Annotated in this window: 421 protein-coding genes, 1 tRNA gene, 2 pseudogenes, 2 riboswitches and 1 other annotated feature (2 of these 427 cut by a window edge); of the genes and pseudogenes, 151 read left to right on the top strand and 273 right to left on the bottom strand. The window is 43.0% G+C overall.

What is annotated here, in order from left to right; genetic code table 11:
- Window positions 1-2303: the 5' portion of an Ig domain-containing protein gene (locus tag ACLD71_RS17630; RefSeq protein ID WP_411991509.1), read on the bottom strand. The gene continues 979 nt to the left of window position 1, outside the view; the window shows 2303 of its 3282 coding nt (coding positions 1-2303); the start codon lies at window positions 2301-2303; the stop codon falls past the left edge of the window.
- Window positions 2304-2628: 325 nt separating this feature from the next.
- Here ACLD71_RS17630 and ACLD71_RS17635 point away from each other — a divergent pair, with 325 nt between their 5' ends.
- Complete coding sequence (locus tag ACLD71_RS17635) at window positions 2629-3558, top strand: LysR family transcriptional regulator (protein ID WP_411991510.1); 930 nt, start codon at window positions 2629-2631, stop codon at window positions 3556-3558.
- A 64-nt stretch (window positions 3559-3622) separates the two neighbouring features.
- Here the strand turns inward: ACLD71_RS17635 and ACLD71_RS17640 are convergent, their stop codons facing one another.
- Window positions 3623-5212, bottom strand: a complete 1590-nt coding sequence (locus tag ACLD71_RS17640) for an ABC-F family ATPase (protein ID WP_411991511.1) — start codon at window positions 5210-5212, stop codon at window positions 3623-3625.
- Window positions 5213-5465: 253 nt separating this feature from the next.
- Here ACLD71_RS17640 and ACLD71_RS17645 point away from each other — a divergent pair, with 253 nt between their 5' ends.
- Entirely contained in the window at window positions 5466-5828 is a 363-nt protein-coding gene (locus tag ACLD71_RS17645) for a DUF2750 domain-containing protein (protein ID WP_137674731.1), read from the top strand.
- A 63-nt stretch (window positions 5829-5891) separates the two neighbouring features.
- On the opposite strand, the gene hemH is transcribed toward ACLD71_RS17645, so the two are convergent.
- From hemH to recR, 6 genes are all read right to left on the bottom strand, one after another.
- Window positions 5892-6878 (bottom strand): ferrochelatase, encoded by a 987-nt coding sequence (gene hemH, locus ACLD71_RS17650; RefSeq protein ID WP_411991512.1) that lies wholly within the window; start codon window positions 6876-6878, stop codon window positions 5892-5894.
- Window positions 6879-6973: 95 nt separating this feature from the next.
- On the bottom strand, window positions 6974-7618 hold the full coding sequence (gene adk / locus ACLD71_RS17655) for an adenylate kinase (RefSeq protein ID WP_303515610.1): 645 nt from the start codon (window positions 7616-7618) through the stop codon (window positions 6974-6976).
- A gap of 88 nt (window positions 7619-7706) precedes the next feature.
- Complete coding sequence (locus ACLD71_RS17660; RefSeq protein ID WP_303551101.1) at window positions 7707-9827, bottom strand: GGDEF domain-containing protein; 2121 nt, start codon at window positions 9825-9827, stop codon at window positions 7707-7709.
- Window positions 9824-10996: an extracellular solute-binding protein gene (locus tag ACLD71_RS17665; RefSeq protein ID WP_411991513.1), complete on the bottom strand. Its 1173-nt coding sequence runs from the start codon at window positions 10994-10996 to the stop codon at window positions 9824-9826. The genes ACLD71_RS17660 and ACLD71_RS17665 overlap by 4 nt, the downstream gene beginning before the upstream one ends.
- A 191-nt stretch (window positions 10997-11187) precedes the next feature.
- Window positions 11188-13098, bottom strand: a complete 1911-nt coding sequence (htpG, locus tag ACLD71_RS17670) for a molecular chaperone HtpG (RefSeq protein WP_411991514.1) — start codon at window positions 13096-13098, stop codon at window positions 11188-11190.
- A 157-nt stretch (window positions 13099-13255) separates the two neighbouring features.
- Complete coding sequence (gene recR / locus ACLD71_RS17675; protein WP_137674725.1) at window positions 13256-13858, bottom strand: recombination mediator RecR; 603 nt, start codon at window positions 13856-13858, stop codon at window positions 13256-13258.
- Between the two features lie 197 nt (window positions 13859-14055).
- Between recR and ACLD71_RS17680 the strand changes: the two genes are divergently transcribed.
- A complete protein-coding gene (locus ACLD71_RS17680; protein ID WP_411991515.1) occupies window positions 14056-15285 on the top strand; it encodes a phosphatase PAP2 family protein in 1230 nt (409 codons plus the stop codon).
- A 55-nt stretch (window positions 15286-15340) separates the two neighbouring features.
- Window positions 15341-18232, top strand: coding sequence for a PAS domain-containing protein (locus ACLD71_RS17685; protein ID WP_411991516.1), 2892 nt, complete (start codon window positions 15341-15343; stop codon window positions 18230-18232).
- 69 nt (window positions 18233-18301) lie between these two features.
- On the opposite strand, the gene ACLD71_RS17690 is transcribed toward ACLD71_RS17685, so the two are convergent.
- On the bottom strand, window positions 18302-19408 hold the full coding sequence (locus tag ACLD71_RS17690) for a phosphoribosylaminoimidazolesuccinocarboxamide synthase (RefSeq protein ID WP_411991517.1): 1107 nt from the start codon (window positions 19406-19408) through the stop codon (window positions 18302-18304).
- A gap of 311 nt (window positions 19409-19719) precedes the next feature.
- A complete protein-coding gene (locus ACLD71_RS17695; protein WP_411991518.1) occupies window positions 19720-20877 on the bottom strand; it encodes a JmjC domain-containing protein in 1158 nt (385 codons plus the stop codon).
- Between the two features lie 141 nt (window positions 20878-21018).
- Between ACLD71_RS17695 and ACLD71_RS17700 the strand changes: the two genes are divergently transcribed.
- Window positions 21019-21939, top strand: a complete 921-nt coding sequence (locus ACLD71_RS17700) for a J domain-containing protein (protein WP_411991519.1) — start codon at window positions 21019-21021, stop codon at window positions 21937-21939.
- Here ACLD71_RS17700 and ACLD71_RS17705 read toward each other — a convergent pair.
- Entirely contained in the window at window positions 21923-22105 is a 183-nt protein-coding gene (locus ACLD71_RS17705; RefSeq protein WP_137674719.1) for a hypothetical protein, read from the bottom strand. The genes ACLD71_RS17700 and ACLD71_RS17705 overlap by 17 nt on opposite strands.
- A 114-nt stretch (window positions 22106-22219) precedes the next feature.
- Here ACLD71_RS17705 and ACLD71_RS17710 point away from each other — a divergent pair, with 114 nt between their 5' ends.
- The 4 genes from ACLD71_RS17710 to ACLD71_RS17725 all read left to right on the top strand — a co-directional run bounded on the left by ACLD71_RS17710 (window position 22220) and on the right by ACLD71_RS17725 (window position 24712).
- Window positions 22220-23158, top strand: a complete 939-nt coding sequence (locus tag ACLD71_RS17710) for a tRNA-(ms[2]io[6]A)-hydroxylase (RefSeq protein WP_411991520.1) — start codon at window positions 22220-22222, stop codon at window positions 23156-23158.
- Between the two features lie 84 nt (window positions 23159-23242).
- A complete protein-coding gene (locus ACLD71_RS17715) occupies window positions 23243-23815 on the top strand; it encodes an LON peptidase substrate-binding domain-containing protein (protein ID WP_411991521.1) in 573 nt (190 codons plus the stop codon).
- A 301-nt stretch (window positions 23816-24116) separates the two neighbouring features.
- The gene (locus tag ACLD71_RS17720; RefSeq protein WP_137674717.1) at window positions 24117-24344 is read left to right on the top strand and encodes a hypothetical protein; all 228 of its coding nucleotides are present in this window, start codon (window positions 24117-24119) and stop codon (window positions 24342-24344) included.
- Between the two features lie 125 nt (window positions 24345-24469).
- Window positions 24470-24712 carry a DUF6482 family protein gene (locus ACLD71_RS17725; protein WP_303551075.1) on the top strand — a complete coding sequence of 81 codons (243 nt, stop codon included), beginning with the start codon at window positions 24470-24472 and terminating at the stop codon, window positions 24710-24712.
- Between the two features lie 67 nt (window positions 24713-24779).
- On the opposite strand, the gene msrA is transcribed toward ACLD71_RS17725, so the two are convergent.
- A complete protein-coding gene (msrA, locus tag ACLD71_RS17730) occupies window positions 24780-25415 on the bottom strand; it encodes a peptide-methionine (S)-S-oxide reductase MsrA (RefSeq protein ID WP_411991522.1) in 636 nt (211 codons plus the stop codon).
- A gap of 43 nt (window positions 25416-25458) precedes the next feature.
- Window positions 25459-27123 (bottom strand): glutamine--tRNA ligase, encoded by a 1665-nt coding sequence (gene glnS / locus ACLD71_RS17735; RefSeq protein ID WP_411991523.1) that lies wholly within the window; start codon window positions 27121-27123, stop codon window positions 25459-25461.
- Window positions 27124-27352: 229 nt separating this feature from the next.
- Between glnS and ACLD71_RS17740 the strand changes: the two genes are divergently transcribed.
- Window positions 27353-27754 carry a hypothetical protein gene (locus ACLD71_RS17740; RefSeq protein ID WP_411991524.1) on the top strand — a complete coding sequence of 134 codons (402 nt, stop codon included), beginning with the start codon at window positions 27353-27355 and terminating at the stop codon, window positions 27752-27754.
- A 26-nt stretch (window positions 27755-27780) separates the two neighbouring features.
- On the opposite strand, the gene ACLD71_RS17745 is transcribed toward ACLD71_RS17740, so the two are convergent.
- Window positions 27781-28590 carry a fumarylacetoacetate hydrolase family protein gene (locus tag ACLD71_RS17745; RefSeq protein ID WP_411991525.1) on the bottom strand — a complete coding sequence of 270 codons (810 nt, stop codon included), beginning with the start codon at window positions 28588-28590 and terminating at the stop codon, window positions 27781-27783.
- Window positions 28591-28651: 61 nt separating this feature from the next.
- Window positions 28652-30223 (bottom strand): nitric oxide reductase transcriptional regulator NorR, encoded by a 1572-nt coding sequence (norR, locus tag ACLD71_RS17750; protein ID WP_137674711.1) that lies wholly within the window; start codon window positions 30221-30223, stop codon window positions 28652-28654.
- Between the two features lie 193 nt (window positions 30224-30416).
- On the opposite strand from norR, the gene ACLD71_RS17755 reads away from it, so the two are divergent.
- The 3 genes from ACLD71_RS17755 (at window position 30417) to rhtB (ending at window position 32580) form a co-directional block, all read left to right on the top strand.
- On the top strand, window positions 30417-30686 hold the full coding sequence (locus ACLD71_RS17755; protein WP_137674710.1) for a hypothetical protein: 270 nt from the start codon (window positions 30417-30419) through the stop codon (window positions 30684-30686).
- A complete protein-coding gene (locus ACLD71_RS17760; protein WP_411991526.1) occupies window positions 30687-31886 on the top strand; it encodes an NnrS family protein in 1200 nt (399 codons plus the stop codon). It abuts the gene before it with no gap.
- 76 nt (window positions 31887-31962) lie between these two features.
- Window positions 31963-32580 carry a homoserine/homoserine lactone efflux protein gene (rhtB, locus tag ACLD71_RS17765; RefSeq protein WP_303515653.1) on the top strand — a complete coding sequence of 206 codons (618 nt, stop codon included), beginning with the start codon at window positions 31963-31965 and terminating at the stop codon, window positions 32578-32580.
- Between the two features lie 74 nt (window positions 32581-32654).
- Here the strand turns inward: rhtB and ACLD71_RS17770 are convergent, their stop codons facing one another.
- Together ACLD71_RS17770 and ACLD71_RS17775 are read right to left on the bottom strand one after the other, a co-directional pair.
- Window positions 32655-32942 (bottom strand): PEP-CTERM sorting domain-containing protein, encoded by a 288-nt coding sequence (locus tag ACLD71_RS17770; protein WP_411991527.1) that lies wholly within the window; start codon window positions 32940-32942, stop codon window positions 32655-32657.
- A gap of 345 nt (window positions 32943-33287) precedes the next feature.
- Complete coding sequence (locus ACLD71_RS17775) at window positions 33288-34307, bottom strand: hypothetical protein (RefSeq protein WP_411991528.1); 1020 nt, start codon at window positions 34305-34307, stop codon at window positions 33288-33290.
- Window positions 34308-34450: 143 nt separating this feature from the next.
- Here ACLD71_RS17775 and ACLD71_RS17780 point away from each other — a divergent pair, with 143 nt between their 5' ends.
- A complete protein-coding gene (locus ACLD71_RS17780) occupies window positions 34451-35146 on the top strand; it encodes a glutathione S-transferase family protein (RefSeq protein WP_411991529.1) in 696 nt (231 codons plus the stop codon).
- Window positions 35147-35244: 98 nt separating this feature from the next.
- The gene (gene sigZ, locus ACLD71_RS17785) at window positions 35245-35787 is read left to right on the top strand and encodes an RNA polymerase sigma factor SigZ (protein WP_411991530.1); all 543 of its coding nucleotides are present in this window, start codon (window positions 35245-35247) and stop codon (window positions 35785-35787) included.
- A 68-nt stretch (window positions 35788-35855) separates the two neighbouring features.
- Here the strand turns inward: sigZ and ACLD71_RS17790 are convergent, their stop codons facing one another.
- The 3 genes from ACLD71_RS17790 to ACLD71_RS17800 all read right to left on the bottom strand — a co-directional run bounded on the left by ACLD71_RS17790 (window position 35856) and on the right by ACLD71_RS17800 (window position 37852).
- Window positions 35856-36413 (bottom strand): YbhB/YbcL family Raf kinase inhibitor-like protein, encoded by a 558-nt coding sequence (locus ACLD71_RS17790; RefSeq protein ID WP_411991531.1) that lies wholly within the window; start codon window positions 36411-36413, stop codon window positions 35856-35858.
- Window positions 36414-36497: 84 nt separating this feature from the next.
- On the bottom strand, window positions 36498-37322 hold the full coding sequence (locus tag ACLD71_RS17795) for a helix-turn-helix transcriptional regulator (RefSeq protein ID WP_411991532.1): 825 nt from the start codon (window positions 37320-37322) through the stop codon (window positions 36498-36500).
- A gap of 137 nt (window positions 37323-37459) precedes the next feature.
- Entirely contained in the window at window positions 37460-37852 is a 393-nt protein-coding gene (locus ACLD71_RS17800; RefSeq protein ID WP_411991533.1) for a cupin domain-containing protein, read from the bottom strand.
- Window positions 37853-38040: 188 nt separating this feature from the next.
- Here ACLD71_RS17800 and ACLD71_RS17805 point away from each other — a divergent pair, with 188 nt between their 5' ends.
- The gene (locus ACLD71_RS17805) at window positions 38041-38511 is read left to right on the top strand and encodes a CreA family protein (RefSeq protein ID WP_411991534.1); all 471 of its coding nucleotides are present in this window, start codon (window positions 38041-38043) and stop codon (window positions 38509-38511) included.
- Window positions 38512-38610: 99 nt separating this feature from the next.
- On the opposite strand, the gene nagE is transcribed toward ACLD71_RS17805, so the two are convergent.
- Window positions 38611-40053 (bottom strand): N-acetylglucosamine-specific PTS transporter subunit IIBC, encoded by a 1443-nt coding sequence (nagE, locus tag ACLD71_RS17810; RefSeq protein ID WP_411991535.1) that lies wholly within the window; start codon window positions 40051-40053, stop codon window positions 38611-38613.
- Window positions 40054-40339: 286 nt separating this feature from the next.
- Between nagE and nagB the strand changes: the two genes are divergently transcribed.
- The 4 genes from nagB to ACLD71_RS17830 all read left to right on the top strand — a co-directional run bounded on the left by nagB (window position 40340) and on the right by ACLD71_RS17830 (window position 45177).
- Window positions 40340-41137, top strand: a complete 798-nt coding sequence (gene nagB / locus ACLD71_RS17815; protein WP_137674698.1) for a glucosamine-6-phosphate deaminase — start codon at window positions 40340-40342, stop codon at window positions 41135-41137.
- Between the two features lie 10 nt (window positions 41138-41147).
- Window positions 41148-42284, top strand: coding sequence for an N-acetylglucosamine-6-phosphate deacetylase (nagA, locus tag ACLD71_RS17820; RefSeq protein WP_235836253.1), 1137 nt, complete (start codon window positions 41148-41150; stop codon window positions 42282-42284).
- An 11-nt stretch (window positions 42285-42295) separates the two neighbouring features.
- The gene (locus ACLD71_RS17825; RefSeq protein WP_411991536.1) at window positions 42296-43525 is read left to right on the top strand and encodes an ROK family protein; all 1230 of its coding nucleotides are present in this window, start codon (window positions 42296-42298) and stop codon (window positions 43523-43525) included.
- 110 nt (window positions 43526-43635) lie between these two features.
- On the top strand, window positions 43636-45177 hold the full coding sequence (locus ACLD71_RS17830) for an EAL domain-containing protein (protein ID WP_411991537.1): 1542 nt from the start codon (window positions 43636-43638) through the stop codon (window positions 45175-45177).
- Between the two features lie 95 nt (window positions 45178-45272).
- On the opposite strand, the gene ACLD71_RS17835 is transcribed toward ACLD71_RS17830, so the two are convergent.
- From ACLD71_RS17835 to ACLD71_RS17845, 3 genes are read right to left on the bottom strand one after another with little or no spacing between them, the layout of a single operon-like run.
- Window positions 45273-45515: a FeoC-like transcriptional regulator gene (locus tag ACLD71_RS17835; RefSeq protein WP_137674695.1), complete on the bottom strand. Its 243-nt coding sequence runs from the start codon at window positions 45513-45515 to the stop codon at window positions 45273-45275.
- Window positions 45496-47754 carry a Fe(2+) transporter permease subunit FeoB gene (feoB, locus tag ACLD71_RS17840; protein WP_137674694.1) on the bottom strand — a complete coding sequence of 753 codons (2259 nt, stop codon included), beginning with the start codon at window positions 47752-47754 and terminating at the stop codon, window positions 45496-45498. Before feoB ends, ACLD71_RS17835 begins: the two co-directional genes overlap by 20 nt.
- On the bottom strand, window positions 47751-47978 hold the full coding sequence (locus tag ACLD71_RS17845; RefSeq protein ID WP_411991538.1) for a FeoA family protein: 228 nt from the start codon (window positions 47976-47978) through the stop codon (window positions 47751-47753). Before ACLD71_RS17845 ends, feoB begins: the two co-directional genes overlap by 4 nt.
- A 199-nt stretch (window positions 47979-48177) precedes the next feature.
- Between ACLD71_RS17845 and ACLD71_RS17850 the strand changes: the two genes are divergently transcribed.
- The 3 genes from ACLD71_RS17850 to ACLD71_RS17860 all read left to right on the top strand — a co-directional run bounded on the left by ACLD71_RS17850 (window position 48178) and on the right by ACLD71_RS17860 (window position 49713).
- Window positions 48178-48510, top strand: coding sequence for a translation initiation factor (locus tag ACLD71_RS17850; RefSeq protein WP_137674692.1), 333 nt, complete (start codon window positions 48178-48180; stop codon window positions 48508-48510).
- A 44-nt stretch (window positions 48511-48554) separates the two neighbouring features.
- Window positions 48555-48717, top strand: a riboswitch (yybP-ykoY riboswitch).
- A 15-nt stretch (window positions 48718-48732) separates the two neighbouring features.
- The gene (locus ACLD71_RS17855; RefSeq protein ID WP_137674691.1) at window positions 48733-49287 is read left to right on the top strand and encodes a TMEM165/GDT1 family protein; all 555 of its coding nucleotides are present in this window, start codon (window positions 48733-48735) and stop codon (window positions 49285-49287) included.
- Between the two features lie 66 nt (window positions 49288-49353).
- A complete protein-coding gene (locus ACLD71_RS17860) occupies window positions 49354-49713 on the top strand; it encodes a glutaredoxin family protein (RefSeq protein WP_137674690.1) in 360 nt (119 codons plus the stop codon).
- Between the two features lie 79 nt (window positions 49714-49792).
- Here the strand turns inward: ACLD71_RS17860 and fadR are convergent, their stop codons facing one another.
- Complete coding sequence (gene fadR / locus ACLD71_RS17865; protein ID WP_137674689.1) at window positions 49793-50509, bottom strand: fatty acid metabolism transcriptional regulator FadR; 717 nt, start codon at window positions 50507-50509, stop codon at window positions 49793-49795.
- Window positions 50510-50755: 246 nt separating this feature from the next.
- Between fadR and nhaB the strand changes: the two genes are divergently transcribed.
- Both nhaB and dsbB read left to right on the top strand, forming a co-directional pair.
- Entirely contained in the window at window positions 50756-52327 is a 1572-nt protein-coding gene (gene nhaB / locus ACLD71_RS17870) for a sodium/proton antiporter NhaB (protein ID WP_137674688.1), read from the top strand.
- 51 nt (window positions 52328-52378) lie between these two features.
- Window positions 52379-52888: a disulfide bond formation protein DsbB gene (gene dsbB, locus ACLD71_RS17875; RefSeq protein WP_137674687.1), complete on the top strand. Its 510-nt coding sequence runs from the start codon at window positions 52379-52381 to the stop codon at window positions 52886-52888.
- Window positions 52889-52951: 63 nt separating this feature from the next.
- On the opposite strand, the gene ACLD71_RS17880 is transcribed toward dsbB, so the two are convergent.
- The 4 genes from ACLD71_RS17880 to ACLD71_RS17895 are packed head-to-tail and all read right to left on the bottom strand — an operon-like array spanning window position 52952 to window position 55329.
- Window positions 52952-53407, bottom strand: a complete 456-nt coding sequence (locus ACLD71_RS17880) for a YcgN family cysteine cluster protein (RefSeq protein ID WP_137674593.1) — start codon at window positions 53405-53407, stop codon at window positions 52952-52954.
- Window positions 53400-54065 (bottom strand): fumarylacetoacetate hydrolase family protein, encoded by a 666-nt coding sequence (locus ACLD71_RS17885; RefSeq protein ID WP_411991539.1) that lies wholly within the window; start codon window positions 54063-54065, stop codon window positions 53400-53402. Before ACLD71_RS17885 ends, ACLD71_RS17880 begins: the two co-directional genes overlap by 8 nt.
- Before the next feature lies 1 nt (window position 54066).
- On the bottom strand, window positions 54067-55032 hold the full coding sequence (locus tag ACLD71_RS17890; protein WP_137674595.1) for a lytic transglycosylase domain-containing protein: 966 nt from the start codon (window positions 55030-55032) through the stop codon (window positions 54067-54069).
- A 12-nt stretch (window positions 55033-55044) separates the two neighbouring features.
- Window positions 55045-55329 carry a YcgL domain-containing protein gene (locus ACLD71_RS17895; protein ID WP_137674596.1) on the bottom strand — a complete coding sequence of 95 codons (285 nt, stop codon included), beginning with the start codon at window positions 55327-55329 and terminating at the stop codon, window positions 55045-55047.
- Window positions 55330-55441: 112 nt separating this feature from the next.
- Between ACLD71_RS17895 and minC the strand changes: the two genes are divergently transcribed.
- The 3 genes from minC to minE are packed head-to-tail and all read left to right on the top strand — an operon-like array spanning window position 55442 to window position 57255.
- Entirely contained in the window at window positions 55442-56146 is a 705-nt protein-coding gene (gene minC, locus ACLD71_RS17900; RefSeq protein ID WP_411991540.1) for a septum site-determining protein MinC, read from the top strand.
- Window positions 56147-56176: 30 nt separating this feature from the next.
- The gene (gene minD, locus ACLD71_RS17905) at window positions 56177-56989 is read left to right on the top strand and encodes a septum site-determining protein MinD (RefSeq protein ID WP_137674598.1); all 813 of its coding nucleotides are present in this window, start codon (window positions 56177-56179) and stop codon (window positions 56987-56989) included.
- A 2-nt stretch (window positions 56990-56991) separates the two neighbouring features.
- Entirely contained in the window at window positions 56992-57255 is a 264-nt protein-coding gene (minE, locus tag ACLD71_RS17910) for a cell division topological specificity factor MinE (protein ID WP_137674599.1), read from the top strand.
- Here minE and rnd read toward each other — a convergent pair.
- The 7 genes from rnd to ACLD71_RS17945 all read right to left on the bottom strand — a co-directional run bounded on the left by rnd (window position 57230) and on the right by ACLD71_RS17945 (window position 64277).
- Window positions 57230-58351: a ribonuclease D gene (gene rnd, locus ACLD71_RS17915; protein WP_411991541.1), complete on the bottom strand. Its 1122-nt coding sequence runs from the start codon at window positions 58349-58351 to the stop codon at window positions 57230-57232. The genes minE and rnd overlap by 26 nt on opposite strands.
- A 49-nt stretch (window positions 58352-58400) precedes the next feature.
- Window positions 58401-60062, bottom strand: a complete 1662-nt coding sequence (gene fadD / locus ACLD71_RS17920) for a long-chain-fatty-acid--CoA ligase FadD (RefSeq protein ID WP_303550992.1) — start codon at window positions 60060-60062, stop codon at window positions 58401-58403.
- 198 nt (window positions 60063-60260) lie between these two features.
- Window positions 60261-61094 (bottom strand): alpha/beta fold hydrolase, encoded by an 834-nt coding sequence (locus ACLD71_RS17925; protein ID WP_411991542.1) that lies wholly within the window; start codon window positions 61092-61094, stop codon window positions 60261-60263.
- 16 nt (window positions 61095-61110) lie between these two features.
- Window positions 61111-61374, bottom strand: coding sequence for a hypothetical protein (locus ACLD71_RS17930; RefSeq protein WP_137674603.1), 264 nt, complete (start codon window positions 61372-61374; stop codon window positions 61111-61113).
- 17 nt (window positions 61375-61391) lie between these two features.
- Window positions 61392-62081, bottom strand: a complete 690-nt coding sequence (gene tsaB / locus ACLD71_RS17935) for a tRNA (adenosine(37)-N6)-threonylcarbamoyltransferase complex dimerization subunit type 1 TsaB (protein WP_137674604.1) — start codon at window positions 62079-62081, stop codon at window positions 61392-61394.
- On the bottom strand, window positions 62078-63994 hold the full coding sequence (locus ACLD71_RS17940; RefSeq protein WP_137674605.1) for an ATP-dependent DNA helicase: 1917 nt from the start codon (window positions 63992-63994) through the stop codon (window positions 62078-62080). The genes tsaB and ACLD71_RS17940 overlap by 4 nt, the downstream gene beginning before the upstream one ends.
- Before the next feature lie 67 nt (window positions 63995-64061).
- Window positions 64062-64277 carry a hypothetical protein gene (locus ACLD71_RS17945; RefSeq protein ID WP_137674606.1) on the bottom strand — a complete coding sequence of 72 codons (216 nt, stop codon included), beginning with the start codon at window positions 64275-64277 and terminating at the stop codon, window positions 64062-64064.
- Window positions 64278-64470: 193 nt separating this feature from the next.
- Window positions 64471-64598, top strand: a sequence feature (His leader region).
- A gap of 21 nt (window positions 64599-64619) precedes the next feature.
- On the opposite strand from ACLD71_RS17945, the gene hisG reads away from it, so the two are divergent.
- From hisG to hisIE, 8 genes are read left to right on the top strand one after another with little or no spacing between them, the layout of a single operon-like run.
- Window positions 64620-65519: an ATP phosphoribosyltransferase gene (gene hisG / locus ACLD71_RS17950; protein ID WP_137674607.1), complete on the top strand. Its 900-nt coding sequence runs from the start codon at window positions 64620-64622 to the stop codon at window positions 65517-65519.
- Window positions 65520-65524: 5 nt separating this feature from the next.
- Window positions 65525-66811 carry a histidinol dehydrogenase gene (gene hisD, locus ACLD71_RS17955; protein WP_137674608.1) on the top strand — a complete coding sequence of 429 codons (1287 nt, stop codon included), beginning with the start codon at window positions 65525-65527 and terminating at the stop codon, window positions 66809-66811.
- Between the two features lies 1 nt (window position 66812).
- Window positions 66813-67871 (top strand): histidinol-phosphate transaminase, encoded by a 1059-nt coding sequence (gene hisC, locus ACLD71_RS17960; RefSeq protein ID WP_411991543.1) that lies wholly within the window; start codon window positions 66813-66815, stop codon window positions 67869-67871.
- Window positions 67872-67919: 48 nt separating this feature from the next.
- A complete protein-coding gene (gene hisB / locus ACLD71_RS17965) occupies window positions 67920-68948 on the top strand; it encodes a bifunctional histidinol-phosphatase/imidazoleglycerol-phosphate dehydratase HisB (RefSeq protein WP_411994877.1) in 1029 nt (342 codons plus the stop codon).
- Window positions 68949-68976: 28 nt separating this feature from the next.
- Window positions 68977-69585 (top strand): imidazole glycerol phosphate synthase subunit HisH, encoded by a 609-nt coding sequence (gene hisH / locus ACLD71_RS17970; protein ID WP_220721182.1) that lies wholly within the window; start codon window positions 68977-68979, stop codon window positions 69583-69585.
- A 3-nt stretch (window positions 69586-69588) separates the two neighbouring features.
- Window positions 69589-70341 carry a 1-(5-phosphoribosyl)-5-[(5-phosphoribosylamino)methylideneamino]imidazole-4-carboxamide isomerase gene (gene hisA, locus ACLD71_RS17975; RefSeq protein WP_411991544.1) on the top strand — a complete coding sequence of 251 codons (753 nt, stop codon included), beginning with the start codon at window positions 69589-69591 and terminating at the stop codon, window positions 70339-70341.
- Window positions 70331-71104, top strand: coding sequence for an imidazole glycerol phosphate synthase subunit HisF (gene hisF / locus ACLD71_RS17980; RefSeq protein ID WP_016401105.1), 774 nt, complete (start codon window positions 70331-70333; stop codon window positions 71102-71104). The genes hisA and hisF overlap by 11 nt, the downstream gene beginning before the upstream one ends.
- Window positions 71101-71718 carry a bifunctional phosphoribosyl-AMP cyclohydrolase/phosphoribosyl-ATP diphosphatase HisIE gene (gene hisIE, locus ACLD71_RS17985; protein WP_411991545.1) on the top strand — a complete coding sequence of 206 codons (618 nt, stop codon included), beginning with the start codon at window positions 71101-71103 and terminating at the stop codon, window positions 71716-71718. Before hisF ends, hisIE begins: the two co-directional genes overlap by 4 nt.
- A gap of 104 nt (window positions 71719-71822) precedes the next feature.
- Here hisIE and ACLD71_RS17990 read toward each other — a convergent pair whose 3' ends face one another.
- The 3 genes from ACLD71_RS17990 to ACLD71_RS18000 all read right to left on the bottom strand — a co-directional run bounded on the left by ACLD71_RS17990 (window position 71823) and on the right by ACLD71_RS18000 (window position 75906).
- Window positions 71823-72545, bottom strand: coding sequence for a retron Ec48 family effector membrane protein (locus tag ACLD71_RS17990; protein ID WP_411991546.1), 723 nt, complete (start codon window positions 72543-72545; stop codon window positions 71823-71825).
- Entirely contained in the window at window positions 72535-73743 is a 1209-nt protein-coding gene (locus ACLD71_RS17995) for a reverse transcriptase family protein (RefSeq protein ID WP_411991547.1), read from the bottom strand. Before ACLD71_RS17995 ends, ACLD71_RS17990 begins: the two co-directional genes overlap by 11 nt.
- Window positions 73744-74244: 501 nt before the next feature.
- Window positions 74245-75906 (bottom strand): SulP family inorganic anion transporter, encoded by a 1662-nt coding sequence (locus ACLD71_RS18000; RefSeq protein WP_411994878.1) that lies wholly within the window; start codon window positions 75904-75906, stop codon window positions 74245-74247.
- 483 nt (window positions 75907-76389) lie between these two features.
- On the opposite strand from ACLD71_RS18000, the gene ACLD71_RS18005 reads away from it, so the two are divergent.
- The 5 genes from ACLD71_RS18005 to ACLD71_RS18025 all read left to right on the top strand — a co-directional run bounded on the left by ACLD71_RS18005 (window position 76390) and on the right by ACLD71_RS18025 (window position 80460).
- Window positions 76390-76731 (top strand): zinc ribbon domain-containing protein YjdM, encoded by a 342-nt coding sequence (locus ACLD71_RS18005; RefSeq protein WP_137674616.1) that lies wholly within the window; start codon window positions 76390-76392, stop codon window positions 76729-76731.
- 104 nt (window positions 76732-76835) lie between these two features.
- A complete protein-coding gene (locus ACLD71_RS18010) occupies window positions 76836-77456 on the top strand; it encodes a GDSL-type esterase/lipase family protein (RefSeq protein WP_411991548.1) in 621 nt (206 codons plus the stop codon).
- A 140-nt stretch (window positions 77457-77596) separates the two neighbouring features.
- Window positions 77597-78142 carry a phosphodiesterase gene (gene yfcE / locus ACLD71_RS18015; RefSeq protein WP_411991549.1) on the top strand — a complete coding sequence of 182 codons (546 nt, stop codon included), beginning with the start codon at window positions 77597-77599 and terminating at the stop codon, window positions 78140-78142.
- 261 nt (window positions 78143-78403) lie between these two features.
- A complete protein-coding gene (locus ACLD71_RS18020; RefSeq protein WP_411991550.1) occupies window positions 78404-78745 on the top strand; it encodes a PBPRA1643 family SWIM/SEC-C metal-binding motif protein in 342 nt (113 codons plus the stop codon).
- A gap of 674 nt (window positions 78746-79419) precedes the next feature.
- Complete coding sequence (locus ACLD71_RS18025) at window positions 79420-80460, top strand: polysaccharide lyase family 7 protein (RefSeq protein ID WP_411991551.1); 1041 nt, start codon at window positions 79420-79422, stop codon at window positions 80458-80460.
- Between the two features lie 202 nt (window positions 80461-80662).
- On the opposite strand, the gene ACLD71_RS18030 is transcribed toward ACLD71_RS18025, so the two are convergent.
- Window positions 80663-81097, bottom strand: a complete 435-nt coding sequence (locus ACLD71_RS18030; protein WP_303512950.1) for a universal stress protein — start codon at window positions 81095-81097, stop codon at window positions 80663-80665.
- A 546-nt stretch (window positions 81098-81643) separates the two neighbouring features.
- Between ACLD71_RS18030 and ACLD71_RS18035 the strand changes: the two genes are divergently transcribed.
- Both ACLD71_RS18035 and ACLD71_RS18040 read left to right on the top strand, forming a co-directional pair.
- Window positions 81644-83056 (top strand): cellulase family glycosylhydrolase, encoded by a 1413-nt coding sequence (locus ACLD71_RS18035; protein ID WP_411991552.1) that lies wholly within the window; start codon window positions 81644-81646, stop codon window positions 83054-83056.
- A 118-nt stretch (window positions 83057-83174) separates the two neighbouring features.
- Entirely contained in the window at window positions 83175-83468 is a 294-nt protein-coding gene (locus ACLD71_RS18040; RefSeq protein ID WP_411991553.1) for a hypothetical protein, read from the top strand.
- Here the strand turns inward: ACLD71_RS18040 and ACLD71_RS18045 are convergent.
- Complete coding sequence (locus tag ACLD71_RS18045) at window positions 83465-84016, bottom strand: outer membrane beta-barrel protein (protein WP_411991554.1); 552 nt, start codon at window positions 84014-84016, stop codon at window positions 83465-83467. The two genes, ACLD71_RS18040 and ACLD71_RS18045, sit on opposite strands and share 4 nt — an antisense overlap.
- 291 nt (window positions 84017-84307) lie before the next feature.
- Here ACLD71_RS18045 and ACLD71_RS18050 point away from each other — a divergent pair, with 291 nt between their 5' ends.
- From ACLD71_RS18050 to ACLD71_RS18060, 3 genes are all read left to right on the top strand, one after another.
- On the top strand, window positions 84308-85297 hold the full coding sequence (locus ACLD71_RS18050) for a DUF2333 family protein (protein WP_137674624.1): 990 nt from the start codon (window positions 84308-84310) through the stop codon (window positions 85295-85297).
- Between the two features lie 86 nt (window positions 85298-85383).
- Window positions 85384-85680 (top strand): DUF1244 domain-containing protein, encoded by a 297-nt coding sequence (locus tag ACLD71_RS18055; protein ID WP_137674625.1) that lies wholly within the window; start codon window positions 85384-85386, stop codon window positions 85678-85680.
- A 101-nt stretch (window positions 85681-85781) separates the two neighbouring features.
- Window positions 85782-86465, top strand: a complete 684-nt coding sequence (locus tag ACLD71_RS18060; protein WP_411991555.1) for a DUF2982 domain-containing protein — start codon at window positions 85782-85784, stop codon at window positions 86463-86465.
- Window positions 86466-86480: 15 nt separating this feature from the next.
- Here the strand turns inward: ACLD71_RS18060 and lpxM are convergent, their stop codons facing one another.
- The 3 genes from lpxM to ACLD71_RS18075 all read right to left on the bottom strand — a co-directional run bounded on the left by lpxM (window position 86481) and on the right by ACLD71_RS18075 (window position 88929).
- Window positions 86481-87428 (bottom strand): lauroyl-Kdo(2)-lipid IV(A) myristoyltransferase, encoded by a 948-nt coding sequence (lpxM, locus tag ACLD71_RS18065; protein ID WP_137674627.1) that lies wholly within the window; start codon window positions 87426-87428, stop codon window positions 86481-86483.
- A gap of 87 nt (window positions 87429-87515) precedes the next feature.
- Window positions 87516-87845 (bottom strand): antibiotic biosynthesis monooxygenase family protein, encoded by a 330-nt coding sequence (locus ACLD71_RS18070; RefSeq protein ID WP_137674628.1) that lies wholly within the window; start codon window positions 87843-87845, stop codon window positions 87516-87518.
- Window positions 87846-87909: 64 nt separating this feature from the next.
- Window positions 87910-88929 (bottom strand): adenosine deaminase, encoded by a 1020-nt coding sequence (locus ACLD71_RS18075; protein WP_411991556.1) that lies wholly within the window; start codon window positions 88927-88929, stop codon window positions 87910-87912.
- 135 nt (window positions 88930-89064) lie between these two features.
- Between ACLD71_RS18075 and ACLD71_RS18080 the strand changes: the two genes are divergently transcribed.
- The 3 genes from ACLD71_RS18080 to asnB all read left to right on the top strand — a co-directional run bounded on the left by ACLD71_RS18080 (window position 89065) and on the right by asnB (window position 93286).
- The gene (locus tag ACLD71_RS18080) at window positions 89065-89814 is read left to right on the top strand and encodes an HAD-IIA family hydrolase (protein ID WP_137674630.1); all 750 of its coding nucleotides are present in this window, start codon (window positions 89065-89067) and stop codon (window positions 89812-89814) included.
- Between the two features lie 20 nt (window positions 89815-89834).
- Window positions 89835-91427 carry a cation:proton antiporter family protein gene (locus ACLD71_RS18085; RefSeq protein WP_303550915.1) on the top strand — a complete coding sequence of 531 codons (1593 nt, stop codon included), beginning with the start codon at window positions 89835-89837 and terminating at the stop codon, window positions 91425-91427.
- 194 nt (window positions 91428-91621) lie between these two features.
- A complete protein-coding gene (gene asnB, locus ACLD71_RS18090) occupies window positions 91622-93286 on the top strand; it encodes an asparagine synthase B (RefSeq protein ID WP_137674632.1) in 1665 nt (554 codons plus the stop codon).
- Window positions 93287-93366: 80 nt separating this feature from the next.
- On the opposite strand, the gene ACLD71_RS18095 is transcribed toward asnB, so the two are convergent.
- From ACLD71_RS18095 to apt, 4 genes are all read right to left on the bottom strand, one after another.
- Window positions 93367-93792 (bottom strand): DUF3010 family protein, encoded by a 426-nt coding sequence (locus ACLD71_RS18095; protein ID WP_137674633.1) that lies wholly within the window; start codon window positions 93790-93792, stop codon window positions 93367-93369.
- Window positions 93793-93884: 92 nt separating this feature from the next.
- Window positions 93885-94211: a YbaB/EbfC family nucleoid-associated protein gene (locus ACLD71_RS18100; protein ID WP_137674634.1), complete on the bottom strand. Its 327-nt coding sequence runs from the start codon at window positions 94209-94211 to the stop codon at window positions 93885-93887.
- A gap of 71 nt (window positions 94212-94282) precedes the next feature.
- Window positions 94283-96652, bottom strand: a complete 2370-nt coding sequence (dnaX, locus tag ACLD71_RS18105) for a DNA polymerase III subunit gamma/tau (protein WP_411991557.1) — start codon at window positions 96650-96652, stop codon at window positions 94283-94285.
- Between the two features lie 14 nt (window positions 96653-96666).
- Complete coding sequence (gene apt / locus ACLD71_RS18110) at window positions 96667-97212, bottom strand: adenine phosphoribosyltransferase (protein ID WP_137674636.1); 546 nt, start codon at window positions 97210-97212, stop codon at window positions 96667-96669.
- Between the two features lie 431 nt (window positions 97213-97643).
- On the opposite strand from apt, the gene ACLD71_RS18115 reads away from it, so the two are divergent.
- Together ACLD71_RS18115 and ACLD71_RS18120 are read left to right on the top strand one after the other, a co-directional pair.
- A complete protein-coding gene (locus tag ACLD71_RS18115; protein WP_137674637.1) occupies window positions 97644-98582 on the top strand; it encodes a tRNA-dihydrouridine synthase in 939 nt (312 codons plus the stop codon).
- Window positions 98583-98763: 181 nt separating this feature from the next.
- Complete coding sequence (locus ACLD71_RS18120) at window positions 98764-99138, top strand: TraR/DksA family transcriptional regulator (RefSeq protein ID WP_137674638.1); 375 nt, start codon at window positions 98764-98766, stop codon at window positions 99136-99138.
- A gap of 70 nt (window positions 99139-99208) precedes the next feature.
- Here the strand turns inward: ACLD71_RS18120 and ACLD71_RS18125 are convergent, their stop codons facing one another.
- Complete coding sequence (locus tag ACLD71_RS18125; protein WP_411991558.1) at window positions 99209-100243, bottom strand: porin; 1035 nt, start codon at window positions 100241-100243, stop codon at window positions 99209-99211.
- Between the two features lie 373 nt (window positions 100244-100616).
- A complete protein-coding gene (locus ACLD71_RS18130; protein ID WP_411991559.1) occupies window positions 100617-101636 on the bottom strand; it encodes a porin in 1020 nt (339 codons plus the stop codon).
- Window positions 101637-101984: 348 nt separating this feature from the next.
- Here ACLD71_RS18130 and dinG point away from each other — a divergent pair, with 348 nt between their 5' ends.
- The 6 genes from dinG to ACLD71_RS18160 all read left to right on the top strand — a co-directional run bounded on the left by dinG (window position 101985) and on the right by ACLD71_RS18160 (window position 107522).
- Window positions 101985-104009 carry an ATP-dependent DNA helicase DinG gene (gene dinG / locus ACLD71_RS18135; protein ID WP_303512900.1) on the top strand — a complete coding sequence of 675 codons (2025 nt, stop codon included), beginning with the start codon at window positions 101985-101987 and terminating at the stop codon, window positions 104007-104009.
- Window positions 104009-104788: a TSUP family transporter gene (locus ACLD71_RS18140; protein ID WP_137674642.1), complete on the top strand. Its 780-nt coding sequence runs from the start codon at window positions 104009-104011 to the stop codon at window positions 104786-104788. The genes dinG and ACLD71_RS18140 overlap by 1 nt, the downstream gene beginning before the upstream one ends.
- Window positions 104776-105384, top strand: a complete 609-nt coding sequence (gene priC, locus ACLD71_RS18145) for a primosomal replication protein PriC (RefSeq protein WP_411991560.1) — start codon at window positions 104776-104778, stop codon at window positions 105382-105384. Before ACLD71_RS18140 ends, priC begins: the two co-directional genes overlap by 13 nt.
- A 3-nt stretch (window positions 105385-105387) precedes the next feature.
- Window positions 105388-106155: a DUF2057 family protein gene (locus ACLD71_RS18150; protein ID WP_411991561.1), complete on the top strand. Its 768-nt coding sequence runs from the start codon at window positions 105388-105390 to the stop codon at window positions 106153-106155.
- A gap of 76 nt (window positions 106156-106231) precedes the next feature.
- Window positions 106232-106393: a pleiotropic regulatory protein RsmS gene (gene rsmS / locus ACLD71_RS18155; RefSeq protein WP_137674645.1), complete on the top strand. Its 162-nt coding sequence runs from the start codon at window positions 106232-106234 to the stop codon at window positions 106391-106393.
- A gap of 292 nt (window positions 106394-106685) precedes the next feature.
- Complete coding sequence (locus ACLD71_RS18160) at window positions 106686-107522, top strand: outer membrane protein OmpK (RefSeq protein WP_137674646.1); 837 nt, start codon at window positions 106686-106688, stop codon at window positions 107520-107522.
- Window positions 107523-107591: 69 nt separating this feature from the next.
- On the opposite strand, the gene ACLD71_RS18165 is transcribed toward ACLD71_RS18160, so the two are convergent.
- Together ACLD71_RS18165 and ACLD71_RS18170 are read right to left on the bottom strand one after the other, a co-directional pair.
- Window positions 107592-110654: an AAA family ATPase gene (locus ACLD71_RS18165; protein WP_411991562.1), complete on the bottom strand. Its 3063-nt coding sequence runs from the start codon at window positions 110652-110654 to the stop codon at window positions 107592-107594.
- Window positions 110654-111787, bottom strand: a complete 1134-nt coding sequence (locus ACLD71_RS18170) for an exonuclease SbcCD subunit D (protein ID WP_411991563.1) — start codon at window positions 111785-111787, stop codon at window positions 110654-110656. The genes ACLD71_RS18165 and ACLD71_RS18170 overlap by 1 nt, the downstream gene beginning before the upstream one ends.
- Before the next feature lie 213 nt (window positions 111788-112000).
- Here ACLD71_RS18170 and ACLD71_RS18175 point away from each other — a divergent pair, with 213 nt between their 5' ends.
- The 6 genes from ACLD71_RS18175 (at window position 112001) to ACLD71_RS18200 (ending at window position 117962) form a co-directional block, all read left to right on the top strand.
- Window positions 112001-112231, top strand: coding sequence for a hypothetical protein (locus ACLD71_RS18175; protein ID WP_137674649.1), 231 nt, complete (start codon window positions 112001-112003; stop codon window positions 112229-112231).
- The gene (locus ACLD71_RS18180; protein WP_411991564.1) at window positions 112228-112860 is read left to right on the top strand and encodes a DUF2959 domain-containing protein; all 633 of its coding nucleotides are present in this window, start codon (window positions 112228-112230) and stop codon (window positions 112858-112860) included. Before ACLD71_RS18175 ends, ACLD71_RS18180 begins: the two co-directional genes overlap by 4 nt.
- Before the next feature lie 194 nt (window positions 112861-113054).
- Window positions 113055-114638, top strand: coding sequence for an EAL domain-containing protein (locus ACLD71_RS18185; RefSeq protein ID WP_411991565.1), 1584 nt, complete (start codon window positions 113055-113057; stop codon window positions 114636-114638).
- Window positions 114639-114747: 109 nt separating this feature from the next.
- Window positions 114748-115185 (top strand): dCMP deaminase family protein, encoded by a 438-nt coding sequence (locus ACLD71_RS18190; RefSeq protein ID WP_411991566.1) that lies wholly within the window; start codon window positions 114748-114750, stop codon window positions 115183-115185.
- Between the two features lie 698 nt (window positions 115186-115883).
- Window positions 115884-117134 (top strand): alginate lyase family protein, encoded by a 1251-nt coding sequence (locus ACLD71_RS18195; RefSeq protein ID WP_411991567.1) that lies wholly within the window; start codon window positions 115884-115886, stop codon window positions 117132-117134.
- A 72-nt stretch (window positions 117135-117206) separates the two neighbouring features.
- Window positions 117207-117962, top strand: a complete 756-nt coding sequence (locus ACLD71_RS18200) for an oligogalacturonate-specific porin KdgM family protein (protein ID WP_411991568.1) — start codon at window positions 117207-117209, stop codon at window positions 117960-117962.
- Between the two features lie 59 nt (window positions 117963-118021).
- Here the strand turns inward: ACLD71_RS18200 and ACLD71_RS18205 are convergent, their stop codons facing one another.
- On the bottom strand, window positions 118022-118456 hold the full coding sequence (locus tag ACLD71_RS18205) for a DUF4174 domain-containing protein (RefSeq protein WP_411991569.1): 435 nt from the start codon (window positions 118454-118456) through the stop codon (window positions 118022-118024).
- Window positions 118457-118727: 271 nt separating this feature from the next.
- Between ACLD71_RS18205 and ACLD71_RS18210 the strand changes: the two genes are divergently transcribed.
- On the top strand, window positions 118728-119606 hold the full coding sequence (locus ACLD71_RS18210) for a PEP-CTERM sorting domain-containing protein (protein ID WP_411991570.1): 879 nt from the start codon (window positions 118728-118730) through the stop codon (window positions 119604-119606).
- Between the two features lie 64 nt (window positions 119607-119670).
- Here ACLD71_RS18210 and ACLD71_RS18215 read toward each other — a convergent pair whose 3' ends face one another.
- Window positions 119671-121812 carry an alpha-amylase gene (locus ACLD71_RS18215; protein ID WP_411991571.1) on the bottom strand — a complete coding sequence of 714 codons (2142 nt, stop codon included), beginning with the start codon at window positions 121810-121812 and terminating at the stop codon, window positions 119671-119673.
- Between the two features lie 385 nt (window positions 121813-122197).
- Between ACLD71_RS18215 and leuC the strand changes: the two genes are divergently transcribed.
- The 3 genes from leuC (at window position 122198) to ACLD71_RS18230 (ending at window position 125870) form a co-directional block, all read left to right on the top strand.
- Window positions 122198-123601 carry a 3-isopropylmalate dehydratase large subunit gene (gene leuC / locus ACLD71_RS18220; RefSeq protein ID WP_137674657.1) on the top strand — a complete coding sequence of 468 codons (1404 nt, stop codon included), beginning with the start codon at window positions 122198-122200 and terminating at the stop codon, window positions 123599-123601.
- A 49-nt stretch (window positions 123602-123650) separates the two neighbouring features.
- Window positions 123651-124268: a 3-isopropylmalate dehydratase small subunit gene (gene leuD, locus ACLD71_RS18225; RefSeq protein ID WP_411994880.1), complete on the top strand. Its 618-nt coding sequence runs from the start codon at window positions 123651-123653 to the stop codon at window positions 124266-124268.
- Between the two features lie 93 nt (window positions 124269-124361).
- A complete protein-coding gene (locus ACLD71_RS18230; protein ID WP_235836250.1) occupies window positions 124362-125870 on the top strand; it encodes an alpha-isopropylmalate synthase regulatory domain-containing protein in 1509 nt (502 codons plus the stop codon).
- A gap of 75 nt (window positions 125871-125945) precedes the next feature.
- Here ACLD71_RS18230 and ACLD71_RS18235 read toward each other — a convergent pair whose 3' ends face one another.
- Window positions 125946-126191 (bottom strand): Rho-binding antiterminator, encoded by a 246-nt coding sequence (locus tag ACLD71_RS18235; RefSeq protein WP_411991572.1) that lies wholly within the window; start codon window positions 126189-126191, stop codon window positions 125946-125948.
- Between the two features lie 154 nt (window positions 126192-126345).
- Here ACLD71_RS18235 and ACLD71_RS18240 point away from each other — a divergent pair, with 154 nt between their 5' ends.
- Window positions 126346-127566 carry a DEAD/DEAH box helicase gene (locus tag ACLD71_RS18240; RefSeq protein WP_137674660.1) on the top strand — a complete coding sequence of 407 codons (1221 nt, stop codon included), beginning with the start codon at window positions 126346-126348 and terminating at the stop codon, window positions 127564-127566.
- Between the two features lie 253 nt (window positions 127567-127819).
- Here the strand turns inward: ACLD71_RS18240 and ACLD71_RS18245 are convergent, their stop codons facing one another.
- From ACLD71_RS18245 to ACLD71_RS18295, 11 genes and pseudogenes are all read right to left on the bottom strand, one after another.
- A complete protein-coding gene (locus ACLD71_RS18245) occupies window positions 127820-128392 on the bottom strand; it encodes a DUF6151 family protein (RefSeq protein ID WP_411991573.1) in 573 nt (190 codons plus the stop codon).
- Between the two features lie 18 nt (window positions 128393-128410).
- A complete protein-coding gene (locus tag ACLD71_RS18250) occupies window positions 128411-129553 on the bottom strand; it encodes a GNAT family N-acetyltransferase (RefSeq protein ID WP_411991574.1) in 1143 nt (380 codons plus the stop codon).
- A gap of 118 nt (window positions 129554-129671) precedes the next feature.
- Window positions 129672-131444 carry a M28 family peptidase gene (locus tag ACLD71_RS18255; protein ID WP_137674663.1) on the bottom strand — a complete coding sequence of 591 codons (1773 nt, stop codon included), beginning with the start codon at window positions 131442-131444 and terminating at the stop codon, window positions 129672-129674.
- A gap of 553 nt (window positions 131445-131997) precedes the next feature.
- On the bottom strand, window positions 131998-133635 hold the full coding sequence (locus ACLD71_RS18260; RefSeq protein WP_411991575.1) for a putative bifunctional diguanylate cyclase/phosphodiesterase: 1638 nt from the start codon (window positions 133633-133635) through the stop codon (window positions 131998-132000).
- Between the two features lie 720 nt (window positions 133636-134355).
- Entirely contained in the window at window positions 134356-135126 is a 771-nt protein-coding gene (locus ACLD71_RS18265) for an N-acetyltransferase (protein ID WP_137674665.1), read from the bottom strand.
- A 92-nt stretch (window positions 135127-135218) separates the two neighbouring features.
- Window positions 135219-137918 (bottom strand): Ig-like domain-containing protein, encoded by a 2700-nt coding sequence (locus ACLD71_RS18270; protein ID WP_411991576.1) that lies wholly within the window; start codon window positions 137916-137918, stop codon window positions 135219-135221.
- Between the two features lie 223 nt (window positions 137919-138141).
- Window positions 138142-138756, bottom strand: coding sequence for a bifunctional 4-hydroxy-2-oxoglutarate aldolase/2-dehydro-3-deoxy-phosphogluconate aldolase (locus tag ACLD71_RS18275; RefSeq protein WP_411991577.1), 615 nt, complete (start codon window positions 138754-138756; stop codon window positions 138142-138144).
- Window positions 138757-138772: 16 nt separating this feature from the next.
- Window positions 138773-139717, bottom strand: a complete 945-nt coding sequence (locus ACLD71_RS18280) for a sugar kinase (RefSeq protein ID WP_411991578.1) — start codon at window positions 139715-139717, stop codon at window positions 138773-138775.
- Window positions 139718-139729: 12 nt separating this feature from the next.
- Window positions 139730-140065, bottom strand: coding sequence for a cupin domain-containing protein (locus ACLD71_RS18285; protein WP_137674669.1), 336 nt, complete (start codon window positions 140063-140065; stop codon window positions 139730-139732).
- Between the two features lie 102 nt (window positions 140066-140167).
- Entirely contained in the window at window positions 140168-141934 is a 1767-nt protein-coding gene (locus ACLD71_RS18290; RefSeq protein ID WP_411991579.1) for a sodium:solute symporter family transporter, read from the bottom strand.
- 127 nt (window positions 141935-142061) lie between these two features.
- Window positions 142062-142118: pseudogene (locus ACLD71_RS18295) on the bottom strand (GlyGly-CTERM sorting domain-containing protein); the annotation flags it as partial.
- A 136-nt stretch (window positions 142119-142254) separates the two neighbouring features.
- Here ACLD71_RS18295 and ACLD71_RS18300 point away from each other — a divergent pair.
- The 5 genes from ACLD71_RS18300 (at window position 142255) to ACLD71_RS18320 (ending at window position 150652) form a co-directional block, all read left to right on the top strand.
- On the top strand, window positions 142255-144393 hold the full coding sequence (locus tag ACLD71_RS18300; protein ID WP_411991580.1) for a heparinase II/III family protein: 2139 nt from the start codon (window positions 142255-142257) through the stop codon (window positions 144391-144393).
- A 2-nt stretch (window positions 144394-144395) separates the two neighbouring features.
- Window positions 144396-146543 (top strand): heparinase II/III family protein, encoded by a 2148-nt coding sequence (locus ACLD71_RS18305; protein WP_411991581.1) that lies wholly within the window; start codon window positions 144396-144398, stop codon window positions 146541-146543.
- 440 nt (window positions 146544-146983) lie between these two features.
- Window positions 146984-147322 (top strand): hypothetical protein, encoded by a 339-nt coding sequence (locus tag ACLD71_RS18310; RefSeq protein ID WP_411991582.1) that lies wholly within the window; start codon window positions 146984-146986, stop codon window positions 147320-147322.
- A 219-nt stretch (window positions 147323-147541) separates the two neighbouring features.
- Window positions 147542-149167 (top strand): phospholipase A, encoded by a 1626-nt coding sequence (locus ACLD71_RS18315; protein ID WP_411991583.1) that lies wholly within the window; start codon window positions 147542-147544, stop codon window positions 149165-149167.
- A 318-nt stretch (window positions 149168-149485) separates the two neighbouring features.
- The gene (locus tag ACLD71_RS18320) at window positions 149486-150652 is read left to right on the top strand and encodes a sterol desaturase family protein (RefSeq protein ID WP_411991584.1); all 1167 of its coding nucleotides are present in this window, start codon (window positions 149486-149488) and stop codon (window positions 150650-150652) included.
- 12 nt (window positions 150653-150664) lie between these two features.
- Here the strand turns inward: ACLD71_RS18320 and ACLD71_RS18325 are convergent, their stop codons facing one another.
- The 6 genes from ACLD71_RS18325 to ACLD71_RS18350 all read right to left on the bottom strand — a co-directional run bounded on the left by ACLD71_RS18325 (window position 150665) and on the right by ACLD71_RS18350 (window position 157043).
- A complete protein-coding gene (locus tag ACLD71_RS18325; RefSeq protein ID WP_411991585.1) occupies window positions 150665-151366 on the bottom strand; it encodes a DUF4336 domain-containing protein in 702 nt (233 codons plus the stop codon).
- Window positions 151367-151453: 87 nt separating this feature from the next.
- Window positions 151454-151684: a hypothetical protein gene (locus ACLD71_RS18330; protein WP_411991586.1), complete on the bottom strand. Its 231-nt coding sequence runs from the start codon at window positions 151682-151684 to the stop codon at window positions 151454-151456.
- A gap of 195 nt (window positions 151685-151879) precedes the next feature.
- Window positions 151880-152602: a FadR/GntR family transcriptional regulator gene (locus ACLD71_RS18335; RefSeq protein ID WP_137674678.1), complete on the bottom strand. Its 723-nt coding sequence runs from the start codon at window positions 152600-152602 to the stop codon at window positions 151880-151882.
- Between the two features lie 581 nt (window positions 152603-153183).
- Window positions 153184-153939: an SDR family NAD(P)-dependent oxidoreductase gene (locus ACLD71_RS18340; protein WP_411991587.1), complete on the bottom strand. Its 756-nt coding sequence runs from the start codon at window positions 153937-153939 to the stop codon at window positions 153184-153186.
- Between the two features lie 103 nt (window positions 153940-154042).
- A complete protein-coding gene (locus tag ACLD71_RS18345) occupies window positions 154043-154723 on the bottom strand; it encodes an oligogalacturonate-specific porin KdgM family protein (protein WP_411991588.1) in 681 nt (226 codons plus the stop codon).
- Window positions 154724-155189: 466 nt separating this feature from the next.
- Window positions 155190-157043, bottom strand: a complete 1854-nt coding sequence (locus tag ACLD71_RS18350; RefSeq protein ID WP_411991589.1) for a LamG-like jellyroll fold domain-containing protein — start codon at window positions 157041-157043, stop codon at window positions 155190-155192.
- A 1429-nt stretch (window positions 157044-158472) separates the two neighbouring features.
- Here ACLD71_RS18350 and ACLD71_RS18355 point away from each other — a divergent pair.
- Complete coding sequence (locus tag ACLD71_RS18355) at window positions 158473-159414, top strand: LysR family transcriptional regulator (RefSeq protein ID WP_137674682.1); 942 nt, start codon at window positions 158473-158475, stop codon at window positions 159412-159414.
- A gap of 64 nt (window positions 159415-159478) precedes the next feature.
- Here ACLD71_RS18355 and ACLD71_RS18360 read toward each other — a convergent pair whose 3' ends face one another.
- On the bottom strand, window positions 159479-160459 hold the full coding sequence (locus tag ACLD71_RS18360) for an MDR family oxidoreductase (protein WP_411991590.1): 981 nt from the start codon (window positions 160457-160459) through the stop codon (window positions 159479-159481).
- Window positions 160460-160708: 249 nt separating this feature from the next.
- Between ACLD71_RS18360 and ACLD71_RS18365 the strand changes: the two genes are divergently transcribed.
- On the top strand, window positions 160709-160990 hold the full coding sequence (locus ACLD71_RS18365) for a carbohydrate porin (protein ID WP_137675429.1): 282 nt from the start codon (window positions 160709-160711) through the stop codon (window positions 160988-160990).
- A 42-nt stretch (window positions 160991-161032) separates the two neighbouring features.
- Here the strand turns inward: ACLD71_RS18365 and ACLD71_RS18370 are convergent, their stop codons facing one another.
- The 4 genes from ACLD71_RS18370 to pdsO form a co-directional block, all read right to left on the bottom strand.
- Entirely contained in the window at window positions 161033-161491 is a 459-nt protein-coding gene (locus ACLD71_RS18370) for a DUF2867 domain-containing protein (protein WP_137675428.1), read from the bottom strand.
- Between the two features lie 159 nt (window positions 161492-161650).
- Window positions 161651-162271, bottom strand: a complete 621-nt coding sequence (locus ACLD71_RS18375) for a class GN sortase (protein ID WP_411991591.1) — start codon at window positions 162269-162271, stop codon at window positions 161651-161653.
- Between the two features lie 85 nt (window positions 162272-162356).
- On the bottom strand, window positions 162357-164552 hold the full coding sequence (locus ACLD71_RS18380; RefSeq protein WP_411991592.1) for a marine proteobacterial sortase target protein: 2196 nt from the start codon (window positions 164550-164552) through the stop codon (window positions 162357-162359).
- 26 nt (window positions 164553-164578) lie between these two features.
- A complete protein-coding gene (gene pdsO, locus ACLD71_RS18385; RefSeq protein ID WP_411991593.1) occupies window positions 164579-165322 on the bottom strand; it encodes a sortase-associated OmpA-like protein PdsO in 744 nt (247 codons plus the stop codon).
- 229 nt (window positions 165323-165551) lie between these two features.
- Between pdsO and pdsR the strand changes: the two genes are divergently transcribed.
- The 3 genes from pdsR (at window position 165552) to ACLD71_RS18400 (ending at window position 169258) form a co-directional block, all read left to right on the top strand.
- A complete protein-coding gene (gene pdsR / locus ACLD71_RS18390; RefSeq protein WP_137675424.1) occupies window positions 165552-166244 on the top strand; it encodes a proteobacterial dedicated sortase system response regulator in 693 nt (230 codons plus the stop codon).
- Window positions 166244-168409, top strand: coding sequence for a proteobacterial dedicated sortase system histidine kinase (gene pdsS / locus ACLD71_RS18395; RefSeq protein ID WP_137675423.1), 2166 nt, complete (start codon window positions 166244-166246; stop codon window positions 168407-168409). Before pdsR ends, pdsS begins: the two co-directional genes overlap by 1 nt.
- Window positions 168410-168505: 96 nt before the next feature.
- Entirely contained in the window at window positions 168506-169258 is a 753-nt protein-coding gene (locus ACLD71_RS18400) for a substrate-binding periplasmic protein (RefSeq protein ID WP_411991594.1), read from the top strand.
- Between the two features lies 1 nt (window position 169259).
- Here ACLD71_RS18400 and ACLD71_RS18405 read toward each other — a convergent pair.
- A pseudogene (locus tag ACLD71_RS18405) lies at window positions 169260-170197 on the bottom strand (DUF808 domain-containing protein).
- Between the two features lie 313 nt (window positions 170198-170510).
- On the opposite strand from ACLD71_RS18405, the gene ACLD71_RS18410 reads away from it, so the two are divergent.
- Entirely contained in the window at window positions 170511-173288 is a 2778-nt protein-coding gene (locus ACLD71_RS18410; protein ID WP_411991595.1) for an EAL domain-containing protein, read from the top strand.
- Between the two features lie 57 nt (window positions 173289-173345).
- On the opposite strand, the gene ACLD71_RS18415 is transcribed toward ACLD71_RS18410, so the two are convergent.
- The 7 genes from ACLD71_RS18415 to pspA form a co-directional block, all read right to left on the bottom strand.
- Window positions 173346-174425 carry a DM13 domain-containing protein gene (locus ACLD71_RS18415; protein ID WP_411991596.1) on the bottom strand — a complete coding sequence of 360 codons (1080 nt, stop codon included), beginning with the start codon at window positions 174423-174425 and terminating at the stop codon, window positions 173346-173348.
- 159 nt (window positions 174426-174584) lie between these two features.
- Window positions 174585-175763, bottom strand: coding sequence for a cystathionine beta-lyase (locus tag ACLD71_RS18420; RefSeq protein ID WP_201798783.1), 1179 nt, complete (start codon window positions 175761-175763; stop codon window positions 174585-174587).
- A 67-nt stretch (window positions 175764-175830) separates the two neighbouring features.
- A complete protein-coding gene (leuB, locus tag ACLD71_RS18425) occupies window positions 175831-176937 on the bottom strand; it encodes a 3-isopropylmalate dehydrogenase (protein ID WP_411991597.1) in 1107 nt (368 codons plus the stop codon).
- 110 nt (window positions 176938-177047) lie between these two features.
- Entirely contained in the window at window positions 177048-178520 is a 1473-nt protein-coding gene (locus ACLD71_RS18430; RefSeq protein ID WP_137675231.1) for a TyrR/PhhR family helix-turn-helix DNA-binding protein, read from the bottom strand.
- A 250-nt stretch (window positions 178521-178770) separates the two neighbouring features.
- Window positions 178771-179145, bottom strand: coding sequence for an envelope stress response membrane protein PspC (gene pspC / locus ACLD71_RS18435; RefSeq protein WP_137675230.1), 375 nt, complete (start codon window positions 179143-179145; stop codon window positions 178771-178773).
- The gene (gene pspB / locus ACLD71_RS18440; protein ID WP_137675229.1) at window positions 179145-179369 is read right to left on the bottom strand and encodes an envelope stress response membrane protein PspB; all 225 of its coding nucleotides are present in this window, start codon (window positions 179367-179369) and stop codon (window positions 179145-179147) included. The genes pspC and pspB overlap by 1 nt, the downstream gene beginning before the upstream one ends.
- 8 nt (window positions 179370-179377) lie before the next feature.
- Window positions 179378-180043 (bottom strand): phage shock protein PspA, encoded by a 666-nt coding sequence (gene pspA, locus ACLD71_RS18445; protein WP_411991598.1) that lies wholly within the window; start codon window positions 180041-180043, stop codon window positions 179378-179380.
- A 190-nt stretch (window positions 180044-180233) separates the two neighbouring features.
- Between pspA and pspF the strand changes: the two genes are divergently transcribed.
- From pspF to ACLD71_RS18475, 6 genes are all read left to right on the top strand, one after another.
- The gene (gene pspF / locus ACLD71_RS18450; protein ID WP_411991599.1) at window positions 180234-181214 is read left to right on the top strand and encodes a phage shock protein operon transcriptional activator; all 981 of its coding nucleotides are present in this window, start codon (window positions 180234-180236) and stop codon (window positions 181212-181214) included.
- Window positions 181215-181286: 72 nt separating this feature from the next.
- Entirely contained in the window at window positions 181287-182885 is a 1599-nt protein-coding gene (locus tag ACLD71_RS18455; RefSeq protein ID WP_411991600.1) for an ABC transporter substrate-binding protein, read from the top strand.
- Window positions 182886-182888: 3 nt separating this feature from the next.
- Window positions 182889-183854, top strand: a complete 966-nt coding sequence (locus tag ACLD71_RS18460; RefSeq protein WP_411991601.1) for an ABC transporter permease — start codon at window positions 182889-182891, stop codon at window positions 183852-183854.
- Window positions 183841-184728 (top strand): ABC transporter permease subunit, encoded by an 888-nt coding sequence (locus tag ACLD71_RS18465; RefSeq protein ID WP_137675224.1) that lies wholly within the window; start codon window positions 183841-183843, stop codon window positions 184726-184728. The genes ACLD71_RS18460 and ACLD71_RS18465 overlap by 14 nt, the downstream gene beginning before the upstream one ends.
- On the top strand, window positions 184728-185735 hold the full coding sequence (locus ACLD71_RS18470) for an oligopeptide/dipeptide ABC transporter ATP-binding protein (RefSeq protein ID WP_137675223.1): 1008 nt from the start codon (window positions 184728-184730) through the stop codon (window positions 185733-185735). Before ACLD71_RS18465 ends, ACLD71_RS18470 begins: the two co-directional genes overlap by 1 nt.
- Entirely contained in the window at window positions 185728-186507 is a 780-nt protein-coding gene (locus ACLD71_RS18475) for an ATP-binding cassette domain-containing protein (protein ID WP_137675222.1), read from the top strand. The genes ACLD71_RS18470 and ACLD71_RS18475 overlap by 8 nt, the downstream gene beginning before the upstream one ends.
- A gap of 13 nt (window positions 186508-186520) precedes the next feature.
- On the opposite strand, the gene ACLD71_RS18480 is transcribed toward ACLD71_RS18475, so the two are convergent.
- Complete coding sequence (locus ACLD71_RS18480) at window positions 186521-187384, bottom strand: PEP-CTERM/exosortase system-associated acyltransferase (RefSeq protein ID WP_411991602.1); 864 nt, start codon at window positions 187382-187384, stop codon at window positions 186521-186523.
- A 358-nt stretch (window positions 187385-187742) separates the two neighbouring features.
- Here ACLD71_RS18480 and fabV point away from each other — a divergent pair, with 358 nt between their 5' ends.
- Window positions 187743-188945, top strand: a complete 1203-nt coding sequence (gene fabV, locus ACLD71_RS18485) for an enoyl-ACP reductase FabV (protein ID WP_411991603.1) — start codon at window positions 187743-187745, stop codon at window positions 188943-188945.
- Between the two features lie 48 nt (window positions 188946-188993).
- Here the strand turns inward: fabV and ACLD71_RS18490 are convergent, their stop codons facing one another.
- The 6 genes from ACLD71_RS18490 to ACLD71_RS18515 form a co-directional block, all read right to left on the bottom strand.
- On the bottom strand, window positions 188994-189383 hold the full coding sequence (locus ACLD71_RS18490; protein WP_411991604.1) for a hypothetical protein: 390 nt from the start codon (window positions 189381-189383) through the stop codon (window positions 188994-188996).
- A gap of 68 nt (window positions 189384-189451) precedes the next feature.
- A complete protein-coding gene (locus ACLD71_RS18495) occupies window positions 189452-191341 on the bottom strand; it encodes a SurA N-terminal domain-containing protein (protein ID WP_411991605.1) in 1890 nt (629 codons plus the stop codon).
- An 84-nt stretch (window positions 191342-191425) separates the two neighbouring features.
- Window positions 191426-191698 carry a nucleoid-associated protein HU-beta gene (gene hupB / locus ACLD71_RS18500; RefSeq protein WP_137675218.1) on the bottom strand — a complete coding sequence of 91 codons (273 nt, stop codon included), beginning with the start codon at window positions 191696-191698 and terminating at the stop codon, window positions 191426-191428.
- Between the two features lie 213 nt (window positions 191699-191911).
- Entirely contained in the window at window positions 191912-194260 is a 2349-nt protein-coding gene (lon, locus tag ACLD71_RS18505; protein ID WP_137675217.1) for an endopeptidase La, read from the bottom strand.
- Window positions 194261-194385: 125 nt separating this feature from the next.
- Complete coding sequence (gene ruvC, locus ACLD71_RS18510) at window positions 194386-194907, bottom strand: crossover junction endodeoxyribonuclease RuvC (RefSeq protein ID WP_137675216.1); 522 nt, start codon at window positions 194905-194907, stop codon at window positions 194386-194388.
- A gap of 6 nt (window positions 194908-194913) precedes the next feature.
- A complete protein-coding gene (locus ACLD71_RS18515; RefSeq protein WP_411991606.1) occupies window positions 194914-195657 on the bottom strand; it encodes a YebC/PmpR family DNA-binding transcriptional regulator in 744 nt (247 codons plus the stop codon).
- 523 nt (window positions 195658-196180) lie between these two features.
- Between ACLD71_RS18515 and ACLD71_RS18520 the strand changes: the two genes are divergently transcribed.
- The 3 genes from ACLD71_RS18520 (at window position 196181) to ACLD71_RS18530 (ending at window position 200243) form a co-directional block, all read left to right on the top strand.
- The gene (locus ACLD71_RS18520; protein WP_161985215.1) at window positions 196181-196543 is read left to right on the top strand and encodes a substrate-binding domain-containing protein; all 363 of its coding nucleotides are present in this window, start codon (window positions 196181-196183) and stop codon (window positions 196541-196543) included.
- Window positions 196512-197693: a hypothetical protein gene (locus ACLD71_RS18525; protein WP_411991607.1), complete on the top strand. Its 1182-nt coding sequence runs from the start codon at window positions 196512-196514 to the stop codon at window positions 197691-197693. The genes ACLD71_RS18520 and ACLD71_RS18525 overlap by 32 nt, the downstream gene beginning before the upstream one ends.
- 75 nt (window positions 197694-197768) lie before the next feature.
- The gene (locus ACLD71_RS18530) at window positions 197769-200243 is read left to right on the top strand and encodes a putative bifunctional diguanylate cyclase/phosphodiesterase (protein WP_411991608.1); all 2475 of its coding nucleotides are present in this window, start codon (window positions 197769-197771) and stop codon (window positions 200241-200243) included.
- Window positions 200244-200312: 69 nt separating this feature from the next.
- Here ACLD71_RS18530 and aspS read toward each other — a convergent pair whose 3' ends face one another.
- Complete coding sequence (gene aspS, locus ACLD71_RS18535; RefSeq protein ID WP_411991609.1) at window positions 200313-202073, bottom strand: aspartate--tRNA ligase; 1761 nt, start codon at window positions 202071-202073, stop codon at window positions 200313-200315.
- 249 nt (window positions 202074-202322) lie between these two features.
- Between aspS and cmoA the strand changes: the two genes are divergently transcribed.
- Entirely contained in the window at window positions 202323-203051 is a 729-nt protein-coding gene (gene cmoA, locus ACLD71_RS18540) for a carboxy-S-adenosyl-L-methionine synthase CmoA (protein WP_411991610.1), read from the top strand.
- A 66-nt stretch (window positions 203052-203117) separates the two neighbouring features.
- Here cmoA and ACLD71_RS18545 read toward each other — a convergent pair whose 3' ends face one another.
- Together ACLD71_RS18545 and ACLD71_RS18550 are read right to left on the bottom strand one after the other, a co-directional pair.
- Window positions 203118-203537 carry an HIT family protein gene (locus ACLD71_RS18545; protein WP_303512706.1) on the bottom strand — a complete coding sequence of 140 codons (420 nt, stop codon included), beginning with the start codon at window positions 203535-203537 and terminating at the stop codon, window positions 203118-203120.
- Between the two features lie 52 nt (window positions 203538-203589).
- Entirely contained in the window at window positions 203590-205056 is a 1467-nt protein-coding gene (locus tag ACLD71_RS18550) for a hypothetical protein (protein WP_411991611.1), read from the bottom strand.
- 124 nt (window positions 205057-205180) lie between these two features.
- On the opposite strand from ACLD71_RS18550, the gene chrA reads away from it, so the two are divergent.
- The gene (gene chrA, locus ACLD71_RS18555; RefSeq protein ID WP_201798782.1) at window positions 205181-206350 is read left to right on the top strand and encodes a chromate efflux transporter; all 1170 of its coding nucleotides are present in this window, start codon (window positions 205181-205183) and stop codon (window positions 206348-206350) included.
- A gap of 47 nt (window positions 206351-206397) precedes the next feature.
- Here chrA and ACLD71_RS18560 read toward each other — a convergent pair whose 3' ends face one another.
- Window positions 206398-208254, bottom strand: a complete 1857-nt coding sequence (locus ACLD71_RS18560; RefSeq protein WP_411991612.1) for a methyl-accepting chemotaxis protein — start codon at window positions 208252-208254, stop codon at window positions 206398-206400.
- 117 nt (window positions 208255-208371) lie between these two features.
- Here ACLD71_RS18560 and ACLD71_RS18565 point away from each other — a divergent pair, with 117 nt between their 5' ends.
- The 5 genes from ACLD71_RS18565 to ACLD71_RS18585 all read left to right on the top strand — a co-directional run bounded on the left by ACLD71_RS18565 (window position 208372) and on the right by ACLD71_RS18585 (window position 213461).
- Window positions 208372-209094 (top strand): hypothetical protein, encoded by a 723-nt coding sequence (locus ACLD71_RS18565; protein WP_137675206.1) that lies wholly within the window; start codon window positions 208372-208374, stop codon window positions 209092-209094.
- A gap of 121 nt (window positions 209095-209215) precedes the next feature.
- Entirely contained in the window at window positions 209216-210190 is a 975-nt protein-coding gene (cmoB, locus tag ACLD71_RS18570; RefSeq protein ID WP_137675205.1) for a tRNA 5-methoxyuridine(34)/uridine 5-oxyacetic acid(34) synthase CmoB, read from the top strand.
- Window positions 210191-210262: 72 nt separating this feature from the next.
- On the top strand, window positions 210263-210976 hold the full coding sequence (locus tag ACLD71_RS18575; protein ID WP_411991613.1) for an ATP-dependent zinc protease: 714 nt from the start codon (window positions 210263-210265) through the stop codon (window positions 210974-210976).
- A 5-nt stretch (window positions 210977-210981) separates the two neighbouring features.
- Window positions 210982-212505: an inactive transglutaminase family protein gene (locus ACLD71_RS18580; protein WP_161985214.1), complete on the top strand. Its 1524-nt coding sequence runs from the start codon at window positions 210982-210984 to the stop codon at window positions 212503-212505.
- Window positions 212505-213461, top strand: a complete 957-nt coding sequence (locus ACLD71_RS18585; protein ID WP_411991614.1) for an alpha-L-glutamate ligase-like protein — start codon at window positions 212505-212507, stop codon at window positions 213459-213461. Before ACLD71_RS18580 ends, ACLD71_RS18585 begins: the two co-directional genes overlap by 1 nt.
- A gap of 76 nt (window positions 213462-213537) precedes the next feature.
- Here ACLD71_RS18585 and purF read toward each other — a convergent pair whose 3' ends face one another.
- The 10 genes from purF to fabB form a co-directional block, all read right to left on the bottom strand.
- Complete coding sequence (purF, locus tag ACLD71_RS18590; RefSeq protein ID WP_137675201.1) at window positions 213538-215061, bottom strand: amidophosphoribosyltransferase; 1524 nt, start codon at window positions 215059-215061, stop codon at window positions 213538-213540.
- 14 nt (window positions 215062-215075) lie between these two features.
- Window positions 215076-215567, bottom strand: a complete 492-nt coding sequence (locus ACLD71_RS18595) for a CvpA family protein (RefSeq protein WP_137675200.1) — start codon at window positions 215565-215567, stop codon at window positions 215076-215078.
- Between the two features lie 77 nt (window positions 215568-215644).
- Window positions 215645-216181: an SPOR domain-containing protein gene (locus ACLD71_RS18600; RefSeq protein WP_411991615.1), complete on the bottom strand. Its 537-nt coding sequence runs from the start codon at window positions 216179-216181 to the stop codon at window positions 215645-215647.
- A 13-nt stretch (window positions 216182-216194) separates the two neighbouring features.
- Window positions 216195-217457, bottom strand: a complete 1263-nt coding sequence (gene folC / locus ACLD71_RS18605) for a bifunctional tetrahydrofolate synthase/dihydrofolate synthase (RefSeq protein ID WP_411991616.1) — start codon at window positions 217455-217457, stop codon at window positions 216195-216197.
- Between the two features lies 1 nt (window position 217458).
- Complete coding sequence (accD, locus tag ACLD71_RS18610; RefSeq protein WP_411991617.1) at window positions 217459-218391, bottom strand: acetyl-CoA carboxylase, carboxyltransferase subunit beta; 933 nt, start codon at window positions 218389-218391, stop codon at window positions 217459-217461.
- A gap of 134 nt (window positions 218392-218525) precedes the next feature.
- Window positions 218526-219314 carry a tRNA pseudouridine(38-40) synthase TruA gene (gene truA / locus ACLD71_RS18615; RefSeq protein WP_411991618.1) on the bottom strand — a complete coding sequence of 263 codons (789 nt, stop codon included), beginning with the start codon at window positions 219312-219314 and terminating at the stop codon, window positions 218526-218528.
- Window positions 219315-219465: 151 nt separating this feature from the next.
- Window positions 219466-221772 (bottom strand): FimV/HubP family polar landmark protein, encoded by a 2307-nt coding sequence (locus ACLD71_RS18620; protein ID WP_411991619.1) that lies wholly within the window; start codon window positions 221770-221772, stop codon window positions 219466-219468.
- 186 nt (window positions 221773-221958) lie between these two features.
- A complete protein-coding gene (locus ACLD71_RS18625) occupies window positions 221959-222987 on the bottom strand; it encodes an Asd/ArgC dimerization domain-containing protein (RefSeq protein ID WP_411991620.1) in 1029 nt (342 codons plus the stop codon).
- An 11-nt stretch (window positions 222988-222998) separates the two neighbouring features.
- Window positions 222999-224111 carry a 4-phosphoerythronate dehydrogenase gene (locus ACLD71_RS18630; RefSeq protein WP_411991621.1) on the bottom strand — a complete coding sequence of 371 codons (1113 nt, stop codon included), beginning with the start codon at window positions 224109-224111 and terminating at the stop codon, window positions 222999-223001.
- Between the two features lie 112 nt (window positions 224112-224223).
- Window positions 224224-225441, bottom strand: coding sequence for a beta-ketoacyl-ACP synthase I (fabB, locus tag ACLD71_RS18635; RefSeq protein ID WP_303512674.1), 1218 nt, complete (start codon window positions 225439-225441; stop codon window positions 224224-224226).
- A 132-nt stretch (window positions 225442-225573) separates the two neighbouring features.
- On the opposite strand from fabB, the gene mnmC reads away from it, so the two are divergent.
- The gene (mnmC, locus tag ACLD71_RS18640; RefSeq protein ID WP_411991622.1) at window positions 225574-227583 is read left to right on the top strand and encodes a bifunctional tRNA (5-methylaminomethyl-2-thiouridine)(34)-methyltransferase MnmD/FAD-dependent 5-carboxymethylaminomethyl-2-thiouridine(34) oxidoreductase MnmC; all 2010 of its coding nucleotides are present in this window, start codon (window positions 225574-225576) and stop codon (window positions 227581-227583) included.
- On the opposite strand, the gene ACLD71_RS18645 is transcribed toward mnmC, so the two are convergent.
- Complete coding sequence (locus tag ACLD71_RS18645; RefSeq protein WP_137675190.1) at window positions 227569-228141, bottom strand: DUF922 domain-containing protein; 573 nt, start codon at window positions 228139-228141, stop codon at window positions 227569-227571. The genes mnmC and ACLD71_RS18645 overlap by 15 nt on opposite strands.
- A 287-nt stretch (window positions 228142-228428) precedes the next feature.
- Here ACLD71_RS18645 and ACLD71_RS18650 point away from each other — a divergent pair, with 287 nt between their 5' ends.
- Together ACLD71_RS18650 and ACLD71_RS18655 are read left to right on the top strand one after the other, a co-directional pair.
- Complete coding sequence (locus tag ACLD71_RS18650) at window positions 228429-229490, top strand: response regulator (protein WP_411991623.1); 1062 nt, start codon at window positions 228429-228431, stop codon at window positions 229488-229490.
- The gene (locus tag ACLD71_RS18655) at window positions 229471-230439 is read left to right on the top strand and encodes a diguanylate cyclase (RefSeq protein WP_411991624.1); all 969 of its coding nucleotides are present in this window, start codon (window positions 229471-229473) and stop codon (window positions 230437-230439) included. The genes ACLD71_RS18650 and ACLD71_RS18655 overlap by 20 nt, the downstream gene beginning before the upstream one ends.
- Window positions 230440-230500: 61 nt before the next feature.
- Here ACLD71_RS18655 and ACLD71_RS18660 read toward each other — a convergent pair whose 3' ends face one another.
- From ACLD71_RS18660 to prmB, 5 genes are all read right to left on the bottom strand, one after another.
- A complete protein-coding gene (locus ACLD71_RS18660) occupies window positions 230501-230722 on the bottom strand; it encodes a hypothetical protein (protein ID WP_137675009.1) in 222 nt (73 codons plus the stop codon).
- Between the two features lie 22 nt (window positions 230723-230744).
- Window positions 230745-231920 (bottom strand): ATP-NAD kinase family protein, encoded by a 1176-nt coding sequence (locus ACLD71_RS18665; RefSeq protein ID WP_411991625.1) that lies wholly within the window; start codon window positions 231918-231920, stop codon window positions 230745-230747.
- A complete protein-coding gene (locus tag ACLD71_RS18670; protein WP_411991626.1) occupies window positions 231917-232429 on the bottom strand; it encodes an elongation factor P hydroxylase in 513 nt (170 codons plus the stop codon). Before ACLD71_RS18670 ends, ACLD71_RS18665 begins: the two co-directional genes overlap by 4 nt.
- A gap of 79 nt (window positions 232430-232508) precedes the next feature.
- Window positions 232509-233597: a chorismate synthase gene (aroC, locus tag ACLD71_RS18675; RefSeq protein WP_411991627.1), complete on the bottom strand. Its 1089-nt coding sequence runs from the start codon at window positions 233595-233597 to the stop codon at window positions 232509-232511.
- 11 nt (window positions 233598-233608) lie between these two features.
- Entirely contained in the window at window positions 233609-234532 is a 924-nt protein-coding gene (gene prmB / locus ACLD71_RS18680; RefSeq protein ID WP_137675013.1) for a 50S ribosomal protein L3 N(5)-glutamine methyltransferase, read from the bottom strand.
- Between the two features lie 62 nt (window positions 234533-234594).
- Here prmB and smrB point away from each other — a divergent pair, with 62 nt between their 5' ends.
- Window positions 234595-235119, top strand: coding sequence for an endonuclease SmrB (gene smrB / locus ACLD71_RS18685; protein ID WP_303512659.1), 525 nt, complete (start codon window positions 234595-234597; stop codon window positions 235117-235119).
- 46 nt (window positions 235120-235165) lie between these two features.
- Here the strand turns inward: smrB and ACLD71_RS18690 are convergent, their stop codons facing one another.
- Complete coding sequence (locus tag ACLD71_RS18690) at window positions 235166-235375, bottom strand: DUF1107 domain-containing protein (protein ID WP_137675015.1); 210 nt, start codon at window positions 235373-235375, stop codon at window positions 235166-235168.
- A 181-nt stretch (window positions 235376-235556) separates the two neighbouring features.
- Window positions 235557-236024: a phosphohistidine phosphatase SixA gene (gene sixA / locus ACLD71_RS18695; RefSeq protein WP_411991628.1), complete on the bottom strand. Its 468-nt coding sequence runs from the start codon at window positions 236022-236024 to the stop codon at window positions 235557-235559.
- 157 nt (window positions 236025-236181) lie between these two features.
- Here sixA and ACLD71_RS18700 point away from each other — a divergent pair, with 157 nt between their 5' ends.
- Window positions 236182-238971 carry an insulinase family protein gene (locus ACLD71_RS18700; protein WP_411991629.1) on the top strand — a complete coding sequence of 930 codons (2790 nt, stop codon included), beginning with the start codon at window positions 236182-236184 and terminating at the stop codon, window positions 238969-238971.
- A 304-nt stretch (window positions 238972-239275) separates the two neighbouring features.
- Here ACLD71_RS18700 and fadJ read toward each other — a convergent pair whose 3' ends face one another.
- Together fadJ and fadI are read right to left on the bottom strand one after the other, a co-directional pair.
- A complete protein-coding gene (gene fadJ / locus ACLD71_RS18705) occupies window positions 239276-241399 on the bottom strand; it encodes a fatty acid oxidation complex subunit alpha FadJ (RefSeq protein WP_411991630.1) in 2124 nt (707 codons plus the stop codon).
- A complete protein-coding gene (fadI, locus tag ACLD71_RS18710) occupies window positions 241399-242709 on the bottom strand; it encodes an acetyl-CoA C-acyltransferase FadI (protein WP_411991631.1) in 1311 nt (436 codons plus the stop codon). The genes fadJ and fadI overlap by 1 nt, the downstream gene beginning before the upstream one ends.
- A 179-nt stretch (window positions 242710-242888) precedes the next feature.
- Between fadI and ACLD71_RS18715 the strand changes: the two genes are divergently transcribed.
- From ACLD71_RS18715 to ACLD71_RS18740, 6 genes are read left to right on the top strand one after another with little or no spacing between them, the layout of a single operon-like run.
- Complete coding sequence (locus ACLD71_RS18715; protein WP_137675020.1) at window positions 242889-243845, top strand: AAA family ATPase; 957 nt, start codon at window positions 242889-242891, stop codon at window positions 243843-243845.
- Window positions 243845-244759, top strand: a complete 915-nt coding sequence (locus tag ACLD71_RS18720) for a DUF58 domain-containing protein (protein ID WP_411991632.1) — start codon at window positions 243845-243847, stop codon at window positions 244757-244759. The genes ACLD71_RS18715 and ACLD71_RS18720 overlap by 1 nt, the downstream gene beginning before the upstream one ends.
- Window positions 244752-245279, top strand: coding sequence for a DUF4381 domain-containing protein (locus tag ACLD71_RS18725; protein ID WP_411991633.1), 528 nt, complete (start codon window positions 244752-244754; stop codon window positions 245277-245279). The genes ACLD71_RS18720 and ACLD71_RS18725 overlap by 8 nt, the downstream gene beginning before the upstream one ends.
- Window positions 245272-246279, top strand: a complete 1008-nt coding sequence (locus ACLD71_RS18730; protein ID WP_411991634.1) for a VWA domain-containing protein — start codon at window positions 245272-245274, stop codon at window positions 246277-246279. The genes ACLD71_RS18725 and ACLD71_RS18730 overlap by 8 nt, the downstream gene beginning before the upstream one ends.
- On the top strand, window positions 246279-248006 hold the full coding sequence (locus tag ACLD71_RS18735) for a VWA domain-containing protein (protein ID WP_411991635.1): 1728 nt from the start codon (window positions 246279-246281) through the stop codon (window positions 248004-248006). The genes ACLD71_RS18730 and ACLD71_RS18735 overlap by 1 nt, the downstream gene beginning before the upstream one ends.
- Window positions 248007-249596 carry a BatD family protein gene (locus ACLD71_RS18740; protein WP_411991636.1) on the top strand — a complete coding sequence of 530 codons (1590 nt, stop codon included), beginning with the start codon at window positions 248007-248009 and terminating at the stop codon, window positions 249594-249596. It begins immediately after the preceding gene.
- A 2-nt stretch (window positions 249597-249598) separates the two neighbouring features.
- On the opposite strand, the gene ACLD71_RS18745 is transcribed toward ACLD71_RS18740, so the two are convergent.
- Window positions 249599-249883, bottom strand: coding sequence for a YfcZ/YiiS family protein (locus tag ACLD71_RS18745; protein ID WP_303512627.1), 285 nt, complete (start codon window positions 249881-249883; stop codon window positions 249599-249601).
- A 153-nt stretch (window positions 249884-250036) separates the two neighbouring features.
- Here ACLD71_RS18745 and ACLD71_RS18750 point away from each other — a divergent pair, with 153 nt between their 5' ends.
- The 4 genes from ACLD71_RS18750 to ACLD71_RS18765 all read left to right on the top strand — a co-directional run bounded on the left by ACLD71_RS18750 (window position 250037) and on the right by ACLD71_RS18765 (window position 253353).
- Window positions 250037-250603, top strand: coding sequence for a sigma-70 family RNA polymerase sigma factor (locus tag ACLD71_RS18750; RefSeq protein WP_411991637.1), 567 nt, complete (start codon window positions 250037-250039; stop codon window positions 250601-250603).
- Window positions 250572-251318 (top strand): DUF3379 family protein, encoded by a 747-nt coding sequence (locus ACLD71_RS18755; RefSeq protein WP_137675028.1) that lies wholly within the window; start codon window positions 250572-250574, stop codon window positions 251316-251318. The genes ACLD71_RS18750 and ACLD71_RS18755 overlap by 32 nt, the downstream gene beginning before the upstream one ends.
- Before the next feature lie 282 nt (window positions 251319-251600).
- A complete protein-coding gene (locus ACLD71_RS18760) occupies window positions 251601-252854 on the top strand; it encodes an outer membrane protein transport protein (protein ID WP_137675029.1) in 1254 nt (417 codons plus the stop codon).
- A gap of 103 nt (window positions 252855-252957) precedes the next feature.
- Window positions 252958-253353, top strand: coding sequence for a MerR family transcriptional regulator (locus ACLD71_RS18765; RefSeq protein ID WP_137675030.1), 396 nt, complete (start codon window positions 252958-252960; stop codon window positions 253351-253353).
- On the opposite strand, the gene ACLD71_RS18770 is transcribed toward ACLD71_RS18765, so the two are convergent.
- Together ACLD71_RS18770 and ACLD71_RS18775 are read right to left on the bottom strand one after the other, a co-directional pair.
- Window positions 253350-253934 carry a thymidine kinase gene (locus tag ACLD71_RS18770; RefSeq protein ID WP_137675031.1) on the bottom strand — a complete coding sequence of 195 codons (585 nt, stop codon included), beginning with the start codon at window positions 253932-253934 and terminating at the stop codon, window positions 253350-253352. The two genes, ACLD71_RS18765 and ACLD71_RS18770, sit on opposite strands and share 4 nt — an antisense overlap.
- A gap of 22 nt (window positions 253935-253956) precedes the next feature.
- Window positions 253957-255531 (bottom strand): Na+/H+ antiporter NhaC family protein, encoded by a 1575-nt coding sequence (locus ACLD71_RS18775; RefSeq protein WP_137675032.1) that lies wholly within the window; start codon window positions 255529-255531, stop codon window positions 253957-253959.
- Window positions 255532-255591: 60 nt separating this feature from the next.
- Window positions 255592-255763, bottom strand: a riboswitch (Lysine riboswitch).
- Between the two features lie 180 nt (window positions 255764-255943).
- Between ACLD71_RS18775 and ACLD71_RS18780 the strand changes: the two genes are divergently transcribed.
- A complete protein-coding gene (locus tag ACLD71_RS18780) occupies window positions 255944-256351 on the top strand; it encodes an H-NS family nucleoid-associated regulatory protein (protein WP_411991638.1) in 408 nt (135 codons plus the stop codon).
- 58 nt (window positions 256352-256409) lie between these two features.
- On the opposite strand, the gene galE is transcribed toward ACLD71_RS18780, so the two are convergent.
- Together galE and queE are read right to left on the bottom strand one after the other, a co-directional pair.
- Window positions 256410-257423, bottom strand: a complete 1014-nt coding sequence (gene galE / locus ACLD71_RS18785) for a UDP-glucose 4-epimerase GalE (RefSeq protein WP_411991639.1) — start codon at window positions 257421-257423, stop codon at window positions 256410-256412.
- A 50-nt stretch (window positions 257424-257473) separates the two neighbouring features.
- Complete coding sequence (gene queE, locus ACLD71_RS18790) at window positions 257474-258148, bottom strand: 7-carboxy-7-deazaguanine synthase QueE (protein WP_411991640.1); 675 nt, start codon at window positions 258146-258148, stop codon at window positions 257474-257476.
- Window positions 258149-258187: 39 nt separating this feature from the next.
- On the opposite strand from queE, the gene queC reads away from it, so the two are divergent.
- Both queC and rrtA read left to right on the top strand, forming a co-directional pair.
- Window positions 258188-258871: a 7-cyano-7-deazaguanine synthase QueC gene (gene queC / locus ACLD71_RS18795; protein WP_411994883.1), complete on the top strand. Its 684-nt coding sequence runs from the start codon at window positions 258188-258190 to the stop codon at window positions 258869-258871.
- A 2-nt stretch (window positions 258872-258873) separates the two neighbouring features.
- Window positions 258874-259452: a rhombosortase gene (gene rrtA, locus ACLD71_RS18800; protein WP_411991641.1), complete on the top strand. Its 579-nt coding sequence runs from the start codon at window positions 258874-258876 to the stop codon at window positions 259450-259452.
- On the opposite strand, the gene pyrF is transcribed toward rrtA, so the two are convergent.
- The 16 genes from pyrF to ACLD71_RS18880 all read right to left on the bottom strand — a co-directional run bounded on the left by pyrF (window position 259441) and on the right by ACLD71_RS18880 (window position 275732).
- Window positions 259441-260139: an orotidine-5'-phosphate decarboxylase gene (pyrF, locus tag ACLD71_RS18805; RefSeq protein WP_411991642.1), complete on the bottom strand. Its 699-nt coding sequence runs from the start codon at window positions 260137-260139 to the stop codon at window positions 259441-259443. The two genes, rrtA and pyrF, sit on opposite strands and share 12 nt — an antisense overlap.
- Window positions 260140-260143: 4 nt before the next feature.
- Entirely contained in the window at window positions 260144-261313 is a 1170-nt protein-coding gene (gene lapB, locus ACLD71_RS18810) for a lipopolysaccharide assembly protein LapB (protein WP_411991643.1), read from the bottom strand.
- On the bottom strand, window positions 261313-261603 hold the full coding sequence (locus tag ACLD71_RS18815) for a LapA family protein (protein ID WP_161985209.1): 291 nt from the start codon (window positions 261601-261603) through the stop codon (window positions 261313-261315). The genes lapB and ACLD71_RS18815 overlap by 1 nt, the downstream gene beginning before the upstream one ends.
- 93 nt (window positions 261604-261696) lie before the next feature.
- On the bottom strand, window positions 261697-261981 hold the full coding sequence (locus ACLD71_RS18820; protein ID WP_137675041.1) for an integration host factor subunit beta: 285 nt from the start codon (window positions 261979-261981) through the stop codon (window positions 261697-261699).
- A 112-nt stretch (window positions 261982-262093) separates the two neighbouring features.
- Entirely contained in the window at window positions 262094-263767 is a 1674-nt protein-coding gene (gene rpsA / locus ACLD71_RS18825; RefSeq protein WP_137675042.1) for a 30S ribosomal protein S1, read from the bottom strand.
- Between the two features lie 105 nt (window positions 263768-263872).
- On the bottom strand, window positions 263873-264553 hold the full coding sequence (gene cmk, locus ACLD71_RS18830; RefSeq protein ID WP_411991644.1) for a (d)CMP kinase: 681 nt from the start codon (window positions 264551-264553) through the stop codon (window positions 263873-263875).
- 218 nt (window positions 264554-264771) lie between these two features.
- The gene (locus ACLD71_RS18835; RefSeq protein ID WP_411991645.1) at window positions 264772-266106 is read right to left on the bottom strand and encodes a sigma-54-dependent transcriptional regulator; all 1335 of its coding nucleotides are present in this window, start codon (window positions 266104-266106) and stop codon (window positions 264772-264774) included.
- A 1-nt stretch (window position 266107) separates the two neighbouring features.
- A complete protein-coding gene (locus ACLD71_RS18840) occupies window positions 266108-267151 on the bottom strand; it encodes a sensor histidine kinase (RefSeq protein WP_411991646.1) in 1044 nt (347 codons plus the stop codon).
- Between the two features lie 114 nt (window positions 267152-267265).
- Window positions 267266-268744 carry a sigma-54 dependent transcriptional regulator gene (locus ACLD71_RS18845; RefSeq protein ID WP_411991647.1) on the bottom strand — a complete coding sequence of 493 codons (1479 nt, stop codon included), beginning with the start codon at window positions 268742-268744 and terminating at the stop codon, window positions 267266-267268.
- A gap of 282 nt (window positions 268745-269026) precedes the next feature.
- Complete coding sequence (locus ACLD71_RS18850) at window positions 269027-269773, bottom strand: class I SAM-dependent methyltransferase (protein WP_411991648.1); 747 nt, start codon at window positions 269771-269773, stop codon at window positions 269027-269029.
- Window positions 269770-270132: a GNAT family N-acetyltransferase gene (locus tag ACLD71_RS18855; RefSeq protein WP_411994885.1), complete on the bottom strand. Its 363-nt coding sequence runs from the start codon at window positions 270130-270132 to the stop codon at window positions 269770-269772. Before ACLD71_RS18855 ends, ACLD71_RS18850 begins: the two co-directional genes overlap by 4 nt.
- A gap of 83 nt (window positions 270133-270215) precedes the next feature.
- Window positions 270216-271154 (bottom strand): hypothetical protein, encoded by a 939-nt coding sequence (locus ACLD71_RS18860; protein WP_303512579.1) that lies wholly within the window; start codon window positions 271152-271154, stop codon window positions 270216-270218.
- Window positions 271155-271195: 41 nt separating this feature from the next.
- Window positions 271196-272143 carry a hypothetical protein gene (locus ACLD71_RS18865; RefSeq protein ID WP_411991649.1) on the bottom strand — a complete coding sequence of 316 codons (948 nt, stop codon included), beginning with the start codon at window positions 272141-272143 and terminating at the stop codon, window positions 271196-271198.
- 27 nt (window positions 272144-272170) lie between these two features.
- Window positions 272171-272875 (bottom strand): WbqC family protein, encoded by a 705-nt coding sequence (locus ACLD71_RS18870; RefSeq protein WP_411991650.1) that lies wholly within the window; start codon window positions 272873-272875, stop codon window positions 272171-272173.
- The gene (locus tag ACLD71_RS18875) at window positions 272876-274018 is read right to left on the bottom strand and encodes a DegT/DnrJ/EryC1/StrS family aminotransferase (protein WP_411991651.1); all 1143 of its coding nucleotides are present in this window, start codon (window positions 274016-274018) and stop codon (window positions 272876-272878) included.
- A gap of 34 nt (window positions 274019-274052) precedes the next feature.
- The gene (locus ACLD71_RS18880; RefSeq protein ID WP_411991652.1) at window positions 274053-275732 is read right to left on the bottom strand and encodes a hypothetical protein; all 1680 of its coding nucleotides are present in this window, start codon (window positions 275730-275732) and stop codon (window positions 274053-274055) included.
- A 364-nt stretch (window positions 275733-276096) separates the two neighbouring features.
- On the opposite strand from ACLD71_RS18880, the gene pseB reads away from it, so the two are divergent.
- From pseB to ACLD71_RS18910, 6 genes are all read left to right on the top strand, one after another.
- Window positions 276097-277098 carry a UDP-N-acetylglucosamine 4,6-dehydratase (inverting) gene (gene pseB / locus ACLD71_RS18885; protein ID WP_303512571.1) on the top strand — a complete coding sequence of 334 codons (1002 nt, stop codon included), beginning with the start codon at window positions 276097-276099 and terminating at the stop codon, window positions 277096-277098.
- Window positions 277095-278243 carry a UDP-4-amino-4,6-dideoxy-N-acetyl-beta-L-altrosamine transaminase gene (gene pseC / locus ACLD71_RS18890; protein ID WP_411991653.1) on the top strand — a complete coding sequence of 383 codons (1149 nt, stop codon included), beginning with the start codon at window positions 277095-277097 and terminating at the stop codon, window positions 278241-278243. Before pseB ends, pseC begins: the two co-directional genes overlap by 4 nt.
- Window positions 278240-278929, top strand: a complete 690-nt coding sequence (gene pseF / locus ACLD71_RS18895; protein WP_411991654.1) for a pseudaminic acid cytidylyltransferase — start codon at window positions 278240-278242, stop codon at window positions 278927-278929. The genes pseC and pseF overlap by 4 nt, the downstream gene beginning before the upstream one ends.
- Entirely contained in the window at window positions 278926-280467 is a 1542-nt protein-coding gene (gene pseG, locus ACLD71_RS18900) for a UDP-2,4-diacetamido-2,4,6-trideoxy-beta-L-altropyranose hydrolase (protein ID WP_411991655.1), read from the top strand. Before pseF ends, pseG begins: the two co-directional genes overlap by 4 nt.
- A complete protein-coding gene (pseI, locus tag ACLD71_RS18905) occupies window positions 280464-281525 on the top strand; it encodes a pseudaminic acid synthase (RefSeq protein WP_303512560.1) in 1062 nt (353 codons plus the stop codon). Before pseG ends, pseI begins: the two co-directional genes overlap by 4 nt.
- Before the next feature lie 72 nt (window positions 281526-281597).
- The gene (locus ACLD71_RS18910; protein WP_411991656.1) at window positions 281598-281984 is read left to right on the top strand and encodes a hypothetical protein; all 387 of its coding nucleotides are present in this window, start codon (window positions 281598-281600) and stop codon (window positions 281982-281984) included.
- Between the two features lie 37 nt (window positions 281985-282021).
- On the opposite strand, the gene ACLD71_RS18915 is transcribed toward ACLD71_RS18910, so the two are convergent.
- The 20 genes from ACLD71_RS18915 to ACLD71_RS19010 all read right to left on the bottom strand — a co-directional run bounded on the left by ACLD71_RS18915 (window position 282022) and on the right by ACLD71_RS19010 (window position 302617).
- Entirely contained in the window at window positions 282022-284955 is a 2934-nt protein-coding gene (locus ACLD71_RS18915; protein ID WP_411991657.1) for a 6-hydroxymethylpterin diphosphokinase MptE-like protein, read from the bottom strand.
- A 20-nt stretch (window positions 284956-284975) separates the two neighbouring features.
- Window positions 284976-285305, bottom strand: a complete 330-nt coding sequence (locus tag ACLD71_RS18920; protein WP_411991658.1) for a hypothetical protein — start codon at window positions 285303-285305, stop codon at window positions 284976-284978.
- 1 nt (window position 285306) lies between these two features.
- Window positions 285307-285714 carry a flagellar export chaperone FliS gene (fliS, locus tag ACLD71_RS18925; protein ID WP_303512552.1) on the bottom strand — a complete coding sequence of 136 codons (408 nt, stop codon included), beginning with the start codon at window positions 285712-285714 and terminating at the stop codon, window positions 285307-285309.
- A gap of 12 nt (window positions 285715-285726) precedes the next feature.
- Complete coding sequence (gene fliD / locus ACLD71_RS18930) at window positions 285727-287139, bottom strand: flagellar filament capping protein FliD (protein ID WP_411991659.1); 1413 nt, start codon at window positions 287137-287139, stop codon at window positions 285727-285729.
- A gap of 21 nt (window positions 287140-287160) precedes the next feature.
- Window positions 287161-287583 carry a flagellar protein FlaG gene (locus ACLD71_RS18935; RefSeq protein WP_411991660.1) on the bottom strand — a complete coding sequence of 141 codons (423 nt, stop codon included), beginning with the start codon at window positions 287581-287583 and terminating at the stop codon, window positions 287161-287163.
- A gap of 79 nt (window positions 287584-287662) precedes the next feature.
- Window positions 287663-288478 carry a flagellin gene (locus ACLD71_RS18940; protein WP_303512545.1) on the bottom strand — a complete coding sequence of 272 codons (816 nt, stop codon included), beginning with the start codon at window positions 288476-288478 and terminating at the stop codon, window positions 287663-287665.
- 555 nt (window positions 288479-289033) lie between these two features.
- Window positions 289034-289852, bottom strand: coding sequence for a flagellin (locus ACLD71_RS18945; protein ID WP_303512543.1), 819 nt, complete (start codon window positions 289850-289852; stop codon window positions 289034-289036).
- A 210-nt stretch (window positions 289853-290062) separates the two neighbouring features.
- Window positions 290063-291277 carry a flagellar hook-associated protein FlgL gene (flgL, locus tag ACLD71_RS18950; protein ID WP_411991661.1) on the bottom strand — a complete coding sequence of 405 codons (1215 nt, stop codon included), beginning with the start codon at window positions 291275-291277 and terminating at the stop codon, window positions 290063-290065.
- 7 nt (window positions 291278-291284) lie between these two features.
- Complete coding sequence (gene flgK, locus ACLD71_RS18955) at window positions 291285-293258, bottom strand: flagellar hook-associated protein FlgK (RefSeq protein WP_411991662.1); 1974 nt, start codon at window positions 293256-293258, stop codon at window positions 291285-291287.
- Between the two features lie 7 nt (window positions 293259-293265).
- A complete protein-coding gene (gene flgJ, locus ACLD71_RS18960; protein WP_303550595.1) occupies window positions 293266-294270 on the bottom strand; it encodes a flagellar assembly peptidoglycan hydrolase FlgJ in 1005 nt (334 codons plus the stop codon).
- A gap of 8 nt (window positions 294271-294278) precedes the next feature.
- Window positions 294279-295379 carry a flagellar basal body P-ring protein FlgI gene (locus ACLD71_RS18965; RefSeq protein WP_303512536.1) on the bottom strand — a complete coding sequence of 367 codons (1101 nt, stop codon included), beginning with the start codon at window positions 295377-295379 and terminating at the stop codon, window positions 294279-294281.
- Between the two features lie 24 nt (window positions 295380-295403).
- Complete coding sequence (gene flgH / locus ACLD71_RS18970; RefSeq protein ID WP_411991663.1) at window positions 295404-296078, bottom strand: flagellar basal body L-ring protein FlgH; 675 nt, start codon at window positions 296076-296078, stop codon at window positions 295404-295406.
- A 26-nt stretch (window positions 296079-296104) separates the two neighbouring features.
- Entirely contained in the window at window positions 296105-296893 is a 789-nt protein-coding gene (gene flgG / locus ACLD71_RS18975) for a flagellar basal-body rod protein FlgG (RefSeq protein WP_137675065.1), read from the bottom strand.
- Window positions 296894-296909: 16 nt separating this feature from the next.
- Window positions 296910-297656 (bottom strand): flagellar basal body rod protein FlgF, encoded by a 747-nt coding sequence (locus ACLD71_RS18980; protein ID WP_137675066.1) that lies wholly within the window; start codon window positions 297654-297656, stop codon window positions 296910-296912.
- 155 nt (window positions 297657-297811) lie between these two features.
- Window positions 297812-299149 (bottom strand): flagellar hook protein FlgE, encoded by a 1338-nt coding sequence (gene flgE / locus ACLD71_RS18985; protein ID WP_137675067.1) that lies wholly within the window; start codon window positions 299147-299149, stop codon window positions 297812-297814.
- A gap of 32 nt (window positions 299150-299181) precedes the next feature.
- A complete protein-coding gene (locus ACLD71_RS18990) occupies window positions 299182-299853 on the bottom strand; it encodes a flagellar hook assembly protein FlgD (RefSeq protein WP_137675068.1) in 672 nt (223 codons plus the stop codon).
- 10 nt (window positions 299854-299863) lie between these two features.
- The gene (gene flgC, locus ACLD71_RS18995; protein WP_137675069.1) at window positions 299864-300283 is read right to left on the bottom strand and encodes a flagellar basal body rod protein FlgC; all 420 of its coding nucleotides are present in this window, start codon (window positions 300281-300283) and stop codon (window positions 299864-299866) included.
- On the bottom strand, window positions 300283-300681 hold the full coding sequence (gene flgB, locus ACLD71_RS19000; protein WP_137675070.1) for a flagellar basal body rod protein FlgB: 399 nt from the start codon (window positions 300679-300681) through the stop codon (window positions 300283-300285). The genes flgC and flgB overlap by 1 nt, the downstream gene beginning before the upstream one ends.
- Before the next feature lie 182 nt (window positions 300682-300863).
- A complete protein-coding gene (locus tag ACLD71_RS19005; protein WP_137675071.1) occupies window positions 300864-301688 on the bottom strand; it encodes a CheR family methyltransferase in 825 nt (274 codons plus the stop codon).
- A 17-nt stretch (window positions 301689-301705) separates the two neighbouring features.
- A complete protein-coding gene (locus ACLD71_RS19010) occupies window positions 301706-302617 on the bottom strand; it encodes a chemotaxis protein CheV (protein WP_137675072.1) in 912 nt (303 codons plus the stop codon).
- Window positions 302618-302785: 168 nt separating this feature from the next.
- Between ACLD71_RS19010 and flgA the strand changes: the two genes are divergently transcribed.
- The 3 genes from flgA to flgN all read left to right on the top strand — a co-directional run bounded on the left by flgA (window position 302786) and on the right by flgN (window position 304294).
- On the top strand, window positions 302786-303466 hold the full coding sequence (flgA, locus tag ACLD71_RS19015; protein WP_411991664.1) for a flagellar basal body P-ring formation chaperone FlgA: 681 nt from the start codon (window positions 302786-302788) through the stop codon (window positions 303464-303466).
- Window positions 303467-303543: 77 nt separating this feature from the next.
- Window positions 303544-303867 carry a flagellar biosynthesis anti-sigma factor FlgM gene (gene flgM / locus ACLD71_RS19020; RefSeq protein ID WP_137675074.1) on the top strand — a complete coding sequence of 108 codons (324 nt, stop codon included), beginning with the start codon at window positions 303544-303546 and terminating at the stop codon, window positions 303865-303867.
- Window positions 303868-303874: 7 nt separating this feature from the next.
- Entirely contained in the window at window positions 303875-304294 is a 420-nt protein-coding gene (gene flgN / locus ACLD71_RS19025; RefSeq protein ID WP_137675075.1) for a flagellar export chaperone FlgN, read from the top strand.
- Window positions 304295-304485: 191 nt separating this feature from the next.
- On the opposite strand, the gene ACLD71_RS19030 is transcribed toward flgN, so the two are convergent.
- From ACLD71_RS19030 to ACLD71_RS19040, 3 genes are read right to left on the bottom strand one after another with little or no spacing between them, the layout of a single operon-like run.
- Window positions 304486-305232, bottom strand: coding sequence for a FlgO family outer membrane protein (locus ACLD71_RS19030; RefSeq protein WP_137675076.1), 747 nt, complete (start codon window positions 305230-305232; stop codon window positions 304486-304488).
- 58 nt (window positions 305233-305290) lie between these two features.
- Window positions 305291-305767: an LPP20 family lipoprotein gene (locus tag ACLD71_RS19035; protein ID WP_137675077.1), complete on the bottom strand. Its 477-nt coding sequence runs from the start codon at window positions 305765-305767 to the stop codon at window positions 305291-305293.
- Window positions 305748-306332 (bottom strand): FlgO family outer membrane protein, encoded by a 585-nt coding sequence (locus ACLD71_RS19040; RefSeq protein ID WP_411991665.1) that lies wholly within the window; start codon window positions 306330-306332, stop codon window positions 305748-305750. The genes ACLD71_RS19035 and ACLD71_RS19040 overlap by 20 nt, the downstream gene beginning before the upstream one ends.
- Before the next feature lie 107 nt (window positions 306333-306439).
- Here ACLD71_RS19040 and ACLD71_RS19045 point away from each other — a divergent pair, with 107 nt between their 5' ends.
- Together ACLD71_RS19045 and ACLD71_RS19050 are read left to right on the top strand one after the other, a co-directional pair.
- Entirely contained in the window at window positions 306440-307582 is a 1143-nt protein-coding gene (locus ACLD71_RS19045) for a flagellar assembly protein T N-terminal domain-containing protein (protein WP_411991666.1), read from the top strand.
- A gap of 75 nt (window positions 307583-307657) precedes the next feature.
- A tRNA-Arg gene (locus ACLD71_RS19050) sits at window positions 307658-307733 on the top strand.
- 92 nt (window positions 307734-307825) lie between these two features.
- Here ACLD71_RS19050 and galK read toward each other — a convergent pair.
- The gene (gene galK / locus ACLD71_RS19055; RefSeq protein WP_411991667.1) at window positions 307826-308989 is read right to left on the bottom strand and encodes a galactokinase; all 1164 of its coding nucleotides are present in this window, start codon (window positions 308987-308989) and stop codon (window positions 307826-307828) included.
- A 10-nt stretch (window positions 308990-308999) separates the two neighbouring features.
- Window positions 309000-310061, bottom strand: coding sequence for a UDP-glucose--hexose-1-phosphate uridylyltransferase (locus tag ACLD71_RS19060; RefSeq protein ID WP_411991668.1), 1062 nt, complete (start codon window positions 310059-310061; stop codon window positions 309000-309002).
- Window positions 310062-310664: 603 nt separating this feature from the next.
- Between ACLD71_RS19060 and ACLD71_RS19065 the strand changes: the two genes are divergently transcribed.
- The gene (locus ACLD71_RS19065) at window positions 310665-312446 is read left to right on the top strand and encodes an AMP-dependent synthetase/ligase (protein ID WP_411991669.1); all 1782 of its coding nucleotides are present in this window, start codon (window positions 310665-310667) and stop codon (window positions 312444-312446) included.
- 72 nt (window positions 312447-312518) lie between these two features.
- On the opposite strand, the gene ACLD71_RS19070 is transcribed toward ACLD71_RS19065, so the two are convergent.
- The 11 genes from ACLD71_RS19070 to ACLD71_RS19120 all read right to left on the bottom strand — a co-directional run bounded on the left by ACLD71_RS19070 (window position 312519) and on the right by ACLD71_RS19120 (window position 324160).
- Window positions 312519-312890 (bottom strand): AAA family ATPase, encoded by a 372-nt coding sequence (locus ACLD71_RS19070; protein WP_411991670.1) that lies wholly within the window; start codon window positions 312888-312890, stop codon window positions 312519-312521.
- 9 nt (window positions 312891-312899) lie between these two features.
- Window positions 312900-314798 (bottom strand): polysaccharide biosynthesis protein, encoded by a 1899-nt coding sequence (locus ACLD71_RS19075; protein WP_411991671.1) that lies wholly within the window; start codon window positions 314796-314798, stop codon window positions 312900-312902.
- A 34-nt stretch (window positions 314799-314832) separates the two neighbouring features.
- The gene (locus ACLD71_RS19080) at window positions 314833-316002 is read right to left on the bottom strand and encodes a DegT/DnrJ/EryC1/StrS family aminotransferase (protein ID WP_411991672.1); all 1170 of its coding nucleotides are present in this window, start codon (window positions 316000-316002) and stop codon (window positions 314833-314835) included.
- 82 nt (window positions 316003-316084) lie between these two features.
- Entirely contained in the window at window positions 316085-316705 is a 621-nt protein-coding gene (locus ACLD71_RS19085; RefSeq protein ID WP_411991673.1) for an acetyltransferase, read from the bottom strand.
- On the bottom strand, window positions 316702-317328 hold the full coding sequence (locus ACLD71_RS19090; protein ID WP_411991674.1) for a sugar transferase: 627 nt from the start codon (window positions 317326-317328) through the stop codon (window positions 316702-316704). Before ACLD71_RS19090 ends, ACLD71_RS19085 begins: the two co-directional genes overlap by 4 nt.
- A complete protein-coding gene (locus tag ACLD71_RS19095) occupies window positions 317315-318448 on the bottom strand; it encodes a glycosyltransferase family 4 protein (protein ID WP_411991675.1) in 1134 nt (377 codons plus the stop codon). The genes ACLD71_RS19090 and ACLD71_RS19095 overlap by 14 nt, the downstream gene beginning before the upstream one ends.
- Before the next feature lie 5 nt (window positions 318449-318453).
- Window positions 318454-319554 (bottom strand): glycosyltransferase, encoded by a 1101-nt coding sequence (locus ACLD71_RS19100; protein ID WP_411991676.1) that lies wholly within the window; start codon window positions 319552-319554, stop codon window positions 318454-318456.
- A complete protein-coding gene (locus ACLD71_RS19105) occupies window positions 319551-320621 on the bottom strand; it encodes a glycosyltransferase (protein ID WP_411991677.1) in 1071 nt (356 codons plus the stop codon). Before ACLD71_RS19105 ends, ACLD71_RS19100 begins: the two co-directional genes overlap by 4 nt.
- Before the next feature lie 2 nt (window positions 320622-320623).
- Window positions 320624-321742: an O-antigen ligase family protein gene (locus tag ACLD71_RS19110; protein ID WP_411991678.1), complete on the bottom strand. Its 1119-nt coding sequence runs from the start codon at window positions 321740-321742 to the stop codon at window positions 320624-320626.
- Between the two features lie 20 nt (window positions 321743-321762).
- Complete coding sequence (locus ACLD71_RS19115; protein ID WP_411991679.1) at window positions 321763-322860, bottom strand: glycosyltransferase; 1098 nt, start codon at window positions 322858-322860, stop codon at window positions 321763-321765.
- Window positions 322853-324160, bottom strand: a complete 1308-nt coding sequence (locus ACLD71_RS19120) for a lipid II flippase MurJ (protein ID WP_411991680.1) — start codon at window positions 324158-324160, stop codon at window positions 322853-322855. The genes ACLD71_RS19115 and ACLD71_RS19120 overlap by 8 nt, the downstream gene beginning before the upstream one ends.
- A 385-nt stretch (window positions 324161-324545) precedes the next feature.
- Between ACLD71_RS19120 and ACLD71_RS19125 the strand changes: the two genes are divergently transcribed.
- The gene (locus tag ACLD71_RS19125; protein ID WP_411991681.1) at window positions 324546-325187 is read left to right on the top strand and encodes a glycine zipper family protein; all 642 of its coding nucleotides are present in this window, start codon (window positions 324546-324548) and stop codon (window positions 325185-325187) included.
- A gap of 88 nt (window positions 325188-325275) precedes the next feature.
- Here ACLD71_RS19125 and ppiC read toward each other — a convergent pair whose 3' ends face one another.
- From ppiC to gyrA, 81 genes are all read right to left on the bottom strand, one after another.
- The gene (gene ppiC, locus ACLD71_RS19130) at window positions 325276-325554 is read right to left on the bottom strand and encodes a peptidylprolyl isomerase PpiC (RefSeq protein ID WP_303514443.1); all 279 of its coding nucleotides are present in this window, start codon (window positions 325552-325554) and stop codon (window positions 325276-325278) included.
- 121 nt (window positions 325555-325675) lie between these two features.
- Window positions 325676-326842 (bottom strand): nucleotide sugar dehydrogenase, encoded by a 1167-nt coding sequence (locus ACLD71_RS19135; RefSeq protein ID WP_411991682.1) that lies wholly within the window; start codon window positions 326840-326842, stop codon window positions 325676-325678.
- Window positions 326843-327077: 235 nt separating this feature from the next.
- Window positions 327078-327908 carry a glycosyltransferase gene (locus ACLD71_RS19140; RefSeq protein ID WP_411991683.1) on the bottom strand — a complete coding sequence of 277 codons (831 nt, stop codon included), beginning with the start codon at window positions 327906-327908 and terminating at the stop codon, window positions 327078-327080.
- 47 nt (window positions 327909-327955) lie between these two features.
- Window positions 327956-329185 (bottom strand): hypothetical protein, encoded by a 1230-nt coding sequence (locus ACLD71_RS19145; protein ID WP_411991684.1) that lies wholly within the window; start codon window positions 329183-329185, stop codon window positions 327956-327958.
- A gap of 6 nt (window positions 329186-329191) precedes the next feature.
- A complete protein-coding gene (locus ACLD71_RS19150) occupies window positions 329192-330406 on the bottom strand; it encodes a hypothetical protein (protein WP_303553002.1) in 1215 nt (404 codons plus the stop codon).
- 2 nt (window positions 330407-330408) lie between these two features.
- The gene (locus ACLD71_RS19155; RefSeq protein ID WP_411991685.1) at window positions 330409-331089 is read right to left on the bottom strand and encodes a cytidylyltransferase domain-containing protein; all 681 of its coding nucleotides are present in this window, start codon (window positions 331087-331089) and stop codon (window positions 330409-330411) included.
- Window positions 331090-331096: 7 nt separating this feature from the next.
- On the bottom strand, window positions 331097-332254 hold the full coding sequence (gene neuC, locus ACLD71_RS19160) for a UDP-N-acetylglucosamine 2-epimerase (protein WP_303553000.1): 1158 nt from the start codon (window positions 332252-332254) through the stop codon (window positions 331097-331099).
- Complete coding sequence (locus ACLD71_RS19165; protein ID WP_303552999.1) at window positions 332251-333264, bottom strand: N-acetylneuraminate synthase family protein; 1014 nt, start codon at window positions 333262-333264, stop codon at window positions 332251-332253. Before ACLD71_RS19165 ends, neuC (ACLD71_RS19160) begins: the two co-directional genes overlap by 4 nt.
- A complete protein-coding gene (locus tag ACLD71_RS19170; RefSeq protein WP_411991686.1) occupies window positions 333251-334684 on the bottom strand; it encodes a lipopolysaccharide biosynthesis protein in 1434 nt (477 codons plus the stop codon). Before ACLD71_RS19170 ends, ACLD71_RS19165 begins: the two co-directional genes overlap by 14 nt.
- Entirely contained in the window at window positions 334677-336005 is a 1329-nt protein-coding gene (locus tag ACLD71_RS19175; RefSeq protein ID WP_411991687.1) for a hypothetical protein, read from the bottom strand. The genes ACLD71_RS19170 and ACLD71_RS19175 overlap by 8 nt, the downstream gene beginning before the upstream one ends.
- Entirely contained in the window at window positions 336002-336760 is a 759-nt protein-coding gene (locus tag ACLD71_RS19180; protein ID WP_411991688.1) for an oxidoreductase, read from the bottom strand. Before ACLD71_RS19180 ends, ACLD71_RS19175 begins: the two co-directional genes overlap by 4 nt.
- Window positions 336753-337670, bottom strand: coding sequence for a Gfo/Idh/MocA family protein (locus tag ACLD71_RS19185; protein ID WP_303552995.1), 918 nt, complete (start codon window positions 337668-337670; stop codon window positions 336753-336755). Before ACLD71_RS19185 ends, ACLD71_RS19180 begins: the two co-directional genes overlap by 8 nt.
- On the bottom strand, window positions 337664-338461 hold the full coding sequence (locus tag ACLD71_RS19190; RefSeq protein ID WP_303552994.1) for an SDR family NAD(P)-dependent oxidoreductase: 798 nt from the start codon (window positions 338459-338461) through the stop codon (window positions 337664-337666). Before ACLD71_RS19190 ends, ACLD71_RS19185 begins: the two co-directional genes overlap by 7 nt.
- Window positions 338454-339152: a cytidylyltransferase domain-containing protein gene (locus ACLD71_RS19195; RefSeq protein WP_411991689.1), complete on the bottom strand. Its 699-nt coding sequence runs from the start codon at window positions 339150-339152 to the stop codon at window positions 338454-338456. The genes ACLD71_RS19190 and ACLD71_RS19195 overlap by 8 nt, the downstream gene beginning before the upstream one ends.
- A gap of 2 nt (window positions 339153-339154) precedes the next feature.
- Window positions 339155-340213, bottom strand: a complete 1059-nt coding sequence (locus tag ACLD71_RS19200) for a nucleotidyltransferase family protein (RefSeq protein WP_303552992.1) — start codon at window positions 340211-340213, stop codon at window positions 339155-339157.
- A 16-nt stretch (window positions 340214-340229) separates the two neighbouring features.
- The gene (locus ACLD71_RS19205) at window positions 340230-340868 is read right to left on the bottom strand and encodes an acetyltransferase (protein WP_411991690.1); all 639 of its coding nucleotides are present in this window, start codon (window positions 340866-340868) and stop codon (window positions 340230-340232) included.
- 4 nt (window positions 340869-340872) lie between these two features.
- On the bottom strand, window positions 340873-341949 hold the full coding sequence (gene neuB, locus ACLD71_RS19210) for an N-acetylneuraminate synthase (protein WP_411991691.1): 1077 nt from the start codon (window positions 341947-341949) through the stop codon (window positions 340873-340875).
- On the bottom strand, window positions 341946-342614 hold the full coding sequence (locus tag ACLD71_RS19215; RefSeq protein ID WP_411991692.1) for a PIG-L deacetylase family protein: 669 nt from the start codon (window positions 342612-342614) through the stop codon (window positions 341946-341948). Before ACLD71_RS19215 ends, neuB begins: the two co-directional genes overlap by 4 nt.
- Complete coding sequence (locus tag ACLD71_RS19220) at window positions 342611-343498, bottom strand: formyltransferase family protein (RefSeq protein ID WP_411991693.1); 888 nt, start codon at window positions 343496-343498, stop codon at window positions 342611-342613. Before ACLD71_RS19220 ends, ACLD71_RS19215 begins: the two co-directional genes overlap by 4 nt.
- Window positions 343499-343505: 7 nt before the next feature.
- Window positions 343506-344666: a UDP-N-acetylglucosamine 2-epimerase gene (gene neuC, locus ACLD71_RS19225; protein ID WP_411991694.1), complete on the bottom strand. Its 1161-nt coding sequence runs from the start codon at window positions 344664-344666 to the stop codon at window positions 343506-343508.
- Window position 344667: 1 nt separating this feature from the next.
- Window positions 344668-345816, bottom strand: a complete 1149-nt coding sequence (locus ACLD71_RS19230; RefSeq protein WP_411991695.1) for a LegC family aminotransferase — start codon at window positions 345814-345816, stop codon at window positions 344668-344670.
- Between the two features lie 12 nt (window positions 345817-345828).
- Window positions 345829-347019 (bottom strand): UDP-N-acetylglucosamine 4,6-dehydratase, encoded by a 1191-nt coding sequence (locus tag ACLD71_RS19235; protein WP_411991696.1) that lies wholly within the window; start codon window positions 347017-347019, stop codon window positions 345829-345831.
- Window positions 347016-348284, bottom strand: coding sequence for a UDP-N-acetyl-D-mannosamine dehydrogenase (gene wecC, locus ACLD71_RS19240; protein ID WP_411991697.1), 1269 nt, complete (start codon window positions 348282-348284; stop codon window positions 347016-347018). The genes ACLD71_RS19235 and wecC overlap by 4 nt, the downstream gene beginning before the upstream one ends.
- Before the next feature lie 17 nt (window positions 348285-348301).
- Window positions 348302-349426, bottom strand: a complete 1125-nt coding sequence (wecB, locus tag ACLD71_RS19245) for a non-hydrolyzing UDP-N-acetylglucosamine 2-epimerase (RefSeq protein WP_303552985.1) — start codon at window positions 349424-349426, stop codon at window positions 348302-348304.
- 191 nt (window positions 349427-349617) lie between these two features.
- Entirely contained in the window at window positions 349618-350721 is a 1104-nt protein-coding gene (gene wecA, locus ACLD71_RS19250) for a UDP-N-acetylglucosamine--undecaprenyl-phosphate N-acetylglucosaminephosphotransferase (protein WP_303552984.1), read from the bottom strand.
- A gap of 39 nt (window positions 350722-350760) precedes the next feature.
- Window positions 350761-351729: a Wzz/FepE/Etk N-terminal domain-containing protein gene (locus ACLD71_RS19255; RefSeq protein WP_303552983.1), complete on the bottom strand. Its 969-nt coding sequence runs from the start codon at window positions 351727-351729 to the stop codon at window positions 350761-350763.
- A 53-nt stretch (window positions 351730-351782) separates the two neighbouring features.
- Window positions 351783-354587, bottom strand: coding sequence for an SLBB domain-containing protein (locus ACLD71_RS19260; RefSeq protein WP_411991698.1), 2805 nt, complete (start codon window positions 354585-354587; stop codon window positions 351783-351785).
- 188 nt (window positions 354588-354775) lie between these two features.
- On the bottom strand, window positions 354776-355291 hold the full coding sequence (locus ACLD71_RS19265; protein WP_303514353.1) for an outer membrane beta-barrel protein: 516 nt from the start codon (window positions 355289-355291) through the stop codon (window positions 354776-354778).
- A gap of 228 nt (window positions 355292-355519) precedes the next feature.
- Entirely contained in the window at window positions 355520-356509 is a 990-nt protein-coding gene (locus ACLD71_RS19270) for a DHH family phosphoesterase (protein ID WP_411991699.1), read from the bottom strand.
- 28 nt (window positions 356510-356537) lie between these two features.
- On the bottom strand, window positions 356538-357146 hold the full coding sequence (cysC, locus tag ACLD71_RS19275) for an adenylyl-sulfate kinase (protein WP_303514349.1): 609 nt from the start codon (window positions 357144-357146) through the stop codon (window positions 356538-356540).
- Between the two features lie 33 nt (window positions 357147-357179).
- On the bottom strand, window positions 357180-358907 hold the full coding sequence (locus ACLD71_RS19280; RefSeq protein WP_411991700.1) for an SLC13 family permease: 1728 nt from the start codon (window positions 358905-358907) through the stop codon (window positions 357180-357182).
- Entirely contained in the window at window positions 358907-360328 is a 1422-nt protein-coding gene (cysN, locus tag ACLD71_RS19285) for a sulfate adenylyltransferase subunit CysN (RefSeq protein ID WP_411991701.1), read from the bottom strand. Before cysN ends, ACLD71_RS19280 begins: the two co-directional genes overlap by 1 nt.
- A 109-nt stretch (window positions 360329-360437) precedes the next feature.
- Window positions 360438-361343 carry a sulfate adenylyltransferase subunit CysD gene (gene cysD / locus ACLD71_RS19290; protein ID WP_411991702.1) on the bottom strand — a complete coding sequence of 302 codons (906 nt, stop codon included), beginning with the start codon at window positions 361341-361343 and terminating at the stop codon, window positions 360438-360440.
- Window positions 361344-361586: 243 nt separating this feature from the next.
- Window positions 361587-362660, bottom strand: a complete 1074-nt coding sequence (rfbB, locus tag ACLD71_RS19295; RefSeq protein ID WP_411991703.1) for a dTDP-glucose 4,6-dehydratase — start codon at window positions 362658-362660, stop codon at window positions 361587-361589.
- Between the two features lie 21 nt (window positions 362661-362681).
- On the bottom strand, window positions 362682-363551 hold the full coding sequence (gene rfbA, locus ACLD71_RS19300) for a glucose-1-phosphate thymidylyltransferase RfbA (RefSeq protein WP_303552979.1): 870 nt from the start codon (window positions 363549-363551) through the stop codon (window positions 362682-362684).
- 31 nt (window positions 363552-363582) lie between these two features.
- Window positions 363583-364584, bottom strand: a complete 1002-nt coding sequence (locus ACLD71_RS19305; RefSeq protein ID WP_303552978.1) for a response regulator — start codon at window positions 364582-364584, stop codon at window positions 363583-363585.
- A gap of 213 nt (window positions 364585-364797) precedes the next feature.
- Entirely contained in the window at window positions 364798-365571 is a 774-nt protein-coding gene (locus tag ACLD71_RS19310; protein ID WP_137671374.1) for a VacJ family lipoprotein, read from the bottom strand.
- A 161-nt stretch (window positions 365572-365732) separates the two neighbouring features.
- Window positions 365733-366989, bottom strand: coding sequence for a c-type cytochrome biogenesis protein CcmI (ccmI, locus tag ACLD71_RS19315; protein WP_411991704.1), 1257 nt, complete (start codon window positions 366987-366989; stop codon window positions 365733-365735).
- A complete protein-coding gene (locus ACLD71_RS19320) occupies window positions 366989-367459 on the bottom strand; it encodes a cytochrome c-type biogenesis protein CcmH (RefSeq protein WP_411991705.1) in 471 nt (156 codons plus the stop codon). Before ACLD71_RS19320 ends, ccmI begins: the two co-directional genes overlap by 1 nt.
- A 2-nt stretch (window positions 367460-367461) precedes the next feature.
- Entirely contained in the window at window positions 367462-367992 is a 531-nt protein-coding gene (locus tag ACLD71_RS19325) for a DsbE family thiol:disulfide interchange protein (RefSeq protein WP_137671377.1), read from the bottom strand.
- Window positions 367993-369987 (bottom strand): heme lyase CcmF/NrfE family subunit, encoded by a 1995-nt coding sequence (locus ACLD71_RS19330; protein WP_137671378.1) that lies wholly within the window; start codon window positions 369985-369987, stop codon window positions 367993-367995.
- A 10-nt stretch (window positions 369988-369997) separates the two neighbouring features.
- Window positions 369998-370492 (bottom strand): cytochrome c maturation protein CcmE, encoded by a 495-nt coding sequence (ccmE, locus tag ACLD71_RS19335; protein ID WP_137671379.1) that lies wholly within the window; start codon window positions 370490-370492, stop codon window positions 369998-370000.
- Window positions 370489-370695: a heme exporter protein CcmD gene (gene ccmD, locus ACLD71_RS19340; protein WP_303514323.1), complete on the bottom strand. Its 207-nt coding sequence runs from the start codon at window positions 370693-370695 to the stop codon at window positions 370489-370491. The genes ccmE and ccmD overlap by 4 nt, the downstream gene beginning before the upstream one ends.
- A gap of 5 nt (window positions 370696-370700) precedes the next feature.
- Complete coding sequence (locus tag ACLD71_RS19345; RefSeq protein WP_411991706.1) at window positions 370701-371453, bottom strand: heme ABC transporter permease; 753 nt, start codon at window positions 371451-371453, stop codon at window positions 370701-370703.
- A gap of 34 nt (window positions 371454-371487) precedes the next feature.
- Window positions 371488-372153: a heme exporter protein CcmB gene (gene ccmB / locus ACLD71_RS19350; protein ID WP_411991707.1), complete on the bottom strand. Its 666-nt coding sequence runs from the start codon at window positions 372151-372153 to the stop codon at window positions 371488-371490.
- On the bottom strand, window positions 372153-372788 hold the full coding sequence (gene ccmA / locus ACLD71_RS19355) for a cytochrome c biogenesis heme-transporting ATPase CcmA (RefSeq protein WP_411991708.1): 636 nt from the start codon (window positions 372786-372788) through the stop codon (window positions 372153-372155). The genes ccmB and ccmA overlap by 1 nt, the downstream gene beginning before the upstream one ends.
- Window positions 372789-373196: 408 nt before the next feature.
- Entirely contained in the window at window positions 373197-373622 is a 426-nt protein-coding gene (locus tag ACLD71_RS19360; RefSeq protein WP_137671384.1) for a DUF2802 domain-containing protein, read from the bottom strand.
- On the bottom strand, window positions 373623-374111 hold the full coding sequence (locus ACLD71_RS19365; protein ID WP_016401689.1) for a chemotaxis protein CheW: 489 nt from the start codon (window positions 374109-374111) through the stop codon (window positions 373623-373625).
- A 137-nt stretch (window positions 374112-374248) separates the two neighbouring features.
- A complete protein-coding gene (locus tag ACLD71_RS19370) occupies window positions 374249-375052 on the bottom strand; it encodes a chemotaxis protein CheW (RefSeq protein WP_411991709.1) in 804 nt (267 codons plus the stop codon).
- Window positions 375049-375834 (bottom strand): ParA family protein, encoded by a 786-nt coding sequence (locus ACLD71_RS19375; protein ID WP_137671386.1) that lies wholly within the window; start codon window positions 375832-375834, stop codon window positions 375049-375051. The genes ACLD71_RS19370 and ACLD71_RS19375 overlap by 4 nt, the downstream gene beginning before the upstream one ends.
- On the bottom strand, window positions 375835-376758 hold the full coding sequence (locus ACLD71_RS19380; RefSeq protein WP_411991710.1) for a flagellar motor protein MotB: 924 nt from the start codon (window positions 376756-376758) through the stop codon (window positions 375835-375837).
- Between the two features lies 1 nt (window position 376759).
- Entirely contained in the window at window positions 376760-377503 is a 744-nt protein-coding gene (locus ACLD71_RS19385) for a flagellar motor protein (protein ID WP_411991711.1), read from the bottom strand.
- Window positions 377496-378629, bottom strand: a complete 1134-nt coding sequence (locus ACLD71_RS19390; protein WP_411991712.1) for a protein-glutamate methylesterase/protein-glutamine glutaminase — start codon at window positions 378627-378629, stop codon at window positions 377496-377498. The genes ACLD71_RS19385 and ACLD71_RS19390 overlap by 8 nt, the downstream gene beginning before the upstream one ends.
- Before the next feature lie 25 nt (window positions 378630-378654).
- Window positions 378655-380748, bottom strand: coding sequence for a chemotaxis protein CheA (locus ACLD71_RS19395; protein WP_411991713.1), 2094 nt, complete (start codon window positions 380746-380748; stop codon window positions 378655-378657).
- A gap of 11 nt (window positions 380749-380759) precedes the next feature.
- A complete protein-coding gene (locus tag ACLD71_RS19400; protein WP_137671391.1) occupies window positions 380760-381500 on the bottom strand; it encodes a protein phosphatase CheZ in 741 nt (246 codons plus the stop codon).
- Between the two features lie 13 nt (window positions 381501-381513).
- The gene (gene cheY / locus ACLD71_RS19405; RefSeq protein WP_084681816.1) at window positions 381514-381897 is read right to left on the bottom strand and encodes a chemotaxis response regulator CheY; all 384 of its coding nucleotides are present in this window, start codon (window positions 381895-381897) and stop codon (window positions 381514-381516) included.
- A 127-nt stretch (window positions 381898-382024) separates the two neighbouring features.
- Window positions 382025-382744: an RNA polymerase sigma factor FliA gene (locus ACLD71_RS19410; protein ID WP_303514292.1), complete on the bottom strand. Its 720-nt coding sequence runs from the start codon at window positions 382742-382744 to the stop codon at window positions 382025-382027.
- Window positions 382737-383630, bottom strand: a complete 894-nt coding sequence (locus ACLD71_RS19415) for a MinD/ParA family protein (RefSeq protein WP_137671393.1) — start codon at window positions 383628-383630, stop codon at window positions 382737-382739. The genes ACLD71_RS19410 and ACLD71_RS19415 overlap by 8 nt, the downstream gene beginning before the upstream one ends.
- A complete protein-coding gene (flhF, locus tag ACLD71_RS19420; RefSeq protein WP_411991714.1) occupies window positions 383620-385044 on the bottom strand; it encodes a flagellar biosynthesis protein FlhF in 1425 nt (474 codons plus the stop codon). Before flhF ends, ACLD71_RS19415 begins: the two co-directional genes overlap by 11 nt.
- Window positions 385045-385081: 37 nt before the next feature.
- Complete coding sequence (gene flhA / locus ACLD71_RS19425) at window positions 385082-387193, bottom strand: flagellar biosynthesis protein FlhA (protein ID WP_235836126.1); 2112 nt, start codon at window positions 387191-387193, stop codon at window positions 385082-385084.
- A 98-nt stretch (window positions 387194-387291) separates the two neighbouring features.
- On the bottom strand, window positions 387292-388419 hold the full coding sequence (gene flhB, locus ACLD71_RS19430) for a flagellar biosynthesis protein FlhB (RefSeq protein WP_411991715.1): 1128 nt from the start codon (window positions 388417-388419) through the stop codon (window positions 387292-387294).
- Window positions 388420-388436: 17 nt separating this feature from the next.
- A complete protein-coding gene (fliR, locus tag ACLD71_RS19435) occupies window positions 388437-389216 on the bottom strand; it encodes a flagellar biosynthetic protein FliR (RefSeq protein ID WP_411991716.1) in 780 nt (259 codons plus the stop codon).
- Complete coding sequence (locus tag ACLD71_RS19440; RefSeq protein WP_303514280.1) at window positions 389216-389485, bottom strand: flagellar biosynthetic protein FliQ; 270 nt, start codon at window positions 389483-389485, stop codon at window positions 389216-389218. Before ACLD71_RS19440 ends, fliR begins: the two co-directional genes overlap by 1 nt.
- 16 nt (window positions 389486-389501) lie before the next feature.
- Window positions 389502-390245 (bottom strand): flagellar type III secretion system pore protein FliP, encoded by a 744-nt coding sequence (gene fliP, locus ACLD71_RS19445; RefSeq protein ID WP_137671398.1) that lies wholly within the window; start codon window positions 390243-390245, stop codon window positions 389502-389504.
- On the bottom strand, window positions 390235-390639 hold the full coding sequence (gene fliO, locus ACLD71_RS19450) for a flagellar biosynthetic protein FliO (RefSeq protein ID WP_411991717.1): 405 nt from the start codon (window positions 390637-390639) through the stop codon (window positions 390235-390237). Before fliO ends, fliP begins: the two co-directional genes overlap by 11 nt.
- A complete protein-coding gene (gene fliN / locus ACLD71_RS19455) occupies window positions 390639-391010 on the bottom strand; it encodes a flagellar motor switch protein FliN (RefSeq protein ID WP_137671400.1) in 372 nt (123 codons plus the stop codon). Before fliN ends, fliO begins: the two co-directional genes overlap by 1 nt.
- A gap of 18 nt (window positions 391011-391028) precedes the next feature.
- Window positions 391029-392057, bottom strand: coding sequence for a flagellar motor switch protein FliM (gene fliM, locus ACLD71_RS19460; protein WP_137671401.1), 1029 nt, complete (start codon window positions 392055-392057; stop codon window positions 391029-391031).
- A gap of 9 nt (window positions 392058-392066) precedes the next feature.
- The gene (gene fliL / locus ACLD71_RS19465) at window positions 392067-392573 is read right to left on the bottom strand and encodes a flagellar basal body-associated protein FliL (protein WP_137671402.1); all 507 of its coding nucleotides are present in this window, start codon (window positions 392571-392573) and stop codon (window positions 392067-392069) included.
- A gap of 83 nt (window positions 392574-392656) precedes the next feature.
- Complete coding sequence (locus ACLD71_RS19470; protein WP_411991718.1) at window positions 392657-394690, bottom strand: flagellar hook-length control protein FliK; 2034 nt, start codon at window positions 394688-394690, stop codon at window positions 392657-392659.
- A gap of 114 nt (window positions 394691-394804) precedes the next feature.
- The gene (fliJ, locus tag ACLD71_RS19475) at window positions 394805-395245 is read right to left on the bottom strand and encodes a flagellar export protein FliJ (RefSeq protein WP_161985056.1); all 441 of its coding nucleotides are present in this window, start codon (window positions 395243-395245) and stop codon (window positions 394805-394807) included.
- A 33-nt stretch (window positions 395246-395278) separates the two neighbouring features.
- Complete coding sequence (gene fliI, locus ACLD71_RS19480; RefSeq protein ID WP_411991719.1) at window positions 395279-396625, bottom strand: flagellar protein export ATPase FliI; 1347 nt, start codon at window positions 396623-396625, stop codon at window positions 395279-395281.
- On the bottom strand, window positions 396603-397898 hold the full coding sequence (locus ACLD71_RS19485; RefSeq protein ID WP_411991720.1) for a FliH/SctL family protein: 1296 nt from the start codon (window positions 397896-397898) through the stop codon (window positions 396603-396605). Before ACLD71_RS19485 ends, fliI begins: the two co-directional genes overlap by 23 nt.
- A 2-nt stretch (window positions 397899-397900) precedes the next feature.
- Window positions 397901-398935: a flagellar motor switch protein FliG gene (fliG, locus tag ACLD71_RS19490; protein ID WP_137671407.1), complete on the bottom strand. Its 1035-nt coding sequence runs from the start codon at window positions 398933-398935 to the stop codon at window positions 397901-397903.
- Window positions 398925-400619 (bottom strand): flagellar basal-body MS-ring/collar protein FliF, encoded by a 1695-nt coding sequence (fliF, locus tag ACLD71_RS19495; protein WP_161985057.1) that lies wholly within the window; start codon window positions 400617-400619, stop codon window positions 398925-398927. The genes fliG and fliF overlap by 11 nt, the downstream gene beginning before the upstream one ends.
- Before the next feature lie 42 nt (window positions 400620-400661).
- Entirely contained in the window at window positions 400662-401006 is a 345-nt protein-coding gene (gene fliE / locus ACLD71_RS19500) for a flagellar hook-basal body complex protein FliE (protein WP_137671409.1), read from the bottom strand.
- Window positions 401007-401077: 71 nt separating this feature from the next.
- The gene (locus ACLD71_RS19505) at window positions 401078-403264 is read right to left on the bottom strand and encodes a putative bifunctional diguanylate cyclase/phosphodiesterase (RefSeq protein ID WP_411991721.1); all 2187 of its coding nucleotides are present in this window, start codon (window positions 403262-403264) and stop codon (window positions 401078-401080) included.
- Window positions 403265-403517: 253 nt separating this feature from the next.
- Window positions 403518-404744 (bottom strand): EAL and HDOD domain-containing protein, encoded by a 1227-nt coding sequence (locus ACLD71_RS19510; RefSeq protein WP_137671411.1) that lies wholly within the window; start codon window positions 404742-404744, stop codon window positions 403518-403520.
- Between the two features lie 154 nt (window positions 404745-404898).
- Window positions 404899-406179, bottom strand: coding sequence for a 3-phosphoshikimate 1-carboxyvinyltransferase (aroA, locus tag ACLD71_RS19515; RefSeq protein WP_411991722.1), 1281 nt, complete (start codon window positions 406177-406179; stop codon window positions 404899-404901).
- A gap of 16 nt (window positions 406180-406195) precedes the next feature.
- Window positions 406196-407305, bottom strand: a complete 1110-nt coding sequence (gene hisC / locus ACLD71_RS19520) for a histidinol-phosphate transaminase (RefSeq protein WP_411991723.1) — start codon at window positions 407303-407305, stop codon at window positions 406196-406198.
- A gap of 9 nt (window positions 407306-407314) precedes the next feature.
- The gene (serC, locus tag ACLD71_RS19525) at window positions 407315-408403 is read right to left on the bottom strand and encodes a 3-phosphoserine/phosphohydroxythreonine transaminase (RefSeq protein WP_411991724.1); all 1089 of its coding nucleotides are present in this window, start codon (window positions 408401-408403) and stop codon (window positions 407315-407317) included.
- Window positions 408404-408511: 108 nt separating this feature from the next.
- Window positions 408512-411223 (bottom strand): DNA topoisomerase (ATP-hydrolyzing) subunit A, encoded by a 2712-nt coding sequence (gyrA, locus tag ACLD71_RS19530; RefSeq protein WP_235836128.1) that lies wholly within the window; start codon window positions 411221-411223, stop codon window positions 408512-408514.
- A 205-nt stretch (window positions 411224-411428) separates the two neighbouring features.
- Here gyrA and ubiG point away from each other — a divergent pair, with 205 nt between their 5' ends.
- From ubiG to yfaE, 5 genes are all read left to right on the top strand, one after another.
- Complete coding sequence (ubiG, locus tag ACLD71_RS19535; RefSeq protein WP_137671415.1) at window positions 411429-412160, top strand: bifunctional 2-polyprenyl-6-hydroxyphenol methylase/3-demethylubiquinol 3-O-methyltransferase UbiG; 732 nt, start codon at window positions 411429-411431, stop codon at window positions 412158-412160.
- Window positions 412153-412830, top strand: coding sequence for an HAD family hydrolase (locus ACLD71_RS19540; protein WP_411991725.1), 678 nt, complete (start codon window positions 412153-412155; stop codon window positions 412828-412830). The genes ubiG and ACLD71_RS19540 overlap by 8 nt, the downstream gene beginning before the upstream one ends.
- Window positions 412831-413119: 289 nt before the next feature.
- Complete coding sequence (nrdA, locus tag ACLD71_RS19545) at window positions 413120-415405, top strand: class 1a ribonucleoside-diphosphate reductase subunit alpha (RefSeq protein ID WP_137671417.1); 2286 nt, start codon at window positions 413120-413122, stop codon at window positions 415403-415405.
- Between the two features lie 50 nt (window positions 415406-415455).
- On the top strand, window positions 415456-416586 hold the full coding sequence (gene nrdB, locus ACLD71_RS19550) for a class Ia ribonucleoside-diphosphate reductase subunit beta (protein ID WP_411991726.1): 1131 nt from the start codon (window positions 415456-415458) through the stop codon (window positions 416584-416586).
- A complete protein-coding gene (yfaE, locus tag ACLD71_RS19555; protein WP_411991727.1) occupies window positions 416586-416873 on the top strand; it encodes a class I ribonucleotide reductase maintenance protein YfaE in 288 nt (95 codons plus the stop codon). The genes nrdB and yfaE overlap by 1 nt, the downstream gene beginning before the upstream one ends.
- 68 nt (window positions 416874-416941) lie before the next feature.
- Here yfaE and ACLD71_RS19560 read toward each other — a convergent pair whose 3' ends face one another.
- Window positions 416942-417439: a hypothetical protein gene (locus ACLD71_RS19560; RefSeq protein WP_406611001.1), complete on the bottom strand. Its 498-nt coding sequence runs from the start codon at window positions 417437-417439 to the stop codon at window positions 416942-416944.
- A gap of 343 nt (window positions 417440-417782) precedes the next feature.
- Between ACLD71_RS19560 and ACLD71_RS19565 the strand changes: the two genes are divergently transcribed.
- Together ACLD71_RS19565 and ACLD71_RS19570 are read left to right on the top strand one after the other, a co-directional pair.
- Window positions 417783-418655: a hypothetical protein gene (locus ACLD71_RS19565; protein WP_411991728.1), complete on the top strand. Its 873-nt coding sequence runs from the start codon at window positions 417783-417785 to the stop codon at window positions 418653-418655.
- A 91-nt stretch (window positions 418656-418746) separates the two neighbouring features.
- On the top strand, window positions 418747-419097 hold the full coding sequence (locus ACLD71_RS19570) for a DUF3802 family protein (RefSeq protein ID WP_137671426.1): 351 nt from the start codon (window positions 418747-418749) through the stop codon (window positions 419095-419097).
- Here the strand turns inward: ACLD71_RS19570 and ACLD71_RS19575 are convergent, their stop codons facing one another.
- Window positions 419098-420021, bottom strand: a complete 924-nt coding sequence (locus tag ACLD71_RS19575; RefSeq protein ID WP_411991729.1) for a LysR substrate-binding domain-containing protein — start codon at window positions 420019-420021, stop codon at window positions 419098-419100.
- Window positions 420022-420190: 169 nt separating this feature from the next.
- On the opposite strand from ACLD71_RS19575, the gene ACLD71_RS19580 reads away from it, so the two are divergent.
- From ACLD71_RS19580 to ACLD71_RS19595, 4 genes are all read left to right on the top strand, one after another.
- The gene (locus ACLD71_RS19580; protein ID WP_137671428.1) at window positions 420191-421411 is read left to right on the top strand and encodes a pyridoxal phosphate-dependent aminotransferase; all 1221 of its coding nucleotides are present in this window, start codon (window positions 420191-420193) and stop codon (window positions 421409-421411) included.
- A gap of 130 nt (window positions 421412-421541) precedes the next feature.
- Window positions 421542-422843: an anti-phage deoxyguanosine triphosphatase gene (locus ACLD71_RS19585; RefSeq protein ID WP_137671429.1), complete on the top strand. Its 1302-nt coding sequence runs from the start codon at window positions 421542-421544 to the stop codon at window positions 422841-422843.
- A gap of 275 nt (window positions 422844-423118) precedes the next feature.
- Window positions 423119-423568: a CBS domain-containing protein gene (locus tag ACLD71_RS19590; RefSeq protein WP_137671430.1), complete on the top strand. Its 450-nt coding sequence runs from the start codon at window positions 423119-423121 to the stop codon at window positions 423566-423568.
- Between the two features lie 685 nt (window positions 423569-424253).
- Window positions 424254-425090 (top strand): dienelactone hydrolase family protein, encoded by an 837-nt coding sequence (locus ACLD71_RS19595; protein ID WP_411991730.1) that lies wholly within the window; start codon window positions 424254-424256, stop codon window positions 425088-425090.
- A gap of 48 nt (window positions 425091-425138) precedes the next feature.
- Here ACLD71_RS19595 and ACLD71_RS19600 read toward each other — a convergent pair whose 3' ends face one another.
- Window positions 425139-425579: a hypothetical protein gene (locus ACLD71_RS19600; protein ID WP_411991731.1), complete on the bottom strand. Its 441-nt coding sequence runs from the start codon at window positions 425577-425579 to the stop codon at window positions 425139-425141.
- Window positions 425580-425833: 254 nt separating this feature from the next.
- Between ACLD71_RS19600 and ACLD71_RS19605 the strand changes: the two genes are divergently transcribed.
- Together ACLD71_RS19605 and ACLD71_RS19610 are read left to right on the top strand one after the other, a co-directional pair.
- Entirely contained in the window at window positions 425834-426022 is a 189-nt protein-coding gene (locus ACLD71_RS19605) for a hypothetical protein (protein WP_411991732.1), read from the top strand.
- Between the two features lie 42 nt (window positions 426023-426064).
- Complete coding sequence (locus ACLD71_RS19610) at window positions 426065-426652, top strand: ACP phosphodiesterase (RefSeq protein WP_411991733.1); 588 nt, start codon at window positions 426065-426067, stop codon at window positions 426650-426652.
- A 78-nt stretch (window positions 426653-426730) separates the two neighbouring features.
- Here the strand turns inward: ACLD71_RS19610 and aceA are convergent, their stop codons facing one another.
- The 5 genes from aceA to ACLD71_RS19635 form a co-directional block, all read right to left on the bottom strand.
- A complete protein-coding gene (gene aceA / locus ACLD71_RS19615; RefSeq protein ID WP_303514213.1) occupies window positions 426731-428041 on the bottom strand; it encodes an isocitrate lyase in 1311 nt (436 codons plus the stop codon).
- 942 nt (window positions 428042-428983) lie between these two features.
- Window positions 428984-429688, bottom strand: a complete 705-nt coding sequence (gene phoU / locus ACLD71_RS19620) for a phosphate signaling complex protein PhoU (RefSeq protein WP_137671435.1) — start codon at window positions 429686-429688, stop codon at window positions 428984-428986.
- 24 nt (window positions 429689-429712) lie between these two features.
- Window positions 429713-430531: a phosphate ABC transporter ATP-binding protein PstB gene (gene pstB, locus ACLD71_RS19625; protein WP_137671436.1), complete on the bottom strand. Its 819-nt coding sequence runs from the start codon at window positions 430529-430531 to the stop codon at window positions 429713-429715.
- Window positions 430532-430558: 27 nt separating this feature from the next.
- The gene (gene pstA, locus ACLD71_RS19630; RefSeq protein WP_303552944.1) at window positions 430559-432214 is read right to left on the bottom strand and encodes a phosphate ABC transporter permease PstA; all 1656 of its coding nucleotides are present in this window, start codon (window positions 432212-432214) and stop codon (window positions 430559-430561) included.
- Between the two features lie 21 nt (window positions 432215-432235).
- Entirely contained in the window at window positions 432236-434446 is a 2211-nt protein-coding gene (locus tag ACLD71_RS19635; protein ID WP_161985059.1) for an ABC transporter permease subunit, read from the bottom strand.
- A 322-nt stretch (window positions 434447-434768) separates the two neighbouring features.
- Between ACLD71_RS19635 and ACLD71_RS19640 the strand changes: the two genes are divergently transcribed.
- From ACLD71_RS19640 to ACLD71_RS19655, 4 genes are all read left to right on the top strand, one after another.
- Window positions 434769-435272 carry a glycine cleavage system protein R gene (locus tag ACLD71_RS19640; protein WP_411991734.1) on the top strand — a complete coding sequence of 168 codons (504 nt, stop codon included), beginning with the start codon at window positions 434769-434771 and terminating at the stop codon, window positions 435270-435272.
- Between the two features lie 36 nt (window positions 435273-435308).
- Window positions 435309-437390 carry a polyphosphate kinase 1 gene (gene ppk1, locus ACLD71_RS19645; RefSeq protein ID WP_137671439.1) on the top strand — a complete coding sequence of 694 codons (2082 nt, stop codon included), beginning with the start codon at window positions 435309-435311 and terminating at the stop codon, window positions 437388-437390.
- 212 nt (window positions 437391-437602) lie between these two features.
- Complete coding sequence (locus ACLD71_RS19650) at window positions 437603-438535, top strand: LysR substrate-binding domain-containing protein (RefSeq protein ID WP_411991735.1); 933 nt, start codon at window positions 437603-437605, stop codon at window positions 438533-438535.
- A gap of 81 nt (window positions 438536-438616) precedes the next feature.
- A complete protein-coding gene (locus ACLD71_RS19655) occupies window positions 438617-439471 on the top strand; it encodes a hypothetical protein (protein WP_137671441.1) in 855 nt (284 codons plus the stop codon).
- Window positions 439472-439561: 90 nt separating this feature from the next.
- Here the strand turns inward: ACLD71_RS19655 and ACLD71_RS19660 are convergent, their stop codons facing one another.
- Window positions 439562-440194, bottom strand: a complete 633-nt coding sequence (locus ACLD71_RS19660) for an HD domain-containing protein (protein ID WP_411991736.1) — start codon at window positions 440192-440194, stop codon at window positions 439562-439564.
- A gap of 230 nt (window positions 440195-440424) precedes the next feature.
- Here ACLD71_RS19660 and ACLD71_RS19665 point away from each other — a divergent pair, with 230 nt between their 5' ends.
- The 5 genes from ACLD71_RS19665 (at window position 440425) to ACLD71_RS19685 (ending at window position 444563) form a co-directional block, all read left to right on the top strand.
- The gene (locus ACLD71_RS19665; RefSeq protein ID WP_137671443.1) at window positions 440425-441105 is read left to right on the top strand and encodes a DUF2975 domain-containing protein; all 681 of its coding nucleotides are present in this window, start codon (window positions 440425-440427) and stop codon (window positions 441103-441105) included.
- Window positions 441106-441117: 12 nt separating this feature from the next.
- Complete coding sequence (locus ACLD71_RS19670) at window positions 441118-441336, top strand: helix-turn-helix domain-containing protein (RefSeq protein WP_137671444.1); 219 nt, start codon at window positions 441118-441120, stop codon at window positions 441334-441336.
- 51 nt (window positions 441337-441387) lie between these two features.
- A complete protein-coding gene (locus ACLD71_RS19675; protein WP_137671445.1) occupies window positions 441388-441888 on the top strand; it encodes a hypothetical protein in 501 nt (166 codons plus the stop codon).
- A 751-nt stretch (window positions 441889-442639) separates the two neighbouring features.
- On the top strand, window positions 442640-443449 hold the full coding sequence (locus ACLD71_RS19680; RefSeq protein ID WP_411991737.1) for a glycoside hydrolase family 11 protein: 810 nt from the start codon (window positions 442640-442642) through the stop codon (window positions 443447-443449).
- 115 nt (window positions 443450-443564) lie between these two features.
- The gene (locus ACLD71_RS19685) at window positions 443565-444563 is read left to right on the top strand and encodes a hypothetical protein (protein WP_411991738.1); all 999 of its coding nucleotides are present in this window, start codon (window positions 443565-443567) and stop codon (window positions 444561-444563) included.
- Window positions 444564-444576: 13 nt separating this feature from the next.
- Here ACLD71_RS19685 and ACLD71_RS19690 read toward each other — a convergent pair whose 3' ends face one another.
- The 3 genes from ACLD71_RS19690 to ACLD71_RS19700 all read right to left on the bottom strand — a co-directional run bounded on the left by ACLD71_RS19690 (window position 444577) and on the right by ACLD71_RS19700 (window position 451037).
- On the bottom strand, window positions 444577-446694 hold the full coding sequence (locus tag ACLD71_RS19690) for an alpha-galactosidase (protein WP_411991739.1): 2118 nt from the start codon (window positions 446692-446694) through the stop codon (window positions 444577-444579).
- Complete coding sequence (locus ACLD71_RS19695; protein WP_411991740.1) at window positions 446691-449819, bottom strand: beta-galactosidase; 3129 nt, start codon at window positions 449817-449819, stop codon at window positions 446691-446693. Before ACLD71_RS19695 ends, ACLD71_RS19690 begins: the two co-directional genes overlap by 4 nt.
- Before the next feature lie 291 nt (window positions 449820-450110).
- On the bottom strand, window positions 450111-451037 hold the full coding sequence (locus ACLD71_RS19700) for a hypothetical protein (RefSeq protein ID WP_411991741.1): 927 nt from the start codon (window positions 451035-451037) through the stop codon (window positions 450111-450113).
- 295 nt (window positions 451038-451332) lie between these two features.
- Here ACLD71_RS19700 and ACLD71_RS19705 point away from each other — a divergent pair, with 295 nt between their 5' ends.
- Window positions 451333-451821: a GNAT family N-acetyltransferase gene (locus ACLD71_RS19705; RefSeq protein ID WP_411991742.1), complete on the top strand. Its 489-nt coding sequence runs from the start codon at window positions 451333-451335 to the stop codon at window positions 451819-451821.
- On the opposite strand, the gene ACLD71_RS19710 is transcribed toward ACLD71_RS19705, so the two are convergent.
- The 7 genes from ACLD71_RS19710 to phoB form a co-directional block, all read right to left on the bottom strand.
- Window positions 451818-452693 carry a Dyp-type peroxidase gene (locus tag ACLD71_RS19710; RefSeq protein ID WP_411991743.1) on the bottom strand — a complete coding sequence of 292 codons (876 nt, stop codon included), beginning with the start codon at window positions 452691-452693 and terminating at the stop codon, window positions 451818-451820. The two genes, ACLD71_RS19705 and ACLD71_RS19710, sit on opposite strands and share 4 nt — an antisense overlap.
- Window positions 452694-453667: 974 nt before the next feature.
- A complete protein-coding gene (locus tag ACLD71_RS19715; RefSeq protein ID WP_411991744.1) occupies window positions 453668-454117 on the bottom strand; it encodes a tetratricopeptide repeat protein in 450 nt (149 codons plus the stop codon).
- Window positions 454118-454240: 123 nt separating this feature from the next.
- Window positions 454241-455215, bottom strand: a complete 975-nt coding sequence (locus tag ACLD71_RS19720) for a PstS family phosphate ABC transporter substrate-binding protein (RefSeq protein WP_137671455.1) — start codon at window positions 455213-455215, stop codon at window positions 454241-454243.
- Between the two features lie 243 nt (window positions 455216-455458).
- The gene (locus ACLD71_RS19725) at window positions 455459-456913 is read right to left on the bottom strand and encodes a polysaccharide lyase family 7 protein (protein WP_411991745.1); all 1455 of its coding nucleotides are present in this window, start codon (window positions 456911-456913) and stop codon (window positions 455459-455461) included.
- Window positions 456914-457113: 200 nt separating this feature from the next.
- Window positions 457114-458517 carry a transglycosylase SLT domain-containing protein gene (locus ACLD71_RS19730; protein ID WP_411991746.1) on the bottom strand — a complete coding sequence of 468 codons (1404 nt, stop codon included), beginning with the start codon at window positions 458515-458517 and terminating at the stop codon, window positions 457114-457116.
- Between the two features lie 179 nt (window positions 458518-458696).
- Complete coding sequence (phoR, locus tag ACLD71_RS19735) at window positions 458697-459998, bottom strand: phosphate regulon sensor histidine kinase PhoR (protein ID WP_411991747.1); 1302 nt, start codon at window positions 459996-459998, stop codon at window positions 458697-458699.
- 6 nt (window positions 459999-460004) lie between these two features.
- On the bottom strand, window positions 460005-460697 hold the full coding sequence (gene phoB, locus ACLD71_RS19740; RefSeq protein ID WP_137671459.1) for a phosphate regulon transcriptional regulator PhoB: 693 nt from the start codon (window positions 460695-460697) through the stop codon (window positions 460005-460007).
- A 319-nt stretch (window positions 460698-461016) separates the two neighbouring features.
- Here phoB and ACLD71_RS19745 point away from each other — a divergent pair, with 319 nt between their 5' ends.
- Window positions 461017-461373, top strand: partial view of an HAD-IIB family hydrolase gene (locus tag ACLD71_RS19745; protein ID WP_411991748.1) — the beginning only. The gene runs 525 nt beyond the window's last position; the window shows 357 of its 882 coding nt (coding positions 1-357); its start codon is at window positions 461017-461019; the stop codon falls past the right edge of the window.

Consider the following 461373-nt stretch of genomic DNA (forward strand, 5'->3'; position numbering starts at 1 on the left):
TAAACCCAAGTGAAATCACCTTCATCTGAGCTACTTAGGTTTAATCGTTGTATGTCATTTTCGGCAGTAACAGTCCAATCACCACTAAACCCTTGTTCGCCCCAATTATGATCGGGCCACGTTGCTTCGAAGCTACCCGCTTTAAGCGCCGAGTTTACATAAATATTTTGGCTAGTTTGCTTGTAAACAACTTGCTGCAAAAATACATCAGTCCCATCGGGGTGATCTTCAATTGCTTGATATAAAGTATTGTTAGCGACAGGCACTGCTGCAGTGTGAGTAAACGGTGTATCATTACTGTCAAGCCAGAATAACTCATTATCCATAGCAAACATGATCTGGTAATGGTTGTCTTTGGCATATTCAAAGGTGGCGACTAAAGAGAAGTCAGCATCTCCTTCGTCATCTCCAGCCATGCTTAAACTACCATCTTGATTCAAGGTAACCGGGTCACAACGCCACTCTTCTTCAGCGGGTGGATTTGCTTCTACGTCAACTAAATCGGCGGCATCTTTAATGTCATGCTCATGAGGGTTCCAACAAAATTGTTTTTCACCGTCAACGATACGCAGCGAAACCCAACCAAATTCAATCCCATCATTATCCATGCCTACTTCGCCCATGCGCCACGCGCCGGCCTTAGCAAAGTGCTCTTCTTTAAATCGGTACTTTACCGGAACCACTGGTTCAACGGGATCTACCGGTAGATCTGCTGCGGCAACCACTAAAGCAAAATTACTATCTACTGTTGGGTTTTCACTGTCAGTCGCAGATACCGTTAAACGGCCTGTTTGCTGCTTAGTTGGAGTGCCAACTAGTAGTAAGTTATCTGCTTCCAAGCTTGCACTTAAGCCAAGCACGTCGGTGCTTACCGTTAACGAGAAATCTTCATTATCGGTAAACAGGTCACTCAGCGAAATAACAGAGTCAACCGATGTAGCTACTTTAAGCTCTAATGCATTTAGCTGCTCTTGTACTAGGGCTTGAGCAGTTTTGTTGACTTCAGGGGCGTGGTTAAACGCTTTTGCTACAGCAATAGCAAAGTGAGCTCTTACTTCAGCATTAATTGAATCACTGGCGCCAATAGACAACACAAAGTCACCGCGTGTGGTCGGTGTACCACCCAATAGTAACTGCTCTTGTTCAACCCTTAGTGTTAATCCCGGTACATTAGAATCAGCAGAAATAATCAGCGCATCATCATCTTCAAATAATTGCGTTAGATCGATTGTTTCGTTTACTTGCTCATTAGCTCTAAGCTCAAGTTTGAGTAACTGCTCTTGAATTTGTTGTTGCGTGGCAGTATTAACTATTGGTGCTTGGTTAGGCGAACTAACATTTAACTCAAGGACCAAGGGGTATGAGCGTGTTTTTTGATCGCTAGCATAGACATATAAAGTAAACTGCCCTGCGACTTGAGGCGTGCCGCTAATAATGCCTGAGTCAGAATCGATACTTAAACCACTATCAAAGGCATCCATAGAATAGCTAAGTACATCTGCTTCGTTAGCATCGTTGAAATAAAGGCTTACGTCTTGATCAACGCTTTCACCTAGCTCAATGCTAACCGGAGCGGGTAACTGCTCCAGATCTACATATGGGCGGTAATTTGTTTCTACTTTCTCGTAGCCATTTGTTGGGTCAACCACTACAACCGGAGAGTAGTGCTCTAAATCTTTCGCTGGGTCAGCAATAATTTCTGATGTCTCTTTTGACACATCTTCAATTACTTTTAGCTGCTCAGACGGATCTAAAACATCATCATTATCAACTAAAGTTTCACCTACAATATTAACCGCTTCAGCTTTTTCGTCCCCACTTTCAGCCGCTTCAATGTAGTCTCCAAAAATGTCTTGTTCGGTATACACCACGTCAGAGTCTTCGCTATTGAACGAATCGACCACAGCGGCTTCAGCTTGCTCTTGGCTTAAGCTGTCGTCTGCTATCATTTGCTCAACCACTAGGTTAGTCATTGGACTAACTACTGCAGAACCCGCTGGAGCCGCTAATTCAAACTCATCTACCACTACCCCTCGGTTGGAATCAACGGTTACACCAGCAATCGCTTTTATACAAATGGTTTTGTCTGCATGCTCTACCGATAATGACAGTTCTCCCTTGTCATCTGTTGCGCCCACTCTTAACTCACAACTTTCTCCAGCGTACACATCTGCATTGGCTAAATAGCCATCAATAGCGGTCACGGTGAACAGCGAAGGACTGCTCGGTGAATCATTTGAATCACTGCCACAACCAGACAACGCTAAGGCCACTGCAGCCGTTAGCAAACTAACTTTCTTCATTAATACAACCTTGTTATAGGATCAGATTACCTCAAGTTCTCTAACTCGAGGGTTTACGGGTCTATACAAGCCAAAAACGCCACTAAGCCATACTCTACCGGCAGGCTTAATCTCAAATTTGAACTTTGGATAATCGAGTGATTAACAATGACTAACAAATAACCTGGCGGTTAAACATTGTTCAGAAGTTGTCGTTAAAACGAGCGTTAAGTCATTAAAAAATCTGGCTAATTCTACTTATTTGCCCTAAGACAAGTTAACGCTAAATAAGACTTCAATTAAGTCGGTTTGCGACTTATAGTGCGCGGCAATATTAGGAGAGATTTTGCAAAAATTAGACACCAGAGCTTATGACCAGTTGTCATTAAAACTACTTAGAATATTACGTGCGGTATATGAAACATCCAGTACCTACAAAGCGGCACAACAGTTGTACGTATCTCAATCGGCGGTAGCCAGGGGATTAGATAAGCTACGACAAATACTAAACGATCCCTTATTTGTAAGAAGCAATAATCAACTCATTGCTACACCATATTGTCAGCGAATTTACTTAAGAGTACCCCATTTATTAGATGCCTTATTGTCGACTATTTCTACACAAGCAGAATTTTTACCAGAGCAGTTAACTGAACAGTACTCAATTGCACTAAACAGTACTTTTGGCCATCAATACGGAAGCGCTTTTTCCAAAGCAATATTAACTCAGGCTCCCAATGCTACTTGGTGTTTTAAAACGTGGTATCCAGGCGCTGAAGTTGATATTCAACATAACCGTATATCTTATGGCATTCAGTACCATAACAACGAGTTTCCATCCACTATTCATCAAGAACCCATTAGCCAGCAAACCATGGTGATGCTAGCAGGCGAAGATCACCCTCTCGCTAAACTACAGCGAAAAATTCGCTTAGAAGAGTTACAACACTGGTCTTTTATAAAGTTTTCGGTGGTTGGTTGGAACGATACTTATAGCAAAATTAAGCAACTGATGAGCGAGCAAGGTTTACCTTTTAAGCAATTGGCAGAAACCGACTCAGTGGAGAACTTAATTAGCATGCTTCAACAGCACCCCTTCGTTAGCGGTGGTTGTCGCTCTCTTGCCACCAAAGAGAACCGTTTAGTGGAGTTAGATATTGAGCAAAGCAAATACAGTAAGCATTATTGGCTAAATGCCTGCTATCCGCGCTCAGCTAGTCATACAGCTTTAATACAATGGTTAAATGCACTCACCAAGTCTTGTGCAAATCAATAAGTATATTTTTGGAATAAAAAAAGCAGCCAATGGCTGCTTTCTTGTTTAAGGGTTCAAAGCAACCTTAAGCCGTTAGGCCTTGGCTCGCTAAATACTCTTCGTAAGTACCATGGAAATCAACAATACCTTCTGGCGTCATCTCAATCACCCGTGTAGCCAAACTTGATACAAACTCTCGGTCGTGGCTTACAAAGATTAACGTGCCAGGGTAGTTTTCTAAGGCTAAGTTTAATGATTCGATAGATTCCATATCCAAGTGGTTGGTTGGTTCGTCCATCACCATTACATTTGGTTTTTGTAAAATCATTTTGCCAAACAACATACGGCCTTGTTCACCACCAGAAATGACTTTTACTGACTTTTTAATATCATTTTGTGAGAATAATAAACGCCCCAGAGTACCGCGCATTACTTGCTCGTCGTCGCCCTCTTTGCCCCACTGCCACATCCAATCAATCAGGTTTTTATCTTCTTCAAAGTCAACTGAGTGATCCTGTGCATAGTAACCAAGCTGCGCATTTTCAGACCATTTAATGCTGCCGCCAAATTCTGTGTCGCCCATCAAACACTTTAAGAACGTAGTTTTACCAATGCCGTTAGGGCCGATAACTGCAATACGCTCACCCACTTCAACCATTAGATCTAAATCTTTAAATAAGGTCTCTTCGTAAGTTTTCTCTAAACCTTCGATTTGTACTGCTAAACGGTGTAACTTTTTCTCTTCTTCAAAACGAATATATGGATTTTGACGACTTGAAGGTTTTACTTCGGCCAATTGGATTTTATCAATTTGCTTAGCACGAGACGTAGCTTGCTTAGATTTAGAGGCGTTTGCAGAGAAACGGCTAACAAAGGTTTTAAGCTCAGCAATTTGCGCTTTTTTCTTGGCATTATCAGACAGCATTTGATCACGTGCTTGGGTAGCAGCGGTCATGTACTCGTCGTACGAGCCAGGGAATGTGCGTAGTTCGCCGTAATCTAAATCAGCCATGTGAGTACATACACTATTTAGAAAGTGACGGTCGTGCGAAATGATGATCATGGTGCAGTTACGCTCGTTCAACACACCTTCCAACCAGCGAATAGTATTAATATCCAAGTTGTTGGTAGGTTCGTCGAGTAACATAATGTCTGGGTCACCAAACAATACTTGGGCTAGCAATACACGTAGCTTCCAGCCCGGCGCAACTTCACTCATTGGACCATAATGCTGTTCAATGGGAATACCTACACCCAATAATAACTCGCCTGCACGTGCTTCAGCGGTGTAACCGTCCATTTCGGCAAACTCGGCTTCTAGCTCAGCGGCACGAATACCGTCTTCTTCGGTCATTTCAGGGTTATCATAAATAGCATCGCGCTCAGACTTAACTGCCCACAGCTCTTCATAGCCCATAATCACGGTATCGATAACCGCATTATTTTCGTAGGCGAATTGGTCTTGTTTTAGTTTACCGATGCGCTCGTTGGGATCTTTAGAAACATTACCGCCACTTGGCTCTAAATCACCACCCAAAATCTTCATAAAGGTCGATTTACCACAACCGTTTGCCCCAATTAGGCCATAACGATTACCCTCGCCAAATTTAACTGAGACATTTTCAAATAATGGCTTAGCGCCAAATTGCATGGTGATATTAGAAGAAGTAAGCAATGTAAATATTCCGCATGGTTTAGTGACCGCGGCCAATATGCCGTGTAATCACTTTGCTAAAAAGTTTGGTCGCGCATTATGCCACAACTTGACTAAACATCGCACATTTAACGACAACGATCACATAAGTGTAGCGACTAAGTCATTTCTCGTTTGAATATTAAGCACTCAACCAAGCGCTTAGCCCTTTTATATGACGCCTAGCTTTATTTGGATTATTCTAATCATAAATCACCGCAACCGAGGACGATTTATGTCTGAAGCAAACTCTGTCGCTAAGTCTGACAGTCAATCACGCCTGCAATACTTGATTAAAGAAAGCAAAGCTCAGAATCAGCTGTGGATCTTAATTGATGATGACGGCTGCGTTATGCTTAACTCTGAAGACGAAGACTGTGTTCCTGTTTGGCCAAGTAAAGAATTTGCCGAAGACTGGGCCACTGGAGATTGGGCACACTGTAAAGCAGAAGCTATTTCACTGAACAAGTGGCGAAGCCGATGGACAGAAGGGTTAACCGGTGACGAACTATACGTGGCTGTATTCCCGAACGAGCTAGAAGAAGGGCTTATATTGTCGCCTTACGAATTTGAAGACGCGCTAGGAAAAGGGCGTTAAAACAATAAAGCCTCGTATAGTGTTCAACTATTGCGAGGCTTTATTTTATCAATCGTTAACGATTTACCAACCCTGAGTATGTTTTTCAATAAGTTGGCAATATAACTCTACTTGCTCAGGGTTATCGTTCAAAGCAGATATATAGTGATACTGTTCACCGCCCGCCTCTAAAAACTCGTCACGTAACTCACAAGATACTTCTTCAATGGTTTCTAAGCAGTCTGCTGAAAAAGCAGGCGAAATAACATCTACCGATTTAACCCCTTGCTCGGCTAGTTGATGAAGCAGCTGATCGGTGTAAGGTTTCACCCAAGGATCTTTACCAAAGCGCGACTGATAACATAAACGCCATTGGTTTTGTTTTAACCCCAACAAGCCTGCCACTTTAGCCGCGGTATCTTCACATTGTTGTGGATAAGGGTCGCCATTTCTAGCATAACGTTCGGGAATGCCATGGAATGAAAACAGTAATACCTCGCCGCGCGCTGTGAGCTCCCAATGTTGCTTAATTGAGTTGGCTAATGCTTCAATGTAAGCGGGCTCAGCATAGTACTCTTTCACCATACGTAACTCGGGCAAGTTATAGGTATTCTTTAGACTTTTTGCGTAAGCATCAAATACTGGGGCAGTAGTAGAAACCGAATATTGCGGGTACATAGGCAACAACAATACTTTTTGATGGCCAGCCTTTAGCACCTCATTAACAGCCTCCTGAATATCAGGTGAGCTATACGTCATGGCTAGGAACACTTCAACCTTGCCACGAAGTTTGGCTGACACTTTTTGATGAATTTGCTCACTAATGACTTTTAGCGGGGAGCCATTTTTTAGCCAAATTTGCTGATACAGCTTAGCTACTCTTCGTGAACGCAGTGGCAAGATGACACAATACAACAAGGGCAACCAGAGTATTCTGGGCAGATTAACCACGCGTTTATCTGATAAAAATCGACCTAAGAATTTAGCAACGGCGTTTGGCGTAGCTTCGTCTGGGGTACCTAGGTTTACCATAATTACGGCACATTTTAATTCGCTGTCGTTTTGCGGCATTCAACTATTCCCTATATATAGATGACACAGTGTACGGCATTTTTAGGCATAAAAAAAAGCGGCAAGAGCCGCTTTTTTCTTATCACGATGAGCAATTAATCAAGCAATTCAATTAATTGATTGCTGATAGCTTCAACTGACTGAGTTCCGTCAAGTTTAAAGTATTTGCTATTGCCCTGTTCAGCTTCTTTACCGTAGTAGCTTACTAATGGTTTAGTTTGCTCATGATAAATAGCTAAACGGTCACGAACGATGCTTTCTTCATCATCTGGGCGAATAACTAAGTCTTCGCCGCTAACGTCGTCTTTACCTTCAACCTTAGGTGGGTTGTATACAATGTGGTAAACACGGCCACTGCCTGGGTGAACACGACGGCCACTCATGCGTTTTACAATTTCTTCATCGGCAACGTCAAATTCCAAAACAGCATCAATGTTAATGCTGGCTTCTTTCATTGCGTCTGCTTGTGGAATAGTACGAGGGAAGCCATCTAGCAAGAAACCTTTGGCACAATCGTCTTCAAGAATACGTTCTTTTACTAAACCAATGATCAACTCATCTGAGACCAGTTGTCCTGCATCCATTACTTCTTTTGCTTTGATGCCTAATGCGGTGCCAGCTTTTACAGCTGCACGAAGCATGTCACCAGTAGAAATTTGAGGGATGCCATAACGCTCCATAATAAACTGTGCTTGGGTACCTTTACCCGCACCTGGAGCGCCTAAAAGAATAATGCGCATAATTTGCTGTTCCTTGGTCTAGTTTTTAGTGCTTTTACAAGAGACGTGAATTTACACTGATGGGGCCAATACTACAAGGGAAGCTCGACTAAAGTTGAGTTTGACGAAGCTGCGCGTAGTAGCGTTGTTTATTGCTGTACATGTTTTGGTCAGCCAGTTTATATAAGCCGCTAAAATCAACATCCCCGGTTGAGGCATAGCCCAAAGAGAAACTGACTAAAGGCTCTCCGCCGAAGCTATTTAGGTCGATCCCTACCTGGTTATTTTGTTTGTTTTGCAATGTTTGCTCTAACAATTCAGCATTAACCAACTGCTCTCCTACCAACACAATGGCAAATTCGTCACCACCAATGCGGTAAAAATCAGAAGTGATACCTTGGCAACACTCCGCCATAACTTTAGCGACCGAGATAATTAATTGGTCACCTTTTTCATGGCCTTTTTCATCATTCATTTGTTTAAGGCCATTTACATCAATAATGAACAATCCCACTTCGGCATCTAATTGGGTTTCCAAGGTAAATTGAAGCTCGTCAAAGGCTTGGCGATTGCGGATCCCAGTTAACGAATCGGTTCTAGCAACATGATCTAACTCTTCATTCAGGGTACGGTTTTCCAAAAATGCGCTCAGCTCAGTAATAAACAACAAAATGCGATTGCTGTACTCTTCACTAAGTTTTGGTTCATTAACCAATAGCCAACCCATTTCACCACCGCCACAACGAATACCAAAAACATTCACCAGTTGCTGCTTAAACTCAATGCTAAAGCGATCCCAACGTTGCCGAGATTTTTCTGATACGCGGTTTTGCAATACCTCAAAACTATCAATCTCTAGCGACAAGCTTTCATAAACTGTGCGATGGCCGCGTGATTTAGGCAAATGGATAATCAAACCCATATTGGGAAAACACATCGCAAGGATACGCAATGCATCTCGAGAGATTTGCCGATTACCAACACTGGCTTCAAGCACTCGTCTAAATTGCACCAATTGTTGGAAGAAGAAGTTACTTTGAGCCAGGTTATCCATGGATTCTTCTAAATCCCTAGTGCGTTCTTCCACCTTAAACTCTAACTGGCTGTTAAGTGTTTGTACTTCTTCTAAGTAGCCTGCCCGCAGTTTATCTACTTTGGCCAGTTCTTCGTTCTTTTGATTTACCGTACGAAGCTGTTCACCAATTGTTGATTTCATTTCAGCGAGCAAGTTAGCAACATCGGCAAATTCACGAATAGTCACTTTCCCGTCGGCAACCCAGTCGGCTTCTCGGCCTTTTTCAAAGTCCCGGATCAGCGCGTACAATTGACCAAAGGCTTTGGCGACCAAGTGGGCAAATAGCATTACAACGAGAATAATGGCCACAATCACCACTACGCTGGTTGCCATACCGGGTGCCATAGCCTCTTTTACTTGATGAGTTAAGCTGTCTAAGCGCTGGCCAACTTTAATCTTAAGCCATACAGAGTTTTGGTAATTGCGCCCACTAATAATCAATCTGCTTGAATGCGTAACATCATACTCATCATCACCAATCAAGTTACCTTCTAACTGCTCTTCACGGTAAAACACCGCTAGGCTTTCATCGGCTTGTAGCTCTTTCTCTACCGTTGAACCCAGTTTATAAATGGGCACAACAGCAATCAGATAGCCTCTCACATGTATATGATCGATAGCTTTGTCGGAGTAAATTGGCACCACATGCACCAAACTATGGTGACGCCCACCTTTGTTTACCAGTGAGTAATTGTCGATTAGGTAAACTTTGCTTTTTGAGTCGATATCTTTGATTTTGAAGGGTGACTCGAAACGATTGTGAAGAATATTAGATTGCTCTAACGCAAGAATATTTCCGCCATAGGACTCAATCACATATCCATCAGCTTCCACCAAATACAGTGATTCAATCAACGGTGTATCCAATACAAAATTAGCGAGTACGTCTGGCAGGTGAATTGAAAACAGCAGATCATCAATGCCTTTCACTATGCTGTCTTGTTCTGACAACAAGCGTAAGCCATTAGTTAAAATCTCGTTGCTGTGCGACAACTCCGCGGTGATTTGATTAGCAGACGCCACCAAACGACTGTCTACCGACTTATAAACAAAACTATACATTTGCTTATAGAGCGTAAACGACAGCACGGTTACCGGGATAATGGCAACAAAGATTAACAATATAAAAGTGATAGACCGAAGCCTAATGGTCATTTTTTGCTTCCGCGTTTACGAACTTCTTTATCGGCAACATTTTGCATAAATTTGGTGGCTTGTTCGACCGAATAACTATGGTCAATATAGCGATTAAACCCGCGTTCCATAGCCAACCATACAATTGTCATTTCAGCATCACTGGGCATAGCCTTGGTTTCTGCCATTTGTTGCAGCATTTGTTGGTCGTTCTCGGTATCACTATTTATTTTTTGCTCAAGCACATCCAGATTGGCAGGAATTAAGCCACCTTGCTCATAAATAATATCTTGCGATGTGGATTGCTGCATAAATAAACTAAATTGTTTTATCTGTTCATAATTAGTGTCTGTTTCCGACAAACGAGGAAAAGCCAGAACGTAACCAGAAAACATTGGCAACATAGGTTTACCCGCTATGCTAGGTAATACACTCACGCCGAGTTTATCGCCCACGCTTTGCTTGAGTTCTTTGTATATCCAATCGCCATTGATCATGTAAGCCGCGTCTCCATTTTTAAAACGTTCAACGCTACAATCATGATTACAACTTGAATCAACGAGACCTATATCTTTCAGCTGCTTGTAATAACTTAATGCCTTTTGCATTTCAGGCGTATCAAGAGTGATGTTACCGTTCTCCATTAACCAACCTTGATAGGCGGTTAGGAAAGGAATGAACCAATACATTTCTCGATAATTCCAAACAATAGCATCACGCCCATCGGCACTCAGTAGCGTTTGCTGCTCTAATAACTCTGCCCAGCTTTTCACTGATTGCTTCACCAAATCTTTATTGTAATAAAGTACTAGGTGATTACCTTGAAATAAAGGAATGCCGTATTGCTCGCCATCCGTAAACCCAGCACCTAATACCCGTTGTTCAAGCTGCGGAATAATCCAGTCTTCAGGTACTGGAGCCAATGAAATAAGATCATGCATACCCACAAAATCACTGGGTACATACAGAATATCCGGCAAGGTATTAGTACGCGCTTGATTAAGCACTTCTTCGCGTAAACGCTCTGAAAGAAAATTGTTTTTCTCAACGGTAGCGCCGCTTTGTTTTTCAAATTCAGCAATCGCGTTATCGAGATATTGAGATGGGTTATGTGCATTCCACAATGACACCTTTGTATCGGCTAGAACGGCAAAACACGTAAAGCCCAAAACAAGTAACCATGTGCGCATGTTAGCTACCTAATGTTTTTTATTTTTTTTTAGTGTAGCAATGAATTATCGCTTTAACTGTGAGCTTACACGCTGCCCTCACTGACAAGTGCTCGGATCAGTTTAATAGTTTGTATAATCATTAATCAATCAGCGACTTAAAATACAAAAAAGGCAGCACGTAGTGCTGCCTTTTTACCCCATATTAGCGTTTAGGCTAATAGTTGGTTAATACGCTTAATAAACTCTGAAGGGTTTTCTAGGCTACCGCGCTCTGCCAAGGTTGCTTGATCAAACAATACATTAGACCACTCGGCAAACTTCTCTTCATCTTGCTCGTCTGCTACGCGCTTAACTAAAGCATGCTGTGGGTTAAGCTCAAAAATGTACTTTTGCTCAGGAACATCTTGACCCACCGCTTGCATCAACTTCTGCATTTGGGTACTCATGTCGTTGTCATCAACCACAATACACGAAGGCGTGTCGGTTAAACGGTAAGTTAAACGTACATCTTTAACTTTGTCGCCTAAGCTTTCTTTAACACGGGTAACAAAGCTTGCGTATTCGCTTTCGTCTTGCTCTTTTTGCTTCTTAGTTTCTTCATCATCTAAGTCGCCTAAATCCAAGTCACCTTTAGTCACAGATACTAGTGTTTTACCTTCTGCTTCTGGCAAGTGGCTAATCAACCACTCATCTACACGGTCGTGCATAAGCAGAACTTCAATGCCTTTACGCTTGAAGATTTCTAGGTGCGGGCTGTTTGCTGCGGCGGCGTAACCATCGGCCGTTACGTAGTAAATCTTGTCTTGGCCTTCTTTCATGCGCTCGATGTAATCAGCGAATGAAACATTCTGTTCGGCGCTATCACTGTTAGTAGAGGCAAAGCGCAATAGCTTGGCGATTTGGTCTTTATTCGCCATGTCTTCTGCTGGACCTTCTTTCAATACTTGGCCAAACTCAGCCCAGAACGATTGGTACTTCTCAGCATCGTTTTTCGCCATGCGCTCAAGCATAGTTAGTACACGTTTAGTACATGCACTACGTAAATTAGCGGTGGTTTTGGTGTCTTGCAGAATTTCGCGAGAAACGTTAAGCGGTAAATCGTTTGAATCTAACACACCCTTAACGAAACGCATGTAACCCGGCATAAACTCGTCAGCGTCATCCATAATGAATACACGTTGTACATAAAGCTTAAGGCCGTGCTGGCGCTCGCGGTTCCACATATCAAATGGGGCTTTGCTCGGGATGTACAACAAGCTGGTGTAATCTTGCTTGCCTTCAACCTTATTGTGCGCCCAGCTTAGTGGATCGGCAAAGTCGTGAGAGATATGCTTGTAAAACTCGTTGTACTCTTCTTTAGAGATATCGCTTTTACCACGAGTCCATAATGCAGTCGCTTTGTTAATCGCTTCCCATTCACCAGGGATAGCTTCAACTTTTTCGCCTTCAGGGCCTTCAGACTCTGGGGTTTCATCTTTCCACATTTGTACTGGAATAGAGATGTGATCAGAGTACTTAGTGATAATTGAACGAACTTTCCAGCTATCTAGAAACTCTTGCTCGTCTTCGCGCAGGTGTAGAATAATGTCTGTGCCGCGACCTTCTTTAGTAATGTCGGCAACCGTGTAGTCACCCTCACCAGCACTTTCCCAACGCACGCCTTGGCTTGTTTCTGCGCCAGCTGCGCGTGTTTCTACTGTCACTTTATCGGCAACAATAAAGGCTGAATAGAAACCTACACCAAATTGACCAATCAGTTGTGAGTCTTTCGCGCTATCGCCGCTTAACTGGCCAAAAAATTCTTTAGTACCTGACTTAGCAATCGTACCCAAATGCTCAATCACGTCATCGCGTGTCATACCAATGCCGTTATCAGACAAGGTAATCGTTTTAGCATCTTGGTTAAAACTAACACGAACACGTAAATCACCGTCGTTTTCAAACAACGCGTTATCTTCTAATGCTCTGAAACGCAGTTTATCTGCGGCATCGGCGGCGTTAGACACCAACTCACGAAGGAAAATTTCTTTATTAGAATAAAGTGAGTGAATCATCAACTGCAGTAATTGTTTTACTTCAGTTTGAAAGCCATGTGTTTCTGCATGAGCTGCATCAGTCATCGAGTTATATCCTTGCTTTAAACATACTTCTTTAGTTGATAAACGATATGGGGGTAAGCAATTTTGATTTCAAGCAATGCACTAAAAAAAATTATCTACCACAAATAAAAAAGCTCACTAACGTTAGTGAGCTTTGTGCTTAGTGTTAACCACTCATTTAATCGAACTGCTGGCGGCCAATGAGGGAGTGAGACAACGTTGTTCCATCCACGCTATCTAATTCACCACCAAGCGGCACTCCGTGGGCGATACGCGATACTTTGACTTTATAGCGCTTTGCCATATCGGCGATGTAATAAGCAGTCGCCTCACCTTCTACAGTTGGGTTGGTTGCAAGTATCAATTCTGAAACATCTTCATTAGCTAAACGCCGTTCTAGCTTATCTAAATGCAGTTCACTGGGGCCAATGCCGTCTAATGGCGATAGATGGCCCATAAGCACAAAATAACTACCATAAAACTGCGCAGTTTGTTCAATTGCGGCTACATCGGCTGGCGTTTCAACCACACAAATCACCCCTTTGCTGGTACGCTTTGGCGATTGGCAAATTGGGCATAAGTCTTCTTCTGCAAAATTTCGGCACACCTCGCAGTGGCCAACAGCGTCCATCGCCTTCGTGAGATGCTCGGCTAATTGCAAACCATCTCGACGTTTTCTTTCTAACAAGTGAAACGCCATACGTTGCGCACTGCGGGGGCCAACCCCAGGTAAAACCTGTAGCGATTTAATCAGTTGGTCAATACTAGGGCTATATTTCATTAAACTTCCACTAAACTCTATTTAAGCGAGGCTAATGTAACAGTGTGATTTACAAAATTCATCTTAACTCAGCAAATATTTATGCGGTATTTAGTTAAGCTGTTTACTAGCCTAACAGCGGTAGCCTGCGTATTATAAAATGTGTAAAGCAGTATTGGTGATTACGGATTAATCACCAAATAAAACAAGGAAGAACAATGAAGCTGAAAACAAGCCTAGTTGCAGCCGCCGTGCTCGCAACACTCAGTGCCAACTCTATGGCCGAAGAAACCTATGTCCAAATTGGTGATTACACTCAAATATTGCTGCCATTAGGCGGTTTAGCAGTAAGTTTAATGAAAGAAGATTATGCCGGTAGCCTTCAGCTTACTAAGTCTTTTGCAACGACTATGGTATTTACCCACGGTATTAAATTTGCGGTAGATAAACGCAGACCTAATTTCACCACTAATAACTCCTTCCCTTCAGGGCACACTGCAGCAGCATTCAGCGGCGCGTCATTTTTTCAAACACGTTATGGCTCAGCATGGGGCGTTCCTGCTTATGCCTTAGCGGCTTACACAGGTTGGAGCAGAGTACATGGCGACAAACACTATTGGGATGACGTGGTCGCCGGAGCTAGTATCGCAACCTTAAGTAACCTATTTTTCGTTAACCCTATTGATGAAGACATTCGCGTAAGCCCCATGGTTGACGGCGACGCGAAAGGTTTAAAAATATCCCTGTCTAATGGCTTTTTTGAAGGGGGGACACGCTCTAAAAAGCCGGCAACTACTTTTGATCCGCAATTCAAATTCGATTTTTTACTTGGCCCTACCCGCTTAAAATCAAATGATATCGGTAGTTTTGCCAACGACCAAAATATTGAATTTGGCCAAGAGGATACAGTAACCACTGCCGCAGCGCGCTGGACCTGGTTTGCTAGCGACCAACATAGCTTTAGCTACCAGACTCAACCTTACGAAGCTCGTGACCAAGGTAAAGTAGAAGGTAGCACTGATGTTTATGCCCAATACCAAGTGTGGGATAACGCGGTAAACTGGCAATATGACCTACAACTAGACAAACAGTGGATTGCCAAAGCAGGTTTAGGCTTATTAGTGCAATATGCCCAAGCATCCCTTTACCCAGACTCTAGCTTTTCTAGCGAGCTTTCTGGCGAAGAAGAATGGCTATTTTATCCTTTAGTCAACGCCACTGTTGGTTACTATTTTACCCCAAGCGTAAACCTAGCTTTGGCCGGTGAGTACGGCAACAATGGAGACGGTGAAGTTGTATCTTCTGATTTAAGTGTAAATTATGCCTTTAACCAACGTTGGGACATTGGCGGTGGTTACAATTACTATAAGCGCGACCAAGACAATGCTAAAACCTTTAGAAAGGTTGAGTTTGACAGCATTTATCTACGACTAGGTTACGCATTTTAATGACTCGGGCGCATTAAGCGCCCAAATTTTTGAGCTTTAGCTAGCAAGGATGCCCGTGAGAACGCGTTTGAAATCTACATTACTGTTTAACTTATTAAGCATCATCGTTATTGCCAGCTTAGCAGCAATTAGCTTACCTTTTCTTTATAAGCAGCACACCGCAGCAATTGAAGCAGAAGTTAACACCGCTCTCAGCTTATTTGAAATAAGCGCGCGCCGAGCGGTGAATACACAAAACAAAAATATCCTTACCGACTTAGCTCAGCAACTCCTTAAATCACCAAGCATTAACTACGTAAAAGTGACTGATCAAAGTTCTAAGCAATTAATGGCAGAGGCAGGTGAAGCGCGTAAATCAAACCAATCAGACGCCCAAAAAACCAATAAATTAGCCGCACAAGTTGATAACCAACAACGGCCAGCCAGCCAAATAAACCCTGTTGCTTGGGTAGAAATAGAGTTTGCCACTCCCAGCAATGTTTACTATTGGCTTTACCCTCATCGTTTAGCACTTATCAATTTAATTATTGCGATACTTTTAATACAGCTTGCCTTAAGCCTTATCGCTAGTAGTTTGTTAAATAAGCACAAACCCCCTTCAAAGAATGATACCAAAATCCAAAAAGAGCCCAGTATGGGGGAGCAAAAGCCTTTAGTCACTAGCTCTAAAACCGCCTTGGAAATGGCCAATACTAAACTACAGAAAGAGCTCACTCGTACTAAATCTAAACACGAAAAAGATAAAACCAAGTTAAAGCAACTGGTTGAGTTATCTAGTCGAGCGAACAGTTTAAAACAAGCCTTGCTTGAACATGCTGACAATGCCACCTTCATTGTTGATGAGCATAATCACATCATTGAATCTAGTCCGATAGGCTTGGCATTTTTAGGAGTAGATAAAAATAAACTGATTAAAATAAGCCTAAATAATTATTTTCATACGGTAAACAATCAGGATTATGAGCCTGCTGATTTTATGGAGCTACTAGTATCCTTCCCCGAGAGCTTCTGTATGCTGGCATCAAGCAAACAGAATCAACAAGCCTATGCGGCAACCCACGTAGCCTTACCTTTTAATGAAGACAGTCTTTATTTAGTTAGTCTGAGTCCGATCCCTGAGCATAAAAGCGACCTGGCGAGTAAGCAAAAACGTGAGCAACGCATTGAACAATTACAACTTGCTTCGCTCTACACACCGTTAAAAGCAGGCTGTATAGAAGCCTTAAATCAGTTAAACAATGCTAGCCAATTAGCATTTTCACACACGCTTAATTACCAAGCGTTAGACGCACAACTTCGCTTAAGTACTCTTATGAAGTGCTTACCTTGGGAACAAGCGCATAAAGCTGATATTGCCCTTCAAGCTAGGTCTATATTAGTCGAGTTAGAAAGTCATTTACTCACCTTCAGCCCCTTGTACAGGTCAAAAAGCTTGAGTTGGTCGTTAGTGGTGAGCCCTGAAGTAAAACAGCAGTATTTTGTCAACAGCGAACATCTAAGTGCCATATTACATCTTCAGTTGTATTTAGTGTCTTTGTACCCAGAGGGCTCACAGGTGCTGTTTCAGCTTACCACTGAACAAGAGCAATTGGTGTTTAGCATAGACAGCGAGAATGCGCAGGCTTTAAGCGAGTTACAACAATCAATCATTGGCTGCAGCGCTGCACTAACCAAGCAAGTTAATGCTAGGCAACAACAAAGCCAAGATACCTTGAGTTTAACCTTTGATTTTGCGGCCTTAAACGATCAAGTATTGTTTTCGGCTCAAGACAAGCCTCAAACAACCCAGTGCGTCGTCGCCTTGCCTGATCCGTTTGTTCAGCGTTGTCTTAGCCTACAATTACAACTGCTAGGTGCAGAAGTAATAGAGCAAGCGCAATATAGTCAGCTTGATGATAGCCGCGAGGTGGTATACATCAGCACAGATGATCAGTTGCCAACAGAGCTTGATGAGCTAAACCTTAACCAAATCAAAACTCTGCAACTACTTGAAGATGATTCTCAGATACAACAAACAAACCACTCTCATCTAACTTGCCTTAGGGCAAAAGCGAATAGCTACTTAATGGCCACGTTATCGTTGGAAGAAGAAAGCGAAGAACAGCAGAATCTTAGCGATATAGCTCAAGCAATTATTAAAGCTGAAGATCTAGAACTACAAACGTCTAGAACAGACTTAAGCATAGCCTCATTTAGTCAGTCCAAACATGACTTTGAAGAACTTAAAACAAGTCAACTGCAATTTAATTGGCAACATCGAGTGTGGCAAGAAGCCTATAACCAAATCAAAAACTTGGACCAAGTGGACTACCTGCTGATTAAGGCTGAAGACCTTAATCCAAAACGTATTCAGCAAGTTAAACAGCGCAGTCAGCGCCCTTCTTTATTAGTAGTAACAGATACAGAGTCAAATTCAGCACTATTAGCAGAGCAACTTCAAGGCGTAAATTACTACCCTTTAGTTGGCCCTCTCACTCAGCAACAGTTAGTGAATGCCATTCAACTCGATCAACAATTTGGTCAGGGCTTTGAATCAATCTGCGACGATGAGCAGTTATTACATACGCATCAGCTTTCTGAATTTAATTACTTAAGCCTGATCAAATCACTGAGTGAGCTAAATTCCAATAACTTAAAGGGTACAGATTGCGCTACTTTGACCAGTAAAACAGGTGCTAGCTTGGCTCAACATAGTTTCAAAGAAAGCTACTTAAATGAGTTGTATCGGGTATTTACTATTGAAACCAAAAATAGAGCGAGCCTAATCAATGGCTATGTTGGAGAACAGCGCTGGCCTGAAATACAACAACATATAAACCATATTGCGTGCGATGCTGGGAAGTTTTCTTTAGCACCACTAGAGAACAGTTTGAATGAGCTAAACCAAGCCTGTATTCAACAAAATGAATTAGCGGTTAAAGAAGCCTTAAGCAGTTTAGTCAGTTAACGTTAAGTTAGTGCTTATAGCTAAGTCGAGCAAAAAAGAACAAGGCATATTTGCCTTGTTCTTTTTTATCTAGTCGGTGATTAAGTCGTAGTCTCGACGGAGAATATCCACCACTTCTTGTTTAGGGTTATCACCCATAACAATTTTTGAGCCAGTGATCTTCTCAGCAATACCAATATAGGTGCTAGAGATTTTCATCAGCACTTCTACCGGTAAGTTGTTATCACGAGCCAATGCTTCACGTTCAGGCATACGATTTTTGTTTAACAAAATATCTGGATCAGGGAAGTAGCTAAGCAAGGTTTGGCGGAAATCTTCTTTCGAGTTTTCAACCACTTTACCTTGGCGGTACTGCGGGCCATCCCAAATGCGCGATGAATCAGGTGTACCCACTTCATCCATGTAGATTAGCTTATCGTTACCCTGCGCATCGGTGACATAACCAAACTCAAATTTAGTATCAACAAACACTTGGTCGATATCACTTAACGCTTGGCTAATAACATCAAAACCTTGCTTTAATAGGTTCTCGTATAGGTCGATATCAGAGGCCGAAGTAAACTTGAAGGCTGCAAAATTATCTTCAATATTGTTGCGAGTTACGTTCACATCATCAGCTTCAGGTACACCAGGAATATCTTTTAGGATGCCTTTAGTAGAAGGAGTAATGAGCAACTCTGGCAGCTTTTGATCACGCTTTAACCCTTCTGGTAAATCAATACCACAAAAGTTACGTTCGCCCTTATCGTAAGCTCGCCACATAGAACCGGTAATGTATTGGCGACAAATGGCTTCAATCATTACCGGACGGGCTTTTTGTACAATCCATACAAAAGGATGAGGAATGTCTAGAATGTGGCTATCGGCTAAGCCCTGCTCTTTGAACAACTTAAACCAGTGATTAGATATCGCATTCAAGGCTGCGCCTTTACCGGGAACGCCTTTTAGGCCGTCTTCGCCATGCCAAATGCAGTCAAAGGCAGAGATACGATCGCTTATCACCATAATGGCTAACGGTGTATCAGCCGCTACGTTGTAGCCTTTTTCTTTAATGAGTCGTTTGCTGTCGGCTTCGGTTAGCCAATATACGGAGCGTACTTTACCGCTATGTACTGGGCTGTCGGTGCGAATGGGTAAATCGTTATTCACTGCTAATACTTTATCAGCAAGACTCATGGTAAACAGTCCTATATTTAAAGCGAAAAATCAGCAAATTATGATTGCTTACATGCTGATTTAACGGGGAACATTCATTTGCTGAGGGATTTTACCAGAAAGTATCACAACTGCTAGCCATTCCCCCGTTCATACAGCAATTCCTTACTGCAATAGCTTTTCGAACCCTTGGTTTCAGAAACCAAGGGATGTTTAAAGCTTTTTGCATTGGCGAATACAAGTGTAACAGCGCAAAAACGTAAACTTAAACGGCAGCAGCTCTCATGCTGCCAGTTTGTTCCTACCTTGTTTGCGTTATAACTGTTTGCAAATTACTCGTCGCATTGCCCATCAAAATACCAGTAACCCGCATTAACTAAATCGATAAGCCAATCGAGTTGTTTATTGTCTTCATCAAAGGCGCGTAAAGAATAACTATCCACAACCGACTTATCACACATCGTTTTAGCTAATGCCCACGAGCAATTAGGTATTGCATAAGCTTGGCCATCAACAAATATTTGATAAGGCAGTACATCCAGATAAAGCGCCTTAATACCTGCACAGCGAGTTAAAGCAATGCCTTGCTCCATGCAGGCATGTAATTCTGAGTAATTTAGTTCATCTTCGCTACCGCTCAGTACCACAATATCTGAGCTATGGGCGTTTTCGCTTAGGTGCTCACCCAAAAACTGCGCGGTGGCTTCTGGCGAATTAAGCAACCCTAGCATTAACTTATTTAACGCTAAGCTGTCGTTTTCAGCGATCCGCCCAAACTCTTGAGTCGCAGAGCGTTTCGGGTCAGCGAAACGCTTAGAGCTTACGTCATGGCGTAATAGATAATCAGCAAATCCTGACAATAAATCTTTAGCATTAGGCGCTCTAAAACCAATGGAGTAATTAATGGCCGGTTCGACTGCGTAACCTTCATGTGGGCAACCTGGTGGAATATAAAGTACGTCACCAGGCTCTAAAATGACATCAATCTCAGCGTCAAAAGCTCCACAGTGTTTAAGTTTGGCATGAGGAGCAAACTCTTTAAGCATTTGCTTTTTACCCACCCGCCAATGGCGCCTACCCTCGCCTTGAATAATAAATACGCAATACTGATCGATATGCGGTCCTACGCCACCTTCCGGCGTTGAATAAGACACCATTACATCATCAAAACGCCAGTTAGGAATAAACTGAAATGCCTCAGCCAGTTTCGCCACCTCAGGGTGCCAATGGTCAACCCCCTGCACTAACAAAGAGCTATGAGAATCACCGAGCAGATCAAAGTTTTCAAAAGGGCCTAATTCAGCTTGCCACTGCTGGCCCCTAGAGGTTACCAAGCGCGACTGAATTTCAGGCTCCATTGCCAATCCAGCCAATTCTTCAGCACTTAATGGATCAATAAATGCCTGCATCCCTTGTTTAAGTAAACATGGCTGTTGCTGCCAATAATTGGCCATAAAATCTTCAATATTAAACGCGACTTGATATTGCATGCACTTTACCTCTTGTTAAGCAGCACGATTGTACCCGATAAAGGCATCAAAGTTTGCATTGCTTAACGGTGATTAATTAAGACAAAAGCATTAAAAGTTTGTATGCTTATTCACAGAAATACAGGGAAAGTTACACGCACCATGACTACGCATTTTAAGCTTTTTGATCTTCATGAAGATGCTACAGAAGAACAAATAAAATCTCGTTACAAACAACTTGCCTCACGCTGCCACCCCGATAAAGGCGGCTCTGCTGAGTTGATGGTGATGATTAAAAATAGCTATCAAAAACTCATGATTGGAGAAGGCTCTCTAGCAATAAATCAACCTCTGGATAGCAGTAACAAACAAGTTTTAGCGCTAAAGAAAACCATCCACCAGCAGCAATTTTATATTCAAAAGCTCAGTGTAGCCGTCGCTAAAAAAGCTCAACAAAAAGAAACCAAACAATTACAAAAAGTAGTATTTCCTGCGGTAACCAGTGTGTTGCTGATCGCGATTATGATTTTGGCATCTAATTGGTACCAAAGTGAGAAAAAGCTAAACGCATTGATTAGCCAACAACCTGCACCATCAATCATAACGCCAGCCCCAGTGTTGCCAGTCCCCAATTCGCTCAACCCAGAACAAGGGTATAAAACTTGGGAACTAAAACAAAAACTGCGTTTAACCAGCGCTAGGCAGCAATACTTAGAGTCTGATTTAGCCACTAGTTTAGAGGTGATTCAAGGATTGCTGCTTAATAGTAATACTGAACAACTAAGTGTTCAGCAGCAACAGTTTTTACTTCAACAGAATATTGCCTTAGTCCCCGCGCCTCCCCTCATTGCCGTAAACACATTTGAAGCGTTGCTAAACGAACTACAGACTGAACAAACAAGGCAAGGTATTGAGCAAGAACCCATTGAAGAGCAGGCGTTAGACCATGTTTTAGACAAAGACCCCGAGCTTGCCTTAGACCAAGCTACGAGCCTAAATGTTAGCTCTCAGGACGATAAAGCAGTACTTATTGAGGAAGATGCCGAACAACAAAGCGGTGAAGAGGTTAAACCGGATTCTTGATTAACTGATAAGCCTCTAACTTAGCTTGTTCATTTTGTTCTTTAATTAACGCGATTTGCTTTTCTAAGGCGTTTTTCTTTTCGCCGCTAGGTAGTTTTCTACATAAACTACTTAGCTGCTCTAGTGGGGCTAGCAGTTGATCAAACTGTTGGCTAATGTGTTCCATAACACCATCTCATCTTTTAAGAAGCGTTAAGTGTACGCATCAAGTACTTGAAAACAAGCCTCCAAATGGGTGAAACTGCGCGAAGTGACAGAAAACGGACTCTTTTTTACCACTATGCCATATAGCTCTCTACTCGCACCGACCAATCAATTCTTATTTTGCTCAACTCCTCAAGCTTGGATAGAGCAAGCTCGTAAACCAGAGAACCTCAGTTTACTGCTTACCGACCATGCAAATGCTGAATGGAAAGCAGCCGCTACTGCTAGCAAACTGATCAGCAAATATGTAACAAATAGCGCGCCCGAGTTACAGCAAGAGCTAAAAAACCTACTCGCGCCCTACGAGTACCTAATATTTAGAGCAGGAAAATGGTCTGTTGAAGGTTTTAAGCAGTGGTTTTTTCCTCAAGGCATTCGGCAAGCGAGTAAAGAACAACAAGATTTAGCGCACGCCACACTAAACATAATGACTAGATGCTACATACTACCTTCATTAGTAGAGCAATTAAGCCAAGAGCTAAACCTTAACAACCGCAGCATGGCAAACCAATATTCAGCACTTAGCCGAAATAGCCAGCGCGGGGTAAACGCCGGCTTAAGCGCTTTTCAAGCTCAATTAATAGAAAAAATGCGACTACTGATTAGAGAAGAGTTACATCATTTCGAACAAGTCTGCGCAATAATGAACAGCCACCAAGTGTCTTATAAAAACATCAGTGCGGGCGGTTACGCAAAAGCCTTAATTCGCCAAGTACGCCACTTTGAGCCACAAGCATTAGCCGATAAACTTATCGTTGGTGCATATATAGAAGCCCGTTCATGTGAGCGTTTCTCCTTATTAGCGCCCCACTTACCCCAAGACATCGGTAAGTTTTATCAATCCTTGCTTCGCTCAGAAGCCAGACATTATCAAGATTACCTAAGTTTAGCCGCCAGTATTCTCCCGCAAGAGCAACTAGAATCTCGCATACAGCAAATTGGCCAAGCAGAGGCCGAGCTTATACAACAAACAGATCCTACTTTTCGCTTTCACAGCGGCATTCCTATCAGCTAATATTGATAAAGCACCATCAACATTGATCAACTACCGATTTACTCACGTAGTTAAATACATAGTTTGATTAAGATAAGGTGACCTATGCGATTACCCTTGTTTCCATTAGATCTACTGGTACTACCTGGTGGCTTAAGTCAGCTAAGAATTTTTGAGCCTCGTTATCTACGACTGGTGTCAATCGCCAGTGAAGAAGCCAAAGGCTTTGTGCTATGCCAACCCAGTAATGACGACTTCCCTCAATTTAACATTGGTGTGCATTGCATGATTGAAGATTTTGAGCAGCTTGAAGATGGCATGTTAGGCATAACAATTAGAGGCTTAGAGCGCGTCGAACTCAGCGATACTAATCAAGCGGATGATAAACTCTATAGTGCGCTAACAAAAAACAAACCTGCTTGGTCACTTGAACAAGCAAATCCTATTGAAGATGATCTCAGTGAGAAATTACAGCAAGTTTTAGTGCAACACAGCTTGTACGAACAACACCCCGATTTTTTTGCCTACGACGACGAAAGTTGGGTGGTATCTCGTTGGTTAGAATTACTGCCGTTTTCTAGCAATGCTAAGAACCAAATTTTAAACGAAGACGACTTTAATACCCTAGATAACTTAGTACATCAACTAGTGTCTGAAATAACAATAGATGCTAGGTAACTGAAATATATAGCGATTACATCTTGACCAATTAATCGCTAAGTTTAATGTCAATTTTCAGCACTAAAAACTTATAATTAACTCAAAAAAGTCATATTTATCGTATTTTGCGAACTTTTACACAGTCTTGTAATCAAAAGTGCTTTAAGATGGCTTTGTCATGGATGATGATTAAGGAGCAGTAGTTAAATGCCGTACGGCGGCGTCCAATTGCACTACTGCCCTAATACCCTTGGAACATTAAATATCTAGTAGTTTGAAAGTGAGTGATCTGCGACCCTGACTTTCTTAAAGGTGATTCATGAGATATAAAGCAAAAATAAGCGCAGCAATAACACAAGCACTACCGCTGATCCAAACCGCCACTTCTGATGAAGCCGTATTATGGAACATCGAAAAAGAGCGAGACATGTTATGCATGGAATTTACCTCAAACTTGAGTTTTGAGAATTTAGAGGCCGGTTTTAAGCAAGCCGCTGAAAAATTAGGCATAAGCTGCCCAATTAGTATCTTAAAGTTACGCCGCTAGCTTAGAAATCTTGGGGGTGGATTTACCCTCCCCCAGTTCTCTCTTCCTTTATTATCCCACCCACTCATCTATTTTGATCTTTGCTACGTATTCACTATTAAGTGCAATCACGGTTAGGAAACAAAATGGAACTCGTTATTAATTCTCACGAAGGCGATATTTACCTAGTTTGCGAGCAGAACCTTAACCCTGCTCAAAACAAGAGCCATCCAAAACGATTTAACAGCCTTTCAAGCGTTAAACAGCACTACCAGCAACAGCATCCGGATAAAGTGTGGTTAATACACCACTCGGCGTACGATGAGATGTGCGGATTACCTAGCAGTCATTCAGAAATGAAAATTGAACTCGATTGGTCAAAGCATTAAACCTGTCTATTTAAAGGTAAACCAACAAAAAAGCAGCCCGTAGGCTGCTTTTTACATTAAAGGCTAGTTAGTCTTGTAACCAAGGTGGTAAACAAACACCTAAGCCACCTAGTCCGCAATAGCCGTTAGGGTTTTTATGTAAGTACTGCTGATGATTGAGTTCGGCATAGTAAAACACCTCAAAATCAACTATCTCTGTGCTAATCGCTCGCGCTAACCCTTCGCCTTGCAAGGCTTTCTGGTAGGCCTGTTGAGCCTGTTGAGCAAGACTGGCTTGCTCACTATTACTCGCAAAAATCATTGAGCGATACTGAGTGCCAACATCGCCGCCTTGACGCATTCCTTGAGTAGGATCATGCTGCTCAAAAAAGCACGCTAACAACTGCTGATAACTAATCACGCTTGGGTCGTATACGACTTTTACCGCTTCGGTGTGACCGGTAAGGCCGGTGCACACTTCCTCGTAACTAGGATTAGCGGTGTAACCACCTGCATATCCTACCGCTGTAGATACCACACCATTTTGCTGCCAAAACAAACGCTCTGCGCCCCAAAAGCAGCCTAATCCAAAATAAGCGGTTGTTAAGCCGGCAGCCGCTTGCAAATAGTTACTGCCGTTTACCGCATGAACGCCATCAAGAGTAATCGCAGTATCGCGACCCACTAATGCGTCTTGCTCACTTACCATGTCCGTTTTGCTCATCGATACAACTCCATTAATCTCGATAAAGGCGGTAACTGACTATCTAGTCGCCTATTTTTGCCCAAGTATCACGCAAACCCACAGTACGGTTAAATACTAGCTTTTCTGAGCTTGAATCTTGGCTGTCTGCACAGAAGTAACCTTGGCGCTCAAATTGATGCGCATGCTCTGCTTGCGCTGTCACCAAGCTAGGTTCAACAAAACCTTGTTTAACCACTAAAGATTCAGGGTTAAGCACTTGGGTAAAGTCCTCTTCAGCAGCTGGGTTAGGTACTGTGAACAAACGATCGTACAAACGAATTTCAGCAGGCTTGGCATGGTCAGCCGATACCCAGTGAATAACGCCTTTAGGTTTGCGACCGTCTTCAGGGTTTTTACCCAAGGTTGTGTCGTCGTAAGTACAATAAACCGTAGTTACATTACCATTTTCATCTTTGTCGCAACGCTCAGCTTTAATCATATAGGCGTTACGTAAGCGAACTTCTTTACCAATCACCAAGCGTTTAAACTTCTTGTTGGCTTCTTCACGGAAGTCTTCTGCTTCAATGTACAGTTCACGACTGAACGGTACATCACGCTCGCCCATGTCTTCACTTGGGTGAAGCGGCGCACTTAGTTGCTCTACTTTATCCGCAGGATAGTTTTCGATAACCACTTTAATCGGATCTAATACCGCCATAGCACGTGGCGCATTGGCATTTAGGTCTTCACGAATACAGGCTTCTAACATTGGCATTTCTACCATGTTTTCCATTTTGGTCACGCCAATACGCTTACAAAACTCAACAATAGAACCAGCGGTATAACCACGGCGGCGTAAACCGGCAATGGTCAACATACGTGGGTCATTCCAACCATTTACATGGCCATCGGTGACTAAGGTATTTAACTTGCGCTTAGACATAACCGTGTATTCAAGGTTTAAGCGTGAAAACTCATATTGATGCGGTACCGTATCAATAGTGATGTTTTCTAATACCCAGTCGTATAAACGGCGGTTATCTTGAAACTCTAAGGTACACAAAGAATGAGTAATGCCTTCGATAGCGTCAGAAATACAGTGAGTAAAATCGTACATTGGGTAAATGCACCACTTGTCACCGGTTTGGTGATGGTGAGCAAAACGAATACGATAAATCACTGGGTCACGCATACACATGAACGAAGAACTCATGTCTATTTTAGCGCGTAATGAACACTCACCTTCTTTAAACTCGCCCGCTCGCATTTTCTCGAACAAAGCTAAATTTTCTTCTATTGAGGTATCTCGGTATGGGCTATTTTTACCCGGTTGGCTTAAGGTGCCACGATACTCGCGAGACTCTTCTGCATTTAAGAAACATACAAACGCCAAACCTTTCTCAATCAGCTCTACTGCATAAGTGTGTAGCTGATCAAAATAGTTTGATGAATAACACACCTCATCGTTCCACTCAAAGCCCAGCCATTTAACGTCTTGCTGAATCGAGTTAACGTAATCAATGTCTTCTTTTTCTGGGTTGGTGTCGTCAAAGCGTAGGTTACATGCACCCTGGTAGTCTTGAGCAATTCCAAAATTTAAACAAATCGACTTAGCATGGCCGATGTGTAAATAGCCGTTTGGCTCAGGAGGAAAACGTGTATGCACACTTGTATGTTTTCCCGATTGAAGATCTTCATCAATAATATGACGAATGAAATTGCTAGGGCGATTGTCCGCCTCACTCATACCAGCCTACCTATATATACCGAATATCTAATTTAATCCCCTATAATCACTGATTATTCAGCTCAGCACAAGCAACCATCAATCAAGCGTTGAAAAGATAGCCTACCGGCACTTAAGCTCAGCCGTTTTCCTTACCACTTTAACCTTACAACAGCCCTAACAAATGGCAGTTTTGTAGTTATGGTTTATATTTCTAGAAGGCTATTGTTGATAATTAAGGGAATAAAATATGCGTATATTAAGCGTTGCATTTGGATTGCTGTTATTAGTGGCTTGTTCCAGCACTCCCACCTGGGATGGTATGTCGGAATCTGAAATCGCTGCTTGGAAAGAAATAGGCGTAAATGTAGAACAAGTTCAAACCTATGTGCGAGCAGGAATGAGTCAGCCACAGGTAAAAGAGTTTATTGACCAGAAATTTACTGACCCTGCTCAAATAACTTCTTGGGGGCAAACCTTTACTGCCTTTGATGCTAGAGGCTGGATAGATTCTGGTTTCGATTTAACCGCCGCTAAAGACTGGGCCGCTAACAAATTCAGCTTTGAAGAAGCCGCTGCTTGGGCTTCAGCAGACTTTGACTTAGACGGCGCCAAGAAAAACCGAGATAAAGGCTTAACCCCGGTTAAGTAAACACACGCTGTAAACCACGCTGGTGCTTACTTGATGTGAGTAAGCACCTCGCCCAAACCTTCAATACTCACACTAACCTTGTCGCCACTTTTTAATGCTTGAGTTCGCCCAGGTGTCCCAGTAAAAATCACATCCCAAGGCTGCAAAATAACGTATTGGCTAATATAGCTAACAATATCCTCAACCGAATGAATCATATTGCTGCTTGATTCTTGCTGAACCACTTTATCGTTGAGCGTAGTCGTTACTGTAAAGGTGTTTTCTCCACTTACCGTGGTTAACCAAGGAGATATTGGTGCAAAACCATTAGCGCCTTTGGCTCTCCACCATTGCAAATCTTGCCCCTGCCAAGAGCGCTCAGTGAGATCGTTGCCAGCGGTATAAGCAAATATGCAATTGCTAGCCTGCTGCTTAGTCACTTTTGCACATGGTTTGCCTATCACCACCGCGAGCTCACCTTCAAAATGTACGTTATTAGCATCAGCAGGTAAGTCTAGCTCGCCCCCTATGCTCAAAGAGCTAGCTGATTTATAAAATATCTCTGGTTTACTAGCGCCAGCATTACCGGCATGGCTGCGGTAGTTCAAACCGACTGCAAATACCGTGGCAGGCTCAACCGGCAATACAAACTCAGCCTTGTTAACAGGCGTAGAGTTAGCCTTTATCTCACCACCCGCTAACGGCGAATCACTTAAGTGATGCAGGGTTTCTCCCTTACGCTCTACCCACACTACACCGTCATCGGTGTTGATTCGCGCATATTGGGCGGCTTGCAGCCCTGCACTCACCAGCAAACTCGCAGTAACAACGACTAGTCCATTAAATAAAAGCCTCATATACATTCCCTTGCTTAACTACTGTTTAATAACAATAGTACGCAACACACCATATTAAAGATTAACGGCTAATCACTTTGCTCACAGTTAAGCCTAAACGTTTCGCTAAGCGGTTTAAGTTGGCTCTGTCGGTCGATAACTCACGCGCTGCCGCTGCCCAACTGCCACCATGCTTTTCAAGAGTATTTGCAATAATGTCACGCTGATAGTTGTCTGTAGCTTCACGCAGGCTTAGCCCTTGGCTCGTTAATGCGTGGCTCACGGCAACGGGTTCCGCCGCAACATATTCACTAGGTGCTAACTCGCCGCAATCGTCTATGCTTATGCGCACTATTTCTTGGCGTTGCTGGCGAGACCTTGCTTTTAAAGCTGCGCGGCTAATAAGGTGCTCTAATTCCCGCACATTGCCGGGCCAATCATATTGATTAAGATAACTCACCAAATCGGCTTGCAGTTTTAACTGGCCAATTCCTAATTTACGTTTAAGTACTTCTACAAAGTAACCCGCTAGTAGCTGTACATCACCTGCGCGTAAACGCAAAGCAGGTACCGTAACTGGATACACCGTTAAGCGATGATACAAATCTGCTCTAAAACGCCCTTGCTCTACTTCCTCGGCTAAATCTCGATTGGTGGCGGCAATCACTCGTACATCTACTGTTTGGATCTTGTCTTGGCCTAGCGCTTGAATCTCTTTATTTTGCAGTACCCTTAGCAATTTACTTTGCGCCGCTAAAGGTAACTCGCCAATCTCATCTAAAAAAATAGTGCCGCCGTCTGCCACGCTAAACTTACCGGCTCTGGTTTTATCCGCGCCGGTAAATGCGCCTTTTACATGGCCAAACAACTCGCTTTCAATTAAATTCTCGGGCAATGCCGCACAGTTAACGTGAACAATAGGTGCTTTAAACCGACCCGACTGCATGTGAAGAGAACGCGCAACCAGCTCTTTACCCACCCCTGTTTCACCTTGAATTAAGATAGTAAAATCAGACGGCGCGACTAAAGCTATCTCTTGTTTTAAGCGCTGCATCTCTGGGCTTTCGCCAATCAGTTCTTCACTGGCGGTTTGCCAGGCTGCTTGGTTTAATTCTTCTAATACTTGCTGTGAATGATGTGCTTGCTGCTCTAACAAATCTAAGGTGAGCGCAGTATTTAAACTGGCTGCCGCCATCGCCGAAATAACTTCTAATGTGCGACTTGGAATATCGTCAAATACCTTGGGTGTAAAGCTATCTAAAGTAAGCACGCCAATCAGTTTATGATCGAAATACAAAGGCAAGCCCATACACGCATGCACTGGTAAATCACCTTCACGATCAATTAACAAACCATCGTAGGGGTCGGGCAAATTGCTATCGGCAGGGAAACGTACCGGCGTATTGGAGCTGCATATTTGCTGAAAGCGAGGATGCTCCGATAAAACAAAACGCCGGCCCAAAGTATCGCGGCTCAAACCTTGCAAAGTTAAGGGGCTAAGTACTTCGCCGCGTAAAGCTAAAAGAGCCACCGCGTCACAACTAATGGTTTTGCGTACCGTGTCTAATAAACGATCAAAGCGATCTTTAGTACTAAGGCTTTGGGCTAAATCTAAAGCCAGTTCAATCAGTGCCTTTGAAGAAATGTCTGACATATCACCTCCGTCATTTAAATTCAAAGTAGTCTAATTGACACTTTTTATCAAGAAGTCATATTGACACCTCCAACAAAAATCATCCCGTTAAACGCCATTAAACCTGGCTTTGAGCGTTTGGCACAGCGTTTGCTATTTCTAAAACAACGGTGAAGAACCTAAAGTTCGCCACTACTTCAAAGAGGAAAGCACAATGACCGTATTCCCATTACTAGTAAGCTCCACTTACACCCAAACAGCAAAACAATACATGCGCTGCGTAGTAGGCGGTAACTGGCTAATGTTGCTTTCACTCAGCATTATCATTTCATCCATTGTTATCTCCTACCCCTTAGCACAAAGCTTTTCTATTCCCATGCAAATTACAGCACACATCTCTACCATTGTTTTTGCTGGCATTTTAAAAGTAGGTTACGTGCTACGCTGTGTAGGATTAAACGAACTAGGCCAAGAGGTATTATAAGTGATTAAAATTGGTGAGCCGAACGCCACAGACCAAGCCCAACATTGGCATCAGCAAGCTATTTTAGAGCTCGCCTTTAGGCCGTTCTTTTTACTGGCTACTTTAAGCTCTGCTATTAGTATTGGTTTATGGATCCTGCTGCTTAATGGCAATATGTTAATAGGTAGCCAAGGCTTAAGCCCACATGTGTGGCACGCTCATGAAATGCTAATTGGCTTTGGCACAACGGTAGCGGTGGGGTTTATTTTAACCGCCGTACAAACCTGGACTGGCCAGCCCAGTATTAAGGGCAAGGCATTAGCAGGCTTAGTATTGCTGTGGTGTTTGGCTCGTATTGGGTTTTATATAAACGACGCCAACAGCGCAATAGCCGCTACTGCACTGCAAGGTCTTTGGTGGCTAAGTGTTGTTGTGATTTACAGTAAGTTAGTCTTTAAAGCGCAAAACCGCCGCAATTACATATTCATCGCTTTACTCAGCGTAATGACCTTAATCAACCTCGGTATGTTAATTGCCGATTTAAACGGCAACAGCGCCCTCGCCTTACATTTAAGCCGCACTATGGTATTGCTATTCACCATAATGATGGCCTTAGTAGGCGGCAGAGTTATTCCTTTCTTCACGGTGCGCGGCGCAAAAACTGAGGCCATTGAATGCCCAGCTTGGATAAACCAACTAGTAGGCCCATTTGCTATTGCCACGGTGCTTGTATTTATTAGCGACTACTTCACCGCTACCTTTGGCATAGTGCCAATAGCCCTGATGGCTTTAGGTCTGCTGCATTTGCTGCGCCTAGCTTACTGGCGCTCGATAAAAACGGTAAAAGTGCCTTTGTTATGGTCATTGCACTTATCCTACCTACTCATGGCACTAGGCTTAATATTACTCGGCGCCAGTTACGACTTACCGCAACTTACTTTTAGTAATGCCCTTCACCTCATTACCATTGGCGCCATAGGGTTAATGATCTTCGCCATGATGAGCCGTGTATCTTTAGGCCACACAGGCAGAACATTAGTGATAAAACCGGTGATTACGCTGGCGTTTTTACTCTTGGTGGCCGCTACCTTAATTAGAACATTTATGGCGATTACAGACCCACTTCAAGCTTGGAACATAAGCGCAGGGCTTTGGATTAGCGCCAGCGTGCTGTTTTTGGTGGTGTACGTACCCATTTTAAGCAGTAAAAGACAAAGCTAAGGTAACAAAGGCTAGACGAACTCAGGGTAATTCTGCGATATTGCCTTAATCACCTAGCAATACCAAGGAATTACCAATGTTGTTTAGCGTTTGGCTTACGTTTGTTGCCGCTTGCATTGTATTTAGTTTATCGCCCGGCGCGGGCGCAGTGGCTACCATTAGCCACTCTTTAAGCGGCGGCTTCAAACAAGCCTGTAAAAATATTGCGGGTTTGCAGCTAGCACTAATAGGCCATGTGCTTATTGTATCTGTTGGTTTAGGTGCCCTGCTGGCGTCTTCAGCACTGGCATTCACCATCATTAAGTATCTAGGTGCCGCCTACCTACTCTACTTGGGCATTACTAAGTTTTTTGAGAAAAGCCAAACCTTTAGCACCGAGCCACAAGCAAAAAAAAGCAGCTCTCAGTTAGTTAAACAAGGCTTCATTGTTAACCTAATGAACCCAAAATCTATCATCTTCCTCGCGGCATTTTTGCCACAGTTTATAAGCCCGAACAGTGACCTTTCTAGCCAGTACTTAATATTAGGTTTCACCGTAGTGCTGATCGATTGTGCAGTCATGTTTAGTTACGCCACCTTAGCTAGCGCAGCTAAACCTTGGCTAGGTAAAGCTAAGTTTATGGCGCTACAAAATCGCATATTTGGTTCGCTGTTTATTATGATGGGTGTAGCACTAGCACGTGTAGAGCGCTAATTAAATTGTTAGCTAAGTAGATCAAAAAAGACGTCTCGAGGCGTCTTTTTATTTATTCGATTAATAGCCTTACTTTAGACCAACGATATACTCTTGCGGCGACGTAGCAAAGCAACGCCAAATAAGCCTAATGACATTAAAGGTAATGAAGCTGGTGTGGGTAAAGCTGCGGTGTAAGCCAAGGCGTCAAAACCGTAAACCGACGAACTATAACCAGAGCTGGAGCCAGAACCAGTTATCGAGAAAGATGTAAAAGCAGTGTCAAGGTATCTCAAGCTACTTGAATTGAGTTCATTTACATCGAAACCAATCGCAAACACGTCATAGGGAAAAGCAGCGGTAAAGATACTAGATTCAGCCACAGACCAAACTAATACTATTGCGGTAAACCTCACGACCAAGCATTACATCATCGCCTAATTGATCCGGGTCGTTAAACCATCAAAAGCTAGTTCACTGCCCACTGTATCTTTAAATGCCGCTCTATCGGTATACAAAAAATACCCTGCTGCGACATGTTAAAAACTCCTACAATAGCAAGCAAAGCGTACTTCATTTTCTTCATCATACATCTTCCTTTAAAACTGAGGCGCAAAATCCATTTTCGCCGCTCCGTGTTAAAGCAAAAGACTGATTAAGGAAAGGGTTTATAGGCAAGCTAAAAAGTACGGTGAACTAAAAAGGAGCTTAACTGCTCCTAGCTTAGATTAGTTAGTGATACTTATATTTGTGGACTTAATATCTATCCATTGACTTTCACCTGATTGGTCACCTTCAGCGTCAGTTTGACTATTTAGCCAACTAATTGGTTTATAGCTTAGTTCTTCAGTTGGAAAAGAGTCCTCATGGCGTTCACTTGACCAATTCCAAGGACCGTCATTTGCTCCACTCCAAACATTATCGTTTTCCGGTGAAGGGTAAGACAAATAGCTTATTACAGACACAGGAGTCTCAGGTTGTATTAAAGACAGCAACGGGTTTGCGCTTTTATCAATAGTTATAGAAAAAGTATTTCCATTGCTTGTAATAGTCCCTGTTTGCGAGATATACACCAAATCGTAAAGCCCAAGGTTTTCTTCTGGTGGCGGTCCTGGCATGTATTGAGGAACCCCAATTTTAACATTAAGCTCGTTAATGCTTATAAACGATTCAATCTCATTTTCTTTGTTATGGCTCGCCGATATACGAAGGTCACCTGAAGAACGAGTACCAGTTTCATCAAGATCAAAAATAAAATCATATATGATTTCTGTTTGATACATACTCTGCGACTCACGGTTTACTTTAAACGTTGAAGGTAATTCTGCTAACTCAACATTCAGAACCACTTCACCTTGATCACAACCAGTTAGATTTGGAACTAGGTTTAGCTTGTTAAAAAAAAGAAGTAAATCTTCTTCTTGAACTATCAATTGACCTGAGCCGTGAAGCGATACATTGGTCACTGAGCTCTTACCATCCACGATAGTTGTAAAACTATTATTAGTAACAGAAGAGTATGCCGAGATTACTGGCTCATAACAGCCTGTTCCAGCATCTCCATAGGCAGTTATCGCCGACTTCCCGATTGAAACGAATATCCCATTAGTAGATTTCCATGCCCCTAAATACTCATCTGCCAATACTTGATTACTATTACCACCACCGCTCGCGTTCCCAGAATCCGAGGAACCTCCCCCACATCCCGTCATAACAGCCACTAACACCGCAACTAAAATCCTTTTCACTACTTAGCTTTCCTTAATTTAATTCTATTTAGCAGTCACATATTAACGAGAAAAGTTACTAAGTGCTAAAAGAGTGAAAAAAAATTCGTCTTTTTCTTATCTGGTTCGTCTTATAGGTAATTCACTAATACAATGAGACCATCATGATTAAGATTGTTAGCTTTAAAATTTGCCCATTTGTTCAACGCGTAACCGCCGCTTTAGAAACTAAAAAGATTCCTTACGAGATTGAATACATTAGTTTAAAAGACAAACCTCAGTGGTTTTTAGACATGTCGCCAAATGGCCAAGTGCCGGTATTGATTACCGAAAACAACACTGCTTTGTTTGAGTCTGACGCGATTATCGAATACATCGAAGATGAATTTGGCCCAATAGAAGCAAACGTAACTAACGAACAGCGCGCCATGGACAGAGCATGGAGCTACTTAGGCTCTAAGCATTATTTAGCCCAGTGCGGCACCATGAGCAGTAAAGATAAAGCCACCTTTGAAGAGCGTACTGAAAAGCTGTTTAAAGCCTTTGAAAAAGTAGAAACGCAGCTATCTGGCACGACGATGTTTTTTAAGTCTAACCAGTTAAGCAATGTAGATATTGCATGGTTACCACTATTACATCGCGCTAACATTGTTAAGCAACATACTGGCTTCGACTTTTTATGTGGCCTACCTAAAGCGCAAGCTTGGCAAAACAATGTATTAGCCACTGGCCTTGCTGAGAAAACTGTTTCAGACGATTTTGAAGCCTTGTTCACTGACTTCTACCTTACCAATACCTATTTGGGTGGTAATGAAGCTGAAGAGAAAGTGGCATGTGGCACAAGCTCTTGCTGCGGTTAGTCTAGTTAGCAAGTGTAATTACACTTAAGAAAACAACCCTCAGTTTGTATACTTCATGCTGAGGGTTTAGTGATTTCTATAAACGGCAGAGCAAATTTATGAAGATTGAGCAGGTGTGGCACCAATATCGACAAAGCCTAAAAGCGTTTTTACACGCTAATGTTTCTAACCCTGCCGATGTGGACGACCTTCTGCAAGAAATCTTAATTAAAACCTATCAAAACTTTAGCCAGCTACAAGATCATAGCAAGGTAAAATCGTGGTTATTTCAAGTTGCCAATCGCAGTATTATTGATTTTTACCGCCAGCGCGGCCAAGCCGATAAGCTTGAAAACAATGAGCTTTGGTATACCGAGGCGGATGAAAGTGTGCACCAACAACTGGCTAGCTGTATCTCGCCTTTTATTCATGCCTTACCCAGTGACGAGGCAGACATGTTGGTGAGTATTGAACTAGAAGGCATGGGCCAGAAAGACTACGCAGCACAACACCAGATTAAATATTCAACATTAAAATCGCGCGTACAAAAAAGCCGTGAGAAAGTATTACAACTGTTTCAATCTTGCTGTCAGTTTTCGATAGATGCAGAGGGCCGATTGGTAGAATTTGATCCCAAGAAACCAGGCTGTAAAAGCTGCTAAAAGCGTTAGCTAATGCAATAAACCCAAGCTATTGCGCCAAGGTTTACCACACTAGCCGCTAATTGGTATTAGTCGCGTTTATATAAAGCTTCTAGGGTACTCGATGCAATGGTATTGGCATTGATCATATACCCTGCCAACGCACCAGATGCATCTTGCGGTAAATCAAGCTTCTCTACCGACAACGCATGTACGGTAAATTGGTAGTGATGAACACCATGCCTTTGTGGCGGGCAAGCGCCGCCAAAGCCTTTGTAGCCATAATCATTACCCACCATTTCACTACCCATAGGCAAATTTTGCCCTTCGACATTCCCCGCATCGGAGGCGAGAGCGTTTATGGTTGCAGGGATATTTACCACTTGCCAATGCCACCAACCGCTGCCAGTAGGTGCATCCGGGTCGTATACCGTAATGGCAAAGCTTTTAGTACCAGCCGGAGGATTAAGCCAGCTAAGTTGTGGCGAAACATTAGCGCCGGAGCAGCCAAAACCCGTGAACTCTTGTTGCATATTCATCGTTTCACCTTGAGCAATATCTGTACTGGTTAAGGTGAAGGTGTTAGCTACTGCGGGTAAAGTGCCAAGTAGTGAAAAAGTAATACAGCAAATAGGTAACAAACGCATGATAGATCCTTGTTTAATCAACGAGTCACTATGCTAGCGCGCACGCTTAGGCGTAATTAGCCCTAAAACCCCCAAGTATTCGCCTTATTCGGTCATTCTGGTTTTTCTTAGCTCGGAAGAGGTTAAACCAAAGTGGCTTTTAAAGCGGTCGGTAAATCGCGAGGGGGAATGATAACCGCATTTCTCAGCAATTAAGCCAATGGGTTCATCACTCGTTTGCAACAAATGTAAGCCAAGCCCCAGCCGCGCTCGGTCTTTCACTTCTTGTACGCTGGTTCCTTCTGCGTTTAGCTTTCGGCGTAAGGTAGATTCGCTCATCGCAAGGTGCTCGCAGATAGTTGCGATTGATAAGTCATTGAAGTGCTTGTCGCGAAATAGCTCATGCAAGCGATGGCTAACTTTAGGCTTGCCCATCATCATGGTGATTTGCCGATGCCCAAGCGAATAAAGCAAGCGTAGTATTTCTCTCTTTCTTGAGGTTTGAAGCTCTTTAGGCGCCCACAAGCTGCATTCTACAAATTGCTGTAAACACTGCTTTAAAACAGCGTTGGTTTTAGCCACAAAATAATCTGGCTTTACCTTGCTAGCCGCTGCAACGTTGCTGTGTAAATCGCTAAAGTCTTGGTAATCAAACTCAATCAATAATGCAAAATAAGAGTTACCCTTAGGAATGTTTCGCATATTGATGGCGGGGCTGTCACTTAAAAAAATGAAGTGGTCACTAGGACATGCTATTGAAGCATTTTCGCCCAGTTGTTTATTGCCATTGATTACCACAATTAACAAGGGTTTCGAGATGGGTACATTAAGCAACATTTGCTCGTGAACCGAAGAGTAAACTGAAAATGGCAATTCCTTTACGTCCAATTGGCTCACTGCTTTTTGAATACTAACCAGTAACTTTTCCATGTCTCATTCATTTAATGTTAATAAGTGTTTGCTAGCAGGCTTATTTGCGCTGTTTCGATTAAAACGACCTAGTAGCAAGTGCTTAAAGTGCGCTTATTACTGCTTACGGTTATAAGCTTGCCGTTAAAAATTACCCGTTAAAAGCGTGGCTTATCAACTTGGTGATCCGTGGGTTGCGGCGTTACGGTCATTACCTTCACTCCTTTTGGTGTTTCAAAGCGATGCCATGTATTTTGCGGTACACCCATTAATTCACCGGCACTAAGGCTTAAGCTTGTTTCACCGTCTTTCGTTAATAAAATCAGATTGGTTGCCCCTTCAATCACCTGCACAATCTCGTCACCTTGGCTGTGCCGTTCCCACTCGCTACTACCCGCATAATGCCCAATATAAATTGCACCGTTTCGGTAGTGGCACAGTTCACTAAACGCTCCCGCTAATTCAGCCTCGCTAGAATCTGGTGTGTGGTTACCCACAAACTGCAAATGCTCGAACTGTTGGTTTAAGGCAATAACCGTTGCTTTGCTCATTCTACTTTCCTCTTAACACCACTTAGCTGTTAAACCACTTAGCTGTTAAACCACTACGCGCCATACGTTAGCAAGAACCGAATTAAAGTTTAGAATTAATTTACTCACGCTAATTGATAATTACCTTTAAGACCAGTAGCGTAGACCAAAGACCTAAACAATTAGTCACTTATTTAGAGAAACTTATAATGAAAAATGCCCTCGCCCTGCTCCTTGCCAGTAGCCTGTTGGTTGCTTGTGATAACAATGAAGTTGCCGATGTCTCTCTAGGCTTACTAACCACTAAAGATATTAAAATTAGCGTGCTTAAAGATCCCATTGTTAGCGGAGTAACTTGTCATATTGCCAATGTAGAAGCGGATTTAGATTTTGCTGACCCCAGTGATATGTCTATTTCTTGTCGCCAAACGGGTGAAATTACGTCGGCTATGATTACTAGCATCGATAAATCGAAATCGGGAGAAGTGGTGTTTAAAAAGTCGAAAAGCATACTATTTAAGTCACTTAAAATACGCCGAATTTACGATGCTGAATCACAAACCTTAATGTATTTATCTTATTCCACTAAAGAAACCTCGGGCAGTTACAAACATAGTTTGTCTACGGTACCTCTGTGGGGGACTCAAGCTTACAGCTCGCAGATAGAAGCGACTCAATAAGTTGTTAAACAAATAACAGATATAAAAAAGGCCCTCTCCAGAGGGCCAAACAGTACAGTTATAACGACAGTTACAGAGCGTTATTCTTTCTTTAATATCCTACTTGGCGGCGAGAATTTTTAGCTCGTTGGCTACAAATTCCACGTGTGGACCAATCACTACCTGTATTGCCGTTTTACTTGGCACAATTACACCAGGTACATGTTTTTTAAGCCCGCTTACATCAACACGATCGCTGTCTTTTACTTCTAAGCGAAGGCGTGTAGCACAGTTGTCTACAAGTACTACGTTGTCTGTTCCACCTAACATTGTTAATACTAAACCAGCAGTTTCTGCATGGCTGCCGCCAACACTTAAGGTTTCTTCACCCTCGTCAGCGTCTTCACGACCAGGTGTTTTAAGGTTCATTTTAAGAATCATGGTTTTAAACACGAAGTAGTAAACCGCAAAGAACACTAAACCTTGAGGGATAAGCATGTACCAATTAGTGGCTAATGGGTTACGAGACGACAACACCATATCAACCAAACCAGCACTAAAGCCAAAGCCTGCCATCCACTGCATAGACGCCGCAATAAATACTGAAATACCGGTGAGTAAGGCATGAACTACATACAGCACAGGCGCTACAAACATGAAGGCGAACTCTAAAGGCTCGGTAACACCAGTAAAGAAAGACGCCGTTGCTGCAGCAATCATGATTGAGGCAACTTTAGATTTGTTTTCTGCTTTAGCGGTGTGGTAAATAGCCAAGGCTGCGCCAGGTAAACCAAACATCATCACAGGGAAGAAACCCGCCATGTAACGCCCTGTTTCACCCGGTACGGCGTCAGCCGATACACTCAAAAACTTACCAAGGTCGTTAATTCCAGCCATATCAAACCAGAACACAGCATTGAGTGCGTGGTGCAAACCGACAGGAATAAGTAAGCGGTTGAAGAAACCATAGATACCGGCGCCAACCGACCCTAAGCCAGTGATGCTTTCGCCAAAGTGAACCAAGCCACCAAAAATAATTGGCCACAAGTACATTAATACAAAGGCAACACCGATACCGGCCACCGACGTAAGAATAGGCACTAAACGCTTACCACTAAAAAACGATAAGGCTTTATGCAATTCTACTTGGTAGAAGCGGTTGTATAACTCAGCCGCCATAATCCCACTAATAATACCTACAAACTGGTTTTCAATTTTTGAAAATGCCAAGGTGCTAGAATCGTTTAGTACCACTAAACCAATTTGCTCTACCGCACCCGGCGACAGCAAAGTAGTAACCACCATGTAGCCAACAAAGCCAGCTAATGCCGCGGCACCGTCTTTATCGCGAGACATGCCGTAGGCAATACCAATGGCAAACAGTACCGACATGTTGTCGATAATGGCCGCACCAGACTTAATTAAAAAAGCCGCCAGTGCACTATTGCCACCCCAGCCGTTTGGGTCAATCCAGTAACCTATGCCCATTAAAATAGCGGCTGCGGGTAGTACCGCTACCGGTACCATTAAGGCGCGACCAATCTTCTGTAAATAGCTAAACATAGTGTCCCTCTTTATGGCTATTATTAACCAAATTCAAATTTATCAGCGGCATCTGCCAACTCGACCTTGGTGTTCAAATTCACAGCGTGTTTCGTTTAATGTTCCACCAAGAACTTAATTTGCAGTGTAAATAATTAAATTTCCTTCGCAAATAAAGCCTTCCAAAAATGTGATCAAAGCATTCATAAAATGCTTTTATGTCGCTTTTTGTCACATTTTATTCAAATCTTATTTCGCGACAAAAATTAAACTGCTAAGCTAATTTAAAATTACGTGGAGAATACCGATGAGACTCATACCTTTACTCGACAAAGAACAAGTAGGACGCTGGTCTGCACTTTATATCGCAGAGAAAATTAAGTCGTTTAATCCTAGCGAAGACAAACCCTTTGTATTGGGGTGCCCTACCGGCGGGACTCCCCTAACCACCTATAAACATCTTATAGAGCTGCACAAACAAGGCATGGTGAGCTTTGAGCATGTGGTTACTTTTAACATGGATGAATATGTTGGAATTCCAAGTGACCACCCTGAAAGCTACTACAGCTTTATGCACAACAACTTCTTCTCACATATAGACATCAAGCCAGAAAACATTAATTTACTTGACGGCAATGCCGAAGATTTGGAAGCAGAGTGCGCCAATTACGAAGCCAAAATTAGGCATTATGGAAAAATAAACTTGTTTATGGGTGGTGTTGGTGTAGATGGTCACATCGCATTTAACGAACCCGCCTCTTCATTGGCGTCGCGCACACGAGTAAAAACCCTTACCGAAGATACGCGCATGGTTAATTCGCGCTTCTTCAACAACATTGATGAAGTACCGCGTTTAGCACTTACGGTTGGCGTAGGCACCCTTCTTGATGCGGAAGAGATTTTAATATTAGTGACCGGACATAACAAAGCGCAGGCCCTACAGGCAGCGGTAGAAGGCAGTGTAAATCATTTATGGACCATTTCTGCGCTACAACTACATCCCAAAGGAATGATAGTATGCGACGAACCTTCAACCATGGAATTGAAAGTAAAAACAGTACGCTACTTTCAAGAGCTTGAAGCCAACAATATAAAGAACATTTAGGAACAACAGAATGATATACGCCCTTACCAATGCCCTGGTTTTTGATGGTAGTGAATTGTTAAACGGCTATTCAGTACTGATTGAAAATGGCCACATCACATCGGTGGTTCCTAACCAGCAAGTATCGCCACAAATAAGAAGCATTGACCTAAATGGTTCAGTGCTAAGTGCAGGGTTTGTAGATCTGCAACTAAACGGTTGTGGCGGTGTGATGCTAAATGGCGACTTTAGTACCCGCAATTTAGAGATTATGCATCAGTCTAATATTAAAAGCGGCACCACTAACTTCATGCCAACCCTCATCACTACCGATGACGAAGAGATGCAGCAAGCCGTTGAGGTATCACGAGCTCACCAACGCAGCCATGGCTCAGTTAACCTAGGATTACACCTAGAAGGCCCCTACCTTAGCGTAGATAAAAAAGGCATTCACAGCGAAGCACTGATTAGACAACTAAACCAACAACGTTTGCGTTTTTTGTTAGACAACAGCGATGCCATTAAAAAGGTCACTCTGGCACCAGAGCATGTTGAGCTAAGTACTATAGCCGCGCTTAAAGAAGCGGGTATTTTAGTGTCTCTTGGCCACACCAATGCCAATTACCAACAAGCTAGCGAAGCCATTAATGCGGGCGCTGGTTTTGCAACCCACCTGTTTAATGCCATGAGTCCAATGACCGGGCGTGAGCCAGGTGTGGTAGGCGCGATCTTTGATCACAACCTATTTGCTGGGATCATTGTCGATGGCCATCATGTAGACGATGCCAATGTGAGAATAGCTAAACGATTATTACGCCACAAACTGTGTTTAGTGACCGACGCCACCGCTGCTGCAGGTGCCGATATCACTAGCTTTGATTTTGTTGGGCGAAAGATCACAGTACAGGATGGGATTTGCTTTGGTGATGATGGTACACTCGGCGGCTCTGCTTTAACCATGATTCAAGCAGTAAAAAACTGCGTACAATCAGTAGGTTTATCTATGCGCGACAGCCTAAGAATGGCCTCTTTGTACCCAGCAACCGCCATCAATAGAGACAAGGACTTTGGTCGAATTAAAGCAGGTTACACTGCCAACTTAACTGCCTTCGACCAAGATTTTAATGTCACGCTCTGTATTAGCGACGGCCAACTTACTCAGTTTTAAGCAAGCAAAGCATGAATGACAAATTAATCGTAAACGTAGATAAAGTTAAACAGGTAAACACCGCAGCGGTGTATGGGATGATTGACCAATTAGGTCCGATCTCTCGCGTAAAAGTAGCAGAACAAAGCCAATTGGCACCTGCTAGCGTGACCAAAATCACCCGCCAGCTATTAGCTACCGGTTTAATTAAAGAAGTTGCCCAACAGGCCTCTACCGGAGGACGCCGGGCTATTTCCTTAATGACCGAGCAAAGCCATTACTACTTTATTTCGGTGCGATTAGGCCGTGGGACCATGGACATTTCGCTGTTTGATTTAAGCGGAATATCTCATGCTCACAGCAATCTTGATGTACCAGAGGTGGAACAAGACGCCCTAGTCAACACCCTGCTCAACAATATCGATAGCTTTATTCAGCAGCACCTTGAAGCTTCACAAAACCTCATTGCGGTTGCGGTTACCTTGTCTGGTTTGGTGAATCCAGGCGAAGGCACAGTGGTATACACTCCTCACTACCAGTTACGAGATTGCCCGCTAGCCAGCCTAATAGAAGCACGATTCTCATTGCCAGCTTATGTAGGAAACGATACCCGTGCGATGGCACTAGCTGAGCATTACTTTGGTGCAACTAAGGATGTGCTCGATTCCATTTTGATTAGTGTGCACAGCGGCACAGGTGCCGGCATTATCGTGAATGGCCAAGTATTTATGAGCCAGAATCGAGATGTGGGTGAAATAGGTCATATTCAGGTCGATCCTTTGGGCGACAAATGCCAATGTGGCAATGTAGGTTGCCTAGAAACCATTGTTTCCAATACCGCGATTGTAGAGCGATTAAAAACCCTGATTAGCCAAGGTTGCCCGTCTATTTTACAGGGTGACTTTAGCATTGAAGATGTCTGCGCAGCAGCCAACCAAGGTGACATGTTGTGCCACCAAGTATTGCATCGTGTAGGTAAAATGCTCGGCAATAGCATCGCCATTACTATTAACTTATTTCACCCGCAAAAAATCATTCTAGCGGGAGAAATAATGGCGGCACAAAATATCTTATTACCCACCATTAAACAGTGTATTGAACATCAAGCACTAAGCTCGTTTGCTGAAGGCTTACCGATAGAAGCGGCACACTTTCAAAACAACCCAACCATGGGCGGATTAGCCTTAGTAAAACGCGCCTTACTCAATGGGAGCTTGCTAATTCGCTTAATTAACGAAAAAGCGCAACAAATCGAACAGTAAGTTAAGGCTAAGGTTTTAAAAAATAAGCGTAATACACCGCGTTAAGCACTAGGTTTAGATTAACTTTTTGTGCTTTAATTATGGCGACTAAGGTACATGGATGTAAGCTTATGCGAGTTTTTACACAACAAATACTTATCGTTACTGCGGGGCTATTGTCTTGTGCATTAATGACTGTCATTTCTCTACAATTTCTTTCGCACGACATCAGCCAGTCACAACGCTATCATGCAGATAATACTTTAAGCCTCACCCAGTCGGTGTTTTATAGCACCATACAATCCTTAGATGACTTAGCTAACTTAAACATTAACGACTGTAGCCCAGCGTCCTTACTAAAAATGCGCCAAACGGTATTCCTCAGTGATTACATTAAAGACGCAGGTTTAGTACAAAATAACCACTTAGCTTGTACCACTACAGGAGGGGAACTAGAGGTTCCCTTGGAATTAGACCCTCCAACTTACACCACTAACTTAGACTTCGACGTATGGTTAAACCAGCAGTTGGTTATATTTGATCACCTGCATTCAGGCATGGTCATCCGAAAAGGCAATTTTACTGTTGTGATCGCCAACAATACCTTCAGTAGCTTAGAATACGGCGATAACCAATGGGAAGTGGTAAATCGAGTAGATGAACACTATACCCACTTAATAGGCACACCCGGTACGTTTCGCCGTGCTGAGCTAGATGAAATGGAAGAAGTAGATGATAACTATCACTATTTTCATCGTTGTAGCCAGACCTATGATTTCTGTATTGCGCTCAGTTTGTATAACTACACCCTCCTTAAAAGTAAGTTCGGTTTTTTAATATTTTCATTATTGTTTAGTGCAGCCTTTGGCATTTTGATAAGCATCAGTTCTGACACCCTAATCAAACGCCATGGCAGTATGAGCTCTCGCGTAAGACGAGGCATCAATAAAGGCCACTTCGTTTGTCATATTCAACCTCTTGTCGATCTTAAATCTAAACGGATTATTGGTGGAGAAGTATTAACCCGTTTCGAAGATCAACACGGCAAATTAATGCCCGATGAGTTTATTCCCGAAATACGTAAACTGCGCTTAACTTGGCCTTTTACATTAATGATCATTAAAGATGCCCTGAGTCACTTACAAGCCAGTGGTGCAATAACTAGTGATACGAAAGTGAGTTTTAACATTTTCCCTTGTGATGTTGAAAACAACAACATTGCTGATTTACAAGCATTGCCAGAAGTACAGCAGTTTAAAGGAGGCATTACTCTCGAGATAACAGAAGATCTGCAACTCGACAGCTTAGTCGCTAATCAACACATCAATCATATTATTCAACAAGGTTTTGAAGTGGCGATTGATGATTTTGGCTCCGGCTACTCAAACCTTAAACAACTTAAAAACTTCCGCTGCCAATACCTAAAAATTGATAAGAGCTTTGTATTCGATTTAGAGGCGGGCTCTATTCGCTCGTCGTTAGTGCCGCACATGGTAGAAATTGCCAAGAAATCTGATTTAAAAGTCATCGCCGAAGGTGTAGAAAACCTAATGCAGTGCAAAGTATTAGAAGATTTAGATGTAGAGTTTGGGCAAGGTTGGATGTTTGGAAAGCCCATGCCTATTAGCCAGTTTGTTGAAAAATACACGCAATCAAACAGTTCTACAGACTAATTTACAAAGCCTTAGTGCTAATTACCCCACTAACAAAACCAAAAAAAGGACAGTGAATACACTGTCCTTTTTACTTAATTTTTCCACTGCGCCGCTTAACACGTAACACCTATTTGGCTTTCATTTTGCCAATATAGCTGCCACTGTTCTTCGCTCACTCCGCAGCCACAACCACCTGAACAAGAGCCCAGTTTAACCAAGCGGAGTCGATGGCGTTTTACCCAAGGCTGCAACATCGCTAGCGCGGCGTCATCACTCAATGAGAAATGATTCGCTAGCTGGCTAAGCATAACCCCAGGGTTAGCTTCAATGTATTCCTTAAGCGCTTGTAATATCAAAATGCTCTGCCCGCTTACGTTTTAAAAATAGTACCCAAACCGCCAACATAAATACCATTGCCAATAACAACACGCTGGCAGACACTGGCGCTTGCTGCCAAGTGGCTACTTGGTAGTAAATAGTGGCCGAGCTATAGGCTAGTAAGGTAGACCACACGCCAATTAGTCGCGCCCATTTCATACCTAGTTCTTTTACCAATGCGCCCATTGCAGCTGCGCAAGGCATGTAGAGTAGAATAAACAACATAAATGACACAGCAGATTCAGGCGTAAAGTGTTTGCCCAACTGCGACATAGTGCTGAAATCAACTTCGTTCATTTCAGCTGCTGCTTCAAGGCTATCAGCTTCTTCAATCGCTATACCTAGAGGGTCACCGTAGTTTAAGTCATTAAAGTTATCGACAATGGTTTGCCCAGCTTCTTGGAAACGGCCTAGATAAGTCCACTCTTCGTCTGCTTCACTGGCATTGGCATACAAGCTGTTTAAAGTGCCAATGACCGCTTCTTTAGCGAATAAGCCAGTAACAATACCTACGGTTGCTGGCCAGTTGTCTTGCTCAATCCCCATTGGGCCAAATACTGGTGTAACAAATTGGCTAGCTCGACTCAAAATTGAATGTTCTTGGCCTTCGGCGTCTAACTCGCCACCCGTTCCGATGCTGTTTAATACGCTAAGAATAGCGACCACTAATACAATGGTTTTGCCTGCGCCAACCACAAAGCCACGCACTTTTTGCCAGGTTAATAGTAATACGCCAAAAGCCGTAGGTAACTGGTAGTCTGGCAACTCAAGAACCGAGTCTTGCGCAGTGCCCGGTAACAACGTGTACTTAAGCAATAAGCCGGTAACAATCGCAGCCAATATGCCAATGAGATACAAACCAAATACCATGTTCTGGCCTTGCTCTGGGAAAAACGCTGCCACAAACAATGCGTAAACCGGTAAGCGCGCACCACAAGACATAAATGGGCTCATGGCTGAAGTTAATACCCGCTCGCGATGCTTTTCTAATACTCGGGTCGCCATAATGGCAGGCACGGTACAGCCAAAACCCATTAACATCGGAACAAATGCTTTACCCGGTAAACCAATCACCTGCATAGCACGGTCAACCACAAAAGCCGCTCGCGCCAGATAACCTGAGCTTTCCAGTAACGCTAAGAATAAATACAAACAAGCAATAACGGGAATAAAGGTAGCAACGGTTTGAATGCCCACGCCTACGCCATTAGCTAACACCACCGTTAGCCACTCGGGAGCGCCGACATTACTCAGCACTTCACCCACACCATCAACAAAAATAGTGCCAGCAGTAATATCAAAAAAGTCGATGAATACCGCACCGCCATTAATGGCAAACATAAACATTAGGTACATCACGCCTAAAAAGGCAGGAATACCAATCCAGCGATTAAGCAACAAGCTATCAATCATCGCCGTGTAATCTCGGTTTAAGTGGCCTTTTTTGCCAACACAATCTTGGGTAAGTTGGTAGATAAAGTTGTAGCGGCTATTGGCGAGCTCTAAATCAACATCAGTATTGTTAAACTGCACAAAATCTTGTTCTAACTCTGCCACTAACTGAGGTTCAAGCTGTTTAATCAGCCAAGGATCTTGCTCTATCAAGCGCAATACTTGGCCTTTGTTAAAGCCCAGTCTTGCTTGCCATTTTGTTGAAAATGCTTCGATGGGCGCTGAATATTCTAGCTCTAAAGGCTCACTCTGTTTGGCTTGCTCAATAATCTGGGGAAGATTATCTTTGAAATCTTCTACCTGCTTTTTAGAGGTAGCAGACAGGCATACCAGCGGCAACTTAAAGCGCTCGCTAAACTGCTGTACTTTAATTTTTAGCAGCTTTGCTTTAGCGGTGTCCATTTTGTTTAGTACTAGCACCACCGGTAAACCCAGTTCTTTAAGTTGAATGCTCAAATATAAGCTACGTTCAACTGCACTGGCATCAACCACGTTGATCACTAGATCTAAAGGTTCCGACTGTAAAAACTCACAAGCGATACGCTCGTCTAAAGAACTATTGTCTAACTGAGGATCGATATTATAAACGCCGGGGAGATCCACCACTTCAGATTGCCAATCGGCCTTGCGGATCCAACCTGACTTTTTATCAACCGTAATACCACTAAAGTTACCCACTTTCTGTTTACTGCCCGTCAAAGCATTAAACAAGGTACTTTTGCCACTATTCGGGTTACCTACTGTAGCAATTTTATGCTTAATCATACCGACGCCACCTCAATCGCCTTTGCCTGTAGATTACTCAAGGCTAGGTTAATGCCAGCGGCAGATACCTGGATCGGATCACCTAAGGGGGCGCGCCTAACTATGGTTAAGGTTGTATTAGGTAATATGCCTAACGACATTAGCTTTTTTCGATTAGCGCGTGGCAAGTTTTGCAAACTTAGCACCTTTGCTTTTTGACCTGCGACTATTTCATCCAATGACATAGAGTCCCACCCGACAATTCTAAATAGAAATGATTTTCATTTAGTTGATTGTGCGACACTCATCACTATATAACTTTGATCTATATCAAGCAGGTTTATATAGCTTGGTATTTTTGTGAGATATTTTTAGGTGTTATTTTTGAAACCTTTTCACTAAATGCGCTACCATTTAGCCAATTTCAACAAAGGTAACTTGAAGATGTCATTCAAAGACCAACTATCGCAACTTGTTTACTCCACCGACCAAGGCCGCATTGAACCTGAAGACATAGCTGAAGATATTCCAGACAGCGATGGTTTTGTTAAAATGCGTCGTGAAACCAAAGGCCGAAAAGGCAAAGGAGTAACCTGCTTAAGTGGCTTTGGGCTAGAAGAATCAGAATTAAAAAGCCTATGCAAAGAAATGAAAAAACACTGTGGCGTTGGTGGTAGCGTAAAAGACTATGTGATTGAAATTCAAGGTGACCAACGCGACAAGCTTGAAGCATGGTTGAAGCAGCGTGATTACAAAACTAAACGCATTGGTGGCTAAACCTTTTGACTAACCAGTGCTTACACGCTATCTTCTGCGCGCTTTTGGGGAGTAGCCGCCTGTAACTTTGGTTGCGGGGCATTTATCAACATACTTAGTGCACAATCACTATGGTAAATGCAGCCTAGTTAGGCCTGGCAAGACCAACTGCACATTAACGCTATTAAGAGGTGAGCGGCGTTTGTGCATTGGTTTATTTGCTCGCCTCATTAAGAGATATTAATGGAAGCCCTTGTTACCTCCATCACCGCTGTTGCCATTGCCGAAATTGGCGACAAAACTCAGTTACTTGCTCTGTTACTCGCATGCAAATTTCGTAAACCACTGCCCATTATTGCCGGCATCATTGTCGCTACCCTACTGAATCACGCCGCTGCCGCTTGGTTTGGCGCAATGGTGCAATCTTGGTTAAACCCTGATGTGCTACGTTGGCTGCTTGGACTGTCGTTTATTGCCATGGCTATTTGGGTGCTGATTCCCGATAAAGTAGACGACTTAGACAGCGCGATGCTAAAACATGGCCCTTTCATGGCGTCCTTAGTGCTTTTCTTTATTGCTGAAATTGGCGACAAGACCCAAGTGGCTACAGTTATTTTAGCGGCTAAATACGATGCCTTATGGATGGTAATAGCAGGAACCACTATTGGTATGTGCATTGCAAACATCCCAGTTATTTTACTCGGTAAACTAGGGGTAGAAAAGCTGCCTATGACCTTAATACATCGCTTAACAGCAATACTATTTTTGGCCTTAGGTTTAAGCACCTTGTTGTTTTAAGCAAGGCTTAAGCTTTAGCAGGTTTGTGTTACACTCTGCCGCAAATTGTTACTCGGGTTGTAAAAAATGAAAGTGATTCGTTGGATTTTAGGCCGTATTATTTTGTTACTTAACGCGGTATTTTCGCCAAAATCGATAAAGCGTAGTCCTGATGAACAAGCTGCAGTTGATCAGAAACTACAAGGCTTACACCTTTACCAATTGGCCGCTTGCCCCTTCTGCGTAAAGGTAAGACGCGCAATGAAGCGCAATGGCATCACCATTGGATTACGTGATATAAAAGCCCAGCCAGAATTTCTTGATGAGTTAGTAAGCGAAGGGGGTTCTCGAAAAGTGCCTTGCTTGCGCATCAGCGAAGGCGAAAACGTAAAATGGCTTTACGAGTCAAATGACATTATTCGTTACTTAGAGCAAAAAGTGGCGTAAACCACAGCTTTGCTCAGTAATAAAAAAGCTCCTTTTGTAAGGAGCTTTTTTATTTACCTAAGATCTTGGAAGCCTTAGGCTAGTCAATTTCCATAATGTCACTTGGCATAACATCTCGTAGTCGCTTCCAGACTTCACTAGTTGCAATACCGTAATTACGCACAACTTGAAGCGCATTATCGTGCTCTCCTGAGTCCGCTAAGGCGATCAAGTCGTCATAAAACTTATCGACCAATTGGCGTGATACGGGATCGTCAAAGTAATACTTACCTACACTACGGTACATGCCTCTAAAACCATTTAAAATCAAGGCATATAAAGGATTACCTGAGGCAAAAGCTAAGCCGTGCAACACTTGATAATCAAACTCAGCGTAAGCTTCACCGGTTTGTTCTAATTGCCTGTATTGTTCAATTAACTGGCGACTTTTCTCCGGGTTGTTTTTTAAGGCACCACGAATAAAAATCACACTAATATTGGTTCTTGCTGATAATAACTGTTCAAAAAGTTCAGGTACGCCGTCGCTGTCTAGTTTAGCTAAGGTTTCTAGAATATTCAGTCCAGCGGTTTCCCAAAAGTTATTTACCTTAGTGGGTTTTCCATGTTGAATAGTTAACCAACCGTCACGTGCTAAACGTTGAAGAACCTCACGTAATGTGGTGCGGGTAACGCCAATAAGTTCTGATAGTTCTCTTTCGGCAGGGAGGATGGTGCCAGGAGCAAAACGGTTATTCCAGATGGATTCGATGATGTACTGTTCGGCGAATCCCGCTGGGCTTTTTGCTTTTATTACCATTATTTACTCAGTCTATTTTAGTTTTTATTGAAATGATAATAACAAACCATTAACTAAAGCAAAAGCAAGTGGTACGGGCTCTAACCTACAGTTTTTAAAAACTATTGACATTTTTTATCATGACTTGAAGAATTTTGATATTTTCGAACGTTCAGCTATCAAAGATGCGTGACATCACATACAATCACGCTCGAGTTTTCGTAGGGGAAACTCGACCTGCCATACGAACAAATATGAGATTTCAGGATGAATACTAGTCTATCCAGTGCCTTTGCTAAGAACTTTCTTGGCAATGCGCCTTTGTGGTACAAAAAAGCCATTGTTTTATTTCTAATTATTAACCCCATCGTTTTCTATATTGACCCTTTCATTGCGGGTTGGTTGCTGGTAATTGAGTTCATTTTTACTTTGGCTATGGCCTTAAAATGTTACCCATTACAGCCGGGCGGTTTACTGGCCATTGAGGCAGTAGCTATAGGGATGACATCATCGGAAACAGTAAAGCACGAGTTAGTGAATAACTTTGAAGTAGTGCTGCTATTGATCTTCATGGTGGCGGGCATCTTCTTTATGAAGCAACTGCTTTTATTTATGTTCACCAAAATGCTCATTAAGATTAAAGATAAAGCGATTTTATCTTTAGCCTTTTGTATAGCCGGTGCATTTTTATCTGCCTTCCTTGATGCATTAACCGTTATTGCCGTGGTGATTAGTGTCGCTATCGGCTTTTATAGCATCTATCACAAAGTGGCCTCTGGAAAAGACTTTCACCAAAAGCATGACCACACCGGTGATGATTTAAGCAGCGATGACTTAGAAGGCTTCCGCGCTTTTCTACGCAGCTTAATGATGCATGCTGGTGTAGGTACCGCGCTTGGCGGCGTATGTACCATGGTAGGTGAGCCACAAAACCTCATTATTGCTGACCAATCTGGATGGCAATTTTTCGAATTCTTCTTACGCATGGCACCGGTCTCTTTACCGGTACTCGTATTTGGTCTATTAACCTGTTTCTTACTAGAGAAGGCGGGCAAGTTTGGTTATGGCACTAAACTACCTGCCAACGTTAGGCAAATTCTTACTGACTACGATAAGTACGAAGATGAGAAGCGTACTAACCGTGACCGTGCAAAACTTATCGTTCAAGCCTTTATCGCAGTATGGTTAATTATTGGTTTAGCCATGCACTTAGCGGCTGTTGGTTTAATTGGTTTGTCTGTCATTATTCTCGCCACTGCATTTACCGGAATTACCGAAGAACATCAATTAGGAAAGGCCTTTGAAGAAGCCCTGCCCTTTACGGCATTGCTAGCGGTATTCTTCTCGATTGTGGCAGTGATTATTGATCTAGAGCTATTCAAACCAGTTATTCACTGGGTGCTATCGATTGAAGATGAGGGGCAACTGGTCGCCTTCTACATTGCCAATGGCTTGCTCTCGATGGTGAGTGACAATGTATTTGTAGGTACTGTTTACATTAACGAAGTGAAAGCCGCTTGGTTAGATGGCCAAATCACTCGTGACCAATTCGACATGTTAGCCGTTGCCATTAACACTGGTACTAACTTGCCGTCGGTAGCAACGCCAAATGGCCAAGCAGCATTCTTGTTCTTGCTCACCTCTTCACTTGCTCCGCTTTTACGTTTGTCTTACGGGCGTATGGTGTGGATGGCCATTCCTTACACCATCGTACTAGCCGGTGTAGGTTTATTGTGTGTGGAATTTGCATTGATTCCTGCCACTCAATACTTCTACGATATGGGATGGATTAGCCATCACGTTGCGGGCGCAGCGTCAGCGGTTTCTGCTGGACATTAATTTTAAAAACGGCGATGCTTGCATCGCCTTTTTTAACAGGAGTTTCTGATTATGCTCAATTTTTTAAGCAGTTTGCCGTACCAACGTAAACCTTGGTTTCTGCTTTTTATTGGTAGCTTATCACTTGAGTTGTGCGCTTTATTCTTCCAACATGTCATGAAGCTTGACCCTTGCGTTATGTGCATTTATGAGCGTGTAGCCATGTTTGGTTTAATGGCAGCAGGTTTACTAGGTTGGATTGCACCTAAAAATATCGTCATTCGTTTAAGTGCTTTTGGATTATGGATCGTCAGTGCCGCATGGGGTTTGCAGCTAGCAATAACCCATACCGACTATCAAATGAATCCAAACCCATTTGCCACCTGCGACTTCTTTGCCAACTTCCCTGAATGGGCGCCGCTAGATAAATGGGTGCCTTGGTTATTTAATCCAAATGGATTTTGTGACGAGATCTCTTGGATGTTCTTAGGCTGGTCTATGCCGCAGTGGCTGATTCTATTATTTGCTGTGTTCTTAGCAGCCGGGGTTTTGTTCTTTGGTCTGCAATGGCGCAAGAAATAGATTTAAAAGATAAACATAAAAAAGCCCGCTTAACGCGGGCTTTTTTATGGCTGGCAATTTACGCTATTCACACTCGTCTAAAGGCCAACGCACAATGTAATCTTGAGACGGACCCGTTAACTGCGTTTCACACACAATCTTACCTCGCACAGAAGCGCCACGTTTGTGCATTTCTGAGGCCTTGCCCTTATTTAACAAAGGATGCCACTCTGGCAGCGGTTTCCCTTCGATTAGCCGTTTATAGGCGCAACTAGGGGGCAACCAATGAAACGCGTCAATATCATCTAAAGTAATTTTTACGCAATCAGGGACCTTAGCAAATCGATTCGGGTAATCACTACACTGGCAGCTTTTACTGTTTAACAATACACAAGCAATATTGGTGTAATACAACTCATCGGTATCTTCATCTATCAACTTCGATAAACAACATTTACCACATCCATCACATAACGACTCCCATTCTTGGGCAGTCATTTGCGCCAAGGTTTTGGTTTCCCAAAATCTTACTTCACTCACTCAATACAACCTCTGTTTCTACCGAAATATCGGCAACCTTAAATGCTAACTTATCGCCGACTTTCAAGGGGCCAACGCCAGCAGGAGTGCCAGTTAACAAAACATCTCCTGGTTCTAGAGTAAAACAGCGTGAAGCTTCACACAGCAATGTGCTTAGATTGCGGATCATTTGCTTTGTTGTACCCTGCTGTTTTAACTGAGCATTTTGCTCAAAATGTAGTTCAACATCAGCCAACTCACTTAACCTATTAATCGGCTTAAAGTGACTCAGCACACAGCTCTTATCAAAGGCCTTAGCGCGCTCCCATGGGTGACCACTTTGTTTTAGCGCTAACTGCACATCGCGTAAGGTTAAATCTAATGCCGCGGCGTATCCCCAAACGGCATCATCCAATTCCTTAGGAGAGGCATTTCGAAGCGGCTTAGCAATCAATATGGCGAGCTCAAGTTCGTAATGCACTTCACCCACATCGCTTGGAATCATTACTCCGTTTGCCAAACCAGTGATGGCGGTTTTAGGCTTAATAAACAACACAGCCTGCTTGGCCGGCGCGCCCCCCATCTCTTGCATGTGCGCCAAGTAATTTTGCCCTACACAGACTGCTTTATTCGCAGTAAATGGTAAGGCCTGGCCTTGTTCATCGAGATGCTGATACACCTTAAAACACCGGTGGGTAAGCGATGCGATCAGCCAAAGTACCTACCGCGGCCACAAAGTAATGCGAGCGATTCCATTTCATCAGTACTTGGTAGTTATCGTAAGCTAAATATGCACGCCCTTGAGCGTCGTCTGGCTGCACGATAGAGGCTTGAATATCGCGAATGGGTAAGTTAGTGCCATCGTAACGACGAACACCCATAGCTTGCCACTCGCTTAGGCTTTTCTTAACTTTTAAGCCTGAGTGCGTTGCATCATAATCGTTTGGAAGTTTAACTTGGCGACCCCACGTTAAATCATTGTTCCAGCCACTTTGCGCTAAGTAGTTTGCAGCAGAAGCCAAAGCATCAGCGGTATTGTTCCAAATATCTTTGTTACCATCGCCATCAAAGTCTTGAGCGTATGCTAAGAAGGAACTTGGCATAAACTGCACTTGACCCATGGCACCCGCCCAAGAGCCTTTCATTTTGTTAGGTTCAATATGTCCATCTTCAAGAATACGAAGTGCATTCATTAATTCTTTCTTAAAAAACGCTTCGCGACGGCCTTCATAAGACATAGTGGCAAGCGCCGATACCACGCTGTAGTTACCGGTAAACTTGCCAAAGTTGGATTCCACTCCCCACAAAGCAATAATAAAGCGCGGCTGCACCTTATATTTCTTTTCAATTTCTTTGAGTAGTGGGTAGTGTTTCTTATATAACGCCCGCGCTTGCTGCACTTTCCAGTCGGGCACAGCTCGTGGCAAGTAGGTATCTAGTGTTAGCTTAAACTCAGGCTGTTGCTTATCTGCTTTTACAGCGCGAGGGTAAAACTTGGCATTGGTAAATGCGGCATCAATAGTGGCTTGTGAAATACCTTCACTAGCCGCTTCAACTTTAAGTTCTTCAACGTAGTTATCAAAGCCCGGTTCAGCGTGTAATGAGAAGGCAGCCGAGAATAGCACCGTACCGATAAATTTTTTCACTAACTTCCCCTTTTAGTCATTTTTTGCCTTAGCCTGAGCGGCTAAATGCTGCTTAAGATAGTTTTCTGGAGGTGGTGGTAGTTGTAAATAATAGCCTTGCTCTTTAAACGCGGCTTCTAAGGTGTTTATTTCAACACTAGCAAAATCTTTTGTTGGTCGTTTTGGTACCAACATTACCAGCTCCTTAGCCCCCATTAACTCTAGTAATGACGCTGGAACTGGCGAAAAATCGTCTTTCTTCTCAATATAGAGATAAGTTTGCTGTTTTTTGAGACTTTTATAGACTGCACAGAACATGAAAATGTTAGTATCCTAGTCACTGATCAGGTTATGCTAAAACGCGACTATATCAGAATATATAGTGAAGCGTCATTGCTCGTATACAAATGTAAAAAGGAATCAGCTGTTCATGTCCGGACAGGAAATAGAGTTTAAAGGGACAAACTTTACCCTTTCAGTGGTTTACTTAGGAAAAAATGATTTAACATCATTAAATAACAAGTTAATGGAAAAGGTGGCGCAAGCACCTCAGTTCTTTAACTGTGCCCCTATAGTAGTGAATATTAGCGAAGTAGACGCTGATTTTGACTTCAACCAGCTCAAGGAAGTGGTAGAAGCTCAAGACTTTGTATTAGTAGGCGTTACCGGATGTAGTACCTCTGAACAAAAAACCGCTGCTCGTGCTGCAGGTTTAGCCGTAATGACCAGTGGCTCACAACAAGCAACTGCCAAACCCAGCAAACCCGCAGAAGAAAAAGCGCCAACACCTCCTCCAGCCCCAGCTGCTGTGCCAAGTAAAATCGTTCGCGGACAAATTCGCTCTGGCCAGCAAGTCTACGCGCAAAATACCGACTTAGTCATTATTGGTTCGGTAGGTAATGGCGCGGAAGTGATTGCTGACGGTAATATTCATATTTATGGTGCATTAAGGGGTCGTGCTATCGCAGGCGCTAGCGGCAGAAAAGACAGCAAAATATTTTGTCAGAACTTGCAAGCAGAACTTATTTCTATTGCTGGTGTTTATATGTTGCATGAGCAAATTGGCGAACATGCCGATACGCCGCAATGTGTACAAATAGAAGACCAGCAAATCGTATTTGGTAATTTAAGTTAACCTCGTTAACGAATTTATAAAGGAAAGATAATGGCTAAGATTATCGTTGTGACCTCAGGAAAAGGGGGTGTTGGAAAAACAACCTCCAGCGCGGCTATTGGTACTGGCCTCGCCATTAAAGGTTTTAAAACTGTAATCATCGATTTCGATATTGGTTTACGTAACCTAGATTTAATTATGGGTTGTGAACGTCGCGTAGTGTATGACTTCGTGAACGTAATCAAAGGTGAAGCCAACCTTAATCAATCATTGATTAAAGATAAACGTACCGACAACTTGTTCATTCTTCCTGCTTCTCAAACGCGAGATAAAGACGCGTTAACTAAAGAAGGTGTGCAGAAGGTATTGGACGATTTAGCAGAGCAAGGTTTCGACTACATTGTGTGTGACTCTCCTGCTGGTATTGAAACAGGTGCAATCATGGCGCTTTACTTCGCCGACGAAGCGATTGTTACCACTAACCCTGAAGTATCATCAGTTCGTGACTCAGACCGTATTCTTGGCATGCTTGCCAGTAAGTCAAAACGCGCTGAACAAGGTAAAGAGCCGGTTAAAGAGCACCTACTATTAACGCGCTACAACCCTGAGCGCGTTAACCGTGGTGACATGTTAAGCGTAGAAGATGTGCAAGATATTCTGGCAATACCGTTACTTGGGGTTATTCCTGAGTCACCGGCCGTGCTTAAAGCGTCTAACTCTGGCGAGCCAGTAATTTTAGACACTGAAAGTGATGCTGGTTTAGCTTACGACGACGCAGTAAGTAGATTAATTGGCGAAAGTGTAGACTTTCGTTTCTTAGAAGAACAAAAGAAAGGCCTATTTAGCCGCTTATTTGGAGGATAACGATGTCTCTTTTAGACTACTTTCGAACGACAAAACAGTCTAAAACGGCGCAAACCGCCAAAGAACGACTGCAAATTATTGTTGCCCACGAACGCGGGGAGCGCAGTGGGCCAGATTACTTGCCTGCTATGAAGCAAGATATTATAGAAGTAATAAAGAAGTACGTTGCCATCAACTCAGACCAAGTTAACGTTAGCTTGGACAACAAGAGTGAAGACATTAGCGTACTTGAGCTAAATATTACCCTTCCTGATCAACGTGATTAGCGAATAATGGCTTACGCCAACCAGTAAGTAGTAGAGGCAACTCTTCTGCTTGCTGGTGCTCTTTACGTTTCCACGCAATATATTGATTAAGCACCTTCTTGCTCGCCAATACGTCTTCAGGTAAACCCGATTCTTCTGCTACTGCAGTCACCACCAACTTAAGTTCTTGAATGGTTTTTTTGTAATCTGGGTAATCAACAATACGTTTAATAGGTTTAGGGAAATCAGCTGTATTAACTTGTTGACCCTGTTTCACTAATTTAAGCAAACGTTGACCATGAATACGCAACTCTTGCGGTGGTAAATTAAGCCGTTGTAACTCATCCATGTTGTTTGGTTGGTAGCGAGCTAAGGCCCATAAGTTGTCACCGTGTACCACATTATTAATGGCTAAATCACGACTTGCCGCTTGCTGTATTCGCCAGCGACACAACACTTGTAACACCGCTAATTGCTGCGGGTTTAACTTCCAAGCATTTTTAATGTCTTTATAAACTTCATCTTGGTTTACCACACGTTTTTTCAAGGCTGCTAAACGAGTGCTTTCTTCTAATGCAGCTTGAAAACGCCCTTCTTCTTCTAGCTGCTGTTTAATCTTAAGGTATGCCGGTAGCAAATAGATAACGTCTAAAGCAGCGTAATCTAATTGCGAAGCCCGCAATGGACGTGCAAGCCAATCGGTACGAGATTCACCCTTATCAAGTTCAATCTCTAGCTCCGTGGCAATAAAGCGCTGGTAACCCAAGCTAATGCCATGACCAAGAAAAGCCGCGCCAACTTGTGTATCAAACACGGTTGCGCCAAATTTGCCACTTAAACGTTGAATGATTTCTAAGTCTTCACTAAACGCATGCAAGACCCAGTGATGCCGAGCAAGAGCCTGCCACAACGGTTCCATTGACACTTTTAGTGGGTCCACTAGATAGCATTGCTGGCCATCGTAAATTTGTAGTAAACCCAGTTGAGCATAGTAGGTTCGAGTACGAACAAACTCGGTATCAATGGCTAATACCATTGGGGCTTGTTCATTTAAAAAACGTAACAGAGGCGCAAGTTGCGCCTCTGTTTCAATCATGTCGAAGTTTACGTCTGCCAAAATTGCGGCGTCCTAGTGGAAAGCATCTAATGGCTAACCATTTTACGGTTTATGCCTCTTCGCGCAAGGCTCTACGCAAGATCTTCCCCACATTTGTTTTAGGTAGTTCGTCTCTAAACTCAACCAGCTTAGGCACTTTGTAGGCAGTTAAAAACTCGCGACAGTGCTCTATCACTTGCTTCTCGTTCAGTGAATCATCTTTTTTAACGATAAACACTTTAACCGCTTCACCACTTACGTCGTTAGGCACACCGACTGCTGCAACTTCTAGCACTTTAGCGTTACCCGAAATAACCTCTTCAATTTCATTAGGGAATACGTTGAAACCAGACACCAAAATCATGTCTTTTTTGCGGTCAACGATATGGAAGAAACCTTGGTCATCAACTGTGGCAATATCACCCGTAGCGAACCAACCGCCAGGCATTGATTCTTCGGTCGCTTCTGGGCGTTGCCAATAGCCCTGCATTACTTGTGGGCCTTTCACTAATATTTCGCCTGATTCACCGTCGCCGACCTCTTGGCCATCTTCGCCCACCAACTTAATATCCGTAGAAGGCGCTGGTAAGCCAATACTGCCGTTATAGGCTTCTAAATCGTAAGGGCAAACGGTAACTAGTGGTGCACATTCTGTTAAGCCATAACCTTCTATCAGGCGCGAACCCGTGACTTCTTGCCAGCGCTCTGCAACTGCTCGTTGCACCGACATGCCTCCGCCCAGTGATAAACGCAGACGGGCGAAATCTAACTTGGCAAAATCGTCATTATTTAATAAGGCGTTGAATAAGGTATTTACCCCTGTGATTGCCGTAAAGGGCGTCTTGGCGAGCTCTTTAACAAAGGTAGGAATATCACGTGGATTGGTGATTAATAAATTCTGGCAACCCATGGCAAAAAACACCATGCAGTTCGCGGTTAATGCAAAGATATGGTAAAGCGGCAATGCTGTTACTACCACTTCTTTCCCTTCGCGTAAACATGGGCCAACAATACCCAAAGCTTGCAGCAAGTTCGCCACCATATTGCTATGTGACAACATCGCGCCTTTGGCGACACCTGTAGTACCACCGGTATACTGCAAAAAGGCTAGATCTTCACTTTTGATTTCTGGGCGAACATATTGGAGATGCTGCCCTTTAGACAAAACATAACGGAGCGATTGAGCGTGAGGTAAATGGTACTTTGGCACCATTTTCTTCACGTATTTTACAACAAAGTTCACTAAGGTACGTTTGGTTGCAGAAAGCTGGTCGCCTAAACGGGTAAGAACCACATGCTCGATACCGGTTTCTTCTACAATTTCTTCAAGAATATGCGCAAAATTAGACACAATCACAATGGCTTTAGCACCACTATCGTTTAGTTGATGCTTTAATTCTCGCGGCGTGTAAAGTGGGTTTACGTTAACTACCACCATCCCTGCACGCAAAGCACCAAATAAACAAATAGGATATTGCAGCAAGTTAGGCATCATTAAAGCCACGCGGTCACCTGCGTTAAGCTTCAATTCATTTTGAAGATAAGCTGCAAAGGCGCGTGATTGTTCTTCTAGGCGGCGATAGGTCATCACCTGCCCCATGTTAATAAAGGCTACCTTGTCTGCGTGTTTAGCAGCGCCTTCTTCAAAGACATCTATCAATGTTTGATAGCGTGCTGAGTCTATCTCTGCAGGAACATCTTTAGGGTATCGATTAAGCCAAACCTTATCCACGCAGTTCTCCTAAACATTTCAATTACAACAAGTATAATTTGCTCACCAAGTTTATTGTGAATTTTATTATGCTCTTGGCGGCATCGTTGGCATTAGAGCTTTCGCTCCAAAATTTCAAACGATTGTTTCATACGCCATTTTAAATAACAATAATTTAACATTGAGCGTGGCGGATAAGATCGAAAATAGTGAAGTGGTTCAAACAATTGTTTTAATGTAGGCCTTTATACAGCGAGCAACCTCTGCCGAATTTTGCATATGAAGATGGTGCCCACCGCTTAACAAATGGGTTTTAAGCTGCTTAAACCATGCTTGGCGATGGCTTATATATTTCGTGGATAACAAAGGGTGTTCGCTAGCAGCTATTAGCAAACTAGGTTGTTGCACTGCCCTACAAATGTTTTCTGCTTGTGATTCGCTAAAGCGGAGAGGAGAGCTTAATTTTAACTTTTGATCGTGACGCCAATACCATAAGCCATCACACTTAATCACTGCTCGCTCTACTAATAGTTGGCTATTTTGCTCATTAATCCCATTAGTTTGCGCACGCAATTTTACTGCAGATTCAAGCTTTTCAAATCCCTTAGCGGGCTTTACAGCTTGCCGTTGTTTAATGGCTCTAGTTAGGTGTGTTGTGGTTTCTTCATCGGCAAGGCTTAAAGGCCCTAGTCCATCTATGCAAACTAAGCCTAGCAGTTTTTCTGGGAATGCCGCGGCATACGTAGTAGCTACCAATGCACCTAAAGAATGTCCGATAAGAATAATAGGTTTGTTAACCTTTAGTTCACAAATAGCACGGTAAACATCGTCAACATAATCTACAAAATGGTAATAACCTTGGCGATGTGCCGACAACCCATGACCGGGAAAATCTAAAGCAATGCAATGTACATCGCTAATTTGTTTAAGAAGAGGCGTAAAACTGGCGGCATTGTCCATCCAACCATGCAACATCACCACACAGTAATCACTAGAGGCAGTTTGTTCGATATAGGCGATATTAGAGTGAGATAAATACGGGAAGTCAGTCATTGCAGGGCGTTCAGCCTTAGGCGAATAAATCGATACCAAACATCTCATTCACTTGTTGGCGCTTGAGTTGATTAGCAACATCTTGATATTGAGACACAGCTTCGCCGCCACTGCCAACATTTTGGTCGTAGCGGAGTTTTTCTACACTGCTCTCGTCCATTACCGCCCAGGGCACGATCCCCTTTGGCGCCTTAGTAGCAACACTTAACTCTGTGCTGCTGGTCGCCTTTTTAACGTTTGTTTGTTGCGGTATGGGCTGGCCAAGGCCCTGAATCTTCAAGTTTTATTGTCCTTTAATTACTCTCTACCCGGTAGTTTCTTCCAGGTGACTTTATCGCGTAAATAAACAGGTTCGGCATTTTCTGCACTTACCAGCTCGCCTTTATTATAGGCAACCTGAGCATAACTAAGCATATTTTGTGCCGTTGGATAAAGCACTGATTCCAACACTTTTGCGCCAGAAAATTGACCGCATAATAGTTCTTGGTAAGTTTGCCAGCCTGTGCCCACAGCCGCTGCCCTTTGGCTATTGCCAGTTAGCAGGTCTGGTTTAATCACAAGTTCTTCATCTACTAAACACATCAAGCCGTTTTGCAGATGGTACTCGCCCCAATACACCTCTCCCATGCGGGCATCAATAGCCGCCAAACACTGCTCGCTATTATTGCTAAGGTAAGCGGCTTGCGCCATGGCTTGTAAGGTTGAAACGGCAATCATTGGTTTATCTGCACCAAAAGCCAACCCTTGAGCGGTGGCTACACCAATCCGCACCCCGGTAAAACTTCCTGGTCCACGACCGAACGCAATCGCATCAAGCTGCTTTAAGCTAACTCCTGCTTCCGCCAAGATTTGCTCAACAAAAGGTAAGATTTTAAGTGTATGGTCGCGTGGACTGTATTCTTGCTTACTCAGCACTTCACCCTGCCAATGCAGTGCAACAGAGCAGTTTTCGGTTGATGTATCTAAAGCGAGTATGTTTGCTGTCATGTTTCCTCAGCGTCTTTTTTAACAAATTCTAAAACTCTTGAGAGTTCTCTAGTGCGTGGCATAGCGGGCAAACTGCTAATAAATAGCGAACCGTAATCGCGATTCACTAAACGGTTGTCACATATAATCACTACGCCATGATCATCTTGGGTTCTAATTAAGCGCCCTACGCCCTGTTTAAGGCTAATCACTGCTTGCGGCAAATATACCTGACGAAAAGGATCTCCGCCACGTAAACGGCAGTCTTCGCTTTTGGCTTTAAGTAATGGATCATCTGGCGCCGCAAAGGGCAGTTTGTCGATAATCACACATGACAGCGCCTTGCCCGGCACATCCACCCCTTCCCAAAAGGTACTGGTTGCAACTAGCACTGCGTTCCCATCTTCAACAAATTCGTTGAGTAACTCTTGTTTACCCGCTTCACCTTGAACCAATACCAATAGCTCTGTGCGTAGGCGTAACTCTGTTGCCACTTTTTGAATCATTCGGTGGCTGGTACATAGAAAGAAACAGCGGCCACCGTTGGCCTCAATCACAGGCGCAAGCTGATCCAGCATCACTTGTTCTGCATTTGGCTGCTTTGTTTCTGGTAAATAACGAGGCACACATAACAAGGCTTGTTTTTGATAATCAAAAGGGCTGTCGAGCAACATGCTACTGGCGTCTTTTAAACCCATTTGAGTTTGAAAATGCTGAAAGTTGCCATCTACCGCCAACGTGGCCGAAGTAAATACCCATGCGGCATTACGTTCTTCCACCTCACTATTAAAACGCTCTGCAATATTAAGGGGGGTAATATTTAAAGTGAAATGCTGCCGAGTAGTTTCGTACCAATAACTAAAACCGGTTTTGTCTACATCCATCACTTTATCGAACAATAGGCGCATTTTAGCTAAACGTTCGAAGCAAGAATCGGCCAGTTCACTGCGCGATAGCGCCAACTTAAGCACTTGATACACAAAATCCATGTCTTCGCGCAACACTTCCATCATTTCGCCAAAACGCTTTTGTTTGGCTAATGGACGCCACTCGCCTCGGTCGCGCAGACCTTCAAACTCCAATCTACATTGGCGGATTCTACGCTCTAGCTTTTGCGAGGCTTTTTGTAATTGCGCCATATCTCTAAGCTCAGTTTTATAGCTCAGTTCAATATCATTACATAAATCGAGTATTTGTCGGCTAGAAAAGTGCTGACCAAAATAACTCGCGGCAATATCGGGTAGTTGGTGTGCTTCGTCAAAGATATAAGCATCTGCTTCGGGAATCAGCTCCCCAAAGCCAGTCTCTTTTACCACCATGTCGGCAAAAAATAGGTGGTGATTCACCACCACTAAATCTGCTTCCATCGCCTTGTTACGGGCTTTAACTAGATAGCATTCTTTGTAAGACGGGCAATCTCTGCCGAGGCAGTTATCGTTAGTGCTGGTAATTAAGGGGAATACATCGGCTCGTTCAGCGATTGGGCCAAGCTCGCTAATGTCGCCGGTTTCTTCGCCTTGTGCCCATGCCTTAATTTTAACTAGCTCAGCTAAGGTAGTGCGGTCTTGGCCGCTACCGTAATGGGAAAAACTGTTTAGCCGTTCAATACACAAATAGTTAGAACGCCCTTTTAGCAGCGCTATCATTTGATTGTATTTGAGGGCTTTTTGCATACGCGGTAGGTCTTTGGTAAACAGCTGATCTTGTAACGCTTTACTACCGGTGCTAATAACAATTTTTTTGCCACTGTCCATAGCTGGTACAAGGTAAGCAAAGGTTTTGCCGGTGCCAGTACCCGCTTCAACTAATAAACTGCCACTGGTCTCTATAGCTGCAGCAACCGCTGTGGCCATGTCGTGTTGTTGTGGTCGGGGAGAAAAACCATCTATGGCTTTTGATAACAATCCATCTTTGGCAAAATACTGATGTTTCAAACTTGGTTCCGGCAAGCAAAAGTCGCGGCAACTATACCAGCCGACTCACGCTAGACCAAACACAAAGCTACACAAATAAGTCGATATTATGTTGCTCGTCAGGGTCAGGCTTTTGAGATTTATTGTTTTGCTGTTCGCCGCTTAGCTTTGGCCGCACTTGAATGTCGTTTTGTGCAGCGGTTTTGCTTTTCTTCACCACCTTGGTGGTTTTAATCGGTGGCGCCTTACTATCGGGTTTAGCGGGTGCTCGCGGCAAAATTGGCAATATGGCATCTTGGCTCACAATCACAGCTCCTTTTTATGGCTTCCTATAGTTAATTATCGGTCAATATTTAAACAACTTTAATCTTATAGTAAAAAGCAGCCAAAAAAGGTTGCAATTTAGCGCTAGATTGGTAACTTTATGCCCACTATTGCCATGAAGGCAAAAACCACGTTGACAGGAACGTAGCAATGATTTTTAACCAACTGAAGCATCATCACCACCATCATCCAGAATAGGCTTCAGGCGGTTTTCTGCTGGAAGCTTGTAAGATGCTTCCGGTGGTAGAATATAAGAATATTGCAAACCCCCGGAAGGTTACCCTCCCGGGGGTTTTTTAGTTTTATTATTAGGGACAAAAACATGACAGAGCAAAAACGACTACGCATCGCTATCCAAAAATCTGGACGCTTAAGCGATGATTCACAGGCACTATTAAAAAGCTGCGGAATGAAAATCAATCTCCGCCAACAACGCCTAATTGCCCACTCAGAAAACATGCCAGTAGATCTACTACGTGTACGCGATGACGATATTCCAGGCCTAGTAATGGACGGCGTGGTTGATTTCGGTATCGTTGGCGAAAACGTATTAGAAGAAGAAACCATGTTGCGCACCGCGCAAAATGAGCCAACTGATTGCGACATTCTAAAACGTTTAGATTTTGGCGATTGCCGCTTCTCATTGGCAGTAGCCGAAGAATTCGATTACACCGGCCCACAATGCTTAGCCAACAAACGCATAGCCACCAGTTACCCAGGCATTCTTAAGCGTTACTTAGACGAGCAAGGCGTACCTTTCTCTACGTGTATGCTAGCGGGCTCGGTTGAAGTAGCCACCCGCGCAGGCTTAGCCGACGCCATTTGTGACTTAGTGTCTACCGGTGCAACTTTAGAAGCCAATGGCCTTAAAGAAGTTGAAGTGATTTACCGCTCGCAAGCGGTATTGATTAAATCTAAGAACAAACTCAGCGACGAACACCAAGACTTGCTAGACCGCTTATTAATGCGCATGCAAGGCACCATGGAAGCCAAAGAAAGCAAGTACATCATGCTGCACGCACCTAAAACACATCTTGATCAAATTGTAGACCTGCTACCTGGCAGCGAGCACCCAACCGTATTAGCACTTGCCGGCGACGAAGAAAAAGTAGCCCTGCATGTAGTCAGTACCGAGAACCTATTCTGGGAGACGATGGAAAAGCTTAAAACCTTAGGTGCAAGCTCTATCCTCGTTATGCCAATTGAAAAGATGTTGAGATAAGTACCATGCAAACGGTAATTTGGAAGCAACTATCAACAGAGCAACAACAACAGGTGCTGTCCCGCCCTGCTGTTAACAGCTCAACCGACATTGCCGGAATTGTTGCTGATGTAGTAAGCCAAGTACGAGAACAAGGTGACCAAGCGCTGATTGCGCTGGCCGTCAAGTTTGATAACACCGAATTGAGCGAAGTAAGAGTCAGCCAGCAAGAGATTGATGCAGCTGAACAAGGTTTAAGTGAAGAATTTAAACAGGCAGTAGCACAAGCTAAAGCCAATATTGAAGTGTTTCACCAAGCGCAAAAACCACAGCCAATTAGCCTAGAAACTCAACCTGGCGTGCGCTGCGAAATGCACTATGCCGCCATTGGCAATGTGGGTTTGTATGTACCAGGTGGAACTGCACCGCTACCTTCAACTGTATTGATGTTGGCTATTCCAGCACGTATTGCGGGTTGTAAAAAAGTAGTATTAAGCTCACCACCACCGATTGCCGCAGAAATCCTCTATACCGCTAAGCTATGTGGTGTAGACGAAGTTTACGCTGCCGGTGGCGCGCAAGCGATTGCCGCGATGGCCTACGGCACCGAAAGTGTGTCTAAATCTGATAAGATTTTCGGCCCTGGTAACGCTTTTGTGACGCAAGCTAAGCAGCAAGTTAGCGGCGACCACGCTGGTGCCGCCATTGATATGCCAGCAGGCCCATCTGAGGTGTTGGTAATTGCCGATGCTAAAGCCAACCCCGCTTTTGTTGCCGCCGACTTATTATCACAAGCCGAGCACGGCCCAGATTCACAAGTGATTTTGGTCACCACCAGTGAGCAACAAGCCGAAGCAGTAAATCAAGAATTGGCTCGCCAATTAGCGCTACTTAGTCGCAATAACATTGCCGACCAAGCGCTATCACACAGTACTGCCATTGTAGTAAACGACTTAGCCCAAGCGGTACAGGTGAGTAACTTGTACGGCCCGGAACACTTAATTGTACAAACCGAGCAAGCTCGCAGCTTACTGCCCGAGATAGAAAATGCTGGCAGCGTTTTCCTTGGTGAGTGGACACCCGAATCAGTAGGCGACTACGCCAGTGGTACTAACCACACCCTGCCCACTTACGGTTATACACGTGCTTATTCAAGCTTAGGTACCGCTGACTTTATGAAGCGTTTTACGGTTCAGGAATTAAGCCAACAAGGCCTAAAAGACTTAAGCCGTGCAGTAGTGCCTATAGCTAACGCAGAAGGGCTAGACGCCCACCGCAGAGCAGTTACTCTGCGCCTAGGCGAGGAGCAATAATATGTCGGTTACATTATTAGCCCGCAAAAAAATTCAGGCGCTTGTGCCCTACCAAAGTGCTCGCCGCATTGGCGGCAGTGGTGAAGTGTGGCTAAACGCCAACGAAAGCCCCGATGTTAGCGACTTTAGTTACGAAGGCGATGAACTAAATCGCTACCCTGAGTTTCAACCAGCTGCGCTTATTAACGGTTATGCCGCCTACGCAGGCGTAGAGCCAAACCAAGTGCTCGCCAGTCGCGGCGCAGATGAAGCCATCGAAGTATTGATTCGCGCCTTTTGCGAACCCAACGAAGATAGCATTGTTATCTGTGCGCCGACTTACGGAATGTACTCGGTAAGTGCTGAAACCATTGGCGTAGAAGTTAAAACAGTAGAGCTAGATGCTAACTTTAATCCCGACTACACAGCACTTGCGCAAGTGAATAGCAAAATTATTTTCTTATGTGCCCCAAACAATCCCACCGGCAATATGCTTGATCAAGCAAAGCTGTGTGAACTGTTAAGTGCGCAAAAAGATAAAGCGCTAGTAGTGGTAGATGAAGCTTATATTGAGTTTTGTGAAGAGCAAAGCGTAGTTAAGCTACTCAGCGATTACGACAACCTAGTGATTACTCGTACTTTGTCTAAAGCCTTTGCTTTAGCCGGTTTACGTTGTGGCTTTACCGTTGCAGGTCGTGAAGTGATTGAAGTAATGAGCAAAGTGATTGCCCCATATCCGATTGCCCGTCCAGTTGCCGAAATCGCAGCAAAAGCGCTAAGCCAAAATGGCTTAAAAGTTATGCGCGAGCGTGTTGCACGCTTAAACACAATTCGTAACCAAGCAGTTGAAGATTTAAGCAAACTTAATATTGTGCAAGAGATCTTCCCCGCTAACGGTAACTACATACTGGTACGTTTCGACGATTCAGCCCGTGTATTTAAAACATTGGGCGAACAAGGCATTGTACTGCGTGATTTTGCCAATAAACCGCGTTTAGAAAACTGCATCCGCATTAGCATTGGCAACCAGCAAGAAGTGGCCGCCACCGTATCAGCAATTCAAGGATTGGAGCGAACTTAAGTGAGCCAAGTAAAACAAAAAATCTTATTTATCGACCGTGATGGCACCATGATCGACGAACCTATCACCGACAAACAGGTTGATAGCGTAGAAAAGGTAAAGTTAGAGCCACAGGTTATCCCGGTATTGCTTAAGCTACAGGCCAATGGCTACCGCTTAGTTATGGTAACCAACCAGGATGGTCTAGGTACCGACAGCTTCCCCGAAGCTGATTTTCATCTAGCTCAAAACTACATGATGGATATTTTCGAATCACAAGGCATTAAGTTTGACGATGTACTGGTATGCCCGCACTTCGACGAAGATAACTGTAGCTGTCGCAAACCCAAGCTTGGCTTGGTTAAAAACTACCTAAAAAGTGGCGTGATTGATTTTGCCAACTCTTATGTGATTGGCGATCGCCACACCGACATGCAGCTAGCGGAAAACATGGGGCTAGAAGGCTTGCAATATCAACGCGACGGCCTTAACTGGATTACCATTGAAAAGCAGCTTACTCAACAAGGCCGCAAAGCCAAGGTTGAGCGCAATACTAAAGAAACCCAAATTAGTATCGCGGTTGATTTAGACAACGCAGGCGGCAGCCAAATAGATACTGGCCTTGGCTTTTTTGACCACATGTTGGATCAAATTGCTACCCACGGCGGTTTTCAGCTCAACTGTAAAGTTGTTGGCGATTACCACATCGACGACCACCACAGCGTAGAAGACACCGCCATTGCCCTTGGCCAAGCCCTTAAAGAAGCACTAGGCGACAAACGTGGTATTGGCCGTTTTGGTTTTGTGCTGCCGATGGACGAATGCCGAGCCCAATGTGCGCTAGATTTAAGCGGCCGCGCTCATCTAGAGTTTAAAGCCGACTTTACCCGCGACAACATTGGCGACTTTGCGACTGAAATGGTACCGCACTTCTTCCGCTCACTAAGCGACGCGATGGCCTGTACCCTACACCTAGAAACCACCGGTAAAAATACTCACCACATGGTAGAAGCCCTGTTTAAAGTATTTGGTCGTGCACTAGGTCAAGCTATCGTAAAATCGGGCGATGCAATGCCTAGCAGTAAAGGCACATTATAAGCGCCTGCTTTAAAGGATAAGAGCAAACATGAACGTAATTATTGATACAGGATGTGCCAACTTATCTTCGGTAAAATTTGCCGTTGAGCGTTTAGGCTTTCCAGTAACAGTGAGCCGCGACCCACAGGTAATCTTGGCGGCCGATAAACTGTTTCTACCCGGCGTAGGCACCGCCACCGAAGCGATGCAAAACCTAGCCGACCGCGAGCTAATCGACTTAGTAAAACAAGTTAAAAAGCCGCTGTTAGGTATTTGTTTAGGCATGCAAATGCTGGCCGAATTCTCTATCGAAGGCGGCGCTAAACAAGCCGACGAGCCAGTCCCCTGCTTAGGTTTAGTGCCTGGCACCGTAAGCTTAATGCAACCGCAACAAGGGCAACGCCTGCCACACATGGGTTGGAATCAAATTCAACCTAAAGCCGGTCACCCACTGTTTAAAGGCATTGAAGCTGGCAGCTACTTCTACTTTGTACATAGCTACGCCCTGCCAGTAAACGCCGCCACAATTGCTGAATGTGATTATGGCAACGCCTTTACCGCCGCAGTAAACAAAGACAACTTTTACGGGGTGCAATTTCACCCAGAACGTAGCGGCCAAGCCGGTGCGCAACTCATCAAAAACTTCTTGGAGATGTAACACATGATCATTCCTGCTTTAGATTTAATCGACGGAAAGATTGTGCGTTTGTTCCAAGGTGATTACGCACAAAAAACCGTTTATGGTGACGACCCACAAGCGCAGTTTTCTGAGTACCACAGCCAAGGAGCTGATTGGTTACACTTGGTTGATTTAGACGGCGCCAAAGATACCAGCGCTCGCCAACTCGACGTTATCGCCCAGCTACTGAAAAACACTCCAGCTAAAATTCAAATTGGTGGCGGTGTACGTAGCGAGCAAGATGTAAAAGACTTGCTCGACGCAGGTGCAGAGCGTGTAGTAATTGGCTCTACCGCAGTAAAGCAGCCAGAAGTGGTTGCCAAGTGGATGGAAAAATACGGCGCCGAGCACATTGTACTGGCACTAGATATCAACATCGACGAGCAAGGCAATAAGGTAGTAGCAGTATCTGGCTGGCAAGAAGACAGTGGCGTAACCATTGAAGAGCTAGTGGCTATTTACGCCCCTGTTGGTCTTAAGCACGTATTGTGTACCGACATTTCTAAAGACGGCACGCTTGAGGGCTCGAACGTAAGTTTGTATCGCGAGCTATGTGCGCAATATCCAGATATTCACTGGCAAAGCTCAGGCGGCATTGGCGATTTAAACGACATTGCAGCGCTTACCGATACCGGCGTAGCTGGCGTAATTGTTGGCCGCGCATTGTTAGAAGGTAAATTCAACGTAGAGCAAGCCATCGCCTGCTGGCAGCAAGGAGGCAACAATGCTAGCTAAACGAATTATTCCCTGCCTAGACGTAAAAGACGGCATGGTAGTAAAAGGCGTTAAGTTTCGTAACCATGAAATTATTGGCGACATAGTTCCGCTAGCCAAACGCTACGCTGAAGAAGGCGCAGACGAACTCGTTTTTTACGATATTACCGCCAGCTCAGACGAGCGCGTAGTGGATAAAAGCTGGGTAAGCCGCGTAGCTGAAGTTATCGATATTCCATTTTGTGTAGCCGGTGGGATTAAAACCATTGAGGATGCCAACCGCACCTTGCAAAATGGCGCTGATAAAATCTCTATCAACTCCCCTGCTTTAGCCGATCCTAGTTTAATTACTAAGCTTGCCGACAAGTTTGGCGTGCAGTGTATCGTAGTAGGCATCGATTCCTACTACTGCGACGAAACTAGCCAATACCAAGTTAAGCAATTTACTGGTGACGAAAAGCGCACCGTAACCACTACTTGGAATACCTTTGATTGGGTGAAAGAAGTGCAAGCTCGTGGCGCGGGTGAAATAGTACTAAACGTTATGAACCAAGATGGCGTTCGCCAAGGTTACGATTTAGAACAACTAAGCCGAGTACGCGAGATTTGTAATGTGCCTTTAATTGCCTCTGGCGGCGCAGGCGAAATGCAGCACTTTAAAGATGCATTCAAAATTTCCGACGTAGACGGTGCATTGGCTGCTAGCGTATTCCATAAAAGCATTATTGATATTGGCGAATTGAAGCAATATCTCAAACAACAAGAGGTGGCAATTCGACTATGAGCCAGTTTGAAGAACTAAACCAAAAGATTAACTGGGACAAAGTCGAAGGCTTAATCCCTGCCGTGGTTCAGAACGACCACAGCGGCCAAGTGCTTATGCTGGGTTACATGAACAGTGATGCCCTAGCTAAAACCTTAGACACCGAGCAAGTAACTTTCTTTAGCCGCACTAAGCAGCGCCTATGGACCAAAGGTGAAACCTCAGGCAACGTGCTAAAGCTTAAAGGCATTACGCTTGATTGCGACCAAGACACGCTACTAGTAGCGGTTGACCCTATTGGCCCAACTTGCCACCTTGGCAACCCAAGCTGTTTTGACGGCCACCAAGAGCCAAAGCTGACCTTTATTGCCCAGCTACAAGCAGTATTGGCAGAACGTAAATTAGCGGACCCAGAAGAAAGCTACACCGCTAGCCTATTCGCCCGCGGCACCAAACGCATTTGCCAAAAAGTGGGTGAAGAAGGTGTAGAGGTAGCCCTAGCAGCCATGGCTAACGACCGCGAAGAGTTAGTGAACGAAAGCTCAGACTTGTTGTATCACTTACTTGTACTGCTAGAAAAACAAGAAGTGGGTTTAGACGAAGTAGTAGCTTGTTTGCAGTCAAGGCACAAGTAAGGTTTTGAAAGTTAACTAATGTTAGCTATTTGTGTCCCTAAGCTTAGGGGCACATATAGTTACATATAAAAAGAATGAATATGTCTCCATATTCCGAAAGAATATTATATATATTCACGTTTATTTAAATTACCAACTGAGCTTTCAGTACAAAAAGACTTATTGATAACTGAAATAAGTTCAATCAGCTGCCCTTCGATATCATAAAAATCGTTTCTTGGATGAAAGCCTATTGCAATACCCAAGTTATCGAAAGCTTGAATCATTCTTTCTTGATGATTTTTATAACGAAAACTTCCATTTTTAGCTTGTCTTGATTGCTCATTTGAAAAAATTATTTCTTCATTTACCCTTTTGATTTCAGAAATATATTTATCTGATACGTTCATGGAACCAGTGCGAGACTTTGAAAAAATAAGGTTATACCATTTAAATATATCAAAAGAAGATAGCGCTAGCCTATTATGCTTCTCCAGTTCCAACATTACGTAATCACTAAAAATCTTAAAATGGGATATGTGATTATTTAAATTATTACTCTGCACAGAGTTGACATAACTTAGCAATGCCACATATATACCACCAACCGTAATTAAAGAGGATGAGACAGAAAATGTATGTACCAATAGCTTAATTGAGTATTCAAAATTACTATAAGTATTTTTTAAACAATTATTGTCAAAGCAAAATGACCAAACAATTTCTTTTCCTAATATATTTTGGATAACCGAAATAGTTGTGAACGTCAAACCCAAAAAGGTCACAAAAAACACAAAATATAATATAATTATGAAATGTTTTTGAGGGTTAGTTGTATCAATCTTCATGCTGTGGCTTTACCTTTTTCATTCTCGTTCTCAACTCAGCAGAAGTTTTACTGTAAACACGCTGCAAAACATTCAACCTTTCATGTACAGTAAAAAAACGTTTTCGATACCAAAAAGTACCGCCTTTTAACGAGTAGTCCGCTTCAAGTCTAGCTACAGAGATCTTACAGCGTTTAAGATCTTTTTTAGATGGAAGCGGAAGGATTCGTTTTAGTTTCCTAACTAAAACTTCATGTTTTTCATGTTTAACTCGCTTTAGTTTGTTTACCCTTCCCATACAGCGATTAAAGTCTTTACGATAAGCAAAAGTAACCCGGTACCCTGGTTCAGAAGCTAGCCTTTCAACATTATTAACGGCGGCTCTAAGTCTTCTTACTTCATCAGCCGGATACCTAGGTTCTTTGAAATTAACCCTCATTCCATGCACCATTAATGGTTCAATTGAAGTATAAGATACTTTTGTTTTCTTATTGTTGAGGGGCAGATCTTTGTCCAGTAGCATTAGCTTTATTTGTTCTATCGTCATATCGAACTGAAAATTTGATAACTTTGAAGAAACAGTGATATCGTCGACTAAACGAGTATAAACTAAATTTTTCCTTTTCAACCTTACCACCAGCTCGTGTTCAACATCCCAAAGACACAAACTTGCAATGTAACTCGATGTTAAAGCTCCTTGAACTATGTGCTCGTCCTTACAACATATTTGGGCTAACACTGAAGACACATCCTCAGGATACGAAAAAAAATCACTAAAGATGGTTTTCACATAATCGAAATGAATATTATCAAAGAAATCCTTAAGATCCATTTTAAGGAGACTTTTTGCTAAACAGTGTTTGCTAGCACAACTCACATAATCCTTTGCTTCGGTTACTTCACCATATTCATTAATGGTGTTAGGAATAGAACCAAAAATATAGCTTGGCCATATAACAAGATTGTTAAACAATCTTTTGTTTATACGACGTTGAATCTTCCTAATAAGATTGTGAGGTTTATTTATTATTCGCAAACTACCGTCAGCTTTTGGTACGGAGTCTGATACATATTTATCTTCGTCACTTAAAGCCAAAGCTTGGTTAAGCTCTTTTTCTGAAACATCAAGCGCATCACACAAGTTGGATATACTAGAAATTGAGTTTTTACTATTTTTGGTGGGTTTGAATATATACATAAACAATAAAGGCTTAGCCACTCATACACTAGAGATCGAGAAATGGTGTTGCATTCATCGATGATATTTGAAATCAGCCACCATTTCTCTGGCTAAGCCTATCGTCCTCGACTACTAGAGGTCCAAACGGACGAGGCAAGCAGAGGGTGTGGCCTTGGCACAAGCTGATGAAAAACCACCAGCGCTCATTTAAGAGCAGTATACAAATATCTTTGGTTCGACTGCAGCAAGTCAAGCGAATCGCTTGCGCATTGATAGTATTAACTTTAAGTGCTATTAATGCAATAACTATTTTGTCACTTGATTATCTACTGAAAAACAGTAGAAAATTCGTATAAGTTTAGAAGCATTCGTCTATCAAAAAAACCAGTGCTCACCGTACCGGCGTTGCAAAAGTAGCAAGTACTCAAGTCTAAGACTATTTTTGCAGGGCGCAAGATCGGATGGCCCTGACCAACAGAGTATAAAGATAATGCAGCGCGATGCCTAAAACAGCGGATAACCATTTGAGGCAAACAGCGGTTAAATAGCCGAACCTTGCTGCTCAACTTCAGACTCAGCATTTATACGCTGCACCACCGCTAGTCCTTTTTCTAAGGCTTCAGTGCGGCTATCTACGATATGATCTTCATCTATCCAATCGCGGATTTGGATCTTCTCTAGCTGGTGCATGGTTTGCTCATTAGGGCTGTAGAGGAACACTTCACATCCAGCATCTAAGGCATCACGCATGGCGTTTTCCAGCGCTAGCGCCACAGTAACGTCAATCATCGGTACCGCACTAAGATCTAGCACCATTACTTTGTACTGCTCAACCGCGGCGTGTTGTCTGGCAATGGCTTTTGATACACCAAAAATCATTGGCCCTGAGAGGTAGAAAAACAATAGCTGACCTTTGGCTTGGTCTAACAACTGGCGCTCTGAATCCTCTAGTGGCACACCGTCGTCGGCATCTGATATTGCCTTAACGTTTTTCTCCTGAACCCGGCTCAGCTTTTCAATAGTGATAACGTTGGCAAGAAATACTCCTATGCCTACCGCGTAAATCAAATCGACAAACACGGTAAGAAACAGAACACCATACATGATGCAAGTAGGCACTAAAGATACTCGGTGCGCGCGCTTAATGAAGCTCCAATCGAGAATATTTAGGCCAACATACATGGCAATACCCGCGAGAACGGCCAATGGAATAGGCTGGGTAAGCGGGGCTAACCACAGCACAACCAACAGCAGAATTACCGCGCGCACAATGCCAGAGAGCGGAGAGCTTCCGCCCACCTGAACATTTACTACAGTTCCCATAGTCGCGCCTGCGCCAGGCAAGCCACCAAACAGGCCTGAAACCGTATTTGCTATGCCCTGCCCCATTAACTCGCGGTTAGAGTCATGTTCTTTGCGGGTTAAGCTATCGGCAATTACTGCGGTAAGTAGAGTATCAATGCAACCTAGAGTGCCTAGCACTAAGGCATCAACCAGCATTTCGGTAAGCAGGCCCCAAGTAAAAGTGGGCCAAATAATCGATGGTAGGCCACTTGGGATCTCTCCAATACGGCGAATACCCTCGTCACTAAAGAGCAGCATCGACACTAACGTAACCGCCACCAGCGCAACCAACTGCGGAGGGATTATTTTTTTGTATTTATTAGGCATGAACAGGAGCGCACCTAAGGTCATCAGCCCTAACAGGAACTCGCCAAAGTGCATATTTCGAATTAAGTCGGGAATCGCCTGTAAGGTACCTAAGGCTCCACCAGCGGGAGTAGACTGGCCTAAAAAGGGCGCTAATTGGAGGATGACCAGAATGACCCCAACGCCAGACATAAAGCCAGAAATAACACTATAAGGCATCAAGGTAATGTATTTACCGAGCTTAAGTGCACCAAGGGCGATTTGGAATAGCCCGGCCATCATCACCACGGTAAATGCCATGGCGGGCCCGTTTTCTTGGTGTTTGGCAATCATGGTGGTTAGTACCGCCGCCATTACTACGGTCATCGGGCCGGTTGGCTCTGAGATCAAGGTTCGCGAACCGCCAAATAACGCGGCAAACAAGCCTACTAAAATGGCGCCCCAAAGGCCCGCTTGAGGTCCTGCTCCCGATGCGACACCAAACGCTAAAGCCATTGGTAGTGAGACGATAGCAGTGGTAACACCACCAAACAAATCGCCCTTAATGTTCATTGATTCAAACTTACCCTTAACCAAACCGCTACTCCTTTTGCTTGGACGCCCCAATTGTATTGAATTCTTTTGGAATTAAAACACTGAATATAGTGCGGTTATTAGATATTTTTAGTGAAGCCTTCACACGAAGGCTAGCCAAATACAATTACAAGTAGCTTAGGCAGGCATTGGAATGGCTAATTTAACTGCATAATTAGGCTTAGCATACTGCTTGTGCGTCATTCATTGTTGGCTTAACTAGCCAACAATATTGATGAAAGTATCTAAGTGATTTTGCCATTCACTTATTTTGACTTAATACTGAAAGTCGATCATTTAGTCAGTTAAAACCAACATCAATCTTGGTTAAGCCCTAGCTGGCAGAGTTATTCTTCCTTATAATAGCGCTACAAAAAGTAGGTGTTATGCACCTAGTGTTACTTTGGCTCAATGAACACATTTGCTGAGCCACCATAAATTGAAGATTAAAGAGAAACTATCATGAGCGATCTCCCTCCTTGTCCTAACTGTGAATCAGCCTATGTTTATGAAGACGGTTCACTACTTATTTGCCCAGAATGCGCTCATGAGTGGAATCCAAACGAAGTGGTTGTAGACCCAGATGCAATTGTATTAAAAGACGCGGTTGGCAACTTATTAGCTGAAGATGACAAAGTCACCTTGATTAAAGATTTGAAAGTGAAAGGGTCTTCTTTAGTGCTAAAAGTAGGCACCAAAGCAGTAATTAAACGCTTTGTTGATTCTGACCACGACATTGACTGTAAAGTAGATGGCCACGGTCACATGATGCTTAAATCTAAGTTTGTTAGAAAACAAAGCTAATTGAACTAAGCACTATCGCTAAAATAGAAACCTGCACCAGCAGGTTTTTTTACCCCCTTTAACCATACAACTAGCCACATAACCTTAAGGAACGCCCAATAGCGATGCATAAAGTACTGTGTTTTGGTGACTCTAATACTTGGGGTTACTCTCCTACTACTGGACAACGTATGCCTGCCGACTCTCGTTGGCCACGGGTGATGGCGAGTTTGCTCGGAGAGGCTTACCAAATCATTGAAGCCGGACAACCAGGCAGAACCACCTACCCCAATTCACCAGACTTTGGTTTAAGCAGCGGTATAGAAGCACTATTGCAAGACATCAGTAAACACCAGCCAGACTGCTTGGTATTAATGCTAGGCACCAATGATTTATACCCGGCTTTTCACTTATCTGCAGAGCAAATAAGTGACAACCTTGAGCGAATGGTTGTTGAGCTAGACCAACATTGTGTTAATCAGAGAATGTTAAGCCCCAAAATATTGTTACTTGCTCCACCAGCAATAGACGAAACGGGCCGCTTTGGTCAGCATTTTGCTGGCGCTAAAGATAAATCGACACAACTTGCTGAACATTACCAAACGATTGCTCACTCACTGGGTTGTGGGTACCTAGACGTAAGCCAGATAATCACCGGTAAATTGCTTGATGGTGTTCATATGAACAGCGTCCAGCACCAAGCCCTAGGCGAAGCGCTGGCGAATACATTTATCGAGTTACCTTAAGATATATAAAGCGCACAACTGCTGATGACAACAGTGTTTCGAGATACACTCATTAACATGCTGTTTGAGCCTAGATAAGTAGCGTGAAAAGAATTCTTGATACGCTCTTAGTTTTTACCTCTCACCGTTCAGGATACATTATGTTGTTTGTATGCTCCGATATTCATGGCGATTTTAACGCTTTGCAACACACCCTCGCCGCTTTTAAGCGTAGCGGTGCCTCGCACTTTATTTGCTTAGGTGATGTGCTTAATCATGGGCCGCGTAACCCAGTACCTAAGCACTACGCACCTTTAAAAGTGGCTGAAGCGCTAAATACGATAGCCGAACGAATTATTGCCGTAAGGGGAAATTGCGACAGCGAGGTTGACCAAGCCTTATGTAAGTTTCCAATAATGGCAGAATACAATCAGTTGCTGCTCGATTCGCGGAAAGTGTTCTTATGTCACGGCCATACTTTTGGGCCAAGTCATCTTCCGCCATTGGCTGCAGGTGACATATTGGTGAGCGGCCATAGCCACATTCCTCAGGCAAATTTAGAAGACCAGCATTATCTGCTTAACCCCGGTTCAGTGGCTATTCCTCGCCAAGATTGGCCTGCCAGCTATGCGTTGATTACCGAGCAGCAATTACAAGTACTTAAATTAAACGATCACTCCCCGTTAGTGAGTTGCAGCTTAAATTAACCGAGGTTTAACCTGGATTGCGTTCCGCTCTCATTATTGTTTACGCGTAACAACAGTGTGTATTTTCAGGTTAGCAAGTCACCGAATTTGTTTTTGCTAAGTTTACGGTAAGTGTAATTTTGGTGGCGATGATTATCTATCGCTTGCGTCTGTTTCTCGTTGTTAAAGGTTTAACGAGTAAAGCATGCTAAACTCGCGCATCTTTTGCTGTAGCCATGCGTTCTGGTTTACAGCTTATCTCTATAGTATTTGGATTAAGTCATGTCAGATAAGTTCTTTTTCAAAGGTCGCCAAGACGCCCGCCAAAGCCACATAAAATATGGTTACGAGACCAAAGCCCGACCAATAGCTGGCAGCAAGAAACACCCATTAACCTTAGTGGTTACCAGTGAAGCACGTAAGCACGAAGTCGCACTATTGGTCGCAGACGCTGAACTATTTGCCAACATTACTGTTGATACTAGCGAAGGAGCTGAAGAGTCGATTGCTGAGCTAAACGCAATCATGAGCAAAACAGCCCCCGTAACCATTGAAAAAGTGCCTGCGCGTAACGAACCTTGCCCCTGTGGCAGCACCAAAAAATACAAAAAGTGTTGTGGATAGCTACAGCTTATAAACGTGGATACTTCGGTGCTGAGCTCAAGCTCATAGCACCGTGTTCACCAAGCTCTGCCACTCATGTCACGAACATTACCCCACTAAACACCTGGCGCACTCATTAAACTCCCGATTTATAAACCATTCTTTGGCTGTATTTTCTACTTGCACACCACTGTGCCTCAGCGAACGCTTTAGCCTAAACACCAACAAAAGTCATACAATTAATGTATTACTTACACCCATAAAGCCAGATTAAAAGGTCAAGCTCGCCCCAGACACGTCGAAAAGATGGCGCTGCAATAGTCACCCCTTATTAACGGTTTAGCTTAGTTAGATGCTTTATTAAAACTTTTGTTAAAAACTAAAAGTCGCATTTAGATAGAGAAATTGACTCGCGCTTAAAGCCTGTTGATTAATCCTAGTGCTCCATAGGTTCTTTCTGCTGAACTTCCTAATCCATCAATTACCTTTATTAGCTATGCGCCATGACAAGTCTTAAGCAGCCACGCCTTAAAGTGTGAAATACAGCAAGGATTAAAAATGAAATAGTAAAAACCAGCCTGGTAATGTTAATAATTGCCAACACCGTCAATAAAAATAATACAATAATATATTAACTTCCTACCTGTTCACGAAAACTCCGCCTAAGAGTTACATTTAACTAACAGGGAACTATCATGAAAAAAATTTACATCGCTGGTGCTATTGCCGCCTTATTTGCAGGTACCGCCAGCGCAGCAGTTGCGCCTACAGACTATCAACTAGAATTAATGTCAAAATTGGATGCTTCTAAAGCACCCGCGCAAAACTTTGAAATGAGAAAGTGGAAAATTAACCTACCTTACCCAGACACTAAGCCTGAGCGTGAAGGTAAAACCATGGAAGTGTATGCAGCTCAATTAGCTGATGCGGAAAACCCGTTTTCACATCCTGAATGGTTCTATACCAATGCCGACACTGGCGCAATGGTATTTAAAGTGCCTAACGAAGCAGTCACCACACCAAATAGTAAAAATGCGCGTAGCGAATTACGGGCTATGTTAAATGTTAACCTGCCTACCGGTTACAAAGACCCAAGCACCAACTTTGTAGTGGCCGCTCACGATAATGCTGCTGCATATGGTTCTATTGGTGGGCGCATGAGCGCAGCCTTAAGCGTTGATCATGTAAGCTTAAGTGGTAACGACGTCAAAATGGGTGCTCACTCGGTGGTAATTGGTCAAATTCACGGCTCTAAAAACGAGCCTTTGAAAATCTTCTTCCGTAAAATGCCAAACCACGAACATGGATCGTTATTTTGGAACTATGAAATTAACCCGAAAGATAAAAAAGATCGTTTCGATATCCCTCACAACATCTTCGGTCAATACAATTTAACCAAAGCTGATAAAGACCCCGTTGGCGGCATTAAGCTAGGTGAATTGTTTGCGTACAATGTCGACATAGTAGATAACATAATGAACCTTACTTTCACCAAAAACCCTGGTGAGCTCAATGAGCAAGTAGTCACGTACAAAGTTAACCTTGCACAACCAAATTCAGCCTCGGAACTTGATACTAGCTACGCACAAGATTGGATGTACTTTAAAGCGGGTGCTTACAACCAATGTAATGTTAAACCTAAAACCAATACTTGGAGCTCGGGCTGCAGTAACAATGGCTTAGATGCGGGTGATTACACACAAGTCAGCTTCTACAAACTTAACCTTATTCAATAGGGCTAAGTAACAAGATTATTCAATAGATAAACTGAAGCCCTTAGCATGAAAGTGCCAAGGGCTTTTTTGATCACAAGTAAAAGCTACAACACTTAAATCTTCATCAATAATCGAACTACAAAAAACTTAGTGCCGATGTCGCTTTAACAAAGTAATACTAATCGGACTCTCGCTACGCCCGATTAGTATTATGCTTAGTAGCTCATTGATCGATGGGGATAACTAGCAGATCTATCGATACGTTGTTTACCAGCTCATGATGTTTGGAGGCTAAGCGATGCCAGAACCCATTATCATGACCACAAACGATTAAGTCTGCCCCTACCTCTGCCACTGTTTCATCTAAACTAGCACTTAAATCACCTTGCATAACAAACTGATTCTCGATGGGATAATTGGTATCCACCACCAAGGCGTTAAGCTTGTTCGCAAACTCTTTTAGGCTAGGATGCATCGGTTCAATAGCGGCTAGATCAAGATCGATTAGCCCACTGAATGCTGAATCGTTGGCGCTTTCATCAACAAAAATCAGTGACACTTTGGCATCGAGTGGTTTTGCTAGGAGGGTAACTTTGTCGATTATTCGTCTGCTGTTTTCAGAGAGGTCGACGGCGACTAAAATGTGACGATAGCTCATGACGTGCTCCTCGTAATTTATTTAATCACTTTAAGTTTAGCAGCAGAAATACGTCCTAGACGGACTTCGCGCACATGCCAAGGGATTATTTTAAGCTAACTTGCGCTTGGTCATTATTTGGGCTTAATAACCTTCTTAGCCGCTGATGTTAGGCCTGCTACCACCAGCCTTTTCACGACTAACCGTTCATGTAGTTAAGTTTTTCAGCCTCCATCAAAAAACAAAAAAGCCTGCGTAATGCTGGCTTTGGCTTATGTCGTTATTGAACATTTAAAGCACTGAATACAGGTTCAAAAATTGTGGCAACGTAATAAGTGTCGGTGCTAGCGAATCAAAAATCGCAATGGTTATCCCTTTTTAGGGCGCTAGCTTTGCCCCCTAAAGTGTGAACTAGCTTTAAATATCTTGATGAAAAGTCGATAGTTTCAAAGTTATTTCAGGGGTTTTCTTGAAGGCGCTTACTTACATAAAATCTGGCTTACTGTAGCATTTTCACTTTACCAGTCACTCCTCGTTTCATTGATGAATTACCAAGAGAGCTATTTTATGACCAAGCCAAGGACGTCTAGATTACTCGTTGCCCAACTGTTACTGGTGGCTGCTGCGCCTTATGCGCAAGCGTCTAACTTTGAGTACACAGTGATAAAAGAATGGAATAATGGTTTTCAAGCTGAGGTTACAATTAGCAATACCAGCCAATCTGCTATAAATGGTTGGGTGGTGAACTGGCAATATGAGAGCTCCACAGTTAGTTCTAGCTGGAACACCAATTTAAGCGGCGCAAAACCTTACACTGCTTCTAACCTTTCTTGGAATGGCGCTATTGCACCAGGGCAGTCGGTAACTTTTGGCCTTCAAGGAAGCACTAGCGGAGACAAAGCCGAACAAGCACTCATTAGCGGTGAAGTATGTAATGCCCAAGCTGGCGGCGGCACTGAACCAGCCATTACAGCAATAGATGCCGCTGCGGCCATGGGGACCGGTTTTAATCTTGGCCAAATGTTTGATAACCAGCAACACCCCGCGACTTTCGCTGAAGCTTCGAGAAAAATTGATGCCTACTATCAGCAAGGTTTTAGAAACGTCCGCATTCCTATTAGCTGGACCATAGACATTAATGGTTCAAGAATCGCAGATAACAATGGCAACATCGACCTCAACAACAGTCGCCTTAAAGAGATCGTTAAAACCGTAGACCACGCATTGTCATACGATGATATGTACGTAGTGATTAATGCTCACCACGAAGCAATAATTAAAGACAATAACAACTATCAAATGCTTGAAACGCTGTGGCAAGACATTAGTCAGCTGTTTCAAAACCGCAGCAACCGCTTGGTATTTCAAGTTCTTAACGAACCACATTTCACCAATGGTAACCCCATGCTGCCCTCTAACCTTCGCCATATGACGGGGCTAGCTTACAATAAGATTCGACAAATAAATCCCAATCGCATTGTAGTGATAGGTGGTAACCAATGGTTCGCGGCCAATGAAATGGCTCGCACATGGCCGAACCTAGACCAAGTAGGCGGTGGTAACGATCCTTACGTAATGGCAGCTTTCCACCACTACAACCCGTGGTCATTTCATGGCGAAGGTAATTTAAAAACCAACTGGTCAGAAAGCGATATTAAAAGACCGATTGATACGATGAAAAGCTGGGCAAATGGCATTGGGCAAGGTATGCCGATTTACATTAGTGAATGGGGTACCAATTGGAACAAGTTTAAAAGCCAAATGGATTGCAACAATATCCGTGCTTGGTATGAGGCCCTTGATTACAAGTACGCTCGCGCTGAAGGCATTCCTGCATCGGTGTGGGATGATGGCGGTTGGTTTAAAATTTATGATCACCATACCAACAGCTACAACAATAACCTTTATCAGTGCATCATCAATGGCTCTTGCGAGTACAGCCTGCAAGACAGTAGCCGCTTTAACTCTGCCTGCCAATAAGCCATTAGCCCCAACACAAGCTTGTTTTGGGGCTAAAACCTTGCCTTATAAATCATACAAATTTCCTCTTTAGCTCAATTCACAAACTACTTTGGCGAAGTACAATAAGCGTTTTGCTATGGCCAGTTTGATGCACGCAAAACCAGACCGCATTACCGCGATGAAGAATATTATTGTTCAGGTAAAAAGAGAGTTTCCTCTCTATGAAGAAGACACTTTTGTATGTGGCACCGCCAATAACTGCATTGGTTGCCCTAAAAAGCTTTTAGAGCTGGTTGACTCTGAACTCAGTTATTGGGAGCACGCCATGAAGCGCGGTGTTCAGCCAAAATTTGATGAAATCCGGCGCTTCGGCAAACTATGTAACAATGTAAAACGTGGGTTGGTGCGTAATCAAATTATCTCGGCTTAACCGCGATAGCCTATGCTGAATACCCCACCCTCAGTGGTAGAGTTATAACCTACGCCCAGCACAAAGTGGCGAGTTAAGGTATAACGAAAGCCCACTTCTCCACCCCAGTTTTTATCGGTATCGGTATGCCATTCAGGCTCGCAATCGGTGCAATATTGAGTGATACCATCGGTGTATTCAGTGGTATTTTCTAGCAGTACCCCACCACCATATAAACTCAAATCATTAGTGAGGCTATAGCTAACACCCAAACGCAGCATGGTGAGTTCGCGGTTCCCCTCAGCGGGAGCAGTTAAACCAAGGTCATCTTCTTTAGACTTAGCAACACCGAGGTAGTATCCCCAGCGAGGATATTGTTTATCGTAGTGATTTACCGCCACAGTAAGGCCAATCATTGGCTGAACAGCGTCTTGATAATCTAAAAAAGCGGCCGCCCAAGGGTAATTAGCTGGGTTTTCTTGGTTATTCTCTACTGCAATCGCTGCACTAGTGGAACAAGCCGATACTAGAGCAACAAGCTTGAGGGTTAAAGCTCTGGAGATAAGCACTACAATCATTACCTTTTAAAATCATTACCTCCATGTAAGCGTTAAATTTCAGCATATACTCTCAGGATAGCCACCATATTGGAACTGCTAAATCTATCAACTAGCCATTCTTTAGATTATCTTGCTAGCAAGTTCACCTTTTAATGAGCTAATCCAGTGATAAGCGTTTAAACATCAAGCAGTAAACTAAAAATTTTGAACGATTTTTTGTTAATTAGTTTTAGCATAAGCTATTGATTAAATTGCTTACTTGACTATGCTGAGAACATAAATCTTCTCGAGGGCGTGTTTATGTTCCAGCTTACTGGCCGCAAGGTTATTATTTTCTTTTTAGTCTTCTTTATTATCAATTACATCATCGCGGTTATTTGGAGCAGCGAACCTGAGCGAGTAAATGTAAAAGAATATGTGCAGGAACAAGCCTTAGCGAATGGTGAAGAAGTAGTAACAGGTTACGCCACCACTACCGCACTAATGTTTGTAGCTGAAACCCTACTCAATAAACCTGGTGGTTATTTAAGTAACGACAAAATGCTACCCAGTGTATTAATGGATAACATGCCAAGTTGGGAGTTAGGCGCGTTAAACCAAGTACGCGATTTATCGCTAATTATGCGTAAAGACTTCAGCCGCTCTCAAGCGCAATCCGTTGAACACGCACAGCTTAAAATTGCTCAACCCAAATTTAATATTGACCATACTAGCTGGCAATTACCCAGTGCCGAGCGGGAATACCAAGATGCAATAGACGCCTTACTGGTTTATCGCACGCAGTTGGCCGACCCCACTGACCCTAATGCTCAGTTTTACGCCCGTGCCGACAACTTAGTGACGTGGTTAGGCGAAGTGCAATCTCGCCTTGGAAGTATGTCGCAAAAGCTTTCTGCATCGGTTGGTCGAGAGCGAATTAATACAAGCCTAGTGGGCTCTGAAGGTGCTTCTCAGTCTACCTTTACTCCAACAGAGTCGATGGTGAAAACGTCGTGGTGGAAAATAGATGATGTGTTTTATGAAGCACGCGGCGAAGCATGGGCGTTATTGCATTTTTTCCAAGCCGTAGAGGTAGACTTTAAAGGCGTATTAGAAAAGAAAAATGCCACGGTTGCGGTTCGCCAAATCGTTCGCGAATTGGAAGCCACTCAAGAAACCGTATGGAGTCCAATGATTCTAAACGGTACCGGTTTTGGCTTAATGGCTAATCACTCTTTGGTTATGGCAAATTATGTGTCTCGTGCCAACGCAGCGATTATTAACCTGAACAATCTACTCACCAAAGGTTAAGCCCTCCTCAATACCCACATAAAAGCAGCGTTGATTCGCTGCTTTTGTCCATTTACACTAAATTCACTTTAAATAAGGAATGTAACATGGACAAGCAACAAGCAATTGAAGCAGCAACCTTTAAGCGTTTACTCGAACACTTAGACCAACACAAAGAAGTTCAAAACATTGAACTGATGAATTTGGCTGATTTTTGCCGAAACTGCCTGGCAAAATGGATGGTAAGCGCTGCCGAAGAACACGGTGAAACCTTAAGCTACGAGCAAGCACGCGAAAAAGTATACGGCATGCCTTACTCTGAATGGAAAGAGCATCACCAACTGCCAGCCACCGAAGAGCAAATGGCAGTATTTAAATCCAAAGAAGCTGCCAAGGCCAAATAGCACTAAGGTTACTGATAAGCAAAATCGCGACAGCTGTAATGAACGTTTACTGCGTCCGGTCCGTATCACTAAGTACAGCGATAATTGATTGAGGTAACATCATGCCAAAGTCAGTATGGATTAAAAGCAACGCCGGCAATAACGCCAAAACCTTAATACTTGCCGGCTCTTTACTCACCTTAGTAGGCATTAGTACCTTGTATGTACCTGCTGTACTGGTATCTATTGTGGCCTCGGTACTATTTTTCCTCGCCTATCTAGGCATACGGGTTGGAGTAGAAAAATGGATGCAGCCCGTTTACTCGGTGGTGCTTTGTTACGACCATCTGCAGTTTCACCATCGCTACGGAGGCTGGTGCTTGCCGTGGGACAAATTGCAACGCATCGACATTCCTCGCCTGCATGACGGACTAAACTGGCAAGACATGAATTACATCGGTCTACGTTTGTCTGAACCCGATTACTTGCTTGATACCTTATCCCCTCGATTGTCTGCCCATTTGCTTACAGAACAACGAGCAGCGCTGCTCGCATCCCTGAGAAAAAGCTGTCAGCATTGCCAAGACAGCCAAGTAAGTGACCATCTTATAGAAGATGATTATTTTAAATCGAGTAGTGGGAAAATTTATACCGGGCTAACCGGTATGTTTGCCAATCGCATGAAGAAGCTACGAGAACTAACAGGTTACGATTTATTGATCGACCAAGATATTCTTGATCGAAAGCCTGAGGATTTTGTGGCCTTAGTGCGCAACTACAAAAGTCGCGCAATCACCAATAGTTAATCGACAAGTCGCAGCTTAGTAGCGCGGCTGGTCACTTCCTTCAACGGTACGAAACAGCTTTAAGGTCCACATATACTGCTCAGGAGAGCGAGAGATCAACTTCTCTACTTCTTGGTTCATACGCAAAGTATCATGTTCAACATCTTTACTGGGAAAGCCTTCCATCGCTGGGTGAACATAGAGTTTTACTTTATGCAGCTCACTATCATAACCAGCATAAATGGGTAGCACTTTCGCCCCGCTTAACTTGGTCATTTTCCCTAACACTGGCAGCGTAGCCTTGGTCGTTTCGAACAGCGGTGTCATTAGACTGGCTTCTGGACCGAAGTCTTCATCGGGCAAATAAATACAACCATAACCAGCACGAGTAGCTTTAATCAGGGTTTTAATGCCGGCATTACGCTCAAATATCACTCCACCAAAACGGGTACGCTGTTTGGCCATCGCCCAATCAACGATAGGATCGCCTGTTTTTTTAAACATGGTGCACATGTCGTGACCACGGGTACAAAAGTAAGTGCCTAAGAAATCCACTGGGTAGGTGTGTGGTAACAAGATAATGAAGTTTTCGTTGTTATCGAGAATGTTCTTAATGTGCTCTTCACCGTCAACCACAATGCGGTTTTGTAAATAACGTTTAGAGCGAACAGACATTTCACCCGCACCCAAAATGAGCTGGGCAAATATTTGCATATTTTTGCGCATCAATTGCTCGCGCTCGGTGGCGCTCATGTCAGGAAAACACAGCTTGAGATTAGTGTCGGCGATAGCGCGGCGTTTTTTTAAGGCTTTTAGATTAAAAATTCGGTTGGCAACGGCTACTGCCAATCGGTCGCGTAAAGTAACAGGAACAAAAGCCAGTAAAATAATTAGGCCACCCACAAGCCAGGTGCCCCAATGTTTAGGGGCTAACCAAGCTTTAGAAAAAGAAATAGAAAATGCTTGAGATTCAAACTTAGACATAGCCTAACAACACAGCCTTTTATGGTTGAAACAGCGCGTCAGTTTACCCGCCAACAGCGCTAAAGCAAGTTTACTAAGTGGCAGAGCCTACAAAATAGATTTAGTTGCATCTAAACTGCTGGATACAAAATGATCTAACTGCGGTGACATCAGCAGCGGTTCATCTTGCCAAACAATCGCTTTACGCATTTTATTTCGTGCTTCCACAACCATGGTTTCAGATTCTTTAGAGCGTAACCAGTGCTGTTTACTTGGCCATTGTGAATAGGAAATCCATGTCCCGTCAGAGGCTTTATGTAAACGCGAGCCTAAAGCAGCACACTTATCTACGTTAAAATGGATAATCTCCGACCACCCCTCTTTGAATGACTGAATATGCTCTTCATTTAACTTCCAACGAAATAACACAACAAACATCGATAATCTCCTTATTGGTCAGCTGAATACTAACTATGGCGCGAGCACCCAATAAAATACAAGCTCACTGACTAAACTCTGCTAAACAGTTGTCAATTAGTTGACTTAACTCACTTTTTCTTACTTCACTGGCGTAACTAGCAGTGACTGCGGCGTAACTTAATGCGGCTATTTGTGCTCTGCCCCAGTTAAAGGTTTGGCTACACGCTTGTAAGTTATCTAGCAAATAGCCGCCAAAATATGCGGGGTCATCAGAGTTAATCGTCACTGCCAAACCGTTTGCAATCATACTGGGCAATGGGTGGTCGCTAAGGTGTTCCACCACTTTTAGTTTTACGTTACTAAAAGGACAAACGGTTAAAGGCATTTGTGCACTAGCTAACTGTTTAACTAACGCTGCATCTTCTAAACAACGAACGCCGTGGTCTATTCGGCTCACATCTAACAATTCCCAAGCGCTTGCTACGTTAGAAGCTGGTCCTTCTTCTCCAGCATGTGCGACACGCCTAAGCCCCAGTTGTTTGGCCATGGAAAAAACCCTTTGAAACTTCTCGGGTGGATGCCCTTGTTCACTAGAATCTAAGCCAACGCCAATGATCTGCGCCAAAAATGGTTTTGCCGCTTCTAAGGTTTGAATCGCAGACGCTTCGGACAAATGGCGCAAAAAACACAAAATGTATTCGCAACTAATACCGTATTGTTTTTCAGCTTGCTGTTTCGCCCGGGTTAAGCCATTAATGACCGTAGCCATCGCAATGCCACGCTCAGTATGCGTTTGAGGGTCAAAAAACACTTCGGTATGAAGCACGTTATCGCGATGACAGGTTTCAAAATAGGCCCAAGCAAGGTCATAAAAGTCTTGCTCAGTTTGCAACACCTCTGCACCTTGGTAGTAAAGGTCGAGAAATTCTTGCAGATTGTTAAATTGATAAGCTTTTTTAAGCGACTCTACCGAAGAGTATGGCTGCTCAATCTTATTTCGAGCAGCTAGCTTAAACATAAGTTCAGGTTCTAGGCTGCCCTCTATGTGAAGGTGCAACTCAACCTTTGGTATTTTTTTAATAAACTCTTGCTGATTGATCATCAATGCTTCCCCTTCAACTGCTTGGATAGTAAAGAATATAAGCTATTTGTTGCCCTAAGGTTATTTTTCTCTAACGCTTTTTAGCCACACTACGGTACCCTGAACTACTGATAATACTGGTTCTAAGGAAAAAGAATGAGCAAAGCAGTTATTTGTGACATTGACGGTGTACTACTACACGACAACCAACTGATAGACGGAGCCAAGGCATTTATCGAGCGTTTACTGGCCAATAACACTAAGTTGGTGATTTTAACTAATTATCCCGCTCAAACACCGCAAGATTTACAAAACCGCTTTCAAACTGCTGGCGTAGATATCCCAGAGAGTTGTTTTTATACTTCCGCCATGGCCACTGCCGATTTCTTAAAGCGTCAAGAAGGTAATAAAGCCTATGTGATTGGCGAAGGTGCGCTCATTCATGAATTATACAGTGCAGGATTTACCATTACCGATATTAACCCTGACTTTGTTGTTGTTGGCGAAACCAAGAACTACAACTGGAACATGATTCAACATGCCGCGAAGTTTGTTGCACAAGGCGCCCAATTTATTGCCACTAACCCAGATACACATGGCCCCAATATGAGCCCCGCTTGTGGTTCTTTGTGCGCGCCCATTGAACGCATTACAGGTCGCCAACCTTTTGTTGTAGGTAAACCAAGTGCATGGATAGTAAGAGCAGCCTTAAATAAAATTGGCGCACATGCTGAAGAAACCTTAATTATTGGCGACAATTTACGTACCGATATTCTGGCGGGTTTTCAAGCTGGCTTAGAAACGATATTGGTGTTATCTGGTGTGAGCAGTGAAGCAGACATTGAAATGGTACCCTTTAGACCTAACTATGTTTTCCCCAACGTAGCCGCTATAGACATAATATAACAATAAAGATTTAACGATAAATGGATATTTCTATACTTATAACAGTGACGTTTTTGGCGGGCTTTCTCGCTCATTTGGCTCACTTACCCCCATTAATTGGTTTTTTAGCTGCAGGCTTTATTCTGCGAGAGATTGGTTTCGAGCAAAACGAGCTAATTTCTACTGCAGCCGATTTAGGGGTCACCCTGCTGTTGTTTACAGTGGGTTTAAAACTTGATGTAAGAACCCTCTTCAAGCGCGAAGTATGGGGCACAGCTACCGCACATATGGCAACCAATATGCTGCTGTTTGTAGGTGCCTTATCTGCGGTTAAATGGTTTGGTATTAGTAGTATTGGCGAGCTATCAAGCACAGGCATTGTGGTTTTGTCTTTCGCTCTATGCTTTTCCAGTACCGTGTTTGCGGTAAAAGTATTAGAAGATAAGAGTGAGATGAATGCACTTTATGGTCGTGTGGCCATTGGTATATTGATCATGCAAGATATCTTCGCAGTGGTATTTTTAGCCGCCACCACCGGCAAACTTCCAACCATGTATGCGCCTTTCTTATTGCTACTGTTACCACTTCGCCCAGTGCTGTATCGATTACTTAATCGAGTGGGACACGGCGAATTACAGCTAGTACTCGGCTTTTTCCTCACCTTTGTATTAGGCGCTCAGTTATTTGACTTAGTGGGTTTAAAGGCTGATTTAGGCGCTCTTATTATTGGAATGTTACTGGCTGGCCACCCTGCTGCTAGTGGTATGGCAAAAGCGCTGTTTAGCTTCAAAGAACTATTCCTCGTAGCCTTCTTCCTATCAATTGGCCTTTCCAGCGAATTGAGTGTGGAATCAATATATATCGCATTATTTTTTGTAGGTATTTTGGTGATTAAATCCGGATTCTACTTACTCTATTTAATGCGGTTTAGATTGCGCTCTCGCACCGCATTTTTAGGAGCAATGAGCTTAGCCAACTACAGTGAATTTGGTTTGATTGTCACCGCGGTCGCGGTTCAGCTGCAATGGGTTGACGCCTCTTGGATGGCCACACTAGCGATGGCGGTTAGTATTAGCTTTTTGGTATCCGCACCCATTCACAAAAATGCCGATATTATCTATCAGTTTATTCGCCCTTCTCTTAAACGTTTACAACGCTCTAAATTGCACCTGGAAGACCAACCGATAGAGCTCGGCCAAATGCAGGTAGTTATATTAGGCATGGGACGTATTGGTGAAGGTGCTTATGACATGTTACAGCAGTACTACCCAGACCTAGTGATTGGTATTGATACTGATTTAGAAAAGATTCAGCACCAAATAGAAAGTGGTCGCGCCGTCATTCAAGGCGATGCAACGGACTCTGATTTTTGGGAAAAACTGGCCCCCTCTAAAGATTTAAAATTAGTGCTTTTAGCCATGCCTCATCACCATGGTAATCAGTACGCACTAAAACAACTTCAAAAAGGCTCGTTTAATGCAAAAATTGCAGCCATTGCTCAATTTGCCGACGACGCAGAGAAGTTAAAGCGCCTAGGGGCTGACGAAGTATTTAACTTATACAATGAAGCCGGTGCAGGTTTTGCTGACCATGTTCACAATCAGCTCATTGAAAACAACAAACCACAGAAATAAAGCTGAATATTTGCGAAAAGACTTATAAAAATAGCCAGTTTGTTAAATTTTATTAGTTTTCTGGCTTTTTTTAGCAAAAAATCTCAATCAGGGCTTGCAATAATTTCTGATCTTGGCAAATTGAAAGCAATATTTGGACAAATGGCGAAGTACCATTTGTTCACGAGTAAACACAAAGTAGTTAAGGGAAGAGTATGTGTTCCATATTTGGAGTTCTAGACATTAAATCTGACCTCAGTGTGCTGCGTAAGCAAGCACTTGAGATGTCAAAGCGTTTACGCCACCGTGGCCCGGACTGGTCAGGTATTTACACTTCAAAAAATGCCATCTTAGTGCATGAGCGTTTATCTATCGTAGACGTAAATACCGGCGCACAACCTCTTTATAATCCCGAGAAAACTCACGCTCTTGCTGTAAATGGCGAGATCTACAACCACAAAGATCTTAAAGCTGAGCTTAATGTTGATTTTGAATTCCAGACTGAATCAGACTGTGAAATCATTTTGGCTTTGTACAAAGAAAAAGGCATTGAATTTTTAGATGACCTAAACGGCATCTTTGGCTTTTGTTTGTACGATTCAGAAGAAGATGCTTACTTAATTGGCCGTGACCACATTGGTATTATCCCGCTGTACACCGGTTACGACGAGCACGGTAACTTTTATGTTGCCTCTGAGATGAAAGCACTAACGCCAATTTGTAAAACCGTTAGTGAATTCCCTCCAGGTCATTACTTGTGGAGTAAGGCGGGCGAGCCAGTTAAATACTACAAGCGCGATTGGATGGATTACAGCGCGGTTGAAAACAACGATGCTAGCGTAGAAGATTTAAAATTAGCCTTAGAAGCCGCTGTTAAGCGTCAACTAATGTGTGATGTACCATACGGCGTATTACTATCTGGTGGTTTAGATTCTTCAGTTATTTCTGCGATTACTAAAATGTACGCAGACAAGCGAATTGAAGATAACGACAACTCTGAAGCTTGGTGGCCGCAACTGCACTCATTTGCCGTTGGCCTAGTGGGCTCACCAGACCTAATTGCTGCGCAAAAAGTTGCTAAGCACTTAGGCACAGTTCACCACGAAATTCACTTCACGGTTCAAGAAGGTATTGATGCGATTAAAGACGTTATCTACTACCTAGAAACCTACGATGTAACAACTATTCGTGCTTCTACTCCAATGTACTTAATGGCGCGTAAAATTAAGGCTATGGGCATTAAAATGGTATTGTCTGGCGAAGGCGCCGACGAAATCTTTGGCGGTTACTTATACTTCCACAAAGCGCCTAATGCCAAAGAGTTCCATGAAGAAACACTGCGTAAGCTAGAAAAACTACACATGTTCGATTGTAACCGTGCCAACAAATCACTTGCCGCTTGGGGTATTGAAGGCCGTGTTCCATTCCTAGACAAAGAGTTTATGGATGTAGCAATGCGAATTAACCCAGAAGCTAAAATGTGTGCTGGCGACAAGATTGAAAAACACATCCTTCGTGAAGCTTTTGAAGGTTACTTACCAGCAGAAGTCGCATGGCGCCAAAAAGAGCAATTCTCTGATGGTGTAGGTTACTCGTGGATTGACAGCCTTAAAGAACTTGTAGAGCTTGAAGTATCTGATCAAGAATTGGCAAATGCGGCATTCCGCTTCCCAATTAATACCCCAGATACTAAAGAAGCTTACTATTACCGTAGCATGTTCGAAGAGCACTTCCCGCAGGATTCAGCGGCAGAATGTGTACCACACGGTAAGTCTGTAGCTTGTTCTACACCTGAAGCAATTGCTTGGGATGCGAGCTTCGCTAACAACGCCGATCCTTCAGGTCGTGCAGTACTATCGGTACACAACGAAGCGTACTAATCACTTTTGGGCTTAGTTAACTCAGCTTAAAAGCAAAAACCGATGCCATGGCATCGGTTTTTTTATATCTCAGTAAAATACTACTCAGACATACAAGCTACATAAGCGGCGGTAAAAGACACCTCTTGAAAAGCTTTAAGGCCAGTGGCAGAGAATTCTACAGGCATAGGGTTATCTTTAAGTATTTGCTTAGAATAAGGCGCTGAGATCAACTGAACATTAAGATCTGCGATCACTTCAATGGCAGCTTCAAGTTTAAAGCCCACTGCCCCGCCCGCAAACTTACCTTTCATTGGGCGTTGTTTAATCGCCACTTTTTCAACTTTGTAGTCACTCATTAACTTAGCAAAAGCAAATTGAAAATCGCGTAAATGCTGAGTGCTATTAATATCGCTAAGGGTTAAACGACGCACGCGGCAATCGGGTATTTGAAACAAGCCATCTTCTAAACTCAATAAGCTTATTATTACTTCATTACTTTTTATTTCTACGCCACATACTTTCATATTAATACCCGTTACAAAATAAACCGTGCAATATCAGTGTTGCACAAAAAAGGCCGCAACGCGGCCTAATCAATCAGCTAATTGAAGCCAATTTAGAAAGGCATTTTCATACCTGGAGGCATTTGCATGCCGCCGGTTACGTCACCCATCTTCTCTTTACTGGCTTCTTCTACACGACGCACTGCATCGTTAACAGCGGCTGCAAGTAAATCTTCAATCATGTCTTTGTCATCTTCCATTAAGCTTTCATCTAGCTCAACGCGACGTACATTGTGGTTACCTAGCATAACAACTTTAACCAGGCCTGCACCTGACTCACCAGTAACTTCCATTTTGGCGATTTCTTCTTGAGCGCGCTGCATTTTATCCTGCATCTGCTGCGCTTGCTTCATTAGGTTACCCATTCCGCCTTTAAACATAACTATTCTCTTCTCTTCTATTAGTTATAACAGCGACATTACATCGATATTAATGTCGAAAATCAAGTTGTTCAGTGGTATTTCACACTGTCGTGATCTAATTCTGCACCAAAGCGTTGTTGCAGCGCTTGAATATTGGGGTCTTCCAATAAGCGCTCGCGTGCTGCTTCGGTATTTTTTTGATGAAGTAACTGAGCAAGCTCTAGCGGCGTATTACTGTTTGAGTCTTCACCAACCGTAATATCTAATTCCGCACTAAGCTGAAGGCAATGACTAAGCTGTTGCTTCAATTCTTCTACAGAACTGGGTTTAGGTAAGTGAGACAAATCAGGCTTAAGTAACAATTTTACGGTGCTACCGGCAAGTTGATACAAGGAGTTAATAGCTATTTGCCGAGCAATTGGGCCTAAGTCCATATGCTTAACCATTTCAGCCCATCTCTCATCATGATCGGTCACTGATGATTGAAATGGCTCTGGTGCTGCCGGCGCTAACCCCTCTGCAAGCGGAGGCGTAAGCGCTTCATTGTTCGAGCTAATCTGCTGCCCACCATGATTGGCCGTTTTTGCCGCTTGAGCTGGAGCTAAAGTACTGCTTTTGCTGTTTGAGGCGCTAGCCTCTTCAGACTTTTTTTCGCTTTTTCCTCGCGCTCTTAATTGGCTTCGCAACTGCAATAATGAGGCGGTATCCTCTTTGGCCGGAGCACTACTGACCTCAGGACTAGGACTAGGACTAGAAATCGAAGGTGATGCTGACGATACGGGAACAGCAGAATGCATATCTTGCGTTTGATAATCCGCCGCGTAATTAGGTTCTTCATCATAGCCTCCACCCATCTCTGCTAAATGCGCGTAATAGCTATCATCTACTGAGACACTAGTTTCATTGACCGGTGCGACAGGAGTCGGAGGCGTAGCTTGATCAGACCATTGCTCATTCGGCTCTACTGGATGTGTAGCAGCAGCTTCGGATGCAGGTAATTGTTGTTCAATGGCAACCGCAGGCTCGCTTGGCTGTTGAACTAACTCAGCAGTAGTAGCTGCAGCTTGTGATTTAGCCACTGGAACCTGCTGCTCTTGACCATGAATCGATACGGCGGGTTTTACATCGTCTGCTGGCTCATTGCCACGCAGTTGATTTTTGAGCTTTGCAATACTTTGCTCACGCTGCACTACCCGCTCGTCTTTTGTTTGCGATGGCGGTGTTGATACTGGTGCAGCTGCTTTTACCGGCGCGGCATCAACTTGATAACCTTGTTGCTCCGCTTGCTCAATTATCTCTTGCTGTTCTTTTACCAAGCTGTTGTCAGCTAATTCAGCATTAGACGGAGTGGCATTTGTTTGTGGCTCTGGCGGGAGTTGCTCTACCTGCTCTGCAGGTTGAAACGCCAACATGCGTAACACGGTCATTTCAAAGCCGCCACGTGGGCTAGGCGCATAAGCAAAGTCACGTTTACCGGTAATCACAATCTGATAAAGCAACTGCAGTAGTTGCGCATCTAATTGCTCGGCTAACATCTGTATGGTTTCGTCATTTTGACTAGCAGGCAACACTTGCGCCATGCACACTTTATGAATAATTTCAGCCAGTTGCTGATGCAGTTGCTCGTAGTCTGGCGCCATAGTCGCCAACTCAGATATTTTGCTAAAAACCGATTCTGTTTGACCAGCTGCAACATGACACAACAATTGGCGTAATTGGTGAGGATCAAGCACGCCTAACATATCTAATACTTGTTGGTAATCAACTTGCTGATTAGATAAGGCTAAAGCTTGGTCAGTTAAACTCAAAGCGTCTCGCATACTGCCGTCTGCAGCATGGGCAAGTGCGTTAAGCGCAGCGGGTTGATACTGACGTTGCTCTGCATCGAGGATATACGCTAGCTGATGAGCAATTTGCTCTTCGCTTAAGGCTTTAAGCTGAAACTGTAAACAGCGAGATAACACAGTAACCGGAAGCTTTTGAGGATCGGTAGTCGCCAACAAAAACTTCACGTGTTCTGGCGGTTCTTCCAGAGTTTTAAGCAAGGCATTAAAACTGTGGCGAGACAGCATGTGCACTTCATCAATTAGGTAGACTTTATAACGCCCCTTAGCAGGGCTATATTGCACATTGTCGAGTAACTCGCGGGTATCTTCTACTTTAGTGCGAGACGCAGCATCTATTTCCAATAAATCAACAAAGTTACCTTGATCTACTTCAATACAATTACTGCACTTTCCGCAGGGCTGAGACGATACCCCTACTTCGCAGTTTAAGCTCTTAGCAAATAAACGTGCGATGGTTGTTTTGCCAACACCGCGAGTACCGCTAAACAAATAAGCATGGTGCAGTCGTTGTTGATCAAGAGAATTAATCAAGCCTGCCAACACGTGTTGCTGGGCAACTACCTGTTGGAATGTTCTTGGTCGCCATTTTCTTGCTAGGGCTTGATAACTCATTAAATATGCTTGTCCTATTCGCCTTCAAACTCAACTAAATAGCTAGATTCGACGCCCAATGTGGTTAGCTTTTGTGCGCCTGGTAAGTCTACTAAGTTTATCACAAAGGCCGCATAATTTATCTGCCCACCAAGTTTACGAATCAGCTTAACTGAGGCTTCTGCGGTACCGCCGGTGGCAATGAGATCATCAACCAACAACACTTTATCACCAGGCTCAATCGCATCGGTATGGATCTCAAGTGTATCCATGCCGTATTCAAGCTCGTAGCTTTCGCCAATCACTTCACGAGGCAATTTGCCAGGTTTACGCACCGGAACAAAACCCACACCCAAAGCTAAGGCTAAAGGCGCACCGAATATAAATCCGCGCGCTTCGGTACCAACAATTTTGGTAATACCTAAGTCTTCAAAACGTTGCTGCCATTCATGAATAACTAAAGCAAAAGCCTTTGGGTCTTCAATTAGGCTGGTAACATCTCTAAACAAAATGCCTTCTTTAGGATAGTTAGGGATAGTTTTGATTGCGCTTTTAATATATTCGAGGTTTGAGCTACTCATACCGGCTTCCATTGTCCAAAAAAAACGCCCATAAAGGTGGGCGCTATTTACAATCTTTAATTATCTCAGTTTGCAGCCATAAAGCAACGTAGAGCTTCCTGAAAAACAATACAAAATTTAAGCTAAAATTTTAAGTAAAGACAAACTCAATGGTAAGGTTGGGATCAGTAGAGCCACTATAAAACCTAGTAAATATAATACGTTATAACTTTCTTTAAACTCGTGGTCCATTTCAAAAACACCCTAAAACTAATTCCAATCAACATTGATCTAAATCAATTATACGCGACTCCGTTTGCTACAAATACCCATAAAAAGAAAGGATAAAGCTATTCGAACTAAAGCGCGGGTTGCTTAGTGAGATGGTTAATTTCACTGGCTTGCTATATGCCAAACCGTTAGAATAACGCCCTTTTTTAGGTAGGTAAGTTATGCGCGTAGTTTTAGCCCCAATGGAAGGTGTAGCCGATGCTTCAATGCGACAGCTCTTGTCCAGTTGTGGCGGATACGATTGGTGCGTAACCGAATTTATTCGTGTAACTAATGTTGCCCTGCCAGATAAAGTTTTTTATAAGTACTGTCCTGAGTTACATGAAGGCGGCTTCATTGATAACACCACTCCTGTGCGGGTGCAGCTACTTGGCCAACACCCTAGCCCAATGGCAGAAAATGCGGTTCGTGCTATCGAATTAGGTTCGCATGGCCTAGATTTAAACTTTGGCTGCCCAAGTAATACGGTTACCGGCAGCTGCGGTGGTGCATCTATGTTAAAAGCCCCTCAATCTATCTTTGAGGTAATAAGCGCGGTTCGCCAAGCAGTACCAAAACAACATACTGTTTCTGCCAAAATCCGTTTAGGCTGGGAAAACAAAGAAGATTGCTTTGATATTGTACAAGCTGTTCAAGAAGCTGGAGCAAATGAACTTACCATTCATGCCCGAACCAAGTTAGATGGCTACAAAGCCCCTGCCCATTGGCATTACATTAAAAAAGTAAAAGAGCAATTTTCGATACCCATTATTGCTAATGGTGAAGTGTGGAACAGAGAAAACTACTTACAATGCCAAGAAGCGAGCGGTTGTGACGACGTAATGATTGGCCGCGGCGCACTTACCATTCCTAACTTAGCCAAAGTGGTTCGCGGAGAAGAAGCCCCATTATCTTGGGAAGCAGTTATAGAACTGCTTATTCGTTATTCGCAACATGAAATAAATAGCGAAAAATCAAAATACTATCAAAGCCGAGTAAAGCAATGGCTTAGGTACCTCTCTGGCTACTACCCTGAGGCTGATGAGTTATTTCGCTCTATCCGTATATACAAAGACACCGCAACAATTATTAATACTATCCGCCTACAACAAGCCAGTTAGCGAAAGCCAATTCATCATTTCATGTTTTGTCACAAAAATTAATCATTTTCTGCATCAGATCAACAAAACCCTAATAAATGTAGACATATAGCGCTATAGGGAGAGGCTTTTGATTCACATCATATCTCAGTGCTTATTCTGCTGTTTATACTGCATATTCACTTTTTAATTGGGCTTGAATGTGGAATTTACAGATTATCAGTTGCGACTTACGCAGCAATTAGAGCAGTTAAAGTCTGAAATCATCTCATTTTTAACTGCCTCCGAAAAAGCCAGCTTGAAGCTAACTGCTGGCAAATTGCAATCACTGAGTAATGAACAACTCATTGACCAAGCGTTAAAACTACAGTATTCAGAATTAAATGCTCAACTTAAACAGCTTAAGCGGGTTGATGCCGCGCTTTGCCAAATCGACCTAGGTTTATACGGGCTATGCAGTGACTGTGAAGAAGTTATTGAGTTAGATAGATTGGCAAGTGATCCTAGCACGCAGCGTTGCCAGCGCTGTAGTGATAAACATCGCTTATCAAAGCGCCGCGAAAGCTTTGCTCTTTAATAACAAATAGCGATTAACAAAAAGGCCACCTTGCGGTGGCCTTTTTACTTCTATCGACTTTTAAGCCAGATTAGAAGTTGTAACGAACACCAAGCGCTAAGCGGTTGTCGTCAGTTTTGTTACCAGAAGTAGACTTAACAGTCTCGTCTTGGTACTCAGTGTACAAAAGAACGTTGTTCCAATCGTACATTGCGCCTACTAAAGCAGTTTTTAGATCAGCTTCTGAGTTTTTGTCTTCTTGGTAGTTCCAACCAGTGTAAAGTTGTAGACCCATGTCTAAGGTGTAAGCGAATACACCTTCATGGCCCATAGCTTTGTCTGAAACACCTGTAGCGCCGTCAAACTCTACGTGGTTTTTAAACTCACCGTAAGAAACAGCAGCGTAGATAGGACCTTGGTTGTAGCTAGCTGCCAATGCAGTTAGTTTAATGTCGCCATCGTTAGATACTTCAGCTTTCTTGGCATCAGTACGGTTCATTTGGTGATAAGTAGCGCCAACATTTAGACCGAAGTCGAAATCGTAAGATACAGCACCAGAGTAGCTGTCTTTGCGGCCTTCGTTTTCATCAGCAAATTGGTATTGACCGCTTAAGTTAACGCCGCCGAAGCTACCGTTGTATTGTAGAGCATCGTTTGCACGACCAGCACCAGTCTCACCGTGGCCACCATCGTAGATACCCATTGCTGATCCGCCGTATACCCAGAATACATCGGTAACGCCAGTAACAGTGTAGTAAGTAGACCATTGCTTACCGTAAGAGATTGAACCGTAGTCAGCGTGGTCAAACGCTACAAAACCTAAACGGTTAAAGAAAGGAGCGTCGCTGTCGCCATTTGGATTATCGATACCGTATTCCATGGTAGCGCGAGCAGTAACGTTTTCGCTCATTTTGCGAGAGAAATTTAAGTTAATGCGTGAAGAGTTGTTTTCTGAACGCGCTTCGCGGCCTTCGCCTTCTACGCCGTTGTCTGCTGACTCAACCATAAGGTTAAGGCGACCACCGATAGAGAATGAATTTTCGCCGTCGTTGTAAATTTCTTGAGCGTTAGTTGCGCCAGCTGTGAATAATGCTGGAATTGCGATTGCTAAAATTGTCTTTTTCAATGTTCCACTGCCTATTTTGAGATTAATAACTTATCTCTTCCTTGACCCATTCGCTACATCCTTTGAATGGTTTCCTTGTGCAGTGAAGTCCTTCTCACGGCCGACATATTTGCTGAAAACGAGAGGGAATTCAACATTTTTTTGAAGTTTTTATGAACTTTTATAGTTTATTGAAAATGCAATAGTGAGTTTGACAAAATGTTTATCTATTCAAGAACTAGCAGATATACACAAAATGAATAATAGAGCTCAGAGTGAAGAAATGTAGGCAGAATCTAGGTGTGAAAAAGAGAAAAATAACAAACAAAAAAGCTCGCCGTAGCGAGCTTTTATATAGGACAGCGCTTAACAAGCGCCTATCACAACAATCAACTTAGAAGTTGTATTGTACTGCGATAGTCCATTGGTCATCAGCGCCTTCAAGGCCGTCGCTCAAGTACTCAGCCCATGCTTTCATGTTGCTGTTGAACTTGTACGCGGCACCAAGTTTGAATGCTTTAGCTGTATCGCCTAAACTACTAGCGTCGCCTTTGCCTTCTTGAGCAGCGTAACCAGTGTATAGAGAAACAGCATTGATGTCGTAAGAAGCAACAACATCATAACCTTCTAGCTCAGCACCGTCTAAGTCTGTAGAAGCATATACAGCACCTAGGTATAGGTCTTCCCAAGAATAAGTAGCAGATAGAGCCATGTTTTTCTTGTCAGCACCAGCTACTGAACCATTTTCGAAAGATTCAAATTTTTCTACGTGGTAACCACCGTACAAACCAAGACCGAAATCAAAGTTGTAACCTAAAGTAGCAGCGTAACCTTGATCTAATGAAGCTTGAGTAGGTTCAGCTGGAATACCTGAATCAGGGTTACCAAAACCAAGTTTGAAGTTCTCGTCACGGAATTGGTAAGAAGCGCCTACGTAAAAACCGCCAAATTCGCCGTTATATACGATTTGACCTTCTTGGCGACCATCTTCAATTGCTGTGAAAGCTTCGTAACCGTAGGTATTGAAGATATCAGTAGCAGCAACAGCTTGGTAGAATGCAGTATCAGTTTGACCAAATACTACAGTGCCGCCTTCATCAAACTCAAAACCAGCATAGATGTGACGAGCTGAAAGTTGTTTAGCTGACTCGCCGCTGTTTTCAGCACGGATTTGCCATTCACCACGAGCTAAACCGTAAACACCTGATGCAATTTCAGATTTTGCTTTAAAGCCCATACGAGCAGAACCAACACCGTCAATGTCAGACTTATCTTTTTCGCCTGGATCAGTAATATCGAATTGCATACGACCGTAAAGTTCAGCAGTGATGCCGTCGGCGTCATATACAGTTGCAGCTTGTGCAGATGCTGCGAATAGAGCTGGTATTGCTACCGCTAGAATTGTTTTTTTCATTTTTCCTGTGCCTTCTTAGCAATTAAACACTTGTTCCTTAAATTCCCTGTGCGACAGTGATTTCTCACTGTCTGGTCAATACATTATCAAGCTGAAATTTTTTTGCAATAAAAAATTGAACTTTTATAAAATCACGTAAAACCCTGTATACACGTGCTTTTACAGCGGTCAATCTGTAATCAAGCATGATAAAAGAATGTAATAGAGACAAAAACGTGATCTACATCTAACAGTATTTAAACCAATTATTTTATTTATTTGCAGTGTTTTATGCCACAGCTCTAATCTATAATGTTCAGGTAAAGAACATAAAGGTAGTTATAAGTTGTTAACAACATTGAGGAATTCATGTTAACAGAAAAAAACAAGAAACGAATTCGCCATTGGTATAAGACCCTGCAGGAACAAAATCCAGAATTTGTTACTAGATCTGCACAAACTGCTTTAATCGCTCAGATTGCCAAAACAATTGCGGGAGATATAAATCGCAAACAACGGGTGCTTTTAGCAGAAGCGGGGACAGGAACGGGAAAATCTCTTGCTTATTTATTGGCCGCTATCCCTTTGGCAAGAGCCTTAAATAAGAAAGTAGTTATCTCTACCGCTACAGTCGCGTTGCAACAACAGCTTATAGATAGTGACATTCCCTTGGTGCATTTAGCCGCGCATGGCGAGTTTCAGTTTTGCTTAGCGAAGGGGCGTCAACGCTATTGTTGCGCCCATAAACTGGTTGCGGCCATTTCTCCTGAGGTGGGTTTAACACCTAAACACGCCGATTTAGCGAAGCGAATGGCAGTAGCGCTGCAACAAGGTAAATGGGACGGAGACCGAGATACTTGGCCAGCCCAAATTCCTTGGCAAATATGGCAACACGTTGTGGTAGATGGCTTAAGTTGTTCAGTTCAGTCAGCTAGGCACCGCAGCTGCCCTTTTCATAAAGCGCGTAAAGGATTGAAAAAGGCTGATGTTATTGTTGCCAACCACAGTTTGCTACTGGCTGACTTACATGCAGGTAGTGGCCATATATTGCCGCCAGCCGAAGATTGCATCTATATATTAGACGAAGCGCATCAATTCCCAGATATTGCCCGCGAAGCCAGCGCCAACCAACTAGGCTTACGTTATGCATTAAAAGAACTAGAAAACATTAAGGAGTTAGACAAGCATTTAGCAACGGTACTTAACCCTTCAAGCATTGCAGGTACAAGTATTAAGCTAAAAGAAGCCTGCGTTGAACTTAGCCGATGCTTTAATAAGCTCAAAGATATCGCAATTGATAACAAAGCTAGTTTTGAACAAAGTGGGCATTGGCGTTTTCCTTTAGCCAAAACGCCAACTGCCATTACCAATTTAGCAAGTAACTACTTTAAAGAAGCCAATAAGCTTGGTAGTTGCCTGCAACACTTTGCTGGTGTGATTCAAGAAAGTGTGGCAGACAACCAATTAAAGTCATCACAAGCAGAAGCGTTACTTAGCCAATTAAGCCCTATGCAACACCTTAGTGAGTCGTGGGTCGACACTTTATTTAGTTACGCCAATGAAAATAATCAAAAAAACACTGCATTTTGGTTTAGCCAAAAAGAAAAAGAACTACTGTTATGCAGCTCTCCCATTGAAATTGGTGGTGTGCTTCAGCAGTTGCTTTGGCAAGATGCATTCTCGGTCATTGCGGTGTCGGCTACCTTAAGTGCCTTAGGCAATTTCTCCTATTACTTAAATCAAGTAGGCTTGCCTAAGTTGCCTTCTGAACAATTAGTGAAACTGCCCTCTCCTTTTAATTATCAGCAAGTAGAATTGCAAGTACCGAGTAGGTTGCCTGAGCCAGACCATCCAGATTTTGCTCGCAGTGTTGCTGATTACGTTTTAGCAGCACAGCAAAATAAAGGAGGGGTATTAGTGCTGTGTAACTCATACCGTTTAGTTGATTTGGTTGCAGAGCACTTAGAAAAACACAACATCAGCAACCTTTGGGTACAGGGTAAACTCACCAACCAGCAACTATTAGCTAAACACCGTGATTGCAGAAAGCAGCATCAAACCAGCACTATTTTGGCAACTATCGGCTTTAGTGAGGGTATCGATTTGCCGGGTGAGCTATTGACGGATCTCCTGATTGCTCGCTTACCGTTTGCGGTTCCCACAGAACCGGTTATGGCTAGCCACGCGGAGTTGTTAGAAAGTAGAAATCAAAATCCTTTTATGTTGCTAACATTGCCAAGCGCGAGTAGAAAACTCATCCAGAGCTGTGGAAGGTTAATGAGAAAAGAAAGTGATTCAGGTAGAATCGTGCTGCTTGATAGTCGGCTAAGTTCGCGCCGCTACGGTAGCCAATTATTGGCTGCATTACCCCCATATAAAAGAAGTGATAGTTAATGTTGGAATTGGGACTCGACTCCTCTGTTTTGCTGCTTATTATCGGCATAGGGCTAACCGCAGGCTTTATTGATGCCATTGCAGGTGGCGGCGGCCTACTCACTATTCCCGCCTTATTAAGTATTGGTCTACCGCCACATATAGCCTTAGGCACTAATAAGTTAGCCGCTAGCTTTGGCTCTAGCACCGCCGCTTGGACTTTTTATAGAAAACAATTGTTTAATCCAGTGTTTTGGATTTGGAGCTTTGTTGCTACGGCAATTGGAGCGTTTTTCGGCACCTTTATTGTCGACTTTATAAGTACTCAATGGTTAGAAAAACTGCTGCCCTTAGTGATTATGGCCACAGCGGTTTATACCGTAGTAAATAGAAAACAAGCAGATGGCCAAGCAGTGCTACCTAAAACCAGTAAAAAACTCACTAAGCAAATGGTGGGGCAAGGCTTAAGCCTCGGATTTTATGATGGTGTGGCCGGCCCAGGTACTGGTGCATTTTGGACAGTATCGTCTATGGCACTCTACAAAATGAACATACTGTTATCGTCTGGTTTAGCCAAGGCGATGAACTTTACCAGTAACTTTGTTTCTTTTATTACCTTCGTCTATTTAGGTCACGTTAATTGGGCAATTGGTTTAACCATGGGCGTAAGCATTATGCTTGGCGCAGTGGTAGGCGCCCATTCAGCCATCCATTTTGGCGCGAAATTTATTCGCCCCGTGTTCATTACTGTTGTCATGGTAATTGCCGGTAAACTGGCGTGGCAAGCATGGTTCAGCTAGAGCTTCAAACGCTAAGCCAAAAACTGCTGCACTTAAAGCAGCAAGCAGAGCATCGTGATCTTCAAGGCGAGCGCAGCGCTTACGCCAAAACGGCAGTATTAGATGAGCGCTTTAGTTGCCGTAGTGATCTGTTTAGCGATTACGTGACAGAACTAGAGCAAGACTTAAATCGAATCCACCTGTTAAGTGAAAAAACCCAAGACCTAGAACTACTCCAACTGTATTGCGATAGGTTTGTGGGTAAATTTGCCATGCTGCAAAGCAAAATATCTAAAGCAAATCGCCATGCAAAACAGCAAGCAATTCCTCAGCAAAAGCGTATTCAAAACTGGCAAAAGCGCTTAGATAAAGTGATGAGTTCAGGCAACCGTTCTGAGCTACACGAGAAGCTTTCTCAACAGAAACAGTTTGAGCAACAACTTGAGCAAAAAATTGCCGAAAAAAACCAAGTACTTAATCGTAGTAATCTCAAGACAGATACTGCTAGACTAAGTGCAGAGATCCTCAGTCTAAAGAGTCGCTTAGGTGAGTGTCAGAAAACCACTTGGAAACTAGAACAGAAAATTAATCAGATAGAATCACGCTTTAAGGAGTAATTCATGCGATTCTTAGGGAAGACTGTAACATTAACATTTGCTTGTATCGCCAGCTTTAATGCATTAGCCGCAAGCTTTTCTACACCGACTCATTTCGAGATTATGTATGTAGATAAACAGTCTACTGGTACTTTTAGTTTAAGCAAAACAGACGCCGACCTCACCACAGGTCCCCATCAAATTGTCGTGCGTTACAGTGACAATGTTGGCTCTAATAGCAATTCTGAAATCATTAAATCTCAACCGATTGTTATCAATCTAAATGTTAAAGAAAACCAAGACATCGTTTTATCAGCTAAACAACCACGTAGCATTAGTAAGGCCAAGAAGTTCGCAGACAAGCCTACGTTTAGTTTAAAAAGCAATAATGGTGGCGCGGTTGACTCTACGCACTACGTTTTACCGTTAAAGTCAGGTATGCAATTCTCTCGTGATTACCTAGAAGAGATTGCAGCCATTGAAGCAACACAAGCAAACACAACGGCTGCAGCAGTTGCCACTACCAGCACAGCGGTTGCGGCTAGCAATACCGTAAAGGCGGAGCCAACAACTACAGCATCAACATCTACTACTAATACCGCCGCTGCGGCTACAGCAGTGGTAGCAACAACAGCTGCCGTTGCTAGTAACGAGCCCGCTGCTGCACCAGAAGCTGATGTAGTAATGCCTAGTGGTGATAACACTGAATTACAAATGCTACAGTTTTGGTATCAGCGTTCAGACGCTGCAACCCGTAAAGCATTTCAAATTTGGGTAATCCAACAGCAATAATAGTAAGGCTTGAGTTAAATCGTTAACTCAAGCCTTAATTTCTCCTCTCCCCTCAATAGTCTTCCGTAGGTCAATTATGTCTCTTTCTTCTGCCCCCAAACATGTTCAGCTGGCCGTTGATCTCATTCAATTACTCGAAGAAAACCAAATCGAACCAGAGGTGGTATTAAAAGCTTTAGAGATTATTGGTAACGACTATAAACACAAGCTAGAAAAATCTAAAAACGCCAAAGAATAAAAATCTATATAACCCGCCACAATTTAACATTTCTTTGGACAAGCCGTCTCTTTTTAGCGGCAAAGCCCATAACTAAAACAATGTTGATTTTTATATAAAATTTTTAATATTTTATTATCAACCACCAAAAGTTATACACATATAGGGTTAATATAATTTAATTGAGCATTTACTGCGCAGTTTTTTGTGATCTATCTCTGAACTTTAGTTCCCTTCATCTATAGAATTTCCGCCGAACTCAAAACAAAACACACTCGGTAATTCACCTAAATGTGAACAAGGAACTACCCTTATGAAAAAACTTGGACTGATTAGCGCTGCACTATTTGCCGTGTCATCTTTTTCAGCAAACGCTGTTGAGCCAAAAGAAGATGTACATGCTGGCGATTACAAATGGATGCAATTCAACCTTATGCATACCATCGATCAAAAGCCGCACAATGTTGATGAAGGCTACAAAGACACCTACCTAGAAATGGAGTTTGGTGGTCGTTCTGGCTACTTCGATTTCTACGGTTACGTTGATGTTTTCGACATTACCAATAGCAGCAGTAGCACTAAACATGAAACTGGTGGCATGTTCATGAAATTTGCCCCTCGTCTTTCATTAGATGCAGTGACAGGCAAAGACTTGTCATTTGGTCCAGTTCAAGAAGTTTACATAGCCAACTTAAACAACTTTGGTCAAGAACAACAAGAACACTTTATTGGTCTTGGTTCTGACGTAAATGTGCCATGGTTGGGCAAAATGGGTATGAACCTGTACGCTCGTTACAGTGCAAAAAACTTCGGTAACGATGACGAAAGCTCATGGAATGGTTACCAGTTTTCTACCAACTGGTTCAAACCAATTTACTTCTTCGAAAATGATAGCTTTATTTCATACCAGGGTTACTGGGATCATATGTTTGGTGCTGACGGATATTCAGACCAAGCAAACCGCACGACCTCAGGTGGTCAAACCTACCACGGTATCTACTGGCATTCAGACCGCTTTTCAGCAGGTTACGGTCTTAAATATTTTTACGATACCTATGGCATGAAAGATGGTGCGGAGTTGTACCCTACTGGTCCACTTCAAGAAACTACTGGATTCGGTCACTACTTTGCAATCATCTACAAAATATAATTACCATGTAGCTTGAGTCAGTAGCAAAGTAAAAGGGTAGCGTAAGCTACCCTTTTTTTTATAGCATTGTTAAGGCATAACAATGTGGGTTGTGCTACCGCCACTCTGTTTTAGAACATCTATTCGGCTGGTTATTTGTTCTTTCATTTCAGCCACATGAGAAATAACGCCCACCATTCGCCCTGAGCTTTGTAAATCAATTAAGGTACGAATCGCCAAATCTAACGACTCTTGATCCAAGCTGCCAAAGCCTTCGTCGATAAACAAGGTGTCTAACTTAATACCGCCGGCATAAGCTTGCACAACATCCGACAAACCTAATGCCATGGCTAGTGCAGCCATAAAGCTTTCGCCGCCACTTAAGGTAGCTACCGAACGAACTTTAGAGGTGTAACTGTCTTCCACTTCTAGCTCTAAACCAGAGGCTTTATTACCTTTAGCCCGTTGTTCTTTGCGAATAAGTTGGTAGCGGCCTTTACTCATTAACTGTAAGCGTTGACTTGCTTGCAGCAATACATCATCTAGCAACACACTTAATACAAAGCGCTGCAAACTAATTTTGTTACCCGTTTGACCGTTAGCTACATCAGCCAAGGTGCCGACAACGTTATACTTTGCTTGCAAACTCTCTGCATTTTTATCTGCATTAAGTAGCTTTTGTTGAATATCCTGTAAAGTCTGTTGCCTACTATTTAGCTTATTCCATTGAACATCATGTTGATTACGTAGCGTTAAATGCCCTACCAGTGCCTGCTCTAAGGCTTCTACATTTTGTTGTTTTTTGCCTTTGAGCTTAGCTTTGACCTGTTCCAAAAGAACCGTGGTTTTAGTAAGATGTTGATTAAATGACAGCAACAGTGCTTCTAACTCAGAGAACTCTTCATCACTTAAACTGTTAAGGGCTATGTTAAACGCTCCTTCATTATCAAAACACGAACCGGCTAACTGCTCACTAAAAGTAATTTTAGCTTCACCTAAGGTTTGTTGAGCGAGCTTAAGGCTTTGCTTGGCAGCCGTAGCGCCCGATTGCTTTGCACTTAACGCTTCTCTTGCCGCATTATAAGCCTGATTAACAGTACTTATGTTTTGTTTCAAACTTTCGGTTTTAGCACTTTGCTGCTCAATTGCCTGTTCCAGCAATTGAGGCTCTCGGTATTGCTCAGGTAAATTTTGCTCAGCTCGCTCATGCTGCGCTTGGTAAACACCCATTTGCTCTTTAATGTTTCGGTAAGCGTCTTTAGCAAGTTCAACTTTATTTTGCAGTGCTTGCTCAGCGTGGGTAGTTTGTTCAATTTGCTGTTGCAGTTCAGCCACTTTTTTATGCGCTTGGTGGGCAGTGGCTAAGGCTTGCTGCGCCTGTTCCAACTCAGCAGTAAGCGCTGGTAGCGACAAACTAGCCTTGCTGGCCATTTGCTGGTGTATGTTTTGTTGCTGACCCTCCCATTCAGATAATTGCGCTTTTAACACTGAGTATTGCTGGCGTGCTTCTACTAATTTGTCTTTAGCTTGTTGCTCACTTTCTCTCGCGTGTTTTACGTCACCCTCACTAGGCAGCTCACCATCACTAGCAGCCAAATGTGGGTGCTCTTGGCTACCACAAACAGGACACGCGTCCCCCTGGTTTAACCGTTTTGCCATAATGGCCGCTTGGCCTTGGTGCCAATTAAACTCGGTTTGGTTTGCAAATTGTTCCGCAAGTTGGTGTTGCTCTCGTAAGCGCTTGCCCTGTCCAGCTGATTGTTCCATGGCCTGTTGGCTTTCGGCCAGTTGCTTATTTAATGCAGCTAATTGCTTACCTTGTTCTACGCTTTGCTCTGCAACGCCCAAAATCTTTTGCTTTGCGGCCTGAGTATCAGCTTGCTGGCGTAATTCACTTTGTTGTTGAAGCAGCTTGGCTTTTTGCTCAGTGGTATCACTAAGCTGCTGCTTTAGCGCTTTACCTTGTTCAGCTTGCAGATCAAGCTTCTGCTGCTCAGCCTTATGTAAGCCATTAAACTTATTTAGCTCTTCTAATAAAGGCTTAAAGCTTTGTAATGATCGAAGTTGCTCCTGGGCAACATTTAACTGCGCATCTTTCTCGGGAACTTGCTTAAACAACTGCTCAGCATCATCCAAACTTTGCTTGGCTTGGCTTAATTCGGTTTCGCTTTGGGTTTGCGCTAGGCTTGCTTGCTTAGCTTCGTTAAAACGAACGCGGTAATCTGTGTCAAATTTCTCTATTGCTCGAGCAGCCTTCGCTTGGTCATAGTTTAGTTGTTGCTTGTCTATACTAGGCTTTTGTTTGGTCAGTAAAGCCAAAGACGCTTTTAAGCTAGTTTGCTGCTCAAAGTCTGCGCTAAGTAACTTAGCTACTTCAAACTGCTTACTCGCTTCATCGTACGCTTTGTCTGACTGCGCTTTATCGTTGCTTGCAGTGTTAAGCGCTTCGTCCAACGTTGCAAGTTCTTCCTGTAAATCTTGCTCTTGACTTAAATCAGCACTTTGCAATATACCTTCGCGAATATTTTTCTGCTCAGCAGCGGCGTTTCGAATACTGGCGGCCTGGCTTTTTAAGCTGTCTTCTATTTTTCGGTAGATGTGCGTTTGAAAAAGCTGACTAAAGATCTTCTCTCGCTCTTTAGAGTCAGCCATTAGCAATTGCCTAAATTTGCCTTGAGGCAATACCATCACTTGGCGAAACTGGTCGGCATCTAAACCCGTTAGCGCTTCCATTTCAGTATTTGCTTCAGACACTTTAGCCGGTACCAATAAAGTTTCGCTGCCATCGTCTGCTATTTTGGACAACTGCGCTTCTGGTTTTTGCTTGGTAACTCCGTCTCCAGACTTTTTAAGCCGTTCTTGATCAGGCACGCGGCGAATACGATAACGCTGTTGGCCAAGTTCAAATTCAAAAACCACCTCGGTAAGCAGTGATTCATCGGCTAAATCACAGCGCATTTGTGCTGCTTCTCGTTCATCTCCGGTGCTTTTACCGTACAAGGCAAAACACATCGCATCTAAAATGGTGGTTTTACCGGCGCCAGTGGGGCCGTTAAGCAAAAACAGCGGATTGCGTCCTAGCTGAGAGAAGTCAATAAACTCGGTGCCAGCAAACGGACCAAAAGCGCTCATGCGCAAGCTAATGGGGCGCATTATTGGTCTCCAGTGTGCAGTGATTCGATGGTGGCTTTTAGCAAGCTTTGTTGCTCGTCACTCAAGCTTTCTCCTGATACCTGAGAAAAGAAATCGCTAAACATGTCGTATTCACCTTTTTGTACATGTTCACGATGCAAAGCCAACTGCTGATTCTCTGCCATTAAACCGGTACGTTCTAAATGTAATACATTGGGGTATACGTTTCTTAACTTACCCATTGCATCTAATATGGCGGACTTATCGAGTAGCCTTACCATTAAATAGTCGTTGTTATTGGTGTCGGTTGCGCCTGCACTAATAACATCGTCTAGCATTCCCTCAATAATGCGTACATCACGTAAGGGGTTTAAGGGCAGTAATTCAAATTGATAATCATCACCATTCAGTTCAACCAAAGTTATTGATTTGTTTTGGTGCTGTTCGCTAAACGAATATTTAAGTGGCGACCCAGAATAACGCACATGCGAGTCGCCTTTGTATTGAGGCCCGTGTAAATGGCCAAGTGCGGCATAAGAAAAAGAGGTAAATAAATTCGGCGATATTTTGTCTGCGCCGCCAATACTGAGCGGTCGCTCTGATTCAGATTCATCCCCACCATCTAAAAAGCAGTGAGCTATAACAACCTTATTCGCTGTTTGGCTATCTTGCTCGCTGACTTGTTTAAGCAGCACTTGCATGGCTTGCTGGTGACTTGACACCTCACAATCAAATACCTCTCTTACCGTTGCAGGCTCTGCATAAGGTAAACCATAAAACGCCGTGTTTTCACCAGTCTTAGACTTAATCATGATAGGTTTTATCTGATTCTTTAAGGGGCCTACGATATGTAAATTTTGCATATGCCGCGAAGCAAAAGCTAAGCGTTGAGCGCCATCGTGATTACCAGCAATCATAATCACGCTTATCCCCAACTCATTAACTAATTGGTGTAATACTTCATCTAACAAGGCTACTGCTTGGCTGGGTGGAACAGAGCGGTCGAAGATATCTCCAGCAACAATTAATGCATCAACATCGTGCTGCTTGGCCAAGCTCACAATCTGTTCCAATACAAAGGCTTGATCCTCAAGCAAAGATTGATTGTGCAACTGTCGGCCTAAATGCCAATCTGATGTATGGAGAAATTTCATTCAATATCCGTGGTCTAAGTAAATGAGAAAAAAGATTTTTCTCAAAAAAGCTGATGCTTATTATCAGTGATGACAATCAATAAGCCAACGACAAAACTAAGCCTATTCGCCTCACTGGGCAGCATTACATCAAAAATGGCTAACTAAACTCGCGCCCGATTAAATACTCTGGCAACATAAGTTAAATTATTTATCTCGTTTCAAGGAAGAGCTGTGACTGAACAAGGTTCTACCGGCAATGTACTCGCCGCCATATGTAGTTTTTTTATCCCGGGTCTTGGCCAATTGGTACAAGGGCGGATACTGCCAGCTATACTATTCTTTATTTTTACCGCTGCAGGTTACGCACTGTGGCTCGTAGTATTTCCGGTGATTATTGCCGTTATCGTTCATATTTGGGCCATTATTGATGCTGCGCGCTTTTCTCCTGGAGGTTCACGATGAAACTGCTCTCGCCCTTTTTGTTGCTCATCTTCCTTGTTGGCTGTGAATCTACTTACTACTCGGCCATGGAAAAAGTGGGTTATCACAAACGTGAAATTTTGGTCGACCGAGTTGAAGATGCCCAAGAAAGCCAACAAGATGCACAGCAACAATTTACTTCTGCGTTGGAACACCTTAAAACGCTGACCAATTTTGATGGCGGTGATTTAGAAGCTATTTACGACCAAGTAAATGATCAATATAAAGATTCCAAAGCTGCTGCTGAACTAGTGAGTGAGCGCATTGATGAAGTTGATAGCGTGGCCGAAGCTTTGTTTGATGAATGGCAAGGCGAGCTGGAACAGTATCAATCAACCAGCTTGAGAGCGGAAAGCGAAACTCAACTCGCCGACACTAAAAAGCGCTATGCAGCAATGCTAAAAGCAATGCGCCGAGCCGAATCACAAATGGCGCCAGTGTTAAGCCGTTTAAACGACAATCAGCTTTATTTAAAACACAATCTAAATGCGCGAGCTATTGGCTCTGTAGGCAAAGAATTCGCACGCTTAGAGCAAGAGGTTGCAGACGTGATTCAGCAAATGAGCAAAGCGATAGCTGAGTCAGACAAGTTTATTGCTACCATGAAATAAACCCTAGTGGCTACAAAAACATCAATTGTAGCCTTTTATTTACGCACTCGTTTCTCAATCTTCTTCTTAGCCCTACCTGTAACAATTCCTTCATAAAAATGCAGTAAATTTGCCACTCAAAATTATTGTCTGTTTCTAAGCGCGAGAGCATTTTCGCGCGAAATGGCAATACTCTGCATTCAAGGTGGCAACAAATGCTCAGCAAAATCAGAAGGTTTCATTTTAAACCTGCACTTTTGGCACTACTGTGTAGCCTGCTACCTATTGCGATAGCTTATGTTTGGATAATTGAAAACAACAAGCAGCAACGCCGCGAAGCCTTTATTCACGATTACCAAACCAGTTTCAATAACATTAGCCATAACTTAAGTGCGATTGCTCAGCAATTTTCACTTTTAGACAACGCTAATACTCACTGCTCTGAAGAAACCTTAGTCGCCTTACGCAAAACTCACTTTCGTATTTCTTACATTGCTGAAATGGGCATCGTCAGCCCATTTGGTAAACTCACGTGCAGCAGCTGGGGCCCTGTCACTCCTCCCCTAGATGTACTTAAACCAGTTAGCGATAGCACCCTTCGCTACTTTGGCCCTGCCGTACTAGACTACACCGAAGAACTAGCAATGATAGTGGCCCAAACCCGCCATGATGGAAGCGAAATAAACGCCGCAATCCCCCTAGATGTTTTTCGTGCATTTTTAAAGGATTCAAATCATCACAGCGACTCCATAGCCTTAAGCGATAGTAAAACCGGCTCGCCGCTATTCAAAATAGGAGACTACAGCCTACCGTTGCATAACTCTGCCCAGTTATTCCCTCTCCAACAAAGTAAAACCTCTGGCGCTAGGCTATTTGACGATGGGGTACAGCGTTTCTATATCGTCCAGGTGTTCCCAGCTCTACCGGGTTTATCGCTTATCTCAAGCCGACCCATTCACGAGCTCTACAAAAGTATTTATTGCTTGAGTCTGCTGCAAGTGAGCTTATTTGCTTGTTTACTGTGTAGCATGACCTTTTTGGCATATCGGCACCGTAGCCGCCGTTTGAGTCAAAAATCACGCTTAAAAGTAGCCTTGAAGAATCGAGAGTTCGTAAATTTTTATCAAGCCATTTTTGATACTCGAAATAATCAAGTAGTCGCTGTAGAAGCGCTTGTTCGCTGGATGCACCCAGTAGACGGCCTCCGCAGCCCTGACTCCTTCTTGCCAGATGTAGATCGTTACAAACTACAGGTGGCGCTAACAGAACAAGTTATCGAAAATCTAAAACGTGATTTACACACCTTGTTGGCAAAATACCCAAAGATTAAAGTAAACATTAATATCACTGGGCAACATTTAAAAAGCCCTAAATTTATTAGCCAAGTGTTAGCCGCACATGCTGATTTCCCTAACCTTTGCCTAGAAATCACTGAAACAGAGTTGGTCGAAATAGATTCACCGCAGGTAAAACTGTCGCTGCAAAAACTTAAACAACAAGGTGTAACACTGGCGATTGATGACTTTGGAACGGGTTACGCGGGTCTGCAATACTTGCAACAGCTACCATTAGATACCTTAAAAATTGACCGTAGTTTTGTTATCGCCATTGGCACTGAATCTCCACAAGCAAAAGTATTAAATGGGGTCATAGATTTAGCACTAAATTTACAGTTACAGTTGGTCGCCGAAGGCGTAGAAACAAAAGCCCAAGCTGAATACTTAATTTCAAAGGGCGTAAGTTTTCACCAAGGGTGGCTATACGGTAAACCTCAGGCCATTAGTAACTTTACGGCATAGAGACCTTAAAACTACACCTTGATTAGTTGAGAAATCATTACCTTATGATAACTTGCAAGCGCATTGGAACTTGCGCACAATAGCCCGGTTAACAAAGGAGTTAAGCAATATGGTTTCTAAATGGGCACAACGCTTTTTTCAAATGGCTGAGCTGGTAGGTTCTTGGAGTAAAGACCCCTCAACCCAAGTAGGTGCAGTAATCACCGAAAATAACCGAATAGTCTCTCTCGGGTTTAATGGCTACCCCCACGGTATCTCAGACAGTGCAGAAACCGACAATAGAGAAATGAAACTACTTAAAACCTTGCACGCCGAAGAGAACGCCATTCTGTTTGCAAAGCGCGACTTGTCTGGTTGCGAAATTTGGGTCACTCATTTCCCCTGTCCTAATTGCGCGGCCAAGATCATTCAAACCGGCATTAGTACTGTGCATTGCCCAGAACAAAGTGAAGATTTTTTATCTCGCTGGGGCGACAAAATCAAAGTCAGCGAAGACATGTTTAGCCAGGCCGGTGTAAAAGTAGATTGGCTACCTTTAAGCCAATAGAAACGCTTAGTTCTACCATTGCGCTCTCCTAAGCCTTGTTCTCATAAAAGGCTTTTTATTTATTCTGATTCGTTTTCAGAGTGTTGGCGAAGCTTTAATCTAACAAACACTCATCAAAATAAGCTTATGTCGTACAATTAAGACAAAAATGAACCCAAAATCAACAATTGATAATAGAGTAAAGCTTCCACTTCCCTAACTCTAATCCCTCTCACTTTGTTTAACTACTAAATGACCTTGATGTATCACTTATCGCTTAATTAACATTGTTGACGACACTAAGCTTAACTTACGTTAAATAGCTAAGAACTTACGCAAATCAGTTATTTACTTAAGTCGATACACTTTTCTCTGCCTCACACTTTATGCTAAGTCGCGTAGATTCAATGGTTTGATCGTTATAAACACCGAAAATGAAAACTACAATCAATGCCAAATAACATTTTTCAATGATGTAAAGCACAAAGCTTAAGGGCTTCACATGGCTGTTCAAATAAACACCACCAATTGAGTAATTGCTGCGAAAATCTCACAGTTTTTTACAATTTTCTCTATCAAGTCCACACTTTTTGACCTTTTTACTATTAATCATACAAGAATATTTAATAACCTGATCAGGTTCACAGATAACTATCGCAAATCGCAATAGCATATTTGTATTACATTAATACAGTAATCGAAGTCACCTATAAGGATTGATGATGACGAATTATAAGCCTCTGGCATTTGCTATTTGTTTTGCTTTTAGCTCTTCAGCTTTAGCAGCTGAATTTGTATTTGTGAACGAAAGTGTTCTTAAAGAGAACCGTGCTTTACTTCATTCTGATGCGGCACCTGCGTCTATGAAGCTGAGTTATGAGCGCTTATTAGAAGAAGCGGGTTACGCGACAAAAGCAGGTCCCTTTTCTGTAACCGATAAGGGCATGACCCCGCCAAGTGGTGACAAAAACGATTACTTAAGTATTAGTCCATATTGGTGGCCTGATAAAAATAAAGCCGATGGATTACCGTGGATCCGCCACGATGGCAAAGTTAACCCTGCGTCTAAGACCAGCGAAACCGATTCAAAACGCCTAGGTAAATTTACCCGTTCAGTTCGCGCCTTGGCAATTGCTTATTACTTTAGCCAAGACGAGAAATATGCTGAAACCGCTATCGACTATATTCGAACTTGGTTCTTAAATCCTGAAACACGTATGAACCCGAATATGAACTTCGCACAAGGTGTTCCTGGCCGTGCTGACGGTCGCCGTAGCGGTTTAATCGATTCACGTTCATTTGCTGACCGGATGTTAGATGCCGTTGCAATGGTATCTACCTCACCCAATTGGACAGAAGCCGATGAAAAAGGCATCAACCAATGGTATAGCGAGTACTTAAACTGGTTGCTCACCAGCGAATTAGGTGGTGGCCCTAAAGGCGAAGCTTACGCTGAAAACAACCATGGTTCTTGGTACGACTTGCAGGTAGCTGGCATCTCCTACTTTCTAGGAAAAGAATCCGTTGCAATGAACATAGTGGAAAAAGGCAAAATGAGAATTGATACTCAGTTTATGCCCGACGGCACTCAGCCTCACGAATTAGGCCGAACCCGTTCTTACCACTACAGCTACTTTAATTTGGATGCATTAGCCGGTGTTGCTCAAGTAGGTGAAAAAATAGGTATAGACCTATGGAGCTATCAATCACCTACTGGCGCTTCGCTGAAAAAAGGTATTGATTTAGTTGCACAATATCATGACAACGCCGAGGGATGGCCTTATCAACACAAAAAGACGCCTCGCACTATGCGTATGATACCTATTTACCGGAAAGCTGGTTTAGGAATGAGTGATGAAAGCTTGCTTGCTCTGTCTAAATCAGGTGATTTCTCGAAATACACCGTAAAGAAAAACCTCGCAGAAATTTGGGCTGAACGCGACATAGAGTTGCTCTACCCAAGAAAATAATTTTAACCCTACTCCTTAAATATAAAACCGAGGCTTAACAATAAGCCCCCAAATATAGAAATGGAATTTATTATGAATAAAATGAAAGCGTTACCAATTGCAATTGCCGCTGTATTCCTTAGCGGTACTGCGTTCGCTGGACAGCTTGATATCCGTACTGAGTACAAACATGAATCAGAAGACCATGCTGGCCGTATTAAGATTGGTGACTCAACCAAAGTAAGTGACCAAGGCAAAGTGTACTACAGCGTAGAAATGAAATTCTTCAGCGGTGACAAAGTAGATGGCACTCCTGGTGGCTTCTTAGAAAACCTACAACGTGGCGACTCTGAATTTGATTTTGGCTACCGTCATAAACTAAATAAAAAATGGTACATCCAACCTGGTATGCCAATTACCTTTGGCGACGAGCGCATCACCTTCAAACCACAATTCCGTGTTGGGTACACTGCGGACTTTGGTTTGAAAACGGCCCTTCGTTACCGTTACGAAATCCGTCAATATGCTGATGGTAAAGAGAATGGTGAAACGTGGAACAAATCTAAAATCACCTTAACGGGTGGCTACAAAGTTAAAAGCATGCCTAACCTTAAGTTAGATTATGAAGCAAACTACTGGAAGAGCCACGAGTACGAGTGGGATGCAGAAGCTGGTAAAGCTAAAGATGCACAATTTAACAACGGTGATGACAACTGGGATGCAGGTATCTTCATTGGTTACCAAATTGAAAAATGGCGCCCATACGTAGAATTTTGGAATTCAAGCGTAAGCTCTAAAACTGATCAACGCCAACTAAAAACCCGTATTGGTGTTAAATACAAGTTCTAGTTTCATAAAACCTTAGCATTCCTTTTTTGGCCAAGTAGTAACCCTACTTGGCCCTTTTTTTAGGCTGAACACACACTAGGAGCATCTCGCATTTCTCGCTGACGCATCGGCATTGCATCGATAATCGAAAAGATCTTTTGCCAATCAGTTTCTGCCCCCCAGCGATATTTTTCTCGGCCATCTTTACCCACTAACACCGCAGTATATTGTTTCAGACTGGCTTGGTATTTATTGCGTAGATATTCAAACCCATCATCATCAAAATGGCCGCTAGATATGGCTTTAGCATCTTCGGTCACCACCAACACTACCATGTCTCGTTCTTTAATCTGGCACCGATAGCGTAGTTCTTCCGCTTCAAATTTTTCCACATACTGGTCTTGTTGCGGAGCGAAAAATAAAACACTGCGATGTGACCAATAATTATGTTCTAAGGGGTAAGCTTGCGAATAAGTGCTAAAACAAATCATGAGTAGAGCTAGTAAGTTCTTCATAAACGTTATCCTCGCTTTAACCATTATTAGAACGTTTAAGCCTTAGCTTTAGTTCAATTTATCTACAGTTATTTCATTGGAGGTAGTCAGATTTCTTTACAGCATAATGACCCTCTATATTAAGCCTTTAATTTTCTTATAAAAAACTTTAGGCCGTGCAAACACCTTACTATTGAGCTAAATGTTATTTAATACAATAAATAAGCAAAGAAACTTAGTAACAAGAGTGTCACATTAATTTACACTCACACAAAAAGATCTGAGGAAGTCTTTGCTACTCATTGATAAATATGAATTTATTGCTTCTGGCTTAATTATTGATATTGCTGGTGTTCACTTTAAAAAGGAATGCCGAATGCTTAAAACCAACACTGTTCTACCTGCTTACTTGTTGTTACTAAGTAGCCCCAGCTTCGCCTCAGTAATTGCCTACGATATGCTTAATAGCAACAGCCAAGGTCTAATTGAGCACAGCAACCCTTACGAGCAGCAGTTTAATAGTGAGCAAGACGGATTTGAGAAGTACCGTGTTGGAGTAAGCGCCACTATCCCAAATAGTTTGTTAGACACTAGTTTAACTATTGCCAATGATAGCTTGGGCATTGTTGATGCTCAAAATGACACCGATACGTTTTTTGGTGTTACTGATGTTGTTAACCCAAACAATTCAAGCGGCAGCGCTCAAGCAGTTTGGCATTTCAACATTGCGGGTTTTTCGCTCAACTCGATTTCTATTGCTATGGCGGCTATGGGTGACTTTGAATCTTCAGACATATTCAGCTTTGCCTACTCGATTGATGCAGCACCGGTAAGCGCATTGTTTTCGAGTGTTGTAGATGAGCAATCCGATCAAAACTACCGTTTAGCCAATGGCAACCAGCAGGTATTAAACGACCCTTTGCTTATTAACAACCAGCGTTTAAATAACCAGTTCCAAACACTAGAACAATCACTTAATGGCAGTGGTTCGGTATTTAGTCTGTATTTTAACGCAGCGCAGAATAGTGGTGCCGAAGCTTTTGCTTTTCGCGATATCGTAATTAGTGGCGACGCAAATCTACCAGCCCAAGTACCTGAACCGACTTCAATTTGGCTAGCACTGCTGGGCTTAAGTGCATTAGTCGTTAGAAAAGCAGTAGGCAAACCCTAAACAAAAAAGCGACAGTATGGCTAACCATACTGTCGCTTTGCTATTACCGTTTATTTTTTATTTGTTATTGCTTGATGCCCGCAAATACAACAACGACTTTGTCGTCGCCTTTAGTGCGGCTAAAGGCATAGGGCTGGTCACTGATCTTGTTGTGTTCACCAGCCCCAACCGCTACGTGACGGTCTCGGAACTGACCCACTGTTTGCCAGTGTTTAACCAAGGCTTGGCGATCCGCTTCTTTATCAATTTGTTCCCAATTCATAAATGAACGCGTTGGCGAATCAAATGCATCCGATTGCGGACCACGTGGTCGCCCACTCTCATCACCATAATACAGTTGCACGCCACCAGGCATCATCAACAATGCTGTACCCGCACCTGCTTGTAGCTGAATATCTTCATAGTTTGAATAGAACAACTTGGTATCGTGCGAGCTAATGTAAGTAAGCAAGTTAAACGTAGGATCGCTGTTTATGTCTTTGGCATAAGTTGCGTACATTTTCTCGTTTTGCGCTAAACACTGAGAGCCTTTAAGCGCAGCACTTTCACCTGCATATTCAAAGTTAATTAAGCTATCCATACCGTTATCGAAGTAGAAATCACGGTAAGCTCCGTGGTGCCATACTTCACCCACCATCCAAAACGGTTTGTCATCTATTGCTTTCTCAGGATTTTCTTTTTTCCACTCAGCTAACGCTTCTGTCGCAGAGTCTTTTAGCTTGCCCCATACTTCGGCTTCAACGTGTTTAACGGTATCTGCTCTAAAGCCATCAATACCGTAGTCACGTACCCAGTTGGTATGCCACTCCACCAAATAATCCAATACCGTATAACCTTCGCGCTCAACAGCTTTGGTATCTTTCTTATTTTTTAGAATAGGCGGCAAGCCTACATGCTTAGTGCTTTCGGTGATTAGATCTGGCAAGCCAGCTAAATTCATAGTGATATCATCGCCGCCAGGAGCAGTATATCCAGCCATGCCACTACGAACCCAATCTGGTCCCCACCATTTGTCAGCCCAGTCACTAGAACTCCAGCGAATAAAGTTGTTGTAGCGATGCCAGTTGTGGCCTTTTTCGAAATCAGGTTGCCAATCAGTCCACTGCTTAGGCACCGGGGCGCCTGGTGCCATAGCGTTGATACCAAAGGTTTGCATATCATCCATTGTAGGGTAACCAACGTGGTTCACTACAACATCTACCAATACTCGAATACCACGCTTATGCGCTTCATCTACAAAGCGGCCAAAGTCTTCTTCACTGCCTAGATTTGGATCAATCTTGGTAAAATCTAACGCCCAATAACCATGGTAACCATAGAATGGGAAACTACCCTTTTCACCACCGCCAATAAAGCCATGAATTTGTTCAACAATAGGGGTAACCCAAATGGCGTTCATGCCTAAATCTTTAATGTAATCTAACTTAGCCGTAATACCGCTAAAATCACCACCTTGAAAGGTGCCAATTTCTTGTTTACCGTCGGCTTTACGATTTAGTGGGTAATCATTGCTAGTATCACCGTTATTGAAACGGTCTGTCATGATGAAATAAACACTCGCATTATCCCACGAGAACTCACTGGCTTCAGCATCCGCCGCTTCTATCAACAATACACCACCGCTTGCAGGGTCTGGTTGCATGGTAACAGTGCCGTTAGTGACTTTTTGTGTTTGACCAGAATAGAAGTCTTTTACCGTTTCGCCGTTACTAAAGGTAGAACTCACATCAACCGTAACCGGTTGTCCATCCCAAGCAATACAATCCACGGCAGGAGGTTTACGTTTGAAGGTAGACGCTTTAGCTTTACGCGATACTTGTAAAGTGGGTTTATCGGCATCGGAGTTATCTAAAATCAGCTCATAATTGCCAGCAAAACGAATGTTTAGCTCAAAGAACTTGTCTTCAGCGCAGTCGCTCAAGCCTTGAGGTTTGGAAAAGCGCATTTTGGCTTCATCGGCTGGGCCGTAACGTAAGCCACATTGCTGACCTTCATCAGACACCTGGAAGTTATAAATGCCTTTTTCTAGAGGTACCGTAATCTTGTAGCGACTCTTTCCTGCAAACTTTAAGCGTTGCTCAACATTTACGCCGCTATCGGCATAATTCATGTACAAAGGGGTTTTGATCATTGCCGCCGACAAATTTGCCGAACCGCCCGCCATAACTAACGCGGCACTTAATAAACCAAGTTTAAAACCTTTCATTCAACCTCCATGGTATTTGTACATCGCACCCTGCGAGCAAACACCTCGTTCAACCATTTGGAATGATGAAAACAAAAGCTACTTAAGTTTTCACTAACAAAGCATGATTATTTGTGATTTTTATGACTGACAGCGCTTTCATTTGGCAAAACATCAACTTGGCCGCCAGATCAACAATGAATCCCTCGTGCCCCTTGCTGCACCTGTGATGTTGTTTTATGATGTCGGGTCTTAATTGTGGTTATTTAAGCGCTATTTTTAGCTTAAAAATCGTAATTGGCAGACAGAGAAAATAAACAGTTTACGTTAGTAGTATTCGCTTAACGCTTGACAGATATATAAAAACAACGCGAGTGAGAGCAACAGACAGGGTGTAAAGGAAGCCATGAAAAAAACAATGTACGAAAAGATCTGGGACGCGCATGTAGTCCACGAACCAAAAGGTAGCGCATCTATCCTTTTTGTTGATCGTCACCTCATGCACGAAGTAACTAGCCCGCAAGCCTTCGAAGGTTTACGCATTGCTAATCGCCCGGTTCGTAACCCACACAGCATTCTGGCTACAATGGACCACTGTGTTCCAACTAAAGCAGCCGACCGCGTAAGCTTGCCAGACCCAATTGGCAAAAAACAAATCGAAGTGATGGCGCAAAACTGTGCTGACAACAGCATTAACCTTTACGACATGAACAACGCCAACAATGGTGTGATTCATATTGTTGTACCTGAGCATGGCTTTGTACATCCAGGTATGGTGGTGTGTTGTGGTGATAGCCATACCGCTACTCACGGTGCCTTTGGCGCCCTAGCCTTTGGTATTGGTACTTCTGAAGTAGAGCACATCATGGCTACTCAGACCATCCAACAGCAAAAATCAAAAACCATGCTGGTTAAAGTAGATGGCGAACTTTCTGAATTCGCTACTGCTAAAGACATTGTTCTAGCTATTATTGGTAAAATTGGTACCGCAGGCGGTACTGGTTATGTTATCGAATTTGCCGGTAGCGCTATTGAAGCCCTTAGCATGGAAGGTCGTATGACCGTATGTAACATGGCTATTGAAGGCGGCGCACGTGCTGGCCTTATCGCTCCTGATCAAAAAACCTATGATTTCTTGAAAGGCAAAGAATTTGCCCCTCAAGGTGAGTACTGGGAACAAGCCGTTGCTTACTGGGAGTCACTAACCACTGATGAAGGCGCAGAGTACGACGCAGTAGTAGAATTAGCTGCCGCTGACATCGCTCCGCAAATCACTTGGGGTACTTCGCCTGAGCAAGTACTTCCAGTGGATCAAGCTATTCCAGATCCAGCCCAAATCGAAGACTCTATCAAGTCACTCGCCGCTAAAAGTGCCCTTAACTACATGGGCCTAGAAGCTGGCAAGAAAATGACCGATTTCCCAGTTGATGTGGTATTCGTAGGCTCTTGTACTAATGGTCGTATCGAAGACTTCCGTGCAGCCGCTGAAATGACCAAAGGCAAAAAAGTTGCCCAAGGCGTACAAGCTATTGCCGTACCAGGGTCTTACCCAGTAAAAGAACAAGCTGAGAAAGAAGGTTTGGATAAAATCTTCATTGATGCGGGTTGGGAATGGCGTGAGCCAGGTTGTTCAATGTGCTTAGCCATGAATGGTGATTACCTTCAACCTGAGCAACGTTGTGCTTCAACTTCAAACCGAAACTTCGAAGGACGTCAAGGTAAAGGGGGTCGTACCCACCTTGTATCACCAGCAATGGCTGCAGCCGCAGCCGTTGAAGGTAAGTTCGTCGATTTACGTAATTGGAAATAATGTAAACACATTGAGTTAATCGATGTGAGTTAAATTTTTGGAGTTAATGATGCAACCATATGAAAAACACAACTCTGTTGCTGCGGTAATGAACCGCAGTAACGTTGATACAGACCAAATCATTGCAAAGCAATTCTTGAAGAAAGTTGAGCGCACCGGTTTTGGTATCCACTTATTCCACGATTGGCGTTACCTAGAAGACGGTTCTGACAATCCAGAATTTGAGTTAAACCGCCCCGAGTTTAAAGGCGCAAAAATCCTAATCGCTGGTGATAACTTTGGTTGTGGTAGTTCACGTGAACACGCACCTTGGTCAATTGCCGATTACGGTTTTAACACCATTATTTCAACCAGTTACGCTGATATTTTCTTTAGCAACTGCTTTAAAAATGGCATATTGCCAATTAAAGTAGATGCCAAGACACTGCAAGCATTAATGGATGAAGTAGAAGCTGCACCAGGCATTTCAATTACTATCGATTTAGAGAATCAGGTAATTAACACCCCAGCGGGTAACAAAATTGCGTTTGATGTTGACCCATTCCGCAAAGAGACTTTATCTAAAGGTCTTGATGACATCGGTTGGACCTTGAAATTTGAAGATAAAATCGACGAATTTGAAGTGAAACACAAACAACAACTACCTTGGTTGTGGCCAAGCGCTTAGTTGTAGCTAGGCGCAGCTATCGCTGCGCCTGCTTTTAGCAATTTTCTTAACTGCGAGACATGGTTTATGGAGCAAAACCGCTCAATACAACTCATGGACACTACCCTTCGCGATGGCGAACAAACCCAAGGTGTGTCTTATTTCCCTCAGGAAAAAGTCAGCATAGGCAAAGCCCTACTCCAATCTCTAAAAGTTGATCGCATTGAAGTGGCATCTGCTCGCGTATCAGACGGCGAAAAATCTGCTGTACAGCAGCTTACCGATTGGGCAAAAGGCGCTGGCCATTTACAACAAATAGAAATTTTAGGTTTTGTTGATCACACCAAAAGCGTGGATTGGATTGTTGAATCCGGCGCGAAGATCATCAACCTACTTACCAAAGGCAGCCTTAATCACTGCACTAACCAACTGGGTAAAACGCTAGAACAACACATTGCCGACATTAAACAAACGGTAAGCTACGCACAACGCCAAGGTTTGAGTGTAAATGTGTATTTAGAAGATTGGTCAAACGGCTATGCTAACAGCCCTGACTATGTTTACGCCTTGGTAGAAGCGCTGAAAGACTTAGGCATTGAGCATTTTATGCTACCCGATACACTGGGCGTTATGGCGCCAAAAGAAGTATCAAGTAGCCTAAGCGATATGATTAGCCGCTTCCCAAACATAAAGTTTAATTTCCACCCACATAACGATTATGGTTTAGCCACCGCAAATGCTATGGCAGCGGCAGAAGCCGGTGTGGCTGCGTTGCATTGCACCATGAACTGTTTAGGTGAACGTGCGGGTAATGCCTCGCTAGCTGAAGTATCGGTTGTGCTCAAAGATAAACTCGGCTTCAAGCTTAATATTGATGAAAAAGAGATTCACAATATTGCTAAGCTAGTAGAGAGCTTTTCGGGCAAACGTTTAGCGGCCAATACGCCGATTGTCGGCGCCGATGTGTTTACCCAAACGGCCGGTATTCATGCCGACGGTGACCAAAAAGGCGGTTTATATATTACCGAGCTTAGCCCAGAGCGCTTTGGCCGAGAACGCAGTTACGCGTTAGGGAAAATGGCCGGTAAGGCTTCAATTATTAAAAACCTTGAAGCGATGGAGATAGAAATATCGCCAGAGAACCAGAAAAAGCTGTTGGATAAAATTGTTAAGCTAGGCGACCAAAAAGCCACTATTACCCCTAACGATTTGCCGTTTATTATTGCCGACATTATGGAAAGCAATGATTTCGCCCATATTGAGTTACTTAACTGCTCGATCACCAGCGGCTTAGATTTAGAATCCTCTGCCAATATTCGCCTGCGAATTGGTGATGAAGTCTATAAAAGCTCTGGCCACGGCAACGGTGGGTTTGATGCCTTTATGAAAGCGCTAGCCTATCCGCTTTCTGAAGCTGCTCTCACCATGCCTGAACTTCTTGATTACGAAGTACGTATTCCTCCAGGTGGTCAAGCAAATGCCTTAACAGAATGTGTGATTCAATGGGCTGATGACGCCAAGCAGTTCCATACTCGTGGGGTTAACTCAAACCAAGTATTTGCCGGTATTCAAGCGACCCTGCGCATGTTAAACGTAAGGTTACATCAACGCCAGCCTGCATAACATAAGGTTTCGGTTAACTAAGAAGGCGAGCACTGCTCGCCTTTTTTACGTCAAAACAATAGTGACACAGCCAAATCAATTGAACTCAACGGCATGAAAGTGTGGGTTGTCCATGAGTACTGTTAAACGTTTAATCGAGCTTAAATTTATTAAGCGCTCATCTTCGCCTACCAATACTTTTATACATTCCTCTTGTTCTGTATTTCTTTGTGTACCCAAGGCTTTACCTTGAATGGTCTCGCCGTTTACAAGCTCGAGCTTTATTGGAAAATGATACATGCATACTATTTCGATATAGTCATAATCTTGGCAAGAAATCATTTACGCCTCTTCATTTAGTGCTGTTAACAATACAACAGACCGCCAATCACTAGACTAGCTTACACGGGCTTACGTGTTACACTGCGCGCCTTATTAATTTGTGTTGCTAGCCACTATAATAGCAACAGCCCTCTTTGTTGACCTGAGAACTATCATGCCATTTTCCAAACTCGGATTAAGCACGCCAATTTTGCACGCTTTAGCAGAGCTAAACTACCAAACTCCAAGCCCTATTCAACAGCAGGCAATTCCCTTGGTATTAGCCGGAAAGAATGTAATGGGCGCTGCGCAAACAGGTACCGGTAAAACGGCCAGCTTTGTGTTACCTATCTTGGAAAAAATCAGCCAACAAGGTGAAGATTTACGCGGTAAACGAGTACGAGCATTAATACTCACTCCCACTCGTGAGTTAGCGCAGCAAGTAGAAAAAAACATTGTAGACTACGCCAAACACCTAGAAATAAGCTCGTTGGCGATGGTGGGTGGTGTTGATTCAGAACCTCAGAAACAAGCGCTAATTTACGGGATAGACATACTCGTGGCCACCCCTGGAAGGTTGTTAGATATGATGTACCAAAGAGCGGTACATTTTGACCAACTAGAAACCCTGGTGTTAGACGAAGCCGACCGCATGCTAGATATGGGCTTTATCGACGATATCACTAAAATCGTTGACCGCTTACCAGACAATCGCCAAAGCCTGCTGTTCTCGGCGACACTGTCAAAGCAAGTTAAAGCCTTAGCGAAAACCACCATTTACGATGCGGTAGAAATATCAGTAAGCAACAATATCGATAACGCTCCCAAAATCGACCAGTGCTTGATTACCGTTGACAAAGATAAAAAATCTGCGCTGCTAAGCCATATGATTAAGGAAAATGACTGGCAACAAGCGCTAATTTTCATTCAAACCAAACACGGTTCTGCTAAGTTAGTGAGTCAGTTAGAAAAACGAGGCATTGCCGCTGAGGCTTTTCATAGCGGCAGAAGCCAAGCGTCGAGAAACAAGCTACTAGAAAATTTTAAGGCTGGCGAAGTAAAGTTTGTAGTGGCCACAGGGATCGCTTCTCGCGGTATTGATATTGATGAACTGAGCCGCGTTGTAAACTACGATTTGCCAGACCAAGCCGATGACTACGTTCACCGTATTGGCAGAACAGGTCGAGCTGGTGCTCAAGGCGAAGCGATATCATTTGTTTCTAGAGATGACTTTAGAAATCTTTGCGCCATAGAAAGCCGTATTGGTCACTTAATCGAACGAAAAGAAGTCGAAGGCTTTGTACCGACTAAAGAGGTTCCGGTTTCTATTCTTAACTACAAACCTAAATCTAAGAAAGGTAATGGCCACTATAGAGCCACAAAGAAAAAGGATTAATATTCTTGATTAAGCAAAGTCTTCTCGTGGTCGCAACCATGAGAAGGCTGGCATAAACGCTTAAGCTCAACTTCCTGCATTTTCTGCGTGCTAATCATTTAACTTCACTCAGTTAGTGGCTCTGCAGCTCTATAACCAGAAACGCAACGGTCACACAGTCAGGTGTCGTTATTTACCTTTGCGCCTAAAAAGCCTGAGTTGTAAGCCAGCAAATTATAATCCGCTTGAATTTTGAACCACTACAAACGAACCGTTAGTCTTCCAGAATAACTGGTTTCACTTTTGCTCTGCCTAAGTCTTCAAAAAATGGACTTGGCCTGCCCTTCCCCGTAAGTTTCCACAGCAACAACTTAAGTACTGTTTTTACGACAATTTTACGCTGAGACAGACCTTGTAAGTGTTCAGGTAAGGGTGTTAAGGCTTGGTCAGAATGAACTGCACCTAAAGATTTTCCTAAGTTAAGGTCTGGTTGTTGCCCTTCTGCTACAAAGTCATGGAAAACACTAACAAACGGTAGCTTTATACTCACAGTATTAGCAATGGGCGTATTACAACAAGCACTATACCAACGGTAGATACCTTTTCTTTTTAACCTTAAACACGCTAGATGTTCAGCACCTTGGGTGATGCGTAAACTATTTGGAGCCACTTGGTATAGCTCTGTTCCACCGTACTCATTTAGAGTGTTTGAATCTGCTGACAAGTGATTGGCAAATCGGCGACAGTCTTTACAATAACACGCCATTCGGTTACAGCTATTGGCGCTGACTTGCTTAACTACACCTTCGATTTTGCCGCAATGACAGCGTAACGCTAAATCAATCACTAGAACTCCGTATTCCCTTTAGTCACAGCTTTGCTTGTATGGAAGCAGCTGTAAACATTGTTGTTTATATTGCGCCATCTGCATTCTTTCTTGCAAACAAAAATCTGCGATAGCGGCGGAAAAGTCACTTCTTTTTACATAGTGAGATGAATAAGTAGTGATGGGTTCAAAACCTCTTAACAGTTTGTGCTCTCCTTGTGTTCCAGGGTTAAAGCGTTTAATACCTCTTGATATCGCAAACTCAATCCCTTGGTAAAAGCACAGCTCAAAATGCAACATATCGGTTTGTTGCACGCTCCCCCAATAACGGCCATAAAGATTACTGTCATCAAAAAAGAATAAGGCTGAAGCGATAATTTGCTGATCTTTTTCGGCCACCACCAACAACATAGATTCACCCATGTTCTCGCAAAGCTGTTTAAAGAAAGCGAGAGACAAATAAGCCTGTTGGCCACGCTTTAAATAGGTGGCTTGGTAACACAGGTAAAAAGCGTCTAGTGCGGCTGAGTCTATATCGGCGCCAATTTTCCAGTGAATAGCATCTACATTTTGCTGAGCGCTTCGGCGCTCCTTATTGGTGTTTTTGCGTTTACGAGAAGTAAAGCTAGCCAAAAAATCGTTGAAATCTTGATAGCCTTTATTAAGCCATTCAAACTGCACTCCATGGCGGGTCATTAAACCAAGTTCTGCAAATTCATCGGCTAAGTCCTTACCAATAAAGTTGCAGTGCCAAGAGCTTAATTGCTGTTGCTCGCAAACGGTATAAACACTATCTACCCACTGCTTTATGAGCGATGCGTTAAGGTTTCTACCAAGGTGCTTATTGCTAGTTATAGGAGTAAAGGGCTGCATAGTGACCAGCTTAGGATAATACTCTACACCGTAACGCTGATAAGCGTCGGCCCACGCCCAATCAAATACATACTCACCATAACTGTGTTGCTTTATATAACTAGGGATCACTATTTGATGATCGGGCAACTCAATGTGATGTGGCTGCCAACCAGTGTTGCCGCCTACGCAAAGTTGCTCCTCAAGAGCGTCCAGAAAAATGGAATTACAAAAAGGTGAGCTAGCATCAAGAGACGATTTACAATCGCTCAGATTGCTATGAATACGAACCTGATGGATTTCACCTGCTTCTTTTAAACTTATTGTCACAAACTCACACTTGGCTACATATAAACAACCAAACTATAACAAAGCAGACCAGAACAACACCCGTTACAAGAAATAAAATCGGGGGCGTAAAGCCCCCAATAGCTAAGTGAACAGTGCTTTACTCTCTATCTTGGTCTAAATCACCATGGAAATGTCCATGATCACTATGACTAGGGGCAGCTTTTAACTTCGTGCCAATAGGTAAGTAAACTGCTGATGAGCTAAACCTCGCCTGCTGAACGACTGGTTCAGCAGGAAACAGCTCTTTTTTCATCGCATAATAGGTGGTCACATACGCCAATGCTTGAGTATTGATGTATGCTGCTTTAGCACTAACATTATTTAAGTCATCACACGCTTGGTGATAACAAGGATCGTAAGCTTGCTCAGCTTCACCACCAAATGCTTCGGCTTCAGCTACGCTTTTTACGCGTTCCGCTCCGGTGAACAAGCCACCAAATGCTACCCCCCAATCTGCAAAACCTGCGTAGTCTGAACGTTTAGACAGCGCTTGCGGTACCGTTTGTTCAGACTGTTCACTAAAAAAGCGGTTGAAGACAGACTCTATGTTTGAGGTACCAACAGGTGGAGTAAAGTCGCCAGTATAAGCATTATCAGGGCTATCTTTGGTGTCAGACAAATCCCCGTCCATTACACCAAATACATAGTTTGGCGAGCCAATCATATCGAAGTTCAAATAGAGTTTAATGTGATTAAGCTGGTTGTAACGTTGATCAACCAATGCATTTTGCTCTGGGCTTAATTCACTCACATCACCTAAGCCTAGCTCAGACAATATTTGCTGTTGAGCGGTATTATAAAGGGGAGCAAACAAGTCGTTAGTATAATACTCAGACCCAACTAAGCCAGCCTCTTCTGCGGCCCACCAAGCAAATCGAACTTTGTTCTTTAGCAAATGGTCATATTTGGCTAAGCGCGTTGCGTATTCTAATAAACCCACACTACCCGAACCATTATCGTTAATACCCGGACCTACTGCAACGGAGTCTAAGTGAGCGCCTAACATCACCACTTGCTCGGCGTCACCTCTTTTAGTTTCAGCGATAATGTTTTCGGTGACGATCATGTTGTCATCCGTAGATATGGTCAGCTCCCCTGTCACCGTCCCCACTAAACTCGCTTGATACCATTGCTCACCAAGGTCAAACGTTACCCCAAAGGCTGGAATAACCGCCTCACTATCACTTCCCAAGGTGCCATTTACAACGGCAGTACGCCCTTCATCATTGCCTTGATTAAATATAAGTGCAGCGAGTGCGCCCGCTTGCTGGGCATTCACTACTTTTTGGTTAAAACTACAGCCACCTCGTTGAATAACTGCTATTTTTCCTGTTAGTTCTAAGCCATCAAAGTCACTCACTTCGCAGCCATCGGTACTGTCATAATCGTCGGCGTCAAAGCGAAAATCAGGGCTAACAAATGCGATATCAGCCATCACTTTTCCAGTTGAGCTCGCAGAGTAAGACATCGCTGCGTAATCAGCCGTTTCACCTTCGGCAATGTCAGAAATCCCTAATAAGTTTACTCCATCAACTTGCACCGCTGAGCCCGGTAGTTCCTCCCAACTCCTAAAGTCGAAGCTTTGCAATACCACTTGGTAACCTAGCGCTTCCATCTTGCCCACAATAAACTCTACAGAAGAACTATAGCCCTCACTGCCAGCTACTCGAGTAATTGAGTTTCCATCGGTAGTGGCTGAAGATAAGCCCTCTAAGCTGGCTAAATGATCTAGAATTGACGCTTGAGAAATTGACTTACTAAGCAGTTCTGCACCTAACGTCGCTTTCTGCTCTTCTGAACAAGCACTTATCAAACCCGCTGAAAGTGCAAGTAATAAAGTGACTTTTAATGTTCGCTTGTACCTATGCATTATGATTCCCTTTTAGTGTTCTATTAGATAACTCAGACAAGCTTCCCGCCTACCCTAATAGCAAAATAAACCAACAATTTGTTAAAAATAAGCATTTGCAATCGCAAACCCTCAACAAGATCCTAACAAATAATTAACTGGAGGAAATTTTGTAGTTTTTTGTATAAGAGACCATTATTGATATTATTGACTATAAGAGTGATAAAATTAGCATCATGGGCTAGGTTAAGACAAATTCAACAATTTTAGACTCGACGATTTACACGAATCGCAACATAACAAGCTAAGATGCATTTGAAATGCAGAGCAAAAACAAAGTTAAAGTAGGTTGATGGCATTTAAAATAAATAGGATAAGGTTTACATTTCGAGGGACATATTCTGCCTACAAAACATAAAACGCTTTAAACGAGGGTTAGTTCAACCATCTGTAAACTGATATGAATAAAGTTGAAATTGCAAAAATGGTAACAAGCCTGTTCACCACAATACTTATTAACATGGCTAATTTCATTGAGTTATCTTTAGGCAACAACAGCCACTAATCCAGATAGTTACAAGGCTAATTTAGGAGTACTTGAATACTCAACCGCAGGAGAAGAACACTGACGACCTTCCTGAGCTTGCCATTCTGTTAGCCATAATAAAAACTCATCAGCCGGTAAGGCTTTGGCGTACAAGTAGCCTTGAGCAAGCTCGCAACCTAAACTGAGTAACTTGTTTTGCTGCGCTTCAGACTCCACACCTTCTGCGATAACCGGTAAAGAAAAGACTTTGGCTAAGCTAATAATGCCTTGAATCATGCGTAAGTCTTTAGGGTCATTCAACTCGTCCCGAACAAAGCTACGGTCAATTTTAATCAACTCTGCGGGCAAGCTTTGTAAATACGTGAGTGACGAAAAGCCGGTACCAAAATCATCTAAGGCAAAGCTCACGCCCATCTTCTGACATTGCGTTATGGTTTCCGCTACCTTCTGCAGATCATCTAAAATGCCAGTTTCGGTAATTTCTAACTGTAAACAATTTGGGTTAACTCTTGGATATTTAGCCAGTCGCTGTTGCAAGCGTTCAGCAAAATTAGATTGTTGAATATGTAATGCACCAATATTAATGCTCAACTTAAAACGACAGTTTGTTAGCTGCCAGCGCTGTAATTGCGCCAAGGCAGTGTCGATAACCCATTCCCCCAAATCAATGCTTAGGCTGTGCTCTTCAATAGCATCTAAGAAGCTCATCGGAGAGAGCAAGCCCTTACTAGGATGCAGCCAACGTAACAACGCTTCAGCGCCTATTACTTGGCCAGTCTTAATATTCACTTGAGGCTGATAAAATAGCTGGAGTTGCTGATTATTTAGTGCATAAGCAAACGCTTTACGCTTAGCGTAGGAACACTTAATCGCCTTGGCACTTTCGCTATTAAAAATGGAGTAGCAATTTTTACCTGCTAATTTAGCTTGGTACAGCGCTTGGTCAGCTTGGCGAATTAACTGTTCAGGTGCTAACTCTTCATGATGATTATCGGGGTAAAAAGTGAGGCCCACACTGGCAGAAGTAATTAACTCTATACCATTGAGGGTAATCGGCTTTACGCAGTTTTCCAGAATACGGTCAACTAATGTCAAACAGGCTTGCTGCTCGGTAGCACTGCAAAGTACTACTACAAATTCATCACCACCAAAACGCGCGATGGTGTCTTCAGCTCGGACGCAAGCTTTTAGCTGGGCGGCTAACTGTTCCAGTAAGCGGTCTCCGACATCGTGGCCAAGTTCGTCATTCACTCGCTTAAAATCATCGAGATCTAACATCATAACTGCAATTTGAGTATGGTTGCGCTGTGCGCGAGCTACTGCAAGGCTAAGTCGGTCTTCAAGTAACAATCGATTGGGTAATTTTGTAAGGGGGTCGTGAGTAGCTTGATACGCTAATTGCCGTTCGCGCTTGTCTCTAAGTTTTGCTTCTTGTAAGGCTTCTATCCATCTACGTGCCAACACCCATACCAAAAATACCGGTGATAACAGCAGCATAATGATTAGTTCGTCTAACTCCCAGCTTTCATGAGCACGCGAGAAGTTATATATAGATTCAAACGCTTCGAAACGCGCTAACATAAAGCCTAAGGTTAAAATAGCCACTAAAGCGAAGATTAGTTCGGCCAATACCTTTAAATTTAACTTACTAGTTTGTCTATCCAAACTCAGTCCCTTGAGCTTTCATCCTAAATCGCAAAACGCGTTTTGGATCTATCATCAAGTATGATGTAGAAGCATTAGCAAAAATGACTTTGTGATTAATGTCATATAATTATAAAGTTAAAGTCTATTGCTTTAGGCTAAAGCTTACAAGCCTTAATAAGTAATCACACAAAATAAAAATCTATAATAATGATTAACTTAAGCTCGCCTCACTACTTTATCAGTTTAATCCCCTACCCACTTTACAAGCTCATCCTCAGTTGGCACCTCAAATTTTTGCCAAAATTGAGTCATCATTTCAGGCGTCTTTTGTAGGCGTGTTGGCCACAATCCCCTTTTCGCAAGTAAGCTCGTTCGCAACACCTTGCAAAGCTTACATTCAAATAGTGTATCTCATAATCAATAGCGAGTGATTCAACCCACTGCACCATTTGTTCACGGTCAATACGTCGCCATAAACCGCTATCTAGAACAACTGAATTGCCTAGCTTGATAAGATCAACGGCCGATTATTGAAAAAGGCGAGTAAGCGTGGCGATACGATTATCGAAGACTTTCGCTCCCTATGCTCACCAAATAATGGGGGCATCCATTCAACATAGTAAAACGAAAAGCGAGTAATTGATCAGCCAGTATTTTTGCGTAGATGGTTTCCCCGAACCAATAAAACCACATATAAAATACAACTTTGCCTTTAGAATCCTTAGTTAACATGACGAGTTACACTTCGATAAACTTATCAAAGCGGCTATCCATACACGCACTGATATCTGTAGTAATAAACTGGCCATCATAATACAAGCTAAAAATAGTCGCTGGTGTTGGGCTAGCTTGAGCCTGCTCCGAGCTAGTAAATTTAACTAAGTGCAAAGTAATGTTTCGCTTTTTACAACTTTCTTGTAGCGATTGGGTAACGTGATATTCAGCAAAGGGACAGCGATTAGAATAGTAAGCTACACATGTCTTTTCCTGCTGGTTTAAAGAGGGAGACTTAACATTTTCCTTAAAACAAGGCGGTTTATGGTTACGCTTAGAATTGATATCAAGCGCAAGCAATACAAAGCCGTTTGGCGCCTCGTCTACCACTCTAAAGCCCTGCCGAAGTAACCACTTAGTATCACTCAAAAAATGATACTTTTTACGCCCTCCCACAGTGACTAAACCGGCTTTATCTTGTTGCTTTGCGGCACTAAGGGCAGACGCCAATAAGCGTTTACCATGGCCTTGTTTCTTATATTTACCAGACACCCAAAAGCAAGCTAAGGCCAAATAATCGTCTGCTTCAATCGGCAACCAAGCGTTTTCAGCAGGTTGATATTCAATGAATACCTTAGCCCGTTCATCGAGTCGCTCAAATACCAATCCATGATCGAACTGCTCCCTTAGCCATGCTTTTTTTGCTAGGTAACTTTCTGTACACTTTTTATCCGAAAAGCCGCAGCAGATATGTTCATCAGCAATATTTTCGGCATTAAGTTGTATATAGTCCATAAACTAGCACTCCAAGTAGGATCGGGCCCTACTCTAGCAGCCAAATTGATGTGGGTACTGACACTGCACAATCAGTTGCTACTACTCATCAACTAGGGATCGGAAACACAAGATACAGGACGCGCTTGGGTTGCCGCTGAAGCAGCCTGTTGACCATCCCAAAGAGCTTTGAATTGAAACCCTGCGCCTCCAGGGGTATCCGTCCAATAACCGTAAAATATAGACCAACCATCCACAATATATAACTTATCTTGGGTAACATTGTTATGGTCATCGTAGAAATCATTTAACTCTGATACTGATGTTTGTCGCCAATTGTTTTTTGAATTAAATGCCAAGGTATTTAAATCTGCACAGTAGCGAGCATATTGACTTAAGCCACTGCCAGATTGTTTCATTCTTGCAAACTCCCCTATAGGGCTATAAATCCCTGAGCGGTCGTAAGTATTAGAATAAGTAGTCCCGGTATTATTTACACTATTGTCTATGGTATAACCCATAGTATTCAGCACCGCCAGACTCGGTGTATTGGTAAACTGTCGATTAAGTGCAGTACCACTCAAACCCAGTGTAACCTTTATACAAGGTCCCGCAGATGAATCCAGTCCACATTCGGGTACTGCGGCTGTAGCTTCTAAGCTACTTGTTGAGCTACTGACGCCACCTTGACTTGCTGATATGTCAACATTGCCTGAAGCCAAAGCGGTTGCCGTACCAGATACAATACTAACCAAGCCGGTATTGCTACTTAGCCAAACCACTGAAGAGCTCACATCGACAGTGGAACCATCAGAGTAAGTCCCCATCGCAATGTAAGTACTGGAGCGTGATACAACCAAAATGTCCGTTAATGCCTCAACACTAATAGAAACAAGCTCCGCGGCTGTAACCGTTAAATTGACATCATCACTACTAATACCATTTAAGTTTGCGCTTATAGTGGTACTTCCCTCTATAACGCCCGTGGTTAAACCATTGACAATAGTAGCAACGCTTACATTACTGCTATTCCAAGATACTGTTGAACTTAAGTCTATGGAACTATTGTCGGTATAAACACCCATTGCCACGTAAGATTTGGTATTACCTTTTGCTATGCTACTAGCCGCAGCAGGCGTAATGGAAATGCTCAGCAACTCTTCTGCGGTCACTGTTAAATTGGCCGTATTGCTTGCAATGCCATTTAAACTGGCGGTAATAGCACTGTTGCCTGTGGCAACAGTATTCACCATCCCACCTACTACTGTGGCGATGTGAGAGTCACTGCTGTTCCAAGACACGACGCCACTAATATCTTGGGTACTATTGTCGGTATAAATACCTGTGGCAACATAGGCTTGAGTTAAGCCTTTAGCGATACTGCTTGAAGGTGGAGTAATTTGAATGCCAATTAACTCTTCTGCGGTCACTGTTAAATTGGCTGTATTGCTTGCAATGCCATTTAAACTAGCACTAATAACGCTGTTACCTGTTTCTGTCGCGCTAGCAGATCCTGCGACAATAGTCGCAATATCAATATCACTGCTGCTCCAAGACACGATTCCGCTGATATCTTGAGTGCTATTATCAGTAAACGTTCCCGTAGCGAAGTAAGTTTGCGTTAAGCCTTTTGCAATAGTGCTTATAGGTGGAGTAATTTGAATACTTACGAGTTCTGCATCTGTTACAACTAAACTAGCGGTATTGCTCATTACATCACTTAGGCTAGCACTAATAACACTGCTACCGGCAGTTAAGCCTGTCGCCAAACTATTAACAATAGTGGTTATACTCGGATCACTGCTACTCCAAGACACTAATGTACTTATGTCTTGAGTACTATTGTCTGTATAAGTGCCAGTGGCAACATAGGCTTGGGTTAAGCCTTTAGCAATACTGCTTGAAGGTGGAGTAATTTGGATACGCGTTAGCTCGGCGTTTGTTACGGCTAAATCAACTGAATTACTGATAATATCACCTAAGCGGGCACTAATAATACTGTTACCAGCCGCTAACCCAGAGGCCAAACCCTTATCAACGCTTGCTATGCTTAATTCGCTGCTAATCCAAGATACCTGCTCGCTAATATCTTGGGTACTGCTGTCTGTGTATGTACCTATTGCGGTATAGCGATTAGTTGTACCTTTAGCAATTGATAAAACAACGCTACTAACTTGAATAGACACCAATTCAGCCGACGTCACCTCAACTTGGCTTTCGTTGCTTTCCAAATTGCCTAATGACACATTTAACGTAACCACACCTGGGCTTAGCGCTGCCAGTACTCCATTGCTAAGCGCAGCGATTCCGGCATGACTAAAAAACCAATCCACGGAATCAGTAACATTCATAACGCTATCGTCACTAAAAGTCGCTAGAGCTTGGTAGTTGCGCGTTATTCCTGATGGTAAAACCAGTGATGCTGGTGTCAATTGCAACTTAGTGGGAATAGCGGCGCTTACTTCTAGCTCTAGAACATTACTTCGAAAACCCTTCAATTCAGCAAAAACCACTGCTTGTCCTAGATCCTCCCCAACAATCTTGTTGCCATCAAAAACCACAACATTTCGGTCGCCACTAAACCATTCGACCTCTTCGGTAACATCTTTAATAGAGCCGTTATAAAGCGTAGCGGTAGCTACAATAGCCTGACGAAAACCTTTTGGTATTGAGTCCGATATTGAACTGCCTTCCTCTACCACCAGCGAGATTTGCAGTTTAGCGACATTTAGGTTGCCTGTAGTCTCAAAAATACAAGCATTAAGCGATGCAACAACGAAAAGCATGGCACAGTAAAACAAAAACTTGTTCATATACTTTGGCTTAATGATGAAAACATAAATTGATACTAGAACAATAAAATTAAAGCATCAATAAACAAACAAAATCGACGTTTAAACAAAAGCTTATACTAAAATTAGCGATATAAAACACTGGCTAACCAGCCCCTTAAAAAAGATTTTTTAAACAGCTACGCAAGCAAAAAAAAGCCCTTGCAGAATGCTCTGCAAGGGCCGTTTAAAACAAGATGCCAAACTAGCTTAAATCAATCGCTTTAACTAGCTCTGCAATTGCATCCCAGTTTTGTTCTTTGATTAAGTTTGCCGGTACCATCCACGTTCCGCCACAGGCTAAAACGGCATTAATACTGAGATAATCATTAATGTTTTTAACTGATACACCGCCGGTCGGCATAAATTTAACCGGATAAACCGCACTTAAGGCTTTTAACATACCTACACCGCCAGAAGGCTCAGCTGGGAAAAACTTCAAGGTGTCTAAACCCATTTCCATTGCTTGCTCAACCAACGATGGATTGTTAACACCAGGAATAATTGGCATATTGCGTTGCTGACAGTAGCGAACAGTAGTTGGGTTAAAACCAGGGCTTACTACAAAATCAACGCCAGCATCAATAGCTTGGTCTACTTGCGCGCTAGTCAATACCGTACCTGCGCCAATTAGCATGTCTGGGTAAGCTTCACGCATATTAGCAATAGCTTGCGCTGCAGCAGGCGTTCTAAAGGTAATTTCGGCACATGGCAAACCATTTTCTACCAATACTTTTGCCAATGGCACTGCATCATCAGCGTTATCAATAGCGATAACAGGAATTACTTTAAGCGCTTGAAGTTGTTCATTTAAGTTCATGTTTTGTTCCTAGTTCTTATACCGCATCTGCGGTAAATAATAGCTGAATCTTTGGCATATGCGCAGCGTCAATTACCGCACCTTTATGCTGAATAACGGTACCTGCCACTTTGTGGCCAGTTAACGCAGCTTGCTCGGTGTTTGCACCGTGTAAACGTGCAACAAGGTACCCTGCGGCGAATGAGTCACCCGCAGCATTAGTATCAACCACGTTAGTTACTTTGGTTGCAGGCACACTAATTGCGCCATCTTCGGTCACAATCAAGCAGTCTTTGCTACCGCGTTTAATGACCAGCTCACTAACACCTAAAGCTAAAGTGCGCTCTATGCACTGCTCTATATTCTCATCACCGTAAATTTCTTGCTCATCATCAAAGGTAAGCATGGCGGTATGAGTACAAGCTAATACTTTTGCGTAAGCTTCAATTGCTTGTTGCTTGCTCTGCCATAATGCTGGGCGAAAGTTATTATCAAAAACAACTTTAGCCCCATTGGTTTTGCACTGAGCTAATACTTGGAAGAGTTTTTCACGAGATGCTTCAGGTAACACTGCGATGCTAATGCCAGATAAGTACACTACATCGTAGCTGCTTAGCTCCGCCAATAGCTCTTCGCTAGCTCTGTCTAACCAAAATTTTGCCGCTGAATCGTTACGCCAATACAAAAAGCTACGCTCACCGGTTTCGTCTACCTGCACCATGTACATGCCCGGTATCTTATCGTCTAGTTGCTGCACTAAGTGGGTATCAATATTTTCAGCATGCCAAGTAGCGATCATTTGCTCGCTCAAGTTATCGCTACCTAATGCAGTAACATAACTTGCTTTGGCTTTTTCACTAATCCGTGAAAAGTAAACAGCAGTATTTAATGTGTCGCCACCAAAGCTCTGACGAAGGCCTTGCTTTTGCTGCTGTAGTTCTACCATGCATTCGCCGATAAAGGCGACTTTTAACTCAGTCATGAATGTTTCCTCTTAAGACAAGAAGTCCTCACGCGGTGGTGAGAAACAATCTACTAATACGCTGCCTTCTTCAAGCGCCACTGCGCCATGCATAAAGGTTCTGGGAGCAATATAGGCATCGCCTTTCTTAACGATTTTCTTCTCGCCGTTAATTTCAGCTTCAAAACTACCTTCGGCTACGTAACCAATTTGGTCATGTAACTCGTGGGCATGTGGTGCGCCAATTGCGCCCTTTTCAAAACGTACGTGAACAACCATTAGTTGGTCTGTGTGCCCCACGATTTTACGTGTGATACCGTCGCCTAGGTCGTCCCAAGGTGTTGCTGCTGAATCAAAAAATGCTGTCATAATGTTTCTCGTTATGGTTAGTTTTCGGTTGTGCTTAAGGCAAATCCGTTTTTTATAAACCAAGGCGGGCATTGTGCTCGCCTTGGTTTAAGCATCTAGCGCTTATTCCATCGTCGCTTCTGCCGTTATATTTTTATTTGGTTTTCTTGCCGCTTGAACTAACAAGATACCCGCTACTAGTACAATAGTTCCACACAGTACAAACAAGGCTCTGCCAGAAATATCGTTTGGAATCATCGCCATAGAGATGATACCGAAGCCAGCTACGCTAATTAGATTACCCAACATTGAGCGCTGCTTAGTATCTAGGTTGTGTTGCTCTTCAGTATTAGCGTGAACAGGGGTATTCCAATCACGGAACAACTCGGTAACTTCCGCTTCACGCTCTGGTGAACGGCCTTTGAAGAACATGGTTGAGGCTACAAAGAAGCCACCAGTGAACACTACGTGTGCCGCTAAGCTCAGGCCAACTTTAAGATCTGCCCACTCACGACCAGTTAACGCTTGGTCCAAACCAAACCAGTTTTGAATATCGTCTGCAGTTAACGCGATACCAAATACGTAAGACACCACACCACCCACAACTAAGGTTCCCCAACCAGCCCAATCAGGCGTATTGCGGATCCACATGCCTAGTAGCACAGGAATGAGCATTGGGAAGCCAATTAAGGCACCAATATTCAATACAATGTCGAACAAACTTAAGTGACGAAGCGAGTTAATAAATAGCCCGATAGAGATAATCACAATCCCCATGAAAATAGTGGCTGCTTTACTCGCTACAATCAGTTCTTTTTCGCTAGCGGCTTCTTTACGCACGATGGGTGAATAGAAGTTGCGAATAAAGATACCGGCGTTACGGTTAAGACCCGAGTCCATAGAGCTCATGGTTGCCGCAAACATTGCCGACATTAACAGACCCACCATGCCCGCTGGCATAACGTTTTGTACAAAGGCCAGGTAAGCTGCATCGGCACCACCTACCGAGCTATACGCTTCGGCAAAGTCAGGCATAAAGGCATTAACGTACCAAGGTGGTAAGAACCAAATAAGAGGGCCAACAATCATCAAGATACACGCTAGGCCTGCAGCCTTACGCGCGTTATCGCTGTCTTTAGCACAAAGGTAGCGATAAGCATTAATGCTGTTGTTCATTACACCGAACTGTTTTACAAAGATGAAAACAATCCATAGTAAGAAAATACTCACGTAATTAAGGTTACTGCCCATCACGAAGTCGCCATGGAAGTTACCAATAATGTTAGTTAAGCCACCACCGTGGAAGTAAGCCGCTATGGCACAGGTAATTGTTACCGCCATAATAACCAACATTTGCATGAAATCAGACGCGACAACAGCCCACGAACCGCCGGTTACCGCCATAATCACTAGCACTACACCAGTAAAGATAATGGTTGTTTCCATTGGGATGTTGAACACAGCGGCAACAAAAATAGCCAAACCGTTTAACCACACACCCGCCGAAATAAGGCTGTCTGGCATACCTAACCAAGTGAAAAACTGTTCAGAGGTACGTCCGAAACGTTTCTTGATGGCTTCTATGGCTGTTACCACGCGAAGTTGTCTAAACTTCGGTGCGAAATAAATGTAATTCATAAAGTAGCCAAACGCGTTGGCTAAGAACAAGATAACGATGGCAAAACCGTCGCTAAATGCTTTCCCTGCTGCTCCAGTAAAGGTCCATGCTGAAAATTGAGTCATAAATGCTGTCGCACCTACCATCCACCACAGCATTTTACCGCCGCCTCTAAAGTAGTCACTGGTAGAAGATGTGAAGGTACGGAACATCCAACCTATCGCAATTAAAAATACGAAGTAGGCCAGTACAACAACGATATCAATACTCATAGCCGCCTCTGAAGGTTAAAGTTTAATAAGAAAATGTAAGAACACGCTAAGTCTAAAACAATTAAATTATATTGTAATACAAAAACACTTTATTCGTGATGAAGATCCAATTATTTTTCCGATACATTCAGTTGATGCGTAAAAAAGCACATAAAGCCAGCAATAACAACGAATACACAGATAATCAGCAACACCACAAACATAAAATATAAAGAAAGATATATTGTGAGTAATCTCACTATTTTTTGTCCGCAAGGATGAACCCATCCTTTATTTGTATTACTTTATAGCAATAAATTAATGTATTCAGAGGTTTTTAGATGCTTGCGACAACAAATGCAGTGCTACTCGACCAGCAAGAAATTACCGAGATTAGTGCGCAGCTTGGTACCAACAGCTTAATGGGTTTAAGCCTAGCTAAAATGATTAGCGATACTCAAACTTACATGGCCGCCCCCATCGAAGTACCGGGGCATGGAGAAGCCGGCGGCTACGAGCACAACCGTCACAAGCAAAACTACCAATACATTAATCAGGCGGGTCGTTTATTTCTAATCACTGGCGACGAACAATACGCAAAATTTACCGCTGAGATACTGACTGAATATGCCGACAAATACTTAGGCTTTGGCTTTCACATTCAACGCAACACCAACCCACCAGGTCGTTTGTTCCATCAGATCCTAAATGAACATGTGTGGTTACTTTACTCAAGCTTAGGCTATAGCTGCATTAAACACTGGTTAAACGATGAACAACGTCAGCACATCGAAAGCAAACTATTTCAGCCTATGCTGGATATGTTCACGGTTAAATACGGTCACGATTTTGATCGCATTCATAACCATGGTTTATGGGCAGTAGCTGCAGTAGCGATTTGTGGTTTAGCCATTGATAAACCAGAGTACGTTGAAATGTCTGTGCATGGCCTTAAAGGCGATGATGTAAGTGGTGGCTTCTTAGCGCAAATTAGTCAATTGTTTGCACCTTCCGGTTACTACATGGAGGGGCCTTATTATCACCGTTATGCGATTCGCCCTCTGTGTTTATTTGCCGAGGTATTGCACCGCCATCGCCCTGCCCTAAATATTTTTGAATACAAAGACCAAGTGATTGGTAAAACCATTAAAGCCTTATTAGCCACTGCCTATCCTAATGGCGTATTCCCTGCTTTAAACGATGCGTCTTTGTCTATGGATATTAAAGACCAAGGCGTGGTAGTAGCAGTAAGTTTGGCTTACAAGCATTATGGCCACGATGACAAACTACTCGGCATGGCGAACATTCAGCAGCAAGTGTGGATACACGGTTGTGGCTCAGCGCTTACGCAAGGCTTTGAAAAATCGACCAATACCAGCCTGCCGCATTGGCCAAGTGTTGAATTAAACGAAGGACCAAACGGAGACCGTGGTGCTCAGGGCTTTATTCGCCTTCAAAGCCAAGACGGTGACGTAAGCCAATTAGTTATGAACTATGGCCAACACGGTATGGGGCATGGTCACTTTGACACCTTAGGCATTAGCTTCTTTAACCGTGGCCAAGAAGTGCTTAAAGAGTACGGTTTTGGCCGCTGGGTTAACGTAGAGCCAAAATTTGGCGGACGCTACTTAGATGAAAACAAGTCTTACGCGCGCCAAACTATTGCCCATAATGCGGTGGCAGTAGACCAAGGTTGCCAAAATGACTTTGATGTAGAAACCGCCGACGCTAAACATGGTGTCCCACATTTCTTTGAAAACCAAGGTAAAGACCTGCAAGCGGTAAGTGCATTTGCCGATAACTTTTATCCTGGCGTGGACCAGCAGCGCAGTTTACTGCTGATAAACGATGACGCCTTAGACGCACCTTTACTGTTAGATGTTTTCTGCATAAACAGTGAAGAAGAGCATAGTTACGACTACGCATTGCAATATCAAGGGCAAATAATTCGCTGTAACAGCGACTACCAAATGCATGGCGAACTCTCGCCAATGGGTAGCGACTTTGGTTACCAGCACTTATGGAATGTTGCCCAAGGCAAAGCCGCAAACAACAGCCTTGTTAGCTGGTTACAAGGCAATAGCTACTATTCGTGGATTAGCGCCAGTGAAGCCAACGACGAGCTATTCTTTACCCGCGTTGGTGCCAATGACCCACAATATAACTTGCGTAGCGAAACCAGTCTTATTCTGCGCCGCCAAGCCAAATCGACAGTATTTGCCAACGTGTTGGAAACACATGGTTACTTTAATGAAGCCGTAGAAGCGAGTATCAATGCTCGCGGTAAAGTAACAGAAGTAAAGGTGCTAGCCAGTAACGAAATAGGCACTGTGATTCAAATACTGGGCGAAAATATTCATTTCACCGTAATGCTTAGTAATCAGCGAAACATAAGCGCCGATACTCAGCATTCTATAGAAACTAATCAACAAACTTATTGCTGGCAGGGATCTCTGGCGTTAGAAAAGAACCGAGGTTAATCATGACTTACCAACCACTATTGATAAGCTTTGAAGAAGCAAAAGAGCTCGCTAAGCATTTAAATACCGATTCACTTATTGGTCAATCTATCGCTAGCGAAATTGCCGCGTTAGAGGCATACATGCCATTAGGCATCGAGATCCCTGGTCACGGTGAAGCCGGTGGTTACGAACATAACCGCCATAAGCAAAACTACATCCATTTAGATTTAGCCGGTCGTTTGTACCTAATTACAGAAGAACAACGCTACCTAGATTATGCGCGAAGCATGCTGGTTGAATACGCCAAGGTGTACCCTACTTTAGAGCTAAACACTAGCCGAGACACCAATCCACCAGGGCGCTTGTTTCACCAAACCTTGAACGAAAACATGTGGATGCTTTACGCCTCATGTGCCTATTCGTGTATTCGCCACAAACTCGCAGACGATGAACAAACATTGATCGAAAATGATTTGTTCAAATTGATGATTGAATTGTTTGTTGACGTTTATGCCCATGATTTTGACATAGTACATAACCATGGTTTGTGGGCAGTAGCCGGGGTAGGTATTTGTGGCTATGCCATTCAAGACCAAGCCAGTGTAGATAAAGCCTTATACGGTTTAAAAGGCGATAGCGTAAGTGGCGGCTTTATTGCCCAACTTACTCAATTATTTTCGCCAGACGGTTACTACATGGAAGGCCCTTACTATCACCGCTTTTCACTGCGTCCAATCTTTTTGTTTGCCGAAGCCATTGAACGTCGCCAACCAGAAATTGGTATTTATCGGTTAAAAGACCAAGTGATTAAAACCACCACTTACGCGGTAATGTCTACCGCCTTTCCAAATGGTGTACTGCCAGCACTTAATGATTCCTCTAAATCTATGGACATTAATGACGAAGGCATTTTGATTGCGACCAGCATGTGCTTTAGCCGTTACCAACGTGACGCAAACTTGGTTGCTATGGCTAAACACCAAAACAAAGTGTGGGTACACGCCTCGGGCGCTAGCTTGTCTGATGCCAGCAATAACGCCGCAAACTTAGGCGGTTTTAACTGGGGCAGTTTAGTGTTAACAGACGGCGCTGAAGGCGATCGCGGCGGCGTGGCGATTTTACGCCACCGTGACACCAGGCAAGACGACAGCATGGCGCTTCTATGGTTTGGCCAACACGGCAGTGATCATAAACTTCACTCGGCGCTAGACCACGGCCACTTTGATGGCCTGCACTTCAACCTATTTAATCGTGGCCAAGAAGTACTTCACGATTACGGTTATGGCCGTTGGGTAAACATTGAACCTAAATTCGGTGGTCGCTACATTCCTGAAAACAAAAGCTACGCTAAGCAAACGATTGCCCATAATACCGTGGTGGTTGATTTCCAAAGCCAAAACCAAGGTGACACAGCAACCGCTGAACAAAAGTGGGGAGAGAAACATTTCTTCGTAAGCGGCAACAGCAAATTACAAGCGATGAGTGCGTTTGTACGTAACTACTACCCAGGTGTAGACCAACAACGCAGCGTTATAATGTTTGAAGCGGAAGGCTTTACTAAGCCATTAGTGCTAGATTTATTCCGCTTGGTGAGTGAGCAAGAACATAACTACGACTATACCCTGCACTACTCTGGTCACTTTATTAACAGCGATTTTAACTACCAATGCAAAGCCACGTTAAAACCCTTGGGCGACGCACACGGTTACCAGCACTTGTGGCATCAAGCGACTGCAGAGGTAAACAACTCAAGCCTAATGACATGGTTACAAGGCAACAGTTATTACTCAGTAATAAGCTCAGCAACAGCGAACAGCCAAGTGATAATGGCGCGCACTGGCGCCAATGATGCTGACTTTAATTTACGCAGCGAGCCAGTACTGATACTTCGCCAGAAAGCTAAAGATCATTTATTTGCTAATGTATTTGAAACTCACGGCTACTTTAATGAAGCCATTGAAGCCAGCACTGAGGCACGCGGCCAAGTAAGTGCCGTAGAGGTTCTCACTCATAATAAAGTGGCGTCAGCGGTTGCGATTCATCTGGTGTCGGGTAAACACATTACGGTATGTGTGTCTAACCAAGCCAATGTAAAAAAAGACACTCAGCATCAGCTAGAAGTTGACGGTAAAATCCTGCGCTGGAGTGGTCCTGTATTCATTGCATAACAATTATTATGTAAGCGCTTATAAAGCCTCGCCATCGCGAGGCTTTCTCTTATTCAACACTTACATTCAGATTCTAACTAGACAATAGCTTACTGATATAACGACACTTTCTACTGGTTGTTCGTAACCACTCCATTCGCCAATAACTCCTCATACAACGAAAAACTGAAGCGGGCTAATGGAAGACATTCTGAACATCGCTTCACTCCGCGCTTAGAAAACCTAACAAACCTTCTCGTCATAAAAGATTCACACTGTGAAATAGCATAATCAAAGACTTAGCAGAGTGTTCACTATTTAAACGACAAATTTAACCCAAATGGGGAATGGCTCATTTTCTAAACGAAAGATATTCTGCAGCTATACCTAATTAGGTATGACAATAAATCAGTTCATTGTCACTAGCACGGATGCTTAATATCAAGGAATGAGGTAATGATATGACTGTAGTAATCACTCTCGCACTGCTCACTTTAATCATGTTGGCGCCAATTAAAATTGGCACTCAAGTATTAAAAATAGAACGCTCAGGCATGGATGTATGCTTTGTCGCGGTCATCTTGGCCATTGCAGCAGGCATGCTAACCGATATAGCCATTGGCCAAGGGTTCTTCCCCACTTTGGTAGCAATAGTGGTAACCAGTATTTTATTTTCACTGTTGTTTAAAACCACTGCAGTTGCAGGTTTTGTTTTAGCCTTATTATCCACCGGGATCCAGCTACTATTCACCGTAGCAATTGTGGCATTTGGTGTGGCTATTGCGTATACCCTCTCTTAACTGGTACTTGCCTCCTAAAAAAGGAAGCGGCTCGCTTCCTTTTTTATTTCCAAATTTTCTCTCAGTTACAACAAGTTGCTAACCCTATCGCAGCACACTTTGGCTTACAAAACCTCGCATCTTAAACGTATCACCGCTAACATTAAGGTAACAACATTGTTAAATTGATATAGAAATTGCAATCAGGTTTAAAACCATTGGTTGAATATCAGGGATGAGATGAAAAAGTTAACCTTTAGCGCCTTGTTATTTTCGCTGGCGAGCACCAGCGGTTTTGCAGAACAACAAACCGGTCCAAGGCTCGTGGCCTATCGCGACACTTATATTCTACTCGGAAAATATAACCCTAACCCGCCTGATCTTGGTGACTATTCTTCGGCCTTAGCCACAAAAGAAGCTGACGGTAATCGCGGTATCGACAACTTAGAAACCGAGTTTCAAATCAGTGGTAAGTTGATTGTTGGCGAGAGCCTGTTTAGCCAGCGGGACTACTTTAGTATTGCCTATACTCAACGAAGCTTTTGGCAAGTTTACAACAAACCATTCTCTTCCCCTTTTCGCGATACCAACTATGAACCCGAGCTAATTTATACTTGGCGACCTGATAATTTTGCTATTGACGCGAATAAATGGCACCTGCGCTCTGCCAGTTTTGGTTTTAGCCATCAAGCCAATGGCTCTTATGGCGAGTTTGATCGCTCTTGGGAGCGGATTTATGCTCAGTTTGATGCATCCTACAACGACTGGTTGTTCTCCGCTAAACCTTGGATCCCGATAGGCCCTGAAGTTAATAATGGCGGAGACTTTACCGATTATTACGGATACGGCGAAGTTTCTGTAGCTTACTTGTTTGGTGACAACCAATGTAACCATCGCGTCAGCGCTATGGGCAGAAACAACCTAAAGTCTGATAACAAAGGCGCAATAGATTTACGCTTTGCCTATTGTATAACGCCAGCGTTTTCGCTTTATGCCAAGTACTTTAATGGCTATGGTGAATCGATGCTTGATTACAACATTCACAATCAATCCTTCGGCTTGGGAGTAGCATTAAACCGAATTGGTGATAGACGCGAAATGATGTCTGATAGCAGCCAATGGACATTTGCTGGCATGAGCATATTTAGAGATAGTTATATTCTGCCTTTCAAGTACAACCCTTCCCCATCGGTTCCCGACTTGGCAGGAGGCGTTCCAGGCCAGCAGCCCGACAAAGTAGAAGTGGAGTTCCAGTTTAGCTTTCGCTTAACCATGCCCTTCAACTTGTTTACCGACACCGACAACCTCAGCTTTGCGTATACCCAACAAACCTTTTGGCAACCTTATGAACGCTCTGGCGATTCAGTGAGGGAAACTAACTACGAGCCCGAGTTTTTCTATCAGTGGAACAGCAAAAAAGAGGCGCGCAGCTCGGCTTGGTCGCCAGAATGGATACGTTTAGGTTTAGTGCATGAATCTAACGGTCAGACCCAAATACGTTCTCGTTCGTGGAATCGCATATATACCGAGTTTAGCTTTGACGCTAAACCAGTCACTATTGCTGTAAAACCTTGGTATCGGTTTGAGGAAACAGCGGAAGAAGATGACAACCCCAATATGGAAGATTATTACGGTTACGGACAGCTCACAGCCAAATGGCAAATCAATGACCGACATCGCTTAAGCTTTTTAGGCCGGAATAACCTAAAAAGCGACAACAAGGGCGCGGTAGACCTACGTTGGTCTTACGGAATTACCCAAGAATTAGCGCTGTATCTTAAGTATTTTAATGGTTACGGCGAATCACTCATTGACTACAACAAACATAACAAAAGTCTGGGGATAGGTTTCGCTATCAACCAATAATCTCGTTGCTAGCAACAAACTGGTGGGCGTTAAAGTCCCCTCTCTTCTATTCACTTTTCCAAACGCCAACTATATTGGCGTTTGGACTGTTGGAATCACAAAACCTAGCAGACTACCCCGAAGCCCCGCTCATATGCTTAACAATAAAACCTTTGTTGTATTAAATATGTTAATAACTTTATTCTCAACAGCAAACACTTTACTATGCCTGCCACAAAATGCGGTTTAGGTCTAATCAGCAGTTGCCATTTCATAGCAGTGTTATTTGAGCACCAAGACTTAAGCGTAAACTGAGTTCCCATACAAGCAGAGAATCACATGGATAGTGAGTACGACTACAAACCACGTACCGTTTCAAAAAATGTAGACAAAGAATTTCGTTTAGGTGAAGGACGAATCAGCGGATTTTGCTCATTATTTCTAGGAATACTCAGCCTTTTAGCGGTTATTGCTTACCTATATCCTTCCATGCTGACTACCACCGAGTTAAGAAAAATCTATGACGCGGAGCAGTTACAACAGGTGCTTAAATACGGTATGTATACGTCAATCGTATTAGGTATTCTGACATTTTTGCTCAATAAAGGTGCTTACAAATATTTGGGTATTTCGGGAATACTATTTACAGCGGTCGCTTTTTTGTTAGGTGGATACAGAATTCCTGTAGGCCCGGTTGAACCCGCCGCGCTATCACTGGGGATTGATTGGTTAATCTTGGCATTTTTAGGTTCCATCTTCATATTTTTAAGCTTAGAGAAGCTATTCCCCAAGTACCGAAATCAATTAATCATGAGGCCTGAATGGGATGTAGACTTGTTCTACTTTTCTTTTAATCACCTCGCTATTTCGGCCATACTCGTTTTTGCCAACTACCATGTCAGTCACTTTGACTGGGCTGTTAGCGCCAGCTTTCAAGAAAATATTCGAAGCATACCTACCATTGTACAGTTCGTCGTTATCGTGATTAGCGCTGATTTTGTTTTATATTGGGAGCATCGTGCTTATCACGAGTTCACAGTTTTGTGGCCTATTCATGCGGTTCATCATTCGATTGAAAATATTGATTGGCTAGCCGGTTCGCGAGGACATTTCGTTCAAGTATTCTCAGAACGAGCCATGGTAATGATTCCTCTCTACTTATTGGGCGTTGATCAGGCTGCGCTGAATATATACGTTACCTTCGCCGCGCTGCAAGCAGTACTTATCCATTGTAATTTGGGTATTTCATTTGGACCACTAAACTACATATTGGTTACGCCGCAATTCCATCACTGGCACCATAGTTCGGAAAAACCGGCTATTGATACTAATTATTCTGCGCATACCGTGTTATTCGACCGCTTATTCAAGACTTATCATTTTCCCAAACAACATTGGCCAGCAAGTTACGGCACAACCCAACGATTGCCTCGGACAGTAATAGGACAAACTCTTTACCCGCTCAAAGTGTGGCTAAAAAGACTAAAGACCAAACACACAGCTTAGGCTACAGACCGCTTATTCCGCTTTGCTTAACCAGCGGAATGAGCTTTTTAGAAAAGCTGTAGCCTCTGTTTCAACAATCTCGCCATGTGCCATTACCAGAACCTTGGGCTGCCAATTGAGAATACTTGCTAGATGATCTCGAGCTTCTGCTTTACCAAACATAAAACTCAAACGCCAATCTATCGGCATTTTTCCGTCAGGCGCTAAAATCCCTACCCCTTTGGCAATCAATCGATGACAGCAAGAAAAATGCTCAATACTAAAATTTTCAACCAAGTCGGTAACAATAAGAACAGCTGATTTTTTATGGAAAAAGACACATTCTTGCATTGCAGGTGAGCCGGTGAACAAGGTTTGTTCTATGAACTCTTGCCACGGCCAATGCATATTCGCGCTATTAGTTAACGCTCCGTCAAAAACCAAATCTCCGCGTTTGTTTATAACTTGCTCGGTGCCGTAGGTGCTGGCATTAGGGTAACGGCCCTGCCATTCACCAATAAAAAGGTGATGTAAATGATTCGGGGCAATCAGGTATCTAACAACACCTAGAACACTTAATTGACTAGCTAACTGCTCACTAAAACGGATTGGACTATGGAGCCATAGCCCGCCGTCATCAAGCCGAACAACGGTCATTCGCGTGGTGTATGGTAAGGTAAAAAAAGGAACGGCTTCGCCTTCCACTATCCAAATATCTTCAGCTAGCTTTCTCATTCCACTCCCTATCGGTTAAACAATTTAGAGAGAACTCCAATAACCGCTCGAATATCCCCATGGCAGTAAGAAACCTTACGCCACACCTTATTCATCACCAACAATTTGATGCTCAACGGGTTTATCAAAACATCGAGCGGGGTTACCCACAGCAACAGAGTTAGCAGGTACATCTTTAACCACTACCGCTCCTGCACCAATAGTCGTATTCTCGCCTATTTGAACACTGCCAAGAACAATAGCCCCGGCGGAGAGACAAACATGATTACCAATAGTAGGCAAACCAAAGCCACTACTTTGGCCTTTTACTCCAACCATTACCCCATGATAGATAACTAAGCTCTCAATTAGTTGGCTTTTTTATTTAGTACAATATTGCCCAAATGAGGTACAAGTAAGCTTTTGCCAGTATAAATGAAACGTCAATTTGTTGATTCCTTGTTTTTATTAATCAAGCAACAAAAAAGCCTAACTCAAGAATGAGTTAGGCTTTTATAAAACGGCAGTTAGATACTAAGCCGCGTTATGCGATGGTAGGCGGTGATTACTATTGTTTAACAAGGCTAAATTGGCATCGCGTGCTTTATCTGCGTTTCCGGCCATAATCGCATCGTAGATAGCCTTATGTTCTTCAATACAGGTGCCGCCATCTTTCGATGAGTGATCGATAAACCCAATAAACATGGTGCGTAATACATTAGCAAATGGAATATAGAAACTATTCCCAGTTGATAAAAATACCAAACGGTGGAACTCCATATCTACGTCAGTCCAGGATGTTTCTAAATCTGCTCCAGAGGCAACATCAGCCATCTGTTGAAACACTGCAGAAAGTCCCATACGCTGTTCAGCGCTGGCATTACGTGCGGCTAACGCAGCGGCTTCTGGCTCAATAGCTCGGCGTAACGCTAAGAAATCTTGATACGCTAGTTCGGTGTTGTTTAAACCCATCATCCAATCAAGCAATTGGGAGTCTAAGAAATTCCAATACTCGCGGTCACGAACGCGAGTACCAATTTTAGGACGAGACTCTAACAAACCTTTTGAGTTAAGCAGCTTGATAGCTTCACGCAAAGCAGTGCGACTCACACCAAACTGTTCACATAAATCAAGCTCGCCAGGGATAATACTGCCTTGTGGTAGCGCCCCCGATAAAATACCGCGGGCAATTTCGCGGGCCACTTGCAAATGAAGACTGCGTGATGAGCCCTCAATCTGAGTGAATTCGTTAGACATAGAATAACCTTTTCCAAATTTTGTGTTAGCAATAGCAACCCTGAGAATTGCCATTGCTAACACAAATTAATACACATTTAGTATTACTAATACTACAGTAATTATTTTATCTCAGATACATAAAATACTAGCAAATGCAGGCTTGATCGCCTTATTTGTAACACTTAAAGACTAATCAAACGACCGTTTACTTTTAAACTGACTTGGGAAATTAGTTACCATAATTCTTTTACTCTTTTAAGTAACAACACTATCCGCGTTCACTTGTTTGCTGCAGTAGATGAGCCTCCTACCCACCAAAATGATCCGGTAATTAGGTTACGTAAGCTTCGCTAAGGTTAATGACGTGGTGAGTCAGCGATGCAAAACGCTCGCGTTCCATATAGGTAAGAAAGCCAAACTATGGATTTGGAAGATTCAACTGACCAAACTGGATGTTTGAATAAGTGTTAGAGCCGGAAAGACTATAACAATCTAGATCTAGACACTTTAAAAGAAAAAACCACACAGCTAACCATGTGGCTTTTTGATGATGCAATCAAGAATTTATCCCACCGCTACCAAATACTTATTAGTAGAGGCTAAATACCCAAGGCTTGACCACCGCCAATTTGTACTGTTTCAGCAGTGATAAATGACGCATCTTTACTAACAAGGAAAGAGATCGTTGAAGCCACTTCTTCTGGTTGACCTAAACGCCCAAGCAAAATGCTGTCCTTCCAAGAGGCAAAGACTTCTGGCTTAGTTTCTTTTATCTGAGCATGGAATGGCGTATCGATAGTACCTGGTGATACTGCATTAACACGAATACCAGTGGGCGCGAGCTCTTTTGCTAAAGCACGAGTTAAAGTATGAACCGCAGCTTTAGACACACCGTATATACCCGCTCCTGGACCACCAGCATTCCACGCAGCATTAGACGTAAAGTTGATAATTGAGGCATTTTCGGCTTTCTTTAAAAATGGAATGGCCGCACGCGAAACAAAGAACGCACTATCTAAGTTAAGTGCCATAACAAAGCGATAGAATTCAGTGGTCATTTCCTCCATTGGACTACGGCCACCTAAACCACCAGCATTGTTCACCACAACATCAATCTGTCCAAACTTTTCGCCGATTAGATTTACGTTTTTGGTAACAGCGGCATCATCAGTGACATCAAATCCATAGTATTCAGCTTCAATACCTGCGTCTTTAAGTTGAGCAACACGCGCTGCGCCTTGTTCGTCTTCGATACCATTAAGTACAACTGTGTAGCCATCTTGACCCAATCGCTTGGCGACTTGGAAACCAATACCACCTGTTGCGCCCGTGATTAAAGCAACTTTATTAGACATATCTACGCTCTCATTGATTAGTTAATCTAAAAGAAATGAATTGTTTATTAATACAATAAGATTAAACATTTTTTTATTGTATTACAAATACTTAGTTCACATTTTAGAAGTTATAACGAAGCCCGATACGACTTCTTAGTTCCCTCTGGCTAGACTGATCAGATACAGATACATCACCAAATTCTAACCAAGGAGTCCAATCACCAATGCTGTAATGAATGGTAAAGTTGTTTTCATAGTTCGTTCTGTCGTTGTTGTACAACAGGTATTCTGAATTATCAGCGTAATAGTAGTTACTCTCTAAGCCAAATGCCCATTGCTGATATTTATAACCAATGTTTGCGGTATAACGATGACGGTATTTTTTAACGTCTTCGCCGGGTTTTACATCAAGGCGATAACGGCCACTAACAGACAAGCCCTTAACCTTCTCGGGAGTATAGGTTAAACGTAGCTGTGGTTTATAGGTTGTTCCTGAAGTGCCAAATTCAATTGGCATACCAGGTATCAACGCCCATTGGTCGTTTATTTTGTAACGATAACCGAGATCGATTTCGGATCCGTTTGATTGTAAATCTTCCATAAATTTGCCCTCTTCTCCCTTAAACTTTAACTCTAAAGCCATAGAGAAATTGTTTTCAAAGGTGTGGGCCATCTTCACTCGGCTAGCATGTTGTTTAGTGTCACTTTTATACTCGTGACGAAAGTCTACCGACGTTGCCATTGCATTTACGCTCAACAAACTTACGCCGCCAATCAACATAACTAGACTGCTAGATTTCATTATTTACTCTGTTTAGGATGAAATTATTTGTATTACAATACTATTTTTAATCACTTCCAAGTAAGAGGTGAATAAAATGTGATCACAATCAAAACGAATCAGTCAAATTGACGGCAACTTTGAAGTTGAGCAGATTTTTAACCTGCAAATAAAATATTTTTTGGCACATTTAATTAACACAACATCAAGAGCATTCTGATGCTAGGTCAGTATAAGGTCTAAAAGAAATCATGCCGTTAAATAGCAAAGATAAATTGGCAAAATACAGGAGAGGCTATTCGAGCCCTGGCAGTCAAAAGCGAGGAGCTTTGCCACTCGAAGCAAATCTATCGATGAAATAAGCAGTACCCGCTTAGTGAAACCTAAACTAAAACGTTTTCCACAAAAAAGCCCCTCACAACTAAGTTGCGAGGAGCTCTGTTTTATCGCTTAAGCTGAAGAAGCTAACTTAAGCGGTCACCATTCATTATTGAGCAACAGTGAAACCAAAAGATTCAGCACGGGCAGCAACCTCTTCAGCTGTTAGTGTTGACAACCAGAACGCTGTATTGTCAATTGCACCATCTAGGTTTTTTTGAGAGCTGTTTGAACCACCACCAACATATACTTTGTCACCTTCTTTGGTGTTAGCAACATAGTCAGTAATTTCAGCTGAGTTCTCAAGCACACCATTTACATAAATGCTTGCTGTTGTACCGTCATAGGTAGCTACAAGATGTTGGTAAGTATCGTCAGTAAGTACCGAAGTAGCTTTGACACTAGTAGAACCGGTACTGTTATAGATACGAATCTCTGGAATTAAAGTCCCTTTGTTTACAAGTAACTTCCAACCCTTATTGCTATCCGTATTTTCTAACAACTGTAGGTCTTGGCCTAGGTCAGCATTAAAACTAGCGCTGGTTGATTTGTACACTACCTCCATTGAGATAACGCCATCAATCGCTGCTAACGGATCCGTAGTTGAGTCCATAACAGTATAGTGATAACCAAATAAACCAGATGCAGAGGTTTGCGTAATAGATACAGCTGCATCAGCATCTACAGCTCCATCAACCACGGCTCTAGTGTTATCATCAGCTTTACTCATCTGCAAAACTTTAGCACCTAAAGAAGGAGCAGCGTCTACACTAGCAAAGTTCCATTCAAAGTCTGCGGCTGGGCCAGCTGGTACATCAGGATCGGTATCACCAAACCCAAAGTCTTTAGCTCGTTCAGCAACTTGCTCTGCTGTTAGTGTCTCTAACCAAAACGCCGTGCTATCAATCGCTCCAGCTAAGTTTTTCTGTGAACTGTTTGAGCCGCCACCAACGTATACTTTATCGCCTTCTTTGGTGTTAGCGATGTAATCAGTTACTTCAGCAGTGCCTTCTAACTTACCATTTACATAAATATTAGCCGTTGTGCCATTATATGTAGCTACAAGGTGCATGTAGGTATCGTCTTCTAACATAGACGTTGCTTTAATACTGGTTGAACCATCACCGTTGTAAATACGTAGTTCTGGAATCAAGGTGCTCTTATTTACAATAACCTTCCAACCCTTATTGCTATCGGTATTTTCTAGTAATTGTAAGTCTTGCGACATATCAGCGTTAAAGCTTGCATCATCGGCCTTAAATGTAATCTCCATTGAAATTACACCATCTTCAGCTGCTAATGGATCTGAAGCGCTGTCCATTACCGTGTAATGGTAACCGTATGAACCAGATGTAGTTGATTGTTCAATTGATACAGCTGAACCATTGTCTACTGCGCCAGTTACCACTGCACGAGGGTTATCATCAGCTTTACTCATTTGTAAAACTTTATCGCCTTCAGCGGCATCAGCATCTACGGTAGAAAAATCCCACTCATAAGCTGCAGTTGGCACATCAACACCAGGCGTTGGCTCTTTTTCTGCTTCAGCAATAGCCGCTAAGATAGTTTCATCAGTAACTTCTGCGCCAGAGTCGTTGTAATCAACACCTTCCAAGGTATATGTAATTGTTAACGCTCCTGCACTATCAACCACATAAGTACCGTCTACGGTACCGTAAGCAATAGTAGTTTCTGAAACGGTGTAAGCTTGAGTTGTATAAGTGTATAGATCGTTAGTTTCATCGTAGCTATAAACTTTAAGCACATCATTTTCAAAGTTGTAAATTTGTGCGTATTCAGTTGATGACGTAGTGATGTTTGAAGTCTCACTGGAGATATTCCAGTCTGTATCTTCAATAGCGTAAGTAGGCTCAGCTGGTGGAACGTACACCTCTGGTGCATCGAAACAGCCAAACATAAAAGTAGTGCTCATAGGGATTAGCAGCAGCTTAGACGCTTTCATTTAAACCTCCTTGTAGGAATAAATAATATTATTGTAATAGTTAAGGTACTAATGTTTCTGCGTAGCTATTAATTGCTTAGGTGTTTTATTGAAGAATTAACACTATTAGCTTAAGTCGCTACTTCGCCTTCTTATAGTTACTCACTTAAAAATCGAGTAACCGGATAAAGGTTTCATTTAAACCTCCTTAAATCGGTAAAAATGATCATATTGTATTAGTAATACAAAACTATAATGTGGCAAATAAAAGCGATTGTAAAGTGACCTGCCTCGCACTATTACGCTTAAAAAGCCGTCTATTTCTCAAGTTGAGATCTATGCTGTTTTACAGGTAAGTTTGGTTCGATTTGTCTTTAGCAGATTTGCTTACATGCTTGTTTCCACCCTTCCTTTAGTAGTAAATCCGTCAATAATGGTTGAGCGCCTAGGAAGGAGACATGTTGCTCTATAAGTGGGGACGTGATTCTTTTCACTATGAATAATAAAGACAATATCTATTGGGAGTCGCTTAGTACAAGCTCTTTAGTCAAAGGTACTCATCAATACTTAACCAAGTTTCAATTTACAATAGGGTAAGTAAAGGCATCGTTTAGAAAGAGTAATATAATGGCGTGACAACTATAACTAACCCTAAAGCAAAAACTATCTGGTACTACTTACATTTCGTTAGCCACATCATGACCACAAACAAAGATCTTCATGGCGCCTCACACCACTAGTAATACAAATAACCGTCGTTTTCAGATTTTCCTAAACTCACATTCGCACGTTTATTAACGTTAACATTCCCTTACTGATTTTTGCTTAAGCCGCCGATCATTGTCACCAAACAAGGAGATTCTTTGGCTTGAAAAGTCAAAACCCGATCATTCTCACAGACACGCGCTCAATTATTGAGCTTTAATTGTATTACTATTAAGTTTTAGCAAGATTTAATGGTATACATAGCAATAAAGAACCAACAATAAAAACTAAAAAATATCGACATTAAGACTTTCGTTAAATTGTTGTCGGAAACGAATCTCTTAATAATTAAACGCGATTTTAAAAGGACAACGTCATGATATTTATAGGGATATTCCTAGCATTGGTTGCCTCTTACTTAGTGCTAATAGATATTGCACAAGTTATTAAGAGCCATCACTAAATACATTAAGAAAAGATATGAATAAGACTAAGCCTCTAGCCGCTGTAGTTTGGCGGCTAGAACTCTTACTTCATCTCAGTGTTAACCCTTACTAGCCGCTCAACACAATCTTCAACCCCAAGCTTAACGATAAACTCAATCTGTTAGAAAGTAGCGAAGGTTTCTGGCAAAGCTCTAAAAGAAGCAAACGTTAGCTTAAGCTAGCCATTTGCTTTAGAAAAACCCACCAAAATTATGGTAATTAATGCATACTAAACATAGACATAATTACCTAAGCTAGCGATGGAATTAGAAGAAATATATCGTCGGGATTTAAACCTCCTCATTGCACTAACAGTGCTTATTGAGGAAGGCAGTGTAAGCCGCGCCGCCAGCCGACTAAATCTCAGTCAATCAGCCATGAGCCGAGTATTGACCCGTTTACGAGAGCTGCTAAACGACCCTTTGTTTATTCGCCAAGGCCAAGGTCTTGTTCCTACACAACGCGCGCTAGACATTACTCTGTCTTTGCAAAATCCGCTAGAGGAATTGCGACAGGTACTTAGCCCCAGTGAGTTTGACCCAGCTACTTGCCAGCAGCATTTTCGAATTGCCACCACTGACTATGCCATGCAAACCATATTGCCCTTTGCACTAGCACGTATCTATCAAGAAGCTCCAAATATCTCTTTAGAGTTTGCTCCTTTGCAGCACCAAGATCTTGCCAAGCAACTGACTTCCGAAGGTTGCGATATGGCCATTTGTCGACCCGTACAAGCGGTAGAGCCACTACTAAAAGAAAGTTTAGGGCTAGTGAGCGTATTTTGCTTGTTAGCAAAACATCACCCCCTAGCGGAAAAAGAATTAACAATTGAAGACTACCTCGCCTACCCTCACGCGATGATCGCCATTAGCGATGGCGTTAAAGCACTGCTAGACGAAGCCTTAATTGAACACCCCAAACCTGCCACATTGTTACGCGCCTATCACTTAGAAGCAGCTCTAGCGATAACCGATAAAGTCCCGGTTATTATCACTGTACCAGCAGATTTAGCCTACTTGGTGGCAGAAAAAAATCAGCTAGTTATTAAGCCGCTTCCATTCAAGTTTGAACCCTTTGATTATTCGCTAATATGGCATGCTCGCTGTGATTACTCTGCACCTCAAATGTGGCTTAGAAGCATTATTAAACAAGAGTGCAGCCGACTCATTAGCAAGCGAGTACAGGACATGGGCTTGCTTTAATACATATTGTAAGCACCAACAAAAAAGCCGACGAGATGCCGGCTTGTTCAGTATTAGTACTTAACTAGAGCTTAATCACTACTCGCCCCGTTACTTGGCCATTGGTAATGGCTTCAGCATATTCTGCCACTTTCTCTAGCTCTACTTCAGTACACGCTTGTTGGTAATAACTTTGTGGCAATAGTTCAGCCAAGCGTTGCCATGCTTTAATTCGTTTTGCTGTTGGGCAACTCACCGAATCAATGCCAAGCAAACTTACATTACGCAATATAAATGGCATTACCGTGGTGGGTAAATCAAAGCCACCCGCTAAGCCGCATGCAGCAACAGCACCGTTATAGTCCATTTGAGCCAATACTTTAGCCAGTACTTTACTGCCTACAGTATCAACAGCACCCGCCCATAGCTGCTTTTCTAAAGCACGTGCAGGCTCTTCAAACTCAGTTCTGTCAATAATACGCGCTGCGCCAAGTTGGCTAAGTAGTTCGCCATTCTGTTCAATACGGCCAGTTACCGCCGCTACTTGGTAACCTAGTTGAGCGAGCAAACAAACCGCTACAGAGCCCACGCCGCCGCTAGCGCCGGTTACCAATATCTCGCCAGATTCAGGCATAATACCTGCATCAACTAATGCTTGAACACACAACATAGCAGTAAAACCTGCAGTACCAATCATCATGGCTTGTTTACCACTTAAGCCTTCTGGCAGAGGCACTAACCAATCAGCTTTAAGACTAGCTTTTTCCGCCATACCGCCCCAGTGGCCTTCCCCAACTCCCCAGCCAGTTAACACAACTTTATCACCCGCCCCATAACGCGGGTCGTGAGATTGCTCAACAGTGCCAGTTAAATCAATTCCCGGCACCATCGGAAAGTTACGTACGATCTTGCCCTTACCAGTAATGGCTAAGCCGTCTTTATAGTTAAGAGATGAATAGTCTACTTGCACCACCACATCACTTTCAGGTAAATCTGAAACTTCAAGCTGACGAATATTTGAGTGAGTTTGCTTCTCTATTTGATCGAGAACGAGAGCCTTAAACATAGTAATACTCCGAATAGTGTGCGAGTTAATTTAATTAGCTAGAGTGTAGTCTTTCTATCACTATGTATTAAGTGAATTTTTATCATTTAATACATGCACCACATACATAAACTCTAGTTGGCTAATCAAGGTGCCAGTATACGGCGAGTAATAAGTATTTTAGGCTGATTGGTTAAACGCTGTTTGGTTAAGCTAACGCACTTACCACAAGTTTTGCCTAAGCCGAGAGATTGCTTTAATTGCTTATATGTGGCTAAAACCAAAGCTTTGGCGGTAGGTGGTATTGTGTTTAATGACTTACTGAATAACCAAGACGTATTAGGTGTTGGTTACGCCGAAGTGGAACCCATAGAGCGTATTCGCAAACAGCACGGTAATGAGAAATCGATAGAGATTTATTACGATGTTAAAGTCACCAATCGCCGCAGTATTGAGCCGGATATTCAGCACTACCTCACTAAATCGGCTACCAGAAGTGTAAACACCGTGGGAGATACCATATTTGGGCTTCGCTTTAGGTATATGCTGTAGTGTTTAAAACTAAAACCCTAAGATCCTTATCTACTAAGTGACTTAAGCCTCTGCCGCAACCCGAAAAAGCGCATTGCGAGCAATGAGTATATGAAAGGGTAAGATACACTTGAGATAAATACGACCACCAATATTATGAGGGCGTACCCATGTGGCTAAATACACGCCACCGTTATGCGACATGACCGAGACCCGAAAATTCAAATGTTTATCATCGAATCCTGCAATTAGCTCATGACTGTTTTCAATCTCGACGGGGAAAGGCCCAAGCTTATCTTCAGCGTCGGGTCCATCGTTTGATAGGCCGAAGGGTAAAGTAACTACTCTTCGCAATAACAAAAGCACTCGAGCCCAAGGCGGAAAGTGCGTAATTACCTCAGCAGCCCGACGAGGCGGTAAATAAGACGCTACCGAATAGCAATCCAAAAAGTCTTTTGGTTTAACCCGAGCATTCAAAATACTGTCTGGCGGTAGTTTCGTTTCTAAGACTTTGGGGGTCATTGATTAACTCCTGATGCCGTTGTTCAACCCACAAAAGCGAGTTTAAGATTGTTATTTACACTCATCCGCGTATTACTGATTCTTATTGCCTGTTTTATATACTGGCACAAATGCCTCACCTTGTTTGAATGAAATGTTTACTGAATCTGATTCACTACCCTAGATAGCCGTTGGCTTATTCACCAACAACGCTTCAACAATATACCGTTGCTCTGCGCCACCACTGAGTTGATTGAAAGGGTAGCAAGTTATCAACGTTAAACGATTATCATCACTAGGCGCCATAAATTGAGTATCAGATTGATGAGCAATTTGAGTATTCACCACCTGATACAGTAATACTTCACCATCATTTGCTTCTACTTGTAATAGGTCTCCTTTGTTAACCGCTGCTAAATTGGAGAAATGGGTATCGCGATGCCCGGCAATCACGGTGTTTCCCACCTCTCCAATTTTTGCGCCACTAAGCACTAAACCGGGGCCAAAAGCCAAAGTGCGCCCCGACGCTCCCGCCAATACATACACCGAATCGACTTGATGTTTAAAGCCAATGCTTTCTAGTTTGGTCACAAAGCTTAACTTGGCAACAGGATAGGTATCGGCCCAATGCCAAGGTTTATGAGTTTGCTGATCGGCTAGAGTGTGCTGCCAGGCTTGAGCAATTAAAAACTGCGCTAAGTAGGCTTTTGCCTGTATGTACGCACCGTGTCCAAGCACCAAAATACCGAGGAGGAATAAACTACAAGGCACCGGATGTTTTGCCATAAAGCTAATGCTCATGGTGTTGTCCTTTTTGAATAGTTGGTTTGATTAGCTGAGTAAAAACGAGCATGAATTATCTGTTCATGCTCTTGCTTGAAATGTGTTAGTGAACCACTTGGTTTTCATTACTGAGTGTTGTTTTGCGCCAACCAAGGCCCAACGCAAGGAGTAACAACAAGCAACCAATGAGCATATTTAACCGGCTTGAAGTCGAGGTTTGCGGCAATACTCCACCAGCTTGCCAGCCTAACGGCATACCGCCATCTATTTGTTTATTAATAGCATTAAGCGACAAAGGCTTAGCGGGTGTTAAATCTACCGCCACTAAACTGGTTTGCGAGCTCACCAAATGATATTTAAGCGCCAGCGCTAAGACTTGTTTCTCTACCCGCTCTTGGTTGAGCGAGCTTTTGCTTAACTCTAAGGCAGATATGTATTGGCGGGCCCACAATAAATCTAAACCGGCTGCTGATTGGTTAGCTTGTAAATTTAAACTACGTTGCCAAAATTGCTCACCAATATTGCCGCTCACCACTAACTGTTGTTGAGAGTGGCTAGGCATTTTAATGCTCACCATTAACGGTTGACCAAGGTACAAATCGGGAATGTTTGCCGGCCAATATTCAGGCACAGTGCCGTCACTAAAGCTCAATTGCACATCGCTCACCACTGGGTGAGAAATTTGCTTAAATAAAGTCGTCACCTTTTGTTTCACTTCATTTTGCTTGCCTATGTAGGTAAAGATACCTTTACCTACATAGGCAGCACGCTGCATAAAGTGTGAATTAGGCGCAGAGCCGATACCAATGGTAAACAAGCGATTATTGCCTAATTGGTTAGTGATTAACTCAAACAAGGCAGACTCGTTACTCACTGCTCCGTCGGTGATAAAAATCACCTGGCGAAGTCGATTGAGCCCTTCCTGTTCCTGGTTAACATCTTTTAACGCCGCTTGTAATGCACCGTACATTTCAGTCCCACCATTGGCTTGCAGCTGGTTAACAAAAGCACGTGCTTGTTTTATATTTTTGCTGCTGGCTGGTACCGATTGAGGCAAAAAATGCCGATAGTTTGAGTTAAATTCAATAAGGTTAAAATAATCATGCTCGGTTAATCCGCTTAATGCTTCGAGTAAGGCTTCACGAGCTTGAGCCATAGATTCTCCAGACATCGACCCAGAGGTATCAATAACTAGAATAAGCTCCCGCGGTAGATCAATAATGTCTTCAGCGTTCCCTTGCGGCGGCATTAACATTAGCAAAGCGTAGTCATCTTTAGCTGGCAACGCTGATGTTTGATGGCTCAGTCCAGTTTGCTTGTATACCGCCGCTTCAGGACGAGAGCCGATAATAGGTTTCCACTTCAACAAGAAATCACGATTTGCATCGGTATTCAGCAATCTAATATCGATGCTGCCATCGCTAAGAACTTGCTTAGACACTGGGTGATAAACACTTTGCAAGCTATCTAACTCAAAGCCTGTATTTAAAGAAATGTGTAAACTCGCCTTAAGCGGACTGGTTGATTCACTTTGGCTATATTGGCGAACGCTATGTTGCATCAGCTGCATCATGTGCTCAAAATTGCTGTTGCCATTCACCGTTTGATACGGTTCTTCCATTAAAGCAGCCAACGACAACGCTTGCGAGTTATCATCCGCCAGGGTTCTTCGCGCTTGGTCTTTAAAAATTTGCGGGGTATAGCGTGGATTTACCACCATAGGGAAGCGTAAACTAAACTCGCCATCTTGATAAGCCAACTGTTGCTGATAGCTTATTTTTACTTTCAAGCTTTCATTGGGGCCAAGATTAGCCACCGCCGTGGTAAAAATATTCGGCCTTAGTTGTTCAACTAAGCTGGCTCGTTTACCTTCTTGTTTAGCGGTTTCAAAAGTACGTTTGGCTTGTTTTTTCTCTTGAATCTCCCCTTCTATTTCGCGGTCTCCCACAATTAAATGCATTTGGTCTACGGCAGCATCATTAGGTAACGGAAACATGTAGCTGCCATTGATCCAATCTTGAGTATTATTTTCAAATGTTTGAATAAGCGTCACTCTGTTGGTCATACCCGATACTGTCATTTCTACCTTGGTATGTAGCGGTAGTCGCTGTTGACGCTGGCCGTTGCTGTCTATAAACACCAAACTGCCTTGGCTTAGCTCCTGTCCGCTTTCCCTGTTGTCACTGTGCACTGCCGCTTGGCTGGGCGACGCAAAGGCCGCCCACAACACGATAATAGCGCCGCCAAAGGAGACGCTGTGACAAAAACCGCTGGCTAATCGAATAACATCTATTTTCATTAGGCTATCTCCCTTAGCTGTGGTGATTATTGCGCTGCTAACATGCCACGTTCAGACATCAGCTTTAGGGTGACGCGGCGGTCAAAGAAGTTGTTCTCTAAATTGGCCTCTGCTTGAAGCGGTGCGGTATCACCAAAGGCTTGAGAGTATAATCGCGATTCAGCAATGCCTTGATTAACTAAATAGGCTCTTACTTCAGCTAAGCGCTGTTCCGATAAAGCTTGGTTGTAACTTGAATCCCCTTGACGATCGGCATAACCGGTTAAATCTAGCTTTAAATCTGGAGCCAGAGACATGGCATAAACTACGTCGTCGAGTTGCTGTTTAAAGTGAGGCTCGATTAACGAAGAGCCGGTTTTAAACTGCACGTTTAACCCAATCGCGAGCTCTTCAAGTTTTTGTTGTTGCGCCATTTTTAGTTGCTCTAATTGGGTGTTCACTCGAGCGTGCTGCTGAGTAAGAGACTCTAGCTGCTCACTGCGCTTAGCTAATACCTCAATTTCATCTTGCTGCTGGTGTAATTGCTGCGTTTGAGCCGCTAACTCTTGTTCATCGGCAACCGATTTGCCAATCCAGGTGCCAGTGAAGCCACCAATAAACGCGCCTACAGGGCCGCCAACTATCGCGCCAATGGCAGCACCAGTACCAAAGCCAACCATCTCACTTTTGCCGCTACGTGGTGAAGATGACTCGGAGACTTCGTTAGCAACTGATACAGTTGATAGGCTTAGGCTGCTAATAATGGCTAGGGCAATTAGATGCTTTTTCATGGAGTATTTCCTTCTCGATGGATAATTATGGTTTTGTTGTTAGCTTGGTCTGTCCAAGCCGTTTCGATGGCTTAATTAAACACTGTTGAAATGGCATTAGCGGGCGCTAAAAATGGCAGTTCGCTTATCAAATGTGGCAACAAAATGGCAATTGCGCTGAAGCCACCAAAGCGTGATAAAAATAATGTATAGTCTATGCAAGTCAGTAGCTTAGAACGTAAGTAAAACCATGAAACGAATTGCCATCGTAGAAGACGAAGCGGCCATCCGCGAAAACTACAAAGATGTATTACAGCAACAAGGGTATAGCGTACAGGCCTATGCTAATCGCCCTAGCGCACTCTCCGCTTTTAATACTCGCCTGCCCGACTTGGCCATCATTGATATAGGTTTAGAAGATGAGATAGATGGCGGGTTTTCGTTGTGCCAATCACTGCGCGCTATGTCGAGTACCCTGCCGATTATTTTTCTAACCGCACGCGACAGCGATTTCGATACCGTTTGTGGCCTTAGATTAGGCGCCGACGATTACTTAACAAAAGATATAAGCTTTCCGCATTTAGTGGCTCGCATTGCCGCATTGTTTCGTCGCTCAGAATTACTTGGCGCAGCCCCTTTAGAAGACAACTTACTGGAGCGAGGTCCTTTGGCTATTGATGGCAACCGCATGCAAGTGCTGTGGAACCAACAAACTATAGAGTTAACCGTGACCGAGTTTTGGATGGTACATGCACTGGCTAAACGTCCCGGCCATGTTCGAAGCCGACAAGAACTAATGACCGAGGCGAAAATCTTTGTCGACGACAGCACAATTACCTCTCACGTAAAACGTATCCGTAAAAAGTTTTTAGCTATAGACCCAAATTTTGAATGCATTGATACGGTATATGGCATGGGTTATCGATGGGATAGCGTGGCCTAATGCTACCAGTACTGCCAATTGGCCTACGCGCCAAAGTCACCATTCTTTCACTATTTTTATTGTGCTTGCCTTGGTTGGGTTATCAATACGTGTGGGAAATGGAAAAATACCTGCGCTTAGGCCAAGAAAAAACCTTAGAAGGTACCACGCAAGCCTTAGCTACCGCCCTGCACGAACGCCCAACGTTGTTTAATAGCCAAGCCAGCTTTTTAAGCCAAGTACAAAAAGGCCGTGATTTATACGCCTACCCGCTTTCTGGTCCAATTCAACTCGATGGCAAACTAAACGACTGGCACGAGTACCAACATCGCATGTTGCGCTATGGCGACGAGCATGTGATTTATCAAGCCGATCCCGATGCCCCCTTGCAAAGCGAATTTACGCATATGGTGGGTAAATTTGGGCGCTATTTATATGCCTACTTTGAAGTGACCGATCAAGATGTAGTTTACCGCGGCAAAAATACACTGCGCGTAGACAACAATGACCACCTTGCCATCGCGACGCTTGCACCCGATGGCGAGTTTAGGCGCTATGTTGTGGCAACAACAGAAGATGGCTGGATAAATGCTTTTGAATTGCCCCTAGATCCCAGCTTAAACACCCCAGTAAAGCCTGAGGTGAAAATTCAAGGTCAATGGTTAAAAACCAATAAAGGCTACAACATTGAACTGCGAATTCCACTGAGTATGGTGGGCAGTAAACTGGGCTTTTCGATTTACGATGTAAACCGCACACCGAAGCGAGAGTTAGTGTCTATTGTGGGTACGTCGGCCATTGATACGGTTGATCAATTGGGTACTGTACTAGTTCCCTCACCTGAGATAGAAAGCATCATCAAAGGGATGAGCCACAACAGCTCACGCATTTGGGTAGTAGATAAACACGGCCGAGTATTGGCTAAATCAGGTGATATTCGCAGTACCCAAAGTATTTGGGCACGCAGCCTGAGCCGCGATAACAACGATGATTGGTGGAGCCGCTTTACCACCGAGTATTTACACCCACTGTATTATAAAATTCTGACTAAACCACCACAAGATTTTGTCGATTCCCTGCAAGATTCTACTGAGCTAAAAGGCAGCCATATTCAGCAAGCGCTTACCGGCAAACCTGGTTCAACATGGCGCTTAACACCCGACGGGCGTGCCGTGGTGTTAGCTGCTGCCAGCCCGATATGGATTGACGATAAAGTGATGGGCGTGGTGGTAGCGGAAGAGACTACTAACGGTATTCGCACTTTGCGTAACCGCGCACTAGAGCGCTTATTCAATATTATTTTGCTGGTTATGGGGGTTGGCACGCTGTCACTCTTTTTGTTTGCCTCCAGCATTTCTAGCCGAATTAGAAAGCTACGCGACCAAGCAGAAAAAGCCATTGATAGCCAAGGGCGAGTAACTGCCACGTTGCCCGGTTCTAAAGACCGCGATGAAATTGGCGACCTATCACGCAGCTTCGCCAATATTGTTAGCCGTTTAAGCCAATACACACATTACCTAGAAAACATGTCTTCGCGCTTATCTCATGAACTTCGCACCCCAGTTGCAGTAGTGCGCTCTTCGCTAGAACACTTGAGTTTACAAACACTGGATCAAGATACTCAAAAATACGTAGATAGAGCCCAAGAAGGGGTGAATCGCTTAAACATGATCCTCAACAACATGAGTGAGGCCACTCGTCTTGAGCAAAGTTTATCGCAAGCAGAAACCAGTCGTTTTCCGCTATCTAAAGTTGTGGCCGGCTGCATGCAGGGCTACCAATATACTTATCCTGAACAGGCTTTTGATTGCGATATTACGCCCAACACATTAAACATTGTTGGTGTGCCAGAATACATTGCCCAGCTTATGGATAAGCTCGTCGCCAATGCAATGGAGTTCAGCCTGCCAGACAAACCCATCAAGGTGAGCTTCCAACAGGATAACAAAGATGCGGTACTACTGATTAGCAACCACGGTCCGACTCTGCCGGATAATATGGTAGAGCAAATCTTTGAATCAATGGTGTCAATTCGCAGCCAACAAGCCCAGCAAAAGCCCCACTTAGGTTTAGGTTTGTATATTGCGCGTTTAATTGCAGAGTTTCATGGCGGCCACATTAGCGCTCGCAATTTTACCGACAATAGTGGTGTGGAGTTTTGTGTTCGCCTGCCTTTAGAGCAATAGGCCTAAACACAAGGTAGCGCACATTTAGCACAATTGTCGTGAGCAACGCCGCTCCCTTTCTATACTTAAGCTAATCCATATTAGTTGAGTTTAGACATGCGGCGTTTCCTTTTAGTACTTTCTCTATATTGGGTATGCGGGCAAAGTTACGCAGAGTTACCCAAGCTCAGCTACCTCAGCGAAGATGCCTACCCCATCAATTACCGAAGTAACAACGGCCAAGCGAGTGGGTTTTCGGTTGAGCTACTCAAGCTCATTTGGCAACAATTGGGTGAACCTGAGCACAGCGTGAAAATAATGCCTTGGGATAGAGCCTATTACTTACTCGGGCAAAAACCCAATACAGTGTTGTTTGCTACGGTACATACACCAAAACGTGACCCTTACTTTAAATGGGTATGTGCTATCGATAACGTGAATATAGTTCTCATGGGCAATAACAAGCGTCATCCAAAGCTCTCCTCACTCAAACAACTCAACCACTTGAAAATTGGCGTATTACGCGCAGACGTAGGAGAACAAATTTTGCTAAACAATGGCATTGAAGACGAAAACCTAATGTTTAGCGACAGCTATCGCCATTTAATTAAGTTGTTGTTAGCTAAGCGGGTTGATTTTATCGCTGGCTCAGAGCAAACCATTAGGCACGCGGCCAAACAAAACAATTACTCATTAAAACACTACGAAGTAAGCTGGGTACTTCAAGAGCAAGAACTTTGCTACGCCTTTAATAATGCTGTCGACGACGCTGTTATTGGGCAGTTTCAACGCGCCTTAGAGGAGGTAAAGCAAGGTAGCGCGTTTAAGCAAATACTCACGCGCTACCAGCAACAAAAACTCAACCATTGAGCTAGTTGGCTTTAGTCGACACACTTTTGATAAGAGTAATAACCGACATAACCACACCGCCAGCAACAATGCCTAACAAGGCATTGTAAGCAATGGGAGCAAACGCCCCCATAAGTGGAGACAATGCGCCTAAATTGCCAGCCCAGTGTTGAACATGATGAGTCCAATCAACAAACATGGGAATGCCATGGCTTAAAATACCGCCCCCCACTAAAAACATTGCGGCGGTACCCACTACGACTAAAAACTTCATGAGAATAGGCGCAAAACCTAGCAAGCCTTTACCCAATGTTTGTTGCAGTTGGCCGCCGTTATTTTTCTTAGCATGCTCAAGCAAGTATAAGCCAGCGTCATCTAGCTTTACTATGCCCGCCACTAAACCATAAACCCCAATGGTCATCGCAAAGGCAATACCCGTATCTGGGTTAACAGCGCGGCCTCGTTCACTGTCCCTAACGCAATAACGATAATCTCGGCAGATAAAATAAAATCGGTACGAATGGCACCTTTAATTTTATCCTTTTCAAAAGCCACTAAATCCACAGTGTCATCGGAGTTGGCTTGTAAGCGCTGGAGTTTGTTTTGTTGTTCATTATGAGTATGAGGAAATAACGCATGAAAGACTTTTTCAAAGCCTTCAAAGCATAAAAATAAACCGCCTATAATCAACAATATACTAATTGCCACTGGCAGAAAAACGCTTAAGGCTAAAGCACTTGGCACCAAGATTAATTTATTAGCAAAAGACCCTTTAGCGACCGCCCACACCACCGGTAATTCGCGGTCAGCTTTAACCCCCGACACCTGTTGGGCGTTAAGCGCTAAATCGTCACCCAACACTCCTGCGGTTTTCTTTGCCGCAACTTTAGTCATTAGCGCAACGTCATCTAACACTGCTGCAATGTCATCAAGCAATGCGATTAAACTTAAACCTGCCATCCTAATCCTTGGAATCGGTAAAAAAGAACTATCCTAACCAAAGCATTGTAGAGCGACTAGTGCTAATTAAAGATAATTTAATCAATTAGATTAATTACTTGGGTCCTACCAGCTAAGCTTTTGTTGAGTGTTGTATCAAGTTCACGCTTTAAGGATTGAGAGAGCTTTGAGTGGCTAAATATCGTCATCGGAGTTCGATTTTTGAGCTCATAGTGCTAGCATCAATACAACAAGGAAGGCAGTAATTACCTGTTTTTTTGAGAGTACAGCCAGCAGCTAGTTCTCAAAATTCATTGTTAGGAAGGGAGCCATTTTGCGAGCGATTTCTCTATATTGGAAGTGTCTATTCTTTGGCTTGCTAAGCCTCAATATGTTTAGTGCGAATGCGCAAGCAAACAATAATGTATTAGTGGTTCATTCCTATCACAACGAACACTTTTGGACCGGTTACTTAAAACAGGGCCTAGACACCTCATTCAAAGATGATGGTAATACCCGCTTGTTTCATGAATACATGGATGCCAAACGTTATCCCAACAGTGATTTCAGGCTAAGCTTTTTAAGCTACCTAGAGACTAAATACGCCAATACCCCTTTAGATGTTATCGTGATTTCTGATGACCCTGCCTTCAACCTTATTAGAAATAATAGAAAACAATTTTTTAGCACAGTACCAATTGTATATTTGGGTATAAACCGCGTAACAGAACAAGTACTGAACGCACCTAATATGACAGGGATATTTGAAAATCGAGACATTGCTAACACTATTATTAGTATTAAACAACAAACTGGCCAAAATGAATTGGTGCTGGTAATAGATCCTAGCTCAACCGGTTTAGCTAATCTAGCCAAAGCAAAAACGGTGATAGGAAAACCAGGTGCACCCAGTAAAATTCACATTATCGAAACCTTAGCCGAGGATGAAATTGTTGATGTGTTTGCCAATATCAACAGCAACATTCCAGTATTACTGCTAGGCCAACTAACTAGCCCAGCACGAAACAACGCATTATTAAGCTGGAACGAAGGCACCCAACAATTAGCAACCTGGACTAACAACCCTATTTATACTCTTGCTATTACAACGCTGTCACACGGAGCGGTAGGCGCAGATGAACTAGACGGTCGACAACATGCTATGCGCGCAGCCGAATTAGCTAAGCGCATTTTAGCCGGTGAGTCGGTTGATGACATAGAGCCGATTACCCTCGCCCAAAGCCAGTGGATATTCAATTGGGAAAAACTACAAGAATATAATTACTCCGAAAAATCTCTACCTAAAGACGCAAAGATCATCAATAAGGAAGAAACCTTTTACCAAAAATACAAATTAATGGTGAGGCTGGTGGTCTCGGCTTTTGTAGTGTCTTTACTGATTATTATTTTATTGATGGAAATCATTCGCAGAGGCAGCATTACTCGACAACTACTAGCAGAAAATGAATCCCGTTATCGTGATTTGGCGAAAGCTGGAGCAAACATTTTTTGGGAAACCGATACAGAACAACGCTTTAGTTACCTGTCTGGTGATACTCGACCACTTTATGCAGCAGATGCAACACAGCTAATTGGTAAAACCTTATCTGAAATTTGCCGTTCCAAGCCCGAATTAAGCTTTCCTTGGCTTGAATATGAAAACGCAGTCGCCTATACCCAACCTTTAAATAACCTAACCTTTAAAGTTAAGTTACCCAGTAAAGATATAAAGATATTTCTGCTTAATGGTAAGCCGATCTTCGATAGCAGCAATAACTATATTGGTTATCGCGGGATCATCAAAGAAATTACCGCTGAGCACCTATTGAGTCAAAAGCTCGCCTATCAAGCAACTTATGATTCCCTCACCGGTTTAATTAACCGCGCCAGCTTTAATGAACAACTCAAGGCTTATGCCCAGCGTCATCAAGAAGAAAGCCAAAATTGTTACTTATGTTTCCTAGATTTAGACCGCTTTAAATTGGTAAACGATACTGCAGGGCATTTAATTGGTGATGCTATGTTGGCCGAAGTAGCAACGGTAATTAGCCAATGCATAAACAAACAAGATCTTATAGGGCGCTTGGGTGGCGACGAATTTGGCATTATTTTAGTCAGTAAAAGCCAAGCAGAAGCGCAAGCCTTATGTGAGCGCTTTATTGCTCAGGTAAACGCGTATCGCTTCCATTGGAATAAACGCTTATTCAACGTGGGTGTTAGCATTGGCATGGTACCGATTACTGGCGCGTTAAATGAAACCGAGTTGCTCAGCAAAGCTGATTTATCTTGTTACAGAGCCAAGGAAGAAGGTCGTGGCCGGGTATATATTGCAGATTTGGATAATGATGATTTGTTCGATGAAGCCAAACAAATGGGCTACATCGCAAACGTAGCTCAGGCTATAGAGCAAAACCAGTTTTATTTAGTGAAGCAAGTGATTGCCCCACTTGATAAAAACTCCGATTCAAAACACTACGAAATGCTAATTCGTTACCGTGATGAACACGGCAACATCATTCCACCTAACTTGTTTATACCTGCGGCAGAAAAACACAGTGTAATCACCATTATCGACCAATGGGTGCTTGAAACAGTGTTTAAGCGCTACCACCAGTATTTCCCTGATGGCAATACAGTAGTGTCGATCAATTTATCTGGAATTAGTTTAAGCAACGATGAGTTTGTAAATAAAGTCGTTGAATTGGTTAAACACTCTTCCATAAACCCCAAAAACATTTGCTTTGAAATTACCGAAACCGCCGCCATTTCTCAACTCACTAGAGCCTTAGAATTTATGCGAGAAATGAAGGCTTTAGGGATCCGCTTTGCCTTAGATGACTTTGGCAGTGGTGCTTCGTCCTTTGGTTATTTAAAAAGCTTACCGGTGGATTATTTGAAAATTGACGGTAGCTTAATCATTAACATTGTTAGCGAAGCCACCGATCGAGCCATTGTAGAATCAATTAACGCTATTGCTCACATGATGAATATGAAAACCGTGGCTGAGTTTGTTGAAAACCAAGAAATTCAAAATGTATTAGCAGAGATTGGGGTGGATTATGTGCAGGGATATGGCATAGGAAAACCGCAACCTTGCAATCCAATAAACTAAAGCGAGCCATTGGCTCGCTGTAGTTTCTTCTCTAGGTTCAATCTAGTTCAAAAACGGCTAATTAAACAGCCCATCACCAAAACTCACACTAAAGTCTCGGCACCACACACTAATCCCTCCAAGATCATCCAGTTGATTGGCGCTGGCCAAATTTAAGCTCAGCCTATCGTTATTATAAATTGGTCCATTAATAGTACTACCAATGTTAAAACCGCCTACATTGTAGTTGCTGGTTGGTGCGCCATAAAACAGTACGTCAGGGCCACCACCATCATAATTAAACGCAGTAACCTCTAATGTACAATTATCAACAATTTCTACTCGGCCACTTACGCCATGTGCTTTAGTATCTAAAATTGCTACTTGGCCAACTTTTGGGTGGTCGGCAGCATTACAATTGTAGGTTTGGCTAAGATTAATACTTTCAACATAACTCGCGATATCGGCTAGATCAGCGTTACCCAGCCTCTGCTCACTCCAAAATGGCATATTCCCTTCGACCAAATTAGTAAAGTAGGCGCTACTCGATGGCCCCGAATTACGTACTTTAGTGGCCACTTGCGCCGCGCTTAAACTAGAGCCATGTAAACTATTGGCTAAGTGACTACCGCTTGCATTATCGCCATGACAAGTAGCACAGGTTTGATTAAACAATTGCTCGCCATTGTTTGAGTCAGCGCCGCTAAAATCACTAATTGCCGCCACTTGATTAAAACTGACTTCATCAGCAACCGAACCATCACTAAAGCTTTGCAAGTATTGCTGTAATGCCCCCCACTGCTCGCTGGTATCGCTATAGGTATTGGCATCCATCCAATCTACCCTACAGTTGTTTACAGCATCAATTAACTCACTAAAGCTGCCGTTATAGAAGGCATTACGATTTACTACATTACGTAATGAGTGAGCCGGACGATGCAATTGCTGGTCATCCAAACCTTGGCTATCTTCAGCAATGGCATGACAAGTACTACAAGAAAACTGATTGCCACCAGCGTCAGCTTGAGTAAACAACTGCTGACCAGTTAAAGACTGAGCTGGAGCGTCACTTCCACCCCCGCCACCGCAGGCGACCAGTATTAGGCTTATAGATATCACCGTTAGCGAATGAAGTTTAGGTAAAAATGGATTAAACATCGGCAGTCCTTTGCTCAGCTTTTTGTTTTAACGTTGTTATTAAACGCTAACAAAGGCTTCTGCAAGCAACAAGCTCAGAACGCAAATGTTATCAAATTGTGATAACTACAAATAAAAAAGCCACCCTAGGAGGGTGGCTTTTTATCACAATCATTCGATTTACAGCTGAGCATTAAATCTCGCTAAGCCAGCCTCTAAATCGGCGATAAGATCAGCGGTGTCTTCTAGACCAATATGAACACGGATTAAGGTGCCACTCGCATGCCACTGAGTGGCAGTGCGAAGCTTATCAACGCCATTAACTCCCATTATTAAGCTTTCATATCCACCCCAAGAATAGCCCATCTTAAAGTGTTCCATTCCATCAAGTAATGCCGTTAAGGCTGCTTGATTGCCTCCTTTCATAACAAAAGAAAACAAACCACAAGCACCCTGAAAATCACGCTTGAAAAACTCGTTCCCCGGGCAGCTTGCTAATGCCGGATGGCGAACATGATCAACATCCTCACGGGTAGCCAGCCAATTGGCTACTTCTAAAGCATTTTTCTCATGCTGAGCTAAACGAACACCTAAGGTGCGCATGCCGCGCATGGCCAAATAAACATCATCAGGCGAGGTGCACTGCCCTAATAAATAAGAGTTCTCTCTAAGTTGGTCCCAACAGCGCTTATTAGCAACGGCTGTACCTAGCATTACATCAGAATGGCCCACTATGTATTTAGTAGCCGCTTGAATAGAGATATCAATATCAAAATCAAAAGGACTAAAGTTAAGTGGTGATGCCCACGTATTATCAAGCATCACCACAATATTTTGCTCTGCGGCGCGTGCTGCTGCCACTATTGCAGGTGAGTCTTGCACCTCCATAGTGAGAGAACCAGGGGATTCTAGAAAGATGACTTTGGTATTGGCTTGAATAAGTGCACTAATACCAGCACCAATCAAGGGATCGTAATAGGTGGTTTCAATACCGTAGCGAGTTAGCAACTTCTCGCATAAATCTCGTGTAGGTTCATAAGCAGTATCCACCATCAGCAGGTGGTCGCCGTGTTGTAAAAACGACAACAATGCACCACTTATCGCAGCCGTTCCACAAGGGTAAAGCGCACAACCTTCTCCACCTTCAATCTCTACCATTGCTTCTTGAAAAGCAAAATGAGTTTGAGTGCCTCTACGCCCATAAAACAGGGTTTTATCGTGACGTTTAGCGGTTGCTTGTTTCATCTCTTTAACGCTGTTGAACACAACCGTAGAACCGCGAGAAACCGGCGGATTTACAAGGCCTTGAGTCCATTTTTTATCGCGTCCAGCACTGACAATTTTGGTTGATTTTTTCATCATAAAGACATCCGAGTAGCAGCAACAAAAAACCAGCCCGTAGGCTGGTTATTAAGGGTATTGGCAATTAAACGCGAGGGGCTTTATTTAGCTCATCAACTACCATATCGCCAAAGGCGTCAGTGTCGATAAGTTTAGCATCTTCGCCTTTTGCCAAGTCTGGCGTGCCGTAACCATTGGCAAATACCGACTTCATTGCATGCCAAAGATTTTTAGCTTCTTGCTCCATGCCAAAGCTCATTTCTAGCATTAATGCTACTGAGCCAATCATTGAGTAAGGGTTAGCAATGTTTTTGCCCGCAATGTCTGGAGCACTGCCATGAGATGGCTCGTAGTAAGACTTATCAGGACCCATACACGCTGAAGGCATAAGGCCTAACGAACCTAAAATACCGCCGCCTTGGTCACTTAAAATGTCACCAAACATGTTTTCCATCACCATTACGTCAAACATACCTGGGTTTAAACATAGGTAGGTGGCTGCTGCATCTACCAAGATGTGCTTAACTTCTACATCTGGATAATCTACGGCAACTTCTTCTAAAATTTCGTTCCATAGTACGCTTGATTTCAATACGTTACTTTTATGGATATTGTGCATTACTTTTTTACGGCGTTGCGCAGTTTCAAAACCTACTTTTAGAATGTCGCGAATTTGGCCTTCATCATACTCAAGCACTTCACGCACGTAACGCTGACCATTTTCGTCTTTACCCATTTCTTTCTCGCCAAAGTACAAACCACCCACTAACTCACGAATGATCATGATGTCGATGCCTTCGCCAATCACTTCTTGTTTAAGAGGTGAAAAGTGAGCGAGTTCTTTTGGAAGGTAAACAGGGCGGAAGTTTGCGTAGGTATTGTAACGACGACGAAGCGGCAGTAAAGCGCCACGTTCAGGTTGTTCATCTACCGGGATTTTCTTTGAATCTTCATGATTTAAGCCAATAGTGCCTTTAAGAATGGCATCAGCTTCATCACAAATTTTGATGGTTTCAGCAGGGAAAGATTTACCCGTTTCAAAGTAGGCAACCGCACCAAATAAGGCTTCGTTAAGTTCAAATGCTACTTCTGGGTTACGCGCTTCAACCGCTTTAAGTACTTTGACCGCTTGCTTCATTACTTCAGGACCGATGCCGTCGCCGGCCAATAAGGCGATCTTATAGTTCTTCATTGTGTTTGCGTCTCCATTGCATTAGTTTATTTTTTTGATTGCCGCATCATAGCAAAACCAGCGCAAGGGTAAACCACAGATCGAGCTTTTCAACTGCGAATCTGGCGAAACTAGTTATCTAAATCAGTTTTGTTACGAATATTATGTTCACGAAGTTTATTGGCAATTGCGGTATGCGAAAGACCCAGTTTTTTGGCCAGTAGTCGTGAGCTTGGGTGTTGTGGATAATGATAACTCAGTAAAAGGTGCTCAAACTCGCCCATTGCTGAGTGGTAGTCTTGCTGCAACAAGCTCTCTATACTGACGTTATCCACCACTTTTTCATGATGATACTTAATATCACTCACTTGCCAGCGCTTTAAGCTGCCTACTTCTAAAGAGTCTTGTAATACTTGGTATAGCTGCGGAATATTGCCCGGCCAACTCAAGGAACTCAAGTAACGCTTTACCTCGCGCCCTAATGGAGGAGACACTTCTTGATGCTTAGCTGATTGGAAGTCTAACCAAGACTGCGCCAAGGGCACAATGTCTTCTTTACGTTGTCGTAATGGAGGCACACTAATACTATTTTTGATGATCGAATAATAATAATCGCCCCCCCACAACGCGGCTAATTGCTCTGGACTATAACGGCTTGAAAACAACAAGTGTTTGATACCGAGCTGCGGCGCAGTGAGCGAACTAACTGCATCTTCTATTTCATTACTTTTCAAACGTTCAATATTGGTGAGCAGAACTGTATTAGGTTGCTCGGCGGCAATTTCAGCCAACTGTTCAGAGAGACTGTATTCTTGGCTATGGCAACTAACAGAATAAAAACGTTCGTCACTGCCCATAGAAAGCTCATTAAGTAAGCGCGCTAAAAAGCGCTTACCAACGCCTGCTTCACCAAACAATAAGGTGGGCATAGGGTGGTCAACTAAACGTTTTAAACTATTGAGAACATTATTGGTTTCGTCACTGCTGGCCACTAAGCGGCCTTCGCTAATACCTAATTCAATTTGCGATAAATCAAAACTAGCTTCTAACCAGTGCGCTGACTTAAACAGCATAATAGCGCCAGGCAGATGTGAGAATAATGCGGTTTCTGAGAGAGGGATAATGTCGGCCATATAAACCCGACCGCTAAGCTGGATCTCTACTAATTCGCGCTTGCCTGAGCCACTGCCAAACCAGCGCTGCACACTAAAGCCTCGCAAAAACTTACTAATGTCGCTATTAGATAAAGGCTGTTGGGTATCTCCACAAGATTGCTCAAAGGCTTGATTGAATTGACGAATTTGACCAAGTTTGTCGATAAGCACTACCGGATACGGCACGTTATCGAGCAGAATTTGTACTTCTTTATGCTCTACTTCTGAAGGTAAGGCCGATACAATTCGCGCATCAGACACACCATTTAAGTAGCGAAACTCACTAAGTAATTGTTGAGTAAGGGGAAGTTCAAGTTCAGTAAGGTGGAGGAATAAATGCCCACTGTCTACACTTTGCATCGCTTGCAGGGCCAAGCCATGTTTAACCAGTACAGCCAATACTGCGCTAAAAACTTGGGTGTTTTGCTCACAGTTTAGCTCTATGCGCATAACGCGCCTGCTTTTAGTTTTAGCGACCGAGACAGTAACTGGAGTGCCTGCAAAAACTCACAGCTGCACCACATACCGCCCTCTCCTACAATCCATACTAAACGCAAAAAACTCTCCTATTGAGCAACTTATTACAGCTCGAAATCTATCGAAGCTTCTTTAGTCTAACCAAAAAAGCCAACATAACCCAAGCGTCATTTAACATTCACTTGAGTTATTTTGAACTGAACAAATTTATTTCACGTTTAACTTATAAGTTTTTGAACTGACTATGAAGTTCAAAATCACGCGCGGTAACCACCTTCTCAACTTTGCGTAAACGTTGCTCAAAGCCATCAAATTGATGCTCAAGTTCATTTATAGCTTGGCTTGGCGTTTCCCCTCGTTGCCACACTTTTGATTTAATTGTCACTGATTCGTCACTTTCTTGGTTACTAGGTCGCTTGTCCATAAACAGCCAAGCGGCACCATAGATAATCAGAAACAAACCTAAGTTAGTAATGGCAACGGTAACCGCAATAATGCGAATTAACCACGTTTCTGCGCCAAGGCTATGCGCTAATCCGGCACATACCCCCGCTATCTTTCCTTTACGAGGATCGCGATATAAAGGTTTATCAAACATTAGCGATCCCTCCAATGCGGTACACTTTCATCCAAAATGCTTTCTAAAGCCCGAATCCGAGCAGACATATCTTTGGCGCGTGTAGCGATGGCGTTTAATTGCTCTCGCTCTTGCTCACTAATGCCGTGTTCAACTTGTCGCTTGCTTTTGTAGTGCAGAATCAGCCACAAAGGAGCCACAATCGCCATAAACAATATTAACGGGGTTACCAATACAGTAAGCATATGCTCTCCTATTGTTGCTCTAACTTAGCTTTTAATTTACTCAGTTCTTCTGCGATTTCAGCATCGGCGCTCAACTCGGCAAATTGTTTATTTAAGTCTGGGTTATTACCATCGTTACCCAATACTTCTGCTTTTGCTTCTAGTTGATCAATCTTAGCTTGAAATTGCTCAAATTTTTCACGGGTTTTTAAAGCACGTTCGTTATCAAGTTGCTGTCTTACTGCATGACGGTTTTTAGCCGTGGTTTGTCTTGCGAGTAAACCAGCTTGACGATTTCGAGATTCGGTAAGTTTTAACTCAAGCTGTTCTATCTCTTGTTGTAACTGTAGCAAGCTATCGTCTACTAAGCTGAGCTCGTGTTGCTGGATCTTAATAGACTCCTGAACGTGCTTTTTCTCTACTAAGGCTAAACGCGCTAAATCTTCACGCTCACGACTAAGTGCTAACTCAGCTTTCCCCTGCCAATCATCAGCTTGCTGCTCTAAGATTTGGATTTTGCGAATCAGCTGCTTTTTATCGGCAAGTACTTTGGCCGTGCTGGCGCGCACCTCAACTAAAGTATCTTCCATTTCTTGAATGATTAAGCGCAACATTTTTTGTGGGTCTTCCGCCTTGTCTAACATGGCACTGATGTTGGCGTTAATGATGTCAGCTAAACGAGTGAACATTCCCATGGTATTTCCCCTTACGACTAAAAGTTAAACCGTTAATCATTACGGCTAAGTGTTATAGATTGACTAACTAGCTATAACAACTCTTGTGCCAACTATGTAAGCTCATGATATCTATATATTTAGATGAAAAGTGACAAATTCCCCGGTCGAAGTTATAGTTAAATTAACCAATAGTTAGTCTATATAGCCAATGAATAGCCCAAGTTTACTAGGTAATGCTCCCAGCTTTTTAGAAGTACTTGATAAGGTGTCTTTGCTTGCCCCACTTAACCGCCCAGTGTTAGTCATTGGCGAACGTGGGACCGGTAAGGAGCTGATTGCAGCGCGTTTACACTATTTGTCTGAGCGCTGGGACAAGCACTACCTAAGCCTAAACTGCGCTAGTTTAAATCCCAATTTGATTGAGTCTGAACTATTTGGTCATCAAGCTGGTGCATTTACCGGCGCCGCTCAGCAACGTATCGGGCGTTTTGAGCAAGCAGATAAAGGGAGCTTGTTTTTAGATGAGCTCGCCAACATGCCCTCTGAGGTGCAAGAAAAATTATTACGCACCATTGAATACAATCAAATCGAACGTCTTGGAAGTAATAAAACCATAGATGTTGATGTACGCTTAATCTGTGCAACTAACCAAGACCTTCCCAGTTTGGTCACCCAAGGTAAGTTTAGAGCCGACCTGTTAGACCGTTTATCTTTTGCGGTGATTACCCTACCGCCGCTTCGTCATAGAGCCGAAGACATTTGCTTATTAGCCGAACACTTCGCTCAAAAAATTGCCCACGAACTTAACTTAAACAATCGAGTTAGTTTCACTACACTGGTTAAACAACAACTCGAAGCCTACTCGTGGCCAGGTAATATTCGCGAGTTAAAAAATGTAGTAGAGCGCGCTGTAGTTGAAAATAGCAATGCTAAGGGGCAAGTAGAGGCGATTAACGTTGACCCTTTTGCTTCACCTTGGCGCCCAGCAACAGAGCTAAACAATCATAGCCAAGTTGCCCATTCGCACTTAGGTTTTACTCAGCAAGTCACTGAGTTTGAAAAAAAACTTATTATCGATACCTTAGAAAAACACCATTATAAACAAACCCTTTGCGCTCAAGCCTTAGAGATCAGCTACCATCAACTAAGGGGTTTGATCAAGAAACATCAAATTAATACCCAAGGCTAAGTCCATCATTGGTTGAGATAAGCAGATGGTTAATGTTAAATTATCAAGCAGTTATCAGGATATCAGCCTCACATGAATGCATTCTCATTCGGCACAATGATGTGTCTAAGTTTTTTGCTGCTTGGTTGTGAACAGCAACAAGACGTAAAAAAACTCGGCTTGGTGTATTGCACCGAGACCGCTCCGCACACATTTAATCCACAATTAGAAAGTTCAATGAATGCTATTGCGGTGACTTCTCGGCATTTATACGACCGCCTAATTGAAGTAGACCCTATCACTCAACAACTGGTAGGTGGCGTGGCTAACAATTGGCACATTAGTGAAGACCGCTTACATTATCGCTTCGACTTACGACAAGGTATTCATTTTCATAAAACCGATTACTTCTCTCCAAGCCGTAATTTGAATGCTGATGATGTAATGCTTAGCTTTGAGCGAATTTTAAACCCTGAGCACCCGCTTTATATTTTAGCCAATGGCGATTATCCTTTTTTCAATAACATTGGCTTTGGCAACAATATTCAATCCTTAGACAAGCTATCTAATAGCAGCATCGAATTTGTACTAAAAAAACCTGACGCAGCTTTTTTGGCAAATCTGGCCAGCGATTACGCGGTTATTTTGTCCGCAGAATACGCCCAACAGCTGAATGACAAAAATCAGCTAGGTTTACTCGATCAGCAACCGATTGGTAGCGGCCCATTTTATTACGCCAGCCAACGTAAAGATCACTTTATTCGTTACTACCGCCATTGGCTGCATTGGCGTGGCGCCCCACCTATGCAGCAGTTGGTATTTGATATCACTCCTACGTCTTCTATTCGTTTGGCCAAATTACTGACAGGCCAATGCGATATAATGGCTCAACCAGCTGCCAATCAATTAGAAGTGCTTAAAGAACGAGATGACTTGTTGGTGTCGGTTCAGGCGGGATTAAATGTCTCTTATTTAGCCTTTAATACTCAAAAGCCACCGTTTGCCGATGTGCGCGTTAGGCGCAATGTAGCAGGCTTAATCAACAAACAACGAATTGTAGATTCCGTTTACTTGAATACTGCTGAAATTGCCGATGGAATGTTATCCGCTTCCTCTTGGGCCTATCGCCACCAAGCTCGCTCACCAGAGCAAGATTTTTTGGTATACCCCTATATCGAAAAAGCCAAACAACAACCGATTGAATTGTGGGTACTCAATGAAGCGAAAAGTTATAACCCACAGCCCCACAAAACCGCAGAACTAATACGTAATGATTTGGTGAAAGATGGTTACCAAGTAAACGTTAGGTTATTTGATTGGGAAGTGCTTCGCCGTTACTTACTGGCTCCAAGTGTTAACTACGATATGCTGCTAGTGGGTTGGTCTACCGATAATAGCGACCCCGATGATTTTTTCCGTCAACAATTTGCTTGTGAAGCGGTAGAACAAGGTTACAACTATAGCCGTTGGTGTAATGGGCACTTCGAACAGCTGCTCGATGCTGCCACCACCTCACCGCGATTAGCAGACCGCGTGAGAAGTTACTACAAAATTCAAGAAATTATTGAGCAAGATGTGCCCGTACTTCCCTTAACCCATGCGCTTAAAATGTACTCGTATAATAACAGTGTCAGTGGCATTACATGGAATCCATACGGAGGCGTTTCTTTTAGCAGCGCCTATAGGAAGTAAGCCATGTTACGTTACTTTATTCGTCGAATTAACCTACTGGTGATTACCTTTTTAATCATCAACTTAATTGCGTTTTTCTTTCAGAAGAATCAAACCATCTTTATTGAAACAGACGGTAATTGGTTAAGCCAGTACCTGGTTTTTGTATGGAATAACCTCAACGGCGACTTGGGTGTATCTAGCGTTACTGGCAAACCAGTATTTGATGAACTGATTAGCTTTTTACCCGCTACTTTAGAGTTGTGCTTTTCAGCTTTTTTGCTGTCTTTTATTGTGGGTATTCCACTGGGTACGTTAGCGGGTATTTATCACCAGCACTGGATTAGAAACCTAATCCTTAGCGTTACAATGGTGGGCTACAGTATTCCGGTATTTTGGTTAGCCTTACTATTGGTGATGAACTCGTCACTGTTATTAGGTTGGTTCCCGGTATCTGGTCGTTACGATTTACTGTTAGAGATCCCTCAAATTACCGGTTTTGGCATCATCGATGTCATGTGGTTAGAACCTCAAGCGCGTTGGCCAGCCTTAATGAGCATCGTTAGCCATTTAGCCTTACCTACTCTTGTATTAGCGGTAGTGCCCACAACAGAAGTAATACGCCAGTTATCCAACTCAATGGCGAAGGTGATGAGCGAAAACTATATTAAAGCTGCAGCGACCAAAGGGCTATCAAAATGGCAAATAGTGACACGCCACGCTTTACATAACGCCTTGCCGCCCATTTTACCCAGCTTAGGCCTTCAATTTGGTAACGTGCTTACCATGGCAATGGTTCTTGAAGTGGTGTTTGCCTGGCCGGGCATTGGACGTTGGTTAATATCCAGTATTTACCAACAAGATTATGTGGCGATTCAAGGGGGTATGTTGGCTGTAGCCACTTTGGTAATTATTACCTTTGTACTCACCGATTTGTTTACCGCGCTAATACATCCATTACGCCGAAGAGAAGTTTATGCTCAACACTAATGTATTTGCAGAAACGACCATCTCTAGCGCTCTCCAACGTGTATTAGAGCGTTTTAAAGATAACTCCATTGCAATGATTGGCTTTTGGGTACTGCTGGGTTTTGTTGCCTTAGCGCTGTTTGGCCCGCTGATTGCGCCTTATACCTTAGATTTTCAAAGTGATAATTTATTACAGCCGCCTTCGTGGAATCAAAGCGGTCACGTTGATAATTTTTTTGGCACCGATGATTTAGGTCGTGATGTTTTAAGCCGCCTCATCTACGGCTGCCAGCTCACCTTTGGTGGCGGCTTAATTGTTGTTACCTTTGCGGCGCTAATTGGAATTCCTTTAGGCATCTTTTCAGGCATGAGCCGTGGCGTAAAATCTAGCGTTTTACACCATGTGATGGACACGGCCTTATCCATACCTTCGCTGCTTATTGCCATTATGGTAGTATCGTTTTTGGGTACGGGTTTAGAGAACACCTTAATCGCTATCGCTTTAGCACAAATTCCCCAGTTTATTCGATTCACTTACATTGCGGTTTCTACCGAAATTCAAAAAGAGTACATTACCGCAATTAGACTTGATGGTGCGACCAACTATCGAATTTTAAAACACGGCGTATTACCCAATATTGCTGACTCAATCGTGTTTCAAATAAGCCGTAGTTTCTCTTCATCGTTAATTGATATTACCGCCCTAGGTTTTATTGGCATTGGCGCACAGGCTCCACTGCCCGAGTGGGGTGCAATGTTAGGGGGGAGTAAAGATTTACTATTCTCAGCCCCCTGGACCGTTACCCTACCCGGCTTTGTTATTATGACCAGTATCTTAAGTGTAAACATGGTAGGCGAAGGTTTACGCCAAGCGATGTTAGAAGGAGTCGACTAATGGCCTTACTAGACATTCGTAACCTGACTATCGAAATTGATACTCCCACCGGCAAAGTTAAGGCGGTAGACCGCGTTAGCTTAACCATGGCTGAAGGCGAAATTAAAGCTTTAGTGGGTGAGTCAGGTTCTGGTAAAAGTTTAATTGCTAAAGCCTTACTAGGAGTCACCAAACCCAGCTGGACTATAAAAGCTGACAGAATGCGCCTAGGTGATGTAGATCTTCTTCAGCTCACGACTAAGCAACGGCGCAAGGTACTCGGTCACGAAATAGCGATGATCTTTCAGGAACCGAGTTCTTGTTTAGATCCCTCAGAAGAAGTGGGTAAACAAATTGAAGAAGCGATCCCTTGCCACAATATCAAAGGGGGGTTTTGGCGCCGTTTTCAATGGCGGAAAAAACAGGCGCAAGCCTTGTTGCATAAGGTAGGCGTTAAAGACCACCATAAAGTAATGCGCAGTTATCCTTATGAACTGTCTGATGGTTTATGCCAGAAAGTAATGATTGCCATGGCCATTGCTGGGCAACCCAAGCTGTTAGTCGCTGATGAACCAACTACCGCGATGGAGGTCACTACTGCCAGCCAAATTCTTCGCTTGCTGCACAAACTCAATAAGCTTAACAATACGGCTATTTTGTTAATTAGCCATGACTTGAATACTCTCTCCGATTTAGCCGATACAATTAGCGTGATTTATTGTGGCCAAATGGTGGAGGTTGGACGCTCAGAACAAGTGGTAGGCAATAGTCACCATCCATATACCAATGCTTTGCTTAGTTCAGCACCTAAATTCAGCCAACCTTTCGATAGAAAAGCTCTACTCCCAGGGTTGCCTGGCTCTATTCCAGCACTGCAGCATTTGCCTATTGGTTGCCGGCTAGGCCCCCGCTGCCCTAAAGCCCAACGTAAATGCGTAACTCAACCTAAATTAAAGAAAGTAAAAGGCCATCAATATGCTTGCCACTACCCGCTCAATATTGAAAAAAAGGTCACTGTGAATGGCTAACCTTTTACACGTTAAAAACTTATCGCAGCACGTGTATGTGCATAAAGGTTGGTTAAGTCGCCAACGTTTTGCTGCAATAGATGATATTAGCTTTGACCTCAATATGGGTGAAAGCTTGGCAATTATAGGTGAATCAGGCTCTGGGAAATCTAGCCTAGCCAAAGTACTCGCCGGCATTAATAAACCCAGTAGCGGTGATATTTTTGTAAATGGCGAGGCCTTAAAGTATGGAGATTATACTCGCCGCTGCCGCTTAATAAGGATGATTTTCCAGGACCCTACCAGCTCTTTAAACCCCCGTTCTAACATTGGCCGGATCCTCTCTGCACCACTAATGTTAAATACCGGCCTAAGCACCGAGGAGCAACAACAAAAGGTTGTAGCTACTTTGAAACTGGTAGGTTTACTTGAAGAACATGCTGAGTTTTATCCCAACATGCTATCGAGTGGTCAAAAACAGCGCATAGCGGTAGCTCGAGCGCTGATTCTAAGTCCGAAGATTATTGTTATTGACGAAAGTATTGCGGCACTCGATGTATCGGTAAGAGCGCAAATCATTAACTTGCTAATTGAATTACAACAACGCTTTGCGATCAGCTATGTTTTCGTCTCTAACGATTTGGGATTGGTGCGTCACTTTTCCGATAAAGTATTGGTAATGCAGCAAGGAAAAGCCGTTGAATTCAGGCCAACGGAGCTATTTTTTACTCAGCCCGAACACGAGCTGAGTCAACGTTTATTAAATGCCTACCAAGATGCTTTCCGTAAATAACATCGCGATAATTTTATGAGTTACCACGATACAAAATTGACTCTTGCGCCCCTACAACGGAGCTCATTGAAAGTGATAAATTAACTTCTCTTTCAATCATATCCATCAAAGGCTTAAGCGTAATCGGTAAATCGCTACGGATTTTCTCTGCCGTAATATAATAAGGCGCACGTTGACCGTGATACTCAACCACAGGACCAATTTGCTGAAATTTAATCCCTAATAAGGCAGTACTGCGCGCTAACCTAGGCTCCATCATCACATAAGCATGCTTAATATTATGCCTCTCAACCAACACCGTAGCGGCTAAATACATGCTTGCAGTAATAAACGGGAAACAACGCAACTCTTCTTCATAAAGCTCGGCTACGTTAATGCCACCGGTAGCTGAATCAACAAACTTATCAGTTTTACGTCGTCTAAAAGTAGCGCGTAATGCTAAACGTGATATTTCACATACGTCTTCTCTAGCGAAATTTTGCGGGTGTAGATCGTCGTCAGTAATCGCTCCCTCACAATACTTTTCCAATGGGAGCAATTGGTCGCCCGTTGGCGATACCACTCGTACGGTACTAGCATAAGTTCCAGAAGATAAATGGCGAACCAAGCAATAATCAGAATAATCATCAAACTCATCGCGTTCTATCTGCTCGGGGTTTACTGGTTCAAAACCTAACTCCTCACAATAAACATCGTGGCGCAAACGGTAAACACTGGCCACATCCTCATCACTGAGTGCAACCAATGGTTGAAAATAAGTCTCGTAGTGTTTGGCAATTTCAGCCGCTTTTTTCTGGGCGGCATGTTGGGTTGTTTTGCTAGTAGGTAACCCAACTACTTTTCCTTTAATACTGGTCGGAAGTATTTTGTTTTTCAAAAGCTTAACCCTTATTCCCTTAAGTGTTTTTATAGTTGCTTAATAAGCATCGCGTTTAGTATAGCCACTATCTCTATGGGATAATGTTTTGCTAATTTGATATTAAGTTTATATCAGAAAAGTGCCAAGGCTAGCCAGTAAAATTCTACCGCCCGCCATTAATGGCGGCGCTAGAAGCAAATCTGATTGTGCTATCACTTAAGAATAACGGGTTTTAAATAGAGTGCTCAATAAACTGCTCTGATCAGCTAGGCTAAATGCCACTTTAATAGCAAACATGCTAGAATCATTACGTTTTTTAGCGTTGAAACAACAATATACTTAGCGCTAACTATTTGGCCAAGTTTAAGGAATTAGCATGATCATCAAACCAAAGATCCGTGGTTTTATTTGCACAACCACTCATCCGGTAGGCTGCGCAGCCAACGTGCAAGAGCAAATTAATTACACCAAGCAAAAAGGCAAAGTTACAGACGGCCCTAAACGTGTATTGGTGGTAGGATCTTCAAGCGGTTACGGTTTGTCTTCACGCATTACCGCTGCATTTGGCAGTGACGCTGCAACCATTGGTGTCTTTTTCGAGAAGCCAGCAACCGAGCGTAAAACCGGCACTGCAGGTTGGTATAATGCGGCAGCGTTTGACCAAAAAGCGCACGAAGCAGGCCTTTATGCCAAAAGCATTAATGGTGATGCATTTTCTCATCAGGCAAAAGAAGCCGCTATTGAATTAATCAAACAGGACTTAGGCGAAATTGACTTAGTGGTTTACTCACTCGCTTCTCCGGTACGCAAATTACCTGATAGCGGTGAGTTAATCCGATCGAGCTTAAAGCCTATTGGTAATACCTACACAGCAACCGCTGTAGACACCAACAAAGATACTATTATCGAAGCCAGCATTGAACCCGCAACCGAGCAAGAGATTGCTGATACTGTAACGGTAATGGGCGGCGAAGATTGGGAGCTTTGGATTAAGGCATTAGACGAAGCAGGTGTACTTGCTAAAGGCTGTAAAACTGTTGCGTACAGCTACATTGGCACCGCACTTACCTGGCCTATTTATTGGGATGGCGCATTAGGCAAAGCCAAAATGGATTTAGACCGAGCAGCCAGCGCTCTAAATGAAAAGCTAAGCACTAAACAAGGTAGCGCGAATGTAGCGGTACTTAAAAGTGTGGTCACTCAAGCGAGTTCAGCTATTCCAGTGATGCCTTTGTACATATCAATGGTATTCAAAATCATGAAAGAACATGGTTTACATGAAGGCTGTATGGAACAAATCTATCGTTTATTCGATGAACGTTTGTATCGTAATGATGGTTCTACGCCAGCGGTAGATGAAAGCAATCGTTTACGCTTGGACGACTGGGAGCTACGTGACGACATTCAACAAGCCTGTGTTGATCTGTGGCCACAAATTACCACTGAAAACCTTAAACAGCATTCTGACTATGAGTACTACAAGGCTGAATTCTTAAAACTGTTTGGGTTTGGGGTGGAAGGTGTTGATTATGATGCAGACGTAGATACTTTAGTTCCATTCGACGTTAAAGCCATCTAATTAACTCAGAACAACTATTATTAAAAGGCCTCTATTTTTGAGGCCTTTTTATTGGCGTTGATTTGAATGTTGTTGGCTGGAATTTACTTTGGTATAACGAACTCTGCCAACCCTTGGCAAATATGCATCTAAACGCTGACCATCTTTAGAGACCCGATATTCAACCACTCTATCGGTTGAGGTAACAATGACTTTATTACCATTTATCTTGTACTTGGTGGCTACTCTGCTGCCAGATTTAAGCTGACCATCATCAGTGAATACTAATCGCTCTTTCTTGCCATAGAAAGCATGTTCTGACTCCCAAGCACCAACAATCGGATTTACTTTAACTTCTCGTTGCACGCCTATAAGCTCAGGATAAGTAAAGTAAACGAAAGACAACACGCCTAAGCAGATTCCAATTAAGGCAATAATTAATACCAAGGACTTTTTCAAGACAATCTCCCAAAACTAAAAAAGGACGTAAAACGTCCTTTTTTCAGTATCTTACGTAAGAGATAAGCTTACAACAAGTTTTGGATTTCTGCTTTGCTTTTTAAGACATCAATCAATACTTGATAACTAGCTTCAGTTTTTACGCTGCTAAGCTGTTCTAACCAACGATCGGCTTCACTGCTATCCACTGAACTAGATTCATTCACCTCAGTGACTTGAATCACCAACTGATCGCCATTCATAGTGGCGATACGACTCGCTACTTTTTGCTCGGTAGGCTTAGCCATCATGAATAAATGACGAACCACTTGTGGTTCAAAGTCTTGGCTATCTCGAGCAACTTTCACTTTAGAGTCTACAGTTAGGTTTTGCTCGTAAAGCAAGCCGTCTAAGCCTTCTCCAGACTCTAGGGCGGCGATTAGGCTATCAGCATAATCTTGAGCAGCTTGATTAGAGCGAGAAAGTGTTAGGTCACTAGCAATTTGCGATTCAACAGTTTCGAATGGTTTAACTTCGGCAGCTTTATGAGCCATTACGCGCACCACTACCGAGCTATCATCCGCAAGTTGAATGGCTTCACTGTTTAAGCCTTCAGCAATAAAGTCTAAGTTGAACAGTTGGCTAAGCACTTGAGGTTGGCTCAATATCGCGTTAGCGCTTGAACGAGTTAAGCCTTTAACGGTTTCAACAGTTAGCCCTGTTTCACTGGCTACATCAACGAGAGAGTCAGGAATTTCAAAAGACACTTCAGCTAAGCGTTGAGCTTGCTCATAAAATGCATTTTGAGCTTGTTCTTGTTGTAAACGCTGACTAATTTGCTCTTTCACGTCTTCGAGCGGTTTCACTTGCGCTGTTTGCACATCAATCAGTTTAATTAAGTGAAAGCCAAACTCAGTTTTAACTAACTCACTTACATCGCCCTTATCGGCCAAGGCAAAAGCAGCAGCATCAAACTCAGGCGCCATTACGCCACTCTCAAACCAATCTAGCTCACCGCCTTCTTGACCACTAAAAGTGTCGTCTGATGACTCAGCCGCTAAAGTAGCGAAGTCTTCACCTTGCTGAACTTTCGCTAATAAGGCTTCAGCTTTCGATTTATCGGCAGCTTCATCGTCACTAAATCCAATCAGAATATGCGCAACTTTACGTTTTTCCGGCTGAGTATAGCTTCGGCTGTTAGCTTCGTAGAATTGCTGAATATCTTGCTCATCAACAACAATACTGTCTGCAATTTTGGCAGCGTCTACCACAATGAATTCAACGTCTACTGACTCTTCAGTTTTGAAGGTGTTTTTACGTTCTTCGTAGTAGGCTTTTAATTCTTCGTCTGTTGGGACTTCTTGAGCGGTAAAATTAGCCACCGGGACCGTTACATAACGTACGTCTCGGGTTTGCTGATTGAGTTTAACCAACAACTCAGCTTCGTTTGGAAGCGCAAACTCGCTACCTAATAAGGCTTGCTGTAACTGGCGACGGGTTAAGTCGTTGCGAATCATATCGCGGAATTGACTCGGCTGAAGATTCGCGCGGTAAAGCACTGCAAGGTAACGTTCGTTGTCAAACTTACCGTCTACTTGGAATTCTTGCATACCTAAGATTTGCGATTTAACTCGCTCATCGCTCACGCGTAAACCGTATTTTTCAGCAGCTTGGTCAAGCAAGCGCTCTCCGATCATACGCTCTAGAACGTTATTTCTGAACTGTGCCATATAGCTTGGATCAGCCGCTAGTTGGCTAAATGCAGCGCCAAACTGGCTTTCTAATCGTCCGCGTTCGTTTTGATAGGCTTGATCAAATTCAGCACGGCTAATGGACTCGCCATTAACTTCAGCGGCGAGTTGCTCACTAGGTGTAGCTATGTAGCTACCTACACCAGCTAGAGCAAAAGATAAAATGACCAGACCGAGGATGATTTTGGCTACCGGACCTTGGCTTCCTTCACGGAGCTTTTCCAACATGCTTAATTACTCTTTACCACATTAAATAATGAAAAAGCGCATCAGAGGATGCGCCTTTGACAGATCGCAATTGCGTCTGACTGTTTAGTTTACTGCGTCTTTTAACGCTTTACCGGCTTTGAACGATGGTACGTTAGCAGCGGCAATTTGAATTTCAGCACCAGTCTGAGGGTTACGACCAGTACGGGCAGAACGTTCTTTCACTTGGAAAGTACCGAAACCTACCAAGGCAACATTATCACCGTCTTTCAAAGTATCAGAAATGGCATCGATGAAAGAATCAAGTGCACGACCGGCAGCGGCCTTAGAAATATCTGCACCTTCAGCAATTTTGTCTACGAGTTGAGCTTTATTCACAATTGGTTCCCCTTGTTGTTATTCCTTTTTCTTTTTACCGCAGGAAAGCTTCCTTATTATTACGGTTCAGAATGAGGTTCGTCAGTCTACATTTAGTTAATTTTTCACCATCAATATAATTATCAACGGCTTCCTTGCCAGCCTTAGGCTATAGCCCTTGAACAAGGCTGGCAAGTACTATTTTACGATTGAATATCGTTTATTTGCATTGACTCAAGCTTTTACTTCAAAGCCTTCAGGATTTTGCTCTAAAGCCGCTTCTAGAACCTGTTCAATCCAGCGAACTGGAATGATTTTTAGGTCACCAATAACATTTTCTGGTATCTCTTCTAAGTCTCGCTCATTCTCTTGCGGAATAAGAACCGTTTTGATACCACCGCGATGCGCCGCCAACAGCTTCTCTTTCAAGCCACCAATAGGCAGAACTTCACCACGCAAGGTAATTTCACCGGTCATCGCTACTTCAGCCTTAACCGGGTTACCCGTTAAGCTCGACACCAAAGCGGTACACATGGCAATGCCTGCACTTGGACCATCTTTAGGTGTTGCACCTTCAGGTACGTGAACATGAATATCACGCTTCTCGTAAAAGTCGTTATTGATACGCCACTTATCGGCACGTGCTCTTACCACGGTCATCGCAGCTTGAATCGACTCTTGCATAACGTCACCTAAAGAACCGGTATAGCTAAGCTTGCCTTTACCCGGTACCGAGGCTGTTTCAATGGTGAGTAAATCACCACCAACTTCGGTCCATGCTAGACCTGTCACCATGCCAACGCGGTTATTTTCATCCGCCTTACCATAATCACAACGTTGCACACCTAAATAATGGCTGAGGTTGTCTTGGCTAATCTCAACTTTCTTCGTGTCTTTGTTCAGCAAAATTTCTTTTACTGCTTTGCGACATAACTTAGAGATCTCTCGTTCTAAGCTTCGCACGCCCGCTTCGCGAGTGTAGTAACGAATAATGCCAATGATGGCACTGTCTTCAATAGCAATCTCATGCTCTTTTAAACCATTGCGTTTAATTTGCTTACTAATTAAGTGTTGCTTAGCAATGTTTAGTTTTTCGTCTTCGGTGTAACCTGATAAACGAATCACTTCCATACGGTCTAATAAAGGACCAGGGATATTCATTGAGTTTGAGGTAGCCACAAACATCACATCAGAGAGGTCGTAATCAACTTCTAAGTAATGGTCGTTAAAGCTGTTGTTTTGCTCTGGGTCTAATACTTCTAGTAGTGCAGAGGCAGGGTCACCACGCATGTCTGAAGCCATTTTGTCGATTTCATCAAGCAAAAATAGAGGGTTTTTAACCGCTACTTTAGACATTTTTTGAATCAACTTACCCGGCATTGAACCAATGTAAGTACGACGGTGTCCACGGATTTCCGCTTCATCTCTTACCCCGCCTAAAGCCATACGCACGTATTTACGCCCAGTCGACTTAGCAATAGATTGACCCAGCGAGGTTTTACCGACACCAGGAGGACCAACTAAACATAGTATTGGCCCTTTTAGTTTGTTTACTCGGCTTTGTACTGCCAAGTACTCTAAAATGCGCTCTTTAACCTTTTCTAAACCATAATGGTCTTGATTAAGCACCTGCTCCGCTTTTGCTAAGTCGCGCTTCACTTTTGAGCGTTTAACCCACGGCACACTCAACATCCAATCTACGTAACCACGTACAACGGTCGCTTCAGCAGACATTGGTGACATCATTTTGAGTTTATTTAGCTCAGCTAAGGTCTTTTCCTTAGCTTCTTCTGGCATCTTGGCTTCGTCGATACGTTGAGACAATTGCTCAAACTCGTCTTGACCATCTTCAGATTCACCTAGCTCTTTCTGAATCGCCTTCATTTGCTCGTTGAGATAGTACTCGCGCTGACTCTTCTCCATTTGCTTTTTAACGCGACCGCGGATTTTTTTCTCCACATGCAGCAAATCGATTTCAGATTCCATCATCGCCATTAAGTACTCCAAGCGTTCTGGAATACTGGCTAACTCTAGCACCGACTGCTTATCTTCAAGCTTAAGCGGCATGTGTGCAGCCATGGTATCAGCTAAGCGCGCGGCATCGTCTATACCAGACACCGAGGTAAGCACCTCCGGCGGGATCTTTTTATTCAACTTGATATAGCCTTCGAACTGGCTTATTGCTGAACGAACCATGACTTCTTGTTCTTTTTCATCCGGCTGAGCAGACACCACATACTCTGCAGCAGCAATGTAATACTCATCCTCTTGAATAATTTCTTCAAGATTAGCCCGCTGGCTGCCCTCCACCAGCACTTTCACTGTACCGTCTGGCAGTTTCAATAGTTGCAGAATATTAGCCACTGTACCCACAGTGTATAAGTCTTCCACTTGAGGATTGTCGTTACTGGCATCTTTTTGCGCGACTAATAATACTTGCTTGTCTTGGCTCATCGCGCTTTCTAAGCAACGAATCGATTTTTCACGACCAACAAACAAAGGAATGACCATGTGCGGATAAACCACAACATCGCGCAAGGGTAATACGGGAATTTCAAAACGTTCTGAACGCTCTAAGGTCATGTCGTCCTCTTTACCTTAGCTAATAATCTCTATCAGCAATATATTGGGTCAAACTTTCTGGTTTCAATTCGTGTTAAGCAATTAATAAAAAAAAATCACTTAGCTGCTGTTTATTTAGGCAATAACTAGCGTAAACGTCGTCTTACTGTGCCTCTCACTTTCCCCGCCATACCAATAAGGCTTTGACGAGTATGGCAATGGCAAAGCGCCACCGCTAAAGCATCGGCAGCATCGGCTTGTGGGCTCGCTGACAAGCTCAACAACTGAGTCACCATATGCTGAACCTGGCTTTTATCGGCCGCGCCAGTGCCAACCACCGCTTGTTTTATTTGCCTTGCTGAATATTCAGCAACGGGTAAATCTTGGCTTACTGCAGATACAATCGCTGCCCCTCGGGCTTGCCCTAACTTGAGTGCCGAATCAGCGTTTTTAGCCATAAACACTTGTTCAATCGCAAACTCATCGGGAGAAAACTGGGCAATAATTTCGCTAACACCAGCGTGAATTTGCTTCAAACGTAACGGCAGTTCTTTTTCGCTAGTGCGAATACAGCCACTACCTAAATACTCGATTCGTCCATTGGCTTGCTTTATCAAACCGTAACCGGTGATCCGTGAGCCCGGATCAATGCCTAGAATAATACTCACGAAAGTTTACAGCTGCTCAGCAATGTCATCTGATATTTCACCATTGTGATACACCTCTTGCACGTCATCATCGTCTTCCAGCATATCAATAAGTCGTAACAACTTTGGAGCAGTGCTTAGATCTAACTCGGCTTGCGTAGAGGCAATCATGGTAACTTCTGAATTAACCGCCTCCAAACCCGCCTTATCTAAGGCGTCTTTCACTACACCAAAATCGTTAGGTAAAGTATAAACGTCAACACTTCCATCTTCATGAGAGATAACATCATCAGCACCAGCCTCTAGGGCTGCATCCATTACTTGTTCTTCGTCGCTACCCGCGGTGTAAGAAATAATACCTTTCTTTTCGAATAGATAAGCAACACTGCCATCAGTACCTAAGTTGCCACCGCTTTTGGAAAAGGCATGCCTTACAGTAGATACGGTACGATTTCGATTATCGGTCATCGTTTCAACAAGAACCGCTGTGCCACCGGGACCATATCCCTCGTAAATCACCGTTTCTAGCTGTTGCCCATCCAACTCTCCAGCTCCGCGCTGTACCGCACGATTTACCGTGTCGCGTGTCATATTATTAGATAAGGCTTTATCAATAGCGGCTCTCAATCTAGGATTAGCATCTGGATCTGAGCCACCTTCTCTGGCTGCGACCGTAAGTTCTCGAATAAATTTAGTAAAAATCTTGCCTCTTTTAGCATCTTGAGCCGCTTTACGATGCTTAATATTGGCCCATTTACTATGACCTGCCATGGCGTTCTCCAATAAATGCTTATTGATTGATGATAAACGTTAAGAAGCGACCAAGCCTAGCACTATCTGTTTGATAAATGATCTCGATCTTTTAACATAAGTTCACTTATATCAATTTGTTACATCTTTGTTTAGAAATAACTCTACGATCTCCCCACATAAAAATAACAAAAACATCATTAATTAGTCACAACATAGAGCTTGATTCAATAATATTACATAAATACCTAAGACCCAGAAGACACCAAAACCTCACCACTATTGATAATTACATTAAATATCAACGATTAAGGATAATTCCCCGCCGAATATTTAGGCAATATTAAACAAAAGATGATTTCACTTAACTTATTGAAAAAATTGGCCTATATTTAAGAGAATTAACATTTTATCAATAGTTATAAGCTAACCACGGAAGGCTATGATTGTAATTTATTGGCACAGTTTACTTAGCTTGTTGCGGCTTAACTCAAGCCTCAAAAAAATCACTGTGCTTCTTTTCTTACTCATTTTAAGCATACCCATGCACGCACAGGTGTGGGTGATAAGTCATGCAGAAAAACAAGCTGAATTGAGCAGTAAGCAAATTCGTTCGATCTTTTCACTAAGGGAAAAAAATTGGCCCGACGGACAAGTTATTGAACTGGTCGTGATGAAAGATAACAGTGAATTGCATAAACAGTTTTGCTTAGACGCGCTTAAACTTTTCCCCTACCAGCTCAGCCGAATTTGGGAACGCCAAATATACACGGGTACCGCTATTGCGCCCACCATCGTAGATTCCGAACAAGAAATGCTCGATACCATTATTAAAAACCCCAACGCAATTGGATATGTCAGCCAAGAGGTGAACAATGAAGACCTTCATTCTATTATTGTTGACTAGTTTATCCACCATCGCAGTTCCTGCATACGGCCAAGGCAAAGTATCTTGGGGCGGATTTGTTTCTGCCAGTTATATTGGGGTAAACGCCAATAATTATTACGGATACAACTCAGGCGACAGCGGCCCATTATTAGAAGCAGGGTTACGTGGCTATTGGCTAATCAATAGAAACTGGTCGGTGTCAGGCTTGGTCATAGCTCAAGAAACCGGAGATTGGTTTGAATCAGGCATTGAAGTTGACTACCTCAGCTTAAATTACAAAATCCCTAGCCATGAAGATTGGGATATTGGGTTTAAGCTCGGGCGCTTCAAAATTAGCAATGGCATCTATGGAGAAACACGTGACGTGCCGTTTACGCGACCAAGCATTGTATTACCTTTGTCGGTATACCCACATATATTGAAAGAGCAAAGCTTGCGAGCCGACGGATTGCGTATGGACATCGACTACTTTTCGTTGGGCGGTCAAGAATATAAATTTGCCGCGTCGATAGGTAAGGAAAGCTTTGATGAAAGCTTTAGTCGCCGTTTTTTCGGTCAAGACCAAGAAGGGACATTTGAAAGCGAATGGAATACATCGCTGCATTTCTCTATGCGCCCAACAGCAAACTGGTATGTAGGTTTAGAATATCGCCGCTTAAAAATGCACCTAGAGGATTCACTAAACCCAAGCCCGATAGACCTCCCCTTAGATTTTACTATTGATACTGACCAATACATTGGTTCTCTGCAGTATTCTCAACAGAGATTTGAAATAACCAGTGAAATTACTCTGCGCCGCGGTGGCACCTATGCAGAAGGGAAAAACCAACCAGCTCAAGGTCTCGAGCCATTGTTTGACGGTAGCATCGATATGAATGCCTACTATGTTCAAGGGATTTACCTTATCAACCAACAATGGAACCTACTAGCTCGTTACGATAACAGCCACTTTATCGACGACGATATAGAAAAGAACTTACGAGACCTAGAAGATTTCGCCATTGGCGCGACTTGGAATTTTCATCAAAATTTCCAACTCAAATTTGAGCATCACTGGTTTGTTGGTACCTCAATGCTCCCCCCTGTAAACGACTTAAATCCACAGCGAAACAATAACCCTGAGCGATACTGGCGCTTGTTCGCCTTACAACTTAGCTACCGCTTTTAATAAATCGCTCTATGCTTAACTAATAATGAATCTATTAATGTTTCGTTGCTGTAAGTACTAACCTTGGGATAGCCAATGAAGCTAAGTAAGTTCCCCTTAATCAATTTAAAACAACGTTATATTAGCGTCCGTTTGAAAATGACCGTTGCACTTGTGCTAGCTGCGGGCTTTGTTGTTTCCATCTTCGGTTTCACTGCAATGGAGCATTACCAGAATCAGCAAGCACAACTTAAACTCAGCTACCTAGACAACTACGCGCTAGAATTTAATGACCAAATAGAACGATTAAGTGACAGCATTACCTACTTGTTCGAAGCCCAAACTCTGTTTAGTAAAGCGGAGAATATGAGTGAATTAGAGAAGTACCTCACTCGCCAACTCCCAGAGCTGCAATGGTTATTACCTATAGTGAATGGCTGTACGGTTTTTGAGGTAGACAATTACACCTGCAGCGCCTCTGACTCTCCGCCCCCCAAAGAGCTATTAGAGCAGGTAACACTGCGTTCTAAACCCATGCAATTATTACAATGCAGCGAGATGTGCTATTTGTGGATCTCTTTGCCTATTCGTACCCGTAGTTCAGAACAAGGCATTTTAGCGTTTCAACTTGAGTTAGCAGATGCCTTAATCAAGGTAACCCAGAGAGATGACATTGAACTAGCCATCGTCGATTTAGATCGCCCCTTATATAAAAGCATTTTACTGGCTACCAATACTCAAGCCCTTAGCCAACAATGGTTTGATAGTGCTATTGAGTATCGCCACCATGCCAATATGGAGTTTCAGGTTGAACACAAAACCATTGTCGGCAAACTTTATCCCATTAAGAACAGTGCTAGCAGCACCTTAAAACTGGTTATTCTTAAAGACTGGAGCGACCAAATACAGCTGCAAACCCGCTTCGAAAACCAGCTTTCTATTTTATTGCTACTCACTATGGCATTAAGCATTGCTATTGGCTTAATGCTAATGCGTCGTCCCTTAAATAAACTTCGTTATCACGCTGCCAGCTTGCCAACGATATTAGAAGATGAGAGCTACAAACCGCAAAACAACCTGCATCTATTTAATGACGAATTTGATTCACTTGATCATATTTCTATCGAGCTAGCCGATAGTTTCTCTGAAATGCGATCGAGCATTGCCGCCAATACCAAAGTATTGGAGAAAATGGCGATGGAAGACCCACTTACGGAACTGCCAAATCGAACCGCTTTTCTCGAACAACTCAGTAAAGCGCTAAAAGAAGCAGAACGCCAAGGCGACGAGTTAAGCCTTATCTACATTGATTTAGATAATTTTAAGACCATTAACGATACCTTAGGTCATGACTTTGGCGATTTACTGCTGGTACAAGTCGCTAAACGCATTATGCGCTTAAGCGAGTTTGCCTCTAGCACCTTCCGTTTAGGTGGCGATGAGTTCACACTACTGATTAACAAAAAAGACAAAGACAGCGTCCTCGGTTTTGCCTATAGCCTTGCGCAAGAAATTTCTCGAGACATTACCATCTCTGGAGTTTCAATGAAGGTGACGCTCAGTATTGGTATCGCCACCGCAAAACAAGCCGAGTACGAGCCGCAGTTATTAGTTAAATATGCTGATTTAGCAATGTACTCTTCTAAACGTAAAGGGCGTAATTGCTGTACCCACTTCGATATCGAGTTAGCCCGTCAGAATGACATGGTATTCACCATTGAAAATCAGTTCCAAAATGCCATGAGCAACAACGAACTGGAACTATACTTACAACCGCAAGTGTCAATGAAACAACAAGCAGTCACTGGCTTTGAATTACTACTACGTTGGAATCACCCTACTCAAGGTTTAATGAACCCTGGTCAATTTCTCGATACCGTTGAATCAGGCCGCCATATCCTTCCTCTAGGTTATTGGGTGATAGATAAATCGTTAGCGTTATTAGAAGAGTTAAATACTAAAGGTTACAACGGCTTAACCATCGCATTTAATATTAGTGGCCGTCAGTTTGAAGACAAAAATTTCGCTCAAAAACTGATCAGCAAATATAAAACCATTAGTATCGGTAGCAATCTGTTAGAGCTGGAAATCACTGAAAGTGTCGCCGTACAAAACTATCAGCAAGTTAAAAACCAGTTAAACGAAATCCGAGGAGCAGGCATCAGAGTTGCCTTTGATGACTTTGGTAAAGGCTTTACTTCACTGAGCTACCTTAGCAACCTTGCCTGCGATAAGATTAAATTTGATCGAGAATTTGGCCACAATGCCATTACCTCGGTAGCAACTCAAAACATTGTACTGAGCATGCGAAAGCTAATGTACACCTTAGATTACGAGATTTTAGTAGAAGGCGTAGAAACTCTTGAACACGCTAATTGGTTGAAACAAAACGGCTTTGATAAAGTACAGGGGTACTTCTTTGGTCGTCCGGTCACTAAGGAAGCGGCATTAGAGTTCTATTTGCGTTGCAATGATAAAGGCGCGCTATTGGATCAAAGTGGCAACATTATTCACTTGCACCCGCTGTTTCATATTCCTCAAACAGATGTTCACTCTAATGGCAATCACTAGTTGAATAAGTCTATCTACAGCATTAAAAAAGGCGAGCTAATGCTCGCCTTTTTGCCATTCAAAGCACGCTTACTTTGGTAAGTTAACGCTTAAGGCTAATTCAGTTAAAGACACTGGGTTAGCTGCACTTGGCGCACTGGTTAACGGACATGCAGCAGTGGCTGTTTTCGGGAACGCCATTACGTCACGAATAGAGCTTGCACCAGTCATCAACATTACTAAGCGATCTAGACCAAACGCTAAACCCGCGTGTGGTGGAGCACCATACTGAAGCGCTTCCAATAAGAAGCCGAATTTCTCTTGAGCTTCTTCATCGCTAATGCCGAGTACTTTAAACGCAGCAGCTTGCATATCTTGTTTATGGATGCGTACGCTACCACCACCTAATTCACAGCCGTTTAGCACCATGTCGTAAGCGTTTGATAACACACCTTCTGGTGAAGCGGTTAAGTCCTCAGCACTCACGCCTTCAACTGGCGCAGTGAATGGATGGTGAATGGCATGGAAATGACCATCTACTTCTTCAAACATTGGGAAATCAACAACCCAAAGCGGTCGCCACTCATCTGATACTAGGCCAAGATCTTCGCCTACTTTCAAACGTAAAGCACCCATCGCTTCGCAAACAATATTCGCTTTATCTGCGCCGAAAAGAATTAAGTCGCCGTCTTGTGCAGCTGTGCGCTCAACAATGCCTTGTGCAACGTCTTCATTTAGGAACTTAAGAATAGGTGATTGAAGACCTTCAACGCCTGCAGCGACTTCATTCACTTTCATCCATGCTAAGCCCTTAGCGCCATAAATACCTACATACTTACCGTAGTCATCAATTTGCTTGCGAGAAAGCTTTGCACCACCCGGTACACGTAACACTGCTACGCGGCCTTTCTCATCGTTAGCTGGGCCAGAAAATACTTTAAACTCTACGTCTTTAAGCAAGTCAGCAACATCAACTAATTGCATTGGGTTACGTAAATCTGGCTTATCAGAGCCATACAAACGCATCGCTTCAGCGTAAGTCATTTGTGGGAACTCACCCAAATCAACGTCTAACATTGAGACAAACAATTCACGAACCATTTGTTCAGTCACGGCCATTACTTGGTCAGAACTCATGAATGATGTTTCAATATCAATTTGAGTAAACTCTGGTTGGCGATCGGCACGTAAGTCTTCATCACGGAAGCACTTAACGATTTGGTAGTAACGATCCATGCCAGACATCATAAGTAATTGTTTAAAAATCTGTGGTGATTGCGGCAAAGCAAAAAACTGACCTTTATGAGTACGGCTAGGCACTAAATAATCGCGCGCACCTTCTGGCGTAGCTTTGGTAAGAATTGGCGTTTCAATGTCTAAGAAGCCATTGTCTTCCATAAAACGGCGAACGAAACCCGTTACCTTGGCGCGAAACACCATACGCTGGCTCATTTCTGGGCGACGTAAATCTAAATAGCGGTATTTTAAACGCTGCTCTTCAGAGTTATCTTGATTGTTATCCAACGGCAGTGGCGCAGAGCGATTTAAGATTTCTAGCTCTAAGCCAAGTAGCTCAACTTCACCCGTGGTCATGTCAGCATTAACCTGACTGTCTGGACGCGCACGAACGCGGCCTTTAAGGCGGACACAAAATTCATTACGCAAGCTGTTGGCGGTAGCGAATACATCTTTACGATCTGGGTCAAAAACCACTTGCACAATGCCTTCGCGGTCACGTAAATCAATGAAGATAACGCCACCTAAATCACGGCGGCGATTTACCCAACCAACTAAATTTATTTCTTGATCAACTAACTCTTTGGTTACTTGTCCACAGTAAACAGTGCGCATTTGGCCTTTCCCGTTTTACGTTTTAAAATTCAATGAATGTTCAGCCTAAATAATAATCAGCTATGCAGTATTATTTAGTGAAAGGGCGATAGTATAAAGGAAAGCAGCTACAAATAAGAATAGCGATAGAGCAATAAATCTATAGAAGCGTCTAAAATAGCCAAAGACAAGCTCGCTTTAGCTGGTTACAATAACCCACCGAGCAATTACTGGCTCATTATCATAGAATTTTCCGCACGAGAACTAGCCATGCAAGGCAAAGATAAACTATTTTCCCAACCTATTACCCAACTGGGTGAGTTTCGCTTCGATGACCAAGTGGCCGAAGTATTTCCCGATATGATTCAACGCTCAGTGCCAGGTTACAGCAACATTGTTTCCACCATTGGCCACTTAACTGAACAATTTCATCAAGCCGACACTAAGTTATACGACTTAGGTTGCTCTTTGGGCGCAGCGACTTTAGCTATGCGCCGCGGAGTTAAGCACAACAATGTAGAAATTGTTGCAGTAGATAACTCCCCCGCCATGTTAGAACGTTGTCAAAAACACCTAGATGCTTTTCGTGGCTCAGTGCCAGTAACGCTTATCTGTGATGATATTTGCGACGTAGATATCAGCAATGCTTCAGTGGTCGTGCTCAATTTCACCCTGCAGTTTATTGCGCAAGAACAGCGTTTAACCTTGATTAAAAAGATCTACAACGGAATGGTTAAAGGCGGTTTATTGATAGTGAGTGAAAAATTTCATTTCGCTGAACCAACTACTCAGAGTCTAATTAGCGAATTACACTTAGATTTTAAACGCGCTAACGGATACAGCGAGTTGGAAATTAGCCAAAAGCGGAGCTCTTTAGATAACGTACTAGTGCCCGATACTATTGAGCAACACAAGCAACGATTTAAAGAAGCCGGCTTTAGCGCTAGCGAACTGTGGTTTCAGTGTTTTAACTTCGGCTCATTGGTCGCTATAAAGTAGTCTCTAGATACACAGAATCAAAAAGACGAGCGCTATATAGTGCTCGCCTTTTTTACGAAACAATACCTACTTAGCTAACAACGCTGCAATTTTGTCTGCAAAAGGTTGTAGAGTTTCACTATCAACCATATCGCGAGCGTGGCTGCGCGCCTCGGCTAAAGAGCCAGGAATAATATGAAAGTGTAAATGAGGCACCGTTTGACCCGCTGCAGCGCCATTAAATTGCACTAGGCTAATCCCCTCAGCATTCATTGCCTGTTTAACCGCCGCTGCAACTTTTTTTACGGTTTTAATAACAGCTGCTGCGCCTTCTTCCGACAATTCAAACAGCGTTTCTGCCGATTCTTTTGGTAATACTAAAGTGTGACCATCGGCCTGTGGCATAATATCCATAAAGGCTAAGGTATGGTCGTCTTCATACACTTTAAGACAGCCCATTTCGCCACGGATAATTTTAGCAAAAATATTGTTATTGTCGTAACTCATAGCATTGATTCCCAATAGGTTTAATGTCGGTACGTAACTAAAGATAACAGCATTATTGCACACCCAAATCTTCTAACAAATGGACTTGATCGAAATATCGCTCGCCAACAAAACTAATCGCGTGGTCACCAAAACGACGCAAGCTTCCTGGCTGTTTCACCCCCATAGGCCAAAAGAACCAGCGTTCAAAACGTTCAGAGCCCCACACATAACCATTAGAGTCGTAGATAGATTTATATCCTTGGCCTTTTTCTAAGGCAAGTAGCGACTGCCAAGGCTGTAAAGTATAAGTGGTTTTAGCCACCACTTCAGCAATGTCGCCGGTGGGCTGCAAATCAATTATTTGGTGGGTATCGGCACTAATACTTATTCGCACTTTATCCGCAGCATTAACGCGATGCATCAGTACGCTTTCGACTTTACTGTCCTGAATAGCATGATAACTGCGCTGTTGAGGCAACATTAAAGTATACCAACAACCACATAGGTGGATGCTGTCGTAAGCAATGACTTCTAGCTTATTAGTCAGGTGAATTCGAAAAATGAGAGCATCATGCTCTCCTGCTACCCAATCTACTGAGCTAAGTTTTGGGCGTTGCTTAAACCATAAAATATAATTGAGCTGGATAGTAGTTTGGTTGTTATGCCTAGCGTAAGTAATATGCGAAAAACTAAGTGGTTTACTGTGTTCAAAAGCCAGTTGTTGCTTTTGCCAAACCGGCACGCCAGGTACGTTGTCTGCAGTGTTGCTCTCAACCAACCACTGCGGTGCATACCATTTAAGTAAGGTTTCTTGTTGCTGTTTACTGGCGAGTTGCCCAAAAGCATCAAGCTGTAAATCAGTTACATTCACTTTAGCTAACGCTGGCTCCGGTAGATATAAGGCCGCTTGTTTCGCAGTAAATCCAGATAACGACCAGCGACTAGCAGCTAACCAACCCTCAGCTAAATGTTGTTGTTCTTTCTCAATGGCGCTCGCAAATACCTTCGAACTTAGTGGATATAATCCAAACACCTTAGCAGTGGCAGAGTAGTCATTATCCATAGGAATAGTGGCTAGCAACTCAGCGGTTTGTCGTGAATGACCTTTTAACTGCTGATTCAATTCATTTATGCACTGTTCGATTGTCTGTTCTGGCTGAGTTATTTGATATTCCGCTTTCCATTCATTGGCTATGTCTACATCAAGCGTTTTCCATTCAGCTTTTAAACCTTGCTCCGCTAGTTCGCCCATATAATCAATTAGCTGAGGTTGAGTAGGCGCAGATGGCTCAGCAAGATCTTGATTGCTGATAAAAAAATGTATGAAGCGATTATGTCGTAAAGAAGCTTGGTTATGCACCCTCTCCCCTTTTAAGCTTCCAACATGCTCAAGCAGCAGCTTGTCTACACTGCTTAAAATAGCCTCACAGGAGGGCTCGACCTTTAGAGGTGAAATGCTGCATGCTTGCAAAACAATGGCTGTTAACAACGCGCTTAAGTTTGCTACTAGGCAATTAACTTTATACCGTTTAGGCATTGTCCCTCCTTGGATTCAATTCATCGTCATTATTGTACACAGAAAAAATAATGGGATTGGTTCGCAATACAACTGTAACAAAACCGTCATAAAATGCCCTTTTTGCTTTTACCTACAAAAGACTATGACAGCAATATTTGAAGTATTCAGCGCCTTTTTCCGCCTAGGATTAGTAAGCTTCGGTGGCCCAGCCGCCCATATAGGTTTTTTCAAACAAGAGTTTGTTGATAACAAGCAATGGTTATCCCAGCATGAATATGCAAATTTAGTCGCGCTTAGCCAATTTTTGCCGGGCCCTGGCTCTTCTCAAGTGGGTTTTGCTATTGGCTTGCACCGGGCAGGAAAACTAGGTGCAATAGCCGCATTTATTGGCTTTACCTTGCCCTCGGCAGCCTTGATGCTGGTACTAGCGTTGGCTGCCAACTACAGTAACAACAACCCCTTTGTTATGGGATTAATCGCGGGCCTAAAAGTTGCTGCATTGGTAGTAGTGGTTGATGCTGTAAGACAAATGTATAGGCAGTTTTGCAGTAATCGGTATTTAAGCGGAGCATGTTTTATTACTGCTGCCAGCTTGTTGCTGTTCCCACAACTTAGTACCCAACTCGTTTGTTTGGCTCTTACCGCACTGATAGGTTTAGCGCTAAATGAAAAGCTATTGGTACCGAATCCCCCTACAAATACCAATACCAGCACAAACCAAACCGGTAGCATTAAGTTTGGATATTTAGCTGTATTTATTGCGCTACTGTTTTTGCCTTTTCTAAACTTAAATCCTCTCATTCACAGTTTTAGCCAGTTTTATCAAGCGGGTAGCTGGGTATTTGGTGGCGGTCATGTCGTGCTGCCTTTGCTGCAACAAACACTTTCAGGGGATGTAAACCAAGAACAGTTTTTAACCGCCTATGCTGCTGCACAAGCAGTACCTGGCCCAATGTTTACTATTGCTAGTTATTTAGGCGCAGTGGTAGGCCAACAAAATCCTCTTGTTTACGCTAGCTTAGCAACTATTGCCATTTTCCTACCGGGTTTTTTATTGGTACTGGCTTTTGTTGATGCTTGGCAAGCGCTGGCTCAAAAAGCGAAGTTTTCCGCAGCAATGCAAATGGTTAACGCAGCGGTGGTTGGTTTACTGATAGCAGCACTTTACAATCCAATATTCACTAGCGCGATTCATTCGAACCTAGAGTTTGTACTAGCGTTATTAGGGTTCTTTTTACTGCGAGTCGTGAAGTTACCTCTTTACATCATGTTACTAAGCTTAGGGGGAGCGGGAATATTGTTACTGGCATAAATAAAAAAGCCTGCACTAAGCAGGCTCTTTAATTAAACGTTATTCCATTACAACTTAAATGCGCCAACCTCTTTATGCAGTTTGTCGGCAATAGCATCTAATTCTGTGGCTCGCTGCGAACTACCCGCTGCCTGCTCCGCCAGCTCTAACGAAGCATCTTGAATACCTTGAGTATTCCTCCCCACTTCTTCCGTTACCGCGCGTTGTTCTTCAGCAGCGCTAGAAATTTGCGTCGCCATATCACTGATATGAGTAATCGAGTTAGTGATATTCTCTAACATCTCAGCCGCTTTCGTGGCTTCTTCAACGCTAATTTGCACTAACTGTTGGCTTTCATCCATGGTTTTAACGGTACTTTGGGTATTCCCCTGCAGCCGTTCTAACATCGCTTTGATTTCTTCGGTTGAGCTTTGGGTGCGTTGCGACAAGTTACGTACTTCATCGGCCACCACCGCAAAGCCTCGGCCTTGTTCACCAGCGCGAGCCGCTTCAATGGCTGCATTCAAGGCCAATAAATTTGTTTGCTCAGCAATGCCTTGAATGGTTGAAAGAATGTCGCTAATTTCTTGGGTATTACGCTCTAGTTCTTGTACCGTTTCAGCGGCGCCATCTAATTGCCCAGCCAAGCTATTTACCTGTTGCTGGTTGCGGCCTATTAGCACCTTACCTTGTTCACAAGAATCAGCTGATTCACGCGCAGCCTCAGCGGTTTGCTCGGCGTTATTAGCCACTTCATTTGCGGTTGCAGCCATTTCATTCACTGCGGTCGCTACCTGAGTAACTTCGCCCTGCTGACGTTCAATTTGAACATTCGAAGCAGAAGTAGAGCTATTGGTTAAAGCAGCGGCACGCTGCAAGCTGTCGGCATCTTCAGCGATTTCTTTCATTAGCTCATGTAGCTGATCGATAAACTTGTCGATACCCGCGGCAAGAGAGCCTATTTCATCATTACGGTTTAAATTGATTCGCTTGGTTAAATCTCCATCTCCCGATGATAGTTTTTCAATCGCCCCACCTAAAATCTCAATCGGTTTTAGCATTGCACTGATCACTTTGAGCATCACCACCGCAATAATAACAAATAGCACCACTGCAAAAATCATAGAGCTTTTCATCATGGCGCTTACCGGTGCCATCGCGATTTGTTTGTCATAGACAAACAACAAATACCAGTCAGTACCTTCAATCGGAGTAACGTTTACAAAGCTTTCTTTACCGCTAACCACCAAATCACTCATTTCTGATGAGCTTGCTTGAGCAGAAAAGAAACTCGCAGTAAATTGTTCCGACAGTTCACTGGCTTTTTTTAACACCAAATCTTTATCACTGTGGATAACCACTAAGCCCTCTTTATCAACGATAACCGGGTATACCTGCTCGCTGGCAAGGTTAAGTACCCGCTCGGTCACTACATCGAGACCTAAATCTCCTGCGTAAACTCCGCCACTAACCCTTTGCGCAACCGAAATAACCATTTGGCCAGAAGTAGCATCTACGTATGGGTCGGACACAAATGAACCATTAGTTTGCGCGCCTTTGTACCATGGGCGAGTGCGTGGGTCGTAACCATCGGGCAGCGTTTCATTAGGATCATGCATGGTCATTTTCCCTTCGCTACTACCGAAGTAAAAATAGATGAAATCCCCACTTTGCTTAGCTTGTACTAAATCTGCCACAAACCCTGCGGCTTTGGGATCTGACGCCATGCCTTTGGCAATCGCCAACTTTGAATCAAACCACAAACTTACTTGGTCAGTTGCCGCTTGTGCGAGTTGCTTGGCATCCCCAGCAATATCAATGCGGGTTTCTTGAGACAAAGTGCGAGCTTGAAACCAAGCCTGTACGCCACTCAATACTGCAAGTAAAATCAAAATAGTTAAGATTAAACGCTGTTTAATCGACATGTTTCCCATAAAAATCCCTCTTTTAGCTTCCCGCTTTTAATTACTTGCCATTGAAGATTGTTAGTTTAAATATGTGCTAGCATCTTGTTTGTATCTACTAACCCTATGTTACTAATTATGATTTATCTAAAAATTATCAGCACATTTTTGGTTTATTTGAGCTTAAGCTTTGCCGTAAAAGCCGCGGTTCAGGTAGAACAATTAGATTTTAACTCACTGTTACTCAACGATTGCCCACAATCTGTGGCCACTATCAGCGTTAGTAACTCAGCTAGCATTGCCCAGCAAAGTGGCTGGGGGGCTGAATTTTCGCAAATAGTCCAAGACAGTATTTTAGTGGCTAACCTTCCCTCTTTATTTATCGACGCTTCAAAGCAAAACTATAGTCATTCTGCGTTTCCTAACAAAAGCATCACGTTTAGCTCAAGCAGGTCAAAAACAAAGCGTTATAGCTACGCTTGGCATGAGAAAAGTTTTGAATGGCTTAGTGCTTACAGTTCAAACCAGAGTGACCTAGAACCGCCACCATTTTTTGCTTTAGCACGCTACCAACAACAAACCTTTGCTATAGCCAGCGTTAGCGTATACGAACCACAAGATTTGCTTAAAGTTTTAAACGATGATTTTGTAGTTAACCGCAGCCCTTTACTGTTGTTTTTGAACAGCAGTAAACCTGTCAACAATCAGCATATTTCGCAACTAAACAACATGGGGTTTCGCCTACATCAGCAACAAACACTATTACTTGCAAGCAAAGATCTTAATGTCTGTGATAGCGGCTTTCTAAATGAAAATGGCCAGCATCAGCTTGCTTGGTTGAAAGTTGACCTTAACCAGTGAGCCAGAAAAACAATAAACAACTGAGATAGCGATTCTGTTTAGCGCTTACTCGCCAAAACCAGCTAAAACTTGCTACAATCAAGCTTATATATACTCAAGCAATATCAAGCTCTTGTAACCAATGATAGACTTCTCTGATTTTTACCAATTAATTGCCAAAAACCGCTTAAAACACTGGCTGTATACACTCCCCGCTCAGCTTGGCGATTGGCAAAAAGAGCATGCTCATGGCGACTTTCCTCGCTGGCAGCGAGTGCTCAATAAACTCCCTCTGCAAACCACTAAACATATCGAGCTCAAAGATAAAGTGAGCATTGGTAAAGCTGAAGACATGCCCGCAGGTGAACGTAAAAAAGTAGAAAGTTTGCTACGTCACCTTCACCCTTGGCGCAAAGGCCCCTTCGATATTTACGGCATTCAGATAGATACCGAATGGCGTTCGGATTGGAAATGGGAACGTTTACGTAAACACATCTCCCCTTTAAAACACCGTTATGTGTTAGATGTGGGCTGCGGCAGCGGTTACCACATGTGGCGCATGCTTGGTGATGATGCAGAGTTTGTTGTCGGTATCGATCCATCAACCTTGTTCTTAATGCAATTTGAAGCCATTCGTAATTTTGCCAATAACGATCAACGCGTGCACTTATTGCCCTTAGGAATTCAAGAACTGCCTAAATTACGCGCCTTTGATACGGTGTTTTCTATGGGAGTACTTTATCATCGCCGCTCACCTATGGATCACCTCATTCAACTAAAAGAGCAACTGCATAAAGGCGGTGAACTGGTACTAGAAACACTGGTGGTAGATGGCGACGAAAACCAAGTACTGGTTCCAGCTGGGCGCTATGGAAAAATGCCAAACGTTTGGTTTTTGCCTAGCACTGCAGCCTTAAAACTTTGGCTCGAAAAAGTAGGCTTTATCGACGTACGCGTTGTCGACGTTGATTTAACCTCTACCGAAGAACAACGCAGTACATCGTGGATGACCCATGAGTCCTTAAACGACTACTTAGACCCAAACGACAAAAGCCAAACTGTAGAAGGTCTACCTGCTCCCAAACGTGCTGTTTTAATTGCAATTAATCCAGACTAAACAGTTTTCATACGCTATGCTAAAACAATTACTAAAACCGCAGTTATTACTTTTGCCTAATGGATTTGAACTATGAAAAAGCTTTCAATAATTTCATTGTCTCTAGCACTAAGTGCTTGTGCAAGCCAACAAGCCTCTCAGCCCAACACCGAAACCCTAGAACAACTGTCTGCACTCTCTGCTCAGCAAACATCTGTATTGAGCCAATGTGAGTCAATCTCAGAACGATTAGCGGCTCAACAACAACGCTTTGACCAATTAGAAGAAAAAGTAGTGGCCATTGTACCAGCCCCGGTTTCTTCGAATAAAGCTACCGCGCCTAGTTGTAGCAAGCAGGCATCATACAAGTTAGGCAATAAAACTGTACTTGGTGAATCTGAATGGGTAAGCCTGCAAGGTCAAAAACACGCTTTTCAAGCTCGTATAGATACTGGTGCAGCAACCTCATCATTAAATGCCACTGACATAGTAAAATTTGAGCGTGACGGTAAAAACTGGGTACGCTTTAATTTACGCCACAAAACCATTGATACCGACATTATTGTAGAGCGCCCAGTGATTAGAACCGCTGAAGTAACTCAAGCCTCTACCAACACTGTAGATAAACGCCCCGTGGTATCTATGTTAGTTAAACTTGGGCCTATTTCAGAAAAAGCCCAATTTACCCTTACCGACCGCAACCACCTAAGCTATCCGGTGTTACTAGGACGTAGCTTCCTGAAAGACATTAGCGTGGTTGATATAAGCCAAAAGTTCACACAAGCGAAGCCGACATTTAAGGATTAATGCCCATGAGTTCTCGCAGTATATTTTATTTCATCGTAACACTTTGCATGCTGATAGGAATAAGCATGACAATGTATCGCCACGTTCAATTTGAGGTGCCTTGGTTCCCTGGCGAAAAGCGCCAGATATGGTCCATTGAAGCCAAAGTTGAATTTGATGCTAACGGCGAAAGTGTAGAAACCGTACTTGCTTTGCCAATGACTCAACAGGGTTACACCCGTATTCATGAGTCGACCGCCTCGCTAGCCTATGGCTTATCTTTCGTTAACGATCAAGATAACCCACGTGCAATATGGACCAAGCGAGAAGCCGAAGGCCATCAGGAGATGTACTATAAAGTAGATTTTTTGGTAGATCCTAAAGCAGCCGACATTTACCAGCCTCAAATGCCCGATACACCATTTGTTGAATACCCAGAACCTTATTTCACTGCTGCGAATCACTTAGCAAAACAAGCCGAAGGCTTATCTGCCGATGCATATAGCTTCACTCGTGAACTAATTAAAGCCTTAACGGGTGATACTGCAACAACCAACCAAAACACCGGGTTAATTTTAGATTACAAACCTAAAAACCGATTGGTGGTAGATCTACTCAACAATGCAGATGTACCGGCTCGAATTGTTAAAGGTTTGCAGCTAGAAGATGGTCGACGTCGTCAAAACATTACTGAATATATTCAAGTATTTAAAGACGAGAACGATTGGCAAATTTTCGACTTGAAAACGGGTATCCAAGGCCGACCTGAGAATACGCTTCTTTGGGAATACAATGGCAACAGCATGTTGGAAGTTGTTGGTGGTAAAGACTCTAAAGTGAGCTTCTCTATGCTACTGGTTGAGCAGAGTGCCCAATCGGCAGTCGCACCCAAAATTAGCGAAGCTGACTTTCTAAACTTCTCCATTGATAGCCTACCGCTTGAAGAGCAAGCCTTGTTTAAAGGCATTTTACTGATCCCTATCGGGGTGCTGATTGTGGTGTTGCTTCGCGTATTGGTGGGATTAAAAACCTCTGGTACCTTTATGCCAGTGCTTATTGCTATGGCGTTTATGCAAACCTCATTAATGACCGGCTTAATTGGTTTCATTATTGTAGTGGGCACTGGTTTAGTGATTCGAGGCTACCTATCCCACCTCAATTTGCTGCTGGTCTCGCGAATATCGGCAGTAATTATCACCGTGATTGGCATCATCTCAATCTTTAGTGTCATGAGCTTTAAAGTAGGACTCACCGAAGGTTTAAAAATCACCTTCTTCCCGATGATTATTCTTTCTTGGACCATTGAACGTATGTCAGTGTTATGGGAAGAAGAAGGCCCTAAAGAAGTGGTATTACAAGGTGGCGGTAGCTTACTGGTTGCTGTATTGGCCTTCTTAGCGATGAACAACGAATACGTTCGTCACTTAACCTTCAACTTTATGGGTGTTCAGTTCATTGTGTTGGGCATTATTTTGATTTTGGGTAACTACACGGGTTACCGCTTACTAGAACTTCGTCGCTTTCAACCATTAGCGAATAAGGAGGACTGATGTTTAATCAATTCACCAGTCCTTTTAAGCTGGCCCGCAAGGGCATCATGGGGATGAACCAGCGCAATACCGGCTACATTAGCCGGTACAACCCGCGTAAACTCTACCCTTTGGTGGATAACAAACTTAAAACCAAAATTATTGCCCAGCGCGATAATGTCACTATTCCAGCCTTAATTGGTGTGGTGCGCACTCAGCACGATATTCAATCTATTATTCCGTTGCTACAAAAGCACTCCGGTTTTGTTATCAAACCGGCTAAAGGCTCTGGTGGTAAAGGCATTTTAGTTATTACTAAACAAGAGTCAGGGGTGTTTTTTAAACCTAGCGGCGCCCCTACTCATGAAGAAGACGTAAAACGCCATTGCTCTAATATATTGGCAGGTTTGTTTTCTTTAGGTGGTAGCCCTGATGTAGCGGTTATTGAAGCCTTAATAGAATTTGATGCCTGCTTTGAAGGTTTTAGTTTTGAAGGCGTACCTGATGTACGAGTAATCGTATTCCAAGGCTATCCAGTAATGGCGATGATGCGCCTGTCTACTGCCGCTTCAGACGGTAAAGCTAACCTCCACCAAGGGGCCGTGGGAGTTGGCATAGACATTGGTACCGGGCAAGCTTTACATGCTGTACAATTTGACCGACCGATAGAAAAACACCCTGATACAGATCGCCCGCTTAAAGAGTTAGTTGTGCCTCATTGGCAGCGTTTGTTAGAATTGGCGTCGAGTTGCTACGAGATGTCTGGAATGGGCTATTTGGGCACAGACATGGTGCTAGATAAATCTAACGGCCCTATGCTGCTAGAGCTAAATGCTCGACCGGGATTAGCCATTCAAATTGCTAATGGCGAAGGTATATTGCCACGCCTAAAGTTGGTAGAACAGCAAATCAGCGAAGGTATTGCCCGCACAGCAGATGAAAGGGTCGAATTTAGTAAGAAAGAATTTTCTCGCTAAACGTCAGTAGATTCTAATTATCAAAAAAGCACCTCAAGGGGTGCTTTTTTATCATCCAAACAGCAACCCGTTCGAGTTAACTGTCTTCGTTATGCAACTCTAAACTCGCCACTTCTTCTTGAGCCTGTATCGCTTGAGCATCATTATTGCGCAGCTGGTCTAAGTAATCCAAGTAATCTTGGTCAATGTCGTTTGTTACGTATTTGCCATTGAATACCGAGGTTTCGAAGGTTTGGATTTCAGGGTTACTTTGACGACAAGCCTCAATCAAATCATCCAAATCTTGGAAGATCAAACCATCAGCGCCAATTAGCTGACAAATCTCATCTACTTCACGACCATGAGCCACTAACTCGTTTGCCGATGGCATATCAATACCATAAACATTAGGGAAACGAATCTCTGGTGAAGCAGAAGCAAAATAGACTTTGTTTGCACCAGAATCACGGGCCATTTCAATAATCTGCTCAGAAGTAGTACCACGTACGATGGAGTCATCAACCAGCAATACATTTTTGCCTCTGAACTCTACGTCAATAGCATTAAGCTTGCGGCGCACTGACTTACGGCGCTGGGTTTGCCCTGGCATAATGAACGTACGGCCAATATAACGGTTTTTAACAAAACCTTGGCGATAGGGTAAATCTAAGTGCATAGCAATTTGCAATGCTGTGTCACATGATGTTTCTGGAATTGGAATCACTACATCGATATCTAGATCGTCCCATTCGCGCGAAATTTTCTCACCAAGCTTGGTACCCATATTAACTCGCGCACCATATACCGAGATTTTATCGATAATAGAATCTGGACGAGCAAAATACACATATTCAAAAATACATGGGTTATGAGCAGGATTCTCAGCACATTGTTGAGTGAAAAGCTGGCCATCTTCAGTAATGTAAACAGCTTCGCCTGGGGCAACGCTGCGTACAAACTCAAAACCAACAGCATCTAAAGCAACACTCTCAGAAGCAACCATGTACTCCATTTTAGAGGCGTCGTCGTCGCTCACTTTCTTGCCTAATACCAAGGGACGAATACCGTTAGGGTCACGAAATGCCACTAAACCTTGGCCAATGATCAAGGCTGCCACAGCATAAGCACCGCGAACTTTCTTGTGCACCTCAGAGATGGCAGTAAATACTTGTTTCTCGCAAAGCTCATCTTGTACGATAAGGTCTAACTCGTGCGCTAATACATTAAGCAACACTTCAGAATCCGAAGTGGTGTTAATGTGGCGACGAGCGCGTTTAGCCATTTGCTCACGCAACTCTTTTGCATTGGTTAAGTTACCGTTATGCGCTAGTGCTAAACCAAATGGAGAGTTTACGTAGAAAGGCTGTGCCTCGGCAGCGCTAGAGCTACCGGCAGTTGGATAACGCACATGGCCAATACCTAAGTTGCCACGTAAACGCTGCATGTGTTTTACTTCAAACACATCTCTTACCAATCCGTTGGCTTTGCGTTGTTTAAACATGCCTTCGGTAATAGTAACGATACCCGCGGCGTCTTGACCACGATGCTGTATAACAGTTAGCGCATCATAAATCGCCTGGTTAACGGGACTAGCACCGACAATGCCGACAATACCACACATGAAGCTTTTCCTTATTAAGATTGGTAGTTATCTAAAAAACTAGAAGAATCTTTTAAAAACTCAAAAAACCACTGAACAATCACGGTGAACTCGGGGATCAATAATGAGCCCTTCCACCACGAAGATTCCGGAAATCCAGTAAACGACAATACAAATAGCATAGCGCTTACCACTAAAGCCCCTCGAATTGCACCAAAGCAAATACCCAATACCCTATCGGTACCAGTAAGGCCGGTGGAATTAACCAGGTGACTAAACAAATAGTTGACTAAAGCGCCGAGCACTAAGGTGGCGACAAACAGCAGAACAATGGCTACGCCACTGCGATAATAGGGGTTTTCGATAAGAGTAAAATAACTAGATAGGTCGTGATAGAACTGACTGGCGATGAAAAAAGCCGCTACCCAAGAGACCAGCGACAGGGCCTCTTTAACGAAGCCGCGAACCAAGCTAATTAATGCTGACAATACTATTACGCCAATAATGACGTAGTCTACCCAAGCCATAAATTTTTCTACTTGTTGAAAAACGCTGCGAATTCTACCAGAAACAAATATAAATTGCGTCTATGTATTTTTTCATACTACTTAAATAAAGGGTCGAACTGGCGAATCGCGCCGCTCAAACCGGTTAACTCTTTGAGTTTTTCTTGCTGCTGCTCTAGCGTTTTTTTAGACACATTAGGTCCTACAAATACCCTATTTAACTCTCCTTCTACCGCTGGCTCTGGGAAAGAGTGGGCTTGAAAGCCTGCAGCTCGCAGTTTGGCTACAAGGCGGGTAACATTATTGGCGTTTTTAAAGGTGCCTAGCTGCACTACGTAAGCGGGTTTATCAAATTCCACAGCTTGCTTTGTTGGTGCAGGCTCTGAAGGAGTAGTAACTTCTTTGGGAATCTCATCATCACCAGCATCAAGGTCAGCAACATCTACTGCTTCTTGATCAGTAGGCAGCTCTAGAAGTAAGGGAGGCAAAGAATCAACCTTAGGCGCAAACGGAATAGAGTTGAACTCTTCTTCTACTCGCGTTTTTTTACCATCGAGAATGTCGGGAATGATAATCACACCTAAAGCGACCAAAATAATGGTGCCCACTAGGCGGTTTTTAAACTGTGCAGTCAATGTTGAGTCTCTGCTACTGATGAGATGCTGACAATTCTAATGTCTCTGCAACTGTAAAAAAAGAACCAAAGACAATTAACATCGAGTCATCGTCTAAACTGTTATGTGCGCTTGTATATGCTTCTGCTAATGTTGGGTATTTATTTACCCTCTTTGCAACAGATAAGCTATGAGCGAGCGCGCTGCCATCATTGCCGCGAGGACCGCTCAAACCGCAAATATGCCAAACATCTACCAAGGCTAAAAGAGGTTGTACCGTTGATGCCATATCTTTATCTCCTAACATGGCACATAGAGCGATAATTTTTCGCCCTTGGGCTAACTCGGGAAGCTGCGATGCTAAATACTCAGCAGATTGTGGATTGTGGGCAACATCGGCAATGACTAGCGGTTGCTGCGACAGTGTTTGCAAACGTCCAGCCAGCTGCCAATTGCTAATAGCATCGGCCAATAAGCTAGGCTCAGGGCTAAGTTCAAGCTGCTCTAACACAGCAATAGCAGTTGCAGCATTCGATAAAGGTAATCGGGGGTATGGCAGTGCGGAATACACCAAACGTTGACCTTCAAAACTCCAAGTGTTTTGTGAACGTAATATAGAGTATTCATGTCCCGCGGCAAGTTGTTGGCAATTAAGCCGCTTAGAGCATTCCAACACGCTACCTACGATAGCGGGGTCACCAATGACTGCTTTACCATTGCTGCGAAAAATGCCCGCTTTTTCACGGCCTATTTGCTGAATATCACTGCCTAACCAATCAACATGATCAACAGCAACGGTCGTCACAACGCTAACATCAGGCTCTACAATATTGGTGGCGTCTAACCTTCCACCCAAGCCCACTTCTAGAATGACATAATCTAAAGAGCGTTGAGCAAACAACCAAATGGCTGCTAAAGTGCCAAATTCAAAATAACTTAAACTGGTTTCAGCACGCAGTTCTTCGATAGCTGCAAAAGAATCACAAAAATCACTAGCTGGGGGGAGTTCACCATTAATTCTTACACGTTCGCGATAATCTAGAATATGTGGTGAACTATACACGCCCACATTATAGCCCAGAGCTAACAAAATTTGCTCAAGCAAGGCACAAGTAGAGCCTTTGCCATTGGTACCGGCCACGGTAATAACGTTCGCATTTAGCTGGGTAAGCTGACCGGTTTGCGCCACTTTAGCGACTCGCTCTAGTCCTAGATCTATCGCGCTATGGTGCTGGTTTTCTAAATAACAAAGCCAGTCTGCAAGAGACCGGCTTTGAGAAGGTTTGACAGTTGCCATGCTAGTCTTTGTCGTTAGCCGAAATGGCAGCCCCTAAGTCTTCATCCGAATCCACAGGTTCAACCACAACTTCTACTTCCGTTGTAACAATGCCCATCATCTTAGACGCCATGCCAGCAATACGGTCACGCATGTTGCGGCGGTCAATAATAATGTCGATGGCACCTTTTTCGAGCAGGAATTCGCTACGCTGGAAACCTTCAGGCAACTTTTCACGTACTGTTTGCTCAATAACGCGCGGACCAGCAAAACCAATCAAGGCTTTAGGCTCAGCAATGTTCACATCACCGAGCATAGCGAAACTGGCCGATACACCGCCCATGGTAGGGTCAGTTAATACAGAAAAATAAGGCAAGCCTTGCTCACGCATTTTAGCAAGTGCTGCAGAAGTCTTAGCCATTTGCATTAGCGAGAATAAGGCTTCTTGCATACGCGCACCGCCACTGGCAGAGAAACAAATCAAGGCACGCTTTTCCGCTAAACATTTTTCAACGGCAGCAACAAAACGAGCACCAACAACCGAGCCCATAGAACCGCCCATGAAGGCAAATTCAAAGGCACAAGCTACCACAGGTAAACCCTTTAGCTCGCCTTTCATTACGATTAACGCATCTTTTTCACCAGTGTTACGCTGCGCACTAGCAATGCGGTCTTTATATTTTTTGCTGTCTTTAAATTTGAGTTTGTCGCGCGGTTCTAAATCTGCCGCTAGCTCTTCGCGACCATCTTGGTCTAAGAAGGCTTCTAAGCGATCACGAGCGGCAATACGCATGTGATGATCACACTTAGGGCAAACATTATGGTTACGTTCTACCTCTGCGCGGTACAGGGTTTGCTCACATGAAGCACACTTAGTCCACACACCTTCTGGAATATTACGTCGCTTACCAGAAGCACTTTTACTTTTCGGAAGAATTTTCTCTAACCAACTCATCGGGAACCTTACTTCTCAATAGGCGGTAAATCCGCCTTGATAACAGAATGCATTGAATGGCCGCAATTAAACCACAATTAGCCTCAATGTTTTAGATAAAACTGGTCTAACCCTTCATTATCGTACAGTTTTTTTTAACTTGCCGGCAAAAATAAAGGGCCAATTGGCGACTGCGGTATTTCAAATTCACTAGGGTAGTCTACCTGCACCATATACAACCCCCCCGCTTTCGCAGTTGCTGCCGCTTTCGCGCGATCTTTTACCGCCAATAATTCGGCAATCCATTCAACTGGACGCTCTTTTTGTCCAACTTTAAGCAAACTACCCACAATATTACGTACCATATGGTGAAGAAAAGCATTTGCTTTTACGTCAACCACAACATAATCATTGTATCGAGTCACGGTTAAGTGCTCGATTTTGCGTACAGGGCTTTTACTTTGGCAATGTAGCGCGCGAAAAGAAGTAAAGTCCTGTTCGCCAACGAACGATTGCCCTGCTTGCTCCATCAACGATATGTCTAATTCTTGATGATAAAAACTTAAGCCTTGCGCCAGAATAGCCGGCCTAAATCCGCCATTATAAATAATGTAACGATAACGACGGGCGGTAGCGCTAAATCTAGCGTGAAACTCATCACTCACTGGTTTAGCCCAACGTACTGCAATGTTATTAGACATATTGGCATTTACGCCCAGTGTCCAAGCGGCCATTTTACGCTCAACCGGCGAATCAAAGTGCACCACTTGCCCCGTAGCATGAACACCGGCATCGGTTCTGCCAGCGCATTGCACTTGAATAGGGCTATTTGCCACAATAGACAAGCTAGCTTCTAGCTCTTGTTGAATAGACTGAACTTCTCGTTGACGTTGCCAACCAAAATAACCGGCACCATCATATTCGATGCCTAAGGCGATGCGCATAAACTACCATAGATAATTATAATAACGGCGTATGATAAAAAAAGCTGACCTGCTTGTCACCGCCTAATCAAAGCCAGTCTCATTTTATTCAAGCAAACAAAAAGGCAGTGACTCTCGTCACTGCCTTTTAAGCTTAAATACACTGCGTGGGTTAGCTAAAACGCGCTAACAACTCCTCAGCCTCTTGTTTCAAGCTTTGGTCATCACTCACCATCACTTCTTGGAGAACTTTTTTAGCGCCATCTTGGTCGTCTATCTCCAAGTAAGCACGGGCTAAATCAAGTTTTGATGCAAGTTCAGCGTTAATGTCTACATCTACCGGCTTATCTTGCGGCAATACATCAGGGAACGAATCCAACTCTACATCTAAGCTTGGGCTGTCATAAGGATCGGCTTCATCATTAGAGTCTTCATCGGCATCGTTGAGTAACATATCAATGTCAACAAACTCACGTTCTTCAATATCGCTGCGCGAAGGTAAATCTTCAGCATCACTTGGTTCTGCATTTTCGTTAAACGCTTCAGACCCAAAGCTAGCAAACATATTATCGATGTCATCATCTGAGACTTCATCTTCCTGCTCATCTGAATCAGTACTTTCTGCAGGTTCATTAACTTCAACAATCGGTTCCAATTCAAGTTCAGGCAGCTCAGCATCAAGCTTATCTGCTTCGGCACTTAACGCCGCTAACTCGTCTATTTCTGGTTCTGCATCATCAACTAAAGCGGGGTCTTCGAGATCTAAATCGCCGAGGTCAACTAAGTCATCATCAAGATTAAAACCATCTAACTCAGAGTCTGTTTCAGGCTCTTCAGCGGCTAATTCAGGCTCTTCTAACTCACTTAACGCTTCTAGTTCTGCGGTCGCTTCATCTATATCCGCGACACTTTCATCTAAAGCAGTAAGCTCCTCTTCAACCACAACATCGGGTTCTTCGCTTAAATCAGCAATCGGGTCTTCATCTAAATCACCCGACAAATCAATATTGTCTAAATCAAGTTTTTCCTTCTCGCTAACCTCTGAAAGCTCAGCTTCCATTTCTTGCTGCTGTTTTAATGCATCCTCGAAAGATAACTCTGCGGCCTGGTCAAGCTGCTCGGCGTCGTTAACGTCAAACAAATCTTGATCATCTTCCATACTAAGCGCAGCAGCTAAATCGTCTGCACTAATGATGGCGTCAGGATCTTCTTGAGCAGGCTCGTCTTCTTCAATAGAAGGCACTAAGTCATCAGATTCAAAAGCGTCTAAGGCCGCCATTTCACTATCATCTAGCGAGATTTCACTTGCTTGTTCTTCTTGGGCTGCAGCAAAGTCTTCGAAGCTAGCTTCTTCAATCTCCGGTTCTAAGTCATCAATATCATCTTCAAATACTTCAGGCTCAGGAGCAATGTCATCAACACTTAAATCTGGTTCGTCTTCAAAGTCGCTGTTTAAGTCCGGCGCTTGCTCATCTTCTGGATCTAAATTGTCACTAAAGAGCTGAGAAAACTCATCGTTTTCATCATCCATTAAGCTGACGGTTGATTCAGCCATTTCTTTATCTTGTTCTTCCAGCTCACGTTTAGCTTTGCGTCTGAATAACAAGGTAATCACTAAAGCAATTAACAAAATAGGAATGAAAATCGCTAAGCCAATGTTAAGCGGTGAAGAGAAAAAGTCTGACGCTCCGTCTTTTTCCATCTCAATGGCTTCCACTTTAGGTTTCTCAAGCAGTTGCAAAATCTGAGTTTGGTTACGGCGGTTTTCATTTAGTTCTTCACGAATACTGGCGAGTTCATCACTGAGTTCTTGAATACGCATTTTCATGCGGTGATTAACTTCGGCCAAGCCAACCATTTGCTGGCTAGACTCATCCATTTGCTCTTTTAGAACATCAAACTCTTGGCGCTTAAGCTGCTCAAGTTCGTCAATCCGCGTTTCTAATCGATCGCGTAGAGAGTCTAGATCTTGCTGAGTTTTCTCTAAGGCTTCTGAATTTAGCGCTGCTCGTGCTGGCGTAGCTGGCTTTGGCGTAAGTACTTTTGTGGTGGTAGTTGTTGTGGTTGCCGCAGCAGGTTGAGCAACCGTTGCGGTAACTGTCTTTTTAGGCGCTAAGGCTCTAACCGCTGTTTGGTGATTTATGGCTTGAGCTTCTTGAGTGGTAGGTAAGGTCAAGAAACTGCCATTAATAATCGAGTTGATATTCCCGTTATTAAAAGCTTGAGGATTCTTCTCTAAGATAGCGAACATCATTTGATAGACGCTAATAGAGCGGGATGGTCGATTTAAACTAGCAATGGCCCACAGCGTATCGTTACTGCGAACGGGTCCATAAACTTGTTGCTCTGGTTCACCAACTACTTCATCTGGCCCTACTAACTCTACATAAAATGTTCCGCTGTCTTGAGCTACGGCCGGATTGAAAGTTGTGAACGATAAAACAGCCGACAATGCAACGAGGGAAATCTTCCGCCCCATAGTTTTTCCTTGTGTTCTTCCTTTAGACTGAATAGCTTCAATCCATTGTTATTGTTTTAATATAACCAGCTAACAATCAGCGATCTAGCTAAACAGGCAACAGTTTACACATAGATCGCATTTTACTGCGCTTTTCCTCAACTAGAGTTATCGGCGCATAGGTAATAATCTAAACCGCTAATTGGCTTAAATGTATTGTTTTATTAACGTTTCTGCGATTTGAGCCGCGTTTGCTACCACTCCAGATAGAGGATTGTTAGCCATTAAGCTTAGGTTTACACCGCTTTCCGTATTCGGGTTTTGGCGTAAACGACTCAATACAACAGTATCGTTGTTGGCGATATTGCTCACGGGTGTCACGACTTCGTCTTCAACAAGTTCGAAGGCGTCATGCTGACCCAACCATTCTTTTATACTCAGTAGATCTAATGAGTAAGTTCCATAAAGATGCAGCGCTAAGCTGTCACCATAAAAAACAGGCACATGCTGAGCACTCACATTTAAGTTAAGTTCAGGCGTTTGTAACAACGCTTTGCATTGCTCGTTTAAATCAGCTTCAAACTTACTGACACCATTTAGTCCTTCGCCAGCTTCTTCTGGCAATACATTAAAGGCCAGTTGCTGACTAAATAGCTTTGGCTCTACCGGCAAACCATTTAGCAAACGTGCCGTTTGACCTGCCAGTTCATCCACACCTGGTTTGCCTTTATTGGCTGCACTAAGCATGGCGGTAACTTCGACCCGCTCTAATTCTACATCTTGTTGAATAATATGCAGTAATAAAGATAACTGACCTGCCAAGCTGAACGGACAATTTAACCAACGTTCGGTTAAACCTTCGGCAATTTGCTCTGGGTTGATGGCAGCGTGTACCCAGCTTAAGGCATCAACATTCGCGTTTACCATGTCAATAATCACACAACCTAACTGGCGAGCTTGCTCAGCGATGTCTAATGCACTTTCATCAGTAGACAGTAACCAAGCGACACTAATCTCAGACCAGTTGAGCATGTCTACTTCCGCAGCATCAAGAGTTTCGCCCTGCCACTTTAAGCTTCCCTCTTGCTCTTCATCGCTGTCTTCATCAGCTTGAGCGTTAATATTCACTGGGAATATTTGTGCGGCAGGAAACTCGCGCTGCTCAAGCAAGGTTAACAATTGTTGGCTTTGCTCGCTCTCTGCGCCAATGATTGCCACATTATGAAACTGTTGCATTGTGTATTCTCTTAAAGGTTAAAACCAAGCTGGCTAAGCACTGCTTGATTATGTTGATTGAGTACCTGCAAAACCTTAAATTCACGGCGTTGCGGGTAAAATTTTCTAAGTTGGTCAAAGCCCTGTGGGGTTGAACCATGTAATCGAAATCGGCGGTCATCAGCAAAAATATCGTAAACCATCTGAGTAAGCTTGGTGAGCTGAGGTTGACTTACTTCTCCATTAAGGCTGATTTTTGAAAACTCAGCCTCGGGTAGTAAGTGCTCGCTTAAATCATTTTCTTTTAGCGCTAAGGCTTGGCACATTGCATGATAAACCATGCTGGTACCACGCATTTTCCCTTCTAGGCTATAACCTGCAATATGCGGGGTGGCGATAAAAGCATATTTTACCAAAGGCCTTAAAATAGTTGGCTCACCTTCCCATACATCTAAAATCAGCAGTGGGGCTTTCCCTTGCTCTGCTTGCTTTAGCAATGCTTGGTTATCTATTACCTCACCACGGCAGGCATTGAGTAATACTTGCTCTGGCTTTAGCTTGGCTAATACCGATGAATTGAACATATGATAACTAGGGTGTTTACCGATTTTAGTCGAAGGCACATGTAAGCTAATCACATCGGCTTGCAGTACTTGCTCAAAGCTTACCGATTCCTCACATAAACCCTGCTCGGCTAACGGCGGATCATAAAGCATTACCTGCATGCCTATAGCTGCCGCTCGCTTTGCTACTTGGCTACCGGTGTTTCCCGCACCAACAATAGCAATAGTTTTACCTGCTAGTTGTTGTTGCTGATGTTCAGCAGCGGCTAATAGGGCAGTGACTACGTATTCACCAACCGCAATAGCATTACAGCCCGGCGCACTAGCAAAGGCAATCTTCTGCTGACGCAAATAATCTTGGTCGATATGTTCGGTGCCGATGGTCGCAGTACCCACAAATTTGAGCTGATTCGCTTTTGCTAATAATTGAGGGCTTACCTTGGTGACAGAGCGCACTAACAGGGCATCTACGTTAATCAGTTGCTCAGCTTGCATGGTTCGGCCATCTACCGCTATCACATCCCCATGCTGGCTTAAGATCTCTTGAGCAAAGGGAATATTTTCGTCTACCACTATTTTCATTGATTGCGCTATCGGTAATCTGCTGACTTTTAAGGTCGGCAATCTTAACACGCGTAATAAATTCCATAAAAAAAAAGCTGCCCAAAGGCAGCTTTTTTCAAACAAAATTGACTTAGTCTTGGAAACGCTCGATTACAAGCGTGGCATTTGTGCCACCAAAACCAAAGCTATTAGACATTACACGGTTCAACTTAGCGCTTTTCGCTTCATTGGCAACAATGTTCAAGCCTTCTGCTTTTTCATCTAAATTGTTGATATTGATGCTTGGGGCTACAAAGTCGTTTTCCATCATTAATAAGGAGTAGATCGCCTCATGTACACCCGCCGCGCCTAGTGCATGGCCAGTCATCGCCTTGGTCGCACTAATTAGCGGGCTGTTGCCACCAAATACTTCTTGAATAGCGCCTAGCTCTTTTACGTCGCCTACTGGCGTAGAAGTACCGTGAGTATTCACGTAATCAATGTCACCGTTAAGGCCTTGCATAGCTTGGCGCATACAACGTACAGCGCCCTCGCCTGACGGAGCAACCATATCGTAGCCATCAGACGTTGCACCATAACCTACGATTTCACCGTAGATTTTTGCACCGCGAGCCAGAGCGTGTTCGAGTTCTTCAACCACTACCATGCCGCCGCCACCAGAAATAACAAAACCATCTCGGTCTGCATCGTAGGTACGCGAAGCGAGTTCAGGGTTGTCGTTGTATTTAGTCGACAACGCACCCATAGCGTCAAATTCCATTGCCAATGTCCAGTGAAGCTCTTCACCGCCACCTGCAAATACTACATCTTGCTTGCCTAGTTGGATTAACTCTAAAGCATGACCAATACAATGAGCACTGGTTGCACAAGCACTGCTAATAGAATAGTTAACACCCTTAATTTTAAACGGTGTGGCTAAACATGCTGAGGTAGTGCTCGACATTGTTCTTGGCACCATATACGGTCCCACACGACGAACGCCTTTAGCGCGTAAAATATCTGCGGCTTCAACTTGGTTCTTTGAAGAAGCACCACCTGAACCTACCACCAAACCGGTACGTTCGTTTGATACTAGCTCTTCTGCAAGTTTTGCATCTTCAATAGCTTGTTGCATCGAAAGGTAAGAAAATGCCGCAGCATCGCCCATGAAGCGCATTGTTTTGCGATCAACATGTTCAGCAGGGGTCATTTTTAAATCACCCCATACTTGGCTGCGTAGATTTAGCTCGGCAAATTCAGGTGAATGGGTAATTCCCGATTTACCTGCTTGTAAGGATGCTAATACTTCTTCTTTATTGTTACCGATACTAGATATAATGCCTAGCCCGGTGATAACTGCTCTTTTCATCAGATGGTCTCACGGGTTGTATTTGCTGCTATGTTACCGATTTTGCAGCCTAATCTGGTCGGATGAGAGTACACGTGTACGCTTAAATTTTCTAGTAAAACTCGAGGTTAAATTTTGTCTTCATCGGATAATGTGAATAACACCACAACCGCCACCGTTCATTGGAATCCCGAAGGTACGCCCGTAGCGACCAATTATGATGACGTTTATTTCTCCGTAGATAACGGTTTAGCTGAAACACGTTATGTATTTATTGAACAAAATCAACTCTCTGAGCGCTGGAAAAACCATAATCAAGCCAGCTACGTTATTGCCGAAACGGGCTTTGGTACTGGCTTAAACTTTTTAGCTACTTGGCAACATTACCAACAATTTTTAATCGAACACGCTGATACCGAACTAAAACGACTACATTTTATTAGCTTTGAAAAGCACCCTTTAGCACTAAAGGATCTAAGCCAAGCCCTCTCTCAGTGGACTGAGCTTATGCCTTTTAGCCAGCAACTGCTGTTACGCTATCCAAAGATTATGACGCCAGGATGTCATCGTATTGAGTTTAGCACTCCAGTGCCCATCACCTTAGATATTTGGATTGGTGATGTACACGCTAACTTGCCAGAAGTCCCGAACGTAAAAGGTGGTTTAGTACATAGCTGGTTTTTAGATGGCTTCGCACCAAGTAAAAATCCCGATATGTGGTCTCAACAGTTGTTTAATGGCATGGCCAGAATTTCGGCCGACAACGCCAGCTTGGCTACTTTTACCGCGGCAGGCTTTGTTCGCAGGGGCTTAATTGACGCCGGTTTTAACACCGTAAAAGCTAAAGGCTTCGGCCGAAAGCGCGATATGTTAGTGGGGAGCTATCAAGCTACTGCCCCGAAGTATGAGCAGCAAAGTCATTTATATTCACGACAAAGTATCAGCCGTGGCGAAGATGTAGCCATTATCGGCGCGGGTATTGCCGGCGCAAGTCTAGCTTATGCCTTGGTTAAACGCGGTGTCAAAGTCAGCCTCTACGAAAAAAATGGTGCAGCCGCATTAGAGGCGTCAGGCAACCGACAGGGTGCGGTGTATCCCTTATTAAGCCCAAACCAGCCAAACGTGAGTGACTTTTTTCAGCATGCTTTTAACTACCATAGTCAGATAATGGGGCAATTAGACCAGCAAGGTTTAACCGTAGAGCATGAATACTGTGGGTTAATTCAACTAGGCTACGATGAAAAATCACTGAAGAAAAACCACAATATTATCCAAGCAAATTATCCTAAAGAGCTGGTTTACCCGGTGTCAGCTGAGCAAGCCTCAACCATAGCAGGGGTAAACCTCGAGAGCGAAGCCTTGTATTACCCTTTAGCGGGCTGGATAAATGCCAAGCAGTGCGTGCAAACCTTGCTAGAGTCTGCCGAGCAGTCGGGTTTATTAACTATTCATTATGACCATGAACTAACTGCATTTAAGCAAGATGATAAATGCTGTGTGTTAAGTTTTGGCGACGTAAATAAAATTCACGACAACATCGCTTTTTGCCACTCTCACCGCCTACTTAACTTGCCGCAAACCGAGCAACTTCCGCTAACGCCAGTACGTGGCCAAGTAAGTCATATCAACACCAATTCGCAATTAAGTAAACTCACTACCGTATTATGCTATGAAGGTTATCTCACCCCGGCTAGCCACCATCAACACTGTATTGGAGCGAGTTATGTGCGTAACAATCTAAATGTTGAAATGGATGCCAAGGAAGCCGAAGACAACTTAGCCGCGCTGCGTAAATGTCAGCCTCAGGCTTGGAATAACGAGATGCAACTGGCTGAGTTACCAGGTCGAGCCGCCACTCGCTGTGCCGTTAGAGATCACTTTCCAATTCTAGGGCAAGTGCCCAAAATAGAGGAAATATACAGGGAGGGTTATCAACAAAACTGGCAGCAACAAACGCCACCTTATTACCAACGTTGTTTTATGGCAGTAGGTTTCGGCTCAAGAGGGATCACCAGCGCACCTTTTGCCAGCGAAATATTGGCAGCTCAGCTTTGCGGTGAACCTCTGCCACTTAAGCAATCCACTTTGAGTAGTTTACATCCACATCGCTTTTGGAATAGGCGCTTAGTGAAAAAGCGCCCATTAGAATTAAGGTATCGTTAGCCCTAAAGACTCACCATAACGGGTTTGGCGCTGGTAGGTTCGCACTTTTTGCTGAGCACTCGCCAGTGCCGCCCTGCCCTTGGCATTAATTAGCGCTTCTAGCTTATCGCATTCGGCCGCGTTTAAACCTCGCGTTTGTTGTACAAAACGATCAACGCTTTGCTCAATTAATAAGGTGATTTTTTGATGGTATTGCTGAGCAGCAGCTATATAGCTGATCCAAGATTGCTGTACCGCAAAGTCAGCTTTACTTTGACTAATCCAACGAGGCATCACTAAATCGGCACTCAACTGTAAGTCTGGCTGCAACGCTTCGCAGCGATCATTACGAATCTGTACTTTTGGCGTCCAACTAAGGTGATATTCCGCAGCAATGCTGTATCGGTTCCCCCGTTTTTTAGGGCCTTGTGCTTGTATTTGACTACGCAGCTGATTTAAGTCGTGAGCGCTAACATCATAATATTCTATTCTACTCTGCACCGAGGCAGACTGAGCGCATACCGAAAACAGTACGCAGGCAGCCACTACTCCTTGCCTGATCCATCTAGCTAGTTCCACTTTAGATCCTCTAAATCGTCCATTTCCGTTTTTTAGCAACTAAGCAAATTTTTATTCGCTTTCTAGTTTGACATTACAGCTTATCAGACTACGCGTACTATTTTGAAACTTTAACGAATAATCAATTACTTCTCGACTAAACTTATCTTTACAGCTGATAGCGAAGTGGTTTTTGTGAAACACCTCAAAGTGCCGCAAGCTTAATTGTAATTTTTATCATTTCCTGCTTAGCAAGCCAGCCATTTGGCTTCATACTGTCAGCGAACAAGGAGAGTTAATAGTAAATTATGTCGTTACCAATTCTTATTTGCGATGACTCTAACCTCGCAAGAAAACAAATGGCTCGCAGCCTCCCTCCCGGATGGGACGTAGAAATCAGCTTTGCTAAAAATGGCCAAGAGGGCGTGGACTTAATCCGCGCAGGTAAAGGGGATGTGGTATTTCTCGATCTCAATATGCCAGTGATGGATGGTTATGAAGTACTAGAAGAAGTTCAGAAGAATGATCTACCCGCGTTAATCATAGTTGTATCTGGAGACGTTCAGCCCGAAGCTTACAACCGCGTAAAACAACTTGGCGCTCTGGATTTCATTAAAAAACCCACCAATAAAGCCAAAATTGGCGAGATATTAGTGGCCTATGGCATTGTTGAGTCTCAACAACTGCTCGAACTAGAAAATGATTTAGCCGCGCTAGATAAAATGCCAGCGCCCGCTAACGATACTTTATCGCCTAAAATTGTCGATTTTCGCGACCACTATCAAGAGATTGCCAATGTGGCAATGGGTCGTGCGGCGGATTTACTGGCACGCTTACTTGATACCTTCATCGTACTACCGATCCCCAATGTTAATATTCTGGAAACCAGTGAATTGCATATGGCCTTAAGCTCGGTAGAAGAGAACGAGGAAATGTCTGCCGTCTGTCAAGGTTTTATTGGCTCAGGCATTGCCGGCGAAGCGCTATTGTTATTTCACGATTCCAGCTTTGCCGATATGTCTAAGTTGATGAAATACAAAGGTGAGATGGATGACAACGGCCAGTTAGAAGTATTAATGGACATTGCCAATATCTTAATCGGTGCATGCTTAAAAGGCGTGTCTGATCAGCTAGATGTAGGCTTTTCTCAAGGCCATCCGGTGGTGTTAGGTCAGCACTGTAATATTGCCGATTTAATTAGTAACAATACCCATCGTTGGCAAAAAACCTTAGCAATAGAAATCAACTACACTATTGAAAAGCATAACATTCAATGTGATTTGCTATTACTGATTACCGAAGATTCGTTGCCAACTCTTAATAACAAAATTTCATATTTATTTGAGCATCATGAGCCAACACCAAAATGAGATGAACGAGTTCCACTGGATGCTCGACATGATACAAACTATCGATGTCGGCTTGGTGGTGCTTGATAAAGATTACAATGTGCAGGTTTGGAACAACTTTATGGAAACCCATAGTGGTTTGCGCCCCGACCAAGCTCAGGGGAAAGAGTTGTTTACCCTGTTTCCCAACCTGCCTGAAGATTGGTTACGCCATAAAATGGACTCGGTGTTTTTTCTAAAAAACAGAGCCTTTACCACTTGGGAGCAACGCCCCCACGTATTTCCATTCAAAAACTATCGGCCAATCACTGGTACCGTTGATTTCATGTACCAGAACATCACCATTATTCCGCTAACCTCATTAACCGGCATTGTGACTCACATTAGTTTGATTATTTACGATGTGACCGATAACGCAGTGAACAAACTTGAGGCACATAAAGTAAACGAAGAGCTGAAAGTGCTCAGTCGCACCGATAAACTCACCCAGCTATATAATAGAGGCTATTGGCAAGACAGATTAGACCAAGAGTTCAATCGCTTTGTTCGCAGCACTGCGCCAAGTTCGTTAGTGATGTTTGATATCGACCACTTTAAAAATGTTAACGATACCTATGGCCACCCTGCTGGCGACAAAATTATTACCTTAGTGGGTGATACTTTACGAAAAGTGATGCGTAAAACCGATATAGCCGGCCGCTACGGCGGAGAGGAATTTGGGGTAATATTAACTGACACCGACGCTGAACACGCTAAGATATTTTGCGAGCGAATACGTTCCGCAATTGAGGATCTAAAACCGGTTGTTGGTGGCACTGAGATTCCCTTTACAGTTAGCCTTGGTATAGCAGAGCTTGACGACCAAACTGCCAGTGCTAAAGATTGGTTAGCAAATACCGACCAAGCCTTATATCAAAGCAAGCATAACGGGCGTAACCAAACTAGCTTGTTTCAACATAAGGTAGATTAAAGCCAAATCTGAGGCATAAAAAAAGCAAAGCTTAAGCTTTGCTTTTTTTCGCTATGGAAACTTACGCTACAGCAGCAATTTGGCGTTGGCTATCTGCAAAAGCAATTGCATTGCGCCATAACGCTTCTACTTGAGACTGCATTGTATCGTCGGTTTCACCGTCGAAATGCGCATCTAATAAAGCAATGTGCATTTGGGATTTTAAGCAGTGCACCATTGGACGATGGCTTAACTCAGTTTGAGTTGCAACAACACCTAAATGATCATTTAAGTATTGAACCACGTTTTTCGGTGGAGCATTTAGATTAGTGTCGTGACTGTTCAGATAAGTCTGCAGCAGAGTGACATAATTTTTGAGCATCGGTAACCTCATTTTCAGGGTTCGATACTCGATACATAATATAATCGCGGTAACCAGTAATTACCTTGATGCTTCCAGATAAAATTTTATCTAGTTCTGTATCGCCAGTATCAACTATCAACGGGCGTCCATGCAAAGATTTAAGTTTAGTCTTAGTCGCTACGACTACAATGTTATCACGACCTAGTTTGCGAATAAGCGCAGGGCTAAGTTGCTGATTACCTCGACCAAATAAATGACCTTGGCCACCAATTGGTGTAATCAATAGCTTTGTTTTTACGTGGCTTATTCTATTTATCAGCTCAGCTGCGGTCAAATCCTCTTGGACGATTTGGTGATCTTTAACCAAATCTACTCCTAGAAGAGTATTAGGCAGTGATAACTCCTGCATAATAGCTGCAACAGTGGACCCAGAACCGGCTATAAATTGCTCACCGGCCAACATTTCAATCACTTCTGCGGCAATGTCTTGCAATACCAAGTCTTCTGATTCAATTCCGCCTTGTTTAACCGCCTGTACATACTTCAGCTCATCGGGCACCATCATTTCGCCAAAACACTTCGCACGCACCTGCCCATGGCGAAATGCTTGCTCATCAATATCCATCACATCAGCATTTTTTAAACTGAGCATCTCACCTTTAATCAGTTTTTCAATGACTAGGCCACTAGCTTTAGGTGTAACTCCATACACACCAGAATGAATCTTACAGCCAGCAGGAATGCCTAAACAGTTTACTTGCTCACCTACCGCTAACAATACGTCTCGTGCCGTACCATCGCCACCAGCAAACACCAACAAACCAACCTGTAGCTTGGCAATAGCGATAGCCGCTTGCTGGGTATCTGCGGCGCTGGTAGGCTCTGCTGCGTTATAAACCACTTGATAAGCTAAACCCAGCTGCTCACAGAGATGCTGACCCATTTCTCCCGAAGCGGTATACACTTCAAAAGGTTCAGTTAAACGAGTAAGTTGTTGTAATGCTTGCTCTGCACGAAGATTTGCTTTTTTCTCAGCCCCTCTCGCGAGGGCTTGCTCAACCACACCATCTGAGCCTTTTAAAGCAACACTACCGCCTACCCCAGCAATCGGATTTATAATTAAACCAAGCTTAATCACAGCACTTCCTCATAATCATGAACCAAGGTATGTTGACTTAAAGCGGCAATGAATTGTTCGGCTCTACGAGGGAAACCTATTTTAAGATAGTGCTGATATTGCAATTCAACGGCTTGAGTAAAGCTATGCCTGTCACTTTGAAAGCCTGACAAATTATCCACACTCACTTGAAATGGCCTGTTTGCTGCCAGCGCAAAAGCATACTCAATAGCCTGTGGTTTAACTTCAACTTTCTCAAATTCTGATTGCTGGCTCTGGTCTCTCCCATCACCATTATACCAATAACCATAATCTTCAAGCTGTCTACGACCTTCACCAGCGATACACCAATGAGCAATTTCGTGCAATGCACTAGCGAAAAAGCCATGGGCAAATATTACTTGGTGCTGCGCTAAATGCTGGCTTGTAGGCAAATAAATAGGCTCGTCCTCACCTGCTACCAACACCGTATTAAAATCAGTGAAAGTGCGATTAAACAAGAGTATTAGTTGCTCTACATCATCAAACATAAACAGTATATTCCATTAAAAAAGCTAAAAAAAAGCCCCTAAACACAAACATTTAAGGGCTTTAATCTAGCATAGTGTTTTAACGTAGAACGGGCGTTTCAGTGCTAACTGCGCCATTTTGACCGCGCTGACGCAAGCAATGGTCCATCAACACTATCGCTAACATTGCTTCTGCGATAGGCACTGCACGAATTCCAACACAAGGATCGTGACGCCCTTTGGTCACCACCTCAACAGGTTTTCCATATTTATCAATGGTTTGTCCTGGCACTGTAATACTTGACGTTGGCTTTAATGCAATGTGGGCAACCACATCTTGACCAGAAGAAATACCACCAAGTACGCCACCGGCGTGATTGGAGCTAAAGCCTTCAGGTGTCATTTCATCTCGGTGCTCACTGCCACGTTGATTAACCACCGCAAAACCATCACCAATCTCAACCGCTTTCACCGCATTAATGCCCATTAAAGCATGGGCGATATCGGCGTCTAAACGGTCAAATACCGGTTCACCTAAACCCACTGGCACTTGCTTAGCCACAATGCTTAAACGCGCACCAATTGAATCACCTTCTTTCTTAAGCGCTCGCATAAACTCATCAAGCTCTTCTAACTTACCTGCATCAGGGAAGAAGAAAGGGTTTTGCTCTATCTGGTCAAAATCGACAGTTTCAGCTTTAACCGGACCTAATTCACTAAGGTATCCGTGGATCTCTACACCGTGATGCTGCTTTAAGTACTCTTTAGCAATAACACCAGCTGCTACCCGCATGGCCGTTTCACGCGCCGAAGAACGGCCGCCGCCACGATAATCACGCGTGCCGTACTTTTGATGATAGGTATAGTCAGCATGACCAGGGCGGAACATGTCTTTAATGTTGGAGTAGTCTTTAGAGCGCTGGTCGGTATTCTCAATCATTAAACCAATTGAAGTACCGGTAGTTTTACCCTCGAATACACCCGCTAAAATTTTCACTTGGTCTGGTTCACGACGCTGAGTGGTATAACGCGAGGTGCCCGGTCTACGACGATCCAAATCTTTTTGAATCATCTCTTCGGTGATTTCTAATCCCGGAGGACAACCATCAATGATACAACCCAGTGCCGCACCATGGCTTTCACCAAAGGTGGTCACTCGAAAAAGTTGGCCTATGCTGTTTCCTGCCATCAACTCTATCCTTACTGTTTAAATAGCGAGCCACAAGCTAGTAACTGCTCACGGCTAATAATAAATACCCCATGCCCACCGTTAGTAAACTCTATCCATGTAAATGGCACATCAGGGAACTGCTGTTGCATATGCACTTGGCTATTACCAATTTCTACTATTAATAAGCCTTGCGGATTTAAGTGCTCGGCTGCATCAGCCAAAATCTTTTTAGTTAACTCTAAACCGTCAGAGCCTGAGGCCAAACCTAATTCGGGTTCGTGCATAAACTCATCGGGTAAATTGCCCATATCTTCGGCATCAACATAGGGCGGATTACTTACAATTAAATCATAAGTTTGGCCTTTAAGTGCTGTTAAACCATCAGACAATATAGGTGTAACCTGCTGCTCTAAACCGTGCCCTTGAATGTTAATTTCGGCAACGGCTAGTGCATCTTCTGAAATATCTACAGCGTCAACTTCTGCATCTGGGAAGGCATAAGCACAACCAATAGCTATACAGCCACTGCCAGTGCATAAATCCAAGATTCGCGTAGGTTCTTGAGTTAACCACGGTGAAAACTGCGTTTCGATAAGCTCGGCAAAAGGAGAACGCGGCACTAACACGCGCTCGTCTACATAAAACTCTAAGCCAGCAAACCATGCTTTATTGGTTAAATAGGCAACCGGTAAACGTTCTTGCACGCGTTTAACCACCAGCTCCACCAACAAACTACGTTCTTGACGAGTTAAACGTGCATGCCTAACTTCTGGATCAACATCTAAGGGCAAATGTAAGCTGGGTAAAACAAGCTGTACAGCCTCATCCCACGCATTGTCTGTTCCATGACCATAGAAAACGCCTGAAGCATTAAATCGACTCACCGCCCAGCGGATCATATCTTGTATCGTATGTAACTCATCGATTGCTTCTTCGATAAATATCTTTTCCAATTTGGCCTCCAGATTAAGTACAATCACCCAATAAATGGCTTCAGGCACAACTGATAATAAAGATGAAAAAACCAACTGACGAAGATTTCGCTGCTTTCAAAGAAGCACTCAAAGGCGTTCGCCAGATAAAACAAGATAAAATAAGTCTTGAGCCCCCTCGAATCAAGCAAAAAAGCCAACAAAGGGAAAAACAGCAACAAGCGGCGCTAAATAATAGTCAATTCTTCTTTTCAGATGAGTATCACCCCTTATTGCCCAGCGAAGGGCCAATGCGTTGGCAAAGTGATAGCTGCGATCCCTACGAGCTAAAAAAGCTTCGCCGCGGTGATTATGACCCAGAGATTTTACTCGATTTGCATGGACTCACTCAAAAACAAGCTAAGCAAGAAATAGCAGCTTTAATTATAGAGTGTAAACAACAGCACTATCATGTTGCGTCTATTATGCACGGTCATGGCCAACAAATACTAAAAACCAAAGTGCCACAATGGTTAGCTCAGCATCCACAGGTTCTTGCTTTTCACCAAGCTCCCAAAGGGCATGGAGGTTCAAGTGCCTTGCTGGTTTTAATAAACTCTCCAAACTAAAAAACCACTCCTGAGAGTGGTTTTTATTGCTTAAAAGCCGTTTTAGCTACGCTGCTTTATTCTTGAACTGATCAATTTGTTGATTCACTTCAGCCACTGTTTGCCGGTGTTTAGTGGTCTTGTATTTTGGTAGGGTTTCAAGTTTACCATTTTTGAATTCGTATGCTCCACGTCCTTCGATGTACAAACGTCCTTTAAAGAACGCCTTAACGTAACGAGCAATTTTTACCGGAGAATAGCGCGAAAATATTTTCATTCGATGTGTCCACTACAGTAATGACACAGCGATACTACAAGGACAGTTGCGCCATTTCTAAGAAAATCGGCGTAAATTAATGGAACCGCGAAGGAGATCTCAAAAGAACAAAAAACTGGGAACCTATGCAACAAAGCGTAATACACCAGTTTCCAATGGATACTTAGTACAACCCACCAATTTAAACTAAGGTTACTGGATGTTGCAAAGAGATAAAACTGTTTTCTTCGGCGACATTTACTTCGGCCACTGCAGCGGTGCTAAAGAGCGGAGCACCTGCGTCAGCAACTAAACCTTCAACAATAAACCCAACCAAGGGTAAATGAGAGACCACCAGCAAGCTCCCGTTGGGAGACTCAAGCGCGAGCTCATTAATTAGAGCCACAACCGCCATTTCATCTCCGGAAGGAGTGAGCTCTTTCAACTCGATAACTTGTGCGGCTTCGGGCAAGCTTTTCGCTAACCGCTGCCAGGTTTGCTGAGCACGTAAGTAAGGGCTCACCAGAACATAATCCAATTGCTTTAATTTGCTGGCTAAGTATCCGCCCATTTTGCCTACTTCGTTTAAGCCAGACTGATTTAATGCTCGCTCACTATCGCTGGCGGCAAACATTTCGGCTTCACCATGGCGCATGATAAATACTTGCATAAAGGGGCTCTTTTAATAATTAAGGTGTACAAAGCACTTAAGCTTACTAATTTTGGCAGCTAATTTAATTGATATGCCACAAAACATCCATCAGAGTTTGCAAGACCATCGCAAGCGACTGATAATCATAGTATCGCCCTAATCAAGGATATTTGCCTTGCATACCAGCCCCAATGATCCAAAACATTACCGAAACATTACATTAGACAATGGTCTCAAAGTATTGTTAGTCCAAGATGAAACCGCACAAAAGTCAGCGGCGTCGTTGGCGGTAAATATTGGACATTTTCATGACCCAGAAGGCCGTGAAGGGCTGGCTCACTTTTTAGAGCACATGTTGTTTTTAGGTACAGATTCTTACCCTTCTGCCGGCGAATACCAAAGTTTTATTACGCGTCATGGCGGCAGCAATAACGCGTGGACAGGTACTGAACATACTAATTACTATTTTGATATCGAAAACGATTGGTTTGATGAAGCCCTAGATCGCTTTAGTCAGTTTTTTATCTGCCCTTGCTTTAACCCCGAGCTAGTAGAAAGAGAACGCCAAGCGGTTGATTCTGAATATAGGCTAAAACTTAAAGACGACGTGCGTCGAATTTATCAGGTACATAAAGAAACCGTTAACCCTGCCCACCCTTTCAGCCAATTTTCGGTGGGTAGTTTAGATACGCTAAGTGACAACAAAGACCAAACCATTCGCGACGATTTAATTGCCTTTTACCAACAGCACTATTCTGCTGATTTAATGACGCTAGCCGTATTAAGCCCTCAATCGCTAGATGACTTAGAGAGCCATGTTATGGCGCTGTTTAAAGCGGTACCCAAAGTGGCAGTGTCTCGCCCCCAATTAGCACCTTTATATTTGCCAGAACATTTAGCCATAGAAACCCATATTCAACCGGTTAAAGAACTCAAAAAACTCACCTTATCTTTCGGCTTTGGCGACATGGATGCGCTGTATAAACGAAAACCCTTAACCTATATCGCCCACATTCTTGGCTATGAAGGTCCCGGTAGTTTAGTGGCTTTATTACGGCATGCGGGCTTGGTTAATTCAATGGCTGCTGGCGGAGGGGTAAACGGCAGTAACTTTAAAGATTTTTGCATCAGCTATTCATTAACCGATGAAGGTTTACATTGTATAGACCCGATAATTGATGCCACTTTTAGCTATATAAAGCTTATCCGCGAGCAAGGGCTACAAGCTTGGCGCTACAGTGAAAAACAGCAAGTATTTGAACGGGCTTTTTTATACCAAGAAAAGTCACGTGCAATTGACCTAGTCTCACACTTAGCCATAAATCTACAGCACTATCCTGCAGAAGATGTTATCTATGGCGATTACGCCATGGAGCAATATGACCAAGTACTTATCGCCCAGTGTTTAAAGCAACTATTACCTGAAAAAATGCGGATTAATTTAGTCTCCCCGCAGGTAAAAGGTGACAAAATTGCGAAGTGGTACCACACCCCATACTCGGTCAAACCCATCGAAGCAGAGCGCCTAGCCCGTTGGCAACAACCAGCAGAAATAGAAAGCCTACACCTGCCTGCTAGCAACCCTTTTTTATCGTTTAATGCTTCTCCTTTGGTAGATACAGTAGACCAGGAAGTTGTGCCTAAAATGTTGTTTGATAAGCCCGGTTTTCGATTATGGTTTACCAACGAGCCCGAGTTTAAAGTGCCAAAAGGTCATTTATATGTATCGGTTGATTCCGCCTATGCGGTTGCCTCGGTGCGCAATATTGTCTGCACTCGCCTAATGGTAGAGCTGATGTTAGACCATTTAAGTGAGATGACTTACCAAGCAGAAATTGCTGGAATGTCTTATCAACTTTACGCTCACCAAGGCGGCTATACCCTGCATTTATCAGGCTTTAGTGATAAACAAATTTTGCTGCTCAAAATGATAATGAATAACCGCTTGTTTGGCCATTTTGAGCGGAAACGCTTTGGCATCATCAAGCAGCAACTGGCTAAACATTGGCAAAACCAGATGCAGGTTAAACCCATTTCACAACTGTTCAGCGAGTTAACGTCTTTGCTGCAACCTAATAATCCTCCACCATCAGAGTTGTTAGACGCTTTAGACGATGTGCAATTGGAAGATCTGCCCGACTTTGTGAGCAAACTTTATCAGAATATCCATGTTGAGATGCTGGCCTATGGCAACTGGCCTGAACAAAAAATAGTAGAATTAGGCGAGTTTATTCAACAAGAAATATCGCCTAATACCAGTCCGTCTAAAGAAACCCCGCGCAAGCTTATTAGTATTCGAGAACAAGGCACTCTGCTTTATGAAGTGGAATGCCAGCAAAGTGACTCAGCGTTAATGATTTATTACCAAAGCAGGGATTTAAGCCCCGAGAGCATTGCCTTGTTTACGCTTACTAATCACATTATGACCTCTAATTTTTTCAATGAGTTACGTACCAAGCAACAGCTGGGCTACATTGTGGGAACCGGTAACTTACCCTTGAATCGCCATCCTGGGATTATTTTTTATGTACAGTCGCCTCACGGGCAACCGCAAACCCTATTAGATGCTATTAACGACTTTTTGAATGAGTTCCCAGTACTGATGTTTGAGTTAAGTGATGCGCAATGGCAACAGAGCAAACAAGGTTTAATTGCCCAAATACTAGAGCGCGAGAGTAATATGCGCACCCGAGCTCAGCGCTTTTGGGTCAGTATTGGCAATAAAGATGCAGACTTTAATCAACGCCAACGCGCTGCCGAGTGCATAGATAAACTAGAGCGTCATGACTTAGTGCGATTTATGATGAGCTTGAAGAGCAAGCAGCGAGATCGTGTAGTGGTGTATAACCATGGTGGTGAAGACTTAGACCAAGCGCCGCTGAACACCCATCATTTGGAAACGGGCCGCAATGTAACAAGCAGAGCAGAGTTTCAGCAACAATCAAAGTTATACAGTTACAACTAAGCCTGAAAGCGTGACTCATTGAAACCTTGGCTTCGCTTTACGTTAAGCTTTTGGTGAGTCCAAAGAAGTGGCATACACAGCGGGCCAAACAAAAAGCCAGCGATAGTCCAACGCCATCGTGGTAACGAGAATTTAATGGCTTCGATATAGAAGAACAAGCCAAAACAAACCGACAACAATAAAACGAAAAACATACAACTCGCTCTACAACAGAAATGGCTGGTGATTTTAGCAGAACACTGCCAAAGAATCTTAACCCAAGACAAACAAAATTGTCTTGGGTTTGTCATCGAAGATTTACAAATTAGCTGTAGTAGCTTTCGCCTTTATCAACCATTGCCACTAAAGCCTCACAGGGTTTAAAACGCTCTCCATGGCTACTTTCTAAGGCTTGCAACTCTTTCACTAAATTGGCAATCCCAATACTGTCCATTGCACGGAATGGTCCACCTAAGAATGGCGGAAAACCAATACCAAAAATAGCGCCTAAATCGCCGTCACGGGCACTGCGAATAACCCCTTCATCCAAGCATCGAGCAGCTTCATTAAGCATCATATAAACACAGCGTTTTGAAATTTTAGCGCCATCAATAGCACTCTTTGGCTTAATACCGAGTACTGAGTAGACTTTTTCATCCACTTGTTTGGCTTTCGCTTTTTTACCTTTACCATAGAGGTAAAAGCCGCGACCATTTTTCTTGCCTAAACGTTTATCGGCAATTAACTTGTCAAAGGCTTCCGGTGCTTTAAAACGCTCACCTAATTCAGCTTCCAAAATAGGCGCAATTTTAGACCCAACATCAATCCCCACTTCATCAAGTAAGGTCATTGGCCCAACAGGGAAACCATAATCAAGTAAGGTTTTATCCAAGTGTTCTATGCTCTGTCCTTCTAACAACAACATAGCCGCTTCATTCATGTATGGCGCCAAAATACGGTTCACATAAAAACCCGCCCCGTCTTTAACCACAATCGCCGTTTTACCCTGTTTGCGGGCAAACTGCACAGTATCAGCAATGGTTTGTTCATTAGTGCCAGCGTGCGGAATAATCTCAGCCAAAGGCATTTTTTCTACCGGACTAAAGTAATGTAAACCAATCACCTGCTCAGGGCGCTCTGCCTTCGCAGCAATTTGCGTAATAGGTAACGAGGAAGTATTACTAGCGAAAATAGTCTGCGGATTACAATTGCTTTCAATATCAGAAACCATTTGCTGCTTCAGCGATAGATCTTCAAACACCGCTTCTATAGCAATTTGAGTATTCTGCATACCCACAAAGTCAGTACCACCAGTAATATTGTTGATTTGCTGTTGCAGTTGAGCGTTGGTAATAAAACGGCGCTTACGCTTTTTATCTAACAACTTATAAGCATAATTAAGCCCACCTAGCACACCCTTTTCGCTAATGTCTTTAATACGCACTTGCGCTTTGGCTTTAGTGGCAGAAACAAAGGCAATGCCCGCCCCCATCAAGCCGCCACCTAATACTGCAACTTGGCTAATTTTTTGTGGCTTAACACCTTCAAACAAGCTTTCTTTTTTAAGCTCATTTGAAGCAAAAAACAAACCGCGCAAGGCTGCTGATTCTGAGCTTTTGACTAAGCCAGCAAAGCGCTTGGCTTCCTCTTCATAAGCTGCTGCCGAGCTCTTCTCAATACCCGCTCTAACACATGCAATAATTTCTAAGGGCGCTGGGTAGTTACCACGCGTTTTGCCCAAGGTCTGTTTGGTCACCTGCGAAAACAGCACATTTCTGCCAACAGGATTTCCCTCAAGTAATTTAGAAACAATACTTAGGGTCGGCTTTGGTTTACGTTTGGCTTTGCCCGCGTATTTTTTGGCGACATCTAATAGCACACTGCTTGGAACCATTTCATCAACTAAGCCGCTTTTAAGCGCTTGTTTAGGGCGAAGCTGCTTGCCAGTGAGCATCATTTCTAAGGCTTTTTGCACACCAACCAATTTAGGTAAACGCTGTGTACCGCCACCACCAGGTAACAAACCAAGTTGCACCTCTGGTAAACCTAGGCTGGTTTTATCATCAATACTACATACGCGATAATCACAGGCTAGCGCCACTTCTAGTCCACCACCTAAACAGGGGCCATGAATAGCGGCAATCACCGGAAAAGGCAGCTTACTTAAGCGAGCAAACACTTTGTGACCATCTTGCGACAGCTTTTGTGCATCGGCGGCTGTTTCACAGCTGTCTAACATACCTATATCGGCACCAGCGATAAACGAATCAGCTTTGCCGCTATAAACCACTAAACCACTAAGTTGGGTTTGTTTTTCCAAGTCCGCCAAAATAGTGTCAAGTTCTGGGCCAAATTCTGCTTTTAAGGTGTTCATGGTTTCGCCATGCACATCAATTTTTAGCAGGGCAATATTATCTTTAGTGGTTAAGGTAAAAGTTTGCTGTTCCATTATTCAACCTCCAAAACCATTGCCGCACCTAACCCACCGGCCGCACAGGCAGTGGTTAAACCTAGTCCACCACCACGACGGCGTAATTCATTTAGCATTTGAGTGATCATTCGTGCTCCGGTTGCGGCAAAGGGGTGGCCGTAGGCAATAGAGCTGCCCATTACGTTAAATTTTTCCATATCAATCTCGCCCAAAGCTTTATCGCGACCGATTGATTTAGCAAACTCGTCACTGGCAAACATTTTCACGTTGGCCAAGGTTTGCGCAGCAAAGGCTTCATGCATTTCAATGAGGTCTAAGTCTTGTAGGGTAATACCCGCTCGGTCTAACGCGATTGGCGTGGCGTGAGAAGGGCCCATTAACATGTCTTCCCATACATCGATTCCCGCAAAAGCGTAGCTTTTTATGTAGCCTAAAATAGGTAAGCCTTGTGCTTTGGCTTTGTCTTCTCGCATCAGTAATACCGCTGCGGCGCCGTCAGTAAGTGGGGTTGCATTTGCCGCAGTTACCGAGCCATGTTTGCGATCAAACACTGGCCTTAACTTGGCTAATTTCTCTTCGCTTGAATCACCACGCACATTGTTATCACGGCTAATAGATGCTTTATAAGGTTCTGGGTAAGCGGTCATCACTTCATCATCTAACTTACCTTCTTCCCATGCCTGATGAGCTAAGCGGTGAGAACGGGCGGCTAGCTTATCTTGGTCTGCGCGTTTAATGCCATGGGTTTTCGCCATTTGCTCGGCTGTTTGGCCCATAGAAATGCCTGTAGAATATTCGGCGACTGCTGGCGGTACTGGGGCTAAATCTTTAATCCGCAGTTTCTTTATCACGTTCCAACGTTGCCCTGCTGTGCGTGCTTTAGATAACTCAAGCAGGCTGCGAGCAAGCTTTTTGCTTACCCCAATAGGCAATACCGAGGAAGAATCTGCACCACCAGCAATACCACAATCAATGGTTCCCGCCATAATAGACTCGGCCACGTTTACAGCTGCTTGAAAGCTCGTTGCACAGGCGCGAGACACACTGTAAGCGTCGGTTGATGGATCCATAGGCGTGCCCAGTACAATTTCACGAGCAATATTTGGCGCGGCTGGCATTTGCACCACTTGGCCAAACACTAACTGTTGAATCTCTTTAACGTCTAAGTCGACACGCTTAATCAACTCATTCACTACAATTTTGCCTAAATCTACAGCAGGCACATCTTGGTAGGCGGTAGACTGTCGAGCAAATGGAGTACGCAGGCCAGCAACCACTGCTATTCGTGAGCCATTTGCGGTTTGTAAAGATTGTTGTTGGTGGTGCATTCAAATTATCCTTAACCAGTTAAGAGGTCTGACCTCATGATTTATATATTAACCATTTCTTCACAAAATTCAAACAAGTGATTAAAACTGCAATTAAGCCGTCAAATTTAAAGGAAAATTTTGAGCCATTCGCCAGAGTGTTTTATCATCCCCCAGCGATGAACAATTCAAGGGAAAAAATGAGCAATAACACTTTATCGGCCATTAAAGACTATCTTAATCAAAGCATTGTTGGCCAAACAGAATTTATTGATCAATTACTTATCGCTTTGTTAGCTGATGGGCACATACTTGTAGAAGGCCCTCCAGGTTTAGCAAAAACCCGCGCAGTTAAAGCGCTATCTGAATGTATAGAAGGTGACTTTCATCGAGTCCAGTTTACGCCCGACTTGCTGCCCGCAGATTTAACCGGTACCGATGTATTCCACCCTGAAACGGCCAGTTTCAGTTTCCAAAAAGGGCCTATCTTTCATAACTTGGTATTGGCTGATGAAATTAACCGTGCCCCCGCTAAGGTTCAATCGGCCTTGTTAGAAGCCATGGCTGAGCAGCAAATCACCGTGGGTAGCAGCAGTTATGCACTGCCTAAGCTGTTCATGGTAATGGCAACCCAAAACCCAATTGAACAAGAAGGGACTTACCCTTTACCTGAAGCCCAGCTTGACCGTTTCATGTTTAAACTGTGTTTGAACTACCCTGATGCCGAAAACGAGTTAAAAATTTTAGAACTCACTGAGCGTGAAGCCAAGCAAGTACACTTACGCCAGCCAGAGCCGCTCACTCAACAAAAATTATTTGCCTTGCGCCGCGCCATTATGGAAGTACATATTGCGCCGCAGCTTAATCAATACATTGTTGATCTAGTCGTTGCCACTCGTGAGCCTGAACGCTATACCGATGAGTTTAGCCAATGGTTAGAGTTTGGGGCTAGCCCTCGCGCCAGTATTTCTTTGGCCCGTGCCGCTCGCGCAAAAGCTTGGTTAGAAGGCAGAGACTTTGTTAGCCCAGAAGACATTCAGCAACTCGCCTACCCGGTATTACGCCACCGCTTGCTACTTAGCTACCAAGCCCAAGCAAAAGGCATTCAAGCCGACGCGGTTATTCAGCGCTTAATTGAGTTGGTTGCATTTGCCTAATGGATACCATCACGCGGCAGTCGCCAGTTAGTGTAGATATAGAGCAGCTTATTGAAGCGCGCGCCATTCATTTGCAAATGCCGCCTTGGCGCAATGTATCTAGCAGCCGCCATGGCAATCGCTTGAGTAAAGTACGTGGTCGCGGCATGGAGTTTGATGAAGTGCGCCATTACCAACCCGGTGACGACATTCGCTGTATTGATTGGCGAGTCACCGCGCGCACAGGTAAAACTCATACCAAGCTGTTTAGAGAAGACCGAGAGCACCCGGTATTTATCTTTCTCGACTTATCTCACTCCATGTATTTTGGCAGTGGCGAGAAGCTTAAATCTGTGTTTGCCAGTGAGCTGGCAGCTTGTTTAGGTTGGAATGCCCAGCAGCTTGGCGAACGGGTCGCGTTAATGCTTCATCTAGGTGAGCATAGCCACAACGAAAAACCAGCAGCGAGCAGAACCCATTGGTTAGCCCAACTACAAACCATTGTTGAGCAACATAACCAACAGTTTTCAGCCTTAAACAGTAACCACATCATTCAAAGCTCGCCAAACGCCAGTTTAGAAACCTTGTGCCAGCTAGTAAAAACCGGTTATCAGGTACATTTAATCAGTGACTTCTATCATTTTGATAAAGCCTCTGCATTGCACTTACAGCGCTTATCTAGCCACAATCAAGTATTTGCTTGGCAAATAAGCGACCCTTTAGAACAACAGCTACCTCGCGCCTCTAGTGCTCAGCAGCTGCAAGTGAGTAATGGCAAGCAAGAAGGCTATTTGCAACCCGACAACAAAACGTTTCGCCAGCAATTTATGCGCTTAGCGAAACAGCGTCAGCAATCCATAGATGTCATGCTCCAACAAGCTCGCATTCCTCATCAACATTTTTCCACAGCTTTCGAGTGGCAGGACTATGCCTGAGCAATCAACCCCCTTAGCCCAGTTAAAAGACATTATTTTACCCAGTAACTTTGAAACGGCCTTACCCGCTGTAGGTTGGTGGGTGCTCGCGGTCGCATTAGTATTGTTACTGGCACTAAGCCTATTTGCTGCTTGGCGTTACAAACAGCTGTGTAAGCCGCGCCAAGAAGCCCTACAAGCACTAAAACAACAGCCAATGAACTTAGCCGGCACCAATCAGCTAATGAAGCGCTTAGCCTTAAGTTATTACCCGCGCCAACAAGTAGCCTCTTTGAGTGGCAAGGATTGGCTCAGCTTTTTAGACAGCACTTACAGCGGGAAACAACATGCATTCATTGAATTACAAAGCCAATGGCAGCAACAACTCTATGCCGCCGATGCGCCCGCATTAGATGAAGATATAGCCAAACTGTGCAAAAAGTGGATCAAACAGTTACGCCCACCACTTACCGCAGCTTCACTATTTGGCCTTCACACTCCAAGCCCAATAACATCAAAAACAGGAGGCCGGCATGTTTGAGTTTATTTGGCCTTATGTATTTGTTGCCCTGCCGCTGCTTTGGTTAGTAGAGCGTTTTAGTGGCTCCCAACAAGAACAACAAAACGAGCAACTGCTTAATACCAGCTTACCCTTTACCCAACAACAAGCCGTATTAGAGAAAACCAACAGCCCGCTAAAACAAGGCTTGAAATGGCTAGTTTGGCTACTTTGTTTAGTGGCGTTTGCTCGCCCTGTTTGGCTCGACGACCAAGTGCAAGGCATTAACGAGCAAGGGCGCGATTTACTGTTATCCGTCGATATGTCGGGCAGTATGCAAATTAAAGACATGCAACTTAATGACGAAGCGGTAGATCGTTTAACCGCCTTAAAAGTATTGCTCAAAGGGTTTATTGAGCAACGCCGAGGTGATCGCGTAGGCATGATATTGTTTGCCGACCACGCCTACCTCTCTTCACCTTTAAGTTTTGACATGGACTCCTTGTTAATTCAGGTGGATGAATTAGTGCATGGTTTGGTGGGTGACAGAACAGCGATTGGTGAAGGCATTGGCCTTGGCATAAAACAATTAATGAACCACCCTGCCGAGCAGCGCATACTCATTTTGCTTACCGACGGGCAAAACACCTCTGGCACAGTAGACCCAATGCAAGCGGCCGAGATGGCAGCAAAAAACCAAGTCGTGATTTACACCATTGGGGTCGGCGCTGATGAGCTGCTGCAACAAACTTTGTTTGGCACCCGCAAAGTCAATCCTTCACATGATTTAGACGAAGAGTCACTGCAAAAAATCGCGGATTTGACCGGCGGTCTGTATTATCGAGCGCGCAGCACCGATGAGCTAGCCCAAATTTATGAAGAGATTAACGCACTCAATCCTATCTCTGAAGCAGAGCAATACTATCGCCCGCAATATGAACTGTATTATTGGCCACTGGCTCTAGCGGCTTTAGTGTTGTTAATTAGCCTGGCAGCTCCGTTCATTAGCCAGCGATTCAGCGCTACAAAGGAGGTTCAATAATGCAAGATATTAGCTTATTGCGTCCCGAGTGGTTATTGCTGAGCCCGCTATTACTGCTGCTATTGTTTAAAAAGCATCGCCGAGAACAATCTGCTTGGAGCCAATTGCTTAGCCCGAACATTGCCAAGTATTTAGTGAGTTCGCCCAAACAACACAAGCACTCACAATGGCCGCTTGCAGCCTTGTTTGCATTAATTCTATTGGCCTTAAGTGGGCCCAGCATTGTTAGCGATAATGTGCCCTTGTACCGCGAGGGAAGTGCCCGCGTTTTAATCATGGACATGTCCTACTCTATGCGTGCTCGCGATGTAAAACCCGACCGCGTAGAGCTGGCTAAATACAAAGCGCTGGATTTACTTAAACAATGGCGCGATGGTGAAACAGCATTAATTGCCTTTGCCGGAGATGCATTTGTACTCAGCCCCTTAAGCAGTGATACTAATACACTGGCTAACTTAGTACCGCATTTAAAACCAGAGTTAATGCCAGCTCATGGATCGGCGCTTAATCTAGCCATAGAACAAGCCGCTCAGCTAATTAAACAAGCGGGTTATGCCAAAGGCGATGTAATAGTTATCGGTGATGGCATCAATCAACAACAAATGGACTTAAGCCTCGCCAGCTTGCAAGACAATAATTTGCGGTTTTCGATGCTAGCCCTTGGCACTGAAGAAGGCGCGCCAATCCCGCTTGAAGACGGCAGTATGCTTAAAGATCAATACGGCAGCATTGTTATTCCAAAGTTACAAGCCGAGTTCTTTTTGCCGCTCTGCCAATCAACTGGCGGTATTTGTCAGCTCATTTCAGCCGATAATAGCGACATTGAAAAACTGGCCTCTTTACGCAGCCGTAAAGCAGATAATGAGCAACAAAGTGCCCAACAAGGGCAAATACGCAAAGACGTCGGTTACTTCTTACTACCCCTCATTTTATTGCTTTTGCTTAACAGCGTTCGCCGCGCCGATTTATTGATTGTTTGCTTAACCGTAACCAGCTTCATTTCTATACAACCCGCTAGTGCCGCTGACATTTGGAAAAACCAAGCACAACAGGCCCAACAGGCTTTTGAACAAGAACAATTTAAAGACGCTGCTGAGTTATTTACCGATCCCAATTGGCAAGCATCGGCACACTATAAAGCCGGCGAATATCAACAGGCTCAGCAACTTTTTGCCCAAGATGACAGTGCTGAAGGTTGGTACAATCAAGGAAATGCCTTAAGTCAGTTAGAAAAATACCCCGAAGCTATTTCAGCCTACGAGCAAGCTCTACAACGAAACCCCGAGCTAGAAGCTGCAGCGCACAATAAATCAGTAATAGAACAACTGTTGGAGCAACAGCAAAACCAACAGCAACAATCTCAACAATCATCAGATGATTCTGAGCAACAAGACTCTAACGACCAGCAGGAACAGCAATCAGAGCAAGGTGAAGGTGAGCAATCTCCGCCAGAATCAGAAGAACAACAGGCGAGTGAGCAAGAGTCGGAGCAGCAAGCGGGCGAAGATGAACAACAGCAAGCTCAAGCCGAAGAACCTAGTGAGTCCCAAGAAGATGCCGAACAGCAACAAGCGACTCAAGCAGGCTCGCCAGAAGATCTCAATCAAGACGAATTACAGCAGTGGCTAGAAAACTTGCCCAACGACCCGAGCTTACTGTTGCGAAATAAAATGTATCTCGAGTATCAAAAACGTCGCCGTCAAGCCAGCAATCAGGAGAATTGGTAAGTGAAAGCGCTCAGCCTATTGTTTATTCTTTTACTTAGCCTAAATAGCTACGCCACCACCGAAGTTACCGCTACAGTTAGCCAAAACCCAGTCGCGGTTAATCAAGCCTTTACCTTAGAAATTGTGGCTAACGATACCTTACCAGCCAGCGAATTCGATTCCTCGGTGCTGTTAAGGCAAAAATTTGTAGTGGGCGGCACGTCAACTAGTCGCCAGCACTCAAGCATTAACGGCGTATCGTCTACTCAAACTCGTTGGACAACCACCTTATTAGTAAGAGACGAAGGGACCTATCTTATCCCTTCCTTTAACATTGGTGGCGAGCAAACTATTCCTATTCAGCTGCAAGCCAAAGTAATAGAAGCCATTGAACCGAGTAAAGATCAGGTTCGAATGGAAGTAAGCTTAGACAACGCTGAAGTTTACATTGGTCAGCCAGTGCGCTTTACCGCCAAAATTTGGGTCGCCAATAGCCTCGATCAGGCCAACATTATTGCGCCAAGCATGTTAGGAGCAAAAATAGAAAAACTGGGTGACGATAAACAAGATTTAGAGGTAATTGACGGTAAACGCTACCGCACGCTAATTCGACAATGGCTGATTACGCCAGAAAAAGCCGGTCAGTTTGAAGTAAGAGGCCCACGTTTGAGTGGACTGGCTAATGATATTAATCGCCGAGCCCGCCCGGTAGACATTGCCGCGCAAACATTGTCATTAGAAGTAAAAGCCCCACCGGCAGATTTCCCTGGCACTTGGCTACCCTCTACTGATTTGCTGTTATACGAAGAAGTACAACCACTGCAAAGTGACTACGAACAAGGCCAAGCCTTTACCCGAATTATCAACTTAACTGTGGCAGGCATTACCGAAGACCAATTGCCCGACATCACACTCGACTACGGTGATGACTTTCGCGTATACCCTGAAGCCTATCAAGACCGTACCATTGTAAAAGACGGTATTGTTTTCGCTCAACGCAGCTTGAATGTAGCGCTTATTCCGGTAAACCCTGGTGAAATCACCCTACCCGGCTGGTCATTGGCATGGTGGGATTTAGGCAAAGATGAACAAGCTTTAGCGAAAGTCGCAGAGCGCACTATCACTGTAGTGCCTGCGCCTGTTAACCAACAATTAGCGCCGATTCAAACAAACCTAGCCGCGCAAGCCATTACCGTAACGGAGCCTGTGACTTCCCTATGGACATGGTTTTTTGCAATAGCGTGGTTAATCACTCTTGCGCTATTAATCGCAATTTTCACCCGTATGCAAAAGCAAAAAACTGCTGTTGATTCACCGGTAAACACTGATTTCTCACCCTCGGTTGATGATAACTGGCAACAATTTGCTGATGCCTGTAAACAGCAACAAAGCCAACAAGCTGAACAAGCGCTGCAAAAATGGTTGGTTCAACAAGCTCCTTCAAAAGAGTTTGCTGCACTACTACGGATTCTTAGCAAGTCTAATTGGGGTGGAGAACAGGATCAGAGGCTTAATTTGGTAGATTTTTATCAGCGTTGCGCTGCACTAAAAAGCACGTTGGCAAAAATAAAAGAGCAAGAACAGCCAGCGCTATCCTCGCTCAATCCATAAGCTTAGCGGTTTAAGCCTAGTTGAAAGATTAGGCTTTCTGCTTGGCAAGCAAAAGTGAAAGAAGCGGCCAGCTTAAAGCCACCTTCAACTGCACTAATCTCACTGCTAATCTCACAAGGATCAGATTCAGCTTTGCGGGCTTTCTCAACTAAATTGCTTAGGCGCGTTTCAGCATGCTGTTGCTCGGTAAATAACTCTTCGACTACTGCGGTAAGTTCTTCGCCATCGATCACAGCGCCAACATCAACACAACAACAAGTTTCAGATTCTTCTAACTTGGTTTTCATCTATTTTCCTTTAATTTACAACAGGCCTTAGTTATAACTCTTCAATCTAAACCAAGGCGAAATCAGGTGTATAGTGTGTAACATAGACCAAAGCAGGTCTCTTTGATACGTATCATAACAGATTAGCCTAATGCCTTTTATCTAGGAATTTACATGGTTGTTGATTTTTTTCGAAAGAAAAACCAAACCGACTCGGTCATGTCGGATATGGAAGCAAAACAAAAACGTTACGAAGCCTTAGTTCAGGCTTACAACCGGGATGTTTATCGTTACGCCTATTGGCTAGTAAAGGATAAACATATTGCCGAAGACATAGTTCAGGAGACGTTCCTTAGAGCTTGGCGTTCACTCGACAGCCTTAAAGATGAAAAGGCCGCTAAAGCATGGTTAATAACCATTCTAAGGCGTGAGAATGCTCGCCGCTTCGAGCGTAAGCAGTTTAACTTGGTAGATATCGAAGACCATTCTGTTGCTGATGTGAATGCCACATCAACCGAGCAGCAAATCGAGAATGAATGGTTACGCCGCCAAATAGATAAGCTCGCTCCCGAGTACAAAGAACCTTTGCTCCTACAAGTAATTGGTGGATTTAGTGGGGACGAAATAGGCGACATGTTAGAACTCAATAAAAATACAGTGATGACTCGGCTATTTAGAGCACGTAACCAGCTAAAAGAAGCCCTAGAAGATGACCAGAATCGAGGACAAAGTAATGGATGAGCTAGAGTTTCGCCGCCAGTTGTATACCAATCCTCGTGAGCGTAGTGATGCGCTCATAGAGGAAGCAACTAGGACGCCGAAAAACAAAAAACTGTTCGACGACATGCAACAATTTGAATGCAAATTAGAACAAGCACTAAACGTTGAGGTTCCAGACGCCCTAGCCGAGCGTTTAATATTGAGCCAAAGCTTTGATGATTCGCAAGTGCAATATCGTCGAAAAACACGCGTGCACATTGCTATGGCCGCCTCAATCGCTTTTGTTATCGGGCTAAGTTTTAGCTTGGTAAATTGGCAAGTGCCTGCTGGCTATGATGATATGGGGCAAGTTGCTTTGCAGCATGTCTACCATGAAATGCCTTATACCAGCGGTGTTGATGAGCAACCAAGCTTACAAACCATTAACGCCAAGTTGGCGCGTTACGGGGCAAGTTTTGATGAGTTGCCAGGTGATGTAGTGTATGTGAATCATTGTGCCTACGCTGGCAGCCCAGCGTTTCATATGATTATGAAAGGTAAAATGGGTTCAAATGTTAATGTATTTGTAGTGCCTAAAACTACTGAACTACAAGCAGTACAAAGCTTTGCCGACAAGAAAATGCACGGCATGGTTGGCAGCTTATCTCATGCCAGTTTAGTTGTGGTGGGTGAGCGTAATGAACCGATTGAGAAAACCTTGGCGTTTTTAACCGCAGATCTCAACCAAGCGATTTAAGTGTTAACATCTACAACGCCACCTGATCCTTCAGGTGGCGTTGATTATTTTTAAAGCGAACAGCTAAGTCTTTCAATTCATTACTTGATTAATCTCTATCCTCCCTTATATTGCTCTACGACTAAAGATTAAACACTTGTTTAACTTTTGTGCAGCAGCTCCAACTTTTGAAATAAACCGTTAACAGCACCTTAACATTTGAGCGATTTGCTTTTAATCTGGTCAGAGGTCTAATCAAGACTTCGAATGATAATAAACTCCACCCGTATTAGAGAGGGAACGATGAAAATAAGGAAATTGCCACTCGCGCTACTTGCCGCGTCAGCTACACTCACTGCCGGCCATGTAAACGCTGCAGGTTTTCAATTGGTAGAACACTCTGCTACGGGACTTGGCCGTTCATTTGCTGGTGAAGCCGCTATTGCTGACAATGCTTCGGTAATGGCACGTAACCCTGCCGCCATGTCTATGTTTGATACCATCGCGGTGTCAGGCGCATTAACCTATATTTCTCCTGACGTTTACGTAAAAGGTAATACAGGCGTAGACGAAATAGATAAAGCCCTAACCAACGATGATGTAGTTCCTGGTGCAGCTGTGCCAGCGGGTTATTTTATTCAACCACTAAGTGACAAGTGGGCTTGGGGTGTAGGTATGTTTACAAACTTTGGTTTGTCTACAGATTACCCTGCGGATTACGCAGCAGGCGCTTTAGCCGGTCAGACTGAGCTTATTACGCTAAATCTAAACCCGAATGTATCATATAGAATCAATCAGCAATTTAGTGTTGGTGCTGGCGTAAATGCGGTTTACGGAACAGCCAAATTAGTCCGTAACTTTGGCACTGGAGGCCCATTTCCAGCAGGCGGTACAGCAGCGTCACTAGAAGGTGATGGTTGGGGCTTTGGTTGGAACATCGGCGGTATGTGGGAAGTAAATGAAGATCACCGCTTTGGCATGAGTTACCGCTCTAAAGTTGATTTGAAATTTAAAGGCGACTACCACTCAGACATTCCTTCTGGATTAAGTGATAACCCATACGGTACTAGTGGTGACACTATTCCTGGTGAGTTAACCCTAAATTTACCTGATATTTTTGAAGTATCTGGCTACAACCGCTTAAACGACTCTGTCGCGGTTCACTATAGCTATGTATGGACAGGTTGGAGCACCTTCCAAGAGATAGATGCTACCTCTGAAGGCATTGGCAGTGTCTTGAATAAACAAGAGCAGTTTAGTGATTCTTACCGTGTATCCTTTGGCGGTACCTGGTATCTAAATCAAGCTTGGGAACTACGTGCTGGTATGGCCTTTGACCAAAGCCCATCACGCACCCACAAAACCATTAGTATTCCAGATAACGACCGTTACAACTACGGCGTTGGCTTTACTTATCACCTAAGCGATAAAGGCAGTATTGATACCGGCTTTACTTACATTCAAGGTAAAGAAGGCGGCTTTAACGAAGAAGGCGTTGAGTTTGTATCGAAAGGCGATGCCTACATCGCTGCAATTCAATATAACCATAGCTTTTAACGCTGATAGCAACCGGCCTAGCGCCGGTTGCTATTTCTCTAACTTGACCAAGCCGACACTATCACCCACTCTTCAGTGAGCAAGCATTTTACTGAGGGACGCCATGGCTAATACCAAAACACCATTTACGATTAGCGACTTAGCTAAAGAATTTTCCATCAGTACCCGTAGCATTCGCTTTTATGAAGACCAAGGTTTGATTCAACCATTAAGGGTGGGAACTAAACGCCTTTACAGCAAACACGACAAATTGCGCCTCAAGCTCACCCTGCGTGGCAAACGTTTAGGTTTTTCCTTAACCGAAATAAAAGAGTTATTTGATTTGTACGACGCCAAACTCACTAACACAGATGAGGTTTTTGACTTAATCGATAATATAAAATTAAAAAAACAGAGTTTGTTGCAGCAGTTAGAAGATATTCAAGTGGTATTAATGGAGCTAAAATCGGCAGAGCGCCGCTGTAACGACGCCCTTAACGATCTTTCAAACAAACACTAAGCTTCGCCAGCATTGCCTTGAATAAAGTGTTTACGGCATAATGAAACGTAACGGTCATTGCCACCTATTTCAATTTGTTGCCCTTCGCTAACCACTTGCCCGTGTTGATCAATACGCGCATTAAAGTGCCCTTTATTGCCACACCAGCAAATAGTTTTAAGCTCTTCTAGCTTGTCAGCCAAACACAGTAAGTGATAAGCACCTTCAAACAACTCGCCCATAAAATCAGTTTTAAGGCCATAAACCATCACTGGAATATTTAACTCATCGACAATTTTTGCCAATTGATACACCTGCTCGCGGCTTAAAAACTGACCTTCATCTACGATCACTACGTCTTGTTTAGTCTGTTGCTGCTTTTGCTGCAATAGCTCAAACAAGTTTTGCTGTTTACAAAAGGTTTCAGCTTCTAGCGATAACCCTACCCGCGCTTTAATAATCCCTATTCCGTCACGAGTATCCATAGCAGGTATAAGCGCTAAAGGGTTCATGCCGCGCTCTTGGTAATTAAAGTGAGCTTGAATCAATTGGGTGGATTTACCCGAATTCATAGCGGCATATTTAAAGTGTAGTGAAGCCATTTACTGCGATTGTCCCGACTTGTTAGCTATTTACAGCGATTACAGATGTTTGTTGGCGATGGTACAAAGCCGCGCTAATAATCGCAAATAATAGTAAGCCAATAGCTAACGCTGCGATCACACTTCCACTCATCCCCATCACCAAATAACTAGCGATGCTAATAAAGGCTACCAATAAGGCATAAGGTAGCTGCGTGGCTACGTGGTCAATATGATGACAAGCCGCACCAGTAGAAGACAAAATAGTCGTGTCGGAAATAGGCGAACAATGGTCACCAAATACCGCTCCCGCTAACACTGCCGACAACATAGGTAAAATTAAGCTCACTTCGCTGGCTACTGCCATATCTGCTGCAATAGGTAGCATGATACCAAAGGTACCCCAACTGGTGCCTGTGGCAAAGGCCATTACGCCAGCTAATACAAAAATAAGCACTGGTAACATTGCTGGGTTAATTGCACCGTCTAATTTAGCGGCCAAGTATTTACCCGTTTCCATATCACCAATAACACCACTAATAGACCAAGCAAATAGCAGAATAATAATTGCCGGGCTCATTGCTTTTAAACCTAACCAAATAGCATTTGATAACTGTGTAAGGCTAAGTTGTTGCTTTAATGCGAAACCAATAGTAACCAACAAACCTACTATGCCACCCGTTACCAAAGACAAGGTGACATCAGTATTTTCCAATGCTGCCAACAAACCAAAAGCTTGGCCATCTTCAATAGCATTCGCACCAGTAACAACAAAGCTTGCGAAAGTAACCGCAGTGAGTAGCACAATAGGCAGCACCAAACCTAAAGGTGAGCCATTTTCCGCCTGGAAGTCATGATTAACACTGCCCGCTGGAATCCCCTTGGTTTTATCAAACAATTCGCCATCTGACGCTGCTTTTTCGTGTTGCGTCATTGGGCCAATGTTTAGATTAAAATAAGCGACCGTTAGTGCCATTAACAAAGCAAAAATGGCGTAGAAGTTAAGTGGAATCATTGCGGCGAAGGCTGCTAATGGGCTGATGTCGGTAATTCCGTGTGTCACCAAAATACCGCCAATTAAGGCAATAATATAAGCACCCCAGCTAGATAAAGGCATAAGTACACACATGGGTGCGGCGGTCGAATCGAGCAGGTAAGCTAGTTTTGCTCGAGACACACCAGCTTGATCTGTCAGCGGGCGCGCTACACTGCCCACAGCAAGACTATGGAAATAATCATCTACAAACACCACAAAGCTTAAGAGTGCCGTAGTAACGGTTGCGTGGCGCTTAGTTTTAATGCGCTTTTGTGCCCAATGAGCAAAAGCAGATGTAGCCCCGGTTGCTGTCATTAAACTGGTCATACCGCCTAATAGCAGTAAGAAAAGAATGATTTGTAGATTCCATAGGTTTAGTCCGTCGTCCCACACCAGGCCGCTAGCCAGTTCGGTAAGATAAACCGCGCTAGCCCCAAAGGAAAAGTTACTTAACAACAATGCGCCGGTTAAAATACCGCAGCTTAACGCCACAACCACGCGGCGAGTAGCTAGTGCCACTAAAAGGGCTATAACTGGGGGTAAGATAGACAATATGGAATCTGTATATGAAATAGTTTGCATGTTTTCTCTGTTATTGTTGTTTAGAGAGCAAACTGAGTGATAGCCATACTTTGAACGTATGCACCCTGTAGCTCTCCATAGTGTGTACTATGACAATGCAGCATTTATTAAACACTGCACCAGTAACAAGTTTAGATGGTACTTGTTACTTCGGCGCGGGCCCCTTTCATACAGAATCATTGGTATCACCCCATTCCGCACTACTTTTGACCAGCGCTCCTCTACAATTTAGCGTTAGTAGCTGGATTATACCCACAAAAGCAGAGCTTTCAACCCATCTGGTTAATTCCGTATTAGTCGAAAATTAAATATCAATTCAGTTATTTACTGTGACTTAATTGACAAGGCTTAATAAGTAATTAGAATTTAAACGTTGATTGATTAAAACTTAATAAAATATAACAGGATTAACATGAGCGATTTCATCAAGGTATTTCTAAACGCAAGAAGTCTTAAAGCCGCTACAAAAGAATTATCGATAGAACAGCTAGAAGAAAGCTTTAATAAATTAAAAGTCATTCTAGAAGAGCGTTACACTCTAAAAGCTGAAGAAGATAAACTACAGCAAGAAAAACGCGAAAAGTTAGAAAAATATAAAGCTTTGCTTGAGCAAGATGGAATCGACCCAAGCGAACTATTATCAATTATTGAAGATGCTCCTGTTAAAGAGCGTAAAAAACGTGAGCCTCTTCCAGCTAAATACAAGTTTGTTGATGAAAATGGCGAAGATAAAACCTGGACAGGACAAGGAAGAACACCTTCGCCAATTCAGCGTGCCATAAAAAATGAAGGAAAATCTAAAGAAGACTTCCTTATTTAATTAGCATTGCGCATAAAAAAAGGAGCCTAACGGCTCCTTTTTTTATCATTATGTATTATTAAGATGCAAATCCATTGGGATTGCCTTGTTGCCATCGCCAAGAATCTTCAGCCATATCATCTAAATTTAATTCAGCTTGCCAGTTTAGTTCTTGTTTAGCCAAACTTGGGTCAGAATAACAAGCGGCAATGTCACCCGGTCTGCGAGGCGATATTTGATAAGCAATCGTTTTCCCAGACACCTTCTCAAACGCGTTAAGCATTTCTAATACACTATAACCTTGGCCGGTGCCTAGGTTATAAGTTACTAGCCCCGCTTTTGCATCCAGTTTAGCTAAGGCTTTTAAGTGACCTTTGGCTAAATCAACAACGTGGATATAATCGCGTACACCAGTGCCATCAACAGTATTGTAATCATCGCCGAACACGCTAAGTTGAGCCAAACGTCCTACTGCAACTTGAGTAATATAAGGTATCAAGTTATTAGGAATACCATTTGGATCTTCGCCAATTAACCCAGATTTATGTGCCCCTACCGGATTAAAATAACGTAGCAGAGCGATATTCCATTCGTTATCTGACTTATATAAATCGCCAAGCATTTCTTCAACAATAAGTTTTGAACGACCATAAGGGTTGGTCGCACCAGTAGGAAAGCTTTCTACAATCGGTACAGTATGAGGGTCGCCGTATACCGTTGCCGAAGAACTAAACACTAAATTTTTTACGCCATGCTCAGCCATTACTTCACAAAGCACTAAAGTACCCGCAACGTTATTCTGATAATAGTGTAAAGGGATAGTCGTAGATTCACCCACCGCTTTTAAACCTGCAAAGTGAATAACCGACGTGAAACTATGCTTTGAAAACACTTCAATCAAGGCATTTTTATCGCGAATATCGGCCTGATAAAAAATTGGCCTTCTTTGACAAATTTGTTCAACTCTATCAATAGAAACAGGGTGTGAATTACAAAGATTATCGACAATAACAACATCTTCGCCTTGCGCTAATAATTCTACAACAGTGTGGCTACCAATATACCCGGCTCCACCAGTGACCAAAATCGCCATAACAATCCTTAATTAAGTAAAATAAACATCACCACTCAATAGCGGGAGTTTTATTCTATTCCGATATACTTGTGGGTTTGCAAAGACAAACGCCAGTTATTTTTAATACAAGCTTCAATACACAACTCTGTGGCCCGAGGTTGTTGGCTAATAGGCTGCAAACAGACTAATGCGTGATGCCCTTTTGGCAAACGAGCCAATAGCTCGTTTAAATTCTCTAGATCACGTTCACGAGCAACAGGATGCTTTATTTCATTCGCCCTTTGTAGAGCTTCAATCAAAATTTCTTTTTCGCCTTTCATTGCCACTTTAGGTGAAACGGTCACCCACGTTTTCTCATTCGCTTTAACGGAATAAGTACCACTGGTTTCAATTTGTACCGATTTCCCGTGACTAATTAATGCGCTAGTAAGCGGCTCTAAATCATAAATGCACGGTTCACCGCCGGTGATAACGATATGTGTAGCACTGTACTGAGTTAATGCTTCCAGTAGCTGCTCCACGCTATAGCTAGCCCAACGCGCAGTATCGCCACTCACCCCGATAATTTGCTCTACCTGAACCTTATCCGCAGCCAACACTTCCCAAGTATGTTTAGTATCGCACCAAGAACAACCAACGTCGCAGCCTTGCAAACGAATAAATACAGCAGGCACCCCAGTGTGAAAACCTTCACCTTGTATCGTTTCAAAAATTTCATTAATCGGTAAAGTGGGCTGTGGCATTTGTATCCTAAATCATAATAAGCGAAAATCGACAGCAGTATTAAAACATATTTTAAAGAGCAAAAAATGAAAGAAAAGGCCGTAGTTATATATTCTGGTGGTATGGATTCTTACACCGTATTACATAAAACACTGCAACTTGGGCTGCAACCCTTTGCTCTAAGCTTTAACTATGGTCAACGTCACATCAAAGAACTCGAATATGCTAAAAACGTATGCGATGAACTATCTGTTGAACACAAAGTTGTAGATATTAGTAGTATCAATCAGCTGCTCGAAGGCTCGTCTTTAACGTCTGACATTGATATTCCAGAAGGCGATTACCAAGAAGAATCAATGAAATCGACCGTGGTACCTAACCGCAATATGATTTTGTTATCGTTAGCTATTGGTTACGCAGTATCGATAGGTGCAAAAAAAGTATTCTATGGTGCGCATTCTGGAGACCACGCGATTTACCCTGACTGCCGACCAGAGTTTGTAAGAAAGATGAACGAGGTTAGCCTTATTGCCAATTACGAGGCCGTTGAAGTCATCAGCCCCTATCTAGAGCAATCTAAAATAGATATTTTAAGTGATGGTTTAGCCATGAACTTAGATTACGCTAAAACTTGGACTTGCTATAACGGTCGTGACTTAGCCTGTGGGAAATGTGGCGCTTGCCAAGAACGCTTAGAGGCTTTCAAGCTTAATGCTGTTAAAGACCCTCTTAGCTACGAATAAGCATGGTTAGTTATTTTCTCAAGCAATTTTGGTTTATATGGTTAATACTGGCGCTAAGCTGGGTATTACTGGCCCATACTGAACTAGCCAGTTGGAACAAGCACTTAATCATCGAAGGCGAGTACTGGCGAGTATTAAGCGGCAACTTTTGCCACAATAATCTGATTCATTGGCTAATGAACATCGCCACCTTAACCCTAATCTATTTTGTTTATGATGACCGACTATCTAATCGGCACTTTCTAGCCTTGAGTATCTTGCTTGGCTTAGTGGGCGGGCTTGCTCTTTTATTGGCTAAGTATGATGAGTATGTAGGCTTATCGGGAATCATTCATGGTTTACTAGCTTACGCTGCACTTATTGATCTAATGAAAGGCAAAATCAAACTAGGTTTCATTGTGCTGACAGGTTTAGGCATTAAGCTTGTGATAGAACAGATATACGGCGGAGATCCATGGGTAAGCGAAATGATAGGCATCGATGTAGCAACCGATGCCCACCTAATATTCACTTTGTTAGGGTTAACTATTGCCTTAGTAGTATGGTGTCCTATATGGAATCGCCAGCCATTAAGCAGTTAATTCTTGGTTAACTTGGGTTAATACTGCGGCTGGAGAAGCCGCTTGAGTAATTGGCCGGCCAATCACTAAATAATCGGAACCTGCAGCAATCGCTTCAACCGGTGTCATAACTCGTCGCTGGTCACCTTGGGCGCTTCCAGTTGGGCGAATACCGGGGGTGATTAAGGCAAACTCTTCGCCTAACAAAGATTTTAAAGCCTGTGCTTCATGAGCTGAACACACCACTCCATCTAAACCACATTGTTTAGTTAAACTTGCTAAACGCTCTACCTGCTGCTGAGGGCTTAACTCAATGCCTAAATCTAACAAGTCAGACTCATCCATACTGGTTAGCACAGTCACAGCAATCAATTTAGGGCGTTTATCACCATAGGGCGCTAAAGCGGCCTTAGCTGCTTCCATCATTCGTCTACCACCACTGGCATGCACGTTCACCATCCACACGCCCAACTCTGCTGCAGCTACCACAGCTTTGGCAACCGTGTTTGGAATATCATGAAACTTTAGGTCTAGAAAAACCTCAAACCCGCGCTTATGCAAGCTTTCCACTAGATGAGGACCAAACAAGGTAAACATTTCCTTGCCTACTTTAAGGCGACAAGAGCCTGGTTCTAATTGCTCTACAAACGCCATACATTGATCTAAATCTGCATAATCAAGGGCGACTAATACCTTAGGGTCTTGCATCTCACTATTCTCCGTCGAGCCCCACTATCGGTTTTACTGTGCCCCAACTTTTACAAGATGGGCAGTGCCAGTAAATAGAATGCGACGAAAATCCGCATCGACGACATTGATAATGGGGTTTTATTTTTAGTTGTTGGGTAACTAGTCCTCGTAATACTTGAAGACTTTGCTTAGCTCGACCTTCTTCAGCTGATTCCAAATGAAGGCCCATTAAATGATGAAATCCTTTCATGGTGGGGTTACGTTTGAGTTCATCCACCAATAAATCCTGAGCTTGCTCTGCGCCATGCGCCTCGCGATAAATAGCCGAGAGCTCGACTAGCACACTAGCAATGCTTTTTAACGATAAACAATATTCGAGAAACTGTTGATAATACTCAGGCTTATCTAATCCTTCGGCGCATAACTTGTAGAGCGTTAACGCATCAGAAGCAAAATCGATATCTTGCTCTGGGATGCGGTTAAGATTCTTAAGAGCTGCCTTAAAATCACCTTCTGCGCTTTGTAGTTGCGCTAAGTGAAGGCTAGCTCGCACACAGTTCTTGTCTACAGTTAGTGCTTTTTTAAGCAAACCAATACTTTTACTTAGCTTACCTGCTGTTTCTAACTCTTGCGCTTGTTCGCAATAAAAATGGGCAATTTGGGTTGCGACATCGGTGAGTTCTTTTGGGTCGATTTTCTTCGCCACTGCAATCGCTTGCGGCCATTCTCGAGTTTGCTGGTAAATACTTAATAATTGTTTTAAAGCTAACTGGCGATACTCAGGCTCATCTTGTAGCTCTATCAGTAATGCTTCAGCTCTATCAAATAAGCCGGCAGCCAAGTAATCTTTGGCCAGTTGTTGCAAAGCTAGATTACGCTGATCGATATCGATGCCTTCGCGGGCAATAAGGTTTTGATGAATACGAATGGCGCGATCCACTTCACCACGTTGGCGAAACAAGTTGCCCAAGGCTAAGTGAGTATCGATGGTTTCAGAATCTACTTGTAACAGTTCTACAAATAGATCGACAGCTTTGTCAGATTGATTAGAAAGGAGAAGATTTAAACCTTCAACATATTGCTTTGAAACATGGTTAGCTTGCTGCTGTTGATTTTGTCTAACACTGCGTTGCCCCATATACCAACCGTAAGCGGCGGCAACAGGCAATAACAAGAACAACAAGCCCAGCATTAACTATCCTTGACCATCTCATCTTGCAATTTATTAAGTTGTTTTTGTTGTTTAGCCAAACGCCTTTTTAAACCGGCACTTTCGAGTCTAATGCGAGTATAAAAAGCCAATAAAAACAGTAAACAGGATATGAAGCCGGCAATGAACAAGCCAGCCATTAACCAAGATAAACGCATGTCAGATTCAGCAATAAGATAGTTTACTCCAACGATTTCATCGTTTTGAGCCCCTATCGCTAGCGCTGTTACAAACAGTACTATCAAAATTAATGTAGAAAATATTGCTTTCACATAACCTCCGAAGCCAAACAAAAGCTAGGGAAATTATGCAGCAATCACGTTAATTAAACCAGCCAAGAACACCTAATTGTAAAAGAAACAATACTATAGGCCAGAATTCACGCGTTCTCTTAATTCTTTACCAGGTTTGAAGTGGGGAACGTACTTCCCAGACAACTCAACCTTCTCGCCAGTTTTGGGATTGCGGCCTACACGCGGCGCTCTAAAATGTAAGGAAAAACTACCAAAACCGCGAATTTCAATTCTGTCGCCTTCCTGTAAAGAACCAGTCATTTGCTCAAGAATTTCTTTAATTGCCGACTCAATTTCTTTACTGGTAAATTGAATATGTTTACTAGCGAGTATTTCAATCAAATCAGATTTAGTCATGGATTCTCCAAGCCATTGATAAAGGGAACTAATACCAGTGTAGATAAAGAACTTGGGGGGGACAAGTCCCCCCCAATATTCAATCACATAAATCTAAAAAAAGATTTAGAGATTATTCGCCTTTAAGGGCTGATTTGAATGCATCTGCCATAGCGTTACCAATCTGAGCATCTTCTTTCTTGTTCAGAGTAGCCATTGCTTCTTTCTCGTCCGCTTCGTCTTTAGCACGGATAGAAAGGCTGATTACACGGTTCTTGCGGTCAACACCAACAAACTTAGCTTCAAGTTTATCGCCAACAGAAAGAACAAGTGAAGCGTCTTCAACACGGTCACGGCTAACATCGCCAGCACGTAAGTAACCTTCAACGCCATTTGCTAATTCAATTGTTGCGCCTTTAGCATCAACTTCAGAAACAGTACCGTTAACTAAAGCACCTTTCTTAAGGTCAGCAAGGTAGTTGTTGAACGGGTCTTCAGCAAGCTGTTTAACACCTAGGCTAATACGCTCACGTTCTGCGTCAACTTGTAGTACAACAGCTTCGATTTCGTCGCCTTTCTTAAAGTCGCGAACCGCTTCTTCACCTTGAGCATCCCAAGAGATGTCAGATAGGTGAACAAGACCGTCAATACCGCCGTCAAGGCCGATGAAGATACCGAAGTCAGTGATAGACTTGATCTTACCAGAAACTTTGTCGTTCTTATCGTGAGTGCTAGCGAATAGCTCCCATGGATTAACTTTACACTGTTTCAAACCAAGCGAGATACGACGACGTTCTTCGTCAATATCCAATACCATAACTTCAACAAGATCACCCACGTTAACCACTTTAGATGGGTGGATGTTTTTGTTAGTCCAATCCATTTCAGAAACGTGAACTAGACCTTCAACACCGTCTTCGATCTCAACGAAACAACCGTAGTCAGTAAGGTTAGTTACGCGACCTTCTAGACGAGCACCTTCTGGGTAACGGTTAGCAATTGCTACCCATGGATCTTCACCCAGTTGCTTAAGACCCAGAGATACACGAGTGCGCTCACGGTCAAACTTAAGTACTTTAACGTTGATTTCATCGCCAACATTAACAATTTCGCTTGGGTGCTTAACGCGTTTCCAAGCCATGTCAGTGATGTGTAGTAGACCGTCAACACCGCCAAGATCAACGAATGCACCGTAGTCAGTAAGGTTCTTAACGATACCTTTAACTTCTTGACCTTCTTGAAGGTTCTCAAGAAGTTGGTCACGTTCAACACTGTTTTCAGTTTCGATAACAGCACGACGAGATACCACTACGTTGTTACGTTTCTGGTCAAGCTTGATAACTTTAAATTCAAGCTCTTTGCCTTCTAGGTGAGCAGTATCGCGAACAGGGCGAACGTCAACTAGTGAACCAGGCAAGAATGCACGGATGGTGTTAACTTCAACCGTAAAGCCACCTTTAACTTTACCATTGATGATACCAACAACCGTTGCTTGCTCTTCGTAAGCACTCTCAAGTTGGATCCACGCTTCGTGACGTTTAGCTTTCTCGCGAGAAAGAACAGTTTCACCGAAACCATCTTCAACAGCGTCAAGGGCTACATCAACTTCAGCGCCTACTTCAATTTCTAATTCACCAGCAGCATTTTTAAACTGCTCGGCAGGGATTGCAGATTCTGACTTAAGGCCAGCGTCTACTAGTACCATACCGTTTTCGATACCTACTACAGTACCTTTAACAATAGAACCAGAACGGAATTCCAAATTCTGTAGAGACTCTTCAAAGAGTTGAGCAAAAGATTCAGTCATTTTTTAATTTACACATATAGAAACGTCCACTCAGCAATCCGGCTAAATGGGGTTAATAAAAAACACCTATTTCATCCATGTTATAGGTGAGCTAATTCCCAGTGATTACTGGGTTAATTTTTCGTCGATAAACGCTATCGACATTGATACGACTTCATCAATAGAAAGAGAAGTTGAATCAATTACTAACGCATCTTGAGCGGGAACTAAAGGAGCAACCGAACGGTTTCTATCTCGTTGGTCTCGTTCTTCAATTTCGCTCAAAAGGTGGTCAAAACTAACATCAAAGCCTTTATCTTGCAACTGATTATAGCGTCGTTGCGCGCGTTCCGCTGCACTCGCATCCAAAAAAATCTTTGCTGGGGCGTCAACAAAAACAACCGTTCCCATGTCTCTGCCGTCGGCAATTAACCCTGGTTCAGCTCTAAATCCACGCTGGCGACGAAGCAATGCTTCTCTCACACGAGGAAAAGCGGCGACTTTAGACGCTGCGTTACCGGCTGTTTCTTGGCGTATTTCCAGAGAAACATCCTCACCCTCAAGAATAACAACGGTATTACCATCTCGCGCTTCAAAGCGCACATCTAAATGAGCAGCTAGTAGGCTTAACGCATCTTCATTGTCTAGTGCGACTTCATGGTGAATTGCCGCTAAGGCTAAGACTCTATAGATCGCCCCACTATCGAGAAGTTGCCAGTTGAAATGCTGGGCAAGTTTTTGGCACAACGTACCTTTACCTGCGCCACTTGGCCCGTCGATGGTTACCACTGGAACGTGTTGAGTCATGAGTCCTCCATAATGTCCAAAAGCATAATGCAAGTTCTCATCTAGCCATAAATGAGAACTTAAAATTCGGCCGCATTATACGTGAATAGGCTGCGTTTCGCCTCATTAAATTATTAATAAAAAACAAAATACAGCGAACGCTTATCGCATTTTTGAACAAAAAAGCAGTATATCATACTGACATACTGCTTTATATCACCCTTGTCTGCTGCCAAGTATCAAGCCGGAAGCTGCACTCCTGAGTCTTTTATACGCGCTAGTTTGTAACGTAAAGTGCGTGGGCTTATACCCAGTTTTTCGGCAACATCTTTACGTTTTCCGTGACAAGCTTTGAGTGTTTCTAAAATTATCTGCTGCTCTTGTTGGCGAAGTTCATTGCCAAGAGGTTCGGGAGTTAAACTTTGCTCTTCCAAAATAGGCGCAACACTTAGCGGCTCTAATTGATTTTCTATCACTAAACAGTCGCTATCGATTGTAGACACGTTTGCTAAAATTAGCGCTCGTTGCATCACATTATCTAATTCACGCACATTACCCGGCCACGTATGGTTCATCAACTTATGCTGTGCACTTAAGCTAAGTTCGTGAGCTTTGGCGCTGTGGCGGTTAAGTAAGTGATTAGCTAATGGAAGGATATCGCCCTTGCGTTGATTGAGTGGTTGCCATGCTAAAGGAAAAACGTTTAAGCGATAATACAGATCTTCTCTAAACAAGCCTTGGCGAACAATTTCACGCATGTCTCGGTTGCTAGTAGCAATAACTCGAACATCCAATTGAATCATTTTCCGGCTACCCAAACGCTCTACTTCTTTCTCTTGTAGCACCCGCAGAAGTTTAGCCTGTAAACCCAAATCCATTTCGCTAATTTCATCAAGTAATATGGTACCGCCCTGCGCTTGTTCAAACTTACCCGGACACGCTTTAATAGCACCGGTAAAGGCTCCTTTTTCGTAACCAAATAACGTAGCCTCAAGCATATTCTCGGGTATTGCCGCACAGTTAATCGCAATGAATGCTTGTTCGTTTCGCGGGGAACAATCATGGATATAGCGAGATAATACTTCTTTGCCGGCACCACTAGGCCCACTTATTAGGACGGAAGCTTCTGAAGCTGCAACTTTTTGGCTCAGCTTTAGCAGCGCCTCCGTAGAAGGGTCTCCATATATAGGCTCACGCTTTTCCACTTTGATCGAAGGAGCATAACGCCCTACTTGATTGAGCAGTACTTCCGGAGAAAACGGTTTAGACAGGTAATCAATTGCACCATCTCGCATCGCAGACACTGCATCGTCTATTTTTGCGTAGGCTGTCATTAATAATACGGGGGTTTGCGGCCATTTTTGCTTAATATTTTTAAGCAAACTTAAGCCATCCATTCCGCTCATTTGCACATCGCTAACCACTAAATCTACTTGCAGATCATTAAGGCTTAATAACGCTGCTTCAGCACTATCAGCTTGTTCGCATAAGTAACCAGCTAAAGACAAGGTGTCGACTAATGCCTCTCTTAATCCGGCATCGTCTTCTACAATTAAAATCGTTGATTGGCTCATCTTAATGCCCTCCTACAGCAAGGTCTTGGTGCTGCACTTCCGGCAACGGTAATGTCACGACAAAGCGGCTACCAAGCTCAGTGCCAGTGAGTTCGATGGAACCTTGGTGAGCACTCACCACTGATTTGACCACCGCTAGCCCTAAACCTGTTCCGTTCTGTTTAGTGGTATAAAAAGGTTCGAATACTTTGTGTTGTTGTGCTTTGTCTATTCCGCCTGCTTGATCTTCAACCTCAATCACAACTTCGCTCTCAGAGCTAGTGACTAAAACGGAAATAGGTTGATCACTACCACTTAGTTGAGCAGCATTTTCAACTAAGTTCGACAGCGCTGATACTAAAGCGTTAGCATTTACCAACAGCTCGGTATTTGGATTTACAACCGACAAACGCAGCTCTACATTGTGTTGACGAACACAAGCATCTGTTGCGGCTTTAAGTTGCTCAATCAGCTGACCAACCGGCACATAGTTAACCACCATTTGTTCGCCACTTTTGGCGAACAACAACATATCGTTTACTTGAGTTTCTAAATCTTCAAGTCTTGCCATCATCTTGGTTTGAAAGCTGTCTCGAGCATTCTCTGACAAAGTTTTATTCGACAGATTAGAGCCGTACAACATCGCCGCAGACAAGGGGGTTCTAATTTGATGCGCCAACGATGCCACCATATTTCCCAGCGCAGACATACGCTGTAGTTTGGCAACATTTGCTTGAAGTTGACGAGTATGCGTCATGTCGGTAAGAACAATCAGCTGACCTTGGGTATCTTGTAAAGGTGATAAACTTAGTTTTACTCGTCTACCATCAACTAACGAAAGCTCATGGCCGTCATCAGCTTTAGGGGAGAATAAACGAGGCACTGCGTCTAACCAACGTTGCTGCTCAATATCCTTACCCAGTAAGTTTTTAGCAATAGGGTTGGCGCGCGCGACATAACCTTTATTGTCGAGTAGTACTAAACCTGAAGGCATAACATCAAATATCTGAGTAAGGTTATGCTCCGATAAGCTGGTAGGCTGTTGTTGTAAAAGCACTGAAGGCATGAATAAAGCTCCGCGTCATAAAACCGTTAACAGTGCTTACTCAATCAATTTTCATGCCATAAAAAAGGCCATGTATTTCATAGCCTTAAACAAACTAAGTTCGAGATTCTATATTCAGCTCTCTTTGTTCAACCCATACTTGCGCATTTTTTCTACTAGCGTCGTTCTGCGCATACCCAGTTGCTCAGCAGCTCTAGCTACAACACCATCTTGTTGTTCAAGTGCTTGACGAATCAAATCAACTTCTAGCTCGGCCAGTAGCTCTTTTAAGTTAACCCCTTCGTCGGGAAGTTGCTGAGCACCAGCCCAACCATCATCAAGTGATTCTTCTGGTTCACCCTCTGGGAATAGGGCTTCTGGGCTTGGATCTGAAAATACTGACGCATCTTCATCATTAAAAATCGCCAGTAAAGCATCACGTTCCGCTAATTCTGGACTGTAGTTCGGTTCAAATGCTTCTGCATCTATGTGCCTATATTTAGGCGGTAAATCATGTACATCAACAATTTGGTCAGGATGTAAGATAAGTAAGCGCTCTACTAGGTTAGATAGTTCGCGAACATTGCCCGGCCATTGGTGCTGCATTAGTGATTCAACAGCGCGCTGCGTAAAACGAACCACTGCCGAATGCTCTTCCTCATGGCGATTAACTAACTCTTGCAGCAATAAAGGAATGTCATCTTGGCGCTCTCGCAACGATGGCATTTCAATAGGGAATACATTTAGTCGATAGTATAAATCTTCACGAAACTTCTCCTGCTCTATCATTCTCTCTAGTTGTCGGTGAGTAGCTGCCACAACACGCACATTAGCGTTAATTGCTTTGCTCCCACCTACACGCTCAAATTGGCGCTCTTGCAATACGCGAAGCAACTTAACTTGCATCGGCATTGGCATATCGCCAATTTCATCTAAGAACAATGTGCCGCCTTCAGCTAACTCAAAACGCCCTTTACGCATAGCAAACGCGCCAGTAAAAGCGCCTTTTTCATGGCCAAACAATTCGCTTTCAAGTAAATCGGGAGGAATAGCGCCACAGTTAATAGGAACGAAAGGCCCGCCGTTTCTTGTGGAATGGTCATGAATTGCTTTTGCAACGACCTCTTTACCTGTGCCAGATTCACCCAAAATCAGTACATTGGCTTCTTTAACAGCTACTTGCTCGATTAAATGACGAACCTCTTGAATAGCAATGCCCTTGCCTATCAAGTTTTGTCTTAAACGTTCGCTCTTTGCTGGAGCAATCTTGCCAGGAAGATGAGTAAGGTAGGCATCGCAGTGGTGTAATAACTGAGTTAGCTGCTCATAACTAAACGGTAAATCTAAATGGCCAATAAGATTAGGTAAAGGCTCAACGGTATGCCCCTCTCCTACACTTAAAAAAGGACAAAGTGGATACTTAGCAATCAAACTACCAACATCGGCAATTTGCTTACTAATGAGAACTACGCGGCTAGTATTTGCTACTTCAGTAGCAAAATTTTCGTTATCACAAACGCTAAACTGTTGCCCAATAAACCCCAGTACCGTTTCAAGTTGCTTAGCTCTCTCTGCGTTGTTCTCAAAAACTAAAACACTTTTGGATGCTTGCATCCCTATCCCCTGCAAAAATAAGCTACCTTGCGACATACTTATAGTTAGTTACGCTATAAAATTGATTTTAAACGGGCGTCAAAAAATCGCAAGGTATTCACTTTAAAACCGACAAAAATATGACGCGCAATGCAGTTTTTAAGTTGTCGATAGGAGCAGCAGAACCGCAAACGATTAGCCACAACAATAAGTTGCTGGTGATTTATACAATTAGTAAGCTTCGAGAAGGCAAGTTTCAATCAGTAAAACTTAACAATTCAAAGCGTAACTTTAATGGTAATACTACTGTTCTCCCTTCTCACACACTAAAAATATACTTGAACATAAATCAGGATATATCTGACCGAGCTGGTAACAGCCATCGAGGTAATCATCTGAAACAATATCGGTATTAAGCAGTTGATCCCATTGGAAGTTTGCTAACGCCTTGAAGAAAACACCTGAGCGGTGAACAACTTTGAGACCGGCTTCTTTTGCATCTCGTTCAAGCGTATCAAGAGAATAGGTACAAAGGTGTCCATGTTCCTTTTCTGCTGAAGTTACAGCCGAGTTATGAGTAATCAACCCCATTTTAACAGCTATTTGTCGCGACGGTGCATTAGCGTTTGGGCATGCGAGAAGAAAACGTCCGTTATTGCTGAGCCACTCGTCATTCACTCTTTTTAAGGTCTTAACTGGGTCATCTAAATGCTCTAAAACATGTGTCATCACAATGTTGTCGTATTTCTTAGATAACGTAGCATCCTCAAATCTAGAATGAATAATTTCAGGCCCCCCCCCAAGACGACTCTTTGCGATATTCACAGCTTCCAGTGAAGCTTCAACACAAGTTATCTCTTCAAACTCTCCCATAAGTCGTTGGGTAAAATCACCTTTAAAACAGCCTAACTCTAATAAGTTTCCGGACACAAAAAAAGGAGTAAAAGCTCTCAGCATAAATGGGTGCATAACATCAAAATCAAAGCTATATGCATATTTATGGTCGTCTGTATCTTTAATTTCTTGATTATAATCACGAGATTGACTCATTGACTCCCCTTCAAGTTTAATCGCATTAACTGTTGAGTACTATTCTGTTGGAATTCTGTAAAGCCTAAAGTTAAATAAAGGGACTTAGCGAGAGCATTATCAGTCTGAACTTCCAACTCAATTCTCGAAACCCTCAAATCCCGAGCTTTTTGCAAACACTGTTCGAGTAAACTCTTCGCGATACCTCGGTTCGAGTAATCTGATAACACACTAACATTGCTAACAAACCCAATACTTCCATCGTTGAAATAAACAGCTACGAGCCCAACAAGCGTTTTATTTTCCCAAGCTTCAAATCGCATGGAGCATTCACAAAGTTTTTTTGCATAAGACTCTAAATTCACTCTAGAACTCAACATTGGGTAATGTTGATGATCACTCGCTTTTAAGTGCTGTAACACTTCTCTTCGCGAGGACAAATCAGTAGAGAGACGAATACTTTTCAACTTTTCAACACCGCTAATCCAAACCCATGCTTGCCAAATTTGTTACCGTTGTACAACAAGTATATTTTTTTACCCACATTAAAAACGTGAGGGTAACAGAGCATTTCCGAATCCCATCCTTCATCTGAACAAGACAGGCCAAGCAGAGAATCATTTCGTTCCCAAGTAATTAAATCATTTGAATACGCGTATCCCAATTTATAGGAGCGAGAAGAGTTTTCTCTAAAATCAAAAGACTCTCTAAAACAAAAAATCATGTGATACATGTCGTTGTGATGAAAAACGGTGGGTAAAGCCATGCTCTCATCACCATGGAGGCTATCACTAATGACTTGGTGGCCATGTTTTCTGCTCCAATTGATTCCATCAAGAGATGTCGCGTGTCCTATTTTGTATACACGATCAGGGGGGGAATTATCATCAAACCTCTTCCACCCAGTCCCAAACATATACCACATATGAAATTGGCCTTCATAGTGCTTTACGAAAGCATCCCCAACTAAACAGGACTCCTGATGAGATGCAGACATAATTGGTCCATTTCCCAACTTACGGAAAGTTCGACCACCATCAACACTCTCTGCAAATCCGATTGCCGTTTCTACTGAAACAGATTTTCGTCGGCTCCATCCACAAGTGTAAGCCCAAATTCGATTACCGTGACGAAGAGGGCTCAAAGGAAATATTCCATGTTCATCAAAACAACCCAACTCGCCGAGAGGAATTACTGTCTCATCAGCTATTGCCAGAATATCTTTGAGTCTTTTGTCGAAATCAACATAGCACACATGACTGCTGTACATCTTTGACATCGGTTCTAACTTTCTAGTTGAGAAGTAAATCCGGACAAAGCCTTCAAAAACAATTGCTTGAGGAGATTGAGCGAACTCGTTACAGCCATCAATAAGTTTGTGTTCTCGAGGATCAAAAATCATCCCTCGCTTTTCCCATTTCAGAGGCCATTGCATGCTATTCATCAATTCATTTCACCAACCAGCTCAGCGGCTCCAAAGCCAAACCTCCCCACATGATTGCCCAGATAGAACATATACGTTTTACCATCCACTTCGAAAACATGAGGATAACTAATCATCTCGGAGTCCCAACCATCTGGAGATACATCTATCCCAGCTTTTGAGTCATCGCGAACCCAGCTTAAAAGGTCTAGTGAGCTGGCATAACCTATACGATATCCTTTTTCTTTACCTCTGAAGTCAAGGCTATATCGGTAAGAAAAAAACATATGGTAACGACCATTAGCATAAAACACATCAGGACTAGCCTGTGCCTCATCCTCCTCGAGTACATTGCTAATAAGATTTCTATTCATTTTATGCCAATGAAAGCCATCATCTGAAACTGCCATTCTAATTTTATACACAGGTTCAGGACTTCCTGCATCATTAAGCACCCACCTGCTTCCAGCTATATAAAAAAGATACCAACGTTGATTAAAACGTCGTATTTTGGGGCCGCTCAATACAAATGGTTCATCAGGAGAATAAGGCAATATTGGTCCTGTCCCTGATTTCTCAAAACGTATTCCTCCATCATAACTAAACGCTAATCCTATGGCCGTGTTAAATGGAACACTATCACAACGCGTCCAACCAGTGTAATAGGCCCAAACTATACCTTTGTACTCAAGAACAGATGTGGGGTAAGTACCGAACTCATCAAACTCTCCTAGGTTTCCTAACTTCAAAATAGGGCTTTCGCTCACTCTGAGGACTTTAAATGGTGGTGTTCGACTAAGATCCACAAAAGCCGAAAAGCTCGTATATTGACCAGAGCTATCAGGATGAGGACGACAAGAAAAGTAGACCCTGATGAAGTCTTTATTTACTAAGACTGAAGGGCCTTGAGCAAACTCATGTAACCAGTCTCGGCCCTTTACTAAAGAGGGATCAAAAATCTTACCCATTTTTTTCCATCGAAACATTGGTGTGGCCTATTTTATTGAGTATTGTTCGTTAAGCATTAATTTTACCGTTGCTAAGTCATTAAACATAAGTACATCAACAATAGAAAGGAACGGAGTAAATGGGGGCGAAAATTGTTCATATTCGTAAGGCAAGCAGTTTAAAAACTGTAAATCCACACCACACCGCGTGAACGAAGCCTTATCATATAGCTCAACACCTCCCTGAGGGTTCAAGTATTCTGAAGCTGATTGCAGTTCACAAATAGCCAAAACCTTACCTTCCCCTTTCAGGCTAGAATCAAAGTCTAAAGTTGAGCTCCTAATTAACGGCGTCTGGATCTGTAAATAGCGCAATAAATGGATTAATGAATTGTAGATGAAGTCAAATAAGTTAACACAAGGAGCAAAAAGTATTTGATTAATAATCGGCTCTATAGATTCAAAATATGGGGCTTTGATATACCAATTTCTAATGCGGTTATTCAACTTAACCCTATCTTTAACCCAGCTATCAGCTAAGTAACGTTGATTTACCTTTAGATAATCAGAACCTTTCTTTAAAGGAAGGGTCACTAACATTTCACCTTGGCAACTAAGCAGACGATTTCGGTTAATCCAACCTTTTTTGGTGTATTCGATATCATCATAAATAACAAATTCATCTACAGCATTGATCAACTGGAAATAGCCTAGATATGGCAAAAAATAAGGCTGCATGATTGCCAGTTTCATTCAAAAACGATCCAATGTTCGATGAATTATATTAGTGACTCTTAGTACATCTCTTTTTGACAAACCGGGATAAAGAGGTAAACACAAAACTCTCTCACTGAGTGATTGTGAATTTGGCATGCTTTGATACGGCGCATAAACTTCATTTAACGAGGGAGAGAAATAACGTCGTGGATTGATACTCTCCGCCCCCAGAGCTAACTCCACCGCTTGGCGAATAACAACATTTGGAAACACTACAGGCAGATAGGCATAGTTATCTGTGAAATCTGAATTTCTAAGTTGTAACTGTAAACGGCCCCCAAAATTGATCCTATATTGCGTGACAAGTTTTTTTCTCTGTTCCGTTATTATGTCTATATCATCAAGAACACAAAGCCCCATTGCCGCATGAAACTCGCTCATTTTTGCGTTAATCCCTAAAGGCGCAATCGTTCCAGTACTGTCAATGCCAAAATTGATCAGAGCTTTCGCCTGCTCGTATAAATCGGCATCATTGAACACTAATGCTCCACCTTCAACCGTATGGAACATTTTAGTCGCATGTAAGCTTAATGTACTGATGTCACCATACTCAAACAAGCTTTTAGAAGGACCTCTTACATTAAAAGCGTGAGCTGCATCATAGATTACTTTGAGCCCATGCTCCTTCGCAATCTGAGATATATCGTCAACTGCACAGGCATTTCCAAAAACATGTACAGGAACGATAGCTGAGGTGCGCTCAGTTATTGATGACACAATGTTTCTTGGATTTAAATTAAAGGATTTACTGCATATGTCAGTATAAATTGGCTTTAACTTCTCCCACACTAGCGAAGAACTTGTGGCAGCAAATGAAAACGGTGAAGTAATGACCTCTCCTCTTAGCCCTAGTAAACGGTAAGCAACATGGAGCGCCATTGTACCATTTGACACCAATAGAAGGTGCTTCACTCCAAGGTATTCGGCTAAGCGCTGCTCTAACTCTTGACTTAGCGGGCCTCGATTAGTCAGTGAGTGAGAGTCGAAAATTCTATCAATATATGCTTGATATTTTTTCTTGTTAGGTAAATAGCTCTTAGTAACATTGAGCACGCTCTCATTAGGAGTTGTTGTGCGCAACACCTTACTCTGGTCAACGTTATTTTCGAGTAAATACATAGCTTACTCCCTCTTTTTTAAACTCAACATAGAATTATTTATCGAAAGGTTTTTCTACACCGCAGTCATCCAATAGTTTTTGGTATACAGACCTAGCATCCAGTTTCATTTCGTATTTATTTAAGGCTGTTTGTTGTTGCTCTTCATAGAATTCGGGTTCCTCTGCACAGCGTAATACAAAGTCACTAATGTCTTCATAACTACTAAATGAAAACTCATGTCCTACACTCCACGCAACATCGCTATAATTATTAGATAACGTTGCAACTGGTAAACCAGCCCCCAATGCCATTACACCACCAGTGCCACCGCCAACTCGATCTGGATTCAAAAACAAATCAGTAGCTGCTATAGTCGAGAACAAATCTTCTTGATGTCCCAAAACATAGATTCTATCACTGAATTCAGGCAACACAATTTTACCTATTAGGTCCGCACTCCCAATAAACACAGCAGAAATATGCGTTGAGGAACTCAATAGAGAACTCAAGCAACCTAACAAAGCATCATTAACCTCTATACTTAATCGGCTTCCAACTATAGAAATTAAGAACTTATTTTCTGGAAGTCCTAATTCAGTTCTATTAATACCAGTGCTCTCATGTTTATGAGGGTAATGATCTTGAGATAATAAATAGTTTTTAAACCCAGCTAAAGCCTTAAGTTCATCACTTGGTTTCCGCCTGAGCACTGGTGTTGTAGCAACCTGAATAGGCAGCTCAGCTACCGTTGGGAATGTAACCACTGGGTAATCCCCTTGATGGCTTTTACCAATAGCGTCTGCCATTAAGTTATTATCAGATATCGAAATAACCAAAGCTGGTTTCTGTTGCTCCAAACCCAACAAAACATATGCTAGCTGGTCGAGGTTTTCGAGTTGAAAAAACGGTATATCCGTATCTAGATAATGAATACATGAAGCATCATTGCTAGCTCCTGACAACGATACATTTTCTCTATCTAAAAGAATTTTTTGTTTAGGGAGAGCGAACTGACCGATATTGTTATAACTTTTACATCCAATAAAAAGAGTATTAACTCTTGAAGGAAGACTTGCTAAGTTTAATACACTAACTGCAAAACCCATATCAATATAGGTTTTCGCCATATCCATACATAATCTCGTTGGAGCGTGCTGAGCAGATAGAATTTGGTTTGAGATAATCACAACTCTGTTTTTTAATGATGTAGCTAAATCTCTTTTAGGAAATTCAAAAAAAGTGGCATTAATGCCTTTTAACTTTTTCAAGTCATCAATTAGGCCAAGATAGAAATCATTAAACAGTGACTTATAAGCTTTTGACAATAACTTAAAACGATATTCTGCAGAGTATAAATGCCTTAAGGTAAAAAAATGACTCTGCAGTTGCCAGTATACAAACCACTTAGCTTCAAAACTTAAAGAAGAATTACAGACCAACTCGATTAACTTAGCTACTGCTGCTTCCCTATCTCCATATTTAAGGTGTGTAGAAAACAAACACACTAGCCAATCTATATCGTTTTTAGCGAGCACTTCAAATTCATTAAGTAACATATGAAACACTCTATTACTGGTTTCACTGCCCTCTTCAGTATTACTATTTTCGTCAAGCTGCTGAAGAAACGCTGTTAACGTTTTACTTGCATCAGCTTTACTTAAGGGCTTTACGCAATGCGCAAAAACCTCTTCTAAGACTTCGCTTCCATTCCAGTCAACTTGATCTATCATCATCCATTCCAATAAGGAGTTTCAATTACTAACCATAGCGGACAAAAGCAAATTTAGTGCCACCACGACACTTAGCAACCCTGTAATTCCCCTAAAATTTGGACCAAGTTAACAAATAAATCACTATTTTCAATATATAAGCCTTAGTCACATAGAACCGATTGCCATTATTTTGACGCTAGGCATAATAGAAATTGTGTTGCATCGTTGGTAGTGAGCAGCGGATAGGCTTTAAAAGCTCTTTTTATAACGTTAAGCACAATGATATGTAACGGAAGTTCGTCAACCGCTCAGTAAAAGGTTCATAATTTTCTTTTGGCTCAATTTATGCTTTAGGCTAATCATATAGCAAGAATTAAGGGTGCTTATGTTTGACAACAAATCTATCTTGATTACTGGTGGAACAGGTTCTTTCGGTAAAAAGTATACAAAAACTATCTTAGAACGATATAAGCCTAAACGCCTAATCATCTATTCTCGTGATGAGTTAAAGCAATATGAAATGCAACAGCAATTCAATGACCCTTGCATGCGTTACTTCATTGGCGATGTTCGTGATAGAGAACGCCTTATTCAGGCCATGAATGGCGTAGATTATGTCATTCATGCAGCAGCTCTAAAGCAAGTTCCTGCAGCTGAATACAATCCTATGGAATGTATAAAAACGAATATTCATGGCGCAGAAAATGTGATCAAAGCTGCCATAGAAAACAACGTATCTAAAGTCATTGCATTATCTACAGATAAAGCTGCAGCACCTATTAATTTATATGGAGCGACGAAACTAGCCTCAGATAAGCTTTTCGTGGCGGCAAATAATATGGTTGGCCAAGGCCAAACTCGTTTTGCAGTCGTTCGATATGGCAATGTTGTGGGATCTCGAGGGTCGGTAGTGCCGTTCTTTAAGCAATTAATCGCTAATGGTAATGACCACTTACCGATTACTCATGAAGAAATGACTCGTTTTTGGATTACTTTGCAACAAGGTGTCGACTTTGTTTTGAAAAACTTCAGCCGCATGTACGGCGGCGAAATTTTCATTCCCAAAATACCGTCAGTGAGAATTGTCGACTTAGCAAAAACCTATGCTCCCGATCTCCCTATTAAAATCATTGGCATTCGTCCAGGCGAAAAGCTTCACGAAATAATGTGTCCAGGTGATGATTCCCATCTCACATTGGAGTTTGACGACCATTTTGTTATCTGCCCAAGCATCAAGTTTTATAATGATGAACACAACTACTCTCGGAATCTGATAGACGAGGTAGGTCAACTTGTTAAACAAGGTTTTGAGTACCACTCTGAAACTAACCCTGACTTTTTGGATTCAGAGCAGATTTTGGCTTTCGACGAAATGGCTGAATTATGATCCCTTACGGTAGACAGCAAATATCTCAACAGGACATTGACACTGTTGTAGAAGTATTGGGTTCTGACTACCTTACTCAAGGCCCCAAAGTGCCTGAATTCGAACAGGCTCTATGCACCTATACTGGAGCTAAATATACCTTAGCCACTAATTCGGCTACCAGCGCCCTTCACCTCGCTTGCCGAGCACTCGATGTTAGTGCTGGTGATATCGTTTGGACCAGTCCTATCACTTTTGTGGCATCGGCCAATTGTGCGCTCTACTGTGGAGCAGAAGTTGATTTTGTAGACATAGACTCTAGCAGTTACAACTTATGCCCACAGGCTTTAAAAACCAAATTAGAAAAATCAATTACCACTAACTCACTTCCAAAGGTCGTAATTGTTATTCACATGTGTGGGCAACCCTGTGACATGCAAGCCATATATGCCTTAAGTCAGCAATACGGCTTTCGTATTATTGAAGATGCATCCCATGCCATTGGTGGTACCTATTTAGAACACCCCATTGGCAACTGCCGTTTTAGTGATATTACTGTTTTCAGCTTTCATCCAGTAAAAATCATCACTACAGGAGAAGGCGGCGCAGCGCTCACCAACTCACTAGAATTGTCTACAAAGATGGCCTTACTGAGAAGTCATGGTGTCACTAGAGACCCAGCGCTTATGACAAAAGAACCAGATGGCCCTTGGTTCTATCAGCAACTCGATTTAGGCTTTAACTACCGCATTACCGAGTTACAAGGTGCATTAGGTTTGTCGCAACTTAAGCGAGTGGACCAGTGGGTAGCCAAGCGGGCAGAATTGGCCAACCGTTACGATGAGCTATTAACCCCTCTTCCGGTTATTTCACCAAAACAGCATACTAATGGAATATCTGCTAGGCATTTATACGTCATTCAACTCAGCCAGCCAGAAAAACGACTCACCGTATTCAACAAAATGCAGGCGGCTGACATTGGTGTGAATGTTCATTACATACCCGTGCATACTCAACCTCATTACCAAGCTTTAGGACACAAGTTGGGTGACTACCCTAACGCCGAGCATTATTATCAAGCAGCTTTGAGTCTGCCGCTATTCCCTGCCTTAACCGATGAAGAACAGAAATTTGTGGTTAGTACACTGGCAGAGGCTTTGCAATGAGCGCTGTAGCAATAATTCCAGCACGCGGCGGAAGTAAACGTATTCCGAGGAAAAATATTAAGCTTTTTAATGGTAGACCCATTATCGCTTACAGTATAGAAAGCGCATTACAAAGCCAGTGTTTTGATCGTGTTATTGTATCCACTGATGATTCTGAGATAGCCGATATTGCTAAACAATTCGGCGCTGAAGTGCCTTTTGTTAGACCAGCGCACATTGCAAATGACTACGCAACTACGCTTGAGGTTATTCATCATGCTATTTCTACTTTAGTAGTTATCGATTCAGACATTACTGAAGTTTGTTGTATCTACGCGACAGCGCCTTTTGTGACACCCTCTCAATTGTTAGAAGGTAAACAGGTATTAAAACAAAAGGATGCAGACTACTTATTCCCGGTTGCAGCCTACCCTGCACCTATACAACGTGCTTTGCGTCTAGATACAAACGGCTTTGTTTCAATGATGGAACTAGAACATTTGAATAGTCGTAGCCAAGATTTAAATGAAGGGTATTACGATACCGGTCAATACTACTGGGGAAAAGCCTCGGCCTATTTAAGTAATACTCCAATTTACAGTGAAAAGTCCCTGGGTTTAGTGGTTCCCAAAAATAGCTGTGTAGACATTGATGACATGCAAGACTGGGCCTTAGCTGAGTTTCTATACAATTACCGACAACAATGAATATTGTCTTTAGAGTAGACTCGTCAATAATCATTGGCAGCGGCCATGTTTACCGCTGTTTGTCGCTGGCCCACCAGTTAAGAAAAAATGGACACACTATAAGTTTTGCCACCGCAGAACACCTCGGCAACATTAATTCTGTTATCACTGAGTCTGGTTTCAAACTGTTATTGCTAGCACCTCCAACAGAACACCTTGACCCAAAGGACCCCTCTACTTGGTTAGGTCGACTTTATACTCAAGACGCCAAGAATACTCTAGATAAAATAAGTGACATAGGCCCAGTAGATTTCTTGATCGTAGATCACTATGGCATAGACAAACGCTGGGAACTGCTTTTACAACCCCATGTAAAGCAAATGGTAGTAATTGATGATCTCGCTAATCGCGCCCACCAATGTGACATTCTGCTAGATCAGACCTATGGCAGAACTAACTCTGATTACCGGTCATTGGTGCCCTCTTCTGCTTCCCTATTACTGGGTACACATTACGCATTGCTGAGAGATGAGTTTTTAGCTGCCCAAACCACCGTTCAAACTAGGCGCGATAAAAAACAGTCAATTAACTCAATATTATTAAGTTTGGGTGGCACAGACCGCAATAACGTAACTAAGCGATTGATAGAATTATTACAAAGTAGTCCGATTGATAGCTGTACCAAGCTAATTGTAATTGCGGGCCCTAATAATCCCAATTATCAATCGCTGCTAGAAACTAGTCAGCGCTCACGATTCAAACATTGCCAGGTTCTGCGCTCAATATCCAATATGGCAGATATAATGACCAAAGCCGACCTTGCCATTGGTGCCAGTGGAGCTAGTGCTTGGGAACGCTGCGCTTTAGGTTTGCCAAGCATTAATATTGAGTTGGCTGATAATCAGAAAGAAATATGTCGAATACTCGCTGAAGAAGGAGCGGCTATTTCTTTAGGTTCGCCACAGCAAATCAACGAACACAAACTAACTCAAGCTATACAGCACATTCAATACAATTACCAAAGTATGGCGAATAAAGCGACAGCCTTAGTTGATGCGCAAGGTGCGCGCAGAACAGCGGCAAGTATCATGCAAACATCGTTAACTAATGGGCAGCTAGTTCACCTAAACCTTGTCACCAAGGAAGACTGTGTACAACTCTTTCAATGGCAGCACGAACCAGGCACACGAGAGTACGCAATAAACCCCGCGACTCCTACCGAGCGAGAACACAAGGCATGGTTTTCCCAGCAACTAAGCAATACCGCTTATCATCTTTACATCGTCACCAATGGAGAACAGCCCCAAGGTATGCTGCGGCTTGATAGGCTAACAGAGAGCGATGGTTACGAGATATCTATTCTTACAGCAAGTAACAGTAAACGACTAGGAGTAGCAAGCGCTGCTTTAAAACTTGCTAGGTCTCTGCTGCCGAATTCCGATTTTTACGCAACTATATTGCCAAAAAACAAAGCTTCTCTATATTTGTTTAAGCAACAGGATTATAAGGCGATTGGCAATAACGTCTTCCTTCAAACAGCCAATGGAAGCTATACATGAACAACAATATTTGTATCGACAATAGACGAATTGGCGTAGACCAACCGCCCTATATTATTGCTGAGATTTCAGCAAATCATAACGGTAACATTAATAACGCTCTTGCACTGATAAATGCCGCCAAACAGGCAGGGGCTGATGCGGTAAAAATCCAAACGTATCGCGCCGATACTATCACCCTAAAAAGTGATAAACCTGAGTTCAAAATATCTGGTGGGCTTTGGGACGGTAACACCCTCTACCAGCTATACGAATCTGCATACACCCCGTGGGAGTGGCATAAAGAGCTATTTGATTATGCAAAGAAACAAGGCATAACTCTCTTTAGCTCGCCGTTTGATAATAGTGCTGTAGACTTACTCGAAGAGCTAAATGCCCCAGCGTACAAAATAGCATCATTTGAAGCGATAGATCTCCCCTTAATAAAGTATGTAGCATCAACCGGCAAGCCAATGATTATTTCAACAGGCATGGCAAATGAGCAAGAGATTAGCGAAGCCATAGAAGCGGCTAAGTCTGCTGGCTGTAAGCAATTAGCAATTTTGCATTGCGTTAGCGGTTACCCGGCCCCGGCGTCAGATTATAATTTGCATACGTTAACTGATATGCAGAGTCGGTTTGGCTTAGTGACTGGATTGTCTGACCACACTATAGACAACACTACCGCCATCACCGCTGTCGCATTAGGGGCAGCTATCGTAGAAAAACACGTAACATTAGATCGGCTTGGCGGCGGCCCCGACGATAGCTTCTCTATAGAGCCTAAGGAATTATCTCAGCTATGTCAGTCAGCAGGTACAGCATGGTCTGCAATGGGTCAGGTATCATACTCTCAAGCGTCAAGTGAGCAACAAAACATACAGTTTAGGCGCTCCCTATACGCAACTAAATCCATAAAAAAAGGTGATGTTTTATCTACCAATAACATTGGAAGTGTAAGACCAGGATATGGCTTAGCCCCCAAATGTCTAGACGAGGTATTAGGTAGCAAGGCCAAAACCGATATAGACTTTGCAACGCCATTATCTTGGGAGTTAATAAGCAAAACTAGCACTTAGCTGGCGTATATACTTGTTAAAATAAATAAAGCTTTTAGTATTAAGATTATAATTTTTGAAAGGACAGAAATAATGAATAACGAAGAGTTCTCGAAACTTATGGCCGACACAGCCGAAGATGCCATTAGCTTTATCGAAAGCACTGGTAGCCCTCGTCCAGACTATTCATTAGGTAGCCTCACCCAAGTAGATCAGCTAATCAAAACACTCAGCGAGCAACATTTAGATGAAAAAGAGATGTTTACCTATTCATATATGTTAGGCGCTTATGTTGGAGAGGTGTATAAAAAAGAAGCTGGTGGCGAATGGCTATTTATCGAAGAAACCGAAGAAGAACCTCCTCAAACATTCTTTAAGAATGCAGAGCGTTCAATAGCCTTCCCGGGGAAAATCTACCACGCACTTTTTGGTCAAGAAGAAACGATCTCAGAGTACATAGAACAATTACTAGAATCTTAAAAATTGGGGTTAAACATCACCGTTTAACCCCAATTATTTAACCCGTTTTTGCTGCTTCTTTTCTTTTTTTAAGAATATCAAGTGCAGGCATTGAATCAAAATCATTATCTGGCACAGGCCGAGGCGTTTGGTCGAACTCACCAAAGTCGCTGAGCACTTTATCCCGCATTTCTGTTATATATTCTATCCATATTGCTTTACCTTCATTGAAGCGCTGCATACATAACTCTTCATCATCAGCCGAATAAGCTAAGCGGGTTAAATAGGTTAAACAAAAAGAAGCACTCCCCCGCATTAAGTAAAAGAATAGAGATTTAGGGTCTGCCGCAGAACCTTTAACTAATTTAACTTGACGATCTAATATATCAAGTACAGCTTCCCAGCTATCAGCATCATCACGTACTATATCAAGCAGCTGGTTACAGTGCTCTTCAATATGTTTATCTGAGTAGGTGTTGTCGAATACATCAACTAACTGAGATGTGTCTTCTCTATAAGCGCCTAACTTTATACGCTGTTTTAACGCGGGTTTATCAATTTCATCACCTGTTAGAAGCACCTGCTCGAGAGCGAGTGGAGCGGCTCCCTCAATTAGCGCCCCATTCGAGGTGTTATAAACTTCGGCATCATCATATTCAGCTATGGATTTACCTAATATTTCTGCAGAGTACTTAAATTCATGCTTAGTAAATACATAATCTTCAAAATTACCAGGCACTCTTAAACCCGTACCATGTGCACTATAATCATAAAGCTCTTTGCCATCTTCTTTAGCGTTATAGTATGCAGAGTGCTGACTATGGTGGCGATTGGGGTCTACAAAACCAAGATCCACACCAAATAGATATATTTGTCTAAACCCAAGGCGCAGAGCATAAGACAATGCACAATTTGATACTGTAGGGTAAGAGTAAAGGATACTATCGAATTCTTGCACTTCTTCAGCAATTTCAAGAAAACTCAGTGACCCAGCTTCTCCCGTTTTCAAACAATATAGCGTTTCACCAAACATGTCTGATACTTCTGGGTGTAGGCCGTTTACAGTAATCATATCTATTTGTTTAAGCCAATCAGGATCCGGAACTTGGCATACCCAATGAAGAGTAGCTCTAGTTTGTTCAACTTCTGCATGAAAATCTGGCTTAATGCCCAACTGATAAAGTGCTTTTAAACTCGTACCAACTGAAATAATAATTGCCTTATCTTGGTGTTGGCGAATCACATCTGCACTGCTATCTAAAGAGGGTCCATTTCCGATAATAAATACAGGGGTGTTGGCTAATTCGTCACGCAGCATTTGCGGTTTACTTTTTAACATATAGCGACTGTTCCGCAATAAGGAGTCACGAGTATGATTTAAGTTATAGAAAGCGTGATCGAAGAACTCACTAATGTTTAATAGGACCTTGAACTGATCTCGTGTTAAACGAATATTTTTATCCATTGCATGCTGAAAATAGCTTACATAAAAGAACGTATACGAGAGAATATGAATACCGTAGCTCTGCAAGCGCATATGAATATCATCAAACATATGCGTGCCATCGTCGCCAATATTGAGATAAAGTTTAGTGCCTTGCTCATCGGAAGCCTGTAGGATTTTACTCCAGTCTATCGTGGATAATGATGCATAGAAAAAATCTATATTCGGCTCATAAAGTATAAAGTTATCTACAATATGGGAGTTTAGTAACTTCTCTACTTGATAACCCAAAGAACAACCATACATGATAAACGACGGTAATTTATGCGGCAATTTACTGTGTTTTGACTCAGGAATTGATTGAACCAAATTTTTAAGTTGAGCTGATTTATCATAATGAATAAATGGACTTGGCTTATGAAATGTTTGCCTAGCGTCGAGAGGGTCAATTCTAGGGTTGGCTGAATAATGTTCGAAATACTTAAGGCTTGAATCTCGTAGTTCCTCACTACTAGACACTATTCCTTGTTCTAAATCAAACAGGTTAAACTGCCCATCTCCTGTACTAACTAACTGCCACCTTACACTTTTATAATCAACGGCAAAAGCGTATATGTCAGGAAAATACTTACGAAACGCCTCTAAATTGTTTGAAAAATGGTTCTCTAAAAGTTTACTATTTTTTTCTTCTATATGAGTCGCCACCTGAGAGCTTTCTAAATAGTAAAAGCTCAAAGAATGGCTAAATTCAAAACTACTTTCTTCTTCCAGGTTAGCACTTTGCTCTATCAGTTCGTGAGAAAAAGCATCTAATCCTAAAGCTAAATGATATTCAAAACAATTAAAAACAGCATAATCATAATGCCGATAAATATGGAATTTCGTTAGCCCATGTTCTTTTTTCCAGTCACTTATCGCTTGTATAGCGTCTGCACCTTTTACCCCCGAAACAATATTTAATTTAATATCATTAGCAGAAACATGCCCCAACATTTCTCGCCACTCAGCACTAAGCAAAGAAACATGTAATAAATCTACCTCAGGTTCAATTAAAAGTATTCTCTTCCACGGAGCTAAGCTGGCTAACTGCTTTAAATGTAAACCTAGGCCACAACCCAAAATAACAAGATTTTCACTGTTTTCATCTATTGCTTGGTAAGCAATATTACCTTGTGGCAACAGAGAGTTTAATGTAGCGCCTTGCTGTTGAATAACATTCAACAAAGGGGTATCTACAGAGCTATTGTAAACCAGTGCCTGTTGGCTAAAGTGTGAAACTTGCTGAGAGACTTGTCTTTCAGGAATGAGGTTATAAAGTGCTCTCCCTTTTGCAATGCTCATTACATTTAAACGACGAGAAGTTGTAACAAAAGGGGAATATTTAACAGAGTGATGTTCCGAGAGTGTTTTTGCTAAGCCAAGATCAAAACTAGCAAACGCCTCTAAGTTACGCGCAAAGCGCCTCTGTATCAAAGGGGCTAATTGAGCTTCATGCAGTTGTTGAGTAGGTTCATCTGAGGATGTCTGAAAATCAATATTCTTTAGCATTACGATTCCTAAGTTATCGCCTAAGTATTTTTAAAATAAGCGCCCACTACTTTCTGACCACGCTTTAAAGAGCCAAGCGTAGTTATTATGTCTAAGCGTTGTTCTTTAAAGTAACTGTAGATCGCTTGAACTTTCTCGGAGTATTCATTGAGAAGAACCAGATCATCCGCTGAAAAAAAAATAGAGTCAGAGCCTTCAAATATATCTTTAACAATAGTCTGATGTTCTGCAAGGCTGCTCTCTACTTGCTTAAGATCGACCGAATCTTCATCTAAAGCTTCGCGAAGCGCAAGTAAAGATAAACTAGCTTTAGCTAGTTGCTTATTGAGGTGAGAGTTAGGCGTACTCATCTTACTTCTGTTGGTAGGCTTCTTGCTTTGCTGACTCTGGTATTTGGTCCCAAGCAGACTTAATAGGAAGGAAAATATCAATCACTTCAGCGACTAATTCTGCTTTATTAGAAACAGACGCTTCTGATAATAGCTCTAACATATAAGTATACAAATCATTTAAGTTGCCAGCAATATCCCCACCACGTTCATGATCTAAAGTGTCTCGAAGCGAAGTAATAATAGAGGTAGCTTTACCAATTGGCTTACCTTTATTTGCTAAATCATTGCGCTCTAAACATCCTTTAGCAACAGCTAAGTTTTGTAGAGCCGTTTGCATTAAGATTTGAGTGACGCCATGAGGATCAGCAGTTGCTATTTGGTCTTTTACGCCTACTTGACGGTACTGATTAATACCTTTTTGATACATACGTCACTTCCATTATTTATTCAGCTGCGCTAATTGTCCGGTTATGTAGGACATCTGGCTATTTAGGTCACCCATGGCAACATCAAAAGCAGTATATTTGGCTCGCAATGTTTTTTCGTAAGAGGCCATACGCTCCTCAAAATCTAATTTTTGATGTTCGTAATCTCTTATCTGACTTTTTACTGATTCTTCTCGAGAAGCGAGAACGCCATCAGATTTTTCATAGCTTGCAACTATTGCAGAAAAAGACTCCGAGATACCACCAGACATAGCAAAAACTTCGCCAACTCCGTCCATATTGTTAGCTAGGTTTTCTTTAAACTTAGTTTCGTCCAACTTAAGCATGCCATCATTGTCCATTTCTACACCTATACCATACAGTGTTTTCATGCCTGGAGGCGCGTCATCATAGCCATTACTGGCAATTCGGCCTAGTGAATACCGCAATGATCGAAACATAGCATCGCCGCTTAATTCTTTACGTGACGAAGCTCCATCCTCTCCTTCAATCACTGTCTCAGGTTTAGAATATTTATCAATTTCAGAAATAACCTTGTTGTAAGCGTCAACAAAGGCTTTCATATTCTCAATTGCCTTTTCTTCACTCGGCGCAATTTCGACAGAGACGGCAGAACCCGTCACTTTTTTGACATCGATACTTACACCAGATATTACATTTTTAAAGTTGTTAGTGCTGCTGGTTGCTTCAATTCCGTCAATGGTAATTTTGGCGGAAGATGCATCAACGACACTCATTTTCCCACCAGCATTAGTAAAATTATCAAGTTCAGGGTTAGAACCTGTATTCGTTACGGTTAAGGTATTACCGTCACCAGTTTCTTCAGAAGAGATTGCCAAGCGAATCTCTGAGCCGGTATCAATGAGGTTAGCGCTTACTCCAAAGTTATCTTCGGCGTCATTTATTTTTTCTCTTAACTGCTTAAGGGTTGTCCCGGCTTCGACATCTAAGACAAAACTTTCACCGTTAGCCGTTGAAAAAGTCATTTGACCCGCAGTAGAAGACACTACATCATCTTCGCTGGTATACAGTGGGGTTCCACCATTGGTAGTTGAGTCAATTGACGTAAGAGATGACCCCTTAGCAAGCTGCTGAACTTCAACTGAATAGTTTCCATTTGTCGCACTTTCAGCTAAATCGATAACAAATGATTCATTGCCTTCAGACTCTCCAGTCGTTGCGACACGGGGAATAAAGGTAGATTGTTCTTTAGCTTTCTCAAGAATGCTAAGAAAGGAGCTTAAGGCAGATTTGACAGAACCAACAGCAGACAAAGTAACGTCTAAAGTTGCTTTGGTTTTCTCCAAACGCGCATCTTTGCCTGCACGTTCTGCATTAATGGATACTTCAATAAGGGCTTCTAAGTCTAAACCACTACCAATACCTGCAGCTGTAATTCCAGTCATAACTTGTTACTCGCATTTAGTTTAAACCAATTGATCGACAAACAACCCAGTTGTTTGACCAATGGCGTCTTGAAACTTCTTTAACCGCTCTTCCAATTGACGATACTCTTCAGTAGGGATTTCACGAATGAGCTCGTCGGTACTTCTGTTTAGCACCGAAGTGAAGAACTGGCCATCTCGTTCATCTACAACAAACTTAACATCCCTATCTTGAACTTCAAGTAACTGGTTTAGAGAAGCAACTACGTCATCTATTTGAGTCTTATCCTCATCTTGACGTTTCTCTTGCTCAGCCTCTTGTTGCGCTTTTGCCTGTTGCTGCTCTTTCTGAAGCGATATTTGTGCCACCTCCATCTTGTCAGCAGCACTTAAGTTAGGCTCCCGATTTGCAGATTGGCCAAGTGTAACTGTCGTAGTGGATATTGAACTTACACTGTTATCCATATTCCAGACTCCTTAAACAAAGCAAGCCACACTTACATAGTATAAGTGTGGCTGCGTCTTTCTACACTATTATTAACGATTAAACTAGAGCTAACGCAGCTTGTGGGCGTTGGTTTGCTTGAGCAAGAATCGAAGTACTAGTTTGTTGTAGAATCTGAGCTTTAGTTAAGTCAGCAGTTTCTTTTGCAAAGTCAGTATCTTTAATTCGAGAACGAGCACCAGAGATATTCTCTGAAATGTTAGACAAGTTACGAATAGTAGATTGGAAGCGGTTTTGAACCGCACCTAAACCAGCACGCTCAGAATCAACAGCTTTAATTGCTGAGTCAATAGCAGCCATTGCTGCACTAGCCGCAGCAGCAGTACTTACACTCGTACCGGTGATACCTAGACCAGCTTGCGAAATAGTTTGGCCAATTGATACCAAAATATTTTCGCCTGCGTTAGCTCCTACTAAGAAGTTTGAGCTGTAAGAGCCATCTAATAGCGCCGTACCACCAAACTTAGTTGTAGTACCTACTCGGCTAATCTCAGCTTTCAGTTGACTAACTTCTGCTTGTAGAGCTGTACGGTCGTCGCTGTTATTAATACCATCTTGAGATTGTACGGCTAAAGTACGCATACGTTGAAGCATATTAGTCACTTCATCCATCGCACCTTCAGCTGTTTGCGCTACCGAAATCCCATCTTGAGCATTCATCACCGCGCGATCTAAACCTTGTATTTGTGATGTCATACGGTTAGAGATTTGTAGACCTGCAGCATCGTCTTTTGCGCTGTTAATTCTAAAACCAGAACTTAAACGTTGATAAGCAGTATCAAGTGTATTGCCAGAATTATATAACTGACGCTGTGCGTTCAATGACGACACATTGGTGTTGACAACTAATGCCATAATTTGAGCCTCCTAAGAAATCGCTCATCCTGATTGAACTGTGTCAGGACGATCAAAACCATCTGTTAGTTGTTGAACCCCTGGTCTATGAACCGAAAACCAAGACAACTTAAAAATGGACCAAAGTTTTAATAACTTCATATTAGTTAGCGGCAAGCCTAGGAAAAGCTTTAGAGAAAATAAGGAAAAAACGGAAAAAATTTGCCGCTTTTGCGGCAAGCCTTGCTATCAAAGGCTTCGTAGCAGAAAGTAATCTTGAATAAATCGGACTAAAGATAGAGCTTTTAGCTAAAAAATTTATTTTTTGATGCCAATAATCTGTCACTAAAACTTGGCACAAGCATTGCTTTATTACAGGTGCAGTCTGAACCGCTGCGAAAAAAGGCCAAGTGAGTATACATCACTTGGCCGTATCGCTCGAAACGATAGGAGATTGAGAGCGAAACTAAAGCGCAACTTATTATTAGTATGGAATTGAGCCTCCTAGGAGTACTAATTGCGCGATTACAGTATGAGGACGGTGGATTGAACCCCCACCGTCCTTTTCTTTTTATATTAACCTAGTAGAGATAATGCAGCCTGTGGACGTTGGTTCGCTTGAGCCAAAATAGTCGTAGAAGTCTGCTGAATAATTTGGTTACGCGTCAGCTCTGCTGTTTCTTTCGCAAAATCAGTATCTTTAATACGTGAACGTGCAGCCGTTACATTTTCAGAAATGTTAGACAAGTTACGAATGGTAGATTGGAAGCGATTTTGAACTGCACCTAATTGTGCGCGCTCAGCATCAATAGTTTTAACCGCTGAGTCTATGGCAGCCATCGCAGCGCTTGCTAAAGCAGGGCTTGATACAGACAAGGTAGTAATTCCCAAACCAGCTTGGCTAACAGTTGTACCAATGGTAACAGCAATGTTTTCTCCAGCGTTTGCACCTACTAAGAAGTTCTCATTATATTGACCATCTAGTAGTGTGATATTACCAAACTTAGTGGTTGTGCCTACACGACTGATCTCTGCTTTAAGCTGTGAAACCTCAGCTTGTAGTGCTATACGGTCATCGGTGTTATTGATACCGTCTTGAGATTGGATGGCTAAAGTACGCATACGTTGAAGCATATTTGTTACTTCGTCCATCGCGCCTTCAGCGGTTTGCGCTAACGAGATGCCATCTTGAGCATTCATTACTGCGCGGTCTAGACCTTGAATTTGCGAAGTCATACGGTTTGAAATTTGAAGACCAGCGGCATCGTCCTTTGCACTATTAATACGCAAACCCGATGACAAGCGTTGGAATGATGTATCTAAAGACCAGCCAGATTGAGTTAACTGACGTTGGGCATTTAGTGATGACACATTTGTATTTACGTATAAAGCCATGATATTTCTCCTATCTATATTTTAACCATTTATAGGTTTTATTAGTTGTCAGTTATTATTTTCTTCTGACTTACCCTATATAACGGCGGCGCTTCAATATTCTTTAGCAATTATTTAAATTTTATTTTCAGAACAAAATCTTAAAACAAAAAAGGTTGCTTCATTATTGAAGCAACCTTTATAACGGCAGACTAAGAATAAACTTTAGCGTTATAGATAATTAAATAGTGATAACTGGCTTATACGGCTATAAGATGAATAAGAAGTATTGAGTGCAAGCTCTGCTTTCTGCAAATTGCTCACAGCTTCAGCGAAGTCGACCTCACTCAAAGAAGCGCGAGATTTTTGATTAATGAGATCCATCGAAGAAGCCGCAGAGCGCACGGCCTCCAGGGAATTACCTCTTGCGCCAATAGACCCTAAAGTTAAGTTTACACTTTCTAATGAATTATCTAAACCTACTAAAAAATCTGATTGTTTCTCTACATAAGCATCGCCAACTAAAGACGGATCTTCTAGAGCAACAATATATTCTGACAACATGTTTAAAACATTATCTTTTTCTGGTGACGCTAATTCAAATGATTCATTGGCACTACCTGCAGGAGTAGATACATTAATATCAATTCCGTTAAAGTTTATAGATTGCCCTGGCACATAATCACCTGTTTCAGGAGGAACTAAAGATGCACCACCACTATCAAGTATTTCATAGGTATCTGGTACGCCTGCCGTTGTTTGAACTTGAAATGTGTTATTAGCTGGCGTAATAGGGTCATAATTTAATTTATGAAAACTATCATAAGCTCTTTGATCGGTAATAGTTGTGTTTATATTACCCGACAAGTCATTAGTCACAAAGCGCTTAAATACATTATCAAATACTTCCTGACCTGTATCATTACTCTGAATATACACCGATGACGACACTTTTAACTCATTAACACCAGCATCGCCTTGGTATTTATAATCTGTGCCGTCGAATACATATGGCTGTTTTTGGGTTTGAAACCCAGAGAATACATAACTACCATCCGCGTTCTGGCTATTCATAAAATCAACCATTTGCGCTTGAATTTGCCTTAACTCCTGAGCTAATGATTTACGTTCAGCTTCGCCATTTAAGCCATCGCCAGATTGAACACCTAACACCCTCGCCCGCTGCATTGCATTGATCATCCCATCTAGAGTGGATTCTTCGAAATTAAGCGCGTTTTCGAGCAAAGTACCGTTCTTAAGGTGTTGCTCCGTTAAGGTAATTTCGGTCGTCAAAAACATGGTTTTACTCATGTCAGACGGACCATCAGCCGCGGTAAGCAATTTCTTATTGGTAATCAAGTGTTGGTTCATTTTCTCAACTTGTTGTTGAGAATTAAGCACACCGTTCAGTGAACTTTGATACAAATTAATACTAGATACTCGCATAATTTGATTACCTCACTGAACTTAATAATGTTTGGAAGGTTTCCTGGGCAGCGCTAATAACTTGTGCAGATGCAGCGTAAGCTTGCTGGAAACGAATTAGATTAGATGCTTCTTCATCAAGATTAACCCCAGATATGGAGTTGTGCCGCTGGGAACTTTGCTCAAGTAAAGATGTCGCTGCAGATACAGCTACCCTCGCCTCGCTGGTTTTACCGCCCACAAAACTCACTACGCTGGCGTAAGCATCGTTCATGGTCATTTTATTGTCGCCGCCAGTAGCAAGACTTTTGCGCACAAGATCTTTTTGCTGCAAATCTACCAAACGCAGAGCATTGTAGTTGTCATTAAAACCGTCGGTATTGTAATCCATGGTGAATACATCACCTTCTTGCACATCGCCGTCAATATTTATTTCATAACCCGGTGTTAAAGCAGGCACTGCATTAGCAAACAATTGTTGGCCAGCACTCGCGGCGGGCGCTGTGGCCATTAAGGCCCCTACACCATTGTAGATCTCATAATCACCAGCGTTATTAATACGTACCTCATGCGGGCCGTTAGGATCATAGCCACCAGGTGCGGTGAAATTAGACGTAGCTGGGTCGGTATCGTAAATGGAATCGATAGACACCGTCGCATTACCGCGGTTATTAAGTTCCCGCTCTACGCGAATTGGCGAGGCTAGCGCGAGTTTCTCTGGCTGGCTCATGCTCACCGTCATTTGAGCTGCGGCATCTCTTACTGGTTGAATAAGATGTTTGTCACCCGCTGCAAAAGGGCCTGAAGAAAAATCCCAATCTATACCATCGAGTTGGAAATTGGTGGGAGGTATTGTCCCAGATATAGCGGTTTCTATTGGACTATCACCGTCAAAACGCTGTATTTCAAAAGTGGTTGGCGAAGTAAAGGTAACTCGGTAATCATAAGGCGTTACTTCACTGCCGCTGCCGGCAATAAAGCTACCGCTAATTGTGCCAGCCGTAGTATTGGTCGAGAACTCTTTGCCGTTAAACGTTGGTAGAGTAAATATATCTCCACCAATATCGCCGTTTAAATCCATGCCTAAACGGTTTTGAGTATTAAAAGCATCAGTCATCGCAATTGACAGCTGACCTAGCTGGTTGCGGCTAGTATCCAATGTGGTTTTACGGTATTCCATCAATCCACCGATAGTCGCACCAATATCATCGCGGCCAATAATACGGGTAGAACCGGCTAACGAAAGCGTCATTTCTTTTTGAGTACTATCAGGGTCACCATCTACAATGGCCAACTTAGTATGGTCATCTTGCAACACTAAAGCTTGACCAGAGCGCATAAACACCAGAGTTGAACCGTCATCTTGGACAATGGTGTTAATATCTATCAATTCCGCTAGCTCTTTAATTGCTTGGTCACGTTTATCACCAAGAATTGCGGTATTACCATCTAAAGGACTACCGCCAGCAGCCACAATCTCTTTATTGATTTCAGCAATATTGCGAATTAAGGCATTGGCTTCATCCGCTTTTTCTACAATATCTTGGCTAAGATTTTTTTCTTGTACGCTGTACTGCTCATTCAAAGTTCGATAACGGTCAGTTAACGCATTAAACTGTGACAAGGATAATTCACGAGTAGATAAAGCAGTTGGGTTATCGGTTGTTGCGTGAAGCTGGGTGAAGGTATCGTCAAACTTACTACTTAAAGATAAGGAATCATCACTTAGAATCGCGTCAATATTACTCACCGATTCTAAATAAGCGTCACGGTTAGCTAATGTAGAAGTATCGCGAAACATTTGTGCTTGAGCAAAACCGTTTAACACACGCTCTGTATAACCTTCTCGAACGCCACCTAAGGTATCTGCTGTATAAAATGTACGTTGTAAGCTGTAGCCCGGAGTATTTACATTGGCAATGTTATTACCGGTGGTCATCAACAGGCGCTGGTGTGCTGCAACCCCTGATGAACCAATGGTTAGTAGATCATTCATAGCCATAAATTAATTACTCCCCTACAACTTGTGTATCACGAAACTCTGAAAAGTGACGGCTATCTAAAATCTGGCCTATTTTATTTGCATACTGAGGGTCGGTGGCATAACCCGCCGCCTGTAGCTCTTTGGCATATTGCTTAGCATCCATACCTTTTGCTAAAGCCTCTTGATAGCGTGGCCCTTCTACAAACGATAAGTAGTCTTTTACACTTTCTTCGAAAGAATCATACGAACGGAATGCGGCGCGTTCTTGCTGTGCTTGTCCGTTTCTGTACTCTAAAGTGTTCACTACTGCCTTATCTCCTTGCCAACGACTATCCGCTTTAATTCCAAACAAATTATGGCTACTAGAGCCGTCTCCGTTTGCAATCACTTTTTTACCCCAGCCTGATTCCAATGCCGCTTGCGCTACAATAGCCATTGGTTCAATGCCTTTATCTGCAGCCCATTTTTTTGCAACTGGCAAAATGGCTTCAATAAACTCACTAGGAGAGGAAAAACCTTGCCGTTTTATTGCCACCGGCTCTGCTACTTCGTCCTTAATTGGCTCGCTAACGCTATCTTTTACTAAAGGTTTGCTTATTGCGGCCGTTACACTAGTCGATACAGCAATATTCTTGCCATCTGTTGCCTGTGCATTTAAAGAACGCTGTTGTAAATCAATGTTTTGCCCACCTCGTAATACCGATGCGGGCGTTACGTTGGCAGCAGCAGGATCTAATTGGGCCACAATTAAGTCGGCTAAACCTAAAGCACCTGAAGACGACAGCTCCAAAGCCATTTGGTTATCGTGCATATCTCGATAAGTTTGGGTATGACGGTTATTTAACGGGGTATCACTTTCAAACAATTCGTTACTTTTACGCATCTGTTTCATTAACATCTGCATAAACAGCGATTCGAACTGGCTAGCGACTTGCTTCAGCGCTTTATCCGGATCTTTTTGCGCAGCACTCCTTAGCTCATCTAAACTGGCTAAGTCGTGGTAGTTTGCTGATTGTTTTACCGCGTCCATAGTCATACTTAGATCACCAACAGCTCGCCTTGAATAGCACCAGCTTGTTTTAAGGCTTCTAAAATTGAAACCAAATCACCTGGTGCTACTCCAACACGGTTAACAGCACGTACTAAATCATCTAAAGAAGCTCCCGGGTCAAAGTTAAACATTCTCGAGTCTTCTTCGGTTGCTTCAATGGTACTCACCGTTGTTTCAACAGTTTCGCCATCAGAGAATGGATTTGGCTGAGAAATCAAAGGTGTTTCAGAAATTTTCACTGTTAATCCGCCATGGGTAATTGCTGCGGGTAACAAACGAACATCTTTGCCAATAACAATGGTTCCGGTTCGCGAATTAATTATAATTTTGGCGGATTCTGAAGCCGGCTCAAAGGTTAGGTTCTCTAAAGTAGAAAGATAGGCGACTCTTTGGCCAGGGTCTCGCGGTGCAAATACTTGTACTGACGCAGCATCCATCGGGGTTGCTGTATTTGGCCCCACTAAGCTATTAATGGTATCGGCTAAACGTTTCGCTGTAGTGAAATCTGAACGCTTCAAGTTAAAGGTAATGGTATCGCCATTCATAAATGGTGATGGTACCGAGCGCTCTACAATCGCTCCATTTGGAATACGACCAACCGTAGGTGTGTTTGAAATAACTTTAGAGCCATCAGCACCTTCGGCACCAAAGCCACCAACAATTAAACTACCTTGAGCAAGTGCATAAACTTCGCCATCAGCTCCTTTCAAAAAGGTTTGTACTAAACTGCCACCGCGTAAGCTTTTAGCTTCACCAATGGCTGATATTGTAATGTCGATAGTTTGACCTGGTTTAATAAAAGCAGGTAACTCTGCATGTACTGCTACTGGCGCAACGTTTTTAATTTTTAAGTTAGTGCCTGGCGGCACAGTAATACCAAAGTTACGTAACATGGTGGCAAAAGACTGCTTGGCAAAATCACTATTTTTCTCACCGGTGCCCGGTAAACCTACCACTAAACCGTAACCCGTTAATTGGTTAGATCGCACTCCGGCAACGTTTGCTACGTCTTTTACTCGCGCAGCATTAGCGGTATTTGCTAACAAACACATGCCGATACTGATTAACACAATGCTACGTTTTAACATGATACTACTCCTAGAAATCAGGGCTTAGAATGGCCAAACAGGACCATTAAAGAACTTAGATAACCAACCCTGGTCAGTGGTATTAGCAAAATCGCCAGTACCACCATATTGAATTCTTGCATTGGCAATACGCAGCGATGTAATTGAGTTATCGGGTGCTACATCTTCAGGGCGAATAATGCCTGTTAAGCGAATATACTCATTGCCATTATTTAACATTAGCCACTTCTCGCCGCTAATGATTAAGTTACCATTTGCTAATACCTGCACCACATTCACCGAGATATTGCCGTTTAAACTGTTACTTTGTGCAGCATCGGCTTCACCGGTAAAATCGCTGCTTTGGCTTAACCCTAGTTCAATAGGATTGCCTTTTACGGTAGCAACTCCGCCTGGCACGGTAATTTGGTTAAGGTTAAAGTTTTTATCTTTAGCTAACTCGTTACTCGCCGATTTACTGGCTTGAGTACTCTCTGCAAGTGTTACCACAATAATGTCGCCCACTCGGTGGGCTTTTTTATCTGAGTACAAGTTGTTAGCGCGATCTTCTGTAAACAGCGAGCCAGTAATACGTGCTTCCACAGCTACATCTTCTGGGTAAACAGGTGCAAACTCTGGGTCGTCGGGTACTACTGCAGTATTCACGCTGGCACACCCGGCCATTGCCATACAGGTTGCTACTACCATTAGTTTATTCATGAGCAATCCCTCTCTCTAAACTTTATCTACAGTTGTTGTGTAGCGAAGGTCAACATTTGGTCTACGGTTGAGATAACTTTAGAGTTCATCTCATAAACACGTTGAGCTTCAATCAAATTAACCAATTCTTCGGTTACGTTAACATTTGAAGTTTCTAACGAGCCTTGGCGAATTGCGCCTAAGCCATTCTCTGATGCGATACCATTTTGTGGTGCGCCACTCGCGCCAGTTTCAAGATATAAGTTTTGACCACGCGGCTCTAAGCCCGACGGGTTAACAAAGTCGGTAATCGTAATTTGACCAATCACTTGGTTGTCGGTTTGACCAGGTAAGCGAACACTCACCTCACCATCTTCACCTACGGTAAAGCTTTGAGCATCTTCAGGAACTTGAATTTCTGGCTGCAAGGGGTAACCCGCACCTGGGGTTACAATGGTCCCTTCGTCGTTGAGGCCAAATTGGCCGTTACGCGTATAAGCCGTGGTACCGTCTGGCATTAAAATCTCAAAAAAGCCACGGCCATCAACCATTAAGTCGAAAGCGTTATCGGTAGTTTGCACGTTACCTTGATCGTGATTCTTTTGGGTAGCAATAACTTTGGCACCAGCACCAATCATTAAACCAGAGGGCATATTAGTGTTTTGAGATGAACGGCCGCCCGGCTGATTAATGGTTTGATACAACAAATCTTCAAATACCGCGCGGCTTTTTTTGTAACCAATAGTGCTGGCGTTAGCGAGGTTATTAGAGATAACCGAAACGTTTGTTTGTTGGGCATCTAAGCCAGTTTTACTTATCCATAATGCGGGATGCATAGTACGCTCCTTATTCCTAGCTTAATCGCAACAAGCTGTTGGTTGCTTTTTCGTTTTCTTCAGCGGTTTTCATCATTTTAATTTGCATTTCAAATTGACGTTGCATGCTGATCATATGTGTCATTTCTTGCACCGGGTTCACATTACTCCCCTCTAGTGCACCCTTGGTGAGCTCAACCGTTGCATCGGGTTGAAATGCTTGACCAATGGTTGATCTAAATAGTCCGTCATCACCTTTAGTTAAATCACCGGCGAACGGTTTACTTAGCTTAATTCGGTTAATTTCTTCTAAGGCATCAGCTGGTGCGCCTTCTGGGCGAATTTGGATGGTGCCATCTTCGTTAATCTCTAGCTTCTCAACAGGTAAAGGAATAATGATGGGCGCATCTTGGTTGCCTAACACTGCTTGCCCTTGCATGGTTTGTAGTACACCCGCTGCAGACACAGTGAAATTACCGTTACGCGATAACGCTTCTGTACCATCTTTATCTTGAACCGAAATCCAACCTTCGCCTTTAATCGCCACATCTAAATCTCTGCCGGTGGTTTTTAGTAATCCATCGGTAAAATTTTGGGTAGGACGTTCGGTCATGGCAAATACACGAGACGGCATGCCGGGTCCAAAGGCTTGCATTGAGCGAGCATTCTCTAGATCAGCTTTAAAGCCAGTAGTGTTAGCATTTGCTAGGTTGTTTCCGCGTACCGCGATCGAATGCATATTTTGTTTTGCACCGGTCATCGATATGTAGAGTAATTGGTCCATTTCTATTTCCTTCGTCAATTAGCTGACTCAAAGGAAATAAGAGCAAATTTAATGCCAAAGAAAAAGAAAGGTAAGCATTAATACGATAAGTTTATATAAATCAATAAATTAAAAGGCAGCTAATGCTGCCTTTTTATCATTACCGATTTCATTGATTAACGAATTTGGATAATGGTTTGCTGTAGTGTTGAGTTAACTTCTAAAGCTCTAGAGTTAGCTTGGAAGTTACGTTGTGCACTGATTAAGTTAACCAGTTGTTCAGTAAGGTTAACGTTCGCTTGCTCTAAAGAAGCGGAGTTAATTTTACCAAAAGTACCTGTATTACCTTCACCCGCGATGGCCTCGCCACTTAACTGGGTTTGCTGCCAAGCGGTATCACCGATTTGTGCCAAACCTTGGTTATTAGCAAAGTTAGCCACCGATACTTTAGAAATATTGGTTGTTTCACCATTACTATAAGACGCCACAACTAAACCATCAGGGCCGATATCAATACCTGTCAGTTTACCCACAGTAGAACCATCTTGAGACAGCGCTGATACTTCAAAGGCAGAGTTGTATTGAGTTGGACCATTTAAGTTAAAGGTGATCACTTGAGTCGGGTCAACCGAACCGGTTACCGGATCCCACACTCCACCAGGGCCACTTGGCGGAGCCGTGCCTAGTGGCACTGTTTCAATAATTGCTGGCGCAGTAGAGGCTAAAGCACCAGTATTATCAAAGGTCAAAGTAGCCGAGGCTGGAATATTTGGGTTAGCATTACCGGCATTTGGCGTATTGGCGGTACCACCAGCAACGTCGGTTGGCTGACCATCAATGTAAATTAACTTGTGCCAAGTATTTGCCGTGGTTGCATCTTTAATAAAGAAAGTTTCGGCGACGTGTGAACCACCTTGAGAGTCATATACCGTTACCGATGTTGCAGAGGTATAGGTATTACTGTCTGATGGGTCAAAGTCACCAATATCATGAGTGGTTCCGCTAGACGGCAAGTTAAAGCTCATATCCACTTGGCTGGTCATAGTAGGGTTACCGACTTCAGCACTAATTTGGATAGCTTTAGTTGCAGCCATACTCACTGCTGAAGGCGTGCCACTGTTGTTAACCGTGTAGCCTTGTAAGTATTGACCTTGCGAGTTAACAATAAAGTTATCGGCATTAAGCTTAAATGCTCCAGCACGGGTGAACTCACGAGTTTGGGTGGTTAAATCTGAAGCCGTAACAAAGAAGCCTTCACCACTAATCGCCAAATCTAAGGCGTTTTGGGTAAAGTTAAGACTACCTTGGTGGAATTGCTGCGCAACATCCACGGTTTTTACACCATTACCAACTGCAGTTCGAGCGTTAGCAAAAATCGATGTTGCATACACATCGGCAAATTCTGCACGAGACTCTTTAAAACCAATGGTGTTGACGTTAGCAATGTTGTTCGCTGTTACGTCAAGATCCTTTTGCGAGGCATTGATGCCGCTCAGAGCGATATTAAATGACATCTCTCAATCTCCTATCGTTTTACTATTCTTTGTTAGGCTTTGGCAACTTCAAGTACATCGCTCATCGCGATACCACCCAAGCCTTCTAAATTGACGATTACGCCAGATGTACCGCCTGCTAAGCTTACGCTACCAACGCTTGCATAGGTTGCAGTGGGTAAACTGATCTCTTGACCGCCTTGAACACCATTAACCTTAATGTTGTACTTACCTTCAGGCATCGCGTTCCCATTAGAATCGGTGCCATCCCAAGAGAATGGCATGTTGCCGCTTCCCTCTCCTAAATCGATAACTTTCACCACTTCACCGGCTGCGTTCTCGACAGAAACTTTTACATTAGTGGTCGCTGCACCAGTAACGGCAACACCTTCAAATCCATTACCACCGTTATGGCCATAATCTAAAGGTACCAATACTTTCTGCCCCACTAAGGTGGATGCTTGTAGCGCAGCAGACGAATTCATGATCGAATTCATTGTGTCGAACTTGGTGCCGAGTTCAGCAATACCTTCTGAGGTTTGAAAAGATGCCATTTGGGCAATCATTTCGGCATTGTCGACCGGCTTACTTGGGTCTTGATATTGCAACTGGGTCGTTAATAGCGAGAAGAAATCCTCTTGCCCTAAGGACTGATTATTGTTGCTTTCAGGAACCACTGATTCCGGCTGCCAATAATTACTCTGTAGTGGATCAATAGTAGACACGTGCTACTCCTTAACTTTTACCCAGATTAAGTGTGCTATTTAGCATTTGTTTGGCTGCTTCAGTAACTTGAACATTTGCTTGATAGGAGCGTGAAGCGCTCATCATATCGGCCATTTCTTCAATCACATTAACGTTAGGTTTAAAAATATAACCTTCTTCGTTCGCCATTGGGTGCTCTGGATAGTATTCCTTGCGCAAAGGCGCATCGGATTCAACGATTCCTGCCACCTTAACCTGAGCAGAGTCACCTTGAAATTGAGTGGCTTTAGTAAACTCAGCCGCAAATACAGGTTTTCTCGCTCGATAAGTTTGATCGATGCTTGAACTGATGCTGTCGGCATTGGCTAAGTTGCTAGCGGTAGTATTTAAACGTACCGACTGCGCTTTCATTGCCGAAGCAGTAACATCAAAAACATTAAAAAAGCTCATTATTGACCTCCCTTAATTGCATTACGTAAACCACTAAACTTGCTAGATAGAAAGCCAATGCCCGCTTGGTATTCCAAGCCATTTTGCATAAAGGCTGCTTTTTCTTTTTGTACATCAACAGTATTGCCATCGCCCGTATCAGGCTGGTCTGGAATTTGGAAACCCAATTCAGAGAACTGGCTGTTTCCACCACCAATATGGCGCTCGTTAGTTAACTGCATTCCACCACTTTGCTTACTTTTAGCGGCTGCGAATGCTTTATTAAAATCTAAGTCTCGTGCTTTATAGTTAGGTGTATCTGCGTTAGCAATATTACTTGCGATCACTTCAGAACGGCGAGCTCTCACTCCCACGGTATGCTGATGAACACCTAATGCTTTATCAAAAGTAATTGCCATATACACCTCTAAACACTTTCACAAAAATTATTTTGCAAAAGCTATGCCAGAGTTTTTTTGACACTTTTAATTCAGTTAACTAAAGGACTTAGTTACTTCAACCAGCGAAAGGTAAGGAGTACTGATTGTTTGACGGCAAGTAAAGCGGCAACTATTGCCCTTTACTGCCGCTATCTATTTTTTTACTTTAATTGGTAAACGATGCCTGGGTTGCAACGTAACATATTAAATCGGTCGGTTAAGCCGGTGATTGATTCAGAAGCGCCAAGCATCAAATAACCATTTGGATTTAAAGCCTGAGCAAACTGATTAAGAATTTTCGACTTAACATCTGCGTTAAAGTAAATAAGTACATTACGGCAGAAAATAATGTCAAATTTCCCCATTAGTGCATAACTATCAAGCAAGTTTAAGGGTCTAAAGCTAACATTTTTACGTACTTTGTCATTCACCCGAAAACTACCATCGGTAGTAGCTTCAAAAAATTGGCGTTTTCGTTCCGGGGATAAACCACGAGCGAGGGCTAATGAATCGTATTCTCCGCGTTTACAGTGTTCAAGCATAGAAGGTGATATATCAGTACCCACTACTTGAATCCCCATAGGTAAAGCACCTGGACGCTTTGCTTGGTATTCAAGTGACGTCATCATTATCGAATAGGGTTCTTGACCTGATGAACTGGCTGCTGACCAAATTTTTACCGGACGAGTTTGTTTTTGAAACTCAGGTAACAATCTATCGGATAAAAGCTGGAACGGATAGGTATCGCGAAACCATAAGGTTTCGTTTGTCGTCATGGCATCTACGACAGCAGCACGTAAATCACGTTCACGTAAACTCATGGCTTTTTGAACCAATTCGGTAAGACTTTCTGCCGAATACTGAGACATTAGCGGTGACAATCGACTTTTCACTAAATACTGTTTATTGTCACCTAGTACAATTCCGCACTGCTTTTCTAAAAAGCCACAAAATTGCTTGTATACATCATCTGTTATAGTTCTCACAAATGCATCCACACTCTCTATAAAGATTGACGAACAGCAGCTGCTAACTCATCGGGGTTAAATTTAGCAATAAAAGCATTGGCCCCAACTTTATTTACCATTGCTTGGTTAAATACGCCACTTAAAGACGTATGCAAAATAATATGTAAATCTTTTAGATCTGGATGAGAACGCACTTCAGCGGTTAAGGTGTATCCGTCCATTTCAGGCATTTCAATATCAGAAATCACCAAAGCGATCTGATCAGTAATCGGCCCGTCTTTAGCCATTGTAGCTAGCAATTCTAATGCTTCTCGCCCATCTTGACATAACAATGCTTCAACACCTAAAGATGTTACCGCACGTTTTACCTGGTTACGGGCCACTGACGAATCGTCAACCACCAGTACTTTTTTATCTATTCGGACGTTGGCTGCGGCTTCTTCAACAATTTCTTTACTCACCGTAGTATCAACGGGCGAGATTTCATCAAGAATTTTCTCTACATCAAGAATAGAGACTAACTCTTTTTCTACCTCAGTCACCGCTGTTAGATAGTTAAATTTACCAGCACCTTTTGGTGGGGGTAAAATATCTTCCCAGTTCATGTTAACAATACGTTCAACTGAGCCCACTAAGAAGCCCTGAACTGAACGGTTATATTCTGAAATAATAATGAAGCACTTGCTTACGTCTTCAATAGGTCGGCCACCAGTTGCAGAACTAAGGTCAATAACTGAAATAGTTTTACCGCGAATGTGCGCTACACCACGAATAACTGGATTTAGTTTAGGTAGCGCGGTCAGAGGCGGACACTGCAATACTTCTTTTACTTTAAAAACGTTAATACCATAGCGCTGAGACCCATTTAACCTAAATAACAACAATTCGAGGCGATTCTGCCCTACTAACTGCGTACGCTGGTTTACCGAATCTAAAATACCCGCCATATACTTATCACTCCTTAGAAAGGGGCATCAACTTTGCTTAACCCCTGTATACTTTCGCTCAATCTAGCTTGTTTGTCGTAATTTTGACGCCCAATGACTTAGCATCAACTTGTTAAGCATAGACAAAAAAGCCAATTGTTACTTTGCTTTATCGGTATCATATAGGAAATGTTGATAAAAATTGCTGCTCCACTGTTATTATTTTGTTTTAGTCTTACTGCTCACACAAGCGAACTGCATTCGCAGCTCGAAACAGAGGCAGTAGAATTCGTTCGTTCACAAATTAATCATGACCATAGTCAAAAAATTCAGCTTAGCGCCAATCAACTTGATGAACGGGTTGCTATTCCTGAGTGCACTAATGGTTATGAGTACAGCCTTGCCAATGGTGAAGTCCGCAGAAACACCAGTGTTTTAGTCAGTTGCGACGAACATACTAACTGGCGTTTATACATTCCCGTTAGAAAGCAAGTTCTGCTGGCGGTGGTAGTTGCTGCAACACCAATACAAGAAGGCACAGCGCTAAACCATTCCCAAGTGAGCTTAGACTTTTTACCGGAGAACCGTTTACGCGGCAGTTACTTTACCGACCTAGAGCCCTTGCTAGGTGCTAAACTAAGACGAGCATTAAGAAAAGACCAAATTATAACTGGGCGCGATATTTGCATAGTATGCAAAGGTGAAGCGGTAACCATTTCTGCCAATGCTGGTGGGCTGAATGTTACAACTCAGGGCACGGCTTTATCTAGTGGTAGTATCGGTGATACCATTAAGGTTAGAAATAACCAATCTCAGCGACTTGTCACCGGCCGAGTAAAAGCATTAGGAATTGTTGACGTAAAACTTTAATTTTTTTCTAAAGTTCTACAAAGGTAAGCCGATAGCTTTATTGAATACGAAAAATTGATTAACTGTGGGGCGCCATTATGGCTTTAAACATTAACAACTTAGGTGGAAACCGTCCTAGTCAAGTAGACTCAAATAGAGTCGCTGATAAAGGCACTAAAGAAAGCGCTGAACAACGTTCACCCGCTGGTTCTGCTGCAGCCCAGGATTCAGTTATGCTTACTAATGAAGCACAACAACTAAACCGTATTCAGCAGAATTTGCTCAACGATTCAGACAGCAGAAGCTCAAAGCTGGAATCTATTAAGCAAGCTGTAGCCGACGGTACTTACCAAGTTGATGCTAATAAAGTTGCTCAAAAAATGGGTGATTTCGAAAGCGAGTTTAACAAAGCACTTGGGTAACTAGGCAATGATTACGGCCCTACTGAATACTCAAGAGCAGCAACTTACCTTGCTGCTTTCTCTTTTAGAGCAAGAAAAGGTCGCGCTTGAACAAGACGATACTATTGCTCTTTTTGCCGTTGCAGAACAAAAAGAGCAGGCCCTAGCAGAGATATCTAAAGCAGATGCAGAACTTGAAGCGTCAGCTGAAAAATCTCAACTTAAAACTGACTTAACTTTAAGTAAGCAAGTGGATACAGTTAAACTACTGCTGCAGCAATGCCAGCAACAAAACGCGCTAAATGGTGAGATTATTCAAGCCAGTAACGAAAAAGTACGCCAGCTCAGCGCAGTAATTGGCCAACTCCAAAATCAAAATGCATCTACCTACGATAAGCTAGGTAAAAAACATAGCTCACAACGCATGGGTAAAGGTTTTAAAGCTTAACGACTTAAGCCTTTTGATTGGCATTAGTTAGCTTCTTATCTTCCGCTCTACCCAATGAGATTCCCCTCACCATTTTCTGAATTTACTGCCTTAAGCTGAATAGTAAAGTGTTTAGTATTATCGAGGGCTAAATACAATAAAACCCCAAACATGTTTGAGGTTTTACGTAGTGTAATAGACGTAGGGTAAACTTAGCCTCTCTCCCCCATTGGCATTTTAGCTTTATTCGCTTGAGTGCGAGACTCTATAATCATCACTCCGTCACGTTTAACCGGAACAGGAACCTTACTTTGGTAAACTTCGTTAGGAATTAACTCTTGTGCTGAAGCAACCACTACTTTTGATTGCGCACCAACAATTCGAGCATTAACTAAAATACCTTCATTAGATTTACTAAAGGTACCCACTAGCAAATATTCTATAGGTAAACGCTTAGATAGCTCTTTAACGTTGCGGCTATACACAAAATCACCTTCTGGAGTGATGCGAATAAAACCGGTAGTTTTATAATCAATCACTGAGAAGCCACTTTGCTGCATTTCATAAACAAAGCTTTCGGCTAGCTGCATACCAAAAAGATCTGTGGTCTTAAGGTTATCTAAAGGAACAAACGACGCTACGCCAATCGGCGTTTCAGCATTAACAAAGTGCGAGCTAGATACCAAGCGCTGTGACATTAGGTTTACATAGTCAGTAAGTGAGCGCTGTACATTTGGATCGTGCATTTCTGGCGCGGGCGGTGTTAATGAGCGGCTTTGGCTACCACTTAAAAACAGCTGGCCATTCTCATCAATCACTCCCTCTTGATAATGGGAGTTATGAGTATGGGGGGCGTGATGTTTAGAACCATCATACACCACCACTTTTTGCATCGACGGGGAGCTTGAGCACCCCATCAACATCGAAGTAGCTAACGCTACCAAGCTAATACCTTTCATGTCTCTTCCTTAATCGTCTATTACGCTTAAAGTATCGGCCTAAAAGGTAAAATCTTTACTAAAATTGAACGGTTTTTTGACTCTCTAGGTGACGCGTTGGCGACATAGACATGGTCACTCGATACACTTCTCTAAAATCTAATTGCAATTCAGTAACATACACATCATCGACCGCGTAAGCACTCATCACCTTAGCGCCGCGAATAACGCCCGCTACCGAAGCGGCTAAACGCTCGTTCCCTAACACCATATCACTTACTGTTGCCGTGCTATCAATGTGTTGTCCATATACTTGTTCAGACAGCTCGCGATAAGCATCCAACTTGGAGGCTTTCATTGCCCGCAACTGCTTGGAAGACAAATCGGCTCCTCGCTGTTGGCTAATGGGCGCGTAGCCTACTGCGTTCACCACGGTGAAATCGCCTGGAGGCTCGTACGTCCACTCAACTTTTTTCACTTGAGTGGTTGGAGTACATGCTAAAAGCAGTAAAACGGATAAACTTAAAAACCAAGTTCTAAAGTACAGATTGTTCATGACGCTCCAAGCTCCCATTAACGCTAGTCACTCGAGGCGAGGTTGCCCCCGCTATATTTGGTACAAATTGATATGCCGCCGATACCACCTCTTGGCTAGAGAGTTCGACTAAACGCATGTTAACGTGTCTGCCTGATGTAGTGCGCTGGAAACTCCCCACCACTACGTAAGTAATTTCCATTTCTTTGCGCAGTAATTCAGCGTCACGCGATAAGGAAAACTCGCCATAACCAGGATCCATTTGTAGGCGGCCAGTTAACCTTGGCTCTACCATGTTCACCCCTTCTCTAGACAAAGCGGCAAACATTGCCTCGGCCACTTGCCGCCCAAAACTGTCGCTGGACTGTAAGTCATCTAAATCAACTAGCGTGCTAACGGCCACAGAATCGCTTTCGGTAAGATCTAAATTGTCGGTAAGTTGCCGAGAAAGGTTGTCTACATGTACATATAAAGCAGCATCCTGTTGTTCTCTAGGTTCAACATAAGGATAATTTGAAACATGATGTAAGCTGGTATTGCATCCTTGAAGCGTAACCAGCAAAATAATTAATGTCGTAAAACGCATATCAATCTCCTCCAACTTACGCCTTACCAAGCAATAACCATTCCAGTCAAAAAAATAACGTTTATCTTTAGGTATAGTTATTGCTAGTTAGTGAGCAGGAGGGCCTTATGAAACAGTTCATTTTTTATATTGGCATGCTAATTAGCCTGTCAACTCACGCGGTATGGTACGAGGCCAAAGGCCAAGCAACCATCGTGAACAACGACATGGAACAAGCTAAAAGCGTGGCTACACAAGACGCAGTGAAGCAATTGCTATTGTACTCAGGCGCATCGGTAACAAGCGTAAGCCAAGTGAATGGTGGTCGCTTAACTCTCGATCAAATTGAAGTAGTGTCTAAAGGTTCGTTACATAACTTAAAAGTATTAGAAGAAGGCAACCACGGCCAACAATACTATGTCATTTTGCAAGCCGATGTTTTTCCAGCGGCTAGTCAGTGCAAAGCCAGTGGCTACAGTAAAAACATGTTGCTATTACCCCCTTTCCTAAAGCAACAACACCAAGTAAGAGTGGGACAATTACACGAAATCTCACCCGCAGTTGAACAGCGCGCTTACGATATAGCACGCGAAGTGGGTACTCAGTTCAACGTAAAACATCCGCCTAAACTGCCCCTTAACTATTACAAACCTGGCGAGCACAATTTTAAAGGCATTAAAGACGTCGCAGATCGCTATGGCGCTCAATACTTACTCGGTTTAGAAATTGAAAACATATCTTTAGACCAAGAACATAAACCCAAGTTTATTAATTTATCTTACCCGCAACGTTACTTTGTAATGAATGTGCGAGTGTATAACGCCATCGACTTAGAAGAGATTTATAACAAACGATTCTCAGTAAATGCCCCTTGGGAGTTTGATGCCAGAGAAGTGATTTCTCCCTACTCCGCCGAATTTTGGTTATCAGCTTACGGGCAAACCTTAAACAGCACTTTGCAGCAAGCTATTTCTGAAGTAGACGCCCTACTCGCTTGTCAACCCTTGCTAGGTAGCGTAGTGAAAGTATTAGGCCCAGATCGTTGGCAAATTAACTTAGGCAAAGCCAATCAGCTGAATAAGGGTATGCTGCTTAATTTAATTCATCAAAATTACCACTGGGGCAATTGGGATATCCCGCGACAAGAGCAAATTGTGGCCGACAGCATGGTACAAATTGAGCAGGTATATCAGGACAGTGCCATTGTGGTGGCGCTAGACCCAACAATGGTAGCTAACATTCAGCTTGGTGACTTAGTGAGCAAACAGTAAAGCTTTGCTTTTCATCAAGTTAAAGCTGAGTATAATAACAAACCTTGCTACTAGATTAGCAGCAAGGATTGTTACGTCCCCTTAGTTCAGCTGGATAGAACAAGGACCTCCTAAGTCTTAGACACAGGTTCGAATCCTGTAGGGGACGCCAACAAAAGCTCAATCTTCCGCTTAATCCCTTGCTATTACTTTAGATACAAAAAAGCTTCGAGCATGCCGAGGCTTAATATCATCTATTGAGATCTACAGTGCACTCGCACCGTCCATCGCCTTACACACGTAAATACTCTCTTTTAAACCGGTCACAGTTTGGTATTGTTGCTCGACTGCTTGGCATACCTCATCGACCAATTGAGGCGGCATAAGCGCCACAATACAACCACCAAAGCCACCACCCGTCATGCGTACGCCACCTTGGTGGCCTAGCACCTGTTTCACGATATCTACAATGCAGTTCACTTCCGGTACGGTGATTTCAAAATCATCACGCATTGAGGCATGAGATTGCTCCATCAGTACACTCAAGGTCGCCATGTCGTTGGCTTTTAGGGCCTCGGCTGCTGCTAAGGTGCGGGCATTTTCAGTTATCACGTGGCGGGCGCGTTTGGCCACCAATGGGTCTAGGCTGTGTTGCTTTTCCGCAAACAGGGCTTCACTCACATCACGCAGTGAGCTCACTCCTAAGCCTTTCGCGGCGGCTTCACATTGCTCGCGGCGGGTATTGTATTCACTGTCCACTAAACCGCGTTTTTTGTTGGAGTTGATTATCACCACCGCCATGTCTTCTGGCATGGCCACTGCTTGCGTCTCTAGCGAGCGGCAATCAATCAGTAGGGCATGATTGGCTTTACCTTCGGCGGAGATAAGCTGGTCCATAATACCGCAGTTACACCCTACAAAGTTGTTTTCCGCCGCTTGGCCAATCAGCGCCAATTTCTGTTGCGAGACGGCTAGGTTAAACAGGGTTTTAAAGGTTTGACCAATTACCACTTCAAGGGCAGCCGATGAGCTTAAACCAGCGCCTTGTGGCACGTTACCACTCACCGCTAAATCGGCGCCGCCAAGGGTGAAGCCTTCTTTTTGCAGGCAATCAATGACGCCGCGAATGTAGTTTACCCACATGCAGCTTTCATCAAACTGTAGCGGCTGGCTAATATCAAACTCGTTCACTTGGTTATCGTAATCTACCGATACCACACGCACGATGTTATCGCTGCGCGGTGAAGCCGCTACCACGGCTTGGTAGTCAATGGCACAAGGCAGCACAAAGCCGTCGTTGTAATCGGTATGTTCACCAATTAAGTTTACCCGCCCTGGGGCTTGAACCAGCCTTGCAGGGGCTGAGCCCGTCATATTGATAAAGGCATTGCTGACCGTATCGATGAGGTGTTGTTGACGTTGGGTCATGCGCAGCTCCTTAGTCCTGTTGTTCTTTGTAATGCACGTCGCTAAGGTCGCGCAGTTTGCTGGCCGCTTGCTCGGCGGTTAAATCTCGTTGGCTTTCCGCTAACATCTCGTAGCCCACCATAAACTTACGTACGCTGGCTGAGCGCAATAGCGGTGGGTAGAACAAGGCATGTAATTGCCAGTGTTCGGTCGTGGTATCGCCTTCTTTAAAAAACGGCGCATAGTGCCAGCCCATGGAATACGGGAATGAGCATTGAAATAAGTTGTCGTAACGGCTGGTGAGTTTTTTCATCGCCAGTGCTAAATCATCACGCTGAGCATCACTGAGCTCACTCATCCGGCGAAGATGGGTTTTAGGCATGAGCATTGTTTCAAAAGGCCAAGCAGCCCAATACGGCACGACCGCTATCCAATGTTCAGTTTCCACCACGGTACGGCTGCCATCGGCTTGCTCTCGAGCAGCGTAATCCACCAGCAAGTTGCTGCCGTGCTGGGCGGTATAATCGCGCAAGTGTTGGTCTTTACGCTCAATCTCGTTAGGTAGAAAGCTGTTGGCCCAGATTTGGCCATGTGGATGAGGCTGCGAGCAGCCCATGGTTTCGCCCTTGTTCTCAAAGGCTTGTACCCACAGGTAGTCTTTACCTAATTCTTCAATTTGTTCATTCCAGGTATCAATCACGCCACGAATTGCCGTGGTGGATAACTCCGGCAGAGTTTTACTGTGGTCTGGCGAGAAACAAATCACCCGGCTTAAACCACGGGCTTCCATGCTGGTAAACAAGGGGTCGGTGGCAGCGGGTACGCTGGGTGAATCGGTCATCAGTGCAGCAAAATCGTTACCAAAGACATAAGTGCCCGTGTAATCCGGGTTTTTATCACCCGATACACGGGTATTGCCAGCACACAAAAAACAGCCAGCATCGTAGCTCGGCAACGTCGCCGTAGACGGTGCTTCATCTTGGCCGCTCCAGGGGCGTTTAGCACGGTGCGGCGACACCAATATCCACTGTCCCGTTAAGGGGTTATAACGGCGATGCGGATGCTCGGTAGGGTCAAAGTTTGTGTTTAACATGAAGGCTCCACTAAAATGCTACTACTTGGCGAGTCCGATAGTGCAAAAACCAATACTTGAGCCGCCTCCCGAAAGATCCCTACTTGGCCGCCTAAGGCAAGCCGGGGTAGCCCCAGATTTCAAGTAAAAGTAATTCGCTCTACTCTTTATCTATATATTGAAGCACGAAAGGGAAAACGTTTCCAATTTTAATGGTTAAATCATCAACGATAAGTCTAAAAATGGGCTGTCTCTCTATAGTTACGGCCACTTAGTTATTACTCGAGGCTGTTATTCTTTGCGATAAATTGACAACTAGAGTTAAGGGGAGTTTTAGAAAGATAAAAACACATAAAGGATAACGTTTACCTTATCTTATAGGGTTCAGTCCTGTTTTATGTAGCTCGTCATTCATATTCGTTCATCATTAATCAATAAATCCATATAAAGCAGTGTAACTTCAATGAGTTATTAGCAGTTAACAGGCTTTATATTCACAGAGTCAGAATAAAGCAAAATATAATTTCAATTATGTTGAGCTTACACTTGTTCGCCCAAGTAAAACTGCCTAAAATAGCCGCCTTATTGTGGCATCTCGCCCTCATCCGTTTAAAGGTAAAATACATGCAGCACATCGTTACCTTGCTTAGCGAACAAGTTAAGCAGCAAGCTCAGAATGTAGCGCTAAAAATTTGGCGCAACCAAGCTTGGCAGTGCTTTACATGGACAGATTTTTCTCAGCAATGGACGCTAGTCGCAAAAGGTTTAATTGGTTTAGGTCACCAGGAAGAGCAATGTGTGGCAATTATGTCACCCAATATGCCTGAGTGGACCATAACTGACCTGGGTATTTTGGCTGCTAGAGGTTGTGTGGTGCCTATCTACCCTACTAATACCCTGGATCAAAGCCAGTACATTCTAAAAGACGCTGGCTGCAAGATTTTGTTTGTTGGTCAAGCTGAGCAAGTAGAAATAGGTTTAGAACTACTGAAAAGTGGCCAAATAGAAACCTTAATCTGTTTTGAAGAAAGCGAGCATGCTCAACAAGAAAACGTAATGAGCTTGCCGCAATTGCTGGCCTTAGGAGAAACAGTTGACGCAGGTGAACTAGAGCAGCGCCAACAAAACCTAAAAATGGACGACTTAGCCACGCTTATATATACCTCAGGCACCACCGGTGAACCTAAGGGTGTAATACTGGATCATGCTAACTTTGCTGCAGCATTTGCTATGCACGACCAACGTTTAAGTGTAAACAGCGACGATGTCTCTCTCAGTTTTCTACCTTTGAGTCATGTATTTGAACGCGCTTGGACTTATTACGTACTGTATCGTGGTGCAACCAACGTATATTTGGAAGACCCCGCGCTGATTCAAGAAGCCTTGCCACGCAGCCAGCCAACCTTAATGTGTAGCGTACCTCGCTTATACGAAAAAATTCATGCAGCTATTTTGCAAAAAGTTGCTACTGCTTCAGCCACTAAACAGAAACTGTTTCATTGGGCTTTAAAAGTAGCTGAACTTCGGCTAGTCGCTAAGCAACAACAAGTGCAGCCTTCTGTATGGTTAAACATACGTTATCGTTTAGCCAACAAGTTAGTACTGTCAAAACTTCGAGCCATCTTTGGCCCTGCACGCCTACTGCCCTGCTCTGGCGCTAGACTGGCAGATGACATAAACCGTTTCTTCCAAAGTTTGAATGTGCCAATTAATTACGGCTATGGAATGACCGAGTCTACCGCCACTGTTTCTTGTTATAGCGAAACACAGAAAAGCATTAGCACCATTGGCCAACCCCTAGAGGCCTTGCAGATAAAAATTTCCGAGCAAGGAGAGATTCTAGTCAAAGGCGACACGGTAATGCGCGGCTACTTTAATAAGCCACAAGCCACCGCAGAAACCATTATCGACGGCTGGTTACATACGGGTGATGCAGGGAATTTAGATGCTGAAGGTAACCTAGTACTTACCGAGCGCATTAAAGAGTTAATGAAAACCTCTGGCGGAAAATACATTGCCCCGCAAAGGGTTGAAGGCGCATTAATTCGCGAGCCCTTATTTGAACAAGTCGCTATTATTGCTGATGCTCGCCACTTTGTATCGGCCTTAATTGTTCCCGCTTTTGAAGCGCTAGAACTACATGCCAAACAGCTAGGTATTAAGTGGCAGCACCGCAATGAATTGTTAGAAAACGCTGAAATTAAGCAGCTAATACAAGCAAGGCTAAAACAAGTGCAAACTAATCTAGCTCGATTTGAACAAGTAAAACAGTTTACCTTGCTGCCTAGAGAGTTCTGCATGAAACAAGGCGAACTAACACCAACACTGAAACTACGCAGAGCGGTAATTGAAAGCCGCTTTGCAGAACAAATCAGTGCGATGTACGCAGAAAAACGGATTGCCTAAATCCCCCCCCCTGCAATCAATAAAAAAGGCGCTTGAAGCGCCTTTTTTATTGATAATGTACCGTCATAAACTTTAGTCTTGCCACTTCTTGCGCATAGCCTCAATCACTCGCTCATTCACTCCATGCACATTTTGATACTCACCTTTGCAAACTAGTATCTTTAACTCTGCTTGGTATTTTATAGCTAAATCTCGATAGCTTTGCATTTCCCATTGCTGAACAAAGGTATTTGCGACGACAACATCATTTCCTAGGGCTAACTCTCGCTCAGTTTCTCGCTGGCACCATTGATGGGCTTGAGCAATTTGCTCCGCTTGATATAGATACTCGCCATGCTTGTTAACAAAATACATGTCTGCTTCTAATAGCACCGCATCAATAGTTGCTGCCAAGGTAGATTTTCCGCTACCGGGTAAACCACGAATAAGAGTCAGTGTTGTCATAAATCGTTACTAAGAAACCGCTTTTAATTGAGGCTTAACTTGTTCCTGACAATAAGCTAACGGTGCCTGTTTAAGTAAGGCTATAACGGCATCTTTATCCATGGCTTCACAGGCATCATTGAGCTCATCAAATAACGCCATCAATTCGTCCCATGGCATAAAGCTCTCATTGGCGGTAAGGATCCTAGGATGATCTGTTGGGCGTTCATCGTCCCCTACCAGTAACTCTTCATATAGCTTTTCGCCAGGTCTTAAGCCGGTGTATTGAAGCTCAATATCTCCATCGGGGTTTTCATCGTCACGAACTTCCAAGCCTGACAAATGAACCATGCGTTTCGCTAATTCAGCTATTTTTACTGGCTCACCCATATCAAGCACAAATACCTCACCACCATTGGCCATTGAACCGGCCTGAATAACCAACTGAGCCGCTTCAGGAATCGTCATAAAGTAACGAATAATGTCTGGATGAGTAATTGTTAGAGCTTCACCTTTGCGAATTTGATCCTTGAATAATGGGATAACCGAACCTGAAGAACCAAGCACATTGCCGAAGCGAACCATACTTATGGTAGTGCCAGATTGCTGCTCGGCTAAGCTTTGCATAACCAGTTCAGCCAAGCGCTTGGTTGCCCCCATTACATTAGTTGGGCGCACTGCCTTATCAGTAGACACCAATACAAAGGTTTTGACCTTAGCTTTTATTGCTGCCTGTGCAATATTGTATGAACCGAATACATTGTTACATACCCCCTCAACCACATTTTGCTCCACCAAAGGAACATGTTTATAAGCTGCGGCATGATAAACAGTATCAACATTACTGGCGTCCATCATTGCGCTCAAACGTGGTAGGTGCTGTACCGAAATCATCAATGGGACTAAATCGATATTTAAAGCCAGTGCTTCACGCATCTCCTTAAGCTCTCGTTCAATTTGATACAAAGCGACTTCTGAACGCTCTACTAACAATAAGCGAGCGGGTCTAAATTGTAGGATCTGACGACATAGTTCTGAGCCGATAGAGCCACCAGCACCGCTCACCAGCACCGTTTTGTTGCGGATAGAACTTTCCATTAAGTGCGCGTTTGGTGTTACAGACTCCCGGCCGAGCAAATCCTCAACATCCACTTCTTTTATCTGATCAACTTTTGCATCACCGGTGACTAAGTCATTAAGCCGAGGGACTGTTAGTACTTCGGTATTCAAATCCGCCAGTGCTGTTAGTACCTCTGCACGGCGTTTGGTACCAGCATTAGGAATAGCTAAAAGTACTTTGGTGGCGTGAAAGCGACGAATAAGCATTGGCAACTGCTTAGGTTGGTATACGGTTAAACCATGAATCAATGAGTTACGTAGTTCTTCTTTATCATCAATAAACGCTACCGCTTGAAAATCATCGCCTTGGCCAATAGCTTGAAGTAGTTGGCGCCCGCTATCCCCAGCACCAAAAATAATCACGTTCTGCTTAGTGGCATTTTCCAACCAAACAAACATAAAGCGAATAGCGAAACGCGTACCGCCACAAAATATCACTCCAAAGGCTAGATAAATAAATGGCGCGGTTCTTGGAATAACGGCTTGTAAATAAAAAGAAGTGACAATCATTAGCAAGGTGGCAATCGCAAAACTAAATAAAATCGCCTGCAGGTTTTTTTCATTTATGTAGCGCAGTACAGCCCTATATAAACCAAAATACCAAAATCCAGCAAGGGTAGTAACGATCACCGATACGAATGTTACCCATGTAGGTACGTCATAAAAATAATGAGCAGACTCAAAACGCACCCACAATGCGCCCCAGAAAGCCAAACTTAGAAAGAGTAAGTCTAAGCCAAAAACTATAGCGATTTTTTGTCTTCGAGTCGGTAATTCAAACCAACTCATCGCATTTAACTGAGGTAACATCTAAATTCCTTTTAGATCATATTTGCGCTAGCAGTTATTGGCCAAGCAAGCCTTGTAAACCTAGCGTTATCTTTTTGCACACCGCGAGCATATCCTCACGAGTAATAGTAGGGTGAACCATAAACATCAATGAGTTAGCCGCTAACTGTTTTGCGTTTTCTAGGGGCTTGCTAGGCAAAACATCTAAACCATCAAATGCTTTCTCAAGGTAAACCTCACTGCAAGTGCCTTGCATACAAGGCACGCCCACTTCATTTAAACAGCTTATTAATTGATCTCTAGTTATTCCATTTAACTTTTCTACTTCAATAAATACATAAAATTTATAATAAGCATGTTGTATATAATCAGGCACTTGAGGGATTCGGATAAAAGAGAATTCACGCAAGCAGCTAGATAATAGCGTAGCGTTCGCCTCACGTTGTTGTTGCCAACTAGGCATACGCTGTAATTGAATACGGCCAATGGCAGCTTGCATTTCGGTCATGCGCCAATTGCTGCCGATGCTTTCATGTAACCATCTAAAACCTGGTGGGTGTTGTTTATTAAACACCGTGTCATAGGATTTTCCATGGTCTTTGTATGACCACATTTTGTTCCAGAGTGCTCGGCTATTAGTCGTCACCATGCCTCCTTCACCACCAGTAGTCATAATTTTGTCTTGGCAAAATGACCATGCTGCTATATCACCTAAGCTGCCAACAGATTTGCCTTTATAAAGCGCGCCATGTGCTTGAGCGCAATCCTCAATAACAAATAAGCCCTGCTTTTTTGCTAGTGTGTTTATCTGGTCCATCTCGCAGGGCCAGCCCACCAAATGCACACAAATAATGGCTTTGGTTTTGCCTGAAATCACATTTGAGATACTGCTAGCGGTAACATTTTGACTGTCTAGATCGACATCAGCAAATACCGGGGTAGCCCCCACATTAACGATACAACTGGCTGATGCTATAAAAGTGCGCGAGGTAACAATAACTTCATCGCCTTCGCCAATGTTCAAAGCCCTTAATGCGAGTTCTAAAGCTAGGGTACCGTTGGCAACGGCAATGGCATGCTCAACTCCAGCCCACTCTGAAAACTCTTGCTCAAAGTGTTTGCCTTGTTCTCCTGTCCAATAGTTAACTTTATTAGATAATAGAACCTTACTTACAGCTTGGGCTTCTTGCTCTGTAAAGCTGGGCCAAGGGGGGAAATCTTGCATATCTTTTACTATTTTTAATCCTTTAAATTTGCAGCTCTATAATGCGTTAAAAATAGACAAGCTACAACTTTGGACTAAGTAATTAGTGTGTTTTGGCAGGGTTTCCGTACACTTTTTCAGCAGGCTTCACATCTTTCACCACTACCGAGCCAGCCCCTATGATAGCTCGATCTTTAATGACAATTTGCTGTATAACGGAACTGCCGATTCCAACCATTGTGGCACAACCCACCCTTACCTCACCAGCAAGGTTACAACCAGGTGCTATATGTACGCCATCGGCTAAAATTACGTCATGATCAATGGAGCTATTATGATTTATGATATTTCCTAATCCAATCTCACATCCTACACTGATCGTTGAATTTGCCATTACAACACTTCCATCCCCCAACTGAGCTGAACTACATACGTAGGCTCTTGGGTGCACTAAAACAGGTAAGCGAACCTCCAATTGTTGTAACGTTTTTAAGCGGTCTAATCGCGTAATATTGTGGCCAATAGCAACGTGAGCACTGCAGCTTTCAGTTGACGATAAATAGTCTAACATTGCTTGCCAGCCACCAATAACTTCGCACCCTTCTAAAGGTTCAAGTTTTTTCCATCGCTCATCAAACAAACAAATAGTTCGATATCCCAACTGCTTAGCTAACTCCACAACAACTTTGGCGTGTCCCCCGGCTCCATAAATAGCTAATTTCATGATTCACTGTTCCCAGTAAATTTGCTCATGGTTGCCTCGCCTTCTGCGCTCACACCGTCTTTCACAAACACCTTTTTCACGGTAAGTATCAGTATTTTGATATCCAACATAAGGGAGCGATTATTAACATACCAAACGTCCAGCTCAAATTTTTGCTGCCAACTTAAGGCATTACGCCCATTGATTTGTGCCCAACCGGTTATTCCTGGCTTCACATTGTGTCGCTTTGCTTGCTCATCTGAATAAAGCGGCAAATACTCCATAAGCAATGGCCGGGGGCCAACGAAGCTCATCTCGCCTTTTACAATATTCCAAAGTTCTGGCAGTTCATCAGCACTACTTGCCCTAAGTATTTTGCCAAACGCTCCTAAACGTTCTGCATCTGACAACAGTTGGCCATTGGCATCTTTGTCATCTCGCATACTTCTAAACTTAATCATTTTAAAAGCGTTACCTTGAAGCCCTGGGCGTAACTGGGTAAAAAATACCGGTCGCCCGAGCTTAATAGCAACAACTAAACATAAAACGAGCAATAAGGGCGCTAGTACCACCAACGCAACGGCGGCAAGTAAGCGCTCACAAAAATAAAATGCTTTATCCCTAAACAAATCAATCAACTCCATTCATCACATTCAATATTCGCTGGTTTACTCGGTTAACGTCATAGCGTTGCTCGGCATATTGCCTGCTCGCTAAACCATGCTGCTTTACCAATTCAGGTTGTTCAAGGTACCTTTTAAGCGCGGTAGTTAATGAATCCGCGCTTTTGGGCTTAATTAAGTAACCATTCTGGTTGTTCACTACTGTTTCCCTGCACCCCGGTGCATCTGTAGTAACAATCGCTCTCGCACAGCTCATCGCTTCGAGTACCGTTCTAGGCGTACCTTCTCGATATGAAGGTAATACATATACATGGCATTGTTGAATGAGGCCTATTACATCGCTCACTCGCCCATGATATTCAATCAATTCTTGATCTATCCAAGAGTCTAAGTCCTGTTGCGATATAGCGCTTGGGTTATCGTCTATCCATCCGGCCAAATGAAACACACAAGAATAACCTTGCGCTTTTAACTGCTTTGCCGCCTCGGCGTACTCCAATACCCCTTTGTCTTTTAGTAAACGAGCAATCAGTAAAAAATGAAGATCTGGTTTATTTGAAGCCATTTCTGGCAAAGCGAGCTCTGGAAAACGCTGCAGGTTAATACCCGAACCATTTATCAAGGTTGCTTTGCTCTTAGCTACCAAGCTTTTGCTAATGAATAATTCAGCATCATCAGGGTTTTGAAAAAAAACACCTTTAGAAAACCCTAAGCCTACTTTGTATAAAACACACACAATCTGATGTAAGAGCTTTTGCTTTGCGGTTAACTGTTGGGTAAACACGTAACCCAAGCCAGTAATCATTGAGTAGACATTCTTAACACCGGCCAAACGTGCAGCAATTGCCCCATAGATAACTGGTTTAATGGTATAGGCAAGGGTTTGCTCTGGTTTGACTTGTTTAATCAGCTGATAAAGCGAAATAAGGCTTTTAGTATCCTTTACTGGATTTAAGCCGGTGCGTTGAAGAGCAAAACTATGGGGAGTAACACCTAGGTCTTGTAAAGCATGCTTTTGCTCCTCGGTGTAATCTGGCGCAGCCACATGCACATCTTTCCCTTGGTCTTTCATCGCCTTTAACAGGTCACCACGAAATCCGATGATCGAATCAGCAAAACTGGCGATAACTAATACTCGCATACTTTTTAACAGCCTCCTTGCTGATAAACATCTAAATACTGCTGGCTTATATCCGCAATATCAAACTCCTTTGTCACCCGTTGATAATTACTATTAGCAATGGTTTGCCGCTCTTCTTGAGGGCAGGCTAACATCATCGAAACAGCCTCGCTTAATAAAATAGATTGCTGCGGTTTTACCACCCATTCAGCATGATTAAGAATAAACGCCGCATCCCCTACATCTGTGGTGATACACGGCAAGCATTGGCTCATCGCTTCAACAACGACATTAGGAAAACCTTCAGTTTTTGATGGCAAAACAAATAAATCTAAACTTCGATAAAAGCTTGCGATATCGTTAAGTTCACCCAGTAACGCTACACGCGCCAAGGGAATATCAAGGTCATTAAGAAGACCCATTAAGCTTACGTTGGCAGTGGTCATATCCCTACCCGCCACGCGTAATGTTAATGATGGATACTTATCAAGCAACGGCGCGACTGCAGCAAAAAAATTGGGGTAGTCTTTAGCAGGATGCCAACGGCCTGCAGTACCAATATTCAACACTTCTTTTGACTGTGGCTTTACGCTAGCAGCAGAAAAATCATAGCCATTAGCAATAAACTGTAGCTTTTCAGCTGAATAACCATAGTTAATATGCTGACTAACACTGCGCTGACTGCAACATAGTATTTTGTTTGCTTTACCTTGAGTTAACTTACCTAGCCAAAGCGCCAAACGCGTGCTGCGCTTTTCATCCTCTAGTTTATCTAAAGAGTGATGGATACCGAAGTACAATGGGGTACTTACCTGAGACAAGTATTTATATAAACCACCTATCGCATTAGCGTGATACATCCAACATTGAATCAACGATACGGTTCTATTTTTTAACAAGCCCGACAACTTGAATAGACTAAATAACATCCCTAAAGGCCCACGGGCGTTTAGGCTAATAAATTCCACTTGAGAATGGTCTTTAATGAGCGCTTTGTTTTGCTCAGACACACTCATCAAAGCAATAATAATATGCTGATGCTGTGGTAAGTTATTGACTAGATTCGCCAGCATCCGCTCAGCGCCTCCAGTGAGAGCAAAGTTTGTGGTTAAATGAACAATCTTCAAAGTAATTCCTCAAATAAGGATTCAAAATCGCTAGCATTAGAGCGATGTCGTTGACTTGAGCTTGGAGGGTTAACGATCAATTTAGCCAACGCTGTTGCATCACCTACAGTAAAATAGTTTTGCTTAGGTAGCAGCTCTCCCGCCCCTCCAGGGCAATCACTTGAAATACAATCAGCCCCCAAGTACTGCGCTTGCAGCAATGCGTTTGGCATGCCCTCAACAAAAGAACTCAGTACAAACGCTTTACAATGTTTCATGTACACAAAGGGATTACTGACAAAACCCACCAACGATACCAAGTCCTCTACCCCTAATTGCTTAGCTTGAGCTTCTAGCTCACCTCTTAGTGGGCCTTCCCCCAAAATGATCAATCTAATTGTTTGATATTGCTGGCTTAACGCAAGGGCTTTGAGCAAAGTACTGTAGTCTTTTTCAGGAACTAGCCGGCCAACCGCCAAAATATAGCCCTTAGCGTCTTTTACCCAAGCATGCTCACAAGGTTGAAGTGACAGCCCTTGTATAAAACTTCCATCTAAAGGATTGGCCACGATCTTAATATCGGCAGTAATTCCAAAATACTGTTGTACATCGTCAGCCACATACCTTGCGGGTGCCACTAATAGATCAGCTCGTTTATAGGCAAATGCCCCGCTCCACTTCACCCAGCTGCGAACGAGCGATGATTTAATACCAGCTAAATTAACCGAAGGGCACGAAGCCTCTCTAGCTACCAAACTGCATTCGATACCACTTAAGCGAATAGCCGAAACCATACAAAAAGCCAAATGGCTTTGAGAACAAAATACCACCTTGGGACGTATCACTTTCAAATGCTTAACCAAACTTGGTATCGCAACCAAAGAAGACGCCTTATTCAAATTAATTCTATCAACATCATCTGAAAGCTCTTGTTTAAAAGGTCCATCATCACTAATAGACAGCAACTGAACTTGCCACCGTTTAACCAACAGATTTGCTAAGGTAACAGCCAAGCGTTCGGCTCCGCCTTGGTTAAAGCTAGAGCTGAAAATTAATATGTCACAGGGTAATTGGCTATCTTTGCTCACTCTCAGTTCATCCGTCTGTTGTTATTCGTTTGGTGAATCACTGCTGCTACCATTATTGCGATAAACATTAACCAGCTTCGGCTATACCAAACGTTCGACGTAGAAAACACAACGCCGATGTTTACCAGCATAAGGCTCCCCCACAAGCTCAATGGAAATATGCGAGTGAGGCTTGCAAGACAACCAAGTACCATTAAGAGGCCTAAAGCCGCTATTAATCCGGCTTCGGCACCGATGTTTAGCAGCGTATTGTGCGCATTAACCTCGCGCTCGGCGTTCCCTTCTCGACCAATTCCTAAAGGGTTAGTGGCTATAATCTCTAAATACTCAAACACTACATCTAAGCGCGACGAGTCTTTACCTACCAGCTCTTTTTGACTTGACGGTGATAAGCGGTCTAACGCGCGCGAATTAATATTGTCACTTAAACTAAACTGCCAAGCCACTAACACAAATAATAAACCAGACATTACAAAGGCTAGTTTTGCTCGAAATGAAATCATTGAGTAAAAGCCCATAATCACCAATAAATACAATAACAATCCACTTCTTGAAGCAGTAGCGAGTACGGTGAATAAAGTGAACAATACGGCAGCCGATTCAAACCACCGTAAACCAGAACGGCTATCTCTACAGAGCAATACTCCGGCAAGTGAAAATACGACAGCTCTAGCGCCATCATTAGCATCTCCGGCAAAACCGGCAGCTCGATAATCTAAATTTGAGAACAATCCCGGCTGCGCTACGTCTCCCCAAACTGACAAGGTAATAAATCCTAGACCTAACCAGCAGCAACGTTGAACAGTATTTAGCGACACCTCGCCAAACCAACTAAACAAAATAATTAGCCACATTAAGTGGAACCACGGAAATGCCGCATTCGAAAGATTCACTGGTGGGCTAACGATAAATGACAATCCATAACAGCTGTTTACCAATAACATGCTTAACAGCAACCATTGTGTGTTGGGGTATAGCTGAAAGCGCTTTGCTAGCAAAGCATGCAGAATCGATAAACCAATAATCCCAAGCAAAGCAACGTAAGAAAAGCCAGGTATCATTCGTGTAAGATATAAATCTAAAGCGGATAAATGCATGGCAACAACGAGTATTGTTAGCATTTGAAGTAACTTGCTAAAACTCAAGAATCTAACCCAGATAGCAGCAACTCACGCCATTTAAAATAAATGATGTCTGGGTGATACGCAGTATTGGCTCTTACTGAAGCAGCCTTCCCCCAATCAACGATTTGCTCACTAGGTGCATCTATTACGTGCTCTAAAGCCTTAGCTAAAGCAGTAGTATCTTTAAGAGGCACTAGTAAGCCTGTTTGTTCATGTTGAATAATGTCTTCAGGGCCAAACTGGGTTTTATAACTAACTACAGCCAAACCTATTGCTTGTGCTTCCAGAATAGCCACAGGAAAGCCCTCTCGGTAAGAGCTCATTACAAATACCCCGCCCTGAGCGAGTACTTGTTTAACTTGATTGGTTGCTCCCATCAAATAGACGGAATCTTGAAGGCCGAGCTCCTTTATAAGCTCGGCCAACGCTAACTTGAATTCCCCATCGCCATAAATCTCAAAACGCCAGCGCTTCGAGCGAGGTAAAGAAGCCAAAGCATGTAAAGTATCTTGTAGGCCTTTTTCTGGCGTTAATCTACCAACAAAAACTAGCCGCTGATTATATGGCAGCACTCGCGTATCGGCTTCACCAAGAGCAATAGACGTACTGTTGCCTATAACTTGATAAGGGGTTAACCGCCAACTGTTCAAGGCGTCAGCAATAGTTTGCGTTTGCAGAACCACCTGGTCGAAACGAGCATAACAATAGCGAATGAGCTTTTGCCAAAGCTGCCCATGTCGTTCGATGAGAGGGTTACTCACTTCTCCGCAATATACTTCTGTATTCGTTCCTCTAGTAGCAATAAACGCCAAACAAGCTAAACGGTGAGTAAATACCATTAAGCGTTTAACTTTATGTTTACCTACATAGCGTTTAATGGCTTTTATTGTTAACAGGTTTTCTAATACACCAGCGCCTTTAAAATGAAACTGTTGACGATGCCGAAGAGAATGCATAGTTAGCTTTGGATTAACATCGAATACAGGTGAGCCTTTAAATAAAGTCACCAAGCTCACTTGGCTTTCATCGGTAACCAACTTAGAGGCAAGTTCACAAGCTATTCGCTCCGCACCACCCTGAGCTAAACCAGGGACTAAAATAGCCAACTTAATCATGTTGTTTCCTCAAGGTTAAACCGCTTGAGTTAACAAATACCGAACGCAACACCCAAAACAACATAAGCACTGAAATCAAATAAATAATTGACGTAGTAAAAGCAATTCCAATTAGACCAAACCAACTACTCATCAAGTAATCCATTACAATATTTAATATAAAGGCCACACCATTAATCGTTAACATCAATTTTGCTTTCCCGAGACTAACCACACAACGAGAAAGAACCATTCCCACTAGATAGAAAGGGACAAGTAAAGTATAAGCTTGCCCTACTTCACTAAGCTCTGCTGACTGAAAACCAGTAACCTCACTGCCATTAAACATAATTGAAACAGCAAAAGGCATTACTACGTAAAGAAAAAGACCAACAGCTGCACCTAAGCCCCCCGCCACGCCTAAGGCTTTTATTAAACGTTGGCGCAATAATGCTAAATCATCAGCCCATTCAGCCATGTATGGAATAAGTAAACTGCCTAAGCTCATAGCCAATACGCTCTGTGCAACGGTGACAAACTTATAGCCATTACTTAAGATACTGACGCTCCCATCCCCTAATTGGCTAGCAAAAGCTAAATCAACTATGGGTAAGGTTGCCAATAAACTAGAGCTCACCACTATCCACCCAAACTCTTTGAATAAGGGTTTATGACTGACTTTTAATGATTCACCAGAGTCACGCTCACTAACAGTAAGATCAGATAAAAACCTTCGGGAACGCGCAAACAACAAGACAAAATGAATGACATAGGCAAACAATAGCGCCAACGTAAGGTCGACTACAGTAATCGGTAACTGCACAATAGTTAACGATAGAACGGTAACCACGCCCATTGCTGGCAACACTAATTGGCTAACGCTTAAGAATACCTGTTGCTTCTTTGCTATAAGTAAGGCAACTAGTGGGGCCTGGTAAAGCCCTGCGGCTGTCACACCAACAAAACAAAAAACAACAAATATAGAAGCGTTACTTAATATAGAGAAAGCGATTGGTAACACATACAGGCAACAAATGGAAAACACCAAAACAAGTAAGCAGACTAAGGCTGAGAATTGCTTGTAAAAAGAGTGAAAAGAAAGAGAATGTCGGCGTATGTAAGAGGCAAATACACTATTTAGTGCACCAGTAACAATGCTGATCAAAAACATCACTAAGGTAAAAAGCATTAAGTAATTGTCTAATTGGTTATTAAAGCCAAGCTCTCGAGCAAACAATACATCCCTAAAGAATGCCAAGGTTTTACCCAACAAGGACACCGCAGATAACAATAAACCTGCCAACATGAGCTTTTTAAACACGTAAAACTTCCGTAAAACAGCGCTAACGAGAGATGTTAGCAAAAACTAATTTCCGTTTAGTCTTTCACTAATACTTCTGTACAACTAAATGAACAATTGTTTATACATTATCACCATTTACATTTTTGCCCAATGACTTGGTAACCAAGCTAATACTAAATGTTTAAAGCCGTGATGTAGGTAAGCTAAACCCTTAAAAGCGTCATGGATTAAACTCTAGGTTTTTGCTAAGTCGAAATTGAACAACCGATGATACTATTCAATACAACCATAATAATCAGGGTTGAATACGGGTAATAACAACTAGCACTCGAAAGAGAAAGCTCGCTATTGCCGCCATTTATTGTATAAATAAACGAGGAGTAACTAAATACAAGGAAGATCGATGATCACAAATGCGAAGACCAAGTTTTCTCTTAGTAAATTGATACTTACTAGTAGCTTAATCATAAGCTCGTATAACATGCTAGGTTGCGCAAACACAGCCGAAGGCGCTGGCACAGGCGCACTAGCAGGTGCGGCAGGCGGCTTGGTATCAGGACTAATTTGGGGAGGAGACCCGCTAGAATCAGCAGCTAGAGGGGCAGCGGTAGGAGCAGCATCTGGCGCTGTAGTTGGGGCGGTCCAAGACTCCAAAGAAAGTGCTAGTAACTCAGAAGCAACAACACCTTCACAATCCGACAGTAAAGCCTTACCGTCTAAGGAGCAGCTAGTCGCATTAATCGGCGAGCCTGCGGTAGATGGAATTGTAGCCTTGGCTCAATGTGACTATTCAAGCGCCTTGAGCAATGCAAACATAGCGTTTAGCTCAACCAACCCAAACCACAAAGAAGCCAGTATTTGGGGGCAAGCACTCACCTACGCAGAAACAGGTGAAGTAGAGAAGTTGAATGCTAGCTACGCAGACATCATCAAACTAGATAAAGAAGTAAGTAATGTGCTTGAAGCACAATCTGAACTTGCTGAAGGGCTAGACAAATTAAAAGCGATTAGAGAAGAGCACCAATTACCCACCTCTTGCTCTTAACTTATTAACGCTACCAATGCTTGTTTGAGCGAACCATTTGCTATCCACTCTAGCAAGCATTGACTAGTTCCATTGACATTCTTCTAGCTCAAGTTCTATAAAGCACTTTAACCACATGCCAACCAAACTTAGTTTTTACCAAATGCGGTACCAGCATTTCGCCACCAAAGCATACCTTATCAAACTGAGGTACCATTTGCCCGCGGCGAAACTCTCCTAAGTCACCGCCTTTCTTTCCTGACGGGCAGCTAGAATGCTTTTTAGCTAAGGTTTGAAATTTAGCCCCTTTTTTAAGCTGACGAATAATATCTTCAGCTTGCTCTTTATGCTTTACCAATATGTGTAAAGCCGCTGCTGTATTGGCCATAACAACTCCTAATAAATTTACGTAATTAAAACTCGAGCCCTCGAAGCTGTGAGCAGATTTTTTGAACAAAAAAGCCAAGATTTGCATCTTGGCTTTTAAAAAACGGGCAACAAGCTAGGCCCTAATCACTGCCGAACAAATCCCGAGTATAAACCTTATCTGCAACATCTTTGATATCGTCTACCATTCGGTTGGCGATAATAACGTCGCAGCTTTGTTTAAACTCCTCTAAGTTACGCATCACCTTAGAATGATAGAATTCATCCTCTTCCAGCACTGGCTCATAAATCACGACCTCTATGCCTTTAGCTTTTATACGCTTCATGATGCCTTGAACGCTCGAAGCACGGAAGTTATCTGAACCTGATTTCATGATAAGGCGATATACCCCGACACGCTTAGGGTTTCTGCTTACAATCGAATCAGCTATAAAGTCTTTACGCGTTGTATTCGCATCTACAATAGCTCCAATAATATTATTTGGTACGTCTTTGTAGTTCGCCAACAACTGCTTAGTATCTTTGGGTAGGCAATAACCACCATAACCAAATGAAGGATTATTGTAATGACTGCCAATGCGCGGGTCTAAACCTACTCCCTCGATGATGTGACGGCTATCTAAACCATGAGTTTCAGCGTAAGTATCAAGCTCGTTAAAGTAAGCCACACGAAGCGCCAAATAGGTATTAGCAAATAACTTAATGGCTTCTGCTTCTGTTGAATCAGTAAGCAGTACATCGATATCTTCTTTTATTGCACCCTCTACCAACAAATCAGCAAAGATTTGGGCCCGCTCTGATTCCTCTCCCACCACAATACGGGAAGGATACAGATTGTCATGTAACGCTCTACCCTCTCGCAAAAACTCAGGTGAGAAGACAATGTTATCAACACCAAACTTCTCCCGTACCGACTTGGTATAACCCACAGGCACGGTAGACTTAATCACCATTACCGCTGATGGATTTATTTCTAATACGTCGTTAATTACCGCTTCAACCGATTTAGTGTTGAAGTAGTTAGTCTCGGGGTCATAGTCCGTTGGTGTAGAAACAATCACGTAATCTGCACCCGCGTAAGCCTGTTGCTTATCTAGCGTGGCGGTGAAATCGATAGTTTTATTTGCTAGGAAATCTTCAATATCCGTATCAACAATAGGAGACTGCTTATTGTTGAGCAAAGTAATTTTTTCAGGCACAATATCTACCGCCACAACCTGATGGTGTTGTGCTATCAACATGGCGTTTGATAAGCCAACATAACCTGTACCTGCTATCGCAATTTTCATTTACAACCCGCTACTTATATTACAGTACAACAAATTGGGAGGAATATACTTCGCCGAATAATAACAAACCTAAACCTGAGACGACAGATTTTGAATAAAGTAATACCCACATTTAAAGCACTAAAAGTAGACGTAATAATTATAACTTAATCAGGTTTTCTACAATAGTCGCTTACAATAAGGATGACTGGGTCATATTACCAATACAGAGCGATGCGTCAAGCGACGTAATAAATCAAAGCTTTTTCTCAAGAAAAAAGCGTCTAATTGAAGAGTTGTAAATAAACCTAACTATATTAGAAGGTAGCAACCTGAAAACGAGGCGCAAAAAAGGATAAACATATCCACTACGCAGCCATTTTGCAGCATTAAGGTAGACCTTAAACTCTACAAACGCTTTTTTGTAAGTTCTTCGACTGTATGCATTATCCATTCGAACATCAACGAGTATAGACTGAAGATTTGCTCCTACGGCACCTTGCTTTAAACATTCTAACCAGAATGCTACATCTTCGTTTAATGGGTATTCAATAGGGTAAAGCCCGAAGCGTTCAAAAAAACCACCTCTAAAACAAACCGTTACGTGAGCAAAAGGAGATGATTTGCTCAGATTAGCTGATATCTCTTTTGCATTTTCTGGGTAATTTCTATAGGCAACTACATTACTAGGACAGCCGTTAAATTCAGCAATCCCACCACCAACGAAATCTACAGTATCATTTAAATCAAGAAAAGAGATTTGCTCTGACAATCTATCTTTCCGACACAGGTCATCAGCATCCATTCTAAAAATGTATTTCTCATTAGTAAGTAATTTGATTAATAAGTTCAATCCAACTGCCAAACCTACGTTTTTTGGGCTTCTCACTATTTTGTATAAGTCAAATTCCAAAATAACAGTTTCCAATTCACTCGAAATGGTACCATCAACGTGCAAAAATATTCTAACATGGAAGTTAGATTCTGTTTTTAAAGAATGAATAGAAGCCAAGGCATCTCTGAAATGAGACGGAGAATCACCTCCATATACGCACATAATAAATGCTATAGATTTAGCCTGAAACAAAAGCATACCTCTCAACTAGTATGTAACCCAAAAATAGAATGAAGCAATCATAAACTAACACGAATTGGCCTTATTACTTTAAGTCCCTTTCGTCCAAGCAAGCCCCAAACTATACAGAAATAGAACCCGAGACCAGTGGAGAACCCATATACGGCCGGAGTAAATATGCTAATAGCACTAAAACCGATTAGGCAAGAAAAAACAACTCTGTTCATAAAATACAACCGGAATGCTGAGATTAACATTAACATAATAAAGATAGAGGTTCCCAACAAACCAGTTTCAACTAATAACTGAAGAAAGAAACTCTCAGTAGAGCCATGCAATATGACATAACCCCCAATTTGCTGAGCCCCTCTGGAAAAAACGCCAATCCCATGGCCTATAAAAAGACCAGGAAAGCTTAGAGCATAATTTAAAGAATCTTCCCAAATTCTGTAAGCTGAATAATCGTCTATATTATTGAGGAAGTAAACTATTTGAACGACTCTGGCTAGGTGTTCCTGGAAAGAGTATACCCCAATGAAGAAAGCCAATAACAAGAGAATCAAAAAACCGATATATCGTACTGTTAGATAATTAAATAAAACAAAGACAAAAACAAAAACGAAAAACGCTTTGCTAACGGTTAGAAAACCAGCGAACAGCAGTACAGATCTAACCACTCCCCCTTTCCAAGCACCCAACTTACAACCAGTACTCAGGCATAAGGAAAATGCCAGATAAAGAGATAACGATTGTGGGGATGCTATAAAGGAGATAGCTCTCCTTGTAACATTTACATTCTCAAGAACTTCTGAGTCAGCATATACTCCATTACTTATTAATCCAAAGAGGCTAGGTGAAATGTAAAACTGTATAGCTGCACCTATAGCATTTATAAAGCCTACTGTAACAAAAAGCATTATAACTTTTTCCGCATTCCTTTCTGAAGAGTAAAAATTAAAATACACGAACCAAAATAAAAAAATACATGCTAAGTTTGAGAAGCCTATTAACGCTGTAAAACCAGACCCAAATGACGCGGTTAACTCAAACACCAAAACCAGGAAAGTCAAATAAAAAATATAAAAAAAGAATAAAACATCGATCCAGTTTACACTACGCCTTCCTGCCACATAAACTAGCAACGGTACATTCAAAAAAAGCAAAGCCAATGAAAAACTACCTACAGCTCCACCTAATGTTGTTGAAATGGTATTTCTGAACATTATTGAAAAGAATGTTAAATAATACAGCGATGAGATAAAATTAAATTTATATGGAGTACGTTTCATTCTAGCTTACTTATTGGTCCTGGATGAAAACCTAAAGTAGTCTCGCAACAGTCCTTTCCTAATGAATGATGAGTTTAAAAATTCCACTGAAAAACAACGAAAGAAAGAACGGACGAAATAAAAACAAGTTCTGAAAGGAACTATAGTGCTACACTGTACAGGATTACCCTCGGGAAGGTTAATAATCCAATGAGCTATTCTCTCGATCATATCAGTCTGTATAACTAACTCTTGTGAATCGAACTGCTCAACCAAAGCGAAATCCTTTGGTTTGCTAATATTTGGCACAAGGGAGTTCCAATAAGTTTCTAACCAACTAGGTCTAGGTAGAGGCGTAAACAAAAAGGCTTTTTTTCCCACAGCAGCAGAATCCCAAACAGAGGTGCTCCAAGAGCTACCGACAATATCGGCAGACGAAATCCATTCTCGTACAGAATAGTCTTTCGAAAAGATAATGTTATCAGGAATTTTTCCGATCTTACTCGTAAATACATCTATATATTGTTCTATAGAAATTGACGGGTGAGGCCTAATCACCAAATATCGATTTTTATCCGCATTAGCGATATCTCTAGAGAAAAATACAAATTTGTAAAGACAAGCTAAAGAGTAATCTCGATAATCCCAAGCTATGTTTTTATCATAGCCCATTTCGATCTTCTTTTTTATTAACTTGTCACTAGAGAAAGCCCATCCATAATTCATTGGAAAGAAAACTAACTCAGCAGAGTCTGGGATTCCAGAAATTTTTCTTAAATTAACCTTTTCTAAATCTTTTTGTCGCATATAGCCCAAAAGAATAGCGTGATTAGGATTACCAATCACTCGGGTATTTTTCTTTTTCACGCCAGACGACAATAGGAAACTCTGAAAATCATCGGACCAACAGAGGTGGTTTATATATTGCTGAATAAACTCCCCTTTAGGGGCCTTAAACGCTTTATTTGCATCACTTAACAACTGCTCCCAATTTAAAGAAACAAATTTAGTATGCTTAAAGCGCTTGCCGGTAAAGTAACTCAATGGCCAACGAGATGAGTCTATGGAGTAAGGGAATATTACACAACCAGCCTTTAAGAATAACAAATAATGCGAATGAAACTCTATTGATAACATCTGGTAAGTGTAACCCTTATCTTCTAAAGACTTACACAATTCTTTAACCGTATTACTTTCTCGGTCATCGTGTTCGATTAAAAACAAAAAATCTACATACTTCATACTTATAACTCAACAAGCCCTTTATTAACCATAAACTCAAAGAAAAAAAAGTCTTGCTCACTATCAATATTAACAAACAAATCATGCTTTATAGATTTAGTGCCATCAGAGAAAAAACTCTTATTCATCAAAATATTCTCAACGCTTGAAACGTATACAGCTCCAGTTAACTCGTAAGCAGGTAAAAACTGTTGCCTAGGTGTTTCGGAATCACTGTTATCTATAAAGGGAACAAGCACGCCATTTGTTATTTTTTTCACCTTATAAGGATGAGGGTCTTCTATTTGGGCAACAGTGACCACAGACTCATTAGATTTCAAAGCCAAATCGATACATTCATCAACCAACTTACTATCTCTTACCGGGGATGTAGGTTGTAACAATACGATATGAGTAACGTTTCTGAAAGTTGGCTTACTAATTAAATCTAAAACAACATCTATGGTTTTAGAACAATCACTTGCTAGATACTTAGGTCTTATGCCTAAGCTCTTTGCGCCGCGATTTAATGCAATTGCTTCATATTCAACGCTGTCCGTTGAAACAAATACATTAGATAACAGTTCAGAACCTAAACCAACATCCACAGCCAATTCGAGTAATGTTACTCCTTTTATCTTGGAGATATTTTTATTTTTGAATCCTTTAGAACCTGAACGTGCTGGTACTATTCCGATTATCATTTAATGCCTAATAAGTAATTGGTTTTAATAGTGAAGGGGTTAAGCTTAGAATTTGGTTAGATATCAACTTTCCAGCGTTTCCAATACCGAAAACATCGCTAGACTCATACTTCCCGTGTCCTAACTGTTTAGAAATACAATCAATAATATTGGCCTCGTCGTAATCAGTAAAAATCACATTCTTGCCGTGCTCCCTTTTGTTCTGCCTATCGCCGACAGCAACTGATGGAGTACCAAGAAAAGCACCTTCTCGCAAGAACGATGAAGAATTACCAACAGCACATGCCGCGTTATTTAGAACGCGAATAAAATCTTCGGCTGAAAAGTTTTTGTAAAAATGGAAGTTATCTTCCATGTGTTTCTCACGAAAAGTCCTAATACCTTTAGATACATCCTCGCCTCCCGCATCGGAATTTGGCCATAAAACTATTTTTTGATATTCTTGGAATTTTTTCAAAGCCTTAAGTGTTTCATTAACTTGATAAAAGCCATTACCATAGCTAGTTGTCACGGGATGTTGAATCATCAATATATAAGGACGTTCCCAATCAACATCTACACCCACGCCTCCGTATTTAGACATATCCTGATTGGAAATAGATTTTTCTGCATGCGCTATAACATCCATAGCTGGACAGCCAAAATTAAAAACGCTGCTAGGCATTTCCCCCATTTTAATCAGCCTGACTTTACTTTGCTCAGTGGCTACAAAATGAAAGTCGGCCAGCTTCGAAATCGCATGCCTAACTCTATCATCGATATTCCCGCTTACTTCTCCTCCTTGAATATGAATCAAAGGTATATTTAAATAGGTTGAAGCGATTGCTGTAGCCATAGTTTCGTATCGATCTGCTACTGATACGACAAAATCAGGGTCTAGCTGCTCTAGAGCTGTAGACAGCTCGATAACCCCTAAACCTGTAGACTTGGCTTGGGTTAAAAGGTTTTCACCTTCTACAATGTAGTATATTTCTTTATTAGGAACAAAACCGTCTTCTTTTATAACATTTACTGCCTTACCGTAACGATCAATTAATAGCGACGCACCTACAATTATCTGTAACTCTAAGTCAACATTCTCTTTAATAGCCTTCAGAAGGTACTTCACCCTTCCGTAATTAGCTCTACTAGCAACAACAACACATACTTTTATTTTAGTTTTCATTTAATATCATCCAAGCTAAGAAAGTCCCAGCATTTCAAGTTTCTTAATAGTGTTTTACCCAAGACAGTTTCATAGTGAGCGGCTGGTACTCCTACATTGCCTGGCTTTTTTGATTCCAAATCTTTTAACTCTAAGACATGACCTTTACTTAAAGGTTTATTAACGGCTAGCGACTTACCAAATATAGTTTTTAAGCCGTCATCAACTTTATGTAAGCCTTTATTTACTGGAGAATCGAGCATCATAGAGATATCTCGTACCCCCCTGCACAGACTCCTTAACTCGTCTATCGTAAGAGATGAGCTAGTATCAGGACCGAACATCATCTTGTCGAAAACAACATGAACCTCTAACACTTTTGCTCCTATTGCCACTGCTGCTAGACTTGGGTAAATAGTTCCAGAGTGATCTGATAATCCTGACTTGACATCGAATTCAGCAGCTAAATCTTGAATCACATTTAGGCCAACGTCCTGGGGGGTTGTAGGGTACTTGGTTGTGCACTGCAATATTGAATACTTAGTTCCTCGAGATTTTAGAAAGTCCACAGTGTCTTTGAGTTCCACCGTATTGCTCATCCCACTGGACAGTATCACTTCTTTTCCGGTTTTACTTATCGCGTCAAGCATGAGCTTGTTAGTAACCTCTCCAGATCCTATCTTGTAGCGGCTAACTCCAACTTCTTCGAGCAAATTGACTGCAGCTACAGAAAATGGGGAGCTAATGAACTCCAAATTCACTTCATCACAGTGAGCCTTTATATTTTTCCAATGCTCTAAACTAAAAGACATTCTTTTCCAATAGTCGAATCGAGAATTATCTTCGTACGAGAAATTCACACGAAATGGTTCAAGCTCACTGCTTTCAGCTTCTGCGATGTGAGTCTGAAACTTAATAGCGTCGGCACCAGTGGTTGCTACAGCATCTATATATGAGTGCAGTATACCCAAACTTCCTTCATGAGCCTGACCTACCTCTGCTATTATCAAAACTTTGTTATCTTTCATCATGTTCCCTTAAACCAAAAATAAAACTTTTAACATTCCAAATATCAAACCTATACAGCCCCCATCCCCCTGAAAGAATAATAATTAAACTTCCTAAAGAGAAAACCCAGAAGCTTCTTTCATATAGAACAAACATAGGAGATAGAAATAAAAAAGCTGACATCATCATGAGTCTAGGATGAATTTTTATTGTTACGCTATATACATCCTTAGAAAAAAATCGAGCTAATATAAATGAAGTTAAAAAAGACAAAAAAATTGAAGCTGCAGCTCCTATAAGACCCCAAAAAGGAACAAGAACCCAATTGAAGATTAAAGATAAAAAACCCGTCATCATAGTGATTTTTGGAATAACCTTTGTCTCCTTATGAAAAAACAAAGGTGCAGTTACGAAACAATAAAGACCTCGAAACAAATACGATAAACAAATAATAAGGAGTATATTAAACACTCCGTCAAACTCTCCCTTCATATACGTCTCTATAAATTTATCCGCTAGAAAAACATAAAGAACGATTATTGGAACGAATACTGCTAACCAAATAGGAATGATTTTTTCAAGAAAATCATTCCCTTTCAAGGTATTGGTAACGGATATTTGATTATACTTTGGCATGATTACATTATTAATAGAATTGACTAAAGCTTTAACTAACTGAGAAAACTTTTCTGCAATGAAGAAAACTCCCAACAAAGTCAAACTTAGGTATGTCTCAATAAAAAATGTCCCAGCATACATAAAAACAACAGCACCTAGGGCATGAAAAATAAGAGGAAAAGAATATGTGACAGATTCATAAAAATAACTAAATTTCAGACAAAAAATATAATGACGTCGTAATAAAACCAGAGAAAAAACAGACATAGAAAAAAAATAAAATGCTTGAGACCAAAGGAAACCAAGAACTCCTCGCTCCATTTCCACTACTAGAAAAAGGCCTAAACAAACAGAAAGACTCTGGCAAACTATTCCTCTAAGAAGAATTTTCCCACCTTGCTTTTTATTTATTAGAATTCGCTCTAGAGTTAAATGTGATGAATTAAAAAGAAGTACAAAAATTGATACATGAATAACTCTACTGTCGACATCAGAACTAAAGATCAGGCCAGATATATCATCACTAAGAAAAAAATATAAAGCTGAAAAAAGACCAGTCAATAAAAAACTGCTATTTACCACCGTAGATATATATCTATCTCTATCAAGTCCCTTGTAATCGAAATACATTCTTGATAGTGCGCCCGGCAATTGAAAGTTGGACCAAGTACTTGCAATCAATATACTTGCCATAGAAATGCCAATGATACCGAACTCTTCTTTCGATAAGTATTTACTATATATAGGCAGAGAGAAAAAGCTAATAAAGTAAGGAAGAAAACCGACTGCGACTAAACTAGATAAATTGACTAGTGACTTATTCACTGATTGAACCTAGTACTCGTTCAAAGCAATTTCCATCAAAAGGAGATAACATTGCTATTTTTCTGTCAAACTCTGGTTTGAGAATACAATTAGAATTTTTGAGGTGTTCAATAACGTCCTCATTCGTTTTACCTATAGGAATCGAAAACTCGCTATAAAAATCATCGTAGTCTAGTGCGATGTAGTCAAATATTACAACAGGCACCCGGCACATTAATGCCCAAGTTATAGTTGAAGAGTAAGTCGCAAGAAACATATCGGCAGCGGCTATTATTTTAGACAACTCCTGAGTGGCAATAGACAAATCGAACTTAGTTTCCAAGTACTTATAATTTTGCGGATCCATTTTAGGGTGTAACGACACTAAAATGTTGTACCCTAAAGAAGTAACTTCAGATAGCATAGAGTCTATTATGGCAAAGTGTTTAACTTTACTGCAAAGTCCATGCTCATAATACTGAGGAAGAGATATTATCAACAGTTGCCTTTCTTCGTTAAAATAGTCACTATTAACAGACTTTTTTAGTTTTTCTTTTTGATTATACGCTTCATACAAGTGATCATGAGATGAAGTTCCGGTAACCACATATTTATCAGTTTGACCACCAAGATCGACCAATCGATTTTTCTCTCGAAGACTATCGACTATCATTAGATCAGAATATCCTCCACCAAGGACCCAAGGTTTTTTTGGGAATAATCCTAACATCGATAAGGCTTTTTGTTCATATGGTCTAAAAAACAGCTTTCTGCCAAGGGAACTGTCAACATATTCATTATCTTGACAACCTTTGTATCGAGCTAGATAAATTTTGCTATTTCTAAGTTTATACGAGGAAACATAGTCTGCGGAGTATGCAAAAGAAACTACTATTTTTTTTAAGTCATAGTTTTTGGAAAAGTATGCTACGGCAGCCTCTGCTCCAACACTTCGATCCGTGGCGAGCAAACACGTGCTTATTTTTTTTTCTACGATGATATTGCCAATTAAGTCAGACTGCCTCTTTATATTTTCCACTAGTGACTTTGACAATGTATTTTTGAGTAAGTGAGTTTGAACGAACACACCTAAATTAGTGTTGTCAAAAAAATTCTTCGCTACATATTTAAGCCAGCTTTTGACCTGAGAATTTTTACCATTTTTATTTTTGTTATAAATAATTTCCCAGCCTTTCCCTTCAATTACTTTTACAAAATTAGTTGCAAAAGGAATATAGAATACCGGCTCAAAACTTCTCCCTTCAGCCAAAGAGGAAAACTTTATAAGCTCACTTAAAGAAGCATCATTTGATGGTACAATCAGCACACTTTTTTTATTCATAAAGAAAAACCATCATCAACTACAATGTTTTGACCGGTTATATAGTTAGAGTCCTCAGATAATAGGAAGATAACGGCCCCAACAACATCTTTCGCATCTAACATACCTTTCCCATTGGTATATTCCTTATAGGAATCGCAAAACTCATTAGGTTGACCATTTAAAATACCACCTGGGCTCACACTATTGACTCTAAAACAACTGTTTTTTACATACTTAGATACATATTTATTTAAGTGAATCAGCGCAGACTTTATAGCTGAATACTCCACTGGCATAGTCATATTTGTATGGTCATATATACTAAATCGAGGAGCGATAATACCATAAACAGAAGATATATTTACGAGAGAAAACTTTTCATTATACTTAAGGTTGTACTTAACGCATTGCTGAGAAATCAAAAAAGAACTACCTAAATGCAAAGCTATATTTTCATTAAAACTGTCCAACGACACATCTAGAAAATGAGTTCCATAGCTTTTATTCCTAGGGTAAGTACAATTTACCGCTCCAATAATACCGCCTTCTAAAGAATTAAAAAACGAGATAATATTAGATTCATTGGTCACATCTAAATTAACCCTTTCAATATTGTTAAGAGGTATCTCTTGAGATTGAAGCTCAGATTCTGGAGTGAAGTTATCTACAGCTATAACTTGCCCTCCTTTGTCCAAAATTGATTGGACTAGAGTAGAACCTAAAACACCGTTGGAGCCAAAAACAATTACCTTAGAATTTACAAAATTAGTCATTGTATACCTTTACTGTCGACTGTTGAGCTTTAGCTTTTTCTCCCGCAATCATGACACTAATGGACCTTTCAACAGACTTAGATTTTAGATAGGGCGTACCATTATTAACTTGCTCAACAAAGCCCCCTAACATTCTTTTAAAAGCACTAAAATTATCGCTTATATTTGTATGATAAGATTTTTTTTCACCAATAACTTCATACGAAAACGAAAAACACTCAGGCCCAAGAGTATTTATTTGCAATACCATTCCATTAGAATAAACTAGGGTATAAGTATCTATTCCAGATTGAGTCTCGCAACTTACGGTTTCTATTCGTTCGTCCCAGATTCCAAGTGTGGCATCCAACATGTGAACACCGTACTTATCCCAGTGATTTACAACTGATGCCTTTACTAGCTTAATGCGCCCAAACTCAGCTAGGTTTTCTCTAATTAAGTCAAGTTCTTTGCAAAAACGTAAACCAGAGCACGAATAAAGAAGTCCCCTATCGTAATAACTCATAAACCACTTAAGCTCACTTTCGTCCAGTGTCAGAGGCTTATCGATCATCACTGGAATACCTGCATTAAGGAAAGGTTCAGCCATTGCTTTGTGATTTTCATAATCATCCCTAGCAATAATTACGGCATCAACATAACCGATCATATCAACATAATCAAAAACCACATTGTCAATGTAACAACAGGCTGAAATATCTTCCGCACGACGATGATCTTGACACCACACATGAGTGATTTTTGCGTCGAAAGAACAAAAGTCCTCTACGCTTCTTTTTTGCAAATAGCCAAGTATTCCTAACCACTCAGTTTCCTTAAAACGATCTTTATTATATCCGTTCAGTATCGCTGAGAAGGAATACGGGTGCCCATTATTATCACTAAAACCTAACAACCCTATTTTTACCATATTGCCCACCCACCATCTACGCAGATATTTTGCCCTGTCATGTACGATGATGCATCACTGCAAAGAAAAGCCGCAGCCCCCTTAATTTCATGAGCTTTCCCTATACGGCCCATTGGGTTTTTATCACATAAGCGCTGCTTAAATTCAGGGAATTGATCTATCACATGCTCAAATGGGAATGGACCAGGGCTAATACAATTTACTCTTATATTATCTTTAGCTAAAAAACTACCTAAGTACTTAGTTAACTGGATTACACCTGCTTTAGCTGCACCATAACTTGGTGGGTTAGCTTGAGGAACACCTTCATAAAGCCTGTAATCAGGTGCAACGTGTCCGTACATAGAGCCAATATTTAACACGACTCCATTGGTACGCTTGAGTGGTTTCGTAGCAACCTTAATCAGTCTATATACTCCATTCAAACATACTTCAATGTCGTGGTCCCAGTCTTCATCATTGATAGTTTCCCAGCTATTCTTTCTGCCAGACCATGCGCAAGTAACCAATATATCAATGCGACCAAATTCAGACTCTGATTGCTCTACGCACTCTAAAATGCTTTTTTTATCAGTCAAGTCAATAAAAAGTGCTTTCGTTTTTATCTCTGAAAACTCTGATTCCAATTGCTCACATTTTGCTTCGCAGGCCTCTTGGTTACGGCTTGCAATAATGATATTAGCCCCAAGTTCGGCCAAAGCATCAGCAATTTCACCGCCAAGCAATCCCGCACCACCAGTAACGAGGGCTGTCTTGCCCTTCAAATCAAATAAATTATTTAGCTTAATCATTGCTTATACCCTTTATAATTTCTTCTGCTATAGCAAAATGAGTTATGTTGTCAATATCAATTGAACGTTCTTGAGGCATGGTAACTGCAGCAATTTCACCAAAAAGTATTGATGTACCTTCTAACGGCAACTTATCCATATGGAAGCCATATACAGCGCCATTCAACTGATAAGCTTTTGGCAGTTTTTGACGAGGCAGCCATGGTATAGCCCCCTCAATGAATGGCTCAACACTGCCTCCCTCAATCTTCCATGCTCGATGAGGGTTCAACTCAGCCTCACAAAAAGTCGCTGCTGAATCGTGAGATAACAGTTTCTCAATTATTCGGTCCACATCTTCCAAACTTCTAAGAGGAGATGTTGGCTCTAGTAAAACAAGCATCGTTGCCTGCTCTCCTTCAGATTTCAGCCTCGCTATCAACTCTCTCAAACAATCAATAACTAAAGAATTGTCTTGAGCAAGATGGTCTGGTCTGATGTAAACTTCGGCCCCGTATGCCTTCGCTGTTGCCGCAATCTTCTCCCCATCAGTTGACACTATAACTCGGTCGATATAGCGGGATTTCTTTGCTATATCGATAGGCCAAGCAATTAAAGGTTTACCGGCAAGTAGCTTAATATTTTTATCGATAACCGATTTACTACCAGCCCTCGCTGGGATAACTGCAACTACTCTTTTGTTTTTCATCATATTTAAATGCCTAGGTTATATATATCAACTTGCGCCCTATTGAAGTCATCCATACGACCAATATCAAGCCAATATTCGTGGATAGGGAACATTAGTACTTTTTGTCGCTCTTCCATGTGTTGTTCGAGCAACGTAGGCATGTCAATTTTCTGATTCTTTTCTACTGATTGAATCACTCGCGGAGATACTACATAGATACCAGCGTTAACAAAAAAACGTTGAACTGGTTTTTCTACCATGCTGGTGATTTGGATGCCGTCCCCGTTAACAACACCATAGGGGATTTGGTAGTCGTACTCTCGAACACACATGGTAGCATCCGCATCATTTTCTATATGGAAGCTTAGCAAACGCTGAAAATCTACTTTAGTTAACACATCGCCATTGATCATAATCAATGGCATATCTCTCGACATATCTTCAGGTAGCAAACCAAGCGCACCACAAGTACCTAGGGGAATATCTTCATGTACATATGAAATGCTGACTCCCAAGTCACTACCATCACCAAAATGATTGTGAATTTGTTCAGGCATATAGTGAGTTGAAATATAGAAGTTGTGGAAACCAGCTTTAATAAAGCTAATGAGTACTGTTTCTAAAATAGGTCTATCACCAACTTTAAGCATAGGTTTAGGACAATTATCTGTCAGTGGTCGTAAACGTGTCCCAAAACCACCTGCCATAATGAAAACTGGATTCTCGTATGTATCTTTGCTTAAAGCACTATGAAGAGTTTCAAGACCAACAATTTTACCACTATCATCAAGCAACGGTATTGATAAAATCTGTTCATCTTCCATTAACTGTACCAACTGCTCTTTTGAAGTCGCTATTTCAGCCGTAATGGGTTTGGGATTCATCACCTTGGCAACAGTGTCCGTTAACATCAGGTCATTTAATAAGCCACGTCGAATATCGCCATCAGTAACCATGCCTAGAAGCTTTTTATCTTGATCAACAACTACAACGACACGCAATGCTTCGCTGTTGATGATTTCGAGTGCCTGCTTGATCGTACTTGATTCAGATATCAGCGTTTTTTGCCAACAATGACTCATATTTCACCTTTTATTTCTAAAAATTTGTTTTAATTACTGCTCTAGCAGGATATGCAATGGTATTTTCTTCTAAAGACTGAGCGAGACTAACACCAGCACCCACAATCGCACCACTGCCAATAGATATCCCTTGGATAACGGTAGAGCCTGCTCCAATATAGACATTGTCTTTTGTCTCGACTTGACCACACAACGTTGCTTTAGGAGCGATATGGTTATAAGTACCTATTTTACAATCGTGCTCAACCAAAGCGCCCGTATTGATTATACTGTGGCTCCCCACTGTAGCCCCAGTCTGAATCATCGCCATAGGTAAAATCTGAGCACCAATTTCAATTTTAGAAAAAGGTGAAACGAATGCACTGTCAGCGATGACAGTCTCAAATTGATAACCTAATGAGAGAAAATATTCATTAATTTTTTTCTTAAAGCCGGATTTGGGCATCATTCCAATACCGTTGACCAAAAGAATCTTATCTTTGTCAAACCTCAGAATATCTTCGTCCTTTTCAAGGATGGTAATTCCTTTAAACATAGAACGTTGACTGACATCTTCAGGACTTATCACTACAAGTATTTCTCTTCCCTGCGTAAGCAGTATTTCAGCAAGAACGGAGGCATGTCCACCTCCACCAATCATTACAATAGGAAGCATAAGCTCATCTCTCAATGATCAGCTCTCCGGCTTTGTAGCTTTTGCTCGCTTCGTGTCCAATCAAATCCCAGTAAAGATAAGGAGACAAACCTGAACCTGGACGCTTAATTGTCAGACTAGATTCTGTTAACTCTTCACCTTCTTTAATATCCGTTGCTGCAACTAAGCTTTTTCTCACTACAGCCTTATTTTTAACTTCAGATATACTAGGTTTTTTAACGCAGGAGCCTAAAGCAACTTCGATTTGGCGAATTGCTTTTACCATCGCTTCAAGCTCTTGCGGCTCAAGAGATGCCTTGTGATCTGGGCCTTCCATATTTTTATCTAACGTAAAGTGCTTTTCTATTAATACCGCTCCAAGAGCAACTGCTGCGATTGGAATCGTTATGCCTTCACTATGATCCGAATATCCCGCCGCCAAATCAAATGCTCGGCCTAGTGTATCCATTGCTCTCAGATTTATTTCTTCCATCGGAGCAGGATATTCCGTCGTACAATGAAGAATTGTTACTTTGTCCTTTAGGGCTTTTTGACCTGTTTCTGATGCGTAAGCTTCTTGGAAAGCTAACATGGAAGGTTGTGCTTTTTCATCGGTTATGTAGCCAAAAGCAATCACTCCAAGAGCGGTCTCTATTTCTGAAAGTGTCGCCATTCCAGTAGAAATGATAAGATCACACCCTGTTCGAGCATGCTCTAAAACTAGAGGGGCATTAGTCAGTTCACCCGATGGAAGTTTTAACCGCTTCAAACCTAAGTCATTGACTAAAAAATCTAGACTCTCAGAATCAAATGCCGTTGACAAAAACTCAATACCGAGTGAATTACAATGCGCTACTAATTTATGATGAGCTTCATATGACAATTCCAAGCGACTAAGCATCGCTAACTGAGATTCCTGCTTTTGGGTATTTACAACTTGATAATCGGCTTGTTTTGCTTCTTCAGTAACCAATCTCTTAGCTTTAAACGTTTGAAATTTAACAACATCCGAACCTGACTCGTACGCTGCATCTACAAGTTCAAACGCTAGCCTTTCATCACCATTATGGTTTACACCAGCTTCTGCAATAATGAGTGTCATACAATTTCCTTAATTAACATAAAGGCCTCTGCTGCTTCTGAGTTACATTGAACTCCTCTAACTCTCGCCAATGCTTCAAGCGCAGTTCTTGATCTAGGAAATGGAAAATCATGGACTTCAGATTCAAAAATATCCAAGATATCGAGCTTTTTATTTAGATAACCACTGATATCAAAAAAGACATTCGGCCTAAACCCTCCATCTTCCGGCTTCATTCCAAAATCTGTTTCCGACATTGTTTCATACGCCAAGACCTTTTTAACAAATGGATAACGGAAAGACTTTGTTGCAGACATCACAGCATCAAATACAATTTCATGATCACTGTGTGCATCATTACGATACACAGTAAAAACAAGTGAAGGCTTAACCTCAGCAACCACCTTGCAAATAGGACCTATTATGTCGCCTTTAGGCAACATATCTAACCTTGCGGGAGGCAGTTTAAGCTCGTGGGTAGCAGTAAAACCATATGCAGTGGAGGCTTCCTGAATCTCTGCTTTTCTGGCAGTAATCTGGGCATCAGAATAACCTGTACTTCTTGTCATACCAGTAACAAGTAACCAATGCACTTGATAACCTTGCTCAACTAACTTCAGAATCGTTCCACCACAACCTAACGTTTCATCATCAGCATGAGGGGCAACAATCAATGCAGTATTCATAAATACTCACCAATAGCTATATCATTTTCTTCTAAGCCTAATAACCAAACAGCTTCACTCCCTGATGTTTTCACCAACAAATCATAACCTTTTTTAAGAAGTACTTTGCCAGGCTCAATATTCGGAAGATAGTCTTCTGATGATATACGGCTACTTTTAACACAAATGTATTTATCGTTAAAAATAAACTCCGCTCCTGGGTAGGGTGATGCAAGCGCTCTAACTAAATTATGGATTGAAGTTGCGCTCATTCTAAAGTCAAGAGTTCCATCACTTCGACTTCTTTTACGCCAGTATGTCGCTTGACTATGATCTTGCGCGATAGAAATCAATGTTCCAGTAACTAAGTCAGAGCCCAGTTGAGATAATTGGATTTGCGAAACCTGAAGAATTTTATCATACAAACTTGTTGCGTTATCTGAATCATCAATCGGAACCAAGATTTGATTAACAACAGGCCCTGAGTCGGCCCCTTCATCCATTAAAAAGAATGTCGATGCAGTTTCTTTCAACCCTAAAGCTAGCGCCCAAATAATCGGATGACGGCCCCTATTGCTGGGTAAACAAGCAGGATGAAAACCAATAACACCTTGTTTGGGTAAAGCGAGCATCTGTGCATCCAATAAATAGCTCCAACCGATACAAAATATGACATCAAGTTCAAACCCTTCCAAAAAATCCACTGAAACATCTCGCGCTTGAGGGTCCTCAAGATGAAAAGGTATTTCGTGATTATTACAGAGATCTGTTAAATCACAAAAGTCAGCATTCACGGCAGATTGTTGCCTTGTGACAACCGCAGATACAGTTAATCCTTTAATCCCTAATAACGTCTTTAATGCAGCTCGACTCGAATCTACACAACCAATAAAACCAGCTCGCATGTTGCCTCTATTTAATGTCATAAAATGATTTAAAGACTAAACCATCCAAGTTTACATTAAGAATCGTGCTAAGAATTTTGTCTGAACTATCCCCTTGACCATAAGGATTACTAGACATAAGACATTTTTCTTTAAACGAATGACTCAACGCTTGATCTATAGCACTCAAAATAGAATTCTCATCTCCTTCACAACTAATCACTGTATCGCCAGCCAATCGCCCCTTTTGACGTTTACCAATATTAATGGTGGGTACCTTAAATGTTGGAACCTCAATGAGTCCACTAGAAGAGTTACCTATAACCAAGTCACAATATTTAAGCGCACTCAGATATCTCAATTGCCCAAGCGATTGAATAAGTAAAACTCTTCCCACCATTTCATTAGAAAATGTTTCCAAAAGAGAGATCAGAGCTCGCCCATGAGTGTCTGCATTGGGATATGTAATTAAGAATTTGTGTTCGGGGTATTGACGTAATGCAATGAGTAACTGCTTTAGGTCTTCGACCGCACCATCACGACTAAGCGTTACAGGATGATAGGTTACAACCATATATGGACAATCGGTAACATCAAAGCTAATAGAAGCTGTTAGCTCTTCACGAGACAATAGGTTTAGCGATTTTATACTATCAATTCCGGGAGCACCGACATTAAAAGTGTTTAACGGATTTTCGCCTAATTGTACTATACGCTGTCTATACTCTTCTGTTGCGGCAAAATGTAAATGAGACATTTTGGTGATGGAATGACGAACAGCCTCATCAATGAGCCCCTCGGTAGTTTCTCCGCCATGAATATGGGCAATAGGTACTTGAGCAACCATTGCAGCCTGACAAATCGCCATTGACTCAAACCGGTCTCCCAATACGACTAACAGATCTGGCTTTGTTCTATCCAAAGAGTCTGCTGCACCTATAATTGCTAGCCCCATTGACTTTGCAATTCCAACAGGCGTGTCAGAAGATAACAAAAACTCAAGTTTCTCTGTGACAGGGAAGCCGTCAGCTTCAATTTGCTCGATAGTTTTACCAAACTCAGGAGACAAGTGCATTCCTCCTACATAAAGTTGGAGCTCAGCTAGTGAAGACTCATACAGGCCTTTGATGATCCAGTACAAGAGCCCATACTCTGCGCGAGTACCCGTAAAAACTGCTATTTTTTTCATCTTACTTTGTCTCTATTGGAGTACTGGGTAGGTTAATCAAATGCGCTTCAAGAAACTCAGATTGAGTTAGATCGCCACACATGGCATTTTCAAACATTGGTAAACGATGCATTAACTTCCAAATTGGGCGAGTCATGACACCAGCAGCATTCGTTTCTTGTAGTAATTGTTCGCGCAGTTCAACATCAGGACAAATAATGGCATTCAACCAATAGTTGGATTTAGCATACTTTGGTTCGACAACATACTTAATGTCAGTCCCTTCAAATAAACTCATATATTGATGAGCAAGAGAGCGTTTCTGTACAAGATATTGCTCAATCACTTCTATCTGCGCACAACCAAGTGCGGCATTCAGATTTGGCATGCGATAGTTAAAACCTGGCTCATCATGCAAAAACTCATAAGGATGAGGAACTTTCGCTGTCGTAGTGACATGCTTGGTTCGTACTCCTAATTCTTGAGTTTTACATAGAACCATACCGCCACCGCCAGTGGTAATGATTTTGTTGCCATTGAAGCTGACTGCACTCACATCACCAATCGTACCGGTGTGCTTACCCTTATAAAAAGACCCTAGGCTTTCTGCAGCATCTTCGACTAAAACAAGATCCCATTTTAAGCAAACTGCAACCAGCTCATCGAGCTCTACAGGGTGACCAAAAGTATGCATAGGGACAACAGCTTTAATACGTTTGCCTGTGTGTTTATGAATACAACCCGCTTCGGTTATCTCGGCATGCTCGCTTAAGAATGCTTCCACCGCTTTAGGGCAAAGCCCCAAGCTTACTGGAGAAACATCCACAAAAATCGGTTTGGCCCCCATATGATAAAGGGCATTACAAGTTGCAACGAATGTCAGAGCTTGTGTTATAACAAGATCTCCTCGCTGAACATCAGCCATGTACAAAGCCGCATGTAATGCCGCAGTGCCATTGACGGTTGCTACTGCTTTAGCGGTACCTGTATACGCTTCAATCTTTCGCTCAAAATCATCAACAAACTTGCCGACGCTAGAAACAAAGGTACTATCAATTGTTTCCGTTACGTAGGCTTTTTCGTTGCCATTAAATGTTGGTGCGTGCAGCGGAATGAATTCGTCCGTTTTGTAGGTGTCTCTAACAAATTCAACAATAGATGTCGCTTTCATTACTTACTCCGCTTACATCTTACTGTCGAGGTATTTACCGGTTTCTTTGTGCCCAAAATCAGGTATCATTGTAAAAAAGAGTTTTACAATTTGTTCCTTGGTCCAAGCTCGCTCTCCTTTCATCTCTGAAATACTGTTTTCAAACAAAGAAAGTTGCTCTTGCTCATACAGAGGGTCATTTTTAATAATGCCTAGATTAGTAAATCGAGACATGTCCAACTCTTCTTTATCCGTGAAAAACTCTTCAAAATCTTTCTCGCCCGTTGTATCACTAACAGTAAACAAACAAGGCCACTTCCCTTGCTCAGGAAGTATGTGAGCCAATTGGCGAGCTTCTTCTTCTGTATCACACAGATGAGGCTGATAGCCAAGTTGTTCTAAGTACTTTACGGCAATATCAGCAAACGAAATTAGGTGAAGAGCATCGCTCAACTTAGGGAAGAAAATGTCGCGATTCTCACCAAAGATACATGACATTAAGCAAAGTTCACCTGACTCTTGAGGTGTAACGAAATAACGCTTGATATCATTAGGAGCCACTATTGGTTGTCGCTTTTGAATACGTTGATTGAACCCATGCAACAATGAACCATCAGAGAATGCAACATTCGCAAAACGCGCTGTTGAGATTGCCATTTGTTCACTTTTACGCATTAGGAACATTTCCATAATGCGCTTTGATGCCCCCATCATATTGACCGGATTTGCAGCTTTATCGGTAGAAACGCAAAAGTATTTTTTTGCACCAGCATCAATGGACTGTTGAATAGTTTTATCGGTATTAAAAATATTTACATCGATCATACGCATCAATGTATAAGGATCTTTTTCGCTTCTAACATGCTTAAGTGCTGACAAGTTTAATACATAATCAAACGTGCCATCTGCTTTGATAAACGCATCGTACTCGAGCGAACCAATATCTAGAGCAAATGTCTGAAAATCACCATCAATGTAACCAAATGAACTACGAATATCACGAACCAGTTCAACCATATTATTTTCACTGATATCAACAACATGCAGTTTCTTAGGTTTGCGTTTAAAGATTTCCTTAGTAACAGCTTGACCAATAGAACCGGCACCACCTAGTACAAGAAAACTAGATTCAGAAACAATACGCGCCAACTCAACTTCATTTTGTTCAATATCTTGTGTGAACAAAGCCTCGCTACGACCAATTAAAGATAAAATAGCATTCATTGCCAAATTCCTTTGGTATCGACTAAATATGGCGAGTTCACTGAATCAACTTTAAATTCTTTGTGATCAACGAGTAATACGTGAATATCAGCCATCGATTTTGCAACATCAAAACTCTGAAGCTCAAGTTGCTCCAATGAACTTGGCAGTTGATGTATATTAGGTTCAACTGCGATCACGCTACCCGCATGTAAAGAAGCGATTTCTTCCACTATTTGCATAGCTGGGCTTTCTCGCAAGTCATCAATGTCAGGTTTAAAAGCTAAGCCATAACACGCAATGGCAATATCCTTTACGGTCTTTTCAGGGTTTTCTTGCAAGAAATCTGCAATGGCCATTTTAGTTTGACCTACAACCCAACCTGGCTTGCTGTCATTAACCTTTCGTGCTGTATGAATAATCCTAGCTTCATCTGGTGTTTTTGAAACAATAAACCATGGGTCAACAGCAATACAGTGGCCACCGACACCAGGGCCTGGTTGAAGAATATTTACACGGGGATGACGATTGGCTAATGCAATCAATTCCCACACATTGATATCCAACTTATAACAGATAACTGAAAGTTCATTTGCAAACGCAATTTGAACATCACGTGAGCTGTTTTCAGTCAGTTTCGCCATTTCTGCCGTTCGTGCATTAGTGATGACACATTCACCTTGAACAAATGTTTGATATAACTCTACAGACCGCTGTGAGCATTTAGGCGTAAGACCACCAATAACACGATCATTTTCAACCAACTCACGCACCACATGGCCTGGCAGTACACGTTCAGGACAGTGGGCAATGTTAATATCTGCGTCTTCACCATGAGTCTGCGGGAACGTAAGGTCAGAGCGAGCTTTAGCTAACCAATCGGCCATTTTCTCTGTTGCACCAACTGGTGAAGTCGATTCTAATATAACTAGGTCACGTTTCTTTAAGACAGGAGCAATTGCTTTACTCGCAGCCTCAATATAAGAAAGATCGGGTGCTGGAACTTCACCTTCTTTACAAGGTAAGAAAGGGGTTGGAACAGCAATGAGAAACGCATCAGCTGCTTCAGGGGTAATCACCGCTTTTAGATAGCCTTCAGTTACTGCGGCGTTTACGATCATATCGAGCTCAGGCTCTACGATATGAATCTTTCCTTGGTTGATAGTGTCGACAGCATATTGATTAACATCAACACCAACTACTCGTTTTTTACGTGATGCAAACATTGCTGCCGTTGGCAGACCAATGTAGCCTAGACCTATAACGGATACTGTTTCGAAAGACATATATACTTCTCGTCAAATTATTTTGCTAGAACATCTAGAATTCGTTGGCACGCTTTACCATCACCATAAGGGTTATGGGCAAAGCTCATCGCTTGATAAGCTTTTTTATCCAATAACAACTCGCTTAGATTGCTTGTTATCGTTTCCACATCTGTACCAACCAACTTTACAGTACCCGCTTCAACTGCTTCAGGCCTCTCCGTCGTATCACGCATAACTAATACTGGTTTACCTAAGGAAGGAGCCTCTTCTTGAATGCCACCTGAGTCAGTTAAAATAATGTGAGCACGGCTCATTAAATAAATGAATGGTAAATACTGTTGAGGTTCAATAAGGTGGATATTTTCAATACACGCAAGAATACGGTTAACTGGTTCGCGGACATTAGGGTTCAAATGCATAGGATAAACAATTTGAGCTTCTGGGTGCTTTTGTGCAGTAAAAGCTAAGGCTTTACAGATACGCTCGAAGCCGCTACCGAAACTTTCACGACGGTGACCAGTAACCAAAACTAATTTCTTATTTTCTTCCAAAAATGGGAATTGAGCTGATAGAGTTGCGTTCAAGTCTTTATCTGAATCTATTTTATTTTTTACCATCAACAACGCGTCAATCACTGTATTACCAGTAACGCTAATATTTTCTGAATTAAAGTTCTCTTTTTGAAGATTTTCTTGTGAGGTTGTCGTCGGCGCAAAGTGGAAATGGGTTAACGCGCCCGTTAATCGGCGATTACCTTCTTCTGGCCACGGCGAGTAAATATTCCCGGTACGAAGACCAGCTTCAACGTGTCCCACAGCGATTTGCTCATAGTAAGCAGCTAAACTCGCAGCAAACGTTGTTGCTGTATCCCCATGAACTAAAACAACATCAGGCTTAAATTCTTGAAGGATAGGTTTTAGCCCTTGAACAATACGAGCTGTCACATCATTGAGCGTTTGGCCTGCTTTCATTAAATTCAGGTCATAATCTGGCGTTAGTTCGAACAACTCAAGCACTTGGTCTAGCATTTCTCTATGCTGTGCGGTTACACAACACTTCGAATCATAACGTTCATCTATGTAAAGTGCGTGGACGAGTGGTGCCATTTTAATAGCTTCTGGACGAGTGCCAAAAACCGTAAGAATTTTTTTCTTAACCATTATCTTCTCTTTGATAACTCATAACTTTCGTATTTCGTGAACTAGAGTTTATGACAGTTTATAATTTTTCTATGACAAAGCTATTGAAACGTGCGACTAAAAATCTTGTCTAGTTTTGTCTCGTACCTAAAAGTTTTAACGACCAATAATACTCTATAAACCAATAGTTAAAATAGCTCTTAAATAATTAGCTAACTAGACAATTTAATTCGGTTCAATCTCCGCATTCTTCTAAAAGCATTAACCTTACGGAACGCTTTCAGTAGTCGCCACACATTCTTTAATGCAGTTAAATATCCGATAAATATAAATAAAAACAATCCAAAAGACAGCCAATCCGGAGTATTTAAACAATTAAGTAATACTCCAACCATAGAGATGCTAAAACTTAATAAAGTAATGCACATTAACGTTTGCTTTGAGGTAAAACCTGCTCGCATAAAAATATGATGTAGGTGATCTCTATCAGGTTTAAATGGGGATAAGCCTTTGCGTTTTCGCCTAATCATTACCCCAGCCATGTCCATGAGTGGAATAGCAATAACCCACAAGGCCGTTACTGGTTTAAATGCGGGCGCTTCTCCTTGCGAGCCAATAGCCAAGAGCCAAACTACACTCAAGCCTACAAACATTGAACCTGCATCACCCATAAATATTTTAGTGCGCTTAGGATTATCTGCTCGGCTAAGGTTAAAAATCAGGTACGGAATCAGCGCAACAACTAGGCAAAGTGCAATCCAAGATTCAAGCACAAAACCTTCTATAATAAATAGCAATGAAAGGGATAACATACTAGTGAAGGTAACTCCCCCTACCAAGCCATCTATTCCATCTACCATATTGTAAGCATTTATAGCCCCCATTATTGCCAGATAGGTAAAAGGAACTGCCGCCCAACCAAGATGAATATCACCCATTACCAATAAGTTACCTAAGTTTTCTATACGGTCACCACTCGCAAACATCATCACACTAGCTGCAACTATTTGGCAGAACATCCGCAGGCGTACGCTAAGATCGTACTTGTCGTCCAGTATACCTACTAACAGAATTCCACCTGAAGCGAGTAAAAAATACTTGAACGAAATATCATAACCTTGGGCAATTATCAGTAAAGACAATACAAAACCTATATAAACAGCAATACCTCCTATTAGAGGTATTGAGCCTACATGAAGCTTACGCTCATTAGGCTTATCAACTAGCTCATGCTTAATAGCTATAGGTTTTAGCACCTTTATCGCACTATAAGTACCGATAAAAGCAACAAATAAAGACAATATGAAAGTACTCATAAGAAACTGTCACTGTAGACAATGAAAAATTGACGACAACTAGTCATTGTCACCTCCTTTTGCGAAATGGCGTACCAATACAATCATCACACCCAACAATCCGCCCAATAAAGAACCCAATACACAAATTAAGGCTCTTTTGGGTTTTACTTTTTGCTCCGCGACTACGGCGGGGTCGACCACTTTGAATACAAAGTCACCATTAGCCTCAGCAAGCATTAAGGTTTTGGTTTGTTCTTCGATAAGCTGGTAAAAAACGGTTTGCATTTGTGCGACTGAAGTTTTACCTAACTGTTCGGTTAGATAACTTATATTAGCCGTGGTTTCTTGCTGAGAACGCAGCCTCATGACTTGATTTATGTCTTTAATCAACCAAGTTACCCATTGTTGGGCAACTACTGGGGAAATATGCTCTGCCGCTATAGTAATTAATCCGGTCTCTTTATCTGTAGCCACACTTAGCACTTCTTCAATGAACACCCCATGACTTTCTTGCATTGAAGGTTCAGCTTTTTTTGGTGCTTTTACTTCTCTAAGCCATTTCCTTGTATGAATATCGTAGATTTCTGGATCATAGGCTAATTGGCCGCTTACAGCATTCCAATCATTCGCAGCAAGTAAATCAACCTTGATACCATATCTAGTTACAAATTCACTAAAAAATTGCCGCGACTTTAATACTTCAATAGCTAGCGTGGTTTGGTCAGTTCCACCACCGCCGCCGAGGTTAATCCCAGCCAGTGAAGCCAAACCACCAAATTGAGAAGCCATACCGCTCAATTTGTTGCTTTCTTGATTAGATGCAGCTAACAGCGCACTCGCACGATAGATATTAGGTTGATTTATCGCGTATATAACAGCAGCGAACGAAAACAACACCGTACAAGCAATGATCAACCACTTTCCACGCCAAATAACCGAGAACAGCTCGCGCAGATCGATTTCGTCTTCAGCGGCTTCAAAATAAGCTGGTTGATATGCTTGTTGTTGCTGTACTTGTTGAGTCATAAGTCTCTAAAAATTTCTGTTGATTTAATACTTTATGTGAAGTTAGTTCCGCGCTACTTGTTAATCGCGTTATACGCTACACCAATTTGATATAGAATCTGGGTAGCGGCTGTCCAAGTACTTAGCGCATCACGGTAATCTGTATCGATAGGTACCACGATTGTGTCACCGGGCTCTAAAGGTTGCTTATTATTTTTAAACCAAAAGCCTGATTCTGGCTTATACACTGAACCATTTGCTCTAACTACGAATACTCGATCTTCGTCAGCTTGTTTTTTAGCTCCGCCAGCAAAGTTTATATAATCTTTAAAGTTATATTCGTCATTCAACAAGTACGAAGTAGAAATTTGCACTTCGCCCATTATAGTTACCGTGTTGCGGTACTGCGGTACGTAAAGCAAATCTTGATCTTCTAACATGAAATCTTTAGAAGAGTCATTTAGAAGAATAGAAGGTAGGTCAACAACCATACGACCGAGCGCTTGGGTTCCGCTCATCTCTTGAATTAGCTCAAGCTGTTCTGTTGGGCTAGAAGACGACGTGAAACTACCCGGCCCGCTTTGGCGTAGGCTTTTCTTAGCCACTTCTTGGCGAATACCTTCAGCGTAAGAATCGAGTTGTTTTTGTTCCCTTACTCGTAGTGCCTCACGAGTGAAAACAGCGCCGTCTTGGTGGGCATATTCGGTTAAGCCACCAGCACGTTCGACCAAATCACCAAGTGTTTCACCTCGTTTAATCACATACGTGCCGGGGAATCTAACTTCGCCCTGTAAGCTAATGGTTCGTTGTTTTCTAAGATTTGGAATAGCCAATACATTTAGGCGGTCTCGCGCTTGCAGTACCAAATTTTGTTCTGGGTTATTTTGAAGAACATCGTTTAAGTCTAAACGAAGTAAGGTGACATCCGCATTTGCATCATGAACAATAGTTCGAGTTAGCTCACTATGCAGCGCATAAGCGCCATTTTTTAGTCCGCCAGCTGCTTCAATAAGATCTTTAAGGGTGTTTTTATTAGTGATGGGATAGATCCCTGGAAATTTAACTTCACCAAACACTTCTACAACATTTAACTCTCTATTCGCACTAGACTGTTCTTGCAACATGATTAGTACTGGAGCTAATAATTTCTCGCGAGTTGAATTAAGAACCTTTTCTATTTCTTCTACTGGGGTATCGGTAATTCTGGCAATTCGCTCTATTTCAGTTTCAACCTTTGGTTGATTGCTTCTAGATTGCATACCTTGCACTGAGCTTGGTTGCTCGCCAGGCACCTGCAGACTTGAGTTTTGCTGCTGGCTATTTTGTTGTTGAACATTTTGATTTTGTGCTACTGATTGGTTTGGTACAAAGCCGACTGGCTGTGCGCCAACAGTTTGATTAGCTACCTGTTCTGCATTTTCCATTTTTGCATTAAAGCTTGCGGCATCAGCACTGAGTAGATCCTTTTCTTTCGCACCAATTTGAAAGGCTTCACTAAATAGCTCCAAATCATATTTGGTAAATACCAATATTTCATCTTCTGGTTTTAACAAAATATTATCAATTGAATGCTTTTCGGTAATTGCTTGTTCTAGGTTTACCTGAAGTACAGAAATAGTTCGGTCATCAGCTTTACGGATAATCAAACTATAATTTAAATCACTACTGTTATTTAAGCTTCGGTGAATACTGGGAAACAAGTCAGCTATTCGCTGTCCTTTACGCCACTGGTAGCGGCCATCGCGTGCTACATTACCTTTAATCGATACATAGTTTTGAGTGCGTTTTGCAACTTGCTCAATCGTTAAAAAATCACCATTTTGTAGGTTTTTTGATAAATCCGCTTTAGCATTCAAATCCAGTGTTACTAAGTCAATTAAACCTTCGTGAGTAATACGCTCAAATCGCGCTGATTTTTTGTAAGCCTTAGTTGTATAACCGCCGGCTAGCTTGATTAGCCCATCTACATTTTCAGTACCCGAAAGCTCGTAAATGGCAGGCCTTACCACTTCGCCTTCTACACTTACCGTATCACCGAGAGGGCCTACGAAAATCACATCGCCATTGCGCAGTTGTAAATCGTTGCTGGTGTCACCTTTGATAAGGAGGTCGTAAACATCAAATCGGCTAATCAGCTGCCCATCACGCAGTAGTCGAATATCACGTAGGCTGCCTTGTTGATTAATACCGCCACTCGCATAAAGAGCATGGGTAATGGTAGACAAAGAACTCACTAAATACTTGCCAGGTTGATAAGCATCACCCAGTACAAATACTTCTACCGTGCGTAGCTCACCCATAGTGATATTGCTACGAACGCCAATCTTCTTTTCTTTGACTTGCTGACTAAGTAATTCTTTTACTTCATCAAAAGTTAAACCCGCTACATAAACAGGCCCTAACTCTGGGAAACTGATGCTACCATGGCGATTAACCCTAAATTCAAATGTACTGTTTTCTTTACCAAATAGTTGAACATTAAGAGAGTCACCAGGGCCAAGCCGATAATTGTCGGTAACCGGGATATTGTTTAGGGGTGCAAAAGTGGTCGGCTGGGTAGCAAAGACATCTAAACCAAAACGCTGTAATTCTTTAGTTTCTCCAGCACTATTTTTATCTGCTAGAGCCTGCTGTTCAGCTTGTAAGTCACGCTTTTGAGGAAGCTGAGGAGTAACCACCTGATTGGCTTTATTTTGCGAAGCACCACCAGATGAAAATTGGGAAATATCTACGCCATACTGGCGAGCTAATGCAGCCTGTTGGTCAGCCGGTAGATTCTTCAACATTTGCATTTGATCTGGGCTAAGGTTCATAGCGACGACAATATTAGATAAGCCTAACAAGCAAACAACAATGAGACGTCTTAGTCCAAATTTCATTCCGAATTCTTCTCTTTCTTTTAGCAAAAATTTTAGATTATTGTATCGTTCTTAATGACAAGTGCGATAATACTTCAAATAGCATCTTTACGTAAACTTACATTTGGCATTCAGCCTTCTAAAAGCCAATTAATAAACAAAATGTATGTTATCTGTTCACTTATGCTAAACACATGCGCCCTTAGGGACTAAAAGCGATATTGAAAGGCCATATTCACTCCACCGATTTTTGCATTGTCACTGTTCAAACTACTCAGATACTCTAAAGTGATGGCGCTACTTTTACTCAAGGCATAATGACCACCTAAACCAAAACTCATCCCAGATTCTGTACTAGAACCGACATTCTGTTGATCGAGTTTAGCGCTTGAGCCGCCCAGTAAGCCGTACATAGCTATTTGCTCTGTTAGCGGAATGTTTCCCTTAACCAATAGTGAGGCCAGCCCGTCGATTGATATACCACCTGAACGCCCTGTAGATACACCATAACGACCTTCTACAGCTAAGTAATCGTTGAAGTAATGGCCGACTTGAGCTTGCAAGACCCACGGTTTGCCTTCTTGACTAGAAGAACCTTCAGCGGTGTATTCTGCGGAGGTATACGAGAAAATGGCTCCAGCATATGTATTAGCTTGAGCGCTAGTGCTAATAGATAGAAAAGCGAAGATTGAAAATAGAATTTTTATACGTTTCGACGTAAACACGAGCTTATCCCTACACTCAACTAATAACCGGGCGAGAGTATAACACAGCAAAATTTACGTTAAACCGAAGAAGGCAGCTGTTACTTTAGATGAAATATCAATCAAGCCTAATAATTCAACCACTATTCATTGTTAAAACAATAAATTACATAACGGTACAGTTTTACGAAGCGGTAGGTTTAATTGATTTAAATTTGACACAAAGCAAGTATAAAGAGTATCGACAGGTTAAATATTAGTCTTTTGATCCAACGATTTAACGCAGTAGAAACTTTCTATATCAGACACAAGTGAATTGAGTGACGCTAAAGGGAAGTTATTTATACCCGCCGACGATTCGCGTCCCCCACCCGTATCGTACTTTGCACAAATGTCACCAGCGCCATACTTTTTACTAATTGGAGATCGCAGGCTAACCACTGAAGTGTCACTATTGCGTTTTGTTAATATTAAATGTGCTCTAGATGGGTCAGAGTTTGCTAGTTCATTGCCCAAAACACCGCTTACCCTTCTAGCCCAGCTTGAATTCGGTAAAATAACTACTTTTAAACTAGAAGACTGATAATGAGGAGAGACACTTTTAGCTAAAGACATGTCTTGTTCATAGGCTTTTTTAAGCTCACGAAAAGGCGAGTTTGGATCAGTTATTACGTCAAATGGAGAGTGGTATGAACGTAATTGATTAAACAGCTCCGCCGGCGCAAAGTGAAGGTCTTCAATACTTGAACCATAGCCATTATAGTTAACCAATACACCAAGTTCTTTTAGTTGATTGCGCTGCTCTTTATTTAAGCCCTCTGCCTCGGCAAGCTCATTAGCTTTAGCAATCAAGTTATCGCCGTAAGCTGCCGCAATAGCCCAATGGCGATACTTACCTTTTAGCTTTGCATCCACTAGCAATGCAGTACACATGTCGGCGCTGGTATCTATTTGAGCAAAAAGATTATCGTGCTGTGGAATATCACCAGCACGGTGATGATCGAAATATTCAACCTGCGCGCCAAGGTCTAAAGCTTGCTTTAGGCCAGCTTGATTTTTCTCCATGGATATATCTAATACTGTCACTTGGTCAGCTGCTTTAAACTCAAAATCATTCATCAACTGATTATCTCGTTTAACTCCAGTGACCAAAATGCTGTCTTTAGGCTCATTCAAGCGCAGTTGAATCAGAGAGATAATCCCGTCCGCATCACCATTAAATATATCGATATGTCTCAACAGAAGCTCCTTACAATCAGCCCGTAGCTTAGGCTTTAATAATGCCAGCGCTTACTAATGCGGCAACAACATACTCGGCGCACTGTTCTATAGACTTGCCATCTGTGTTTACATGCACATCCGCCTGCTCTGGTGCTTCGTAGGTAGAACTTATACCGGTGAAGTTTTTAATTTCGCCACTGCGCGCTTTTTTGTACAGACCTTTTGGATCTCTTTGCTCGCACACTTCTAAAGGCGTATCAATAAATACTTCGAAGAACTCACCGGCATCGAGCTGATTTCGAACTAAGCTACGATCAGCCTTAAAAGGGGAAATAAAGGCAGTAGAAACAACTAGGCCTGCATCAACAAAGAGCTTAGCCACTTCACCAATTCGGCGAATATTTTCAACCCTGTCCGTATCAGAGAAACCTAAGTCTCCATTTAGACCATGTCGAACGTTGTCACCATCAAGCACGTAGGTATGAACACCACGTTGATACAACAAATAATCTACGGCATTAGCAATGGTTGATTTGCCAGAGCCACTTAAGCCAGTAAACCAAAGCACACAAGGTTTATGGCCTTTTTTCATTACACGCAGCTCACGATTAACGCTATGGTTATGCCAAACTACATTTTCACTTTTGATGTCCATGTTCACCCTACTCAATTCTATATAACTAACGGCCTATAATGGAAAGACCATTGGAACCAATGTTAATACTACTGCGCCATATACAACAGCTACAGGAAAACCTAATTTTACAAAGTCTCGCAGGCTATAGCGCCCTGCGTTGTAAACCATCAAATTTGTTTGATAGCCGTAAGGACTCACGAAGCTGGCACTAGCCGCAAACGCGACTGTCATTACAAAGGTCATGGGGTTAGCGCCTAAGGCATTAGCTAAACCATAAGCTACAGGAAACATCAAGGCAGCAGCTGCGTTGTTCGTCACCAGTTCGGTGAATATCCAGGTAAGCAGGTACAACATAAACAAGCTAATAAAGATCCACTGGCCGTCTATACCACCATTAAAAGCGCTTTCTAAAAGCTCTACCAAACCTGCGTTATGCATCGCTTGCGATAACGCCAAGGCAGAAGCGACTATCAACCAAATTTCCTTGGGGAAGCGCCTCACTAATTCGCTAGGCGTTAAACACCTGAAGAAAATCAAGCCACCGAGCAATAGCACCATGGCTTTAAATAAGCTAATCAAACCAAGAGCTGCACTGCCAACCGCAAGTATATAACCACCAATGGCAATAATTTCAGAAAGTCCATTTAAGCGAGTATCAGGTTCAACACCACTCACTACAATAAAGTTCTTCGCTAAATTGGTTCTCGATTTAAAATCGCCACCCACCGCCAATACTAAAAAATCACCCGCTTGAAGCGTAGCTTCACCAAGCTTGCCGGATACCCGCTCTCCATCGCGTTTTATAGCCACTACGGCAGCATCAAACCGAGCTCGAAACCCTGCACCCTTTAAACTTTTGCCTACTAACATGCTTTCCGGTCGAATAACCACTTCAGTTAGATTCGACCCTAGTAAGCCGTTTGAATCAGCAAAAGTTTGTAAGCCTGAGAATTGATTTAACTGCATTACCTTAGTGACATCACCACTAAAGATTAAACGATCGCTTTGTTGCATCACTTCGCTAGGAGCAACAGGGCTAATTAGTTTTCCATCTCGAACGATTTCGACTAAGAATAAAGACTCTAAGTGGCGTAGACCATTCTCTTCAACACTTTTACCAATGAGTGTTGAATCTGCTTGAATTTTTGCGTCAATAAAATAACGATGGTAATGATTTTCTTCGCGTTTATGGTCAGGCAAATAACGCGAGAAAAAGGCTAAGGTGATGCCGCAAAAAACCACTGCCACTAAGCCAATTAAGGTAAAATCAAAAAAACCCAAGCTTTCGCCAGTGCTCTCAATTAACAGACTATTTACGATAAGGTTCGTCGAAGTACCAATCAGAGTTAGTGTGCCACCCAGGATAGCCGCGTAAGACAAAGGTAACAATAAGCGACTGGCGCTGTGATAAGGGTTGTTACGAATAGGGGCTAATAGCGTTGCTACAACGGCAGTATTATTAAGCGCTGCTGATGACAACACCGTGGTTGAGAACAGCCTTATCCAAGTAACACGTAGTGAAGGCTTAATAATGGATGCGGCCAATACTCTTAGTAAGCGGGTTTTTTCCAAGGCAATAGAACACAACATCAATAGTACCAAGGTCATTAAACCTTGATTAGATACGCTATCAAGAAGCTGCTCGGTACTGACTAAGTCCAGTACAAACAGCAACAGCATTACCCCACCAAATATTTTAGCGGGGTACTGCTGATAGCGTATTAAAGACGCAATGGTGCCAACGAAAATCACCGACACCATTATTGCCTGAATGCTCATTACTTAAGTAAATCGCTTAAGTCTTTAGCATCCCAATGTGGGAAGTGTTTGCGAACCAAGGCGTTAAGTTCTAGTTCAAAAGCAGAGAACTCATGCTGTTGGCTTGCTTCTTCTAAGTTACCTTTGGCTTTTATTACACCCGCACCCACAGTTACATTAGAAATACGGTCGATAATAATGAAAGAACCCGTCCCTTTGGCCATATCGTAAGCGTCAAAAGCGACCTGTTGGCTGAATTGGATTTGGCATACACCAATCTCGTTCAAGCCTAAACGTACAGCTTCCTGCTCATCTAAGGTGTTTACGTCAATTTGGTGTTCAATTTTAGCCACAGAGCCAGACGTTGTTTTAGATGCCAGTTTAAAATCGTACTGTTTGTTAGCGATAAGCGGCTCTTCAGCCATCCACACTATGGTAGCTTCTGCACTGCTCGCTACCCAAGGTTTATTATTGTTATGCACCAGCATGTTACCGCGGCTAGCATCAATTTCATCTTCTAGGGTAAGCGTTACCGCCATTGGCGCATATGCTTCTTCTAACTCACCGTCAAAAGTAACAATGCTTTTAACTTTTGAGGTCTTACCCGATGGCAGCGATGTTACTTCGTCACCTTTGCGAACAACACCCGAACTGATTGTTCCGCAAAAACCACGGAAATCTAAATTAGGGCGATTGACATATTGCACAGGGAAACGAAAATCATCGAAGTTTTGACCCGCACTAATAGGTGCCGATTCAAGCATGCCCATCAACGTTTCGCCATGATACCAAGCACTTTGCTCACTACGTTCAACAACGTTATCGCCATTAAGCGCAGAGATAGGCACGAACTTAATGTGTTCTATGTTTAGGTTCTCAGCAAACTTTTGATACTCGGCTTTAATTTCTTCAAAACGCGCTTCAGAAAACTCAACTAAGTCCATTTTGTTAATAGCTACAATGACTTGCTTAATGCCAAGAGTTGAAACAATAAAGCTATGCCGACGAGTTTGAACCTGCACACCGTAACGAGCGTCAATCATCACAATCGCTAAGTCACAGTTAGAGGCACCTGTAGCCATGTTTCGAGTGTATTGCTCGTGCCCTGGAGTGTCGGCAATAATAAACTTGCGTTTATCGGTCGAGAAATAGCGATAAGCAACGTCGATAGTAATGCCCTGCTCTCGCTCAGACTGCAAGCCATCAACCAACAGGGCTAAATCAAACTCACCATCAGTGGTATTAAACCGCTTAGAGTCATTTTTAATGGTGGCGAGTTGGTCTTCAAAGATCATCTTTGAATCATGCAACAAGCGACCAATTAAGGTGCTTTTACCGTCGTCTACGCTACCGCAGGTTAATAAACGCAGTAGTTGCTTTTGTTCATGCTGTTGTAAATACTCTTCAATATCTGAAGCGATCAGTGCTGATTGATGAGACATGTTTCCCTCACTTTCCTAGTTATTTACTAGGCTCATAAATTCTGTTCTAAAAACGCCAAACGTTTGCTTGGCAAAAATGCTACTTGGTACGATTAACTAGACAATTACGTTAAAAGTAACCTTCCATCTTTTTCTTCTCCATTGAGCCGGCACTATCATGATCAATCACACGGCCTTGTCGCTCAGAGGTTTTGGTCAGCAGCATTTCTTGAATAACTTCTTGCAAAGTGGTGGCTTCAGACTCAACCGCGCCGGTTAATGGGTAACAGCCTAAAGTACGGAAACGCACCATTTTGTGCTGTATTTCACCCTCTTCTATAGGCATACGGTCATCATCAACCATAATCAAGGTACCATCGCGCTCTACAACGGGACGCTTTTGAGAAAGGTAAAGAGGCACAATATCGATGTTTTCTAAAAAGATGTATTGCCAGATATCCAGCTCAGTCCAGTTAGATAGCGGGAATACACGAATACTCTCGCCCTTATTCACTTTTGAGTTATAGGTGTTCCATAGCTCTGGTCGTTGTGACTTTGGATCCCAGCGATGGTTTTTATCGCGGAATGAATAAACACGTTCTTTAGCGCGAGATTTCTCTTCATCGCGGCGTGCACCACCAAAGGCTGCATCAAACTGGTATTTATTGAGGGCTTGCTTCAAACCTTGAGTTTTCATCACATCGGTATGCACAGCACTACCATGCGTAAATGGACCAATGCCCATTTCCATACCCTCAGGGTTTTTATGCACTAGCAATTCAAAATCATATTTTTTTGCCATGTGGTCGCGAAACTGGATCATTTCTTTAAATTTCCAGTCGGTATCCACATGAAGCAATGGGAAAGGTATTTTTCCTGGGTAAAAAGCCTTGCGCGCTAAATGAAGCATTACCGCGGAGTCTTTACCCACAGAATAGAGCATTACCGGGTTGTCAAATTCAGCCGCTACTTCGCGAATGATATGAATACTCTCGGCTTCTAATGCTTTTAGATGAGTTAAATTATAATTTTCCATTTAGTCTTCAGCTCTTAGTTCGTTATATCGTAATCGAATATAAAACAAGCTCAGACTAACTGATAAAGCTAGCTACTACTAGTAACCGCTCTATAACATTATGCTACTTTTAATAACTTGTGATTCTAAGGCTATATGAACTTCTGCATTCAGGAACGTGATGTAAGGAATACCTAGGTTTTGTGTCGTATAAAAAATAGAGATGGATGGTTGAACAACAGAACCTTTAAAACTCTGTTTTCACTAAAGTGCTTTCAACCAATTTTGAGCGCTTAAATACCAATCAATAGTAAGTTCAATGCCTTGTTCAAAAGACACCGATGGAACGTAGCCTAATTCTTGTTGAGTTTTTCTAGCATCAATTGCATATCTGCGATCATGCCCCGGTCTATCATCAACAAAACTAATTAACGATTCCGCTTTACCTGCAATAGCGGCTTTAGCCAGTGGATACTGACTAGCCAATTCAGATGATTTTTTGAAACGACGGTTCAATAATTGGCAAACCAACTTTACAATATCAATATTTGCCCACTCATTATTACCACCGATATTGTAGTTTTCTCCTATTCGCCCTTTATTTAGAACCAGCTCGATACCTCGAGCATGATCTTCCACAAAAAGCCAATCTCGAACTTGCATCCCATCACCATAAACAGGCAAAGTTTTGTCGCCTAGTATATTAGTAATCACTAATGGGATGAGTTTCTCAGGAAAATGATAAGGACCGTAATTATTTGAACAATTAGAAGTAGTTACTTTCAAACCGTAAGTATGGTGATAAGCGCGAACTAGATGATCGCTTGCAGCCTTGCTTGCTGAATAGGGCGAGTTAGGTGCATATTGGCTGTTTTCCGAAAAAGCGGGGTCGTTGGGACCAAGTGTTCCGTATACCTCATCTGTACTAACGTGGTGAAACCGATGCACTAACGACGGCATACCCAAGATATTAGGGTTATCAATCCAAACCCTTTTTGCTGCTTTTAATAAACTGTAGGTTCCTATAATGTTAGTTTCGATAAAAGCATCAGGTCCGGTAATCGAGCGGTCGACATGAGACTCTGCAGCAAAATGAACAATGGTATTAAGTTTTTCTTCATCTAACAAACTCGCCACTAAATCAGTATTACAAATATCTCCAAGCACAAATTTAAAATTTGCGTGACTTTCAACCTTAGCAAGACTCACTTTATTCCCTGCATAAGTCAGAGAATCTAAAACAACAAGTTGATCTTTAGGGTGATGTTGTAACCAATAGTGCACAAAGTTAGCGCCAATAAAGCCCGCTCCTCCGGTTACCAACATTCGTTTATTCATATAAAGACTCACTATCAGGGCTTAAGGTACAAGTGCATTTAGGTATTTACCATAGGAGTTATTGAGCATTGGCTCAGCTAATGCTTTTAGTTGTTGAGCGCTAATTAATCCAAGTCGATACGCTATTTCTTCTGGACAGCAAACTTTCAAACCTTGTCGTTTCTCCAAAACGGCAATAAACTGTCCAGCTTCAAGCAAAGAGTCATGAGTACCCGTGTCTAACCATGCGCTACCGCGACCGAGTAACTGAACTTTTAATAACCCTTGTTCCAAATATAAGTTTATTAGATCTGTAATTTCTAGTTCACCGCGCTTGGAAGGTTTAAGCTGTTTAGCTAAGTTAACCGCTTGATTATCAAAAAAATAGCAACCAGTAACCGCAAAACTTGATTTGGGCACTTCTGGCTTTTCCTCGATAGACAACACTTTTCCATTTTTATCAAACTCAACCACACCATATCTTTCTGCATCTGTTACATGGTAACCAAAAACGCACGACCCTTCTCTTTGTTTAGCAGCAGAGCTTAAAGCTAGAGATAAACCCTGTCCATAAAACAGATTGTCACCTAAAACTAAGCATGTAGGATTGCCATCCAGAAAGGTTTCTGCGATTAACAATGCTTGAGCAATACCATCTGGGGAATTTTGCACTGCATATTCAAATGTTACTCCCCACTGGGAGCCATTACCTAAAAGCTTTTGGAAACGGGGAAGATCGTCAGGCGTAGAAATGATTAAGATTTCGGTGATCCCCGCTAGCATCAATGTGGCTATTGGATAATAGATCATCGGCTTATCATAGATAGGCATTAGTTGTTTACTAATCACTTGGGTTATGGGGTATAAGCGAGTCCCAGAACCCCCAGCTAAAACTATTCCTTTACGTTTCAAAGCAACCTCTAAAAATCTCAGATAAATGAATTCAGCTTACCGGAAATAACTTCAGGTTTATTCGATCATCAGCGAGGTTTTTGAAACGTAAGCTAAAGCCGATATCAGAAAGCTTACTAATCGACTCGAGATAGTGAGCTTCGGCATTTAAGCCCAAGGCTAAACCGGGGTGGGCGGTATTAAACGGCGCTGGTGCGTCTAACAGACCAGCGTTGGCAAACAATACTTGGTCATGTTCAATAATACCGTACAAACAGGCCACAGGAGCACGTAAATCTGCCGCTTTAATGATTCGATTTAAGTTACTTAAGGCTTCACTGGGTTGTAATGCTGTGGGGTCGTTGACTAAAAAGCGATTCCACATGTCTTGGAAAAAGCCATTAATGATCACAGCAGCAACTACGCCTTCATCGCCCAATAAACAAATATCTACCACCAAAAAGCCTACGTGGTTTTCATCAATTTGTTTAATAATTGGGAATAAGGTTTGGCCTTTTAAGCGGTAATGACAAAAAAAACCAATCACTTCCTGAGTTGCTTCTGGCAAAATCTCTCGTAACACTAAACTTGCTTGGGCATCGTTGGTTTTGAAGTGAACTTTATGTTCATCGAACTCAGCAAACTCCATTTGCAAACTATGGTCATCAGCCATTGAGAGATTGGAGAGAATGGTATGAGTAAGTTCGTTAAAGTCAGTTAAGGGTTTAACTAGGAAATCACAAGCCCCTAATTGCAGTACTTTTCGCAAATCGGCCATGGAGCTTTTTCCAGAAATAACCACAACGCTGCCGTTGTAATTATCTAAGCGCTGCAGCAGCTCTACCCCATTCATACGGGGCATCATTAGATCCATCAAGATAATGTCGTAGTGCTGCTGAGCAATTGCGTCTAAAGCTTGTAAACCATCTTCAACAACCCCAACCATTGCACCCTGCTGGGTTAAAAAGGCAAGCAGCTGCTGACGAAAAACAACTTCATCCTCAACAACCAAAATAGAAATTCCATACAGTGGATTATCGTCCCGCTGTTGCATTCCCCGTAAACTTCCCTTTATTAATTAATAAGTTAGTAAGAGACCAATGGTCTAATCAGTTGACTATATAAGTAAATTGTAAATAACGCTAGTTAGCGAGTTCAAAATTTATAACTTATAGAAAGAAACCATGAGCCATCAAATAAAAGTAAACACAACTCTCTGCGTAGATCGCTTTTTCTGCAACTGCAACTGGTTGATACCATAGCTTAGTTAATATTCTTCGATCTCATCTAAATAATCTTCTAAAGCTGAATCTATGTCTTCTTTAGAACTGGTAGGCGGTTTACCGTTATAAAAACGATATAAACGATATTGCAGGTAGGCATCTTTTACGAAAGTATAGCTGTCAAGGGAGTTGTCTAGCAAAGGTTCTTGTTCAATGACAGATGCACGTTTATAGAGACCATCTAAGCCCCATTTAATCACTTGTTCTGCAAACGTTAGATTAGTCAGCGGTGAAGCAAATGCATCAACCCAATCACCCACTTCTTTACGTACAGTGGTAGGTCCGAGTACAGGCAACATTACGTAGGGACCTTCTGGCACACCATAAAAGCCCATCACATCGCCAAATTCTTCTATGTCACGCTTTACACCTGAGCGTCCCATTAGATCAAAAACACCAAAAATGCCAAAACTAGAATTAAACAAAAAGCGAACTAAATTATTAGAGGCGCGTTCGACTTTGCCTTGCAATAAATGGTTGGCAAAACTCGCAGGCTCTTCTAAGTTTCGAATAACATTATTCATCGCTTCGCGTAATCCAAAAGGAATATACTCTGCGTAAACGTGAGTGACTGGTCGGTAAAGCGGTTTGTCTAAGTAGTTATAATTGAAGTTCCACATGCTTCGATTGAAGCTTTCAAAGGGGTCGGAAAAATCTTGATAAGGCTCAGGAAGTTCTTCAACTTCATTTGCTGATGTTGAGAATGCAGTTGAAAAAATAGCGCTAAACATCGCAAAAGCTATAACAACACTACGCACCCAGTGCCCCTTCCTTGGTCTTGTACTACTCGCAAAACTAAACAGTGATAGCTAGTTGCGACACAAATAAAAAAGGTTGCTAAGCAACCTAAGTTTATTATGGCACCGATAGCCTAATGTGAATAGTAAAAACTATTATTGCTTACAGTATTAATACAAAGTTATAGCTGGGTATCAATGACTAACTGTATTGGGCTATCACCACCTTGAGATATAGCAGAAGATTTTCCTTCCCAATCACCATCGGTAGTTTGTACATTATTGTCATACGACAAACGCGCGGTAATGTAGAAGTCCCCTTGCTGCGACAACTTCAACCCTTCCATCATGCTATCACTGTCGGATAAGTTCACCGTAACAGGGAAGCGAGGGTGAGCAACCTTTTTAGCCGCTAAAGGCATCGGCGGGCCATTTACCGATTTAGCAAACACAAACAAAAAGCTAGAATCTGGTACCGCTAAGCCATCTTTAACATCAACGGTAATACTATAACTAGGTCCACTTGGTACTACTGGGTCAACACTCACAACTTCAGCTGGCCGAGATTGCTGCTGAGCGTCAATTTGTCCTTTAGCAAACTCGATGCTTTGTCCAAGCATTTGATAACGTTCAGAGTCTACATCAACCAAACCTTGCATTGTTTGCCAGCGGTCTATCGCTAACTGAAACTGTTGCTGCTCTAAAGCCATAAATGCATATAACGACCATAACTCTAACTGGCTCGAGTCTTTTTGTAAGGCTAGCACCAAAATTCGCTCTGCTCTTGCCGCTTGATTTGGCTCGCCGCTGTAGAACAAAGACTGAACATACACAGCCACAATATTGGCGCTGTTAGAGTCACGCATATAAGCTTGTTCTGCTGCATCCATCATAATATCTAAACGATTAAGTGCTTGGCCGACTTTAGCTAACAAAAACCAACCACGAGTATCTGAAGGATCGTTATGCAATTTAGTTCGCAAGCCCAATGCGAAGTTCGACAAATCTTGCTCGGTTACTTCTCCTCCCTCACCAAGTAACACTTTATTACTTAGCTCGGGCATTTGTTGAACAATGTCTTGCCAATCTTGAACTTGTTTTGAACCGCCTAGGCTTGCATACATACCAATAGATAAAGCGATAATAAACACCACACCAGGAATCGCTACCCAAGCTGATACATGAGATTGCTCTTTGGCTGTTTCCTCAGGAATATCGTCTAACAAATTGTGCTGTAGTTCACTCACTAGCACGTCACTGTCTTCGGTTAAACCTTGTTGGTTTTCTTGCTCAATTTCAACTAAGCGGTCTTTATAGAGAGTTTTATTTAACTCAGTTTGGGTGACCGACTTCGATTGTCTTTGCTTCCAAAGCGGCAACACTATTATTGCTAACGCTACAATAGTAAGAACGGTGGCAGCTAACCAGAATACTGTCATTATTTCTTTTGCTCCGTTTGTTTAAGCAACTCTGCTAAGCGTTGTTGTTCCTGTGAATCTAACTCTGGCTGAGCGCTTTTTTTACGCCTGGCTAAGCGCCAAACTGTAAAACCACCAATAAAAATAATGCCAATAGGAGCTAACCAAAGCGTTAGTACTGCAGGTGTTAGTGGTGGGTCGTAACGAACAAAATTGCCATAACGCGCCACCATATAATCTAGAACTTGCTGTTTATCACTACCCGACTTCACCATTTGATAAGTCTTTTCCCGTAAGTCTTGGGCTAAACCAGCATTTGAATCAGAGATATTATTGTTCTGGCACTTAGGACAACGTAGTTCACGGGTTAACTCCCTAAAAAGCTCTTCTTGCTCTGGAGAATCAAACTCATGTGCCTCAATCGCAGCATTGGCCACTATTGGCACACAAAAACATAAGGCGACCAGAATACTTCGTAGATGTTTGTTCATCGTTACTCCAAGCCACTAAAAATAGGACCGAGGGTTTCTTGCCAGTTACGAGCGTTCACGTCGCCCACATGGCGATAACGAATAACACCTTGGCTATCAATAAAGTAAGTCTCAGGTGCACCGTATACCCCTAAGTCGAGAGCGAGTAAGCCCTTACCATCGTACAAGTTCACTTGATAAGGATTGCCTAATTGCTCTAACCACTTAATTGCTTTGCTTCGGTCGTCTTTGTAATTAAGGCCGACAATTTTTACGCCTTGTGCCGCTAACGAATTCAAGAAGGTATGCTCCGCTCGACAGGTTGGGCACCACGTTGCCCACACATTCAACAACAGAGGCTGCCCTTTGAAAATAGCAGCGTCATGTTGTTTGTCTTGCTGATAAATATCCTGCAAAGTGAATTGAGGCACTGGCTTACCAATAAGTACCGACTCAAGCTCTGTGGCATCGCTATATAAACCGCGATATAAAAACACCGCCATAAACAAAAATGCGATCAGTGGCAAAAGGAAATACATCGCGCGTTTGTTCACTTACGACTCCTCCGCTAATGCTTTAGCTTGAGCAGGAGTTTTGTCACTCAACTGCTCTTGTTTCACTTTAAAGCGGTAACGTTTATCCGCCATAGCAAAAATGCCACCAATAGCCATAATGATAGAGCCTAACCAAATCCAACGAATAAATGGCTTGTAGTACAAGCGTACAGCCCACGCACCTCCGGGCAATTGCTCACCCATTGCAGCATAAAGGTCTCGCCACAAGCCAGCGTCAATGGCTGCTTCTGTCATCATATTGCGCTGCACACGGTAGAAACGTTTTTCTGCGCGTAAAGTAGTAGCAAGCTGTTCGCCTTTGTATACGTCAATCACCCCAACGTGACCTTCATAGTTAGGGCCAACTAAAGGGTTAACTTCTTTAAAGTGGAAACGATAGGCAGCGAAGGTAACCGATTCACCCGCCTCCATACGCAAATCGCGTTCAATACTGTAATGGCTAGTCATGGAAACACCAATGACCGTTACAGCCAAACCCAGATGGCCTAATACCATTGCCCAGTGAGAGCGGCTAAGTACTTTAACGCCTTTCATAAAGCTGTGGCGATGCGTTGCCCGTAAATACACTTCTAGGGCGGTACAAGCAATCACCCAAAAAGATAACACTAAGGCCATATAGGCTAAGGCATAAAATTTTGGCGCAAGCATTACCAGCAACAGTGCCGGAACCGCTAAACTAAACACAGCGATAAGGCTTAAAGACTTTTTAAGTGGTCGTATATCTTGACGTTTCCATCGCAGCAGCGGGCCAATGCCTAAAGCCAAAGCAAATGGCACAATCATCCAGCTAAACATTCTGTTAAAAAACGCTTCACCAATAGAAATACTGCCTAAGCCTATCTCTTTATGCACTAGCGGCAACAAGGTGCCTAGCAACACCACCACTAACGCCGCGATCAACAGGATATTGTTAATCAGCAAAAAGGTTTCTCGTGAAAACAAGCTATAACTACCACGGCTTTTAACTTGAGAGCCGCGAATAGCGAACAGCAGTAATGAACCACCAATCACTACTAGTAAAAAGCCTAGAATAAACAAGCCACGAGCAGGGTCACTAGCAAATGCATGTACCGAAACCAATACTCCTGAACGAACTAAAAAGGTACCTAATAAGCTAAGTGAGAAAGCTGAAATCGCCAGCAATACCGTCCAAGATTTAAACACTCCTCGCTTTTCAGTTACCGCTAAAGAATGCAACAAAGCAGTGCCCACTAACCAAGGCATAAACGATGCATTTTCTACTGGATCCCAGAACCACCAACCACCCCAACCGAGTTCGTAGTATGCCCACCAACTACCTAGTGCGATGCCTACAGTTAAGAATATCCATGCAGCCATTGTCCAAGGGCGAGACCAGCGTGCCCAAGTAGAATCTAAACGCCCGGCGAGCAGTGCAGCGATAGCAAAAGCAAAAGCTACGGAGAAACCTACATAACCCATGTACAGCAGCGGCGGATGGAATATCAAACCAACGTCTTGTAATAAGGGGTTTAAGTCTTGTCCATCAACCGGGAAGAACGGCAACGTTCTATCGAAGGGATTCGAAGTAAGCAGAATAAACAAATAGAAACCAACACAAATCATGCCCATAACTGCAACAACGCGCGCCACTGCATCTAAAGGCAAACCACGGCTAAACATAGCCACAGCAGCTCCCCAACCAGCTAAAATAAGTGCCCATAGCAATAGCGAGCCTTCGTGTGCCCCCCAAACTGCAGATAGTCGGTAATACACGGGCAGTTGACTGTTTGAGTTATTAGCCACATAAGCGACGGAGAAATCATTAATGGCAAATGAGTAACTTAATACCACAAATGACAAGCCAACAAAGGCGAATTGCCCCAAGGCCAGTGGTCGCGCCAACTTCATTAAGGCCACGCTATTTTTACTGGCGCCCCATAAGGGATAAACGCTTTGTAAAATAGCCAGAGTAACCGCCAAAATTAAGGCGTAATGTCCAAGTTCCGGGATCATAGTTCCGTCTCTAGTGTCCAGAGCCCTGAAGTTGGGCCTCTGTATATTCGGGTTTAAAGTGTTCCATTCCTTCTAACGCTTCTGCCACTTCCTGTGGCATATATTCTTCGTCATGTTTTGCTAGTACTTCAAATGCCGACACGGTGTTTGCATCTACTAACTCACCTTGTGCCACAATGCCTTGCCCTTCGCGGAATAAATCTGGAAGTATGCCTTCATAAAGTACCGTAACAATTCCTCCGCCAGCGTCACTAAGCTTAAAGCTAACTTGTAAACTAGTTTGTGAGCGTTCCACCGTGCCTGGTAGCACCAAGCCACCAATACGTAATCGTTGGCCGACCTCAGGTTTCACTTCTTGCTTGCCTTTGCCTTTCACAAGCTCCGTAGGTGTGTAAAACAAATCAATGTTCTGTTGCAAAGCAAATAGCAGTAAGCCGATTGACGCCCCCAATCCAAGTACAATGGCCAACACAATGGTTAAGCGTTTTTTACGTCTTGGGTTCATAAGCGTTCAGTTACCTCTTTTGCTGCTTGTACGCGTTGTTGGCGAGCCGATTGGCGTGCCACCGATTTAAAAATTGCATTACGTTTAACTATGCTATCTACCACAATGGCGATCATGGCTGCAGCACTAACACCAAACGCTAGCCATACATAAAATGCATAGCCGCCCATGGCTAAAAAATCACTGACTGATTCAAATTGCATGGCGTTCAACCTCTAGCCTGAGAGTGGCGATTAATAAGTTGTTGTACCCATGGTCTACGTTGCTCACGGCGTAATAGTTCTGTTCTAAACCTCACTAAACTCACTGCGCCCAAAAAAAACGTAAAAGCAGCAATGTTCAGCAACAAAGGCCATAACATGTCCGAATCTATTGAGGGTTTATCAAATTTGGTAATGGTTGCTCCCTGATGCAGGGTATTCCACCACTCTACTGAGTAGTGAATAATCGGCAGGTTAATAACACCCACCAAGCTTAAAATGCCTGCCGCTCTGCCGGCCATGGTTTTATCTGAGAACGCGTTATATAAGGCAATGACACCCAAATACAAAAACAGCAAAATTAATTCAGAGGTTAACCGCGCATCCCATACCCACCAAGCACCCCACATGGGCTTACCCCAAGCGGCACCGGTGAACAAAGCAATAAATGTGAATACCGCCCCTACTGGCGCAACAGCGGCTACGTACATATCCGCTTGCTTAATCTGCCAGACTAATCCAATAAAAGCAGCCACGGCCATAGAGGAATATGCACCCATCGACAAAATGGCTGAAGGTACATGAATATAGATGATACGAAAGCTATCGCCTTGTTGATAATCTGCTGGAGCAAAGGCTAATCCCCACACCAATCCAACAGCGAAACAAACAACGGCAAACACACTAAACCAAGGCACAAATTTACCGGCTAATTGGTAACTGGCTTCAGGTTTTGCGTAAGGATGTAACCATTTCCACATAATGGTATTTACTCTCTCACTTAATTAATTATATTTAGTTAATACTAACTTTTAGCGCGGCAGCGGTAGCAAAAGGAGCCAGTGTTAAGGCCAGTAAACTAATTGCCCCCATAATCGCTAAATGCCCTGCATAGGGCAAGCTTAAAGACGCAGCCTCAATCGCAGATGTCGCAAAAATAAGCACCGGTATGTAAAGCGGCAAGATAAGTAAGCTGAGCAATACTCCGCCTTTGCGTAAACCTACCGTTAACGCCACCCCAACCGAACCAATTAAACTTAAGACTGGCGTACCTAAAACCAAGGTATAGAACGTCGCTTGAAAACTTTGCCACTCTAGAGACAGCAATACTGCTAACAAAGGCGACAATAACAAAATAGGTAAGCCGGTGATCAACCAATGGGCGACAATTTTCGCTAAAGCAATCAAGGCCAACGGCGAGCCACCAATAATCATCTGCTCTAAAGAGCCATCAGCATAATCATCGCGAAACAAGCGTTCTAACGATAATAGCGAAGATAACAAAGCAGCAACCCATAAGATTCCGGGCGCTATTCTTGCCAATAACAAAGGCTCGGGGCCTACAGCGATAGGAAACAAAGTAATAACAATCAGAATAAACCACAATGGGTTTAGTACATCTGATTTTTGGCGAAAAGCAGCCAATAATTCGCGCTTAATGACTGTGATTAAAACCTGCATTATACCACCTCTTCAAAGGCGGGTTTTATCTCTAATACTCGATAATGCTCAGCAGCAATATTTAGTTCTTGGTGCGTGGTAAGCAACACCATCCCACCGGATTTAGCATGTTCGAGTATCACTTGTTCAAGATACGCTACACCCTGTTTATCAATTGCAGTAAAGGGTTCATCTAAGATCCAAAGCTTACATTTTACCAACCATAAACGCGCTAACGCTACGCGCCTTTGTTGACCAGCAGAAAGGTGAGCAACAGGCTCTTCTTCTAAGCCTGCTAGCCCTACTCGAGTTAACAAAGCATAGAGTTGCTCTTGCGCCAAACTTTGCCCGGCTAAGCCTAAATAAAATCTGAGGTTTTCTAAGGCACTCAACTCTGCTTTCACCCCTGCATGATGACCTAAATAAAGGCAATCTCGATGATAGCTGTCGGCATCTTGAGTAATAGAATGATCTTGCCAGATAATTTCACCACTTTCAGGGCGAGAAAGCCCTGCGATAAGCCGCAGTAAACTAGTTTTACCAGCCCCATTTGGGCCAGCTATTTGCAGTATTTCTCCTGGGAGTAAGGTAAAAGACAGCCCGTCAAACAATACCCGTTCTTCCCTTACACAACACAGTTCACTAGCTTTAAGCATCGATCATCATTTTGACAAAATAATTGCCTTGGATGTTACCACAGCTAACCATTAAATCTAACTTAGCCAGCTAAATTAACCTCATGCTTACAGCGCTTTGCAAGCTAAGTAACAAATATTCAAAGTTTATTTTAAGACCAACGAGTAAGTTAAAGCTCGCACCGAAAATATAATAATCAGCTATGGATAAATTCGTTTAAAACAGCACTATTAGTAATAGGAGCTGATTAGATAGCCACAAGGTGGAGTGTTGAAGACTAATCAAACGGAAGTAAACACATTAGCTCCGTTTGAAATATTAGTTGGTGGTAAATTGATTTAGGCTAAAAAAGTTGGCTAGAATCTAAGCCGACAAGTGCCTCTAAAGTCGCAATTATCAGAGCAGACCTGAGCCACTAAAAATAAAGCTTAGCTTACTTGGCCTTTCATCTTGTTACGCAAGCTAAGCAATAATTCAGCCTCAGCTTTTGGTAACTCACATTCGCGCATTACTTCTTCTAGATCCGCCCCTAATTCCACCAATTTAACAGCGCGTGTATATAACTTACTGTCTGGGTCTTGCGATTGAATTTGAGAGGTTCGCAAAAATGCTTGTTCGACTTGATCACTCTGGCGCTCAAGCTCTTTTACTAAAGAAGCGTTGGCAACATGCAGCTCTTGCAATTGCTTTTCAATAACTCGATGAGTCTTAAGAAGGTTTTTAGTCACCGTTTCTAAGCTGAGCATTTTGTTTTCACTTGCTTCAGCTTGCTGCCTTGCCTTACTAAGGAGCCAGAAGGCCCCACTAAGGCAAAGCACTGTTACCACTAGGGCAATAAGATTAATCCAATCCATTTATAGTGAGCTTACTTCGTCCCACTCTTCATCTGAAAGCAACTTGTTTAAATCCACTAGGATTAACAATTGACCATCACGATTACTTACTCCTTGAATAAATTTAGCACTTTCTTCAGTGCCTACATTTGGCGCAATATCAATTTCCGAAGAACGTAAATAAACCACTTCTGCTACGCTATCCACCAAAATACCAATCACTTGAGATTCAGCTTCAATAATAACAATACGGGAATTCTCAGTAATGTCTGATGACGGCAAACCAAAGCGCGAGCGAGTATCAATAACAGTAACCACGTTACCACGAAGATTGATAATACCGAGTACGTAGTTTGGTGCGCCAGGAACAGGAGCTATCTCGGTGTAACGCAGCACTTCTTGCACTTGCATTACGTTAATTCCATAGGTCTCACTTTCTAGTTGAAAAGTCACCCATTGTAGTACTTCATCTTCGGCAATATTTTCTGCGATATTACGCTGCTCGCTCATCTGCGTGTCCTTTTTGTTGTTCGTGAGTCCAATCGGATCTCGCAACTCATATATTCAGTATATATCATATGTTATAAAACTAAACGGCAGATTTTCCTACTCTTTCCACTTAAGAAACCTAGCCGTGTCTCACTATTTTATTGCCCTTCGATATTCACGCCTTCGCTCAGCATTTTCTGTAACTCTTCTACGTGAACCAAAGCACACATTTTTTGCTTAACCATTCCCGCTAACCAACGTCTGGAACCGGGTTCCGAACGCCACTTAACATCGTCTCTGGTAAGACGCTCGGTACCAAACAGCTTTTCACAACTTAAGCCCCAAGCAGTTTCCCCAAGCATCACTAAATATTTGTAATCGGGTTCAAAAGGCTGATTTGGCATCACCCATTTTGCGGTATCAACCACCGATAACTTTTGTTCTCGCTCAATCATTATGCCCGAGAACCAATTTGGCTTACCAAACAAGGGGCTCACCTCGGATATACGGTGAATACCACCTAGCTCAGTTAGCGGAACACCAAAAGTCACTCCAGCTACTTCAAAGAATAGCACCTGAAAATCATTTTCAGTTTCTATATTTTGCCATTCAGGCGGAACTGACTCAGACGCTGGTTGAAACTCAGTATCTACCAGAGTTTCAACATGCTGTTCTTCTTCAACAACTATTTGCTCTTTAGCTTCTTGTTGTTCTTCAACTTCTGGAGCTTGTTCGGGAATCTCTGCAATCGGCAATAAAACCGGTTTGGCTTCGGCAACAGCAGCAACTCGCAGCTCAGCTTCTTCGAATAATTTAGCTAAAGGTTTTATTTGCGGCTCTGGTGGATTGGCTACTTCAACAATAGGTTCAGCATCTGCTTTTTCAGGTGCTTGATTAGGCTCTGTTAACAAAGAGTCGAAATAACTGCCTAATGCTTCTTCCATCATTTTGTCGCTATTCATAGCAGCCCCTGCTCATCGGTCATTTGCTGCAAGTGCGCCAGCAAGGTTTGATAGGCAAATACTCCACGACAATTTTTTATATGGTATGAAGGCGGCGCGTGACGCAAGCTGGCATCTCTAAACTTGGTATCAATTGGAATCACTGAGTTCCAGATATTCTTAGGGTAAGTTTCTTGTAGCTCTTTTAATGCACTTAGCGAAGCGCGGGTTCGTTTATCGTACATGGTTGGCACGACCGTGTAACGCAAAGGCTCTGGGCAAGAACGCTGCATAATGGCGAGGGTTTTCACCATACGTTCTAAACCTTTAATGGCTAGAAACTCTGTTTGCACTGGCACTAACACTCGGCTACTGGCGGCTAGCGCATTCACCATCATTACACCTAATACTGGCGGACAGTCAATTAAAACGTAGTCGTATTGATGCTCAATTCTAGCCAAAATACGCTTAAGAATTAGGCCCATACCTTCTCGCTGCCCTAGCACTTTATCCAAGGTTGCTAAGGCCATACTGGCGGGAATTAAATCAAGATTATCAAAAGAAGTGGCCTGAATACTGTGGGTTACCATTGCATCGTCAAGCTGGGTATTTTGGTAAAGCTCGTATAGGGTTCCTTGCACGCTATCTACATCAAAACCCAAATAGCTAGTTAACGATGCGTGGGGATCGGTATCAAGCAATAACACCCGCTTACCTTGCTGAGCTAATAAACCGGCAAGCGAAATCACCGTGGTAGTTTTACCTACACCGCCTTTTTGATTAGCAACCGTCCAAACTTTCACCTATTCTTCCTGCCTTGTCGTAAATCGAACGCCACCGCCCTCAATGGGCACGGCTAACATGGTATCACTATCGGGTTTTCTTAAGGGCTTATCTAACTCTTCACCCGCTGGAACGTCTATTTGTTTAGCAACCACAGGCGATTCCCATACCTTACTCGACAACGCGATAACAACGCGTCTGTTTTGTCGATTGCCTTGAGCCCAACCTTCTGGTGCGTACTCTGCAAATGCCTCTATCGCCATTCTAGCGGGAGTAACTCCGCGGCTTTGTAACTCACGTAATACTCGTGTAGCCCTTGCTGCCGAAAGCTCCCAATTGCTTGGATAAAGTTCACTATCTATACTCGTCTCATCAGTATAACCACGCACTCGAATAAAATTATCGGTATGTTTTAGCCGATCAGCTAGTTGATCGATAACTTGCGTTGCTGGTTTTAATAAATAAGCACTACCGCTGGCAAAAAACAAACGACTGTCTAATTCGATAGTCAGCCACTGTTCATCATAACTTATTACTATATCGTCGCTTTTTAGAAAACCTTTAAATTCGTAGACTAATTGCTCGGCTAATTCTGAAAATTCGTCTAATGCTGGATTATGATCATTTTCACTGAAATGAACGGGCGTTTTTTTAGCCGGAGAAATACCTTCCAGTATAGATTCACCAGAGAACAATATACCTTCTTCATTATTAGCAGCACTGTTTGATTCAATAGGTAAAATCGCTGAATCTGACTCCTCGAATAAGGCAATGGCTTGCTGTAAGCGCTGTTGCAATTCGGGATATTCGTTTTCATTGGCAATAGCCATCGCATACAAGACTACAAACAATGCAAACATCAACGTCATGTAATCGGCGTAAGATACTAACCAACGCTCACTACTAGCCTTGGGTTTAGCGTGAACCGCATAGCGGCGTCGCATCTTAAGTCAACTCTTGAGTAAATGCGCTCAAGCGGCGCTGGATTTCAATACTACTTGCCCCTTCGGCTATCGACACTAAACCGGCCAAGGTCATTTCTTGATAAATAGCGCGCTCGCTTGCGACTGCTCGCAATTTATTAGCGATAGGTAAAAAAACAAAGTTAGCAAAACCAACGCCATAAATGGTGGCCACAAAGGCGACTGCGATGCCTTGACCTAGCTGTTCAGGGCTGGTTAAAAAGTCCATGGCCTGAATTAAGCCTAACACCGCCCCTAAAATACCAACAGTTGGGCAATATCCGCCCATGGCTTCAAATACTCCGGCTTGTTTTTCTAAACGGTTTTGTTCTAAGTCGATAATATCTTCTAACGATTGTTTTAGCTGCCTTGGCTCTGCACCATCAACCAACATTTCTAAACCACATAAACTAAAAGCATCAGCTTGTTGGTGTTTTTCTAAAACAAGATAACCATCTTTCCTAACAATATGAGACCAATCTAAAATTTGCTTGAATTGGTGATTCAATATCAAATCGCTTGATTGCCAGACTTTAGGAATAGACTTAATTGCTTGAGTAAATTGAGATGCCGGGGTTTGTAGCATAACGGCTCCAACAGTGCCGCCAATAACAATAATAAATGCATGCAGGTTAACTAAATCTGAAAGGTTTCCGCCCGCAAAAGTATGACCAAACCCAACAGCAGAGAACGCAATAAATACGCCTAAGATGCTAAGTTTATCCATTCCCTATTTCCGCAACGATCGCATCAGAAAATTGCTCTAGAGGCATTTGCTCAGAAGCAAGACCAGCGCTAGCAACCGCTTGAGGCATACCGTATACCACACAACTGGCTTCATCTTGCGCCCAAATAGTTGAGCCATTTTCTTTTAACAAACGACAGCCATCTCGGCCGTCGGCCCCCATTCCAGTGAGGATCATCGCCAATACATTGCTTTGATGACTTTTAGCTAAAGAGGCAAAAGTTATATCCACGCAAGGTTTATAATTTACCTTATCGTTACCTTCAATGATGCGTAAGCGACCATATTGCCCGCGCCCTTCCACTAACATTTGTTTGCCACCCGGAGCTAAATAAGCCCAACCAGGTCTAAGTTCATCGCCGTCTTCAGCCTGTTTTACATTAATCCGTGACAAACTATTTAAGCGTTGAGCAAAGGCAGCGGTAAAGGTGGCGGGCATATGCTGCACCAACAAAATCGGTTTTGAGAAACCAGCAGGAATCGAGGTTAAGATGGTTTGCAGTGCAACTGGCCCCCCCGTAGAGGTGCCAATAGCAACTAACTTATAACGTTTACCTGAAGGTTTAAACCTTGGGCTAACGCTTGCGCGTTCTGTGGCCTGCGGAGGGCTAGCATTGCTAGCTCCTGATGAAACAGGAGTTCTTCTCTGAGCCACCACAGGACGAGTTGTTGCCGGCGCTGACGGGCTAGCGGTTCTTCTTGCTACCACTCGGCGCCGTGCAATAGCTTTCACTCGCTGTTGCAATAAACTAACGGCTTCTTCTCTATCACGCGCGATGTCTTCAAACTTTTTAGGGATAAAATCTAGCGCACCAGCTTCAAGCGCATCTAAGGTCGCTTTAGCGCCATCATGCGTTAAAGATGAAAACATTAAAACGGGCGTTGGATTTTTAGCCATGATTTCGCGAACAGCGGTAATGCCGTCCATTACCGGCATTTCTATGTCCATGGTAATCACGTCGGGCTTTAGCCGAGCAACCATATCAATAGCTTCTCGGCCATTTTTAGCGGTATCAATAACTTCAAGCGTAGAGTCTGCGTTGATTATTTCGCTAACTCTACGTCTGAAAAAACTTGAATCATCAACTACTAATACTTTTATTGCCATTCTCGGTTCTTCTTAGAGGCAACGCTTACATTTTACGAGCGTAGCGTTTTAGTAAGCTAGGAATATCAAGTATCAATGCAATGCGGCCATCACTGGTGATTGTTGCACCAGCCATGCCAGGCGTGCCCTGCAATAATTGATCTAAGGCCTTAATGACCACTTCTTCTTGGCCAATAAGGTTATCAACTACAAAGCCAACTTGCTGAGGGCCGATCTGAACAATCACTACATGCCCTTGCGAGCTTCGTTCACCAGGTTGACCATTTCTAATCAGCCAATCTTGTAAATAGAAAAGCGGGATAGCTTTATCGCGAACAATAACCGTTTCTTGACCATCAACCACATTGGTTTTGGTCAAATCTAGGTGGAATATTTCGTTCACACTGGTTAATGGCAATGCAAAGGTTTGTTTACCTACATCAACCATCAAGGTAGGCAAAATAGCCAAGGTTAACGGGACTTTAATCTGTAAAGTGGTGCCTTGACCAAGGTGAGAGTCAATATCTACTGAGCCGTTTAGCTGAGTAATACTGGTTTTCACCACGTCCATTCCTACACCACGACCAGAAATATCAGAAATTTCGGTTTTGGTTGAGAAACCTGGCGCAAAAATCAGGCTGTAAGCATCTTTATCTGGCATTCTTGCTGCCGCATCGGCATCTAACACGCCGCGCTCAACAGCAATTGATTTAAGCTTATCGGCATTCATACCTGCGCCATCATCCTCAATCATCAATAGGATGTGGTCACCTTCTTGCGAGGCTGATAAACGAATAACACCAGTACGAGGTTTGCCTGAAGCCACTCGCTCATCTGGCATTTCTATACCGTGGTCTACGGAGTTTCTGACTAAGTGGACCAATGGATCGGCCAAAGCTTCAACTAAGTTCTTATCTAAATCAGTTTCTTCGCCGACCAACTCAAGATTAATATCTTTTTTAAGGCTACGAGCTAGATCTCGTACTACTCGAGGAAAACGTCCAAACACCTTTTTGATAGGTTGCATGCGGGTTTTCATTACCGCGCCTTGCAAGTCAGCCGTCACTACATCTAGATTGGCAGTGGCTTTAGACATGTCTTCATCGTTACTATTTAGGCCAAGGCTGACTAAGCGATTTCGAACTAATACCAATTCACCAACCATATTCATGATGTCGTCAAGTGTACGTGTATCAACACGAACAGTCGTTTCACCTTGAGGTACAGCTTGCTTGGTAGGAGCTTTAGCGGGTTCTGCTTTGGCTGGCGCAGCTTTAGCAGCTGGCTTCGCAGGAGCAGCGGGCTTAACCGCAGCAGGAGGTTTCGCGACAGCTGCTGCGGGCTTGGCTGGAGCGGCTGGCTTAACGTCAGGTGCTTTTCCAGCACCATGTAGCTGATCCAATAGCTTTTCAAATTCGTCATCGCCAATCTCTTCCCCGCTAGTTGCGGGCGCGGGGTCGGCAGCTTTTGGAGCGGGCGCTGCTGCACTAGGTGCTTTAGAACCGTGTAACTCATCTAAAAGTTTTTCAAACTCGTCATCGGAAATATCACCGTCACTAGCCGGAGCGGCCGCGCTCGGCGCAGGAGCAGCAGGCTTAGGCGCATCGCTACCATGAAGCTCGTCAAGTAAACGTTCAAACTCATCATCACTGATTTCATCAATGTTCCCACTATCAGCTGCTGGAGCGACAGGTTCAGGAACGGCTACTGGCTCGGGCTCAGCGGCGGCAATTGGAGCTTCATCTGCGGATTCAGGTTGAGAAAGATGATGCAGGCGGTCAATAATATCAGGAGAAGCTGGTGTTAACGGTTCGCGAGCCTGCACTTGAGCAAACATATCATTAACAGCATCAAGAGCTTCAAGAATAACATCCATCAGCTCTGGCGAGACACCCCGCCCACCGTTACGCAAGGTGTCAAAAACGTTCTCTGCACCATGACAAACATCGACAAGCTCGGTAAGAGACAAAAAGCCTGCGCCACCTTTTACGGTATGGAAGCCGCGAAAGATAGCATTTAATAAGTCACTATCATCTGGACGTTTCTCTAAATCAACCAACTGTTCAGACAGCTGCTCAAGGATCTCCGCCGCTTCTACGAGAAAGTCTTGTAAGATGTCTTCATCTACATCAAACGACATGCGCTACTCCCTTAAAATCCTAAACTAGATAACAGGTCATCAACATCATCTTGATCGTTAACAACGTCATCCCTTTGCTCTTTATTTAATATTGGCCCTTCGGCTTCAATGGCCGATTTTGCAGGAGCTTTTTTCTCTATAACTTCGGCTTTATCATTGCCAAACAAGGTCAGCATTTCCACTAAACTTTCTTCAACTTCTTGAACTAAGGTGATTACTTTACGAATCATTTGCCCAGTTAAGTCTTGAAAATCTTGAGCCATCAATATTTCAGTTAACATACTTCGTAGTTTATCGGCATTTGCTGAAGAACTATTAAGGAAAATATCGATTTGGTGACATAGCGCTTTAAATTGACCAATTTCAATTCTTCGTTCCATCAAACTTTGCCAAACAGGCATAATATCGTTGATTTCACTGGTTAATTGATCGGCAATAGGGAGGCCAGATTCAACCGCATCCATGGTCTTATTAGCGGCTTGGTCGGTCATCTCTATTACATAGTTTAACCGCTCTTTTGCATCAGGTATTTCCTGATTAGCCAATTCATTAATACGAATATCTAGCTTGAAATCATTTAATGAATCGTGAAGTTGACGCGTGAGCTGACCAACTTTGTCAAACAACAGGTTGGCTTTAGGAGCACACAGCTCACTGACAAATTGATTCGCCTCGGAGACGTTTCCTTCTTCAAGTAGCAACACCAAAGCTTTGGCATCGGCTAATGAGATGATCGGAGTATCAGTGCTCACACATCTTCCTTTATTATTGTAATCTTTCGAAAATCTTATCTAGCTTCTCTTTTAGTGTGGCAGCTGTGAAAGGTTTTACAATATAACCATTTACGCCGGCTTGTGCGGCTTCAATAATCTGTTCGCGTTTCGCTTCTGCCGTAACCATTAACACAGGTAAATGAGACAAGCTTTCGTCGGCACGAATATTCTTTAATAAATCAATGCCTTCCATACCCGGCATGTTCCAATCGGTCACTACAAATTCGAAGTCCCCACCTTTAAGCATTGGCAACGCGGTATTACCGTCATCTGCTTCGTGAGTATTGTTGAAACCTAAATCTCTAAGTAGGTTTTTAATAATCCTTCTCATTGTTGAAAAATCATCAACAACCAGAATTTTCATATTTTTATCCAAGGTACGTCCCCCAACAGGATGTTTTGCAAGCCTCAAAACGGGCTAAAAATTTATGTAATAAAGATATTATGCCTTAATAAACACAATTTTAGTCCATCTTTTATCATATTTGTAAGGATGAATTTCTCTATTGTGTCCAATCTCGCATTCGAGTTTTGACTCGAGCAAGCGCTTGGCTATGTATTTGACTGACTCTTGACTCGCTTACGGTTAATACTTCGCCAATTTCTTTAAGATTAAGTTCTTCGTCATAATAGAGCGATAATACTAGCGCTTCGCGCTCTGGTAAGCCTTTAATGCAGTCGGCTAGCGATTGTTGAAAGCGTTGATTAGCAAAGCCTTCAAACGGTCGATTTTGCTCGCGACTTTCATCACTAGAAATAACATCTTCGCTCACGCCAAGATCTTCAATACCAAGAATTCGGCCGCAGTTTACGTCAGACAACATTGAATGATATTCGCTTAGGCTTACACCCAGCTTAGCAGCAACCTCAGCATCTTTGGCATCACCATTCTTTTCTTTTTCAACTGCGTTAATAGCTTCACTGATAGCGCGGCTGTTTTTATGCACAGAACGTGGTACCCAGTCACCACGACGAATTTCGTCAAGCATTGAGCCACGAATACGGATCCCGGCATAGGTTTCGAAACTCGCACCTTTGGTACCATCAAAATTACGCGCAGCTTCGATAAGACCAATCATTCCAGACTGAATGAGATCATCAACAATTACGCTAGCCGGTAGGCGCGCCATTAAATGGTGCGCTATCCGTTTTACCAAATTTGCATGGCGTTCCACCAACACATTAGTGTCACTAGCGCTGGCATAAGCGGCAACTTTATTCACTAAGCTGTTCTCTATTTTTACGTTGTCCGAATTCGAGAAGATTCTCGATGAAGAATTCTAAATGGCCACCAGCTTGTTCCGGAATCGGCCAAGTAGCTCCTTTACTCGCTAAAGAGCGAAAGGCTAAAGAAGCGGGAGATTTAGGGTACGCTTCAACCACGACGCGCTGTTTACGTACAGCGAGTCGAACATTGTTATCATATGGAATACACGATACGAGTTCTAAGGTGGCATCTAAAAAGCGATCGGTAACACGAGTGAGTTTAGCAAACAGTTCTTGGCCTTCTCTCAGACTACGAACCATGTTTGCCACTACTTTAAATTTGTATACGCCGTGCTTGTTAGATAATAGTTTAATCAAAGCATACGCATCAGTAATCGATGTGGGTTCATCACAAACCACAACCAAGATATCTTGCGAGGCTTTAGCAAAGCTCAGCACCATATCGGAAATACCAGCGGCAGTATCTACCAGCAATATATCAATGGGAGTTTTCAAGCTACTAAATGCGCGAATCAACCCTGCATGCTCTGCCGGGCTCAATTCAACCATAGATTGCGTACCAGAAGTTGCTGGGGCGATTAATATACCGTTGGGCCCCTTTACGAGCACTTCATCCAATGTGCACTCGCCTGATAGTACATGCGATAAGTTTTTGGTTACGCGTAGGCCTAGTAGTACATCTACATTTGCCAAGCCTAAGTCGGCATCCAGCACCATTACACGCTTACCTTGGGCTGCCATAGCAATGCCCATATTTAGGGTAACGTTGGTTTTACCAACACCACCTTTACCACCGGTTACAGCGATAACTTTCACATTATTTTTTTGTTGCATCATTCTTAAGCCGCTAGCTTGATCAAATTCGTTGTCTTTAGAATACATCTGAAACCTTCTGCTGTTCGGTTTCACTAAACCAAAAATGTTGCTGAGACTGAGTATCAATTACTGACAGTGCTTGCTCAATTAACTTGGCTGGCTCGGCAACTGCAATATCTTCTGGCACTTGCTGGCCATGCGTAACGTAACTGATTGGCAGAGCGTGGCGCAAGGTGACATTTAAAACCTCGCCTAAGGCCAAGCTTTCATCTAACTTCGTAAGTATGGTACCCGCAAGAGGAATTCGCTGGAATTGATTCACGGTTTCTTCAATAACACGACGTTGAGCATTAGCTGACATCACCAAATAGTTACGTATATTCACACGGCTATTCTTAACTAACTTGTCGAGTTGTTCGTGTAAACGTAAATCTCGTTGGCTCATACCGGCAGTATCAATCAGCACCAGTTTTTTGTCTTTAAATTGATACAATAATTGAGATAGTTCTTCTTCATCGTTAGCAACCCGCACCGCACAACCCATAATTTTCCCATAGGTAGCAAGTTGCTCATGCGCGCCAATTCGGTAAGTATCGGTGGTAATCATCGCTACACTGTCTGCGCCATGACGCATAGAAAACTGAGCGGCTAATTTGGCAATAGTAGTGGTTTTTCCCACGCCCGTTGGCCCTAATAAAGCGATTGCACCGCCTTTAAGCAGAATTTCATCTTGGCCGACCGGAAGTTGGTTTGCGAGCAACTCACGTAAATGCTGCCAGCCTTCTTGCACACCAAGTTCTTCAGGAATATAACCGGCGATTTGGTCAGCCATGTCCTCATCAAAACCGACTAGCTGCAATTGCTTAATGAGCATTGCTCGAACCGGTTCTTGACGCTCAACTTCTTGCCACATCAAGCCAGAGACTTGGTGCTCAAGTAACTTGCGCATCGCTGCCATTTCTTTCTTCAACTCACCCACTTCATTTCCAGCAGCATCTTGCTTAGGCTGCTGAGCAGAACGGGATTGAGTTGGTTGACTTGATATAGAACCTTGTTGCACCCAGCCCTGTTGCTGAGCTAAAGAACGCGGTGCTTGAACGGTACGAGGGCGCTGCGATTGTTGCTGCTGTTTTAAGGTAGATTGCTGCAAGTTTTCTTGCTGGCGCTTTTGATGACGCTGCATGAAATTGGTTAAGTTATCTTTCAAACTGGCATTTTCGTCAAAATCATGACCAGGATGCTGGTTTGTTGGCGCTTTCTTTGCCGCAGCGGGATTCCGGGACGATAATTTGACGCTGTCTTCCGCCAGCTCTCTGCTGCTCTCTGCAGCACTGTTCTTTAAATTGGAAGGTTCAACTGCAGCAACAATTTCAATGCCGCCAGTGACCTTTTTATTCGACATAATTACCGCATCACTGCCTAAGGTTTCTTTTACCTCGGCTAATGCAGTTCGCATGTCTTTCGCAAAAAAGCGTTTCATTTTCACTGTTCACCTTCCTTTTGTCAGACTCTTCAGGCTACTGCCCTACTGAGCTCACAATACGTATTTGTTTATCTTCTGGTACTTCTTGATAAGAAAGAACCCTCAGTGCTGGCATCGCTGTTTTAACAAATCGGGACATACTTGAGCGTAAAATTCCCGAGGTTAACAAAATAGCGGGTTGACCAGCCAACTCTTGATTTTGGCAGGCTTCGTTAAGTGAAACTTGTAACTTCTCTGCCAAACCAGGTTCCATTCCAGCACCATCATTACCTGCTGCTTGCATAGATTGATGCAATATCTGCTCCAAGTCTGGAGACAAGGTGATAACCGGCAATTCAGCTTCACTGCCAATTAGCTCTTGCACAATTAAACGTTTCAAAGAAATACGACAAGCAGCAGTGAGAATATCTGGGTCTTGGCTTTTCGGCCCGTATTCCACCAAGGTTTGTACAATACTGCGTACATCGCGAATAGGCACACCTTCGTTGAGTAAGTTCTGCAGCACTTTAACCACTGTAGATAGCGTCATCGTATCTGGCACCAAACCTTCTACTAACTTAGGCAAGTTGTTACCTAACATATCTAGTAGATTCTGTACTTCCTCATGACCGAGCAAGTTAGATGCATTATTGGTAAGGAGTTGGCTCAAGTGGGTGGCAACCACCGTAGCAGAGTCAACGACAGTGTAGCCAAGAGTTTGAGCGTGCTCGCGTTGCTCTGTTGCTACCCAAGCTGCCTCTAAGCCGAATGCGGGATCGGTAGTAGGCTGGCCTTCAATTTTACCAAATACCTGACCTGGATTAATCGCCATTTCTCTATCATGAAAAACTTCCGATTCACCATAAGTTACACCCATTAAGGTAATACGATATTGATTCGGACCTAAATCTAAGTTGTCACGAATATGCACCGCTGGTACCAAAAACCCTAGATCTTGAGAAAGCTTCTTACGCACGCCTTTAATGCGGGCCAGCAATTCACCACCTTGGCTTTTATCCACCAAAGGAATTAGGCGATACCCTACTTCCAAGCCTATAACATCAACTGGCTGGACATCATCCCAACCCAATTCTTTTGGTTCGCTACTTGCACTTGGGCTCGAGCTCGCTGGCTGCAATGAAGTATCAGCCGCTTTTTTAGCATCGCCTTTATGACGCATCCAAGCCGCACCTAAACACACCGCTGCACAAGTAAGAAATGCCAAATGAGGCATACCTGGGACAATACCCATAATGAACAAAATTGAACCACAGATTATCATTACCCGCGGGTCTCTAAACATCTGCAAGCTAACCTGCTCGCCCATGTCTGCTTCGGTATTTTGACGAGTAACTACCAACGCGGCAGCTATAGATAAGAGTAGTGAAGGTATCTGTGCAACTAAGCCATCACCAATGGTAAGCAAAGTATAAACCTCTGCCGCTTCAGCAAAGGTTAAATCATGCTGAGCCACACCAATAATAAAGCCGCCAAGAATGTTAATAAACAGAATGAGAATACCTGCAATGGCATCCCCTTTAACAAACTTACTGGCACCATCCATAGAACCGTAAAAGTCTGCTTCATTAGTTACGTCTGCTCGGCGCGTACGGGCTTGTTCTTGATCAATGATGCCAGCATTTAAATCGGCATCAATCGCCATTTGTTTACCGGGCATAGCGTCTAAAGTAAAGCGGGCACTTACTTCTGCGATACGGCCAGCACCTTTAGTTACTACCACAAAGTTGATGATCATCAAAATAAGGAACACCACCAAACCTACCGCATAGTTGCCACCAATCACCACCGAACCAAAGGCTTCAATAACATTACCGGCAGCGTTACCGCCATTGTGGCCTTCAAGCAGTACAACACGAGTTGAAGCAACGTTTAATGCAAGGCGCAGTAGCGTAGCAATCAACAACACCGTTGGGAAAACAGCAAAATCTAGCGGGCGTTTCGTATAAATAGCTACCAGCAATACCACTAAAGCGAGGGAAATATTAAAGGCAAACAGTATGTCCAACAGCCATGCAGCCATTGGTAAAACAACCATGCCTAAGGTGGCTAGCACCACAACTGGCGTGCCAATACCTTTTATGACATTAATATCAACTTTTTTTAAATCTTGAAGCTTAAAGCTGGTGAGACGATTAATGAATTCCATAAATGACGAAATACTGACTTCCTAACAACTGATGAAACAAGAAAAGCAATAAGCGAGCCAATACGATTACTTAATAAGATTGGCGATGAGAACTGAGACTAATATCGAAGTTCATTGGGAATAGGTAAGTCACTAACCACCGGTTTAGGTCGCTTACCTTTACCCTTGCGGTATTGCTCCAGTTGAAAAACAAAAGCCAATATTTGAGCAACCGCAACGTATAAACCTTCGGGGATATCGTGACCAATTTTAGTGGTGTGATACAACGAGCGAGTGAGCGCAGGAGCTTCCATAATCGGTACTTCATAATGGCGAGCAATTTCACGAATTTTCATCGCAACCTCATCAACCCCTTTTGCCACCACTTTAGGAGCACCAGAACCCTCTTTGTCATACTGAAGTGCTACAGAAAAATGCGTTGGGTTGGTCACTACCACATCAGCTTGCGGCACATCAGCCATCATTCGGCGAGCAGCCATTTCCATTTGCAGACGACGGATCCGCCCTTTCACTTCAGGGCTACCTTCCATGTTTTTATGTTCGTCTTTCACTTCTTGCTTAGACATTTTCAGCTGCTTGTTGTGATTCCAAATTTGATAAGGCACATCAATAATCACGATAACAATCAAGCTGCAAACTAGGGCTAGTAACATCCATTGCAGCATGTCTAACGCATTAACAATCGAGCCAGGTATCGACTGCATACTAAGAGTGAGGATTTCGGCGAACTTCCAACGCAGTACAAACCAAACTACACCTGCGATTACAACAACTTTGGCAATACTTTTTATAAGTTCAACAAAAGCTTGAAGACCCATCATCCGTTTAAAGCCCTGAAGCGGCGACATTTTACTGGCTTTTGGCCTGGCTGCCTCCCAACTAAAAGACATTCCCCCTAACAAAGTATTGCCAATTAAGGCCGCTAGTGTAATAAAGCCCATAATCCACATTAGCGGCTTGACCAACAACATACCTATAATGCCGATGTTCTTAAGCATGAGATTGACGTCATACACCTGCTCTCGGGTCATCGTAAAAGCTAACTGGAAAACCTTCACCATGGATTCAGCCAACATGCTGCCAAACGCCATGATGGCGATAGCAGCAGTAATGAGTACCGCGGCAGTACCTAATTCTTTAGAACGAGCGACCTGTCCCTTTTTTCGAGCATCTTCAAGCTTTTTCCCCGTGGGGTCTTCCGTTTTTTCTTGATCGTCATCTGCCATAGTAATTTGACCTTAGGTTAACAACCTATGCGCAATAGAGCACATGCTGTACTGCGACCAACCTCCCACTGACGTTCAAAGTGCGCTAAGAACCCACCAATAGTGAGCCAAAGAATAAATAAACCAAACAACATACTTACCGCAAAGCCAATACTAAAAATATTCAGTTGGGGTGCAGCCCGGGTCATAACACCAAAAGAAAAATTCACAAGTAACATGGCCACAACAGACGAAATAGACAAGGCAAGCGCGGCCAGAAAAAGCTGAGAGTACCAACCAGCAAGGTGTTGATAATCAATAGTGCCTAAACCGCTCATACCGATGGGAATCGTTTCGAAACTCATTGCGATTAAGGTAATGAGCTGCAGATGCCCGTCAATGGCCAAAAACAGTAATGTTGCCAACAACAAATAGAATTGACCAACAACAGGAGTACTTTGGCCATTATTCGGGTCTACCATAGAGGCAAAACCCAAGCTGGTTTGCATCGCAATAATTTGTCCGCCAACCACAAACGTTTGCATTAATAGCTGAGAAATAAATCCGATCGCTACACCAATTAATACTTGCTGAAGAATCACGATAATAGCTTGAAAGGAGAAGACTTCGATACCTTGAACGTCTGGTAACACCGGCACTAATGCAAAAGTAATCGCCAAAGCTAACATTAAGCGAACTCGAGTAGGAACCGATTTGCCACCAAAACTCGCCAATACCATTAACATTGCAGCTACACGGGTTAAGGCCCAAAGATATTGGCCAATCCACGCCATAATTAGGTCGGAGGGAAACTCCACTAACCAACAACCTGAGGGATCATATCAACCATAGTGAAGAACAGCTCCATCAGCTTTCCGGTAAACCAATGGCCAGCAATCATTAGCGAAGCAAGTGTGACTAACAAACGAGGCAAAAAACTTAAGGTTTGTTCATTAATCGAAGTGGCGGCTTGGAAAATAGCCACAATGAGCCCCACCAGCAAACTTGGGATAATCGCAGCAGACACTAAGATAACCACTTGCCCTAATGCCAGACGAAATACATCTACAAAGACTTCCGGTTCCATCTATGGCTCCTTTTGTCTATACGCCAAAACTGTTTGCAAGGGTGCCCATCACTAGGCTCCAGCCATCAACCAATACAAACAACATTAGTTTGAAGGGCAGCGATACAATCATTGGGGACAGCATCATCATACCCATGGCCATTAAAATACTGGCCACCACTAAATCAATCACCAAAAATGGTATGAATAACATAAAACCAATTTGGAAGGCTGTTTTTAGTTCGGAAGTAATAAATGCAGGAATAAGCACATTAAACGGTACTTCTTCTGGAGAGCCTACTTCGACCTTGGCAATCTTTACAAAGGTTTCTAGATCGGTAAGGCGTGTTTGCGCTAGCATGAATTCTTTAAGCGGTTCTTTTGCGCGCTCAAACGCTTGCATAGAAGTAAGCTCTTCACTCAAATACGGCTGCACCGCTTGCTGGTTCACTTCTTCTATCACTGGCGACATAATAAAAAAAGTTAAAAACAAAGCGATACCAATAATGACTTGGTTAGACGGGCTTTGCTGTAAACCCATGGCCTGACGCAAAATTGACATCACCACCACGATTCGAGTGAACGACGTCATCATAATGACCATCGCTGGCAGAAAAGACAGCGCGGTCATCAAGGCTAAGACTTGTAGAGTAACAGAATACTCTTGACCACCATCGGGGTTGGTGGTCATCGTTATGGCAGGTAGTATACCTTCTTGAGCAAAGCTAGGTGCAACAAACGCAAAGCACAATAATAAACCGTAAAACAGCTTACTTTTCATTTTTCGACAATATCCCTTGCAGCTGTTTAGCAAAATGGCCACTCATTTTATTCGGTTTCGCTTCCAGTGGTTGTTCCAACTTATCTAATAGGTTTATTGACTGGGAGGTGACCCCCAGCAAATATTGTTGCTCACCTATTTCTACCACCATGATGCGCTCACGAGTGCCCAGTGCCAAATTAGTGATAACTTTAGACTGGCCGCCAGCAAATTGATTTAGTCGGGTTTTCTTAAGCACCCAGGCACAAACCAAAATAGTCACCAACACTACAGCTAAAGACATTATCCAAGAGAGCAATTCAACTTGAGAGCTGGGCGCCACGTTAATTTCTTGCTCTGCAGCCGCAGGCAAGGCAACACATAGACCAAGTAATAAGCCGAGTGAACTGCGCATTATTTGAGCTTTTTAATGCGTTCCGTCTGACTGATTACATCAGTCAGACGAATACCAAACTTGTCGTTCACTACTACTACTTCGCCATGGGCTATCAAGGTACCGTTTACCAGCACATCTAAAGGTTCGCCTGCTACGCGGTCTAGTTCAACTACCGAGCCTTGGTTAAGCTGTAGTAAGTTACGAATACTAATATTACTACGGCCAACTTCCATTGAAATGGTAACCGGAATATCCATTATTGAATCAAGCTTACGTTGTTGCTCTTCGCTAATCGGTTGCGATTCATCAACAAACTCTTCTAACGGTGCAGGCTCTACTTCAGCCATAGCTGCAGCCCACTCATCCGCCATATCGTCTTGATCACTCATATTTTTTCCTTATTCATCTTACTCGTCGTCTGCAGAAGATTGACGGCGGCTTACCACCATTTCTAGGTCAGTTTTGACCGTGTCAGGACGCTCTAACACTGAATCAACTTTAAGCGCCATGTGTTCATTACGCTGGCCTAACTTAACACGGTAACTAGGCAAATCTTCTACGAACAACATCGCGGTTTCTGGCATTTCGACAGGAATAACATCGCCGGTTTTCAGCTCCATCAGCTGCCTTAATGTCACATCAGTTTCTAATAACTTAGTATGTAAACCAACCGGGACATCCATTATTTCGTCGCTAAGTGCTGAGCTCCAACGTTGATCGGTATCTTGTTTATCGCTCTGAACACCCGCATCTAGTAGTTCACGAATAGGCTCCAACATGGAATAAGGCATAGCAATGTGAAAATCACCACCGCCACCATCTAATTCAATATGGAAAGAGCTCACCACGATCACTTCAGTAGGGCTCACAATGTTAGCCATGGCGGGATTCACTTCTGAATCGAGGTAGTCAAACCCAACATCCATAACCGGTGCCCACGCTTCAACGTAATCTTCAAAGATGATTTTTAACAACATTTGAATGATACGACGTTCGGTAGGAGTAAATTCTCGACCTTCAATTTTTGCATGGTAACGGCCATCACCACCAAAAAAGTTCTCAACTAAAATGAAAACCAGTCGCGCTTCCATGGTCACCAAGGCGGTGCCTTTGAGTGGACGAAAACGAACCATGTTTAAACTGGTAGGTACGAACAAAGTATGCACGTACTCGCCAAACTTAATCATTTGTACGCCATTAATCGATACTTCAGCGGTACGGCGCATCATGTTGAACAAACTAATGCGCATGTGCCGTGCGAAACGTTCATTAACCAACTCAAGGGTTGGCATGCGACCACGAACAATTCGGTCTTGAGAAGAAAAGTCAAACTCCACCACACTGCCCGACATCTCGGGCTCAATGATGTCTTCTTCTATATCATCAACACCATGTAGCAGCGCATCAATTTCGTCTTGGCTTAATAAATCGCTCACATTGTTCCTTTATTGCATCACAAAGCCGGTAAACAATATTTTTTCTACCACAACTTTACCGGTAATTTCTTTTAATGCTTTTTGTGTTTCGATTAGCGAGTTTTCACGTAGGCTATCTTTGCCTTCTTGAGTAGACATGTCTTCAACGCTAGCGGAGCTAAATACGTTAAGTAAAGTGCCTTCAATCAAAGGAATATGTAGCTTCGCATCAGCTTCATTGGCAGTACCACGCACCAATAATTGTACTTTGATTTGTACCAAACGATCTCTGTGGTCACCCACAATATTGAAGACAAATGGTCGCGGCATCCCCACGTATAATGCTTCATGAGTAACGCTAGCAGTCACTTCTTCAGTGGGGGTTGCAGCTGCAGGAGCTTCATCTTCACCGCCCATCAACAAAAAGCCGACAACACCGCCAATAACTAATACCGCGACACCGGCAATAATGATGATCAGCTTCTTCTTACTGCCACCTTCATCATCTTCTACTTTTAATTCTGATTCTTCAGCCATTTATGCTTCCATGAACTTTTTGCTAAACTGATTTCATTATTACACAGTTAAGAGGCGCTTCAACAGCGCCTTTAGCAAATAAACTAGGCGTAAAAGTCTATACCATCGCTGTTTGCTTGGTTTGCCACCAAGGCGCTCAAGTCTTGCTCACCGGCGTCGTCAATATTGTCAATATTTCCAGCAAGTCCACTTCCCGCGCTTTGACCTTGACCATGCTGCGAAGCATTGCCTTGATTTTGCTGATTCACCTGGCTTTGTCCTAATTCTATACCCTGCTGCTGTAACATTTCGCGTAAACGCGGCATGGTTTGTTCTAAGGCTTCACGAGCTTGAGGGTTTTGAACTTGAATTTGTACCGATACCTGTTGTTCTTGGTTCATCTGCAAGCGAATATGCATACTGCCCAACTCTGCAGGATCTAAACGGATTTCAGCTTTTTGCATACCTTGGCTTAACATGTATTGAACCCGCTGATTTAGTTCGGCAGGCGCTTGATAATGAGCCGGATTGAATCGCTCGTTTTGTTGAACTTGTTTATCGTTTATCTGATTTGCTTGCTGCGCTTGTTTTAACGCAACATCGCTATTTGCCTGCTCCGCGCGAGCGACTACATCAGCGCCAGAGGCTGAGCGATAGATACTGTGATGTTCTTGCGGTTTAGGGGCCTCAGTTTGATTTAGCGCTACATGCTGTTGAGTTTGACTATGTTGCTGCTCTTTTTGCTCACCGCTAGTATCTTTACTAGTGCTATCTGCGCTCGCTGCGATGGTCGCAACAGCTAACTTATCAGTAGTTGGAGAAGCATCTGTACTGCTGGCTTTAGGGGTCAACAAATTTGACTGAGTAGAAGCAAGCGGAGGTTTAGTCTCGCTATGTTTGGCATCAACATTAAGGTTTGTTTCAGCCATTTTTCCAGCATCTGCATTTTGCACCACTTTCGTGTCGTTGGCCGTTTGCTGAATAACCACTTGCTCTGAAGATGAAACTTTAGCGGCTTGTTTAGCTCGCGCATCAACTTGAGTGTTTAGTGGCTCACCTTTATTAGTATCTGAGTTTATCTGCGCTGCTTTATCTTGTTTACTGTCTACCCCAGCATTAGCCTGTTTTAGCGTATCAGCCTCTTTACCACTGGCGGATTTAAGCGGTTCGCTTTCAACTTTATTCTGTAGCGTTTTATCAGTATCTTTAACTACCGCACCGCTAACAAAAGCAGTGGTTTTGTTTAATTCTTTTTCGGTAGCTTTTTGTTGTTCGACTTGGTTAGCCGAAACGCCAAGTTTTGCAGATTTATCTAACTCGCCTTCAGTGCCTTTAATCGCTTTACTCCCACTAACTTCTGCAGCGCCTGTGTCTGTAATACTTTTCGCGTTAGCGGCTTCACTAAGCACTTTTGAGTCTGTTAGGTCTTTAGCACTTTGTGGGTTAGCTTTGTTGGTCTCTCCCTCTACACTGATTGTGCTGTCAGTTTTCGATGAAGAAACGCCAAGTTGATTGGAGCTTGTATTTGATGTTTTAGTTTCGCTACTCAGTATAGATGAGGCTTTTGTATCGTCTGCATCATCAGACGCAGCAGAGTTAAGCGGCAATTCACTGCCGCTTTGTTTATTTGCTGCTTGAGCTATATCAGGATCAGTTTCGCTTTTTCCAGCACTGTTTGCTTTAACTGCAGACTCTGGCTCTGGTTCAGCCTTACTGTTTAATCTTTCTTTGGTTTCTGAGTCCTGCGTTAATGAAGAACTGTCTGAAACTGTTTTTTCGGCAGAATCAGCTACAGCTTCATCTTCACTAACAAGGTCAATGGGAATAGCATTTTTAGCGGACTCAACATTACCCTTTTCAATATCGTCGGCCGCTTTTTTGGCCGTATCGAGTTGCTTAAGTAAGTCCCTAGGACTGGGCTCTGCGGGGCTATCCACAGCCTTTTTAGAATCAAACTCCGCACCTTTAGCATATTCTTTTTCTACAGCGGCTTTTACAGGGCTGTCGGCTTTAGGAAGTTGTTCTAATTCTTTAACTAATTTAGCAAAATCGTCACCCTTTTCAGAAGGGCTAAGAGTTGCACTTCCTAGTGATGATAACTGCTTGGCATTGCCTGCATCGTTTAACAGAAATTCCATATTGTTACTTGCCCTTACAATTAGTCTTTTCCAGCTTTAGGCTTATTTGCCCTAGGCTAACTAGCCATTAATCTTTCATTTCGAAAAAAACAAAGCATATTTTATGCCTAAGCGCTAGGCTTGGCCTCGAAGGTGAGAATATAACGCATATTCGTCAAGTAGCTTTTGTTCTTCGCGGTGCTGTTTTTGCTGCTGCTGTTTCACTTGTTTTTCAATCAGAAACTCCATAGCTTTTCGTTTAGCTTGTAGCTCTAACCACTGATTACGTTTGAGTAATACGTTTTTCTTTACTTGCTCAATACTTTTACCCTGCTGCACACTGGCTTGCTCAAGCTTTTGAATAAACAATTGGTATTGGTGAAAGCTATCTGCGTAAAAGCCATCTACGCCCTTTGCTAACGCTTGCTCAAGGTAAGAACGGCGATACTGCTCTAGGTGAGCCAACTGTGCTTCAAACTCGCTAAGCTGCTGCTGCGCTTCGGCCATATCTTTTACTGCGGCTTGCTCTTGCTCTTGCAAGCGCTCAACCATTAAATATAACGCTCGCCGTGCCATGAGCATCTCCTAAGTAGAGAACATCAAGGTAGTTTAACTGAGCGGACCTTGAGCATTAATATTAGCCATTTGCATGGTGCGCTCCATCCGCGTCAGACTTTCGTCATAAGCTACCACTTCTTTCATCTCTTGTTGCAAGAACTGATCCATATGTGGCTTCATGCCTATAGCTAAATCAATACGTTTGTCAGCACCGCGTTGGTAGGCACCAATAGCAATCAAGTCTTGGTTTTGCTGGTAGGAGGCATTTAAGGATTTAAGCTGGCGAGCAAGTTGCTGATGGCCATCGCTAGTTACCGCAGGCATCACTCGGCTAATGGATTTTTCAATGTCTACCGCTGGATAATGACCTGAGTCTGCCAGCTCGCGAGATAACACGATGTGTCCGTCAAGAATTGCACGGGCCGCATCGGCAATGGGGTCTTGCAAATCATCCCCCTCGGTAAGAACTGTGAAAAAGGCGGTAATCGAACCCTGCCCTTCCCCACCGTTTCCAGCACGTTCAACAAGGCGAGGTAATTTTGCAAACACTGAGGGCGGATAGCCCTTAGTAGCAGGTGGCTCGCCAATTGCTAAGGCAATCTCACGCTGCGCTTGAGCGTAACGCGTTAATGAATCCATAAGTAGCAGCACATTTAAGCCTTGGTCTCGAAAGTACTCGGCAATAGTTAAGGTAGTATCACAGCCTTTCAAACGCATTAGTGGAGAAGCATCGGCGGGGGCAGCCACAACTACGGCTCGCTTGCGGCCTTCTTCACCTAAAATATCGTCAATAAATTCTTTTACTTCTCGGCCACGTTCACCAATCAACCCCACCACTACTACATCTGCTGTAGTGCCACGAGTCATCATGCCCATTAATACACTTTTACCCACCCCTGAGCCGGCAAATAAGCCCATGCGCTGGCCCTGGCCTACAGTTAACACCGCATTAATCGAGCGAACCCCAACATCTAAAGGCTGTTTAATTGGTTTTCTTGCCATGGGATTAAGGCGAACAGAGCTTAAATTAGTGGTCTGTTTACAATGAATATCGCCCAGTCCGTCTAGCGGCTTACCCACACCGTCAATCACTCGTCCTAGCAGTTCCATACCCACCGGAATGCCATGATTCTCATGCATTGGGATCACGCGAGCGCCAGGTAATACACCGGTTAACTGCTCACTCGGCATTAAAAAAAGCTTGTCACCGGAAAAGCCAACAACTTCAGCTTCTAGAAATCCGTCGAGAGTTTCTACTGAGCATAAAGAGCCCACTGGTGCACGACACCCTACAGCTTCAAGCGTTAAGCCCACTACTCGAGTCAGCTTGCCCGCCACTGTTGGGTTATTACGCACATGCTCGGTGTTATAAGAACTAAGTCGTTGGCTCAGCGTCATCGTCTTGACCATTTTGGCGAATAAAAGACTGTAGGCTTTGTTTAATAACTTCGTTCATCTCAACTGAAACAGATGATAAATCATTCTCGATTAAACAATCACCTTGGGTAAGGCTGCCATCGGCTAGCAACTGCCACTTTTTCTTTTCTTGGGTTTCGGGAGGAAATATCTGCTCGATAATAGCCAAATCTACCGGGTGTAAATGAATACGAATATGTTGTTTTTGCAATGGTAGGGCCGCTACAGCCTGCTTTACTGTTTTAGCAATAACATTGGGATTGCTAACCAATTCAACCTGAACAATTTCAGCCGTCAACTTCATGGCTAAATCAACAATCTGCTGTTCAACTTCAGCATCAATTTGTCGATTAGGCTGGTGCAGCTGGTCAATCAAACTTCCCCATTGCGCACCCAAGGCATCAATTTGCTGCTGGCCTTCGGTTAGGCCTTGGCTAAGGCCTTCTTGTTGGCCTTGGGTTTTCCCTAAAGCTAAGCCTTCTTCTTGCCCACTAACCAAGCCTTCTTTATGACCCGCATCTTTGCCTTCAGCAAAGCCTTCTTCATAAGCTGACTGGCGAAGTGCTTCCAGCTCTTCAATGGTCATTGGCTCAAACTGAATTTCTGCTTCATCTTCTACCGGCTCTTCATTAAACCAAGCCGGTTTCATGTTTAATACATTGCTAACAGGCTCAGCGGTATCACGAGTCGTATCTTCAAACTCGGGCAGTGGCCAGGCAATATCTTCCACTACAGGGCTGTCGATTGCTTCTTCAGGCTCACTGCTTTGTTCAACGCCAGCAAGCAAGGCATCAATTGCAGCTTGTTCATCATTCTGTTCCTGTTGCTCTGAAGATTGCTCAACAGCCTCATTACTCGGCAATGCTTGAGCTTCGTCCAATAAAGCCGCGATATCATCATCGCCCATCACCGAATCAGTGTTTGCATCCGTAGCTGCTGGAGTCTGCTCTGCTGCGTGTTGAGATGTTTCATCCTCGTCTTGTTGCTGAAGCATCCCTTGGGTTTCTTCCAGCAACGCGGCGATGTCATCATCACCCATGATTGAGTCAGTGTTTGAATCTGCAGGTGCAGGTCTAGGAGCCTGCTCTGCTGCGTGTTGAGATGTTTCGTCCTCGTCTTGTTGCTGAGGCACACCTTGGGTTTCTTCCAGTAAAGCCGCGATATCATCACCCATTACTGAGTCAGCGCTGTTTTCGTCTGCTGCAGCGTTAACTTCTGTATCTTGTGGTTTAACGGGTTTATCTTGTTCGGTCATTTTTATAAGAACTCGTCGCCGCCACCACCGCCAATCATAATTTCACCGGCTTCGGAAAGTCGACGAGCAATAGATAGGATTTCTTTCTGAGCAGTTTCTACTTCGCTCACTTTAATTGGCCCCATCGCTTCTAAATCATCACGTAGCATTTCTGCGGCCCGTTTAGACATATTATTGAAGATTTTCTCTTTAAGTGTTTCATCAGCGCCTTTAAGCGCTTTTTGCAGTAACTCGCCGGGTACATCACGCAGCAATGTTTGAATACCTCGGTCGTCGATATCCACCAAGTTTTCGAATACAAACATAAGGTCTTGAATTTGTTGAGCCATTTCTTCGTCGCTTTCGCGAATAGAGTCCATCAACATACCTTCCATATTGGTATCTAGGAAGTTCATGATGTTGGCTGCCGCCTTCAGGCCGCCCATTTTGGCTGCTTGAGCACCGGCTTGACCAGCAAATTGTTTTTCCATAATTTCGTTCAATTCAGTTAATGCTGCAGGCTGCACTTCTTCTAAGTTGGCGATACGCATCATGAGGTCTAAGCGCACTTTGTCTTGGAACTGCGACATAATCTCGGCAGATTGCTCGGCTTCTAGGTAAGACAACACAATAGTTTGAATTTGTGGGTGCTCGTTTTGAATGATGTTAGCCACCTGGCGGGCATCCATCCATTTCAAGGAATCGAGGCCTTTAGCCCCACTGCCCATAATAATTTGGTCAACTAAGCTAGATGCTCTATCTTCACCCAGTGCTGCAGTTAGCGCTTTACGTACGAAGTCTTGACTACCAATACCAATATTGGTGTATTTTTGAATATCGTCGATAAACAAACGATGAACCGCTACCACTCGCTCGTGAGAAAAGTCTTCTAACGAGGCCATCGCCATACCCAAACGCTGAACCTGTTTAGGTTCAAGATGACGGAATATGGTCGCGGCGTCATCTTCGTTGAGGCTCAGCATTAAAATCGCTGCGCGCTCAATGCCGTTCATATCTCCCAGAACTTCTTCTGGGTTGATTTCATCTTCATTTGGCATCGTTAATTACCCAATCTTTAATTACCATGGCTGCAAGGTCTGGTTCGTTGGCGACTAGTGCTCGAACCGCTTTCAGCATGTCTTCATCTTTGTGTAAGTCTGGCAGTTTTAGCTGTCCATCGCGAATACCGAAATCGACCTCAGTATTGTCTGCCGATATTAGCTGTAAGTCATCATCATTTTCATAGGCCGCCAATGCAGCATCTAAGTCGGTCTCAGCATGTTCGCTGTCTTCACCGCTAGATAGGATGCGATTTAGCATTGGTCTTACTACTGCCACAATCAGCACAATCAAGACCAGTACACTACCCGCCATGCGCATGGCGCGCCAGAACCAAGCTTGCTCCCAAACAGGTAAATCAGCTTCGGTAAATATTTCTGGGCGAGAAAATGGCACACTCACCACTTCTAAAGTATCCCCTCGGCTTAAATTAAAACCGACACCACCTTGTAACAAACGTCGAATGCTGCCCATTTGCTCGGCAGACCGCGGTTCGCGGCTGGTTTCCCCAGAGTCAGAAACTTGACTATTGTAATCTAAAGCAACCGATACGCTTAAACGCCTTACTACACCCACTTGCGAGCGAGTATGACTAATGGTGGTATCTAGTTCGTAATTACGGGTTGATTCTTTATGACTACTACCGGATTGAGCTTGAGCATTAGCCCCACCCGCTTGCTCGGGAATTTCAGCAGGTAGCGGCGGCTGATTAGTCAATGCGCCAGGAATACCAATAGCGCCACCGCCAACATTATTATCTTCAATAGTGTATTCGCTACGAACTGCCGGTAAGTCTGGATTGAAACGCTTTTGAGTTTGCTCTACAGCAGTAAAATCTAAGGTTACGTCTACTTCAGCGGTGTAATTACCCACCCCAACAATTGGGATCATAATTGCGTCAATTTTGTCTTTGTATTCGCTCTCGCGTTTACGCTCCATTTCAAACTCTTTACGAGTGCGAGAAGACAGTGGGTCTTGGCTACCCGAGTTAAGTAAGCGACCATTTTGATCGGTGACCGTAACCCGGCTAGGAATCAAGCCTTGAACGGCTGAGGCTACAATATCTACGATGGAGTCAATTTCTTCTTGTTGTAAGCCATTCATACCGCGCAAATTCACCACAACAGTGGCTGATGGTTTCTGCTCGCGACGGGCAAATACGTTGCTTTTAGGAATAGCTAATAATACTTGGGCTTTGCTCACTGAGTTCATTTGCTCAATGGCGGTGGCTAATTGGCGCTCACGACTAAGCTTTAATCGCTCACCTTCAAGGCGTTGGCTTACTCCAAATCCCATGTCGTTAAGCAAAATTTGTTCGCCATCAGGAACCGACTCAGTTAATCCAGAACGACGAAGTTTGAGTTTGATGCTTTGATATTGCTCGGCATTAACTAATACCGTATTGCCTTCTATGGTGTAAGGGATTTTGGCTTGGTCAAGAAAGTCTAAGGTTTCAACCAGCTCAGGCGTATTCATGGTACCCAGCGGACGCATCTCTGGCTCTTTGGCCCACATTAATAAAAATACGGCCATGGCCAAGCAGATAGCTAAAGCCAAAATCATAATGACTTGGCGTAGCACGTCGCTGTTGCTCAAGAATGAAAGTGCAGAACTCTGTTGTTCTGTTGCTTCCAAGCTATCACCGTCGCTATCTGAACCTAGTAGTGCGGGTTCTTGACTCATTGCGTTACTTCCTTCGCTCGCCACAATATTTCCCTAGCCATGTTAAACAGGCATAGAACTAATTTGTTTGTATGCATCAACTAATTTATTTCTTACTTGTACGGTGGCATCAAACGCGATGCTAGATTTTTGTGCGGCAATCATTACATCACCAATACCTACGTTACGGTCGCCTAAATCAAAGCGAGTGCGTAAATCATTGGCATTAGACTGCAAGCCATTTACGTTATTAATTGCATCTTTCAACAAGCTACCAAAATCACTGTTTACTTTAGAAACGCCTAGCTGACCATTAGGTTGAGCAAAGTCTTGCCCAATGCCGCCGGTTTTCATTTCTCCAGCCATTGATTGCAGTTCGCTAAATAGGTTTGCTGAATCAACTCTCATGATTTCCCTCTACCGCCAGATAAATGGCATTGTTGTTAGTTATACAGGGAAAAGCAAAAGACGCGCCAAGATTAATTAACAACTAATCTTAAGTTCTCTTTTGATTGAGGTTTGGTTAGGTAGTTTTTAACAAAATCGTTTTGCGGAAGAGGTCTCGCAAAGAAGTAACCTTGTGCTTGTTCACAACCCATCACCGAGGCCAAATTGGCCTGAGCTTGGGTTTCGATACCTTCAATAAGCACTTGGTATTTCATGCTCCGGGCAATCATCACCATTGCTTTTACAATATGTTGATCGGATAAATTTTCTTCTAAGCCGCTAACAAAGGCGCGGTCAATTTTAAGAATGGTCACGGGCAGGTGTTTCAGATAAGCCATAGACGAATAGCCGGTACCAAAGTCATCAATTGCAATACCAAACCCTGCGTCACGCATTCTTTGAATACTGGCTTTAGCCTCAGTGGGCTGTTCCATCATTGCCGACTCTGTAATCTCAATACAAATACGCTGTGGATTAACTTGCCATTGGCTCGCATAATTAATCGCGATTTTCTCTGCATGACCTAAAGATACCGTAGTGGCAGAAAAGTTTACTGATAACTTGAAGCCTTCAGGTAGCTGGCTAGAAAAACGCGCCATAAAACGCATGGCATTTTGAAACACCCATTTATCAAGCTGCAATACTAAGCCAGTTTCCTCGGCCACGGGGACAAATTCATCTGGCGAAATAGCACCTTCTGGAGTAAACCATCGCAGCAATACTTCTGCGCCAATCATTTTATTGGTCTTTAAGCAAAATTGTGGCTGGAAGAATAAATCTAGTTCGTTGTTACCAATTGCTTTACGCAGTTTAGATTCAAGGGTTAGCTTAACTAAACCCGCTTGGCTTAAATCTGGTCGATAACGGCAAATGCTAACGCCGGTTTTCACTGCATGATTCAAAGCAGTAAAAGTATTGGCTAACAAGGTATCGCTGTGAAGCGCTTCTCGGCGAGGATGATAACTGCAATAACCCACATGACAACGAGTTAACAGTTGCAGTTGCTCTAGTCGCAACCAACCTCGACAGCTTTGCACGATTTGCTTGGCTATCTCGATCACTTCTTTGTCTTTATTCACATTTGGTACAACCACCACGAAATAGTGATGATACCAATAAGCAAGCTGGGCTTCTGGGTAGTGTTTACGCAGACTTTTTTGTACCCGCTTTGCGTAAGCTTCCTTTGTTACTTCGCCTAGACGTTGACCAAAGTTTTCAAACACTTCATTTTGCCTTGGGAAGTCAAACATCAATACCGACAAAGGTACTGCGTCATCTAACCAACTGGTGAGCAAGCGAGTAACATGGCGACGATTTGGCAAACCAGTCACTTCATCGTGGTTTTTCCAGTACTCTAGCTGTTCTCTTAATTGGGTAGATTTAAGATTGGCTTTAACAAATTTTTGTCTTAGTAATATAACGCTAATGCTGACCACAAATAGCGCCATCAGCAAACCGACGAACCACCAGTAAGAGATACTCGTTGCATCACCACTTTGAGCCGAGTAAGCCTGCCAACGTTGATAACTTTGCGCTAATTGAGCATCATCCATCGACAATAAGCCACGATTGAGTAATGCGACCAAAGGTTTCCAGTCGTCTCGAATAGCAAATTGATGCTCTAATGATTCATCTAATATAAAAGACTGTTGTAGATGCCAACGCGGCATACCGCGTAAGTGAGCAGCCACTTCATCGCTACCCGCCAGTAACGCCATAGTTTGTTGCTCTACTACTGAGCGAATTGCATCGGCGAGAGAGGCATAAATTAGCGGCTCTACTCCAGGGTAATTCTCCAATAAAACTTCCTGAGCGCTACTTCCTGCAACCACCGCAATAGACTTGCCGGTGAGCTGTTGCATATTCCTCAAGCGCGCTTGCTGTAAAGGATTAAACAGGGCTAAGGGCTGTTGCCAGCTTGGTACGGTGTAACTAACAAAAGGGCTGAGGCGACGGTGAGTACTAGCACTACTTAACATGTCTACTTGACCATGCTGTAAGGCCAAGATGGCTTCAGAAACACTAGAGAAAATTTGGTATTCAAGTTTTAAACGGGTTTGAAAGGCTAAACTATTGAGGGTATCAATGGCATAACCAGCAGGAGTGCCAGTATGGTCCACGTATTCCAAAGGCAGGCGATCAGCAACTACTGCCACCTTTATCTCTGGATTATCTTCGAGCCATTGATATTCACTCGCATTGACTATATAGGCATTCACGCCTAACGACCAACAACAACCTACCACTAGCAACGTTAAGTATCTAACGAGGCACAACCGCAAACTAATTAGCTCCTAAAACTCGCGCTATTGCCTTGGCATTCTTTGCGCCAAGTGCATTATTGCTAACAGCATACCAAAAACAACCAGAAAATATTTGATTCAAACGATACTAACTCGTTTAAAAGTCGCAGAAATGGGCAGTTAAGTCACAAATTCACATAAAGTTAATAAAACGCAGCATTAGCGCTATTTAACTAGGCTGAATAAGCGATTGATATTGCTCACTCCACAACATAGCTTGCAAATTAAGGTGTTCAATTTGCTTATAATCCATTCGTAATTGTGAGGCTAAGCGCTCAGTTTTATACCAGTGCCCTTCTTCATATGATTTAATAGTGAGCAACATGTAACGCAATAGCGACGGTTGCTCGCTACATAGCGCATCTCTAATGTCTTGTTCTAGGGGTAAACTGTAAAGCAATTCGCTTAATGGTTTGTCTAAAAGCGCATCAAGCAAGGAAAACAAACCGCATAAAAATGCAGCTTCTTGCATAGCTGGCGATTTATGCATAGCCACCAGTTCACAAAAGCGTGCTCGGTGTACCGACATACGCACTAGTTCACGCGGTTTATGGCTTACCGCCATCGCGCTGGCAAGCAAGGCGACTAGCTTTCTGAGTTGAGTATTACCAATGTAAACGACGGCTTGCTTAATCGATGCCATTTCTTCCACTATGGGTAAACTACCAGAGTTAACAAAGCGCAATAATTTGTAGCTAAGCCCTGTGTCACGCTCAAAATAACGCACCACTTCATTGATATTTACATCTTCGCGAGTGGCGGCATAAAACAAGCGAGAAATCATTAAATAGCTGGCATCGATGTCTTTTGACACATGCATTTCAGGGCGACAAAAATAATAACCTTGGAAAAAATTAAAGCCTAAATCTCGCGCTTGTTGGTATTCCTCTTGAGTCTCCACTTTCTCCGCTAACAGTTTAATTTTTTTGCGCGTTTTTAAGGCCTCAAATAATGTACTTAGTTGTTCCAAAGGCGTACGTTGAATATCCACCTTTATCAAGCGGACAAACTTAAGATAAGGTTCCCATTCAGCCTTATAAACAAAGTCGTCAAAGGCTAAGCGGTAGCCTCGATGAAACAGCGATTGGCAACGCTTATACAGTTTCTCACTGGGTTTGGCGGTTTCAAGAATTTCAATTACTACCTGCTTGCTAGGCAGTAACTTCACCATTTCTGAATGCAGACTTTCTTCAGGAAAGTTGATTAAAGCAGGTTTACCTTGAGTAATCGCATGCAAGCCATCATTAAGCTGAGTGCGAATAATTAGCTTAGACGTAGCCTCATGTGGATCGATATCAGGGTACACATTGTCGGGACCATCGCGAAACAATAGCTCATAAGCGACGACTCGCTGCTTGCGATCGAGGATCGCCTGCCGCGCAGTGTAAACATTCATAGTTTTAGTTACCGTTTTAGCCGCGTTTTAGTATTGGCTTTTCGCCTATTTATTTTTAGTCTCAGCAGTGCTTGAGATAAAACGCGGATGTAAAAAAAGAGTCACCTAAGTGACTCTTCAAGACTAACTAAGTTATGAAAAATTTTCGACTACTTTATTCGCTAAGTTGTTGCAAGCGCTCAAAATAATCAGGGAAAGTTTTAGAAGTGCATTTCGGGTCATTAATGGTTACAGCAGTATCGCTTAACGCCACCAATGAAAAACACATCGCCATGCGATGATCATCATAAGTATCAATGGCCGCATGGTTTAATTTAGCTGGAGGAGTCACTTCAATAAAGTCGTGACCTTCCACTACGGTTGCGCCCACTTTTTTAAGTTCAGCAGCCATTGCCGCTAAGCGGTCGGTCTCTTTTACTCGCCAGTTATATACGTTACGTATTGCAGTAGTGCCTTTAGCAAACAAAGCCGCCGTGGCAATGGTCATAGCCGCATCTGGAATGTGGTTCATGTCCAAATCAACAGCACTTAACTCACCACTACGAGCAATAATGTAATCATCGCCCCACTCTATATCGGCGCCCATTGCAGCTAATACGTCGGCAAACAATACGTCGCCTTGCATGGATTTTTTACCCACGCCTGTCACTTTCACTTCGCCACCTTTAATTGCACCAGCAGCTAAGAAGTAAGAAGCCGAAGAGGCGTCACCTTCAACCAGAAACTCGCCTGCACCCGTGTATGTTTGTTGGCCTTTAACCACAAAGCGCTGGTAGTTATCGTTTTCCACTTCAATGCCAAATGCCGACATCATCTTTAAGGTGATATCGATATAAGGTTTAGATACCAACTCTCCAACTATAGAGATCTCAATGTCTTGCTCGGCATAAGGTGCAGCCATTAGAAAAGCTGTTAAAAATTGGCTAGATACTGAGCCATCAACATCTACCTTGCCACCTTTAAGGCCTGTGCCTTTAATGTTTAGCGGCGGGTAGCCTTCGGTTTTTAAGTAAGTTACATCGGCGCCTACTTGGCGTAAAGCGTCAACGAGTGCGCCAATTGGGCGCTCTTCCATACGCGGCTCACCGGTTAAGGTAAATTCGCCTTGGCTCAAACATAAAGCTGCACATAAAGGGCGCATTGCAGTACCGGCATTACCCAAAAACAACTCTTCGGCTTGCTCTACTTTAAATGCTCGGCCTAAACCCGTTACGCGGCATCGGCTTCGGTCGTCTGACAATTGGTAGCTCACACCCAATGTTTTGAGCGCGTTGAGCATATGGCGAATATCATCACTATCAAGCAAATTGCTTAATACGGTTTCACCTTCAGCTAAGGCTGCGAGCAATAAAGCACGGTTAGATACGCTTTTTGAGCCTGGTAAGTTAATTTCACCATTAATGCGAGAGATAGGCTGTAGGGTTAATTGTTCCATGTTTCAAATTCTCTACTTATTTAGTGCCAATAAGCTGGCTTAATGCTTGGATAAAAGTGTGATTTTCTTGCTCTGTACCAATACTTACCCGTAAATAACCAGGCATTTGATAAGGACCTACTGGGCGCACAATAACACCTTTGTGTAACAACTGCTGGTATAGAGCCTCGGCATCGCCGCCCGGCGCTAAAAAGCTAATGAAGTTGCCTTTTGAGGGAATAAAACTTATTTCAGCCTCCTCAAAAAAAGCCTCTAGTGTCGCTAGGCCTTGTTGATTAAGCGCTACACTGTGTTGCAAATACTGTTGATCTTGTAATGCTGCCGCAGCCGCCACCAAACTTAAACTGTTTACGTTAAAAGGCTGGCGTAAGCGATTAAGTAAATCGGCGATTTCGGGATTTGAAATTGCGTAACCTACGCGCAAACCTGCTAAGCCGTATGCTTTAGAAAAGGTGCGAGTAATCACTAAGTTGGCAAACTCACTTAACCATTGTGTTGAAGGTGTTTGCTGGTCTTCGCTTAAGTACTCGTAATAAGCTTCATCCAATACCACCACTACATGCTCTGGTACTTTTTGCATAAAGCCATATAAGGCTTCACTACTCAAATAGGTACCCGTAGGGTTATTGGGATTGGCGATAAACACTAAGCGAGTGTTATCAGTAACCGCCTCTGCCATAGCATCTAAGTCATGGCCCCAATTTTTTGCCGGTACCACCACCGCTTTAGCGCCAATAGCCTGCGTAACAATGGGATACACCACAAAGGCATGTTGTGAAAATACCACTTCATGCTCAGGGCTAACAAATACTCTAGCGATAAGATCTAATACGTCGTTAGAGCCATTGCCCAAGGTAAACTGCTCTGGCGCTAATTGGTACTTACTCGCCAAGGCTTGCTTAAGGTAAAAACCATTTGAGTCAGGATAACGGGTTAACTCAGCAATCGCTTGCTCGATTGCTGCGCTAGCTTTGGGGCTCATACCCGTTGGGTTTTCATTAGACGCTAGTTTAACAATATTGCTAATGCCTAACTCGCGTTCAAGTTCATCGGTAGGTTTGCCTGCTTGGTAAGGTCGTAAGCCTTGAATACCCAGACTAGCTAAGGCATGAAAATCACAGCTCATATTACTTCCTTAACCGTTACGCTTAGCAAAGTCGCGCATAAAGCTCACTAGCGCTTGTACGCCTTCAATTGGCATAGCGTTATAAATGCTAGCGCGCATGCCGCCAACAATCCGATGACCTTTTAGCGTCACTAAACCCTCTGCTGCAGACTCAGATAAAAAAGCCGCATCCAAATCGCTATTGGCTAACTGAAAAGGAATATTCATTTTAGAGCGGTTTTCTGGCGCTACATTGTTTTGGTAAAAGTCACTACTATCAATAAATGAATAGAGTAACTCCGCTTTCGCCGCATTCTTTTCAGCCATTGCGCTTAAGCCGCCTTGAGATTTTAGCCACTTAAAGACTAAACCCGCTAAATACCAAGAATACGTTGGCGGCGTATTAAACATTGAATCACTACCCGCTAATAAGCTGTAGTTAAAAATGTTGGGGGTAAGCTGATGAGCTTTATCGAGTAAATCGTCACGAACGATAGCAATGGCTAAGCCTGATGGGCCGATATTTTTCTGCGCGCCCGCGTAAATAAGACCAAACTTACTTACATCGATAGGTTGCGATAAAATAGTAGATGAGAAGTCACCCACTAGCACCATATCACCTACCTCAGGAATCTCATCAATGGCAATGCCTTCAATGGTTTCATTTGGGCAATAATGCACATAAGCCGATTGCTCGTCGTATTGCCACTCTTTGCTTGGTTTAACCGCTACCTGCTCTTGAGCATTTGTGCTTATCGCATCAAATACTTTAGCTTCGGCGTGCTTTTCACCTTCTGCTACCGCGCCTTTCGACCACTGACCGGTACTAATAAAGCTAATTGACGTTTTGTCGCCGAGTAAGTTTAACGGTGCAGCAGCAAACTGTCCTCGACCGCCGCCTTGGCAAAACAATACTTTATAGTTATCAGGAATGTTTAATAGGTCTCGAAGATCTTGCTCAGCTTGTGCAGCCATAGCAATATATTCTTTGCCACGGTGACTCACTTCCATGACAGACACACCTAGCCCCTGCCAATTGCAAAATTCTGCCTGTGCTTGTTGCATTACTGCTTCAGGTAACATGGCTGGACCGGCACAAAAATTATAAATTTTATCCATGCTAAATCTCTTACTAATATGTTGTGTGCGACCACTCAAGTGGTTCGTATGCTGTTTTTAAACAAAAACGAGCGGCTAAAAGCCGCCCGTTGTTTTTATTATTTATGACTATTCTGGTTCGGGGTCACTGCTGGCAGTTTCATCACTGCTCGCGGCGGGCTCTTCACCAGTAGCTGGAGCCGCTACCTCGCCTTCGGGTATTTCACCTTCAGCGCTTTCATCAAACTCCGGTTCTTCTATCTCGTCAATACGCTGTAAACCGACTACTTTCTCATCTTCAGTAGTACGGATTAAGGTAACACCTTGCGTATTACGGCCCACCAGTGATACTTCATTAACGCGAGTACGAACTAGCGTACCGCCGTCGGTGATTAGCATCATTTCTTGGGCTTCAGTGACTTGTACCGCACCAACCACAAGGCCATTTCGGTCACTCACTTTAATAGACACTACGCCTTTTGTTGCGCGGCTCTTAGCAGGATATTCTTCAAGTTTAGTACGTTTACCGTAACCATTTTCGGTGGCGGTAAGAATATCACCGTCGCCGTTTGGCACAATTAACGACACCACTTTTTGGCCCGCATCTAAGGAGATACCACGAACACCCGCAGCAGTACGGCCCATTGGACGTAACGCTAGTAGCTCTTCACCGGTTTCTGGGTCTAACTTAACCGCGCCAGTTTCACTGTCACGTTGCTTCTCGTTGAAACGAACAACTTTACCCGCATCCGAGAACAACATGATTTCGTTATCACCACAGGTAATATCAACACCAATTAGCTTGTCATCGTCGTTCAAGTTAATCGCGCGAATACCGCTAGATAACGGACGTTTAAACGCAGTTAACGGCGTTTTCTTAACTGTACCGTTTGCTGTCGCAAACAAGATGAACTTGTCTTCTTCATACTCACGTACTGGTAGAATAGCGGTGATACGCTCATCCTCTGTTAACGGAAGTAGGTTAACAATTGGCTTACCACGTGCTTGACGACTGGCTAAAGGTAATTGATATACCTTCATCCAGTACACTTTACCCACCGTAGAGAAACACAGAACAGTATCGTGAGTGTTTGCTACTAATAGTTTTTCGATGAAGTCTTCATTCTTCATCTTAGTCGCGGCTTTACCTTTACCACCACGGCGCTGAGATTCGTACTCAGTCAATGGTTGGTACTTAACGTAGCCTTCGTGAGATAGCGTTACTACCACGTCTTCTTCGTTAATTAAGTCTTCAATCGACAAATCGGAGCTATTGGCTGAAATTTCAGTACGACGCTCATCACCAAATTGCTCACGCACTTCAATAAGTTCGTCGCGAATCACTTCCATCAAACGATCAGGGCTATTTAAAATGTGCAGTAATTCAGCGATAAGATCCAATAGGTCTTTGTATTCGCCAATAATTTTTTCATGTTCTAGACCCGTTAACTTATGTAAACGTAAATCTAGAATAGCTTGAGCCTGAATTGGTGTGATGAAGTATTGACCATCACGAATACCAAACTCAGCTTCTAACCAGTCTGGGCGAGCTGCGTCGTCACCCGAGCGCTCTAACATAGCCGCTACCGCGCCTAAGTCCCAACCTTTCGCAACTAAAGCCGCTTTAGCTTCTGCTGGCGTAGGAGATGTTTTGATTAGCTCAATAATTTCGTCGATGTTGGCTAGCGCAATAGCTAGGCCTTCAAGGATATGAGCACGGTCACGCGCTTTGCGTAATTCAAATACGGTACGACGTGTTACTACTTCACGGCGGTGACGAATGAAACACTCAATCATTTCTTGCAGGTTGAATATCTTAGGCTGGCCGTTATCTAGGGCCACCATATTCATACCAAAAGACACCTGCATTTGCGTTTGTGAATATAGGTTGTTAAGAACAACTTCACCCACTGCGTCACGCTTAAGCTCTACAACAATACGCATACCGTCTTTATCAGACTCATCACGCAGTGCAGAAATACCTTCAAGCTTCTTATCTTTTACTAGTTCAGCCATCTTCTCGATAAGGCGAGCTTTGTTCACTTGATAAGGGATCTCGTGAACAATAATGGTTTCTTTACCATTTTTATCGATAACCACTTCTGCTTTAGAGCGAATAGACACTTTACCGCGACCAGTGCGGTAAGCCTGAATGATTCCGGCACGGCCATTAATAATACCGGCGGTTGGGAAATCAGGTGCTGGAATAAACTCCATCAGCTCATCAATAGTGATGTCTGGGTTTTCGATCATTGCCAAACAACCATTAACCACTTCAGTTAAGTTGTGAGGCGGAATATTGGTTGCCATACCTACCGCAATACCAGAAGAACCGTTCACCAATAAGTTAGGTACACGGGTAGGTAAAACTGCAGGGATTTGCTCGGTACCATCATAGTTAGGTACAAAATCAACGGTTTCTTTTTCTAAATCAGCCAACAAAGAGTGGGCTAATTTATCCATACGAATTTCGGTATAACGCATGGCCGCCGCAGAATCGCCGTCCACCGAACCAAAGTTACCTTGACCGTCTACCAACATATAACGTAGCGAAAACGGCTGCGCCATGCGAACAATCGTATCGTAAACAGCACTGTCACCATGCGGGTGATATTTACCAATTACATCACCTACCACACGGGCAGATTTTTTATAAGGTTTATTCCAATCGTTGCCCAATACATTCATTGCGAATAGCACTCGGCGATGCACTGGTTTCAAACCATCACGTACATCTGGCAAGGCTCGGCCCACAATAACGCTCATGGCATAATCAAGGTAAGAGCTCTTTAACTCATCCTCAATATTGACCGGCGAAATCTGATTTGCTAGATCGCTCATAGACGACAAAATCCTTCGTTTTTATTGCTTTTTACAATTACTAAGCGTAATCGCAAACTTTACCATAAAATAGCGGCCTTAACAGGCTTGATGTCGCTCTTTTCAGTTAGAAAAATGAAAAAACTCAAGAATTGAACAAAAGCTAGTGACTGCATTGAACAAGTTCTTATAATGCCTACAAATACTGATGTGGATTGAACCTTAAATGGAACACGGTAAAAATAACCAAAACGTTGATCATCAAGAGATTGCTCATTTTGCAGGCTTAGCCTCGCGATGGTGGGATAAACAAGGTGAGTTCAAAACCTTGCACCAAATCAATCCACTGCGTCTTGACTATATCGAACGGGGTGCAGCCGGCTTATTTGGCAAGAACGTATTGGATGTAGGTTGTGGTGGCGGCATTTTGGCCGAAAGCATGGCTGTTCGAGGTGCTAAGGTTACAGCCATTGATATGGGCAAAGAGCAAATAGAAGTGGCCAAACTGCATGCTTTAGAAACGGGCAGCCAGTTAAGCTATTTACAAACCACAGCCGAAGCCCATGCCGAAGAACATCCAGCAGCTTATGATGTAGTCACTTGCATGGAGATGATTGAACACGTGCCCGACCCTGGTTCGGTGATTGCTGCTTGTGCTCAATTAGTGAAACCTGGCGGCAAGATTTTTGTGTCCACCATTAATCGTACCCCTAAAGCTTACTTGTACATGATTTTAGCCGCAGAGAAGCTACTCAAAATTGTTCCTAACGGCACCCATCAGCATGATAAGTTCATTCGCCCTTCAGAATTGTTAGCATGGGCTGACGACAATGCACTACGCAGTGAGGCCATTAGCGGCGTGCAGTTTTTCCCGGTGATTGAAAGCTTCCGCTTAAGTAACAATGTTGATGTTAACTATATGGTGCAACTGGCAAAGCCGGAGCTAAACAATGACTAAACAAGCGGCGGTATTATTCGATTTAGACGGTACCTTATTAGATACCGCTCCCGACTTAGGCGCAGCAGCTAACTATGTATTAGCCAAACACCAACGAGCTCCGCTTGGTATGGCGCAAGCACGCCAGTTAAGCTCTCACGGCGCTATAGGTTTGCTCAAAGCAGGTTTTGGTGAAACAGACTGGGCAAACCAGGCCCAAACTGAGTTACGCCAACAGCTGCTTGATTACTATCAACAGCACATTTGTGAAGGCACTGATTTCTTCTCAGGGATTAGGCAAGCTTTACAATGGCTGAATCAGCACTCGATTGCTTGGGGTGTGATTACCAATAAGCCTGAAGGACTAAGCAAACAACTACTTGCTCACTTCCCTGAGTTTGAACAATGCGCAGTATTAGTCGGTGGCGATACGATTGCCCAGCGTAAACCCGATCCTGAACCAATGCTGCTCGCCTGCGACACCATCAAGGTAGATCCTCTACATTGCCTATATGTGGGAGATGCCGAGCGCGATATCGCCGCAGGCAACAACACAAACATGACCACTTTGCTCGCCTTATGGGGTTACATTTCAGAGCAAGATAATATAGAGCTTTGGGCTGCAGATTTACACTGTGAAAAAAGTGAGCAACTCGAACAAACTATAAGCGACTGGCTGAGCGAATTGTAGGCAGCTTCAAGTTTTATAAAAATAAATTTTTTGAGTAAAATTTTACGAAAAAAAACTTGCATTAATGCCAGCTAGCCAGCTTATATAGATAGCTAGTTAGTGAGCACTAACATATGTGAGTTATCTGCAAGTTATACACAATTTCTTCTTTTCTGCTAGAGCTTGCGAAAAAGCCAAAACCTCATTATCTTGTACCCATAGATTTTAAAAACACTATATCTAGTGGCTAACCGTAAATAGCAGTACTAGATAAGCAGCAGCAAAAATTAGGATACAGGGCCTCCCCTTCATGAATAAAGATCTTCTGATAACCAAACGAAGCGGTAAACAAGAAGCGATCAACTTAGATAAGATCCACCGAGTGATTACTTGGGCCGCTAAAGGCCTAAAAAACGTATCGGTATCGCAAGTAGAACTTAAATCTCACATCCAGTTCTACGACGGTATGGCGACCAAAGATATTCATGAAACCATTATTAAATCTGCTGCGGATTTAATCTCTCAAGAAACCCCAGATTATCAATTTTTGGCTGCACGTTTAGCCGTATTCCATCTCCGTAAGAAAGCTTATGGCCAGTTTGAACCACCCGCGCTTTACGACCACGTTGTAAAGCAATGCGAAGCAGGTCGTTACGACATGCATTTGCTAAAAGATTACACACCTGAAGAGTTCGCCCAAATGGACGATTTTATCGACCACTGGCGCGATATGGACTTTTCATACGGAGCGGTTAAGCAGTTAGAAGGCAAGTACCTTGTTCAGAACCGAGTCAGCGGCGAGATTTTTGAAAGCGCACAGTTCTTGTATATTTTGGTGGCGGCGTGTTTATTTGCTCACTACGATAAATCGGTTCGTTTAACCTACATCCGTCGCTTTTATGATGCGACCTCTAAGTTCAAAATCTCTTTGCCAACGCCGATTATGTCGGGTGTTCGCACCCCTACTCGCCAGTTCAGCTCATGTGTGTTAATTGAGTGTGGTGATAGCTTAGAGTCTATTAACGCAACAGCGTCTTCTATTGTTACCTACGTGTCGCAACGTGCAGGTATTGGTATCAACGCTGGTCGCATTCGTGCCCTAGGCAGTGAAATTCGTGGTGGCGAAGCCTTCCACACCGGTTGTATTCCATTCTATAAATACTTCCAAACTGCGGTTAAGTGTTGTTCACAAGGCGGCGTTCGCGGTGGAGCAGCAACCATTTTCTACCCATTCTGGCACTTAGAAGTAGAGTCACTATTAGTACTTAAGAACAACCGTGGTGTAGATGATAACCGGGTTCGCCATATGGATTACGGTGTTCAGTTAAACAAATTGATGTACCAACGTTTGGTAAAAGGCGAAAACATCACCTTGTTCTCGCCAAGTGATACTCCAGGTTTATACGACGCCTTCTTTGAAGACCAAGACAAATTTGAACGTTTGTATGAGCAATACGAACAAGACCCGAGTATTCGTAAAGAACAAATTAAGGCGGTTGATTTATTCTCTTTGTTAATGCAAGAGCGCGCGTCAACAGGTCGGATCTACATTCAAAACGTTGATCACTGTAATACGCATAGCCCATTTGACCCAGCACAAGCTCCGGTACGCCAATCTAACCTGTGTTTAGAAATTGCCTTACCCACTAAGCCGCTGCAGCATGTACATGATGAAAACGGCGAAATTGCCCTTTGTACATTATCGGCCTTTAACCTAGGCGCGATTGAAAACCTAGACGAGCTAGAAGAGTTATCAGACTTAGCGGTACGCGCTTTAGATAGCTTACTCGACTACCAAGATTACCCAATCAAAGCCGCGAAAAAAGGCTCTGACGGTCGCCGTACCTTAGGCATAGGCGTGATTAACTACGCCTATTACTTGGCTAAAAACGGTACTAAATACAGTGACGGCAGCGCTAATAACTTAACTCACCGTACCTTTGAAGCTATTCAGTACTGGCTATTAAAAGCCTCTATGCGTTTGGCTAAAGAGCAAGGTGCTTGTCCAATGTTTAACGAGACAACGTACTCGCAAGGCGTATTGCCTATCGATACTTACAAAAAGTCTCTCGATAAACTCAGTGACGAACCGCTGCATTATGATTGGGAAGAGCTACGCGAAGAAATCACTACGCATGGTTTGCGTAACTCTACCCTGTCGGCATTAATGCCATCGGAGACCTCAAGCCAAATCTCTAACGCGACCAATGGCATTGAACCACCACGAGGCTTTATTAGCGTTAAAGCCAGCAAAGACGGTATTCTTAAGCAAGTAGTGCCAGACTTCGAAAACCTTAAGCAAAATTACGAACTGCTATGGGACATCCCAAATAACGAAGGTTACTTGCAGTTAGTTGGCTTAATGCAGAAGTTTGTCGACCAAAGTATTTCAGCTAATACCAACTACGACCCAACCCGTTATGAAGGCAACCGCGTACCAATGAAAGCGCTGATTGCCGACCTATTAACCGCCTATAAATATGGGGTTAAGACGTTGTATTATCATAACACCCGTGATGGCGCGAGCGACCAACATGACGATATGAAGCCAGAGCCAGAAGACGATGATTGCGCTGGCGGTGCATGTAAGATTTAAGCCAAGTTTACGCGTGTAAGCGCAACAAGAATTTTTAGGAAAAAATGTAGATGAGCTACTCAATTTTTACTCAAAATGCCAACGACGCTACCAAAGAGCCAATGTTCTTTGGTCAGCCGGTAAACGTGGCCCGTTATGACCAACAACGTCATGAGATATTTGAAAAACTAATCGAAAAGCAGCTGTCCTTTTTCTGGCGCCCAGAAGAAGTAGACGTAAGCCGTGACCGGATTGATTACAACAAATTGCCCGCTCACGAGCAGCATATCTTTATTAGTAATCTAAAGTACCAAACGCTGTTAGATAGCATTCAAGGCCGTTCGCCAAACGTAGCATTACTGCCGCTAGTCAGCTTACCTGAGCTAGAAACCTGGATTGAAACATGGGCCTTTAGTGAAACGATTCACTCACGCTCATATACTCACATTATTCGTAACATAATGGGCAACCCTGGTGAAGTGTTTGACGACATTATGGAAAACCAAGAGATCATCAAACGCGCCAACGATATTGCTGGTTACTACGATGATTTAATTCAAGCCACCTCTATTTACCATTTACACGGTGAAGGGCAACACGAAGTGGCTGGTGTGGTTCACAACATTACCGTGCGTGAACTCAAGAAAAAACTCTACTTGTGTTTAATGTCGGTAAACGTGTTAGAAGCAATTCGTTTCTACGTAAGTTTTGCTTGTTCGTTTGCTTTTGCTGAGCGCGAGTTAATGGAAGGTAATGCTAAAATCATCAAACTGATTGCCCGCGATGAAGCACTACACCTTACCGGCACGCAGCACATGATTAACCTAATGCGCGAAGGCAAAGACGACCCTGAAATGGCCGAAATTGCTGCCGAGTGTGAAGTAGATGCATGGCGCATGTTTACCGATGCTGCAGAGCAAGAAAAAGAATGGGCGCAATACCTATTCAAAGACGGCTCGATGATCGGTTTAAACGAAGAAATTTTAAGCCAATACGTTGAATACATTACCAATACACGTATGCAAGCGGTTGGTTTACTACCTTGCTTTGAAGACCGCAGTAATCCCATCCCATGGATTAACTCATGGTTAGTCTCAGACAATGTACAAGTTGCTCCTCAAGAAGCGGAAATCAGTTCTTACCTTGTGGGTCAGATTGATTCAAGCATCGACATTGATGACTTCGAGGATTTCGAACTGTAATGTCTCAGCAAGAAGGTCGCGTTATAGCAGGTGGCATTGAGGTGGTCGTAGATGGCCACCACAAGAGCATTCTCGAAGCCTATGAACAAGCGGGTTTTACCCCAGAGTTTCATTGTCGCGAGGGCGTATGTGGCGCCTGCAGAACCACCCTAGTAAAAGGCGAAGTGGAATATAGCCACACGCCTTTAGCTAACATTCCTAAAGGGCAAATTCTTAGCTGTTGCAGCAAGCCCAAAGGCACTGTTGAGCTGGCCGAACAACCTCCGTTCAAGCGCCAAATTGCCTAACACCTTTTTACTAAACCATTAGTGCTAATTCTGCAGCCACTCATCTTAAGGCCGCTAGCCACACATGGCTAATCGTCAAACCGTACCGTTAAAACGAGAATCAACACAAACACAACAAAAAGATAAAACGGATACAGAGGACTTATCGGCGTAAAATAATATTCTTTGACTAAGGATTTATTTAGTAACTCTTTACCATCAAAAAGAATATTAACAACAAATTTGTTACTTCGAGAGCTATATTGAATCGGTATATATTCAATACATATCGGCGAATCAATGTGCTCTCTAAAGTCAGGGATATATGGCAGTATAAAAGGACGGTCAACATTAAATTGAAATCTACCTTCATCGTTATCAACAATCAGATACCAAGCTGAGAATGTTTTCCCAGAACCAGTATAAAAATATGACTCCACCGTTCCACAAATTTCACTAGTATTCTCAAACGAATCATCACTTCTAAAAAAACCATTATACTCCGGTAGCATTCCCACAATAAGCATACAAACCAGTACCAAAAGAGTCTTTCTCTGCCAACTTTTATGAGGCAATTCCAAACGCATAATAAATCCAATAGCTATAAGCTGCTTTAGACAAGAGATTTTAAATGGAATGCTATACTAGAGCACCGAACAAAGCGTTCAATAACCCAATTGAGTGAAACTCCACTTTATTGATAAGTAACTAAGATTCAGGCTGTTTTCAAAATCCGTCAGTAAATGCGTTTGCATTCCCCCAAGTATGACTAATTGTCCGAGGTGTACTCAAACAAACATTATCGCTTTCGTTAATACTTGCCCCTGCGGTCCGCTTTTGGTGGACTATACTTTCAATAATCTCTTTAGTTTTTCGGCAAATAACAGATAACTTAACTATCTGTGTTTTTCTTTGTCTTGCGAGGCCAACATGATCATTCGGCGTCAACCCTTAATAGCAATTAGTAGCAGCTTGTTGCTGCTTACCGCTGTGTTGATTGGCTGGAAGGTATTGAATCCGCCTGCGATTGGTGAAAACGCGATATGTCGCGCAGCTATCGCGACTCATTTTATGCAGCGACAATTAGGTCAAGTTCAGGCCCTGCCCGATTACCCTCATCAATATGTTAGTGCTAGCCATGTGGGTGATATTCCTAAATCAATTGATTGCCAAATCAGTGGTCAGCTAATCAGTATTAGCCAACAAAGCCAAGCGATAGCCAACCTTTATGTTGAACAAAAGCGCAACCAAATCGCCATTATTGTGCCACGGCAAGCGGCGCCTAACCGAGTCAGGTTATTCACCCGCGAGCAACTTACCTTCCCTAAAGTGCGTTTATCGAAACACGATTTAGCCACTGGCATTCATGAGATGTATGGCGAGGGATTTGATACCAACCAAGTGATTCAGCAAACCGTTGCCTTGGTTAAAGCTAACCACATTTGTGGTCAGTTAGAACGACAACAAAATTTAAAACTGTCACCCGTGCCAATAAGCGATAGCTATATGAAGCAAGCGCATAAACTCACTCCCTACCTCATTAACATGGTACAGCGTTCGCCACTCAATGTTGAGGAAATACAAAGAACTAAGCAGCAAATCGCCCAGTTAGAAAGCGGTTTTCAAGAGAATACCAAGAGCTTGGTAAATTGGCTTCAGCAAACCCAAAGTAACACACCAATCGATAAGCGATTATTGGAGTATCATTTGCGTGATTTGAAGCGCGCTAATCCAAGGCTCTACCTACCTAGCTCCTGTAACCAAGCTTATATTCACTCAGCTGAGCTCACTCAAACCCTATAACTGTGAACAAATGTGTCTCAGCGCATGTTGTTTTCGCGCTTATTCGTTATACACTACCCCTACTAAGTGACTAAGAGAGGAAGATGACACAATGGTAACTGATAGCGAAGGTTACATTCAGCTAATTGGCTTTTTAACAGATAACCTGGCCTTATTTGAACACACTCAAGCCCAGAAAAATCCGTTAACCATTTGCGATTATGTATCTGAACAGTTATCCGAAAGTGTTATGTTGGTCTGTCGCCAACATGAGCATCTTGAGAGCGAACACCGTTTCATTGTTATTCGGGAAATTGACGCCATCGTAAATGACTTAGAGCAGGTATTGTCTGGAGTGTGGATGTCTAGCCCTACTCAGCAGCAACAGCAGTTCATTGATGAATTTGTTGGACTAATTAAGAATATGTTCGACAACCAACTGATTGCCGTCGATCCTATTTAGTTAGTTGCTACCAAAAGTTTTAATGCCCTGTAAGTGGCTAAAACAATGCTCCCTCGCAATATCTAAAAAGGCTTCAATGTAGGCGCTGTCTTGATGACTCTCATGGCGCGCCGCATACAAGTTCTGCCACAAATGCCCGTCACCCAATTCGCGCGTAACGATATAACCTTTGTTTACATACTCGGTTAAAGCCCAATTTGGTAATACCGCTACTCCGCGACCACTGGCCACTAACTGCATCATCATTATGGTCATATCAACTTTGCGCACAGCTAACGGTTCTACGCCTGCGGGATCGAGAAACAGATTAAATAAATCTAAGCGGTGGGTATCAACCGGGTAAGAAATAAGCACTTGATTGGCAAAATCCTCGGGCTCAATCACGGCTTTCTTTGCCAGTGGGTGATTTGGGCTTAACGCTAAGGTAGGTTGGTATGAAAATAAAGGCTGAAACACAATGCCCTCACAAGGCTGGGGATCAGAGGTTATCACCAAATCAAGCTGGCCTTGGGCAAGTTCAGGCAAGGGTTCAAAACTAAAACCACTGCTAAAATCTAATTCGACATCAGGCCAAAGGCCGCGGTAATTATCAATAGCTGGCATTAACCAATTAAAACAGCTGTGGCACTCAATGGCTAAATGTAGTCGCCCGGCTTGTCCGCCCACCAACCTAGCAAGCTCTCGCTCGGTATGCTGAACTTGCTCTAGTACATTGTCGGCCAGTTCCAACACACGTAATCCCGCCATGGTGAATCGTATCGGCTTGGTTTTACGCACAAACAACTTTGCCCCAATGCGTGATTCTAACTCTTTTAACTGATGAGAAAGCGCCGATTGAGTTAAACATAAGCGCTGAGCAGCGACCACTAACGAGCCGGTTTCTCTAAGCGCTTGTAAGGTTTTTAAGTGTTTGAGTTCTAACATAGTCTCGCAATGGTTTGAGGTTTTGCACGGCCAGTTTATCACCAACTATTGGTGGTTCAGCCCTTTACTAATAAAAAATCCTGAAAAAGCTCAAATACCTTCGGCAAACACTTGCATGCAACCAAAAAAAGTAAGTTAATACGTCTATTCTAAAGGGACAGAAATAATCATGTATCAAATAGAGAAGTCACATAAGCTAGATAACGTATGCTACGACATTCGTGGTCCAGTATTAAAACAAGCTAAACGCCTCGAAGAAGATGGCCACCGAGTAATCAAATTAAATATTGGCAATACTGCCGAATTTAACTTTGAAGCCCCGGAAGAAATTCTAGTAGACGTAATTCATAACCTACCTACTGCCCAAGGTTACTGTGACTCCAAAGGTTTGTTCTCTGCCCGTAAAGCGGTGATGCATCATTATCAGTTACAAGGTTTACGCACCACCACCTTAGAGGACATTTATCTCGGGAACGGGGTAAGCGAACTTATCGTTATGGCCATGCAAGCGCTATTAAATAATGGCGATGAAATGCTAGTGCCCTCACCCGACTATCCATTATGGACAGCAGCGGTAACACTCTCTGGTGGTAACCCGGTTCATTATGAATGCGATGAAGAAGCCGGCTGGTTCCCAGATATCGAAGATATTCGCAGTAAAATCACACCGCGTACTAAAGGCTTAGTGGTTATTAACCCTAATAACCCAACCGGTGCGGTATACAGCAAAGAATTACTGCTTGAATTGGTAGAGCTTGCCCGCCAACACAACCTTATTTTGTTTGCTGACGAAATCTACTCAAAAGTGATTTACGATGAAGCACTGCACGTGCCTCTATCCACCTTGTCAGACGATGTATTAACGCTCACCTTTAACGGTTTATCTAAAGCTTATCGCGTATGTGGTTTCCGCTCTGGTTGGTTGTTAGTAAGCGGGCCGAAACATCGTGCTAAAGATTATATAGACGGATTAGATATGCTGGCGTCTATGCGCCTTTGTGCCAATGTACCGGTACAACATGCCATTCAAACCGCCCTAGGTGGCTACCAAAGTATTAACGAGCTTATTGTCCCAGGTGGTCGATTATACGAACAGCGAAACCTAGCTTGGGAATTATTAAATGATATCCCAGGGGTAAGCTGCGTTAAACCACAAGGGGCTATGTACTTGTTCCCTAAACTGGACGTTAAGAAGTTCAATATTAAAGACGACCAGCAGTTTGCATTAGATTTATTGCAACAAGAGAAGATTTTAGTGGTACAAGGCACCGGCTTTAACTGGAGCAAACCCGATCACTTCCGCATTGTATTTCTTCCTCGAGAAGAAGAGCTACGAGAAGCTATTGGCCGTATCGCTACCTTCCTTGATGGTTATCGCCAAGCGGACTAAACCAAGTAAAGTGAATTAGAGGGCGCTAACTGCGCCCTTTTTTATTGCTTTTTGCCTTAGCATAAGGTCATGTTATTTTTAGAAAATGTGTTGTACTGTAAACAACATCATTTTTTAAAGAGCCACTTGAATGAATGCACTGAGTGAACAAGCCGGTACAGCACGCTACGCAGAAGATCAAAGCCAACGTCGTAACGACCACCGTAACTCTTGGCAACGGGATCGCGCCCGCATCCTCCACTCAGCCGCTTTTCGTCGTTTGCAAAATAAAACTCAGGTGCTGAGCATTGGTAATAACGACTTTTACCGCACGCGCCTCACTCACTCTCTCGAGGTTGCTCAAATTGGCACCGGCATTGTTGGCCACTTACACACCGTTAAGCATGCTCAAAACCATTGTCTTCCAGAGCTAAACTTAATAGAAAGCTTGTGCTTGGCTCATGATATTGGCCACCCTCCTTTCGGACATGGCGGAGAGGTAGCGCTTAACTATATGATGCGCGACGATGGCGGCTTTGAAGGCAACGCGCAAACCTTTCGCATTCTTACCAAGCTAGAACCCTACACCAAAAATAACGGGATGAACCTCACTCGCCGAACTTTGCTAGGCATAATGAAGTACCCCTGTTTGCTCAGTCAGCTCCAACGCCAGCCCTTGCCACCTGTAGCTAAAAGCTTTCGCCAGCTCAAGGTTGCAGATTGGGCGCCAGCTAAAGGTGTTTACGATGACGACAAACATTTATACGACTGGGTATTAGCCAGCGTATCAGAACAAGACCGAGAACAGTTTGTTCACTCCAGAAACATGGGCGAGCAACAACACCGTAAATCAAGCTTTAAGTCTCTAGACTGTTCAATTATGGAGTTAGCCGATGACATTGCTTATGGGGTGCATGACTTAGAAGATGCCATTGTAATGGGCATTGTGAATCGCCATGATTGGCAAGAACAAGTGGCCTCTGCCATCGCCGATATTAAACAATGCTGGTTAGCGGATGAAATAGGCCCTCTATCGGTCAAACTGTTTAGTCGTCACCATTACGACCAAAAAGACGCCATAGGGAGTTTAGTTAACGCCTTTATCACCTCTATTAGTTTGCAAGAGCAACAGCGCTTTGGCGAGCCCTTATTAGATTTACAAGCCAGAATGGACCCACCAATGGCGCAAGCGCTAGAAGTACTCAAGCGCTTTGTATTGCATTATGTTATTCAAACACCAGAAATTGAAATGGTGCGCTTTAAAGGCCAGCAAGTAGTAATGGAGTTATTCCAAGCATTCGCTAGTGACCCAATGCGCCTCTTACCCCTTAATACCCGTAGGCGCTGGCAGCAAGCCGGAGAAGACGGAGATAGCCAAGCGCGTGTTATTGCCGACTACATAGCCGGCATGACTGATGATTACGCAAACCGACTGTTCCAAACCTTGTTTTAAATCGTGAGCCAGCTTGTTAACCCACCATTAAAACCACCCTTAGCGTACTACCTCACTAAGGGTGTAAACCTCAAACACAGCAAAGTTTTTGACGTATTTTGCAGCAGAACATTACCCATTTTGCAAAGTATTCAATTGTATTTTTAGCGCTTTTTCTAGCGATACGACAAGTCTTAACCAGCGCCCCAAAAAGCGTTAAATTCGTTGATTTTTATCAAGTCGCTTTCCCCCTAAACCACTAGATTTAAGAGAGATAAACAACAAGAGGTATCGTTATGATTAAAATTGCAGACATCATGACAACTAACCCCCATACCGCCTCAGAGCAAACTACGCTAGAGCAAGCGATTAGCCTGTGCAATGAACATAAGATCCGCCACATTCCCATCGTCGATAATCAGCAAAACCTCATTGGCCTAGTGAGCGAGCGCACTTTGTTAGCGGCACAAGAGTCTTCACTTAGTAACACAAGCAAAGAACAGCGCACCGCTCACGAACAACAAATTATGCTTTGCCATATTATGGTGACCAAGTTACATACTGTAGATCCAGAGGCTGGTGTAGGAGAAGCAGCAAGGCATATAGAACGTTATCGAATTGGATGCTTACCCGTGGTAGACGGTAAAAAGCTGATAGGTATTATTACCGATACTGATTTTGTTGGTGTGGCAATTTCTTTGTTAGAAATGTTAGCAGAACAAGAGCCTTTACACTCAGACCCTTAGGTAATATTACAACAATATTACAAATTTTAGTGACGCACCACTAACTAATACACGAACATAAATTAAATTTTAGTAAAAAAATTACAAATAGAGGTTGTTTTGTGAGCTGCGTCACGATAAGATTGCACCATAAATTGTTTGGCGCTTTCATCCTATGGCGCTGTATTCAGCCGATACTGAATTTGTCGATTTATGGGGCCGCTAATCGCCCCTGCTATTGTGCTCTTAGCGATAGCACGTATTAGTCATTCCTTATGTTTTTTTGTCCAGCCTTGAGCTGGATTTTTTTTGTCTACAATTCTTCCCACAGTCAATTTCACTTCACTTTTTTAACTAAAGCCAAACTAAGCCGACAGCAGCAGTGGTAAGCTATCGCTGTTTATTAGGGTCTTTTGATCTTTGCTGATGGTTTTTGCAGCTATTTATTAGCCATTTAGGCAAGGCAGTGAGTGTGCAGTTAAGTAGGCTTAACAATCACTCGCTAACGCTGAATAAATGGCTAAGAAATGCTGCCCGAAGGGTTCGGATAAGCGAACTTTACTCTTTGTTAAGCACTTTTTGCTTAGCCCACTAGGCTTCTAAGTGCTCGCCGCGATTAAAGCCCGCTTATCTCGAACAAAATTTCAACACCAAAGATCAATAGACCCTAGTCTCACCAGTCAAGCTTATTAAGGATTTTAAAGCTATGATGCTTCGCTTCGCCCCGCTATTACTCACCTTATTAGCAACTAGCGCTCAAGCTTTCGAACAGGGAGAAACCATAAACATACCAATGACCGAGCAAGGTCTACTGTGGGATAAGCAAATACAGTTAGAAGCAACCTTATATAAACCCGCAGGCGAAGGCCCTTTCCCATTAGTCATCTTTAATCATGGCTCTACAGGACCCGGCGTCGTGGCCGACACGCTAACCATTAAGCCATGGGGATTTGGCGCTTACTTAAACAAGCACAACATTGCTTTGCTAATACCAATGCGACGAGGCAGAGGTGCATCACAAGGCAGTTATAATGAATCTTACAATTGCAGTGTAAATAGCGTTGAATCCGGTATTAACTACGCGTTGCAAAGCTTAGATGCCACCATGCAATACCTGCAGCAACAAACTTGGCTAGATCAAGAAAAGATTGTTATTAGTGGTCATTCCCGAGGAGGCTTGTTGTCGGTAGTTTACGCTGCGAAACACCCTCAGAAGTTTAAAGGCGTAGTTAATTTTTCCGGCGGTTGGATGGGTGGCCAATGCCAAATCAAAACCCCACTTGCCAGCAACCAAGGCCTATTTAGCAAGGCTGCGAACAACAACCCTTTGCCACACCTATTTATGTATGGCCGAAACGATCCTTATTACTCAGATAGTGAAATTGAAAGCTACGCTCAAGCTTTTAAGGAAGCCGGCGGACAGATAGATTTTCAGTTTTATTATCTAGGCTCATCAGCAAACGGCCACGCGCTTTTTTATGAACATAGTGATTTCTGGATTGAAGGTTTTAAGCAGTACATGCAACAACTGGATTTAATGTAAAAGACTTGGGTGTCCTTTATTTTTTCTTTCCTAAAGAAGTCTCCAAGTTTATTTGACCGTTACAGTTCCCAATAAGCTTAACCGGCAATTGATGGCATAGACTTCTGAGCTGGTGAAGTTATCTTCATTATCTAGCTTGGTATACATGTTAAATAAAAGCGCCTCACCGTTTACTGAACTTATCCATATGTATGTGAATTTATTGAGCCACAACTTATAATGTTGTGTGTTACCTTTTTTTCCAATTTTAGATAAAGGCGACCTGTATTTCTTAAGACACGAGTAAAAATCGGCAAGCGTTCCAGAGGATACGGTTCTATTACCTTTATCGGAAACTAGTCGATAGCTAGTATTTGGTGAAAAAGTCGCAATATGGCTCTCTAGTTTTTTTTCGTCTGAGAGATGACTAAAGAACATGATATATGCCCAAAAAATTAAGCCTGTTACTAGAATTACTACTCTTAGGCTAGCTCGTACTGATTTAATCATTTATCCAAACCTTTCCCGTACCCGCCTTGTAATATAAACCACCGCCTGGAAGAAGGGAGTTTACACCTTTATCCCAAGTAAAAGAGGTTTGTGTTCCCTAGATATTCCCCCCATCAGCTCTAATAAGTGGTAATAAATGTAATAAATGGGGTCAGAGTCACTTTAATCTAGCTAACACGCTTTCGCCACCCTTTACGCCTACCGCGAGAGCCCTCGGTTACCCGCAAGCCCGAGGTGGTCATAGTGGAGCTGGCTTGCTGGTAGCCCTCGCCATAGTGGTAGGTTTTGTTGTGGGTTTCTGTGTTGCTCAGCGCATCTGTATCGGTAGTGAGCAGTTTTACTCATTAGGCTCATCATCAAACGGCCACGCGTTATTTTATGAACATAGTGATTTCTGGATTGAAGGTTTTAAGCAATACATGCAACAACTGGATTTAATGTAGCTAAAGCTGCATAAGTGCCGCTGCCTAATATATGCTTAGTGAATGAATTATTTAGCGCACTTTCAGATTGCTCAGCATACTAACACGTCTATTGTGGGCGCTTTTCTGGGCGACTTTGTAAAAGGACAAAACTGGCAGAGTTACCAAAGCGAGGTACAACTCGGCGTAAAGCTACACCGTAAAATAGATAGCTTTACCGATCAGCAAGTCAATCAACTGGATTTAGCTCAATGTTTTCAAGCCAGTTTAAGGCGCTACTCTGGTATAGCCCTAGACGTGTATTTCGACTATTTGCTGAGTTTGCACTGGCAACAATTTTCTACCAACTCGCGTTCTGAGTTTATAAGCCTGTGTTATCAAGAACTCCAGCATTTCCCACTAACAGACAAAGCCAAACATACCGCCAGCCATATGCGTGAATATGATTGGTTGGAACAATACCAGCATCAAGACAGTGTTGCTGGCACCTTACGCGCTATTAGTCGGCGACTGCGCCGCCCGGCAAAGCTAGAGCTGCTTTACGAGGATATTCTTTGTCACACTGCAGAACTTGATGCAGCATTTTTAGCGCTTTACCCCAAGGTACTTCTACACGCTCAAGAATTTGTGAGCAACTATCAGACTAATTAAATCGAAAAAGAGCAGTCCTTAGGCTGCTCAAATAGGTGTTACATAGCGTTTTTATTATTAGTGTCTAAGTAGTAAACCTTAGCTAAATTGCTCTTCTTCGGTAGAACCCGTTAACGCGGTTACTGAAGATTGGCCACCTTGAATAACATTAGTCACTTGATCAAAGTAACCGGTGCCCACTTCTTGTTGATGCGCTACAAAGGTGTAACCACGATCTGCAGCCTGGAATTCTTTCTCTTGCACCATATTTACGTAGTGCTTCATGCCTTCGCCCTGCGCGTAGTTATGCGCTAAGTCGAACATGTTGTACCACATGTTATGAATACCGGCTAAAGTAATGAACTGGTATTTATAGCCCATGTCGCTAAGCTCTTGTTGGAACTTCGCAATGGTTTCATCATCCAAATTCTTGCGCCAGTTGAATGATGGAGAACAGTTGTAAGCCAACAGTTGGTCAGGGTGTTTAGCATGAATAGCTTCAGCGAATTTACGCGCTTCTTCTAAACACGGCGTCGCTGTTTCACACCAAATCAAATCTGCGTACTCGGCATAAGCTAAGCCACGACTAATCGCTTGATCGATACCCGCGTTTACTTTGTAGAAGCCTTCTGCTGTGCGTTCACCTTGCACAAATTCAGCGTCATAAGGGTCAACGTCTGAAGTCAATAGGTCAGCAGCATTGGCATCAGTACGGGCAATAACCAGTGTTGGTACACCTGCTACATCAGCTGCAAATCGTGCAGCGACTAGCTTCTGAACCGCTTCTTGGGTTGGAACCAATACTTTACCGCCCATGTGACCACATTTTTTCACTGACGCTAATTGATCTTCAAAGTGAACACCTGCCGCACCTGCTTTGATCATATTTTTCATCAGTTCAAAGGCATTTAGTACGCCGCCAAAACCTGCTTCAGCGTCTGCCACAATCGGCAAGAAGTAATCTAAGCCACCGTTCGCTGGCGATAGGCCGTTTGCCCACTGAATTTGGTCAGCGCGTTGGAAAGAGTTATTAATGCGCTCAACCACTTTTGGCACAGAATCAACTGGGTACAAGGATTGGTCTGGGTACATGCTTGATGCAGAATTGTTATCGGCAGCAACCTGCCAACCAGATAGGTAAATGGCTTCAATGCCCGCTTTAGCTTGCTGAACGGCTTGGCCACCGGTTAGCGCACCTAAACAGTTAACATAGCCTTTTTTGGCTTGGCCATTGACGAGAGACCATAATTTTTCTGCGCCGCGACGCGCGACTGTATTTTCTGGAATGAATGAACCGCGCAATTTAACAACTTCTTCCGCGCTATAAGGGCGCTTAACCCCTTTCCAACGAGGATTCTCTGCCCAGTCTTTTTCTAATGCTTGAATTTGCTGTTCTCTTGTTAATGTCATGTTCAATCCCTCTTAGACCCTATTCCTAGATACAATTTATTTGTACCGCATATTCACGTAGTTCTTTCTATACCCGCTATAACTGCGGATTATTTTAGTACACACCAAGCCAACAGGGCTTGGAAAATTTAACTCAGTACTTTTACCTTTTTTTTGGTTTTATCTAAAAGTACTGAGCCAATGTGTGAGGCGCCATGGTCAGCATTATTATTGCTATTGGCTGTGGTTACTGCCTCACTGTAGCTGGGTTAAATAGGCCTCAGCCTGTTTAACATGGTCGGCTAATGCGTTCAGTGTTTACCTATTGCTTATATGTCAAATGAATCACCCGTAAATTACGACCCAAAATGTAATAATCACGTAGGTGTAACTCAAGTTACGATAAGCAACAGCCTCAATGTTAAACACTAAAACTAAAGTCTCACCAGCAGATAAATTTAAAACAACCGTTTCAAAATCACCTCAAGACCCTGTTTTTTATATCATCGCAAAAAACAAAAGCAAAGCTTTATTTAAAGTAATAACTCTAAATGGGCAACATTTCAGCAACATCTCCGTTACTACAAAAGTCTAAAAAAGGAAGTTAATTACGTAACTAAATAACCTAATGACGTTATCGTAACGACTAGCGGTAGAACCAATTAACCCTTACGTAAACGTAAAGGTTAATTGAAATAAATGAAAAGAAACAAGAGAAGGCGATATTATCGATTAAAAATAGTAACTTAAGGAAAAATTAAAACAGCAGTTTAAATCTTATTTTGCAGTTTTCACTGAGAGGTTGATCGTTGACTCGACCGAAGCTAAAAGTGAGTCGTTATAAAACAAAACTCTAATCTCTGACTGTTCAGACCAGAAAAACAAAAATTTTTTTGAAAAAAATATTCGGAAAAATAAAAAAGCCGACAATATGCCGGCTTTTAACTGGGAAATACCGATTAACTACAGCAGTTTTTCTACTTCATCACCAGCTAAATGGCGAATATCCTTACCTCTTACGAAGTAGATAATGTACTCAGCAATGTTTTGGCAGCGGTCGCCAACACGCTCGATCGCTCTCGCAGCAGCTAAAGCATCTAGTACTTGGGGAATAGAACGCGGATCTTCCATCATGTAAGTCATTAACTCACGAATCAAACGTTCGTATTCTTTATCTACTTTCTTATCTTCTTGGTGTACTTGCCACGCAGTTTCTACATCCATACGTGCAAACCCATCTAACACGTCGTGCAGCATTTTTGCCGTATGTTGGCCTAAATGCTCCAAACTGGTTAACGATGCTTTAAAAGGTTTGTCCATATTGCGCTCAACCATACGTGCAATGCTTTCTGCAGCATCACCAATACGTTCTAAATCCGCAATGGTTTTAATAATGGCCATGACTATACGTAAGTCACTTGCTGCTGGCTGGCGCTTCGCAATAATGCGCGTACACTCTTCGTCTATCGCCACTTCAAAAGAGTTAACTTTGCTATCGGTGGTGATAACTTTATTCACCAATTCAGCATCGGGCCGGCTTAACAAGCTAAGTGCGTCTTTTAGTTGCTGTTCAACTAATCCACCCATCGCCATAATCTGATTACGCACATGATCCAGTTCAGCATTAAACTGACCAGATATGTGTTTATTCATATTTAACTTATCCATATCTCTTCCTCAGCCACGGTATGGTTAACCGTAGCGGCCTGTAATGTAATCTTCGGTTTGTTTCTTCGCCGGTGTGGTAAACAAGGTATTGGTATCAGCGTATTCCACCATGTCGCCCATATACATAAAGGCTGTTTGGTCGGATACACGCGCCGCTTGTTGCATATTGTGAGTCACAATCACCACGGTGTAACGACTCTTGAGGTCGTTAATCAGTTCTTCAATCGTCAATGTTGAAATTGGGTCGAGAGCTGATGTAGGTTCATCCAATAATAGCACTTCTGGCTCAATAGCAATGGCGCGGGCAATAACTAAACGTTGTTGCTGACCACCTGATAAACCAAAGGCATTCTCGTGCAAACGATCTTTTACTTCTTCCCACAGCGCTGCGCCGCGTAATGAGCGCTCTACTGCTTCATCTAATACTCGGCGGTCTTTTATACCTTGTAGGCGTAAACCGTAAACCACATTCTCGTAAATTGATTTAGGGAATGGGTTTGGGCGCTGGAATACCATGCCCACATTACGTCGCAGCGCCGCAACATCTACGCTTTTGTCATAGATGTTTTGGCCATGCAGCATAATTTCGCCGCTAATTTTACAAATATCAACCAAGTCGTTCATGCGGTTAATACAACGCAACAAGGTAGATTTACCACAACCCGACGGGCCAATAAATGCGGTAACCTGCCCTTTAGGGATCTTCATCGATACGTCGAACAAGGCTTGTTTACTACCGTAGTAAAGATCGAGATTCTTTACTTCCAAAGCGGTTTGTTCTGCCGTTAAGTTAGCCAAATCTAATTTAGTATCTCGACTATTTTCTGTATTCAAAGAAATCATTTTTTTTCCTACAAATTTGCCGTTAGCTTATTGGTCTAACGTTTTAAACTTTTCACGTAAACGGTTACGGATTTGAATGGCTGCCAAGTTCAAGCCAATAATAACCGTTACCAATAAAAATGCAGTGGCATATACCAGAGGGCGTGCCGCTTCTACATTCGGGCTTTGGAAACCTACATCATAAATGTGGAAACCTAAGTGCATGAACTTACGCTCAAGGTGAATAAACGGGAAGTTACCATCTAAAGGTAAGGTTGGCGCTAGCTTCACCACACCCACTAACATTAATGGTGCTACTTCTCCTGCTGCACGAGCTACCGCTAAAATCAATCCAGTCATAATGGCTGGACTAGCCATAGGAATAACAATACGCCACAAGGTTTCTGCTTTGGTCGCACCTAACGCTAACGAACCTTGACGAACCGCACTTGGAATACGCGACAAGCCTTCTTCAGTGGAAACAATAACCACCGGTAAGGTAAGAATTGCTAAGGTTAAGGCTGCCCAAATAACCCCTGGTGAACCAAAGGTAGGTGTAGGTAAAGACTCTTGATAGAACAAGGAATCAATACTGCCACCTAGCATGTACACAAAGAAACCTAAGCCAAATACGCCGTATACAATAGACGGTACACCCGCTAAGTTAATCACCGCGATACGAATCAAACGAGTCAAGCTGTTATTACCTGCATATTCGTGCAAGTAAATAGCGGCAACCACACCTAAAGGCGTAACAATAACCGCCATCAGCATTACCATGAATACCGTACCAAAGATGGCTGGGAATACCCCGCCCTCGGTATTCGCTTCACGCGGTTCAGATACAATAAACTTGGTTGCTTGATGCACCCAATGGCCTACTTTATCAAACCAGTTCATCTCGTTAGGGAAGAACACATCCAATACGTTGTCCATTGGAATGGTCACCAACTCGCCACGCATATCGCGAATAACAAGTTGGTCACGACGCGCATCGTCTCGGTAAGCGAACAACTGCTTCTCTAATACCAAGTAATCTTGATGAAGCTGTTCTTCTTCGGCCTCAATACCCGCTAGGCGCTCAGCTGTTAACTCTTCAGCCATTTCATATTTACGCTGTTTAAGGCGTAAACGCTCTAGGCTGTAGTTAATGCTACCAATATCGCTGCGTTGCAACGAGTCAGCTTGTTCAATAATGTCGTTTGAACGCTCTAACAGCTCATACAATGTTGCGTGGTCAGTATCTAAAGAAGCGTCAATGGTTTCGCCGCCTTTAACAATACCTTCAACGTAACCATAAAAGTTACCGTTGGTTCTACGCTCTACCACCGCAATATTTTCTGGGCGTGTCTTCGACAAGATTTCGTTTTCAGTTAGCCAGCGAAAATCTAGATCAACATATTCGCGGTTACCGGTTTTTATTAGAAAACGTTCTACAAAATCACCGTCTAAGCCTTCTAAGTTAGCACCAGAGGCTTGTAAGCGCTCAATTGGCACTAACTCTGTTTCGTACAGTTCACCAATAACCGTTTGGTTTTTGCCAAACTGATGAACTTCCATTTCAAGCACTGGGCTTGGCCAGAAGTAAACTAAGCCTCGTGCGGCAATCAGTAGCAGTAATCCAATTACTGCTACTAAGCTTATGCTTACCGCACCGGCTGTCATCCAAATCCACGGGTTACCTGATTTAAACCACTTATTCATCGGTTAGTTCCCATATCCCTATTACAGCGAGCTGTATTTGTCGCGCAGACGTTGGCGCACAAATTCAGCAATGGTGTTAAATGCGAAGGTAAATACAAACAATACAAAGGCCGCTAAGAACAGCACTCGGTAATGTGAGCTTCCCACTTCAGACTCTGGCATTTCTACCGCGATGTTAGCCGACAAAGTACGCATACCCTGGAAGATACTCCAATCCATTACCGGAGTATTACCCGTAGCCATCAGTACAATCATGGTCTCGCCAACTGCGCGACCGAGGCCCATCATTACGGCCGAGAAAATACCTGGGCTGGCGGTAAGAATGACCACCTTAGTCAAGGTTTGCCAAGGCGTAGCGCCTAACGCTAACGAGCCATTGCTCAAGTGCTTAGGCACCGAGAAAATCGCATCTTCGGCAATCGAGAAAATAGTAGGAATAACCGCAAATCCCATGGCTAAACCCACCACCATTGAGTTACGTTGGTCGAAACTAATCCCTAACTCGTTGGTCAGGTACAAACGTGCATCGCCATCAAACATCCATTGCTCAAGCGCTGGACTAATTTGAATACAGCCCCAACCAATAAACAGTACTACAGGGATAAGCACGATGGCGTCCCAACCGTCTGGTAATAGTTGACGCACTTTCTTCGGCATTTTTGACCAAGCAAAAGCAGTGGCTAGGAAGCCGACCGGCAGTAACACCATAATGGCGATAACACCGGGTAAGTTGTCTTCTATAAGAGGGGCTAACCATAAGCCGGCTAAGAAGCCCAAGATTACCGTCGGTAAAGCTTCCATAATTTCAACGGTAGGCTTAACCACTTTACGTAGCGGCGCAGACATAAAGTAAGCGGTATAAATAGCACCCGCTAAGGCAATGGGTGCAGCAAACAACATCGCATAAAAAGCAGCTTTAATGGTACCGAAGGAAATCGGCACTAAGCTCAATTTAGGCTCAAAGTCATCACTGGCCGAGGTTGATTGCCAAACATACTGCGGTTCTGGATAACCTTCGTACCAAATTTTGCTCCACAATGCGCGCCAAGTTACTTCTGGGTGCTCATTATCTACGTGGTAAAATTCTAGGCCCTTCTCAGATTCTGTTAACAGGCCGCTGGCACGTGGTGAGAAGGCTAAACCAAAGGCTTTAGAGTCGGTCATCTCGCGCACTAAGCGCCCACCGCCAGTAGTGTGAAATAGGGTAATAGACCCATCTTCGCCACTTACTGCAAACCCTTTGCGGAAATACTCAACACCAATCTCATTGATTTTAGTGCCAGCGTTAAACTCGCGAATTTGAGTGAGTTTACGTACGCCATCTTTAGCCACATCAAACCACTGAGTAATACTGCCGTTATCGTTTGCAACGATCAGCGAGCTAGCGCCAGTGAGTAAGGCAAGGTCTGTAACATTAGCATCTTTGCTGTTGATGAAATCAACCGAGTTTAAACGCACATCATCAATGTTTGAAATGTTGTAGTTTGCTAGTTGGTTACCGCTGCGAATATACAAACGACGCAAGTCAGGTGTGACCAGCATTTGATCAACACTTTTTGGCAGACTCGGAATTTCAGCGAGTTCAGGCAACCATTCTAAAGACTCGCTAAACATGTCTTCTTCGGCTTCTAAACGTACCAACATACCTCGGCCATCTTCGGTAATGGCTGCTACTACCGCAGACTCTTCTTCGCGCTCAAACGCCAACTGAACAATAGGCTGCCCTTGGGCATCAATGCTCAATGCTTGCTCACCCATTGGGTAGTCTAAGCTCGGCGTAATTAAGCGTTTGTCGTTGGGGTAACTAACGCCAAACTTCGGCGCAACCACGTAAGCAGTACCTTCACGAGTACCGTAGGCCACTAAACCTTGGTTTGGCACTGTGCGGTCTGCCGCAGTTATTTCTGCGTCAACTTGATAGTCTGTAAACTCACGCGGCGTATCGGTTAGGTTGAAGAAACGTAGGCGACCATCACTGTTAAAGCGATAGGCAATTTCGTTTTGTTCTTCAACACCAATGGCCACGGTAGTATGACTATCGTTTAGCGGAATGGTTTTTGACTTTTCTAAGCTAGCCCCATAAAAAATAGGTGCTACCACATACAATAAATAGAAGAAAATTAAGATCAACGCCAAAAGAACTACGATTCCGCCAGCACTTACGCTGTAGCGGGTTAGTCGGTCCTTAATTTGCCGCTGAGCACTACTATTAAATGACACTGACTGCGTCATATATCCCTCACAATTTAATAGATCTGGCGAAAGTATATGGCAGTTTTATGACAGTATTGTTACAGAGCGAAATACTAAAAAAAATGTCACAATTTTGAGGGCTTTAAGGGGCTTACTGTTCTATCATTAGCAAGCCAGTGTTACATTTGTATGTAGCTAATATTACAGTGAAATTATATTGCGTAGGTGGGTGATTTTTCTTCAAGTGCGCGGGCTTACATCTTCCTAAATCAATAAAAGCTATGCATACTTTAATCCCTCGGGAATTACACTTAGTTTTCTGCACTTAGCGCGATAACCTACCCTACTAAGGAGCAACAAGATGAAACAACTCGTAGTCAGCGTAATTGGTAAAGACCGCCCAGGTATTGTAGACCAATTATCTTCTTTAGTAGTGCAACACAAAGGCAACTGGCTAGCCAGCAGTTTAACCGAGCTTGCCGGGCAGTTTGCCGGCATTCTGCATATAGAGGTAGACGAACAGCACTTAGCTAGCCTAAGCCGTGCCTTACAAGATCAAGCTGGCTTGTTGGTTAACATCGCAGAAGGCGATAAAAGTGGCGATGCAGAGCAAGCTCAAGTGGCTATTACCGTTACAGCCAACGATCGTGTAGGCATTGTTAAAGAAGTCACTCAAGCGCTAAATGCACTAGGTGTTAGCATCACTGAAATAAACACCCTTGTTGCCAGCGCGCCTAACTGGGGCGGCCTTATCTTTACCGCGCATCTATTAGTACCTTGCGCTAATGAAGAGCAGCTAAGCAATATTCAAGATTCTTTGGAATCACTAGCTGATGACTTGATGGTAGATTTTGACCAAGACTAGATGAGTAACTTAAGCAGTATTTTATATAGGTGACCAATGAGCGACAGTCTTTATATTGAGAAAGAGTTAAGTTGGCTTTCGTTTAACCAACGTGTTTTGCAAGAAGCCCAAGACCACTCCGTGCCTATCATCGAGCGAGTGCGCTTTTTAGGGATTTTTTCTAATAACCAAGATGAGTTTTATAAAGTACGCGTGGCAGCACTAAAACGCAGAATCATCTTAAATGAGTTAAAACAGAAAGACGACGGCTCGATCAAGTTACTTAGTGACGTACAAGCCAAGCTTGCCGAATTACAGCAAGACTTTGATGAGACCTACCGAGAAATTATTCTCACTTTAGCACGCCGTAATATCTTCCTGATTAATGAAGACCAGCTAAGTGATAATCATCAAAACTGGGTGCGTAAATACTTTAAAGACAAAGTTCTTCGTCACATCACACCCATTGTTATTACCAAACGTACAGACTTGGTTCGCTTCTTAAAAGATGAGTACACCTACTTAGCGGTTGAAGTTAAAAAAGGGGATAAAGAAAGTCACTTGTTGATTGAGATCCCCACCGATACCCTGCCGCGTTTTGTAGTATTGCCGCCAGATGGTTCTAAAACCCGCAAAACAATGATTATTTTGGATAATATTATCCGATTTTGTTTGGATGATTTACTGCGTGGATTTTACGAATACGACACCATATCGGCATACTCAATTAAAATGACCCGCGATGCAGACTACGATCTCACCGATGAGGTAGACCAAGGTTTATTAGAGAAAATGTCTGGAGGCATTAAACAGCGTTTAACAGCAGAACCGGTGCGTTTTGTTTACGACAGAGAAATGCCTAACAGTATGATCAAACGCTTGAGTAAAATGCTGCACATCTCAAAACTAGACCACAGTGTAAGCGGCAGTCGTTATCATAACTTTAAAGACTTCATTGGCTTTCCAAACGTGGGCAGGAAGTACCTAGAAAACAACAAGATTCCGGCATTAAATTGCCGAGATTTTGATAGCTTTGATACCGTATTTGACGCTATCAGCGCGCGTGATATTTTGCTGTATTACCCTTACCATAAATTCCGTTATATTTCGGAGTTTGTTCGCCAAGCCTCGTTTGACCCTAAAGTCAGCAGCATCAAAATCAACATTTATCGGGTGGCCAAAAAATCTCACCTAATGAACTCGTTAATTGACGCCGCCAATAATGGCAAACGCGTCACCGTAGTGATTGAATTACGCGCTCGTTTTGATGAAGGCGCAAACATTGGTTGGGCACAAATGCTCACCGATGCCGGCGTAAAAGTAGTCTTTGGCGTGCCCTCGCTAAAAGTGCACTCTAAGTTGTTGCTTGTTACACGTAAAGAAGGCGACCAAAGGGTATTTTATAGCCATATTGGTACTGGTAACTTCCATGAAAAAACCGCCAAAATTTACACCGATTTTGCGCTGTTTACTAAAAACCAAGAGATTGGCCAAGAAGTAGAAAACGTATTTCGTTTTATTCAGCAACCTTATCGACGCTTTAAGTTCCAGCACTTAATTGTTTCGCCTAACGATACTCGTCGCCGCTTGTTCAGCTTAATTGATTACGAGATAAACCAAGCCAACTTAGGCCACCCTGCAGCCATTACCATTAAGGTAAACAACTTAGTTGATAAAGGCTTAGTGACCCGTTTGTATGCAGCAAGCAAAGCTGGGGTAAAAATTCGCATGGTGATCCGCGGCATGTGTTCGTTAGTGCCAGGTTTAGAGGGGGTAAGCGACAATATCCGTATTATTAGTATTGTTGACCGCTTCTTAGAACACCCTCGAGTATTTCATTTCCACCACAGTGGAGAAGATCAGGTCTACATTGCCTCGTTCGACTGGATGACTCGAAACATTGAAGAACGAGTTGAAGTGGGTGTACCTATTTATGATGAAGAATTAAAACAGCGGGTTATCGACTTACTAGAGCTACAGTTTGCTGATACCACCAAGGCGCGAGTATTAGATGGCAAGCAACAAAATCTCTATGTGAGCCGAGGCAATCGCCGTAAAATTCGCTCGCAAATTTGGACCCATGACTACCTTAAAGCCATTGAATCTAAGCCACGCCGAGTAATAACAAGTGATGAGTAATGTAAAATAAGCGAAGCGCTATCATTAAGCCGACACATCTTAACGTCGGCTTTTTTGTTACCGACACATCCATGTTAATACTCTTTCTTAGCCCTCCACACAGTGTTCAGGCTTAACGATAATCTCGCCCAAATACCGACCAAATCAATACTAAATCTCACAATTAGATTACAATGCAGACATAAATACCAAATAATGAAAAGATATTAAGAATGAGGCTCGATGAAATAGAGTTAGGCACACTAAAAGTACTGCTTGATTTACATCAAACCCAAAACACCTATAAAACGGCTGAACGTTTACAACTCTCTCAATCAAAAGTGGTTCGCCATTTAGCCAAAGCGCGAGAGATTTTAAATGATCGCCTGCTCATACGTTCTGGCAATCGTTTAGCGCCCACCAACTATTTAGAAAAAATTGTAGAGCATATCCCAGGGTTATTACATGCTGCGCAGCAGGCCTTACAGAACGATAAACAAATTGCCCCTTCACAACTAGAAGGTGAGCGAGTGATTATTTTAAATCGCCCTCTCATGTCTGTTTATGGTTCTCGTTTATACAAGGCGCTGTCAGACGCCGCTCCCAATGTTACTTGGTGCTTAGAGGAATGGGGTGAGTCAAGTACAGAGAAGTTGCTGCAAGGTAGAGCTTGCTTAGGTGTGAACTTTTTTAACCGCTTTTTACCTAAATCAATCAGTCAAAAAGTCATCGCTAAAGATGAGTTTATCTTGCTCGTCAATCCGCAACACCCTTTAGCCACTTCTCCTCCAGAGACTTTAGACAGTATTTTTCATTGGCCTTTAATTATTTGGAATGCCAGTAACTGGAACGACTTACGTGCTCACTTCGACATGCTAGTTAATAACCTAAAAGTGGAGCCGCAAATCAGCCTAAAAACCGATAACTTTCTGTTAGCGATGAATGCGTGTGAACAAAGCGAAGGGATATTGGCAGCAAGTCGCTCAATGCTGCCAGAAAAAACCAGCTTAGTCAGCGTGTCGTTGCCGCAAAGCCTAGAAGATTTTGCCGAAGGTGTCTCAGATATCGTAGTTTGTCTTCGCCAGCAAAACAAAGATAATCCACTAAACGAATGGATTATATCGATAATAAACTCTATATCCAGCTCAAGTCAGAAATCGAATTAGTTAAAGTCACTACTGGGTATTTTACAAAAAACAGCTTGTTTGTAAGATGCCGTCACTCAAACAGCTAACCCAGTAGTTACTATGACAAACCTAAACAACACGCTAATCGCATCGGCGATTTTAACCGCTCTGTTCTCACCGTTAAGCTTCGCTGAAGAAGTAGCAGCACCAACTGCTGATGAAGAGTTTCACGATGCCGATCCTCGTAACAGCAATTGGCGTGGAGGCATCGCTGCCGACCATAATGGCCAAATTAAACTCGCTGCTGGCGGTGGTAGCGGAACAGAAACAACCCAAACCACTTTATTAGGTGAGTACTACACCGAAAGTGACAACTTCCGCTTTCGTCTTGCTCACTTTGATGCGCGCTTTGGTGGCGTGTATACCGATTTATATCGCGTGACCGATCTTACTAACATGTATACCGCTGGTTACATGCTGCCGCTAAAAACTGCCGAAGGTACAATGTTCTTCCCATCTATCAACTACACCTATGTTGACTGGGATGTAGATGGTATTGGTAACAGCATTGATTCTAATTGCCGCAATTATGGTGACCTAGAAAATGGTTTATGCAAAGGCATTGCAGACTTTGGCGGCGCAAACGGAACCAACGTTGCAAAATTTTTAGGCTCAGACAACTCTCATATGAGCTCACTTAATCTCTACGTGTTACAGCCTTGGAACAATACCCACTACACAGTGCTTAATGCCAATATGGGTAAGTCTTTTGATGGCGTAGAAATGAATGTGGTAAACCTAATGTGGTTACAAGGTATCCGTACTCATCTAGGTGATAACATCTTAAACATCTACTTAGAAGTGAAGTACGACGTGCTTGAAGTAGACAGTGCTTACTACAACCCGATTAGTAACAAAGGCAGTGTAAAGTCTGAGGAAACAATTGGAACGATAGGTTTCGATTTCCGTTTCTAAATATACAGTAATAAGCTGACCAAGGATGGTTAGTACTCAACGCTTTTAAACAGCAGTCTAAGTCCCCCAACATCAAAGTGAATGGCTGAACTAAAACGATAACTCACTTTTTAGCTGAGTTAAAAAGCGCTGCATAAACTGACTCCGTATTTTGGCCTCTTTCTTAGCGGCGTCGGTGTGCACTGTATCCTGAATTAACAATAATTTAGTAAAGAAATGGTCGATGGTATACAGCGTGTCATTGGGAGTGCGTTGCTCACACAAGGGATCATTGGCGTGATACAAATCTCTTCCTAATCCACTGCCAACCTGAATACAGCGACTAATGCCAATAGCGCCTAAAGCATCTAAGCGATCGGCATCTTGAACAATTTTCGCTTCCAAGGTTTGCGGCTTAACTTGCCCACTATAACTATGCGCCAAAATAGCATGATGAATGTCGGCCAAATAAGCGGCGGGATAATCTATATCAGTCAAGAACGCTACTGCTTTATCTGCAGCAAGCATTGAGGCATTAGCACGCTGCAGGTGGTTTTTAGCTAGCGTCACGCAGTCATGCAAGTAGGCCGCGGGTAAAACCACCGCTAACTTTGCGTCTTCTTGCTGACAAAACAACGTCGCTAAGCCAACAACTCGCATAATATGATCAAGTTTATGGGCAGCATCAGCACAGACTTGCTGCTGTAAAAAGGCAAGGCATTTCGCTTCTAATTGATTAGTCACAATTGAGTTCATTTAGATGGGGCTACCGATGGATGTAATAAGTGCTAACGCTAACTAAATGAGACCAGCCTGTCAAAAGCAAAAAACGCTATCAGCAAAGCTTAAGTTTACCTAAAAAAACCTCTCTTATAAGTATTTACTTTGAGAATTTTATCATTCATTATTTAATGATAAACGATAAATAAACATTGTTTATCGTAAAGATTCGTCTAGTAGGGAGAACATAGACAATGCAGTCCATTGAGGCTATTAGTGCCGTAGGTAAAAGAATGCGGATCTTCTTATGGGGCTTAGTAGCACTAATCTTGGTGTGTTTAATCGGCTTTCCTAGCGAGTTAGGCTTAGATATTGAGCCAATGCGCCACAGCCCTTGGGTATATAGCTTTTACAACTTGGTTGAAATGGTGTTTGGCCCACCAGAATTGCCCTTTGACGACCTGTTACTCCTACCGCCAGATGCACCATTTTTACACCCCGAGCCCTTGCCTATTTCTATGAGAATTAGCTCGGTGGCCATCTTCTTCACTACGTCTTTACTCATGGCATCTTTAGTCTGGGAAATCGACCGATTATTTAAGGCATATAGTCTTTGTGAGGTATTTACTCTAGAAACCACTAGCCATTTTCGTTGTATAGGCTGGACCTTAGTAGCGCTATTTGTGGTGAATGGTGTAGCTAATTACATTATTGAACACATCATGATCCCCTTTGAAATGGAGATGAACCGCCCGTTTAATGGTCCACCTATGGGAGATATGTTTGGCTTAATCCCTCCTCCACATGAATGGACAAACATGGAGTATATCTCTCTCGACTTTCCACTGTTATTAGCAGGCTTGTTTATGATTGTAATTGCTCACGTAATGCACTTGGGCGTGCAAATTCAAGCTGATGTAGATGCAACTATTTAGTGGGAGCGGTTCATGACAATAGTAATCAACTTAGATGTGATGCTAGCTAAACGAAAAATGCGCTTAAATGAATTGTCTGAAGCAGTAGGAATATCAATACAGAATTTATCTATTTTGAAAACTGGCCGCGCTAAAGCGATCCGCTTTTCAACCCTAAATGCGATTTGTCAGGTTTTAGAATGCCAACCTGGTGATTTGCTAGAGTACCAACCGGATCAGGATGCACCCTAAACCGGCTGGTTTGACATAAGCATGAAATACTAAGTCATTAAGGAATTTAGCATGAAATACCGACTTAAACAAAACTTGAGGTTACTCGCGCCATTGCTCGCTTTAGCGCTATACCTCAGTGGCGCGCAAGCCGAGGCCATCAAAGACTTCGAGCCATTTAATGACCCCTTTATAGTGGTTGATTACGACGCTTCTATCTCACGTTTACCGCTAGACCAACAATCTCAAGCGCTAGAATGGCGTGAGCAAATGCTAGCGTTAGAGTACCAACTAGATGGCAGCGAACTGGACGATAATGTGAAAGCTGAAATCAGCTTCAGCGTTCTTTATCAGCGCCTAGACCAACTGTTCTACGAGACTAAAACCGACCTTGTTAAAGTGAATGTACTGGAAAGTTTAACCAGCGAAGAACAGTTACAAGCCTTGAAGCTATGGCGAGACATTCAGCATAGTGAAATAGCCTTATTGAGTAATACTTATAATGAAGCGGAGGAACAAAAAATCTTTGAGAAGTACGCCAAACTTGATGCTATTTTAGCCTCAATTAACTAATTTTATTCCGAATACCACTTTCTTTTTTGGTGCGCTATGGCGCACCCTTTTTTTACTCACTAAATACTTAATGTTTTGTGTAACACTCCTTCGCTTTAAGGTTTAGCTTCTAGACCTCCTATGCTGGTTACAGCTCTCTCTAAGTCACGAATATCATTTTCAGTCTTAACAATGAGTAGCAGCGTTATGAGTTTTTCTCTGACAAAAGAAGTGGAGGCCTAAGGCAATAGGGAAGCAAAATTTCTTATTGCAACTGCTACCACAATAAACCCGCTAATAATAGAAAGATGCGGCGCTTCAAATGTTCATGAAAGCAGCAGCTAACTATAAAGGGAATAAATGGGGCGAACTTGCCCCTGCCTATCAAGCTTGTTGCTTTAGTCTTGGTCGGTAAAGCTAATGGTAAGGCATACTTTGTGGCTACCTTGCTGTAGCTAGCTGGCTTACAGGCTGGATCACCCCCCTCTGCAATTAAATAGTACGAAAAAACAATAGATCGTTTCGTTCATTTTTTATCACTAGTCAATTTCGTTTTTTTGTAAACGGCAAAATTTCATCGCTTAGTATGATGCGCCCTTGTCTTTTAATTTTTGGGTTTGACCTAGAAATCTTACCAAGCCAATACTATGTCCGTACAAAAAATGTACACAAATTCAAATAATTAAACATAGCATTTAACGAGTTGTATGGTCTTATGAAACGCATTCTCTGACTAGTTCGTTGGTAACCTAAACGGAATAGGAACACCCAAATGAAAACTCCACTTCTAGCCTTATCATTAGCATTTGGCTCATTACTTTCACTCACCCCGAATACAACCTTAGCAGCCAGTATTGGTAAAACGATTTGTGACCCCGCAGCCGACTCAGACAATGGTTACGGCTCAGGCACCTATCGAGGCCACTTTTATTCGTGGTTTGAACTTAGCCAAAACAACATTAAAAGCTGTGATGTGAAAATCGGTTTTTATAATGATGCGGGACGTCATTATCGGGCTGAATGGAACATGGCCAAATCTTGGGGCGAAGACGCCATTGGCGGCCTAGGTTGGGAAAATGGTGCACGTTACAGAAAAATTGGTTACAACGTTGGCGAGCTCACCAGCAACTCAAATATTCAAAAAGCCTTAGTCGCACTTTATGGTTGGTCTTGCAGCGGCAGTAACTCCCAAGAGTACTATGTAGTAGACAGCTGGAAGGGCCCTGGTAAGTTTGTGCCTTGGGACGAAAATGCTGGAGCACCTGCGATAAGTAAAGGCACAGTAAATGCCAACGGAGCCACCTACGACGTATATTTGGTTGACCGTAACGGCGCTCAATATTGTGGCAACGGTGATAGCCGACAATTCAAACAATATTGGAGTGTTCGTCGCTCCCCTACTTCCACAGGAAGCAACCAAGAACTGGATTTTGGCCCACATGCAAACCGCTGGGACAACTCAGATTTAGGCTTTAAAACCAACGGAATCGCCAATGGCTACCAGATCCTAGCCATTGAGGTTTTTGGCGATGCTAACCTTAATCACAAAGGCGCGGTAGATTTATCGCTTTGGTTACGCTAAAGCTCAATTGTGCAGAGACTAAGTAGCTTATTCCAGCTTAGTCTCTTCCATTTGAATGACTGTAAGATGCTGGCAATTAAGTAAGCACTGCAGCTTGGCCTGCTTGGAGAACACAATGAAAAACCTACGTTTGGCACTGTCTTTTGGTGCATGCTTTATTGCTGGCTACCTGGTTGCAGCTGTTTATCATCCAACAGCTGTCGATAGTCGCCATCAAACTAGCGCCATGCAAAGTGTCTTAGCACAAGAAACGACAAGTTCCAGACGCGATACAAGCAGCACTCTTTATCCATCGTATAATGGCATCTCCTCAAATATGCAAACAGGCCATACCAACAATCCTATTGTTGCTACACCTACCAATAAACAAGCGCTTGAAAAGAGTCATCAAGAGCAAACAGAGAATAAGTCAGCCCAGCGCTTTGATGCACTTAAACACTCGCTACGCAACGACCCCAACAGTTTAGATGACACGATTAGTCAACTTGAGAACCTAAGTATTGAAGACCCTGAATTCAACTTGCTGATATCAGCCATTAAAGGCGCATCGAACCCGCAAAGTGATGCCGCCTTATTTGAATTGGCTGAACACTATGCGATGCAAACTGATCCGCAATCTCAACAAAAATTCATTGCGATACTGGCCAGCACCTCAACGAATATTCAATCGGAGCAGTTAATTAATAGCTTGATAGATATGGCGGTGATAAATCACTCTGATAACTACAGTAGTGTTGAAGCACTTAACTTAATTCAACCTTATCAACTCAGCCAGGCTGACCGGGACATACTTACCCGCGAGCTTGAAAATAAGGTGTTTGAAACTGAGGGGGATGAGGCCGAGATGCTACTCTCACAGCTGATGCGCTTTAGTGCTAGTGAACAACGAAGTGAAATTGCCAGTAACATGCTAGAGGGTGACTCAAACATGCTGAAAGAAGCCGTATTTGACAGCATTAACAGTGGCAGTATTCCTGCAGCAGAGCCTTTAAAAACCCTGCTACTCGATATTGCATTTAATCAACAAAATCCACTAAGCGGCGAAGCGCAATACACTTTATTAAACAATTTTGCACTTAGCCAGCAAGAATACACTCAACTGCAGAACCATTAAGCCAAGCACTAACTCAAGCTTGCTGGCTGAGTTTAAGCAGCATGGCGCTTTCAGGATCCATAATCGGCAGTTGAATGCCTAGCTTCATCAAGGTATCGCCACGGTAAGCGGCATTGCTCTCCATCCAAGTGGGAAACTGTTTCATAATGTGTTTAAAATCAGGTTTATCTAGAACCTCAAGTGAATACATCGCTTGCGGATCCAACCCAGTAAACCTCAACGCTCCCGGCAAGGTGTAATCCGGCATAGTGAGTTGCACAACCCAATAAACGCCCTCTCCTTGCTGCTGATCTTGCACCCCATAGGCTTGCCAAGAGCTATCGCTTGCAGCCAGCTGTAAAAAAGTCCCGCTGTGTAACAAAGGCCGTAGCGACTTATGTAAAGCGATATAGTGAGCGAACTGCTCACGTTGCTCAGCATCTACAGCTACAGGGTCAAGCTCCACTCCCATGTGGCCAACTAGCGCAGTCAATCCTCTAAAACCAATGCTGTGCTGTCGGTATGTAGTATGGCTATGCGCTGGACCAATATGGGAACCCATCACTTCAGGAGGGAAAAAGTACAACATCGCCGGCTGCATAATCTGTCGCTCTAAAGCATCGTTACTGTCCGATAACCAAAAACGGTGACTGCGTTTAAGCACTTCATAGTCGATGCGCCCTCCTCCCGAAGAACAGCTTTCAATTTCTAGCTGAGGATGGCGTTTAGCTAACTCATCTACCAAGGCGTAAAAAGCCTTAGTTTGGCGGTGTACTGCCGCTTCTCCTAAATGGCTAGGCTGCACCAGTTCTCGGTTCATGTCCCATTTGATATATGAAATAGCATATTGGCTAAGTAAGCTATCGAGTCGCTCCAGCAAGTAGTCGAATACCTCGGTATTCTGTAAATCTAATACGTATTGGTAACGCCCGGTTTTTTGTTCGTAGCCTGTTTGACCCAGCACCCATTCAGGATTATTGCGATACAAGGCAGAGTCTGGGTTGACCATTTCTGGCTCAAACCATAACCCAAACTCCATACCCAGTTGCTGAATATGATCGATGACTTCTTCTAGGCCATTGGGGTATTTTTGAGTATCTAAGTACCAATCGCCCAAACCGGCTTTGTCGTGGTCTCGCCCCGGAAACCAGCCATCGTCGATAATAAAACGCTCTACGCCGATATCGGCGGCTAAACTGGCCATCTTTTTGATGTAGCTTGGGTCGTGGTCAAAATAAATCCCTTCCCAAGTATTCAGGTGCACCGGGCGCGGTTTATCGGCTTGTGGGAAGCGTAAGATATGTGCGCGCACAAACTTGTGAAAATTGGCACTCATTTGATTAAGGCCGTTGGCCGAATAACACGCATACAAACTGGGCGTTTGATAGCGCAGCCCTTTGGCTAACGATATTTCACCACTTAGCAGAAGCTCTTCTGCTTGTAGCCAGCGCCGACCATCGGTTTTAACCCCGCTTTGAATTTTGTGATTACCGCTCCAAGCTAAATGAAATCCGTACACTTCACCTTGCTGCTGATTAAAGCCTTTCTCGCCAATCACCGCGCCAGGGAAATACTGATGTGACGTACGGCCACGACGATTCTCTTGTGCAATAATGCCGCGCTCTAACGGCTGGCGATGCTGCTGAAACTCTTTGGTCCAACGCCCATGTAAAGACAACAACTCATTACTTTGCGCCGTTAACGGCAAGGTTAAGGCTAAGCGCTGCAGGCTGTAATCAAGTTCACCTAAATTTGTCACGCTTGATTGCATACTGAGTACGTCGCTACTCTCATCTAAGTGCAGCGTAATTTCCAAGGCCAGCTGAGCCTGTTTATCTTGCGCAGTTATCAATAACGAAGAATGTCCCGACAACACACACTTAGCACTAAAGCGAGGACACCAGTCTTTGCCAGCCCTGTTGCCTTCTAAACCAGGGCTAGAGAACCACCCGTCACTCGCTTCTGGGCATACAGTAAGTGCTACATCCTCATCTAAACTGGCTTCACCTAAAGGTCTTGATATTGCGCCAAGTAAGTTGCTATCTATAGGCAAACTTAACTTACGCCCCCAATAAACGATTTCTGGCAAAGAGTCAGTTTCTTTTAGCAACACACTGCTAGTTTGACCGTACAAATGATAAATATTCATCATTTTAATCCTTGCAGCGAAAACTCTATTTGATAACGATAATGGCTATCGCTCACTTGATACTTAGGGTGCACAGACGGGCTCCAAGAATCGTCCCCCCCAACGCCTTGATGGGCAACATCGAGTTGCACAAATACCGATCCGCTATCTGTTAGCTGGTAGTTATGAGTCGCCTGGCTAAGTTGCTGCTGGCTGTAACGCCTAGCGGAAAACTGTAAATGTGGTTGGCAATTAATCGCTAGCGCCAAACCATCATCACGTTCAATTTCTAGCTGGCGAATCGCGCCGCGCCCGCCATTTTCGCTAGGGAAAATATACGGCGTATGTAAGTCGTCAATGCTCGATTGGTAACGGCTCACTATCGCGCTGGCCAAACGATCACGGTAGTTCTCATGTGGGCCTAAACCAAACCAACTTACTTGGCTAAACTGTTTGTCTAAGCTCAACTCCAAGCCCACACGCGGTAAAGGAGGAAGATAAGGCGCTGCATCTACCGCAGTACTCAACTCCACTTTATCAGCGCTAATCAAAAAGCGTTGTTCCACAGAAAAAGCCAAACGATGCTCAAAGCTAAAATCGCTATCGCACTCAAGTTGCCAACAACCATTACTTAACTGTGAGAACTCAAACTTACTAACCGCACGTTCTAAATGATTCAGACCCGCGTTTTGCCAACGCGCTATCCAAGAATGAGGATCCATTTGGCTAGCTTCACTAACACCAATATCGTTGTCTAATGGGGCACGATAGAAGTTATTAGCCAAAGGAGCAGTAAACAGCTCTTTGCCGTGTTTAACCCACGACACCCACTGTGCAGAAACACAATCAAAAACCACTGTTTGCTCTGGGCAAACAAAGCTAATTAGGCGATCTTTTTGCTGGCACGTCACCGCTGCTTTACTTAAGGCTGGTTTAGCCAATAAACCACCGGCTGGCAGTTTAAATTGTTGCTGAGCCATTACATGCCCTACTTCTGCCCATGGAGTTTTGCTGCTTAGGCTTACTTCTAACGTCAGCCAGAACTCTCCGTGGCGCTGTTTAGCCAGTGCACTCATTGCCTTAGCAGGAAGATGAAAGAGCTGGCTTTCACCTGCTGCTATATCAATTTCTAGGGTGCCTTGGTCAAACAGCTCGCCTTGCTGCTCTATGCGCCAAACTAAAGAAACGTTTTGGCTATCGCTAAACAAGTACTCGTTGGTTATCCGAAAGGCTCCACTATCTAAGTCTTCCGCATGGATTTGCCAATACTGCTGCAAATATTTAATTTCAGCCAAACTTGGGTGCACCGTTCTATCGGGGAAAATTAATCCATTAATGCAAAACTGTCGGTCGTTGGGTTTGTCTCCAAAATCCCCGCCGTAAGCCCAGTATGCTTCGCCAACATCTGTATACTTTGTTATTCCTTGATCAACCCAATCCCAAATAAAGCCGCCCTGTAAACGAGGGTGTAAACGAAAGGCTCGCCAATACTCATCGATACTGCCTAAGCTATTCCCCATGGCATGGGCATATTCACAAAGGATTAGTGGCCGCCGCTCGTTAGGGTCGCCAATATGCGCAGTAATAGCGCGCTTAGGAATGCCCTCCCCACCGGTATCCCAATCAACTCGCGCATACATTGGGCAAAGAATATCGGTAGCTGGAGTATCTGCGCCGCCGCCTTCATATTGAATAGGTCGACTTGCATCCGCGTGTCTTAACCAGCCATACATAGCGTCGTGATTGCTGCCATAACCCGACTCATTACCGAGAGACCAAATAATAATTGAAGGGTGATTTTTATCTCGAGCAACCATGCGTGTTACTCGCTGCATATATGCATGCATCCACTCAGGATCGTCTGACAAGCGACACATAGGAAACATACCGTGGGTTTCTAAGTTGCTTTCATCCACCAGCAATAGGCCGTATTCATCACATAACTCGTACCAGCGAGGGTGGTTAGGGTAATGCGCGGTACGCACTGCATTAAAGTTGTTTTGCTTGAGTAGCTTAATGTCTTGCAACATCCGTTGCTCTGTCATTACATGCCCCAACTCAGGGTCATGTTCATGGCGATTAACGCCGCGAATCAGCAGGGCTTTGCCATTGAGTTTAAGCAAGCCATCAGATACTTCAATACAACGGAACCCTAGAGCACTTTGTTCAACGTCTAGCAATTCGCCTTTGGCGTTAAACAAGCTAATCACCGCTTGATACAAATGTGGCTGCTCGTCACTCCACAGTTTGGGGGAATGCACTGTTTGATCTATAAAAATGCGGTCGGCAAAACCGCCTTTTTCGTCAATGGCCTTGTTATGGGTTTCAGCTTTAATCGGTGAATCGAATAAAGCACTCTGGCCATCAAATACCTGTAGCTCGACATAGCACTTCTCCATGTCGGCTAAGCCCACACCCGCCAAGTGTATTTCTAGCGTCAATTGGGCATCGCGGTAACATGCATCTAAATCGGTGTTAATGCTAAAGTCGGCGATATGTAATTTAGGCTTGGCGTAAATGCTTACGTCGCGGAAAATACCGCTCAACCACCACATATCTTGATCTTCTAAATAGCTACCATCGCTCCAACGGTAAACCACCACACACAGCTCATTATCTCCTTGCTGAAGGTAGTGGCTAATATCAAACTCGCTGGCCAAACGACTATCTTGGCCATACCCCACTAACTGACCATTAACTAAGACATGAAAGGCCGAATTTACGCCGTCAAAGCGCAAACGTACTTGCTGATGTTGCCAATCATCTTGATAACTAAAAGTACGTCGATAAACCCCGGTTGGGTTATCACTGGGTACCTGCGGCGGGTTTACGGCAAAAGGATAAATGACATTGGTATAAATGGCCTTATCAAAGCCCTTTAATTGCCAGTTGCTAGGTACATCTATTGAGTGCCATTGCCCGGCCTTCCCCAATAACAACTCATCGCTAAGCTGCTCTGGCTGTGCCAACAAACAAAAACGCCACTCACCGTTTAAGCTAAGGCTATGCTTTGGGCAAGTGTTGGCTAAAGCATCTTGAACGCTTGAAAAAGACTGAAGGGGAACGTGAGACAGTAGGCGATTTCGCTCTGTTACTGCGGGGTTTTCCCAGTCTCGCTGGGCTAGCAAATTGGCGCTTACAGGCGTCATTCTATTCTCCAATTCAGGCCAGAGGGCCAAATAATCAATGCTATTTCCAAAGCGCAGGCTTGATTTCAGTATCAAGCTGAAGCTTAGCCGTTTTATAAAAATAGCAGTCCCTAATTTACAGATGATTCTAGTAGGCCTAACGAGGCAATAATGCGAAGATCATCACGAAAGAAGGAAAACGTTTACATGAGGATAATCAATATGCAACAGTTACGCTTTTAACCTCAACAATTGGCGGCTTTAAATAACAAAACACCCCAGTGAGAGGTGTTTATAGTGGAAAGGCAGCGACTAATACTTACGTGAGTATTGTGTAATAACAACACCAAATATCGCTAAGATGATAATGCCAAAGGTGCTCGGCTCTGTTACCAATACACGTGGTTCAGGGTCTGAAGGATCTCGAGCCCAAACGTTCAAATGCGAAATGCCTTGAGCGTTATTCCCTTGAGGGTTAAGAAAATCATTTGTATTTAGAGTACCAGACAGTTTGTAAGGGGTAGTAAAATTAAACGTTGAATTAGGGAAATCACTCAACTCTTGGGCAAAGATATCGATAAAATCGAAATCGTACAGAATGAAGCCATTAGAGGCTTTTACCGAGAACGCTAAATGATCAAAGGTAGCGCCTCCCAGAATCTGGGAGACTTGGTCAATAATGCTTGGATCTGTCTCTATCTGCCACGTTAGCGATTTACATTCACCGGTAACCCCTTCCACACAAGTAAAACTCATACTGAGCAAAGCACCAATGTCTAAGGAAAGCCCACTATTAACCACCGGACCAACTTGGTTGTAATCAACATCTAGGTTTTCATTTACACTGGCTAAGTGGATCCAACCAGGATCATCAGCCACATCGACAGGATTGTTATCGAGGTTCTGTAACTCATCAGGCTCAATAAAAAATAAGGAGTTACCAAGCCCGTAAGTAGTATTTAGCAGTCCATCATTCTTTTGGCCAATATTCACATTGGGTTTATTCTCAGCATTATCATCGTTGCCATCAAATAACAAACAAGAACCTGCTGAATAAGATGGATTTGCGCCACCAAGCAGCTCATTCGCCTGACCGGACTCCATAATGGAAGTCAGGGTTACTCGAGATGGGTCGCACACGCCTCCGGGGACAAAAGATGTAACAGGTACCGCCCAAGTGATGGTGGTAAATAATGAGGCCAAGCTAAAACCCAAAATCGGCAATAATCGTTTACTCATAAAACCCTCATTAGTATTTACTGGCTCTAGTGATAGCACTGCACTAACCGAGAAATATCCAACAAAAACTAAATGCATAAACCACGCCAAAAATTTATTCACATTCCTTATCAACAAGTTGACTTATTGCTCAAAAGTCAAAGTTAACAACTTGTAAAATATACTGACGTTTGTACATATCTTTTTACATTGACAAAAGCAATTACAAATCAATAACTTATTAAGGCTAACAATCATCTAGAGGAGACGCTTTCAAGTTGTTAAACTCAGGGAAAATACGTAATACGAGTAAACCATGAGCACCACCATTTATTACTTAGAGCAAACTGATCTCACGCAAATAAAGGGCAAGACCCTTCCCTCAGAAATCACGGTGAGCGAAGTGACGAAGCATCAAGCTGAGAGTAGCTTGGCCTTTTACACCGAAGTAGGTAAACATTGGCAATGGACAGATAAGCTGAGTTGGAGCCAACAACAATGGCAAAATTACACTTCGGGTGAGCAGCTAAAAACCTATGCCGCCTATCTAGAATCTGAGTTTGTAGGATACTTTGAACTAGAAAAACACGCTGATAACAGCGTAGAAATTGCTTACTTTGGTTTAAGTAAAGCATTTTTAGGCAAAGGCTTAGGCGGGGGCTTATTAACCCGCTGTATAGAAACAGCCTGGCAATGGCCAACCCACAGAGTATGGGTACATACTTGTGATTTAGACCACCCCAGCGCGCTGGCTAATTATAAAGCGCGAGGGATGAGCTTATATAAAACAGAGCAGGAAGACTAAAACTGCAAGTAACTAAGATCGAGTTTTTCTCCGGCTACTGGTGGGCACCAGTAATAGGCAGTGCTTAATGGGCGGCTAAACTCAAACAAGCCGTCTTCAATGCCATCTTCGCAGCCTAACATGCGTTTTAACTGCGCTTCAAAAGGGTAAAAGCTGTTAGCAAAACAGACAAAGTTTAATCCGCAGTCTTGCTGCTTAACCCATGGCAAGCTTCGGCGTAACATAAAGGCCTCAGGGCTAAAGCTTTCTTGCGCGGTACGACGAGTATGTGCAGACGGCGGAGACTCTGCAAACTCTACGTTATCGCTTTTTCTACGGCCTATTAAGTCATCTTGTTGCTTACTCGGTAGGCTATTGAAGTGTTTCATTTGATGTTGCCACTTTTGAACCGCTAACATCGACGATCCCTCAACACCAGGTTCACCCGTTAACGCAACAACCGCTGCGGCATTATCTTCAGGGTTTTCAGTGCCATCTTCATAACCAGTTAAGTCTTTACCGCCACGGTGACAAAAGCCCTCTACTTGCTCGTTCACACTAAATGTTGGGCATAACACTGCTAGCCACTCTTGTACTCTTAGCATCACTTCACCGGGATCACTGCCACTTACCCTAAGCCATAAATCATCTTGATTAGCTGGGCTGGTGCGTTTTACGCCTTCAATGCTAATCGCACTTTTTAAACCAGGGATTTTGCTGCTGTTTAAGGCAAGTAAAGGTGCGCCAAAACCAATAACACTGTCGTCAGCATTATAAGTATCAACTAAAGATGCCAAGCACGCAGCTAATGATTGCTGCTCAACTAAGCTGAAACGTAAGAAGCTTGCATGGCTTTGTTCAGCCTTAAGAATAAGCGGTTGGATCAACGACATAAATAACTCTCATTTAGCTTTCATTGCTAAGCAGTATAAGTAATTTTTGGCCGAAGTAATTTGATAAGAAGTAAATAAAACGATGAAATGAAAAATGCCTGATGCTTTTCGCTATCAGGCATTCTAATGCATTTGACTCATAGTGTTTCTCGCTCAGGTTACTATCACTCTTTCGCTACAGCGAAAGGCTAAGTGCTAAGCCCACATGTTCAAATGTGAGGATTAACGGTGTAGGTTGTTAGAATCAGTAGCTTTGTTGTAACCCGCAGCTTTAGTAAAATAGTAAGTGGTATATAAAGAACCGAAGTAATCAAACATAGTGTTTCTCCCAATAAAAATAAAAGTGTGAACCAAGTCACGAAACGAATAATAATGTGACACGCATCACATTGCAAGTTTATTTTAGAGTTTTTACTGAAATACCTAACAGAAAGGAGAAGAACAGCAAGAGCTGGGAACCCACATAAAAAATGCCTGAAAGAGCGAACTCAGTCAGGCACTGGGTTTATCGTGATTCATTACATTTATCTCTGTTGTCGTTTACCTTGCTCTAAGCATCCAAAACGAACATAAGCTAACAATGCTGAACCAATGATCGGATGAAGAACCATATACTCACCTATAAGTTAGTGGCTTAGCGGTGAATATCTTTGCGAGTTTCGCAATAAAAGTTGTAATCATCAGCTTTCGTAAAATAATACGACGAGTAAAGTGCACCAAAGTAATCAAACATAATCGTTCTCCTAAGTATTTAATATTGTTAATGACTTGAACTAAGTGTGAACCAAGTCACACCTATAATTTAATGTGACGGGAATCACATTTCAAGTGACAATTTAGTTAAATACAAAACTCACTTAGATCTGCTGTTGAAAACAGTTTCATGGCAAACAGTAAGCGATTTATTGCTAGTTATCTTTACTAGGCCATATAAATAACTATTCATCGACTGTCTCAAGCTAACGACAAAAACCTTAATTTTCAGCAACATAGCGATTTATTGCTAATGTAAGCTGCAATTTTTCTTCACAGTCACCGCAATATTGCTCTAAACGTTGTAGATTTTGCTGAGCGCGCTGCGGCTGCTGCATACTCAAATACAGTTCACCCGAGTATTCCAGTGCCCCTAGATGTGAAGGTTTGATCGACAAGGCCTGTTGGTAGGCATACAAGGCTTGTGAATATTGGCCTAACTTACGCTGACTAAACCCCAGTAAATTCCAGGCATCTGCTGAGCGTCTGCCCTTAGAGCTTTGAAGATAACTTTGTAGCCAGGTACTTGCCGCAATGTAGTCTTCCTGCGCAACAAGCTTCTCTACTTTTGCCAACGGTGATTTATCACTACTGGATTCATAGCGCCCACTACCCGCTGCTAGCACTTGGGTGCTGATCAATAAACTCACGAACACTAATTGCCTAATCATACCGCTCTCCCTCTGTTATTAAGATTAAGTACGATACGCACTAGCAAATGGATTGGTTTGCTGTTCCCTAAAACGCAAAAACCCCCGCCAAGGCGAGGGTTTGTAAATTAAGCAAGTCTCAAATTATAGAGAGATGCCTAATTTTTCTAAGTCAGCCATAACCACTTTTGAAGGTAGTGGTACGTAGCCGTCTTTAGCAACAATAGTTTGACCTGTTTTAGACAGAATCATTTTTAGGAACTCACGGTCCATTGGTGCTAAAGGCTTGTTAGGGTGCTTGTTAACGTAAACGTATAAGAAGCGAGAAAGTGGGTATTTACCCGTAGCAGCGTTATCTAGGCTAGCTTCAATGTAGTCGTTACCTTTCTTAGCAAGAGCAACGGCTTTAACACCAGAGGTTTTGTAACCGATACCTGAGTAACCGATTGCGTTCAACGAAGAAGACACTGATTGAACCACTGAAGCAGAACCAGGTTGCTCGTTTACCGTGTTCTTAAAGTCACCTTTACACAATGCTTTCTTCTTGAAGTAACCGTAAGTACCAGATACTGAGTTACGACCGAACAATTGAATGTCTTTATCAGCCCACGAACCGTCTAGGCCAATTTGACCCCAGCGGTCGGCAACGCCATTCTCGCCACACTTAAGTGTAGAAGAGAAGATGGCGTCAACTTGAGCCAGGTTTAAACCTTCAATTGGGTTATCTTTATGTACAAATACTGCCAATGCGTCAATTGCTACGCGAACTGGAGTAGGCTTGTAGCCAAAACGTTTTTCAAAGGCTTCAACTTCTTTGCTCTTCATCTGACGGCTCATTGGGCCGAACTGAGAAGTACCTTCAGTGAGTGCTGGAGGAGCAGTAGAAGAACCAGCAGCTTGAATTTGAACGTTTACGTTAGGGTATTCACGTTTGAACTCTTCAGCCCACAAAGTCATCATGTTAGCTAAAGTATCAGAACCTACAGAAGAAAGGTTACCAGAAATACCGGTGGTCTTTTTGTATTCCGGTAGAGTGGCATCCAGGCCAGCTGCAAGTACGGTAGTTGTTACCAATGAAGCAGAAATAGCTACTGCACTAAGCAATTTTTTAAATGTCATCTTTATCTCCATAAATGACGCGTTGAGTTATTTTCGTCATGTAGTATTGGTGAATTCGATGACAATTATATTTCTACTGTGTGACAGTTATATGTCAGCCTCTTTTTTTCGTAAAAAAACTGTCTTTCTTTAAAAGATTTCTATTTAACCCTTTGATTTTTAATCACTATTCAGTGGGAAATAATGGCGATTTTTTGGTGTTTAGCGAATCAAGCCCGGTAGTGAGGCTACCGGGCTTGATTATTAAGGGTTGTAACCGTCGTGACTATTGTTCAATACGTAAAATGTAGCTTGAACATAATCATCATCGTCACCCGATTTATTCTGATTATATACACCAGCTTTAAAGTACATGTATTGGTCGGCATCATCATAGCTGCTGCTACTCATGTTGTAGCTCGCCGTTACTTGATCTTTGCCCTCTCGATAAATTGTTACATAAAGCATATTTGCAACTACTTTAATTCGGTAACTGAACTTCTCATCTAGTGCGATACCGTCTGCAGGGTTACTGGCACTGTCACTGCGGCTTCCTATCATCTCTACCCAATCGTCACTCGATGCATTACGCGATTCATGTGCAAAGTAAATCGCACCATTTTGGTTATTAGGTAATTTTCGGTAATAAAGTCTAATAGGTTCGTCGTCATTGGCGTGGATCTGTCCAATAATCACTCGACCTATCTGATAAGCATCACCAGTGGTGGTAACGTGGTTCACCGCCAAAGTGGCAAACAGTTCACCATTTACCCCACCCGCGGCAGTTTGCGCACTGGACGGCGCACTAGAAAACACCCAGTTGTTTTTATTTACGCCTTGGGTCTTAATGCTGGTATTGCCACGTCGCAACATTTCACGCAGTTCGGTACGTACATAGGTAGTATTGGCCGAGGTTTTATAACCGTAAATCGGGCTTTTAAATACCATGCCTCCATCTGCGCCAGTATAAAAGTACTCGTTGTTTTCATAGCCGTTGTTGAGCTCTGATTCTTTAATCGAATCAGCAGTACCCGAGTTATCCGTATCGGTAGGAATACTTAGGTACCAATCTTGGAGATCAAAGTTAGCCGATGGTGGCAACGAAGGATTAAGATCTTCAACTGGTTCTGTCACCTCTTCGTCATTACAGCCCAAAGCGGTAATTTCAATCAAACTGTTCCAATTGCTTTCTGAGTTTCCATTACCAGTAACTCGCAAGTATTGAATATCTTGATACAAGGTATCACTGGTGTCTATAAACTCTGGAGTGCCTGTAGCGTTGTCAGAGTTGCCACCATTAACCACATCTTGCCAGGTGACATTGTCGGTTGAGATAGCCACATCGTAATACGTTGAACGCTCAGTATTGTTTAGCCAATACAGACTCAGGTTATTAAGAATAGAAGGGCTGCTCAGGCTAAAAGTAATCTGTTTACCGATACCTTCTGAAGACCAACGTGAGTCACTGTCGATACTGCCGTCTATTGCATTCTCAGGTCCAAAGCCCACTTTATGTGCGCCATCGTCATTGGCAAGCTTAAAGATCAAATCTTTAGGCGCACTGCAACTAGGATCTACTGGCTCGCCCGGCTCTTCTGGCACACTCGGTTCATCAGGAATACTTGGTGTGGTGTTGCCTCCTCCCACTTCTGAAGAGCCTCCACAGCCGACAAGAGGTAAACAGATGGCTATCGCTAAGGGGGTTACGTAAAGCTTCATGCTTGAGGGTTATCCTAAAAACTCACTATTGTATTACAATACTAACTTTAGATGTTTAGTTTAGCAATTAGCACACTTATTGAATTATCTATGTTGTGAGCTAAGCAAAAAAACGAGCCTTTAAGCTCGTTTATTATCGCCCCATCTTTGGGCCTTTTGTGGGATTGGGTTATTTAGTAAAGCAGATTGGGGAATTCTCTCTACTCATCTTCGCGCTGGTTCTCTAGCTCCAAGGCTAAGGTATACGCAATGTAATATTTATAAACATTAGAGACATACCGCACCGTTTCCTTGCCAATAATACGCCCAGCCGCAATTTCTACATTTCCAAACCAAGCATTGGGGTCTAAATTCATTTCCTTAGCTAAGCGGCGCATTTGGTTCATTTTGGTTGGGCCGGCATTATAGGCAGCCCAAATCAGTGCCATTCGCTCACTTTCTTCTATATCGTCTTCATTAATATAGTGCTCTCGAAGCCACGCTAGGTATTTAATACCGGCGGCTATATTTTGTTCTGGATCGGCTAAATCGTTGTAGCCCATTTCTTTAGCGGTTGACGGTAGCAGCTGCATAATCCCGCGCGCACCACGGTGACTCACTTTACTATTGTCTAATCCCGACTCTTGATAGCCCTGTGCGACCACTGCCAAATAATCAAATTCGTATTCATTGGCGTATTTTTTAAAGAAAGGCACATAACGATTGAAGCGATTTCGATCTTCCGAATTGGCAAGCCGGCTAATCCAAGCGGTATGATCAAAGTATCTGTTGAGCAAGGTGTTACCTAACAAGCTGCCTTGCTTCACTTGGGTATTAACAAACTCTTGAAGATTAGCTTGTAGCTTAGGGTTAGAGTTTCGTACTGCCCAACCTAAGCTTTGTCCTTGACTGGTTTTTAAATGGTTGTCTATGCGTATATCTTTAAATACTTTTTCCCACAAACGTGCTTTGTAATCATCAATTACCGTATACCGCATAACCCCTGCGTTAACCATTTCCAGCACATCTTCAGACAGCAGGTTGCCATCAGCTTCAATCACTTTAATCGGCTTAACACCCCGCAACTTCAAGGTGAAATTAAGCGCTTCAAGGTGTTCAGCATAACTACTGCCATGCATTACATAAATTTTCTTGCCAGATAAGTCTTGCCAACTGTTTACCTCGGGCGCGTCTTTATGGCTGACCAGTACTTCGCTAATGTTATCTGCATTGCCCAAGGCAAAGCTCAACTGTTTTTTCCGCTCTGGCGTTGCAGTTAAAAATGCCGCCACAATATCGCCACGGCCAGCTTCCAATGCAGGGATTAACTGATCAAAGTGAACCGGCACTATTTTAACTTTGGTTTTGTTTACGTCTCGGCGAATGCCTTTATTTAGAAATTTCTCGTAAAGATTAAGCAGTTCGATTTGTATACCTAAGGGGCGGCCGTTTGCTAAATGAAAATCAGATTTACCATAGGTCACCAGTGCGCGAACAATTTTGCGCTCTTTTATTTCGGGCAAGTCGCCAACAAAAGGCTCTTGGATATAGAAAGGAAATTGCAGCAGGTCACTACTTTCAGTCAACGCCACCTCATCATCTGCGGCATTCGCGGCAAAAGGCATCAACCCAAGACAGAAAAGGCTCAATAGCAACATGAAGTAAGGTCGAAAAAGCGAGAATAACGTCAAGATAATAACCATAAAAATCAAACTTATATTTTAGTATAAGCTCAATTGCCTAAAAAAAATGGTCATCACTTAAAGCTGTGAAGCTACGCATTGCGTCCAAGAAAGAAGAGTATTTAATCCTCTGAAATGAACAATTTTCGCGGGATAATAAAGCTAAACGTGCTGCCTTTTGTCACACTACTTTTGATTTTTAGTTCACTGTCATGATGCTGAAGCGCGTGTTTAACAATCGATAAACCCAAGCCTGCACCGCCAGTATCGCGCGAACGCGCTTTATCTACACGATAGAAACGTTCGGTTAATCTTTGCAGGTGTTTGGGGGCTATGCCGGGGCCTGAATCTTTTACGGCAAACAAAGCTCCAAGTGGAATCAACGTAAGGCTAACTTCAATCTTCCCAGGCTCACCACAGTACTTAATTGCATTCCCCAACAAATTCCCACAAGCACTACGTAGCTGCTCGCGGTCGCCTTTAATATGAATATCAGATTCAATATTAAAGCTAAAACTATGCTGCTTGTCTTTGGCAAGACCTGTCACTTCGGCTTCGAGATTACCAACCATCGCTGAAAAATCGATAGTCTCTTGATTGTCTTCAACCGACGCCGATTCAATTCGAGCCAAGGTGAGTAGTTGGTTAACCAAGTTTTCCATGCGACTACTTTGATCAAGCATGGTATTGCGCGCTTTGCCCCAAATCATTGGGTCAACTTCATCTTGATCTAACATTTCCAAATAGCCACGCATCACCGTGAGCGGTGTACGTAATTCGTGGCTTACGTTTGATACAAAACGTTTGCGCATTTTTTCTAATTTACGTAGCTGGCTAACATCGCGAATGACCAATAACAATTGTTGTTGGCTGTAAGGCATGGCACGAAATTCTAACCATACGTTGCTTTGTACTGGGCTAATAATTTCTAAGGGTTGGTCGAAACGACCTTTTCGTAAGTAGTTAACAAAACTAGGGGTTCGAACGAGGTTGGTTAAGTGTTGTCCGGCATCTGCAGGCCACTTTAGACCCAACATGCCTTGCGCTAATTGGTTACACCACAAAATTGCGCCGTCTTGATTAATCACCACAATGGCATCGGGCAAGGCCTCGGCACCTAAGCGGAAGTACTTCATTAACTGGGCAAGTTCGCGCTCTCGGCCAAGCCGGCGCTTAAGCATATTATATATGCCATGAAATACTGGTTCCCAACTGCCAGAACCATGAGGTGGAGACAACTTACGCTGGTTATATAGCCAATCTAGCAACTTATGTTGTTGGTTATACATCCAAACAATATGAATGACCGCCGCCAACAAACACATTTCTAAGGTATAGCCGGTAAACATACCTAAAACGAATAAAGGCGAATAAACTAACGCTACTCGCCATATTACGCGTTGCCATGAGAAAGGCACAAACATTCGTCGTTACTTCACCCTAGTTGAAAAACGGTAACCAGAACCACGTACAGTTTGAATTAAACGATCATATCCCTGTAGGCCAATTGCTTTACGCAAGCGGCGAATATGCACGTCTACTGTACGATCTTCTACATACACGTTAGTACCCCAAACATTGTTTAGCAGTTGCTCACGGCTATATACACGCTCAGGATGCGTCATAAAGAAGTGCAGTAGCTTAAACTCTGTTGGCCCCATATCCAAGGGTTCATTTTCAACACTCACTCGGTGCGATACCGGATCAAGGCGCAAGCCTTGAACTTCAATGGTTTCTTCTAAAGAGGTTGGCGAAATACGGCGAATAACCGCTTTTACGCGCGCCATTAATTCTTTAGGTGAAAACGGTTTGGTTAGATAGTCGTCTGCACCCGCTTCAAGGCCTTGAACTTTGTCTTCTTCTTCGCCTTTAGCGGTAAGCATAATCACCGGGATTTGACGCGTTAGGTCGTGGCGACGCATGTGCTTAATAATTGAAATACCACTGCCACCTGGCAACATCCAATCTAACAATGCCAACTCTGGGTAGGGTTCTGTAAGTTTTGCTATGGCTTGATCATAGTCAGCAGCTTCAATCGGCTCGTATCCATGCTGCTCTAATACAAAACACAGCATTTCACGGATTGGCGCTTCATCTTCTACAACAAGTATCTTCCTGGGCATCACATTCATCTCAATCTAAGAAACTGTGGCAATTATGCGACGTATTAATGACAGATTTATGACAGCAATAAGTGTAAATCAAAGACTTAAGTAAATACAGCCAGACCCAATTTGGTGCAAGGAAACTATTAAATGTTAGCGCTGCACCAATCAAGTTCAACGCAAGTCTTATCACTGGTTCGACAGCATAGCTTAAATCAATAGTTAACAATATGAATAATAAGGTTTTTTATACAGGTTAGTAAAAATAAATTACGGTTATGGCATTGCTCGTGCTTTGTTAACTACAAACGCAATTAGGCTAACATTTAGGGGCAGCATGCAGTATTTCGCTAAGCAACTATCATCAACAGAGCTATACACTAACGCCAGCAGCATTTTGGTATTTACCGATTTAGACGGCACCTTGTTAGATCATGATAGTTATAGCTATGAGGCTGCCCTACCTAGCTTAAACCAATTAAAACTGCTTAAAGTGCCCGTCATTTTCAATACCAGTAAAACCTTTATGGAAGTATTGGAACTGCAAAAGAAAATGTCATTACAGCAGCCATTTGCCATTGAGAATGGCTCAGCGGTTTGTATTCCAGCAGACAGTCCAATCCATCATGATGAGCTAAGCCCACTCAATGTAGGTAAGCAACACTGGAAAATAAAAACCTTCGGCCCGAGTTAT

This window comes from Agarivorans sp. DSG3-1 (genome assembly GCF_046774965.1).
Lineage (GTDB): Bacteria > Pseudomonadota > Gammaproteobacteria > Enterobacterales > Celerinatantimonadaceae > Agarivorans.

Excerpts from the sequence above, each read along its gene's own strand:
- ACLD71_RS17645 (WP_137674731.1), top strand. The coding sequence starts at position 5,466 with ATGTCTGAAGCAAACTCTGTCGCTAAGTCTGACAGTCAATCACGCCTG.
- hemH (WP_411991512.1), bottom strand. The coding sequence starts at position 6,878 with ATGCCGCAAAACGACAGCGAATTAAAATGTGCCGTAATTATGGTAAAC.
- adk (WP_303515610.1), bottom strand. The coding sequence starts at position 7,618 with ATGCGCATTATTCTTTTAGGCGCTCCAGGTGCGGGTAAAGGTACCCAA.
- ACLD71_RS17660 (WP_303551101.1), bottom strand. The coding sequence starts at position 9,827 with ATGACCATTAGGCTTCGGTCTATCACTTTTATATTGTTAATCTTTGTT.
- ACLD71_RS17665 (WP_411991513.1), bottom strand. The coding sequence starts at position 10,996 with ATGCGCACATGGTTACTTGTTTTGGGCTTTACGTGTTTTGCCGTTCTA.
- htpG (WP_411991514.1), bottom strand. The coding sequence starts at position 13,098 with ATGACTGATGCAGCTCATGCAGAAACACATGGCTTTCAAACTGAAGTA.
- recR (WP_137674725.1), bottom strand. The coding sequence starts at position 13,858 with ATGAAATATAGCCCTAGTATTGACCAACTGATTAAATCGCTACAGGTT.
- ACLD71_RS17680 (WP_411991515.1), top strand. The coding sequence starts at position 14,056 with ATGAAGCTGAAAACAAGCCTAGTTGCAGCCGCCGTGCTCGCAACACTC.
- ACLD71_RS17690 (WP_411991517.1), bottom strand. The coding sequence starts at position 19,408 with ATGAGTCTTGCTGATAAAGTATTAGCAGTGAATAACGATTTACCCATT.
- ACLD71_RS17695 (WP_411991518.1), bottom strand. The coding sequence starts at position 20,877 with ATGCAATATCAAGTCGCGTTTAATATTGAAGATTTTATGGCCAATTAT.
- ACLD71_RS17700 (WP_411991519.1), top strand. The coding sequence starts at position 21,019 with ATGACTACGCATTTTAAGCTTTTTGATCTTCATGAAGATGCTACAGAA.
- ACLD71_RS17705 (WP_137674719.1), bottom strand. The coding sequence starts at position 22,105 with ATGGAACACATTAGCCAACAGTTTGATCAACTGCTAGCCCCACTAGAG.
- ACLD71_RS17710 (WP_411991520.1), top strand. The coding sequence starts at position 22,220 with ATGCCATATAGCTCTCTACTCGCACCGACCAATCAATTCTTATTTTGC.
- ACLD71_RS17715 (WP_411991521.1), top strand. The coding sequence starts at position 23,243 with ATGCGATTACCCTTGTTTCCATTAGATCTACTGGTACTACCTGGTGGC.
- ACLD71_RS17720 (WP_137674717.1), top strand. The coding sequence starts at position 24,117 with ATGAGATATAAAGCAAAAATAAGCGCAGCAATAACACAAGCACTACCG.
- ACLD71_RS17725 (WP_303551075.1), top strand. The coding sequence starts at position 24,470 with ATGGAACTCGTTATTAATTCTCACGAAGGCGATATTTACCTAGTTTGC.
- msrA (WP_411991522.1), bottom strand. The coding sequence starts at position 25,415 with ATGAGCAAAACGGACATGGTAAGTGAGCAAGACGCATTAGTGGGTCGC.
- glnS (WP_411991523.1), bottom strand. The coding sequence starts at position 27,123 with ATGAGTGAGGCGGACAATCGCCCTAGCAATTTCATTCGTCATATTATT.
- ACLD71_RS17740 (WP_411991524.1), top strand. The coding sequence starts at position 27,353 with ATGCGTATATTAAGCGTTGCATTTGGATTGCTGTTATTAGTGGCTTGT.
- ACLD71_RS17745 (WP_411991525.1), bottom strand. The coding sequence starts at position 28,590 with ATGAGGCTTTTATTTAATGGACTAGTCGTTGTTACTGCGAGTTTGCTG.
- norR (WP_137674711.1), bottom strand. The coding sequence starts at position 30,223 with ATGTCAGACATTTCTTCAAAGGCACTGATTGAACTGGCTTTAGATTTA.
- ACLD71_RS17755 (WP_137674710.1), top strand. The coding sequence starts at position 30,417 with ATGACCGTATTCCCATTACTAGTAAGCTCCACTTACACCCAAACAGCA.
- rhtB (WP_303515653.1), top strand. The coding sequence starts at position 31,963 with ATGTTGTTTAGCGTTTGGCTTACGTTTGTTGCCGCTTGCATTGTATTT.
- ACLD71_RS17780 (WP_411991529.1), top strand. The coding sequence starts at position 34,451 with ATGATTAAGATTGTTAGCTTTAAAATTTGCCCATTTGTTCAACGCGTA.
- sigZ (WP_411991530.1), top strand. The coding sequence starts at position 35,245 with ATGAAGATTGAGCAGGTGTGGCACCAATATCGACAAAGCCTAAAAGCG.
- ACLD71_RS17790 (WP_411991531.1), bottom strand. The coding sequence starts at position 36,413 with ATGCGTTTGTTACCTATTTGCTGTATTACTTTTTCACTACTTGGCACT.
- ACLD71_RS17795 (WP_411991532.1), bottom strand. The coding sequence starts at position 37,322 with ATGGAAAAGTTACTGGTTAGTATTCAAAAAGCAGTGAGCCAATTGGAC.
- ACLD71_RS17800 (WP_411991533.1), bottom strand. The coding sequence starts at position 37,852 with ATGAGCAAAGCAACGGTTATTGCCTTAAACCAACAGTTCGAGCATTTG.
- ACLD71_RS17805 (WP_411991534.1), top strand. The coding sequence starts at position 38,041 with ATGAAAAATGCCCTCGCCCTGCTCCTTGCCAGTAGCCTGTTGGTTGCT.
- nagE (WP_411991535.1), bottom strand. The coding sequence starts at position 40,053 with ATGTTTAGCTATTTACAGAAGATTGGTCGCGCCTTAATGGTACCGGTA.
- nagB (WP_137674698.1), top strand. The coding sequence starts at position 40,340 with ATGAGACTCATACCTTTACTCGACAAAGAACAAGTAGGACGCTGGTCT.
- nagA (WP_235836253.1), top strand. The coding sequence starts at position 41,148 with ATGATATACGCCCTTACCAATGCCCTGGTTTTTGATGGTAGTGAATTG.
- ACLD71_RS17825 (WP_411991536.1), top strand. The coding sequence starts at position 42,296 with ATGAATGACAAATTAATCGTAAACGTAGATAAAGTTAAACAGGTAAAC.
- ACLD71_RS17830 (WP_411991537.1), top strand. The coding sequence starts at position 43,636 with ATGCGAGTTTTTACACAACAAATACTTATCGTTACTGCGGGGCTATTG.
- feoB (WP_137674694.1), bottom strand. The coding sequence starts at position 47,754 with ATGATTAAGCATAAAATTGCTACAGTAGGTAACCCGAATAGTGGCAAA.
- ACLD71_RS17845 (WP_411991538.1), bottom strand. The coding sequence starts at position 47,978 with ATGTCATTGGATGAAATAGTCGCAGGTCAAAAAGCAAAGGTGCTAAGT.
- ACLD71_RS17850 (WP_137674692.1), top strand. The coding sequence starts at position 48,178 with ATGTCATTCAAAGACCAACTATCGCAACTTGTTTACTCCACCGACCAA.
- ACLD71_RS17855 (WP_137674691.1), top strand. The coding sequence starts at position 48,733 with ATGGAAGCCCTTGTTACCTCCATCACCGCTGTTGCCATTGCCGAAATT.
- ACLD71_RS17860 (WP_137674690.1), top strand. The coding sequence starts at position 49,354 with ATGAAAGTGATTCGTTGGATTTTAGGCCGTATTATTTTGTTACTTAAC.
- fadR (WP_137674689.1), bottom strand. The coding sequence starts at position 50,509 with ATGGTAATAAAAGCAAAAAGCCCAGCGGGATTCGCCGAACAGTACATC.
- nhaB (WP_137674688.1), top strand. The coding sequence starts at position 50,756 with ATGAATACTAGTCTATCCAGTGCCTTTGCTAAGAACTTTCTTGGCAAT.
- dsbB (WP_137674687.1), top strand. The coding sequence starts at position 52,379 with ATGCTCAATTTTTTAAGCAGTTTGCCGTACCAACGTAAACCTTGGTTT.
- ACLD71_RS17895 (WP_137674596.1), bottom strand. The coding sequence starts at position 55,329 with ATGTTCTGTGCAGTCTATAAAAGTCTCAAAAAACAGCAAACTTATCTC.
- minC (WP_411991540.1), top strand. The coding sequence starts at position 55,442 with ATGTCCGGACAGGAAATAGAGTTTAAAGGGACAAACTTTACCCTTTCA.
- minD (WP_137674598.1), top strand. The coding sequence starts at position 56,177 with ATGGCTAAGATTATCGTTGTGACCTCAGGAAAAGGGGGTGTTGGAAAA.
- minE (WP_137674599.1), top strand. The coding sequence starts at position 56,992 with ATGTCTCTTTTAGACTACTTTCGAACGACAAAACAGTCTAAAACGGCG.
- ACLD71_RS17925 (WP_411991542.1), bottom strand. The coding sequence starts at position 61,094 with ATGACTGACTTCCCGTATTTATCTCACTCTAATATCGCCTATATCGAA.
- tsaB (WP_137674604.1), bottom strand. The coding sequence starts at position 62,081 with ATGACAGCAAACATACTCGCTTTAGATACATCAACCGAAAACTGCTCT.
- hisG (WP_137674607.1), top strand. The coding sequence starts at position 64,620 with ATGACAGAGCAAAAACGACTACGCATCGCTATCCAAAAATCTGGACGC.
- hisD (WP_137674608.1), top strand. The coding sequence starts at position 65,525 with ATGCAAACGGTAATTTGGAAGCAACTATCAACAGAGCAACAACAACAG.
- hisC (WP_411991543.1), top strand. The coding sequence starts at position 66,813 with ATGTCGGTTACATTATTAGCCCGCAAAAAAATTCAGGCGCTTGTGCCC.
- hisB (WP_411994877.1), top strand. The coding sequence starts at position 67,920 with ATGATCGACGAACCTATCACCGACAAACAGGTTGATAGCGTAGAAAAG.
- hisH (WP_220721182.1), top strand. The coding sequence starts at position 68,977 with ATGAACGTAATTATTGATACAGGATGTGCCAACTTATCTTCGGTAAAA.
- hisA (WP_411991544.1), top strand. The coding sequence starts at position 69,589 with ATGATCATTCCTGCTTTAGATTTAATCGACGGAAAGATTGTGCGTTTG.
- hisF (WP_016401105.1), top strand. The coding sequence starts at position 70,331 with ATGCTAGCTAAACGAATTATTCCCTGCCTAGACGTAAAAGACGGCATG.
- hisIE (WP_411991545.1), top strand. The coding sequence starts at position 71,101 with ATGAGCCAGTTTGAAGAACTAAACCAAAAGATTAACTGGGACAAAGTC.
- ACLD71_RS17990 (WP_411991546.1), bottom strand. The coding sequence starts at position 72,545 with ATGAAGATTGATACAACTAACCCTCAAAAACATTTCATAATTATATTA.
- ACLD71_RS18000 (WP_411994878.1), bottom strand. The coding sequence starts at position 75,906 with ATGAACATTAAGGGCGATTTGTTTGGTGGTGTTACCACTGCTATCGTC.
- ACLD71_RS18005 (WP_137674616.1), top strand. The coding sequence starts at position 76,390 with ATGAGCGATCTCCCTCCTTGTCCTAACTGTGAATCAGCCTATGTTTAT.
- ACLD71_RS18010 (WP_411991548.1), top strand. The coding sequence starts at position 76,836 with ATGCATAAAGTACTGTGTTTTGGTGACTCTAATACTTGGGGTTACTCT.
- yfcE (WP_411991549.1), top strand. The coding sequence starts at position 77,597 with ATGTTGTTTGTATGCTCCGATATTCATGGCGATTTTAACGCTTTGCAA.
- ACLD71_RS18020 (WP_411991550.1), top strand. The coding sequence starts at position 78,404 with ATGTCAGATAAGTTCTTTTTCAAAGGTCGCCAAGACGCCCGCCAAAGC.
- ACLD71_RS18025 (WP_411991551.1), top strand. The coding sequence starts at position 79,420 with ATGAAAAAAATTTACATCGCTGGTGCTATTGCCGCCTTATTTGCAGGT.
- ACLD71_RS18030 (WP_303512950.1), bottom strand. The coding sequence starts at position 81,097 with ATGAGCTATCGTCACATTTTAGTCGCCGTCGACCTCTCTGAAAACAGC.
- ACLD71_RS18035 (WP_411991552.1), top strand. The coding sequence starts at position 81,644 with ATGACCAAGCCAAGGACGTCTAGATTACTCGTTGCCCAACTGTTACTG.
- ACLD71_RS18040 (WP_411991553.1), top strand. The coding sequence starts at position 83,175 with ATGGCCAGTTTGATGCACGCAAAACCAGACCGCATTACCGCGATGAAG.
- ACLD71_RS18050 (WP_137674624.1), top strand. The coding sequence starts at position 84,308 with ATGTTCCAGCTTACTGGCCGCAAGGTTATTATTTTCTTTTTAGTCTTC.
- ACLD71_RS18055 (WP_137674625.1), top strand. The coding sequence starts at position 85,384 with ATGGACAAGCAACAAGCAATTGAAGCAGCAACCTTTAAGCGTTTACTC.
- ACLD71_RS18060 (WP_411991555.1), top strand. The coding sequence starts at position 85,782 with ATGCCAAAGTCAGTATGGATTAAAAGCAACGCCGGCAATAACGCCAAA.
- lpxM (WP_137674627.1), bottom strand. The coding sequence starts at position 87,428 with ATGTCTAAGTTTGAATCTCAAGCATTTTCTATTTCTTTTTCTAAAGCT.
- ACLD71_RS18070 (WP_137674628.1), bottom strand. The coding sequence starts at position 87,845 with ATGTTTGTTGTGTTATTTCGTTGGAAGTTAAATGAAGAGCATATTCAG.
- ACLD71_RS18075 (WP_411991556.1), bottom strand. The coding sequence starts at position 88,929 with ATGATCAATCAGCAAGAGTTTATTAAAAAAATACCAAAGGTTGAGTTG.
- ACLD71_RS18080 (WP_137674630.1), top strand. The coding sequence starts at position 89,065 with ATGAGCAAAGCAGTTATTTGTGACATTGACGGTGTACTACTACACGAC.
- ACLD71_RS18085 (WP_303550915.1), top strand. The coding sequence starts at position 89,835 with ATGGATATTTCTATACTTATAACAGTGACGTTTTTGGCGGGCTTTCTC.
- asnB (WP_137674632.1), top strand. The coding sequence starts at position 91,622 with ATGTGTTCCATATTTGGAGTTCTAGACATTAAATCTGACCTCAGTGTG.
- ACLD71_RS18095 (WP_137674633.1), bottom strand. The coding sequence starts at position 93,792 with ATGAAAGTATGTGGCGTAGAAATAAAAAGTAATGAAGTAATAATAAGC.
- ACLD71_RS18100 (WP_137674634.1), bottom strand. The coding sequence starts at position 94,211 with ATGTTTAAAGGCGGAATGGGTAACCTAATGAAGCAAGCGCAGCAGATG.
- dnaX (WP_411991557.1), bottom strand. The coding sequence starts at position 96,652 with ATGAGTTATCAAGCCCTAGCAAGAAAATGGCGACCAAGAACATTCCAA.
- apt (WP_137674636.1), bottom strand. The coding sequence starts at position 97,212 with ATGAGTAGCTCAAACCTCGAATATATTAAAAGCGCAATCAAAACTATC.
- ACLD71_RS18115 (WP_137674637.1), top strand. The coding sequence starts at position 97,644 with ATGCGCGTAGTTTTAGCCCCAATGGAAGGTGTAGCCGATGCTTCAATG.
- ACLD71_RS18130 (WP_411991559.1), bottom strand. The coding sequence starts at position 101,636 with ATGAAAAAAACAATTCTAGCGGTAGCAATACCAGCTCTATTCGCAGCA.
- dinG (WP_303512900.1), top strand. The coding sequence starts at position 101,985 with ATGTTAACAGAAAAAAACAAGAAACGAATTCGCCATTGGTATAAGACC.
- ACLD71_RS18140 (WP_137674642.1), top strand. The coding sequence starts at position 104,009 with ATGTTGGAATTGGGACTCGACTCCTCTGTTTTGCTGCTTATTATCGGC.
- priC (WP_411991560.1), top strand. The coding sequence starts at position 104,776 with ATGGTTCAGCTAGAGCTTCAAACGCTAAGCCAAAAACTGCTGCACTTA.
- ACLD71_RS18150 (WP_411991561.1), top strand. The coding sequence starts at position 105,388 with ATGCGATTCTTAGGGAAGACTGTAACATTAACATTTGCTTGTATCGCC.
- rsmS (WP_137674645.1), top strand. The coding sequence starts at position 106,232 with ATGTCTCTTTCTTCTGCCCCCAAACATGTTCAGCTGGCCGTTGATCTC.
- ACLD71_RS18160 (WP_137674646.1), top strand. The coding sequence starts at position 106,686 with ATGAAAAAACTTGGACTGATTAGCGCTGCACTATTTGCCGTGTCATCT.
- ACLD71_RS18165 (WP_411991562.1), bottom strand. The coding sequence starts at position 110,654 with ATGCGCCCCATTAGCTTGCGCATGAGCGCTTTTGGTCCGTTTGCTGGC.
- ACLD71_RS18170 (WP_411991563.1), bottom strand. The coding sequence starts at position 111,787 with ATGAAATTTCTCCATACATCAGATTGGCATTTAGGCCGACAGTTGCAC.
- ACLD71_RS18180 (WP_411991564.1), top strand. The coding sequence starts at position 112,228 with ATGAAACTGCTCTCGCCCTTTTTGTTGCTCATCTTCCTTGTTGGCTGT.
- ACLD71_RS18185 (WP_411991565.1), top strand. The coding sequence starts at position 113,055 with ATGCTCAGCAAAATCAGAAGGTTTCATTTTAAACCTGCACTTTTGGCA.
- ACLD71_RS18190 (WP_411991566.1), top strand. The coding sequence starts at position 114,748 with ATGGTTTCTAAATGGGCACAACGCTTTTTTCAAATGGCTGAGCTGGTA.
- ACLD71_RS18195 (WP_411991567.1), top strand. The coding sequence starts at position 115,884 with ATGATGACGAATTATAAGCCTCTGGCATTTGCTATTTGTTTTGCTTTT.
- ACLD71_RS18200 (WP_411991568.1), top strand. The coding sequence starts at position 117,207 with ATGAATAAAATGAAAGCGTTACCAATTGCAATTGCCGCTGTATTCCTT.
- ACLD71_RS18205 (WP_411991569.1), bottom strand. The coding sequence starts at position 118,456 with ATGAAGAACTTACTAGCTCTACTCATGATTTGTTTTAGCACTTATTCG.
- ACLD71_RS18215 (WP_411991571.1), bottom strand. The coding sequence starts at position 121,812 with ATGAAAGGTTTTAAACTTGGTTTATTAAGTGCCGCGTTAGTTATGGCG.
- leuC (WP_137674657.1), top strand. The coding sequence starts at position 122,198 with ATGAAAAAAACAATGTACGAAAAGATCTGGGACGCGCATGTAGTCCAC.
- leuD (WP_411994880.1), top strand. The coding sequence starts at position 123,651 with ATGCAACCATATGAAAAACACAACTCTGTTGCTGCGGTAATGAACCGC.
- ACLD71_RS18230 (WP_235836250.1), top strand. The coding sequence starts at position 124,362 with ATGGACACTACCCTTCGCGATGGCGAACAAACCCAAGGTGTGTCTTAT.
- ACLD71_RS18235 (WP_411991572.1), bottom strand. The coding sequence starts at position 126,191 with ATGATTTCTTGCCAAGATTATGACTATATCGAAATAGTATGCATGTAT.
- ACLD71_RS18240 (WP_137674660.1), top strand. The coding sequence starts at position 126,346 with ATGCCATTTTCCAAACTCGGATTAAGCACGCCAATTTTGCACGCTTTA.
- ACLD71_RS18255 (WP_137674663.1), bottom strand. The coding sequence starts at position 131,444 with ATGCATAGGTACAAGCGAACATTAAAAGTCACTTTATTACTTGCACTT.
- ACLD71_RS18265 (WP_137674665.1), bottom strand. The coding sequence starts at position 135,126 with ATGGACTATATACAACTTAATGCCGAAAATATTGCTGATGAACATATC.
- ACLD71_RS18270 (WP_411991576.1), bottom strand. The coding sequence starts at position 137,918 with ATGAACAAGTTTTTGTTTTACTGTGCCATGCTTTTCGTTGTTGCATCG.
- ACLD71_RS18275 (WP_411991577.1), bottom strand. The coding sequence starts at position 138,756 with ATGAACTTAAATGAACAACTTCAAGCGCTTAAAGTAATTCCTGTTATC.
- ACLD71_RS18280 (WP_411991578.1), bottom strand. The coding sequence starts at position 139,717 with ATGACTGAGTTAAAAGTCGCCTTTATCGGCGAATGCATGGTAGAACTA.
- ACLD71_RS18285 (WP_137674669.1), bottom strand. The coding sequence starts at position 140,065 with ATGACAGCATTTTTTGATTCAGCAGCAACACCTTGGGACGACCTAGGC.
- ACLD71_RS18290 (WP_411991579.1), bottom strand. The coding sequence starts at position 141,934 with ATGAGTATTGATATCGTTGTTGTACTGGCCTACTTCGTATTTTTAATT.
- ACLD71_RS18300 (WP_411991580.1), top strand. The coding sequence starts at position 142,255 with ATGCTTGCGACAACAAATGCAGTGCTACTCGACCAGCAAGAAATTACC.
- ACLD71_RS18305 (WP_411991581.1), top strand. The coding sequence starts at position 144,396 with ATGACTTACCAACCACTATTGATAAGCTTTGAAGAAGCAAAAGAGCTC.
- ACLD71_RS18310 (WP_411991582.1), top strand. The coding sequence starts at position 146,984 with ATGACTGTAGTAATCACTCTCGCACTGCTCACTTTAATCATGTTGGCG.
- ACLD71_RS18315 (WP_411991583.1), top strand. The coding sequence starts at position 147,542 with ATGAAAAAGTTAACCTTTAGCGCCTTGTTATTTTCGCTGGCGAGCACC.
- ACLD71_RS18320 (WP_411991584.1), top strand. The coding sequence starts at position 149,486 with ATGGATAGTGAGTACGACTACAAACCACGTACCGTTTCAAAAAATGTA.
- ACLD71_RS18325 (WP_411991585.1), bottom strand. The coding sequence starts at position 151,366 with ATGAGAAAGCTAGCTGAAGATATTTGGATAGTGGAAGGCGAAGCCGTT.
- ACLD71_RS18330 (WP_411991586.1), bottom strand. The coding sequence starts at position 151,684 with ATGGTTGGAGTAAAAGGCCAAAGTAGTGGCTTTGGTTTGCCTACTATT.
- ACLD71_RS18335 (WP_137674678.1), bottom strand. The coding sequence starts at position 152,602 with ATGTCTAACGAATTCACTCAGATTGAGGGCTCATCACGCAGTCTTCAT.
- ACLD71_RS18340 (WP_411991587.1), bottom strand. The coding sequence starts at position 153,939 with ATGTCTAATAAAGTTGCTTTAATCACGGGCGCAACAGGTGGTATTGGT.
- ACLD71_RS18345 (WP_411991588.1), bottom strand. The coding sequence starts at position 154,723 with ATGAAATCTAGCAGTCTAGTTATGTTGATTGGCGGCGTAAGTTTGTTG.
- ACLD71_RS18350 (WP_411991589.1), bottom strand. The coding sequence starts at position 157,043 with ATGAAAGCGTCTAAGCTGCTGCTAATCCCTATGAGCACTACTTTTATG.
- ACLD71_RS18355 (WP_137674682.1), top strand. The coding sequence starts at position 158,473 with ATGGAATTAGAAGAAATATATCGTCGGGATTTAAACCTCCTCATTGCA.
- ACLD71_RS18360 (WP_411991590.1), bottom strand. The coding sequence starts at position 160,459 with ATGTTTAAGGCTCTCGTTCTCGATCAAATAGAGAAGCAAACTCACTCA.
- ACLD71_RS18370 (WP_137675428.1), bottom strand. The coding sequence starts at position 161,491 with ATGACCCCCAAAGTCTTAGAAACGAAACTACCGCCAGACAGTATTTTG.
- ACLD71_RS18375 (WP_411991591.1), bottom strand. The coding sequence starts at position 162,271 with ATGAGCATTAGCTTTATGGCAAAACATCCGGTGCCTTGTAGTTTATTC.
- ACLD71_RS18380 (WP_411991592.1), bottom strand. The coding sequence starts at position 164,552 with ATGAAAATAGATGTTATTCGATTAGCCAGCGGTTTTTGTCACAGCGTC.
- pdsO (WP_411991593.1), bottom strand. The coding sequence starts at position 165,322 with ATGAAAAAGCATCTAATTGCCCTAGCCATTATTAGCAGCCTAAGCCTA.
- pdsR (WP_137675424.1), top strand. The coding sequence starts at position 165,552 with ATGAAACGAATTGCCATCGTAGAAGACGAAGCGGCCATCCGCGAAAAC.
- pdsS (WP_137675423.1), top strand. The coding sequence starts at position 166,244 with ATGCTACCAGTACTGCCAATTGGCCTACGCGCCAAAGTCACCATTCTT.
- ACLD71_RS18400 (WP_411991594.1), top strand. The coding sequence starts at position 168,506 with ATGCGGCGTTTCCTTTTAGTACTTTCTCTATATTGGGTATGCGGGCAA.
- ACLD71_RS18415 (WP_411991596.1), bottom strand. The coding sequence starts at position 174,425 with ATGTTTAATCCATTTTTACCTAAACTTCATTCGCTAACGGTGATATCT.
- ACLD71_RS18420 (WP_201798783.1), bottom strand. The coding sequence starts at position 175,763 with ATGAAAAAATCAACCAAAATTGTCAGTGCTGGACGCGATAAAAAATGG.
- leuB (WP_411991597.1), bottom strand. The coding sequence starts at position 176,937 with ATGAAGAACTATAAGATCGCCTTATTGGCCGGCGACGGCATCGGTCCT.
- ACLD71_RS18430 (WP_137675231.1), bottom strand. The coding sequence starts at position 178,520 with ATGCGCATAGAGCTAAACTGTGAGCAAAACACCCAAGTTTTTAGCGCA.
- pspC (WP_137675230.1), bottom strand. The coding sequence starts at position 179,145 with ATGTTTGATAAACCTTTATATCGCGATCCTCGTAAAGGAAAGATAGCG.
- pspB (WP_137675229.1), bottom strand. The coding sequence starts at position 179,369 with ATGCTTACTGTATTGGTAACCCCGTTAATATTGTTTATGGCGATTGTG.
- pspA (WP_411991598.1), bottom strand. The coding sequence starts at position 180,043 with ATGGGAATGTTCACTCGTTTAGCTGACATCATTAACGCCAACATCAGT.
- pspF (WP_411991599.1), top strand. The coding sequence starts at position 180,234 with ATGAATAGCCCAAGTTTACTAGGTAATGCTCCCAGCTTTTTAGAAGTA.
- ACLD71_RS18455 (WP_411991600.1), top strand. The coding sequence starts at position 181,287 with ATGAATGCATTCTCATTCGGCACAATGATGTGTCTAAGTTTTTTGCTG.
- ACLD71_RS18460 (WP_411991601.1), top strand. The coding sequence starts at position 182,889 with ATGTTACGTTACTTTATTCGTCGAATTAACCTACTGGTGATTACCTTT.
- ACLD71_RS18465 (WP_137675224.1), top strand. The coding sequence starts at position 183,841 with ATGCTCAACACTAATGTATTTGCAGAAACGACCATCTCTAGCGCTCTC.
- ACLD71_RS18470 (WP_137675223.1), top strand. The coding sequence starts at position 184,728 with ATGGCCTTACTAGACATTCGTAACCTGACTATCGAAATTGATACTCCC.
- ACLD71_RS18475 (WP_137675222.1), top strand. The coding sequence starts at position 185,728 with ATGGCTAACCTTTTACACGTTAAAAACTTATCGCAGCACGTGTATGTG.
- fabV (WP_411991603.1), top strand. The coding sequence starts at position 187,743 with ATGATCATCAAACCAAAGATCCGTGGTTTTATTTGCACAACCACTCAT.
- ACLD71_RS18495 (WP_411991605.1), bottom strand. The coding sequence starts at position 191,341 with ATGTTGGAAAAGCTCCGTGAAGGAAGCCAAGGTCCGGTAGCCAAAATC.
- lon (WP_137675217.1), bottom strand. The coding sequence starts at position 194,260 with ATGACCTTAGAGCGTTCAGAACGTTTTGAAATTCCCGTATTACCCTTG.
- ACLD71_RS18515 (WP_411991606.1), bottom strand. The coding sequence starts at position 195,657 with ATGGCAGGTCATAGTAAATGGGCCAATATTAAGCATCGTAAAGCGGCT.
- ACLD71_RS18520 (WP_161985215.1), top strand. The coding sequence starts at position 196,181 with ATGCACGCACAGGTGTGGGTGATAAGTCATGCAGAAAAACAAGCTGAA.
- ACLD71_RS18525 (WP_411991607.1), top strand. The coding sequence starts at position 196,512 with ATGAAGACCTTCATTCTATTATTGTTGACTAGTTTATCCACCATCGCA.
- ACLD71_RS18530 (WP_411991608.1), top strand. The coding sequence starts at position 197,769 with ATGAAGCTAAGTAAGTTCCCCTTAATCAATTTAAAACAACGTTATATT.
- aspS (WP_411991609.1), bottom strand. The coding sequence starts at position 202,073 with ATGCGCACTGTTTACTGTGGACAAGTAACCAAAGAGTTAGTTGATCAA.
- cmoA (WP_411991610.1), top strand. The coding sequence starts at position 202,323 with ATGCAAGGCAAAGATAAACTATTTTCCCAACCTATTACCCAACTGGGT.
- ACLD71_RS18545 (WP_303512706.1), bottom strand. The coding sequence starts at position 203,537 with ATGAGTTACGACAATAACAATATTTTTGCTAAAATTATCCGTGGCGAA.
- ACLD71_RS18550 (WP_411991611.1), bottom strand. The coding sequence starts at position 205,056 with ATGCCTAAACGGTATAAAGTTAATTGCCTAGTAGCAAACTTAAGCGCG.
- chrA (WP_201798782.1), top strand. The coding sequence starts at position 205,181 with ATGACAGCAATATTTGAAGTATTCAGCGCCTTTTTCCGCCTAGGATTA.
- ACLD71_RS18560 (WP_411991612.1), bottom strand. The coding sequence starts at position 208,254 with ATGTCGATTAAACAGCGTTTAATCTTAACTATTTTGATTTTACTTGCA.
- ACLD71_RS18565 (WP_137675206.1), top strand. The coding sequence starts at position 208,372 with ATGATTTATCTAAAAATTATCAGCACATTTTTGGTTTATTTGAGCTTA.
- cmoB (WP_137675205.1), top strand. The coding sequence starts at position 209,216 with ATGATAGACTTCTCTGATTTTTACCAATTAATTGCCAAAAACCGCTTA.
- ACLD71_RS18575 (WP_411991613.1), top strand. The coding sequence starts at position 210,263 with ATGAAAAAGCTTTCAATAATTTCATTGTCTCTAGCACTAAGTGCTTGT.
- ACLD71_RS18580 (WP_161985214.1), top strand. The coding sequence starts at position 210,982 with ATGAGTTCTCGCAGTATATTTTATTTCATCGTAACACTTTGCATGCTG.
- ACLD71_RS18585 (WP_411991614.1), top strand. The coding sequence starts at position 212,505 with ATGTTTAATCAATTCACCAGTCCTTTTAAGCTGGCCCGCAAGGGCATC.
- purF (WP_137675201.1), bottom strand. The coding sequence starts at position 215,061 with ATGTGTGGTATTGTCGGCATTGTCGGTGCTAGTCCCGTTAACCAGGCG.
- ACLD71_RS18595 (WP_137675200.1), bottom strand. The coding sequence starts at position 215,567 with ATGGCTTGGGTAGACTACGTCATTATTGGCGTAATAGTATTGTCAGCA.
- folC (WP_411991616.1), bottom strand. The coding sequence starts at position 217,457 with ATGGCAACTGTCAAACCTTCTCAAAGCCGGTCTCTTGCAGACTGGCTT.
- accD (WP_411991617.1), bottom strand. The coding sequence starts at position 218,391 with ATGAGTTGGTTAGAGAAAATTCTTCCGAAAAGTAAAAGTGCTTCTGGT.
- truA (WP_411991618.1), bottom strand. The coding sequence starts at position 219,314 with ATGCGCATCGCCTTAGGCATCGAATATGATGGTGCCGGTTATTTTGGT.
- ACLD71_RS18620 (WP_411991619.1), bottom strand. The coding sequence starts at position 221,772 with ATGGGGCGGAAGATTTCCCTCGTTGCATTGTCGGCTGTTTTATCGTTC.
- ACLD71_RS18625 (WP_411991620.1), bottom strand. The coding sequence starts at position 222,987 with ATGCAACAGTTTCATAATGTGGCAATCATTGGCGCAGAGAGCGAGCAA.
- ACLD71_RS18630 (WP_411991621.1), bottom strand. The coding sequence starts at position 224,111 with ATGAAAATAGTGGTAGACGAAAATATTCCCTTTGCTCAAGAGATCTTA.
- fabB (WP_303512674.1), bottom strand. The coding sequence starts at position 225,441 with ATGAAAAGAGCAGTTATCACCGGGCTAGGCATTATATCTAGTATCGGT.
- ACLD71_RS18650 (WP_411991623.1), top strand. The coding sequence starts at position 228,429 with ATGTCGTTACCAATTCTTATTTGCGATGACTCTAACCTCGCAAGAAAA.
- ACLD71_RS18655 (WP_411991624.1), top strand. The coding sequence starts at position 229,471 with ATGAGCCAACACCAAAATGAGATGAACGAGTTCCACTGGATGCTCGAC.
- ACLD71_RS18670 (WP_411991626.1), bottom strand. The coding sequence starts at position 232,429 with ATGTTTGATGATGTAGAGCAACTAATACTCTTGTTTAATCGCACTTTC.
- aroC (WP_411991627.1), bottom strand. The coding sequence starts at position 233,597 with ATGGCAGGAAACAGCATAGGCCAACTTTTTCGAGTGACCACCTTTGGT.
- smrB (WP_303512659.1), top strand. The coding sequence starts at position 234,595 with ATGAAAAAACCAACTGACGAAGATTTCGCTGCTTTCAAAGAAGCACTC.
- ACLD71_RS18690 (WP_137675015.1), bottom strand. The coding sequence starts at position 235,375 with ATGAAAATATTTTCGCGCTATTCTCCGGTAAAAATTGCTCGTTACGTT.
- sixA (WP_411991628.1), bottom strand. The coding sequence starts at position 236,024 with ATGCAAGTATTTATCATGCGCCATGGTGAAGCCGAAATGTTTGCCGCC.
- fadJ (WP_411991630.1), bottom strand. The coding sequence starts at position 241,399 with ATGGAACAGCAAACTTTTACCTTAACCACTAAAGATAATATTGCCCTG.
- fadI (WP_411991631.1), bottom strand. The coding sequence starts at position 242,709 with ATGCACCACCAACAACAATCTTTACAAACCGCAAATGGCTCACGAATA.
- ACLD71_RS18715 (WP_137675020.1), top strand. The coding sequence starts at position 242,889 with ATGAGCAATAACACTTTATCGGCCATTAAAGACTATCTTAATCAAAGC.
- ACLD71_RS18720 (WP_411991632.1), top strand. The coding sequence starts at position 243,845 with ATGGATACCATCACGCGGCAGTCGCCAGTTAGTGTAGATATAGAGCAG.
- ACLD71_RS18725 (WP_411991633.1), top strand. The coding sequence starts at position 244,752 with ATGCCTGAGCAATCAACCCCCTTAGCCCAGTTAAAAGACATTATTTTA.
- ACLD71_RS18730 (WP_411991634.1), top strand. The coding sequence starts at position 245,272 with ATGTTTGAGTTTATTTGGCCTTATGTATTTGTTGCCCTGCCGCTGCTT.
- ACLD71_RS18735 (WP_411991635.1), top strand. The coding sequence starts at position 246,279 with ATGCAAGATATTAGCTTATTGCGTCCCGAGTGGTTATTGCTGAGCCCG.
- ACLD71_RS18745 (WP_303512627.1), bottom strand. The coding sequence starts at position 249,883 with ATGAAAACCAAGTTAGAAGAATCTGAAACTTGTTGTTGTGTTGATGTT.
- ACLD71_RS18750 (WP_411991637.1), top strand. The coding sequence starts at position 250,037 with ATGGTTGTTGATTTTTTTCGAAAGAAAAACCAAACCGACTCGGTCATG.
- ACLD71_RS18755 (WP_137675028.1), top strand. The coding sequence starts at position 250,572 with ATGACCAGAATCGAGGACAAAGTAATGGATGAGCTAGAGTTTCGCCGC.
- ACLD71_RS18760 (WP_137675029.1), top strand. The coding sequence starts at position 251,601 with ATGAAAATAAGGAAATTGCCACTCGCGCTACTTGCCGCGTCAGCTACA.
- ACLD71_RS18765 (WP_137675030.1), top strand. The coding sequence starts at position 252,958 with ATGGCTAATACCAAAACACCATTTACGATTAGCGACTTAGCTAAAGAA.
- ACLD71_RS18770 (WP_137675031.1), bottom strand. The coding sequence starts at position 253,934 with ATGGCTTCACTACACTTTAAATATGCCGCTATGAATTCGGGTAAATCC.
- ACLD71_RS18775 (WP_137675032.1), bottom strand. The coding sequence starts at position 255,531 with ATGCAAACTATTTCATATACAGATTCCATATTGTCTATCTTACCCCCA.
- ACLD71_RS18780 (WP_411991638.1), top strand. The coding sequence starts at position 255,944 with ATGAGCGATTTCATCAAGGTATTTCTAAACGCAAGAAGTCTTAAAGCC.
- galE (WP_411991639.1), bottom strand. The coding sequence starts at position 257,423 with ATGGCGATTTTGGTCACTGGTGGAGCCGGGTATATTGGTAGCCACACT.
- queE (WP_411991640.1), bottom strand. The coding sequence starts at position 258,148 with ATGCCACAGCCCACTTTACCGATTAATGAAATTTTTGAAACGATACAA.
- rrtA (WP_411991641.1), top strand. The coding sequence starts at position 258,874 with ATGGTTAGTTATTTTCTCAAGCAATTTTGGTTTATATGGTTAATACTG.
- pyrF (WP_411991642.1), bottom strand. The coding sequence starts at position 260,139 with ATGCAAGACCCTAAGGTATTAGTCGCCCTTGATTATGCAGATTTAGAT.
- lapB (WP_411991643.1), bottom strand. The coding sequence starts at position 261,313 with ATGCTGGGCTTGTTGTTCTTGTTATTGCCTGTTGCCGCCGCTTACGGT.
- ACLD71_RS18820 (WP_137675041.1), bottom strand. The coding sequence starts at position 261,981 with ATGACTAAATCTGATTTGATTGAAATACTCGCTAGTAAACATATTCAA.
- rpsA (WP_137675042.1), bottom strand. The coding sequence starts at position 263,767 with ATGACTGAATCTTTTGCTCAACTCTTTGAAGAGTCTCTACAGAATTTG.
- cmk (WP_411991644.1), bottom strand. The coding sequence starts at position 264,553 with ATGACTCAACACGTTCCAGTGGTAACCATCGACGGGCCAAGTGGCGCA.
- ACLD71_RS18835 (WP_411991645.1), bottom strand. The coding sequence starts at position 266,106 with ATGAGCCAATCAACGATTTTAATTGTAGAAGACGATGCCGGATTAAGA.
- ACLD71_RS18840 (WP_411991646.1), bottom strand. The coding sequence starts at position 267,151 with ATGCCTTCAGTGCTTTTACAACAACAGCCTACCAGCTTATCGGAGCAT.
- ACLD71_RS18845 (WP_411991647.1), bottom strand. The coding sequence starts at position 268,744 with ATGCAAGCATCCAAAAGTGTTTTAGTTTTTGAGAACAACGCAGAGAGA.
- ACLD71_RS18850 (WP_411991648.1), bottom strand. The coding sequence starts at position 269,773 with ATGAGTCAATCTCGTGATTATAATCAAGAAATTAAAGATACAGACGAC.
- ACLD71_RS18855 (WP_411994885.1), bottom strand. The coding sequence starts at position 270,132 with ATGTTGAGTTCTAGAGTGAATTTAGAGTCTTATGCAAAAAAACTTTGT.
- ACLD71_RS18860 (WP_303512579.1), bottom strand. The coding sequence starts at position 271,154 with ATGATTTTTGATCCTCGAGAACACAAACTTATTGATGGCTGTAACGAG.
- ACLD71_RS18865 (WP_411991649.1), bottom strand. The coding sequence starts at position 272,143 with ATGGGTAAGATTTTTGATCCCTCTTTAGTAAAGGGCCGAGACTGGTTA.
- ACLD71_RS18870 (WP_411991650.1), bottom strand. The coding sequence starts at position 272,875 with ATGAAACTGGCAATCATGCAGCCTTATTTTTTGCCATATCTAGGCTAT.
- ACLD71_RS18875 (WP_411991651.1), bottom strand. The coding sequence starts at position 274,018 with ATGTATTTACTCGAAAATAACGTTGACCAGAGTAAGGTGTTGCGCACA.
- ACLD71_RS18880 (WP_411991652.1), bottom strand. The coding sequence starts at position 275,732 with ATGATGATAGATCAAGTTGACTGGAATGGAAGCGAAGTCTTAGAAGAG.
- pseB (WP_303512571.1), top strand. The coding sequence starts at position 276,097 with ATGTTTGACAACAAATCTATCTTGATTACTGGTGGAACAGGTTCTTTC.
- pseC (WP_411991653.1), top strand. The coding sequence starts at position 277,095 with ATGATCCCTTACGGTAGACAGCAAATATCTCAACAGGACATTGACACT.
- pseF (WP_411991654.1), top strand. The coding sequence starts at position 278,240 with ATGAGCGCTGTAGCAATAATTCCAGCACGCGGCGGAAGTAAACGTATT.
- pseG (WP_411991655.1), top strand. The coding sequence starts at position 278,926 with ATGAATATTGTCTTTAGAGTAGACTCGTCAATAATCATTGGCAGCGGC.
- pseI (WP_303512560.1), top strand. The coding sequence starts at position 280,464 with ATGAACAACAATATTTGTATCGACAATAGACGAATTGGCGTAGACCAA.
- ACLD71_RS18910 (WP_411991656.1), top strand. The coding sequence starts at position 281,598 with ATGAATAACGAAGAGTTCTCGAAACTTATGGCCGACACAGCCGAAGAT.
- ACLD71_RS18915 (WP_411991657.1), bottom strand. The coding sequence starts at position 284,955 with ATGCTAAAGAATATTGATTTTCAGACATCCTCAGATGAACCTACTCAA.
- ACLD71_RS18920 (WP_411991658.1), bottom strand. The coding sequence starts at position 285,305 with ATGAGTACGCCTAACTCTCACCTCAATAAGCAACTAGCTAAAGCTAGT.
- fliS (WP_303512552.1), bottom strand. The coding sequence starts at position 285,714 with ATGTATCAAAAAGGTATTAATCAGTACCGTCAAGTAGGCGTAAAAGAC.
- fliD (WP_411991659.1), bottom strand. The coding sequence starts at position 287,139 with ATGACTGGAATTACAGCTGCAGGTATTGGTAGTGGTTTAGACTTAGAA.
- ACLD71_RS18935 (WP_411991660.1), bottom strand. The coding sequence starts at position 287,583 with ATGGATAACAGTGTAAGTTCAATATCCACTACGACAGTTACACTTGGC.
- ACLD71_RS18940 (WP_303512545.1), bottom strand. The coding sequence starts at position 288,478 with ATGGCATTAGTTGTCAACACCAATGTGTCGTCATTGAACGCACAGCGT.
- ACLD71_RS18945 (WP_303512543.1), bottom strand. The coding sequence starts at position 289,852 with ATGGCTTTATACGTAAATACAAATGTGTCATCACTAAATGCCCAACGT.
- flgL (WP_411991661.1), bottom strand. The coding sequence starts at position 291,277 with ATGCGAGTATCTAGTATTAATTTGTATCAAAGTTCACTGAACGGTGTG.
- flgK (WP_411991662.1), bottom strand. The coding sequence starts at position 293,258 with ATGGCTATGAATGATCTACTAACCATTGGTTCATCAGGGGTTGCAGCA.
- flgJ (WP_303550595.1), bottom strand. The coding sequence starts at position 294,270 with ATGGACGCGGTAAAACAATCAGCAAACTACCACGACTTAGCCAGTTTA.
- ACLD71_RS18965 (WP_303512536.1), bottom strand. The coding sequence starts at position 295,379 with ATGTTAAAACGTAGCATTGTGTTAATCAGTATCGGCATGTGTTTGTTA.
- flgH (WP_411991663.1), bottom strand. The coding sequence starts at position 296,078 with ATGAATAAACTAATGGTAGTAGCAACCTGTATGGCAATGGCCGGGTGT.
- flgG (WP_137675065.1), bottom strand. The coding sequence starts at position 296,893 with ATGCATCCCGCATTATGGATAAGTAAAACTGGCTTAGATGCCCAACAA.
- ACLD71_RS18980 (WP_137675066.1), bottom strand. The coding sequence starts at position 297,656 with ATGGACCAATTACTCTACATATCGATGACCGGTGCAAAACAAAATATG.
- flgE (WP_137675067.1), bottom strand. The coding sequence starts at position 299,149 with ATGTCATTTAATATCGCTCTGAGCGGCATCAATGCCTCGCAAAAGGAT.
- flgC (WP_137675069.1), bottom strand. The coding sequence starts at position 300,283 with ATGAGCTTTTTTAATGTTTTTGATGTTACTGCTTCGGCAATGAAAGCG.
- flgB (WP_137675070.1), bottom strand. The coding sequence starts at position 300,681 with ATGGCAATTACTTTTGATAAAGCATTAGGTGTTCATCAGCATACCGTG.
- ACLD71_RS19010 (WP_137675072.1), bottom strand. The coding sequence starts at position 302,617 with ATGGCGGGTATTTTAGATTCGGTAAACCAGCGTACGCAGTTAGTAGGG.
- flgA (WP_411991664.1), top strand. The coding sequence starts at position 302,786 with ATGTTGATAAAAATTGCTGCTCCACTGTTATTATTTTGTTTTAGTCTT.
- flgM (WP_137675074.1), top strand. The coding sequence starts at position 303,544 with ATGGCTTTAAACATTAACAACTTAGGTGGAAACCGTCCTAGTCAAGTA.
- flgN (WP_137675075.1), top strand. The coding sequence starts at position 303,875 with ATGATTACGGCCCTACTGAATACTCAAGAGCAGCAACTTACCTTGCTG.
- ACLD71_RS19030 (WP_137675076.1), bottom strand. The coding sequence starts at position 305,232 with ATGAAAGGTATTAGCTTGGTAGCGTTAGCTACTTCGATGTTGATGGGG.
- ACLD71_RS19035 (WP_137675077.1), bottom strand. The coding sequence starts at position 305,767 with ATGAACAATCTGTACTTTAGAACTTGGTTTTTAAGTTTATCCGTTTTA.
- ACLD71_RS19040 (WP_411991665.1), bottom strand. The coding sequence starts at position 306,332 with ATGCGTTTTACGACATTAATTATTTTGCTGGTTACGCTTCAAGGATGC.
- ACLD71_RS19045 (WP_411991666.1), top strand. The coding sequence starts at position 306,440 with ATGAAACAGTTCATTTTTTATATTGGCATGCTAATTAGCCTGTCAACT.
- galK (WP_411991667.1), bottom strand. The coding sequence starts at position 308,989 with ATGACCCAACGTCAACAACACCTCATCGATACGGTCAGCAATGCCTTT.
- ACLD71_RS19060 (WP_411991668.1), bottom strand. The coding sequence starts at position 310,061 with ATGTTAAACACAAACTTTGACCCTACCGAGCATCCGCATCGCCGTTAT.
- ACLD71_RS19065 (WP_411991669.1), top strand. The coding sequence starts at position 310,665 with ATGCAGCACATCGTTACCTTGCTTAGCGAACAAGTTAAGCAGCAAGCT.
- ACLD71_RS19070 (WP_411991670.1), bottom strand. The coding sequence starts at position 312,890 with ATGACAACACTGACTCTTATTCGTGGTTTACCCGGTAGCGGAAAATCT.
- ACLD71_RS19075 (WP_411991671.1), bottom strand. The coding sequence starts at position 314,798 with ATGTTACCTCAGTTAAATGCGATGAGTTGGTTTGAATTACCGACTCGA.
- ACLD71_RS19080 (WP_411991672.1), bottom strand. The coding sequence starts at position 316,002 with ATGCAAGATTTCCCCCCTTGGCCCAGCTTTACAGAGCAAGAAGCCCAA.
- ACLD71_RS19085 (WP_411991673.1), bottom strand. The coding sequence starts at position 316,705 with ATGAAATTAGCTATTTATGGAGCCGGGGGACACGCCAAAGTTGTTGTG.
- ACLD71_RS19090 (WP_411991674.1), bottom strand. The coding sequence starts at position 317,328 with ATGGAGTTGATTGATTTGTTTAGGGATAAAGCATTTTATTTTTGTGAG.
- ACLD71_RS19095 (WP_411991675.1), bottom strand. The coding sequence starts at position 318,448 with ATGCGAGTATTAGTTATCGCCAGTTTTGCTGATTCGATCATCGGATTT.
- ACLD71_RS19110 (WP_411991678.1), bottom strand. The coding sequence starts at position 321,742 with ATGCTAACAATACTCGTTGTTGCCATGCATTTATCCGCTTTAGATTTA.
- ACLD71_RS19115 (WP_411991679.1), bottom strand. The coding sequence starts at position 322,860 with ATGATTAAGTTGGCTATTTTAGTCCCTGGTTTAGCTCAGGGTGGTGCG.
- ACLD71_RS19125 (WP_411991681.1), top strand. The coding sequence starts at position 324,546 with ATGATCACAAATGCGAAGACCAAGTTTTCTCTTAGTAAATTGATACTT.
- ppiC (WP_303514443.1), bottom strand. The coding sequence starts at position 325,554 with ATGGCCAATACAGCAGCGGCTTTACACATATTGGTAAAGCATAAAGAG.
- ACLD71_RS19135 (WP_411991682.1), bottom strand. The coding sequence starts at position 326,842 with ATGAAAATTGCGATAGCAGGTACAGGTTATGTTGGCTTATCAAACGCC.
- ACLD71_RS19145 (WP_411991684.1), bottom strand. The coding sequence starts at position 329,185 with ATGAAACGTACTCCATATAAATTTAATTTTATCTCATCGCTGTATTAT.
- ACLD71_RS19150 (WP_303553002.1), bottom strand. The coding sequence starts at position 330,406 with ATGAAGTATGTAGATTTTTTGTTTTTAATCGAACACGATGACCGAGAA.
- ACLD71_RS19155 (WP_411991685.1), bottom strand. The coding sequence starts at position 331,089 with ATGATAATCGGAATAGTACCAGCACGTTCAGGTTCTAAAGGATTCAAA.
- neuC (WP_303553000.1), bottom strand. The coding sequence starts at position 332,254 with ATGAAAACTAAAATAAAAGTATGTGTTGTTGTTGCTAGTAGAGCTAAT.
- ACLD71_RS19165 (WP_303552999.1), bottom strand. The coding sequence starts at position 333,264 with ATGATGAAAGATAACAAAGTTTTGATAATAGCAGAGGTAGGTCAGGCT.
- ACLD71_RS19175 (WP_411991687.1), bottom strand. The coding sequence starts at position 336,005 with ATGAATAAAAAAAGTGTGCTGATTGTACCATCAAATGATGCTTCTTTA.
- ACLD71_RS19180 (WP_411991688.1), bottom strand. The coding sequence starts at position 336,760 with ATGACTAATTTTGTAAATTCTAAGGTAATTGTTTTTGGCTCCAACGGT.
- ACLD71_RS19185 (WP_303552995.1), bottom strand. The coding sequence starts at position 337,670 with ATGGTAAAAATAGGGTTGTTAGGTTTTAGTGATAATAATGGGCACCCG.
- ACLD71_RS19190 (WP_303552994.1), bottom strand. The coding sequence starts at position 338,461 with ATGATTAAGCTAAATAATTTATTTGATTTGAAGGGCAAGACAGCCCTC.
- ACLD71_RS19195 (WP_411991689.1), bottom strand. The coding sequence starts at position 339,152 with ATGATGAAAAACAAAAGAGTAGTTGCAGTTATCCCAGCGAGGGCTGGT.
- ACLD71_RS19200 (WP_303552992.1), bottom strand. The coding sequence starts at position 340,213 with ATGAGTCATTGTTGGCAAAAAACGCTGATATCTGAATCAAGTACGATC.
- ACLD71_RS19205 (WP_411991690.1), bottom strand. The coding sequence starts at position 340,868 with ATGCTTCCTATTGTAATGATTGGTGGAGGTGGACATGCCTCCGTTCTT.
- neuB (WP_411991691.1), bottom strand. The coding sequence starts at position 341,949 with ATGACACTCATTATTGCAGAAGCTGGTGTAAACCATAATGGTGATGAA.
- ACLD71_RS19215 (WP_411991692.1), bottom strand. The coding sequence starts at position 342,614 with ATGAATACTGCATTGATTGTTGCCCCTCATGCTGATGATGAAACGTTA.
- ACLD71_RS19220 (WP_411991693.1), bottom strand. The coding sequence starts at position 343,498 with ATGCGAGCTGGTTTTATTGGTTGTGTAGATTCGAGTCGAGCTGCATTA.
- neuC (WP_411991694.1), bottom strand. The coding sequence starts at position 344,666 with ATGAAAAAAATAGCAGTTTTTACGGGTACTCGCGCAGAGTATGGGCTC.
- ACLD71_RS19230 (WP_411991695.1), bottom strand. The coding sequence starts at position 345,816 with ATGAAAGCGACATCTATTGTTGAATTTGTTAGAGACACCTACAAAACG.
- ACLD71_RS19235 (WP_411991696.1), bottom strand. The coding sequence starts at position 347,019 with ATGAATGCTATTTTATCTTTAATTGGTCGTAGCGAGGCTTTGTTCACA.
- wecC (WP_411991697.1), bottom strand. The coding sequence starts at position 348,284 with ATGTCTTTCGAAACAGTATCCGTTATAGGTCTAGGCTACATTGGTCTG.
- wecB (WP_303552985.1), bottom strand. The coding sequence starts at position 349,426 with ATGGTTAAGAAAAAAATTCTTACGGTTTTTGGCACTCGTCCAGAAGCT.
- wecA (WP_303552984.1), bottom strand. The coding sequence starts at position 350,721 with ATGAGTACTTTCATATTGTCTTTATTTGTTGCTTTTATCGGTACTTAT.
- ACLD71_RS19255 (WP_303552983.1), bottom strand. The coding sequence starts at position 351,729 with ATGACTCAACAAGTACAGCAACAACAAGCATATCAACCAGCTTATTTT.
- ACLD71_RS19260 (WP_411991698.1), bottom strand. The coding sequence starts at position 354,587 with ATGAAATTTGGACTAAGACGTCTCATTGTTGTTTGCTTGTTAGGCTTA.
- cysC (WP_303514349.1), bottom strand. The coding sequence starts at position 357,146 with ATGGACATCAAAAGTGAAAATGTAGTTTGGCATAACCATAGCGTTAAT.
- ACLD71_RS19280 (WP_411991700.1), bottom strand. The coding sequence starts at position 358,907 with ATGAGCATTCAGGCAATAATGGTGTCGGTGATTTTCGTTGGCACCATT.
- cysN (WP_411991701.1), bottom strand. The coding sequence starts at position 360,328 with ATGTCTCATCAATCAGCACTGATCGCTTCAGATATTGAAGAGTATTTA.
- cysD (WP_411991702.1), bottom strand. The coding sequence starts at position 361,343 with ATGGAAAATTATAATTTAACTCATCTAAAAGCATTAGAAGCCGAGAGT.
- rfbB (WP_411991703.1), bottom strand. The coding sequence starts at position 362,660 with ATGAATAAACGAATGTTGGTAACCGGAGGAGCGGGCTTTATTGGCGCT.
- ACLD71_RS19305 (WP_303552978.1), bottom strand. The coding sequence starts at position 364,584 with ATGCAACAGCGGGACGATAATCCACTGTATGGAATTTCTATTTTGGTT.
- ccmI (WP_411991704.1), bottom strand. The coding sequence starts at position 366,989 with ATGACAGTATTCTGGTTAGCTGCCACCGTTCTTACTATTGTAGCGTTA.
- ACLD71_RS19320 (WP_411991705.1), bottom strand. The coding sequence starts at position 367,459 with ATGAACAAACATCTACGAAGTATTCTGGTCGCCTTATGTTTTTGTGTG.
- ACLD71_RS19330 (WP_137671378.1), bottom strand. The coding sequence starts at position 369,987 with ATGATCCCGGAACTTGGACATTACGCCTTAATTTTGGCGGTTACTCTG.
- ccmE (WP_137671379.1), bottom strand. The coding sequence starts at position 370,492 with ATGAACCCAAGACGTAAAAAACGCTTAACCATTGTGTTGGCCATTGTA.
- ccmD (WP_303514323.1), bottom strand. The coding sequence starts at position 370,695 with ATGCAATTTGAATCAGTCAGTGATTTTTTAGCCATGGGCGGCTATGCA.
- ACLD71_RS19345 (WP_411991706.1), bottom strand. The coding sequence starts at position 371,453 with ATGTGGAAATGGTTACATCCTTACGCAAAACCTGAAGCCAGTTACCAA.
- ccmB (WP_411991707.1), bottom strand. The coding sequence starts at position 372,153 with ATGCAGGTTTTAATCACAGTCATTAAGCGCGAATTATTGGCTGCTTTT.
- ccmA (WP_411991708.1), bottom strand. The coding sequence starts at position 372,788 with ATGCTTAAAGCTAGTGAACTGTGTTGTGTAAGGGAAGAACGGGTATTG.
- ACLD71_RS19360 (WP_137671384.1), bottom strand. The coding sequence starts at position 373,622 with ATGGATTGGATTAATCTTATTGCCCTAGTGGTAACAGTGCTTTGCCTT.
- ACLD71_RS19365 (WP_016401689.1), bottom strand. The coding sequence starts at position 374,111 with ATGAGCGAGCAGCGTAATATCGCAGAAAATATTGCCGAAGATGAAGTA.
- ACLD71_RS19370 (WP_411991709.1), bottom strand. The coding sequence starts at position 375,052 with ATGAATAGCGACAAAATGATGGAAGAAGCATTAGGCAGTTATTTCGAC.
- ACLD71_RS19380 (WP_411991710.1), bottom strand. The coding sequence starts at position 376,758 with ATGCGACGCCGCTATGCGGTTCACGCTAAACCCAAGGCTAGTAGTGAG.
- ACLD71_RS19385 (WP_411991711.1), bottom strand. The coding sequence starts at position 377,503 with ATGGATAAACTTAGCATCTTAGGCGTATTTATTGCGTTCTCTGCTGTT.
- ACLD71_RS19390 (WP_411991712.1), bottom strand. The coding sequence starts at position 378,629 with ATGGCAATAAAAGTATTAGTAGTTGATGATTCAAGTTTTTTCAGACGT.
- ACLD71_RS19395 (WP_411991713.1), bottom strand. The coding sequence starts at position 380,748 with ATGTCGTTTGATGTAGATGAAGACATCTTACAAGACTTTCTCGTAGAA.
- ACLD71_RS19415 (WP_137671393.1), bottom strand. The coding sequence starts at position 383,630 with ATGTATTCTAAAGACAACGAATTTGATCAAGCTAGCGGCTTAAGAATG.
- flhF (WP_411991714.1), bottom strand. The coding sequence starts at position 385,044 with ATGAAACGCTTTTTTGCGAAAGACATGCGAACTGCATTAGCCGAGGTA.
- flhA (WP_235836126.1), bottom strand. The coding sequence starts at position 387,193 with ATGGAATTCATTAATCGTCTCACCAGCTTTAAGCTTCAAGATTTAAAA.
- flhB (WP_411991715.1), bottom strand. The coding sequence starts at position 388,419 with ATGGCAGATGACGATCAAGAAAAAACGGAAGACCCCACGGGGAAAAAG.
- ACLD71_RS19440 (WP_303514280.1), bottom strand. The coding sequence starts at position 389,485 with ATGGAACCGGAAGTCTTTGTAGATGTATTTCGTCTGGCATTAGGGCAA.
- fliP (WP_137671398.1), bottom strand. The coding sequence starts at position 390,245 with ATGAAAAGTAAGCTGTTTTACGGTTTATTATTGTGCTTTGCGTTTGTT.
- fliO (WP_411991717.1), bottom strand. The coding sequence starts at position 390,639 with ATGCGCAGTTCACTCGGCTTATTACTTGGTCTATGTGTTGCCTTGCCT.
- fliN (WP_137671400.1), bottom strand. The coding sequence starts at position 391,010 with ATGAGTGATCAAGACGATATGGCGGATGAGTGGGCTGCAGCTATGGCT.
- fliL (WP_137671402.1), bottom strand. The coding sequence starts at position 392,573 with ATGGCTGAAGAATCAGAATTAAAAGTAGAAGATGATGAAGGTGGCAGT.
- ACLD71_RS19470 (WP_411991718.1), bottom strand. The coding sequence starts at position 394,690 with ATGGAATTTCTGTTAAACGATGCAGGCAATGCCAAGCAGTTATCATCA.
- fliJ (WP_161985056.1), bottom strand. The coding sequence starts at position 395,245 with ATGGCACGGCGAGCGTTATATTTAATGGTTGAGCGCTTGCAAGAGCAA.
- fliI (WP_411991719.1), bottom strand. The coding sequence starts at position 396,625 with ATGACGCTGAGCCAACGACTTAGTTCTTATAACACCGAGCATGTGCGT.
- ACLD71_RS19485 (WP_411991720.1), bottom strand. The coding sequence starts at position 397,898 with ATGACCGAACAAGATAAACCCGTTAAACCACAAGATACAGAAGTTAAC.
- fliG (WP_137671407.1), bottom strand. The coding sequence starts at position 398,935 with ATGCCAAATGAAGATGAAATCAACCCAGAAGAAGTTCTGGGAGATATG.
- fliF (WP_161985057.1), bottom strand. The coding sequence starts at position 400,619 with ATGAGTCAAGAACCCGCACTACTAGGTTCAGATAGCGACGGTGATAGC.
- fliE (WP_137671409.1), bottom strand. The coding sequence starts at position 401,006 with ATGAGAGTTGATTCAGCAAACCTATTTAGCGAACTGCAATCAATGGCT.
- ACLD71_RS19510 (WP_137671411.1), bottom strand. The coding sequence starts at position 404,744 with ATGAATGTTTACACTGCGCGGCAGGCGATCCTCGATCGCAAGCAGCGA.
- aroA (WP_411991722.1), bottom strand. The coding sequence starts at position 406,179 with ATGGAACAATTAACCCTACAGCCTATCTCTCGCATTAATGGTGAAATT.
- hisC (WP_411991723.1), bottom strand. The coding sequence starts at position 407,305 with ATGAGCTGTGATTTTCATGCCTTAGCTAGTCTGGGTATTCAAGGCTTA.
- serC (WP_411991724.1), bottom strand. The coding sequence starts at position 408,403 with ATGGATAAAATTTATAATTTTTGTGCCGGTCCAGCCATGTTACCTGAA.
- gyrA (WP_235836128.1), bottom strand. The coding sequence starts at position 411,223 with ATGAGCGATCTAGCAAATCAGATTTCGCCGGTCAATATTGAGGATGAG.
- ubiG (WP_137671415.1), top strand. The coding sequence starts at position 411,429 with ATGGAACACGGTAAAAATAACCAAAACGTTGATCATCAAGAGATTGCT.
- ACLD71_RS19540 (WP_411991725.1), top strand. The coding sequence starts at position 412,153 with ATGACTAAACAAGCGGCGGTATTATTCGATTTAGACGGTACCTTATTA.
- nrdA (WP_137671417.1), top strand. The coding sequence starts at position 413,120 with ATGAATAAAGATCTTCTGATAACCAAACGAAGCGGTAAACAAGAAGCG.
- nrdB (WP_411991726.1), top strand. The coding sequence starts at position 415,456 with ATGAGCTACTCAATTTTTACTCAAAATGCCAACGACGCTACCAAAGAG.
- yfaE (WP_411991727.1), top strand. The coding sequence starts at position 416,586 with ATGTCTCAGCAAGAAGGTCGCGTTATAGCAGGTGGCATTGAGGTGGTC.
- ACLD71_RS19560 (WP_406611001.1), bottom strand. The coding sequence starts at position 417,439 with ATGCGTTTGGAATTGCCTCATAAAAGTTGGCAGAGAAAGACTCTTTTG.
- ACLD71_RS19565 (WP_411991728.1), top strand. The coding sequence starts at position 417,783 with ATGATCATTCGGCGTCAACCCTTAATAGCAATTAGTAGCAGCTTGTTG.
- ACLD71_RS19570 (WP_137671426.1), top strand. The coding sequence starts at position 418,747 with ATGGTAACTGATAGCGAAGGTTACATTCAGCTAATTGGCTTTTTAACA.
- ACLD71_RS19575 (WP_411991729.1), bottom strand. The coding sequence starts at position 420,021 with ATGTTAGAACTCAAACACTTAAAAACCTTACAAGCGCTTAGAGAAACC.
- ACLD71_RS19580 (WP_137671428.1), top strand. The coding sequence starts at position 420,191 with ATGTATCAAATAGAGAAGTCACATAAGCTAGATAACGTATGCTACGAC.
- ACLD71_RS19585 (WP_137671429.1), top strand. The coding sequence starts at position 421,542 with ATGAATGCACTGAGTGAACAAGCCGGTACAGCACGCTACGCAGAAGAT.
- ACLD71_RS19590 (WP_137671430.1), top strand. The coding sequence starts at position 423,119 with ATGATTAAAATTGCAGACATCATGACAACTAACCCCCATACCGCCTCA.
- ACLD71_RS19595 (WP_411991730.1), top strand. The coding sequence starts at position 424,254 with ATGATGCTTCGCTTCGCCCCGCTATTACTCACCTTATTAGCAACTAGC.
- ACLD71_RS19600 (WP_411991731.1), bottom strand. The coding sequence starts at position 425,579 with ATGATTAAATCAGTACGAGCTAGCCTAAGAGTAGTAATTCTAGTAACA.
- ACLD71_RS19610 (WP_411991733.1), top strand. The coding sequence starts at position 426,065 with ATGAATTATTTAGCGCACTTTCAGATTGCTCAGCATACTAACACGTCT.
- aceA (WP_303514213.1), bottom strand. The coding sequence starts at position 428,041 with ATGACATTAACAAGAGAACAGCAAATTCAAGCATTAGAAAAAGACTGG.
- phoU (WP_137671435.1), bottom strand. The coding sequence starts at position 429,688 with ATGGATAAGTTAAATATGAATAAACACATATCTGGTCAGTTTAATGCT.
- pstB (WP_137671436.1), bottom strand. The coding sequence starts at position 430,531 with ATGATTTCTTTGAATACAGAAAATAGTCGAGATACTAAATTAGATTTG.
- pstA (WP_303552944.1), bottom strand. The coding sequence starts at position 432,214 with ATGAATAAGTGGTTTAAATCAGGTAACCCGTGGATTTGGATGACAGCC.
- ACLD71_RS19635 (WP_161985059.1), bottom strand. The coding sequence starts at position 434,446 with ATGACGCAGTCAGTGTCATTTAATAGTAGTGCTCAGCGGCAAATTAAG.
- ACLD71_RS19640 (WP_411991734.1), top strand. The coding sequence starts at position 434,769 with ATGAAACAACTCGTAGTCAGCGTAATTGGTAAAGACCGCCCAGGTATT.
- ppk1 (WP_137671439.1), top strand. The coding sequence starts at position 435,309 with ATGAGCGACAGTCTTTATATTGAGAAAGAGTTAAGTTGGCTTTCGTTT.
- ACLD71_RS19650 (WP_411991735.1), top strand. The coding sequence starts at position 437,603 with ATGAGGCTCGATGAAATAGAGTTAGGCACACTAAAAGTACTGCTTGAT.
- ACLD71_RS19655 (WP_137671441.1), top strand. The coding sequence starts at position 438,617 with ATGACAAACCTAAACAACACGCTAATCGCATCGGCGATTTTAACCGCT.
- ACLD71_RS19665 (WP_137671443.1), top strand. The coding sequence starts at position 440,425 with ATGCAGTCCATTGAGGCTATTAGTGCCGTAGGTAAAAGAATGCGGATC.
- ACLD71_RS19670 (WP_137671444.1), top strand. The coding sequence starts at position 441,118 with ATGACAATAGTAATCAACTTAGATGTGATGCTAGCTAAACGAAAAATG.
- ACLD71_RS19675 (WP_137671445.1), top strand. The coding sequence starts at position 441,388 with ATGAAATACCGACTTAAACAAAACTTGAGGTTACTCGCGCCATTGCTC.
- ACLD71_RS19680 (WP_411991737.1), top strand. The coding sequence starts at position 442,640 with ATGAAAACTCCACTTCTAGCCTTATCATTAGCATTTGGCTCATTACTT.
- ACLD71_RS19685 (WP_411991738.1), top strand. The coding sequence starts at position 443,565 with ATGAAAAACCTACGTTTGGCACTGTCTTTTGGTGCATGCTTTATTGCT.
- ACLD71_RS19690 (WP_411991739.1), bottom strand. The coding sequence starts at position 446,694 with ATGATGAATATTTATCATTTGTACGGTCAAACTAGCAGTGTGTTGCTA.
- ACLD71_RS19695 (WP_411991740.1), bottom strand. The coding sequence starts at position 449,819 with ATGACGCCTGTAAGCGCCAATTTGCTAGCCCAGCGAGACTGGGAAAAC.
- ACLD71_RS19700 (WP_411991741.1), bottom strand. The coding sequence starts at position 451,037 with ATGAGTAAACGATTATTGCCGATTTTGGGTTTTAGCTTGGCCTCATTA.
- ACLD71_RS19705 (WP_411991742.1), top strand. The coding sequence starts at position 451,333 with ATGAGCACCACCATTTATTACTTAGAGCAAACTGATCTCACGCAAATA.
- ACLD71_RS19710 (WP_411991743.1), bottom strand. The coding sequence starts at position 452,693 with ATGTCGTTGATCCAACCGCTTATTCTTAAGGCTGAACAAAGCCATGCA.
- ACLD71_RS19715 (WP_411991744.1), bottom strand. The coding sequence starts at position 454,117 with ATGATTAGGCAATTAGTGTTCGTGAGTTTATTGATCAGCACCCAAGTG.
- ACLD71_RS19720 (WP_137671455.1), bottom strand. The coding sequence starts at position 455,215 with ATGACATTTAAAAAATTGCTTAGTGCAGTAGCTATTTCTGCTTCATTG.
- ACLD71_RS19725 (WP_411991745.1), bottom strand. The coding sequence starts at position 456,913 with ATGAAGCTTTACGTAACCCCCTTAGCGATAGCCATCTGTTTACCTCTT.
- ACLD71_RS19730 (WP_411991746.1), bottom strand. The coding sequence starts at position 458,517 with ATGCCTTTTGCCGCGAATGCCGCAGATGATGAGGTGGCGTTGACTGAA.
- phoR (WP_411991747.1), bottom strand. The coding sequence starts at position 459,998 with ATGTTTGTGCCTTTCTCATGGCAACGCGTAATATGGCGAGTAGCGTTA.
- phoB (WP_137671459.1), bottom strand. The coding sequence starts at position 460,697 with ATGCCCAGGAAGATACTTGTTGTAGAAGATGAAGCGCCAATCCGTGAA.